Origin of the sequence: Nonomuraea sp. NPDC049684, from assembly GCF_044465345.1 — a bacterium.
In the GTDB taxonomy this organism is placed as follows: domain Bacteria; phylum Actinomycetota; class Actinomycetes; order Streptosporangiales; family Streptosporangiaceae; genus Nonomuraea.
In genome coordinates this window covers 1-324,419 of sequence record NZ_JBITLO010000013.1, presented here as the reverse complement: position 1 = coordinate 324,419, position 324,419 = coordinate 1, and the positions used below count along the sequence as shown (strand labels likewise).

The following is a 324,419-nucleotide window of genomic DNA, read 5'->3' as shown; positions in this document are numbered from 1 at the left end:
GCCACACCGACCCGCGCGTGATCACTCTCAGCTTCGCCGCCGGCGAGCCGGTCGTCCTGCTGATCATCCCTGCGGGCACCGTCGCCGGCGCCGCCGAGGCCACGCTCAAGCTCACCGCCCAGGACGTCGCCGGCTTGAGCATCGACGCCATTCTCACCCTCGCGCACCTGCCGGGCGACCCCGCTCTGCGTGCCTCGGCCGACGGCTCGGCCCGTTGGGAGGACGAGGGCGGGTCGGTCATCGGGCAGCCGGCGCAGCCATCCATGGGACGGCCGGCGCCGTCGCAGTGACCCCGTGTGCAGCCTGCCGGCCGGATCGAGCGGTCCTGGCACCGCCCGTACTGGCGGCGGGCCGATCTCCGGCCGGCAGGCATCTCATCCAGCTTCTCCCGTGAGGAGACCTTCCATGACCGTCATCGACATCGCCCCGCTCGCCGGGATGAGCGCCTCGGCGCCGACCCTCGTGCATCTGTCAGGGGACATCGACATCTTCACCACAGCCCGGCTGCGCAAGCGGCTGATCACCGCCCTCGACCACAGCACCGGCCTGCTCGTCCTGGATCTGTCCCGGGTCACCTTCTGCGGGGCCGGCGGGATCGGCGTGCTGGTCGGCGTGCAAGGCCGTGCCCGGGCGCGGGGCATCACACTGGCCCTGACCGGCGTTCCGCCGCGCATGGCCCGGCTGCTGCGCATCACCGGCCTGGACCACCGCTTCCCGGTCATGGCGTGACCTGCATGCCGAGCGTCACCCACGCATGGTGGCCGGCAAGCACACACTGCGCACCCGCACCCGCCCCAGCACGCTCGGGGGACGTTAGTCCTGGTCAGCACGCTTGAAAGGAGCTCGTTCCACATGGAGGAGACGATCTATTGTGAGGGGAGGGGGCTCCAGGGGGAAGGCGTCAAGGTGACGGGTGATGGTGAGCGGATGCTGGGCGGCCTGCTGGACGCCACTCAGCTGTCCGCGATGGAGGATCTGCCGGGCCTGGTCGCCGCGTACGGACGGTTGGCCGGCTTCTCTCAGACGATGATCTACGTGGCTGACCTGCAGCAGCAGTTGCTGGTGCCCTTGGCCGGGCAGTGCGACGTGTACGGCGAACGGCTCGAGGCGATCCGGATTGACGCCACCATGGCCGGGCGCGCCTTCCGCGACGTGGAGATCGTCGAGGCCCGGCACGTGCTGGATCCCGCCGCTCCCGAGAGCGTCCCTGCCTCGCCGGTCGGCGAGGGGCCGCAGCGGCTATGGGTGCCGTTGCTGAGCGGCACCGAACGGGTCGGCGTCCTGGGAGTGAGCGTGCAGCGGGGATATGAGCGCGCGGCGTTGCTGGCCGGCCGGCTGGCCTCGCTCCTCTCGCTGCTGCTGGTCAGCAAGAGCCCCTACAGCGATTCCTACGCCCGTTTGGTCCGCGCCCGGCCGATGACGCTGTCGGCCGAGGTGTTGTGGAACCTGCTGCCGCCTGGGGCCTTCGCCGACGACAGGGTGGTGGTCAGTGCCGCGCTGGAGCCGGCCTACGAGGTGGGCGGCGATGCCTACGACTACGCGATCGATGGCGACACCCTGCATGTGTCGATCTTCGACGCGATGGGGCACGACACCGCGGCCGGGCTCACCGCCACCATCGCCATCGGGTCGGCTCGCACCAGCCGCCGCCGGGGCACGACGCTGCCCGCGACGAGCGAGGCGATCGACGCGGCGATCGCCGAGCAGTTCACCGGCCGCTTCGCCACCGGCGTCCTTGCCGATCTCGATCTGCGGACCGGCCGGCTGACCTGGGTCAATCGAGGTCACCATCCGCCGTTGGTGATCCGAGGCGGCCGGCAGGTCGCCACCTTGACCAGCGTGCCCGACCCCCCGATGGGTCTGGGCTGGGGAGTGTCCACCGGGCTGCTGCACTACCAGCTCGAGCCCGCGGACCGGCTGCTGTTCTACACCGACGGCATCATCGAGGCCCAGAGCCCGAGCGGGGAGCTGTTCGGGCTGGAGCGCTTCATCGACTTCATCGTCCGCCGCGAGGCCGACGGCATGTCGGCTCCGGAAACCCTGCGCCGCCTGATCCAGGCCATCCTGGAGCACCAGCGCGGCCGGCTGCAGGACGACGCCACCGTACTGACGGCCGAATGGCGCACCCAGCGGCAACGGCCGCTCACCCTGGAACGCTCCATCATGACCGTGCCGCACGAGGCACATGGTGATCAAGAGCCATCAGCACGCCGAAAATCAGGCGGCCAGCTCGACGTCGGTGAAGTCGACCTCCTTAAGTAGGGGGTCGAACGGGGCTGGCTGGTGATGTAGCTCGTCGGTGGCGTAGGCGCCGAAGCGGCTGATGTGGGCCCGCAGATACGGGGCGATCTGGCCGAGCTGGTCGGCGGTGATCTCCCAGCCTTCGGCCACGAGCTGCCGCACGACATCGGAGATGTCCAAGGCGTTGTGGAAGACGACCAGGTTGGCCAGCAGCGTGTTGAACTTGATCAGTTTCTCCTGCTCTTCGGGGTCGTTGTCGGCCAGCACCCCGCCGAAGCCGATCCACTTGGAGAACCCGTTGTAGGACTCGACCTTGTTCGTCGCCGCGGTGACCCGCGCCCGCAGCGCCGGGTCGGCCAGATACCGCAACAGAGCGACGGTACGGACGCTGCGGCCGACCTCCCGGAAGGCCTTGTAGATGCGGTTCTTGCGGGAGTTGGAGCGCAGGCGCCGCATCAGCGTGGCCGAGGACAGGCGGCCCTCGCTGATGGAGATCGCCACCTGCATCAGGTCGATCCAGTGCTTGTCGATCAGCTTCCAGTCGATGACGTTGCGGCCGCTCTCGCCGAACAGCTGGTCGATGTGCGGGTAGGCGATCTTCTCCGAGGCGCGGAAGAAGATCAGGTCCTTGTAGTTGCGGATGCGCGGCATCAGGTCGAACCCGAACAACGTGGCCAGGGCGAAGACCGGGAAGTTCTGGCCCTGGGTGTCGGCGTGCACGGTGGAGGGCTGGATGTCGGAGCCGTTGGCCAGCAGCCCTTCGATCAGGTGCACCGCCTCCCACACCCCGCACGGGATGAACCGGGAGAACAGCGCCACGTAGGTGTCGGAGATGTAGTGGTAGGCGATGCCGCCGAATCCTCCGTACCGGATGGAAGTCTCGGCCAGGAGATTATCGATGTAGGTGTCCACCTGGGTGCCGTCGGCGGCCACCGTGCTACCGTCCCCCCAGGCCTTGACCACGTCCAGCTCGGCGAAGGCGTTGACCACATCCGCGATCGCGGCGTTCAGCTTCTTCAGGGTGATGTGCCGGTTGCGGACCATGGACAGCTCGCGGGCGGTGACGCCGGCGATGTGCTTGGCCGCCTCGTACGGGCCGATGTTGATACCGCCGGTGAACACCGCCAGCGAGTACCGCCCCAGCTTGTCCTTGATCTTGGGGTCGGAGCCGGAGGCCGGGCCGAAGTGGCGATACCAGCTCAGCCAGTGAGCGGTGCGCGCCACGATCGACAGCAGCGAGCGTTCGGGCATGCGCCGCTCGATCTCGGCCGCCAGCCGCTCGGCATCCGCATCGCTGCCCTTGCCGCGGCGGCGCTTGAGGGTCGGCACACCGGCCTCGTCGATGATCAGGTCGGCGTTGTCGAGGTAGCCGGCGTCCAAATGCGCGGCCGCGCTCAGATGGGCGTCCTTGAGGTGGGCGACGAAACCGGCCGGGGTGTCGGGCAGCCCGACCTTCTCGCAGAAGGCAGCCAGCTTCGACTGGCACTCTTCCCAAGGCTGCAGATGGGCGCCCCAGTCGGCGTACTCGTTCGAGCCGAGCACGGCCACGTCGCCGGTGCGCAGTTCCTCGGCCAAGTAACAGAACACCATCGCCTCGAAATGCCGGCGCGCCACCATGCCGGGACGGCGCCGGTCGGTCACCGCGCGCCGCCAGTTGCCCGAGGCGAACGCGATGCCCGACTCCGGGACGTCCTCCTCCACCGGCGGGGGCAGCGGGATGAAGTCGCGCCGCTTGGGTGAGTGCTCGCGGGCGTGCGCCAGCGCGGCCAGCACCGAATCGTCGCTGGAGGTGGCCTTCAGCCGCAGCTTGCCCGCCAGCTCGAACAGCGCCGGCCGGTCCTTCTTGAAGAACCGGTACACCAGCAGCTCGTGGGCGTCGCCGTGGAAGGCGGCGACCTCCTCGATGTCGGCCAACTGGGCGGCGAACCCGCCGGCCTGCTCCACCGCCGCCCGTACGGTCTGCACGCTGCGGGTCTGCACCACGAGCGCCGACAGCATCTCGCCGAGCGCCTGGACCTGCCCGGCGCCCGCCGCGCACGAGGTCACCGCCTCCATGGCCCGCGCCACCGCCTCGACCCCGGCGGCCGAGGCCTCGCTACCGGGGTCGAGACGTTCCAGCACCTGACGGTAGGTACCGATCAACCGCTCGCTGGTCGCACGCTGCCGAGCGCGGATCTCCTCCAGCTCCGCCTTGGCCCGTTTGACGTGGGAGGCCATCCGCTTGCACAACATCTCGGCCAGGTCGTCTCGGGCCCGCATCCGGGCGGTGTGCGTCAAGCACACCAGCAACGCCACCTGCTTGACCGGGTCATAGCGCGACAAGGTGTCGGCGTCCTGCGCGTCGGCCTCACCCGCGAAGTCGGCGATCTTCGACGGCGCGATGCCCTCCAGCCAGGCGTCGGTGTCGCCGAGCGCGTCCACCTGATCCAGCCATCTCACCTGCTCGCGGAACCGCGACCAGGTGGCCCGCTGGGCGGGCTTCTTGAGCCGGTTGAACGTCGATTTGCCGTCCGGCCCGACAACGAGCAACCCCTCCATCCGGGCCCGGCCCGCCTCACCCATCCGCCGCAGGATCGTGGCGAAGATGGCGGCGTTCACCTCAGCGCGGATGCTCGTGGCCAGGTCCTCCAGCGTCGTGTACCCGAGCAGCTCCAGCCGACGCCGGAGCAACTCCTCGATCGCCACGTTGATCAGATCCGCCGGATTGTTCTTGGCCTGGGCCGCCTTCCGGATCGCCGCCGCGGCGATCGCCCGGGCCCGGCCCGCGTCGTACTTCACGCCCTGACGCTGGCGCACCAGCTTGCGATGCGCCTTCGCGCTACGGGAGGCGCCATGGTCCGGCCAGACGTCCTCAGGCAGCTCCAGACAGCGCCGGACGTGGTCGATCACCACCTCAGGGATCTCGTCCGGGGCCGGGAAACGCGCCATCTTCTGAAAGCACTTCAACGCCAGCACCAGCGCGAAGCGCGACTCCAAGCTGCCGGTGCGCCTTTCTGCCCAGGCCACCTCCTCCGGCGACGGCGTGAAGAACACATGCAGCACTCGCGCCGACGTCAGCCGCTTGAACTGCGGATAGGCGGTCCGCTCGATCCACGTCATCCCAGGCCGTCCCTCGCCTCAATCCCGGCGTCCAGACGCCGAAACCGTAGCGACGATGACCCCCACCAGAGACCTCGTTCACCAAACCGCAACCAAGCCCATCCGGAGGGTCACATCATCCGACGCATCTGCCCTCTGGGCCGCGGCTCAGCGCTTCACTGCCCCTTTCTCTCGTACTTGGTCTGGCCCCCTAGGTCGCCAACCTCAGCCCCCGGCTTCACTCTTGTTATCTTTGGTGGCTCTCAGTCGTGCGACAAGTACTTCAAGTAGTGCGGGCGGCTACTTGACGCACAGTATCTGGGGGTCCGTACGGCATGTGGGTCACGTCAGGTGCGTGGCCCTCGGGGGGGTCGGGCACAGCGCCATCCTCGAACAGGAGTCCACGAAACGTTTCGACCGAAACGTTTCCGGTGCAGCAGTGCACGCTCGTGAGCGCTGCCAAGCGTCGTTCCCATAGCTTCTTCCGTGAGCCTTGCTGGCTCGATGCCGTGGGCCGACAAAGGAGGTCCGCGGCGGCGATCGCCCCAGCCACTGTCGGAGCCCAGCTACCGCCGGCGATCGTCACGGCCTCGGCCAAGCTACGGAAGGTGTTTCGGCCGAAAAACCTGGACGCATGTTCGAGGCAACATGCCTTACTAATCGACGGCGCGCTGGCCTGCCGAGACATTCGGATAGCCAGATAAACCAGGACGCGCCGGGGACATGGTGTTGCGTGAACCTGTCCCACGCGCTGCTGGGCAAGGCCATGTCGTACGGGACGGCCTATGAGTTGTTCTGCCGCCCGCCCAGGGCCGCTTTGAGCTTGGGTCGAGCTCAGTCAACTTGGCCTACGTGAAAGAAGAGATCACCATCCTCTGACCTGCTGGAAGGGTCCTCCAACCCTAGATAATCCACGGGAGCGGTAGGTGCGCCGGGTCTCATCCGACAGCGGCGCGCGCTCCAGCGCCGCGGCGTACTCGCCGAACACGGTGCCATAGAGGGGCGGGAGCCGGGTGGGGCGCGCGCCCGGACGGCGCTTCGTAATCTCCCCCGATGGGCATGGCCTCGTCCTGCTGATCGAGATCACGGCGCCGTGGTGTCGAGGCCGGGAGCGGTCCTGTCGGGGCATGCGGTCTGAGAGGCGTGTGCGGCGGCGGAAAGCTCCCAGCGGTGCGGGGGTTGTGCGCCTTCCCGGGTGGTGGCGAGTGCGCCAGCGAGCACTGCGCGGGTGAGGAGGCGCCGCAGCGCTTCGGGGTGGTCGGGGATGTGGGCGCGTGGGCGCCGCCCAGCCTCGGTGCGGACGAGCCCGTCCAGGAGCGCCGCCTGGAAGGCATCGCCGGCGCCGACGGTGTCGACGACCTCGACCGAGGGTGCCGGCACCGACACCTGCGCAAGGGCCGTGTAAGCGGTCGCTCCGGCGGCGCCGCGGGTGAGAACGACCAGCCGGGGACCGAGGGACCGAAGCCGTCGGGCACTGTCTTGCGGGTCATGTTCCGGCCACAGCCAGCGCAGGTCTTCATCACTGGCCTTGACCACATCGGCCACCGCGACGAAACGTTCGAGCGCCGACCGGTAGGCGCGGTGGTCTGGTTGCACGGCCGGGCGCACGTTGAGGTCGATGCTCACCGTGCAGCCTTGCCGGTGGACTTGTATGCACAGGTTGAGAACATTTTGGGCTCCGGGTTCAACGGCCACTGCGAGCGAGCCGGTGTGCAGAAGGATGACGTCCTGGCTCAGCGTCGGCGTTTCGGGAGCCCAGTGAGGGACGAACTCATACGTTGCGGAGCCAGTGTCGGCATCGAGGTAGGCCAGAGCGACCGTTGATCTCCGGGACGCCTCGGCAATCCGAACGACGTCGAGGCCGGTGTCCGCCAGATAGGACTTGATCATCTGGCCGGGCGGGTCGTCGCCCCAGCAGGTGAGGAGGCTGACGGGGCATCCCAGACGCCGTAGCCCGAGGGCCACATTGGCCGGGCTGCCCCCGGGAGAGATGCGCAGCGTGTCCGTACCGGCTCGCCACAACAGGTCCACCAGTGTTTCGCCCACCACGACAACAGGTGCGGTGGAGATCGTCATATGGCCGTCCTTAGGGTCAGGCTCTGATCGCGTCGGCTCCGGTGCTCTCACGGAGTGATCGGATCTCGCAGGCCAGGGTCACAGCGCGGGTTCGAGGCCGCCGACGGTGTAGCGCACGGGCATGGGGTCGCCGAGTTCGCCGGCGAAGCGCCCGTCGCGTTCCTCGACGAAACCGATGAGGTTCCAGGCGCCGTCGGTGTCCTGTACCAGGCGGGTGGCGTAGAGGTTGGAGACCGGGACGGGTCGTGCCCGCGAGAGATCCCACGGGCCGGTGACCGAGCGGCCGGGCACCGCCCAGATCTGCTCGGGCTCTGTCCGCTGGGTGAGGTTGCTGCAGAACAGCAGGAGCGGCTGGCCGTCGACGACGGCGCTCTGGGGGACTTCGAGGTGGCCGAACCCGGCGGGTTCGGTCAGGGGAGGTCGGACCTCCCAATGCAGGAGGTCGGGTGACCAGGCGTGTCCGATGACCCCTCGGCCGCCGGCCGGTCCTTGCCTGGCGTGGGCGGTGATGAGCATGTGCCAGCCGTCGCCGGTGGGGTCGGCGAACACCCACGGGTCGCGCCAGGCCTCGCCCGGCCAGTCGGTGGAGTCGGCGTGCTCGTACCAGGTGGGGTCGGGCTCGACCAGGGGTTTGTCGCCAAAGCGGTGCCAGGTGTGCAGGTCGTCGGAGGTGGCCAGGCCGATGCGCTGGACGAGGCGGCCGGCGGCATGGCCGACTCCGGTGTAGAACATGTACCAGCCGTCCGGGCCGCGCACGACGCTGCCGGTCCAGGTTGCGAGGCCGTCCCATGCTGGGCCGTCGGCCGGGACGAGCGCGTCGGCCCGCAACTCCCAGGAGCACAGGTCGCTGGAGACGGCATGTCCGATGGAGGCGCGCTTGTGGCGGCGCTCAGGATCCAGCAGCGCGCGGGAGGCGCGGAGGAAGAAGGCGTGGAAGCGGCCTTCGTCGTCGCGTGTGTACCAGCTGTCCCACACCCAGGCGTCGGGCAAGCGCAGCATTCGTCACTCTCCAAGGCTAAATCGATTGAGCAACAGGGGGGCGAACACCGGTCGGTTCGACCGGCACCACGAGATCAGGCGGTGGGCGCCGCTATAGAGCCTCGCTCGCGCAGTGGCATCGGCACCCATCGAGTTCCGGGGCCGGCGTCCTCGTCGAGCAGGAGTTCGGCCGCGAGGCGGCCCATGTCCTCGTGGGGCAGTGCGGCGGTGGTCAGGCCGGGGCGCATCCATGCGGCCATGGGTTCATCGTCGAAGGACACGATCGAGATGTCGCCGGGGACGGTGCAGCGTGCCTCGGCGGCGGCCTGGTAGGCGCCGAAGGCGAGCCGGTCATTCATGCAGATGACCCCGGAGGGCCGGTTGGGGCGGCGCAGCAGGGCGCGCATGCCGGCGTATCCGCTCTCGACCTCCCAGTCGGCCGTCTGCTCACCCGTCGAGAGCCGAAGGCGCTGCCCGGTAAGCGCCCGGCGGATGCCTCGCAGGCGCAGCCCCGCGGCGAGCGCTCTGTGCGGTCCCCGCTCGACCGACTCGGTCCGGCCGAGCACGGCGATGCGCCTGTGCCCGTGAGCGATGAGTGCGGCGGCGACGGCGTATCCCGCGTCCTCCTCACCGGGCAGGACGGACGGGAGCCGGTGTGCGCTGGTGGCGTTGAGCAGCACCGTCCGGACCGACAGCAGCGGCGGCGGGACGGCGAGGTGGCGGCTGTACATGGCGGCGTAGATGACGCCGTCGACCTGGCGGTGCAGCATCGCGTCGATCACGTCGCGCTCGAGGTCCGGGTCGCCCTGCGTTTCGGCGATCAGCAGGACGTGGTCGCGTTCGCGGGCGGCGTCGAGCGCCCCGCGGATCATGCCGCCGGCGAACCGGGTGGTGGCGACCGTGTCGGAGATGAGCGCGATGGTCGCGGTCTTGTGGGTGCGCAGGCTGCGCGCCGCCACGTTGGGGCGGTAGCCGAGCTCGCTCGCCGCGGCGAGCACCCGCCGCCGGGCGTCCTCCGACAGCCGGGTCCCCTCGCGCCCGTTGAGCACCCGGGAAGCCGCCGTCGTGGACAGGCCAGCGCGCCGAGCCACGTCGGCCAGCGTCACTCTGCGTTGAGACATGCTCTCCTCCCCGGGGACACGGGCTCCGTCGTCTGATCATCGTAGGGGGGCTTGACACGGCGCATACCGGGACGCATCCTTTGCTAAATCGTTTGCGCAACGATAACACGTCCGACGGTGTCGTCGGCAGCACGGAAAAGTCGCTGGTAGACGCCCTAACTGGCGCTCTGGCCGGCTGTCACAACGCCTCGATCCAACCCTGCAGTGCCTACTTCGATCTGGAGATGAACGTGTCCGGCCTCCTATCCCACGGCTGGTCGCCGCCCCGGTGGCCGCGCCTGAGCGCCGCCATCGCCACCGCGGCCGTCACCGCGCTCGCCGCCACCGCCTGCGGGACGGGCGGTGCGAAGAGCAGCGGCGGACAGGTGAGCGACCAGTTCACCTTCGGCTTTCCTGCGTCGCCGCCGAGCCTGAACCCGGGGATCGGCGATCCCTCGTACTCGGCCTTCTACCAGTGGGCGTACGACCCCTTGGTCGTCATGAAGCCAGACGGCACGTTCGGGCCGGGGCTCGCGGTCAAATGGGGCTACTCCGGCAAGGGCAACCGTGTCTACGAGCTGACCTTGCGCGAAGGGCTCAAGTTCAGCGACGGCACCGCCCTGGACGCCCAGGCTGTGAAGACCTACCTGGACTATGCGCGCGGCCAGAAAATCGGGTCGCCGGCGCAGTTGCTGGTGAGCGTCTCCGAGGTCGAGGTCACAGGGCCCCTGACGGTGCGGCTGAACCTGAGAAAGTCCGACCCGAACCTGACCTTCGCCTTCGCGCAGGCGTTCGGCGGTGGGGACATCGCCAGCCCGAAGGCGGTGGCCGATCCCGCGACCCTGGACAAGGGAACGGCGGGGGCCGGCCCGTACATGCTGCAGGCATCGCAGACCGTCGTGGGAGACCACTACACGTTCGTGCCGAATCCGCATTACTGGGACAAGAGTCGGCAGCGCTGGAAGTCGGTCACGATCCGCGTGATTCCCAACCCCTCGTCGATGATCCAGGCGATGCGGGCCGGGCAGGTACAGGCCGCGCTGGGGGATCCGACGACGCTGCAGGCGGCGCGCGGCGCCGGGCTCACCGTCTCGGCCCCGCCGCAGGCGCTGACCGGGCTCAACCTGGTCGACCGGGCGGGGGAGCTGGCCAAGCCGCTCGGCGATGTGCGGGTCCGGCAGGCGCTGAACCACGCGGTCGACCGCGCTGCCATCGCCAAGGCCCTCTACGGCGATCAGAAGCTGACGATCAGCCAGTACGCCCTGCCGGGGCAGGCCGCCTACGATCCGTCGCTGAACTCTGCCTACGCCTACGACCCGGGCCGTGCCAAGCAGCTGCTCGCCCAAGCGGGCTACCCCGACGGGTTCACGTTGCCGGTCCTGGACACCTCGCTGTCCGGGATGGACAAGATGATGCAGGCGGTGGCGGGCCAGCTGGCCAAGGTAGGAGTCAAGCTCCAGATCACGACGAAGGCGGTGGCCAACGACTACTTCGTCGCGATGCAGTCGGGGAAGTTCCCCGCGGCGGCCATCGGGTACGGTTTGGCCAACATGGCGTCGCTGTACGTCGGATTCGTCAACCCGCAGGGCCCGTTCAACCCGCTCCACACGGTCGACCCGAAGCTGGAGGCCTTGTACGGGCAGTACTTCGCGGCCGGCGAGCAGGACGGCGCGGCCATCCAGAAGCAGATCAACGCCTACCTGGTGGATCAGGCCTGGAGCCTGCCGGTGGTGGGTGCACCGCTGAGCTACTACCTGGTCAAGGGCCTCACCGGGCTCGATGCGACCACCGCCAATGCCGGTGTGCCATGGCTGACCGAACTCCGGCCGGCCGGCTGAGGCAGCGCACCCGAGCACGGAGACAATGATGCTGAAACTCATCCTGCGCCGGCTGGCGTGGTCGATACCGCTGGTGCTGGTGGCGTCCGTGGTGTCGTTCGCCCTGGTGGCGTTGCTGCCGGGTGACGCCGCCCGTTCATTGCTGGGCCCCAACGCCACGGCGGACCAGTTGGAGGCCGCACGCCAGGAACTCGGGCTGGACCGGCCGCTGTGGGTCCAGTACTGGAACTGGTTGTCGGGGGCGTTGCACGGAGACCTGGGCAGCTCGCTGATCAACCGGCAGCCGGTCGCCGGGCAGCTCGGCGACCGGCTCGGGCCCTCTCTCTCGCTGATCATCGGCGCCGTGCTCGTCGCCACGGCCGTGGGTGTGCTGATGGGTGTGCGGGCGGCACGCCGGGGTGCGGTGGGCCGTCTCGTGCAGGCCGGTTCCATCATCGGCCTGGCGCTGCCCGACTTCTGGCTGGGACTGGTCCTGGTCGTGGTGTTCGCGGTCAAGCTCGCGGCCTTCCCGCCCACCGGATACATCCCGCTGGGCCAAGATCCCGCAGGCTGGCTGAACTCGCTGGTCCTTCCGGTCATCACGCTGGCGATGCCGGCCACCGCCACTATCGCCCGGCAGGCACGCGACGCCGTCTCAGCGGCCCTGGACCAGACCTACGTCCGCACGCTGCGGGCGGCCGGCGTGCCGGAGCTGTCGGTGGTCTACCGGCACGCGCTGAAGAACGCCGCGGTCCCGGTGCTGACCGTCATCGGGATGGTGTTCGTCGGCGCGCTCGGCGGAACCGTCGCGGTGGAGTTCATCTTCGCCATCCCCGGGCTCGGCAGCACCGCTGTCCAGGCGACCTCCGCCCACGACCTGCCGCTCATCCAAGGAGTGGTCGTGTACTTCACCCTCATCGTCGTCGCGGTGAACCTGCTCGTCGACGTGGCCTACGGCTACCTCAACCCCCGGGCGCGGCTGTCATGAGAACCTCGATTACCGCACTGCGCCGCAGACCGCTGGGGGCCATCGCGGCCGCCTACCTCGTCCTGCTGATCGCAGCCGGTCTGCTCGCCCCGGCCCTCGCGCCGCATCCGCCCCAGGCGCAGGACCTGGCCGACGTGCTCGCCGGGCCTTCGGCCGGTCATCTGCTCGGCACCGACACACTCGGCCGCGACGTGCTCAGCCGGCTGCTGTACGGGATCACCCCGTCGCTGGTCAACGTGGTGATCGCGCTGGTGGTGTTCCTCGCGCTCGGCCTGCCCCTGGGGATCACGGCCGGTTACCGGGGCGGCTTGATCGACGCGGCGGTCAGCCGGGCCACCGAACTGGCCCTCGGCATCCCCTCGATCATCCTGGTGCTGGTGGTCCTCGCCGTTTTCTCCTCCAGTCCGACGGCGGCGATGGTGACCCTCGGCGTGCTGGGAGCCCCCATGCTCACGCGTGTCGTGCGTGGCGCGACCCTCCTGGTCCGCGACGAGCTGTTCGTCATCGCCGCACGGGTCGCCGGTGTCCGTCCCTGGCGGATCATGACCGGTCACATCCTGCGGCGCGTGCTCGGTCCCGTGCTGGTGCAGGGATCGGTGTTCGCGGGAGTGGCGCTTGCGTTCCAGGCCGCGTTGGCCTTCCTCGGCGTCACCGCCGCCGGCAACCGGCCCAGCTGGGGCCAAATGATCAGCGAGGCTTCGTCGGTCATCACCACCAGCTCATGGCTGCTCGTTCCGCCCGGGGTGGCGCTGGCACTGACCGTGCTCGCCTTCGGCGTGCTCGGTGACACGATCCGCGACATCTCATCCGGCGAGCGGCTGTCGGCCCGGCGCCGACGCACCGGCGCGGAACCGGCCACGACTCAACCCGCTACCACAACCGACACCAGCGATGCTCTGTTGAAGGTCCAGAACCTGGCGATCAGCGCTGACGGCGGGCCGCTGCTCGTCAGCGACGCGAGCTTCACCGTCCGAGCGGGTGAGACCGTCGCCGTCGTGGGCGAATCCGGCTGCGGCAAGACGATGACCGCACTGGCGGTCCTCGGCCTGCTCCCCAGCGGAGTCCAGATCACCTCAGGGCACGTGGAATTCGCCAGCATGGACCTGGTCGCCGGCGGACCGAAGGCCTACCGCGCCGTACGGGGCTCGGGCATCGCCTACATCGCGCAGGACGCGCTGGGCAGCCTCGACCCCACCCACACCATCGGCAGCCACCTCATCGAGGTCATCCGCTGTCGCGATGAGCTGTCCCGGCGGGACGCCCGCGCCCGCGCGATCGAGCTGCTGCACCAGGTCAAGCTCACCGACACCGACCGGGTCCTGGCCGCCTATCCGCATCAGATCTCCGGCGGCATGGCCCAGCGCGTCAACATCGCCCTCGCGCTCGCCGGACGGCCGCAGCTGGTGATCGCCGACGAGCCGACCACGGCACTCGACGTCACCGTCCAAGCCGGGATCCTGCAACTGCTGCGGGAACTGCGACACGAGACCGGGATGGCGATCCTGCTCATCACCCACGACTGGGGCGTCGTGGCGGACATCGCCGACCGCGCTGTCGTCATGTACGCCGGCGAGGTCGTGGAGAAGGCCGACGTTGAGGCGCTGTTCCGCGCGCCGCGCTTCCCTTACAGCGCCGCCCTACTGGCCGCCGACCCCAGCAATGCCGCCGAAGGGGCTCGTCTGCCCACCCTGCCCGGGCGTGTACCACCGCCCGGCTTCTGGCCGGCGGGTTGCCGGTTCGCCGGACGTTGCGCCCACACCACCGATGCCTGCACGACGGCGCCCATCCCCCTGGTCCAGGTGGGGGCTGATGCGGCGACCCGGTGCAGCCGCGTGGACGAGCTCGTCCAGGAAGGAGCACTACCGCAGTGACCGACACTCCCGCGCTCGCGGTCCGCAACCTCGCCGTCGGCTTCCGGCGCCGGCGCCGTGACCCGATGTTCTGGGCCTTGGACGACGTCACCCTCATCGTCCCGCAGGGAAGGACCATGGGCCTGGTCGGCGAGTCCGGCTCGGGAAAGTCCACCCTCGCCAAAGCCGTTCTCGGCCTCGCGCCCATCGCCTCAGGCGCCGTGCAACTGCTCGATCAAGACATCACCCGCCTGCGGCCGGCCCAGCGACGCAAGCTCGGCAGCACGCTCCAGGCGGTGTTCCAGGACCCGAACAGCTCACTCAACCCCTCCTACACCATCGGCCGGTCCCTCGCAGAGCCACTGCGAGCACAGGGAACGCACTCTCGCCACGACATCACCGGCCGCACCACCGCCATGCTCAAGGACGTCGGCATGGAGCCCAGTGCCGCGTCACGGTTCCCACGCGACTTCTCCGGCGGCCAACGCCAGAGGATCTCGATCGCCCGCGCCCTGATGACCGCGCCCCGCCTGGTCATCTGCGACGAAGCCGTCAGCGCACTGGACCTCTCGGTCCAGGCACAGATCCTCAACCTGCTCGCCGACCTGCAAGACCAGCACGGGCTGAGCTACCTGTTCATCTCCCACGACATGTCGGTCGTCCGGCACCTGTGCCACGATCTCACCGTTCTGTACCGCGGCCAGGTCATGGAAGCAGGCCCCACCCACCTGGTCGCCCGCTCCCCGGCCCACCCCTACACCCGGGCGCTCCTGCTCGCCGCACCAGTCGCCGACCCCACTACGCAACGCCGACGCCGCCCCGCTGCAACGGTCCCCGAGAACTCCACCGGCGCCCAGGGCGGCTGCCCGTTCGCGCCTCGCTGCCCCTTCGCGACAGACCGCTGCCGACAGACCCGACCCGAAACCCGTCACCTCGACGACGGGCGGACCGTCGCCTGCCACCACTACCCCCAATGGCAACATGACGCGCCCGACCACGGGGCCGCGCCGCTGACCACGACCTCCAATGGAACGGAGACATCTTGAGCCCGCGCCCGCAAGGCCTCGTGACCCCCGGATTCGAACCGGTCGCCGAAGCCTTCTCCGACAACTTCGACCAACGCGGCGACACCGCCGCATCATGCGTCGTCTACATCGCAGGGCGACCGGTCATCGACATCTGGGCCGGACGGAGCGGACGCGGCGCCTGGACACCCGACACCCGCAGTGTGGTGTTCTCCGTCAGCAAGGGCGTCACCACCATCTGCGTCCTCATGGCCGCCGAACAAGGCCTGATCGATCTCGACGCCCCCGTGGCCAAGTACTGGCCGGAGTACGTCCAGAACGGCAAAGAGGGCACCACCGTCCGGCACCTGCTCGCCCACCAGGCCGGACTCGTCGCCCCCGACCAGGACCTGACGGCCGAGGATCTGCAGTCCTGGCATCCCGTGGCCGAGACCCTCGCCCGCCAAGCGCCCGCCTGGCCCCCCGGCACCGCATTCGCCTACCACGCACTCACCTTCGGCTGGCTCGTCGGCGAAGTCATGCGCCGCGCCACCGGCCACAGCGTCGGCGACTGGTTGCGCGACCACGTCACCGAACCACTCGGTCTTGCCATGACCTTCGGAGCCGACCCGGCCGCGGCCGACTTCTCCCCGATGCTCCAACCGCTCCCCATCACCGACCCCGCCGCCGCCAAGGCGATCGCCGCAGTGCTCGCGGACCCGACGGCGGTCCGCGCCATGAGCCTCGGCGGCGTCTTCAACGCCGGCGACATGCCCGCCTCCGCCAGCACGCCCGAGTTCCTCGCCCCGGAACTCCCCGCCGCGAACCTAGTCACCAACGCCCGCAGCCTCGCCCGCCTGTATGCCGCCACCATCGGCGACATCGATGGCATCCGCCTCCTTAGGCCCGCCACCATCCACGACGCCCGCGCCGTCCGCTCCCAAGGCCAGCCTCGTATCGGCCTCGACGAAGGCAACCGATGGGGAACCGGCTTCATGCTCCACTCGACACGGCGCGGCATGGCCGGGCCCGGCAGCTTCGGCCACGACGGCCTCGGCGGCCAGCTCGCCTTCGCCCACCCCGAATCCCAGACGGCCTTCGCCTACCAGACCATCCGCCCCGGCGGAATCCCCGACGACCGCGCCGAGGCCCTCTGCCGCGCACTGCGCGCCTGCCTGTAAAGCTGCACTCCAACCCTAAGGAGACGACACCATGCCGCTCGACCCGTTCCTCGAACCCCTGCTGGCCTCCCTGCCGCCCTCACCGGAGGAAATCGACGACTTCGCCGCCTTCCGCGCCCAAGACCAAGCAGGCAGCGAAGCGCTCGTCTCCCAGCTGATGGAGCCGGCCCCGCCCGTGAGATCACGTCAGGCCGTCACCATCCCTGTCAGCCAAGGGACCATCGACCTGCACATCTTCACACCCATCGCCGCCGGCCCTCACCCCGCGCACATCTACCTGCACGGCGGCGGATGGATCGGCGGATCGATCAACAACAGCGCCATCGACATCTTCTGCGCCGAACGCGCAGCCGGAGCTGGATGCGTCGTCATCGCGGTGAATTACCGCAAGGCGCCCGAAAACCCCTTCCCAACCGGACTCAACGACTGCTACGCGGCCCTGCTTTGGACGGTCGAACACGCCGACGAACTCGGCATCCGACCCGACCTCATCACCATTGGCGGCGGCTCCGCCGGCGCCAATCTCGCCGCCGCGGTCGCACTCAAAGCCCGCAACGAGAACGGTCCGGCGCTCGCACTGCAACTCCTCGAAGTACCGGCCCTGGACCTCACCTTCAGCCTGCCCTCCCATCAGCGACTCGCCACCGGATACGGACTCACACTCGCCACCGCCACGATGTGCGCCCGGTACTACCTCGGCGGGCAAGACCCGACGAACCCGTACGTCTCTCCCCTGCTCGCGGCAGACCTGTCCGGCCTGCCAGCCGCCTACATCATGTCCGCCGAATACGACCCCGTGCGCGACGACGGCGAACGCTACGCCGAACGGCTCAACGAAGCTGGAGTCCCCGCAACCTTCTCCCTCCAAAAAGGGCACATCCACATGTCGTCGGCCTTCACCAAAGCCATGGCCTCCGCCCGCGCCTGGCGCAACGAAGTCCTCACCGTCCTACGGCGCACACACCAGCAGGCGACCGCAGCCGGCTGAGCGCGTCAGCGACCGGGCTTCCCTGGACGTACCGCACCGGCGCCGCAGGCCATCCGCACTGGACACATTGGATTCGCGTCCGCGGCGCGGAGTTCGGCGCACTGGCCACCGGGCCGGGCACGGGTCGGGGCGTGCTGGCCTGTCCTAACCGGCGATGCCCTGGGCGGCGCCGAGCGACGATGAGGGGCGGTGGCGGTAGTAGTGCGGCGCGCGGGTCGATCTTCAACGTCGAGGCGAGGTCGTTCGTAGTCGGTGGACACCTGGATCTGCGCGTCGAACCGCGACGCCAGCGCCTCGGTCTGGACTGCGCCGGGCACACCGGGGTTGTGACCTGCGACCACATAGACCCCCCTCGGCGGCGGTGATCGTCTCACCCCGGTGGGCCTTCACGGTGATCTGACGGCGATGCTGGGGTCTACTTGCCAGACGTGAAAGAAGAGATCATCATCCTCTGACCTGCTAAAAGGGTTCTCCAACCCTAGATAAGAGGAGAAGGCCTTCGAGGAGGCTGCGTGCAGAAATTAGCGGTCGCGACCTGGGGCTTTTTCGCCTGTTAGTGATCCGTGATGGCGCCGAAACTCCTCCAGGCCCGGCCAGCCGCCACTGGGTTCGATGGTGGGTGCGGCAGCGGGGCGCCAGGACCTCGGTGACCTTGGCGATGGCCTCAACGCCGGGATTGACGTAGCGCATGGCGCTGCGGGGGTTCTTGTGCCGGGTCTTGCCCATGATGAGCTGCAGGGGGACCTCTGCCTCGCCGAGACGGGTGGCGGCGCTGTGGCGCAGCTGGTGTAGATCGAGGTCGGCGTACTTCTCCAGCGGGACGCGGGCGCGATCGTAGCCGAGGCGGGCGCGACCGGTGTGAGACCACGCTCAAAGTGACGGCCTCCATCATGGAGCACATTCCATGCCCAGTGGCGCATTCCCGCTCGGGTCGTCACCACGAAGCGCTCCAATGGAGGTGTGACGGCCAGACCTTCCTGGAGACCCCGGACAGCGTTAGCGCTGGCCGGGCTCATCGCGTCCGCCGCGGTGGGCGCGGCCCTTGCCTCCACCCGAACCGCGACGCCCGGTGTCCCGGCAGCCCGGGCTCCCGAACCCGTGCAACCCCCTCCACCGGCCGCCTCTGCGGCTCCGCCACGGCGCAGACGACTGCTGCGCGCGCTCGGCCTCGTCCTGCTCCTGGCCGCTATCGCGGCTGCGACCTGGGCCTCTGTCGACCCTCTGCTGCCGGCCTGGTTGCGCTGGACGCTGGGCGGTGCGGCTATGGCCGCCACGACCTGCCTCGTGATCGGTCTGCTGATCGGCCCCGCCGCCCGTCGTCTGTCCGGCGAACGCGTCCCGATCACTGAGACAGAACGCAAGCAGATGACCGCCACCGAGCGCATGGAAGCGCTCAACGCCGCCCGCCACACCCTGATCCAGGCAGCCACCGGCCTCGTCGTCATCGGCGGTGTCGCCTTCACCGCCCTCGGCCTCTGGTACACCGCCCGCACGGTCGACACCGCGCAGCAAGGCCAGATCACCGACCGCTACACCAAGGCCGTCGAGCAGCTCGGCTCAGCCAAACAGGACGTACGCCTGGGCGGCATCTACGCACTCCAGCGCCTGGCCGACGACTCTCCACGCGACCGAAACACCGTGCTTGCCGTGTTGTCGGCCTATGTCCGCGGCCATGACCTCTGTACCTTGCAACCTGGACAGAAGAGGCTCTTTCAACCCTGTACCGTCACCAACTTGCGCAAGCCGGTGAGCGGATGGGGTACCCGGCCAGGGGCGGACGTCGTAGCAGCGCTCACCGTCGCCTCCAGCCTGGCCATGGCCAATGGGGCTCACGCTGACTTCTCTCAGATGCGCTTCCCAACCGCAGACCTGATAGAAGCCCGCTTGCGGGACGCGGACCTGCACGACGCGGACCTGCGCAGCGCGACCCTGATTCGCGCGGACCTGCGCGGCGCGAATCTGAGCAACGCGCACCTGCTTGGCGCGAGCCTGGGTGCCGCGCGCCTGAGCGGTGCGGACCTGAGCTACGCGGACCTGCACAACGCGAACCTGAGCGGTGCGGACCTGCGCGGCGCGGACCTGAGCGGTGCGGACCTGCGCGGCGCGAGCCTGAGCGAAGCGGATCTGCGCGGCGCGAACCTGGGCTTTGCGCGCCTGGACAGTTCGCAGCGGGGCGGCAACGGCGCGGACCTGCGCGGTGCGAACCTGAGCGGTGCCGACCTGAGCAGCGCGGACCTGCGCAGCGCGTACCTTGGCGACGCGGACGTGCGTGGCGCGAACCTGCGTGGCGCGGACCTACGTGGCATTTTTGGGAAGAATGAGAAGGAAATACGGAGGACGGCCACTGTCGATAGCCAGACACTGTTTGGGCCGCCTTCGCACAGCGTGCCAGATCGGAGCTACAACTAACCCGCGGCGATCGCCAGGGTAGGCCGATGAACGAGATCAACCGGCAGCCCCAACGCCCAACCGTCAAAAACTTCTGACGGACACGCTCAGTGTGCGAGAAGCTACGGACCATGAGTGAGGAGACGGTTCCCCAGCAACCCAGCTATGACCGCCAAGATCCGGCGTTCTGGAAGTACGAGTTCGACCGATACGTGGACGCGGCCATGACCGCCACCCTGGCAGGACGACACATAGAGGCGCTCGATGCCGCCCATGAGACACGACTGGCCGCCGAGCGCCTGCAGAACGTCATCGTGGGCAACGCCCGCGCTGGTGGCACGAGCTGGTCGACGATCGGCCGCGCAGCGATGCTCACCAAACAAGCTGCCTGGACGCGATGGAAGCGCGTCGAGGCAGCGGGCGTCACCCTGGCCAGCCTGGAACCGCAGCTGGTCGTCGTGGTGACCGCCGGGCATCGTCACATCGACGAGGACAACCCCAATTACGGCCTGGACCTGGCTGATTACCTCCCCGTCGACTACAACTCCTGGGGCGACGTGATCATGAGCGATTCCCGTGTCGAAGCGCTCCTCCAGGAGGGGATCGAGGACTACTGGGTGCGGGTCGCGCCCCTCGACTGGATCGCTCCGCGCGTGCCTGGCCTTGCCAAGGCGGTCGCGGCCGATCCGGATCTCGACGGCGGCTCACCGCTGGTGCACCCCGCCATGACCCAGTTCGCCTTGGTGCTGGACACTCCCGACCAGATGGAAGAGCTTCAGGGCCTGTTCCGCACCGCCGACATCCGCAAGGTCCTGGACGCGGCCGCGAAGACCGGCCGGCACACCCTCGGTTTCGATGTGGGTTGCAATGTCCGCGGCGACTTCTACGTCTCGCTGGTCGGGCACATGTCTGGCGTCGACATCAGCGCCGAGCTCAACGCCGTCACCGAGGTGCTCACTGGCGCCGGGTATGAGGTAACACCCCACCCTGAGCACGAGGCCTGCGTCTTCGCTCGCCTTGCCGCGCGCTCCTGACACGACCCCGCTGGTGTTGAGAAACAATCGTTAGATGAACGCGCCAGACACGGCTACGGAAGGTCGTCTGCGTCTGGGATCCACCGCGCCCGGATCTGTCGGGCGGCGTCCAGCGCGGCCCGTCCTGCCACCAGGCCGGACTCGTCATCGGTGGTGTCCAGCGCGACGTAGATCGCGGCTTCGACGATCTTCCACTCCTCCGGGAGTTGCCGCCAGGTTATCCCGTGGTACCGCTCCAGCTCTTGGTGGATCCGGCGGGTCTGGCGCAGCAGGTCCTCGTATGTCACTGCGGCCGAGTCCGGTGTCTCCTTCGTAGCTCCCACGTTGCCACCCTCTGTTCCGCCGCACTGGTCAGATCTCGTCGTCGTCCTCGGCGGCATTCGGGTCGCGGATGGCGCCGGGCGCGAGGTTCGGGCATGGCGAAGGTGTAGGCGCCGTGGACGCCGAGATGGGAGTGGACGACTGTCCCTTTCTCCCGTACTTGGTCTGCCCCCCATGAACATCCATTCGCGGTGCCGCGGCCAGTCGGTGATCAGCGCGAACACCTCCTCCGGCCGCGCGGCCACCTCCACCGCCGCGCCCGCGTACACCGGTCTCATCGCTGGCCTCCTCGTGTGCCGGTCCCCCCGTCGGGACATGAGGTACGTGCTCATCATCCGGCCGGACGAACCCGCCCCGGGTTCGGGGGGCATGTGAAGGTCCCGCCGCCGGGCTGAGGACTGGGGAAGTCAGACCCGGCGGCGGGACCGGCATCGGGATCACGACCCCGGCGAGGAGCTCCCGCCGTGACCGGCCGGGCCGTACGCGGTGAGGTACGGCCGTGCGCGGCCGGCCGGGCGGTACGCGGTTGCGCTGCGGACAACGGCCGGCCCCGCGTCATGGGGGTGACCGTCGGGGTGACCGTGGTGACCGCAGCGGCCCGCGGCCCTGACCGGGGACGTGCCCGTGCCCGTCGCGGCCCGAGCCGCGACGACGCCGCCGGCGGGCGTGACCGTCGGCACCTCGACGACGGCCCCCGGCCCGCTGACGGCTGTGCCTGTCATGCGCTCCTCCTCCCTGCCCGAGCGGGCGACTCTGCACCGTGACTACCCCATGTCACTCTCCGTGAAGCTCGATGGCCGGGTAAAATCCCCGGTCAGCAGCCCAACGGCAGGGCTGCGATCACGTTGGGTGAGGGAAATCGCGGCGCGGAAGGCGGGTCCGCCGGAACTGTCGGAGCCTGGTGGCACACTCGGCGGGCATGAGCGATGACGTGCGGCTGCGGCCCGTCCTGCAGGCCGATCTGGAGGTGTTCCTGGAGCAGGAGCACGACGAGGAGGCCGTCCGGCGGTCCAGGTTCGCCCCTCGCGAGCGGGCGGCCTTCATGACCCACTGGACCACCCGGGTCCTCGGCGATCCCACCGTCCTGGTGCGCGCGGTCACGGTCGGGGGCGAGGTGGCCGGGAACGTGGTGTCCTGGTGGGAGGGCGGGCGGCGGTTCGTCGGCTACTGGCTGGGCCGCCCCTTCTGGGGGCGCGGCGTCGGCACCGCGGCTCTGGGGCTGTTCCTGGCGGAGGAGAAGACCAGGCCCCTGTACGCCGACCCTTACGCGGGCAACACCGGCTCGGTGCGGCTGCTGGAACGCCACGGGTTCCGGCACGCCGGCACGGTCCGGCACGGCCAGGACGAGCATCTGCTGCTGGTGCTGGGCGACGACCTGTCCGCCTGACCGGTCAGGCGGGGGCCGGGCCCGTTTGCGGCATGAGCGTGCCCGCCGGGGCGTGCGCCGCCGCTGGGCGTGAGCTCGGCGGTGGCGGCTTGCGGGCGGGTGGCTGTCGGGTGGCGGGTGGGGTCAGCTGCGGCCGCCCGTGAAGGGGGGTTCGCCGTCCTTCAGGGCGCGGAAGCGTAGCGCCGACCACATCTCGTCCACCGCGACCTGGCCGTTGGGACGCAGCCCGTACTCGCCGACGATGGGCCACAGCGTGTCGCGGTTGATGTCGGACGTGTTGCCCTTGGGGTAGGCGACCCAGACCACGGGCGGCGTGGTGATGTCGCCGCGGTGCTCGTCCAGGATCCGGCGGGCCGCGGCGGCGTCGGAGGCGAAGATCAGCGCGACGTCCGCCTCCTTGACCGATCCGGCCTCGCCGGCGCCCTCGGGCAGCGGCCCCAGGAGCGGCCGACGGGCGGGGTCGGAGACCCACACGGCGGTCGCCGGCTTGATGAGCAGCTTGTCGGCGACGGTCTTGGCGGCCATGTCATGCCCTCGTGTAGATGAGGTTCAGCACGCCGGTGCTGAAGGTGGTGGAGGTGGTCAGGGTGAGCGGGATCTGCTCGCGCACGTCGTCGAACAGCCGCTTGCCCGAGCCGACGACGATCGGGTGGAGCAGCAGGTTGAGCTCGTCGAGCAGGCCCTCGCGCAGCAGCGAGACGACCAGGGTGGCGCTGCCGACGACCGAGATGTTCCCGCCGGCGCCCTCCCGCAGCGCCGCCAGGTCGGCCAGGCTCACGACCTCGGTGTTCTGCCAGGACGGCGAGGTCAGCGTGGTGGAGACGACGTACTTGGTCGAGTTGTTCATCGCCTCGGCCATCGGCTCCTTCTCGGGGTCCTGGTGCGGCCAGTAGCCGGCGAACTCCTCGTAGGTGTGCCGGCCCAGCAGCATGGCGTCGGCGGCCTGCATCTGCGCGCCGACCGACTGGCCCATCTCGTCGTTGAAGTACGGGAAGTGCCAGGTGTCGGGGGCCTCGACGACGCCGTCGAGGGAGATGAACAGGCCCGCGGTGATCTTTCGCATGATTGTCGCTCCTTGAGTTCCTGAGGTGCCTCAACCCTCCCACCGACAAATGAAGTTGTCAAGACGACTTCGATTGTCCGAAGTGCGCTCTCGGGCCGGGCGCCGAACTCCAGGGCGAGCTTCTGCCGGTCGGCGTGGCGGCTGAAGGCGACGATGCGTTCGGCGCCGAGCCGCCGGGCGGCCAGGACGGCGAGCAGCCCCACCGCGCCGTCGCCCACGACGGCGACCGTCTTGCCGGGCCCGGCCTCGGCGGCCACGGCGCCGAACCAGCCGGTGCCCAGCACGTCGGAGGCGGTCAGCAGGCTCGGGACGAGGTCGGCGTCGGGCATGGCGGGGGTGGCGACCAGGGTGCCGTCGGCCAGCGGGATGCGGGCGTACTGGGCCTGGGTGCCGATCGCGCCGATCGGTTCGGCGTGCACGCAGCGGGACTGGTAGCCGGCCCGGCAGATCTCGCAGGTGTTGTCGGAGGCGAAGAACGACCCGACGACGAAGTCGCCTGGCTTGATCGTCTCGACCTGGTCGCCGGTCTGCTCGACCACGCCGACGTACTCGTGTCCCATCGGCGCCGGCGCGTCGGACCTGTCCACGCCCCGGTAGGGCCACAGGTCCGAGCCGCACACGCATGTGGCGGTGATGCGGATGACCGCGTCGGTGGGCCGGACGAGCGCCGGGTCGGGACGGTCCTCGACGCGCACGTCGCGCGGTCCGTGCAGAACTGCTCCACGCATGAGTGGTGTCTCCTTCGAAAGGTGTCAGGTGCTGGCGGCGGATCTTCCGGCGCGCCGCGCCGCAGGCCCGCCGGGAAGGCGCCTCGCCGGCCGGCGGTCAGATGCTCCGGCGGACCCCGCGCCGGCAGCGTCCCAGCACGGTTCCCCCACCCACGGGGGCACTTTCCCCTGGTGGGCGCGGCAGGAACAGGTGAGCGGATCTCTCGTCCGGCATTTCGCCGGGAGCTGCGAAGGCCCTGAGATTCGCCGGACGGCGCCTACCGCGTCGGCGCGGCGGCGAGCTCGGGTTCGTCGAGCTGAGAGGAGGCGGTCCCCGCCGTCCGCGGGTATCCGGCCAGGGTCGGCGTGGTCGCGGGCGGGGTGGTGGCGGGTGCTGCTGCGGCGACAGGCCGTGGATGCCCTGCAGGACGGACGATGGCCAGGCGACCACCGGCCGCACCTCACCGCACTGAGCTGGCCGAAGGCATCTACCGCAGCGACGGTCCGGGCGGATCGGTCACCGGTGAGGGCGTGGCGTGCAGGAGGGTCAGGGCGGCCTGGAGGGCGTGGTCGGCGGCGGCGGCCGCGCCGTCATGATGGGCCGCGACGACGGTCGCCCCCTCGACCAGCATCAGCAGCTGCCGCCCCACCAGCCCCGGATCGGCGGCCCCGGCGCGTTCGGCGATGCCGGTCAGCAGCTCAAGGTAGCGGTCCAGGTGGCGGGCGGTGATGGCCCGTACGGGGTCGGCGTGGTGCTGGGCGGCGGCGTTCAGCAGGGCGCAGCCGCGGAAGGCCGGGTCGGCGTACCACTGGCGCAGGGCGTCGAACACCGCGCCCAGCTGGGCGCGCGGGTCGTCGCCCGCGGCCCGGGCGCGGGCGGCCAGGCCGCGGGCGACCCGGTCGCTGCGTGCCTGGAGGACGGCCTCGACCAGGCCCTCCTTGGTGCCGAAGTGGCGGTAGAGGGTCTCCTTGGAGATGCCGATCGCGGCGCACAGCCCGGCGACGCCGATGCCGTCGAGGCCGCGCTCGTACAGCAGGTCGGTGGCGGCGCTCAGGATGGCGGCGCGGGTGCGGGCGGGGTCGATCGTGGAGCCTTTGGCCACGGGCATGGCTTGGATAGTACCGGTCGGTTCGATCGGCTGCTAACGTCTCGGGTCGTACCGATCGGTTCGATCTTGGGGAGTTCACCCATGTATGACCCGCTTTCCGCAGACCCGCCGCGCGACCCAGACTTCCCGGCCACCACGCCGCAGGTGACGTTCGACAGCGGCGGGGAGCGCCTGCTCGGCGTGCTGCACCTGCCCGCCGGGCCCGGCCCGCACCCCGTCGTCGTGCTGCTGCACGGGTTCCCCGGCAACGAGCGCAACTTCGACCTCGCCCAGACGCTGCGCCGCGCCGGCTACGCCGCCCTGGTGTTCCACTACCGCGGATCATGGGGCGTGGGCGGCACCTGGTCCTGGGGGAACGTGCTGGAGGACGCCGCCGCGGTCGTCGCCGCGCTGCCCGGCCTGGCCGCCGCCCACCGGCTCGACCCGCGGCGCCTGGCCCTGGTCGGCCACAGCATGGGCGGGTTCGCGGCGCTGATGACGGCCGCGGCGGACCCGTCCGTGACCGCCGTCGCCTCCGTCGCCGCGTTCGACCTCGGGGTGGCCGCCGGGCTGTGCCGCGCCGACCCCGAGGCACGGGCCGGGTACGTCAAGGCGTTCGACGGCGAACTGGCCCCCCTGCGCGGCACCAGCGGGCAGGCGCTGGTCGAGGAGATGGAGGCGGGCGGCGACGACTGGCGCCTGGCCCGGCTCGCGCCCCTGCTGGCCACCCGTCCGGTGCTGCTCGCCGGCACCGGCCACGACGTCGTCACGCCGCACGAAGTGCACCATGAGCCCCTGGTCGCCGCCTACCGGGCACACCCCGTCGAACGCCTCGAAGCCCATCTCTTCCCCACCGACCACGCCCTGTCCGACCACCGCGTCACCCTGGCCCGCACGATCCTCGGGTTCCTCGAACGCTCCCTGTGACGGCCCCGCCCTGCCCGGGCGGCGGCCCGTCAGGAGGGACGGGCCACGTACGCGTGCTTGGCCTCGCCGGAGAAGCCGCAGGCGCGGTAGAAGGCGTGGGTCGCCGGCCTGCGGGAGCTCGTCATCAGCATCGCCTTGTAACAGCCGGCCTCCCAGGCGGCCCGGAGGGTGGCGGCCATGATCTGCTTGCCCAGCCCGGCGCCCCGCCGAGACGCCTCCACGACGACGTTCTCGATCACGGCGTACGGCGCGGCCGACCGGGTGAGGTTGGGGATCACGTTGAGGTAGGTCGTCGCGACGACGTCCCCGTCCAGTTCGAGCACGAACAGGCGCAGCACGGGGGATGCGAGGATCTGCCGGAAGACCGCCGCATCGGAGCCGTCCACGACATCCGGGTCGTCCGGCTGCAACTGCCGGTAGAGGCGGACGATGTACTCGAAGTCCTCAAGCCGGGCCTCGCGGAACATGCGGGGAGCATAACAACATGCCGCGCGCGGCAGGCCCCTCAGGCCAGCGGGGCCGAGGGGCCGCGCGGCGCGGATCAGCCGGGCAGTGCGGCGCGGATCAACGCCGCGTCCTGGTCGAGCTGGGCGCGCGAGCGGCTCCGCCACTCGGCGCCGACCACCACGCCGTCGCCCGCGAAGCGCGGCACCACGTGCAGATGCAGGTGGAAGACGTCCTGACCGGCGGCCTCGCCGTCCGCCAGCGACAGCCGCACCCCCTCGCAGCGCAGCCCCGAGGCCCGCAGCGCGGCCGCCACCTGCCGCGCCGCCCGCCAGATCGGCCCGCCGATCGCGTCACCGGCCTCGGCCAGGCCGGCGACGTGCGCGCGCGGCATCACCAGGACGTGACCGGGCGTGACCGGGTGATGGTCGAGGATCGCCAGGACGTCGTCGTCGCCGTGGACCACGCTGGCCACGGTCCGCCCGGCGACGATCTCGCAGAAGACGCACGTATCCATGCCGGTCATGATCGGCGACGGCAGGCGGCGGCCGCACCCGGTTTTCCGCGCTGCGCGTCAGCGGCTCACAGCGGTCTCTTGTCCTATTCGGGACAACTTGCCGGGGTTGCGCACGGCGTACAGGCCGCTGATGAGGTCGCCGTCCAGGCGGATCGCCACGACGCTGTCGATCTCGCCGTCGACCTCGACGAGCAGCGCCGGATGGCCGTTGACGTGGGCCGGGCGCAGACGGGCCGTGCCGGCGATCCTGGACAGCACCCCCGCCACCGTGACCGCGCCCTCGACCGGCGCGAGCGCCGCCCGCACCACGCCGCCCCCGTCGGTGAGCAGGACGACGTCGGGAGCCAGCAGGTCGAGCAGCCGCCGCAGGTCGCCGGTCTCGATCGCGCTCCGGAAGGCCGCCAGCGCCTGACCCGCCTGCTCGGCCGAGACGCTCGCCCGGGGACGCCGCGCGGCCACATGCCCCCGGGCGCGGTGGGCGATCTGCCGCACCGTCGCCGGGGCCTTGCCGACGGCCTCGCCGATCTCGTCGTACTCCAGCCCGAACACCTCGCGCAGCACGAACACCGCCCGCTCGGTGGGATGCAGCGTCTCCAGCACCAGCAGCATGGCCATCGAGACGCTCTCGGCCAGCTCGACGTCCTCGGCCACGTCCGGCGAGGTCAGCAGCGGCTCGGGCAGCCACGGCCCGACGTAGGACTCCTTGCGGCGGCGCATCGTGCGCAGTCGCGTCAGCGCCTTCCTGGTGACCATGCGGACCAGGAAGGCGCGCCGGTCGCGTACGGACTCCAGCTCGACCGACGCCCACCTCAGCCAGGTCTCCTGCAGGACGTCCTCGGCGTCGGCGGCCGAGCCCAGCATCTCGTAGGCGACGGTGAACAGCAGGTTGCGATGCTCGACGAACGCCCGGGTCGCGCTGTCGGCCTGGTCGGCCTGGTCCGCCGGTTCGACGCTGGTGTCCATCACGTGCTCCCGCCTGTCGGTTCTCGACCTTGCCACATGCACCAGACGCCGGTCGCCGCCACCGCGTGACATCGGACCACAGTGGCGCCCGTCACATCGCGCGGCGGTCAGCGGGACTCCGCGGCGGCCTTCAGGTCGCGCAGCCACGCCTCCAGCCCGGCGCCCAGGAGCTTGGTGGCGGTGTCCACGTCGGCCTCGACCTGGCCGCCGGTCCAGGTCTCCTCGGTGTGCACGCGCACACCGCCCTTGACCTGGGTGAACGTCCACAGGTGCACGCCGCGGTCGATGCGCACGCCGGTGCCGGCCGCCGGCCCGCTCCACAGCAGGCAGGCCCCGCGCTTGACGCGCCGGAGGGTGGAGGTGATGTGCATGGTGGTGGCCGGGGTGGTGGCGGTGGCCGGAGCGGGCGTGGTCCACCGCCACGACGAGCCGGGGCGCAGCGGGCCGTGGTCGAGGCGCTTGCTGGACAGGACGGGCTGCTGCCAGTCGGGCCACTGCTCCACCCGCGTCTGCAGGCCGAAGATCCTGCTCAGCGGGGCCTTGATGACGATGTCGGCCCGGTAGCGGATGCGGGCGGAGGCGTCGACCCCCTCACCCTGGCACCGGGCCGCGCCGGCGGTGGCGTGGGCCGCCGGGGCGTTGCCCGCCAGGACGCCGGCCACGGCGAGCGGGATCAGGATCGAGGCGACGCGGACGTTGCTGAACATGGTGTTCCTCTCGTTGAGTGATCGAAGAAGAAAGGGGGGCGTCAGCGCCGTCCGGCCCGGACGATGGCCGCGACGAGCGCGGCGCAGGCGGCGACGATCAGCACGGCGAAGGCCGGGTGCATGTCCTTCGACAGGCTCGGCGCACCGCCGGGACGGGCCAGCCACACGGCGAGCGGCGCCGCATAGGTGAGCGCGACCAGCACGGCCGCCCACCGGACCAGCCGGTCACGGACGTGCCGCAGCGCGCCGACCAGCACGATCGCGACCGGAACGACCGCCAGCAGCGCGAACTGGCCGACGACCATGACGGGCACCGCCCAGGCGGCGACGCTCACCGCCACCGGCGTCCTGCGAGCGGGACGGGCGGACGGCTGGTACGTGGTCATGACATTCCCCTTCACCTGGGTGGCTATAAGCTCATGCGTTCGTTAGAAGTTATAACCGCATAGGGAAAGGAGTGTCAACAACGTTCGTGATAGCCTCTAACTAAATCTCCTGGGTGTAGCAGCGGAAGGCGGCACAGGCATGACGGACACCGGCACGGCGACCCCGCGCGAGCGCTACCGCGCCCAGATCCGTGCCGAGATCAAGGAACACGCCTGGCAGCAGATCGCCACGACGGGCGCCTCCGCGCTGTCCCTCAACGCGATCGCCAAACAGATGGGCATGAGCGGCCCCGCGCTCTACCGCTACTACGCCAACCGCGACGAACTGATCACCGAGCTCATCCGCGACGCCTACCGCAGCCTCGCCGACACCCTCCGCTCAGCCGCCGAAAAAGCCACAGAAAACGCCGCAGGAGACGCCGCACGCGGCGATGACCGGGACGACGGCCGGGACGATGACCGAGGCAGTGACCGAGGCGGCGGGCTGGCCGTGCTGGCCCACGCCGTACGCGACTGGGCCCTGCACGACCCCCAGCGCTACCTGCTGATCTACGGCACCCCCGTCCCCGGCTACCACGCCCCCGACGACATCACCGCCATCTCCTCCCAGATCATGACCCTCCTCCTCGACGCCGCCTCGCCCGCCCCGCCCCGGCGCCCCGAGACCCCGCTCGACCACCACCTGGCCGCCCACCGCGACTGGGCCGGCGATCACCCCGCCCCGCCCGCCGTCCTGCACCAGGCGCTCAGCTTCTGGACCCGGATCCACGGCGTGCTCTCCCTGGAACTGGCCGGCCACTTCGCCGGCATGGGCTTCGACCCCGCCCTGCTGTTCGCCGCCGAACTGGACGACCTGCTGGCCCGCTGACCCCGCGCGCACGACAGGCCCGGCCCGCCGTACAAGGCGGTACCGGGCCTGTCGAGGGCGCGTCACCCCTGGGGCAGGTGGGTCCTGGCGTCGTCGTAGGAGCCCTCGCCGGCCGCCCCGGCCGGCCGGTAGATCAGGTACAGCACGCCCGTGGTGAACGTCTGCGAGCTGACCAGCTCCAGCGGGATCGGGCTGTCGCCCTCGTCGAACAGCCGCTCGCCCTTGCGCACCGCGATCGGGTGCACCAGCAGGTGCAGCTCGTCCAGCAGCCCGGCGGCCAGGAGCTGCCGCACCACCGAGACCGAGCCGCTCATCGCGATCGGGCCGCCCGGCTCGGCCTTCAGCTCCCTCACGCCCTTGACCAGGTCGCCCTGGAGCTGCTCGGAGTTGCGCCAGGTGAACTCCAGCGGCCGGCGGGAGACCACGATCTTGCGCGCGTCGCCGATCGTCCTGGCGAAGTCGGCGTCCTCGCCGCCCGCCGCCTCGCGCTCGGGCCAGGCCCCGGCGAAGCTGTCGTACGTCTCGCGCCCCAGCAGCAGCGTGTCGGCCATCTGCGCCGTCACCGCCGCGCCCATCTCGTCGTTGAAGTACGGGAAATGCCAGTCCGCCGGGTCCTGGACGACGCCGTCGAGCGAGATGAACAGGTTCGCGCAGATCTTCCTCATGATGATTGTCTCCATACGTCGTGGGATGTGCCTGAAGTCTGGCCGGACCGGCTTACGGATCTCTTAAGGTCTTCCTCCCGGCCTCACCGGGCCAGCCCGGCGACCAGGAGCCCGACCAGGCGACGGGCGTCGTAGCGGGGGTCGGCCTCGGCCCCGATGCACAGGTTGCCCACGCCGCGCATGAGCTCGAAGGCGTCCAGATCGCCGCGGATCTCCCCGGCGGCCGCCGCGGCCGCCAGCAGCTCGGCGCACACCGGCACCAGGCGGTCGAGGAAGTAGGCGTGCAGCACCTGGAAGCCGGTGTTGTCCGGCTGGAGCACCGCGGCCAGCCCGTGCTTGGTGACCAGGAAGTCGACGAACAGGCCGATCCACTCCCGCAGCGCCGCGTACGGGCTCGGGCCCGCGGCCAGCAGGTCCGGACCGGCCTGCGCGCACGACTCCACCTGATGGCGGTAGACGGCGATGACCAGGTCGGCCCGCGTGGGGAAGTGGCGGTAGATCGTGGCGGTGCCGACGCCGGCCTCGGCCGCGATGTCGCGGATCGGCGCCTCCACGCCCGAGGCGACGAACACCGCGGCGGCCGCGCGCAGCAGGTTCTCCTCGTTGCGCCGCGCATCGGCCCGTTTGGGACGCGACTCCTCCACGCCGTTCCTCCCAGGATTGCTAAACGGGACACGGTCCCGTATCGTCGGAAACGGGACACGGTCCCGTTTGCACATCATGCCAGAGCCGAGGCCCGACGGCCAAGCCCTGCCCTCTCCCATGCCCACCTGCGGCAACACACCCGGAAGGCACCACCATGCCCGCAACGCCCACCGCACCCGTCGTGTCGGTCCGGCCGGTCGTCCTGCCCGCCCCCGGACGGGGCCAGGACCTCCAGGTCCGCGTCTCGGCCCCCGCCACCGGCGACCGCCTGCCCGTCGTCGTCCTGTCCCACGGCCACGGCTGGTCGATGGACGGCTACGCCCCCCTCGCCGACCACTGGGCCGCCCACGGCTTCGCCGTCCTGCAACCCACCCACCTGGACTCCCGCACCCTCGCCGTGCCCGCCGACGACCCCCGCACCCCCCACATCTGGCGCATCAGGGTCGAGGACCTCAGGCGCGTCATCGACGGCCTCGACGTCCTGGAAGCCGCCCTGCCGGGCCTGACCGGACGCCTGGACCGCGACCGCATCGCCGTCGCCGGCCACTCCTGGGGAGCCCACAGCGCCAGCATGCTGCTCGGCGCCCGCATCCTGGACGCCGCCGGCCGGCCAGGGGAGGACCTGTCCGACCCGCGCGTCACGGCCGGCGTGCTGCTCGCCCTGCCCGGCGCCGGCGGCCAGGACCTGTCACCCTTCGCCGCCGAGCACTTCCCCTTCATGAACCCCGCCTTCGCGTACATGACCACCCCGGCCCTGCTGGTCGCCGGCGACAAGGACGACTCGCCCCTGACGACGCGCGGACCCGACTGGTTCACCGACGGCTACCACCACAGCCCCGGCGACAAGAGCCTGCTGACGCTGTTCGGCGCCGAGCACACCCTCGGCGGCGTCGCCGGACACCAGGTCGCCGAGACCACCGACGAGAGCCCCGAACGCCTGGCCCTGCTGCAGCAGCTCACCACCGCCTACCTCCGCAGCGCCCTGCACCCCGGCGACCCCGCCTGGCCCGCCGCCCGCGCCGCCCTGGAATCGGCCCCCCACCCCCTGGGCCGGATCGACGGCAGGCAGGCCGAGCAGGCGACCGGACGGCGGTAGCCGCAGGTCTCGTGCCGGCGGCCGAAACCCGGCGAACGGTACAGCGCACGGGCGCCCCCAGGCCGAACGGTAGAGCCGCCCGGTCCAGTCGCCGCCGCGCGAAGCCCGCCTCAGGACTTCAGGAAGTGCAGGACGGCCAGCACCCGGCGGCTGTATCCGCTGGCGTGCGACAGGCCCAGCTTGTCGAACAGCGAGTTGACGTGCTTCTCCACCGCGCTCTGCGACACGTGCAGCCGCCCGGCGATCGAGGCGTTGGTCATGCCCTGGGCCATGCGCTCCAGCACCTCCCGCTCGCGCGCGGTCAGCCGGGCCAGCGGATCGACCTGCGTGGTACGGGCCAGCAACTGCCGCACCACCTCCGGGTCGAAGGCCGCCCCGCCCGCCGCCACCCGCTCCAGCGCGTCCAGGAAGTCGCCGACCTGCGCCACGCGGTCCTTCAGCAGATAGCCCACGCCCTCGACGTCGGCGCTCATCAGCTCGGTGGCGTACCGCTTCTCCACGTACTGCGACAGCACCAGCACCTTGACGCGCGGCCAGCGCCGCCGGATCTCCAGCGCCGCCCGCAGCCCCTCGTCGGTGTGGGTGGGCGGCATGCGCACGTCCACCACCACGACGTCGGGGGCGTGCTCGGCCACCGCCGCCACCAGGGCCTCGCCGTCGCTCACGGCGGCCGGCACCTCGTGGCCCTCCTCGCCCAGCAGGCGTACCAGGCCCTCGCGCAGCAGCGTGGAGTCCTCGGCCAGGATCACCCGCACGGCAGCACCGCCGCCACCGTCGTCGGGCCGCCGGGCGGGCTGACCACCTCGAACGCGCCGTCCAGCGCCGCCACCCGCCGGGCCAGCCCGGACAGGCCGCCTCCCGAGGGGCGCGCGCCGCCCGTGCCGTCGTCGCTCACCCGTACGAGCACCCTGTCGTCCTCCTGTCCGACCTCGACCGTCACCAGTGTGGCGGCCGCGTGCTTGGCGGCGTTGGTCACCGCCTCGCTCACCACGAAGTACGCCGCCGTCTCCACCGCCATCGGCGGCCGGCCCGGCAGGTCGCACGTCACCTTGACCGGCACGCCCGCGCGTTCGGCCACCCCGGCCAGCGCCTCGCCCAGCCCGAGGGAGTCCAGCCCGCTCGGGTAGACCCGCCAGGCCACCTCGCGCAGCTCGGCCAGCGCCTGCTGGGCCTGCTCGTGCGCCTGCTCCAGCAGCTCAGGACGCCCCCGCCGGGACCGCCCGATGAGCATCGACAGCGCCACCAGGCGCTGCTGCAGCCCGTCGTGCAGGTCACGCTCGATCCGGCGGCGCTCGGAGTCGACCGCGGCCACGATCCCGGCCCGGCTCTCGGCCAGCTCGGCGATCCGGCGCTCCAGCGCCTCGGTACGGTCGGGCCCCAGCAGCCGCCCGGCCAGCCGCCGCTCCAGCGCGTGCACCCCCACCAGCCCCGACACGGCGATGAACAGCAGCACGCAGCCGCCCACCAGGAAGTACAGCACCAGCGGCGGGGTCGGCGTCATCCCGTCGTACGGCTCGCCGCGGACCCAGGCCCCCAGCAGCAGGACCGCGGTGCGCGCGCCGAGGACCAGCAGCGCCACCACCAGCCCGCCCAGCACCCCGGCCGGGATCCTGGCGGCCAGGTAGCGCGCCGGCCGGGTGTCCCAGCCGGACAGCGCGTCGAGCGCGGCGGTGTCCAGGCGCAGCCGGCGCGCCTCGAAGGCGGCCAGCCCCGCCGCCAGCGCCCGCACCCGCGGCCGCCCCGGGAAGGGCAGCGTGAGCAGCAGGAACAGCGCGCCGGCGAGGGCGGTCAACCCGCCCAGGACGACTGCGCCCAGCACCTTGAGCCCTTCAGCGGCGGTTCGCATGCCTTCCCTTACGCCGTTCCGTCAGCCGTACCGCGACGAAGACCGCGATCGCCAGCACCACCAGGCCGATCACCACGTAGGTGCCGATCCCCACGTACGCCTCGACCAGCGACCAGTTCTCGCCGAGAAAGTATCCCGCAAGCACGAAGATGGTGTTCCAGATGGCGCTGCCGGCCGTCGTGAGCAGGGTGAACGTCACCAGCGGCATGCGCTCCACGCCCGCCGGCACGGAGATCAGGCTGCGGAAGATGGGGATCATCCGGCCGAAGAACACGGTCTTGCGGCCGTGCCGCAGGAACCACGCCTCGGTCTTCTCGATGTCGGTCACCTTGACCAGCGGCAGCTTGGCGGCGATGGCCAGCGTGCGGTCGCGGCCGAGCAGCGCGCCCGCCCCGTACAGGGCCAGTGCCCCGACCACCGAGCCGAGCGTCGTGCACACCAGCACGTCGAGCAGGTCCAGTTCGCCCTGGCTGGCGGTGAAGCCGGACAGGGGCAGGATCACCTCGCTGGGCAGCGGCGGGAACAGGTTCTCCAGCATGATCGCCAGCCCGGCCCCGAAGGCGCCGAGGTTCTCCATCAACGCAATCAACCAATCCGTCATGTCCCCCAGGCTACGAATGATCCGTTATGGCGGTAATGAGGCGGACGGCCGAGGTGCTCTGTGGTAAACCACACCCCCGATGTACCGTACACTGTACGGCCTATGAGTGCTCTCCCGGATCTGGCGCAACACCCAGCGATCTTCCGCCCCGGCGATCCCCCCAGGTCCGGCCACCTGGTCTTCCTCGACGACCAGGGCGAGGCCACGGCCACGGTGATCGAACCAGGCGACGACGGCCGCCCCCGCGCACGCGAGCGCGCCGTCACCGAGATCCCCGTCGCCGACGCCGTCGCCGTGCTGGCCAGGGCCCGCGCCGACGCCGCCGCCCACCCGGCCACCCGCTTCTGGGGCGCCGTCGCGCTGGTCGCCCTCCAGCTCGTCACCCGCGGCCGCATCCTGCCCGCCGTCTCGCCCGACGGCCACGACTCCTGGCGCGCCGGCCCCCTCGACGCCGCCGACGCCCGCCGCGTGCGCGAGCTGGCCGCGGCCATGCCCGCCGCCGCCCGCGCCATCCCCGTGGGCGAGCTGCTGCTGCCCGACGCCGAGCCGCTCGTCCGCGCCTTCCTCGACGCCGTGGCCGACGCCATGCCGCGCTCGCCCGGAGCCGTCCGCGCCACCGGCGCCACCGCCTTCGCCGCCGTCAAGCCGGTCAAGGTGCCCCACCTGCGCCCCTGGGCCGAGGAGGTCTCGGCGGGGCTCGACTCCGGCGTACGGCTCTCGCTCCGGCTGGAGGCCGACGACCTGGCCCAGGCCGAGTTCCGGGCCGTCGTCCAGGTGCACGGCCTGGCCGACCCCTCGCTCGTCGTGGACGCCGCCGACCTGTGGCAGGGCCGCGACCCCGGGTTCGGCCTCCGCGCCAGGATCGAGGTCACCCTCGCCCTGCGCCGCGCCGCCCGCTCCTGGCCCCGCCTGGAACGGCTGCTGGAGCACGCCGTGCCCGACGAGCTCGCCCTCACCGACGGCGACGTGGCGGACCTGCTGACCGGCGCGGCCGACCGGCTGGCCGCCGCCGGCGTCGAGGTCCACTGGCCGCGCTCCCTGGTCCGCGGCCTGAGCGCCCAGGCCGTCGTCGGCGAACGCGACAGCGCGCCCTCCGACCTGCCCTCCTTCCTCGGCGGCCACCACCTGACCAGCTTCAACTGGCGGCTGGCGCTCGGCGGCTCCCCGCTGACCGCCGCCGAGATGGACCTGCTGGCCGAGTCCCACCGGCCCGTCGTACGGCTGCGCGACCAGTGGGTGCTCATCGACCCCGCGCTGGCCCGCAAGGCCCGCCAGCGCGACCTCAAGCCGCTGACCGGCCTGCAGGCGCTCGGCGCGGCCCTGACCGGCACGGTCGAGATCGACGGCGGGGACGAACCCGAACAGATCGCCGTCGAACCCACCGCCTGGCTCGCCGACCTGCGCGACCGGCTCACCGACCCCGAACCCGTGCCGCCGCCGCCCGGCCTGGCCGCCACCCTGCGCGACTACCAGCTCCAAGGGCTGCGCTGGCTGGCCAGGATGACCTCGCTCGGCCTCGGCGGCTGCCTGGCCGACGACATGGGCCTGGGCAAGACCATCACCCTGATCGCGCTCCACCTGCACCGCGCCGGCACCGGCCCGACCCTCGTGGTCTGCCCCGCCTCGCTGCTGGGCAACTGGGAACGCGAGATCACCAGGTTCGCGCCCGGCGTCCCGGTCCGCCGCTACCACGGCGCCGCCCGCACCCTGGCCGACGACGGGTTCGTGCTCACCACGTACGGCACCATGCGCCTGGACGCGGCCACCCTGGGCGCCCACCCCTGGGGGCTGCTGGTCGCCGACGAGGCCCAGCACGTCAAGAACCCCGCCTCCGGCACGGCCAAGGCGCTGCGCGAGATCCCCGCCGGCGCCCGCGTCGCCCTCACCGGCACCCCCGTGGAGAACAACCTGTCCGAACTGTGGGCCATCCTCGACTGGACCACCCCCGGACTGCTCGGCCCGCTGACCCGCTTCAGGGCCCGCTGGGCCAAACCGGTCGAGTCCGGCGACACCGACACCGCCGCCCGGCTGGCCCGGCTCGTCGGGCCGTTCCTGCTGCGCCGCCGCAAGAGCGACCCCGGCATCGCCCCCGAACTGCCGCCCAAGACCGAGACCGACCGGCCCGTCCCCCTCACCACCGAACAGGCCGCGCTGTACGAGGCCGTCGTCCGCGAGAGCATGACCCAGATCGAGAACGCCAAGGGCATGGCCCGGCGCGGCCTGATCGTCAAACTGCTGACCGGGCTCAAACAGATCTGCAACCACCCCGCCCACTACCTGCACGAATCGTCCCCCCGCCTGACCGGCCGCTCGGGCAAGCTGGAACTGCTCGACGAGCTCGTCGACACGATCGTCGCCGAGGACGGCGCCGTGCTGGTGTTCACCCAGTACGTCGCCATGGCCAGGCTCCTGGAACGCCACCTGTCCGGCCGCGGCGTCGCCACCCGGCTCCTGCACGGCGGCACCCCGGTCGCCCGCCGCGAGGAGATGGTCGCCCACTTCCAGGACGGCCACGTCCCCGTCTTCCTGCTCTCCCTCAAGGCCGCCGGCACCGGCCTGAACCTCACCCGCGCCGACCACGTCATCCACTACGACCGCTGGTGGAACCCCGCCGTGGAGGACCAGGCCACCGACCGCGCCTACCGCATCGGCCAGACCAGGCCCGTCCAGGTGCACCGTCTCATCGCCGAAGGCACGATCGAGGACCGCATCGCCGCCATGCTCGCCGCCAAGCGCTCGCTCGCCGACGCCGTCCTGGCCTCCGGCGAGGCCGCCTTCACCGAGCTGACCGACGCCGAACTCGCCGCACTCGTGGAGCTCAGATGACCGCCGTACGCGGATTCGCCGCCTTCCCCCCGCAACGCGCCGGCGCCCGCTTCGCCACCACCTGGTGGGGCCAGGCGTGGATCAAGGCCCTGGAGGACACCTCGCTCGACCAGACCCTGCTGCGCAAGGGCCGCGCCTACGCCAAGACCGGGCAGGTCGGCCCGATCACCGTCAGCCCCGGCCGGCTCGCCGCCGTCACCGAGCACGAGTACGACACCGTCGTCCGCGTCGAACAGCTCACCGACGCCGCCTGGGGACGCTTCCTCGACCAGGTCGCCGCCAAGGCCGGGCACATCGCCGCCCTGCTCGACCGCGACGTCCCGCACGACCTGGTCGAGGCCGCCGAGGACGCCGCGGTGCCGCTGCTGCCCACCGTCGGCGACCTGGAGCCCGAATGCTCCTGCCCCGACTGGGGACACCCCTGCAAGCACGCCGCCGCCCTGTGCTACCAGGCGTCCTGGCTGCTGGACGGCGACCCGTTCGTCCTGCTGCTGCTGCGCGGACGCGGCGAGCAGGAGCTGATCGAGGCCCTGCAGAACCGCGACGTGCCCGTCCCGGCCCCCGCCCGCGCGCCCGACGGCGGAACCACCGAGCAGGACGCCCGCGGCGGGGTGCCCGCCGCGCAGGCGTTCGCGCTCGGCGAGCCGCCGCTGCCCGAACCGCCCCCGCGGGAGACCGCCTTCACCCCCCTCGCGCTCGACCCCGCCCCCGGCGTGGACGTGGCCGCCCTGGCCGTGCTGGCCGCCTCCGCCGCCGCCCGCGCCCGCCAGATCCTGCTGCACGGCCGCCTGGAACCGCTGACCGAGTACCAGGACCGCGTCCGCCTGGCCGCCGAGCACGACCTCGACCTCGGCCTGGACGCCGCCGTCCAGGCCTGGCGGTACGGCGGCGCCCCCGGGCTCGACGCGCTGGAGACCCCCTGGACCCCGGCCCGCCAGGAGCTGGCCAGAGCCCAGGCGCTGCTGGAGTCCGGCTGGGACGGCGACCCGCCGCCCCGGCTGGAGACCTGGCGCAACCGCTGGACCCTCGGCCCCCGCCAGGTCCGCTACGGCCGCGACGGCCGCTGGTACCCCTTCACCCAGCACGACGGCCACTGGTGGCCGGCCGGGCCGCCCGAACGCGACCCGTCCACCCTTCTCGCCTGACCCGGGAAGGCGCGGGGAAGGACTCAGAGGCCGCGCTCCTCTGCCTCGCCCGCCGCGGCGACCATGGACAGCAGCCGGTCGAGGTCGCCGGGCGTGGCGTGCGGGTTGAGCAGGGTGAGCTTGAGCCGGACCCGGCCCGGCCCCGTCCCCGGCAGCTCGGTCCGGCCCACCACCGCCCTGCCCTGGCGCAGCAGCCTGCGCCGCAGCCCCGCGTTCACCTCGTCCGAGCGCGCCGGATCGTCGGGCAGGTACCGGAACAGGAACGCGGTCAGCACCGGATCGGCATGCAACTCCAGCCGCCGGTGGGCGCGCACCGCCGCCGCGCCGTGCCGGGCCAGGTCGTGACAGGCGTCCACCAGACGGCCCAGCCCCGCCCGGCCCAGCGTGCGCAGCGTCACCGCGATCTTGAACGCGTCGGCCCGCCGCGTGGTGCGCAGCGACAACCCCAGCAGGCTCGGGTAACCGGCCTCCTCGTCGTCGGCCGGGTTGAGGTAGGCCGCCCGCCGGGCCAGCGAGGCGTACGTCTCGGCCCGGCGCACCAGGAACACCCCGGCCGCGGCCGGCTGCCAGCCGAGCTTGTGCCAGTCCAGCGACACCGAGTCGGCCAGCGCCAGACCGTCCAGGAGCGGGGCCAGCCGGTCCGACAGCAGCGCGCCGCCGCCGTAGGCGGCATCGACGTGCAGCCAGGCGCCGTGCTCGGCGGCCAGGGACGCGCACGCGCGCAACGGGTCGATCGCCCCGGTGTCCGTGGTGCCCGCCGTGGCCACCACCGCCACCGGCAGCTCGCCGCGCCCGGCGCTCGCCCGCAGCGCCCCGGCCAGCGCTGCGGCCTCCATCCGCAGCTCCCGGTCGACCGGGACGGCGACGACCGCGTCCTCACCCAGCCCCAGCAGCGCCGCGGCCCGCCGGGTGGAGAAGTGCGCGGCCTCGGAGGCGAAGATTCGCAGCCGCGGCCCCCCGCCCGGCAGCCCCGACAGCTCGGCCCGGACGCCCGCCGACCGGCCCACCGCCAGGTCCCTGGCCAGCATCAGTCCCATCAGGTTGGACTCGGTGCCCCCCGAGGTCAGCACGCCGGCCGCGGCCGCCCCGAACCCCACCAGCCCGGCCAGCTCGGCCAGCAGCGACGTCTCCAGCGCGGTCGCGGCCGGCGCCTGGTCCCAGGAGTCCAGCGACGGGTTGAGCGCCGAGACCGCCAGATCGGCCGCCACCGCCACCGCCAGCGGCGGACAGTGCAGGTGCGCCGCGCAGAACGGATCGGCCGGATCGGCGCTCCCGTAGGCCAGCAGCTCGGTCAGCGCCCCCAGCCGCCCGCCCTCCGCCGCGAACGCCCGCGCCACCTCGGCGGCCAGCTCCTGGGGCGTGCCGGCGGGCAGCGGGCCGCCACGCCGCCGCGCACCCTCGGCCAGGGCGGCCAGCACCTCACGCAGCAGCGGCTCCAGCGCGGCCGCCCCGCCCACGCCGCCGGACAGGGCCTGGCCCTTCGTCGCATCGCTCATCCGGCCACTGTGCGGCACCGGCGACGCCACGGCCAGCGGGACACCGCGATGGAACGCCGTGGAACGCCCCTGAAGACAGACACCCCGCCGACCCACAAGGAGACCCGCATGCGACACCTGCGCCGGATCGTGTCCGCCCTGGGCGTGACGCTGGCCCTCGGCCTCGTTCCCGCCGCCGCGCACGCCGCCACCCCCGTCCACGTCAAGGAGGCCGAGCAGGGCAAATGCCTCGACATCCGGACCGAGGACGACATCTTCGTCCCCGGCGCCCGCTTGCAGCGCTTCACCTGCCACGACGTCAACGAGCAGCGGTGGGAGATCGTCCCGCTGGCGAGCGACTCGTTCATGCTGCGCAACCCCCTGACCCGGTTCTGCGTGGCGGCAGAGTCGGCCGGCTTCGGCGCGCAGGTGGTGGAACGGGCCTGCGGCGACGCCGACCCCGCCGTCCGCTGGTTCACGCTGGGCGGGGTGCCGTTCGTCAAGGGGGCGGGGTTCAACCAGATCCGCTCGTCCCTGGCGCCGGGAAGCTGCCTGGACACCCTGGACACCTTCGTCAAGATCTTCCCCTGCTCGCCGGGGCTGACCAACAAGGCCCAGCTCTGGGCCGCGGTCTGAGCCCGCGCTCAGGCCGGCGGCCAGTTCCTGAGGACGGCGTCCAGGGCGTCGATGGCCCTGGACCAGGAGGCGTCCACCTCGCGGGGGTGGCGGCGGAACCCGCCGGCCATCTCCAGGGTCACGTAACCGTGCAGCATGCTGCTCAGCATGCGCAGCGCGTCGGTCTGGTCGGGCTCGGACAGGTCGTAGCCGCGCAGGACGGCCCGCGTCAGCTCGGCGTGCCGGCGGCCCGCGCTGACGTCCAGCGACTCGGAGTCCAGCTCCAGCTGGGTGGCGGCGTACCGGCCGGGGTGCTCCTTGGCGTAGCCGCGGTAGGCCGCGGCGAAGGGCACCAGCGCCTCCTTGCCCGACCGGCCGGCCAGCGCGGCGGCGACCCGGTCGGCCATCTCGCCCAGGGCCAGCTCGGCGACCCTGACCCGCAGCTCCCGGATGTCCTTGACATGCGCGTACAGGGCCGCGGGCTTGACGCCGAAGCCGCGGGCGAGCGCGGAGACGGTCACGTTCTGGAAGCCGACCTCGTCGGCCAGGTCCGCGGCCGCCCTGGTCAGGCGGTCGACGGTCACTCCGGCGCGGGCCACGGCAGCCCCCCTTCTTACAGCCTTTAAGTATTTGCATACTACCGTTAAGAAAAGCTAGCCTCCACACTCATGAGACCCCTGACAGAAAGCGACATCCGCACGTCGTTCATCAACTGCTCCAAGGGCGAGGCCAAACGCGCCGGCCTGCCCCGCGATCTGGCCGACCTGCCCTGGGACGACCTCGACTTCCTCGGCTGGCGGGATCCCGGCGCCCCCGAGCGCGCCTACCTGGTGGCCGAGACCGACGGCTCCCTGGTCGGCGTCGCCCTGCGGGTCACCTCCGGCGCCGCGCGCTCGTTCACCTCGCGCAGCATGTGCTCCTTCTGCCTGACCACGCACACCAGCGGCGGCGTCGCCCTGATGACCGCCCGCCGCACCGGCGAGCCCGGCCGCCAGGGCAACACCGTCGGGCAGTACCTGTGCGCCGACCTGGCCTGCCCCCTCTACCTGCGCGGCAAGAAGGAGGCCGCGGGCGCCGGCGTCGTGGACGAGTCGCTGACGCCGGCCGAGAAGGTCGCCTGCACGCACGCCAACGTGCGCGCCTTCCTGGACAAGGTGGCCGCCTGACCCGCCCGCTACTCGTCGTCCCAGGCCATCGAGCTCATCCGCCACCCGGCGGGCGTCCGGACGAACTGGGTGGTCTTGCGGCCCGCGCCCGCGAACCGCACACCGTCCCGGACGCCGGACTTGCGGTAGTCGCTGAACCGCTGGGCGACCGAGCCGAAGATCTCGGTGCGCTCGGCCACCTCCCACTCGGAGAACTCCGTCAGCGTCCCGTCGGTGAGCATGCGCTGCCGGGGCTCGACGAAACCGTCCAGGTCGTGCACCACGGGCTCGGGCCCGGTGTTGTTGACGATCATCGCCTGCGGGACGAACAGCTCCCGGACGGCGCCGACGTCCGGCCGGCGCCCGCCGGTGTTGGTGAAGGCGTCCAGGAAGGCCGCCATCAACCGGTCGAGCTCGGCCTTGACGCCGCAGGCGGGCGCGTCGCCGGCCAGCAGCGACCAGACCTCGCTGTCGTGCCGTTCGCCCCGGTGCGGGAACCGCTCGCGCAGCACGCCGTCGCGGGTCATGCCGAGCCGGCGCGCGACCTCGACGCTGCGCGTGTTGCCCGGCGAGACCCACCACTCCACGCGCGCCATGCCGCGCTCGGCGAAGGCCCAGTCGATCAGCAGCCGGCACGCCCGGGTCACCAGCCCCCGGCCCTCGCCGGCCGGCTCCAGCCAGCAGCCGATCTCGCACACCCCCGAGACCGCCTCGAACCGGGTGAACATCACCCCGCCGACCAGCGTGCCGGCCAGCCAGATCCCGTGGATGCGGGCGCCGTCGGCGGCCTGGTCGTCGGCGTAGCGCTGCAGGACGGCCGTCGCCGAGGCCAGGTCGGTGCTGCGCGAGGCCCACGGGATCCACGGGTCCACCGACGCGCGGGCCCGGTCGATGTGGTCCAGGAACTCCTGGGCCCGCCAGGGCTCCAGCGGGCGGAGCTCGGCCTCGTCGCCGAGCGGAAGAGCGAACACGGACACCGTCCCCAGGTACGTAACGAGCGTTCGGTATGTAAGGTAGCAGCATGCCACCCGCCGCAGGAGACCGTGAAGCCCGCCGCGAGGACGTCTCGCAGGCGGTCTGGCAGGTGCTGGCCGGCAAGGGGTTCGGCGGGCTGACGCTGCGCGCCGTCGCCGCCGCCATGGGCGTGTCGACCGGCCTGCTCATGCACTACTTCCCCACCAAGCGGGCCCTGGTCGGGCACGCGCTCGACCTGCTGGAGCGGCGCACGGCCGCCCGTCCCCGCCGCGAGCCCCCGGCCGCCGGCCTGGCGGCGCTCAGGGCCGCGCTGCTCGACATCCTGCCGCTGGGCCCGGCCGACGTCGCCCGCAACCGCATCTGGGTCAGCTCATGGGACCTGGCCCTGGCCGACGACGACCTCGGCGCCGGGCAGGCCGCCCGCTACGCCCGGCTGCGCGCGGCGCTGCGCACCCACCTGGAGGCGGCCCGCGACCTCGGCGAACTGCCCGAGGACGCCGACCTCGAACGGCTGGCGGCCGGCGCGGTGGCGTTCACCCACGGGCTCGTCGTCCAGGCGCTGTTCGATCCCGGCCGCTTCCCCGAGGACGTCCAGATCGCGTTGCTCGACGGCTTCCTCTCCTCGATCGCGGCCTGACCCTAGGTCGCCACCGAGACGACGTGCCCCGCCGAGGCCGGGTCGCCGGCCAGCTCCAGCATGCAGGCGGCCAGGTCGGCGCGGGTGGTGGAACGGCCGCCGCGCAGGTTGAGGTCCACGGCCGTGCGGTAGCGGCCGGTGGGCCCGCCGTCGAGCAGGCGGGAGGGGCGCACGATCGTCCAGTCCAGCCCCGAGGCGCGCAGCAGGCGCTCGGACTCGGCCAGGTCGGCGTAGGAGTTCTTCAGCAGCGGCCGCAGGACGAGGGGCTTGAGCACGTACCGGGTCAGCGGGCCGTCGCCGGCGTCGGCGACCATGCCCGCGGCGCTGACCAGCAGCACCCGCCGGGCCGAGACATCCGCCATCGCCTGGAGGATCGAGCGCATGGCGGTGGTGTGCACGGTGGTCGGGCCGCGCCCGCGCGGGCCGAGCGCGATCAGCACGGCGTCCCCGCCCTCGATCGCCGGGGCGAGGGCCCGCGGGTCGGCCAGGCCGGCGGTCACGGTCGCGACCCGCTCGCGCAGCCCGGCCGGCAACCGGGCGGGGTCGCGGACGACGGCGGAATTCCGCTCATCGTGGACGGAGGTCGGTCCGACCTCCGTCCACGCGGCCCTCAGGCCAGGTTGAGCTGCCAGGAGACGCCGAACCGGTCGTTGACCCAGCCGAACCTGGTGCTGAAGCCGTACGAGCCGATCGGCATCAGCGGCTGGCCGCCCTCCGCCAGCGCCGCGTAGAGCCGGTCGATCTCCTCCTCGGTGTCGCACGCGACCCAGATCGACATCGAGGGGGTGAAGCCGAAGGCGTGCCGCTCACTGCTGTCGATGCACATGTACTCCTGGCCGGCCAGGGTGAAGGTGGCGTGCATGACGGTGCCCTCGGGCCCCGGCCCCTGCGGGCCGTAGTGGGAGACGGCCACCACCTTGGAGTCCTCGAACAGCGACACGTAGAAGTTCATCGCCTCCTCGGCGTCGCGGTTCTGGAACATCAGGAACGTGGTGGTCTTCTGGCTCATGACTGGTCCTCCGTCGGCAGGTAGAAGGCGGTGGTGGCGGCGACCGCGGCGGCGGCGGCCTCGGGCGGCGCGCCGGCCTCCTCGAAGGCCGAGCCCCAGGCCCGGCTGCTGGCCGTGATGTAGCGGCGGCCGTCGGCGGTCAGCTCGAAACCGGTCTTGTCGGGCATCGGCAGCCCCGAGAGATGCAGCCCCAGGCCCAGGAGCGCGAGGTCCCAGCCCACGCCGACGGCCCCGGGCCCGAACCGGCCCCACATCTCCGGCGGCACCTCGGCGGTGTGGCACAGCTCGAACATGGTGCCCCCGCCCTCGGCCGACAGGCGCACCTCGACCTCGGAGAAGCCGGGGTCTGGCCCGAACAGCCAGCTCACCCGCAGGTAGGAGGGCGGCTCGCAGGCCAGGATCTCCCCGCCCGCGTTGCCCTCCAGCTGGTACGTGCCCCCCAGCCGCAGGTCGCCGGAGACCGGCATGAACCAGCGGGCTATGCGCTCACGGTCGGTGCAGGCGTCCCAGACGTCCGCCACCTCCGCGTCGTAGTGGCGGGTCAGGGTCACGGACTTGCGCTCGCCGTCCTTCAGCTCGCGCCTGATCCGGGATATCTCGTCAAGGCTGTCCATCGTGCTTCTTTCTTCTGCCCCGCGCCAGCTCGGTGGCCAGCGCGTCGAGGCGCTGGTCCCAGAAGCCGCGGAAACGGTCGAGCCAGAGGTCGACCTCCCGCAGCGGCGCGGGCTCCACGGCGTACAGCCGTCGCGTGCCCTCGGCCCGCACGCTGGCGAACCCGTTGTCGCGCAGCACCTTCAGGTGCTGGGAGACCGCCGGCTGGGAGACGCCGAACTCTCGCTGGATGACTGCGGTGACCTCGCCGGAGCTCTGCTCGCCGCCGGCCAGCAGCTCCAGGATCCGGCGGCGGACCGGATCCCCGAGGACGTCGAACGCGTGCACGACCTCAGTGTTTCAGGCGGAGCTTATATAAGTCAAACCTGGGACAGGTGGTGGCGGATGAAGTCCAGCTCCAGCAGCAGCAGGTTCTCGGCCACGTCCTCCTGGGGGGCCATGTGCGTCACGCCGCTCAGCGGCAGCACCGTGTGCGGACGGCCCGCGGCCAGCAGCGCCGCCGACAGGCGCAGCGTGTGGGCGGCGAAGACGTTGTCGTCGGCCAGGCCGTGCACCAGCATCAGCGGACGGGTCAGGCCGGGCGCGTCGGCCAGCAGCGAGCAGCGGTCGTAGGCCTCGGGGTGCTCGTCGGGGTGGCCCAGGTAGCGCTCCTGCCAATGGGTGTCGTACAGGCGCGGATCGGTCACCGGGGCGCCCGCGACGGCCACGTGGAAGACGTCGGGATGACGCAGCACCGCCGCCGCCGACAGGTAGCCGCCGTAGGACCAGCCGCGGATCGCCACCCGGCCCAGGTCCAGGTCGGGATGGCGGGCGGCGGCGGCCTGCAGCGCGTCGGCCTGGTCCTCCAGCGCGGCGCTCAGCTTGTCGAACCGGACCGCGCGCTCCCAGGCCGGCCCCCGTCCCGGCGTGCCCCGGCCGTCGGTCACCAGCACGGCGAAGCCCTGGTCGGCGAACCACTGCTCGATCGCGAAGCCGTCCAGGCCGCGCAGCACCCGCGCCGCCATCGGCCCGGCGTACGGCGACAGCAACACCGGCAACCGCCCCGACCCCGGCACGTGCCCGGACGGGAACAGGATCGCCGTGCGCAGGTCGCGCTTGCCCAGCGAGACCAGCTCCACCCGCGGCCGCAGCACCGGGACCGCGCCGTGGGAGGCGATCGTCCGGCCGCCCACGCTCACCCGCACCCCGTGCTCCTCCAGGGAGCGGCGCACCACGACCGTCGCACCGCCCGCCCGCGTGCCGGTGTGCACGCCGGGCTCGGCGGTCACCCTGACCAGGCCCTCGGCCCTGGACCAGGTGCACAGGTGCCGTTCGGTGGGCTCCTCGCAGCAGTGGAGGAGCACGGTGTCGCCGTCGACGGCCAGCACCGCCAGCACCTGCAGGCCGGGCGGGGTCACCACGTCCTGGCCCACCATCAGGCGGCGGGTGTCGTCGCGGTCGACCGTCCAGACCAGCTCGCCGGCGGCCGTGCGCGACGGCACGCCGGGCACCAGCTCCAGCCAGGCGTCGTCGGCGTCCTCGCGGACCGTCGTGGTCGCCCCGGTGGCCGGATCGACCTCCAGGACGCGGGTGGTGCGCTGGTCGCGGCTCTGCACCAGCACCAGCAGGCCCTGGCCGGTCCACGACACCGCCGCCACGTACTCGAAGGCCGCGCGGTCCCACACCACCCGGGTGCGCCGGCCCTCCAGCGTGACCAGCCACAACGACACGTCGGCGTTGGCCGTGCCGGCCGGCGGGTAGGCCATCGTCCGCGGCGGCCGGCCGGGCTCGGCCGGCTCGGCCAGGCACCACTTCTGCACCGCGGCGTTGTCCACCCGGGCGGCCAGCAGGCGGGTGCCGTCGGGCGCCCACCAGTAGCCGCGGTGACGGCCCATCGACTCGCCCGCCACGTGCTCGGGCAGCCCCCACGTCACGTCGGTGCCGTCGGGAACCAGCAGCGGCCGCTCCCCGACGTGCAGCGCGCCGCCGGAGACGAACGCGACGTGCTCGCCGGTGGGGTCCAGCCGCGGGTCGGAGCCGGTCAGGCCGAGCGCGGTCACCTCGCCGGTCAGCAGGTCGACGGTGTGCAGCGCGCCGTCGGCCGCGTAGACGGCCCTGGTGACGGCCGCGTCGGTGGCGTAGGCGACGATGCCGGAGGCGTGCTCGCGGGTGCGCTCCCGGCGGGCGCGCTCGGCCTCCGACAGCCGCGAGCCGGGCACGGGCGCGCCCGGCTCGGCCAGCAGGCGCTCCTCCCCCGTCGCCACGGTGAACGACCACAGCCGGTGCACCGGGTCCTCGCCCGAGGACGACCGCAGGAAGATCACCCGCGCGCCGTCCGGGGAGATCGTGAAGTTCCGCGGGACGCCGTAGGTGAAGCGAGCCGTGCGGGCGTGCTGGCGGGGAAGCGTCAGGGGAGGCATGGCGCGATCATAGGCACGGCCCGTCGAGGCGGCGCAAGGCAGGCCAAGGTGGCGGCGCGGGCACGCTCCCGCGCCGCCGCGCGAGGTCAGCGGTCCTCGAACCGCACGTCGTCGAACAGCGCCTCGTCGCCGGTCGGGGCGGTGCCCGCGCTGCTGAAGGCGTAGCCGTCCATCGAGGTCACGGCGGACGTGCGGGGCAGCGTGGCGATCTGCCGGTCATCGGCGTACAGGGTGGCGGCCGAGGTGGTGGCCTCCAGGCGGAGCCTGGTCCAGCCGTCGCCGACCGTCCCGGCGGGGGCCAGGGTCGTCCACTTCTTGGCGGCGGCGTCGTAGCGGCTGACCGCGCCGGCCCTGCTGATGCTCAGGTGGTAGGCCGGCGTCGTGCCGCTGGTCACCGTGAACAGGAAGGAGTTGGTCACGCTGACCGGCTTGTAGCGGAACTCCAGGGTCTTGCGCGCGCTCGCGGTCGTGGTGCGGGCCGCCTTGGCCATCAAGGTGGTGGACTTGTCCGACAGGGTCAGCGCGCGGTCGGCGCCCACCTCGTACGGCGACACCCACGCCGCCGACAGGCTCTGGTAGCCGCGCGGGCGCAGCCAGATCGGGTCGTTGTCGAAGGTGTCGGTCGTGGAGTACAGCTCGACCTCGTTGAGCATCGCGCAGCTCGGGCCGATCTCGGCGTCGCAGCCCGGCGTGGCCTCCATGACGATCTTGACGTGCCGGCCGGTGGCGTTCACCGGCTGGTGGCGCAGCGCGTAGTCGGTGCGCCCGGTGACCGTGGCCACCGGGCGGCCCCAGTCGGCGCCGTCCTTGGAGACGTAGACGCTGGCCGAGGCCGGGTGTCCCGGGCGCAGGCTGAGGCCGATCCTGTTGAAGGTCTGCTCGCGGTCCAGGTGCAGGACGTACTCGCCGGGGCCCTGGGAGACGGCGCTGGACCAGTACGCGGTGCTGCCGTCGAAGGCGCCGTCGGGGCGCACCCGCGGCCGCCGGGCGTCGGCCCAGGTCATGTTCGTCTCGACGGTCAGCTCGCCGGCGCGCTGCTTGGCGGCCAGGTCGATGCGGCCCGCGCCGGGGGCCAGGACGTCCAGGTGGCGGCGCTTGACGGCGTACCAGCCGCCGTTCTCGAACCTGCCGCTCGCCGGGCAGGCGGTCTCGTTCAGCGTGCCGTCGGCCTTGACGCCGGGCAGCTTGCAGTTGTCGAAGAGCTGGACCAGCCGGTTGGCGCCGACGGCGGCCAGCGCCGTGTAGCCGGACGAGCCGTGCGTGTCATAGACGCCGTCGCGGTTGTGGTAGGTCACGCGCTGCTGCGTCCAGGAGTCGCCGCGGCCGTCGGGGGAGATCGCCAGCCAGTCGTCCGGGCGGCCCGCGCTGAGCACCAGCACGCCGTTGGGCATGAGCAGCAGGCGCGGGGCCACGCCGCGCACCGTGCAGCTCTGGCCGGACAGCTGCAGGTCGCGCACCGCCGACCAGGTGCGGCCCTCGTCGGTCGAACGGCTCCAGGCCAGCGTGGAGTAGGTGCCGCCGTCCTTGCGCATGACCGCCAGCAGGCTGCCGTCGGCGGTCTGCTCGACGGCCGTCTCGTTGTACGTCGCCTCGCCGGCCGGGCGGGCGATGACGCCGCGGCGGGCGAAGGTCCGGCCGCCGTCGGCGCTGGCGTACAGCTCGGCCTGGTTCTTGCCGCCGGTGGCGGTGTAGCGGGCGTAGACGGTCACCAGGACGGTCCCGTCGGCGAGCTGGATCGGCACGCCGTGCGCGACGCCGCCGCCGACCAGCTCGTCCGGGCTGGTGAAGGTGGCCTTGGCGGTGTCCCAGGTCTGGCCGAGGTCGGTGGAGGTGTGCACGTCCAGCTCGTTGGTGCGGGCGTCGACCTTCGACAGGTAGTAGGCGGTGCCGAACAGGCGGCCGTCGTGCAACTGCACCGGCGCCTCGCGCAGCGGCGTGCCGCGCGCCGGGCCGAAGGTCAGGCCGCCGTCGTCGGAGACGGCCATGCCGCTGGTCTGGGCCATGACCGCGTCCACGTTGGTGGACCAGGTGGCGATCAGCTTCTGGCCGGGCGTGCCGTCGGGCCTGACCACGTCGATCGCGGTGAGGTTGGGGAAGCCGGCGTAGTCGCGGCGCTGGGCCGCCGTCGGCTCCTTGGCCGCCGGGCGCGGGCTGGGGTAGACCCAGTCCACGAAGGCGTCGCTGCCCGATCCGGCCAGATAGCCCTCACGCGGTCCCGACTCCTGGGCGGTGAGGGCGGGCGTGTCGGGAATCGAGCAGTACGCGGCCGCGTGCGCCGTCCCCTGCAGGACGGCGGGAAGGGGGGCCAGCAGGCAGGCGGCGAGCAGCGCTCTTGTGGGCAGCACGGGGGAAGGACTCCTTGCGCAACGAACGATCGACGTCCGTTTTGTCGTTTATTTACGCAAGAAGGCTATATTTGCCCAAAAGTGGAGGTGTAAGTTGTAACTGCCTTATGTCCGCTTTGTGATGAAGTGGGGGTCAATCGTCGAGGCCGCGGGCCGACAGCGCCTCGCCCAGCGCGTCCGCGTGCCGCAGAGCGCCCACCACCAGCGGCACCGCGAAGGCCCGCACGCTGCGCTCGACCCCCCGCGCCCGCTGCGCCTCCCTGATCCGCACCGCCAGCGACGCCACCACCGGCACGCTGCGCACGGTGAGCGAGAGCAGCAACGACAGCCGGAACGGGTCCAGCCCCACGAACCTGACCGGCGACAGGACGCGTTCCAGCGCCGCCAGCATGTCCGCCGTCCGCGTGGTGAGCGTCACCAGCCCCGCCAGCGCCACGGCCAGCACCACCCGCAACGTCGAGGACACCGCCGCGTCCAGGTCCGCGAACACCAGTTGGAGCACGAACAGCGCCACCGCGAACCAGCGCACCGGCCGGACCTGCGCCCACGCCGCCCGTCCCCCCACCCGCGCCGACGCGTACAGCGCCGCCGCCACGACCGCCGCCCCCGCCAGCGCCACCGGCGCCCGCAACAGCACCAGCACCGTGCACGACACCGCCAGCCCCGCCAGCTTGACCCCGGGCGGCAGCCGGTGCAGCCACGAGCCGCCCGGCACGTACGCCCCGGTGAGCCCGTTCACGCCATCAGCTCGGTGTAGTGGCCGATCGCCTCGGCCGGCGTGCCGTCGGCGACCACCCGGCCCTCGTCCAGGACCAGCACCCGGTCGAACCCGGCCAGCAGCGGCAGGTCGTGCGTCACCGCCACCACCTGCTGCGGCATCTCCCGCAGCAACGCGGCCACCTGCCGCGAATGGCGCAGGTCGAGCAGCGTCGTGGGCTCGTCCATGACCAGGATGTCGGGTTCGAGGACCATGACCGCGCACAGGGCCAGCAACTGCTTCTGGCCGCCGGACAGGTGGTGGGCGGGATGGTCGGCGTGCCCGTCCAGGCCGTGCCGGGCCAGCACGTCGTGCACCCGGCGCTCGACCTCCTCGCGCGGCAGGCCCTTGCGGCGCAGGGAGAAGGCGACGTCCTCGGCCACGGTCGGCATGACGATCTGCGCGTCGGGGTCGGTGAACAGGAACCCCACCCGCCGCCTGATCCGCGCGGCCTGACGGCGGGTGTCCAGGCCGAGCACGGTGACCTCGCCCGAGGTGGGCACCGCCAGGCCGTTGATCAGCCGGGCCAGCGTGCTCTTGCCCGAGCCGTTCGCGCCCACCACGCCCACCCGGCGCTCGGCCAGGCTCGCGGTGACGCCGCGCAGCACGTCGCGGCCGCCCAGCCGGACGTGCACGTCGGCGAACTCGATCACGCGACCACCTCGAACAGCGCGGCCACGCCCAGCCCGCCGCCCACCGCGGCGGCCGCCAGCCCCAGCGTGCCCGCGGGCGCCCCGGCCCGCACCAGCCTGGAGAACAGCCTGGTCACCACCACCGCGCCGGTCGCGCCCCACGGATGGCCGAGCGCCAGCGCGCCGCCGCCCGCGCACACCCGATCGCGGTCGCCGTCCAGCGGGTCGAGGCCGAGCGCGTCGGTGACGGCCAGCACCTGCGCCGCGAACGCCTCCACGATCTCCACCGCGGCCACCCGTCCCATGTCCACCCCCGCACGTGCCAGCACCCGGCGGACCGCGGGCACCGGCCCCCACCCGGGCAGCGCCGGATCGCACCCGACGACGGACCCGGCCAACAGCCGCAACCCCGGCAGGCCGGCCCGCTCGGGCGCCAGCGCCACGGCGGCCGCGCCGTCGCTGACCGGGGAGGAATTACCGGCGGTCACTGTACCGCCCGGCACGAACGCCGCGGGCAACCGGGCCAGCGACGCCGCCCGCAGCGCCCGGGGACGCTGGTCCTCGGACCGGCCGCCGACCGGCACGATCTCCTCGTCGAAGGCGCCCGCCGCGCGGGCGGCCAGCGCCTTGGCGTGGCTGAGGCGGGCGTAGTCGTCCTGGCGGTCGCGGCCGATGCCGTACGCGCCGGCCAGGGCCTCGGCGGCCGGGCCCATGTCGGGGTCGGGGTGGCCCTCGGGTGCGAAGGGCGCCCGGTCGTAGGGACGGTCGGAGCCCCGCGGGGTGCGCAGCGGCGCGGTCGAGGCGCTCTCGGCTCCCCCGGCGATCACCAGGTCCATCTCCCCCGCGGCCACCGCCTGGCCGGCCACCAGGATCGCCGCCAGCCCGCTGCCGCACTGCCGGTCGACGGTCAGGCCGGGCACGCCGTGGCCGAGCCCGGCGGCCAGCGCCGAGACCCGGGCCACGTTCCCGCCGGGGCCCATGCAGTTGCCGAGCACCACGTCGTCCACCGGCCGGCCGGCCTCGGCGGCCACCGCCTCGATCACCGGGGCGGCCAGCCGGTCGACGGTCACGTCCTTGAAGGCGTGCCCGGCCGTGCCGATCGGCGTACGGCGGGCCGCCACGACGATGGGTCGTCCGCCCACGTCAGACCAGCCTCCGCAGCTCGGGGTCGCCGCCGGCCAGCCGGTCGGCCACCAGGCCGCGCGCCGGCTTGCCCGACCCGGTGCGCGGCAGGGCCGGGACGGCGTACCAGCGGCGGGGCCGCTGCGCCACGTCCAGCCCGCTGCGCGCGACGGCCTCCAGCAGCGCGCGCGGCGGCGGCGAGGCGCCCTCCACCACCGCGGTCACCACCGAGCCGAGCGACGGGTGCGGCGACCCGATCACCACGATGTCCCCCACACCCGGCACGTTCCGCAGCACCGCCTCGACGTCCTCGGGCACGACGGTCGCGCCGCCGGTCTGGATCGCGCCGTCGCCGCGCCCGCGCACCCGCAGCACCTGCCCGGCCCGGTACGGCTCGGCCAGGTCGCCGACCGTCATCCAGCCCGCGCCGTCGCGGCGCAGCGGACCCCTCGCGCCGCCCAGATAGCCGTCGGCCAGCCACGGCGAGCGCGCCCACACCTCGCCCAGCGCGCGCCCCGGCTCTGCCCTGACCTCGATCTCGACCTCCGGAAAGGCGCGCAGCCCGCCGCCGTCGGGGTCGAAGGCCACGAACGACAGCTCGGTCGCGCCGTAGTAGGACATCACCCGCACCCCGGCCCGCCCGGCCAGCTCCCGGGCCTGCCCGCTCAGCGCCGCGCCGCCGACGACGGCCGTACGCAGGCCGGGAGCCTGCTCCAGCACCTCGGGCAGCCGGTGGGGCACCAGGTGGATCGCGGTCGCCGCGCGCAGCGACGCCGCCGAGGGCCGCCCGCCCGGCACCACCGCGGTCGCGCCGACGGCCAGCGTGTGCACGGCGGCGAAGGCGTACAGGGAGGAGACCAGCGGGCCGGGCACCAGGACGACGTCGTCCGGCCCGATGCCGGTCAGCTCGGTCAGGTGCGGGAAGGAACGCGTCCAGGACGCGCGGGTGCGCGTGACCGCGCGCGGCCGGCCCGTGCTGCCGGAGGTGAAGCACGCCCACGCCCGGTCGCCGGGGCGGGGCTCGGGCACGAGGGGCGCGCCCGGCGCGGACGTCAGCGGCTCGTCCACCCGCAGGTCGGCGCCCGCCGCGCCGGCCACCCGCGCCCACCGCTGCGGGCTCCAGGCCGGATCGCCCACCAGCGGCGTCACCCCCGCCAGATCGGCCGCCAGCACCGCGACCAGCAGCTCGACCGGGTCATGAAGGGCGATGGCGGCCAGCTCGCCGCGCCCGCGCAGCCGCCGCGCGCCGCCCTGGACGCGTCCGGCCAGCTCGCCGTAGGTCAGCGAACCGGCCGGGCCGCGCAGCGCGACCCGGGACGGGCTGTCGGCGGCGTGCCGCAGGACGTGCCCGGCGACCGGCATCAGCCCACCCGCTCGCGATGGACGGCCGGAACGGCGTCGGGATAGGCGCGCTGCGTGCCCCTGGCCACCAGCGCGGCCACCACCGCCTTGAGCGCGTCGCCCGGCAGGAACACGGCGCTGAGGGACAGCGCCTTGGCCAGCGGCAGCCCGGTGACCAGCGCCTGCACCGGCACGCCGACCAGGTAGACCACACCGATGCCGCCCACCGCGCACGCCACCAGCAGCCGCAGCAGGCTCGGCGTCCGGCCGGCCCGCTCCACCAGCAGCCCGGTGACCGCGGCCCCGGGGACCCAGCCGATCAGGAACCCGGCGGAGGCGGCGGTGAACACGCCGAGCCCGCCCCGCCCGCCCGCCAGCAGCGGCAGCCCGGCCGCGACCAGCACCAGCAGCACGACCACCGCCAGCGCCCCCCGCCGGCTGCCGAGGATGGCCCCGGCCAGCATGACGCCGAGCGTCTGGAGAGTGATCGGCACCGCGTTGCCGAACACGTTGACCGCGCCCGGCGCGCCCAGCACCGCGATCAGCGCGGCGAACACCGCGATCCTGGCCAGGTCACCGGTGGGGAACCGCCGCCGTCTTCCTGCGTTCATCATGAGGACGATCCCACACCAGAACGGGTCGATCCCGCATGCAGGGTTCCCACAACAGCGGTGGCTACGCCTTGTCAGAGGCGCTCATGCAGTGCGCCGTCCGGAACGCGTTGGTGATCTTCGTGTGCCAGGAGTCCAGGTCGCGGGCCGACAGGGTGGCGTTCGGGAAGGTGACCGTGACCCGGCGGGACACCCCGGAGATCGTCGCCGCCATGGAGACGTGGATGCGGTCGGGGATCACCGTCGTGCCGTCGGGGTAGTGCACCTCGACGCGGTAGTCGGCCACCGCGCCGCCCTTGGCCTCCAGGCAGGCGCGGGCGCCGTTCTCGACGCGGAGCATCAGGCCCTGGTTGATCTGCCTGCCGCGCATGGGGACCAGGTTGTAGCGCATGCTGGCGCCGGAGAAGGAGGAGGCGATGAGATGGCCGCCCTGCCAGTCGCCGCTGCCGCCCCAGTTGCCGACGGTGGCCTCGCACCCGCTGCGCGCGGCCGCCTTCCTGGCCAGTTGGGGGGCCAGGGCCTGGGCGGGCCGTCCGGCGCCGTCGGTGGTGTAGGTGCGCGAGCCGTCCTTGTAGGTGTGGTTCTTGGCCAGGTGCCGGACGCAGGCGGCGGCGTCCGTGCCGGCGGCCTGGGCGGGGGCGGCCTGGGCGGGGGCGGTCAGGGTGGCGGCCGCCAGCGCGGCGGCGCACAGGACAGGGGGGAGCCGGGTCATCGGCATGAGAAGGCATTCCTCTCGCGGGGGGACGCACGACGGGCCCGCTCCGGCGGGCTGCCTCGCCCGGTCGGCGAGCGCGTCGGCTTTGTCGCGATAGTGATGCCCCGACGACGTTGTAGCGGAACGTTGCTGGAACGCTACTGTTCGTAGTGATTACAGGTAGGTCGCCCTGTTCAGGGCTCGACGACGGCCCAGCCGTGCGGGGGCAGGGTCAGCAGCGAGCCGTCCAGGACGCCGTCGCCGGCCGCCAGGCTGCCGGAGAAGGGCAGCCTGACCTGGGACGGCTCGTCGGAGGTGCTCAGCGCGACGGCCAGCGCGTGGCCGCCGGAGCGGCTCTCGTAGGCGTAGAGCTGGTTGGACAGGACCAGGTCGGTGGTGTGGGCGCGCGACAGCCACCGGTGCCGGCGGCGCAGCGCGACGAGCCGCTTGTGCAGGTCGAGGACCGGCAGGCCGGACGGCGGCATCTCCAGCGGGGAGGCGGGGAACGCCGGGCGCACGGCGTCGTCGCCGCCCTCGCGCTCCTCCTTGACGCCGCGCAGGGCGTACTCGTCGCCGGCGTACAGCGAGGGCGTGCCGGCGACCGTCATCAGCACGGCCAGGGCGTGCGGCAGGTGGCGCTCGTCGGCCAGGCGGCTGGCCAGGCGGGTGACGTCGTGGTTGCCGACGAACGTCAGCGGCACGAACGACTCGGCGAAGGCGGTGTGGCGCTTGAGCGCCCAGGCCAGCTCGAAGGCGTTGCGGTCGTTGAGCGAGCTCCAGATCGCCTTCCACAGCTCGTACTGGGTGACCGCGTCCACGCCGGTCTCGGCCACGAACGCGGCGTAGTCGCCGTGGATGACCTCCCCCACCACGTACGCCTCGGGCCGCCCGCGGCGCACCAGAGGCAGCACCCGCGCCCAGAACTCCGGCGGCACGGCGTAGGCGGCGTCCAGCCGCCAGCCGTCGGCGCCGCGGTCGAGCCAGTGGGCCATCACCGCCGCGACGTGCTCGGCGACGGCCGGCTCGGCGTGGTCGAACGCGACGAGCGACTGGTGCCCCTCGAAGTCGTCGTGCGCCGGAGCGCCGCCGCCGTCCGGCCAGCGCAGCCGGAACCAGCGCGCGGCCGCCGAGCCCGGCCCCTCGCGCAGGGCCTGCTGGAAGCGCGGGAAGCCCCGGCCCACGTGGTTGAAGACGCCGTCGAGGACCACCCGCAGCCCGCGCTCGTGCGCGGCCGACACCAGCGCGTCGAAGTCGCCGTCGTCGCCCAGGCGCGGATCGACGCGGAAGTGGTCGAGGGTGTCGTAGCCGTGGGTCTCGGCGGCGAAGATCGGGCCGAGCTGCAGCCCGTCGGCGCCCAGCGCGGCCGCGTGGTCGAGCCACGGCGTCAGGCCCGCGAGCCGGTGGGTGACCCGCGGCACGGCGGCGCGCTCGGCGCCCAGGAAGCCCAGCGGGTAGACGTGCCAGAAGATCGCCTGCTCTGCCCAGGACGGCACGTCAACCCCCCGATGAAGATCCGAAGCCCATTCTAGGCGGGGCCCCGCCACCGCCCGCCCGCCGGGGCCCCGACCGCCTCACGCGCGAGCCGCGACAGTGGCGCCGCGACGCCTCCCCCGCCGACCGGCCCGCCCCGCCTCATGCACGAGCCGCGACGCCTCACGCGCCGGCCGTGAGGTGCTTGTAGAAGAAGCTGCAGTCGAGCGGGGTGCCGTCGGGGGCGCCGGCGTAGCCGGGCACGACGCCGTAGCGGGTCCAGCCGCCGGTGAGGTAGACGTGCTCGGCGGCGCTGCCGGTCTCGGTGTCGAGCACCAGCAGGCCGGCCCCGGCCGCGACGGCGCCCTCCTCGGCGGCGGCCAGCAGGAGGCGGGACAGCCCGCGCCCGCGCGCCCGGCGGTGCACCAGGAGCTTGACCAGCTCGGCCCGGTGCCGCGAGTTGGGCTTGCGGGCCGGCACCAGGCTGACCGTGCCGGCCAGGAAGCCGTCGGCGTCGCGGCAGCCCCACACCGCCATGCCGCCCTCGGCCACCGCCGCCTCCTGCTCCCGCCACCAGGCCGCCGCCTCTTCCGGGCCGAACGGCTTGAGGAAGCCGACCGAGGCGCCGCCGTCGACGGCGTCGGCCAGCAGCACGGCCAGCTCCTCGACGCTGCCGGCGAACTCCTGCGCGGACATGCGGGTGACGGTGTGCACGAGAGGGCTCCTTCTGCGGGAGGGGGCTTGGCGCGGGCTGCGTTCAGGGCAGGACGACGAGCAGGGCGTAACGGACCGGCGCGGGCCCCGGGCAGCGGAAGCGCGACCGCCCCCACAGGCGGAACCGCAGGCAGTCGCCCGCCTCCAGCCGGTGGACGCGGCCCTCGGCGGTGATCTCCACGACGCCCTCCAGCACCCAGACGTGCTGTTCGAGCCCGGCGACCGGCGGCTCGTCGTAGGCGATGTCCGCGCCCGGCCGCAGCCGCCCCTCGACGACCTCGCCGCGCAGCCCCGGATGCGGCGGCGAGACCGAACGACGCTCGAAGCCCGAGCTCTCGTCCCGCCACACCGCCTGGGACGCCGCCCGCACCACCTGCGCCGGCTCCGGCTCCACCTCGGCCAGCAGGCGCGACATCGTGCGCCCGTAGACCGCGCAGAGCTTGTTGAGCAGGGCGGCGGTGGGGCTGATCTCGCCGCGCTCCAGCCGGGACAGCGTCGAACGGCTGATCCCGGCCCGCCGCGCCAGCTCGTCGAGCGACCAGTCGCGCTCGACCCGCAGCTCGGCGAGCCGCCCGGCCAGCCGCTCGTCCAAATCCTGTCCCATATCCGGGACGATATCCCAGATACGGGAAATCAGCGACCGCCCTTCCGGCGGATCCTGATGTCCCGCATGTCGGTCACCGCCACCTTCAGCACCCGGTAGGGCACCCCGTACGCCTCCAGCGCCGCGACCGCCCGGCCGGTGGCCTCGTGCTCCCCGTCGTCCGGCCCGGCGGGCACCTGGCAGCGGAAGGTGAACGCCGACACGGTGCCGTCATGGGTGAACGTGCCCGCCTCGGTGAAGGCCGTGTCGTGCGCCGCCAGCACCGCGGCCCGCCCCTCCTCGTCGATCCCGTCGAACTTCCCGCGGATGGTGACCCGGAACAACGCTCAGCCCTCCCGTACGGCATAGGTCAGCAAGGGCTCGCCGAACAGGCCCTCGGTCACGTCCAGCAGCTCCAGCACGGCCTCGGCGATGGCGTCGGGCCGCTCACCGGCGGCCACCCGCCTGCCGACCTCGGCGTACACCAGCGAGTGCAGGCAGCCGATCTGCCAGGCGACGGCCCGCGGCAGCGGATCGCCCGGCCCGGCCCCCGTTTCCTCGGCCAGCGTGACGGCGAGCGCGTCGGTCATCTGCCGGCCCAGCTCCTCCAGGCGCGCCCGCAACGTGGGAGCGGCCAGCATCATCTCCAGCACCTGGCCGAACCCGTCCGTCAGCCCCAGGCTGCGCTCGCGCCCGCGCACCTCCTCACGCAGGCGGGCGAGCACCGCCCGGGCCGCCGACACGCCCGGCGCGCGCTCGCGCACGATGTCGGCCAGCCGCTGCGGCGAGGCCTCCTCGGGCGGCAGCACGAGATCTTCCTTGGCGGTGAAGTAGTTGTAGAGCGTGTTCACCGACACCTCCGCCGCCGCGGCGATCTCGGCGATCGTGACCTGGTCGAAGCCGCGGTCGACGAACAGCCCGATCGCCACGTCGGAGAGGTGCCGGCGGGTCTTGCGCTTCTTGCGCTCGCGAAGCCCTTCGGTCATGACAGGACTCTACTGCAAAAGTGAAGTGGATTGCAGTTTTAGGGCCGTCATCGGGATTCGACGTCGGCGGCGAACCGGTCCCACGCCGCCTGGCGGGTGATGCCGAGGGCCTCGCCGATCCTGGCCCACGTCACGTTGCGGTCGCGCAGGATGCCCACCCAGGCGCGCAGGTCGCGCTCGGCCTGTTCGAGGGTGAGCGCCTGGCGGGGCAGGGCGGCCAGCACGTCGTCGTCGGACATGCCGGTGACGTACCTGTCGGCCGGGTCGGGGCCCGAGTGGGGGTGCGACGTGCCGTCCGGCGCGGCCTCGCCCTCCTGGCTCTCCTTGCGGAGCTCGTCCTGGACGATCTGGTGGCTCAGGTCGACGCAGGCGTCGCAGATGTAGACGCCGGGGCCCGCGACGACCTTCCTGACCTCCTCCTGCGACTTGCCGCAGAACGAGCATCTCGTCACCGGCCGACCGACGGGCGCCGCCTCGTGGGCGCTCCTGCTGTGTGTCGTCATGCTGTCAGCCTGTCCTTGACGGCCCGCCGTGTCAAGGGAAACCTGACGGCCGTCGGGGGCGTCGGGGGCGTCGAGGCCGTCCGGGCCGCCGGCGAACGCGCGGCGGGCGTGCGGCACCAGCGCCCGCACCGCCGGGCCGCCGCCCTCCCGCCAGACCAGCGCGAGCAGCGCGGGCGCCCGCACGTCGTCGATGAGCAGCGCGGTGAGCCGGTCGCGGTGCGGCGCGGCCATCGACTCGCTGAGTATCGCCACCCCGAGGCCGCGGACGGCCAGGCCCGCGATGGCGTCGGCGGCGCCGGCCTGCAACGCGATCGCCGGCCGCACCCCCTGGGCCGCGCACGCCTCGTCGAACACCGCCCGCAGCCCCGTGCCGCGCGGCATGCACACGATCGCGTGCTCGCCCAGGTCGCGCAGCGCGAGTCGCCCCCGACCGGCCAGCGGATGCTCCGGCGGGACGGCCGCGACCAGCCGCTCGCTGACGATCGTCAACGACTCCAGGCCCTCGGGGACGGCGTTCGCGGCGCCGATGAGCGCCAGGTCGAGCGCGCCGCCACGGACCCCCTCGACCAGCTTGTCGGAGTTGTCCTCCAGCATGGTCAGCTCCACGCCCGGATGCGCCCGGCGGAAGGCGGCCAGCGCGTCGAACAGGGGCGTGATCGTGCAGCCGAGCACCATGCCGACCGTCAGCGTGCCGCGGATGAGGTCGGTCACCTCGCCCACCGCCTGACCCACCGCACCGGCGGCGGCCAGCGCGGCGCGGGCGTGTTCGAGCGCCGCCTTGCCCGCGACGGTGAGCGTGGCCACCCGCGCCGACCGGTCGAACAGCTCGGCGCCGAGCTCGCGTTCGAGCTGCCGGATCTGGGCGCTGACGCCCGACTGGCTGATGTGCACCCGCTCGGCCGCGCGGGTGAAACTGCGCTCCTCGGCCACCGCGACGAAGTACTCCAGCTGCCTCAGTTCCATAACCTCAGATTGTACAACCCATCACAATCATCTGTTGGACTTCTGGCGTGCAGGACGGCAGGCTGGCACCATGACCACATACGAGAAGGCCATGCGGCCCGAGGACATCACCCGCCTGTTCGTCGAGCGGTCCAACGCCGGCGACGCGGCCGGCGTCGCCGCGCTCTACGAGGAGGACGCCGTGCTCGCCTACCCGCCCGGCAGCCGGACCGTCGGACGGGCCGCCATCCAGGAGCTGTGGGAGAAGGTGCTGGCCGGCCGTCCACGCTTCGAGCCGGAGCAGCCGCTGCCGACGCTGGTCAGCGGCGACCTCGCCCTCACCTCGACCCCGCCCAAGGACGGCTCGGGCGCCCGCGCCCAGGTCGTGCGGCGCCAGCCCGACGGGAGCTGGCTGCGCGTCCTCGACCAGCCCGAGTTCGTCCAGCCCGGCGAGCGCGCCTAGGCCGGGACGGCGGCGCTGACGGTGGTGCCCTCGCCGGGCACGCCGCGCACCGACAGGCGCCCGCCCAGCCCGGCGAACGCCGCGCGCATCCGGCCGACGCCGCCGCCCGGGGCCGCGGAGGCGAAGCCGCGGCCGTTGTCGCTGATCGTCAGGCGCAGGCCCTGGGGCCCGGCGGTCACGGCGAGCGAGGCGGTGCTCGCGCCGCTGTGGGCCTCGACGTTGCCCAGCGCCTCTTCGGCGACCGCCAGCACGGCCCGCCGCCACGCCGCCGCCACGGGACCGGCGGGCAGCGCCCAGACCTCCACGGCGATCCCCGTGCGCTCGGACCACCGGCCGCACAGGCTCTCCAGCTCGCCGGCCAGAGCCGGCCCGGCCTTGTCCATGATGCCCGTCATCGCATCTCCTCCGGACGCCCTTCCCCTTGGACGGGTGGGACTGCCCTGAGCATGGCGACCGGGGCGTTGAGCCTGTGTTGAGCCGTCGTTGAGCCCTCACCCGGGCACGATCGTCGAAGCGTAGCACCGCAGCGCCGACGGCCCGCCGGTCAGCCGGCGGGCGTGCCGCCGGCTGCGAAGGGGTCCAGGCCGGTCAGGGCGGCGCTGGCGGCCCACAGGCGGGCCGCGAGCTCGGGGTCGGCCATGTGCCCGCGCACCGGTTCGCGGGCCGGCAGGCCGCGCATCCCCAGCACCCTGGGCCCCCACAGCTCGCCGCCGCGTACCGAGGGATCCAGCACGGCCCGCACCGCCGGCCACGCCGCGGCCTCCTTGCCCTGCAGCAGCAGCCCGGCGGGCAGGCCGCGCAGCCGCTCGCCGGCGGTGCGCGGCCGGACCGGCCGCGAGGGCGTCAGGGAGTCGAGCGCGCCGCCGGGATGGGTGACCACGCTCGCCGTGGTGGCGCCCGCGGCGCGCAGGCGGCGGTCCAGCTCGAAGCCGAAGAGCATCTGCGCCAGCTTCGAGCGCGCGTACACCCGCTTGGGCCGGAGGTCGCCGCGGCTCTGCAGGTCGTCCAGGTCCAGGGTCTCGGACCTGGCGGTGAGGCTGCCGGTGGTCACGATGCGGGCGGCGGGGGCGGCGGCCAGCAGCGGCGCCAGGTGCGCGACCAGCGCGAAGTGGCCCAGATGGTTGGTGGCGAACATCAGCTCGTGGCCGTCCTTCGTCTCGCGCCGCGGCGGGTGGTCGAGCAGCACGCCGGCGTTGCACACGACGGCGTCCAGGCTCGGCAGCCGCAGCGCCGCGACGGCGGGCCCGATCGAGGCGAGGTCGGCCAGGTCGAGCGGCACGTGCCGGACGCGCGCGCCCGGCACCCGGCCGCGGACGGACAGCGCGGCGGCCTCCGCCCTGGCGGGGTCGCGGCTGCCCAGGATCACGGTGGCGCCGGTGCCGGCGAGCTGCTCGGCCACGAAGTAGCCGATGCCGGCGTTGCCGCCGGTGACCAGGAAGTGCCTGCCCGGTGCGGACGGCAGGCGCCGGACGTCCCAGGGCGCGGAGGGAGAGGACACGGGGGCTCTTTTCTATAGTCGCTATGAATTCAGAATCATTCTAGTTTTTGCTAGGATGAGAGCATGACGACAGGACGCCGCGAACGCAAGAAGGCGCAGACCCGCAAGGCCCTGGCCGAGGCCGCGGTGCGGCTGTTCGCCGAGCACGGCTACGACGGCGTCACCGTCGCCCGGGTCGCCGACGAGGCCGACGTCTCCATCGCCACCCTGTTCGCGCACGTGCCCGACGGCAAAGACGCGCTGATCTTCGACGACGGCGACGAGCGGCACGTCTGGCTGGCCGCCGCCGTCCGCGAGCGGCCCGCCGGGCAGAGCGTGCTGGCGGCCCTGCGGAAGTGCCTGGCCGAGCGGGGGCCGTTCGCCGGCGACCTGCCGCCCGAGCAGCGGCGCAAACGCGACCTGATCGTGGGCACGCCCGCCCTGCGGGAGTACTCGCGCCGCCTCTGGATCGCCGCCGAGGGCCCGCTGGCCGAGGCGATCGCGGCCGAGACCGGGCGCGACGCCGCCGACATGACCGTGCGCGCGCTGGCCCGCTACGTGCTGGAGATCCCCGAGCTGGCCGGCGCCGAGCCCGACCCGCGGGCCGCCCTCGACGCCGTCTTCGACCTCCTGGAGTCCGGCTGGTCCGAGCGCGCCTGACGGCGGGGCGTTGACGCGGCGGACCCGGCTCTGGTCCGCTGTACGTCACTGATCATCGACTTCGGGGAGCGAGCCCGTGAGGTTTCCCAGGCGCCTGGCCGCTGTGATCGTCTCGTCGATGCTGGCCGTCTCGGCCGTGCCCGGCCCGGCCCGTGCGGCCACGCCCGTCACCGTCTGGCACTGGAACGCGGCCGGCAACACGCTCAACCACGGCTCGACCGGCAACAGCATGGTCCGGGCCGCCGTGAGCTCGATCGTGGCGCGGGGCGCGACCCTCGTCTCGTTCAACGAGCTGTGCGCGAGCCAGTACCAGGCGCTGGTCACCGGCCTGCGGGAGGCCGGCTGGCCCGCTGACGGCGGCAACTTCGCCCGGTTCGTCGCCACCTACCCCGCCATGGCGGGCGGCCCGTGCGGCGGCGGCGAGTACGGCAACGCCCTGTTCAGCAAGCAGCCCCTGGGGGCCGCCGAGCGGATCACCCTGCCCGACGACGGCAAGACCGAGCAGCGCAAGATGATCTGCGCCCCCTTGCAGTCCCGCCCCGCCCTGCGGTTCTGCGTCACGCACACCACCTACGTGGACGCCTACCGCGCCGCCCAGCTCGACGCCGTGCTGACCAGGCTGGAGGCGTACCACGCGGCCGGTGGCACGGTGGTCGTCGCGGGCGACTTCAACCTGCCGCCCGACGCCGCCCGCCTGAACGGCTACTACTCCCCCACCGTGAACACCGCCAACAACGGCGGCAACACCGGCCGCTACCACGAGCTCGACGACGCCGACGCCGGCAACTGCCCCGGCTACGGCGAGCTGACCGTCAGCACGCCGGACGGCAAGGGCCCCTGCGGCTCGGGCACGAAGCTCGACATGATCTTCGCCAGGGCCGACCGGATCAGCGGCGCCTACGCGGCCGACTCGCTCGCCCCCGCGACCACGTGCGCCGGCAACCCGGGCGGCCTGTGCTCCGACCACCGCGTGCTGGTGGGGACCGTCACCCTGTCGTGAGCCTCGGCCCGTCCCTCCGACGCTCACCGCCCCGGCCGGACCAGCAGCGACGCGACCGCCAGGAGGGCGGGGAGAGCTTTGCGATACATGCGCGTCACTTCACCGCGGCCGGGTGACGCGCGCCCGCCCTGGACGGGACGCCCCCGGAGCCGCCACCCGAAGATCGCGTGAACGCCCGGACCCCGCTGACAATCCCCTGTCAAACAGCGGCCACCCACCTTGTCGGGCAGGTCGCGCGGGCGCACAGTCGAGGCACGATCGCCCCCCAGGAGGATGGATGAACGGAAGACCCGCCCCCCATCGTCACGCCACGACCGCGGTAAGACGTCTCTTATCCGCTGGTCTGGCCGTGTTCGCCGCCGCCTTCCTCGTCGCGACCCCGGCCGGGGCCCTGGCGCTGCCGACGGCCAAGGAGCTCGTGTCGAGCCTCGACCTCGACTGCTTCAAGACCACGACGTACCAGCCGCCGGCCGTCGCGCTGTCGCTGCGGCACATCAACCCGGTGCTGGCCAACCAGCCGCCCGTGCAGGTCACGCTCGGCCCGCGTGAGCAGGTCTGCGTGCCGGTGGCCAAGAACAACGTCATCCCGCCGTCGCCCGCGCTCGACTTCGTCAGGTTCGTCGACCTGTCCTGCTACCGGGTGAGCGGCCCGCAGATCAACCTGCCGCTGTCGCTGCGCCACCTCAACCCCGTCCTGCAGGGGCTGCCCGGCCTCAGCGTCACGCTCACCTCGCCCCAGCAGCTGTGCGTGCCGGTCAGCAAGAACGGGGTCGTCCCGCCGCCGGAGGTGCTGAACGTCGTCTCGCACATCGACCTGCTGTGCTACGCGCACACGCCGAACCCGTCGATGAACAAGGCGCTGAACCTCACGCAGCTCAACCCCGTCCTGGTCAACCAGATCCCGCCCAGGACCGTGCAGGTGGGCGCCGCCCGTCAGCTCTGCGTCCCGGTGCAGAAGAGCGGCGACCAGATCCCGGCGGACGTGTTCGCCCTCGTCCGCTGGATCGACCTGGAGAAGTTCGACGTCTCCAGCCCGGCGACACCCATCGTGCCGCTGACGCTGAAGCACCTGAACCCGGTGCTGGCGAACCTGCCCGCCGAGGAGCTGCGGCTCAGCGGCGCCTCGCAGCTCGCCGTGCCCGTCTCCAAGAACGGCGCGGTGCCGCCCGCCTGACGCACCCGGCCGGGCCGGTCGTTCCGGCCCGGCCGCCTTCCCCTCGATCCCGGACAAAGGATTCCCCAGCTTCGGGTCGTCCCGAGAGTGGCGTCCGCCTGGCAGCGGTATGACCTGTTTCCGGCAGGTCGCGACGCATTCGGGGGAACGGTGGGAATGTCCTGGCGAGCGGTGGTGACGGTGCTCGCCGCCGTGACGCTGACCGGCGGTTGCGGCGACGGCAGCGGCCCGGACGGCTCGGGAGCGGGCGGCGCCGGGCCCAGCGCGCCCAAGCAGGCCCGGCCGGTCATCACGCCGGACGCCCAGATCGTCCCCGACGACGCCGGCGACCTGCCCGACCCCACCATGCAGGTCGGACTGGACTGCCAGAAGATCCTCCAGGACCGCGACTTCGCCGGACCGGCGGCGCAGAAGATCGACACGGTGGCCGCCGACCCCCGCAGCTCCGACAGCGAGAAGGCGGTGGCCGACGCCTGCGGCGCGGTGATCAAGGCGAACAGCGGGCAATGGAGCGAGGCGATCAAACGGGCCGACGCCGCCAACAGTCTCCGCGGGGCCGTTCCCGAACAGATGCGGCGGCCGGTGCTCGGCATGCTCGACCAGGCGGAACTGGTCAGCGCCGCCGCGCTGGGCGAGGGCGACAGGGTCCGGCAGGTCATCGCCCGCATCGAGCGGGAGGGCGGCCAGGTCCCGGACGGCTACCTCAGGAACGCGTGCGCGGTGGTGTCCGGCACGCAGACCCTCCCGGAGTGCGCGACGCTCACCGCCTCCCCCGGCTCCTCGCAGCCTCCGTCCCAGTCCACGTCGGGGCCCACGTCCGAGCCTTCGCCGGAGCCGTCGCAGCCGTCGGAGCCCGCCGGGACTTCGCCGGGCGAGCCGTCCCCCGGAGCGCCCGGCACCGAGCCCGGCGAGCCACCGGACACCGGCGGCGGGACCGGGCCGCCGCCGGAGGACACCGGCCCGGCGCCGGCCCCGTCGTGACCGCCCCACCGCCCGCCGCCGACCCCCCGGACGACGCGGCCGACGCTGACGACGGCGGCGGCGCCGGCCAGGACGTGTCCCGCCTGTGGCGGATCCTCGCCCACGTCGTGACGCCGACCACCTTCATCGCCGCCATCATGGTGTACTTCGGGGCGGTCCGTACCAACACCATGTACGCCCGCCTCGGCGTGGACCAGAGCATGCTGGGCCTGTCCCTGCAGGACTACGCGCTGCGCAGCGTCACGCTGGCGGCCGAGCCGCTGATCCTCGTGCTGGTGACGGCCCTGGTCGCGCCGCCGGCGCACGCGTGGCTGACCCGGTCCGCCGAGCGGCATCGTTCCTTCGCCAGGTGGGCGGTCCGGGTCATGGCCGTCCTGGGGGTGGCGGGGGCCGCGCTGGGCATCGCGAGCCTGGCCGGATGGCGGCCGCTGCCGCCCTACGCCATGCCGCTCTGCCTGGGCCTGGGCGTCTTCCTGCTCGTCTACGGCGCCTCCCTGCGGCAGCGGCTCGACCGGCGTCCCACGCCCTCCGCCACCGACCAGCTCGTCCGGCGCACGCTCTGCACGGCGCTGCTGCTGTTCCTGCTGCTGTGGGGGATCACTCTCTTCGCGCAGTCACGCGGCGCGCGGGAGGCCGACCGGACGCTGGCCGACATGCGCAGGCTGCCGAGCACGGTGGTCTACGCGGCCCGGCGCCTGAACCTGGAGGGGCCGGGCATCACCGAGACCGCCCTGCCCGACCCCGGCGCGATGTACCGCTACCGCTACACCGGCCTGCGCCTGCTGATCAACTCCAACCAGCGGTACTTCCTCCTGCCCGCCTGCTGGATGTCCGACCTGTCGGCGCGGGCGATCGCCCTGCCCGCCGACGACTCGCTGCGCCTGGAGTTCGGCGTCTTCCGGCTGCCCCCCGACTGCCCGCCCTGATCGCCCGCCACGGCAGGGGGCGACGAGGCGGTGCGCCGCCTTCTCCCTCTACGGCCTTCCGGATTGACATTGCTAGCTATTTCAGTCATGTTTGAAATAACTAGCAACAAGCATGGAGCAAGCCATGGAACACGTGACCTTCAACAGCCTCGGCACCCGCTGCGCGGGCGATCTCTACCTGCCCGAGACGGGCGACCCGGTCCCCGGGCTGGTGCTCGGGCACAGCGGCGTGATGGTCAAGGAGGCGCTGGCGTTCTTCGCGCCCTACTTCGTCAAGGCCGGCTTCGCGGTGCTGGCCATCGACTACCGCACCGTCGGCTCCAGCGAAGGCGAGCCGCGCGGCCTGGACCACCCGGAACGGCAGGTGGAGGACTTCCGCAGCGCCGTGTCCTACCTGCAGACCCGTACCGAGGTGCAGCCGGAGCGGATCGGGGTGTGGGGGGTGAGCATCGGCGGCTCGGTGGCGGCCCAGGCCGCCGTGCTCGATCGGCGCATCAAGTGCGTCGTCGTGCAGAGCCCCAGCGTGTGGAACGGATGGCGGTACATGGAACGCCTCCTGGGCCGCGCCGGTGTCCACGCGCTGCGCGACCGACTGCAGCAGGACTGGCAGCGGCGCTACGAGGGCGGGCAGAGCGCCCGCGTGCCGCACCTGACGCTGGAGGGCGACAGCGTGAAGGACACCCCGGACATGTCGACCCGCCTGTTTCCCACCTACCGCAACGAGAAGACCCTCGACTCGGCCGAGCACCTGCTCACCTTCGCCCCGGAGAACCTCATCCACCGGCTCGCGCCGACGCCGCTGCTGATGATCGCCAACGGCGGCTGGGACCCGTACCACATGCTTGAGGAGGCGCAGAGCGCCTTCGCCAGGGCGGGCGAGCCCAAGCGGCTCGCGGTGCTGCCCTACGACGTGCTCGGCCTCTACACCGGCCCGGGCCTGGAGGAGGCGACGGCGCTCGCGATCGAGTGGTTCGACCTCCACCTGCGCAGGACCCGGCTCGCCGACATCACCCCGACACCCACCTACGAGTCGGTGGCCGCCATGACACAGTGAACCGGCACACGATCAACGACGGAGGATGCGACGATGAGCGCTGAGGACCAGCAGGACCGGCTGCTGCGCTGGGTGGAACGGGTGGCGACGTTCTGCGTCGAGGAGTGGGGGTTGCCGCCCATCACCGGACGCATCCTCGGCTGGCTCATGATCTGCGATCCGGCCGAGCAGTCCGCCGGGCAGATCGCGGACGTCATCCAGGCCAGCCGGGCCTCGCTCACCTCGAACATGCGCTTCCTCACGGCCATCGGCCTGGTCAAGAAGGTGAGAAGGCCCGGCGATCGCGTCTCCTACTACCGCATCGAAGACGACGCCTGGCAGAAGGTCATCCAGCGCAAGCTCGAAAGCCTGAGCGCCTTCGGCGAGATCGCCGACGAAGGCGTCGACCTCGCCGGCGGCGACGGGCACCGCACCGAACGCATCAAGGCCGCCCACGACTCCCTGACCTGGCTGCAGAACCTCGCGGCCCGTCATCCGCTACGCCGTTAAGGAACCCCCATGCACCGCCGGCAACCCAAGCTAGGGCTGATCCAGGAAACGCTGCTGCTCACTCTCCACGCCAGAGCCCTGGACGCCCGGCAGCCCACCCCCATCCTCGGTGACACGCGCTCCGCCGACCTGGCCGACACCATCGACTACGACTTCGGCAGGCTGGAGGTCAAGCCCAGCCTCGTCCTCACCACGGCGCTGCGCGCCAAGAAGCTCGACGGCGTCGTCCGCGCCTACGTCGCCGCCCATCCTGGATGCGTGGTCCTCGACCTGGGCTGCGGCCTGGACACCAGGATGTCTCGCTGTGATCCGCCGCCCGGCGTCGACTGGTACGACATCGACTTCCCGGAAGTGGTGCGCCTGCGGGCCGAATGCCTGCCCGGCCGTTCCCACCTGGTCGGAGCCGACCTCACCCGCTCCGACTGGCTCACGGCCATCCCCGGTGACCGGCCGGCGATGATCGTCGCCGAGGGGCTGCTCCCCTTCATGCCCGGCGACTCCTTCCAGACGATGACCCGCGCGCTGGCCGGCCACTTCCCTTCGGGCGAGCTCGCGCTCAACGGCTACACCCGCTTCGCCGCCTGGGCCATGAAGTACCACCCGACCATCAAGGCGCTCGGCATCAAGGCCGCCCAGGGCTTCGACGACCCACACGAGCCGGAGTCCTGGGGCGCCGGCCTCGAACTGATCGAGGAGCAGATCCTCACCCGCGCACCGGAGACAGCCCTGTTCCCGCAGCCCCTCCGCGCGCTCACCCGTCTCACCGCCCGCAGCACGGCGCTGTCGCGGCAAGGGGCGCGCATCCTCCGCTACCGGTTCTGACGCTCCGATGACGGAGTGAGCGGTCCCCGGGCGTGCCGGCTACCCGTCTTCACGCAGATGTGCCGCGCGGCCACGGCTCAGGACCGCCGCGATGGGTACGGCGGCGGCCAGGCCGCTCAGCAGTACGGCGGCCAGCGCTCCGAGGATGGCCGGCTCGTTGCCGAAGGCGAGCCCGACGGCGGCGAGTGCCGGTCCCGCGTTGCGCACCGCCGCGACCGAGCCCATGGTGGTGCGGCGTGCCGGGGCTCCGGTGGCGAGGGCCGCGCCCAGCGCGAAGGCGACGGCGGAGAAGACGAAGCCGGCCAGCAGGCTCAGTGAGCCGATCAGCGCGACGACATCGCGCCAGTTGCCGGCGAGCATGCCCACCAGCACGATGAGGAAGGTCACGTTCGACGTCCCGGCGGCCACCGGATGCCAGGACAGCGCTGTGGACGGCGCGTAGTGGCGGACGACCAGCCCGACGGCGAACGGCACGAGCTGGAGCACCGCCACGGTCAGCATCAGCGCCGGGACGTCGAGCGCGACTCCGCCGCCCACAGCCGCCGCCTTGAGCAGGACGTTCGCGGTCGGTCCGAAGGTGATGCTGCCGACGGCGGCCAGCAGCACCTGCATGGCCGCGCCCGCGACCACGTCGCCGTTCTGCACCATGCCGAGTTTCGCGCCGAACGGCCCGCCGGGTGAGGACGCGATCAGCAGCAGCGCGACGGAGGCCGCCGCGGGCAGGCCGAACAGCGCGGCCACGCCCCAGCCGAGGAGCGGGACGACCACCAGGTTGGCCAGGAGCACGAGCACGAGCAGCACGACGTTCGTCAGGACGGCGCGCAGGGCCGGCAGCGTCGTCCCGAGGCCGGCGGCGAACATGGTGGCCGCGATGAAGGCGATCGTGATGGCGTTGAACAGCAGGTGCAGCGCGTTCATGTCGGCTCCTGGCGTCGGCTTGGTCAGTCTGAGAGGTCGCCGAGCCAGCGCAGCGCGGTCAATCCGGGCATGAAGCAGTATTCGCCGCCGCGCGTGACGACGAAGCGCGGCAGCGAGCACAGGCGCCGCCGTACGGGACGCCGGGGGATGGTGAAATCACCGGAGCCGTCGGCGGAGCCGACGACGGGGTCCTTCTCGTCCCCCGCGCCGAAGAAGACGCCGTCGTTCATCCATTCGGACTGGACGAACTCGAACTGCCGCCCGAGATGGGCCCCGACGAAGGCGAACATCAACCCCCGGTCGGCGCCGTCGTCCTCCAGCACGCCATCGGGCAGCGGCGGGCCGTACACGGTGCCTCGCCTGATCATCCGGTGCAGCCTGGGCACCCCGGCCACCTCCGCGTCCCGGGGGTTGCCGCGGCGGATGTGGCTGCCGCGGGGCGTGATGAGTCCCGCCGGGTCGTCCTGTTGGTAGAGGAAGCTGTTGCGGTACGGGTCGGCGTCGAGGCGGGGATCGTCGTGCGCCGGGCTGAGGGCCAGGGGCGCGCCGCTGCGCCAGCGGCCCATGATCTTCGCCGCCAGCAGTTCCTCGTCCTCGGGGCCGGTGGCGTTGTCCCTGAGGAAGCGCCGGAAGGCGCCGACGCGCTGGTGGAGCTTGCGGAAGGCCACGTAGCTGCCGTTGCGTCCCAGCACATCGGGCTGAGTGGTCTGGACGCCGCCGAGCTCGTCGGGGTGGCCGAGCACGAACTCGCCGGCCTTGAGCGGCGTCTCCAGCGTGTTGGACCCGGCCGTGCCGCTGCCCTCGATGGCGGGATGGCTGATGCCGTCGCGGTAGCCGAAGGGTTCGGTCTCGGTGGGCAGCGCGTGGCAGTTCTGCCGCCAGATCGCCGTCACACCGGGAAGCGCGTCGTAGGCGGTCCGGGCGCGGTCGACGGCGGCCTCCAGCCGTGCGCTGTCGGGTGCGAGCGCCACCAGGACCACGTGGACGTCAGACGTGCCGAGCGGGGACTCCCAGTTCTCGGGGCTGCTCTCGCCGACGTCGCCCAGCGCGCCGGCCCGTGCCGCCATGCCCTGCCGGAACTCCCAGGCGAAGGTGTCCAGCCACTCCTGCCGAAGGCCGAGCGCCCTGAGGCCGTGGTAGGTGAGCGCGACGCTGACCCAGGTCTCGCCCAGCGGGCTGACCACGTCGGCGGCCGAGGTCACCACGGCGCTCACGCGCCGCATCAGCTCCCGCCCCTGATCGCGGTCGTCGATGCGGAACAGGATGTAGGTCGCCGCGTACGGCGTCGGCCTGGGGCTGAGAACCCCGCGCTGGATGTCGCCGAGGTCGAGCTCGACCTGGGCGTGGCTGCGCTCGCTCACCGGAATCCGCCTTCCCGTCGTCCTACTTCGCCGAGAGGAGGTTGTTCCAGAACGTGCGCAGGCTCTCGTCGACCCCGAACAGCGAACTGAAGATCGTGGTGTCGGCGAAGATGACGTCCCCCGCCCGGTCGCCGGCGGGCGGCATCCACAGGAACATGTTGAACTCGGTGTTGCCCGCCTCGGTGAACGGGTGCGGCGGCCTGGACATGTCGATCGGCTGCCTGCCCAGCACATGGATGACGTCCGGGTCGTCGGTGGTCACGGCGTAGTGGGGCAGGTGCATGTGGAAGTTGAAGCTGGAGACCCCTCTCAGCCACCCCTTGGTGTCCAGGTCCCCGGCGATCGACAGCGGGGCGCTCTTGCCCACGTCCGTCACGGCGGGACGCAGGCCGTAACGGTTCTCGACCGGTATCCCCAGCCCTTCGATCAGCGAACGGGTGTACCTGCCGAAGCGTTGCCTGCGGGGCACCAGCGCGTCGCCGTGATGGTGATATTCCAGGTCGCGGACCGTCATGTCGTCCGACGCGCCGACGTCGTGATGCGGCCCCAGGGCCAGGCAGGTCCCTTCACGGGTGAGCCAGTCACGCAGCGCCTCGATCTCCGCGGGCGTGGCGTCCTGCCCGGTGATCATGTGGTCCAGCCCCCAGACGAACAGGGTGTCGGTGTCGGCCAGCACCCGCTCGTCCAGCGGGGTGTGGAAGCCCGCCTGGTCGACGCGCTGGTACACGGGGACCTGGAATCCGGTCCTCTCCTCGACGAACTGCTGGAAGGGCAGCCAGCCCCAGAAGAACAGCTCCAGCCCGCCCGCGATGCCCTGCTGGAAGCGCAGCGGATCCGACCACTGCGGGTCCTCGTACGCCGGCCACTGCACGCGCCGGACTTCGGTCATCGTGGAGAACCGGTCGTCCAGGCGGGTCACGTCCGCGCCGGCCTCGGCGGGATAGCTCCACGCGACGTAGATGCTCAACCGGCGCCGGCCGGAGGTGTACGGTCGCGGCACATGGTTCTGGTTGTAGGTTCGCGCGGTCATGGACTGGGTCATGTCGAACTCCGCAAGGCGCTGGTCGATGTCACTGCAGCTGGTCGAGCATCTCCGACAGGGCGCTCTTGATCCGCAGGGCCTTCTTGATCTCGTCGGCGCTGACGTAGGGGTACTCGCCGTACTCGATGAAGCTCGGGCACTGGTGCTCGCGCACGTACCTGACGAACGCCTCGGGGTTGCTCTTCCAGTCCTCGGGGAACCCCACGAGGTTCTCGAAGACCGTGCTCACCCCCACCTTGCTGAACAGCGCGACGGCGTCCTCGGTGTACTTGTCGAAGTCGGTGTCGAAGATCCCCTGGTACATGAAGCGGGTGTCGTCGTCGAAGAGCACCCAGCGCAGATAGTGCAGTTTCAGGGGCGCGAGCAGGTGCGGGTCGTCCTCCAGCGCCCTGGCCAGCACGTGGCCGTGGTCACGGATCGCCTCCGCCCGGCCGGGCTTGATGTCGGCGATGATGGTGAACCCGTAACACGCCGGGGTCCGCGGGTAGATGGGGCCGTACTTGCCCTGCTCCAGGTGGTCGGTGTCCTTGGGGATGGCGACCGCCTTCGGCTTGATCTCCATAGCCGTCCCTCTCCAACGTTCTGTTCGAGGGGGAAGGATGAAGCAGCCTGACCTGCCCTATTGTCCCATACGGGATGCCGCCTGGAAGTTCCTGGTGGCGGCGCCCCCGGACGGGGTCCACCGGCCCCTGCTGCCTTACACTCACGCCCATGATCGAGTTGGCTGACGGTACGCGGCTACGCACGTGGACCACGGGCTCGGCGATCCCTCAGAGATTTCCCGTGGTCATGTTGCACGGCGGTCCGGGAGTCCCCGACTATCTCGCCCCGGTCGCCGGCATCATCGACGACCTGTGCCTGGTCCACCGCTACGACCAGCGCGGCGTCGGCGGATCGCGCTGGGAGGGAGAGCACACGATCGCTCGCCACGTTGACGACCTGGCGTCGTTGCTCGATGCGTGGGGACACGACCGGGTCGTTCTGGTGGGTCACTCGTACGGAACCAATTTGGCCGGCTACTTCCTGCTGGCCCATCCCGAGCGCGTGGCCGGACTGATCCAGATCGCCGGGCCCTTCCTGGATCCTTGGCGGGACGCCGACCGAGCAGCACAGCGAGCACGACGCACTGGCGAGCAGCAGACCAGGCTCGACGAACTCGACGCGATCGAAGCGCGCACGGACGCCGAGGAGATCGAGTACCTCACCCTGTCGTGGTCGACCGACCACGCCGACCGGACCCGGGCATGGGATTGGGCGCTGTCATCGGCCCGCACGCTGCGGCCCGTCAACTACGCGATGAACGCCCAGCTCAACGCAGCGAAGAAGGCCGACCCGCTCGAATCGCACGTGGACGAACTGCGCGAGCACCTGCCGCCCGGCGCGGTGATCATCGGCGGGGGCGGCGACAGCCGCCCCGCTGATGCCCTGCGACGTCTCGGAACACGCCTCGACTGCGAGGTCGTCATCGTTCCCGACGCGGGACACCATCCATGGCTGGAAGCGCCAGACCAGTTCGGTGCGGCGTTCCGCGCAGCAGTGGAGGGGCAGGCCCGAAGGGCCGGCTGACGGGTGATCCAACGAAATTCGTTCGGCCTGCGGTTCCTTCACAGCAGGCCCAGGCCGCATCGTGCAGGTCAGGTCCCAGGTGGTTGCCGTACATCGCGCCGGGCTCGGCGAAGGTGTCGGTGCGCCGGTCGACCGCCTGGTAGCCCCAGAACCGGCCGCCGAAGCCGGGGACCTGCACCAACGACGGCCGCGCCGACCGCCCAGCGACGCCGAACTCGCCATCACCGCTGCCGGCCGAAGCAGGTGCCGTGGCGGCTCGGCTCCACGGCACCTGCTCGGTTCATGGAGCTAAGGAAGGAGCCGACGAGTTCGGCGAACTCCTCCGATGTCATGATCCGCACCCCCAGGTTTTCGGCCTTGGCCCGCTTGGAGCCGGCCTTCTCCCCCGCCACCAGCAGCGACGTCTTGGCCGAGACGCTGGAGGACGCCTTGCCTTCTCTGAACTAAGAGGTTGATCTCCGCCTTCGTCAATCTGCTGAGGCGGCTGCCGGAGCTGATGCCAGGGTAGGGCGATTGGAGAAGGGCTTCTTTGACAATCTCCACGGACCCCGCTCAGTCGCCGAATTGTCGGCGTAACCAGGCATGATGGCTTCCATGACGGACGCTCCTCCCATCACCGTGATCGCCGACGAGACCGCCTACGCCGAGGCGGTCCAGCTCGCCCTCGACGCTTCCGCGGCCTACTACGCCGATGGCACCTCCGCGCTCGACGACGACGCCTACGACCGCCTGGTGCGCGGGATCGAAGCCTACGAGCGCGACCACGCCGACCAGGTGCTGTCGCAATCGCCGACGGGCAAGGTCGCGGGCGGTGCTGTCGTTGGCGACGTGCCGCATCTGGTCCCGATGCTCAGCCTCGACAACGTCTTCGGCGCCGACCAGCTCCTCGACTGGGCCGCCTCGCTGGAGCGGCGTCTCGGCCGCCCGGTCACCGCGTGGACCGTCGAACCCAAGCTCGACGGGCTCGCCATCTCGGCCCGCTACCGCCGCGGCCGTCTCGTCCAGCTCGTCACCAGGGGCGACGGCGTCAGTGGCGAAGACGTCAGCCACGCCATCGGCACCGTCCTCGGCCTGCCCGACCGGCTCGCCGACCTGGTGACGATCGAACTGCGCGGCGAGGTCATGATGACCACCGCCCAGTTCGAGGCGGCGTGCGCCAAACGCCAGGCCCACGACGGCACCACCTTTGCCAACCCGCGCAGCGCTGCCGCCGGCTCGCTGCGCACCCGCGAGCGTCCCTACGTCTGCGAGCAGACCTTCTTCGGGTACGGCGCGCTGCCCTACCCCGACGACGACTCCGAGCTCGCCGCCGGGCTCCGCGCGTGGCCGCACAGCGAGGTCATGGCCTGGGTCGCCGCGCAGGGCGTGCGCACCACCGCCGACACTCCGGTCGCGGGCCGCGTCGTCACTACCGTCGCCGAGGCGCAGACCAGGGTCGAGGAGATCGCTGCCGCCCGCCCCGGCCTCGAGTTCGGCATCGATGGCATCGTCATCAAGTGCGACCAGGCCGCTGACCAGGTCGACGCCGGGTTCAGCTCACGCGCGCCGCGCTGGGCGGTCGCCTACAAGCTGCCCGCCACCGAGAAGATCACCAAGCTCGTCAGCGTCGAATGGAACACTGGCCGCACCGGCGTCATCGCACCGCGCGCCGTCCTGGAGCCGGTCGAGCTCGACGGCTCGATTGTCACCTACGCAACCCTCCACAACGTCGCCGACATCGGCCGCCGCGGTCTCATGCTCGGCGACTCCGTCACGGTCTACAAGGCGGGCGACGTCATCCCGCGCGTCGAGGCGCCGGTGGTGCACCTGCGTACCGGCGACGAGCGGCCCATCCCGATCCCGCAGGTCTGTCCCTCCTGCGGCGACGCCATCGACACCTCGCAAGAACGCTGGCGTTGCGTGCGCGGGCGCGGCTGCCGGGCCATCGCCTCGATAAGCTACGCGGCCGGCCGCGACCAGCTCGACATCGAGGGCCTGGCAGAAAACCGCATCAAGCAGATGCTCGACACCGGCCTCATCACCGACTTCGCCGACCTCTTCTACGTCACCCGCGCACAACTCCTCGGCCTCGAACGCATGGGCGAGACCAGCACCGACAACCTCCTGGCCGCCCTCGACCGCGCCAAGACCCAGCCGCTCAACCGGGTCTTCTGCGCCCTCGGCGTCCGCGGCACCGGCCGCTCCATGAGCCGCCGCATCGCCCGCCACTTCGGCTCCATGGCTGCCATCCGCGCCGCCGACGCCGCCGCCATGCAGGAGGTCGACGGCATCGGGCCGGAGAAGGCGCCGATCGTGGTCGCCGAACTCGCCGAGTTGGCCGGGCTGATCGACAAGCTCGTCGCTGCGAGCGTCACCATGACCGAACCCGGCATCCCGGAAGCGGGCTTGGCTTCCCTGGCAGCTACCTCGTCGGCGTCCGCCGCGTCGGGGGAGGGGCTGCCATTGACTGGGATGTCGGTGGTAGTCACCGGGGCGATGTCGGGGCCGCTGGAGGCGTTGTCGCGCAACGAGGTCAACGCTCTCATAGAACGCGCGGGGGGCAGAGCTTCCTCAAGTGTGTCGACCAAGACATCACTGTTGGTGGCAGGCGAGAAAGCTGGCTCAAAGCGCTCCAAGGCCGAATCGCTCGGAATCCACATCGTCACGCCAGAGGAGTTCGCCACGCAGGTCAGCGCCTTCCTTTGAGCGCCTTGTCGAAGTGAGGAGACCAGCGACGGCTGGGCGCACCTGCTCCATCGTCTGGGCGAAACGGCAGAACGCCAGGAACTCCGCTGAACCTGGTCGAACATGCGTACGCCGCACCCCTGCTGCCGCCTCACGCACCCTGGCCGCTGTCAAAGCCACATCACCGCCACCGGCTAGCTAGGCGTCGAAGTCCGTCGACGGTTTCGACAAGTCGGCGCAGCTCTTCGTCGGTGTTGTAGTAGTGCACCGAGGCGCGGACCAGGTCGGGCAGGCCCCGCGCGCCCATGTCGTACCGAGCGTACTCTCGCAGCGAGACCGACGTGTTGACGTCCAACTCGGCGAGCCTGTGGTGAACGTCGGCCGAGGGCATCCCCGCGACGGTGAAGGTAACGATGCCGCACTGCCGTACGCCTTGGTCGTGGACCCGTACGCCGGGCACCTGCCGCAGCTCCTGCCGGAGCCGCCGCGCCAGGTCGCGCACCCGCTCCTCGATGTTGCCCAGCCCCAGGGACAGGGCGTAATCGACAGCGGCGCCCAGGCCGAGCGTGGCGGCGACGTTGCGCTCCCACGTCTCGAACATCCGCGCGGTTTTGTCGATCTCGTAGCTGTCTGGGCCGGTCCAGGTGGCGGAGTGTAGATCCAGTACGGCCGGCCGGATCTGCTCGCGCAGCCGGGGCCGCACGTACAGGAAGCCCGTGCCACGGGGGCCCCGCAGGTATTTGCGGCCCGGGGCGCTGAGGGCGTCGCAGTGCAGCCGCTCGACGTCCAGGTCGAGCTGGCCGGCCGACTGGCAGGCGTCCAGCAGGAACGGGACGCCGGCCGCCTCGGCCAGCCGCCCCACCTCCTCGGCGGGGTTGACGAGACCGCCCTGAGTGGGGACGTGGGTGATCGCGATGAGGCGTACCCGCCCGTCCATGCGGCGCCGCAAGTCCTCCACGTCCATCTGGCCGCTTTCATCGTCGTCGACCACCTCGACGCGTGCCCCGGTGCGCTCGGCCACCTGGAGGAAGGCGATGACGTTGCTGGCGTATTCGGCGCGGCAGGTCAGGATGCGGTCGCCGGGGCCGAACGGCAAGGCGTAGAACACCGCCTGCCACGCTCGAGTCGCGTTGTCGGTCAGTGCGATGTCTTCGGCGGCTGCGTTGAGCAGAGCAGCGACGGAGGATCGGACCGCGGCGAGCCGGGGCGCCGCATCAGCGGCCGCCCGGTAGCCGCCGCGCAGCGCCTCGGCGCGCAGGTGGGCGATCACCGTGTCGGTCACGATCGCGGGAGGCAGCGAGGTGCCCGCGTTGTCCAGGTGGGTCACGTGAGTACAGCCCGGCGTGTCGGCCCGAGCCCGTTTAACGTCTTGCATGCAAAACATGTAAACTGAATACAGTAATGAGACGTTGTATGCAAACGAGGGAGCGAATGAACCACAGCGACACGGCTCCGCTGCGGCGCGACATATCGGAGCAGGTCACCGCACGCATTCTGGACGGTCGCCTGCCCGCCGAGGGGCGCGTCAACGAGGTCCACCTGGCGGCCGAGCTGGGGGTCAGCCGCACGCCGCTGCGGGAGGCGCTCGTGGAGCTCACCGACCGCGGCCTGCTGGTCGCGCAGCCGCGGCGTGGCTTCCGCGTGCCGCCCCTGGACATCGACGAGGCCCGCAAGCTGTATCCGCTGGTAGGCGAGTTGGAGGCCCTCGCCCTGCGGTGGACCGCGCCGCAGGACCTGCTCGGACTCGTCGACCGGCTGGAGGAGCAGCTCAAGGAGATGCAGGCCGTCCTGGAGCGGGGAGAGGAGTTGGCTGCGCTCGACGACCGCTGGCACGACCTGTTGCTCTCGGCCTGCGCCAACGCCCCCCTCATCCGGATCATCGCCCAGACGAAGCCCCTGCTCAAGCGCTACGACGTACTCTATTTCGGCGGCCCCGACCGGGCTCGGCGCAGCATCGACGAACACCGCCGTATCCTCGCCGCGATCCGGGAGGGAGACCTCACCGAGGGAGCGCGATGGCTCGTCCAGAACTGGGTCAACGGAGCCGCCTACCTCGGCCAGGACCCGCACCGGCCCACCCGGTAGATCGCGGCTCGGAAAGGGAGATCACCGGGAGGACTCCGGCCCACCGCACCGACCTGGACGGACATGTCGCCATCGTCACCGGCGACCCCTCAGGCCTGGGGCACGCCATCGCGCTCGCCATCGCGCTCGCCCCTCGCGGAGGCCGGCTCGACGGTCGCGCTCGTCAGCCGGCGGCGGGAGGCCGGCGAGCGGGCCGCGGCACGCATCACATCCCGCACAGGCCGGGCCGCCTCGGCGTTGGCCTGCGACGTCAGCGACGAAGCCGGCGTCCACCGGGCGGTGGGTGAGGTCGCCGAGCGATTCGGCCGCCTGGACATTCTGGTGACCAGTGCGGGGATCCAGGCCAGGGGCGACGTCGGCGAGCTCGGCGCGGCCCAGCTCCGGCGCTGCCTTGAGGTCAACGTCGTCGGGACCTTCCTGGCCTGCCCGGCGGCCGTCCCGTTCATGCGAGCCGCGAAATACGGCCGCATCATGTGTCACATCGCCTGCCCGGAGGACGCCCGTGCCCGTCGCGTCCTTCCCCGGCCCGCCGCTCCCCGCTGCCGGTCCCCCACCCGCTTCGCCGATGACGGCCGCGGTCGATCGCTTCCTGGAGTCGGTGCAGGCGGCCACCACCCGCACCGGCTACGCCGAGCCCCTCGCCCGCCTGACCGCCGTAGCCGGGCCGCAGTATCCGGTCGCCGCGCTGACGCCCAAGCAGTACGCCGCGGTGACGCCCAAGCAGTACGCCGCGGTGACGCCCGAGCAGTACGCCGCGGTGATGCACCGCTGGACGGCCGCAGCCGCCGCCATCTGGGACCGGCACCTGTCCGCGCTGGTCTCCTTCACCACCTGGGCCCAGCGCCAGGACCTGCTGGCCACCAACCCCGCCCGGCGGCTGGAACGCCGCAAGAGCGCCCGGCGCGGCGACCGCGCCATCCCCGCCGCCCGGCTGGACAAGCTGTTCACCGACCCCAAGCACGCCCTGCGCGAATGACTGCGGTGGAGGCTCCTGTAGGACACCGCCGCCCGCGCCGAGGAGATCCTCACCCTCAACGTCGAGGACCTCGACCTGGAGCTCCGCCGCGCCCGAGTCGTCTCCAAGGGCGGCGCCATCGAGTACGTGCACTGGGCCACCGCGACGGCCCGCTTGCTGCCGCGACTGCTGAGCGGCCGCATCTGCGAGCCGGTGCTCCTGGCAGACCGGCGCGCTCCTTCCTCCGGCCGCCGCGCGACGGCGTCCGGCGACGTCCGTCCCGTCACCGGGCGGGGCCGCCTGTCCTATCCGCGCGCCGAGTACCTGTTCAAGACCGCCTCGGCCGAGCTCGCCCCGCACCGCCAGGGGTGGACTTTGCATCAGCTGCGTCTTTCGGCGTTGCAGCGTCTCGCGCAAGCCGGTCGCACCGCGCCCGAACTCCAGGCCAAAAGCCGCCACGACACCTGGCCGGCCTCGGCCGCTACGTGCGCCTGGGCGAGGAGACCTCCGCCCGCATCACCGTGGAGGCCGACCCCATCCAGCGGCGCCGCCCCCGCTGACGGCACCAGGGCGGCCGACCGCTCATCAGGCTGGCCACACCTGCAGAGCCTGCTCGTCGTCGGAGTCGGGCTCGGCTCGCATCCCGACCGCCCTCAGCGCCGCCGCATACGCGGCAACCTGCTCTCCGGTCCCGCCCCCTGGCCCAGCGAAAGCCACCAGGAAGGGGCACCTTGTGCCCTAGCCCTCCCCCACGAACCCGGCCCGGCTGTCGCTGAACTCCATCAGCCCGGCAGCACGCAGTGCGGCCCGGGTTCGCTCGGCATCGCGATCGCGCTCGCTCCACAGCGGCCGCTGTCCTTGGCCGTAGCCGAACCTCGGCTCGTCATCGCCCATGATCCCACCGTAGACGCCTCGCGACACCCGGGTGCGGACCGAGCTGCGTGGCTCCTACTCCCACCACTATCGGCGCGGCCTGCCCAAGCTGCTGCGAGTGGTGAAGTTCCGTTCCAACAACGACACCTTCAAACCGGTCACAGCTCTTCGGTTGACCTCAATCGCACTTGAGGTATCAGACTCGGCGTCATGAACGTTGTTGAGGTGACGGAATTCGGCGGTCCCGAGGTGCTCGTGGCCGCGCAGGCGCCCGCCCCCGTCCCGGAGGCCGGGCAGGTGCTGATCGGCGTGTCGGCGGTGGACGTCATGTCCATCGACGCGCAGTTGCGTGCCGGGTGGGGGAAGGACTGGTTCCCCGCCCGGCCGCCGTTCGTGCCGGGCACCGGAGTGGCCGGGCGGGTGCTCGCGGCCGGTGCCGGCGTGGATCCCGCGTGGGAGGGGCGGCGGGTCGCCGCGCTGCTCCCGGGGGGCGGCGGGTACGCCGAACTGGCCGTGGCCGGGGTAGAGACCGTCGTGGTGGTGCCGGAGGGGGTGCCGCTGTGGCGGGCGGCGGCGCTGATCCAGGTGGGTCCCGCCGCACTGAGACTGGTAGCGGCGGCCGGGCTGGAGCCGGGGGCGCGGGTGCTGGTCATCGGGGCCGGTGGGGCGCTGGGCCTGCCGATCGTCCAGCTCGCCCGCGCCGGCGGCGCCCGGGTGACGGCGGCGGCGCGCGGCCCGGCCAAGCGGGCGGCGGCCCTGGAGGCGGGTGCGGCGGAGGCGGTCGGCTACGAGGAGGTCTCGGGGCCCTTCGACGTGGTGTTCGACGGGGTCGGGGGCGAGATCGGCCGGGCCGCGTTCGAGCTGCTGGAACGCGGCGGGCGGTTCTTCGCGTACGGGGTGAGGAGCGGTTCCGGCGCCCCTGTCGACCCGGCGGAGGCGGCGCGGCGCGGGGTGCGCCTGGTCGGGATGGAGCAGGTGCAGTTCGCCCCAGACGAATTCGGGCGGCTGGCCGGGCTGACCATGAAGGAGCTGGCGGCGGGCAGGCTGACGACCCCCGTGGGCCTGGCACTGCCGCTGGAGCGGGCGGCCGAGTCGCACGCCGCGCTGGAGGCGCGCGAGGTCGTCGGCAAGGCCGTCCTGCTCGTCACCGCCGAGGCCGTGCGCCACCACCGGCTCGGTGGCCCCGAGGTGCTGGAGCTGGAGGAGGTCCCGCTCCCGCAGCCGGGTGCCGGCCAGGTGCGGGTCCGGGTCAGGGCGGGCGGTGTGAACGCCATCGACTGGAAGCTCCGCACCGGCTTCCCCGGCGCCACGATCGACGGTCCCCAGGGGACCGGGCTGGACCTGGCGGGCACCGTCGACGCGCTCGGCCCGGGGGTGACCGCCTGGCGGCCGGGCGACGCGGTGTACGGCCAGGGAACGGGCACGCTGGCCGCGTACGCGATCGCCGAGGCGGACGGCCTGGTGGCCAAGCCGGACGATCTCACGTACGAGGAGGCCGCCGCGCTGCCGGTGGCCGTCGAGACAGCCACCCGCACGCTGCGCGAACTCGGCGTCGAGAGGGGCCACACGCTGCTGATCCACGCGGTCGCGGGCGGCGTCGGGCTGGCCGCCGCGCAGCTCGCCCGCGCCGCGGGCGCCGAGGTGGTCGGCACCGCGAGCGAGCGCCATCACGCGTTCCTGCGCGGCCTCGGCGTGCGGCCGGTCGTCTACGGCGAGGGCTTGGAGGAGCGCCTGCCGCACACCGTGGACCGGGTGCTGGACGCCTCGGGCAGGGACGTGCTGGACCTGTCGGTCAAGCGCACCGGCGACCCGGCCAAGGTGGTCACGATCGCGGACATGACGGGGGCGAACCGCCTGGGCGTGCGCTTCTCGACCGGCCGCGACACCTCCCCCGCCGCCCGGGCGCGGGCGCTGCGCGCGGCCGCGGGCGCGGGCGTGCGCATCCCGGTCGCCGAGGTGTTCCCGCTGGAGCGGGCCGCCGACGCTCACCGGCGCAGCCAGGACGGCCACTTCCTGGGCAAGATCGTCGTCAGTACGGAAGGATCCCTTCCGCATTAGCCGACATGCTGGTGCGCATGCTGGAAACCTCGGCCCGCCTGCTCAAGCTGCTGTCCCTCCTCCAGGCGCGCCGCGACTGGTCGGGACCCGAGCTGCCCGCCCGCTCGGCGTCTCGACCAGGACCATCCGGAACGACGTCGAGCGCCTGCGTTCGCCCGGCTACCCGGTGCACGCCACGCCCGGGGTGGCCGGCGGCTACCGCCTGGGCGCGGGCGCCGAGCTGCGCCGGCTGGCCCGCCAGAGCGCAGGCGACCCGGCGGCGTGGACGCCCCACCTGGCTTCCCTCGTCGCCGGCCTGTTCGAGCAGTTGTCGCCCGCCTGGGACACCGAGCACGCCACCGGCCGGGCTGGAGAAACCGACACCCTGGCCCGCGCGGCGGTCCGCTGCCGTCCGGGACCTGCTGGAGCTCGGCTCGGGCACCGTGGCCCTGGTCGACGCGCTGCTGTTCCGGCCGAGATCACCCGGGTGCTGACCGCCGACGGCGTGCTGATCTGGGCCAGCCAGTTGGGCGCCGACGGGCCGCTGTTCCTGGACACGCCCACCGCTATCACCGTATCGGGTAGCGCCTGGAGCGCGGTCCAGGCCGAAGCCGGCTGGGCAACTGGGTCGTGCTGCGCCGAGCCGGGACGCCTCGGCCGAAGACAGCGGCCTCTCCAGGCAGCTGAGGCACGAGGCCGCGCAGTCAGGCGCCGGGCCCGTCGTTGGCCAGCACCCGGTGGACACTGGCCAACGACGGGTGACGTCCCTTGTTCTTGCCCGTGGAGATGACCAGCTCGGACGCGATCTCCGGCACCGGGACCCCGCGCTCACGCAGGCTGCGCGCATAAGCGACCATGTCGTCGTCGAACACCCTCGGTCGGCCGCCATGGCGGCCGCGCTCGCGGGCTGAAGCCTGGCCCTCGGGAGACTTCTCCCGGATGTACTCGCGTTCGGATTCGGCCATGCCGGCGAAGAGCAACTCGGCCGCGCCGCGCCCCAGGCGCTTCATCTCATGCACCGTGAAGATCACCCGCTGGTGCGGGACGGCGGACTTGATCGTGCGGACCTGCCGCCGCCAGGGCGGCTCTCCAGCGGGTGATCTAGCCATTGCTTGGTGATCGTCGGGACGCCGGATCTGTTGGAAGCCCCTAACCAGGCAGGGCTGTGCCGGCCCTCATGGCCGGGCGGCGGAGACCACGGGCATGCGCATTGTCGCCGCTGTCGCGACCAGCAGGGCCACGAGCAGGACGATCGCCATGAAGACCTGCCCGTGCAGACCGAGGACGAAGACAGTGCGGTCGGCGAACTCCGGGTCGTAGGTGGCGGTGCCGGGGAACAGGAGCGCACCGATCATGCCGAGCCACGGGATGGCCAGGACGGCGGCGGCGTGCAGCAGCGTGTTCCGGGCCGGCCGTAGCGCGAGGGCCAGGCCGGTGAGGCCGAGAAGCACGGTCATCACCATGTATTGGGCGTCATGGAACTTGGCGTGGGGCGGCCAGGCCGGGTTGAAGGCGTGCTGTGCCGCGAGGCCGGGAATGGCCAGGTCGGCGAGCACGGCGCCGACCGTCGTGATCGCTGCGACGGCGATGATCAGGATTCGTGGGAGGGGCATCAGATCGTCCAGGTGTAGGCGGGGGTGAGCGAGCGGGCGAAGAGCACGTTCGGGAGGAGCGGAAGGACCGCGTCCCGCAGGGTGGTCATCGGGGTGGAGGTCCAGTGCGCGGCGGCGCCGGCCTGGCGGGAACGGCGGACGATCAGCTGGGTACGCGGCCTGCGGATGCGGTCGTAGGCCGCCAGCCCTTCGCGTACGCCGAGGGTGTCCACCGCGTGCGCGAGCGTGACCGCGTCCTCCAGCGCCTGGCAGGCGCCCTGCCCCAGATTGGGCGTCATGGCGTGGGCCGCGTCCCCGAGAACGGCCACGTTCCCCGAGACGTACGTCGGCAGCATCGGGAGCTCGTGGGTGTCGTGTTGCAGCACCGCCTCCTCATGCGTGGAGTCGAGGAGCTCGGGGATGGGCCGGTGCCAGCGGGCGAAGCGTTCGCGCAGCTCGTTCAGGCCGACGTGGGAGCCGGCCGGGGCGTTGGCCATCACGTAGCAGTAGACGCGGCCATCGGGCATCGGCACCTGCCCGAACCGTTCGCCCCTGCCCCACGTCTCCACGCTTGTCTCGATGGGCTGAGGCGGAGCGATGAGACGCCAGGTGGTGTAGCCGACATAGCGCGGCCCGGGGAGATCGGGCCAGAGGGAGCGCCGGGTCAGGCTGTGCACGCCGTCGGCGCCCACCACGAGATCGGCGGTGCAGGCGCCGCCGTCGTGGCGGACCGTGCCGTCGGGCCGCACGTGCCGGACGTCGACGCCGGGCCGCAGCGCCTCCGGCGGCACGGCTGATCTCAGCAGGTCGACCAGGGCGGCCCGGTGCACGGTCACCCACCGGCCGAAGCGGCGCTTGAGGCTGTCGACGTCGTTGCGGATCAGCCAGTCGCCGCGCCTGCTGCGGATGCCCGCGAGCGGGTCGGCCGGGCCGCCGGCGCGCAGGCGGTCGCCCAGGCCGATGGCGTCCAGCGCGCGCAGGCCGTTGGGCTGGATGGTCAGTCCCGCGCCCACCTCGGTGAACTCGGCAGCGCGTTCGAGGACTTCCACCTGCCAGCCGCGCCGATGGAAGGCGACGGCCGTGGCGAGCCCGCCGATGCCGCCTCCTACGATGGTCACTTTCATGTTCGGGTCTCCTTGACGGTCAGTGCAGGCCGCGCTTGCCCGGGGCCCAGAACGGCTTGGTCTTGATCGAGGCTCGTGGCCAGTTGCGTTCGCGTACGAGGAAGTCGCGCACCAGCTGGCAGGTTCTGGCCTCGCCGGCCACGTAGGCGGCTCCGGCGTTGCCCGGCAGGTCGAGTTCGGCCACAGCGGCGAGCAGCACCGGGGAGGCGGCGGCGGGGGCGCCGCGGCGGTGGACGCGGCGCAGCGGTGGCGTCCCGGGCATGGCCAGGTCGTGCTCGGGGGTCTCGCTCTCCAGGACGCCGTACATCCGGGCCGACGTTCCCAGCGCTCTGATCATCGGTCCGAAGGCGGCGCCGGCGGTCTCCTCTCCGATGAACACGTGGTAGTCGGCCTCGCGGGTGAAGAAGTCGCTTTGCGGCCACCAGAAGGTCACGCGGTTCCCGGGCCGTGCCGCCTGTGCCCACTGCAGTCCGATGCCGTCGCCCGCGTACAGGTGGACGCGCAGTTCGATCGCCTTCCTGCCGGGGGCGAGGTCCCAGATCGTGTACGTGCGCAGCGTCTCGGCCGGGCGCAGGATGCCCGACACCGACAGCGGGTCCTGCAGCTGGATTCTGACGTGCTGGCCAGGCGTGTAGGGGAAGGCGACAGGCTGGTCGGTTTCCAGCCGGATCCGGCGCATGGCCGGGTTGACCTGCTCGGCGACGGTGACGGTCGCCTCCATGGCGTACTTGCCGGACAAGCGGTCGCGTATCAGGCGGGCCATGTCAGGAGTCCTTGCTTCGCCGGACGTGAGCGGATCTGGACATCCGCCACCACACGGCCGTGATCAGCACCATCACCGCCAGAAGGATCCACCACATATCTGCTCCTTACGGGCTCTAAGTTATTTAGAGCCATTAAGGAAACATAGATGCCCTAAGATGTCAACGGCGGCCACGGAGCGACACGAGAGGTGATGATGTCCGCACACACCAGCAGGCGGGAACGGTTGCGCCAGGCCACCCTGGAGGAGATCCACGCGGCCGCGCGCAGGCTGCTGGTCGAACAGGGATCGGCCGCGGTGACCATCAACGCGGTCGCCCGGCAGGTCGGCATGAGCGGCCCGGCTCTCTACCACTACTACGCCGGACACGACGAGCTGGTCGGCGCGGTCACCGCGGACTTCTTCCGCGAACTGGCCGCCGCCATGGCGCAGGCCCGCGACGCCCGCGCCGGCGCGCCGACCGGCGACCGCCTGCTGGCCGTCTGCCGGGCCATGCGCGCCTGGGCCGTCGCCCATCCCGCCGAGTTCGGCTGGATCTTCGCCAGCCCCATCGCCGCGCCGAACCGCGACGCCGGCTCGGTGCGTCACCGGGCCGCCCTGCGTTTCGAGCAGGTCCTGCTCGACCTGACGGTCGAGCTGTGGCGAACACGACCGTTCCCGGTGCCCGACCTGGCCGACCTGCCCGCCTCCCTGCGCGAGCAGCTGACCGCCTACGCGGCCAGCATCGACGGACGACTGCCGCCCGAGGCCGCACACGTCTTCCTGTCGTGCTGGATCAGGCTGTACGGCCTGCTGTGCATGGAAGTCCTGCACCAACTGGACTTCGCCTACACCGACATGGAGCCCGTCTTCGAACAGTGCCTGCACGACCTGGCGGTCACCCTCGGCATCGACGACGCGGCGGCATGACTACGACCGGTCGTCGGGAACGCGCCAGGAGCCCGTCACCTGGACGCGGTGACGACGGTCATGGGGAGCAGCAGGCCGGCGGCGACGTAGAGCGGAGTGTGCAGGTCATACGAGGTGGCCAGCCAGCTGCCGAGGAAGGCACCGCACGGGGCGGCGCACATGGCGAGCATGCGGGAAGTGAAGGCCACGCGGCCCATCAGATGGGCCGGGACGATGGCCTGCATTTCCTACGGCGACGGCCCCTACGCCAACACCAGATGGAAGGGCGTCGTGATCTCCCGGGGCGACGACAGCAGGAAGTCCAGCGACGCCGGAAACTACAAGTACTACGCCCGGGTCGGTGTGCATCTCAGCACCCGGCCACTGCCTCGATGTCGTGGGGACCTCGCCGTCATGGACGAGCGTCAAGCTCAACAACGTGCACTGCGGCTGAACCACACCCGCACCTGACTCCGCACACGACAACGCCCGGTCCGCCTCAGGCGGGCTGGGGCGCTGTGTGTTGGCCGGCGGTTCCGCCAATTGGCCGGCGGTTCCGCCAACCGCTACAAGAGGGAAGGGGCGGGGGCGTTCCGGCAGGAGTCACCGGACCGGGCGCGGCGCCGGACCGCGGCGTCCCCCGTGAAGCGCGCCGTCTCGGCCCACGCCTCCCGCTTGGCGTGCTCGGCCAGCGCCCGGTGAATTCTGGCGACGGATGGGTTCTGGCCCTTGCGTTTACCGGTGGGGATGATCGCGCACATACCGGTCGGCGGCGTCGGGGGCAATGTCATGGCCGGTGGCCCACGAGTGACGACTCGCGTGGGCGTCCGCGGTCGGCTCGCCCGGAGGGCGCGGTCAGCCCACGGCCTCGCGCATACGGCCCAGGATGTCCCGCAGGAGGTCCAGTGACGTGCCGAAGTTGAGCCTGACGAAGCCCTCGCCGCCGGGACCGAAGGTCCGGCCGTCATTCAGCAGGACACGGGCCTTGTCCAGAAAGAATGTGTGCGGGTCGGTGGGGAGATCGAGGGCGCGGCAGTCCAGCCAGGCGAGAAAGCCGGCCTCCGGGACGCGGTATCCGATGCCGCGCGGCAGCCCCTCATGCACCAGCGCGGCGTTCCGGTCCAGGACCGGCCGCAGCTGTGACAGCCAGGAGTCACCGTCCCGCCAAGCTGCCAAGGTGGCGGCCACGCCGAAGGTGTTGGGCTCGCCGTACAGATGGGTCGGGCCCGAAAGGGCCACGCGCACGTCGGCCGCGCCGATGTGCGCGACGGCGCAGCGTACCCCCGGCACGTTGAACGCCTTGGTCGCGGAGGTCAGAGTCACTGTCCGGGCGGCCGCCTCGGGCGACAGGGAGGCAAAGGGGATGTGCCGGTGCGGGCTGTGCACGAGGTCGGCATGGATCTCGTCGGATATGACCAGCAGGTCGTGGCGCCGGGCCAGTTCGGCGACCGTCTCCAGCTCCTGGCGGCGTAGCACACGCCCGGTGGGGTTGTGCGGGTTCACCAGCAGCAGCACCCGGCAGCCGCCGTCGGCCAGCTCCCGGTCGAGCCGCTCGGCGTCGAAGACCCAGCCTTCGTCCTGAAGGACGTACGGGATGGGGTGCAGGCGCCGCTCCATGCCCGTCACCGTTTCCAGGAACGGCGGATACGCCGGAGTGTGCAGGGCGACGCCGTCGCCGGGGCGCGTGGCGACACGCAGGACGGCCTGGAGCCCCTGGTTGATGTCGGTGAACTCCCGGACGTGGCCGGGGTCGAGCACCCAGCCGTGGCGTTCGCGCATGCGCTCGGCGAAGGCGGCCCGCAGGGGGATCTGCTCGGGGCGCCCGTCCCACGAGGGGTATCCCAGGTCCTCCTGCACACACCGCATGAGGGCCTCCTGCACGGCGGGGGCCGGCGGGAAGTCCATCTCCGCGATCCATGCCGGCAGCACACCCGGCTCGGCCCGGCTCCACTTCACTCCGGGGCGACGGGCCAACGATGAAAGGTCAAGGTCGTCAAACATGGCTTCTCCTGTCCCTCAGGGGGCCGATGGAAGATGTGATCGGCCAGCGGCTGGGTGGCGTCGCGGTCGACGTACGTGGCGATCGTCGCGAGGACAGTGAGCGCAAGGCCTGCGACATCGTTCTGAGCGGTGATCGTGCATGGCTGGGTTCGTCGGTGCTTCTCTCTTCACTGGTCGATCAGGGCGATGCCGTGGTCGCTGTATCGGGCGCCCTGGGCCCCGGTGTCGGGGACGGCGGCGTCGATGGCGGCGAGGTCGGCGGCGGTCAGGTGCAGGTCGAGCGCGGCCAGGTTGTCGCGCAGGTGGGGGCGGCGGGAGCTGCCCGGGATGGGGATGACGTCGCTGCCGCGGGTGAGGAGCCAGGCGAGGGCGATCTGGGCGGGGGTGACGCTCTTGGCAGCGGCGAGGTGGGCGATGGCGTCGACGATGGCCAGGTTGGCCGTGAGGTCGTCGCCGTTGTAGCGAGGGGCGGTGGCGCGGAAGTCGCCGGGTTCGTAGCGCGTGGTGGCGCGGACAGCCCCGGTGAGCAGGCCGCGGCCGAGAGGGCTGTAGGCGATCAGGGTGGCGCCCAGACTGCGGATCGTGGGCAGGATGTCGTGTTCGACATGGCGTTCCCACAGTGAGTACTCGGTCTGGACGGCGCTGATCGGATGGATGGCGTGGGCGCGGCGAAGCGTGGTGGCCGACACCTCGGACAGGCCGATGTGGCCCACCTTGCCCTGGGCGACCAGGTCGGCCAGGGTACCGACGGACTCCTCGACGGGGACGGCGGGGTCGATGCGGGCGAGGTAGTACAGGTCGATGTGATCGGTGCGCAGCCGGCGCAATGACGCTTCGCAGGCCCGCCGCAGATCGCCTGGTGAGCCGGCGGGGACCAGGCCCTCGGCGGTGCGGCGGACTCCGGTCTTGGTGGCCAGCACGACGCGGTCGCGGTGCGGTGCGAGGGTCTGGCCGAGGAGTTCCTCGTTCGCTCCGTCGCCGTAGAAGTCGCCGGTGTCGAACATGGTGACGCCCGAATCGAGGGCCTCCAGCAGGGTGGCTGAGGCCTCGTGCGGGTCGGCGGGGCCGTAGGTTCCGGTCATGCTCATGCAGCCGAGGCCGAGTCGGGAGACCGCCGGGCCGTCAGGTCCAAGAGTGACGAGCATTGTCCCTCCGTCACTTCGCCAGAGCCGCGCGGAGGAACGCGAGGATCTCCGCCCGGGCGGTTTCGGCCTGTGGTTCCACGCCGGGCAAGGTGAGGAACGCGTGCTTTGCTCCCGGGTATTCGGTGAGCCGCACGGGGGTCCCCGCCTCGCGCAGTTGCTCGGCGTAGCGGCGGCCGTGGTCGGCGACCGCGTCCCGGGTGGGCACCACCACGAGCGCCGGGGCGAGCCCGCTCAGGTCGTCCGCGTACAGCGGCGAGACCGGGCCGGCGTCGGCTCTCGGCGGGACGGCGAGCCGCTGGATGAGCCGCAGTTGCGGCAGGGCCCGGGTCGGGCTGTATGCGTACTCGGTTGTCGAGGGATGGTCGAACATCGTCTCGGTCACGTCGACCACGGGGTTGACCAGCACCTGCGCCTTGAGTTCCAGGCCGGCCTCCCTGGCCCGGATGGCCGCCAGCGCGCTGATCAGCGCGCCGCAGCTCTCGCCGAAGACGGCCGCGCGCGCAGGGGCGACGCCCCACTGCGCGGCGTGCCGCAGCACGTGCTGGAGCACGTCCCAGCCGTCGTCGGCGGCGTTCGCGAGCGGGCTGCCGGGGGCGAGCAGGCGGTGCTCGACCGAGACGACGAGGGCGGGCAGTCCCGCGGCGAGGTGGCTGTTGGTCCAGTCGCACTGCGCCGCCGTGCCCACGAAGCCGCCTCCGTGCACATGGACCACGAGTGGCAGGTCGGTTGGGGTGCCGGCTTCGCCGTCTCCCGTCGACACCGGCCGGTACACCCGGACCGGGAGGTCGCGGCCGGGCAGTGCCACCTGCTGCCAGACGATCGCGGCGCCGGGATCCGGTTCCCCGAGGATTGCCCGAGCCGTGCCGGACGCCCGCCAGCGGTTCTCTGCGTCGCGGTAGGCGCGCAGTTCCTCGGCCGTGATTGCCGAGAAGTCCGGCTCCGGCGGCCGTGTCGCAATGGTGGTCTCACTCATGTGTCCTTCTCCCCCTCCCGGCCGGATGCCGGGTGTGCCGTTATGGCTGGACAGTGCGTTGCCCCCATTATGCACGCGGTGCGTGCATCACCAAGTGCATAAGTTAGGCTGAGTTCGGACGAGAGGGGCGAGATGACTGGCCGACGGCGATGGTCGACCGAGGAGATCCTGGACACGGCGGCGGAACTGCTGCGCACGGGTGACGCCGAGTCGTTCAGCGTGCGCAAGCTCGCAGCGGTGCTCGGGACTGACTCCTCCAGCCTCTACCGGCATTTCCGCAACAAGACCGAACTGCTGCGCGCGGTCGCCGACCGGGTCCTGCTGGCCGCCATGGACGGCTACCGCCCCGAGGGCGACTGGAAGCAGCGCATCACCGCCCTGGCCCTGCGCCTGCGCGAGGCCTTCGGCGAGCAACTCCAACTCGCCACGGTGTGGGGACGCTATGGGTCAGGCGGCGCCGGATCCCGATTGGTCATGGAGGAACTGCTGCAGGCCCTGCGCACGTCCGGCCTGCCCGACGAGGAGATCCCGGTGCGATACCACCGCATCGTGATCCTCCTCTCCGCGCTGATCGCCTCCGAGGCCGGTATCAGCACCATCACCCCCAAGGAGTACGAACAGGCCATGGAGCAGTTCCGCGTCGCGGTGCTCGGCGCCGACCCCGAACGCTTCCCCGCCCTGGCCCACTTCGCCCGCGACATCCGCCCCCTCGGAGCAGACCGCCGCGCCGCATTCGAAGAGACCCTCGCCGCCCAACTCGCCCACATCGAGACCCAGATCCCCTGACGTGCTGGACCACGCGGTCGGGTCGCGCCACCGCCGCAGGCCCGGTGCAGGAGGGCGAGGGGGCGGAGCGGGGGCCGGGCACCCTGGCCGCCCCGCGAACACCACCCGCTTCCTCTACCTCAACGAGGCCCCGCGCGACGTCTTCGTCGACCGGGGACCGGATCGCCGATCACGACCTGAGACGGGACAGCGCGCCGCCCCCTGTGGATGGCGTGGTGATCGGCTACCCTGGCCGGGCCACAGTGGTGACCGGCGGGCGTGGCGTGCTGCGCGCACGCGTGCAGGTGCCCGGCGTCGCCGGGCGCTCCGGCGACAGCAGGGGCGTCCCGCCGGCCATGCTCACAGCAGCCGAGGCCATCGCCCGGCTGCACCACGCGCCGCGCCGGCGATCCGCGAGCGGTACGCCGAGGCGCGCGCGAACGTCCTCGACCGCGCCGGCTGACGGCGGCGGTCAGGTGGCTGCCCTGCGGCAGTCCAGGCAGCGGGTTCGGCCATCCCGCCTTCGAGACGGCCGAACCGAGGTCGAGCGTCTCAGCCCCGCGCGGCCAACAGGTGGTCCATGGCGAGCTGGTCCAGGCGTTCGAACGCCATCCCGCGCTCCGCGGCGGCCTTCACGTCGAAGTCCTCGTAGGCGGTGCGGTCCGCGAGGAAGTCGGCCACGGTCTCGCCCTCGCCCAGTGTCGTCAGCGCGAGTTCGTCCAGGCGTGAGGCACGCAGGGCCTCCTGTACCTCCGGGTCGGCGCGGAAGGCCGCGGCCCGCTCCTTGAGGATCAGGTAGTTGCGCATGCAGCCGGCGGCCGAGGCCCAGACGCCGTCGATGTCCTCGGTCCGCGGCGGCTTGAAGTCGAAGTGGCGGGGGCCGTCGTAGCCGCCGGTCTCCAGCAGGTCCACCAGCCAGAAGGCGGCCCTCAGGTCACCGGCCCCGAAGCGCAGGTCCTGGTCGTACTTGATGCCGTTCTGGCCGTTGAGGTCGATGTGGAAGAGCTTGCCCGCCCACAACGCCTGCGCGATGCCGTGCGGGAAGTTCAGCCCCGCCATCTGCTCGTGGCCGACCTCGGGGTTGACGCCGTACATGTCGGGCCGTTCCAGCTGCTCGATGAAGGCCAGGACGTGTCCGATGGTCGGCAGGATCATGTCGCCGCGCGGCTCGTTCGGCTTCGGCTCGATGGCGAAGCGCATGTCGTAGCCCTGCTCGACGACGTGCGCGCCGAGCACGTCGAAGGCCTCCTTCATCCGCTCCAGCGCGGTGCGGACGTCCTTGGCGGCGCCGCTCTCCGCGCCTTCGCGGCCTCCCCAGGCGACGTACGTCTTCGCGCCGAGCTCGGCGGCGAGATCGATGTTGCGGATGGTCTTGCGCAGCGCGTAGCGGCGCACGTCCCGGTCGTTGGCCGTGAAGGCGCCGTCCTTGAAGACGGGCTGGGTGAAGAGGTTCGTCGTGGCCATGGGGACGACGAGACCGGTCTCGTCCAGGGCCTTGCGGAACCGCTTGATGTGCTCTTCGCGCTCGGCGTCGGAGGAGCCGAACGGGATGAGGTCGTCGTCGTGGAACGTCACGCCGTAGACGCCGAGACCGGCGAGCCGTCGCACGGTCTCGGCGGGATCGAGGGCCTGCCGGGTGGCCTCACCGAAGGGGTCCCTTCCCTCCCAGCCGACCGTCCACAGGCCGAAGCTGAACCGGTCCTCCGGGGTGGGGGTGTAACTCATGCTGCCTCCCTGCCATTTGTCATGCCGATTGACAAATTAGTACATTGAGACGTCCCGGGGAACCCTTCATCCGCATCCCGGGTTCGAGACGAAGGACGCGAGGGCGAACAGATGGCGGCAGCCGTACCCGTGCAGGAAGGCCCCCTGGTCATCGGCGTGGACAGCTCCACGCAATCGACGAAGGCGCTGGTCGTCGATGCCGCTACCGGCGCCGTGGTCGCGCGGGGACAGGCCCCGCACACCATGAGCGGCGGGCCCACGGGCGACGGCAAGGAGAGCGACCCCGAGCAGTGGTGGGCGGCGCTGCGGGAGGCGCTCGCCCAGTGCGGACCGTACGCCTCGCGGGCCGCCGCCGTCTCCATCGCCGGCCAGCAGCACGGGCTCGTCACGCTGGACCGCTCCGGCCGCCCGGTACGTCCCGCGCTGCTGTGGAACGACGTCCGCTCCTCCCCCCAGCGCGACCGGCTCATCGGCGAGCTGGGCGGCCCCCAGGCGTGGGCGGAGAGGACCGGCAGCGTTCCCGCGCCGTCGTTCACGGTCACGAAGTGGGCCTGGCTGCGCGAGAACGAGCCGGAGGCGGTCCGCGCGACCGCGGCCGTCCGCCTCCCCCACGACTACCTGACCGAACGGCTCACCGGGCAGGGCACGACCGACCGCGGCGACGCCTCGGGCACCGGCTGGTGGGCGGCCGCCTCCGGGACGTACGACGAGGAGATCCTGGAGCACGTCGGGCTCTCCCCCGAGCTGTTGCCGCGGCTCCTGCCGCAGGGCGCGGCGGCCGGGACCGTACGGAACCTGCCCGGCCTGCCCTTGGCGCCCGGCACGCTGGTCGCGGCGGGCACCGGCGACAACATGGCGGCGGCACTCGGGCTCGGGCTGCGTCCGGGGCGGCCGGTGCTCAGCCTCGGGACCTCCGGCACGGTCTACGCCGTCACTGCCCGCAGACCCGCCGACCCGACGGGGATCGTCTCGGGGTTCGCCGATGCCCGCGACGCTTGGCTGCCGCTCGCCTGCACGCTCAACTGCACGCTGGCCGTGGACAAGATCGCCGGCCTCCTCGGCCGCGACCGCGAGGCGGTCGAGCAGGGCGGCTCGGCCGTCCTGCTCCCCTTCCTCGACGGCGAGCGCACGCCCGACCTGCCCCTGGCCTCCGGGCTGCTGTACGGGCTGCGCCACGACACGACACCCGGGCAGGTGCTCCAGGCCGCGTACGACGGCGCCGTCTTCGCCCTGCTCGCCGCCCTGGACCGGGTCCTCGACGAGGACGCCTCGCCGGACGCCCCCATCCTGCTCATCGGCGGCGGCGCCAGGGGCACGGCCTGGCGCGAGACCGTCCGCAGGCTCAGCGGCCGTCCCGTCCAGGTGCCGGAGGCCAGGGAACTGGTCGCCCTGGGAGCCGCCGCGCAGGCCGCCGGGCTGCTGCTCGGCGCCGACCCGGCGGCGGTGGCGCTCGGCTGGGCCACCGCCGAGGGCGCCCTGTACGAGCCGGTCCAGCGCGACGACGAGGCGTCGCACCGCATCAGCGAGGTCATGTCCGGGGCGGAAGGACTGCTGCGGCGTGGATGAGGCCGCCCGCGCCGTAGCCTGACACCTGGCGGTTCTCACTTCGCACCGCGGAGTCCGGGTCTCTCCACACGAGCCGCCTCCGCCACCCCCGGTGGCACGGAGCCGGAGAGACACGACGACCGGTCTAGAGGAGTCCAGGTGTCAGAGCCACCGTCCATCACCCAGCAGGAGATGCGCCGGCGCAACCTCTCGCTCGTCGCGCACGCCGTGGCTCGGCTCGGCCCGCTGTCCCGCGCTTCCGTCGCGGCCCACATCGGCTTGACGCGGGCCGCCGTGTCGACGCTCGTCGACGAGCTGATCCGCGACGGGCTGCTCGTGGAGCTGGGACCGTCGCGCCCGGGAACCGTAGGACGTCCCGGCAGCGCGCTGCAGCTCAACGACCAGGGACCGGCGGGTCTCGGGGCGGAGATCGGGGTCGATCGCCTCGCCGTGTGCGCGGTGGACCTCAGCGGGCGGGTGCGGGCGCGGGTCACGTACGAGGCCGCCAACCGGGGGCGCGAGCCGGGGCCCGTGCTGCGCGACCTCGCGAGGCTCGTCCGGAAGGTCTCCGCGGAGGCGGAGGGCCAGGGGCTACGACCGGCGGGGCTCGCCGTCGCGGTGCCCGGCCTGGTGGCGCGCGGGTCGTCGTCCGTGGTACGCGCCCCCAACCTGGGCTGGGAAGGCGTGGACCTCGCCCCCGCGCTCCCCGCTCTCCCGCTGACGGTCGACAACGAGGCCAACCACGGCGCGCTCGCCGAACTGTGGCTCGGGGCGCACGACCCTTCCCTCCGCAACTTCGTGCACGTCTCCGCGGAGATCGGCATCGGTGCGGCCATCGTCATCGACGGACGCCTGTTGCGCGGGACGCACGGCTTCACGGGGGAACTCGGCCATGTTCCGGTACGCCCCGAAGGCCCGGCGTGCGCCTGCGGCGGCCGAGGCTGCCTGGAGCGATACGCGGGCGAGGAAGCCCTGCTGCGGTCGAGCGGCGTCGATCCGGCGCGGGTCGCGGCCCTGCATCCGGGTCCGGGCGGCCGCATCGCCTTTCTGGCGGAACGCGCCCGCGAGGGCGACCAGCAGGTACGGCGTGCCCTGCGCGAGGCCGGCAAGGCACTCGGCATCGCCCTCGCCGGCGTCGTGAACCTCCTCGATCCGCAGAAGGTGATCCTCGGCGGCGGGCACTCCCCGCTGCTGCCGTGGCTGCTGCCCGCCCTGGAGCGGGAGCTGGACCGCCGGGTCATGGATCCGGGCCGCGTGGGCCAGGGCGCGGTGATCGTCTCGCGCCTGGGCTCGGACGGGCCGCTGCTCGGCGCGGCCAACTCGGTCGTGCAGGCGTGTCTCGACAATCCGGCCCGGCTCAAGGCAGGCGGCAAAGGCGCAGCAGCAGGTCCTTGACCTCCGTCGCCTCGAACCGGTCCTTGCCCAGGGACGGGTCCGAGCAGAGCAGCACCGGCCCGTCGGCGGCATCGGCGGGGAGCAGCCCGTGCGAGCCGCGTACGGCGCGGGCGCCCTGGTCGAGGCCGACGACGTTCATGAGGTAGCGCAGGCCGAGCTTCTTGCGCAGCAGCGCCACCCCGGCCCTGCGCTTGGCGGCGCCGGGGTTCGCCGGGTCGAAGAAGAGCTCGGCCGGGTCGTAGCCGGGCTTGCGGTGGATGTCGACGAGGCGGGCGAAGTCGGGTGCGCGGGCGTCGTCGAGCCAGTAGTAGTAGGTGAACCACGCCTCGGGCTCGGCGAGCAGGACCATGTCGCCGGAGCGGGGGTGGTCCAGGCCGTACGCCTTCTTCCCCGCGTCGTCGAGCACCTCGGCGACGCCGGGAAGGGCGGCGCAGAGCTCGGCGACGGCCGGCACGTCGGCGGGGTCGGCCACGTAGACGTGCGCCACCTGGTGGTCGGCGACGGCGAACGCGCGCGACGTCCACGGGTCCAGGTACTCCATGCCGGCCTGGGTGTGGACGTGCAGGAACCCCTCCGCGCGGAGCGTCCGGTTGACGTCGACCGGGCGGGAGACGTCGGTGATGCCGTACTCCGACAGCACGACGACCGTCCGGCCCGCCACCGCGGCGGTGTCCAGCAACGGCGTCAGCACTGTGTCCAGCTCGGCGGCCGCCGCGGCGGCGCGCGGGTCGGACGGGCCGTACCGTTGCAGGTCGTAGTCGAGATGCGGGATGTAGGCCAGGGTCAGGTCGGGGTCGTGCGCGGTCATGACGTGCTGGGTGGCGCGGCAGATCCAGGCCGAGGAGGCAAGGCCCGCCCCGGGGCCCCAGTAGGTGAACAGGGGGAACGTGCCCAGCTCCGCGGTGAGCTCGTCGTGCAGCTCCGGCGGGTGGGTGTAGCAGTCGGCCTCCTTGCGCCCGTCGGCGTGGTAGATCGGCCGGGGGGTGACCGTCCAGTCGACGTCGGCGCCCATCGCGTACCACCAGCACACGTTCGCCACCGTGAGGCCGGGCCGCTCGCGGCGGGCGCCCTGCCACACCTTCTCCCCGCCGACGAGCGCGTTGTGCTGCCGCCACAGCAGGACCTCGCCGAGGTCGCGGAAGTACCAGCCGTTGCCGACGACGCCATGGCCGGAGGGCGGCAGGCCGGTGAGGAACGTGGACTGGACCGAGCAGGTGACGGCGGGCAGGACGGTGCCGAGTTCGGCCTGGAAGCCGCCCTCGGCGACGGCCCGCAGCCGCGGCATGTGCGCCAGCAGCCGAGGGGTCAGCCCCACCACGTCCAGGACCAGCAGCGATGTCATGAGGTCACTCCCAGCTTGTGCAGCTCGGCACGGGCGAAGTCCAGCTCCCCGGCGATACCGGCGGCGAGCTGCTCAGGGCTCCGCGGACGCAGCGCGGGCGGCAGCACCCCCCAGGTGTAGGTCTCCACGTCGAAGTGGTCGCAGAGCGGCCGCGGCCCGCCGAGGAGCTCCGCGAGCGCCGCGCGCAGCACGGGGACGGTCGTGGCCAGCGGCGCGGCCGGCGTGACGTGGAGGGGGACGTGGTAGTGGACCCGCCACGGTCCGGGCAGCGACCGTTCGAACGCCTCGTCGAGGTCGTCGGCGGACTCCCCCGCCGGGTTGCGCGTCTGGTGCAGGAAGCGCGGCTCGGCGTACTCGCGCAGGACGTCGGGCTCGGCGGACTCCAGGGCGGCGGAGAGCTGGACCTTGACGACCGGCAGGCCGGCGCGGCCCAGCTCTTTCAGCGCGTCGGCCGGATCCTCCCAGGCGCAGGCCAGGTGGGCCAGGTCCAGGCAGACGCCGAGCCGGTCGCGGTCGACGTCGGCGAGCCGGGCCACCGCCTGGGCGGTCGTCTCCACGACGCAGCCGGGTTCGGGTTCGAACCCCACGCGTACCGGCCGCCCGGTGGCGGACTCGACGGCGGCCAGGCCGGCGGCGAGCCGGTCGAGACGGCGGGCGGCGCGGTCGGCGGTCGCGGTGTCCCACGGGTCGCGCCAGGCGAGCGGCAGCGTCGAGACCGACCCACGGGCCGCGTCGTCGGGAAGCAGGTCGGCGAGGACGAGCGCCAGGTCCAGCGTGTACGTCAGGCGGTCCCGGGTGGTCCAGTCGGGACGGTAGACGGCGTGCTTGACGACCGGGTCCTGGAAGGAGCGGTAGGGGAAGCCGTTGAGCGTGACCACCTCCAACCCCCGTGCGGACAGCTCGCGGCGCAGGCGGGCCCGCAGGGCGGGGTCGGCGGCCAGGGCGGCGGCGACGGGCGCGGCCAGCCAGAGCCCGAGCCCGAGGACGTCCGTGCCGAGGCGGGCGCGGATCGGGACCGCGTAGACGTCGAGCTGGGCAAGGATGCCGTCGAGGTCCTCGGCGGCGTGCACGTTGGTGCAGTAGGACAGGTGCAGCGGGGTTCCTCCCGCGTGGCGGAGCCGCATCAGCTGCCGCCGCGCTTGATGGAGCTGCCTTCGAAGGTTTCCCCGCCCGAGGCGGAGCCGGTCAGGTCGAGCCGTCCCGACTGGCCGTAGAACTCGACGGGGTTGCGCCACAACACCCGGTCGACGTCGTCGTCGGTGAACCCGGCCGCCAGCATGGCCCTCCCGGTCTCCAGCGTGAGCAGCGGGTCGGAGACGCCCCAGTCGGCGGCGGAGTTGACCAGCATCCGGTCGGGGCCGTACCGCCGCAGGATCTCCACCATGCGGGGCGGCGACATCTTCGTCTCGGGGTAGATGGAGAAGCCCGTCCAGCATCCGGCCTCGCGGACCATCTCGACGGTGACCTCATTGAGGTGGTCCACGGCGACCCGCTCGGGCGCGATGCCGGAGGCGGCGACGACCTCCAGCGTGCGCCGCGTGCCGGCGGCCTTGTCGCGGTGCGGGGTGTGCACGAGCGCCGGCAGGTCGTGCTCGACGGCGAGGCCGAGCTGCCGCTCGAAGGCGTCGTCCTCCTCCGGGGTCATCGAGTCGTAGCCGATCTCGCCGACCGCGACGACCCGGTCCTTGTCCAGGTAACGCGGCAGCAGGTCGAGAACGGGACGGCAGCGCGGGTCGTTGGCCTCCTTGGGGTTCAGCGCGATCGTCGCGTGGTGGACGACGCCGAACTGCGCCGCCCGGTACGGCTCCCAGCCGATCAGCGAGTCGAAGTAGTCGGTGAAGGAGCCGGGGCCGGTGCGCGGCTGGCCCAGCCAGAAGGCGGGCTCCACGACGGCCCGGACGCCGGCGGCGGCCATCCGCGCGTAGTCGTCGGTGGTGCGGGACGTCATGTGGATGTGCGGGTCGAAGATGCGCATCAGGACTCCTCGCGGGTCAGACGGTCGAGCAGGGCGGCGGCGTCGGCGGGCATCGGGCGTCCCGCGGCCGCGCGCTCGTCGGCGAACGCGGCCAGCATCTCCGCCAGCTCACGGTCGGCCCGCTCCTCCAGCCCGTCCACGGCGATCAGCGGCACGCCCATGAAGACGCACTTGAGCACCGCCTGCCGCCAGGCGGCCTGGTCGAGGTGACGGGCGTAGGGGCCGAGCGCGGCGGCCAGCAGGCGGGCGTCGTTCGTGCGGATGGCGTCGTGCAGGAGCGGCAGGCCCGCTACGCCGACGGCGAGCATCGGCAGGGCCTTGAGCGCGGCCCGCTTCTCGTCGGCGTCGCCGTGGTGGTAGAGGTCGGCGATCCCGGCCTCGGCCCGGTCCGGCGGCAGCGCGGCCAGCAGCAGCGCGCGGGTGGCCTCGTCCGCCGTCCAGCCGGGCACGCCGGGCAGCGGGGTGCGCCCGGCCCGCCGTCCGGCCTGGGCGAAGGACCGGCTGATCGTCTCGGGCCGCTCGCCCGCCTCGGCGAGCGCGGCGTCCACCCATTCCGCCCGAGAGGTCTCCCGCAGCGTCTCCCGAAGCGCGGCGCGCAGCCGCTCCGGACCTGTCATGCCGTCCTTCCTTCGTTGGAGGCCCGCTCGGCGTCGCGCAGGAACTCGATCGAACGCGCGGCCACGACGGGCGCGGCGTGGCTGTGCCGGGGCAGCTCGACCGCGACCAGGCCCCGGTAGCCCGCGTCGGCGAGCGCCCGCAGCACTGGCGGGAAGTCGATCTCCCCTTCGCCGAGCTCCAGGTGTTCGTGCACGCCGCGCCGCATGTCGTCGATCTGTACGTTGACCAGGTGCCCGGCGAGGGCGGCGACGCAGTCGGGCACCGGCTGGGGCTCGTTGCAGCGGCAGTGCCCGATGTCCAGGGTGATGCCGAAGCCGTCCGGGGAGCCGAGCGCCTGGTGCAGCGTCCGCCAGCCGGCGATCGTCTCGACGAGCATGCCCGGCTCGGGCTCGAACCCCAGCGGCACGCCGGCCCGCCGCGCGGCGTCGAGAACCCGCCCGCAGCCGTCGACCAGCCGATCCCAGGCGGTGGCCCGGTCGACGCCGGCCGGGCGTACGCCAGACCAGAACGACACCGCCTCAGCCCCGAGATCCGCGCCGACGGCGACGGCGCGGCTCAGGAAGTCCACCCGGCGGTCGCGGTCGTCGTCCAGCAGGGTCGGGGCGTGCTTGCGGCGCGGGTCGAGCAGGTAACGCGCGCCGGTCTCGACGACCACCGCCAGGCCGAGGTCGCGCAGCCGGTCGGCGACCCGCGCCACGCGCCGTGCCAGGCCGTCGGCGTACGGGTCGAGGTGGCAGTGGTCGAGCGTCAGGGCCACACCCTCGTAGCCGAGGCCGGCGATGACGTCGAGGGCGTCGGTCAGGCGGTGGTTGGCGAAGCCGTTGGTGCCGTAGCCGAATCGCGTCATGTCGCGGAGATCCTTCTGACCAGGCGCCGGGCCAGCGGGACCGCCGCCCAGAGGGCGAGCGCGAGGCGGGCCGCGCCGGCGCGCGCGGTGAGTGCCGCCTGGAGGGCGGGCAGGCTGACGATGCCCGCGCTGACCGCGTCGCGCACCCGGCCCGCGCGGGGGTCGGCGACCGCGCGGGCCTGGGAGAGCCCGAACTGCGCGGCGTACCAGGCGGCGAGGGCCGGCTGCGTGAGGCTCACGCCGGTGCGGATGGTGACGGCCGCCCGATCGGGGCTCGCGCCGCCGCGGGCGGTGACGGCGGCGAGCGCGACGGTTCCTGAGAGGGTGAGCGCGGGCAGGCGCGGACCGGTGCCCGACACCTCCGCCCGCGAGAGCGCGGTCAGCAGGTACGTGTGCGCGCCGACCGTGACCGCGGCAGGCAACGCGTCCGCGACATGCCTGGTGGAAAGGGCGGGGGCGGCGCCGAGGAGGACGTCGAGGGCACGGCAGAGCGCCATGGTCAGGGGACCGGCACGGGTGCCCTTGGCGGCGACGTCGTACCCCCAGACGGCGGCGGCCAAGGGCACGGCGACCGCCAGGGCCCGCCGGCCGCCCGCGAGCCCGGCCACGGCGAGCCCGGCAGCGGTGAGGCCCACCGCGACGCCGAGAGCCGCTCCGGCGGGCACCCGCCCTGAGGGGATGGGACGTTCCGGGCGTTCGACGGCGTCGAGACGCCGGTCGGCCCAGTCGTTGGCCGCCATTCCCGCCCAGTACAGGCAGACCGAGGCGCAGGCCAGGCCGACGGTGCGGCGGCCGAGCACCCCACCGGCGGCCGCCCCGGCGATCACGTCGCCGGGGACCGACAGCGCGGCAGGAGCCCGGACCAGGTCCAGCAGGTCTCGCGGCGCCGTCATCGCGGGGCGCTCGCGTACGCTTCGACGGCGGCCCGCAACGACTGCCACTGCTCGGCCAGCCCGTGAGGCACCTCTCCGAGGGGGTCCTTGAAGAAGAAGGCGAGTTCCGTGAGCGGGCCCGTGCGCCCGGCCCGGTGGGCGGCGGCGGTCAGCCGTGCCAGGTCCAGGATGAGCGGCGCGGCCAGGGCGGAGTCGCAGCCGTGCCAGGTGAACTCCATTCGCATGCGGGTGCCGAGGAAGCCCTCGAAGGAGATCAGGTCCCAGGCGGTCTTGAAGTCGTCGAGGTCCTCGACGAAGTCGATCCGGGTGTCACCCTGCGGGACGTAACCGAGCGTCTCGGGGAGCACGCGCTGCTTGCTGGCGGCCTTTGCCGCGTTGGCGGCCGGATCCGCCAGGTTCGCGCCGTCACCGCCGCCCAGCAGGTTGATCCCGGACCAGGTGCGCACCTTCAGGTTGCGCTGGGCGAACATCGGGGCGAGCACCGACTTGACCAGGGTCTCGCCGGTCTTGCCGTCGTGGCCGCCGTACGGGAGGGCCTTCTCGCGGGCCAGGGCGTCGAGGGCGGGCAGGCGGGCGCCGGTGGAGGGCGTGAAGTCGACGTACGGGCAGCCGGCGGACAGCGCGGCGTAGGCGGCCAGGGCACTGGGCGGGAGAACCGGGTCCGGACCGTCCAGCGCGGAACGCAGGGCGTCGAGGTCGGCGTGCGCCAGGTGCGGTGACGGCGCCGGTTCCGTGGTGGAGACGTTGATCACGACGACCCGGTCCAGGTCGTGCCCGGCGCGGAACCGGTCGAGGTCGGCGGCGATGGCGCGGGCGGTCTCGCCCTGCGTCGCGGCGACCGGCAGCGGCCGCACGTCCTGCTCGATGCCGAGCAGCGCGTCCTGCACCGCGCTCGCCAGCCCGTCCGGGACGACTCCCGCCTCGGCCAGCGCGGCCGCCTTCTTGTCCAGGGGTGTGGAGGAGATGTCGTGGCCGCCGAAGACCAGGTCCCCGATGCCGGGCAGGGCGTCATGGCGCAGTTCCGGCGTCTCCAGGACGCATCCGGTCGGCGCGGCCAGGCCGGCCCGGATCGCCAGTGCGCCGATCATGCTGGTGACCGCGACCGATCCTCGTGCCCCGATCAGCCATAATCCCGTTCTCATTGCTTTCCTCTCGCTGTTCTTCTCGCGATCGGTCAGCCGGGACGGCGGTGCCGCCGTCCCGGCGAGGCGCGCTACTCGGCCGAGAACGCGGCGTCGAAGGCTGCCGTGGGCGGGGTGATGGCGTTGAGGTCGCGGATCAGCGCCAGCGCGTCGGGCGCGCCGACCAGGCGGTCCATGCCCGCGTCCTCCCACTCGACGGAGATCGGGCCGTCGTAGCCGATCGCGTTCAGGGCCCGGAAGCAGTCCTCCCAGGGCACGTCGCCCCGGCCGGTGGAGACGAAGTCCCAGCCGCGGCGCAGGTCGGCCCAGGGCAGGTGCGACGACAGCCGGCCGCGGCGGCCGTTGCCGGTGCGCACCTTGGCGTCCTTGCAGTCGACGTGGTAGATCCGGTCGGCGAAGTCGAGGATGAAGCCCGCCGGGTCCAGCTCCTGCCACACCATGTGGGAGGGGTCCCAGTTCAGCCCGAACGCGGGCCGGTGCCCGATGGCCTCCAGCGTGCGGACGGTGGTGTGGTAGTCGTAGGCGATCTCACTCGGATGCACCTCGTGGGCGAAGCGCACGCCCACCTCGTCGTAGACGTCGAGGATCGGGTTCCACCGGTCGGCGAAGTCCTGGTACCCGGCCTCGATCATCGACGGGGGCACCGGCGGGAACATGGCCACGGTGTGCCAGATCGACGAGCCGGTGAACCCGACCACGGTCTTGACGCCCAGCTTGGCCGCCGCGCGGGCGGTGTCCTTCATCTCCTCGGCGGCGCGCCGCCGTACGCCTTCTGGCTCGCCGTCGCCCCAGATGCGGGCGGGCAGGATGCCCTTGTGCCGTTCGTCGATCGGGTTGTCGCAGACGGCCTGGCCGACGAGGTGGTTGGAGATCGTCCACACCCGCAGGTTGTGCTTGGCCAGGGTCTCCTTCCTGCGCTCGACGTAGGAGTCGTCGGCGAGGGCCTTGTCGACCTCGAAGTGGTCGCCCCAGCAGGCGATCTCCAGGCCGTCGTAGCCCCATTCCGAGGCCAGGCGGCAGACTTCCTCGAACGGCAGGTCCGCCCACTGCCCGGTGAACAGCGTGATGGGCCGGGTCATGAAACCTCCACAGGGGTGAAGCGGCTGTCGTCAGCCGCGCTCTGCTCGACGGCCGCCAGCACCCGCTGCACCTGCAGCCCGTCGTCGAACGACGGCTCGGGGTCGGTGCCGGCGGCGATCGCCTCGATGAAGTCCTTCACCTCGTGGGTGAAGGCGTGCTCGTAGCCCAGGCCGTGTCCGGGCGGCCACCAGGCGCCCGCGTACGGGTGGCCGGGCTCGGTGACCAGCACCCGCCGGAACCCGGCTTCGGCGTCGTCGAGGGTGTGGTCGTGGAACCACAGCTCGTTCATCGACTCGAAGTCGAAGGCCAGGCTGCCCAGGGATCCGTTGATCTCGATGCGCAGCGCGTTCTTGCGGCCGGTCGCGAAGCGGGTGGCCTCGAAGGAGGCCAGGCCGCCGCCGGTGAGCCGCCCGTTGAACAGCGCGGCGTCGTCGACGGTGACCGCCCCCTTGCCCGTGCCGCTGCCGGCCGACAGGCCGGACGACGCGGCGGCCAGCGGGCGTTCCTTGACGAACGTCTCGGTCATGGCGGAGACGCCGGTCAGCCGCTCGCCGGTGACGTACTGGGCGGTGTCGATGATGTGGGCGCCGATGTCGCCGAGTGCGCCCGATCCGGCCTTGTCCTTCTGCAGCCGCCATACCAGCGGGAAGTCGGGGTCGACGATCCAGTCCTGCAGGTACTGGGCTCGTACGTGCCGGATCTGTCCAAGCTTGCCCTCGGCCACGAACCGTCTGGCGAGCGCGACGGCCGGGACGCGGCGGTAGTTGAAGGCCACCATCGCCCGTACGCCCCGTCCGGCGGCGGCGCGGGCGGCGGCGGCCATCTCCTCGGCCTCGGCGACGCTGTTGGCCAGCGGCTTCTCGCAGATGACGTGCTTGCCCGCGGCCAGCGCCGCGATGGCGATCTCGGCGTGGCTGTCGCCGGGCGTGCAGATGTCGACGATCTGCACGTCGTCACGGTCGAGCACGCGCTTCCAGTCGGTCTCCGCGTGCGCCCAGCCCAGCTTCGCCGCAGCCTGCTCGGTCGCCTCGGGGTTCCTGCCGGCCAGCGCGACCATGGCGGGCCGGAGCGGCAGGTCGAAGAAGGCGTCCACGTTGCGCCAGGCCTGGGAGTGGGTGCGGCCCATGAAGGCGTACCCGACCATGCCGACGCCGGCCACCGGCCTCATGATTCGAACCCCGACGGGAGGTACTTGGCGACGTTGTCCTTGCTCACGGTCTGCGAGGCGAGCGTGATCGACTGCGGCACCTCGTTCTCCATCAGGTCGCTCATGCCCTTGCCCTGAGCGATCAGGCGGGCGAGCTTGATCGCGGAGGCGGCCATCGTCGCGGGGTAGGTGACGGTGGCCTTCAGCACGCCGGAATCGGCCTGGATGTCGCGCATCGCGTTGGCCGAGCCGGCGCCGCCGACCATGATGAACTCGTCGCGGCCGGCCTCCTTGATCGCGGCCAGCACGCCGATGCCCTGGTCGTCGTCGTGGTTCCAGATCGCGTCGATCTTCTTGTGCGCCTGGAGCAGGTTGCCGGCGACCTGCGTGCCCGACTCGACGGTGAACTTGGCGTCCTGCTTGGCGGTCACCTTGAACCCGTACATCTGCAGGGCGTCGGCGAAGCCCTTGCTGCGCTCCTGGGTCAGCGGCAGCGTGGCGATGCCCTGGATCTCCAGGATCACCGGGTTCGACACCCCCTTGTCCTTGAGCGTCTTGCCGATGAAGTGCCCGGCGGCCACGCCCATGCCGTAGTTGTCGCCGCCGATCCAGGTCCGGTACGACAGCTTGTCGGGGAAGACCCGGTCCACGTTGATCACCGGGATGCCCGCGTCCATCGCCTGCCGGGCGACTTGGTTGAGCTGCTGGCCGTCGTTGGGCAGGATCACCAGCGCGTTGACCTTGGCCTGGATCAGCGACTCCACCGCCGAGATCTGCTGGTTGATGTCGTTGGTCGGCTCGACCGCCTTCAGCGTGACGTCGGAGTACTGCTTGGCCGCCTCCTGCGCGTTCTTGCTGATGGCCGCGATCCAGCCGTGGTCGGCGGCCGGGGCCGAGAAGCCGATGACGACCTGCTCGCCCGGCTTGTCGTTGTCCGTCCCGGCCGACGCCGCCGCCTGCGGGGCGGCGGAGGAGGCCGACACGGCGGCGGGCTCGTTACTGGTGCAGGCCGCGAGGAGGGCGCCCGCGCCGAGGACGGCGCCGCTCGCGAACAGCCCTCGACGGCCGACGTTCTTGCTCATGTATTTCTCCGATGGGTGGGGCCCGGGTCAGGGACGGAAGGGTTTCGGCGGGTCATAGAGGTGATTTGAGACTTCGCCGCTGCAGGAGCACGGCGGCGACGATGATCGCGCCCTTGGCGACGAGCTGGTCGGCGGTGTTCAGGCCGTTCAGGATGAACAGGTTGGTGATCACCGTGAAGATCAGCAGACCGAGGATCGACCCGATGATCGTGCCCCTGCCGCCGCTCAGCAGCGTCCCGCCGATGATCACCGCGGCGATCGCGTCCAGCTCGTACAGGTCGCCGTGGGTGGAGGAGCCGGTGGTGGTCCGCGCCATGATCAGCACGGCGGCGATCCCGCAGCACAGGCCCGACAGCGCGTACAACATCAGCGTGTGCTTGCGTACGTCGATGCCGGCCAGGCGGGCCGCCTCGGGGTTGCCGCCCACCGCGTACGTGCGCCGGCCGAACGTCGTGCGGTTGAGCACCAGCCAGCCGGCCAGCACCACCAGCGCGAACATGTACACCAGCAGCGGCAGCCCGAGCACCCGCGTGGTCGACAGGTCGACGATCAGCGAGTTGTCCGGCTGGACCAGCTGGGTGCGCTGGTTGGACATGCGCTGGGCCAAGCCGCGCGCGGCCACCATCATGGCCAGCGTCGCGATGAACGGCACCATCCGCCCGTAGGCGATGAGGAATCCGTTCAGCAATCCGGCGCCGGTGCCGACCAGCACCGCGCACACGATCATCACGACCGGCCCGTACGCCTGCGTCGCCAGCGTCGTCGCCCACACCGACGCCAATGCCATCAACGCCCCGACCGACAGGTCGATGCCACCACCGATGATCACGAACGTCGAGCCGACCGTGATCACGCCGATGGTCGAGGCCAGCGCCAGGATGCTCACCAGGTTGGAGGAGGTGGCGAAGTTCTCCGGTCTGGTCACCACGCCCACGATCGCCAGCAGCACCAGCGCCGCGACCAGACCCAGATGGCGGATCTCGCCGAGCCGGCCGAGGCGGCCGCGCGCCCCCACGGCTTTCAGGCGGGGGCCGGCCGGCGCGCTCTGATCAACGTCAGTCATGGAACGCTCCTTCTAGGGGATTCGCTTCGTCGGCCCCGGACGCCGACCCTGTGGAGACCATCACCAGGTCGAGCACGCGGTGCTCGTCCAGGTCCTCGGCCGGCGCCTCATGGACGATCCGGCCCTCGCGGACGACCAGCACCCGGTCGGCCAGGCCCAGCACCTCGGGCACCTCGCTGGAGACCAGCAGCACGCCGATGCCGTCGTCGGCCAGCTTGCGGACCAGCGCGTACAGCTCGGCGCGGGCGCCGACGTCCACACCGCGCGTGGGCTCGTCCAGCAGCAGCAGCTTGCGGTCCTCGGCCAGCCAGCGGCCCAGCACCGCCTTCTGCTGGTTGCCCCCCGACAACGTCCTGATCGCCCGGAGCGGATCGGGCGGGCGGATGTCCAGCGCCTGCGACAGCCTCGTGGCCTCGGCGAGCTCGCTGCGGCGGTCGAGCCAGCCCAGCCACCGCGGCTTGGTGTAGCGGCTCATGCTCGCCAGCGTGATGTTCTGCGCGACCGAGTGGTCCAGCAGCAGCGCCTGCGCCTTGCGCTCCTCGGGGGCCAGGCCCATGCCCATCCGCACCGCCCGGGTGGTGCTGCCCGGCCGCACCGTGCGCCCGTCGAGGACGACCCGGCCGCTGCCCTTGCGCGCGCCGTAGATCGTCTCGATGATCTCGCTACGGCCCGAGCCGACCAGCCCGGCCAGCCCGACGATCTCCCCCGCCCGTACGGTGAACGACACGTTCTTGAAGCGGCCGGGCAGCGTCAGGTTCTCCACGCGCAAGATCTCCTCGCCGGGCGGGGCCGAGGAGCGGGGCGGGAAGACGTACTCGACGTTGCGGCCGGTCATCAGGGAGACGATCTGCGAGGTGGGCGTCTCCTTGGCCGGCAGCCCGACGGCGACCGTACGCCCGTCCTTCAGCACGGTGACCCGGTCGCCGATCTCGCGGATCTCCTCCAGCCGGTGGGAGATGTAGATCACCGCCACGCCCTGGGAGGTGAGGTCGCGGATCACCCGGAAGAGATTGTCCACCTCGTCGTGGGCCAGGGCGGCCGACGGCTCGTCCATGATGATGAGCCGGGTCGAGTGCGACAGCGCCCTCGCCATGCTGACGATCTGCTTGTGCGCCGGGGACAACCGGCCCACCTCGGTACGCGGGCGGATCTCCCCGTGCCCCAGCCGCCTGAGCAGCTCGGCCGTGGCCCGGTCGGCCTCCGACCTGCGGGAGAAGCCGAAGCTCGCCGGCTCATGGCCGAGGAAGACGTTCTCCGTGACGCTCAGCCCGTCCACCAGGTCGAGCTCCTGGTACATCGTGGAGATGCCGAGACGGATCGCGGCGGTGGGGCCGGACAGGCGGGCTTCCTCGCCGGCGAAGGTGATGGTGCCCTCGTCGGGCTGGTGCGCCCCGGCCAGGATCTTGATGAGCGTGGACTTCCCTGCGCCGTTCTGGCCGAGCAGGCAGTGCACTTCCCCGGCGCGTACGTCGAGGTCGACCCCGTTCAGGGCGCGGACACCGGGGAACTGTTTGACGATTCCCCGCATGTGGAGCAGAGACGCCGAGTCGGATGTTGACCGCGGCACAGGTGCCTCCCTGGATTCATGGTGCGGTCGGGTCCCGCCCGCCTGACGGCGCCGGTTGGCACCGCCGACGGCATCGAGGTCGGCGTGAACGATGCCGATACGGCACCGGACTGCCGGTCAGGCGGGGCGGGACGTTCTGGGGGGAGAGGTGGCGGGTTCCCGTCCGCCTGACGGCATGCGCCATGGCCGCGGCACCTATGGGGGCGGGACGTGCCGAGGCGGGCGGAGCGATCGGGCGGACGGGAGGTCTAGTGGGGGGATCGGAGGTGTTCGGTCATGCCGATGGCTGGGGATGTCGGATCTCGATGTTCGCGGGGTCGGACAGTGCTCGTTCGACGACGACGCCGGCCGCTCCTCGCGAGGCGGCGCCGAAGCCGAGGTCGGAGGCGACGAACCGGCAGCGGCCGGCGGCGCCGCTCATCCCGAGGCGGGCCAGCTCTCGCTCGGCCGCGGGGATGAGCAGGTCGGCGAGCCTGGCGAAGTAGCCGCCCAGCACGATCGTCCGGGGGTTGAAGAGGTTGACCAACATGGCCGCCCCGATGCCGAGCCACGTGCCCACCTCGGCGACGGCCGCGTCGACCCTCGGGTCTCCTTCGGCGCGCCGCTGCTCGATCTCGGCCAGCCGCTCCTCCGGGTCGCGGACGATCTGGGAGCGCATGCCGTACGCGCGGTCGGGGGTGGCCATGCGCACGAGCGCGGCCAGCCCGACCTTGGTCTCCCAGCAGCCGGTGAGGCCGCAGCGGCACGCCTCGCCGGACGGGTCGACCACGACGTGACCGACCTCCCCGGCGAATCCGTCCGCTCCACCCAGCAACCGGCCTCCGGAGATGACGCCGCCGCCGACGCCGACCTCGCCGGTCAGGTAGACCAGGTCGGAGGTGCCCGCCGCGACGCCGAAGGTGTACTCGGCCAGGGCCGCGAGGTTGGCGTCGTTGTCGACCCCGATGGGGATGTCACCCGGAATGTCGGCGTGGGACAGTCGCTCCGCCACCTTCACGCCGCGCCAGCCGAGGTTCGGGGCGACGACGACGGTGCCGTCGGTTGTGTCGACCAGGCCGGGGACGGCCACGGTGATCCCGGCCGGCGTGACTCCGAGCGGTTCGAGGTCGGCCAGGGTCTTCTCGATCACGCGGGCCAGCTCGTCCAGCGAGCGTTCCGGGCCGGATCCCATCGCGTCGAAGCTGATCCGCCGGTCGATGAGGACCCTGCCTGCCAGGTCGGTGGCGATCGCGGCGATGTAGTCGACGTTGACTTCCACGCCCAGGGCGCCGACCCGCGAGCCGTCCAGGACGAGCGCGACACTCGGTCGGCCGACGGAACCCGCGTGCTGCGGGCCTGTCTCCTTGACCAGCCCGCGTGCCTGCAGCTCGCTCACCAAGCTGGTGACGGTGGTCTTGTTCAACCCGGTCTCGACAGCGACGGCGGACCGGGAGCACGGGCCGTGCCCGCTGATGTGACGCAGCACCAGAGCGAGGTTGGAACGTCGCACGGTGGTCTGGTCCGCGGGAACTCCCGCGGGCAGGCCCCGACTCGTCGAGTCGGTCGCTGGGGCGTCAGCCCTGCCGTGGTGCACGCGTCTCCTTAGGACTCAATTAGTACGTATGGCTGGCCGAATTAAAAGGGGCAACGGATGAAGAGCACAAGAGGGAAAGCGGTTGCACCTCGCATAACAGTCCGGTAACGACCTGGCGAAGACCTGCTGAACTGCGCGAAGACGACCGATGCCAACTCGTTACGCGGCGCGGGGGTGCGTGGCCGGATACCTCCGTGTTACAACCCTCATTAATTGATCGCCGATACAAACAAAGGGCGGGTGACACGAGTGACCAACGGGCACCTCACCCGCACCTCCAGCGTGGGCGCTTCCTCGGCCGGCTCCGCCGCGCTGCGCAGGGCGAACCTCTCCTCGGTGCTGCGTGAGCTGCGCGACCACACCTCCCTGTCCCGTGCCGACATCGCCGAGGCGACCGGGCTGCACCGCGCCACCGTCTCCAACCTCATGGCCGAGCTCCTCGAACGGCGGCTCGTACGGGAGGTCGGCGTCGAGCACGTGGGCGCGATCGGGCGTCCCCGACGGGCGGTGGCGCTGCACGGCGCACACGTCGGCGCCCTGGGCATGGAGATCAACGTCGACTACATCGCCGTCCACGGCACCGACCTCAGCGGCCGGGTCCTGGTCGAGCGCCGGGTCGTCTTCGACGCGATGGGCAGCGGCCCGGATCGAGCGGTCCGCCGGCTCGGGCTCGTGGCCAAGGAGGCCGTGGAGGCGATGTGCCGGGCCGGAGCGACGCCCGCCGGCATAGCGGTGGCCGTACCCGGGCTCGTCGACGTGGCACGCGGCGTCGTGACGTTCGCGCCGAACCTCTACTGGCATGATTTGCCGCTGGCCGAGCGGCTGACCTCCGTGCTCGGCCCGCTGAGCGTACCGGTGCTGGTGGACAACGACGCCAACCTCGCCGCGCTGGGCGAGTACATCTCGGGTGTCGCCGCAGGCACGTCCGACCTGGTCTATCTCACCGGCGAGGTCGGGGTAGGCGGCGGCATCATCTCCGGGGGCCGGCTCCTGCGCGGCGCGGACGGGTTCTCCGGCGAGGTCGGCCATCTGCGGCTCGACCCCAACGGCGACCAGTGCGGCTGCGGCCGCATCGGCTGCTGGGAGACCAAGGTCGGCCTGGCCGCGCTCGTCCGCGCGGCGATGCCGGAGCACGCCTACGGGCTGCCCGGCATGCCGATGCCCGACCCCGGCGAACGAGTGGCCGACATCGCGCGCGGCCTGGCCTCGGGCGATGTACGGATGACGAAGGCGGTGGCGCAGGTCGGCGAATGGCTCGGGCTCGGTGGCTCGATCCTGGCCAACCTGTTCAACCCGCGGGTGATCGTCATCGGCGGCTACTTCGCCTCCCTGGCCGAGTGGCTGCTGCCGCACGCGCAATATCAGCTGCAACGGCTCGTGGTGGCCGCTCCCGCCGCCCAGTGCCGATTCGTCGCCTCCACGCTCGGCTTCGGCGCCGCCTCCCGGGGCGCCGCGAGCATGGTGGTCACCCAGATCATCGACGACCCGACCACGATCATGGACTCGCCACCGCGGCCGGCAGTCCACTGACAGCACCCCACAGACCTGGAGACGGCACCCTCCAGCACCCCGCAACACCCGCTCGAAAACCAAGTGGCAACAAGCGCGGCGGCGCGCGCCTTGCCTGACGTCCCCCCGGTCAGGAAGGGTTTCCATGTCACCACGTCATCGAACGTGGGCCAGGCTGCTCCACGCGGCCCCGCCACAGGACCGACGTCGTCCGCGACGTCGCATCGCGGCGGCGACGGCTCTTGCTGTCGTCGCTCCCTTCATCACCTTCTCAGCCGCACCGGCGAGCGCCACGGTCACCGCGTCGTCGGCCGCCACGGAAGCCGCCGCGGCGCCTGACTTCAAGGTGCTGGTCTTCTCGAAGACGACCGGCTTCCGGCACGACGCGATCCCCGAGGGCATCGCCGCGGTGCAGAAGCTCGGCCAGGACAACAACTTCGCGGTCGACACGACCGAGGACGGCGCCCAGTTCACCGACGAGAACCTGGCGCAGTACCAGGCCGTGGTCTTCATGTCCACGACCGGCGACCCGCTGGGCACGCAGGAGCAGAAGGACGCCTTCCAGCGCTACATCCAGAAGGGCGGCGGGTTCGTGGGCGTCCACGCCGCCGCCGACAGCGGGTACAACTGGGCCTGGTACGGCAAGCTCGTCGGGGCGTACTTCAAGCAGCACCCGGCGATCCAGCAGGCCACGGTCAAGGTCGAGGACCCGGCCCACCCGTCGACCAAGGACCTGCCGACCACCTGGACCCGTACCGACGAGTGGTACGACTACCAGGCCAACCCGCGCAACACGGTCCATGTGCTGACCTCGCTGGAGGAGAAGTCCTACACCGGCGGCACGATGGGCGCCGACCACCCGAACACGTGGTGCCAGGACTTCGACGGCGGCCGTTCGTGGTACACGGGGCTCGGCCACCTCAAGGAGAACTACACCGAGCCGAACTTCCTGAAGCTGCTTCTCGGCGGCATCCAGACCGCCGCCGGCGCGATCAAGGCCGACTGCTCGGCCTCGCAGAGCTCCAGCTTCGAGAAGGTCACGCTCGACGACAGCACCTCCAACCCGATGATGGTGGACGTCGCCAAGGACGGCCGGGCCTTCTACATCGACCGGCTCGGCGAAGTGAAGATCATCAAGCCCACGGGCGGCACGGTCACCGCCGGGAAGCTGAACGTCTTCACCGCCAACGAGAGCGGCCTGCTCGGCCTGGCGCTCGACCCCGGCTTCGACACCAACCACTGGGCGTACCTCTACTACTCCCCCAGCGGCGAGAACGTCGACCGGCTGAGCAGGTTCACCGTCAACGGTGACAGCCTGGACCTGACGAGCGAGAAGAAGCTCCTCGACGTCCCGGTGCAGCGGGCCGAGTGCTGCCACCACGGCGGCGGCATGGTGATGGACCCCAAGACCGGCAACCTGTGGCTGGCCACCGGCGACAACACCAACCCGTTCGCCTCCGACGGCTACGCGCCGCTCGACGAGCAGTCCGGCCGCGCCAACTGGGACTCCCAGCGCACCTCGGCCAACACCAACAGCCTGAGCGGCAAGCTGCTGCGCATCCACCCCGAGGCTGACGGCACCTACACCGTTCCGTCCGGCAACCTGTTCCAGCCGGGTACCGCGAAGACCAAGCCGGAGATCTACGGCATGGGCTTCCGCAACCCGTTCCGCATGGGGCTCGACCCGAAGACGGGCGGCATCATGCTCGGCGAGTACGGCCCCGACGCCAACACGGCGAGCGCCACGCGGGGCCCGGAGAACACGGTCGAGTGGAACCTGGTCTCCAAGCCGGGCAACTACGGCTGGCCGTACTGCGTCGGCAACAACACCCCGTACGTCGACTACGACTTCGCCACCAAGAAGTCGGGGTCGCCGTTCAACTGCGCCGCGCCGGTCAACGACTCGCCCAACAACGACGGCCTGACCAACCTCCCGCCGGTCATCCCGGCGACGATCTGGTACCACTACGGGGCCGACCCGCAGAACTTCCCGGAGCTGAGCGGCGGCGCGCCGATGGGCGGCCCGGTCTACCGCTTCGACCCGAACCTGCAGTCGGACGTGAAGTGGCCGGCCTACTGGGACGGCAAGGCCGTCTTCGGCGAGTGGAACAACGACAACGTGTGGTCGTTCCAGCTCGACGAGAACGGCACCAAGCTCGTCGAGATGAACCGCATCCTCGGCTCGCTGAAGTTCAAGAAGCCGATGGACATGAAGTTCGGCCCCGACGGCGCGCTGTACATGATCGAGTGGGGTTCCGGCTTCGGCGGTGACAACGCCGACTCCGGCATTTACCGCATCGAGTACATCAAGGGCAACCGCCCGCCGATCGCCCGCGTCACGGCGGACAAGACCGACGGGCCGCTGCCGCTGACCGTGAAGTTCTCCAGCGAGGGCAGCCGCGACCCGGACGACAAGGCGATCACCTACGCCTGGGACCTCGACGGCGACGGCGACACCGACTCCACCGACCCCAACCCCACCTTCACCTACGACAAGGCAGGCGAGTACGGCGTCGTCCTGACCGTCACGAACTCCGACGGCAAGACCGGCACGGCGAGCGTGACGATCACCGCGGGCAACACCCGTCCCGTCGTGACCGTCGACGTGCCGCCGAACGGCTCCTTCTTCGAGTTCGGCGACCAGGTGAAGTTCAAGGTCACCGTCACCGACGCCGAGGACGGCGCGATCGACTGCGACAAGGTCCAGATCCAGGCGATCCTCGGCCACGACAGCCATGGCCACCCGCTCGACCAGCTCAAGGGCTGTGAAGGCACCCTGCAGACCTCGCAGAGTGGCCACGGCGAGACCGACAACCTCTTCTACGTGATCGAGGCCAGCTACGCCGACAAGGGCGCCGGCGACGCCAAGCCGCTGACCGGCCGCGGCCAGGTCATCCTGGAGCCCAAGCGCAAGCAGGCCGAGCACTTCGCGCAGACCGGCCGGGTGGCCGACGGCAAGGGCACCGACGCCGCCGGCGTCCAGACGGAGACCACGACCGACCCGCAGGGCGGCAACCTCAACATCGGGTTCGTCCAGGACGGTGACTGGTGGTCGTTCGACCCGGTGAACCTGTCGAACGTCACCGGGATCCGGTTCCGGATCGCCTCGGGCGGCGCGGGCGGGACCGTACAGGTGCGGGCGGGCAACCCCGAGACCGGGACCCTGGTGGGCTCGGCCGAGGTGACGCCCACCGGCGGCTGGCAGACGTTCACCGACGTCACGCTCGACCTGACCAGTCCGCCGTCCGAGAGCGGGCCGCTCTACTTCGTCGTGCGCAAGCCGGCGAGCGCGGCCAACGACGCCTACCTGGCCAACTTCAACTGGGTCGACTTCGTCGGCAAGGGCGCGACCGACAACCAGCGTCCGACCGTGACCGCGACTGCGACCCCGACGACGGGCACCGCCCCGCTGAAGGTCGACTTCAAGGCGACGGCCACCGACCCCGAAGGCGGCTCGATCACCTACAAGTGGAACTTCGGCGCGGACGGCGCGCCTCAGCCTGCCACGGCTGAGGCGAGCTACACCTACAGCGCACCGGGCTCCTACACGGCCGTGGTGACCGCGACCGACGACAAGGGCGCCTCCGCCACCGCCCAGATCCCCATCAAGGTGGACTCGGCGACCACCGTCTGCCTCACCGGCCGTTCGGACGGCTTCACCGGCGACCAGCTCGACCGTCAACGGTGGTCGGTCATCCGCGAGAACCAGGACCTCAAGGTCGCCGGCGGCAACCTCGTGATCCCGACGTCGAGCACCGACATCTACGGCACCGGCGGCGACGCGACGAACATCGTCGTGCAGCCGGCGCCCCAGGGAGCGTGGACGGCCACCGCCAAGGTCACGCTGAAGGCCCTCGACGCCTACGAGCAGGCCGGCCTGGTCCTGTACGGCGACGACGACAACTACGCGAAGATCGTGCTGGAGGGCCGGGGCACCAACGACCGCGCCGGCCGCATCTTCCAGTACATCCGGGAGGAGAACGGAGCCCCGAACGAGGTGAACGCGAGCAACACGGCCAACCTCGGCGACGCCTTCCCCGACACCGTGTACGTGCGCCTCGTCACCGACGGCACCAACCTGAACGCCTCCTACTCGGCGGACGGCGTCACCTTCACCGCGATGCCGGAGACGAAGAAGCTCGCCGGCATCACCAACCCGAGGATCGGCCTGCTCGCCCTGTCCGGGACCGGCGGCCACCCGGTGGTGGACGCGTCCTTCGACTGGTTCCAGATCACGCCGGACGACACGGCCACCGGCGCGGCGCCGGACGACGAGTTCGACGGCGGCGCGCTCGACTCCTGCCGCTGGAACGCGGTCATCCGTCCCGACGCCACCGGGATGCGGGTGACCGGCGGCAAGCTGGAGATCGACACCTCGAAGGGAGACATCTACGGGTCCGACAACAGCGGCCCGAAGAACTTCGTCCTGCAGAACGCGCCCGAGGGCGACTGGACGCTGGAGACCAAGCTCGACGGATCGGCGTTCAACCAGGCCTACCACCAGGGCGGCCTGGTGGTCTACGGCGGTGACGACGACTACGTCAAGGTCGACTACGTGGCCGACAGCGCGACGGCGACGAGGATCGAGCTGCGCAGCGAGGTCGGCGGAGCCGTTCAGGACCCGCAGCCGCAGGTCGACCAGCACGGCTCCGGCGTGTGGTGGCTGCGGCTGAAGAAGGAGGGCGACACCTTCCACGGGTACTACTCCGCGAACGGCACGGACTGGACCGAGATCGGCGCCACGGTGAAGAACGGCGCCGTGGCGAGCGGGGCGAAGGTGGGCGTGTTCGCCTTCGGCGGCAACAGCCAGACCGCGTCGGCGACGGCGAAGTTCGACCACTTCCATCTGGTCAAGAGTGGCGGGGGCGCCGACGACAAGACGGCGCCCACGACGACCGCGGCCACCGACCCGGCCGCGCCGCAGAGCGGCTGGTACACCGGTCCTGTCTCGGTCACGCTGTCGGCCGCCGACGAGGCGAACGGCAGCGGGGTCGCCAAGACCGAGTACCAGCTCGACGGCGGCGACTGGGCCGCCTACACCGCTCCTGTCGTCGTCTCCGGTGACGGGTCGCACGCTCTGGCCTACCGCTCGGCGGACAAGGCGGGCAACGTCGAGGACGCCAAGACCCTCACGGTCAAGGCGGACGCGACCGCGCCGATGACCAAGGCGGAGTTCGCCTCGCCGAACGACAGCGGGTGGCACGACGCCGCCGTGCCGGTGATGCTCACCGCCACCGACGCCACGGCCGGGGTGGAGAAGACCGAGTATGCGGTGGACGGCGGCGACTGGACGCCGTACACCGAGCCGGTCACCGTCTCGGGCGAGGGCAAGCACGAGCTCAAGTACCGCTCGTCCGACAAGGCCGGGAACGCCGAGGACGTCAAGGCCGCCGCGTTCCAGATCGACACCAAGGCGCCCGCCGTGGTGATCTCGGGCGTGGCGAACGGCGAGAAGTACGGCGACAGCCAGGACCTGCAGATCGCCTGGCAGGTCGTCGACACCGTCTCCGGCGTGAAGTCGGTGAGCGGCACGCTCGACGGCAAGCCGTTCGAGTCCGGGACGCTCCAGCCCCTGTACGGGCTGGCCCTGGGCACGCACACGGTCACGGTCACCGCGGTCAGCAACGCGGGCAACCAGACCGAGCAATCCGTGACGTTCTCCGTCGAGACCTCGACGCGGGACCTCGCCGCCCTGATCGACCGTTTCGAGAAGGACGGCAAGCTGACGGACAGGGAGGCGCACCGGTTGCAGACGAACCTCGCCACCGTGCGCGACGCCGAGGACAAGGGCAAGAAGGATGACAAGATCATCAAGGAGATCCGGAAGTTCAAGGACGCCGTCAGCGGCAAGAAGGGCGTCTCGGACGAGCAGGTCCGGGCCGTCCTCGTCCGGGACGCCGACGCCCTGATCGTCCGGCACGGCGGCACGCCGGCCTGACGGCGAGCGAGACCGGCGTTCCGGACGCCGCCATAAAGCGCCGCTCCGGCACGTCGCCGACAGACGGTGAGTGCCCTCGCCAGGCGAGGGCACTCACCCCCTCCCGCTCCACGACGCGGTCTTCATCCCGGCCGGCCGGGACCGCCTTCATCGGACGCCGGCACGTGCTCGCGCCGGCATCGTCCGGCGACGACCCCGAAGGGAACCACACCCCGTGAACAACGCACTGCGATACGCCGTGACCGTCCTGCTGGCCGGGCTCGCCCTCCTGCTCACCGCACCCGCGGCATCCGCCCATCGCGGACCGATCAAACTGGAGGTGACCGGGGACGGCGGCCACAACGTCAACGTGCTGGTCACCTGGAAGGAGGACGGGCATCCCGTCACCGACGTCGTCGAGGCGACACTGACGGCGAACTCCTCCGACGGCCGCTCCTTCGGCCCCGTCCAGCTCCGGTCCTCCTCCGAGGGCCAGAACCTCTACACCTCCCCCGAGCCGCTGCCGAGCGGCACCTGGAAGGTCACGGTGACCGCGACCAAGCCGGCCAAGGCACGCGCGACGACGAAGGTGAAGGCGGCGGACCTGGCCGCCACCCCCGTGGCGGCGACTTCGCCCGCGCCGCGCGCGACGGGCGCCGCGGCTTTGGCCGACCGCGAGGACGCGGACGGCACTCCGTTCACGATCGGAATCATCGCCGTCGCGGTGGTGATCGCTTCCGGGATCTGGATCGCCTTCGCCCGTCGCGGGCGGCTGTACAGCCGTCGCTGAAGGCACCTCGGCCGGTACGCCACGTGGGCGTCGCGACGCTGGTGCGCGCACCTCTGGTTGCCGACGCCCCGGGGACCACGCTCTTCGTCGAAGAATGCATCCGGTTCCCGCACGGCCCTCGACCAGGAAGCTCCCCTTCCTGCCGCACGACACAGCCATTCCCGGGTCCAGTTTGTTAGCGCTAACATCCCTGAGGAGCCTTCACCATGAAACGCATCGCGTTATCGGTCACGCTCGTCGCCACCCTCCTCGCGGCACCACCGCCCGCGTCCGCCTCAGCGGATCCCATCCCTCGAGGAGCAGCCGTCGACCAGTTCGACGGCGACAGCCTGGGGCAGGAGTGGAGCGTCCTGTCTCCCGACGACTCCCGCTGGTCGCTGTCAGGCGGCGCGCTCCATCTGGACACCTCCCCCGGTGACACGTACGGGGGCAGCAACAGCGCCAAGAACGTCTTCCTCGTCGACGTTCCGGCCGGCGACTTCGAGGTGATCACCAAGCTCAGCGCGCCCGTCGCGCTGGACTACCAGAACGCGGGCCTGGTCGCCTGGCAGGACTGGGACAACTACGTACGAACCGGGCTGGCCCACGTCAGCTTCTCCGGCGGCACCGTGATCGAGACGGGGACGGAGGTCGGCGCGAGCTACACCGCCGGCTTCAAGACCCGTCCGGGATCCACCGGCGAGATCCTCAGGCTGGCCAGGACCGGCGACGAGTTCGTCGCCTCCTACTGGAACGGCTCGGCGTGGATCGAGGCAAGCAGGTCCACCGCGAAGATGGACATCAAGCAGGTCGGCCTCTACGGCCTGTCCGCCCAGAACGGGACGCCCATCCGCGCGGACTTCGACTACTTCGCCGTCAAGGCCGCCGAGGGACGGCCGGTGAGCCCGCAGGGGCAGTTCACGCTGAAGGCGGTCGACGCGCCCCACCTGTCCGTCAGCAAGTCGGGCGTGGTGCGGGCCTCGGACAGGGCGCCGATGACCGGCCTTGTCATGACCGCCGAGCCGCGCGACGGCGGACTGGCGCTCAAGGACGTCGCGTCCGGGGAATACCTGGAGGCCGGCGACAAGGTGCGGCTGGGCGCGACCCCCTCGGTCTTCCAGCTCAAGGACGCCGGTGGCGGCAAGGTCAAGCTCTCCTCCAGCGGCAAGAACGTCTCCGTCAGCGACGGCGCTCTCGTCACCGGCCCGGCGATCACGAGATTCACGATCGAGGGCTACACGTCCGGCGCGCTCACCGTGGACACCAAGGCCAAGGGCACCGAGGTCAGTCCCAACCTGTACGGGGTCTTCTACGAGGACATCAACCACGCCGCCGACGGGGGCCTGTACGCCGAGCTGGTCCAGAACCGCTCGTTCGAGTTCAACGACCAGGACCACGCCTCCTACACGGGCCTGACCGCGTGGAGCAAGACGGAACGCGGCGCGAGCGCCACCCTCGCGGTCACCGGCGATCAGCCGCTGAACTCCAACAACCGCAACTACCTGCGTCTCGACGTCACGGGAGACGGCACGGCCGGGGTGAGCAACGCCGGGTTCAACCGCGGCCTGCCCCTGAAGAGGGGCGCCCGCTACGACCTGTCGTTCTGGGCCAGGCGCACCGAGGCGGGGACGCTGACGGTGACCGTCGAGGACGGCACGGCGGTCCTCGGCACGGCGGCCCTGCGGGTCAAGGCGGGCGGCTGGGCCAAGTACGAAGCGTGGTTCACCGCGACGGCGACGACCGACGCCGGTCGCCTGGTCGTCCAGGCGCCGAGCGGGCGCACCGATCTGGACATGGTCTCGCTGTTCCCGCATGACACCTTCAAGGGGCACGGCATGCGAGCCGACCTGGCCAAGGCCATCGCGGAGTTGAAGCCGGGCTTCCTGCGCTTCCCCGGCGGCTGCGTGACCAACGTCGGCACCTACGACCCCTACTCCGACAAGCAGGACCGGCGGCGGATCTACCAGTGGAAGGAGACGATCGGCCCGGTCGAGGAGCGGCCGACGAACTTCAACTTCTGGGGCTACAACCAGTCGTACGGCATCGGCTACTACGAGTACTTCCAGTTCGCCGAGGACATCGGCGCCGAGCCGCTGCCCGTGCTGTCGGTGGGCGTCAACGGCTGCAACGTGAACCAGCCGCTGACCGACGAGGCCAAGCTGGCCCGGTGGGTCCAGGACACGCTCGACCTGATCGAGTTCGCCAACGGCCCGGTCACCTCCGAGTGGGGCGCCAAGCGGGCCGCGCTCGGGCACCCGAAGCCGTTCGGCCTGGACTACATCGGCCTCGGGAACGAGGAGATCTACCCCGAGTTCTTCACGAACTATCCCAAGTTCGCCGACGCGGTCAGGGCCAAGCACCCCACCATTAAGATCATCAGCAACTCGGGGCAAGCCCCACAGGGCGCCTGGTTCGACAAAATGTGGCAATTCGCCCGCGACCAGAAGGCCGACCTGGTCGACGAGCACTACTACAGCAGCCCCGGCTGGTTCCTGACCAACAGCCACCGCTACGACTCCTACGACCGCAACGGGCCGAAGGTGTTCGCCGGCGAGTACGCCTCGCAGGGCAACACGTTCGGCAACGCCCTGGCGGAGGCGTCGTACATGACCGGGTTGGAGCGCAACTCCGACGTGGTGGAGCTGGCGTCGTACGCGCCGCTGCTGGCCAACGTGGACTACGTGAACTGGTTCCCCGACCTCATCTGGTACGACAACGACCAGGTCTTCGGATCGGCGAACTACTACGTGCAGAAGTTGTTCTCCACGAACCTCGGCGACCGGATCCAGCCCAGCACGTTCGAGAGCGCGACCAAGTCCCCGGCCGACATCACGGGCGGCATCGGGCTCGGCTCGTGGAGCACCCAGGTCCGCTACGACGACGTCAAGGTCACCGCCGCCGACGGCACGACACTGTTCTCGGACGACTTCTCCGGCGAGGGCGAGAAGTGGACTCCAGGCCAGGGAGCATGGGCCGTGCAGGACGGCGCCTACGTCCAGACCGCCGACGTCACCGACGCCCGATCCACCGCCGGCTCACCTGACTGGTCGAACTACACGATGGAGGTCAAGGCCCGCAAGACCGGCGGCGCCGAGGGATTCCTGGTCATGTTCGGCGTGGGCGACACCTATTACTGGTGGAACCTCGGCGGCTGGAACAACACTCGGTCCGCCGTCGAGAAGGGCATCGGCGGCGGCAGGTCGGAGATCGCCTCCTCCCCGACCACCATCGAGACCGGGCGCGACTACCAGATCAAGATCCAGGTGAACGGACGCAGGATCACCACCTGGCTCGACGGCCAGAAGATCAACGAGTTCGCCGACAATGCCGTCGTGGAGCCGCTCTACCAAGTCGTCTCGCGAGACGGTGACAACGTCACGCTCAAGGTCGTCAACGCTCAGGCGACCGGCGTGCGCAGCACCGTCACCCTGAAGGGTCCCCGCCTTCGCCCGTCCGCCACGGTGACCTCGATGACCGGCGCTCCGGGCGACGCCAACTCCCTCGCCGAACCGACCAGGATCAAACCGGTTGAACGCCACCTGAACGGCTTCTCCAACGCCTTCACCTACGACTTCCCCGCCAACTCCGTCACCTTCATCCGCCTCACCGAACGCTGACCCGCCGACCAGGGGCGGGCCGCCCGCCGGCGCGCCCCTGGCCGGCCTGCCACCCCGGCCCCATTCGATGAACCGCCCAAGGAGGAGGGCGGCCGAACGTCAGGGCAATGAGCACGGTGGAACATCGAGGAGATCGTCAGGCGGGCGGGGGTTCAGTGCGATCCCGGATGGGCGCCGGCGACGTCGTCGCCGGCGTTCGTCGGCTGCTGGGCGGCCAGGGATGCGAGCAGGCGCAGGCGTTCGGCGGAGGGTGAGCCGGGTTCGGCGGTGTAGATGATGAGCACGAGTCCGGGTTCGGCGGTGATGGCGAGTTCTTCGTAGGCGAGGAGGAGTTCGCCCACCTCGGGATGGTTGAACCGCTTCGTGCCCGTTCCGTGGGTGCGGACGTCGTGTGCGGCCCAGAGCGTGCGGAACGTGTCGCTGCGAGTGGAGAGCTCGCCGACCAGGTCCTGCAGGGCGCGGTCGTGCGGGTCGCGGCCGGCTTCCGCCCGCATGATCGCCACGCACATCTCGGCGAACAGGTCCCAGTCGGGGTAGAAGTCGCGGGAGGACGGGTCGAGGAACTGGAAGCGGGCCAGGTTGGGAGTGCGTCCGCCGTCGCCGATGACGGGCGCGTAGAAGCGGCGGCCGAGGGCGTTGGCCGCCAGCAGGTCCTGGCGGGGGTTGCGGACGAACGCGACGCCGTCGGTGATGGCCTCCAGCGCCCAGTGCAGGCTGGGGCGGGAGGCGCTCTGGCGGGTGGCGCGGCGGCGCGGGCGGCCGGAGGCGGGGATGCCGTCGGCGGCGCGGGCCAGGTCGAACAGGTGGGCGCGCTCGGTGTCGTCCAGGTGCAGCGCCCGGGCGATCGCCTCCAGGACGGACGCGGACGCGCCGGCGATCTGGCCGCGTTCGAGCTTGGCGTAATACTCGACGCTCACCCCGGCGAGAATGGCGACCTCGGTGCGGCGCAAGCCGGGCACCCGCCGGTTGGCGCCGCCCGGGATGCCGGCCTGCTCGGGCGTGACCTTGGCCCGGCGCGAGGTGAGAAACTCGCGGACTTCGCGGCGGTTATCCATAATCCCAGCGTAGAGGCGGTCTGGAAGGTCTGGGATGCCCTGTCGGTACACCCCTTGACAGAGACTCCCGCCCTGCCGCCGGGGCCCTTTGACTGGAGTAGTGCTCAATCAATCTCCATCCACGTCGCAGCCGGCCTCCCGGCTGTTGCCCACGCTGTTGCTCCTGTTGACCGTGTTCGGTCCCATCTCGATGGATCTGTACCTGCCGGTTCTGCCCGCGTTGACGGACGAGCTGAACGCGGCGACGTCGATGGCGCAACTGACCGTCACCGCTTGCCTCATCGGGCTGGCGTTGGGGCAGCTCGTCGCAGGGCCGCTGTCGGACCGGTTCGGCCGCGCCCGGCCTCTGTACGTCGGCTTGGCCGCCTACGTCGCGACCTCGTTGCTGTGCGCCCTCAGCCCGAGCATCGAGACGCTCATCATCGCGCGGCTGGTCCAGGGGCTCGCCGGCGGCGCCGGAATCGTGATCGCGCAGGCGGCGGGACGTGACCTCTACTCCGGCGGGAAGCTCATCCGCTACTACGGCCGCATGACCGTGCTCGGCGGCCTGGCCGCCATCGTGGGACCGCTGGTGGGCGGCCAGCTGGCCCGGGTCACCGACTGGCGCGGACTGTTCACGCTCCTGGCGGTGATCGGCGCGCTCATCCTGGCGCTCATCGCCTTCGGCTACCGCGAGACGCTGCCCCGGACGAGCCGTACGACGGGTGGGTTCGCCCGAACCGGCCGCGACTTCCGCACCCTGCTGGCCGACCGCGTCTTCACCGGCGCGGTGCTGCTGCAGGGGTTCGTCAACGCCGCCCTGTTCGCCTACCTGGCCGGGGCCACCTACGTCCTGCAGGGCGTCTACGGCCTGTCGCCGCAGCAGTACGCGCTCGCCTTCGGGCTGAACTCGGCCGGGTTCATGGTCTTCGGTTACCTGGCCGGGCGTAGCAGCGAGCGGTGGAGCGTGCGCGGCCCCCTGGCCGTGGGCCTGGCCATGTGCGCGCTCGGCGCGCTCGGCCTGCTGGCCGCCGGGCTGTGGACGCTGCCGCTGGCCGTGGTGATCGTCTCGCTGCTGATCATGGTCAGCGGCGTGGCCGCCACCACCCCGCCCGCCACCACGCTGGCCCTGGCCGGATACCCGCACATGGCGGGCACCGCCTCCTCGCTCCTTGGCATGGCCCGCTTCGCCTTCGGCGGTGTCGCCGCCCCCTTCGTCGGCCTGGCCGGGGCGGACGGCATGCTGCCGCTCGGGATCGTCACCGTCGTCTCGATCGCGCTCGCGCTGGCGGCCTGCGCCGCTCTCAGCCCCCGGCATCCCGCCCGGACGGCGCGGCCGTCCCCGGCCGCCGAACCCGAGCTCGCCGCCGCGCCGACGCGGTGAGCACGTCGTGCGGACGCCGGGCTAAATGCCGGGAAAGAGTTCCTCTCGCCTGTTCATGCCTCACCTATCGGGGGAAATGCCTCCTCTGCTGGGGAACCGTGCGGGACGCTGCCGGCGCCGGTTCGGCCGCGACATCTGGCCACCGGCCGGCGAGGCACCTTGGGCGTCGGGCCTTCGACGCTCGACGGAGTCCGCTGATCCGCCGCCGTCACCCAACACTCGAAGGAGACACCACTCATGCGTGGAGCAGTTCTGCGCGGCCCCGGCGACGTGCGCGTCGAGGACCGTCCCGACCCGGCGCTCGTCCGGCCCACCGACGCGGTCATCCGCATCACCGCCACATGCGTGTGCGGCTCGGACCTGTGGCCCTACCGAGGCGTGGACAGGTCCGACGCGCCGGCGCCGATGGGACACGAGTACGTCGGCGTGGTCGAGCAGACCGGCGACCAGGTCAAGACGATCAAGCCAGGCGACTTCGTCGTCGGCTCGTTCTTCGCCTCCGACAACACCTGCGAGATCTGCCGGGCCGGCTACCAGTCCCGCTGCGTGCACGCCGAACCGATCGGCGCGATCGGCACCCAGGCCCAGTACGCCCGCATCCCGCTGGCCGACGGCACCCTGGTCGCCACCCCCGCCATGCCCGACGCCGACCTCGTCCCGAGCCTGCTGACCGCCTCCGACGTGCTGGGCACCGGCTGGTTCGGCGCGGTCGCCGCCGAGGCCGGGCCCGGCAAGACCGTCGCCGTCGTGGGCGACGGCGCGGTCGGCCTGCTCGCCGTCCTGGCCGCCCGGCGGCTCGGCGCCGAACGCATCGTCGCCTTCAGCCGCCACGCCGACCGGCAGAAGCTCGCCCTGGAGTTCGGCGCCACCGACATCGTCACCGAACGCGGAGACCAGGGCGTCACCCGGCTCAAGGAGCTGACCGGCGGGCTCGGCGCGCACTCGGTCATCGAGGCCGTCGGCACCCAGGAGTCGATGATGCAGGCCATCCGCGCCACCCGGCCCGGCGGGCACGTCGGCTACGTCGGGGTCGCCCACGACGTCGAACTGCCGGGCGAGGAGCTGTTCTTCTCCGGCGTCCACCTGCACGGCGGCCCGGCCCCGGTACGCCGCTTCCTGCCCGAGCTCATCGACCTGATCTGGAACCGCGCGATCGACCCGGGCAAGGTCTTCGACCTCGACCTCCCGCTGGAGGACGCCGCCGAGGGCTACCGCGCGATGGACGAACGCCGCGCCGTCAAGACCCTGCTGCGCCCCTGACGGCCCCCATCCCTTCGCAAGAGATCACCGACCACGAGAAGGACCGGCCATGGAACTGCTGAAGCAGCCACCGACCACCAAGGGACCAGCCGAATGGTTCACCGGGGACGTCTGGTTCGACGTCATCCACCGCGGCGAGGACCCGTCCCGATCCCGCGCGAACATGGTCAGGTTCGCGCCCGGCGCCCGAACCGCCTGGCACTCCCACGGCCTCGGTCAGACGCTGTTCATCGTCGAAGGCGTCGCGCTGATCCAGTCCCGCGGCGGCCGGCTGATCGAGGCCCATCCGGGCGACGTCGTCTGGACCCCGCCGGGCGAGGAGCACTGGCACGGTGCCGCCCCCGGCCACTTCATGACCCACCTGGCCCTGTGGGAAGGCGACGACACCGCCTGGCTGGAGCACGTCACCGACGCCGACTACACCGCGACGCCGGCCGCCACCCGCCAAGCACCCTGAAGAGGATCGACATGGACTACGAGCACCTGGGCCGCAGCGGGCTGCGCGTCAGCCGGCTCGCCCTGGGCACGATGAACTTCGGCGACGCGACCGACGAACCCACCGCCTTCCAGATCATGGACGCCGCGGTCGAGGCGGGCATCAACTTCTTCGACACCGCCGACGTCTACGGCGGCCCCCAGAGGCCGGACATGGACCAGGGGTACGGCCTCTCCGAGGAGATCATCGGCCGCTGGCTCTCCCAGGGCGGCCGCCGGGACCGGATCGTCCTGGCGACCAAGGTCTACCAGCCGATGGGGCTCGGACGGAACGACAAATACCTGTCGGCCTACCACATCCGCCGCGCCTGCGAGGCGAGCCTGCGCCGCCTGCAGACCGACCACATCGACCTTTACCAGATGCACCACGTCGACCGTGCCACGCCGTGGGAGGAGATCTGGCAGGCGATGGACCAGCTCATGCGCGAGGGCAAGGTCACCTACATCGGCAGCAGCAACTTCGCCGGCTGGGACATTGCCACCGCCCAGAACGCCGCCACCTCCCGCAACCTGCTCGGCCTGGTCTCGGAGCAGAGCCTGTACAACCTCACCGCCCGCACCGTCGAACTGGAAGTCATCCCGGCGCTGCGCTACTACGGCATCGGCCTCATCCCCTGGAGCCCGCTCGCCGGCGGGCTGCTCGGCGGCGTCCTGCGCAAGGTGAGCGAGGGCCGCCGCGCCGGCGACCAGATCCGGCAGCAGATCGAGCAGCACCGCCCCCAGCTCGAACGCTACGAGGTCCTCTGCTCCGACCTCGGCGAGCAACCCGCCGACGTCGCCCTGGCCTGGCTGCTGCACAACCCCGTCCTGACCGCCGCCATCATCGGCCCGCGGACCGTCGAGCAGCTCAAGGACAGCCCGCGCGCCCTGGAGATCGTCCTGTCGCAGGAGACGCTCCGTGAGCTCGACGACATCTGGCCGGGGCCGGGAGGAGAAGCCCCCCAGGCATACGCCTGGTGACCCAGGCGCATGCCGCCGGCCCGCAGTTAGCTCCCGCGCCGCCGCTGACCTTCCTGCACCGAACCGGCGCCTCGGCCCGTCTTCCGGGTCGGGGCCGGTCCCTGCCAACCCCCGAACCCCCGAAGATGCCACCCGCGATGATCAGTCAGTCTCCAGGACCGCGCTGGCGGTCCTCCTCACCGTCACAGCGTGCGGTGGGGCTGGCGGCACCGGCCAAGCAGCCCATGCTCCGGCAACGACATCATCGGCCGCACCAGCCACTTCGTGCCGTCCACCTCGTGAGGCGGGGGACTTACCGGAGCTCCGCGGGCGTTTTGCGTCTCCCCCTGTCGGGGGGCGACGGTCTCCGCGACGGTCTCCGCGACGGGCGCGGGGACGGCGACTGCGTGGCCGGCGATGTTCTGGGCCGCGTTGATGTCCCGGTTCAAGGTCAGTCCGCACCCGCAGATGAACACCCGATCGGCCAGGGTGAGGCGTGGGTTTGCCGCCCGCAGGCCGAACAGGTCTTGCTGGGCGGAAACCATCGGTCGAGGACCGCCAGGGTGGATCCGCGCGGACCAGCTGCGGGATCAACTGCGTGAGGAAAGCGACCGGACCATGCCCACGACCGGCACGGCTCGGCCGTCGGCGTTGTCGGACGCGGTGGACCCGCCGCGTCACCGGCGACCTGGGAGACGTCGGGGCGGCCCGAGGTCCCGGCGAGCGGGTCGAGAAGGCGGTTGCCGAAGACGGCGATCGCCCGCTCGGCCCGGTGCCGGTGAAGTAGCGCCAGCACCTGATCCCGCTGTGGTCAGCAGCGGCCTCACCGGATCCTCGGCCGCCGCTCACCATCGGAGAACTCCAGGTCGAAGGCGCCGAGTACGAGATCACTGCACGCACCCGTCGGTTCTCCCACCCTCTCTCCTGGAACTCAAGCCCGGTAGTCACTCAATCTTCGATGAGACACCGTAGTGGTGCTCAACCTTCGATGACCGTGCTCAGTCTTCGCTGCGACAGAACATGTAACGACAAGATGCCGTCTGATCTCGGTGATCAGACGGGATCCCGGCAGCTTCAGTCCAATCGTCTCAAGAACGGTCCGGGGAGGCGGCGGGCGGGTCAGCCGGTGATGACGTCCAGGCCGGGCCAGTCCCGGGTCGCGGTGCCGAAGTCCTGGAACATCAGTTCGCGCAGTCCCAGGCCGAGGTCTATGTTGCCGGTCACCGTGCCGAGGGCCATGACCTGGCTCCCGTCGCCGGTCAGGCTGAAGACCGGGCCGCCGCTGTCGCCGTGCTGAGAACCCGGCCCCGCGGCTGAGATCAGGTCCTCGTAGCACTCGTAGTTGCCGTAGATGTCGCCGTCCGGATCGCAGATCCAGCTGTAGTACGCGTCGACGTAGTGCCCGCAGCGGGCGCCCGAGGTGGTGCCGGAGAAGCACACGAACTGTCCCGGGGCCGCCCACAGCCAGCCTTTGACGGGCTTGGTGAAGTCGCTCACGCCCGGCGTGCCGTCCCAGATCCGTCCCGCCGTCGCCGCCTCGACCAGGAGCAGGTCGTGCCCGACATGTTCCCGCCGCACCGGGCCGATCTGGCCTCCCTCGTTGTTCTCGCCGGTGCTGTCGGTGAAGAAGTCCTGGTCGCCGGCGCAATGCCCGGCGGTCAACAGGTAGCGGGTCGTGCCGAGGGTGACGCCGAACCCGCCGGTGCAGTGGTAGTACCACTGGCCGTTGCCTCCGCACTGCCGGGGCGAGGGCGGGCCGAAAGCGGTGTTGCGGATGGCGACACCGCCGTACCACAGGGGTTGGTCGTCGCAGCGGCCACCCCGGGCGGCGGTGTCCAGGACGGGGAGAGCCATCAGGAGGCGGCGCTGCGTGAACTGCGAGAGGAGACCGGGCTGACGGGCGTGGCACTGGGCCGGCAAGGCTTGACGCCCACCTCTTCCGAAGTGGTCTCCGAGTTGCCGTTCGGGTTCTGGGTGAGCTTGATCGGGCGCGGCAACCACTACGACCAGCGCCTGTGGCGCACAACGCTCTACCAGGCCTTTCCCGGATATCGGGGTGGCCGCCACGCGCTGCACCGCAAGCTGGAGTTTCTGCGCGTGCTGCGCAACGAGATCGCCCATCACGCTCCCATCTCCCATCAGCATCTGAACGCCGATCAGGTGGCGATCATGGCGATGCTCGGCTTCGTCGATGCGCCGCTGGCCGATCTTGTGGCCCTGTACGGTCCCGTTCCGGCCGTGCTGCCACGTGCCCGCAGCTGCGACGAGCAGGGCCTGGCGTTCTGTCAGCTGTGGACGTCGCGCCCAGGTGACGGGCAGCGACCCGACCTGGTGGGGCCGCGCTCGTCCCCCTCGCTTCTTGTCCCTCCAAGTGAGGACTTGCCGTGAGATCATCTCCTGGATCAGGGTGACATATGCAGGAGCGGGACATGATCACGATCGGTGTCATCGACGATCACGATCTCATCCGACATGGGCTTGAGCACGTCCTGGCGCAGTCGGAGGATTTCGCGGTCGTGCTCAGCGGGCGCGACCTGGCATCCATCGGCACCCAGCCGGAACTCGACGTGCTGGTGCTCGACCTCTACCTGGCGGGTGACGAGCCGTGCGTGCCCGCCATCGCCGAACTGTCGCAGCTGTACAACATCCTGGTGATCTCCGCCTCGGCCCGGCCCGCCGATCTGGTGGCCGCCGTACGAGCCGGGGCACGGGGTTACGTCACCAAGAGCGAGCCGGCCGAGCTCCTGTCCAGCGCCATCCGGGTCGTGGCGGCCCGCGGCTTCTACCTGTCGGCCGAGCTGGCCGACATCCTGCACGCGCGGATGTCGGCGCTGACCAAGCCCGCCCCCGCCGTGCCGCTGGCGCCGCGCGAGGAAGAGGTGCTCACCCATATCGCGCAAGGCTTCACCTACGACCAGATCGCCCGCCGGATGGGCATCAAGAAGTCCACGGTCGACACCCACATTGAGCGCATCCGGCGCAAGCTCCAGGTGGGCAACAAGGCCCAGCTGATCGCCGCCGCCCTGGACCGGATCGCCGAGCGGGGCATGAGTGGCCGGTGAGGCCGGCGCCCGTACCGAGGCCGTACTGGCCTGGACGGTGATCCTCTTCCGCGTCGGAGCCTTGGCCGAGGTGGTCGCACTCAACTACGTGGGTGACAGCGGATGGCGGAGGCACATTCCCGGCTTCGGCGCCGCACTGGCGGTGCTCGGGCTGACCAGCGCCGTGGTGGTCATGGCGTGCCGGCTGCGCCGCCGGCCTCCGGCCGGGCGGCTCGTCGCGGCCGACGCCGTGCTGACCGCCGGGGTCGGGGTGGGGATGACGGTGGTCGCCGCCGCCGCGCTGCGGGGGTCGGGACCGGATTTCCTGCTGCCGTACATGTTGCTGGTGTCCATCGGCATCGGTGTGTGCGTGCGCACGCTGCCCGGCGCCCTTGCCGCCACCGCGCCGCTGGCCGCCGCCTATCTGTACATGCAGGCCGCCAGCGGCTTCTTCTGGCTGGGCGCGCTGCCGCACACGATCGGTTTCTGGGTCAACGCAGGCATCGCCTGGTTCGTCACCTCGCTGCTGCGCAGGAACGCCGCCGAACTGGACGAGGCACGAGGACAGGTGGCCAGGCTGGCCGCCGAACAGGAACGCGCCAGGAACGGCCGCATCCTGCACGACCGGGTCCTGCAGACCTTGGAAGCCCTGGTCCGCGACGGCTGGGTGAACGATGAGCAGGTCAAGCGACACGTGGCCGCAGAGGCCAGGTGGCTGCGCCGCTACGTGCGGGGCGAGCACGACAGCGCCGGCAACAACCTCGTCACCGCGTTGGAAGAGGTGGTCGAACACGCCAACCAGGCGGGGCTGAGCGTGCAGTTGCACGCCGCCGGCCTGAAGTCCGCCGGCGTGGTCCTGCCGATCGCGACGGTCGAGGCGGTGACCGGAGCCGTGCGGGAGGCGCTGACGAACGTCCGCAAGCATGCCGGCACCGATCAGGCTGTCGTGCATGGGCAGGCGCGCCACAGCGACGTCGTGGTCAGCGTGCTGGACCAGGGCAACGGCTTCGAGTCGCGTGGCGCGGGGATGGGGCTGCGGGAGTCGATCGAGGCCAGGATCGCCGACATCGGCGGCACGAGCGTGATCGACTCCACTCCGGGGGAGGGGACCTTGATCGAACTGCGTGTCCCCCGATGACACCACCGCTGGTGTCCCGCTATTTCCCGACTGTCCGGGTGTGATCTTCTTCCCCACACTGGCATCCATGAAGCCCAACCGCACCGAAGGGACGGCACCGGTCAAGGGCGGAACGTATCGGCAGCAGGAAGCGTCCGGACCAGCATGCGGGGAACGGCCGGCCGACCTCGCATGACGGCGGCGATGCCAGAAAGGGAAACCGAATGTCTGACCCCATGCCTGATGACCGTCCAGCGCCACAGACGTACCAGATCTTCGTCAAGTCGAGCGCCGCTGACCTGTGGCAGGCCATCACCCTTCCGGAGGTGAGCAGGCACCATCTCGGTCAGGTGCGGACGACGGGAGAACCGGGAACACCGTTTCGCGTCCTGGGCCCTGACGGCGAGTCCTTGAGCGATGGCCTCATCGAGAAGTGGGATCCCCCGCAGACGCTGGTGACCAGCTGGCGCGCTCTGTGGAACGCGGACGTCGCGCAGGAGAAGGCCAGTCGCGTCAGCTGGTCGATCCAGGAGCGAGAAGGCGGATCCTGCCTGCTCACCCTCGTCCACGACCGGCTGGATGACGCGCCCCGCACGGCCTGCGCCGTGGCGGGCGAGGGGTGGATGTGGATCTTGAGCGCTCTGAAGACCGTGGTGGAGACCGGCCGGCCGCTGACCGCCGCGCCCTGACATCCCACCTGGACGCCCCCTGCCCGCCTCCCTGCCCGCCTTCTTGTCTGCGGAGTTCCCGTGACCTACACCTTCGACAGCTACATCCGCGCCACACCTCGGCAGGTGTGGAACACCTTCACCGATTCCGGCCTCAGCGCGCACGTCAACTTCGGCGCCACCATCGACTCGGACTGGAGGGTCGGCTCGCGCCTGCCCAGCCGTATCGGCGACGGCCCCGTCATGGTTGACGGCATCGTGCTGGAGGCGAGGGCGCCCTATCGGCTGGTGCGCACCTGGCAGGAGCTGTGGGATCCGGCCGCACGCGCCGAGCCGGCCTCCCGCGTCACCTACACCTTCACCGAACTGGCTCATCTGGCGCACCTGCGAGTGGTTCACGACCAGCTCGATCCCGCGAGCGTGACGGCCGGCCTCACCGCACGGGCATGGCCGATGGGATTGGCCAACCTCAAAACCCTCATCGAAACCGGCCAACCGCTCGGCCTCACCTTCGAGTTGGCCGCCGCCATCACTTCCTGAACTGTCTTGCGTCCAGTCCGCGCAGGACCTCTCGTCCGACCGTCGCACATTTCGTCTCGCCCCTGTTCCGCCGCCGCGGCGATGCCTCGCACGAGCGCGGCAAGGCGACAAGACCGTGCATCCTCCGCCATCACTGACACACGTTCCGAACACCACCGCTGGAGAAATCCATGATCACCTTGCCGCGTCCCCTGGTGCTCACCGTCCCCGTGCTGCTCCTGACGTCCATCGCCGCTGCACCCGCCCAGGCCGCCTGGCCGCGAGTATCCTTCCTGCCGCCGAAGGTGATGGTGCTCGACTTCGGCAACGCCGCCCAGGGTTGTGCGGGCGGCAAGGACGCCCAGTACAACGTCGGCGTCGACGACAACGGCACGTCTGTGAACTGGACCTACGCCAACGGCTCGCACCGCTGCCTGGAGGTGGGCTACCAGCCCTACTTCCACAACGAGACGTGCGCCTACTCCTTCTACGTGCCCAAAGGCAACCTCGCCACCGGCCAGATCAACTTCCACTTCGAGTACGGCAACGCGCGGCCACCGCGAGGCTCTGACGTCGTCACTCTCGACGAGGGCCCCGTCTGGTCGTGGCGCGTCGTCGCCAGGCGGGCAGGCGTGACTCGCATCTGGTTCGGCGACGACAACGGACAGCGTCATCCGGTGAAGATCGGCTGGGGCAGATCCGCCGCGTGGAGCGTCAAGCAGGAATGCCCGGCATGATGGCTACCGCTCCGGTGGCCAAGGACAGGCGGCGCGTGGTACCCGAAACCGTGCACGCGTGCGCCTTCCTGGCCTACCTGCTGGCTGGCGGCCTGCTCGCGGAGCTGTCGATCGTGGATCACCTGATCGATCTGAGAGTGCTGGCGGCCGACGACTGGGACGGCACACGGCCCGTGGTGCTGCTGTTGGCGCTGCCGATGCTCGCCGCGGCAGTGGCCGTGCATTGGGGCGTGCGTCAGGCCAGGCCGGTGCTGGCCATCGCCGCCTGGCTGCTGGCGGCGTTCCTGGTCATCTTGGCGATCGGTGTGATGGGGCTCTCCTCGGTCCCGGCGCCGGTCTGGCTGTCCGTCCTGGTCAACGCCGCCGCGGCCGTCGTGGTGGCCAGACTGCCCTACGGCCCGGAGGCCGATGCCTACCTGCGGGGGCGGGGCATCAGCAGGGCTGAGGCCCGTGCCGCCGCACAGGCCCGGGGGCGGGCGCCGGGTGGCGTTGTCCTGGCGGCCGTCCTCCTGGGTTCGGCCGCTCTGGTGGGAGTCATCGCCACGCTGGACCTGGTGGTGAACGCCGGCGGATCAGTACTACCGCCGTTGGCGATCGCCGCCATGGCGGTGGCGCTGGTCAGAGGGTTGCTCAAGGGTAGGTTGTGGGCCCGCGCCTATGCGATCATCGTGTTCGCCGTTGCCCTGGCAGGCGGGATGGTCACGATGATCGGCCTGTGGCGGGCCTCGATCCCACAGCAAGAGCTGCTGGCCTCCGCGCCGCCCGACGTGGGCCCGGCGGTGTTGACGGCGCTACTGATCATGGCCGTCGACGCCGTCCTGTTGTACGCGCTGACTTGGAAGGACACCAGCATCGACTTCTTCGCCGCCGGCTGGTGACCCAACAAGGCATCTTCCTCGAGGACCAGCATTGTCCGCCATGCCCGCAAGGCCGGCGCCACGCCGTTGGCGTTGCCCATCGTCGTAAGCTCCAGCACTCCGGAGATGCGGCTTTGCCGGCGCATGCAGGACTCCCTCCGGCATCGCACAAAGCGCAAGCTCGGGCGACTCGCCGTTGCCCGTCCGCTGTCTCGTCGATGCGTTGGCCCCTGTTCTGTTGCCCCCGTTCTTGGGGAGACATGTCCCTTCGCTGCGTGCCACGGCGGCTGTCACACCGCCTGCTTCCTGTGGTGATCGCCGTGGCCACCTCGCTGCCTCTGTCGAGTGGCGCGGGCACGCCTTCGCGCCCTCAGCTGCCGGGTGCGTCGCCTCGGCGCTCTCCCGCCTCTGACGGCCACGTCACAGAGCGTGATCCCGGCCCCCTCTTCGAGCAGGTCGCAGCCGGTCAAGCCGCCACAGCCCGTCACTCCGGTTCGTGAGCTTTCGGCAGCACCGTGTCGGGCAAGTGCTGCCTTCGCCCGTTGACTTCACCGTTTGCCGAGGCGGGTGTTCGGTCCCAGTCGAGGGAGACGCCGAAGGTGTCATGGAGACCGATGCGGCCCTTGTCCGTGAGGTGCACCACCCGTCGGGCGCGTCCCCTGCGCAACCACTCCAGCGCGAACAGCCGCTGGGCCAGGGCGGCGCCCAGCGCGCCCGCCAGGTGGTGACGGCCCTCGCCCCAGTCGACGCAGTAGCGGATCGCGGGCCGCCGCCGGGAGAACCCCTCGACCTCGATGCCGAACCTGGCCAGCACGCCGGCCCCCGCCGAGGTGATCCGGTAGCTGCCCGCGGCGCTGGTCAGGACCCCGCCCTCCACCAGCGCGGCGAGCAGTACCACGCCGAGCCGTCCGGCCAGGTGGTCGTAGCACAGCCGGGCCCGCAGCAGCGCCTGCGCGCGCACGCTGTCGTTCAGGGACCGGACCGGCAGCGGGCGGGCGATCCTGGCCAGCTCCTCCAGCACCCGGGCCACGTCGGTGCTGGCCAGACGGTAGTAGCGGTGGCGGCCGTCGTGCTCGACGGTGAGGAGTTTCGCCTCGCGGAGCCTGGCCAGGTGGCCGCTGATCGTGGACGGGCTCACGCCGGCCTCGGCGGCCAGCGCGCCGGCGGGCAGGACGCCGCCGTCCGCGAGCGCGCGCAGCACCTTCGCCCGTGAGGGGTCGCCGATGGCCGCCGCGACCTCGGCGATGTCCGCTTCCGTCGCAGTCTTCCACATGCACCCAGCCTAGGACGGGGACGCTTCGGCGAACGCCGTAGTGATCCCGTACCAGGCTAGGTGGCATGGCTGTCACCGCCCTTCACCGTTCGCCGGGTACGGCGCCCCTGCTGGCCCTCTGCCTGGGCTACTTCCTGGTCGTCCTGGACGTCACGGTGGTCACCGTGGCGATCCCGCCGATCGGCGACGACCTGCGTGCCGGACTGCCGGTTCTGCAGTGGATCGTGGACGGCTACACACTCACGTTCGCCGGTCTGCTGCTGACGGGCGGCGGGCTCGGCGACCGGCTCGGCGGGAGACGGGTGTTCCTGGCCGGTCTCGGGATGTTCACGGTCGCGTCGGCCGGGTGCGGGTTCGCGCCGTCGGCGGGCGTGCTGGTCGCCTTCCGGCTGGCGCAGGGCGTGGGTGCGGCGCTGATGGTCCCGGCGTCGCTCTCGTTGTTGCGGCACGCCTATCCCGACAGCGGTGCACGGGCGCGCGCGTTCGGCGTGTGGGGCATGGTCGCCGGGGTGGCCGCCGGGGCGGGGCCGGTTCTCGGCGGGTTCCTGGTGTCGGTGGCGGGGTGGCGTTCGGTGTTCTTCGTGAACGTGCCGTTCGGCGTGCTCGGGCTGGTTCTGACCAGACGGTACGTCTCCGCGCCTGCGGCGGCCGATCGGCGTGCCGGGCTGGACGTCGGGGCGCAGACGATGGGGGCGCTCGGCCTCGGCGGGCTGACCTGGGCGTTGATCGAGTCCGGTGAGCACGGCTGGGTCTCGCTTCCGGTGCTGGGCGGTCTGGGGGTGTCCGCGCTGGCGTTGCCCGCCTTCGTGCTGCTGGAGCGCCGCTCACGGGCTCCCATGGTGCCGCCGGCACTGCTCCGCGAGCGCCGCTTCTCCGGCCCCGTGGTCGTCGGAGTGCTGCTCAACCTGGGGTTCTACGGGCTGCTGTTCGCCGTGCCGCTGTACTTCCAGCGGATTCACGGGCTCGGCGCGCTGCCGACGGGGCTGGCCATGCTGCCGATGGCGATGATGCCGATGTTCTCCTCGCCGCTCGGAGGGCGGCTCGCGGCACGCTCAGGGGCGTGGGTGCCGATGGCGTATGGGCTGGTCATCGGCGGGGCCGGGCTGCTGGGCTGGCTGGTGGCCGGGACGGGGACCGGCTACTGGGCGCTGGTCGCGCCGCTGATGCTGGCCGGGTTCGGGACCGGCCTGACGATGCCCGCCGCCACCTCGGCGGTCATGGAGGCCGCGCCGGCGGCGCTCAGCGGGGCGGCGTCCGCCGTGCTGAACGCCGCCCGCCAGACGGGCAGCGCGATCGGCGTGGCCCTGGCCGGTACGTTCATCGCCCACGGCGGCCTGGTGTCCGGCCTGCACGTCCACGCGGTGATCGGCGGCCTCGGTTTCCTCGTCGGCGCGGCGCTGACCGTCCTGCTCCCCCGGCCCCCGAGAACCCGGCCACTCTCGTCACGGTCCTGACTTCGCTGCCTCGCGAGGTCCCTCGCGAGGTCCTACGCCGGCTGCCGCTCCTCATCCGACCGGAGCCGTCCTGTACCCGGCACCAAGGGCTCGGCGGCGGCCTGCACGAGTACTCAAACGCTGGACTTACTTTTTCGGTGACGGCGGCCAGCGCCTGGCGCGGCTGATGGCCGAGGCGCGGCAGGGCGGTCGCGAGGTGCCCGCGGGTGTCCCGGCCGAGGACCTGCTGAACGCCGCCATCGCGCGCCAACGCAGCCTGGCCTCCGCGCTGAACGAGGTGGACCCCCTTCTACCGCTATGAGATGCAGATACGCTCCGGCCGCGTGCGTGAGCAGGCATGGGACGGCGACCTGCACAGCCCCGTGCCGGTGGCCTGGGTGCACTACCGGCAACTGGACGACCGCTTCACGATCGACCCTGAGTGCTCATTCGGTTGCGATGAGTCGCTCATGGTGGACGACCGTATGCCGTACATCCCTGCACGTCCAGAGCCCCACCACACCACCGTCACCGGGCATGCCAGGCGGCACGGCGCGTGACGTGTGCAGGCGTCAGCGAGCCGCCGTCGTGTTCGACCCAGGTGCCGGAAGACACCGCAGGTGAGGGGCTGCGGCGGGCATGCTCAAGCGAGCCCGCCAGCCTCATTCCCCATCCAAAAGGTGCCATGCGACGCCCTCTGGACGATATCTGGCGGCGGCCGCGGTCGTCTGCGGATGCGCAAGACGATCAGAGGCAGAGGTTTGGACGACGCGCGGAGGCCGGCCTGGCAGGGCCGCTGCACCGCTACAGTGAGCGCATAGAGAGCTCAGCGGGGCCCCTGGAAGTCGCACTGATCAGGGCTGCTTTTCACGACGGCCGCCCGCGACCCAGAAGCCGTCAATGTCCATGGGGCCTGATCATGGCAGCCGACGCAAGACCTGCCCAGATCTCCCGATTCTCGGTGCGGTTCACCACCGTCGACGGCCACGTGGCCGACGGGGATCAGACGCCGCCGGAATGGACCAGTCCCTCCTGTGGCCGCGGCCAGCCCACTCGCGGTGGGCGAACTGATGCCGGACGACACCGTCACCCGCTGCCGACGCGCGTCTGTGCCGGTATCGCTGGAAGGTCCCGGGCAGCACCACGGTGGTCATCTGTCCACGCTGCTACACCGTCCAGCCCGGCCCAGCGGCGTGGCTCTGTGGTGATCAGTTCGGTGGGGCCTCGTGGACGGTCATGCTGCCGCCGTTGACCTGGATGCCGATCGATGAGCGCGGTGCGCGCGTGGAAGGGGCGGCGGGGCCGGGAGCGGCTGACGTGCAGACGCATTCGCGGAGCACACTCACCGAGCCCGAAGCCAGCTGATCGTTCGGCCTGCAGGAGGGATACCGTCGTCGAGCACCAACTGCACGGCGGCCACTGCCGGGGACCCCTCAGGTGGGCAGGGTCGTGTCACCCGGCGTGGACGCTCACAGCGATCACGGCATCGGTGAGGGCGGCGGCGTAGGCGTCGGTGAGCTTGCCGGGGTGGAACAGTAGCGCGTACCACATCGGCCCGAAGACCAGATCGATGAGCAGATCGTCATCAGGGTGGGTGAGCTGCCCGCGTTCGCGTGCACGAGTGAGGATCTGGCGGACCGCCTGACGGCGAGCCGCGATCAGCTCGCTGCTCACGCGCTGGGCGAAGGCGGGATCCTGCAACACCTCGGCTGCCAGGGCCTGGTTGAGTGCGCCGGCCACCCCTCGCTGTCCGGCGAAGGTGGCCTCCAGCAGGGCCAGCAGGTCCTCGCGCAGATCGCCGGTGTCGGGGGTGGGCAGTCGGGTACGGGCGTAGACCGCCAGCACGTCCAAGATCACCTCACCCTTGCCCGGGTAACGACGGTAGACCGCCTGTTTGGACACCCCGCTGCGGGCGGCGATGGCTTCCATGCTCATCCCTCGGTAGCCCTGCTCGGTGATCAGGGCGAGCGCGGCCTGGCGGATCGCGTCGTCGACAGCGGGGTCACGGGGTCGTCCGGTCATGCCCTGCACTCTACTTGACATACGCACCGTTCCGTATTTGAATCTAATACGCAACGACCCGTATTGAAAGAAGGGGATATGCGCCCCCGCTCCTCCACCCCCGCACTGCTGACGCTGGCATTGGGCTACTTCGCGCTGGGGACCGCCTCCCTGGCGGTCGTCGGCCTCAGCAGCCCGATCGCTGCCGACCTGACGGTGCCCGCCCCCAGCGTCGGCACTCTGGTCACCGTTTTCGCGCTGGTGTTCGCCCTGGCCGCGCCCATCGCCGCGATCGCGCTGGGCCGCCTGGACCGCCGCACCGTGCTGCTGGTGGGCCTGACGCTGATGACGCTAGGAGGTGCCGCCGCCGCGATGGCGCCCGACTTCACCGCTCTGGCCGCGGCGCGAGTGGCCACCGGGCTGGGCGCGGCGATCTTCGGACCGGCCGCCTCGGCCACCGGCTCGATGATCGTTCCCGCCGAGCAGCGGCCCCGCGCGCTGGCGGTGGTGTTCGGTGGGATGACCGCCGCCACCGTCCTGGGTGTGCCGCTGGCCTCGACCGCGGGCGCCGCGATCGGCTGGCGCGCCACCATGGCCGCCGTGGTCGCCCTGACCTTGGTGGCGGGCGCACTGCTGGCGGTGCTGCTGCCACCGGTGGCACCGGGCCCGGCCCCCACCGCCCGCGCCTTCGCCGCCGCGCTGGGAAGCCGGGGCGCCACACCGATGATCGCCACCACACTGCTGGTGCTGACCGCCCAATTCGCTGTGTACGGCGTCGCCGGCGCCTACCTGGGCGTCCGGTTCGGTGCGGGCCCTGGGCTGGTGTCGCTGACACTGCTGGTGTTCGGCACGCTGGGCATGGTCGGCAACGCCGCCGGTTCCCGGATCTACGCCCGCCTGGGCGGCGGCCGCACCATCGCTGTCGCGCTGGCCGGGCTGACCCTGGCCTTCCTGGCCCTGGCCGGTGCACCGGCCGTACCGGCGGCCGGGGTCGCGGTGTTCGCCTTCTGGGCCATCTTCAACACCTTGTTCATGGCCCCGCAACAGGCCCGGCTGGTGGAGCTGCTGCCCGACCAGCGTGGGGTCCTGCTGGCTCTCAACGCCTCGGCCCTGTACCTGGGCATGAGCCTGGGCAGCCTGCTGGGCGCCAATCTGCTGCCCGCCCTCGGCGGCCACTGGCTCCCGGTTCTGGCGCTACTGCCGCTGGCCGCGGCCGCCGCCACCCACGCCACCTCCACCCGTCCGCGCCCGGCCCGCCCGGCAACCCCGGTCTCCGCGTCCGCTCCGGCTCACCACTGACCTGCTCTTATCCCACCCTCCCATTTGTTCGTCGCCTCAATCTCACAGGAGAATTCCATGTCCCAGGCTCCAATTCAGCCGGCGTCCCAGCCCGCCGCCCAGCTCGTGCGCGACTACTTCGAGCAGATCTGGAACCAGGGCCGCACCCAGCTGGCCGACCGGTTCCTTGCCGCCGACCTGATCCAGCACAACCCCAACCTGCCCGACGGCCGCCAGCCGCTGACCGAGTTCATCGACGGGATGCGCGCCCAGCTCCCCGACGCCCGCTTCGAGATCCACCGCATGGCCGTCGACGGCGATCTGGTGTTCACCCACAGCCTGTTCACCGCCCAGCCCGGCCACTCCGGCATCGCGGTGGTGGACATCTTCCGCATCGCCGACGGCCTGATCGCCGAACACTGGGACCTGCGCGAGGACGTCCCCGTCACCACCGTCAGCGGCCACCCCATCGTCTGACCCGACCAGCACCAGACCGAACGCCGAGGCCAACTCCCGTGACTCCTCCCACCAGCCGCCCACTGTACGACCGGACCATCCTGATCACCGGCGCAACCGACGGCCTGGGCCGCGCCGTGGCCCACCGCCTGGCCGCCCAGGGCGCCACGCTGATCCTGCACGGCCGCAACCCGGCCAAGGGCCGGCAACTGCTGACCGACCTACGCGACCAGACCGGCAACGACCGGCTCACCTTCGAGCATGCCGACTTCGCCCACCTGGACCAGATCCAGGCCCTGGCCGACCGGCTGACAAGCCGCGACCGCCTGGACGTGCTGGTCAACAACGCCGGCATCGGCGTGGAGACCGCCCCCCAACGCAGCGCCGACGGCCTGGAGCTGACCTTCCAGGTCGACTACCTGGCCACCTACATGCTCAGCTGCCTGCTCACCCCGCTCCTGGTCCGCACCGCCGCCCGCTCAACTGCTGCCGGCGCCGGCCCGGCGCGGATCGTCAACGTCGCCTCCGCCGGACAAGCGTCCCTGGACTTCGACGACGTGCTGCTGGAACACCACTGGGACGGGGTCCAGGCCTACTGCCAGGCCAAGCTCGCCCAGATCATGCTCACCCTCGACCACGCCGAACTCCTGGACGACCACGGCGTCACCGTCAACGCCCTGCACCCCGCCTCCTACATGCCCACAAAGATCGTCACCCACCTGTTCACCGTGCAAAGCACCCTGGACGAAGGCGTCACCCACACCGCCCGCCTGATCACCGACCCCGCCCTGAACAACGTCACCGGCACCTACTTCAACCGCTCCCGCCCCGCCCGCGCTCACCACCAGGCATACGACCCCGACGCCCGCGCCCGCCTGCTGAGAATCAGCCAACGACTCACCGGTGTGCCCTTCCCCGCTGCACCTCTCCCAGCCGCCTGACCCGCAACCTCGTTGCTGCCGGTGCCACACTCCCCCAGAGGCGTGCGGCACCGACGCCCACGCCACACCACCACTCGAAACACGACCGTCACTACCTACGCATCGCAGAAACGGTGGTTCTCCGCCGCGCACGTGGGGTCAGGAGCTTCGGGCAGCAGCCTTCCCTGCTTCCGGCAGCATCCCTGCCAGCCCGCCGGCATCGCGATCGCGTCGAGGAACCCAGGCTCGTCGAACAGGGCCTCGGCCCGCGTGGCGAGCAGCCTGGCCCCGCCGTACCCCTGGTGGTCGGCCACCACCACGCCGATCAGCAAGTCATCGGCGAACAGCGCGGCGCCGGACATCCCCGCCCAGGGCGACCCGGCACCTGCGCGTTTGGGTAGGTGCCGGTGTAGCGGGCGACGTCGGGCAGCGCCCCCGGCGGGCCGTCCGCGGGGACGGGGGCCGGGGCGAACCGGTCGGCGAAGGCGTTGACCAGCGACCAGGCGGCGTCGGGGCCGCCCTTGCCGAGGCCGTTGTAGGAGGCGTAGACGCCGATGCGCCGGTCGGGGATCAGCGCCATGATCGCGAAGTAGCCGGGGATGTTGCCCCGGTGCACCAGCAGGCGCCGGCCGTTCCTGGTGAACTCCTGGAAGCCGTAGCCCATGCCGGCCGTGCCCTCGGCGTCGCCGAAGTGGCGGCTCTGCATGAGCCGGACGCTGTCCGGCCTGAGGATCGCCCCGCCGCCGGTCAGCTGGGCCAGCATGAACGCGGCCATGTCGGTGGCGGTGGAGCGGAAGCCGGCTCCGCGCGGCGGCATGTGCCCGTACTTCGCGCCTTCGGCCCGGACCTGGCGGCCGTCCTGGAGGCGGTAGCCGGGGGCCAGCGCCTGGGCGATCGGGCCGGGCTCGGGCTGGGCCATGGTGGAGCGCGTCATGCCGAGCGGGCGGAAGACGTTCTCCTGCACGTACTGGTGGAAGGGCATGCCCGAGCGCACCTCGACCAGGTAGCCGGCCAGGCCCATCCCGTAGTTGGAGTAGACGGCCCGGACGCCGGGCAGCCGGATCCGGGGCGGCTGGTGGCCGGCCAGGTGATCGCCGAGCGGGTGCACGTCGCGGGCGGTGGCCGCGCCGGTGCCGAGGTCCCCGCCGGCGAACCTGGCGGTGTGGGTCAGCAGGTTCGCCATGGTGACCGGCCGGCCCGGGTAGGCGTCGTCGATCTTGAACGTCGTCAGGTACCGGTTGACGTCGGCGTTCAGGTCGATCTGGCCCCGTTCGACGAGCTGCATCACCGCGGTGGCGGTGATCAGCTTGGCCACCGAGGCGAGGGCGAAGACGGTCCGCTCGGCGTCCACGGGACGGCCGGTCTCCACGTCGGCGACGCCGTACCCCTGGGCGAAGACCTGGCGGCCGCCCGACACGACGGCGATGCATGTAGAGCAGCGCACGCGACACCTTGATCCGGCGGGCCAGCTCGCTGACGTGAATCCGGCCGCCGGAGAGCTCGGCGAGGATCTGCAACCTGAGGGGAGGCCCGACGGCGCCGAGCAGGCGGAGCAACTCTTCGCTGGTCGGCATGTCGTCCTTGGAGAGCGTCTGTATTGCACCTGCTAGTTCGGTCTTACAGGTGCAAGTACACGCGTCAAACCGGCAGGGCTCGTGCCGGTCGGTGGGATGAGGGTGGCGTCGCCCGGTTCGCCGGCGCGCCGGTGTTCAGCGGGCGAGGGTGAGCTCGGCCAACTCGCGGAAGTCGCGGCGGCGGCCGTCGAGGTCCGCCGCGGCGAACGCGGCCTCGCCGAGGCGCTCGCGCGCCTGGTCGGCGATGCGGGCGGCGTCCGGCAGCGAGCGGTCCGGCGTGCCGCGCACCGCCTCGCTGGCCGCGATCAGCCGTACGGCCTGCTCGTCCTGGCCCTCGCGCAGCGCGACGTCGGCGATCCCGACCAGGGCCTCGGCGATGGTCGGCGGGAACATGTTCTCCACGGCCGCGTCGAACGCCCTGCGCCGGTACGCCCGGGACTGCTCGACGTCGTCGGCGAGGTAGCCGTACAGGTCCATGATCGTGGAGCGGACCGAGCCTACGATCTCGTCGTTGGCCAGCACCGCCTGAACAGTGGCCAGGTGCTCGCGCGTCCGGTCCGCCTCGCCGCGCCAGCGCGCCAGCTTCGCCTGCCCGAGCGCCAGCTCGGCCAGGGAGTCCGGCCAGACGATCCCGTCGGCGTGCCGCTGCGCCTCGGCCATGGCCGCGGCGCTGGCCCGCTCGTCGCCGAGCAGCCAGTGGAGCTGGGCCTGCCGGGCCCACACGCCCACGACGTCCTCGGTCGCGCCCACCTCGGTCAGCGCCACGGCGCCCTCCGCGTAGTACTCGCAGGCACGGGCGAACTCGCCGCGCATGGCGAGCCGATCGGCCAGGAAGGTCAGCGCCAGGGAGATGCCCATGCGGTCGCCCAGCGCGCGGAACTCGGCGAGCGCGGTCTCGGCGTCGAGGTCGACGTCGGTCTCGTCGGCGCCGAGCGTGAGCCGGAACCGGCCGCGGGTCAGCCTGCCCTGCGCCCGCACCCAGGGGTCGGCGTCGGCGATCAGCGGCTCGAACGCGGGCAGGAACGCCGCCGGGCCCTGCAGCGTGCGCTCCAGCAGCGCGGCGAACCCGAGCAGCGGCTTGCGGGACCCGCTGCGCAGGGCCAGCCGGTGGGCCTCCTGGATCCACTCCCGCGCCTGGAACTGGTCGCCGCCCACGCCGGACGTCACGAACATCGTCACCATGAGGTACGCCATCGCCCGCACCTCGTCGGGCACCTCGCCCTCCAGCCCGGACGCGGCGATGCTCAGCTCGGCGCCCTCGGCCCGGTGGCCGCTGAGGAACCAGTAGTAGCCGGCCGCCCCGGCCAGCCGCATCGCCTCGTACGCCCATCCCTCGGCGATCGCCCCGCGCAGGGCCGTGATGATGTTGTCGTGCTCGGCGTCGAGCACGGCCAGCCACTCCAGCTGCTCGGCCCGGCGCAGGTGCGGGTCGGCGGTCTCGGCCAGCTCGGTGAAGTGGGCCAGATGCGCCCGCCGCGCCGCCCCGGACTCCCCGGCCTCGGCCAGCCGCTGGGCCGCGTACTCCCTGATGGTGTTGAGCATGCGGTAGCGCGGGGCGCCCTCGTCGTCGGCCAGCAGCAGCGACTTCTCGGTCAGCGCGGTCAGCACGTCGAAGACCAGCTCACCGTCGGACGTCTCGTCGCCGCACACGCGTTCGGCCGCCTCCAGGCTCGCCCCGCCGGAGAACACCGACAACCGGCGCAGCACGCCGCGCTCGGCCTCGCTCAGCAGGTCCCAGCTCCAGTCGACGACCGCGCGCAGCGTCCGGTGCCGGGCGAGCGCCGTACGGCTGCCGCTGGTCAGCAGGCGAAAGCGGTCGTCGAGACGGCGGGCGAGCTGGTCGACCGACATCGTCCGCAGCCGGGCCGCGGCCAGCTCGATCGCCAGCGGGTTGCCGTCCAGCGCCCGGCAGATCCGCGCCATGGCCGCGAGGGTGGGGGCGTCGGAGCCGATGTCCTTGCGCACCAGGTCCGCGCGGTCGCGCAGCAGCCGCACCGCGGGCGAGGACCCGCTCTCGGCCGGCGAGGAGCCCTCGGCGGGCAGCGTGAGCGGCTCGACCTGCCACAGCACCTCGCCGGTGATGCCGAGCGGCTCGCGGCTCGTGGCCAGGACGCGCAGGCCGCGGCACTCGCCCAGCAGCCGGTCCGCGAACGCCGCGGCGGCCTCGATGACGTGCTCGCAGTTGTCCAGGATGAGCAGGATCGAGCGGTCGCGGATGGCGGTGATGAGCCGGTCCATCGGGTCGCCGCCGCGCCCGCCGCCCAGCATGCCCTGGTCGCGCAGGCCGATCGTGGTCAGGGCGGCCTGCGCCAGCTCGCCGCCGGCCCGGACCGCGGCCAGCTCGACCAGCCAGGCGCCGTCGGGCAGCTCGGGCAGCATCGTCCGGGCGGTCTCGGTGGCCAGCCGGGTCTTGCCGGAGCCGCCCGCCCCCGTCAGGGTGACCAGGCGGTACCTGGTGGCCAGGTCGGCGACCGCGGAGACGTCGTCATGCCGGCCGACGAAGCTCGTCAGCTCGGCGCGCAGGTTGGTCCTGCGGTTGTCGGTCCGCTCCCCCACCTCGCCGCGCAGCAGCGCGGTGTGCAGCTCCGACAGCTCGGCCGACGGGTCGGCGCCCAGTTCGTCGGCCAGCCGCTCGCGGGTGCGCTGGTAGAGGGTCAGCGCCTCGTTCCCGCGGCCCGCCTCGGCCAGCGCCCGCATCAGCGCCGCCACGAACCCCTCGCGCAGCGGGTACGCGGCCACCAGCCCGGTCAGCTCGGTGACCAGCTCCGCGCCCCGGCCGAGCCGCAGGTCGGCGTCGATGCGCTCGCCGAGCGCATCGACGTGGAGGTCGCCGAGCCGGGTGACCACGGCGTCGAAGGTGTCGCTGTCCCGCATCGCGATGTCGGCCATGGGGGCGCCGCGCCACAGCTCCAGGGCACTGCGCAGCAGGTCGGCGCGGGCGGCGGGCGCGGCGGCGCGGGCCTGGGCGATCAGGTGCTCGAAGCGGGCCACGTCCACCGCCTCGCGCGGCACGGCCAGCCGGTAGCCGCCGGAATCGGCCTCGATCACGCCGTCCGGCAGCACCCTGCGCAGCCTGGACACCAGCGCCTGCAGGGCGTTGACCTCGTCGGCGGGCGGCCGCTCCCCCCAGATCCAGTCGATCAGCCGCGCGCGCGTGACGATCCGGCCGGGCTCCAGGGCGAGAGCGGCGAGCAGCGCGCGCAGCCGGACACCGGGAACCTCGACCACGGCCCCTTGGGCGTTACGGACCTCGAAGGGCCCAAGCAATCCGACTCGCACACCGCAATTGTGCCGGAACCAGGACAACGCCCGGCCCATCCCCGCCCGTCCGCCCCCTGGGGCCGGTCCCCCGGGGGTCAGCCGTCGGCCTTGCGGCTGAGGTGCTCCCAGGCGCGGTACTCCGCGGTGCGGGCCTCGTCCATCTGCTGGACGAGGTCGTACGAGCGGCTGCCGACGATCAGCCGGCGCGGCGGCTCGGGCAGGTCCACCAGCTCCATGACGACGGGCGCGGCGTTGCTCGGCGGCGGGCCGGCGTCCTCGCCCCACATGGCGGCCAGCTCGGCCCGCAGCCCGTCGTAGACGGGGTCGGGCTCGGTGGCCGTGGTGCCCAGCGTGAACAGGCCGGTGTCGTAGCCGCCCATCTGCAGGTTGGTGACCTTGACGCCGAACGGCGCGAGCTCCATGGCCAGCGCCTGGGTGATCGAGTCGAGCGCCGACTTGCCCGCCGCGTACAGGCCGACCGAGGCCATGCCGCCGCCCGCGCCCATCGAGGTGACCTGGAGGATGTGCCCGGACCCCTGGGCCCGCAGGTACGGCGTCACCGCCTGGGTGACCCAGATCGCGCCGAACAGGTTGACGTCGAAGTGCGCCCTGATCTGCTCCTCCGTGGCCTCCTCCAGCATGCCGAAGAGCATGCCGCCGGCGTTGTTGACCACGACGTCGAGCCTGCCGAACGCGGCCACCGCCTTCTCCACGCCCTCCCGCACCGCGGCGCGGTCGGAGACGTCGAGCGGCAGCCGGACGAGCGAGCCCGGGTGCCGGGCCGCCGGCTCGGCCAGCGGGCCGACGTCGCGGGCGGCGGCCACGACCCGGTCGCCCCTGTCCAGGGCCGCTTCGGTGAACGCCCGGCCCAGCCCCCGGGACGCACCCGTGACGAACCATACGCGCATGCGCTCTCGCCTCCTTCAATCCTCAAGACGAGACGGTCCGTCTCGCCGCATGCCCATCAGTGTGCCAGCAGGTACCGGGACCTTGTCAAGACGGACCGTCTCGTCTCGCTGAGGGGCTATGATGGCCGGCGTGAAGCAGCCCGATCCCGCGCGCCGCAGCGAGCGCTCCCGGCAGGCGATCCTCCAGGCCGCCAGGGAACTGGTGTCCGAGGTGGGTTACGCCAAGGTCTCCGTCGAGGCGATCGCCGCGCGGGCCGGCGTCGGCAAGCAGACGATCTACCGGTGGTGGCGGTCCAAGGGGGCCGTGGTCTTCGACTCCTTCCTCGCGCTGAGCGAGAGCGACCAGGGCGTGACGCTGCCCGACACGGGCGACATCGAGGCCGACCTGAAGACCGTCATGCGGGCCACCGTGGCGGAGTTCGCCGACCCCGCCTTCGAGGCGCCGATCCGGGCGCTCAACCTGGAGATCGTCGCCGACCCCGAGCTGGCCGCCCAATACCGCGAGAAGCTGGCCGGCCCGGTCGACGAGGCCAAGAAGGCCCGCCTGCGCAGCGCCCAGCAGGCCGGCCAGCTCGCCCCCGACGCCGACCTCGACCTCGCACTCGAACTGCTCTACGCCCCCCTCTACCAGCGCTGGCTCCTGCGCTCCGGCCCGCTCACCCCTCAGTACGCCGACGCGCTGGTCGACCTGGCGCTCAAGGCGCTGCGTCCCTGAGCCGCCGCCGGGCCGCCGGGTCTCACAGGGCCCGCAGCAGGTCGGCCAGCGCCTGGAGCACGGCGTCGCGCCGTTCCTCGTGCAGCCAGCCGTGCCCGGCGTCGTCCAGCACCCGGTGCTCGCCGCGCGGGAAGGAGGCGGCCAGCTCGGCGTGCAGGGCGAGCTTGCCGGCGTTGATCTCGCGCAGCACGTCCTCCGGCCACAGCTGGGACTGGGTGGCGTCCGCGCCCATGGCCGACAGCACGATCACCGGCACGTCGGGCGCCGGCGGCGCGGCCCCGAACTCCGCCGAGACCTCGTCGTAGAGGTTGCGGCCCTCCAGCCAGCCGGTGCGCCAGGCGGTGAGGTGGTGGTCGACCAGGGCCTCGCGCACGCCGTCCGGCCAGGCGGCCAGCAGCTGCTCGACGGCCGGGCGGGCGGCGTCGAGCTGCTCCGGCGTCGGCTCGGGGAGCGCCTGATCGCGCATCCGGTCGAGCATCTCGCGCGCCTGCCGGGGCGCGCGGGCAGCCATGTCCTCGTGGAAGGGGTCGAGCAGCAGCAGCGCCGCGACGTCGCCGGGGAAACGGCGGGCGTAGTGGCGGGCGTACGCGCCGCCCAGGGAGTGACCGGCCAGCACGTACGGGCCGCGCACCCCCGCCGCCGCCAGCGCCTCGCGCAGCTCGTCGGTCACCTCGGCCGCGGTGCGGGGCAGCTCGACCGGCTCGCTCCAGCCGGTGCCCGCGCGGTCGTAGAGCACGCTGGTCGTCAGCTCGGCGGCGCGGTCGTGCACGTTGAGATAGTCCAGGCCGACGGCTCCGGCGCCGGGCAGGAACACCACGGGCGGGCCGCCGGCGCCCGAGCGGTGCAGCATGATCCGGCGACCGCCGACGTCGTGCAGGCGGCCCAGCGGAGGGGCGTCCAGGGCGTGATGAGTCATGACCCTTCCTTTCTCAGGTTTGAGAAAGGTAGCAGGTGTGAGATCGTACGTCCATGGACACGGTGGACCTGCTTCTGCATCCCGTACGGCTGCGCATCGTGCACGCCATGGCGGGCGGCCGCACGCTCACCACCTCCGACCTGTGCGACCTGCTGCCCGACGTCTCCAAGGCCACCGTCTACCGGCACGTCGGCCTGCTGGCCGAGGGCGGCCTGCTCGACGTCGAGGGCGAGCAGCGCGTACGCGGGGCCGTCGAGCGGCGTTACCGGCTGCGTCCGGCGCGGGCGGCCATCGACGCCGACACCGCCGCCGCGGCCTCGCGGGAGGACCACCGCCGCGCGTTCGCCGTGGCCATGGCGGCCCTGCTCGCCGAGTTCGGCGCCTACCTCGACCGCGACCAGGCCGACCCGGCCGCCGACCTGGTCGGCTACCGGCAGCACGCCATCTGGCTCAGCCCGGACGAGCGCGCCGCGCTGATCGCCGACCTGCGCGCCGCGCTCCTGCCCAGGATCGCCAACCCGCCCACGCCCGAGCGCACCCGCCACCTGATCAGCCCGATCCTGTTCCCGGCCGAGGAGCCGTCCGCCTGAGCGCCGTTCTCCCGGCCCGGCGGCGAGGCGTACGGCTGGGGCAGTACACCTCGGGCCAGACGGGCACCGGCGTCCCGGTGCCGATGCCGCCGAGGTCGAGCGCGCGGGGGCCGGGGCTCGCGTTCATCGCCGCCGGCGGCGACCACGGCCTGGCCATCCGCAAGACCGGCTGACTCCATTCGCAAGACGGGCTCAACCCGGACGAACCCGCCGCGAATCTCACGGGCCTATCGGTGACATCTGCATCTGTTCGCCGCCGTCCGCCGGGGTGCAGGCTGGGTCCCTCGACATCCCCCGAGGAAGGCGGCGACGACCCCTCATGGCCCTGCCGCTCACCCTGGTCCGGCCCCGGCGGCCGGGCCGCGCCGCCGTCCGGCCGGGCGGCCTACCCTGGTCAGCCGGGGAACATCGACGGGCGGGCGCGGTGGTGGGCACGGTGGCGGACGGAGTGGCGGACGGAGCGGCCGGCAGGGCGGAGTTCTGGCGGTCCGGGCGGGTCGTCAGGCTGGCGCCGGTCGTCGCCGTCGTGTGCAGCGCCCTGCTGCCGCTGCTGCAGGTGACGCTGTCGTTCGGTTACGAGGGCAACGACAGCCGCACCGGTCTGTGGAGCCTGGCCGCGACCGCGGCCTACCTCCCCCTGCACCTGCGCCACGTCTGGTACGCCGCGCACGCCCGCCGTCCGCCGTCCGGCCGCTGGACGTTCGCGGTCATGGCCGTCGTCGTGCTCGGCGTGACGCCCCTGGCCGGGAACATGTGGCCACGGGCGTACGCGGGGCTCGTGGTGTCGGCCGCGCTGGTGCTGCCGGCGCCGTGGTCGTACCTGGTCTGCGTGGCCCTGGTGGCGGCGGCCGCGCCGGTGGCGTTGCTGCTGGGCCTGCCGTGGCAGGTGGCGTCGTGGCCGGCGTTCTCGGTGCTGTGCGGCGGCGGGGCGTTGCTGCTGCTCGTCTGGCTCGCCGCGGCGCTGACCCGGCTGCAGGCGGCCAGGGAGGCGCTGGCCCAGCAGGCGGTCGCGCAGGAGCGGCGGCGCATCGACGACGACCTGCGCCGCACGCTCGGCGGCGCGCTGGAGTCGATCGCCGCCCGCGGCGAACGCGCGGCCGCGGCCCTGACCCCCGGCGGCACCCCCGCCCCCTCGGACGCCGGCGGCGCTCCCGGCCCCTCCCCCGAGCTGGCGGCGGAGCTCGCGCGGCTGGCCGACGACTCGCGCCGCACGCTGGCCGAGGCCAGACGGCGGGTGCGCGGCTACCGGCAGCCGTCGCTGCGGGCCGAGCTGGAGACGGCCGCCACGCTGCTGTCGGCGGCGGGCGTGCCGGCCCGGCTGGAACTGCCCAGGCAGGGCGTCCCCGAGACGATCCCGGCCGGGCCGCGCGCGGCCCTGCGCGCCGTCGTCACCCGCCTGCTGCGCGCCGACGGCGTGCGCGCCTGCACGATCGCCGTCACCGTCGCGGACGGCCGGGTGCTGCTGGAGGTCCGCGCCGACGACGTGACCGAGACGATCGAGGTGCCGGCATGACCGCGCAGATCCCGCCGGCCTGGGTGCTGCGGCATCCGCGCCGGCCGTTCGTCGCGCTGCACGTCCCGCTGGCGGCGCAGGTGCCGGTCTACATCGGCATGGGCATGGAGGGGCCGCCCGGGAACCCCGTTTTGGCGGGCGCGGGCGTCCTGGCGGCCCTCGCGCTCCAGCTCCGCCACAGCCTGGCCGCCTCCCGCGGCGCGCGCCCGGCGGGCTGGCCCTGGACCCTGGCGGCGCTCCTGCTGCTGGCGAACCTGCCCCTGTGGTGGCTCGCCACGCAATGGGAGGGCGTGACCGTCTTGGCCCTGGCCTCGATCGTCATGCTGCTGCGCGGCCCCGTGCGGGCGGTGGCCGCCGTCGCGCAGATCCTGCACCCGGCCGCGCTGGAGGTGGCGCAGATGCTGCGCGACGGCGACACGGTGCCGCACGTCCTCCTGCTGGCCGTCTACCCCATGCTCGGCCTGGTCGTGTTCGGCGGGGCGCTGGTCGCCGGGGCCCGCCTGGTGCTGCTGCTGGAGGAGCTGGAGGCCACCCGGGCCGAGCTGGCCGCGGCCGCGGTCGGCGAGGAACGCGTCCGGGTCTCGCGCGACCTGCACGACCTGCTCGGTCAGAGCCTGTCGGCCATCTCCCTCAAGGGCGACCTGGCCCTGCGGCTGCTCGCCAAGGACGCCGGCGCGGCCCGTGCCGAGATAGAGAGCCTGACCGGAGTCGCCCGCGACGCCCTCAGGGACGTACGCGCGATCACCCGCGACGAGCTGGCCGTCTCGCTGCGCACCGAGATCGACGGCGCGGCGGCCCTGCTCGGCGCGGCCGGGGTCGGCACCCGGCTCGACGTGGCCGCGCTGCCGCCGCTGTCCGGCCCGGCCCACGACGCCCTGGCGTGGGCCATCCGCGAGGGCGCCACCAACCTGCTGCGGCACAGCGAGGCCACGACCTGCGCCATCACCGTGGCCCGCGACGGCGGCAGGGTACGGTTGGAGATCGTCAACGACGGCGTGCGCGGCGTCGGGAGTCCGGGGTCGGGGCTCGCCGGGGTGTCCGAACGCGCCCGCGCGGCGTCCGGTTCGTCGTCCACCGCCGTCCACGACGGCCGGTTCCGGCTGTCGGTCGAGGTTCCCGAGGAAGGCCCGTGATCCGCGTACTGATCGCCGAGGACATGCACATGATCCGCTCGGCCCTGGTCGCCCTGCTCTCGCTGGAGGACGACATGGAGGTGGTGGCCGAGATCGAGCGCGGCGACGAGGTGCTGTCCGCCGCCCTCCGGGTACGCCCGGACGTCGCGGTGCTCGACATCGACATGCCCGGCCTGGACGGCCTGTCGGCCGCCGAGCAGCTGTCGCAGCGGCTGCCGGACTGCCGCACGCTCGTGCTCACCGGGCTCAGCCAGCCGGGAAACCTGCTGCGCGCGCTGAAGGCGCACGCGCGGGGGTTCATCGTCAAGGACGCCCCGGCCCAGACCCTGACCGACGGCATCCGGCGCATCGCCCGCGGCGAACGGGTGATCGACCCCGAACTGGTCGCCGCCGCCCTGGAGACCGGCAGCAGCCCGCTCACCGCCCGGGAGACCGAGGTGCTGCGCGCCGCCGCGTCCGGCATCCGCACCGCGCAGATCGCCACCCAGCTCTCGTTGTCGCAGGCCACCGTGCGCAACTACCTGTCGAACGCGATCAGCAAGGTCGGCGGGCGCAACCGCATCGACGCCATCCGCATCTCCCGCGACGCGGGCTGGCTCTGAGCCGCCGGGGTCGTCGGCCACGACTTCAGAGCGCGTACTGCTTGAGCGGGACCGCGTCGTCGGCCTCGTCCGGCATGGGCTCGTCCGGCGCGCCGAAGAACCAGCGGGCCGCGGCCCGGCCGTGCCGCTGGTTGCGCTCGACGTAGTCGCGCATCCGCTGCTCGTAGGCGGCCAGGCCCGTGGCGTGGCCGGGGGCCTCGGCCAGCTCCCCGGCCAGCACGTACGCGCCGATCAGGGCCTGTGAGGTGCCGCGGCCGGAGGTCGGCGCCGCGCAGTAGGCCGCGTCGCCCAGCAGCGTGACCCGGCCGTTCGTCCAGGTGTCCATCACGACCTGGCCGGAGGAGTCGAAGAAGAACTCCTCGGCCTCCCGCATGGCCGCCAGCAGCCGGGGCACCTCCCAGCCCGCTCCCGCGTAGTGCTCGGCCACCAGGCGTTCCTGCTGGGCGCGGTCGCGCCGGTCGTAGACCAGGTCGTCGGCGGCGAACGACAGGCCGACCCGCAGCTCGGTGTTGCCGTGCGCGGTGAAGGCCAGGGCGCTGCGGCCGGGCGTGTTGTGCATCAGGCCCGCGTCCCGCAGGTCGAGGATGTTGGCGGTGGTGAACAGCGCGCCGTAGATGCCGAGGCCGCGCACGTACCGCGACTCGGGGCCGAAGGCGAGCGCGCGCACCTTGGAGTGCATCCCGTCGACGCCGACCACCAGGTCGAACGTGCGCGGCGGCGCCTTCTCGAACCGCGCCCGCACCTCCGCCGCGTCCTGGTCGAGCGCGGTGACGGTGTCGTCGAACAGGTACTCGACGGTGTCGCGGGTGGCCTCGTACAGGACCTTCGTGACGTCGGACTTGAGCACCTCCAGCTCGCCGGAGATCGCGGTGGCGGGCAGCACGGCCAGCGCGTCGCCGGCCTCGTCGACCAGCGTCATGGAGGTCATCGTGGTCGCGTGCCGGCGCATCTCGGCCAGCAGGCCCATGCGCTCCAGCACGTCCAGGGCCGAGCCGCGGAAGTCGATGGCCGCGCCGCCGCCGCGCGGGGCCGGGGCGCGCTCGACGACGGTGACCTGGTGGCCGTGACGGTGCAGCCAGTAGGCGAGCGCGGGGCCGGCGACGCTGCCGCCGGAGATCAGGATTCGCATGGGAACGTCCTCTTTCGTCGGTGAACGCTCCACACCGTACGCAGATTTGGGCAAACGCGCAAGACGATCGTCTAATGCGTACGTGCTAGGATTCCGGCCATGGGAAATCGCGAAGACCTGCTGGCCGGGGCGCGGCGCTGCCTGGAGGAGAAGGGCTGGGGGCGCACCACCGTCCGCGACATCGCCACGGCCTCGGGCGTGAGCATGGCCGCCATCGGCTACCACTTCGGCTCGCGCGAGGCGCTGCTCAACGCGGCCCTGGTCGAGGCCATGGGCGAATGGGGAGAGAAGGTCGGCGCGGCGCTGGCCGCCCTCGACGACCCCGGCAGGTCACCCGCCGAGAACTTCGAGGCGCTCTGGGAGCAGCTGATCGGCTCGATCAACGAGAACCGCACGTTGTGGCTGGCCAACCTGGAGGCGCTGGTCCAGGCCGAGCACTCGCCGGAGCTGCGCGAGCAGCTCGTGGCCGGTCAGCGCGAGGGTCGGCGGGGCATGGCCGCGCAGCTCACCGGGGTGCCGGAGGAGGAGATCGGCGACGGCGAGGTGCGCGCCGTCGGCTCGGTGCAGCTCGCGCTGCTGCTGGGAGTGATGGCCCAGTGGCTCAACGACCCGCGGGCCGCGCCCTCGGCCGCCGACGTGATCGAGGGGCTGCGGGCCGTCACCACCCGGTTCGGGCTGGTCAGGTGAGCGAGGCGACGATCACCCGGGCGGCCTCGGCGATCAGCGCCTCCCTGGGCGGCGTGCCGTGGCCGGGGCGGTCGGTCATGACGGCCACCACCAGCGGCGCCGCGCCGGGCGGCCACACCGCGGCGATGTCGTTGGCCCTGCCGTAGTTGCCGGTCCCGGTCTTGTGCGCCACCTTCCAGCCCTTCGGCAGGCCGGCCCTGACGCGCGCCGCGCCGGTGGTCGTGCGCAGGAGCAAGCCTTCGAGCAGCACACGCTTGACCGGGGGCAGCACGTCGCCGAGCAGGATGTTCTGGTAGTCGCCGGCGATCGCGCGCGGGGTGGTGGTGTCGCGCGGGTTCCCCGGGCCCATCCTGTTGAGCTCGGGCTCGTAGTGGTCGATGCGGCTGACCTGGTCGCCCAGCCCGCGCAGGAACGCGATGAGCCGGGCCCGGGCCGGGGTCGCCGTCGGCGTACTGACGGGGGCGCTGTGCGTGTGGGGCCTCGGCCTGCTCGCCGAACGCCGCCTGCGCGCGCAGGGCCCCGAGCTGCTGGACCTCATGCGCACCGGCCGCAGGCAGCGGCCCGCCGTGGCCTCCCGCTTCGACCGGCTGTCCACGACGCAGCGCATGATCACCTGGTGGTGCTTCGGCCTCGGCGCGATCCCGCTGGTGCCGCAGGGCGTCCTGGCGGCCGTCTTCGTCTCCAAGGACATGCTGCGCCACTCCTGTTTCCTGGCCACCTACATGCCGCCCGGGCCTCTGGATGATCAGGTCCAGGCCGTCCCGGTAGTTTTGACACCCCCTACGGCTAACCGCTATCTATTGGCTAACCGTTAGGGGGGTGGGGCCGTGCAGGACGCGGTGCTGGCGATGCTCGCCAAGGAGCCGTCGCACGGCTACGACCTGCGCGCCCGCCTGCGTCACTGCCTCGGCCCGCTGGGCGAGTCGATGAACCCCGGCCAGATCTACGTGACCCTGGCCAGGCTGGAGAAGGCCGGGCTCGTCGAATGCGAACGGGCCGGCGGCCTCCCCGAGCGTCCCGACCGCAAGGTCTACGCGCTGACCCCCGACGGCCAGCGCCGGGTGGCCGCCTGGCTCGCCGAGGTCGGCTGGCCGAAACCGGACCTGGCCGAGTTCCATCTCAAGCTCGCCGCCGCCGCGGCGGCGAGGCTGGCCGACCCGGTCGAGCTGGTCGCGGCGCAGCGCCGCGAGCTGCTGCGCCGCCTGCGCGAGGTCCAGCAGGCGGTGCTGGACGAACCGCCCGGATCACCCGCCGGCCTGCTGCTGGAGGGGGTCGTGCTGCGGTTGCGGGCCGACCTGCGCTGGCTGGACGCCTGCGAGCGCACCTGGTCCGGAGCCCAAGACGAAGACGAGGGCGCATGAACGTGTTACGGGCCCGCGGCCTGGTGAAGACGCACGGCCAGGGGCAGAGCCGGGTCCGCGCCGTGGACGAGGTCGACCTGGACGTCCCCCAAGGGCAGACGCTGGCGGTGACCGGCCCGAGCGGCTGCGGGAAGTCCACCCTGCTGCACCTGCTGGGCGGCCTGGAACGGCCCACCGGCGGCGAGGTGTGGCTGGCCGGCCGGCGCGTCGACACGCTGAGCGAGCGCGCCCTGGCCCGCCTGCGACGCCGCTCGGTCGGGTTCGTCTTCCAGGCGTTCCACCTGGTGGAGGAGCTGTCGGCGGCAGAGAACGTCGAGCTGCCCGCGCTGCTGGCCGGCCGCTCGCGCCGCCAGGCCAGGCGGCGCGCCGACGCGCTGCTGGACCGGGTCGGGCTCGCCGCCCGCGCCCGGCACCTGCCCTCGCAACTGTCCGGCGGCCAGCGCCAGCGCGTCGCCGTGGCCCGCGCGCTGGTCAACGAGCCGCTGGTGGTGCTGGCCGACGAGCCCACCGGCAACCTCGACAGCGCCGCCACCCTCGACGTGCTGAGGATCTTCGGCGAGCTGCGGTCCGCCGGGCAGACCCTCGTGATCGTCACGCACGACGAGCGGGTGGCGGCCACCGCCGACCGGCTGGTCTCGATGCGCGACGGCATGTTCGTCGACGACACCCACCTGGCCGCCGCCCGTCCGCGGGGGCTGGGCGGTCTGATCGGGCTGGAGGACTGAACGTCATGGGCACCGTCGTGCTCGTCACCCGGCTGGTGCTGGCCGACATGCGGCGGCACCGCGTCCAGACCGCGATGCTGCTGCTCGCGGTGACCGTGGCCACCGCGACGATGGCCCTCGGCCTGTCCCTGGGCGACGCGAGCCGCTCCCTGTACGAGCAGACCCGCGCGGCCACCGCCGGGCCGGACGTGGTGGCCCTGTCCGGCGGCTCGGGCCGCGCGGCGACCTCCGCCCTGGCCTCGCTGGCCGACGACCCCGGCGTCGTCGCCCACCACGGCCCCTACCGCATCGTCTACGCCGGCCTCACCGCGCGCGGCTCGACGTCGTCCCAGGTGGTGGTGCACGGCTTCGCCGAGCGTCCCGGCCCGGTCAACCGGCCGCTGGTCACCTCGGGCCGGTGGGTGCGGCCCGGCGGCGCCGTCCTCGAACGCGGCTTCGCCACCGCCCTGGGCGTCGTGGTCGGCGACCGCGTCACCATCGCCGGACGGCCGTACCCCGTCGTCGGGATCGCCGTCACCGCGGCCACCTCCATCTACCCCTGGGCGGCGCAGATCGGGCCGGGCGGCGGCCCCAGCGACTACGCCGGCCTGGCCTGGCTGACCAGCTCGGACGCCCGGACGCTGGCCTCCTCCCGGCGCCTGCCGGTCACCACGGCCATCGACCTCAAGCTGCGCGACCCCGCCGCCACCGAGGCGTTCGGCGACGCGCACCGCGACCCGGGCCTGCGGGTCGACTTCCACTCCTGGCAGTTCACGGCCGAGCAGGACACCGTCATCCTCAGGGACAGCCGGCCGATCCTGGTGGTCGGGAGCTGGCTGCTCAGCTTCCTGGCCGTCACCGGGGTCGCGGCGCTGGCCGCCGGACGGGCCGCCGCCCAGACGCGCCGGGCCGGGCTGCTCAAGGCCGTCGGCGCCACCCCCGGGCTGATCGCCACCGTCCTGCTCACCGAGTACCTGGCGCTCGCGCTGGCCGGCGACGCGCTGGGGCTGACGATCGCCCGCCTGGCCGCGCCCGCCCTGGCCGGCCCCACCGCCAGCCGGATCGGCGACGCGGCCCAGCTCGGCGGCTCCGTCGTGGTCACCGCGACCGTCCTCGCCCTGGCGGTCGCGGTGCTGTCCACGCTGCGTCCCACACTGCGCGCCATGCGGACGGCCACCGTCACGGCGCTGTCCGCGACCGCGCGCCCGCCCCGTCACCGGCCCCGGATCACCGCCCTGTCGGCGCTGCTGCCCACGCCGCTCCTGCTCGGCCTGCGGCTGACCGCCCGCCGGCCCGGCCGGGCGGTGCTCCAGGCATGCTCCACCGCCACCACGGTGATCGCGATGGTCGCCCTGCTGACCCTCCACGTCCAGCCGGAGCGGGGCTACGGCCTGGACGGCTCCTCCGTGCTGCCCAACCTGCGCGGCGAGCAGGACCGCCGGCTGATGCTCGCCGTCACCGTCCTGCTGATCGTCCTGGCCGTCGTGAACACCGTCACGCTCACCTGGACCACCGCCATGGAGGCGCGGGCCACCATGGCCGTCGCCCGCACGCTCGGCGCCACCCCCGGGCAGGTCGCCGCGGGCCTGTCCAGCGCCCAGCTGCTGCCCAGCCTGCCCGGCGCCGTCGCCGGCGTCCCCCTGGGCCTCGGCCTGCTCTCGCTCCTCGCGGCCGGGAACGCGGTGCAGGCCCCACTCGCGTGGCTGGCCGGCGCCGCGCTGGCCACGCTGCTGGCGACCGCGGCGTCCGTCGCCCTGCCCGCCCGGCTGGCGGCCCGCCGGCCCGTCGCCCAGGCGCTCGGCGCCGAGACCGCGTGACCGGCCGCGCGGGAACCAGGTGGACGGCCTGCGTGATCTCCGGCTAGGGTGTGGCGCATGTCCGGTCCCGAGGCGTCAAGACGCTAGCCACCGATCGTCGGTGGCTTCTCGTGATGTCCTGCGGCCGCGCCGTCCCTGAGACCGCGCGCCCTTCCGGCATCCGATCACCTTCGTACGGACCGGTTCCTCCCGGCTGTTCCGCCACCGTCGTGGCGTCGAACCCGGGTCTTCCCCACTCGCGGTAGCGCCCGCGCCCCACTGTGCCGCCGGCGCGCCGCGTTCCTTCGTGCTGTGCTTGGAGTACCGCTCGTGCCTTTCGCCATCTACGTTCTCGGGCTGGCCGTGTTCGCCCAGGGAACGTCGGAGTTCATGCTGTCCGGGCTGGGCCCGGCCATCGCCGCCGACCTGGGCGTGTCCGTCCCGGCCGCCGGCGCGCTGACGTCCGCGTTCGCCGCGGGCATGGTCGTCGGGGCGCCGCTCATGGCGCTGCTCAGCCTGCGCCGGCCACGCCGGCAGGCGCTGCTCTTCTTCCTCGTCGCGTTCGTGGTCGTGCACGTGGCCGGCGCGCTCACCACCGACTTCGCCGTGCTGCTGGCCACCCGCGTCCTCGGGGCGCTGGCCAACGCCGGGTTCCTCGCCGTGGGCCTGGCGACGGCCGCCGGCATGGCCGCCCCCGGCGCCAAGGGACGCGCCACGTCCGTGCTGCTCGGCGGGATCACGCTGGCGTGCGTCGCCGGGGTGCCCGCGGGCGCCGTGCTCGGCCAGGCGTTCGGCTGGCGGTCGGCGTTCTGGGCGGTGGCGCTGGTGTCGCTGCCGGCCGTCCTGGCAATCGTGCGGTCGGTGCCGGCCGGCGGGCAGGACAGTGCCCGTCCGCGCGCCCGGCACGAGCTGCGGGCGTTGCGCGAGCCGCGTCTGCTGGTCGCGCTGGCGCTGGGCGCGCTGGTCAACGCCGCCACCTTCTGCACCTTCACCTACCTGTCGCCGCTGGTCACCGAGGTGAGCGGGGTCTCCGAGGGGTGGGTGCCGGTGCTGCTCGCGCTGTTCGGGCTGGGGTCGTTCGCCGGGGTGACCGCCGCGGGCCGGCTGTCGGACGCGCGTCCGGCGCTGGTCCTGGTCGCGGGCGGGCTCGCGCTGCCTGTCGGGTGGGCGCTGCTCGCGGCCGCGGCGGGCGTCCCGGTCGTGGCGTTCGTGCTGGTCTTCGTCCAGGGCGCGCTGTCCTTCGCGGTCGGCTCGACCCTGATCGCCCGCGTCCTGTACGCGGCCGCCGCGGCTCCTTCGCTCGGCGGCTCCTACGCCACGGCGGCGCTCAACGTGGGGGCCACCGCGGGCCCGGCGCTCGGCGGCGCGGCCATCGCCGCCGGGCTCGGCTACCAGGCGGCGCCGTGGGTCAGCGCCCTGCTGGTGGTCGTGGCGCTCGCCGTGGCGGCCGTCGTCCACAGGTCGCCGGCGAGCGTCACGCCGCGCTGACCGGGGGCGGGAAGATGGTCCGGCGGCAGTGGACCGGGCGCGGTCGCCGGGATGCTCTCGTGAATGCGACGGCATGCCCGGCGATCGTGTCGCTGTTGCGTGGCCAGACCGGGCTTCAGGGTGGAATATGCGGAAGGTAGGGTGTGGGCTTGTGACGACGTTCCGGATCAGTGAGGCGGCGGCGCTGCTCGGGGTCAGCTCCGACACCGTCCGGCGGTGGGTCGACGCGGGCCGGCTGGCGGCCGAGCGCGACGAGCACGGCCACCGGCGGGTCGACGGCGCCGATCTGGCGGCCTTCGCCCGTTCGCAGATCGAGTCCGACGGCGAGGGCGGCCGCTCCTCGGCGCGCAACCGCTTCCGCGGCATCGTGACCGAGGTGATCCGCGACGCGGTGATGGCCCAGGTGGAGATCGCCGCCGGGCCGTTCCGCGTGGTGTCGCTGATGAGCCGGCAGGCGGCCGACGAGCTGGGCCTCCAGGTGGGGGTGGTGGCGGTCGCCGTGATCAAGTCCACCAACGTCGTCGTGGAGATCCCCGGCCACGAGCGCGTGGCCAGTCAGGTGTGAGGAGCCCCCCTTGGTGTTCAGGCGTCTTTCGACGATCGCCCTGCCCGTCGCGTTCGCGCTGGCCGGCCTGACCGGTTGCGGCTCGGGCGCGCCGGCCACGTCCGCCTCCTCCGCTCCCGCCGCGTCCCCCGGTGGGGGCGCCGGGGAGGTGACGGTGTTCGCGGCGGCCTCGCTGACCGGCACGTTCACCGAGCTCGGCAAGAGCTTCGAGAGCGCCCGTCCGGGGACGACGGTGAGGTTCAACTTCGGCTCCAGCGCCACCCTGGCCCAGCAGATCGTCCAGGGCGCCCCGGCCGACGTGTTCGCCGCCGCCAGCCCGGCCACCATGAAGACGGTCACCGACGCCGCCCTCGCGGCCGCCCCGGCCACGTTCGTCCGCAACAGGCTGCAGATCGCCGTGCCCGCCGCCAACCCGGCCGAGGTCGACGAGCTGAAGGACCTGGCCGACCCCGCCGTGAAGGTGGCGCTCTGCGCCGAGCAGGTGCCGTGCGGGGCCGCCGCGGTCAAGGCGCTCGGCGCGGCCGGCCTCAAGGTCAAGCCGGTGACCCTGGAGCAGGACGTCAAGGCCACCCTCACCAAGGTGCGACTGGGCGAGGTGGACGCCGCCCTGGTCTACCGGACCGACGTGATCGCCTCCGGCGGCAAGGTGACCGGCATCGACTTCCCCGAGGCCGCCCAGGCGATCAACGACTACCCGATCGCGGCCCTGACCAAGGCCCCGGCCGGCGACCTGGCCAAGCAGTTCGTCGACCTGGTGCTGTCCCAGCAGGGCAAGGACGTCCTGGCCAAGGCCGGTTTCGAGGCCCCGTGACCGCTCGCACCCGGCTTCCGGGCCCGGCGGACCGGCCCGCCGGGCGTCCGGCCGCGGGCCCCGAAGGCCGTGAGATCTCGGGGCGGGCGCCGTGGACGCTGGTCGTGCCCGCGCTGGCGGGGCTGGCGTTCCTGGTGCTGCCGCTGGCCGGGCTGCTGATCCGGGCCCCCTGGTCCACGCTGCTCCAGCGGCTGGCCGAGCCGCAGGTGCTGGAGGCGCTGCGGTTGTCGCTGATCTGCGCCACCGTCGCCACGGCCTTCTGCCTGCTGCTCGGCGTGCCGCTGGCCTGGTTGCTGGCGCGGGTGTCGTTCCCGGGGCGGCGGCTGGTGCGCGCGCTGGTCACCGTGCCGCTGGTGCTGCCACCGGTGGTCGGCGGCGTGGCGCTGCTGCTGGTGCTGGGGCGGCGCGGCCTGGCCGGGCAGTGGCTGGAGTCCGCCTTCGGCATCACGCTGCCGTTCACCACGGCCGGCGTGATCGTGGCCGAGGCGTTCGTCGCGATGCCCTTCCTGGTGATCAGCGTCGAGGGCGCGCTGCGCGGCGCCGACCAGCGCTTCGAGGAGGCCGCCGCGACGCTCGGCGCCTCCCGCTGGACGGTGTTCCGCCGGGTGACGCTGCCCATGGTGATGCCGGGCGTGGTGGCCGGGGCCGTGTTGTGCTGGGCGCGGGCGCTGGGCGAGTTCGGGGCGACGATCACGTTCGCCGGCAACTTCCCCGGCACCACCCGCACGATGCCGCTGGCGGTCTATCTGGCGCTGGAGACCGAGCCGGAGGCGGCGATCGTGCTCAGCCTGGTGCTGCTGGCCGTCTCGGTGGTCATCCTGGCCAGCCTGCGCGACCGGTGGGTGAGCGCGCCGTGACCCTCGACGCCCGCCTGGTGGTCACCCGGCCGGCCTTCACCCTCGACGTCTCGCTGCGGGTCGCCGCCGGCGAGGTGGTGGCGCTGCTCGGCCCCAACGGCGCCGGCAAGACCACCGCCCTGCGCGCCCTGGCCGGGCTCACCCCGATGACCGGCGGCCGGATCAGCCTGCGCGGCGCGCCGCTGCACACGCTGCCCGCCGAGGGCCGCCCGATCGGCATGGTCTTCCAGGACTACCTGCTCTTCCCGCACCTGTCGGCGCTCGACAACGTCGCCTTCGGGCCGCGCTGCCAGGGCGTGCCCAAGGCCGAGGCCCGCCGGACGGCCGCCGCCCTGCTGGAGCGGGTGGGCCTGGCCGCCCACGCCGCCGCCCGCCCGCGGCGGCTGTCCGGCGGGCAGGCGCAGCGGGTCGCCCTCGCCCGCGCGCTGGCCGTACGGCCCGAGCTGCTGCTGCTGGACGAGCCGCTGGCCGCGCTCGACGCCCACACCCGGCTGGAGATCCGCTCCCAGCTCCGCCGCCACCTGGCCGACTTCGCGGGCGCGACCGTGCTGGTCACCCACGACCCGCTCGACGCGATGGTGCTGGCCGACCGGCTGATCGTCATCGAGCACGGCACGGTCGTGCAGGAGGGCCCGCCGGCCGAGGTCGCCCGCCATCCGCGCACCGACTACGTGGCCCGCCTGGTCGGGCTCAACCTCTATCGCGGCGTGGCCGAGGGCGTCCGGGTCAAGGTCGGCGAGGTGCTGCTGCACACGTCGGAAGAGCTCGACGGGCCGGCGTTCGTGGCCTTCCCGCCCGCCGCCGTGGCGTTGTACCGCAGCCGTCCCGACGGCAGCCCGCGCAACCTGTGGCAGGCCGGGATCGAGGGCATCGAACGGCACGGCGACAACGTCCGCGTGCACCTCGACGGCCCCCTGACGGCCTTCGCCGACATCACCCCGGCCGCCGTCGCCGACCTCGACCTGACCCCCGGCCAGCGGATCTGGGCCTCCGTCAAGGCCACCGAGACGCACGCCTACCCGGCCTGAACGCCCCGATCCCACAGGCGGTCGTCCACGCCGACCCGGATGCCGGTGACGCCGCTGACGTGCCGGCCGCCGCAGCGGTCGCCCGGCAGCACCAGGTGCGGCCCCTGCCCGTCGAGGGCCCGGCAATCCATGCCGACGGCCGGCATCGCGGGCGTGTTGCCGAACTCCGGGTCGAGCTCGCGCCACGACAACACGGCGCGGTGACCGTCGCGCCCGAGCACCGAGATCAGGAAGCACAGCCGGCTCTTGCGCTCGCCGGGGTCGAACAGCGGCCCGGCCCGTGCTGTTTCAGGCGTTGTGGCCGTCCTGGGACGGGTCGACGTACGTGATCTCCTGGATGGCGGCGACGTCGGCGAAGCCGGCGATCGTCAGGACGGGTTCGAGCACCGGGTTGGCGACGAGCCGGATCCGCGAGGCGTACGTGAACAGCACGGTCAGGCCCGCGCTGTCCAGGTACTCCACCTCGCTCAGGTCGACGAGCACCATGCCGTCGCCGGTACGGGCCAGCGCCTCCTCCAGAGCCCCGGCGTTGCTCATGTCGATCTCGCCGGCAGCGGCCACGACCTGGGTGCCGTCCGGCCGCGTCGAGGCCGCAAGGGTCAGAGGGGTGGTCATGAGCTGATCCTCGCATGCATGTCGACGGTGGTACCGGCCGCGCCGGGTTCGATGGTGACCTCGTTCATCAGGGCGCGCATGAGCGCCACTCCCCGGCCCCGGTGCGGGTTCGCCTCCGGCTCCGGCTGCTTCCATCGGCCGGTGTCGGCGACGGTGAGCCGCAGGTCGCCGGGGGTGGCAACGGCCCGCAGGCGGATCGTCCGGCCGGGGGCGTTGCGGTGGCCGTGCTCGATCGCGTTCGCGCACGCCTCCCCCGCCGCCACGAGCACGTTCTGCACCAGCGAAGGGGTGAGCTGGCAGCGGGCCAGCCACTCCCGCAGCGCCGAGCGCACGGGGGCGAGCTGGCTCGACTCGGCCGGGAAGTCCACCTCCAGCGGCGCGGGCTGGCGGTAGAGCAGCAGCGCGACGTCGTCGTTGAAGCCGCCGTCCGGGGTGAGGGACGACATGACGTCGCTGGCCAGCTCCTCGATCGGGGTGGACCGCCCGACCTGGACGGCGGTGCTGGCCTCGCCGATGCCCGCGGTCAGCGGACGCCGCCGCCGCTCGACCAGCCCGTCGGTGTAGAGCAGCAGGGTGGACCGGGGCGGCATGGTGTGCCGGGCCTCGGTGCGCCCACGGGCCGACCGTACGGCCAGCGGGGTCGAGCGGCCGCCCTCCAGCAGCTCGGTGCTGCCGTCGGCGTGGGCCAGGATGCCGGGGGGATGACCGGCGCTGGCGTAGACCAGGTCGCCGGTGGCGGTGTCCAGGACGCCGCAGAAGACGGTGGTGCACTTGGCGCCCGGGATGAGGGCGGCGAACCGGTCGAGCGCGGTGAACACCTGGGCGGGCCCGGCGTCCTGGAGCAGCAGGGCCCGGCAGGCGCTGCGCAGCTGTCCCATGACCGCCGCGGCCTCCAGCCCGCGCCCCACGCAGTCGCCGACGACGATCCCGATGCGCTCGCCGGACAGCGGCACGATGTCGTACCAGTCGCCGCCGACCTCCAGCGGGCTGGTGGCCGGCTCGTAGCGCACGGCGAAGCCGCTGGGCAGCCGGGACGGGCCGAGGATGGCGCGCTGGAGCGCCACGGCCGCCTCGCGCTGCTGGTCGAGCTGGTGCACCCGGTGCAGTGCCTGGCCCAGGTGGCCGGCCAGCAGCGCCAGCAGGGTCTGGTCCTCGTGGGTGAACGGCCGGTTCTGGCCCAGGTCGATCCAGACGGCGAGCAGGCCCTTGGGGTGCTCCAGCGTGATGCCGGCACCGTGCGCCTCGGAGGCGACGGCCCGCAGCGGCGGCTGCTCGCGCAGCCCCGTGAGCCTGTCCCGCACCTGTTCCGGCAGGTCCTGCCAGGCGAGGCCGGACGAGCCGGACGGGGCGGTGACCGGGCCGCGGGAGCCGTCCTCGTCCCAGACGACGGCCGCGACCTGCCGGGCGTGCCAGACCTCCTGGAGCGCGTCCAGCCCGCCGGCCAGGGCGTCGTTCAGGCTGCCGGCCTGCGAGACGCGCAGGCCCAGCGCGGCGAGCGCGCTCTCGCGCTGCACGAGGTAGTGCTCGGCGGTCACGTCCCGCAGGGTGCCCACGACGCGGCGCCGCCCGGTGGCGGGGTCGGTGACCGAGTTGAACGTGACCGCGACCCACACCTGGTGCCCGTCGCGGTGGGTGACGGGGAGGACCGCGCTGCCCCTGCCCACGCCGACGAGCCGGCCGAACGCCTCGGCGACCAGGCCGTGGGCCTGCGGGTCGCGCTCCTCGTCCGGCCACCAGGGGTGCCGGGGCCGGTAGGGCAGGCCGTCGGGGCCGTAGCCGAGGATGTCGGTGAACGCCGAGTTGATCTCGATCACCGCGCCGTCCTCGTCGGTGACGAAGAACGCCTCCTGCAAGGAGTCGATCATGGCGTTGCGCCAGCGGGTGTGATGGTTGCGCAGCCGCGCCAGCTCCACGTTGGCCCGCGCCCGCGCCAGCAGCTCGGCCGCGGAGAACGGCTTGACCAGGTAGTCGTCGGCGCCCGCCGCCAGGCCCTCGATCGAGGCCTCCTGCCCCGCGCGCGCCGACAGCAGCAGCACCGGCACCCCGGCGGTACGCGGATCGGCCCGCAGCGCCGCGACCAGGGCCAGGCCGTCCAGGCGCGGCATCATCACGTCGCTGACCACGAGGTCGGGCTCGTCGGCGTGCACGGCGTCGAGCGCCTGGAGACCGTCGCCGACGGCGGTGACGTGGTAGCCGGCGCCCTTGAGCAGCCGGACGAGGTACTCGCGCATGTCCCGGTTGTCGTCGGCGATCAGCACCCGGGCCGGCGGGCCGCCGCTCGGGCCCGGCGAGCCGCCGCCGTCGGCCGAGACGTCCGAGGACGTCCCCGCGCTGGTGACGTCGTCCTCGGGCAGCCAGCGCAGCGCCTCCTGCACGAACGGCTCGGCGCCGGAGGAGACCGGCTCCGCCGGGCGGGCCGGCACCAGGCTCCCGGCCGGAAGGTGGCCGGCGCCGAAGGGCAGCCGGATGGTGAACGTCGTGCCCTTGTCCTCGGCGCTCTCGGCCGTGATCGTGCCGCCGTGCAGCCCGACGAGCTCCTGGACGAGCGCCAGCCCGATGCCGCTGCCCTCGTTGGAGCGGGAGCGGGCGCTCTCGATGCGGTGGAACCGTTCGAACAGACGCGGCAGCTCCTCGGCCGGGACGCCGATGCCCGTGTCGGAGACGGTCACCACGGCCTGCCCGTCCCGCACGCCCACCTGGACGGCGATGGAGCCGTCGAAGGTGAACTTCAGCGCGTTGCTCAGCAGGTTGAGCACGACCTTCTCCCACATGCTCCGGTCGATGTAGACCGGTTCGTCCAGCGGCGGGCAGTCCACCTCGAAGGACAGGCCGGCCTTGTCGACCGCCGAGCGGAAGACGCTGGCCAGGTCGGCGGTCACCGCCGCCAGGTCGACCGGCTCGTAGCGGGCCTGCATGCGCCCGGCCTCGATGCGGGAGAAGTCGAGCAGCGTGTTGACGAGCCTGCCCAGGCGCAGGGCGTTGCGGTGGACGACCTCCAGGTCCTGGCGCACCTCGGGGGCCGCGCCGGCCAGCGTGTTCCGCAGCTCCTGCACCGGGCCCATGATCAGGGTGAGCGGCGTGCGGAACTCGTGGCTGATGTTGGAGAAGAAGACGGTCTTGGCCCGGTCGAGCTCGGCCAGCTCCTCGGCCCGCCGCTGCTGGGCCTGGTAGCTGCGGGCCGAGGAGATGCCGGTGGCCACGTGCCCCGCGGCCAGCTCGACGAAGCCGCGGTATCCGTCGTCCAGGGCGCGATATCGGTTGAGCGCGGCCACCAGGAACCCGTACGGCCTGCCTCCCTGCTGCAGCAGCGGCATCACCAGCGCGTGCGTGGGCGGCTCCGGCCAGTCCCCCGGCGGCAGCCCGGCGTACGGGGCCGCGTCGAGCGCCACGAGCCCCGGCTCGCCGCGGGCCGGGGCCTGGACCGGCCACAACGCGTCCGGATCGTCGGGCGACAGGACGGCAGGGGCGGCCGGATGCCCGGCGGGCAGCCCGGTCGAGCCGGCCAGCCGCGCCCGGCCGTCGCCGTCGAACAGGTAGGTCAGGGTGAAGGGCAGGTCCTGGAGGTTGCCGCCGAGCTGGCGGCAGGCGAAGGTGAGCATCTCCTGCTCGGTGCGGACCACGCTGGGGTCGGAGCCGAGATCGCGCAGGGTGGCCATGCGGCGTTCGCCGATGACCCGCTCGGTCTCCTCGCTGACCACGCAGAGCATGCCGATCACCGAGCCGTGGTCGTCGCGCAGCGGGCTGTAGGAGAAGGTGTGGTACGTCTCCTCCGGGTAGCCGGCCCGCTCCAGGAACAGCAGCAGCGCCTCGTCCCAGGTCGCCTTCCCGGTGGACAGGACGGCGTCGATGCGCGGGCTGATGTCGTCCCAGATCTCCGCCCACACCTCGCGAGCCGGCCGGCCGAGCGCCCACGGGTACTTCTGGCCCAGCGTGTCGCGGCGGTAGGCGGCGTTGCAGAAGAACGTCAGCTCCGGCCCCCAGGCCATCCACATGGAGAACCTGGACGACAGCAGGATGCTGACCGCCGTCTGGAGGCTCTGCGGCCAGTGCTCCGGACGGCCGAGCGGGGTCGCCTCCCAGTCGACTTCGGCCAGGTCGCGGCCGACCTCGTCGTCCACGGTGAAGATCCCGGCACCGGCCGCCGCCGCCGGCCGCCGCTCACCGTGGTCGTCGTGTGTCATCCGGCTCCCCCCTCGTTCGCTGCGGGCGCGCCTACCCGCGTCGCGCCGGTGATGCCGCCGCGGCTGTGGACCAGCAGGTCAGGTATCACCTCGACCGTAGGTAGAATAGGGCAAATCACTCCGGGGGTCGGGCCTCCGCCCCTGCTCGGCGCCTGTGCCGGCGGAGCGAGCGGAAGGAGCCGGACGTCAGCACCGCCGATGACACACGCCTCGTGGCGGCCCTCCAGCGGCACGAACTCCCCGCCGTGCCGGGCCAGGCCACGCTGGACCGGGTGGCCTCGCTGGCGGCGCGCATGTTCCACGCCCCCATGGCGACCGTGACGTTCGCCGGCGACGAGGGGGTGCGCCGGGTGGCCGCCCACGGCACGCCGGCCGGCCCGTTCCCCGGCGGCTGCGAGGACAGCCTGTACGCCGCCGTGCTCGCGCGGGGCGAGGTGTGCGTGATCCCGGACGTCGCGGCCGACCCGGCGACGGCCGCCGATCCGCCCGGCGGGAGCGGCGTGCGCTTCTTCGCGGCGGCCCCGATCACCGTCCCCGACGGCCGCTGCGTGGGCAGCGTCAACGTCATGGACGTCCGTCCCCGCCAGGCCGCGGACGAGGACGTCAGCGCCCTGCGGGACCTGGCCGCCCTGGTCATGGACGAGCTGGAGCTGCGCCTGGCCGCCTCACGCACCCTGGCCACCGAGCGCGGGCTGCGCGCCGACGCCGAGCGCCTGGCGCGCACGCTGCAGCAGACGCTCGTCCCGCACACCCTGCCCGAGGTGCCGGGCCTGCGCGCGGCCGCCGCCTACCACCCCGTCTCGGTGGACGAGGTGGGCGGCGACTTCTACGACCTGTTCCCGCTCGACGGCAACCGCTGGGCGTTCTTCCTCGGGGACGTCTGCGGCAAGGGCGCCGACGCGGCCGTGCTGACCTCGCTCGTCCGCTACACCCTGCGCGCCGCCGCCGTCTACGACCCCGACCCGTGCGCGGTGCTGGCCAACCTGGACGCGGTCCTCCAGCAGGAGCACGCCGGCCAGGTCATGCCACCGCCGTACTGCACGGCGGTCTTCGGCGTGCTCGACCCCGTGGACGGCGGCTTCGAGGTCACCCTGGCGGGCGGCGGGCATCCGCCGTCGCTGGTGGTGCGCGCCGCGGGCGCGGTCGAGGCCGTCCATCCCGAGGGCGGGCAGCTCATCGGCATCCTGCGCGACCCGTACTTCGCCCAGGTGAGCACCCGCCTGGGGCCCGGCGACGCCCTGCTGCTCTACACCGACGGCCTGACCGAGGCGCGCACCGGCACCGGGACCAGGCTCGACGAGGAGGGCCTGGCCGCCTACCTGGCCGCCGCCGCCCCCACCAGCGCCGACGGCCTGCTGGCCTCGGTGCACAAACTGATCACGACCCTCGGCGACGGCGTGTCGGACGACACCGCGGTGCTCGCCCTGTCCGTCCCCGCCCGTTCGACGGGCGTCTCTTCTGAGGAGCCCCAGTGCAGCACGACCACGGTCTGACCATCACCACCCAGCCCCACTCGGGACGCGTCCGCATCCTCACGGTGGCCGGCGACCTCGACCACCACACCTCCCCCCGCCTGCACGAGGCCCTGGACGAGCTCGGCCTCGCGCCGGGCGACGGCCTGGTGATCGAGATGTCGGGGCTGCGGTTCTGCGACTCCACCGGCATCTCCGTGCTGGTCAGCGCCCATCAGCGGGCCCAGGACGCGGGCGCCGGCCTGGCGCTGGCCGGGCTCAGCCCGGACATCGAGCACCCGTTCAAGATCATGGGGCTGACCCGCCTGCTGTCCTTCCACGAGAACGTCGACAAGGCCGTCGCCGCCCTGCAGTGAGGCGCTAGCTGGTGGCCCGCCAGGCGAGCGACAGGCCGGTGGAGGCCCGTTCGGTACGGATCTCCATCATCGTGCCCAGGATGGTGGCGTGGTCGGACACGACGGGAACGCCGTCGGGCGTGTAGGTGATCCGGGTGCTGACCAGCACGGCGCTGCCCTCGGGCTCGTGCAGGCGGCGCGCGGCGGCGGCGTCGAGCAGGCCGGGCCCGACCACCTCCGAGGCGCGGGCGACCGCCACCCCCGCGTCGGCGAGCGCCGCGTAGAGGGAGACGGCGGTGAAGTCGCGGTCGCGGATCTGGTCGGCCACCGGCCTGCGCACCCAGGACACCTGATGGACGGCCGGCCGCCCGGCGAACTCCCGCACCCGCTCCAGCCGCAGGGCCGTGTCGCCGGGCCGCAGCCGCAGCTCCGCGGCGATCCGGTCGGGAGCCCGCCGCATCGCCCGCCCGGCCACCACGGTCCGGACGTCATGACCCTGTTCCCGCAGGTCGTCGGCGAGGCTGCGGAGCGAGCCGAGCTGGTAGGCCAGGTGGGGCGGGGCCACGTACGTGCCCTTGCCGGGCCGCTGGACGATCAGGTGCTCGTCGCTGAGCTCACGCAACGCCTGGCGCAGCGTCATGAGGGTGACCCCGTAGGAGGCGCTCAGCTCCCGTTGCGGAGGAAGCGCCTCGCCGGGCGCGTAATGGCCCGACCGGATCTTCGCGGCGAGGTCGGCGGCGATGGCGCGGTATCTCGCCTCGTGCCCGGCGTCGGGGGTCATCGTGGTGCGTCACTCCTGGTCGAGGGCCTTTCGCAGGGTCGCGACGAAGGCCCGCAGGTCGTCCGGCCCGGCGCCGTCGAGCACCCGCCGCATGACCGCGGCGCCGACCACCACTCCGTCGGCGTGCCGGCCGGCCTCCCGCGCCTGGTCAGGCGTGGAAATGCCAAATCCTAGCAAGATCGGCCGGTCGGTGGCGCGTCTGAGCCGCGCGGTGAGCTCCGCCGCCGAGGCGGCCAGGGTGTCCCGCTCGCCGGTGGTGCCCATCAGCGACACCGCGTAGACGAATCCGCGGCTGCGGCGGGCGATCTCGGCCAGCCTCGGCTCCGGCGTCGCCGGTGAGGCCAGCAGGGTCAGGTCGATCCCGGCGGCGGCGGCCACGTCGGCCAGCTCGTCCGCCTCGTGCACCGGCAGGTCGGGCACGATCAGGCCGTCGACGCCGGCCCGCCGGAGCGCCGCGCAGAACGCCTCGGGCCCGTCGTGCAGCACGAGGTTGTAGTAGGTGCTGACGACCAGCGGCACGCCCACGTCCCGCACGTCGGCCAGGTCGGCGAGGATGCGGCGGGTGCTCGCCCCCCGGGCCAGCGCCGCCTGGCTCGCCTGCTGGACGGTGACGCCGTCCAGCGTGGGGTCGGAGAAGGGCAGGCCGACCTCGACGGCGTCCGCGCCGGCCGCGGCGAACGCCCGCAGGTAGCGCGTCCAGCCGGGCGTGATGCCGCCGGTGACGTACGGCATGAGCAGGGCGCGGCCGGTGTCCCGGCGGGCCCGCAGGTGGCGCTCGACCGCGCCGGTGGTCAGGATGTCGGTCACAGCAGCTCCTTCAGGGTGGAGACGTCCTTGTCGCCCCGGCCGGACAGCGTCATCAGAACGGTCGATCCGGCGGGCAGCTCGCCGCCGGCCGCGCGGATCACCCAGGCCAGGGCGTGCGCCGATTCCAGCGCCGGGACGATGCCCTCGGTGCGCGCCAGCCGCAGCGCCGCGGCGACGGCCTCCTCGTCGGTCACGGTGACGTACCGGGCCCGGCCCAGTTCGCGCAGGTGGGCGTGCTCGGGGCCGACGCCGGGGTAGTCGAGCCCGGCGGCGACGGAGTGGGCCTCGACGATCTGGCCGTCGTCGTCCTGGAGGAACAGCGAGCGGCAGCCGTGCAGGACGCCGAGCCGGCCGCGGGTCGCCCCCGCGCCGCCCTCCGCCTCGACGCCGACGAAGCGCGCCGTGGTGCCGGCGAATCCGGCGAACGTGCCGGCCGCGTTGGAGCCGCCGCCGACGCACGCGACGACGTGGTCCGGCACGCCGGTCGGCTGGGCGGCCGCGAACTGGGCGCGCGCCTCGTCGCCGATGACCCGCTGGAACTCCCTGACCATCCACGGGTAGGGATCCGGCCCGACGACCGAGCCGACGCAGTAGTGGGTGTCGCCGGTGACGCCGACCCAGTGCCGCATGGCCTCGCTGGTGGCGTCCTTGAGCGTGCGGCTGCCCGTGGTGACCGGGACCACCTCGGCGCCCAGCATGCGCATGCGGAAGACGTTCAGGCCCTGCCGCTCGATGTCGCGCTCGCCCATGAAGACGGTGGCCTCCAGCCCGAGCAGCGCGGCGGCGGTCGCGGTGGCCACGCCGTGCTGGCCCGCGCCCGTCTCGGCGATCAGCCTGCGCCGTCCCATCCGCCTGGCGAGCAGCGCCTGGCCCAGCACGTTGTTGATCTTGTGGGAGCCGGTGTGGGTGAGATCCTCGCGTTTGAGGAGGAGCCGCACGCCCAGCTCCTGCGACAGCCGGCGGGCCGGGGTCAGCGGGGTCGGCCGCCCGGCGTGCAGCGCGAGCAGTTCGGCCAGCTCGCCGCGGAAGCCCGGGTCCGCCCACGCCTGCCGGAACGCCTCGTCCACCTCGCGGCACGCCTCCACCAGGGATTCCGGCGCGTACCGGCCGCCGTACTCGCCGAACCGGCCGCGGGCTCCCGGCACGCCCATCGGCCCGGCCGCCGGGACGGGCTCCCGCAGTGCCGTCGTTTCTCGCATCCTGCTCACCTCGTTCTATAACTCTGATAAGAGTTCTATAACAGTGAGTGTGGCACGGCGACGCCGGCCGCGCCACCCCGGCCCCGACTACGTCGCGCCGGAAAGGGAATCTGGCACTTCCGAGCCGAGGAGATCGCGATGACCACAAAGCAGGAGAGCGAGGACGTCCGTCACGCGTGGGTGGACGACGTTCCCGTGGCATGGATCGAGCCGGCCGCCGGCTCCGCCGGAGCCACCATGGCGTTGTGGCTCCCGCACCTGGGCGGCAGCACGCGGGCCTGCCTGCCCGCCATGCGCGAGCTGGCCGGACGGGGCATGATCGCCGTCAGCCTCGACCCCTGGCGGCACGGCCGGCGCGGTGACGAGGGCGCCGCGCGGCTGACCGAGCGCGTCCTCGGCGACTTCCGCCAGCAGATGTGGCCGCTGCTGGGCCGTACGACGGTGGAGTGCGTACGGGTCCTGGACTGGGCGGCCGCGGAGCTCGACGCGGGACCCGGCGCGGTCGCGGGCGGGGTGTCGATGGGCGGCGACTGCGCGGTGGCGCTGGCCGGGCTGGACCACCGGGTACGCAGGGCGGCGGCCGTCGCGGCCACCGCCGACTGGACGCGTCCGGGCATGTGCGCGCTGGACGACCCGGCCCGCCTCCTGCCGCAGGGGCACGCGGGCCGCCATGCCCAGTGGTGGTTCGACCGGCTGAACCCGCTCACCAACATCGGCGCTTACGCCCACGGACCGGCCATCGCCTTCGAGTGCGGCGCCGACGACAGCCACGTGCCGCCCCAGGGCGCCTTGCGGTTCCGCGAGACGGTCGAGCACGTCTACCCGCGGCACGCCGGCCGGATCAGGGTGACCGTGCACCCGGGCCTGGGCCACCTGGACGCGGCCCGCGACCCCGAACTGACGCGCCGGTGCGTGGCCTGGCTCGCGCAGCCCGACGGGCAGCCGTAGCCGCGGTCAGGCCGGATCGGCGTCGGGGGTGGCTTCGAGGAGACGGGCGGCGAGGGCGCGGACGTGCCGGACGAGCTCGGGCGGCTCGTGCACCTCGAACGGCACGCCGAGCTGCGCGACCCACATCGCCAGCTCGTCCAGCGAGTGCGACCCGGCGGACAGGACGCAGGAGCCGTCGCCGGCCGGCTCGACCACCGCCATGGTCGGCGGCATCCGGGCGGCGACGACGTCCGCCGGAGCCCGCACCGTGAACCGCCCCCGGTAGCGGTAGGGATCGACGGAGATCCGCTCGGAGACGTAACGCACGAGGTCGGCCGCGGGCGGCTCCCGGGGCGTGAAGCGCGGGCCGTTCGGAGTGTGCAGCCGCAGCCGGTCGACGCGGAACGTGCGCCAGTCCGCCCGGCCGGTGTCCCAGGCCACCAGGTACCAGCGGCGCCCCGAGTTGACCAGCCGGTACGGCTCCGCGGTACGGCGATCCCCGACGCCGTCGTGGGAGCGGTAGTCGAACCGCAGGCTCTCCCGCCGGCGGACCGCCGCGGCGATCGCCGTGAGCGCGGCCGGGTCCACCGCCTCCGCCGCCCCCGCCAGCGGGACCGTGACCGAACGCAGGTCGCCGACGCGGTGCCGGAGCCGGGCCGGCAGCACCTGTTCGAGCTTGGCCAGCGCCCGGACGGAGGTCTCCTGGATGCCGGTCACGCCGGAGACCGCCGCGGTGCCGAGCCCGATGGCGACCGCGACCGCCTCCTCGTCGTCGAGCAGCAGCGGCGGGAGCCCCGCCCCGGCGCCGAGCCGGTATCCGGCCGTGCCCGGCGTGGCGTCCACGACGTAGCCCAGCTCGCGCAGCCGGTCGACGTCGCGGCGGACCGTGCGGGGCGAGACGCCGAGCCGTTCGGCCAGCTCTGCGCCCGACCACTCCCTGGGGGTCTGCAACAGCGACAACAGGCGCAGCAATCGCGCCGACGTCTCCAGCATGCCGTCCATCCTAGGACCGAATCTGTCCTAACCCTCGCCTACCGTCATGGACATGAACGACGACCCGCGCATCCACCCGTTCCGCATCGACATCCCGCAGGCCGCGCTGGACGACCTGCGCGCCCGGCTGGCGGCGACCCGCTGGCCGGACGAGCTGCCCGGCGTCGGCTGGTCCTACGGCGTCCCGGTGAGCCATGCGAAGAAGCTGGCCGAGTACTGGCGCACCTCGTTCGACTGGCGGGCCGCCGAGCGGCGGCTGAACGCCTTCGAGCAGTTCACCACCCTCATCGACGGGCAGAACGTGCACTTCCTGCACGTCCGCTCGCCCGAGCCCGGAGCGCTGCCGCTGATCGTCACGCACGGCTGGCCCGGCTCGGTCGCCGAGTTCATGGACGTCATCGGCCCGCTCACCGACCCGGCCGCGCACGGCGGCGACCCGGCCGACGCCTTCCACGTCGTCGCCCCCTCGATCCCCGGCTTCGGCTTCTCCGGCCCCACCACCGAGCCCGGCTGGGACCTGGAGCGGGTCGCGCGGGCCTGGGCCGAGCTGATGGACCGCCTCGGCTACCACCGCTACGGCGCGCAGGGCGGCGACAGCGGCTCGGTGATCTCGCCGATGCTCGGCCGGGCCGCGCCGCGGAACGTCGTCGGCGTGCACGTCAACGGCGCGCTCGGGTTCCCCAGCGGCGACCCGGCCGAGCTGCGGGAGCTCACCCCCGCCGAGCTCGCCCGCCTCGGCCAGTACCAGGACCAGGACCGGGCCGGTTACGCGATCATCCAGGCGACCCGGCCGCAGACCCTCGCGTTCGGGCTGCACGACTCCCCCGCCGGGCAACTGGCGTGGATCGTGGAGAAGTTCAAGGAGTGGACCGACCCCGCCCGCGAGCTGCCCGAGGACGCGGTGGACCTCGACCAGCTGCTCACCGACGTCAGCGTGTACTGGTTCACCGGGACCGCCGCCTCCTCCGCCCGCCTCTACAAGGAGGGGCAGAAGGGGTGGGGCGCGGCGGCCGAGTACTCCGGGCTGCCGCACGGCGTCGCCGTCTTCCCCGGGGACGCCGGGGTGCGCCGGATCGCCGAGCGCGAGCACAACGTCGTGCACTGGTCGGAGTTCGACCGTGGCGGCCACTTCGCCGCCATGGAGGCCCCTGACCTGCTCGTCGAGGACGTCAGGACCTTCTTCCGGCCCCTGCGCTGACACCTCGGGCGCTGACACCTCGGGCGCTGACACCTCGGGCGCTGACTTCTCGGGCGCTGGCCTCTCGGGCGGTGGCTCCCCCGGCGCCGGCTCTCCTGGCGTTGCTCTCCCCGGCCGGTACGGGGGCCGCCCGGCGGCGCGGTACGCGGGCGGTCGTCAGCCCAGGTCGGCGTCGTGCACCAAGATGGCCGCCTGCACCCGGTTGGCCAGGGCCAGCTTGCTCAGCACCCGGCTGACGTGCGCCTTCACCGTCGCCTCCGACAGCCTGAGCTCCCGGCCGATCTCGGCGTTCGACAGGCCGCCTCGCGCCGGTCGCCGTCGAGCGCGGGTGGCCGGCCGCGGTAGCGGCCTTCGGCCTCGGCGGCGGTGACCCCTTCGACGGTGAGCTCGTTCTGGATGTCGCGCGCAGGGCGACGCCGCCGGCTTGGCACCAGTTGCGGACGGCGTGGATGTCGAGCAGGTCGCGGCAGAGCCGGAACAGCTCCGAGACGGTCAGGATGTCGCCGGGGTGCGCCTTGGCGGCGATCCTGCCGAACGCGGGCCGCTCCAAGGCGGGGATCTTCGAGGTGGTGGCGGGGTCCTCGAAGAGCAGGACGCCGTCGGCGGGCCGGAATCCCTCGGCGACGCCTTCGGTGCGCACGAGGAGGCCGGCCTCGGTGAGGATGTGGCGCTGCCGCAGCAGGGACTGGGCCGTGGTGGAGACGCGGGACTAGACGATCTGCACCGGGCTCTCCTCGGGACGGGGTGGAGCTCGATCCTCCTGTCGGGAAACCCTGTCGTCAATTTCGGCGCGAAACCGGTCGCCTGACGTCACGGTTCGTCGCTCGATGTCCGGTTTCCGAGAGGGTCCGCAGGGCCCAATCAGAGAGTGTCGTCAAACCTTCTATTTCCGACACTCACATATCGCCAGTCATAGATAAATTCACGCCGTGGCTGGGACCCCTTAAGGGGTGACACCGGAATACGGCGGAAACGGGTCGCGTAGGCGGCTGACCAGACAACAGCCAGGTTCGTCCGGTCGGCCCCCTAGCTTCGGGAGTCCTGGGCCAGGTCAGGTGGTGGGCGCGGCGATACCGGATAGGGCCCCCGTTCCGCCGGGTCTTCCGCTCAGCAGCGGGGAGCTGCTGACCAGGCTCGATGCGATCGGATGTGCCCGGTAGCAGCTTCGTTGACGGCAGGCCGATTCAGCGGATCCGCCTGGCCGCCCTACCGCCCAGGTGCAGGAACGCGACCTCACCCGCGTCGTCTCGCAGGAACCGGCCGACGGCACGCTGGGGGTCGGCGGCGATCGTCACGTCGTCACAGCCCTCGACCAGCGCGAGCGGCATGTCGGGCATGCCCTCCACACCCGCGGCCACCAGCTCGGGTCGCAGCACGAATCGCGCCGTCAGACCCTCGTCGACCTCGAAGGTCCACTGCCCCGCGTCGTAGCTGCCCGCGTACTCCGGCGCGGGTTCGCGCAGCGCCAGCCGTACGGCCTGCGGCTTGGCGTCGAGCAGATGCTCCAGGCACCAGTCGGTCACCAGCTTGCCCAGCACCTTGCCGGGCGCGGAGTTGGTGAGCGTGGTGACGGCGAAGCCGCGCTCGGGCACCAGCACGAACGTGGACAGCTGCAGGTTGCCGATGTTGCCGCCGTGCGTGACCAGTCGCACGCCCGCCTGCTCATCCAGCAGCCACGGCAGCCCGATGCCGGTCCACGGCACGCCGACCCGGACGTGCTCCGCCTGCATCAGCTCCCTGGTGGCGGCTCCGACCGGCTCCTCGCCGCTCGCACCCAGGTGGAAGGCGGCGTAGCGGAGCTGGTCGCGCACCGACGACACCAGCCCGCCCTCGGGCATGCCTTCGCGGAACAGCCCCCACGTGTGCGCGACCTGCGGGCCGTCCTCTCCTACGGTGTGCCCGACGGCGTGCGACCGCGTCGCGGCCTCCCAGGGGAAGAAGAAGCTGGAGCTCATGCCCAGGGGTTCGAGCACGATCCGACTGACCGCGCTCTCGTACGGCTCGCCGCACACGACCTCGATGACCCTGCCGAGCAGCCTGAACCCGGCGTTGTTGTAGGAGGCGAGCGCGTCGGGCGGGAAGAGCTGGGGCAGCTGGTCGTAGGTGCCGATCGAGGCGGCCAGCGCGCCGGTGTCCCAGCTCTCGCCGTCGTCGATATCGCCGAGGAATCCGCCGGTGTGGGTGAGCAGGTGCCGGATGGTCAGCTCGTCGGCGGCCCGCTCGTCGGCGAGCTGGAAGCCGGGCAGATACTGGCGCACGCGCCCGTCCAGGTCGAGCCGACCGCGCTCGACGAGGTGCATGATCGCTGTCGCCGTGATCGTCTTGGTGGTCGACCCGATCTGGAACAGCGTGTCGCCCGTCACGGGGGCCGGCGCGTCGACGCTGGTGACGCCGGTGGTGAGGACGTGGGCCGCGCCATCGAAAAGCACGCCGACGGCGGCACCGGGGACATGGAGGGATTTCACCTTGCTGTCGAGCAGGCTCTGCAGATGGTTGAGGTCAGCCATCCGTTCATCCTGCCGACAGCGAGAGCGGTGGGCTTCGTCCGCCCGCACCATTTCCGTCGCGCTGTTCGTCCAGGAGTCAGGGACGCCACCGCTGGCCCGCCGTCTCCGGTCATGCATCCTGGGGTGCCGTCAAGAACCGCGCCACCAACCCCAAGCGGCAGCATCTTCTCAGGCCGGGCGGGGTGTCCTCCGGAGAAGCGTCGACTCGCCAGGGCCGCCGCAGCTCTCACCTGTAAGCCATTGACCTGCATATTCTCTCGCTCGTTCGGGGCTGGTGGCGCGGTTCTCAACGGCGCCCCACTTCCTCACCGACCTGGCCAACGCCGGCGCCTCCGCGCACGCCCGGCGCGCATACCGTGGCGACCTGATCGCCTTCGCTGCCCACCACGGCGAGGAGATCGCTGAGCTGACCGCGGCGCGCCTGCGAGGTCATGTCGTGACCATACAAGGAGATCACTGGCGAGTCAGGAGCCCTCACGGCAAAAGGGGTCGAAGACATCCTCTCGTGCCGACCGATCGCCATCACTTCGGCGCCCGCCTGCCAGGCTGGGGGCGATCGACGGATGTACGCGGCTCGCTCAGTCCGTCGACATGCACGACGACCTTCCTGAAGAGTTGTCATCACCCGGATCGGTGGTCTCGCCGAGGCCGGTGAGCAGGCCGGTGAGCCGGCGGGCGACGGCGGGGTGCCGTTCGACTTCGCGGGTCCAGCCGCGTTCGTCGGCGCCCTGGACGAGCTGCTGTTCGACCTCCAGGCGGGCCCGGAGTCGTGGGGCCGTAGTCGGGGGTGGTGACGAAATTGGCGCAGGTCAGGTAGAGGTCGCACCCGCAGGGGCCTTCGGCAGGCAGACGCAGGCAGTGTCCGAGCTCGAGTTCGGTCTTGAGGAAGTCACTCTTCAGCCAGTCAACGGCCTCGGCGGGCAGTGTCCCGGACTTCAGCTCATCGGCGGCGGGGCCGGCGACGATGGCGCCGGGTTCGAGGACGGACTTGTAGTCACGCAGCACTTCGCGGTCGCCGACCTGGACACAGACCAGTGCCATGGAGACCGAGGAGTGGCCAAGGACCTTCATGATGGTGTGCAGCTTGGCGCCGCGTTCGGCGAGCTGGGTGCCGGTTCGGGTGGTCTGCGGTCAGTACTGCCCGCCGGGTCGCTCGGTGTTGGTCGCGGGTCAGTCGGCCGGTGTCGTCTGTGGTTCGGGGGCGGGGGCTCGTTGGGTGAGTTCGGCGGCGACCGCTCGTTCCCGTAGGAGGGCGGCCTCGGCGCGTGCCGCGTCCAGCTCGGCCCGGACGTCCGCCAGCCGCATACGCTCCAGCCGCAACTCCCCCAGCAGTTGGTCGCGTTCCTTGACCGCCGCCGTCGCCCGCGCCTTCTCCCGGGCATGCTGTCTGCGCTCCTGGGCCAGCGCCGCGGCGGCGTCCTCCTCGGCCGCCGCCAGCTTCCGGGCCAGGTCACCCACCTCGGTCGCGGCCTGAGCGGCCTCTCGCTGCGCGACCGCCCGGTCCCGCTCAGCCTCGGCGGCCGCGCGTTCGGCACGTTCGGCACGCTCAACGGCGCGTTCCCGCTCCTGCGCGGCCGCCTCTTCCCTGGCCGTGGCCGCGATCACCGCCCGCTCGGCCAGCTCGCGCGCGCGCCCGGCCGCCGCCGCCTCCTCCCGGGCGCGATCTCTCTCCTCCCGCGCCCGGTCCGCCTCCAGCCCGGCCTGTACGGCCTGCGCCCGCGCCTCCTCGGCCCGTTCGTCGGCCGCCTCCGCCTGCTCGGCCAGCTCCTGGACGACCTGGTCCCGGGTCTGCTCGGTCAGCTCCGCCTGACGCGAGGCCTCCTTCACCCGCCGTTCGGCCTGCTCGGCCCGCCGGACCGCCTTCTCGGCGGTCTGCAACGCCTGCCGTTCGGTGCTGGCCGCCTCGCGCAACGCGGCCAGGGCCTGCTCGCGGGCGCGTTCGGCGTCCTGCAACGCCGTCTCGCGCTCGTTCTCGGCCTCCTCCAGCCGGGCTCGCATCTCGGCGGTCTGCCGACGCGCGTGCTCGGTGGCCTCGCGGGCCAGGCGTACCTGCTCGAAGGCCTGCTCACGTTCGGTGCGGGCGATCGCCACGCGCGTGTGCGCCTCAGCCTGGACGGCGCTCAGCTTGGCCTCGACCCCGGCCGGGCTCAGCTCGTCGGACAGGGCCTTGGCCAGCGGCTCGATGGCCGCGAGAAGCCCGGTCTCCATCCGGTCGTACAACTGCTCGGCCCTGGCCAGCGCGCCTTCCAGGCCGGGGGTGGCCCGCCGCAGCTCGCGCTCCCGCTTGGCCGCCGCCTGGCATCCCTTCTCCGGACAGTACGACTTCGGCCGCCCGCGCCCCGGCCGCTGCTCGACGGGAGCTCCACAATGCTTGCAAGGCGTCACCACGCCGACCTCCGCAGTCACGGCGACACCCTAGCATTTTCTAATTTCTGGAAATTCAAATCCAGAAATTGACCACGCGCATGGAAGATCGGGACGGCGTCACCGTGGCGGCGACATCCGTAAGCGGCAAGACCTCGCCACCGCAGGTCAGCGCCCTGCCCGCGGGAACGGCGGGACGCCTGCCACTGGGTACAGACCCGGCCACGCCGCCTCCGGCCCACCGGACGGACATGCAACCTCTCCGGCGTGTCGCCCCTGCCGTCTCCACCGCTCGTCAGCATGCCTTTCCGCACCGACAATTCGTTCGTATCCGCCACCATGCCGACACGTCCGTCACCGTGCCGGGCGCAACCCCCAGCTCCGCGTTCCCGCGCGCTCCCCATAGGACCGTGACCAGTTCGTACGGCCCGCGCACCGCATGGCCCCGCGAGGATGGGCAGCGGGCGGCGTACACCGGCCCTCACGACGTATGGCGCCGCGCCGCTCCTACAGCAGTTCCTGGCGCTGGGGCCAGGCGGTGCGAGGTCAGCGCGGAGAAGGGGCTCGGCCTAGCCAGCGCGGGTGGTGGCCGCAACGAGGGAGTCGAGGAAACGCTCGACTGCGACCATGACCGTCATGCATGAAAGGCCGCAGGGGAACACCACGTTGGACACGGATCCGCTTCCTGAAAGGCGTCAGCCGAGCCGACTGCGCGGCGGCGGCGCCGAGCCGGGCGGAGGTGATCCGTCGGCCGCCGATGTGACAGAAGATTAACTCTCTGTCACATGCATCACTCCGCTGTCCCTCCTGCGGGGGATGCGTCTTCCGATCGGGCGAAGACCACGACGAGCTCCAGCCCACCATCCGGGTTGGGGCTCGCCCGCACCTCGGCCCCGTGGGCCTTCGCGATCGCTGCGACGATCGACAACCCGAGCCCGGCGCCCTGCCCAGAGGTCGTGTGGAGCCGCCGGAAGGGCGTGAAGAGATCGCCGAGACGTTCCCGGGGCACGCGCGGGCCGGTGTTTCGAACCGTCAGAACTCCGCGGGAGAGCGTTACCTCAACGATCCCGCCGGGATGGTTGTAGCGGACCGCGTTGTCGAGAAGGTTGGTGACGAGCCGGTTCAGCAGGACAGGGTCCCCATCGACGACGAACGGCTCCGCCAGCCCCGTCACCCGCACGCCGTCCGCGTCTCTCTCCGCCAGGACGCGCCGGACCACCTGGTCCACGGCCACCGGACTCCTGTCGTCCAGGCCGTGTTCCGCCTGGGCCAGGACCAGCAGGGCGTCGATGAGGTGCTCCGCGCGACGGTTGTGGCGCAGGAGCGTGCCGCGGATCTCGCCGACGTCCTCGGGGAGCCCGATCTCGATCGCCGCCCGCTGGACGGCCAGCGGAGTCCGCAACTCGTGGGAGGCGTTCGCGATGAACCGCCGCTGCCCCTCGACGGAGCGTTCGAGCCGGTCGAGCATCGCGTCGAAGGTGTCGGCCAGTTCCTTCAGCTCGTCCTTCGGCCCGGCGAGCGCGATCCGTTCGTGCAGGGTCGACAGGGACAGCCGCTGCGCGGTGGCGGTGATCCGGTGGACGGGCCGCAGGATCCGTCCGGCGAGCAACCACCCGACGGCCAACGAGACCAGTGTCAGGGCCCCGACCGTCAGCGCTGTCACCTGCCACTGGTAGCCGATCACGTTGTTCACCAGTTCCGGCAGTTCCGGCAGCCGTTCGTTCGGCACGCCCCGCGGCGGCGCCGCCGCTGCGCCGGACAGCCGGCCGATCCGCGCGTCCAGCGTCCGGCGCAGCAGGAGGTTGACCGTGACCAGCAGCACAACCGAGGTGAGCAGGAACAGTCCGGAGTAGATCAGCGTGAGCCGGACCCGGATCGTCGTCACAGCAGGTATCCCGCCCCGGGGACGGTCCGGATGCACGGCGGGTCCCCCAGCTTGGCCCGCAGGCGGCTGACCAGGACCCGCACCACCGTGGTGAACGGATCAGCGTTCTCGTCCCAGGCCTCTTCGAGCAGCCGTTCGGAGCTCACGACCACGCCGTCCGCCCTCATCAGCACCTCCAGGACGGCGAACTCCTTGAGTGACAGGTGCAGGTGCCGCCCGTCCCGCGAGGCCTGCAGCGGGTGCCTGTCGAGCACGATCCCGTGCCGCGTCAGCACCGGTGGGACCTGCGACTGGCTGCGCCGCCCCAGCGCCTGCACGCGTGCGACCAGCTCGGTGTAGTCGAAAGGTTTGGGCAGGTAGTCGTCGGCCCCCATGCCGAGACCCGCGACTCGCTCCGGCACCGACGCCGCCGCCGTCAGCATCAGGATCCGCGTGCGGCTCCCGCGCGCCACCAGCTCACCGCACACGAGGTCGCCGTGGATCTCAGGCAGGTCCCGGTCCAGGACGAGAACGTCGTAGTCGTGCACCGCCAGCCGCTCCACCGCGGCGGCCCCGTCGTACACCACGTCGACGGCCATGGCATGGCGGCGCAACCCCACCGCCACGAGATCGGCCAGGTCGCGTTCGTCTTCGGCCACCAGAATCCGCACCCGACATTCCTACTCGAACCGGGGTTTCAATGGCGTTAACGGATCCGTTCACTGCCGTGTAACCCGCTCGAGGCCACGCTGGCGGCCATGATCAGAGCCCTCTGCACGGCCGTCCTGGCGGCGGCCTGCTCCATGTCCGCACCCGCGTCCTCGCCCGCCACCACCTCGGACGAGCGCTGCACCGCCGCCACCGCGCCACCTCCGGAATCGGCGCCGCCGACCTCGGTGAACACGCTCCGGCAGGCGTACCTCTGCGTGCTGGACAACTACTACAGCGGTCCGGCCATGGATCCGAAGGCATTGCTGAAGAGCGCCTTCGCCGCCTACACCCAGGACCTGATGCGCCGCGACGCCGATCGGGCCGACCTCCGCCTGCCCGAGCTGACCGGCAACCGAGACGTCGACTGGGCCGCCTTCGCCGGAGTCCTCGGCGCCGGTGACGTCTCCGCGCTGCGCGCCGCGATCACCGCGATGGTCGCCGGACTGCACGACAACCACGCCCGCGCGGTCAGGCCGGCTCCCGAGCCGGAAGGCGGGCCGACCGGAACGGGCATCGTGGGCATATCAGCCCGGCAGGGCCGGCAACTCGACCCGGCGGCCAAGCCGCCGTTGTTCATCACCAGCGTCCTGCCCGGCAGCCCCGCCGCCAGGACCGGCATCAAGCCCGGAGACATCATCGTCAAGGCCAACGGCGTGCCCACGTTCGTCGGGAACACCGTGAACCAGAGCATCGTCGCGGCCTTCGCCACCAACCCGGTGAAGCTCACGCTCAAGCGCCCCACGACGGGACGGACCCGCACCGTCGAGCTCAAGGAGGGGCCCATCACGAGGCAGCCTCCGGCGGTGACATCGAGGACGCTTCCCGGCGGCGCCGTCCACGTCCGGCTGCCCGGATTCTTCGAAGGCGCCGCCGACCAGGTCATCGCCGCGCTGAAGGGCAGACCGAAGGCGGTGGTGCTCGACCTGCGCGGCAACGGCGGCGGGTCGCCCCGCGAGGTGACGCGGCTGCTCGGCGCGTTCGCACACGGCAAGGTCACCAGCTACTTCTGCCCGCTCAAGGGCGACTGCCTGCCCAACCGGACCGACGACACCGTCACGCTGCTCGGCTCGCGCCTGCTCGTCCTCACCGACCGGGGATGCGCCTCGGCCTGCGAGGACTTCAGCGCGGCCGTCAAGGACAACAGACTGGGCACCCTCATCGGGACCCGCACCGCGGGTGCCGTCTCCGGCCCCGCCGCAAGCTACCTGCTCAATGACGGCAGCCTGCTGCTGCTGCCCAAGGTCAGGCACCTCGGCCCCGCCCGCGAAACCATCGACACGATCGGTGTGCCGGTCGACCACTACGCCCCCATGACCGCGCTCGACCTGGCCACCGGGCGCGACCCGGGTGTGGTCAGGGCGCTGGCGCTTCTTTGACGCCCTCACCACAGCGGCCTGGCCAGATCCGCTGGATCTATCGAAGGAGTGGATCGTGAGCATTGCTGTCGGCACGCCCGTACTGAGCGCCCGCGGGTTGCGGAAGGAGCACGGCAAAGGGGACGGACTGGTACGCGCCGTCAACGGCGTCGACCTCGACGTAGGCGCAGGAGAGACGGTGGCGATCACGGGACCGAGCGGCTGCGGAAAGTCCACGCTGCTGCACCTGCTCGGCGGGCTGGATCGGCCCTCGGCCGGCGAGGTGCGGCTGAACGACCGGCGCATCGACAACATCAGCGAGAAGGCCCTGGCCAGGATGCGCCGGACCGACGTCAGCTACGTCTTCCAGTCCTTCCACCTGATGGAGGAGCTCACCGCCGTGGAGAACGTCGAGCTGGCGGCGCTGCTGGCCGGACGCTCGCCGCGGCTCGCACGGCGGCGCGCGGAGGAGCTACTGGATCAGCTCGGGCTCGCCGGCCGGGCGCGGTTCCTGCCCTCCGCGCTCTCCGGCGGCCAGCGGCAGCGGGTCGCGGTCGCCCGGGCGCTGAGCAACGAGCCGTTGGTCGTCCTCGCCGACGAACCGACCGGAAACCTGGACAGCGCCGCCACCTCGGACGTCCTCCAGCTCTTCCACGACCTGCGCGAGTCCGGGCAGACGCTGGTCATCGTCACCCACGACGCGCGGATCGCGGCCACCGCGGACCGGACGTTCTCGATGCGCGACGGCGCGCTCGTGGACGAGACCAGGTCGACCGGCGGCGCCACCGGGCAGCTCGGCGCGCTCGCCGGGCCGGAGGACTGACCGCCATGAGCCACATCGTCCTCGTGGTCCGCCTGGCCCTGCGAGACCTCCGGCGTCGCCGCACCGAGGCCGCGCTGCTGCTGCTCGCCGTCCTGGCCGCCACCACGACGCTGACGCTCGGGCTCGTCCTGCGCGACGCGGCCGCCGACCCGTACCGGAGCACCCGGTCGGCGACCGACGGACCTGACGTGGTGGTGGTCGCCGTCGCCGGCCAGGCCGGCGACCTCGCGGAGCTCGGCGAACTGGCCGCCGCCTCCGGCGTCACCGAGCACAGCGGACCGTACCCCGTCATCGCGGGGACGCTCAAGGCGTCCGGCCGGACGTCGGACGTCCAGGCCATGGGGCGCGACGCCGCCGCCGCGGCGGTCGATCAGCCCGAGGTGACCCGGGGCAGTTGGGTCAGCGACGGCGGCGTGGTGCTCGAAGCCGCCTTCGCCGACTCGCTCGGTGTGGGCGTCAGCGACCCGGTCACCCTGGGTGGTAGGTCGTTCAGGGTCGTCGGCGTCGCGGTCACCGCCGCCATGCCGCCCTATCCCGGAGCGTCCTGCATCGTCTCGGCCGGCTGCGTCAACGGCGCCGTCCCCGACGACCGGGACCTGCCGGCGGGGTTGCTGCACAATCCCGGGCTGGTCTGGCTCACCCGGGCGGATGCGCGGAGCCTCGCCCCGGACCGGGGCTCCCTGTCCTACGTGATGAACCTGAAGCTGGCCGACCCGGACGAAGCGCAGGCGTTCGTCGACCGGGCCGGCGGCGCCATGACCATGCAGACCTGGGAGAGCATTCTCGCCGACGCCACCGACCTGGCCCGGGACTCGCAGATCCTGCTGCTGATCGGCGCCTGGCTGCTCGGCCTGCTCGCGGTGGCCAGCCTTTCGGTGCTGGTCCACGGGCGGATGGCCGATCAGACCCGGCGTATCGGGTTGCTCAAGGCGGTCGGCGGCACGCCGGGCCTGGTCGCTGCGGTGCTCCTCGCGGAGTACCTCCTGGTGGCCGTCGTCGCGGCCACGGCCGGGCTGACGATCGGAGCGCTGACCGCTCCGCTGCTCACCGAGTCCGGCGCCGGTCTCGTCGGCAGCGCGGGGGTCGCGTCGTTGACCTGGTCCACGATCGGTCTGGTGACCGCCGTGGCACTCGGCGTCGCGGTCGTGGCGACCGCTGTGCCGGCCTGGCGCGCGGCCCGCTCCAGCACCGTCGGTGCGCTGGCCGACGCGGCACGCCCTCCCCGCCGGACCGGGTGGCTGATCGGTCTCTCGACGTGGCTGCCCGTTCCGCTGCTGCTCGCTCTGCGGGTCGCCGCCCGCCGGCCGCGACGGGTCGTGCTCGGCGTGGCAAGCATCGCGGTCACGGTCAGCGGCCTGTACGTCCTGCTGGTGCTCAACGCCTTCCTCGGCGGCCAGCCAGCCGCCGGCGCATACACCGAAGCGCAGGTGGCGGTGCTGCGGCACGTGCTGCTCGTCTGGACGGTCGTCCTGCTCTGCCTGGCGGCGGTGAACGCCGTCGTCATCACCTGGGCGACGGCGGTCGACAACCGGCATGCGTCGGCGCTGGCCCGCGCCCTCGGCGCGACCCCCCAGGCGGTGACCGCCGCCCTGGCCACGGCGCAGGTGCTGCCCGCGCTCCTGGGCGCCGTCCTGGGGGTCTTCCCGGGCGGGTTCCTGCTGTTCGCCGCGATCAACGCGATCACCGGCGGCGACGGCGACAAGGTCTCGCTTCCCCCGTCCTGGCAGCTGATCGTCCTCGTGCCGGCAACCGCGCTCGTGGTGGCGGCGCTCACCTCCGTTCCCGCCCACCTCGGCGGACGCCGTCCCGTGACCGCGACTCTCTGACCCGACCACCGCGGCAAGCCCGGCGATGCCAAGGAGGTTCACGCGGTTTGACAGGATCGTGACCCATGATCGATGGATTCGCGAAAGACAACCTGCACGAGAGGCTGCGGCGGGACCGCAAGGCGCTGCTCTGGAAGCTCGACGGCTTGTCCGAGTACGACGCCCGCCGACCGCTGACAGCGACCGGGACCAACCTCCTCGGCCTGGTCAAACACCTGGCCACCGCCGAGGCCAGGTACTTCGGCGAGGTCTTCGACCGCCCGTTCCCAGAACCCCTGCCCCGGTGGCAGGACCCGACGGCAGCGATCTGTGGGCGACCGAGGACGAGACCCGCGAACAGATCATCGGGTTCTACCGGCGCGCCTGGGAACACTCGGACGCGACGATCAACGAGCTGCCCCTCGACGCCCCCGGCCGCGTGCCGTGGTGGCCGGAGTCGACGCCGGCCCGGCACACGAACCTGTTCGCCATCATGGTCCACGTCCTCGTCGAGTCCTCCCGGCATGCCGGGCACGCCGACATCCTGCGCGAAGGACTCGACGGCCGGACCGGGTTGCGCGTCGAGCACGAGGGGCAGATCGACGAGGAAGCCCGCGCAGCCTACTGCGCGAGGATCGAGCAGGCCGCCAGGGCGGCCCGCCCCGACCAGGGCGTCAGGCCCTGACAGCGCGCCCGGGCAGCGCGGTCGGCAGTAGCTGCTCGTCGCGGACCACGAACCGGCCGCCCACAAGGACGTGCACGAACCCGGAGGAATGCCTGACCGTCTCGGTGTAGGTGGCACGGTCGCTGACGGTCTCGGGGGCGAAAACGGTCAGGTCGGCGTCGCAGCCCACCTGGACGCGGCCCTTGCGCCGCATCGCCGGGACGCCCGAGCCCACCACGTCGGCGGGGACGAGCGTGCACCGGCGCACGGCCTCGGGCAGCGACAGGACACCGTTCTCCCGGACGAGCCTGCGCAGCGTGCGGCCGTAGGTGCCGGCCGTCCGGGGGTGGGTGACGGCGTCGCGCCCGAGCGGCCAGGACAACGGGTCGGGCGCCCCCGAGCGCCACAGGAGGGGGACGGCGTCGGTGGCGACGGCGGCGTCGGTGAAGGCGAGGGCCCGCTGGATGTAGTCGAACTGGGCGGGGTCATCCTCGTCGAGCAGGTGGACGAAAGCCGCCGAGCCGGGTTCGCTCTCGCGGATTCGACGCAGGGTGTCGGCGTCGGGGATGCGGCCCTCGGCGCCGAGCAGGCCGATGGAGTGCGGGGTCAGCCCGCGCCGGTGAAGGAGCTCAGGGGCGAGGAAGGCCGCGCCGACGCCCGTCATGCCCGCGCCGTAGGGATAAGCCTCGGTGGTGACGCGCGAGCCTTCGGCGCGAACCTTCTCCACCAGGCCGAGCACGCGGTCGACATGGCGGATGGAGGTGCTGTTGACGTGGCAGTAGTGCATGTGCGCGCCGGTCTCGGCGGCGGCGCGGACCACCTCCTCGGCGCCGTCGACGGGGGTGGTGGGATCCATCTCGACAAGTTCGCGGGCGTGGGTGTAGGTGGGCAGCCCGGCGCGGGCGGCGAGGGCGGCGACGGCGAGGTATTCCGAGGGATCGACCCGGGGCGCGTAGCCGACGAGGATGCCGATGCCGAGCGCGCCGTCGCCGAGGTCGCGCTCCAGCATGCCGACGATCCGGTCGACGACATGTCGCGGAGCGGCGCGCTGCCATTCCTCGCGGCCGATGTTGGCGAGGAAGTCGTCGCTCAGGTCGCCGCTGGTGTCGAGGCCGAGGAGGACGGACATGCGGGCCACGGCCCAGGAGGTGGCGAAGCCGTAGTTGAGGGGCCTGCCCTCGGTCTCGGCCCTGCGGTAGGCGGCGGCGACCGGGTAGGCGCCGGCTTCGAGTTCCAGGACGGTGGTGACGCCGTCGAGCGCCTGGAGGCGGTGGCCGGCGACGTCCGTGCTGTGGCTGTGCAGGTCGATGAAGCCGGGACTGACGACCAGGCCGGTCGCGTCGACGGTGGTGACGCCGTCGAGCGGCTGGTCGGAGACGGCCTGGATGACCCCGCCGTTGACGCCGACGTCGCGTACGGCGTCCAGGCCGGTCTCGGGGTCGATGACCCGGCCGCGGGTGAGGACGAGATCGTATGTCGTCACGCGAGCTCCTTCGTTCCGAGGCTGAACTGCTCAGGGCGCTGGGGCACGATCAACGCGATCAGCGCGCCGAGGACGGTTGTGGCGATGAGCAGGCCGAAGGCCGCGGTGTAGGAGAACTTGTCGACCAGGAAGCCCATGAGGACGGGCGCGAGGACGCCGGCGATCTGGCCGCCGACGTTGACGACGCCCATGCCGGATCCGATGAAGGCGGGCGGCAGGGCGCGCACGGGCATGCCGAGGATGCCCATCGTGGAAAGGCCCGCCACGCCCATGGCGAGGGTCTGGTAGACGGTGAACCCGACGGCGGAGTCGGCCATCAGCATGAGCACCAGGAGCACGGCGGTGACCAGGAGCAGGGGAATGACGTAGAGCCGGGCCCTGTCGTGGAAGAAGCGGTCGAACAGCCAGCCGCCGAGGAAGGCGGTCGCGCACGAGACCAGGCCGGGGATGGCGGACATGACACCGGTGTTGATGAGGGAGATGCCGCGCTCCTCCAGCAGGTAGCTGGGCACCCAGGTGATCAGGCCGTAGCCGAGCATGTTGGTGGTGCAGAAGAGGGCGGCGAACTTCCAGACCGACGGCGAGCGCATGACAGTGCCGAGACTGGTCCCCTTCTCCTGAACGACGTCGGAGCCGTTGAGGTGGGCGGGCAGCGCCTTGGGCAGCAGCTTCCAGAGCAGGACGCCGATGACGACGCCGGCGGCGGCGGTGACCCAGAAGGTGTGGCGCCAGCCGAGGGCGAGGATGAGCGGCGCGACGATGAGCGGGGCGACGCCGGCGCCGAGCTGGTTGGAGGCGAGCATGGCCCCGGCGGCGGTGGCGCGGACGGCAGGGGTGGTGCGTTCCGCGACGGCCTTGAAGGACGCGCCGGGAAAGAGGCCCTGGCCGACGCCGAAGAGAGCACGGATGACGAGGAGGGACGCCAGACCCCAGGCGACGCCGGTGAGGGCGGTGAAGACCGACCAGAGCAGCAGGGAGACCATGAGCTGGCGGCGGGCGCCGAACTTGTCGGCGAGGATGCCACCCGGCACCTGGCACAGCAGGTAGACCAGGGAGAAGGCGGTGATCAGCCAGCCTTGCTCGGTCTTGGTGAGCGCGAACTCCTCGCCGATGAACGGCAACGCGACGGCCATCATCACCCGATCGACGTAGTCGATCACCCAGACGCCCATGAGCAGGCCGACGGTGACGGCAGCCGTTTTACGTATGTGCGCGGGCGCCAAGGTGGACGTGCCTTCGGCAAGTCTCATTCACAGGCCTCCGGAGGTAGATCAACGTTCCAGCAACCCTCCATCACGTCACCTGCGAGTGCTTCGTGCAGGAACATGAAGTCGGGGCCGCCGGCGGTGCAATTGCACCAAGATCGACCCGCCGCTGCGGCTCGAAGGGCGAAGACGGGCGGAGGCCGGAGCTCGTCAGGGGTGCGGCAGCGCAATGATCTTGCGGTACTTGCCGCCGGCCGACTGCTCCGGCGGCTCCTCGGCGCGCTCGATCGTCACGTGACCGGCTTTGTGCTCGGTCAGCAGGTGGAGGGTCCGGTCGCGGGCGGCCTCCCAGACGCGGTCCGCGTCGGCGCCGCCCGCGGCCCGCAGGCGTACCCGCAGGACGGTGGGCGCGGTCTGGACGAGCTGGAACTGCTCCATGCCGGGAACGGCAAGCGCGGTGCTGAAGGACATGGGCGAGATCTCGACGCGTTCGCCGCGCTCGGCGGGAAAGGTGAGCAGGTCGGCCGCGCGCCCCTGGACCTGGACGGCCGGGAGCGGGTTGCCGCACGGGCACGGGTCGGGGCGGACCAGGACGCTGTCACCAAGGTCGTAGCGCAGGATCGGCTGCACCCGGTTGGCGAGATTGCTGATCAGGACGGTGTGCGAGAGCCGCCCCGGGGGCACCGGCCGATGATCGGCGTCCACCGGCTCCAGGACGACCCAGTCGCTGTTGACGTGGTACCAGCCCTCCCGGCAGCCGGCGGTGAGGAAGCCGCACTCGCCGCACGCGTAGGCGGCGCGGACCTTCGCCCCGAACGCGGCGGCCAGGCGTTCCCTGGTCTGCGGGCTCAGCGTCTCGCCGCCGGGGATGACGAGCGCCGGGCGGATGCGCAACCGGCCGGCCTCCTGCTCTCCCGCCAGCAACGTGAGCAGCCCGACGAAACCGGCGACGCTGGCCGGATCGAACCGGTTGAGCTCGTCGACCATCTTCTCCATCGGCTGGTCGGTCGGGATGACCCGCATCAACCGGCGGAGCCACGGCCGTTCCAGGGCGGCCCGCGCCGGCCCGGCGAGGGTGGCGAAGTGGCCCCGGGGCGCCGTCACGATGGCGGTGCGGCCGGCGCGGGCCAGGGTGCGCAGGACGTCGCGGGCCGACAGCCCGGCTCCGGTGCGCAACCCGGTGGCGGTGTGCACGGCCAGGCACCGGTCGTCCTGCACGAACAGGCCGCGTTGCCCGCTGGTGCCGGTGGTCGTGGTGACGAGGTAGCGGCCGAGGAACCGGTGGCCCACGAGATCGGGATCGGCCACGAACGCCTCGACCCGCTCGCGGGTCACCTCACGGTCGGTGCCCCAGTCGTCGAAGCGGGCCATCAGCGTCTTCTTGTCGGTGACCGGGAGCAGCTCCGGGTCGTCGGCCCCGTCCGGCAGGTCGCGGTAGAGCTCGCGGTAGAAGGGCGAGTGCGCGCGGGCGTGGGCCACCAGCTCGGCCAGGCGGGCCCGTCGCCGCCGCGCGATCGCCTCCGGGCCTTCCCGTACGGCGCGCCGCATGTCGCGGGCGAGCCGCCGGACGCTGTCCCCCATGATCGTCGCTCCTGTCTGCGGTGATGCGTCAAAGGTTCGGGACGGGCGGCGGCACCGAGCGCAGGCCGCGCATGGCGATCTCGACGCCGTGCCGCGCGGCCTCCCACAGCTCCTCCTGGGACCGGCCGAGCTGGACGCTGGCCAGCCCCGCCTGCTGGATGGCGCCCATCAGGGCCCCGACCATCGCGGCCGCGGTGATCGGGTCGAGGCCGGGGAACGCCTTCAGCAGCTCGGCCGCGACGCGCTGCTGGAGGTCGAGCATCAGGTAGAGCCCCTTGGCCTGGAGCGCCGGCGTGGTCAGGGCCAGCCGGGTGACGCCGGACAGCTCCGCGGCCTCCTTGGCGGGGATCTTGGGCCGGCGGTGGGCGGCGTACCGCTCGACCGCCCTGGCCAGCACCTCGCCGGGGCCCTCCTCCGGGTGGCGGTCCGCGATGGCTCCGACCAGCACGTCGAAGTCCCGTTCCATGTCGACGAAGAGCACTTCGTCCTTGGTGCGGAAGTAGTTGAAGAACGTCTTGGGATCGACGTCGGCCGCCGCGGCGATCTGCGTCACGGTGGTCTGCTCGTAGCCCTGCTCCTCGAACAGGGCGAGGGCCGCCGAGACGATGTGCTGCCGGGTCTCCCGCTTCTTCCGCTCCCGCCGCGACTCCTGCATGCGAGCAAAGCTACTCTCGCTGGAAATTTCTAGCAACTGGAAGTTTTGCGGCATGGCACCGCCTCTCCAGGCGGCTACAACGTCTCGGTGAGGGCGTCGAGGTCGGCCAGGCGTCCGGCGGGGTCGAGGCGGGCGGCCGCGGCGACCAGCAGCAGCTCGGTGACGGCGATCTGGTGCGCCAGCGGCGCGATCGGCCCGGCGGCCTCGCGCGGCAGCCTGATCAGCACCTCCGCCCGCGCCGCGAGCGGCGACTCCCAGGCGTCGGTGACCAGCGCGAGCCGCGCGCCGCGCGCGCACGCGGCCTCGGCGAAGCGGGCCGTGGCGGGGGAATAGCGCCGGAAGTCGTAGGCCACCACGGCCGCCGAAGCGCCCAGGTCGAGCAGCGTACGGGCGCGCGCGGACGCCGAGTCGGGCACCCGGTGCGCCCCCGGACGCAGCCCGGCGAGCTGCCTGATCAGGTATTCGGCGGCCAGCTCGCTGATCGGCCCGCCGAGCGCCCACACCGACGCGGCCCCCGCCAGCAGGTCGCCGACGGCGTCGAGCAGGGGCTCGGTGACGGCGTCGAGGGTGCTGTCCAGCCCGGCGCGCAGGTCTTCGGCGGCCCGCTGCGCGCCGGGGGACCTGGCGACGAACTCGCGCAGGCGCGACCGGTCGCGGGCCCCGTCGCGCACGGCGGCCTGGAACCCGGCGAACCCCGCGTACCCGAGCCGGTCGAACAGGCGGGAGGCGGTCGGCGGGCTGACCCGGGCCCGCTCGGCGAGCGCGCGCAGCGAGCCGAGCGCGGCGAAGGGGTAGTCGTCGAGCAGCACCCGAACGACGGCCCGCTCACCGGGCGGCAGATCGGGGTAGACCGCGCCGAGCCGGCTCGCGACCGGATCCTCATCCATACTGACGAATGTTACATCACTCCCCTGTTGGCGTGATTGGCGAAACGAATGTTACGGTCGCCGGTATGAGTACCTGGAACGGACTGATCGACAGCGGCTACCGGCGCTGGCTGCCGGTCACCCCCGGCACCCCCTCCGTCTCGCTCAACGAGGGCAACACGCCGCTGCTGCGCTCGGCGCACCTGTCGGCGCTGACCGGCTGCGAGGTCTGGCTGAAGGTCGAGGGCGCCAACCCCACGGGATCGTTCAAGGACCGCGGGATGACCGTGGCGATCAGCAGGGCCGCCCAGGCCGGGGCCGAGCTGGCCGTGTGCGCCTCCACCGGCAACACCAGCGCCTCGGCCGCCGCCTACGCCGCGCGCGCCGGGCTGACGGCCGCCGTGCTCGTGCCGAGGGGCCGGGTCGCGCTCGCCAAGCTGGGCCAGGCGGTCCGTTACGGGGCGCGCGTCGTCGAGATCGACGGCACGTTCGACGACTGCCTGCGCGTGGCCCGCGAGCTCGCCGACCACCACCCGATCGCGCTGGTCAACTCCGTCGGCAACGAGCTGCGGCTGGCCGGGCAGCGCACGGTCGCGTACGAGATCGTCGACGCGCTCGGCGACGCGCCCGACATCCACTGCCTGCCGGTCGGCAACGGCGGCAACATCACCGCCACCTGGGGCGGCTACCGCGTCTACCAGCAGGAGGGCCTGTCCACGCGGTCGCCGCGCATGTGGGGCTTCCAGGCGGCCGGGGCGGCGCCGCTCGTCCACGGCGCGCCCGTCGCCGAGCCCGAGACCGCGGCGAGCGCGATCCGCATCGGCAGCCCGGCCACCTGGGACGGCGCCCTCGACGCCCGCGACCGGTCCGGCGGGCTGATCGCCGCGGTGACCGACGCGCAGATCTTCGAGGCGTACGAGCTGGTCGCCCGCCGCGACGGCGTCTTCGCCGAGCCCGCGTCGGCCGCCGGGATCGCCGGCCTGCTCGACCAGCACGCCAGGGGCAACCTGCCGCCGGGTCAGCGCATCGTGATCACCCTCAGCGGCAACGGCCTGAAGGACCAGGACGCCTCGCTGCGCGGCGGCTACACCGCCACCGAGACCTCCGCGGCCACCTCCGACGTGGCCCACGCCCTCGGCCTGGCCGCCTGACCAGCTCCGACGCCCCTCGCGCCCTCCGCCTCCTCGGCCCGGTCTGCGCGCTCCGGGCGGGGGGACGATCTTCGAGGGGTCGACGTGCCGTCCTGGGCTGAGCGGGCGATCTTCTGGCACGTCCACCCCCAGTAGGCTCGGGCCGCCACAGTCTGCAGGGAAGGATTGCTGAAGTGCTCACTCTCGCTGCGGTCGCCGAAGACCCGCTCGTCCTGACGCGTCGCCTGAACCTGAAGGACGGTTCGGACGTCGTCTTCCGACCACTCACGCACGCCGACGCGGAGGGGCTTGCAGCCTTCCTGGACGGGCTGTCGGCCGCAACGAGGCGACTGAGCACCTTCGACGGGCACGACCTCAAGGCCGCCAGGAAGCTGTGTGACGCGATCGCGCGCTACGACAAGCTCAGGCTGGTGCTTGAGGACGTGCTGTCCGGCAGGATCGTCGGACTCGTCGAATTCAGCCTCGACCTCCACCCGGCGGACATCGCCCGCTACCAGAAGGCCGGCATCCCCCTGGCGGCGACGGACTGCCGCTTCGGGCTGACCCTGTCCGACGACCACCAAGGGAGAGGGGTGGGAACGCAGATCTTCCCGCTCGTCGCGGACGTCGCCCGGCAGTTCGGCAAGACGAGAGTCATCCTGTTCGGCGGCGTTCTCGCCGGCAACCCACGCGCCCTTCGCTACTACGACAAGCACGGCTTCCGGCTGGCCGGATCCTTCACCGGGAGTGACGGCGCACAGTCGTTCGACATGATCCTGGACCTGACTCCGCTTCCAGGCCGGTGACGCCTTCGCCCAAGCGCGACCGCCGCCCACCAGGCGGATGGACCGGCCCGTTGTGACGTCGCTCACAAAGTGTCACAGACGCGTAGGGGGTTCCGTCTCAGAGCGCATGACGAACACGGAACGCACCACCGCGCTGATCACCGGAGCCAACAAGGGGCTCGGCCTCGAAGCCGCCCGCCGTCTCGGCGCGCTCGGCTGGACGATCTTCCTCGGCTCCCGCGACGAGGCCCGCGGTCAGGCGGCCGCCGCCCGGCTGGCCGAGGACGGCATCGACGTGATCATGATCCCCCTGGACGTGACCTCCGACGCGTCGGTGGACAAGGCCGCGCGGCTCGTCCGCGAGCACACCGACCACCTGGACGTGCTGGTCAACAACGCCGGCGCGCCGGGGAACGCCGTCCCGCCCGCGGACGCCACGGCCGGGGAGATCCACGCGGTCTACGACACCAACGTCTACGGCCCGGTCAGGGTCACCCACGCCTTCCTGCCGCTGCTCCAGGCCGCCGAGCACCCGCGGGTGGTGATGGTGTCCAGCGGCGGCGGCTCCTTCGCCGTCATCACCGACCCCGACCAGCCCGTCTCGAAGATGCACGAGCTCGCCTACAGCTCCTCCAAGGCGGCCCTGAACATGATCACCGTCCGGTACGCCCACGCGCTCCCGCACATCAAGTTCAACGTCGCCACCCCCGGCGAGACCGCCAACCACAAGTTCGCCGCCACCGACATGAACCGCCACACCGGCCTGCTGACGGTCACCGAGGGCACGGACTCGATCGTCCGGCTCGCGACCCTCGGCCCCGACGGCCCCACCGGCGTCTTCGTCGACCGCCTCGGCCCGATCGCGTGGTGACCTCCGTGCGTCACCCGACCCGCCCGTCCGGCTACCCTGCTGGGCGTCGTACGCAAGCACCGCCGGACGGGAAGGCCGAGCAGATGAGCCGCGGCACAGCAGCCGACGAGACCGATCCCCTGCCGCAGGCGGACGTGACCGGTTACCGGCCGCTGCTGTTCTCCATCGCCTACGGGATGACCGGTTCCGTGGGCGACGCCGAGGACATCGTGCAGGACGCGTTCCTCGGCCTGACCAGGGCGCGCAACGCGGGCACCGTGATCAGCGAGCCGAAGGCGTACCTGACGACCGCCGTGACGCGGCTGGGCATCGACCACCTGCGCTCGGCGCGGGTGCGACGGGAGACGTACGTGGGCGAATGGCTGCCCGAGCCGGTCGTGGCGCAGCCCGGCGAGCCGGGGCCGGCCGAGCACGCCGAGCTGGCCGACTCGTTGTCGATGGCGTTCCTCGTGCTGCTGGAGTCCCTGTCGCCGGTGGAACGGGCGGTGCTGATGCTGCGCGAGGTCTTCGGGTACGGCTACCAGGACGTCGCCCGGATCACCGGCAGGACCGAGGTGAACTGCCGGCAGATCCTCACCCGCGCCAGGCAGCGCATCGCCGCAGGCCGGCCGTCCCGGGACAGCGCGCCGGCCCACGCGCCGACCCAGGCGCGGCGGGCGGCGGGCGAGGAGCTGGCCCGCAGGTTCTTCGACGCGGCCTCCGGCGGCGACCTGGACGCGCTGCTCGGCATGCTCGCGCCCGACGTAGTCCTGCACGGGGACGGCGGCGGCAAGGCCCAGGCGATGGCCAGACCGGCGGCCGGGGCGCCCCGCGTGGTCAAGATGCTGGTCGCGGGGCTGCGCCGGGTCCGCGCGCTCGGCGTCACGGTACGGACGGCCTGGGTCAACGGCCGTCCCGGCGCGGTCATGTACGACGCCGGGGGACGCGTGGCGGGCGTGGTCGAGCTGGACGTCGCCGACGGCGTGATCCAGTCGATCCACTCGGTGGTCAACCCGGACAAGCTCGCCCATCTCGGCCCGGTCTCCGACGTCGCCCGCCTCCCGGAGAAGTGAGCCCCGTCAGGAGGCGGCGGCGGTGTAGCGGCGGGCCAGCCGGGCGAAGGCGTCCTTGAGCTCGGCGGGGCCGACGACCTCGATGTCGGCGTCGAACCTGCCGAGCGCGGCCGCCAGCCCCAGCCACGACCACGACCCCATGACGACCCGGCAGCGGTCCGGCCCCGCCTCCTCGACGAGCCCGTCCCGGACGTAACGGGACACGACCGTCGCGGGCAGCGCGAGGATCACCTCGCCGCGGCAGGGCCAGTCGCCCGCTTCGTCCGAGCCGCGGAAGCGCGCGGTGACGAAGGCGGCCACCCCGCCGCCGGGCAGCTCGCGCGGGGTGAAGCGCGGCCCGGTGGGCGTGCGCGGCCGGACGCGGTCGGCGCGGAAGGTGCGCCAGTCCGCGCGGTCGAGGTCCCACGCGACCAGATACCAGCGCCCGCCCCAGGTGACGAGGTGGTGGGGCTCGACCCGCCGGGGCGGCGGGAGGCCGCCGCCGCCGTCCGCCTCCGCCGGGTAGTCGAAGCGCAACACCTCACGGGCATGGACGGCGGCGCTGAGCGCGACGAGCACCCCTCCGGCGACCTGCGGCTCGGGCCGTGCGCCCGCCCGCTCGACGGCGGTCACCTGGAGGGTGTCGATCCGGTGGCGCAGCCGTGCGGGCATGACCTGCCGGACGGTGGTGAGCGCCCGCGCGGCGGCCTCCTCGATGCCCGCCCCGGCGGTGGCGGCGATCTGGAGCGCGATCGCCAGGGCGACGGCCTGCTCGTCGTCGAACAGCAACGGCGGCAGCTCGCTGCCCGCGTCGAGCCGGTAGCCCCCGTCGGGGCCCTTGATCGCCGCGATGGGGTAGCCGAGGTCGCGCAGCCGGTCGACGTCGCGGCGCACGGTGCGCGGGCTGACCTCCAGCCGCTCGGCGAGCAGCGCCCCCGGCCAGTCGCGGCGCATCTGGAGCAGCGACAGCAGGGCCAGCAGGCGTGCCGAGGTCTTCTGCATGTCTGCCATGGTGCCGCAAGAAGAGGCCACAACCTGACCGCTTCCTCCGCCAGCATGGGCACCGCAACCGGGAGCCGGACGGCTCCCGGTGACCATGAACCGAACCGGCGAGGAGCCTGCCATGTCTGCCAATGTCGTCATCCATCTGAACTTCCGGGGCGAGGCCGCCGCTGCCCTCGCGTTCTACCGCTCGGTGTTCGGCGGGGACGTCACCACCGTGACCTACGCGGACGCCGGGAACGTCCAGGACCCCGCCGACGCCGACCGGGTGATGTGGGGCCAGGTGGCCGCGCCCGGCGGCTTCCGCGTGATGGCCTACGACGTGCCCGCCCACCTGCCCTGGGACCAGGGCGAGAACGCGTTCTTCGTCTCGCTCGGGGCGGGCACGGCCGAGGAGGCCACGGAGTACTGGGAGGGGCTGGGCGCGGGCGCGACCGTCGTCCGGCCGCTCGGGCCCGCGCAGTGGGTGCCGCTGCACGGCATGGTGCGCGACCGCTTCGGGGTGACCTGGATCGTCGAGCACGGCGCGTCCTGAACCCGGAAAGACGTGATGACCGTCACGGCGCGTCCCGAACACCGGAAGAGAAGATGACCGTTCTGAGCACCAGGGCGCTCAACCGGGCCACGCTCGCCCGCCAGTTGCTGCTCGACCGCGCCGGCCTGCCGGTCCTCGACGCCGTCGCGCACCTGTGCGGCCTGCAGGCGCAGGAGCCGCAGGAGCCCTTCACCGGGCTCTGGTCACGGCTGCGCGCCTTCGACCCGGCCGCGCTGTCGGCCCTGCTGACCGGCCGGGACGTGGTGCGGACCCACCTGATGCGGCGAACCGTCCACCTGGTCACCGCCGCCGACGTCCTGGCCTGGCGGTCCCGGCACGACGCGATGCTGCGCCAGCGGGTGCTCGGCGTCTACCGCCGCGAGCTGGCCGGGGTGGACCTCGACGAGCTCGCGGCGGCCGGACGGGCGGTGCTGGCCGACGGCGAGCCGCGCTCGATGTCGCAGCTCGCGCGGGCGGTGGCCGGTCGCTGGCCCGGGCCGGGGCCGCGGGCGCTGGGCGAGATGCTGGTCGCCGCGCTGGTCCCGATGGCGCAGCTCCCGCCGCGCGGGCTGTGGCGGACGCGGGCGGGCGTGCGCAACCTGCCGCTGTCGGCCTGGCTGGGGCGGGAGGTGGACCCGCCGTCCGCCGACGGCTCCGACCCGGTGGGGCAGGCCCTCGTACGGCGTTACCTGGCGGCGTACGGCCCCGCCGCCACGGCCGACCTGCGGGCCTGGTCCGGCCTGGCGGGCCTGCCCAAGGCCGTGGCGGCGGCACGCGACGAACTGGTCGCCTTCCGGGACGAGCGCGGCCGCGAGCTGCTGGACCTGCCCGGCGCGCCGCGCCCGGACCCCGGCACGCCCGCCCCCGTGCGCTTCCTGCCGGCGTTCGACAACGCGATCCTCGGCTACGACGACCGCGGCCGGATCATCGACCGCGAACACCGCGGCCTGTCGGTCGCCGGCGCCCGGACCGTCCTGGTGGACGGCCGCGTCTCGGCCACCTGGACCGTCGAGGACGACACCGTCCTCGTCACGCCGCTGCGCGGCCTCTCCCCGGCCGAGCGCGCCGCCGTCGGCGAGGAGGGAGGAGCTCTGGCGGCGTTCCTCTCCGACGGGGCCGGCGACCGCACCCGGATCCTCGGCGACTGAATACATCCTCATAAGCTCGGCCATACTGTCAGGACCGCAGGCTTCCTGGTGACGGACGGGCCGGCGGGTAGGAGGTGAGGACGAGAGGAGCCGACGCCATGAACGTGCCCGACCACGACGCCGGGCCGCACCGCCCGCAGGACGGACGTCCCCGCGGGCTGCGCGACCTGACCCACGCGGGCGGGTACGTCGTGGACGACCGGGGCCGGATCGTCGAGGTCGCCCCGCGCACCGAGGCGCTGCTCCGCCGTCCCGCCGCCGAACTGCTCGGCGGCGACGCCCACGACCTGCTCCACCGCGGCCCGCGCGGCGAGACGCTGCCGCGCAGCCGGTGCGCGATGCGACGCCCGCTCATCACCGGCGGCACCTCCCAGGGCGAGCGGGAATGGCTGGCGCGCGGCGACGGCTCCCTGCTGCCGGCCTCCTGGCTGGTCACGCCCTGCCTGCTGGCCGACGGCAGGACCGGGGCGCTGGTGCTCTTCCACGACGCCGAGGAGCCCGGCGCGCAGATCCCGGAGCCGGAGCACGAGACGTCCATGTCCGAGCTCGACCGGCTGGCCCTGCTGGCGGAGACCACCACGACGCTCACCGCCAGCCTCGACGTGGACGAGACGCTGCGCCAGCTCGTCCGCCTGGTGGTGCCGCTGCTCGCCGACTGGGTGGTGGTGGACCTGCTCACCGAGCACGGCGGCGTCACCCGCGCCGCCGTCGTCCACCACGAGGACGGCGTCCTGGTGCACCACGAGGACCTGGAGGGGCCGATGCCCGCGGTCCCGGAGGAGTCGCCGATGCCGCTGTCGCGGGCGTTGCGCGGGGTCACCGCGACGCTGGCCGGGCCGCAGACCTACCAGGGCGCCCCCGACTCCGGCATCGCCGTCTTCCAGCAGGAGCTGTTCCGCAGGACCGGCATGCACTCGGCGGGCATCGCGCCCATCCGCGGCGTGCGCGACGTGGTCGGGGCGCTGACGCTCGGCCGCGCCGAGCGGCCCGGCGCGTTCACCACCGCCGACCTGCTGCTGGTGGAGGACATCGCCCGGCGCGCCGGCCTCGCCCTGGACAACGCCCGCCTGTACGAGCGGCAGCGCCGGGTCGCCGAGACCATGCAGCGTCACCTGCTGCCGCGCCTGCCCTCGGTGCCCGGCCTGGAGATGAGCGCCCTCTACGTGCCCGCCCCCCGCGCCTCGCAGGTCGGCGGCGACTGGTACGACGCCTTCACCATGCCCGACGGCGCCACCGCCCTGGTGATCGGCGACGTGGTCGGCCACGACCTGGAGGCCGCCGCCGGGATGGCCCAGGTCTGCAACATGCTGCGCGCCTACGCCGGCGCCGAGCAGGACCAGCCCAGCGCCATCCTCGACCGGCTCGACCGCGCGGTGGTGCGCATGGCCCAGGCCACCATGGCCACCGTCGTCCTGGCCCGGCTGGAGCACACCGACGACGGCCGCTGGCTGCTGTGCTGGAGCAACGCGGGCCATCCGCCGCCGCTGCTGGTCGAGCGCGACGGCCGTACCCGCTTCCTGGAGGAGGGCCAGGGGCTGCTGCTGGGCACCGGCATCCGCGGGGAGCGCTCGGACGCCGTCGTGGAGCTGCCGCCGGAGTCCACGCTCGTGCTCTACACCGACGGGCTGATCGAGTCCCCGGGGCATTCCCTGGACGAGGGGCTGGCCCGCCTGAGCCGGTACGCCGCCTCCCACACCCACCGCCCGCTGAACGCGCTCGGCGACATGCTGCTGGAGCGCGTCCGGCCCGAGGACAACGACGACGACGTCGCCATGCTGACGCTGCGCGTGCCGCCCCGGGTCACCGCCCCGGACGGACTGCGCGGCGGCGTGCCGGCCGGCGAGCGGAGCCTGCCCGCGCTCTGACGGCCGGCGCGCGTCACGACCGTCCGCGCCGCGCGTCCGGGCAGACGTCCCGGTAGGGCACGTCCTTCAGGTACCGCCGCCACTCCTGCGGGCTCATCGTGCGGCCCGCGCGCTCGCACACCAGCCGGGCCACGGACTCGGCGCCCACCGGGATCCGGATGGTCGTCCCCGAGGTGTTGCCCGAGACGTACAGGGTCTGGTCGTCGGCGCTGAAGGCCAGCCGGTCGAGGATGCCGATGGGGAAGGAGCCGATCCGCTCCCGCGAGCCGACGTCCCACACCTGGACGGTGTACACGTCGTCGAACGTCTCCCCGATGGACCTGCCGATCAGCGCGAGCAGCGAGCCGTCGTGGCTGAACAGCACGGTCTCGACCTGCGCCCGGGCGGCCACGCGCAGCGCGGGCGGCAGTTCGCGGCCGGTGGCGACGTCCCACAGCTCGACCGTCGCCGAGCCGAGGGCGAGCACCTGCGCGGTGGGGCTGAGCGCGATCGCCAGGCCCGACCGGTTGAAGCCGGGGCCGACGGCCTTGCCGGTGCGCAGGTCGTAGACCTTGCCGGTGGCGGTCACCACCGCCGTGCCGTCGCGGGTGGACACGATGGTCTCGGTGGCCGTGGCCAGGGGATGCCGGGCGAGCGTCCGGCCGGTGCCGGCGTCGAGGACGACCAGCTCGTTGCGGGCGTCCCGCTGGCTCAGCTCCTTGAGCGACAGCACCAGGCGGCGGCCATCGGGGGTGAACGCCTTCGACAGCACGAACTGCGTGCGCGGCACGGCGTGGCGCCACAACCGGCGGCCGGTGGCGACGTCCCAAAGGCCGGCCGAGGAGTCCGGGCCCTCGGCGGACAGCCGGGCGCCCGCCGGGTCGAACAGCTGTCCGGTGGCGCCCGCGCTGCCGGCCATGGGGACGCCGAGCCGGGCGCCGTCCCACACGCGGACCGGCCCCGAGTCCTTGGTGGCGGCGGCCAGGCGGCCGTCCTGGCTGAAGGCGTCCAGCTGGTAGCCCTGCGGCAGCCGGGTGGAGGGCAGGCGGGAGGTCAGGTCGGCGGTGACGGTCGAGTTGTCGAGCACGTACCGGACGGTGTGTCCGTCGGCCTCCAGCCAGACGTCCTCGGGCTCGCCCTCGGCCCGGTAGAGGGCCAGCTCGTCGCCGTCGTCCGCGTCGAGCAGGTGCAGGGTACGGCCCTCGACGGCCAGCAGGCGGCGGCCGTCGGGGCTGAGCCGCAGCCGTCCGGCCAGCGTGTCGTCCAGGGCCGACTCCTGCCAGAACGGCCGGTCGGTGTCGGGCACCTTCCTGGCGGTGGCCAGGTCGAAGGCCGCGATGTCGCCGTTGGCGCACAGCAGCCGCCTGCTGTCCGGCGTGAACGCCACCACCGGCCCGCACGCCTTCGGCAGGCGGGTGTCCACGGTGAGATCGGGCAGGCGGATCACCTTGAGCCCGCCCTGGTTGGGCCCGACGCCCGCGATGTAGGCGCCGGAGGGCGCGATCGCCGGAGCGAGGCCCGCCTCCAGCTTCGGGGTGTAGGCGGCGCCGGTCCTGGTGTCCCACAGGAGCTCCAGGGAGCTGTCGCGCATCACCGCGGCCAGGTTCTCGTTGCCGTCGAAGGCGACGCTCACGCCGCCCTCGCCGATGCGGTGCTCGCGCAGCTTGGCGCCCGTCCTGGCGTCCCAGGCGTAGGCCGTGTCCCTGCTGACCACGACCAGCGTGCGCCCGCTCGGGCTGAGCGCCGCCGCCGTGGGCAGCGCTTCCAGGCCGCGCGGCCACCGCCAGAACGCGGTCTGCCGGCCGGAGGGCACGTCGTAGACCCGCACGCCGTCCTCGCCGGCGATGGCCCGCACGCGCCCGCCGGCCGCCGACGCCGACGCCGAGACGCCCTTGGCGCCGGGGTCGCGGAAGACGGCGCTCTCCGGCATCGTCAGCGAGGTCGTCAGGCTGCGCCGGGTGCCGGGGGCGGGGGCCAGCCGCCAGCCCGCCACGCTGAGCAGCATCGCCGTGACCGGGTCGCTCGTCCGCAGCCGGTCGGCCTCGGCGGCGGCCTGCCGCCCGACCGCCTGGTCGCGCTGCCGGCCCGCCAGAAGGCTCTGCTCGGTCACCTGCCTGCCGCGCAGCACGGCGAGGCCGCCCGCCGCCAGCGCCACCACCAGCAGCCCGGCCAGCGCGGCCGTGGTCAGCCGCCGGCGGCGCACCCGCCGTCTGGCCAGGCCGGTGCCCGCGGCCAGGAAGTCGCGTTCGAGCGGGGTCAGCGTGATGTGCCGGCGGCCGGTGGCGGCCCAGGTCAGCGCCTGATCGAGGCGGCTGCCCTGGAGCAGGTCGCCGTCCTTGCGGCCGTTGCCGGCCCACTGGCGGGCGGCGTCGCTGAGCTGGCCGAGCACGGCGAGCCCGTCGCGGTCGCCGTCCACCCAGACGCGCAGCCGCGGCCAGGCGCGCAGCAGCGCGGGACGCGACAGCGCCACCGCCTCGTCCTTCTGCGTCACCAGGTAGGAGAACACCTGGAGGATGTGCTCGATCGCGCGCGTCTCCCGCTCGGAGCGTCCGGCGAGCAGGTCCTCCTTCGACGCCCAGCGCACGGCCTCGTGCCCGTCCTCGGTGACCGTCACCAGGCGCAGGAACACCTCGGCGGCCAGCTCGCGCTCCTCGGGCGCGAGCGCGCCGTAGGCGTCCTCGGCGATCGTGCCAAGGGCCGGGTCGGCCTGCTCGGGCACGTGCACGCCCCTGGCGGCGCGGCTGCCCGCCGTCAGCAGCCCGCGGGTGTCGGCGCTGTTGCCGCTGACCAGCGCGAGCAGCAGGTCGCGGGCGGTGGGACGGGCCGCCGGGTCCTTCTCCAGCGCGGCCGACACCAGCGAGGCCAGCCGGGGCGGCAGCCCGCTCAGGTCGGGCTGGGCCGACAACACCCGGTGCATGACCCCGCCGAGGTTGTCGGCGCGGAACGGGTCCTGGCCCGTGGCGGCGAACACGATGATCGCGCCCCAGGCGAACACGTCGGCGGGCGCGCCCGCCCGCTGCCCGGTGAACACCTCGGGGGCCATGTACGTGGGCGTGCCGGCCACCTCGCCGGTCCTGGTCAGCGACATGTCCACGGTACGCGCGACACCGAAGTCGATCACGCGCGGGCCGTCGGTGCCGAGCAGCACGTTGTCCGGCTTCAGATCCCGGTGGATCACGCCCGCGTCGTGCACGGCGGTCAGGGCGGTGGCGATGGCCGTGGCCAGCCGGTGCAGGTCGTCCCCGGCGAACCGGCGCCCCTGCTCGACCGCCCGGCGCAGGCTGGGGCCCGGCACGTACTCGCTGACGATGTACGGCCTGCTGCCCGACAGGTCGCAGTCGAGCACCCGCGCCGTGCAGAACGACGCCACCCGCCCGGCCGCGGCCGCCTCCTTGGCGAACCGCTCGCGGCTCCCCGGGCTGTCGGCCATGTGCAGGACCTTGAGCGCGACTCGGCGGCCCTCGGGGTCGTAGGCGTCGTACACCACCCCCTGGCCCCCGGACCCGAGCCGTCCGGCCAGCCAGTACTGCCCTATGCGCTGCGGTTCCCCGGCGTTCGACGCTTCCACGGCGTGTTAGATGCCCTCTCCCGTCGCAAAGTTCCCCTCGCGCAGGTAGGCGTCCAGCGCGCCGGCGGCGGCGAGCATGGCCAGGCCCCTGACCGTGAGCCGGTCGTGCCAGTCGCGCAGCGTCGCCTGCAGGGGTTCCATGCCGCCGGCCGCGCGCACCTGGTCCAGCACCTGCCGGATCTGCTCCAGCCCGTAGCCGCCGCGCCGGAGCTGGTGGGCCAGCAGCACGTCGCGCACGTCGGCGGCGGTGTAGACCCGGTAGCCGGTACGCGGGTCGCGCCGGGGCACGGTCAGCCCGGCCCGCTCCCACTTGCGCAACGTCGCCGGCTTGATGCGCAGCCGGCGGGCCAGCGGGCCGATGAACGTCACGCCCGGCTCCGCCTCGCGCGGCGGCGCCAGGTCGCGCAGCGCGCGTTCGACGGCCTCCAGCGTGCCGCGGTCCTCGGCGAGCTGGGCGTGACCGTCGTCGATCAGGCGCAGCGCCGCCGCGACGCCGCCGCCGTTCACGGCCCGCATGATCGCGGTCGCGGTCGCGTGCCCGTGGGCCGGGACCAGCGCCAGGAACGTCCGCAGCGCCGCCGCGTGGCGCGGGGTGTAGACGCGGTAGCCGTGCGCGGAACGCTCGGACGGCGGCAGGATCTCCGCCTCCTCGTAGTTGCGCACCGCCTGCGTGGACAGGCCGTGCGCGCGCGCCAGATCGATGGGCCGCATGTTGAAGGCACGCCCTCCTGCCCGCCGGGGAATCGGCCGAAAGCTTACACGAGAAGTTCAACGATACGGTTGAAGGCATGACGACCTCGATCCGGGACGCCGTCCAGGCGTTCACCGGCGGCGCCCTCGCCGCGCTGCTGCCCCCCGGCGTGCGCGTGCTCGGCCTGGGCGAGCCCACGCACGGCGTCGAAGCCTTCCTGGAGCTGCGCAACGAGCTCTTCCGTCACCTCGTCGAGCACGAGGGCTACCGGTCGATCGCCGTCGAGAGCGACTGCCTGGCCGGCCTGACCGCCGACGCGTACGTCACCGGCGGCGACGTCACCCTCGACGAGGCGATGAGCCGCGGCTTCAGCCACGGGTTCGGCGCCTCGCCCGCCAACCGCGAGCTGCTGCGCTGGATGCGGGCCCGCAACGAGCGGTCCGCGCCGGGCGACCGGCTGCGCTTCGACGGCTTCGACGCCCCGGTGGAGATCACCGGCCCGGCCGCCCCGCGCCCCGCCCTGACCGCCCTGTACGACTACCTGGCCCCCCACCTCGACCTGCCCCTGACCCGCGAACGGCTCGACGCGCTGCTCGGCCCCGACGAGCGCTGGACCGACCCGGCCGCCCTCACGGACCCGGCCCGCTCGATCGGCCGCGCGCCGGAGGCCGTGGAGCTGCGCCTGATCGCCGACGACCTCGGCGTGCTGCTCACCGCGCACGCCCCGCACCTGGCGGCCGTCACGTCCGGCGACGACCGGTGGCGCGCCGGCCTGCACGCCCGCGCCGCCGTCGGGCTGCTGCGCTACCACGCCGGCATGGCCGACCCCTCGCCGCGCCGGCTCGGCACGCTGATGAGCCTGCGCGACGCGATGATGGCCGGCAACCTCGACGCGATCGTCCGGCGCGAGGACCGCCGGGGCCCCACCCTCGTCTTCGCCCACAACCGCCACCTGCAGCGCGACGAGAGCCGGTGGTGGTTCGCGGGCGAGGAGCTGCGGTGGTGGAGCGCGGGGGCCGTCCTCGCCGCGTGCCTCGGCGACCGGTACGCCTTCGCCGCCTCGGCCTTCGGCTCCCGCGGCGCCGACGTCCCGGCCCCCGGCACCCTCGAAGGGATGTTGTCGGACGTGTCCGGCGCCCGCGCCGTCGTCGACCCCCGCCGCCTGGCCGGGGCGCTCGACGACGGGCCGGCGGCCCGCGTCCCGGCGGACCACACGTACCTGGCCCTCGACCCGGCCACCGTCCACCAGGCGGACGCGATCGTCTTCCTCAGGGAGATCTGAGGTCAGCGGGCCGGCGCGCGGTGCGCCTGGCTCTCGACGGCGCCGGCCGAGCAGCCCAGCAGGTCGCCGGAACCGCGCGGCCGTCGCCAGGAGATGCTGCGCAGTTTTTCATTGCATTTAGCGAATAATGTCCGCCGGGCGAATTCTTTTCGCGTGGCGACGCCGGACGCGCGCTGGTTAAAGTCGGGGTGACGCCAGGCTCCACGAAGCCCCAACCAGAGGACTGAGCTGATGAACTGCGGTCACTGCGACAGCCCCAACCTGCCCGATTCGCTGGTCTGCGCTAATTGTGGCCGCCATTTCCAGGGCGATCGCCCGGCCGCGACGGAAGTCACGCGATATCTCTGCATAGCAATGATGCTCGACGCAAAAGTGCGTAATTCCACCATTCGCTCGATTCTTCATGACCGCTTCCGCGCCGTCGCCCAGTCCCCCGGCGTCGACCTGGCCACGATGCTCAAGTACGGCCTGATGGCCCGAAGACGCCAGCATGTGCGCGACGCCGTGCTGGCCGTGCTCGCCGTGGCCACCCTGGCCCTGCTGTCCAGCTCGCTCGTCCTGCTCCCGATCTTCCTGGCCTGGCTCGTCGTCTTCGCCGAGCTCTACGACGCCTACGAGACGGTCATCCTGACCCGGCTGACCCGCGACTCCTTCGACCCGGCCGAGGCGCCGCTGCCCAGCTCGCCCGCGCTGCGCGACCATCTGGTGGACATCGCCGACCGCGGGGCCGGGAACGTCACGGTGTTCGCCGACTACTCCCCCTTCGTCGGCTACGGCAGCCGGATCAACAACTGGTCGTTCACCATGAACGTCGCCAAGGCCCGGCCCGGCGAGACGGTCGTGCCCTTCGCCGTCGGCGAGCTCTACGACCGGGTGGCCGCCGAGATCGCCGCCCTCGGCCTGCCCGGTCTCACCGTCGGTGACAAGCTCTTCGTCAACGGCCTCGACCTGCGCTACGAGACCGACCCCGAGCTCCAGGCCGCCGTGCTGCCCGACGCCCTTCTGCCGCCCGTCCCGACGGTGAGCGAGAGGTTCATCCACCAGCTGCGCGACAACCCGCGCACGCGGGCCCGCCCCTACCTCACGGTGAGCGTGACCGGCTGGGAGGGCGAGGTGGTGATCTCGATCTTCCTGCGGTTCGTGCTGCTCGCCGAGAAGGGCATGATGTTCACCGAGGCCGGCTACTCGCTGCTGCCGCCGCTGCGGGAGTCCTACCGCGAGGTCGACCGCCTGGTCAACTGCGCGCCCTCGGAGCGGATGGCCCGCATCGCGCTGTCGGCGCTGCGGCGCACCGCCGCGGGGCTGGTGCTGGCCCTGCCCAACACCCTCGCCGCGCTCTCGGAGCCGGGAAGGCGCAGGCGGCAGCAGAAGGCGAGCATCAAGGCCATCCGCGGCCACACCTTCAACTACGGCGCCGCCTACAACCCCCGCGAGCACGCCACCGACCACCTCTACCACCGCTACTTCCAGCAGCTCGACAAGGAGATGTACGTCAAGGCCGCCGAGCAGCGCATCATGGACGCCGTCGCCGACTTCCTGGAGGAGCACAACGTCGACGTGAGCGACCTGCGCGACCGCCAGACGACCATCCTGAACAACGGCATCTTCGTCACCGGCCAGGCCCAGGTCACCGGGGCCAGCATGGCGGCCGGCGCGGGCGCGGTCGCGCGGGTGGAGAGCCGCATCAGGCAGGGGGTCGGCCAGGCCGCCGCGGCGGCGCAGCGCCGGACGCCGGCCGGGTGACGCGCTCCCCGGGCGTCCCGGGCGTCCCGGGCTCGGGGGCGAGCGGTCATCGCGTGTCGCGCAGCCCCAGGATGTAGGTCGCGGTGAGCGCGACGGCGCGGTCGTCGTCCTGCGCCAGGTCGGCGAGGGCGCGTGACGCGGCGGCTCCCGGGATGTCGGCGAGCGCCTGCGTCAGCCGCCGGCGCGCGGACGGCTCGGCGCCGGGCCGGGCGAGGCGGTCCACGAGCCCGGCGGCGATCGGGTCCGCCGCGCCGGGGCGGCCCGCCAGCGTGCTCAGGGCGTCGGCCGCGTCGACGTCGTTCGTGCCCTCGACGACCATGTCGATGAGCGTGGGGACGGCGTCGTCCACTCCGCGGGCCCCGAGCGCCAGGGCCGCGTAGCGGCGGACCACGGCGTCGGGGCCGGTCAGGGCGTCCCGGAGGAGGGCGGTCGCCTCGGCGTCCGGGAGCTCGGCGATCGACTGGACCGCGCGCTTGCGCACCTCGGCCGCCGGTGCGTGCAGGCCCTGCGCCAGCAGCACGGCGGCGCCCTCGCCCGACTGCGCCAGAGCCCATCGCAGGGCTCCGGCGACGTTCGGGTCGCTCTCGCTCAGTGCCGCCTCGACCAGCGCCTCCACCGGGACCTCGGCGACGGAGGACAGGGCCGCGCTCTGGCGCCGGGCGGCGTTCTTCGACCCGAGCGCCTGCAGGAGGGAGACGACCTGGAGCACGTCGTCCCAGCCGGCGGGGTCGGCGGCGTCGATCCGGCGCAGTCGCGTGAGCAGCTCCGTCTCGGCCGCGATGCGTTCCCTGGTGCGCCGGATGAGGTCCTCGACGAGCCCGGACGGCGTGAAGCCGGGATCGTCGAGCGCCCGGCCGACGTCACGCAGCGACAGGCCCAGCGACCGCAGGCTCTCGATGTGGAAGATCCGCCGGATGTCCTCGGCGGAGTACTCCCGATAGCCGGCGTGGCTGCGGCCGGTCGGGCGCACCAGCCCGAGCGCGTCGTAGTGGCGCAGCATGCGGGCGCTCACCCCGGACCGTCGCGCGACGTCGCCGATCAGCACAGCCCATCATCCTCCCTGGCCGCCGGCGCCGAGGGCCACGACGCGCTTCGCCTCCTCGATCGCGAACTCGAATCCGGCCTCCGGGTCGCGCAGCAGCCGTTCCGTGGCCCCGGCGTGCACGCGCACGCCGGGATCCGGGTCGGTCATCGCGGCCCGCAGCACCGGCTCGATCACCTCGCCGAGCGCGACCAGCGCCCGGCTGAGGCTCAGCCGGGTCTCCCGCGGGCCGCGTCCGAGCTGTGTCGACAATACTTCGGCGAGGCCGGGCCTCTCGTCGTCGGGTGCCAGCAGCACCGCGGTCCGCCAGGCGCTCCGGGCCACCTCGTCGTCGGCGTCGGTCAGCAGCTCACGGGTGATCGCCGGCCACGCCCGCCGGTCGCCGATCTTGGACAGCGTGTGCAGCGCCTGGCTGCGTGCCTGCGCGCGTTCCGAACGCAGCTCGCCGAGCAGCCTGGGGACCGTCAGCTCCGCCGGGTGGCGGGTGAGCGCCCAGGTGAGCATGTCCCGCACGTGGAACTCCGGCTCGACCGCGCACCGCTCGACGAGCGCGCCGACGAGGCGCGGGTCTGGCGTCGTGCCCACCGCCAGGGCCGCCCGCAGCCGTACGGACGGGTCGCCGGCCGCCAGCCCTCCGGCGGCGCCGGTCAGGTCCGGGTCCTGTTCCTGCCTGGTCATCGTGACCACCTCCTCGGCGACCAGTGAAGACCTTGTCACAGTGTCAAGGTCAAGCGGTCAGTCGCGCGGCCCGGTGACCGCGTGCTGCCGTTCGGGCGCCACGGGCATCGGGCGTTCGTGGAAGCCGCCCTGCGCGCTCCGGACGATCACGCCGCTCTCCGGCCCGTGCTCCAGGTCGTGCCGGTCCTGGAGGCGCAGGCCGAGGCAGAGCCGGTGGGTCAGCCAGAAGGCGACGACCGGGCCGAGGAGGACGGCGTACCTGAAGAAGATCGTCACGTCCTCCACCGAGAGGTGGAACTGGTGGGCGAGCTGGTCGTTGGCCGCGGCGGCCCACAGCAGCCCGTAGAAGGCCACCCCGGCGGCGGCGACGGCGGTCCGCACGGGCGCCTCGCGCGGCCGGTCCAGCACGGCCGGGCCGGTCGCCTCGGCGGCCAGGCGGCTCCTGCTCTTGGGCCGGCCGAGCGCGTCGCGCCGGCCGGAACGCCGCAGGACAAGGCGCTCGCCGAGCGGGTAGCCGGCCAGCACGGTGCAGAACAGCCCGGGAACCACCAGCGTGGGCACCAGGACCGCGAGGCTGAGCGTGTACCCGCCGATCGTCAGCTCCCAGCCCGGCATGATCCGCAGCGCGCCGTCGAGGAAGCCCATGTACCAGTCGGGCACCGAGCCGGCCGAGATCTGGCCGGGCCCGGCCGGGCCGTACAGCCAGATGGGGGCGATCTGGAAGGCCAGGCCCAGGATGACCAGGACCCCGATCGTGGTGCCCGCCATCAGCGGGCGCGCGCCCGCCCGCGCCGGAAGCGGCGCGGCGAACCGCGAGTGCCCGTGCCGCCGCACCAGCCATTCACGGGCGGCGAGCAGCGCGACCATGGCCGCCGGGATCACCAGCACGTGCGTCCAGTACATGGCAGGGATGACGCTGTCGCCGGGGAACCCGGCGCCGAAGAGCAGCTGCGCGCCGTACGACCCCACGACCGGGATCGACAGCAGCACCGACTGGATCAGCCACAGGCTGCCGCCGGAGAGCATGTCGTCGGGCAGGATGTTGCCGGTCTCCCCCGCGGCCATGCCGAGCGGCAGCAGCGTCACCCAGATCAGCCACTGCGGCACGCGCGGCCGCCGGAACGCGCCGGTCACGAACATGCGCAGCAACTGCAGCGCGACCGCCGCCACGAACACCAGCGCCGACCAGTGGTGCACCTGCCGGACGAAGAGCCCGCCGCGCACCTCCAGGCTCAGCCGCATGGCCGAGTCGAACGCCCTGCTGACCGGGATGCCGCTCAGCGGCGTGTACACGCCCTGGTAGAGCACCGGGGACATGTCCGGGTCGAAGAACACCATGAGGAACAGCCCGGTCACCACCAGCACGGCGAAGGACCAGATCGCCACCTCGGCGAACATGAACGACCAATGACCGAGCCCCGACGACTGACGTTTCCGCACCGATGAGCGCATCGGACCCTCCTCGTTTCGCCTTCGCCTTCAAGACGGGTTCGGCGGCCGGGATGTGACGTCGAGGAGGGTGAGTTACGTCATACGAGGTCGTTCGAGGCGGACGGGCCCGCCGGAGTCGAGGCGCTCCGGCGGGCCGCGGACTCACCCCTTCACCGCTCCGCCGAGCAGCCCGGAGACGAACTGCTTCTGGAAGACGAAGAAGATGAGCATCAGCGGCAGCGTGGCCAGCAGCGCGCCCAGCATCAGGCCCGAGTAGTCGACGCGGGTCAGCCCGGTGAGGTGGCTGAGCGCGACCGGCAGCACGTACTTCTCCTCGCTGGTGAGCATGAGCAGGGGCCAGATGAAGGAGTTCCACTGGCTCATGAACGTGAAGATGACCAGCGCGCCGAGCTGCGGCCGGACCACGGGCAGCACGATCCGGTAGAAGATCCGCAGGTCTCCGGCCCCGTCCAGGCGTCCGCTCTCGATGAGCTGGTCGGGGAAGTCGAGGAAGGCCTGGCGCATGAGGAAGATGCCGAACGAGTTGGCCAGGAACGGGATGACGATCGACTCGTAGGAGTCGACCCAGCCGATGCTGGCCATCATCTGGAACAGCGGCACCAGCAGCACCTGGAACGGGATCATCATCGTCGCCAGGATCACCGCGAGCAGCAGGCCGCGCCCGCGGAAGCGGTACTTGGCCAGGCCGTACCCGCCCATGGCGCTGACCAGCACGGACAGCGCGGTGTAGACGAGGGCCGTGCCGAGGCTGTTGAGCACCACGCGGGAGAAGCCGATCGTCTCCTCCAGCGACCTCAGGTTGTCCAGCAGGTCGTCGCCGGGCAGGAACGGGGGCGGGCTGCGGAACAGCTCGGACGTGTCGTGCGTGGAGGCGACGAACATCCAGTAGAACGGCGCGACGCTGACCACCGCGCCGGCCGCCATGAGCAGCCAGAGCAGCAGGCGTTTCATGACTTCTCCTTCCCGAACCACTTGAACTGGGCGTAGGAGAGCACCCCGATGAGCAGCACCACCACCCAGGCCATCGCCGCGGCGTAACCGAAGTCGAACTGCTTGAAGCCGACCTGGTAGAGCAGCAGGATCGGCGAGGTGGTGGCGTCGTCGGGGCCGCCGTCGGTGAGCAGCTTGTTCTCGTCGAAGAGCTGGAGGGTGCCGATCGTGGAGGTGATCGAGCAGAACAGGATCACCGGCTTGAGCTGCGGCACGATCACGCTGACGAAGGAGCGCAGCGGCCCGGCCCCGTCGATCGAGGCGGCCTCGTACTGCTCCTTGCCGATCGCCTGGAGGCCCGCCAGCAGGATGATCATGTTGTAGCCCGTCCACCGCCAGGTGATGGACGCGATCAGCGCCACCCGCGCCCAGGCCGGGTCGTCCAGCCAGGCGATCTCGGCGCCGAGGAGCTGGTTGACCATGCCGCCGTCGGTGCGCAGCAGCACCCGGAAGACCACCGCGTAGGCGACCAGCGTCGTCACGGCGGGCAGGAAGTACGCGATCCGCAGCGTGGCGCGGAACCGCAGCCACGACTGGTTGAGCACGTACGCCAGCGCCAGCGCCAGCCCGATCATGATCGGGACCTGCACGACCAGGATCAGCCCCACGTTGACCAGGGACTGCAGGAACCTGTCGTCGTGCAGGAGGCGCTGGTAGTTCTCCAGGCCGGCCCATTCGGTCAGGCCGTCCTCGGTCCGCTGGAGGCTCTGCCAGAGGCTGGCCCCCAGCGGGTAGGCGAAGAAGAGCGCCAGCAGCGCGGCGGCGGGCCCAGCGAAGATCCAGGGGACCAGGCGGCGCCGAACGGTCATCCGATCTCCCGCTTGGTGGCGGACGCGATCTGCTCGGCCGCCTCGTCCAGCACGGCCTTGGGGTCCTTGCCGCCCACCACCGCACGCTGCAGCAGCTTCTTCAGCAGCTCGCTGGCCTCGGCGTCGTCGTCGGTGGACTCCACGGCCGGGATGGCGCGCACCTGGTCGGCGAAGATCTTGTTGACCGGCTGCCCGTCGAAGTACTCGACCGGCTCGGAGAAGTACGGGTCGGCCAGCGCGGGCAGGTAGGCCGGGAAGAGCGACTCCTGCTTCATCATCGACAGCTGGCTGTCCTTGTTCGCCGTGACGAACTCGACGAACGCCCACGCCGCCTGCTGGTTCTTCGTCTGGCCGGTGACCGCCAGCATGGACCCGCCGTTGGCCGAGGTGCGCACCCCGCCCGGCTCGAACGCGGGCAGCGGGATCACGCCGAACTTGCCCTTGAGCTCCGGCATCTCCGAGACCAGCGTGCCCGTCCACCAGACGGCGGTGGGCGCGACGGCCGCCTTGCCCTCCTTGGTCGCGGTGACCCGGCCGTCCCAGCCCTGCTCGTTCTGGAGCAGGCCCTTGTCGTTCATCGTCTTGATCAGGGTCAGCGCCTTGACGGCGGCCGGGGTGTTGACCGCCACCTTGCCGTCCACGAACCTGCCCTGCTTCTGCTGCTGCAACAAGGTGGTGAACAACGGCTCGCTGTTGCCCAGGTCGGAGACCATGAGCTTCTTGCCGGTCTTGGCCTTCAGCGTCTCGCCGGCCTTGATCAGGTCGTCCCAGGTCTGGATGTCCTCGGCCTTGATCCCGGCCTGCTCGAAGTAGTCGCGCCGGTAGAACAGGCCGACGGGCGCGGAGTCCCACGGCAGCGCGAACAGCTTGCCGCCCTCGCCGGAGGCCGTCTGCCACTTGGCCGGGTCGAAGTCGGCCTTCAGCTTGCCGGCGACCGGGCCGAGGTCGGCCAGCCCGTTGGGGAAGTTCTTGGCGTAGCCGGGGACCCGCTCGTCCTCAAGGTGCACGACGTCGGGCAGGCCGGTGCCCGACTGCATGCCGACCGTGACCTTCTCGTAGATGTTGTCGTAGCCGACGTCCGTCACGTCGATCTTCACCTTGGGGTGCAGCTTGGTGAACTCGGGCGCCAGACGCTTCAGGGCGGTCGCACCCACGTCGAACGACCACACCTTGACCTCGCCGGACAACTCCGCGGGGGTGGACGCGGCGATCGAGGGAGCGGGCCCCTTGGCCGCGCCGGTTCCGCCGGTGGCGCATCCGGCGGCGAGAAGTCCGGTGGCCAGCAGCCCGGCGGCGATTGTGTGGATCTTCACGGTGACCTCTTGGATCTGTAACATGTCACACTCTGAATACTGAGTGCTGAGTAACGTACGCTGAATACGCTTGGTGCACCAGAGGTGAAATCGAACCGTTCCCGATGGATGTGCGCGGACGGGCGGAAAGGCCGTTGCGTCCTGCTCGTCCGGCCGGGATGATCGGCCGCCATGGGGAACGTGCTGCTGACCGGGGCCACCGGAGGAATCGGAAGGGCGCTGGCCGCCGCGCTCGGCCAGGCCGGGCACCGGGTGATCGCCGTCGGACGCGACGTCGGGCGGCTGGACGTCCGCGGCGTCGAGGCCGACCTGGCCGATCCCGCGTCGCTGGCCCCCGCCATGGAGGAGCTGACCGCCGAGCTGACGGAGATCCGCGCGGTGGTGCACTGCGCCGGCATCTCGCCCGTGGAGGCCGTCGCCGAGGCCGGCCCCGACACGTGGCGGCGGACGATGGCGGTGAACGTGGCCTCCGCCGCCGAGCTCGTCCGGCTCGCGCTGCCCGGGTTGCGGAACGCCAAGGGCCATGTGATCTTCGTGAACGCCTCCCCCGGGCTGACCGGCGTCCCGCGCTGGTCGGCGTTCGTGGCCAGCAAGGCGGCGCTGCGCGAACTGGCCGACTCGCTGCGCGCGGAGGAGGCCGTCCACGGCGTCCGGGTCACCACGGTCTACCCCGCGGCCACGGCGACCGACCTGCTGGGCGAGGTCAGGGCCGCCTTCGGCCGCCCGTACGACCCGCAGGCGTGCATCCGGCCGGAATCGCTGGCCGCGATGGTCGTGTGGGCGCTGAACGCGCCGGCCGACTCCTACGCCTGCGAACTGTCGGTGCTGCCGGGCTGAATCCCGCTCACTCCGTCACGACGATCTTGCGGTCACCGCTTCAGGTACCCCTACGGCAACGGCGCGCACGCCACCTGGCAGCCCAGGCCCGGGGGCCTGCGGCACCTCGTCCCCAGGCCGGCCGCCGCCGCCGCGCCCGAGCACGAACGGCGGGCGTCCCGGGATCGGGCCCGTGGCTCAGCGGATCCGGTCGGTCGGGTCGACGCCCACCTTGACCAGCACCTCGGTCGGGCCGGGCATCGGCCGCGCCGGCTCACCTCGGGGCCGCCCAGGACGTCCTGGGTGAGCGCCCGCGCCTCAGTGCTGGGCCGCGGTGCCGAGCTCGACCACGATGTGGGGCGACAGCGCCCGCAGGAAGCCGGGCGCGTCGAAGATGCGCCCCGCCGAGGCCACCCCGGCGGCCCTGGTCCGGCCGGTGAGGATGCGCTCGACGGCCTCCACCGCGAGCGGCGCGCTGACGGCGTAGATGTCCCGGCCGCGGGCCACCGCCCGGCGTTCCCGGTCGCCCGAGCGCACGACCACGTCCACGACGAACGGCTGCGCCGACCGTCCGTGCTCGTCGGCCGCGACCGGGGCCGGGGTGTCGGGGTTCACCACGTCCGTGGCCGCCTCGACCGTCATGTAGTTGCGCACCTCGGGGATGTCCAGGTGGCTCGGGACGGTCACGATGTCGGCCATCGAGAACTCCGCGATGACGTCACGCGTCCCCGTCGGCTCGGGGAAGGACCACTTCTCGGCCGGCGCACGGTCGTCGCGGTACTCCAGCCGGCCGCCGGCGTGGCGGACGCGCTGGCCGTCACGCCGCTCCCTGGAGACCTTGCCCGCCGCCCGGGTGCCGGTCGTGGGGTGCCAGCTGTCCAGCCCGTAGGCCACGTGCGCCTGGTCGGCGCCGGTCCAGTCGTCCATCGCCGCCGTGACCAGCAGGTCGCCGAGCCCGCCGAAGAAGGCCATCGCCGGGACGATCACCGCCCCCGCCTCCCGGGCGCGCTCGGCGAACAGCTCGAAGGTGTCCACGTTGGCCTCGATCTCGGCCGCGACGTCCACGTACGGGACGCCGGCGCGCAGGGCCGCCTCGATCACGGGGGCGGCCGTGGCGGCGAAGGGCCCGGCGCAGTTGATCACCGCGGCCACGCCGTCCAGGGCGCGGTCGAGCGCCGCCGGATCGTCCACCGACGCCTGCCTCACCTCCAGCCCGGGGTACTCCTCGGCCAGCGCCTTCAGCGCGTCGCCGTCGCGGCCCGCCAGGACGGGCACCAGCCCGCGCCGCACCAGCTCCGCCACCACGAAACGGCCCGTGTGCCCGTAAGCGCCGTAGACCGCCACCTTGTTCTTCGTCAGCTCTGCATGCGTCATGCGGACATCCTGGCGGCCCATCGCCTCGCCGCACGAGCGTCCGGAACGACATGATGCGTACAATTCCGGACGTGACCACAGTCGCGGTAGCCGTCGCCGACGGGATCCTGCACTTCGAGCTGGCCCTGGCCTACGAGCTGTTCAGCTCGCCCCCGCCCGCCCCCGTCGACCACTGGTACGAGCCGGTCATCTGCGGAGCCGGCCCCGTACGGGCCGACGGGCGGTTCCTGCTCGAACCCGACGCCGGGCTCGACCGGATCGTCCGGGCCGACACGGTGATCGTCCCCGGCTGGGCCGAGGTGGACGTCGAGCCGCCGGCCGACCTGGTCGCGGCCGTGCGCGCGGCGCACGAGGCGGGCGCGCGGGTCGCCTCGCTGTGCACGGGCGCGTTCGTCCTGGCCGCGGCCGGCCTGCTGGACGGGCGGCGGGCCACCACCCACTGGGCCCACACCGACACGCTGGCCGCCCGCCATCCCCGGATCCAGGTCGACCCCGACGTGCTCTACGTGGACGAGGGCAGCGTGCTCACCGCCGCGGGCAAGGCCGCCGCCCTGGACCTGTGCCTGCACCTGGTCCGCCGCGACCACGGCTCGGCGGTCGCCAACGCGATCGCGCGCCGCCTGGTCGTGGCGCCGCACCGGCCCGGCGGCCAGGCCCAGTTCGTGGCCACCCCCGTCCCCGAGCCGCACGGGCATCCGCTCAGCGACCTGCTCGCCTGGGCGGGCCGACACCTGGACCAGCCCCTGACGGTGGAGGACCTGGCCCGCCGGGCCAACATGAGCTCGCGCCACCTCGGCCGCCACTTCAGGTCCATGACCGGCACCACCCCGTTGCAGTGGCTGCTGACCCAGCGCATCCGCCGCGCCCAGGAGCTCCTGGAGACCACCGACGACGGCGTGGACGCCATCGCCGAGGCCACCGGCATGGGCACCGCGGCCACGCTGCGCCGGCACTTCAACCGCACGGTCGGCGTGCCGCCGGACGCCTACCGGCGCACCTTCCGCGCCCGCGGGGCGACGCCCGCTCAGCGGCCGGCGGGGTGGAAGTCGTAGGGCTTGGAGTCGTACACGTAGTAGACGCAGTCGGCGCCCGCGGCGCACTTGCCCCAGTGCTCGGCCTTCGACGGGTAGTACAGGTAGTCGCCCGCGCCGATCCGGTAGGTCTTGTGGCCCTTGACGTTCCACAGCATCACGCCGGAGACGCCGACGACGTGCTCGGGGCTGGTGTGCCAGTGCGGGGAGAAGGGCGTGCCGGCCTTGAGGGTGAACATGGCCTCCGAGGGGCCGGTCTTCGGGTCGCCCTTCAGCTGTACGAACGTGCAGCCCTTCAGCCCCTCGCAGGGCGACCCGGCCTCCTTGTGCGAGTGGTGGACGACCTTGCCGGGGCCCGAGTCGGCGTACGCGCCCGGGGCGCCGAGCACCATCAGAGCCAGCGAGCCGGCCGTGATCACTTTCTTGAGCATCTCGATCTCCAAGTGGACTGTGGTCCGAATATGTCCGGCAACTTATCGGACTGCGGTCCGCTTCGTCAAGGGCGGCACCACCCGTCGCCGCGTGCCAGACTCCTGGCCATGGCGGACTCGACCAGGCCGGACGGCGACGGCGGACAGCTGCGCGTGGGCGTCCTCGGGCCGCTCACGCTGGCCACCGCGGGCGGCCCGGCCCAGGTCGGCGGCGCGCGGCTGCGGGCGCTGCTGGCCAGGCTCGCCCTGGACGCCGGGCGGGCCGTCCGGCCCGAGACCCTGGCCGAGGCGTTGTGGGACGACGCGCCGCCGCAGGCCCCCGTGCACGCGCTGCAGTCGCTGGTGTCCCGGCTCCGGCGCGTCCTCGGGCATCCCGGGCTGCTCACGTCCGGCCCCGCCGGGTACCGGCTGGCCGTCGAGCCGGACGCCGTGGACGCCGTGCGGTTCGAGCGGCTGGTCAGGCAGGGGCGGGCGGCCGCTCGGGACCGGCCCGCCGAGGCGGCCGCCGTCCTGCGGGAGGCCCTGGGGCTGTGGCGCGGACCGGCCCTGGCGGATGTGCGGGCGGCGCCGTTCGCCGCCGCCGAGGCCGACCGGCTCGAACGCGCCCGTCTGGCCGCCCTGGAAGACCGCGTCGAGACCGACCTGACCCTGGCCGCCGACCTGACGCGGGTCGCTGGCCTGACACTGGGCGAGGACCTGACAGTGGGCGAGGACCTGACGTTGGGCGACGGCCTGACGTTGGGCGACGACTTGGCGGGAGTCGTCGGCCTGAGATCGGGCGCGGATCTCGGCCTGGTCGCCGAGCTGGAATCGCTGGCCGCCGCCCACCCGCTGCGCGAGCGCCTGCACGCCCAGCTCATCCGGGCGCTCGCCCGCGACGGCCGCGGGGCCGAGGCGCTGGCCGCCTACCAGCGCATCCGCGACCGGCTCGCCGACGACTTCGGCAGCGACCCGGGACCGCACCTCCAGCAAGCCCACCTGGCGGTCCTGCGCGGCGACCTTCCCGGCCCCCGCCGACCGTCGAGACCGTCGGCGCAGTCCGGGCCCTCCGAACCCTCCGGGTCGTCGGGGCAGCCAGGGTCCTCCGGTGCCTCGGGGCAGTCCGGGGTGTTGGCGGGGTGGTCCGGAGCGTTGCCGTCGAGTCGGGCGCGCGGCAATCTCGACGTCCCGCTCACCAGCTTCGTGGGCCGCGACGAGGACGTGCGCCGGGTGACCGGCCTGCTCGGCCGGGCCAGGCTGGTCACCCTGGTCGGCCCCGGCGGGGCGGGCAAGACCCGGCTGGCCGGGGCGGTCGGCCGGCGGCTCACGCCGTCCGGCGGGGTGTGGTTCGTGCCGCTGGCCGCGGTCGGGCCCGACGACGTCCCGCGGGTGCTGCTCGACCTGCTCCGGACGCGCAAGGAAGGCGCACCCGCGCGGGCCGAGCCGGACGGCCTGGTCGAGCTCCTCGCGGACGACGACCTGATCCTCGTGCTGGACAACTGCGAGCACGTGATCGAGGCCGCCGCCACGCTGTGCGGGACGCTGCTCGGCCGCTGCCCGCGGCTGCGCGTGCTGGCCACCAGCCGCGAACCTCTGCGCATCGACGGCGAGACCCTGCACCCGGTGCCGCCGCTGGACCTGCCGGAACCCGGCGCGACGCCGGAGGCGGCCCGGTCCGTCGCGGCGGTCCGGCTGTTCCACGACCGGGCCGCCGCCGTACGGCCCGGCTTCGTCCTGGAGGGCGGCGCGCTGGCGGCGACCGTCGAGATCTGCCGCCGCCTCGACGGCCTGCCGCTGGCCATCGAGCTGGCCGCCGCCCGGCTGCGCGCCCTGCCGGTCGAGGCGGTCGCGGCCCGGCTGGACGACCGGTTCCGCCTGCTCACCGCCGGCAACCGGACGGCGCTGCCGCGCCACCGCACCCTGGCCGCCGCCGTCGCCTGGAGCTGGGACCTGCTCGACCCCCGCGAACGCTCCCTGCTGGAACGCCTGTCGGTCGTGCGCGGCAGCTTCACCGAGGACACCGCAGCGGCCATCGGCAGCGCGGACGCCGTGGCGATGATCGCCGGCTCGGACAGCGTGGCGGACGTCGGCGGTTCGGATGATGTGCCGGAGTTGCTGGCGGCGTTGGTCGACAAGTCGTTGCTGCACCTGGTGGACTCCGCCGACCCGGCCGAACCCCGCTACCGCCTGCTGGAGACCATCCGCGAGTACGGCCTCGCGCGGCTGGCCGAACGCGCCGAGGTCGCCGCGACGCGCGACCGGCACGCCCGGTTCTTCCTGCGGCTGGCCGAGGCCGCCGACCCCCACCTGCGTACGTCGGACCAGCTCCGCCCGCTGGCCCGCCTGTCGGCGGAACGGGACGACCTGTCGGCCGCGATCCGCTGGACGGTCGAGTCCGGGGACGCCGGGCGGGCCGTCCGGTTCGGCGTCGCGCTGAGCTGGTACTGGTTCCTGCGGGACTTCCCGCCGGAGTCGCTGGACCTGCTCGGACGCGTGCTCCGGGCCGACGGCCCGGCCGACCCGCGATCCCGCGCGCTGGTCGCCGCCGCCCACGCGATCGCCACCGTCGAGGCCGCCGGGCCGGAGGAGACCGACGCCGCGTTCGACCGGATCAGGACGGCTCTGGCACAGCTCGTCCCAGGCACGCATCCCATCGCCGAGATGGCCCGGTTGGCGGTCGGGATTGCCGCGAAGGGCGACCACGCCGTACCGGCCGAGGGGACGGATCCGTGGAGCCGGTCGCTGGCGCTGCTGGTCGGCGGCGTGCTGGCCATGAACGCCGGCCACCTCGCCGAGGCCAAGGACACCCTGGCCCGCGCGCTGGCCGGCTTCGAGCGGCTCGGCGAGCGGTGGGGCCAGGGCATGACGCTGAGCGCCCTCGGCTCGGCGCTGGTCCGGTCGGGCGAAGGGGCCGCCGCGCCCGTCCTGGCCGAGCGCGCCACCCGATGCTTCCGCGAGCTCGGCATGCCCGAGCACACCATGGAGAACGAGGTGGCCGCCGCGCTGCACCGGGCCGAGTCCGGCGACGTGGACGGCGGCCGCCGGGACCTGACCGGCCTGCTCGATCGGGCCGGGCGGAGCGGGTCGGCCGAGTCGAGCACCCAGGCGCGCCTGGGCCTGGCCCGGCTGGAGCTGGCCGCCGGGCGGGCGGCGGCGGCCCGCGAGCACGCCTTGGCCGGGCTGGCCTGCGCCCCTCCCGACCGCTCGACCACGCCGCCGCTGACCGCGCTGCTGCTGGGCGTACTGGCGCGGGCAGACCTCGCCGAAGGGTTCCCTTGCCAGGCGGCCCGCCGGCTCGACCATCCGGCGGTGCGCCTGACGCTGACCTGGCACACGCCGGTCGCGGCCGCGACCGCGGTGGTGGCCGCCGCGATCGAGCTCGGCCGGGACCGGCCGGAACGGGCCGGGCGGCTGCTCGGGGCCGCCACCGTGCTGGGCGGCTGGACCGGCCCCGGCGACGCCGACCTGCGCCGGCTCCCCCGGCGGGCCGAGGCCGCCCTGGGCGCCGCGGGGTTCGCCGCCGCCCATGCGGGCGGCGCGGCGATGTCACGAGCAGAGGCCGAGAACCTGGTGACGGCGACCATAACCGCGCCGCCCAACTAGCGCCGCCCAACCAGCGCCGCTCAGCCGGTGACCGGCACGGGCTTGCTGAACATCGTGCAGGTCACCGCCGTTTGCAGTGCCTGGACGGCCTTGGCGAGCTTCGGGTCGGCCTCGAACTCGGCCCAGTACTCCGCCGCGATGAGGACGGTGGCCGTGCGGCCGCCGGTCCGGTCGGTGAGGTTGGTGGTCAGGTAGCCCGGCATGCCGCCGTCGTGGCCCCAGAACGTGCCGCACGGATGGGCGGCGGTCTGGATGCCCAGCCCGTAGCCCGGCCCGTCCGGTCGCCGCGGGTCCATCGGGACGGTGGTGCGCAGCTCGGCGAGCTGGGCGGCGGGCAGCAGCCTGCCGGACATGAGCGCGGCGTGGAAGCGGGCCCAGTCGCGGGTGCTGGACACCACCGCCCCGGCCGGGCCGCCCCAGCCCGGGTCGTGGCCGGAGACGTCCACATGCCCGTCGTGGCGCGGCCCGGCGAGCCGCCGGAACGCGGCCGGCACCGCGGGCGGCTGGTGGGCGGCGTCCGGCTCGTAGCCGCGGGCGTACGAGCCGCGCCAGGAGGGCCCGGTGGCGTAGTAGGTGTGGCCGAGGCCGAGCGGCCGGGCGATCCGGTCCCTGACCAGGGCGGCCAGGCTCGTCCCTGTGACCCGCTCCAGGACCGCGCCGACGGCGGCGTAGCCGGTGTTGCTGTAGGACCACCTGACGCCGGGCGCGAACAGCGGAGCGTGCCTCACCCCCAGGGCCAGCAGTTTCGCCGGGGTCCACCGCCGCCGGTCCTTGCCGAGCAGGGAGGGCCGGATGGCGGGGTCGTCGGTGTAGTCGTACAGGCCGCTGGTGTGGTTCAGCAGCATGCGCAGCGTGATCGCGCCGCCGCCGGGCACCTGGCCGGGCAGCCACTTGTCCACCGGGTCGGTCAGGGCGAGCCTGCCCTCGGCGACGAGTTGCAGCACCAGCACGGCGACCATGGTCTTGGTGTTGGACCCCATGCGGAACTCGTCGCCCGTCTTGAGCACGTGGTCGCGTCTGGTCCAGGCGGCCTGCTCGGCGATCTCGACGGGCCGTCCGCGGCCGTCGTCGACCCGGACGAGCACGCCGGGCGCCCCGGCCGCCACCACCTCCCGCGCCAGGCGCCGCAGCAGGGCGGGCGTCCCGTCCGGGGCCTGCCGGGCCGTGGCGGCGGCCGGGTGCGCCGCGACCACGGCCAGGCCCACGGCCGGCACGGCCGCCGTGAGCGCGCGCAGCCACCGCGACAGCCACCGTGGCCGCCATCGTGGCCGCCGCCGTGGCCGCACCGCCCGCCGGGACGGGACATCACAGGGGTACATGAACCGGTTCCTCCTCCATCGGGTGACACCAACGCCCCCACCCTCCGGCCCCCCGCTCACAAACCGCACACATCCCGCTGTCAGCCGATGAGTTCGCCCCACCGGCGCAGTCCTCATCAGGGAACGACAGGAAGGAGTGGTCCGCGTGGATCTGTACAGCGTGGTGTGCGTACGCGACCGGGCGGCGGCGCAGAAGTGGTACGAGGTGTTCTTCGGCCGCCCGGCGGACGAGGTCGTCGGCGAGGAGCACCTGTGGCAGGTCGGCGAGAACGCGTGGGTCGTCATCGACGACCGGCACATGCGGGCCGCCCGCATCGGCGGCACCATGATCACGTTCGGCGTGTCCGGCCTCGACGACATCCTGGCCAGGCTGGCCGGGCACGGCATCGAGCACGGGCCCGTGGAGACGTACGGCAACGGCGTGCGTCACGTGGACGTCCTCGACCCGGACGGCAACAGCCTCTCGCTCGCCGAGGCCCCGCCGCAGTGACCCGGTTAGGCTCGGGACGATGTTCGACTCGCCCGACTTCGACCTGGCGCCCTACGCCGGCCTCGACACCTCGGCGTACGTGCGGCACACGTACAACAGCTGGGACGACGCCGGCTGGCGGTCGCTGCTGGTGCAGGGCTTCCGGCACGCGCCCGAGGCCGAGCACCTCGCCCTGCCCGCCGTGTCCGACCTGCATCTCGTGCTCTGCGTGGCGGGGCACGCCGACCTGCGGATGCACGCGGGCGGCAGGCCGGTCCGGCGGCGCTGGGTCCCGGGCCACCTGGAGCTCATGGTCCCGGGCCGCGCCGGGTCGATCAGCTACCGGGCGGGGGCGGGGCTGAGCACCGTCCAGGTGCACGTGCCGGCGGCGGCCGTCCGGCGGGCCGCCGGCGCGCTGGGCGGTCGCGAGCCCGACTTCGAGGCGACGGCCGCGGCCCTGGCGGCCGGCGACCCGGTCGTCGAGCAGCTCCTGCGCGCGCTGCCGGGCCGCGCGGCGGCCGGCGACCTGTACGCCGAGTCCGCCGCCGCATTCCTCGTGACGCACCTGCTGACCCAGGGCGGGGCCGAGCGCCTGCCCGGCCCCGAGCACGCGGCCGTCCGGGCGGGTGTCGCCATCATGACCGAGCGCCTGGCCGAGCCGCTGACGCTGGCCGCCATCGCGGCCGAGGTGCATCTGAGCGTGTACCACTTCGTCCGGGTGTTCCGGGAGGGCACCGGGCAGACGCCCCACCGGTTCCTCACCGGGCTGCGCATCGAGGAGGCGCGGCGGCTGCTGTCGTCCACCTCGCTCAGCGTCGAGCAGATCGCCGCGCGGTGCGGGTTCGCCGGGGCGGGCTCGTTGTCGTCGGCCTTCCTGCGGCAGACCGGCGTGCGGCCGTCGGCGTACCGCAAGAACTGACCGATCAGCGGCAATCGTGCGCATGGCCCGCGGGCGGGGCCGGTGCCTACGTTGGGGCTCATGCCGTACACCTTCGCCGTGACCGCCCGCTCGCAGGCCGCCCCCGAGGCCGTCTTCGCGGCGCTCGCGCACGCCGCCACCTGGCCGTCGTGGTCGCCGATCGACTCCGCCGACGTCGAGGGCGGCGATCCAGCGGCCCGGCAGCAGGCGGGCGACACCAGGGTCTTCCGCACCGGGCGCAACGTCTCGCGCGAGCGCATCGTCGAGCTCGTCCCCGACCGGCGGTTCGTCTACGACAACCTGGGCGGCCCGTTCCGCTCCTACCGCGGGACGGTCGAGCTCGCGCCGGCCGACGGCGGCGGCACCGACATCACCTGGTCGGCCGCCTTCGAGCCGAAGATGCCGCTGTCGGGTGGTTTGTGGCGGTGGTATCTGACCCGTTTCATGCAGGGCATGGCCGACGGCCTCGCCGCGTACGCCGCCCGCGCGGCAAAGTGACCGCGGCCCGATGTTTGGCGCGGCTGACCCGGGAAGAGTGGGGGGGGCAACGTTCTCTAGATCATCAGGAGGAAACCCCTTGTCTCAGGACATGTGGAGCTACGGTTCCGACGTCTACGGCGACAAGACTCTCGACGTGGTCGGCTTCGACGTCGAGGCCACCGACGGCTCGATCGGCTCGGTGGACGAGGCGAGCCACACCGTCGGCGACAGCTACCTGGTGGTCGACACCGGTCCGTGGATCTTCGGCAAGAAGGTCGTCCTGCCGGCCGGCACCGTCACGCGGATCGACCCGCAGGAGCGCAAGGTCCACCTCGCGCGGACCAAGCAGGAGATCAAGGACTCGCCGAAGTTCGACGAGGACGCCACGTACAACGACGACGTCCACCGCAACGAGGTGGGCGCGTACTACAGCCGCTTCAACGGCACCGTCTGACCCCCGCGTAACCCGGGTACCCGCCGGGGTGCCCGCCGGGCGCGACGCGCGCCGCAGCAGCTGCCAAGGCCCCACAGCTCTGCGACCGGCGGGCCCCCGAGGGCCGGACGTCTCAGGACGTCCGGCCGGTCTGGTGGGTCAGGATGCGAAGGGCGTCGGCGGAGGACGGGTCGGACGGGGTGTAGATCTCGACCCGGTGGTCGGGGCTGTCGGGCTGGAGCCAGACCTGGTAGTCGACGCTGACCGCGCCGACCGTGGGATGCCGCAGGCGCATCGTGCCCACCGTGCAGTCGGCGACCTCGCCCACCGCCCACAACGCCGCGAACTCCGCGCTGTGCATCGTCAGCTCCCCGATCAGCTCCGCCAGGCGGGCGTCGGAGGGGAAGCGGCCCGCGGTGAGCCGCAGGTAGGCCACGTGGATGCGGGCCAGCTCGTCCCAGTTGCGGTGCAGGTCGCGGAAGAGCGGATCCAGGAAGAACATCCTCGGGACGGACGGGCGGTCCGCCGGATCCCACGGCGCCTCGAACGGCAGATGCTCCCCCATCAGCGCATGCCCCGTACGGTTCCACGCGAGCACGTCCCCACGCCGGCCGAGCACGACCGCCGGCGTCGTGTCCTTCAGCGACTCCAGCAGCGCGAGCACCCGCGGATGCGGCTCCTCCACGGGCGGCCGGGACAGCCGCGAACGGGCCGGTTGCCGGGCGAGATTGTGCAGGTGGACGGTCTCGATCCGGTCGAGCCGCAGCACCCGCGCCAGAGCGTCGAGCACCTGCTCCGAGGCGGTATCCGCCTGCCCCTGCTCCAGACGCGTGTAGTACCCGGCGCTCACCCCCGCGAGCTGCGCCAGCTCCTCGCGCCGCAGCCCCGGGACCCGGCGGGCCGTCCCGTACGTGCGCAGCCCGATCGCGGCGGGCGTGACCCGATCGCGACGGCTCTTGAGAAACGCTCCGAGACTCTCCACGCCACCGAGCCTAGGCCGACCGGCGGGCCGCGTGGGTACACCTGCTGGGTGCACCCACGCCAGGGGGATGGTTGCCGGGCGCGTCCTGCCCGAGTGTCGGCGCCATGCATCGACAGCACACGCGCACTCCCCCGGGCCTGCGGGCCTGGCTCGGCCTCCTGGTGATCCTCGGGCCCGTCCTGCTGGTCTCCATGGACGGCTCGATCCTGTTCCTGGCGATGCCCAGGATCAGCCAGGCCCTCACGCCCACCGCGGGCCAGGCCCTGTGGATCCTCGACGTCTACGGCTTCGCTGTCGGCTCCCTGCTGATCGCGTTCGGCAACCTCGGCGACCGGTACGGGCGGCTGCGGCTGCTCATGACCGGCGCCGCCGTCTTCGGCGCCGGCTCCACGGCGGCGGCGTTCGCGCCCAGCGCCGAGCTGCTGATCGCGGCCCGCGCGCTGATGGGCGTGGCGGGCGCGACCCTGCTGCCGTCGGCGCTGGCCGTGCTGAGCGAGCTGTTCGCCGACCCGCGGCGCCGGGCGCAGGCCATCGGCGTGTTCGCCGCGGCGTTCGCGGCCGGGTTCGCCGCCGGGCCGATCGTGGGCGGCGTGCTGCTGGAACGGTTCTGGTGGGGGTCGGTGTTCCTGGTCAACCTGCCGGTCCTCGCCCTGTTCCTGGTCTTCGCGCCGATCCTGCTGCGCGAGGTGCGGGCGACCCGCGCCGGGCGCGTGGACGTGCCCAGCGTCGTGACGTCCGCGGCCGGGCTGCTGCTCGCGATCTACGCGCTCAAGCACGCCGCCGCCGAGGGGCTGTCGGCCGTCCCGGCCGTCGCGGGGGCGGCCGGGGCGGGGCTGCTGGCGTGGTTCGTCCGCAGGCAGCGCGGGCTCGCGCAGCCGCTGATCGACTTCTCGCTGTTCCGCGACCGGGTGTTCGCCGTGGCGATCGTCACCGGGCTGCTGCCGCTGGCGGCGTGGTCGGCGACGGCGTACCTGTCGGGCGTCTACCTCCAGTCCGTCCTCGGCCTGCCGGTGCTGGACGCGGCGCTGCTCGCGCTGCCCGGCGCGGTGGTGCTCACCGTCACCTGCGTCGTCACGCCCTTCGTGGCGGACCGCGTCGGCCGGCGGGCGGCGCTCGCCGTCTGCCACTTCTCCGTCGCGGCGGGGCTGCTGCTCCTGCTCCCGACGGCCGTCACGGGCGGTGCCGGCTGGTACGTCGCGTCCACGGTCGTGGCGGGCGTCGGGTACGGCATCTCGTTCAGCGTCGTCGCCGACACCGCGGTCGGGGCCGTCCCGCCGGAACGGGCCGGGGCGGCGGGGGCGCTGGCCGAGACCAGCAACGAGATCGGCAACGCCCTCGGGATCGCGCTGCTCGGCTCGCTCGCCGCCCTGGTCTTCCGGCTCCGGGGGCCGGACCTGGCCCCCACCCTGGACGAGACCCTCCAGCTGCCCGACCTCGTGCCGGCGGCGGCCGCGCAGGCCGGGACGGCGTTCGTCGCCGGGTTGCACGTGGCCGCGGGGGTGGCCGGGGTCCTGCACGTGGTGCTCGGCGTCGTCGCCCTGCTGCGGGCGCCGGTGCGGCCGGGCGGCCGCTGAGGGGCGTGCCCTCAGCCGTCCGTCAGGAAGGCGAGGGCGTCGGGGGCGAATCTCCGGTCGGTGAAGGTGCCGCTGTGGCTGCGGCCGGGGTAGACGACGAGCTGCGCGTCGGGGATGCCCTCGACCGTCTGCCGGGCCAGGTCCAGCGGGTAGACCAGGTCGTCACCGCCCTGGATCAGCAGGGTGGCCGCCTTGATCTCGTGCAGCCGGCCGCGCAGGTCGAAGCCGTCCTCGGCGTTGAGCACGGTGACGGCGTCGGCGTGGTCGGCGCGCCCGCCGTCCGACAGCCACAGCAGGGCCCTGAGCAGGACGCGGCCGAGGGCCGACGCGGTGACGATCTCGGCCAGCGCGGGGCTCGGCCGCCTGCCCCGGCGGGCCCGTTCGACGTAGCCGCGCTGGGCCCGCCGGCCGGCCGGGCCGAGGGTGCAGGCCGTGCCCGCCAGGACGAGCCGGTCGACCAGGCCGGGGTGGTCGGCGGCCAGTTGCAGGGCGATGGACCCGCCGGTGGACAGGGCCAGCACGTTGACCGGGCCGTCGAACGTGGCCCTGATCGCCTGGGCGAAGATCGCGGCGAGGTCGGCCATCGTCGTGGTGGGCGGCAGCCCCGGCGGGCGGTTGACGACGTGGACGGTGAAGTCCCGGGTGAACGGCCGTACCAGCCGCATCGTGGACCAGCGCGTCATGCCCGTCGGGTTGGCCGCCCGCGGGGTGTGGATCAGGACGATCAGGGGCGGCCCTTCGCCGGCCGACAGGTGCGGCAGGTCGTTCAGCATGGGGGATCCCTTCCGTGGCCGCGCCGGCCTACTGTATCCATATGAACAGTTTGGATTTTTGTTCACAGCATACGCCGGAACGCGCGGCGGCGCCCCGCCCGATGGGCTACAGTCGTCCGCCATGGCCGACTCCTCCTACCTCACGGCGACCGCACGCGCCTACGACGCCGTCGCCGACCTGTACGCCGACCTCGCCCGCGACTCGCTCGACCGCCTGCCGCTGGACCGCGCGCTGATCGCGGCGTTCACCGAACTCGTACGGGCTGGCGGCCCCCGGCCCGTGGTCGAGGCCGGATGCGGCCCCGGGTACATGACGGCCCACCTGCGTGACCTCGGCCTCGACGCGTTCGGCGTCGACCTGTCCCCCGCGCTGCTCGACATCGCCCGCAGGGACTATCCCGGCCTGCGTTTCGAGCTCGGCTCGATGGACGCCCTCGACGTGGCCGACGGCGAGCTGGGCGGCCTGATCTCCTGGTATTCCATGATCCACGTGCCGCCTGCGGAACTGCCGTCGTACCTCGCCGAGTTCCGCCGCGTGCTGGCCCCCGGCGGCCACTTCCTGGTCGGCTTCTTCGAGTCCGAGGGCGGGCCGGTCACGGAGTTCGACCACAAGGTCACGCCGGCCTACCGGTGGCCGATCGACGAACTGGCCGGCCTGGCCCGCAAGGAGGGGTTCGCCGAGGTGGGCCGGATGCTGCGCGAGCCGCTGGAGGACGAACGGTTCCGCCGCGGCCACCTGCTGATGCGCGCCGAGGCCCCCGGCGACGCACACTGAACGAACGGGCCCGCGGGCGTCCCGGCCGGAACCGGCACGCCCGCCGCCCGGACACGCCAGGGAGGTGAGGTGCCGTCCTCTTGAGACGAGTCGTCCTGGTCGTCATCGTCTGCGGCATGGTCGTGGCGGGCGGCGGAGTCCTGGTGTCCTTCGGGTGGCCCCTGATCTACCGGTGGCAGCACGAGGAGACGACGGCGCAGGCCGAGAAGGAGACCCGGCGGCTGGCCGACGGCTTCGCGGACGACCTGCGAACCCTGCTCACCCGCCGATGGCCGACGGGCCAGCAGGTTCGTGAGCTCGGCAACGAGTACGAGATGCGCGTGTCGCATGTCACGAGCCGGCGGCCGTCCATCACGGTCGAGATCGAGACCATCACCACCGTGCGCGAGTCCTTCGGCGGCGGCCTGTTCCGGGCCTGCTTCCGCGTCGAGGCGACCGAGGCGGGCGGGGGCGTCCGGACCTCGGTCACTCCCGGCGGCGGCTGCTCACACTGACCCGGGCGCGTGCGGTCAGTGCGGCGTACTTTTTGCCGGTCGTGGCGAAGCCCAGGGTGCCGCGGTTCGGGTCGGTGAGCACGAAACACAGCCAGGAGCCCGCGGCCGGGTGGAGGGCGGCCCCGACCGCGGCCGTCTTCGCCAGGGCCGACTGGACGAGGTCCTCGGCGGCGTCCCGGTCGCCGGTCAGCGCCCGTCAGACGCCCGGCGCGGCCCCGGATCCGGCGACTTGAGTTCGCCCATAGGCGAACTCCTAGCGTCGGTGCCATGACGGAAATCAACGCCGACAGCCGCCTCCGGATCGCCGTGGTGATCGGAAGCGTGCGCAGGCCCAGAATGGCCGACCCGCTCGCCGCCTGGCTGGAGCGCGAGCTGAGCACGATCGACTGGCTCGACCTCGACATGATCGACCTGGCCGCGGTCTCGCTGCCGATGGACGAGCTGCAGCCCGGCGGAGGGGCCGCGTCCCCGATCGGCGACGCGCTCGCCGGGGCCGACGGGTTCGTGTTCCTCGTCCCGGAGTACAACCACAGTTTCCCCGCCGCCGTGAAGAACGCGATCGACTGGCACTTCACCGAGTGGGCGTACAAGCCGGTCGCGTTCGTCGGGTACGGCGCCTCCGGCGGGATCAGGGCCGTGGCGCAGTTGCGCATGGTCTTCCCCGAACTGCGGGCCGCCACGGTCCGCGAATCGGTGCTGATCCCGATGGCGTGGGAGCACCTGGACGCCGACGGCCGTTTCGTCCCCCCGCCGGGCACGACGCAGGCGCTGCACGCGACGATGGGCGAGCTGCGCACGTGGGCGCGGGCCCTGCGTTCCGTCCGCGTCACGGATCTGGCCGGCCGGCGGTGAGCAGGCTGACCGGGCCGGAGCTGCGCGCCGCGGTCGTCCTGATGGCCGGCGGGCTGCTCGCGGTGCTGGACGCCACGATCGTCGTGGTGGCGCTGCCTTCGCTGATGGCGGCGTTCGGCGCATCGCTGAGCTCCGTGCAATGGGTCGTCACCGCGTACGCGCTCGGGATGGTGGCGACGATGCCGCTGGCCGCCGGGCTCGCCGCGCGCTGGGGCGCCCGGCGCGTGTACCTGGCGGCGCTGGCCGGCTTCGCGGTCGCCTCCGCCGCCGCCGGCGCGGCCGGCGGCCTGGACGGGCTGATCGCCGCGCGGGCGGCGCAGGGCCTCAGCGGCGGCCTGCTCGCGCCGCTGGGGATGGCGATCGGGTTCGGCGCGGTCGCGCCCGAACGCCGCAGCCGGATGACGGCGGTCACCGGGGTGCCGATGCTGGTCGGGCCGATCCTGGGCCCGCTGCTCGGCGCGGCGCTCCTGGACTCCGGCTCCTGGCGCGCGCTGTTCTACATCACCGTGCCGCTGGCGCTGCTGACCGCCGCGGGCGCGCCGGCCTGGCTGCCGGCCGACCCGGCGCGCGGCCCGCGGGTCCGGCTGGACCTGGCGGGGGCGGTGTCGCTGGTGCCCGGCATCGTCGCCGTGGCGTACGGCATCAGCGCCCAGGACAGCCCGGCCTGGACGCGGATCGCCGCGGTGGCCGCCGGCGCGGTGCTGGTCGCGGCCTTCTGCGTCCGGGCGCTGAGGCGTCCGGAGCCGCTGCTGCGGATCCGGCTGCTCGGCGATCCGACGTTCGGCCGGGGCGCCGCGGTGCTCGCCCTGTACGCCGCCCCCTACTTCGGCTCGGCGCTGCTGATGCCCACCTACGTCCAGACGGTGCGGCTCGACAGCGCCTCGGTCACGGCGGCGCTGATGGTCCCCGGCGCGGTCGGCATGGGCCTCAGCCTCCAGGTCGCGGCCCGGCTGCTGGAACGGCTCGGCCCCCGGCGGGTCGTCGGCGCCGGGCTCGGACTCGTGATCGCGGCCGGCGCGGTCCAGGTGATCGTCCTCGCGCCGGACACCCCCTACCCGGTGCTCGGGCTGTTCGCGCTGCTCCAGGGAGCGGGCACCGGCGCGATCATGATGCCGACGATGTCCGGTTCCAGCCGCAATCTCCACGGCCCCGACCTGGCCTCGGGTTCCGCGCTGTTGTCGCTGGTGAGCACGGTCGCCAACGGCATGGGCACCGCGGCGGTGGGCGCGCTGTTCACGGCGCTGACCGCCGCGATGACCGGCGGCGCGTCGCTCGCGGCCCTGGCCGCCCTCGACGCGGCGGACAGGGCGGCCCAGGCGGTCACCGTCACCGACGCCCTGCGGCTGACCCAGGCGGCGGCCCTGGTCGTGATGGCGCTGGCCCTCGTCGTACGATTGCGCTCACCGGCCCGGCCCTCGGCGATGCCAGGCCGGCGGGAGTCGGCTGAGAGGACGGTGGGCGCGCCATGACCGTCACCGGCCGTCCCGGCTCCGAGACGATCCAGGACTCGCTCACGGTCGGGCAGGTGGCCAGGGCCGCCGGGGTGACCCCCAACGCCGTCCGCTTCTACGAGCGCTACGGCGTGATCACCGGCCACCGCAACAGCGGCAACGCCCGCCGCTTCACCGTCGACGCGGTCTGCCGGATCAAGCTCGCCCTCGCCGCGCAGCGGGTCGGCATCACCCTCAAGGAGAGCGCCGACATCCTCTCCGGCATCCCGCCCCTCTCCCGCGACCTCGGCCAGTGGGTCGCCGCGGGCGAGGAGCTCGTCCGGATCGGCCGCGCCCGCATCGACCAGCTCCAGACGACGGTGAACGAGCTGGCCACCCTGGACTTCCTCCAGTCCCCTTGATCGCCCTGCGGGCGTCGAGCGGCACGCCCGCCCGCCCGCGGCTTTCGGGTGACTCATCCCCGATCGACAGGAACACATCATGAGCAACCTCCATGGCAAGACCGCGCTCGTCACCGGCGCGAGCAGAGGGATCGGCCGGGCCATCGCCCAGCGCCTGGCCGCGGACGGCGCGCGCGTCGCCGTCCACTACGGCGGCAACGAGCGGGCCGCCGCGGAGACCGTCGCCGCGGTCGAGGCGGCGGGCGGGCAGGCGTTCGCCCTGCGGGCCGAGCTGGGCGCGCCCGGTGACGCCGAACGCCTGTGGGCCGCCTTCGACGCCCGCGCCGACGGGCTGGACATCCTGGTCAACAACGCCGGCATCCTGAACGACGAGCCCGGCATCGAGCACGTCACCAGGCAGCAGTTCGAACGGCTCTTCGCGGTCAACGCCACCGCCCCGTTCTTCGTCACCCAGCTCGCACTCCCCCGGCTGCGCGACGGCGGCCGGATCGTCAACATCTCCACGATGCTGACCCGCGGCTCGGCGATGCCGACGGCGATCAGCTACGCCATGTCCAAGAGCGCGCTCGACGTGCTCACCTCGACGCTGGCCAAGCAGCTCGGGCCGCGCGGGATCACCGTCAACACCGTGGCGCCCGGCGTCATCGACACCGACATGCACGAGGGCAGGCTCGTCGGGGAGGCGCTGACCTGGTTGTCGTCGTTGTCACCGATGGGCCGCGTGGGCACCCCCGCGGACGTGGCCGGCGCGGTGGCCTTCCTGGCCGGCGACGACAGCCGCTGGGTGACCGGCCACTGGCTGGACGCCTCGGGCGGCACCCTGCTCTGACGGGCATCACCCGGGCGAGTGCTGCCCGAGCAGCCGCAGCACCCGCGCGGCCTGGACCGCCAGCGCCCCCGGCGGGTTGTGCGGCGCCGCCGGGCCGCCGGGGCCAAAGCGCGGTCGTTGCGGCCGGAGTCCTCCCAGTCGACGAGCCGGACGCGGCGGTCGTGCTCGTCCCACAGGTAGTTCGCGCGGTTGCCGTCGGCCATGCCGAGAACGGGCGGACGGGGATCGGCGGCGAGCCGGTCGGGCGCGGCGGAGTCCAGCCAGGCGACGCCGGCGCGGTACGCCTCCCGCACCACGGGGTCGTCGCCGAGCTCGGGCCGCCTGCCGGCCAAGAACCGAGCCTTGGCCACGGCCGCCGCGGGCCCCCAGGGGGCGGGGCCGAACGTTTCCACCACCCGGCGCGGAAGCCGGTGCAGCCGGTTGACGGCGGCGGCCACCGCCTGGATCTGCTCGCCGGTGGCCTGCTCGCCGCGCAGGACGCGGCCGGGCAGCCGGCTCATCACGATCACCGGCGGACGGCCGTCGAGCGCGGCCCGTACGGGGACAAGGCCGAGGCCGGGAGCGTGTTCGGCGAGCAGGGTGAGCGCCTGCCATTCCCGGCGCGGTTCTCCCCGCTCCCAGGAGGCGTACCGCTTGATCACGACGTCGTCGTGGAATTCGAGGTCGTGCGTGCACCGGCCGGCCGTCATCTGCCTGTCGCGCCCCTTCCGGTGCCGTGCGGGCGGGTGGCCCTCCGGGCGGGGCTCCCGCGAAGGGCTCCGAGCGTATCGGTTGACTGGGGCACGCGTCGGCGGAGCAGAGCCCCGACAATAGGAACATTATGGACAATCACCTCACCGCAGCCACGAGGGGACGCGCGCGGGCGCGCGAACTGGGCGTCGTCGTCGGCGCACTGCCGACCGGGCCGTTGAACGCGATCACCGACGTCGAAGGCGTCCTGGTCGGCCACACCACCCTCGACGACGGCGCCGACCTGCACACCGGGGTCACCGCCATCGTCCCCCGCCAGCTCGCCGCCGAAGGGCGGGCGCTGCCCGCGGCCGTGTACGCCGGCAACGGCTACGGCAAGCTGGTCGGCTCCACCCAGATCGACGAACTCGGCGTGCTGGAGTCGCCCGTCGTGCTGACCGCCACGCTGTCGGCGTTCCGGGCGGCGGACGCGCTGCTCACCTACCTGATGGACCGCAGCCCCGACGGGATCTCCTTCAACCCGGTCGTGGGCGAGACCAACGACGGCTTCCTGTCCGACATCCGGCGCCGCCCGATCACCGAACGGCACGTGCTCGACGCGCTGGAGGGCGCGTCCGGCGGGCTGCCCGCCGAAGGGTGCGTGGGAGCGGGCACCGGGACGACGGCGCTGGGCTACAAGGCGGGCATCGGCACCTCGTCCCGGCGGCCGGTGGCCGAGGGAACCGCGGTGACGGTCGGGGCGCTCGTCCAGGCGAACTTCGGCGGCGTGCTGACCGTGGGCGGCGTCCCGATGCCGGTCGAGGAGCTGGTCCCGGGGGCCGACGGCGAGGAGCCCGCCGGGAACTCCTGCATGATCGTGGTGGCCACCGACGCGCCGCTCGACGCGCGTCAGCTCGCCCGCCTGGCCCGCCGGGCGATCTTCGCGATGGGCCGCGTCGGGGCGTCCTACTCCAATGGGAGCGGAGACTACGCCATCGCCTTCAGCACCGCGTCGCCGCAGCTCCCGCGCCTGCCCGACGCCGGCCTGAACCCGGTGTTCACCGCGGTCATGGACGCGGTGGAGGAGGCGCTGCTCAACTCGCTGTTCACCGCGACGACCACCACCGGCGTCCGCGGCCGGACCCGGCACGCCGTTCCGTACGACCGGCTTCCGCGGACCGGCGCGGGAGAGCCGGTCGGCTAGCCACCCGTCAGGACGGCTGGACCTCGTCGAAGAGGGCCAGGGCCGTGGCGGGATCCGGGCCGACGAGACGTTCCAGGCCGTCCGCCGTCATCTTCGCCCACCTGCCGGCCCGTTCCCACATCCGCTCCTCGAAGGCGCGGACGACCCCGTCCGGATCGCCGGGATCGGCGGCCAGGGACTCGGCGAGCTCGGCGCCCTCCAGCATCGCCAGGTTCGCGCCCACTCCCAAGGGCGGCATCAGGTGGGCGGCGTCCCCCAGGAGCGTCACCCCGGGGACGTGGTCCCAGGTGTGGGAGACGGGCAGGACGTGAAGGGGGCGGTCGGCGAAGGCGGTGCCGCGGCGCAGGAGGTCGAGCAGGGGGTCGGCCCACCCCTCGAACAGCGCCAGCAGGCGGCCCCGCACGGCCTCGACGCCGTCCGGGCCCGTGTCCCCTTCGGTGTCCGCGCGCCGGTCCAGCGGCGCGCGGAACTGGGCGTACACCTTGACGTGGCCGCCGCTGTTGCGCTGGGCGACCAGGGCGCGGTTCACGCCGTAGACGGCCATCGAACCGTCGCCGATCAGCCGGGCGAGGTCGGGGTGGCGGGTGTCGACGTCGTCGAGCGAGGTCTCGACCGCGGTGACGCCGGTGTACTGCGGCGTCGCGGCGGAGAGCGCCGGGCGGACCCGGGACCAGGCCCCGTCCGCGCCGACCACGAGGTCGAACGTCTCCTGCCGCCCGTCGGCGAAGCGGAGCAGCGCGCCGTCCCGCGTGCCGGGCCTCACCTCCGTCACGCCGTGTCCCCACCGGACGTCCAGGGGGCCGAGCAGCAGGTCGCGGAGCTGCCCGCGGTCGATCTCCGGATTGGCCCGGTCGTCCGGGCGGGGCCGCCAGTCGCGCAGCACGGTCCCGTCCGGGGCCAGGATGCGCATGGCCTGCCCCTCGGGACGCGACAGCGCCCGGAACTCCGCCAGCAGCCCCGCCTTGTCCAGCGCGCGCTGGCCCATCCCTTCGTGCAGGTCGATCGTGCCGCCCGGAGGACGGGCGCCGGGCCCGGCATCGCGTTCGAAGACGGTGACGGGGTGGCCGCGGCGGTGCAGGACGCGGGCGAAGGTGAGGCCCGCGGGACCGCCTCCCACTACGGCGATACGATGTCTCATGTCGATACACTGTATTGCGACAAGACGCTGTATCGCAACAGTACGATGTATCCATGACCGTCTGGGACCGTCCGGAGCCGCCGACCCGCCCCGCGCCGCTCGACCGGCAGCGGATCGTCGCCGCCGCCGTCGCGCTGGCCGACGAGGGCGGGCTGGAGGCGGTGTCGTTGCGCAAGGTCGCCGCCCGGCTCGACGTCGGCCCGATGCGGCTGTACGGCTACATCGCCACCAAGGAGGAGCTGTTCGACCTCATGGTCGACGAGGTCCACGCCGAGATCCTGCCCGACGGGCGGCCCGGCGACTGGCGGGAGGCGCTGCGCGGCCACGCGGTCCGCACCAGGCAGGCCGCCCTCCGTCACGAATGGCTGGCCGATCTGCTCGGCGGCCGTCCGAGCCTGGGCCCGAACGCCCTCGCCGTGACCGAATGCACGCTGGCCGCCCTCGACGGCCTCGCCGACCTCGACACCGTCATGCACGCCGTGCGGACCGTCGGCGCGTACATGACCGGCGCGATCAGGCGCGAGATCGCGCAGCTGCGGGCCGAGCGCGCCACGGGCCTGTCCAAGCTCGACTGGCAGCGCGCCTACGGCCCGCACGTGAGCCGGATGCTGGCCACGGGCCGCTACCCCACGCTGGCCAAGTTCGTGCACGACGGCACGGAGGTGACCGCGGAGGAGTCCTTCGCGACCGGCCTGGAGTGGGTCCTCGACGCCGTGGCCACCAGACTCGACCGCCCACCGACGTGACGCCCCCCACGCCGCCCTCCGGGCCCCCTTCCGGACCGCCTCCGGTGCCGCCTTCCGGGCCCGCCGCTGCGGCGCCCGCCACGGCGGGCCGGCGGATGTGGCCGTTGTACGCGGCCGGGTTCACCACCGCGTTCGGCGCGCACGGCATCGCCGCCAACCTCGGCGGGTTCTCCGCGGACGCGGTCACCTCGCTGCTCGTCCTCGGCGGCCTGCTGGCCCTGTACGACGGCGCCGAGGTGCTGCTCAAGCCGCTGTTCGGCAGCCTCGCCGACCGCGTAGGCGCCCGTCCGGTGCTGGTGGGCGGGCTGGTGGCGTTCGCGGTCGCCTCCGGCCTGTACGTCGTCGCCGACAGCCCCGGCTGGTTGTGGGCCGCCCGCCTGGGCCAGGGGGCGGCGGCCTCGGCGTTCTCACCGTCGGCCTCGGCGCTGGTGGCCAGGCTCAACCCTTCCGCCAAGCTCGGCCGGGCCTTCGGCGGCTACGGCTTCTGGAAGTCGATCGGCTACACCCTGGGCCCGCTGCTGGGCGGCGTGCTGGTGTGGGCCGGCGGCCTGCGGCTGCTGTTCGCCGTCCTGACCGTGCTGGGCGCGGCGGTCGCCGTGTGGGCCGCGCTGGCCGTGCCCGCGGTGCCGCCGCTGCCCAAGGTCCGCCAGACGGTGCTCGACCTGGCGCGGCGCCTGGCCGATCCGGCCTTCCTCGCGCCGACGGCCGCGCTGGCCGGGGCCACCGCGGCGCTGTCGGTCGGCGTGGGCTTCCTGCCCGTGTCCGGACGGGCCGCCGAGCTGGGCACGGTCGCGACCGGCGCGGCGGTGTCCGTCCTGGCGGCGTGCGCGGCGGTGGTCCAGCCCAGGGCCGGGCGGGCCCTCGACGAAGAGCGTCTGTCGACCCGTACCGGCCTGCTGGGCGGGCTGCTGGTCACCGCGGCGGGGCTGGCCTGCGCCATGCTGCCCGGCCTGGCCGGCATCCTGTCGGCCGCCGTGCTGATCGGGGCCGGGACGGGGCTCATCACCCCGCTCGGCTTCGCCGCCCTCGCCGCCCGCACCCCGGCCGAACGCATGGGCCAGACCATGGGCGCCGCCGAACTCGGCCGGGAGCTGGGCGACGCCGGCGGCCCGCTGCTCGTGGCCGGCGTCGCCACCCTGGCCTCGCTCACCTACGGTTACGCCGCCCTCGCGCTCCTGCTCGCCATCGGCCCGCTCGTCGCCCTCGCCGTGCGCCGCCCCCGCACCTCCTGAAGAACCGCCGGGGTGGCGCTCTCGCCTGGACGTCGCGGGCGCCTCGACCTCCAGCCGACCCCGAGCCCCACACCCGACAAAGGCGGTACGGAAAATGTCGGGCGACCGGGGCCGCTGTCGTCGCAGGATGGGGACATGGACGACACGACCTTGGTATCCCGTTTCCTCCGCGACGGCTTCGTGAAGCTGGCGGGAGCCGTCGCGCCGCGGGTGGCCGCGGACTGCGCGCGGCTGCTGTGGCGGGAGACGGGCTGCGACCCGGACGACCCGTCGACGTGGACGCAGCCCGTGCACTGGGTGGGCGGCATGGCGCAGGGTCCGTTCGCCGCCGCGCCCAACTCCCCGTTCCTGCACCACGCCTACGACCTGCTCGTCGGCGCGGGCCGCTGGGAGCCGCGCTACTCGCTGGGCACGTTCCCGCTGCGCTTCCCCCACGCGGACGAGCCGGACGACGCGGGCTGGCACATCGAGGGGAGCTACCTGCCGGAGGGCGAGAGCTGGTACTTCACCAATCTGCGCTCCCAGGGCCGGGCGCTGTTGATGCTGTTCCTGTTCAGCGAGGTCGGCGAGGAGGACGCCCCGACGCGGATCCGGGTCGGCTCGCACCTCGACGTGCCGAAGGTGCTGGAGAAGTACGGAGAGGAGGGGGCGAGCGGGCTGGCCCTCGCGCCCGATCTCGTGGCGGCGTCCGACCACCGGCCACTGGCCCTCGCCACCGGATCCCCCGGCGACGTCTTCCTGTGCCATCCGTTCCTGGTGCACGCCGCGCAACCGCACCACGGGGTGCGGCCGCGCTTCATGGCCCAGCCGCCGCTGATGCCGGCCGCGCCGTACGAACTGGAGCGGGCGGACGGCGCGTACTCGCCCGTGGAGATCGCGATCCGCCGGGGCCTGGGACGGGACACCCCCGGGTGGGACGGGGACGGCGCCGACAGCAGCGCCGGGTAGACCTGCTTCACGACTATCGTCGGCGAGACGGCCGTGAAGAGGGATGAGGACGGAGGCCAGGCATGCTGGACCGGCTGAACCAGGCCATGGAGCACATCGAGCGCCACCTCGACCAGGCCCTCGACGTGGCGGAGCTGGCACGCATCGCGGCCACCTCCGAACACCACCTGCGCCGGATGTTCTCCGCGCTGGCCGGCATGCCGCTGTCGGAGTACGTCCGGCGCCGCCGGCTCACCCTCGCGGGCGCCGAAGTACTCGCGGGGCGTGAAACGCTGCTGGAGATCGCGGTGCGCTACGGCTACAGCTCCGGTGAGGCGTTCGCGCGGGCGTTCCGTGCCATGCACGGCATCGGACCGGGCGAGGCCCGGCGTACCGGCGCCGCGCTCAACTCGCAGTCCCGGATGGCCTTCCGGCTCGTCATCGAAGGGAGGAGCAGTATGCGGTACCGCGTCGTGGACAGGGCGGCCTTCACCGTCGTCGGGTTCAGGACCCGGGTACCGCTGGTGCACACCGGCCCCAACCAGGCGATCATGGACTTCGTCCGTGGGATCGACGCGCGAACTCTGGAGCGCCTGGAGAAGCTGTCGGACCAGGAGCCGCACGGCGTCGTCGCGGTCTGCGACGACATGGACCCCAGCCGCGCCGAGGGCACCGAACTCGGCTACCACCATGGCGTGATCACCTCCGCGGCCGCTCCGGAGGGCACGACCACGTTGGCCGTCCCGGCCGGTGCGTGGGCGGTCTTCACCACCTCCGGGCCGGTGCCACAGGCCATCCAGGAGCTGTGGCGGGACGTGTTCACCGAGTGGTTCCCGTCGAACCCGTACCGCACCCGCACCGGCCCCGAGATCCTGCGCACCCACCTGTCACCGGACAGGACCGAGGCCGACGCCGAACTCTGGCTCCCGGTGGAACCCGAGCCCAGCTGAACCCCGCGGCCCACCGCAGGACTCGTCCAGAAGGGCAGGCATATGAGAGGGGGACGGGGCGATCCCGTCTCCCTGCCCTGGCGGCAGGGACCCGAGCGGCGGGCCTACTCCTCCGGTTCCCAGGCGCGCAGCAGGTCGAGCAGCCCTGCGTCTCCGTCGACGCGCAAGGAGGCGGCCTGGATGCGGTCGTACAGGTAGAGGACCAACTCGCCGGCCGTGCCGTGGACGGAGACGCCGGCTGCGTCCGGGGCCTCGCCGGGGGCGGGAATGCAGGTGGAGCGTGCGCCGTCGCCGTCGACCGTGAGGCGCCAGGAGCGGCCCTCGGCGGTGTGGAAGTCGAAGGCCGTGGGCTTGTGCGGCCAGGCGCAGGGCGTCGCGACGCAGGTGAACAGGAACTCCTCGACACCGTCGAGGGCGACCTCGGCCGGCAGCGGCTGCGGCGCGCCCGCGGCGAGCTGGGCGTCGTAGGTGTGCACCGCGCTCTCCTGGACCCGGTGCCGGGCGACTCCGCCGGAGGTCCGCGGCGTCTGCAGGGCACTCCACCACGCCCAGCAGCCGGCGTCCGGGCCCGCCTCCCGCAGGGCGTTCAGCAGCAGTCGCGTCGACTCCTCCAGCCAGGCCAACAGTGCCTCGCGCTCCCGCGGCGCTTCCAGCGCGGCGCGCGCGGCGACGGCCTCGGCCGGGGGAGCGTCGGCAGGCCCGGCGCCGACGATGGCGGCCCAGAAACGGTCTCCCCCGCCCAGGTGCTCCACCAGACCGAACAGCGTCCACCCGGGACAGGTCGGCACCTGTGCGTCGAGACTCGGCGCGGCGGCGACCGTGGCGCGGAAGGCGGCCGACCGCTCATCGATCAGTCGGAGCAGGTCAGGGAACTCAAGATGCATTTCCACGCCGGATGTCTATCACCGGGCTTCGGTGATCGGACAGCGGTTTTCACGGTCGCCGACGTCTCCATCGGCGTCGTCCACAAGACCCTCGCCGACGCCGAGGAGCCGTAGGCTCTCGCGGGCGTGGCTCAGCCGGTCGCCCGGATCGTCTCGTCGCGCTCGTGCTGGTCGCGTTGCCGTACGGCCTGACGGCGTTCACGCTGCTGCCCGACGCCGTCGCCGGCTGGCTGCTGCGGCTGACCCCGGCGGCGGGCTTCGCCGTGCTGGGCGTGTACGCGGCGGTCGTGACGTGGCGGGCTCTGCGCCGCGGGACCGTCCGCGCCTGGTTCTGGCATCATCACCTGGTGATCCCCATGACGACCGACCGGCTGCTGCTGCGTCAACCGGACGACGACGACCTCGACCCCTTCACCGCCATGAACGCCGATCCCGAGGTCATGCGGTACATCGGCGACGGTTCCGTCCTGCCGCCGGACCGGGAACGCACGGCGGCGTGGGTCGCGCGCGCCCGGCGGGACTGGCAGGAGAGCGGGCACGGGCTGCTCTCCGTCGTGGTGCGCGAGACCGGGCTGACGGCCGGCTGGGTCGCCCTGGCGGTGCCCGCGTTCCTCCCCGAGATCCTGCCCGCCGTGGAGATCGGCTGGCGGCTCGGACGCGAGCACTGGGGCCACGGCTACGCCACCGAGGCGGCCGGACGGCTGCTGCGGTTCGGGTTCGCCGAGTGCGGCCTCGACCGGATCGTCAGCATCCGGCACGTGGACAACCAGCGGTCCCGCCGGGTGATGGACAAGCTCGGCCTGCGGTTCGCGTTCGAGACGGTGGTCCCGAGCCACGGGCGGCCGGTCGCGGTGCACGAGATCACCAAAGCCGCCCACGAGATCATCAAAGTCGTCCACGAGGAGCCGCCGCCTCACCCGCGCCTGCCGTAGAGGAAAAGCACGAACGCCCCCGCCACAGCGACAGCGAGCGGAACCGGTCGAAGGCCCCGGCCGTCACGTCCTCGGCCCGGCGGGCGCCGCGCTCCGCCTGGTCGGCGGGGGGCCGGGGATGAGCCGTCAGGCGAGGTCGCGGGGAGGCCCGGACGGCCAGGCGACGTCGTCCACCGCGAGGAACGGCGACAGCGCGACCGCGGCCGGCGTCACCCCCGCGAAGGTCATGACGTCCCTGTGCAGGTGCGACTGGTCGGCGTAACCGCTCTCGACGGCCACCAGGGCGGCCCGCTCACCGGCGGCCAGCCGGTGGGCCGCCTGGTCGAAGCGGATGAGCCGGGCGACCCGCTTCGGCGTGAGGCCGACCTGTGCCCGGAACCGGGCCCACAGGCGCTTGCGGCTCCAGCCCGCCTCGGCGGCGAGCCGCTCGACGGGCACCCGCCCGCCGGTGGCCGCCATCCGCCGCCACGAGAAGGCGACCTCCGGATCGGCGGCCCGGCCCTGGTCGGACCGCCTGGCCAGCGCGTCGCGCGCGATCGCGAACCGGTCCTCCCACGTCCGGGCGGCCCGCAGCCGCTCCTGGACGCGTTCGGCCTCGCGCCCCCAGAGGTCGTCGAGCGCGACCACCGTGCCGCTCAGCTCGGCGGACGCGCCCAGGACGGCGTGCGCCGCCATCGGCGACAACCGGATCTGCAGGCACTCCATCCGGCGGGTCAGGCCGCTCCCCCGCACCTGCCGGGGCGCGAGCCCGGCGACGACGCGTCCGAGCTGCCGGGAGCCGTGGCCGTCCTCGATGACGAACGGCTCGTCGCCGAGGTCGAAGAGCAGGGTGACCGACGGGTGCGGGACGAGGGCGAGGTCGCGGAACTCGTTGGCCCGGTCGCTGAACCCGGCCATGACGACCCCGGGCAGGCCGACGGGCCGCGACGGGACGGTGATCTCCCATCCGGGCACATGACCGCGAACCGGCGCAACTGACCGCACCCGGACATCGTACGAGCCCCGCGTGCGCGGTGTCGGACGCGGCCTGGCCGGTCCCGGCTTCGGTCACTAGACTCGACGGCAGGCCGCCCCGGGGCCGTAGGCCACCTGGGAGTCACGGCCTCGACTGTGTGTAGGTCCTCTTCAGGCGTCACAGCCTGCCCGGATCGCGCGTCGTTCCGGGCGAAGCGTCACCCTCCGGGGGTTACGTCCCCCGGAGGCCGCCGCACACCACGCCCCGGACGCCCCGGTCGTCTCATGTCACGCCGAGGATGCCCTGGATGGCGGTGACCACGCCGGCCAGGGCGCTGCCCGCCGCGCCCGCGTCCGAGGCGATCTCGAAGATCGTCTTCAGCCGGGCCTTGAGGCCGCCCTCGCTGCGCTGGTCCGGCGTCCTGTCCAGCTCGCGCCGCACGCCGTCGGCCGCGTCCTCGGCCGCCGCCGCCCGCTCCTCGGGCAGCTCGTCGCGGAGCACGTGGACGGCGTCGAGCAGCTCCTCCACCAGCGCCCGCAGCTCGGCCGCGCCGTCGCCGGAGGCGTTGTGCACCGTGGCGTCCCCGCTGCCGGTGCTGATCGCGCTGTTGGTGAAGGTGCTGCGGTTGAACGTGGTCACGTTGACCTCCGGCGAGTAGTGGAAGGGCCGGTCGGACCCGGCGGCGGCCATCAGGACGCGGAGCTGTTCGACCCGGGCGGCGATGACCGCGTTGCCCGACGAGCCGGCCAGGTGGTCGAGGGTCTGCACGGTGTCGGCGTAGACCTCCTGGGTGCGGGCGAGCATCTGCGCCAGCATCTCGGCGGCGGCGAACCCGTACCGCGAGGGGCGCAGCAGCAGGTCGAGCGCGCGCATCAGGTACCGCTCGACCTCCGGCCGTCGCACGTCCAGCCGGCCGTCCTCGCACAGCGCCAGCACCTGCTCGACGGCCGCGTACTCGGCGTGCAGCCGGGACAGCAGCACGCGCATCCGCCGCAGCTCCTCGTCCGGCCTGTCCTGATCGTGGGCGGGGATCACCTTCCACATCGACACCCGCAGCCCGGCCTCGCGCACCCACGCGTGATGGACGGCCTTGTAGCGCCAGTGGTAGTCCTCCACGACGACGGACGGCGCGCCCGCGCGCACCCACCAGTCCTCCGGGTCGGCCACCGCGGACGTGCATTCCAGCAGGTGCCGCGCGAACCGTGGTCCGAAGGCCACCAACGGCGAGTGGGCCGCGCGTTCGCCGCGCAGCCAGGTGGTCGCCGACATGGCCAGCCGCAGGACGTTCTCCGCGCCGTCCCAGATCCGGTTCGGGTCGAGCAGGCGGCGCCGGAAGCCCACCTCCAGCCGGTTCACGACCCGGTCGGCGTAGAAGTTGCGCAGCACCGGCGTCACCGTCACCGAGCGGTGGAACCCCTCCTCGTGCCGCTGCCGGGTGAGCCGGACGAGGTTGCCGACGTCGACGTAGTAGGACTCGGAGATCCAGGGGGCCACCCCGCCGCGCAGCCGCGGCCGTACGGCGCCCACGCCGCGCACGTGGTCGGAGCGGTGGTGCTCCCGAGACCGGCTCGGGAAGGCGCGGTCGGGCCGCGGCCAGCGCGGCGGCTCGCGCCGCCGGGGGTCGGCGGGCAGCAGCGGCCGCAGGTCCACGATGGGCAACTGCACGGTGACGTACACCTCCTCACAGTGACGCCTGATCCCGGCCAGCGAAAGGCCCGTGCCGGGCGGATGCCGCCCGGCCCGATTGCCAGGGTCACGCGCATGCGATCGACTTACCTCGCCTGGGACGATGCGGTTGACCTGTTCGAGCGGCGCGGCCTGCCGAAGGAGACGTACGAGAACCTGTACGAGGAGGAGTACATCCTCGTGCCCGGCCCCGCCACGGTGACCGGCGAACTCCCCCTCGACGAGCACGACCGCACGCCGTGGCACGAGGACGCCCCCGACGCCGCGACCGGCTACATCGTGGACGGCGACCTGACCGTCGACGGCAACGTCACCGACGTGGACGACGGCTGCGCCGCGCTGATCGTCCTGGGCGACCTGCGGGCACGCAACGTCTACCTGGCCGGTGACGCCAAGCTGGTCGTGCGCGGCCACGTGACGGCCGAGACGTTCGTCGGCGACATGACCGACAAGCTGGTGATGATCCATGGCGACCTGCGCACCACCGTCTCGATCTTCTGGCGGGAGTTCTGCCCCGACCTGGTCACCGGCACCCTGCACGGCCGGGTCCTCACGCCGGCCTGGCTCGACCTGTCCGACGACGACGCCGTCGGCGCCCTGGCCGACCCGTCGCCCGACGTCCCGCTCAGCCGCCTCCTCGTGCCCGAACTGCTGATCAGCGGCGACCCCGGCCCCGACGACCTGCCCGAGATCGGCGTCCGCGGCGACGTCCTGCGCGACCGCCTGCTGTCCGGCCTGCCCCTCACGATCGCAGGATGAGCCCCGGACGCCGTCCGCGCATGCCAGGTGTTTCCGCCACACCGGCCATGTCCCCCAAACCACCCACGACCACTGATCACGGTCAGACATTTTGACGACGTGCCTTCGACGGGGCCGCGGTTCACGCTTTGGGAGCGAATTCCGCGATCTACCGAAGGACGGTCATGTCACTCAAGTTCAGGAAATGCCGGAAATCACTCCTGGCGGCCGCCGTCACCGCGCTGACCGCGGTGACGGCGCTGACCGGCGCCGCCACAGCGCACGCCGCCGACGCCACCGATCAGAGTGTCAGCACCTTACGGACCGGTGACGGGTTCGACGTGCTGATCGGCGGCCGGCCGCGCATCCACCTCACGCAACCGGAGAAGTCGGACGGCGTCGTGACCGCCGCAGGCCCCGGACACGTCGCCGTCATCCCCGACCACGACGGCTCCCGCGGCAGCCGCCTGATGACCTACGACACCGGCACCGGCCGTACCCGTACCCTCGTCCGCGGCAAGGTCGTCTCCGCCGCCTTCTCCCCGGACGGCACCCGCCTCGCCTACACGGTCGCCGGGCAGGCCGGGGCCGACCTGTACGCGGGGTCCGCCGAGGCGCCCGGACGCCGGATCGCCGCGATCCCCGGCGCCCGCGTCGAGGTCGTGGGCCTGTCGCGGGACGCGAGCGCGGCCTTCGTGGCCGCCTACCCCGACGCCCGCGACGACCGGCGGTACGCGGCTGGCCTGCTGCGCGTCGCGCTGGCCGACGGCTCGGTGACGCCGCTCATCGCCGGCGATGCCGCCCACGGCCAGGTGTACGCCGACTTCCGCCTGGTGAACGGGGACCGTCAGCTCGTCAGCTTCATCCGGCGGTCCGGGCCGTACCTGTGCTCGGGACGTTCCGAACTCGGGCTCGCCGACCTCGACGGCCGGACCGTGGCCACCTACGGAGCGAGCTCCGGGACGGCCTACCGCGAGGCGGTGTGGAGCGCGGACGGCGACCGGATCGCCTACGCCGCCCAGCCGTGCACGTCCCAGTCGCAGGCCGCGGCCGACCCTGCGGCGACGGCCGCCCGTACGCGCGAGGAGTCGGGCACCTTCGTGGCCCGGGTGTCGGGCGGCGCGCCCGTACGGGTGGTCAGCGGGGTGACGTCGGAGTTCGGGATCGACGGGTTCGACGGCGACCGGGTGCGGCTGGCCTCGGCCCGGCTCGGGGAGCGTGCCGTCGGGGCGGACGCGGTGGCGCGCGGCGCGGCGCAGCCGCTCGCGGCGGCGAGCCTGGACGGCGCGTCCCGCTCGCTGGCCGGCGGCCGGACGAACCGCGCCGTGCACATCAACCAGATCTACGACACGCGGGACGAGTTCGACGGGCGCGGCTCGTGCGGCCCGACCACCGCCGTCATGACGCTGGCCGGGTACCAGCTCGGCGAGTGGGGCCTGTGGGTGAACTACGGCGGCCGCCACTACTCGCCCTACGGCCTCTACGTGACCGACCAGTACGACTACAACGGCTCGACGTTCTCCCGGACCGCGCCCGACTACTCCGGCAACGGCGCGTGGAAGGGCGCGCACGGCGCGATCTACGACCCGCAGTACGGTGCGGTCTGGGCGGACATGTTTGGATACATGAACCGGCACACCGGCTGGACCCAGCAGAGCGGCTGGAACCCGGACTTCGTCCGGCACCAGATCGACATCGGCAACCTCGTCGCCGTGTCCGGCCAGATGACCTCCGCCGGGCACATCGTCCTCATCAAGGGCTACACCGATGACGGCAGGTGGGTCGTCAACGACCCGTACGGGCCGAACACCAGCGGCGGGCCCGGCGGCGCCGACCAGGTGTACGACACCGCCTACCTGCGCCCCGTCCAGGTCTGGGGCAACTGACCCCCGCGCGCCGAGGCCGGCCCGCCGGGCCCGGGAACGGCGACGAGCAGCATCCCCCACGCGCCGAGCGAGGATGCCGCCCACGGTGTCGGGCAAGGCGATGGAGACGTGAGCCACGTGGGCCAGGAGGAACAACGGCATGCGAAGGCCACCGCGCCGGGACGATGGTCGCCGCGCGCGCTCGGGTTGCTGATATCTCAACTCTTGCCTACTGTGATCCCAGTTTGGCCGGAGGGGGCGCGGGCCGTCGCGCCCGCCGGAAACACTGGACGGAGCATGTCGTGACCACTGCACTCATCATCGGCGACCTCCAGCGGGGCATAACGGGCGGTTACCCGTTCGCCCAGAAGGTCGTGCCGCCGCTCACCGAACTGCTGCCCCGGGCGCGGGCGGCCGGCGTCCTGGTGGTGTTCGTGCACTTCGCCTTCCGGCCCAACGGGGCCGACGTGCCGCCCGGCAGCGCGCTGATGAAGTCGTTCTTCGAGGCCGGCGACGCCTTCCACGAGGGCTCGGCCGGAACCGAGCTCGCCCTGCCGGTCGCCGACGAGGACGTCGTCGTGCTGAAGCGCCGCGCCAGCGCGTTCGCCGGCACCGATCTCGACCTCGTGCTCCGCGCGCGGGGCGTCACCACTGTGGCGGTCGCGGGGGTCGCCACCAGCGCGATGGTGGCCGCGACCTGCTACGACGCGGCCGACCGCGGCTACCAGGTGACGGTGCTCGGCGACGGCTGCGGCGACGGCGACCCGGCGCTGCACGACTTCTTCGTGGACGCCGTCTTCCCCAGCCGGGGGTTCGACGTGGTGTCGTGCGCGGAGTGGCAAGTCTGATCGCGGACGGGCGGGAGGCGTCCCGGGCGATCAGGCGCCGATCGCCGACCCGCCTGCCGGATCGGAGTGGGCACCCTCCCGTGATTCCTGATTGCAAACAGTTCTTCGCGAAGAAGTCTTTGCGAAGAACTGTTTGCAATCTAGGCTGCGAGGTATGACCGAACCCTCCGAGAGCGTGGTCGTCCTCGACGCCAAGGGCCTGCGGGCGCTGGCCCACCCGGTACGGGTGCAACTCGTCGACCTGCTGCGCAAGCACGGCCCGTCCACCGCCACCCGCCTGGCCGAACGCCTGGGGGTGAACTCGGGCACCGCCAGCTACCACCTGCGCAGGCTCGGCGACGCCGGATTCGTCGCGGAGGACACCGAGCGCGGCAACGCCCGCGAACGCTGGTGGCGCTCGGTCCACCACGTCACCCGGCTCACCGACGACGAGCTGTCGGAGCGGGAGCCCGAGGCGGTGCTGGCCTACATGCAGTCCATCGCCGCCCTGTACGGCCTGCGCACCCAGCGGACGCTGAACGAGCTGCCGACCATGCCCGCGGAGTGGCGGCGGGTGCTCGACCTCAGCTCCGTCACACTGCGGATCACCCCGGAGGAGGGGCTTCGGCTGCGCCAGGAGCTGGCGGAGGTCGTCGACCGCTACCGCCACGACCTGCCCGGCCGGCCCGCGCCCGAAGGGGCCGCACGGGTCTCGCTGATCACCCAGCTCCTGCCCGAGCCACCCGAAACGCCCGAAGAGCCCGAGATCACGTCATGACGTCGCGCGAGTCGTTACGACCGATGGCCGGGCTGCTCGCGGCCATGACGGTGTCGCTGACCGCGACGCGGGTGTCGGCCATCGCGTTGCCCTGGTTCGTCCTGACGACGACCGGGAGCCCGGCGCGGACCGGGATGGTGGCGTTCGCCGAGATGGCCCCGTACGTGCTGGTCAAGGCGCTGGCCGGGCCGCTGGCCGACCGGGCCGGGCCGCGCCGGATCTCCTGGATCGGGGACGTGGTGAGCGCCGCGGCGGCCGGGACGGTCGTCCTCCTGCACGCCCTGGACCTGCTGCCGCTGGGCGCGCTGATCGCCCTCGTCGCGGTGGTCGGCGCGGCCCGCGGTCCGGGCGACCTGGCCAAGGAGATCATGATTCCCGAGGCGGCCGAGCGCGGACGGGTGCCGCTGGAGCGCGCCACCGGGCTGATGGGCGTGACCGAGCGACTGGCCCAGACGGTGGGGCCCGCGGCGGGCGGGGCGGTGGTGGCGCTGCTCGGGCCATTGGCCAGCCTCGGCATCAGCGTCATCTGCTTCGCGCTCGGCTCGGTGATCGTGACATGGGCGCTGCCGCGCGGCATGGGGCGCCGCGCCCCGGCGGAGGAGGGACAGGAGGCGAAGGAGGGGTACTGGCGGCGGTTCGGCCAGGGCTTCGCGTTCCTGCGCGGCGAGCCGCTGCTGCTGTCCGTGGTCGTCATGGTCGGCGTCACGAACCTGCTCGACGCGGCCTTCGGCCAGGTGCTGGTGTTCGTGTGGGCCAGGGAGTCCGGTCACGGCGCCGCCGTGGTCGGCCTGAACAGCAGCGTCATGGGGTTGACGGCGGTCGGCGGCAGCCTGGTCGCGGCCGCCGTGGCGCACCGGATGCGGCGCAGGCCCGTCTTCTTCGTGGCGTTCCTGCTCGCCGGGCCGACCCGGTTCCTCGTCCTGGCGGCGGATCCGCCGTTGTGGGCGATCGTGGCGGTGTTCGCGGTGGGCGGGTTCGCCGGCGGGTTCCTCAACCCGATCCTCGGGGCGATCTCCTACGAGCGGGTGCCCCGGAGCCTGCTGGGCCGGGTCAACGCGCTGAAGGACTCCCTCGCCTGGGCCGGCATCCCGCTCGGCGGGCTGGCGGCCGGGGCGCTGGTGGCGGTCGCGGGGCTGACGCCGGTGCTGCTCGCCGGCGGCGCGGTCTACGCCCTCACCACGAGCCTGACGGGACTGCGGCCCGAGTGGCGGCAGATGGACCGGCTGCGCGGCCAGGGGCCGCCCGTCCCGCCGGCGGCACCCGGGCCGCCCGCGCCGCCGGTCAGACGCCTGCGGCGATCTTGAGGAGCACCACGCCGCCGATGATCGCGGCGAACGAGGCGAGCTTGGCCGGGGTGATCTTCTCCTTGTAGATCAGCGCGCCGAGGACGACCGTGCCGATCGAGCCGATGCCGGTCCAGATGGTGTAGCCGACGCCGACGTCCAGGGTCTTCAGCGCCAGGCTCAGGGTGAAGATGCCGCCGGCGGCCGACAGCAGGGTGAAGACGGAGGGCCACAGCCGGGTGAAGCCCTGGGTGGCGTTGGTGCCGAGCGCGAAGCCGATCTCGAAGACGATCGCGATGGAGAGGTAGATCCAGGCCATGATGACGTTCCTTGGGCAGTGGTGGGCGGATGGTCAGACTGCGGCGGGCTTGGTGGTGGCGGGCTCAGTGGCTGCGGGCTTGGCGGCGGACAGGCGGTCGGCGAGCTTGAGCCCCAGCACACCGCCGATGATCAGCACGAAGGCCAGCCCCTTCCAGACGGTCAGCTCCTCCCCGAAGATCACCGACCCGAGCAGCACGGTGCCGACCGAGCCGATGCCCGTCCAGACGGTGTAGCCGACGCCGACGTCCAGGGTCTTCAGCGCCAGGCTCAGGAAGAAGATCCCGCCGGCCGCGGCGGCGGCGGTCAGCAGGGACGGCCACAGCTGGGTGAAGCCTTCGGTGGCGTTGGTGGCCAGGGCGAAGACGACTTCGAAGACGGCGGCGATGAGCAGGTAGATCCAGGCCATCTCAGGACCCTTCTTTATTTGCATGTACGTGCAAGCGGTTGGTGCGACAGAGAGAAGCTTGCATGTGCATGTATGCTTTTGTCAATCCCGCGTCCGAGAGACCGGGTCCTCAGAGAAGGAGGAGGCTTCCATGGCTCCGACGGCATCCACTCCGCACCCGGCCCCCGCGCCCTCGGCGGTGTCCAGCTCCTGGAACGACGTCCTGCTGCTGCACGCCCGCGTGGAGAACGCCCTGGCCACCGCTCTCCAGCGGCGGCACGGCATCGGCCTGTCGGAGTACCGGGCGCTCGGCCATCTCGCCACCTCGGACGCCGGGGAGCTGCGCATGCAGGAGCTGGCCGACAAGATCGGGCTCAACCAGAGCTCCGTGACCCGGCTGGTGACCCGGCTGAACACGGCGGACCTCACGTACCGGGACCTGTGCCCGGACGACAAGCGCGGGGTCTACACCGTCATCACCGACGCGGGCCGGGCCCGCTACGCCGAGGCGAACGTCACCTACGAGGCGACGCTGAGGACCGCCCTGGAGGAGGCCGCCGAGGCCGATCCGCGGCTGGCCGCAGCGCTCCCGGCCCTGGGGCTGCTCGACCGGTGACCTTTTGCTTTCCACAGATATCGAGGAGTTGAACATGCGTGCTGTGCGGATCACCCGCTTCGGCGGCCCGGACGTCCTGACGGTCGCCGAGGCGCCGCCGCCCCGGGCCCTGGACGGCGAGGTGCTGGTCAGGGTCGTCGCCTCCGCCCTGAACCCGGTTGACGACAAGACCCGCGAAGGGGCCATCGGAGCGGGCAGCCCACCCCTGCCGGCGACCCTGGGATGGGAGCTTGCGGGCATCGTCGTGGACAGCCGGGACGATGCGCTGCCCGTGGGTGAGCGGGTCTTCGGCATGTCCCACCAGCTCGGCACGGGCCGGGGGACGTGGGCCGACCTCGTGGCCATGCCGGCCGGTTCGCTGGCCGTCGCGCCGTCGGCGGTCAGCCTGGTCGAGGCGGCGACGCTGCCGTTGCCGGGGCTCACCGCCCTGCAGACGCTCGACTGGCTGAACGTCCGGGCGGGCGAGCGGCTGCTGGTGGCGGGCGCGGCCGGCGCGGTGGGCGGGCTGGCCGTCCAGCTCGCGCGGGCCCGCGGCGCCCGGGTGGACGCGCTGGTCTCCAGGCCGGCGCAGGTCGAGGCGGCCACGGAGCTGGGGGCCGAACGGGTCACGACCGACCCGGCCGACCTTCCGGCGGGGGCCTACGACGCCGTCTTCGACACCTTCGGGGCCTTCGCCGTCGAGGCCGTGGCCGACGGAGGCCGCTACGCCTCCGTCGCCACCCAGGCCGGGCCGGTGCCCGACCTGGCTCATCGATCGGTCCGCACCACCGTCAACCAGGTGCGCGAGGACGGCCCCGGCCTCGCCGAGCTGGCCAAGGCCGTCGACGCGGGCCAGGCCAGGGCCCGGGTCGAGGCCCAGTACGGCCTGCGGGACGTACGGGCGGCCCACGAGCACTTCCGGCGCGGCCGGCTGAACGGCAAGATCGCCCTCGTGCTCTGAGCCCGGCGCCGCTGAGATCACGCGCCGCCGCGCGTTCTCCACGCCCGGCGCTCAGGCCACGCGGCACAGCGCGATCTCCACGGCGGAGCTCAGACCATGCGGCGCAGCGCGGTCTCCACGGCGTCGATCAGCGCGTCGCCCTCGGTCTGCGGGTGCCGGGCCAGGCCGAGCTCGACGTCGGGCAGGGCGGGCAGGGCGTCCGGGTCGTGGCGGGCCATGTCCGGTTCGAGGTTGCCGGGCATGAGCGCGGCGACCCCGAGCCCGGCCCGCAGCGCCGCCAGCACGCCGGCCAGGCTGTTGCTCTCGAACACCGGCCGCCACCGCCGGCCGGTGCGGTCGAGCGTCTCCACCACCGACGTGCGCCACGCGCACGTCCCGGTGAACAGCACCACCGGCAGCGGATCGGCGGCCGGATCGACGCCGTGGCCTACCGCCCACACCAGCGGACGCCGCACGGTCCAGCGCGGCGGCGCGGGAAGGTCGGCCGCCTCGTCGAGGACGAGCTGCACGCGGCCCGCGTGGTAGGCCTCCCGGATCGTGACGCCGGAGAGGCTCAGAACTTCCAGCGTCGCGCCGGGGTGCAGCCGGGCCAGGTCGGCGAGGGCCTGCGGGAGCTGCGCCGCGGCCAGGTCCTCCAGCAGCCCGACGCCGCAGCGGCCGGTGAGCGCGCGCCCGGTCGCGGTGAGCGCCTGGGCGGACAGCGACAGGATGCGCTCGGCGTAGGGCAGCAGCTCCTCCCCCGCCCGCGTCAGCGACACCCCGGACGGCGACCGGTGGAGCAGCGGGCGGCCGACCGCGCTCTCCAGCTTGCGCAACTGCTGGCTGAGCGCGGGCTGGGTGTGCCCGAGCGCGGTCGCGGCGCGGCTGATGCTGCCCGCGCGCACAGCCGTGACGAACGACCGCAGCAACGCCGTCTCCAGGTCCCTGGCCATAAGCATCCATTATGCCGGGTCCAACGAAACAACGTCTTCCTATGGCCTTCCGGGACGACCTAGCGTCGCCGGTGTGACCGGATACCGACAGGTTCTCGCCGTGCGGGGGATGGCGGCGCTGCTGGGCGTCTCGCTGCCGGCCCGTGCCGCGATCACCGCCGACGTGACCGCGCTGACCATGTACGTCGTGCTGGGCCTGGACCTGGGCTACGTGGCGGCGGGCGGCGTCGCGGCCGCCCTGACCGCCGGGGTTGCGCTGGGCGGGCCGCTGCTGGGCCGCATGACGGACCGGCGAGGGCTGCGCGCCGTGCTCACGATCACCGTCGCGGCGCAGGCGGTGTTCTGGGCGAGCGTGCCCGTCCTGCCGTACGCGGTGCTGGTGGTCGCCTCCTTCGCGGCGGGGCTGCTGATGGTGCCGGTCCAGGCGGTGACGCGGCAGGCCATCGCCGCGATGACGACGCCGGGGCAGCGGCGGGCCGCGTTCGCGCTGGAGTCGGTGCAGGGCGAGCTGGCGTACATGGTGGGGCCGGCGGTGGTGATCCTCTGCGCGGCGGAGCTGTCCCCCCAGGCCGTGGCGTGGGGGCTCGGGGCGGTGATCGCGGCCGGCGGGATCGGCGTCGCCCTGCTCGATCCGCCGCTGCGGGCCGCGGGCGAGGTGGAGACCGGCTCGCCCGTACGTCCGCCGCGCCGCGAATGGCTGGACCGCCGCATGGTCGCCATGCTGGTGATGGGGTTCGGCGCCACGGCGCTGCTCAGCGGCATCGACCTGGCGATCGTGGCCACGCTCAAGGAGGCGGGCCAGGTGTCCTGGGCCGCCGTGGTCGTGGCCGTGCTCGGCGTGACGTCCGTCGCCGGCGGTCTGGTCCACGGCACGCTGCGGCGGGCGATGCCGACGTGGCTGCTGCTCGGGCTGCTCGGGCTGCTGACGGTCCCCGCCGGGGTGGCCCACGACTGGCGCTGGTTGTGCCTGGCCGTCGTCGGCGCGGGACTGCTCACCGCGCCGACCCTGTCCACGGTGGCCGACGCGGTGAGCCGGCTGGCGCCTCCTGGCGTGAGGGGCGAGGCCACGGGCCTGCAGGCGTCGGCGGCGAGCGCGGGGTTCGCGCTCGGAGCGCCGATCGCCGGGCTGGCGATCGACGCCGCGCTGCCAGGAGGCGGCTTCGCGGCCGCCGGGCTGGCCGGCCTCGCCGCGGCCCTCGCCGGGCGCCTGCTGTCGCGCTCCCGGCGGGCGGACGACCGCCCGCCGGGCCGGCAGCCCCGGCCTACATCGCCGGGCCGGCAGCCCCGGCCTACATCAGCAGAAAGGAGAAGTCCTGTCTCGTCCTCCGATTCGGTGGGATGTCGATCTTGATGCGGCGGGCGACCTCGGCCCGGCCGACGCCCAGCCCGAGGCCGATCAGCCGTTCGGGACGCAGCGGGACGGGGTCGTCGAAGGCGACCCCGATCCGGACGGGCCACGGACTCTCGGGGACGGGCGGCGCGTCGAGCTCCCAGCACCCGTCCCAGTCGAGGGCGTACCGGTTCCGGCGGGCGGTCGCCGGGTCGAGCAGGGCCCGCGCCACGAGGGACGGCGAGTCACCCGAGTACCCGGCCAGCAGGCCCGCGTCCAGCGAGCGGACCGGAACCCGGTCGTGGACGGTGAGCTTGCCCGTCCGGTCGCAGGCCACGCAGTTGACCAGGAGCCAGACGTCGAGCAGCTTGCCGTTGGCGTTGACGCGGAACCGGCCGTCACCGACGGTGGCCCGTCCGGACGGGCAGGCCACGCACCGCAGGACGAGCAGGGGCAGGCGGGTGCGCCGCACCACCCAGGGCAGCACGATATGAGGATGTGAAGACATGATCTCTCTGAAGACCTGACGAAGAGCACGGAGAACAGAGCCGACGGCGTCCGTCGGCGACCGATGCGCGGGAAGGTGTCAGGTCTAGAGAGCAGGCGGCGTCATGCGCGCGAAGTCCTCACGAAGGGGGTCAGGGGGGCGGCTGTCAGCTCAGGCGGGCGCGCAGCAGGCAGAACCAGGAGGCGTCCCGGCCGGGGACGATCGGTTCGGAGACGCGGCAGGCCATGATCGGCACCCTACCGGCCGCCGGCCGCCGCCCTCCAATGCTTTACGGCCCCCCGGCGGCGTGCGGCCCCGGCGTCCGCGGCGATCACTTTGCAGTGGCTTGATCACGATCGTTCTCTCTCCGGGTACGTGAGCTGATACACCCTGTAAGGGAGGGGGCGGGCGATGACCGTGAGGATGGCATGGGTCTGCGCGCTGCTGGCCGTGGTCGCCGCGGTGATCCCGCCGGCGCTGAGCGCGAAGCGCGCCAAGCAGCAGCCGTCCGCCGGGGCCCGCGCCGACCTGTCGTCCGTGCCGTTCGGGGTGTTCCTCGCCTCCGACTGGCGCGGGCCGCACCTGCTGGGCGCGTTCGAGTCGTGGCTGGGCGCGGAGGTCCGGGTGGGCCGGACGTACGTGCCGGGCGAGGCGTGGAACGCCCTGGGCGGGCCGGACTTCGTGCTGCAGCCGTGGATGCGGTGGCGGGCGGCCAAGCCGGGGCGCATGCTCGTGCTCAACGTGCCGATGGTCATGCCGAACGAGGGCGGCCTGCCGGACGAGGCGGTCGCGGTGCTGCTGAACGCCGGCGCGGACGGCGCGTTCGACCCGTACTTCGACCGGCTGGCCCGGACGCTGGTGGCCGGGCGCGCGCCGGACACGGTGATCGTCCCGGGCTGGGAGATGAACGGCCTGACCTACTCCAGCCGCTGCTCGGCCGACCCTGAGGCGTGGCAGGCGTACTGGCGGCGGATCGTCACCGTGATGCGGGCGGTGCCCGGGCAGCGGTTCCGCTTCGACTTCAGCCCCAACCGGGGCCCGGACGCCATCGGCTGGACCGAGTGCTACCCCGGTGACGACGTGGTCGACATCATCGGCATGGACAGCTACGACCAGGGCCCCGGCAACCGGTTCGCCGACTACGTCGACCAGCCGTACGGGCTGGAGGCGCAGGCCGACTTCGCCGCCGCGCACCGCAAGCCGATCTCCTTCCCCGAGTGGGGCCTGTTCCGGTACGGGGACCGGCCGGAGTTCGTGCGCGACATGCTCGACTGGATCGCCCGGCACGACGTGGCCTACCACTCGATCGTGGACTACTGCCCGCACGGCGTCTGGCAGTGCCCGGCCAACCCGCGGTCGTCGCGGGTCTTCCGGCAGCTCATGCACGACCCCGGCTTCCGGCGCGGCCCGTCGGCGCCGCCGACCTCCCCGCCCGCCACGTCCCCCGCCCCGACGTCCCCGCCCGCGCCCTCCCCCGCGCCGGGCGGGAGCGGGCCCGAGCCGGGCGGGAGCGCGTCGCCGCCGGCTCAGCCGCGCCCGGCCGTCACCTCCGCGCCCGTGGCGGCACCGGCCGCTGGCTGACCCGGCCGGGCCAGGCGCAGCGTGTGCGCCGCCAGCCGGTCGAGGGTGACGCCGAGGTCGAACTCGGCCGCCCGCGACGGCGCCGCCCGTTCCTCCGCCAGCCGCACGGCCGGATCGGCCAGCCGGGCCACGATCGCCGCGGCCAGCGCCCGCGGGTCCTGCGGCTCGACCAGCGCCCCGGTGGCCGGGGTGACCACCTCCGTCAGGCCGGGGACGGCGGCCGCCACCACGGACCGCCCGCAGGCCATGGCCTCCAGCACGGTCAGCGGCAGCCCTTCCCAGCGGGAGGGCAGCACGACCAGGTCGGCGGCGGCGTACCAGGACCGCGGATCGGCGCTGGCCCCCGGCATGAGGACGCCGGGCGGCGCCTCGCGGCGCAGGCGGGCGGCGTCGTCCCCGTCGCCGACGAGTGCCAGGCGGGCGTCCGGCACCCGGGCCGCGACCTGCGGCCAGGACTCCACCAGCAGGTCCTGGCCCTTCTGCCGGGTGACCCGGCCGACGCAGACGACCAGCGGCCCGCGCGGAGGCAGGCCGAGGCCCCGGCGGGCGGCGACGCGCTCGTCCGGCGTGGCGGGACGGAACCGGGCCAGGTCCACGCCGTTGCGGACGACGGCCAGCGGGCCGCACACGCCCGCGTCCCCGGCCTGCCGGTGCTCCCCCTGGCCGACGCAGAGCACCAGATGCGTCCACCGGGTGGCGGCACGCTCCCAGGAGGCGGCCGCGGCGGCCAGCGCACCCCCGCCGGCCAGCCAGGACCAGCCGTGCGGCTGGAACAGCGTCGGCACGCGGCCACGCAACACCGCCCGGCCGACCAGCCCGGCCTTGGAGGAGTGCAGATGCACCACGTCGGGACGGAACCGGCGCACGATGCGGCCGAGGACGGCGGCGGCGGCCAGATCCGCCGGATGCGGCGCCCGTACGGCGGGCCAGGGCAGCCGCCGCAGCCCGAGGGCGGCCAGCCGCTCGCCGAGCGGTCCGCGCGGCGGCGCGGCGACGGCGACCGTCCAGCCCCGCCGGCGCTGGTCGGTGCAGGCGCTCTCGACGTAGGCCGCCACGCCGCCCTCGGTGGGCTGGGTGACGTGCAGCACGCGCGGGGCGTGCGGGATGAAGGTCGTCATCGCGGCCTGCGCAGGGCCCGGTCGAGTGCCGCCCAGCGGCCGCGGAGCGTCCGGCCGCCCACCCGGGCGCGGGCGGCGAGGGCGTAGAGCGTCGCGGCCGGCGTCCTGGCCAGCAGGAGCCGGTTGCTGACCGCCGGCCGGCCGCCCCACTTGGTCTTGTGGGACTCGGCCCCGCGCAGCAGCGACATCGTCGGCCGGCCCAGCCGGTGCGCGAGGCCGAGGTCGGTGCGCAGCAGCAGGGTCACGACGTCCAGCCGGTCCCGCAGGTCGGGATGGGTGCCGTAGAGGTAGCCGCCGACGAAGTCCTTGCCCACGACCAGCAGGTCCACCGCGACGACCCGGCCGTCCAGGTGGTATTCGGTCAGCTTCGCCTGCCGGTCGGCCACCAGCCGCCGGGCGGCCCGCGCCAGGTGGGCGTGGAAGCGCGGCCGGGTGTGCTCGACGTTGATGCCGCGGCCCTGCCACTGGAGGGCGTGCAGGTCGAGCAGGCGCGCGACGGCGTTCTCGGCCTCGGCGGCCGGCACGTCGCGGACCTGGATGGGTGCCTCGTCCACGCGTCTGAGCTCGCGGCGCAGCTTGGTGCCGTGCCTGCCGGGCAGCCCGGCGAGCAGCTCGTGGAGGGGGACGCCGGGCAGTTCGACGCAGGTCGAGGCGGGCAGCCGCCAGGAGCGTCCAGGCCAGGCCGCCGCGAGCCGCTCGGCGTCGGCCCCGGGGCGTACCTCCGGCAGGTCGAGCACGTCCCATCCGGGCAGCTCGGCCAGGGCCCGGCCGAGGGCCGCCGGCAGGTCGGGGTCGCCGTCCTCGATCAGCACGTCCGTGTAGTCGGACTGGTCGCCGCCGAGCGGCCGCAGGACGCGCAGCCCCGCGCGGCGGACGGTCATGACGGGGGCGGCGGCCACCAGCCGTCCGCGCCGGCGCAGCAGCACCGCGTTCAGGCCCGGGTCGTCGCCGTAGGTCTCCCACCAGGACGACAGCCAGGCGTGCGACTGGAACGGCGTCGCCGCCGGGGAGCGGTCGTGCAGGCCGGCCCACTCCCCCGCCAGGGCGCGCAGGCGTTCCGCGCCGGTCACGACCTCGGCGGCCAGGTCCGGGGCCTGGCGGATCGCGGTGGTCATGCCGACGCCGTCTCGGCCGGCCGGCGCGCGGGCGGGACCCGCCGGTCGTCCGACCGTCGCCCGGCGGGGGCCGCCAGCCACACCAGGGCGGCCAGCAGCAGGCCGGCGGCCGTGCTGACGGCGGTGGCGAGCAGGGGGCGGGGCGAGCTGGGCGTGGCGGGCGGCACGGCGGGCGCGAAGCTGGACAGCCGGACGCCGGTGTCGGCGCTGTGCCGGTTGGCGTAGGCGGTGAGCGCGGCCGTGGCGCTGTTGGCCCGCCGGGCGGCCTCGTCCGGGGTGGCGGCCAGGGCGGCCAGCCGGATCAGCGGCGCGTCCGGCGAGGCCGACGCCTGCAGCGTGGTCCGCAGCAGCTCGCCGTCGGCCAGGTAGGCGTCGCCGGTCCCGGCGAGCAGGCCGGGGTGGACGGTCACCCTGGCGTAGGCCTGCGCGAAGTCGGCCTCCTGGGTGGGCACGCCGGGCCGTACCGAGCTGACGACCGCGTAGGCGTCGGCGGTGTAGACGGGCTCCTGGGTCAGCGAGTACGCCAGCCCCGCCCCCATGCCGATCAGCGGGAGCGCGAGCAGGGACCAGGTGCGGAGCGCGCCGGCGGCGCGCTGGACCGGGTGAGTCATGACAGCCTTTCCTGGTGGCGCCTGGTGAGCAGGCGGTCGTAGAGGTCGTGCAGGCGCCGGGCTTGCCGGCGCACGTCGTAGCGGTCAAGGGCCGGAGGCGGCGGCAGGCGGGTGCGAGGTCCGGCGAGGAGCGCGGCCAGCTCGGTGGCCAGCCGGTCGGGCGGCACCCGGCGGGCGCCGGGCACCGTCCCGGGGGGCAGGTCGTCGATCGCCGGGCAGGCGCCGTACAGCACGGGCAGCCCGGCGGCGAGCGCCTCGACGACGGCCAGGCCGAACGTCTCCTCCTGCGAGGGGGCGGCCAGCACGTCCATGGCCGACAGCAGGGCGGGCACGTGCACGCTCTCCCCGGCGAAGACGACGCGCCGCCCGACGCCGAGCCGCTCGGCCAGCGAGCGCAGCCGGGGTTGTTCCGGGCCTGCGCCGACGAGCAGCAGCACCGCGCCGTCCAGCCGCGGCAGCGCCTCGACGAGCAAGTGGAAGTTCTTGCCCGCCACCAGGCGGCCGACCCCGCCGACGACGAACGACTCCGGCGGGATGCCCAGGCTCAGCCGGGCCCGGCTCGCGGCCCGCGGATCGTGGCGGAAGGCGGTCAGGTCCACGCCGTTGGGGATGGTGACGACGCGCGCGGTCGGCAGGCCCCAGCCGTGCAGCCGGTCGGCCACGGTGGGCGAGACGGCGACGACGGCGTCCGTCAGCCGGGCGCTCGCCCGGTACAGCGTGCGGACGGGCGCCGTGACCGGCCGTCCCTCGATGTGCCGGGCCCCCGCCGAGTGCTCGGTGCTGACGACGACCGGCACGGCGGCCAGCCGGGCGGCGAGCGGCGCGTAGACGCAGGCGCGGTACAGGTGGGCGTGCACGACCTGGTAGCGGCCGGCGCGCATGAGGCCGGTGAGCCGGGGCAGCGCCCGCAGGTCCCGGTTGCCGCCCATGCCGACGGCGCGCACGGGCGTGCCGGCGGCGCTGATGGCGTCGGCCAGGGTGCCGGGCCGGGTCAGGACGGCGACCTCGCTGGCGCAGTCCATGTGCGGCAGGAGCGTGCGCAGCTGCTGCTCGGCCCCGCCGGCGGCCAGCCCGGTGATGACGTGCAGGACCTTCATCGGGGCCGCCCCCAGCGCAGCCGGTGGCAGGCGGTCTTGGCCAGCAGCCGGGCGGCGGTGTCGCGGTCGCCGACGTAGCGGCGGGGCAGGGCGTGCGGCCCGGCGAGCCGGCCGGGGCGGACGGCGCAGGCGTGCTCGTAGCCGGCCTGCCGGACGGCGGCGATCTCGCGGGCGGTCAGCTCGCCGTAGGGGTAGGCGAAGCCGGTGACGGGGGCGCCGAGCACGTCCTGGAGCATGAGCTTGCTCGTGGTGAGCTCGTCGGCCAGCTCGCCGGGGCCGGCGGCCGGCAGGTGGGGGTGGCTGCGGGTGTGGGAACCGATCTCCATGCCGGCGGCGGCCACCCGGCGCAGCGTGCCGGCGTCCATCAGGGGGCGGGGGCTGACGCCGCGGTCCCAGGCGTTGTGGCCGCCGATCCGGCCGGCGACGACGTACACGGTCGCGGTGAAGCCGTATCCGGACAGCACCGGGACGACGTCGGTGGCGAAGTCGGCGTAGCCGTCGTCGAAGGTGAGCCCGACGAGCCCGCGCCGGTCGCCGGGATGGTTCAGCAGTTCGCGCACCGACACGCCGCGCAGCCCGCGCCGGGCGAGCCAGCGTATGTGCGCGGCGAAGCGCTCGGGGGTGACGACGATGTCGAAGGGGTCCTCGCCGCGCTCGGCGACGGAGTGGTACATCCAGATGAGCGGCAGCGCGCCGATGCGCGTGCTCATACGCGCTCTCCTTCCCTGACGGTCGTGACGGCCCTCCGGAGCGGCGACAGGCCGAGGCGTTGGAGACCGGCCAGCATGAGCGCGGCGGTCACGGTGATCCCGGCGGCGTTGGCCAGCGCGATGCCGCCCTGCGCCATGCCGGGGACGAGCGCCGCGGCCAGCACCGCGGTGAGGGCCAGCCCGGCGGCCATCGCCAGGGCCGGGTACCACAGCCCGCGCCACCCTCCGGCGCAGAAGTAGGCCCGGCAGACCACGCCCACGACGGTGTGGCCCAGCAGGCCGATCGTGTAGAGCCGCAGGACGTGCTCGGTGGCGGTGGCGGCGGCGTCGTCGAAGGCGCCGCGGCGCAGCAGCACGCCCACGATCGCGGGCGCGAAGGCGACCAGCAGCGCGGCGGCGGTGACCGTGACGGCCGCCGCCGTCGCCAGGTCGCGGGCCAGCAGCCGCCAGGCCCGGCGAGTGTCGCCCGCGGCGATGCTGCGGGCCAGGTGCGGATAGGTGACGGTGGCCAGCATCAGCGAGACCACCATCGGCACCTGGGCGATCTTCTGGGCGTAGTTGAGATGGGAGATCGCGCCCGCGGGCAGGTCGGCGGCGAGCACCCGCTCGACCAGCACCTGGCCCTGCCGCAGCAGCGTGAAGGCGATGATGGGCAGCAGCGCGGCGACCGGCAGCACCAGGCGCCGGGGCAGCCGCCGGGGCAGGCCGACCCGCCGCAGGTACGCCGGCGCCTGCATGGCCACCATGAGGACGGCGCCGGCGGCGACGCCCCACGCGGCGGCCCGTACGCCGAGCGCGTCGTGCCAGAGCGCCAGGGAGCCGACGAGCGCCAGGTTGTATGCCAGGCCGGTGGCGGCGGGCGGGCCGAAGACGTGGTGGGCACGCAGGGCCGCGCTGGCGTACCCGGCCAGCGCGAACGGCACGATGCAGCCGCAGCAGATCCGCCAGCACTGGACGGCCAGCCCGCCCTGGGGCAGCCCGGGGGCCAGCGCCGCCACCAGCCAGGGCGCGCCGGCCGCGGCGCAGACGGCGACGGCGGCCAGCGCGGCGGTCAGGGCGGGCAACGTCCGCTCCACCAGCGCCGCCCGCTGCCGTGCCCCGGCCGCCGTGCTGAACAGCGGGACCAGCCACAGGGCCATCGCCCCTTCGATGAGCAGCGGCGCCGCGGTCTCGGGCACGGTCCAGGCGACCAGGAAGGCGTCGGTGTCGGCGTTGGCGCCGAACAGCGCGGCCATCAGCAGGTCGCGGACGTAGCCGAGCGCCGAGCCGGCGCCGACGAGCATCGTGGTGAGGGCCGCGGCGCGCAGGTCGGCCGCGCCCCGGCTCAGCACGCGGGCCGCCGCGACGGGAGCGCGGCGGCGCCCGTCCAGCCTGTCGCCAGGCCGAGCATGACCGACATGACCAGGCTCGTCGCGCCGCCGATGTCGGCGTAGGCGAAGTCCACCGCCAGCCACGTCACGAAGCCCGCGGCGGCCAGCCCCGCCGGACCGGATCGGCCGGGCCGGGTCAGGGTGCGCACGAGGGCCCCGCCCACGAGCAGCGCGAACGCCGCCAGGCCGAGGAGCCCCTGCTCGCTGAGCACCAGCAGGTACATGTTGTGCGGGGACAGCAGCGGCTCGCGGCGGTATCCGCCGGCCGGGTCCTCGACGTCGCTGCCCGAGGACAGGGCCAGCGGCGCGTAGGTGTCCCGCCAGGCGGCGAACCCCTTGGGGCCGACGCCGGTGACCGGGTGGTCCCGCCACATGCCGGCCGCCGCCTGCCAGAGCTGGTACCGGTCGGCCACCGACCGGTCGGGCTGGTCCACCGAGGTGGTGATGGAGGCGGCGCGCTCGGCGATGACCCCGCCGGCGGGCCCGACCAGGAGCGTCAGGAGCGTCAGGAGCACGGCGGCGGCCACGGCGGCGATGGCGGCCCGCGCGGCCAGCCGCGCGCCGCGCAGCACGAGCATCACCGCGACGGCGCAGGCCACCGCGAGCCAGGTGCCGCGGCTGAGCGACATGACCAGCGGCGGGCACAGCGCCGCCGCCGCGACCAGGGCGGCGGCGCGCCGGGCCGGGCCGCCGGTGAGCGCGACCGCCAGGGCGATGATCAGCCCGAAGCTGACCACGCCGGCCAGCGCCATGACCTCGCCGGCGCCGAACGTGCCGACCGCCCGGATCGGCAGGCCGGCGTAGGAGGCGCCGCTGCCCGTGAGCGCCTGCCAGCAGCCGAGCCCGGCCTGGACGATCGACACGGCCGCGACGGCTCCGCCCACCAGCAGCAGGTCGGACCGCTGCCGCACCGCCACCGTCACGGCGACCGGGACCAGGACGAACACCTGGAGGAACCGGGCCAGGCCGGGCAGCGTCAGCAGGAAGTCGGGCGCCGCGAGCGCGGCCACCGTCGCGGCGAGCGCCGCAGGCGCGGCCAGCAGCGCCCACCGGCCGGGCCGCGCGCCGCCGCGCGCCAGGCTCACCGCGACGGACGCCAGCAGCGCCAGCGACATCAGGTCGGCGACCCGCGGCTGGACGACGTCGGCGGCGCGCGGTCCGTCGGGCACGCACACCGCGATCACGGTCAGCGCGGCCCACAGGCTGGGACGGGCCGGCAGGCGGCACAGGGACGGCAGGAACGCCCTGATCACGATCGTCCCGGCCACAGCAGGCAACCGACCGTCCGGATCATGATCTTGATGTCGCGGCGCAGGGACCAGGTGTCGATGTAGTGGTTGTCCAGCCGCGCCCGGTCCTCGATCGAGGTGTCGCCGCGCAGGCCGTGCGTCTGGGCCCAGCCGGTGAGGCCGACGGGCAGCCGGTGGCGTCGCCCGTAGTGGTGGTCGCCGCGGGAGAACAGCTCCACGAAGTGCGGCCGCTCGGGCCGGGGGCCGACCAGGCTCATGTCGCCGCGCAGCACGTTCCACAGCTGCGGCAGCTCGTCCAGGGAGCAGGAGCGCAGCAGCCGCGCCGCGCGGGTCAGGCGGGGGTCGTCGTCGATGCTCCAGCGGGTGTCGGACTCGCCGGCGCGCAGCGGGGCGAACGTGCGGAGCTTGATGATCTCGATGGGCGTCCCGGCCATCCCCACCCGGACCTGGCGGAACAGCACGCCGGGCCCTCCCTGCCCGCGCAGCAGCAGCATGCAGGCGGCCAGCACCGGCGCGCTGACGACCAGCCCGGCCGCCGCCAGCACGACGTCCAGGGCGCGCTTGAGCGGCCAGGACGCGCGCCGCTGCGGCAACGGCCGCATGCGCAGCATCGGGAATCCCCGGACGTGCTCGCCGGCGGGGACGAAGTCGACCAGCACGCCGCCGGGTTGCGGCGCCAGGTACACCGGGTACCCCGCCTGCCGGGCCTGTTGCGCGAGCCGGTGGGTCTGCTCCTCGCCGCCCGGCGGCGGGGCCAGGACGACCACGCGGGCCCGGTGCCGGCGGGCCATGGTGAGCAGGGTCTCCGGATCGTCCACGATGGGCGCGTACGGGGCCTGGCCCAGCACGTCGCAGGCGCCGCCGACGGGCAGCAGGCCGTACTCGGTGTGCCGCAGCAGGGTCAGCGCGAGGTTCCTGGCGTGCGCGCCGGACCCGGCGACCAGCGTGGGCACGCGTGCGCCGCGGCGGCGGGCCTGGCGCAGCACCGCGCAGACCAGCCCCCGCCCCACCAGCGTCAGTCCGAGGTAGACGGCGACGATCCGGGCCGACTCGCCCGTCCAGACGGCCAGCGTCGTCTGGTGGTCGAGGGCGGCGACGGTCAGCGCCCCGGCGATGGCGGTGGCGCATCCGCCGCGCCACATCCATCCGTCCATCACGGACGGCGACAGCCGGATCCGGTACGTGCCGCCCGCCAGGTTCAGCAGCACGAGCAGCCCCGCCGCCAGGCCGGCGAGCAGCGCGCCGTACCCGGCGTCGAGCACGGGCGCGGCCAGCGCGGCGGCGTCCACGCTCGCGTCGGCGAGGGAGCAGATGGTCCAGCAGGTCACCGGACGCCGCTGGCCGGGGGCGTGGCGGGGAGCGCCTCGCTGCGACAGCGGCATGCCCTTTGACGGGGAGTGCGGGAAGGGTTCCTCTTCCCGAAGGGGTGTGACCATATCTGCTCCACTGCGGAAAACAACGGCGATCAATTCAGAGCGTGATATCCACGAACAGGGGGTGGATATGCCTGTCTTGCTTATCGCGAAAATTCGCTCATCTTTGGCCTCCATTCTGATAATCGCCCCGATTCGCGGGCAGCGACCAACTTACTTGGAGGGTTCACGGGTACGGCCGTGCGGACGGGATGGCGTCCCACAAAGATTGCGAATTTTCGGGTGTCGCGAAGCTCCGCTATTTGTCCCGGTTCGCCGTTCAGGTAGCGATGAAGATCTTTGCCGGGCCATGGCGGCGGTATGACGCCGCAGGACGTCGTGGGAGATCAGCCGGGGGCCGGGGCTCGCCGCCCGGCGCCGGCTGTCGAGCCGCGAACGGCGGACATAGTCTGAATTGCCATTATCGCCGCACCCGCTGAACCGGGCGATGGAGACATTCCGTCCGTCGATTTCCGGACGTTTTCGCGGCCGGTACGGCTAACCCCGGCCGAACAGCCGTCCGAGCTGGTGGTCGACGATCGCCTCGGCGTCCTCGGCGCTGTAGTGGCCGATGAGGAGGGGGTTCACCAGCCCTTGGGCGAGGGCGAACAGCATGTCGGCCTCCTTGGCCGCGTCGACGTCGGCGGCCACCTGCCCGGCCGCCTGGGCCGCCCTGAGCTGACCGGCGTAGAAGTCGAGGACGATCGGCAGGCCCGCGCGCAGCAACTCGGCCAGCGGCTCGCTCACCACGGAACGGGCGAGGAAGGCCAGCCCGACGCGTGCCTCGAAGCGGCGCTCGTCGTCCAGGGGCAGGAGTGCCAGGAGCGCCACGCGCAGCAGGCCGAAGGGGGTGCCGTCGTGCGCGGCGGCGGCGACCCGGGCGCTGATCCGGGTGTTGAGGTGCTGCAGGGCCAGCGTGAGCATCTCGTCCTTGCCGGCGAAGTAGTGCTGCACCGCGCCCATGGACATGCCGGCCTCGGCCGCGACCTCGCGCAGGCTGACGCTGTGCATGCCCTTGGCGTCGATGACGCGGTGCACGGCGTCGGCGATGTGCCGCCGGCGGGTCTCGTGGTCGACGATCTTCGGCATCGGTTCCCAGGTTTTTGTCATGCGGTCGCATTGTGAAGCGCGGGCCCGCCGTTTACCATGCGAGTGCATGATAAACGGCGGGCGGGGAGGGCGTCATGCGCGTACTGATCGTCGGCGTGGGCACGCGGGGGGACGTGGCCCCGTACACGGGGCTGGGCGTGCGGCTGCGGGACGCCGGGCACGAGGTCGCGATCGCCTGCCATCGGCCGCACGCCGCCCTGGTGACCGGCGCGGGCCTGGAACACCGCGACATCCCGGGCGACCCGCTGCCCCTGCTGCCCGCGGGCAAGGGCGGCGCGCGGGTCTCCCCCTCCGCGAAGCTCGCCATGTTCGCCGAGTACGCCGGGCAGGTCTCCGACGGCATCGTGCGGGCCGCGGCGGCGGGGGCCGACGTCCTGCTGCTCAACGTGGCCGCCTCCGCCGGAGAGCACGTGGCCGAGGCGATGGGCCTGCCGAGCATGGGCGTGCACCTGCAGCCGGTGGCGCCGACGGGGGACTTCCCGCCGGTCATGAGCGGCCTGCGCCGCTCGCTCGGCCGGTGGGGCAACCGGACGGCGGCCCGGCTGCTCTTCGCCGTGCCCTCGCCCGCGCACGCCGGGTCGGCCAAGGCGTTACGGGCCCGGCTCGGGCTGCCGCCGATCAGCTCGCGGGAGGCGTACCGGCGGCGGGAGGCCGCGCGGTGGCCGGTCCTGCACGGGTTCAGCCCGGCGGTGCTGCCCCGGCCCGCCGACTGGCGGGACGGGCTGGAGGTGACGGGCTACTGGTGGCCGGCGCGTCCGGCCGGATGGCGGCCCGACGCCCGGCTGAGCGACTTCCTGGCCGCGGGCCCTGCTCCGGTGTTCGTCGGCCTCGGCAGCCAGGCGGGCCCGCGCGCCGAGCACTACACCGACCTGGCCCTTCGCGCCCTGCGGCGGGCCGGGCTGCGCGGCGTGCTGCAGACGGGCGTGCCCGGGGCGCTGGACGACGACGCGCTCGGCGTCGGGGACGTGCCGCACGACTGGCTGTTCCCGCGCATGGCCGCCGTCGCCCACCACTGCGGCAGCGGGACCACGGGCGCCGGGCTGCGCGCGGGCGTGCCCGCCGTCGGCCTGCCCGCGCTGAACGACCAGCCGTTGTGGGCGTCCCGGCTCGCCGCGCTCGGGGTGGGCCCGGCCGCCGTCCCCTTCCGCAGGCTGTCTCCGGAACGGCTCGCCGACGCCCTGCGCGCCGCCGTGAGCGAGCCTTCGTACCGGCGGCGGGCCGCGGAACTGTCGGAGCGGATCGGGGCGGAGGACGGGAGCGCGGCCGTGGTGGCGGCCGTGGGCAGGCTGGCGTGACCATGGCCTAGACGACCGGGCTGTCGGTGACACGAGGACACCCTCCTGGAGACCTGTCTGGAGGTCACCCCGCCCGACGTCGCCGTCCCCCGGCGAGCGCGGTCCGCTCCGGCGCGGCGACCTGTACACGACGACGGCTGGAACCCGCCCCGGCCTGCTTCAACTGCCTCTGCAGCCGCGAGGGCCGTTTCCGCAGCCAGCCCGACGGCCGCTAATGTTCCGCAAACGGAACCTGTTGGCGAGGAGGAGCCACATGACGTCCCAGGAAGACACGGCCGCCCACGGCCGGACCGTGAGCGCGGGGTCCGCCGGTACGGAGGCGCCCCTGGCCGGGCAGGTGGCCATCGTCACGGGCGGCTCGGCGGGGCTCGGCCGGGCCATCGCGCAGGGTCTGGCCTCGGCCGGCTGCACGGTGGTGCCGGCCGGCCGGCGGTTGTCGGCGTGCCGGGAGGCGGCGGCCGAGATCACCGCCGCGACCGGCGTCGCCGCCTCGGGCATGGCCTGCGACGTCACCGACGAGGAGCAGGTCCAGGCTCTCGTGCGGGACGTCGTCGCCGCGCACGGCCGCCTGGACGTGCTCGTCACCAGCGCCGGCATCCAGGCCCGCGGCGAACTGGACGCCCTCGACGCCGCCACGCTGCGCCGCTGCCTCGACGTCAACGTCGTCGGCACCTTCCTCGCCTGCCAGGCCGCCGTGCCGGTGATGCGCGAAGCCGGGTACGGCCGCATCGTCACCCTGGCCAGCGCTCTCGGGCTCGTCGGCGCCGCGGGCCGGGCGGGCTACGCGGCCAGCAAGGGCGCGGTCGTCCAGCTCACCCGCAGCCTGGCCGTCGAGCTCGCGGGCACCGGCATCTGCGTCAACGCCCTGGCCCCTGGCCCGTTCCGCACCCCGCTGAACGAGGGCGTCGAGGACGACCCGCACGTGCGGGAGTTCCTCGACCACCAGGTCCCCATGCGGCGCTGGGCCGACCCGGGCGAGCTCGTCGGCGCGGCGGTCCTGCTGGCCGGTCCGGCGGCCTCCTACCTCACCGGCGCCGTGCTGCCGGTCGACGGAGGCTGGACCGCCCACTGAAGGCGTCCGGCCGCTGTCTGATCCCACGAAGCCCCGGGTGCTCTTTGGTGTCCCGCACGATTCGGTCCCGCCGCACGGTGCCGTAGCGTCACCGTGACACTTGAGCATTCGGAGGGCCGGCACGTTGATCGCGATCAGGGAACTCCATGGGATCGCGGAGTTCGAGCAGGTCAGTGAACTGTTCGACGGGATCTGGCACTTCGACCCGGACGGCCGGCCGATCACGGTCGAGCTGATGCGGGCGATGTCGCATGCGGGCAACTACGTGGCCGGCGCCTACGACGACGCGGGCCGCCTGGTGGGCGCCTCCGTCGGCTTCTTCGGGGCCGGCAACACGCTGCACTCCCACATCACCGGCGCGACCGGCGGCCACGGCATCGGCTTCGAGCTGAAGCTGCACCAGCGCCGCTGGGCCCTGGAGCGCGGCATCGACCGCATCACCTGGACCTACGATCCGCTGGTGCGCAGGAACGCCCACTTCAACCTGGCCAAGCTGGGCGCCCGCCCCGAGGAGTACCTGCCGAGCTTCTACGGCGTCATGACCGACGCCATCAACCAGGGCAGCGACTCCGACCGCGTACTGGCCTCATGGTCGTTGTCGGCGCCGCACGTGGCGGCCCTCGTACGGGGCGAGCCCGCCCGGCGGCCCCTCCCGGCGGACGCCGCGATCGTGCTGGCCGACGAGGACGGACGGCCGGTGACGCGCGACAGCGACGCCGCCACCCTGCTCGTGGCCCTGCCGGAGGACATCGAGGCGCTGCGCATCACGGACCCCGGGGCCGCCAAGGCGTGGCGGCTGGCCGTCCGGGAGGTCCTGGGCGGCCTGCTCGTGGAAGGCGGCGTGGTGACCGCCTTCCACGACAAGGCGTTCTACGTGGTGGAGCGGCCCAGCCGGGGCACGGCCTCCAGCAGCGACCGGGTGTAGTCGTGGGCGGGGGCGCCGACCACTTCCTCGGTCGGCCCCAGCTCCACGATGCGCCCCTGGTGCAGCACCGCGACCACGTCGGAGACGTAGCGCACCACGGCCAGGTTGTGCGAGATGAACAACATCGACAGGCCCAGCTCGTCGCGGAGCCTGCGCACGAGGTTCAGCACCGAGCCCTGGACGGACACGTCCAGGGCGCTGGTGATCTCGTCGGCGACCAGCAGGTCGGGCTCGGCGCCCAGCGCCCTGGCGATGGCCACGCGCTGACGCATGCCGCCTGACAGCTCGCGCGGGTAGCGCGTGGCCACCTCGGGCGGCAGGGAGACCAGCGACAGCAGCCGCTCGACCGAGTCCTTGCCGCAGCCCTCGGCGATGGACGCCCCGACCCTCATCCGGGGGTCGAGCGAGGCGTAGGGGTCCTGGAAGACCATCTGGACGCGGCTGGCGCCGGTGATGGTGCCGGTGTGCGGCACCAGGCCGCTCACCGCCCTGGCCACCGACGACTTGCCCGACCCCGACTCGCCGACGAGCCCGACGATGGACCCGCTCGGCACCTCCAGGGTGATGTCGTCGACGGCGGTGAACGAGCCGAACCGCACGGTCAGGTTCTCGATGATCATCAGACCTCCCAGCAGGCGACCTGGTGCGCCTTGCCGTACGACGTCAAAGGGGGACGCTCGCCGGCGCAGCGGGCCGTGGCCAGCGCGCAGCGGGCGGCGAAGGCGCAGCCGTCGCCCACGTCGGAGGGGGCGGGCTGGCGGCCGGGGATGCTGGCCAGCGGCAGCGACCGGTCGGTGTCCATGTCGGGCAGCGAGTCGATGAGCGCCCGCGTGTAGGGGTGCGCGGCGCCGTCGGCCAGCAGTTCGACCGGGAGCTGCTCGACGACGCGGCCGGCGTACATGACGACGACCACGTCGCACAGCTCGCCGACGACGGCGATGTCGTGGGAGATGAACAGGGCCGCCGCGCCGGTCTCGTCGGTGACCTCGCGCAGCAGCTTGAGGATCTGCCGCTGCACCGTCACGTCGAGCGCGGTGGTGGGCTCGTCGGCGATGAGCAGCCTGGGGGCGCCCATGAGGCCCATGGCGATGACGGCGCGCTGCCGCATGCCGCCGGACAGCTCGTGCGGGTGCCGGCGCGCCACCCGTTCGGGCGCGGGCAGGTGGACGTGGCCGAGCCGGTCGACGGCGCGCCGGTGGGCCTCGGCCTTGCCGGCGCCCTGGTGCACGATCGCGACCTCGGCGAGCTGGCCGCCGACCTTCAGCGCGGGGTTGAGCGAGGCCATCGGGTCCTGGAAGACCATGGCGAGCGCGGTTCCGAGTTCCTTGGGCGACATCTCGGAGATCTCCTGGCCGGCCAGCGCCAGCCTGCCCGCCGTCACCACGCCCGGGTACGGCACCAGCCCGCCGATCGCGGCGGCGGTGAGGCTCTTGCCGCTGCCCGACTCACCGACCAGCCCGGCGATCTGCCCGGGGGCGACGGTCAGCGACACCTCGCGGACCGGCGTGACGCCGCCGGGGAAGGTCACCGTCAGGTCCTTGACCTCCAGCACCGCCTCGGGGTCCGGCTCGCCGGGGGCGGGCGGCGCGGCCGGCCTGGCCTCGCGCGTGTGCACGGCAGTGCGGGAGGCGGCCTTGGCCAGGGCGTCCCCCAGCAGGTTGAAGCCGATGCCGGCCAGCGCGACCGCCAGGGCGGGCCCCAGCGCCACCTCGGGCGTGACGTAGATGCGGCCGAACCCGTCGAACAGCAGCCGTCCCCAGTCGAAGGCGGGCGGCTGCACGCCGAGGCCCAGGAACGACATCCCGGCCAGGCCCAGCAGCGCGCCGCCGAGCGCCTGGGTGAGGTTGAGGATGAGCGGCTCGGCGATGTTGGGCAGCACGTGCCTGGTCAGGACGCGCATGCGCGGCACGCCGAGCATCCGGGCGGCCGCGACGTAGTCGGCGCCCGCGACGGTCGCGGCCAGCGTCTGGGTGAGCCGGGCGAAGCCCGGGGCGATGGCCACGCCGATGCCGAGCACCGCGCCCTTGGCCCCCAGCCCGGCGACCACCGCGGTGAACATGGCCAGCAGCAGGCCGGGGAAGGCGACCAGCGCGTTGACGGCGCCGGTGACGAAACGGGCGCCGCGCGGCGGCAGCACCGAGGGCAGCGCGCCGAGCACGGTGCCGATGGCCGCGCCGAAGAGCGTGGCCGCCAGCGCGAGCAGGAGGGAGAACCGGCCCGCGACCAGGACCCTGGCCAGCAGGTCGCGTCCCAGGTTGTCGGTGCCGAGCGGATGGGCGGCCGAGGAGCCCTGCAGGATGGCGCCGGCGTCGATCTTCTCCGCCGCCGCGCCCCAGATCGGCGGCCCGACGACGGCCAGGACCACCATGAGCGTGACCAGCACGGCTCCGGCGACGGCGGCCGGGGTGCGCAAACGCATCAGTTTTCCTTGATCTTGGAGGTGGGGTCGAGCGCGCCCAGGATCAGATCGACGGCGAGGTTCACGACGAGCACGATCGCGCCGTAGACGAGGATGACGCCCTGGGCGACGGGATAGTCCTTCTGTGTGATCGACTCGACGATCTTCAGGCCGAGCCCCGGCCAGGCGAAGACGTACTCCACCAGCACGCTGCCGGCGATCAGCGAGGTGAGCAGCAGCCCGCCCACGGTCAGCGTCGCGGTCAGCGTGTTGGGCAGCACGTGCCGCAGGTGCAGGCGGGCGGCGGGCAGCCGTTTCGACCGGGCCAGCCGCACGTAGTCGGTGGCGAGCTCGCGCAGGGTCTCCACCCGGGAGATGCGGGCGATCATCGCGATCGGGCCGATCGCCAGCGCGGCCACCGGCAGGACGTACGACATCACCCCCTCCTTGCCGGCCGGCGGGAACAGGCCGAGCCCGATCGACAGGACCGCCACCAGCGCGATGGAGTAGAGGAACTCCGGGACGGCGACGGCGGTGCCGGTGACCGAGCTGAAGGTGATCTCGGTGCCCCGGTTCCGGCCGTTCTCCGTGCGGATGGCCGCCCACATGCCGAGCGGCACGGCCAGCAGCAGCGCCACCACGGTGGCCAGCAGCGCCAGGCCCAGCGTGTTGGGCAGCCGGGCGGCGATGACGTCGCCGACCGGCTCGCCCGTCAGGAACGAGGTGCCGAAGTCGCCGGTGAGGATGTGCCCGACGTAGGCGGCGAACTGCTCGGGCAGCGACTTGTCCAGCCCGAGCAGCTGCTTGCGGGCGTTGATCAGCTCGATCGGCGCGGCCGGGCCGAGCGAGGCCCGCACCGGGTCGCCGGGGATGAGATGGATCATCGCGAACGACGCCACGAGCAGCGCCGCCAGCGACACGACGAAGCGCACGAGGCGCCGTACGGTCACTCAGCCTCCCTGGGTGAGGCGGATCGTCGAGGGCAGGAACAGGCCGGCCATCGTCCGGAAGGTGGCGCCCTTGGTGGCGGTCAGCGTGTTCATCTCCACCACGGGCACCAGGTCGGCGTTGTCGAACAGGGCCGACTCCGACGCCAGCCACTTGGCGCAGCCCTCGGGGCCGGTCAGCTTGGCGGCCTCGGCAACCAGCCGCTCGTACTCGGCGTTCTTCAGGTGGGCGAAGTTGGCGCCCTTGGGGGCGGCGGGGCCGGACAGGAAGCCGACCAGCTGCGAGGGCAGGGTGACGCCGATGGGCAGCCAGACGACGTCCCAGTCCTGGGTGGCGTTGAGCGACTCCGACAGCTTGGTGTCGATGACGCCGTTGAGCTTCACGTCGACGCCGATCTTCTTCCACGCCGCCGCCATGTACTCGGCGGCGGCCACGATGCCGGGGCCCTTGGTGGTGGCGTACATGACGCGCAGGGAGAGCTTCTTGCCGTCCTTCTCCCTGATGCCGTCGGCCCCTGCCTTCCAGCCGGCCGCGTCCAGGGCGGCGGTGGCGGCCGCCGTGTCGAAGGCGGGCACGTGACCGGTGACGGTGTCGCCCTGGCACGGGCGGGGCGGCGCCACGAGCCCGGTGGCCGGCTTGCCGGTGCCGCCCGAGGCGATGCCGCCCAGCTCCTTCAGGTCGAGCGCCTGGGTCAGCGCCTTGCGGACGGCGGGATCGTGGCCGGGCCTGTCCTCGCCCTGGTGGTAGAAGAACTGGCCGTTGCCCTGCACCTCGATGATCTTGCCGAGGGCGGGGTTGGCCTCCAGCCGGGTGCGGTCGGGGCCGAAGAAGGTGGCGGCGTTGAGCGAGCCGGCCAGCAGCAGGTTGGCCGCCGTCTGCTCGTTCGGCACCACCTTGAGGACGAGCGTCTCGGGGATGTCCTTGGCGGTGCCGCCCTCCGGGCCCCAGGTGTACTCCCGGCGCGCCTTGAACGTGTAGTGGTCGCCGGGGACGGCCTCGGTGAGCTGGTACGGGCCGGTCCCGGAGGTGGCCCGCGCGATGAGCGAACGGTCCTTGACGGCCTTGCCGCAGACGATGAACAGCAGCCGTGAGCTCTCCAGGATGAAGCTGAACGGCTCGGGCGTCGACAGCGTCACGGTGCCGGCGGACTCGTCGGCCTCGGCCTTCATGCCGGCCGGTACGAGCACCCCGTAGATGGGCGACTTGACGGCGGGGTCGGCGATGTGGTTGATGTTCTCGGCGACGTCGGCCGGGGTGAGCTTGGAGCCGTCGGAGCAGGTGACGTTCTTGCGCAGGGTGAAGGTCACCCTGTCGGGCTTGACGTCCCACTTCTCGGCCAGGGCGGGCACGGTCTTGCCGTCCGCCGAGACGGACACCAGGGTGTCGTAGGCCACCGACAGGACCTCGTTGGTGACCGAGAGCACGCCCGTGGCGGGGTCGAGCACCCCGGGGTCCGCGCTGATGGCGGCGGTGAACGTGCCGCCCGTGACAGGCTTGCCCGTACTGCCCGCCGTACCTCCGCCGCTGCCGCACGCGGCCGCTAGCAGGGCCAACGCGGTGAGCACCGCTGTCTTCTTCATGGCGACTCCAGGAGAGCGTGGGGTGGTGACCCACATTCGTCCCTCTCGGCCCGTCCTTCTTCGTCGCCCTTCACAAAAAGCGCGGACGACCTCGTGCTAGCGCCCGAAGATCCGCATCTGCAGCATCACCGTGAGTCGCGCGTCGGGATCGGACAGGTCGAGCCCGCTGATCTCGGTGAGCCGCTTGAGCCGGTAGCGGAAGGTGTTGGCGTGCACGTGGACCTTCGCGCAGGCGGCGTTGACGTCGCCGAACGCGTCGAGATACGCCCGCAGGGTGGCCACCAGCTCGCTGCCGTGCTCGGCGTCGTGCGCGAGCAGCCGCTCGTACGGGCCGGTGGGCACCTGCTCCTCGGCGGCGACCACGTCGGAGACCTGGAGCAGCAGCGACTCGAAGTGCACGGCCGTGTAGCCGGCGACCTGACCGGCCAGGCCGCGGGCGCGCAGCACGCGCAGCGCCCGATCGGCGTCGGCGCGGGCCCGCGCGACCTGGGAGAGGTTGGCGGCCAGCCGGCCGACCCCGATGTTGGCCGCGTGCCGCGGCCCGACCCTGGCCAGGAACGACTCGGCGACGCGCACGGCCCGCGTCTCCTCGTCGCCGCCCGAGCTCAGCGGCAGGACGGCGTAGGCCACCGAGCCGATCATCGCGGCGGCCGCCTTGGGATGGATCGCGCCGACGTGCAGCGCCAGGGCGTCGCAGAAGCGTTGCCGGTCGCTCTCGGCGCGCGCCGGGTCGGCCGCGTCGCCGTCGGCGAGCTGGGCGGCGAGCACGCACAGGCGCTCGGTGGCGATGCCGAGGCGGCCCGCGGCGTCGGCCGCGTCTGAACCGCCGGCCAGGACCGTGGACAGCAGGTCGGCGCGCAGCCGCCGCTGGGTGTCGGCGCCGGCGCGCTCGCGCAGCAGCTGCAGCGCGACGATCTTGGCCGCGTCGGCCAGGGCGCGCTCGCGCTGCGGCGTGAGCGGCTCGCGCACGGCGACCCAGATGGAGCCGAGGATCTCGTCGCCGATCCGGACGGCCACGGCCGCCCGGTTGATGCTGTCGCCGTCGAGCTCGATGTAGATCGGCTCGCGGCTCTGGTAGAGCTTCTTGAAGAAGCCGCGCTCGTCGAGCATGCGCTGGAACCGCTCGGGCACCTGGCGGCCGAGCACGGTCTCGACCCGGCCGGGGTCGGCTTCGTCCTGCCTGCCGGAGAAGGCCAGGACGCGGGTCGAGCGGTCTTCGATGGTGACGGGCGCGTCGAGCAGCGCGCAGACGGCGTTGGCCAGCGCGAACAGGTCGCCCTGCGGCCCCTTCTCCGGCATGGCCAGGTCGCCCTCGGCCAGCAGGGAGCGCAGCAGCGCGGCGACCTGCGACCAGGACGCGGCCCTGGTCAGCCCGAGCACGGCGACGCCGGTCTCCAGGACCTTGCTGCGCACCTGCTCGTCGACGTCGACCGGCAGCTTGACGACGATGCCGCTGGCCTCGCGGGCGGCGTCGAGCAGGGCGCAGATGGCGGTGGCGCCCTGCACGCCGACGGCCAGCAGCAGCCCGCCCGGCGGCACGTAGAGCTCGTCGAGCGGGTCGTAGATGTGCACCCCGGTGACCTCGGTGTCGAGGTCACCGGGTGAGGCGGCCACGTCGAGGACCGTGCTGCCGAGATCGAACAGGATCCGCTCAAGGCTGGCGCGCGGACGGCTGTTCATCCGCTCACGATAGTCGACGTAGACCGTCATCAGCCGCGCAGGTGATCGACGGCCAGACGGGCGGCCCGGCCGATGGCGGCGTCCGCGGCCGGGATGCGGAAGGACAGGTCGTCGCCGTGCAGGAACACCGCGACGGCGTACCGGCCGCCGTCGGGGTACTCCACGACGCCCGCCTCGTTGCGCACGCCCCACAGGGTGCCGGTCTTGGCCGACACCCGCACCTCGTCCGGGAAGCCCGAGGAGAGGCGGTGCGGCCAGATCTGCCTGCCCATGATGTCGCGCACCTCCGCGCACGCCTCGGCGGGCCCCGCCTCGTCGCGCCAGACGAGGCCGAGCAGGGTGGTGATCTCCCGGGGCGTGCCCGCGGTGGTCCGTTCCGGATCACGTACGGCCAGCGCCCTGATCCGCTCCTCGGGGATGCCGGCCACGTCGATGGTGCCCAGCTCCTCGACCACGGACTCGAACAGCGTCGCGCAGCCGCCGATCAGGCGGGTGCGCCTGAGCCCGAGGTCCTCCAGCGTGGCGTTGACGCGGTCGAGGCCCACCCGGCGCAGCAGCACGTCGGTGGCCGCGTTGTCGCTCATCGACATCATGAAGTGGGCCAGGTCGCGCAGCGTCAGCGACACGTCGTCGGCGCAGCCCGAGGTGCCGATGCCGCCGTCCTTGTCCGCCGCGGTGACGGTGAGCCGCTCGGTGCGGTCCACCTCGCCCGCCGCGGCCTGCCTGGCGTACTCCAGCAGGATCGGCAGCTTGAACACCGAGGCCAGGACGACCGGGGCGTCCGGGTCGAGGCCGATCTCGGCCTCGCCGTCCAGGTCGCGGGCGTGCACGAAGCCGCGCACGCCCGCCGCCGCGAAGACGTTCCTGGCCTCCCGGTCAAACACGCGGGACCGCCCGGCCGTTGTGCAGGTGCGTGGCGGCCCCGTCCCGCACGACGAACGTGACGGTGTCGTGCCTGCCCTCCTCGGGCTGCTCGGCGATGAAGGTGTCCTCGGCGAGGTGGACGTACCTGGCGGTGGTGCCCTCCTGGCCCATGCTGGCCATGAACGCGCCGGGGATCAGGGCGACCTGGAGGCCGCCGTCGGCCGCCGAGACCTCGTAGGCGAGCTGGGGTCCCTCGTACCGGCCGGTGTACGGCGCGGGGTCCACGGCCCGCGGCTGCTCCGGCGGGGCGGGCAGGTCGGGGGCGGCCAGCCCGGCCTCCCTGAGCAGCGGCAGGAGCAGGTCGTTAATCACGCCGACGAAGTTGCCGCCGTTGATGCTCATCGCGATCGCGTACGAGCCGTCGTCGGCCACCCGCCAGAACGTGCTCTGGCCCGGGGTCCCGCCGTCGTGGCCGTAGGCGCCCCAGGTGAACAGCTCGAAGCCGAGCCCCCAGTTGGCGGCCATCAGGCCGGGCACGCCCGGCACCGCGGCCTGCGGGGTGCGCATCGCGGCGACGCTCTCCGCCGACAGCACCTGGGTGCCGTCCTCGGCCACGCCGCCCGCGGCGAACATGCGGCCGAACCGCACCAGCTCGCGCGGGGCCAGGCACATGGTGGCCCCGGCGGGCGCGTTGGAGCGGGGCATCTGCCACTGGGGGCAGACGTCGTTGCCCGGCCCGATGTGCCCGGCCGCCACGCGGAACAGCACGGCCTCCTCGGCCAGCAGCGCCGCGTGGGTGGCGCCGAGCGGCTTCAGCAGGTGCTCCCGCATGGCCTGCTCCCAGGTCGTGCCGCGCAGCCTGGCCACGATGGCGCCGAGCACGCAGTAGCCGGCGTTGCAGTACGAGAACAGCTCGCCCGGCTCGTGCACCTTGCCCGCGCCGTGCAGGTAGGCCACGAACTTGTCGAGGCTGTCGTCGCCGCGGCCGGTGTCCTCGAACAGGTCGCCGTCGAAGCCGCCGGTGTGCGCCAGCAGCTGCCTGACGGTGATCACGGCGTCGTAGGACAGGGCGAACTCGGGCAGGTAGTGCCCGACCTCCTCGTCCAGGTCGAGCAGGCCCTCCTCGGCGAGCTGCATGATCAGGGCGGCCGTCCACACCTTGGTGGTCGAGCCGACCTGGAAGACGCTGTCGGTGGTGGTCTCGACGCCGGTGTTGCGGTTGACCACGCCCGTGGCCGCCTCATGCAACTGGCCGCCGGTCCACACGGCGATGGCCGCGCCCGGCACGTCGTGCGCCGCGGCCGCTTCGTCCAGGCGCTTCTGCAGATCCATCCGGTCTCCTCAGGCGATCTTGGGGGTGGCGCGGACGCCGAGGTGGAAGTAGGGCGAGCCGTCGTCGAGCTGGTAGAACACGCCCGAGACCCAGTCGGGGTCGCCCTCGCGGCGGCCGACGAAGGTGACGTCGTCGACGGCGACGAGGTCGAGGTCGAACGGCTCCTGCAGGGCGGCGAGCGCGCCCGTCGACTCGACGCGCAACCTGAGCGCGCCGTCGTGCACGCTGGCGGTCATGCGGGCGCCGACCCGCTCGTAGACGCCGGCGTAACGCTCGACGTCCACCTGCACGGGGCTGTCCGGCGGGCCGAGCACCGGCGGCACGGCCAGGCCGTCGAGCTCGGCGAACAGCTCGGTGGCCACGGCGTGGGTGAGGGCGCCGCTGTGGCCGCCGTTGGTGGTCACGCACACGACGGTGCCGGTGTCGGGCACGACCCAGAGCATGGCGTGCTGGCCGATGGTGTTGCCGCCGTGCGAGATGACGCGGTGGCCGGACCACTCGTCCAGGATCCAGCCGATGCCCCACTGCCTGCCCAGGGTGTGCGGGTTGGGGATGTCGACCTGCGGCTCCCACATCGCCCGCGGGTTCTCCAGCAGGCCGCCCTCCAGGTGGGCGCGGCCGAAGGCGACCACGTCCCGCGGACGGGCGCAGATGAGGCCGGCCGGGCCGCACGAGCGCATGAGGCCCCACACGAGAGCCGCCTTGCCGTCCTCGACGTGGCCGTGCGCGGCGCGGAAGCGCAGTACGTCCTCCGGCAGCGTCCAGGTGTGGGTCAGGCCGAGCGGCTCGCAGATGTTCTCGCGCAGCACCGCGTCCCAGGTCTTGCCCTCCAGCACCTCCAGGATGCGCCCGGCGATGACGAAGCCGGAGTTGCAGTAGGACTGGGTGGCGCCGAGCGGGTGGTTCTGCGCCAGGTCGGCGCAGGCCTCGACGTACTTCTCGATGCAGTCGTCGCCGCGGCCGGTGTCGAGGAACAGGTCGCCGTCGATGCCGCTGGTGTGCGACAGCAGGTGCCGGACCGTGACGGTCTTGGTCACCTCGGCGTCGGCCACCCGGAAGCCGGGCAGCAGCTCGGCGACCGGGGTGTCCAGGGTCAGCCGGCCGCGCTCGATCTGCTGCATGAGCAGGGTGGCCGTCCAGACCTTGGAGACCGAGCCGATCTGGAACAGGGAGTCGGGGGTCGCCTCCACGCCGGTGTCGACGTTGAGCACGCCCGCGGCGAACTCGTGCAGCTCCCCGTTGTGCAGGTAGGCGAGCGCCGCGCCCGGGACCTCGTACTTCTCGATCAGTTCGGCGAGACGCTGACCCATTGATCCAGCCACGCGAGGATCCTTTCGTTGTAATCGAAGCGGTGTGAAGGCCGTCCGTTGAGGATGAAAAGGTGTGAACCACCGGGATACCGGACCAGGCGGACCGGCACCCGGCGCTCGCGCAGCGCCTCGAACCACTGCTCGGCCTGGCCGATCGGGCAGCGGTCGTCCGACCCGCCGTGCAGGATCAGGGTCGGGGTGACGACGTCGCCGGCGTACGTGATCGGCGACTGCTCGACGAACTCGTCCCTGACCTCGTACTTGGCCAGGAAGTAGCCGAGGTCGGCGGTGCCGAGCATGCTGCGCAGGTCGACCACGACCCCGCCGGGGACGGCCGCGGCGAACCGCCGGGTCCTGGCGGTGAGCCAGCAGGTCATGTAGCCGCCGTAGCTGTAGCCGGTGACCGCCAGCCGGGCGGGGTCGGCGACGCCCTCCTCGACCAGGACGTCCAGCGGGGTGAGGAAGTCGTCCTCGTCCGACAGGCCCCAGGCGCCGGCCGTGGCGGTGTAGAACGCCTCGCCGTACCCGTCGCTGGCCCGGGGGTTCACCAGCAGCACGGTCCAGCCCTGGGCGGCCAGCGCCTGGTGGTAGAGGTGCACGCCGTCGAAGACGGGCGCCCAGGCGTTGTGCGGGCCGCCGTGGATGTCCAGCAGCAGCGGGCCGGGCTCGGTCAGCGTCTCGTCGCGCAGCACGAACGCCTCGACCGGCGTGCCGTCGGGGGCGGTGAAGGTGCGGCTGCGCGCCTGGAACAGCTCGACGCCCTCGGGGGCGTGGTCGGTGAGGGCCTGGCCGTCGAGGTAGACGTCACCGGCGCTGCGCGGCGTGGAGGCCACGTAGGCCACCCGCCCGGCGGCGACGCTGACGCCGGCCACGTTGCGGTCGGCCTCGACCACGCGCTCGGCGACGCCGCCGGGCGGCAGCCGGTACAGGTGGGTGAATCCGCCGTCGCGGACGCAGAACAGCAGGTCGTCGCCGTTCATCGCGGGCGTCGCCCCCGGGTAGCCGGGCGCGCCGATCATCACGTTGCGGTCGAGGCCGGTCTCGATCTCGGCGAGGTCGTCGCCGTCCAGGGCGAACAGGCGGGTGTGGCCCTCGGGCGCGCCGCGGTAACCGGCCACGATCCAGCGGCCGCCCAGCCACCAGACGCCCGCGCAGATCACGCCGGCGCCGCCCGCGCGTTCGAGCGCGCCGTCCTGCTTGGGCTCGACCAGGTAGAGGCCGCCGCAGATGTCCAGGTCGCGGTCGGGGTCCAGGCCGGCGGTGAAGGCCAGCAGGTCGCCGTCCGGGGCCCAGGCGGGCGCGCCGGCGTGGAAGTCGCCCGAGGTCACCTGTGCCGAGGCGCCGTCCTCGACGTCCACGACGAACAGGTGCGTGGTCAGGCCGCACAGCAGCCCGGCGCCGTCGGCCTTGTACTCCAGCGTGTCGATGACGATCGGCGCGTTCGGGTCCACCTCGCCGGACGGCCCGGCGTAGGCGATGCGGGCGCCGTCGGGCGACCAGACGGGCACGCCGGCGCCCAGCGGCGCCGAGGTGAGGACGCGCGGCTCGCCGCCGTCCATGGGCAGCAGGTGGATCTGCGGCGGCCCGCCGGCCGGGCGCAGGAAGGCGAGGGTGCGACCGTCGGGCGACCAGCGGGGGGCCGCGCCGGTCGCCAGCCGGCGCGGGGCGGCGCCCGGGGCGGCCAGCCAGATCTCGGTCACGTTGGCGTCGGACTCGCGGTCCGCCGTCGTCAGGGTGTAGGCGACGGCGGAGCCGTCCGGACGCAGCTGTGGATCACCGGGTACGGCCAGGCCGTACAGGTCGTCGAGGGAGAGGCGGCGCATGACCGAACGCTAGGCCAGGCCGACGCCGTCCTCTTCATCGTGCACGACGAATAGCGTCTGAGACCTTGTGCCCGGGGCCAAAGCGCTCCCGGGCCGCCCTTCTACCGTGTCGTGGCGTTCTCGCGCTCTGCCCGCTCCCTCATCAGCTCCTCGACCGCGCTGGGCAGGGTCGTCTCGAAGTCGATCAGCTTCACCCACGTCGGGGTGACGACGATCCGGACCATGCCGTCGTAGAGCGAGCGGACCTCGGCCTCCCACTCGACCCGCTGCTCGGGCGTCATCTCGTACGAGCCGTTCATCTGGAGGTACTCCTCCGGGATGCCGTCCACGACGTCCAGTTCGGCGCGGCCGCGGATCAGCAGGATCTTGGGCGGGTGCACCTCGGTGTCGATCGTCAGGGCGACCATCGGGTTCGCGCGCAGGGCCGCGAGCTTGGGGGCGTTCTTCGTCGTGCACATGACGATCTCGGAACCGTTCCAGGTGAAGGCGATCGGGACGTTCCGCGGCGTGCCGTCCTTGGCCACGTACGCCAGCCGGGTCAGGTCGCGGGCCAGCAGCTCCCGGCTGAGCGGCCGGTCCAGGATCTCGGTGATCTCGTTCGTTCGCATGGTCGTCCCTCCAGGGTCGTCTTCGTGTTCCGCCCCAGGGACGGAGCCGCCGCGCGGTTCTCGACATCCGCCGGCGAGAATTTTTCCGGTCTCTCGATGGCTACCCCCGCCGGCCCTTAGGGAGCACCCGGCGCACGGCGTCACGCGACCAGCGGTGGGCCCCGTCGGCGGTGCGGCGCGGGTGCCAGGCCATGCCGATGGCCGGCGGCATTCGGCATGGCCTGGTCCTGCCTGCGGGCGCCGAGAACGGCTACGCCCGCACCTGCGGCGTGACGCCGGTGGCCGCCCTCACTACCTGAGCCCGCTCAGGCGGGGCTGCCGAACCAGCGGGACAGGTGGACGTCCAGGTCACGCTGGTCGTCGCCGATCCAGGCGACGTGGCCGTCCGGACGCAGCAGGAGGCACGGGACGTCGAGGGCCGCGGTCGGATCCGCGACGTGGTCGACCCGGTCCGACCAGCCGCCCGGCGTCAGGCGTTCCGTGCGGTCCAGCAGCAGGCCGCGGCCGCGGCGCAGCAGATCGTAGAGGCGGCCCTGCTGCACGTCGATGTCGCGCAGGCGGCGGCCGACCAGGTCGGGGCCCGCGCCGAAGTCGTAGCGGACGCCGATCGCGGTGATCTTCTCGATCAGGTGGCGGTTCACCTCGTCGAAGTCCATCAGCTCGGTGAGCAGCCTGCGCACGGCCCGCGGGCCCGGCCCGTCGGACAGCAGTTCCGCCTGGGCGCGGGTGTTGTCCAGCACGTCCGCCGCGACCGGGCGGCGTTCGGCCTGGTAGCTGTCCAGCAGCGGGCCCGGCGCCCAGCCGCGGATCTGCGCGGCCAGCTTCCAGCCGAGGTTGACGGCGTCCTGGACGCCCAGGTTCAGGCCCTGTCCGCCGATGGGCGGGTGGATGTGCGCCGCGTCGCCGGCCAGCAGCACCCGCCCGACCCGGTAGTGCTCGGCCAGGCGGGTGGCGTCCCCGAAGCGGGACAACCAGCGCGGGGAGTGCACGCCGAAGTCGGTTCCGGCGACGGCGCGAAGCTGTCGCCGGAACTCGTCGAGGGTGGGCGGCTCGGCGCGGTCGCCGGGCTCGGCGGCGGGCACGACGACGCTGTAGATCCCCTGGCCGAAGGGCCGGACCCAGAACGGCTGGGGCTTCTCGCGCATCCCGGCCACCGTGGCGGCGATCTCCTCCTGCGGCACGCCCGCCTCCATCTCGCCCATCAGCGTCCCGTTGCGCGAGGGCTCGCCGGGGAAGCCGACGCCGAGCAGCTTGCGCACGGTGCTGCGCGCGCCGTCGCAGCCGACGAGATGTCGGGCGCGCACCTGTTCCCCGTCGGCCAGTTCGACGGTCACGCCCGCGTCGTCCTGGGCGAGCCCGGTCACCTCGTGGCCGCGCCGGACGTGCGCGCCCAGTTCGACGGCGTGCTCTTCGAGCAGCCGCTCGATGACCGGCTGCGGGATGCCCACCATGTAGGCGTGCGCGGAATCCAGGCTCCTGGGCGCGGGCTTGTCGATGGCGGCGAAGAAACCGGCGGCCGGACGCTGTCGTCCCTGCCGGAGCACGCGCTCCAGCAGGCCGCGCATCGCCATCAGTTCGAGGCTGCGGATGTGCAGGCCGACGATGCGGACGAACGACTTGGGCTCGGTCTCCTTCTCCAGGACGAGGACCCGTACGTCGTGCAGCCGCAGTTCGGCGGCGAGCATCGCGCCGGTCGGCCCGCATCCGGCGATGACCACGTCGTAGTCGTAGGGCGCGGCGGTGGGCTGCGGAGAATGCATGGCTGTTGCCTTTCGGGAGTGCCAGTTGGCGCGGCGCTCCCGGCGACATCTGCCTCAGTCGCCGACCGTGACCCCCAAGGGGAGCACCCATGTCGTTGTCTTGTGCACGGGTACCACCTCCTCGATCTCTCGCACGGCCACCGGCAACGTAGCAGCGGCCGCCGCCGTCCGCCAACGGGTTTTCACGCCCGGTCCTCGCTGCTGGCGGCCGGTTCCGCGGACGGCGCCCGGTAGCGGGCGGCGAGCCCGGTCGCGCGGGCGTGCAGGGAGTCGCGCAACCACTGCGGGGACAGGGCCTCGGCGTCCGTGCCGAGCTGCCACAACGCCCAGACGGCGTGCCTGTCGTCCTGGAAGGTCACCTCCAGGCGCAGCAGGCCGTCGGCGTCGGCCTCCTCGGCGAGGACGGCCAGCGCGGTGCCCAGCAGTTCCTCCCGCCGCCTCGGGGCCACCCGCGCCAGCACGGTGACCTGGTCGCCGCCGGTGCGGAACCGGGTGCCGCGCTCCCGCCAGGCCCGGTCCAGGTCGACCCGGTCGGGCCGCTGGGCGGGCTCGGGAAGCGCCCTGGCGGCCTGGACGCGCGACAGCCGGTAGGTGCGGTCGGCCCCGGACCTCGTGGCCAGCAGGTAGCCCCGGTCGCGGATGGTGACCAGGCCGATCGGGTCGACCGTCCGCCACTCGGGCGCCCCGCCGAAGGGCGCGTAGTGGATCTCCAGCTTGCGTCCGGCGAAGACCGCGCGCAGGACCTCGGCCGACACGGCGTCGGGAACCTCCTCGGCGGCCAGCCGGCGGGACAGCAGGTCGGTCTCCGGGTCGATGAGCAGCCGCTCGGCCGCGCCGGCCGCGGTGTCCCGGTAGCTGTCGGGGAGCGCGTCGACCACCTTGAGCATCGCCGAGGCGAGCGCCGAGCCGAGGCCGAACGCCTGCGCGCCGCGCCGCGACCCGGCGACCAGCAGGGCGAGCGCCTCGTCGGGGTTGAGGCCGGTGAGCTCGGTCCGGAAGCCGGGCAACAGCGCGAAACCGCCGTGCCGGCCGCGTTCGGCGTAGACCGGGACGCCCGCCGCGGACAGCGCCTCGATGTCGCGCAGCACCGTGCGGGTGGACACCTCCAGCTCGCGGGCGAGGGTGGTCGCGGACAGCCGTCCGTGCTGCCGCAGCAGCAGCACCAGGGAGACCAGCCGGTCGGCGCGCATGCGAAAACCCTATCGAGATACACGACACAGGATGTCGTGATTCGTTGGCAGGCTGATCACCATGACGTCGAACAACATGACCTCGAACGGAGCCGGCATGACACTGGAACGAACGGCGATCAACCCGGTCACCTGGTCGGTCGAGATGGGATTCAACCAGGGCGAGCTGGTCTCCGGGCAGACCCGCACCCTGTACTGCTCGGGACAGACCGCGATGGGCGACGACGGCACGCCCCGGCATGACGGCGACATGGCGGCGCAGCTGGCGCTGAGCCTGGACAACCTGGAGGCCGTCCTCGGGAAGGCCGGCATGTCGTTGACGAGCCTCGTCCGGCTCAACGTCTACACCACGGACGTGGACCTGCTCTTCCAGCACTACGGCGTGCTGGCGGCGCGGCTCGGGGCCGCCGGGGCGGCGCCGGCCACCACGATGCTCGGCGTGACCCGGCTGGCGATCCCCACCTTGATGGTCGAGCTGGAGGGCACCGCGGTCGCCTGACGCGACCCGCCCCGCGCTTCTTCATTTCCCGGGCCCGCGACACCCGGGCCGCCGGGCACGAACCCGCCCGGCGGTAGCGGAGCTTCAGCGGGCGGCGGGCTGGTAGGCGCCGCCGCGCTGCCGGTTGATGACGGCGAAGCGGTTGGTGGCGTTGATGAGCGCGATGAACGCCACCAGGGCGGCGAGCTGGTCGTCGTCGTAGTGCTCGGCGGCGTTCGCCCAGGCCTCGTCGGTGACGCCGCCGGCGCCGTCGGCGATGCGCGTGCCCTGCTCGGTCAGCTCCAGGGCGGCCCGCTCGGCGTCGGTGAACACCGTCGACTCGCGCCACGTGGCGACCAGGTTCAGGCGCGCGAGGGTCTCACCGGCCTGCGCGGCGTTCTTGCCGTGGACGTCGGTGGCATAGCCGTCGCCGTTGATCTGGCTGGCGCGCAGCATCACCAGGTTCTGGGTCGCGATCGGCAACGCCGACTCCTGGATGAGCACCGGGGCCACTGCGCCGTAGTGGCCCATGGCCTTGGCGACGACCGGGCTGCCGAAGAGGTTGAGGCGGGTTTCCATGATGTGCTCCTTGCGTCTCGGTGGTTCGACCAAGAGATGCCGGAGACCCGCGTCCTGTGACAGCCGAATGCGTGACGTGCGCCACATCGGCGCGGGCCGTCAGCCGGGGGCGGGCTGGGTGCGCCGGGCGTAGGCGCGGGCGGCGCGGGCGCGGTCGCCGCACCGCGTGGAGCACCAGTGGCGGCGGCCGTGCCGCAGCAGGTAGCGGTTGCAGGGCGGGGATCCGCAGCTGGTGAGGCGTTCGGCGTCGGGGCCGGTGAGCAGGTCGGCCGTGTTGGCGGCCAGCGTGGCGAGCGCGCGGTCGAGGATCTCGTTGGTGGGGCACGGCGTCGCGCGGTAGGGGCCGTTCTTCTCGTCCCAGTACAGCAGGGCGGCGGTGGGGGCCTTGCTCAGCGCGTCGTTGACGGCGGACAGGGCCGCGGGCAGGACGGGCAGCCCCGCGACCCGCGCGCTGAACAACGCCCTGACGTGCTCGCGCAGCGAGCGCAGCTGCGTCGCGCACATCTCCTGCACCCCGGCGTCGGCCGGCGCGAGGCCGCGTTCGGTGAGCCAGCGATTCGTCGCCGCGGGCGTGCCGAGGAGGTCGACGAACTGGCCTCCGGGCAGCGCGACGGCGCTGTTGACGAAGTCGAGGGCGAGGTAGTCCTCGGCCCCCGGCGCGGGCGGCAGCACGGACTCGGCGGTCGGCGTCTCGCTCATGTGTCTCATGGTACGGCTTGCGCTCGTCCGTGAGACACCGTTACCGTCATCACGGATAAACCACTTCCCATCCGTGAGGTATTCGCATGGCCAGTTCCGGCGCGCCCGTCGAGCAGATCCCCGTCCGCGTCCTGGGCGGCCCCACCGCCCTCTTCGAGTACGGCGGCCTGCGCTTCCTGACCGACCCGACCTTCGACGCCCCCGGCGACTATCACGTGCCGGGCGGCCGGCTGACCAAGACGGCTCCCCCGTCCGCCACGCCCGCCGGCCTCGGCCGCATCGACGTCGTCCTGCTCTCCCACGACGAGCACCCCGACAACCTGGACCAGGCGGGCCGGGCCCTGCTGGCCGACGTCCCGCTCACGCTCACCACGCCCGGGGGCGGGCGGCGCCTGGGCGGCGGGGCCAGGGGCCTGGCCGACTGGGAGTCGATCGAGCTGGACCGCCGCGACGGCGGCACGATCACCGTCACCGGCGTGCCCGCCGTGCACGGCCCCGGCCCGCGCGAGGAGGTCGAGCCGATCACCGGCCAGGTCGTCGGGTTCGTCCTGACCGGGGAGGGCCTGCCCACGGTCTACGTCAGCGGCGACAACGCCTCGCTGGACGCGGTCCGCGAGATCGCCGGCCGGTTCGGCCCGGTGGACACCGCCGTGCTCTTCGCCGGCGGTCCCCGGTTCTCCGTCCTGTTCGACGGGCGGCTGATCGTGCTCGACAGCGCGCAGGCCGTGGAGGCGGCCGGGATCCTCGGCGCCCGCCGGGTGGTGCCCGTGCACTACGACGGCTGGGCCCACTTCACCGAGGGCCGCGACGAACTCGTGGCCGCCTTCACCGCCGGCGGCCTGCTCGACCGCCTGGACCTGGGCGAGCGAGCCTGACCACGCCCATGGGCCTGGGCCACGCCGTCGATGGCAACCCCTCTTCGAAAGAGCTCTCTCGTGACGACCAACGCGCCCGTCCGGGCGGATGACCTCCCGCGCGTCCAGGCGCAGCGCCGCTCCCTGATCGTCCTGGTCATCGCCCAGGTCCTCAGCGGCGTCGGGCTGGCGGCCGGCGTGACCGTCGGCGCCCTGCTCGCCCAGGACATGCTCGGCTCCACCGGCCTGGCCGGCCTGCCCAGTGCCGTGGGCACCGCCGGCTCCGCCGTGGCGGCCGTCGCCGTCGGGCGCCTCTCGCAGGCCCGCGGCCGCCGCCCCGGCCTGGCCCTGGGGTATCTCGCCGGCGCCGCCGGCAGCGGCGGCGTCATCGTCGCCGCCGTCGCCGGCCATCCCGTCCTGCTGTTCCTCTCGCTCTTCCTGTACGGCGCCGGCACCGCCACGAACCTCCAGGCCCGCTACGCCGGAGCCGACCTGGCCGCCCCCGCACGCCGGGCGGGCGCGGTGTCCACCGTGCTGGTCGCCACCACCCTGGGCGGCGTGGCGGGGCCCAACCTCGCCGCGCCCACCGGCGGCCTCGCGGCCGTCCTCGGCATCCCGTACCTGGCCGGGCCGTTCCTGCTCGCCGGGGTCGCCTACGCGCTGGCCGCCCTGGTCCTGGCCGGGTGGCTGCGTCCCGATCCGCTGCTGCTGGCGCGCGCGCTCGAAGCCGATCCCGCAGCAGCGCCGGACGACGCCGCCGGTCGGCCGCGTCCGGACGCCGCGGGGCGCCGCCCCGGCGTGCCGGCCGGTGCGCTGGTCATGGTGCTCACCCAGGTCGTCATGGTCGCGATCATGACCATGACGCCCGTCCACATGCACGACAGCGGCTCCGGCGCCGCCGCGTCCGGCCTGGTCATCGCGATCCACATCGGCGCGATGTACCTGCCCTCGCCGCTGACCGGCCGGCTCGTCGACCGTCACGGCCCCCTGGCGGTCGCCGCCGCCGCCGGGCTGGTCCTGCCGGCCGCCGGGACGCTCGCCGCCGTCGCCCCCGACGACTCCGTCGCCGCGTACGCGGTGGCGCTCGCGCTGCTGGGGCTGGGCTGGAACCTCGGTCTCGTCGCCGGCACCGCGATCATCACCGACGCCGTCCCGCCGGCCACCCGCGCCAGGACGCAGGGCTGGGTCGACGTCTCCATCGCGGTCGCCGGCGCCGTCGGCGGCATGGCCTCGGGCCTCGTCGTCGAGGTCGCCGGTTACCCGCTCCTCGCCGTCGGCGGAGGCGTTCTGGCGCTGGCCGTCGTTCCGGTGAGCATCGCGCTCGCGCGTGGCTCGTTCAGGGACGTCCGCCGGCGGCGGGAGCGCCCGCCCACCGCGTGAGGGCGTCGGTGAGACCGGAGACGTCGGCGACGGAACCGGCCCAGCAGACGTAGCCGTCGGGCCGTACCAGGACGGCGTCCGCCCCGAGCTCCGCCTTGGCGTGCACCCGGCCGATCCTGGCCGACCACGGCCCGGCGGCCCGGGCGAACGCCGCCTCGTCGGCGGTCGTCAGCAGCAGGCCGCGGCCGTCGCGCAGCAGCCGGGCCACCCGGCCGGGCCCGGACGCGGTCACCAGGTCGAGGTCGGGGACGCGGCGTCCCAGCAGGTGGTGGCGGCGGCCGGGCAGGTCGTAGCGGACGTCCAGCCCTGAGATCATGCCGGCGACGATCCGGTTGGCCTCGGGCACCCGCACGAGTTGCTCGACGATGTCGCGCAGGGCCAGGTTCTCCTCCTCGGGCACGATCAGCACCGCCTGCGCCCGGGTGTTGGCCAGCACGCGGGCGGCGACCGGATGCCGTTCGGCGTGGTAGCTGTCGAGCAGCCCCTCGTGCGCCCACCCGCCGATCTCGGCCGCCAGCTTCCATCCCAGGTTGAACGCGTCCTGCAGCCCGAGGTTGAGCCCCTGACCGCCCATGGGCGAGTGGATGTGCGCGGCGTCCCCGGCGAGCAGGACCCGGCCGTGGCGGTACCGCTCGACCTGGCGCGAGGCGTCGGTGAACCGGGACGCCCACCGGACGCCCGTCAGCCGGACCCCCGGGCCGAACTCGTTGCGCAGCGCCCGCTGCACCTCCTCCTCGGTGATCGGGGTGTCGCGGGACAGCGCCTGCTGCTCGGCTCCGTAGAACAGGAACCGGTGCACGCCATCGCCGATGGGCGCGATGTAGCCCTTGCCGGTCTTGTCGGGCGTCATGACGGGCAGGGTCCAGGTCTCCGGCACGGCGCCGTCCGGGTCGGAGATCGTGATGTCGGCGACCACCGAGAGCAGCTTGCCGTCCAGGCCGGGAAAGCCGACGCCCAGCAGCTCACGGACGGTGCTGCGGCCGCCGTCGCAGCCCACCAGGTAACGCGCGGTCAGCCGCGACCCGCCGCCCTCTGGCCCGCGCAGGGTCGCCTCGACGCCGTCGGCGTCCTGCGACAGCGCGGTCACCTCGTGCCCGCGCAAGACCCGGACGCCCAGCTCGCCGAGCCGCTCCTCCAGCAGCGCCTCGACGCGCCCTTGGGGGATGCCGATCGAGTACGGATGCCGGGTGTCCCAGGCGGCGTAGTCCAGTCGCAGCCCGGCGAAATGCCCGCCGGGCACCCGCTGGATCGCCCGGTCCATGAGGGGTTCGAGGAGACCGCGTAACTCCAGCGCCTCCGCGGAGCGGGGCTGGATGCCGAGCGCCTTGGACTGCCCGCTGCGCCGGGGAAGCCGTTCGACGACCACGGCCGCCACCCCTGCGAGGCCCAGCTCTGCGGCGAGCATGAGCCCGGTCGGCCCGGCTCCGACGACGATCACATCGACGTTCATCACGGATGCTCCGTTCGACAGGGATCGGCGATGACGTCGCCGACCGCTGCGCCGACGGTAACGGCGAGGGTGCCGGTTCCCGCAACGATAGTCACCGGCGCTGAGGCCGATCCCTGCGAGCACCGGCCGAGGTGCTAGGCTGCCCGTGAAGTTCGGTACTGGATCTGTGTGGAAGGGAGGTGAGGCTTGGTGACCGCGGTGAAGACCGCTGCCGCGCGCAGCGCCCGGACCAACCTCACGTCCCGGGCCCCGGTCTGACCCACTTCCGCTCCCTGCCTTGAGCCAGGCGGGGTGACGTCCACGTCTCGTCGGGGCCCCTTCTTCGCAAGGGTCTCACGTTGTCACACCCCTACACCGATCCATCCGGCCTGTCCCGGTACGGGTGGACCGGCGCACTCGACCGAACCTTCACCGAACACTACGAAGCGGGCCTCGTCCCGGCCCGGATCTCCCGGGTCGACCGCGGCCTGTGCACGGCGGTCACCGCCGAGGGCCCGGTGCGGGCCACGTTCGCCGCGCCGCACCCGCCCGACCCGCTCCTGACGCCGTGCACCGGCGACTGGGCCGCGCTGCGCCCGGATGCCGAGCCGCATCTGGTGGCGCTGCTGCCGCGGCACAGCGCGATCGTGCGTTCGTCGGCGTCCAGGTCCTCCCACGGACAGGTGCTCGCCGCCAACGTCGACACGGTGCTCATCGCCCTGTCCTTGGCCACGTCCCTGGACGCGGCCAAGCTGGAGCGGCTGCTCGCCCTGGCCTGGGAGAGCGGGGCGCAGCCGGTGATCGTCCTGACCAAGGCGGACCTGGCGCACGACGCCGGGGCCGTCCGCGCCGAGGCCGAGGCCCTGGCGCCCGGCGTGGACGTCCTCGTCACCAGCGTCGCCACCGGTCGTGACATCGACGTGCTCGCCGCATTGACGCGCGGCACCACTGTGCTGCTCGGCCCCTCGGGGGCGGGCAAGTCCAGCCTCGGCAACGCGCTGCTCGGCGCGGAGCTGCTGGCCACCGGCACGGTGCGCGCGCAGGACGGCAAGGGCCGCCACACCACGGTCCGCCGCGAGCTGCTCCCCCTGCCGGGCGGCGGGGTCCTCATCGACACGCCCGGTCTGCGCGGGATCAGCCTGCACGACGCCGCCGACGGCCTGGAGCAGGTCTTCGCCGAGATCGAAGAGCTCGCCGCGTCCTGCCGTTTCGCCGACTGCGCCCACGACACCGAGCCGGGATGCGCGGTCCAGGCCGCCATCGGGTCGGGTGAGCTGTCCGGACGCCGCCTGCGCAGCTACCGCAAGTTGCAGCGGGAGAACGCCTGGGCGGCCTCGCGGACCGACGCCCGGCTGCGCGACGAGCGCGTCAACCACAAGAAGGCCATCACCAGCCACCTGCGCGCCACCTACAGGTTCCGGGACCGGCAGCCATGACCGGCAGCCTCCCCCGTCCGTCCATTCCGTCCGCCACGAACACCGGCCAGGTCCCGCATCCGCAGAAGGACAAGGAGACGAACCCGATCATGACTTCTTCCTGGATCACCCGTCCCGAGAACGCCGCCGACGCCGCCGCCGTCCGCGAGATCAACCTCTCGGCCTTCCCCGGCCCGTACGAGGCCGACCTCGTCGAGGCGCTGCGGGCCGACCCGCAGGCGTGGCTGCCCGGCCTGGCCTGGCTGGCCGAGACGCCCGGCGGCGAGCCGGCCGGGTACGCGCTGCTCACCCGCTGCCACGTCGGCGACTCCCCCGCCGTCGCGCTGGGCCCGTGCGCCGTCCGGCCCGCACACCAGCGACACGGGGCGGGCGCCGCCGCCATCCGCGCCGCCCTGCACGCGGCCCGCGAGCAGGGCGAGAACCTGGTGGTCGTGCTCGGTCACGCCGAGTACTACCCGCGCTTCGGCTTCACCCCGGCCTCCGGGTTCGGCATCCGGCCGTCGTTCGAGGTCGAGGACCAGTACATGATGGCGCTGGCCCTGGACCCCGAGCGGCCGGTCCCGACCGGCGTCATCCGCTACGCGGAGGCGTTCGGCGTCTGATCCCCCGCTTCGCGCCCGCGTCGTACGGCCCTCAGCCCGGCTGGGGGCCGTACGGCCGGACAGGTCATGATTTTTCCGGTACGGACGTCGAAACCGGCGCCGCTGCTCCGACTCCGCTGTGACCGGCTCCCAGCAGGGGAGCCGCCGACGGCAAGGAACCGACATGGGGATGCTGGAGAACAAGAACGCCCTGGTGACCGGCGGATCGCGGGGAATCGGGCGGGCGATCGTGACGCGGCTGGCCCGCGAGGGCGCGGCGGTGCTGTTCACCTACAACCGCGACCGGGCGGCGGCCGAGTCGGTGGTGGCCGAGGTGACGGCCTTCGGCGGGCGGGCCATCGCCGTACGGGCGGACCAGGGGCGGCTGGAGGACCTCAAGCACCTCTTCGGTGAGGTCGACCGGTGCCTGGGCGGTCTGGACGTGGTGGTCAACAACGCGGCGATCAATCCGATGGGAGACATCCGCGACGCCGTCGAGAGCGACTTCGACGAGGTGATGGCGGTCAACGCCAAGGGCCCGTTCTTCGTCATGCAGGCCGCCGCCGAAAGGCTCGGCGAGGGCGGACGGATCGTCAACATCTCCTCCAGCGGCGCGGTGCCGGGCCTGGCCCTCTACTTCGCCAGCAAGGCTGCGCTGGAGTCGATCACCGCGGTCGCGGCCCGCGAGTTCGGCCCCAGGGGCATCACGGTCAACACGGTCACCCCCGGCGCCACCGACACGGACATGATGCGCGCCGCCGCCGGTGAGCACCTGGAGCAGGCCGTCGAGCACACCGTGGCCATGACGCCGCTGCGACGGCTGGGACGTCCGGAGGACATCGCCGACGTCGTCGCCTTCCTGGCCGGGCCCGACGCCCGATGGGTCACCGGCCAGAACCTGCGCGCATCCGGCGGCCTGGTGGTCTGACCGGCGGCAGCGGGCGGTTCCGCCCCGGTCAGGAGGCGAACCCGTCCAGTGGGGCGAGGTCGTCGCCGGTGAGCCGGACGCGCCCCGCGCCGATGTTCTCCGCCAAATGGGCGACCGAATCCGCCGGGCCCTGTCCACCTGCTCCACGGTCACACCGCTCAGCCCCAGGTGGCGGATCAGGCCCTGCTCCCGGAGCCGGACCAGCGCGGCCGCGCCGGTGTCGATGTGGTCGACGCCCAGCTCGACCGCCCGGCGCAGCACGGCGAGCGCGGCGTCCTCGTCCGCGGGCGGGCCCCAGATCATCGGGGCGGGGAGCTGCACGGCGCCGTAGCCGATCCTGCTGACGCTCAGGTCCGGGACCGGCCCCAGCCTCCCGGCGGCAGCGGCGGCGGGCTCATGTTCCTGTCTCACCTGTGACCTCTTCTCGTGGGACGGGCGGGCGGCTCTCCCGCGCGGACGACGAAGTGATGCGTCGCTGCACCGAGGCGGTCGTCACGCCGCCGCGCCCGCCCGCTCGACCACCCTGCCGCGCACCCGCGACAGGTCCGAGCGCGACTCCAGCAGGATCTCCAGCGGATCGAGCAGGCGGGCCTCCACCAGGCCGATCAGCTGGGACGCCAGTCCCCCCAGGACGGGAGCTCCTCGCTCATGCCCACCTCCGAAGTACTGGACGCCAAGCGTCAAGGAGTGGGCCGCCGGGATCTCGGTTATCGCGGGCGTATCGAAAAACGCATACCTCGCGGCAACGGCCGTCCCCCTTCACTGGGAGGCATGGAAACGGAGAAGGCTTCGGCCGATGACGGGAGATGGGACCGGCGTTCGCTGCTCCGGGGGGCCGCCGTGCTGGCCGGCGCCGCCGCGGCGGCGCCGCTGCTGGACGGGGCCGCCACGGCGCTGGCCGATGGCGGCGACGCCGACGCGCTGTTCAGGGCCGGGAAGTTCGAGCAGGCCGGCCGCGCGTACGAGGAGATCCTGAAGAAGGACCCCGGCAACCTGCACGCCGCCCGCCGGCGCGGCCATGTCGGGCTGCTGTCCAACCGCTTCCCCGAAGCCGAGAAATACCTGAAGGCGGCCGTCCGCCTGGCGCCCGGCGACAAGGAGGCCAACGAGCTCCTGGGCGACTGCTACATCCGGCAGGACAAGTTCGCCCTCTCCGTGCCGTGCTGGAAGGCGGCCGGCGCGGAGGACTACGCCCAGTGGTTCGCGGCGATCAGCGGGGACGCCTACCAGATCAAGGGTGACGTCGGCCGGGTGCGGTTCCTGCAGATGGACCCGCGGCCGCTGGTGGAGGCCTCGGTCAACGGCGGACCGGCCAAGCGCTTCACGTTCTACACCGGCGCCCCGAACCTGAGCCTGACCGCGTCGGCGGCCAAGGAGGCCGGGCTGAAGGCCGTCGTCAGCCAGAGGACCGACTTCGAGGGCACGCCCATCTGGGTGCACTACGGGGTGCTGGACTCCTTCAGGCTGGACGGCATCGAGCTGCGCAACGTCCCCGTCGGCTGGTCGTCGACGGAGTCGGGCGCGGACGTCGGCGCCGACAGCGACGGCCTGATCGGCACGTGGGTCTTCTACCACCTGCTGACGACGTTCGACTACGCGGGCCGGCACCTCGTCCTGCGCCGCCGCACCCCCGAGACGGCCAGGAAGGCGCGCGCCGCCGCCGCGCGGGCGGGCGCCGAGCCGCTGCCGATGTGGCTGGCCCGCGACCACGACGTGCACAGCGTGGGCAGCGTCGCGGGGTCCGGCCCGCGGGTGGTGGGCGTGAACCTCGGCGGGGTCGGCGAGATCGCCGCGGGCATGCCGGGAGAGGTGGCCAGGCGCCTGGGGGTCCGGATCGACCTCGACCGCCCGATCGAGACGTTCGCCCACAGCCACCCGACCGTCACCCACCCCTGCTATCCGGAGGAGATCCGCCTCGGCGGCGCCGTCGCGCAGCGGGTCTACTGCGAGGCGGACCCGAACATGCCGGTCAACGTGCCCTGGCCCTACGGGACGGGCATCGACGGGATCGCCCATTTCGCCCACTGCTTCTTCAAGCCCTACAACGTCACGCTCGACTTCACCGACATGAAGCTCTACATCGCCCGCGGCAAGGCGGCCTGATCACTCCGGCCGCAGCCGGTCGCGGCGGCGGGCCAGCGAGGCGGTCTCGGCGGTGTTGCCGGCCAGCTCGATGGCCCTGTCGTAGGCGGCGCGCGCCTCCTGACCGCGGTCAAGGCGGCGCAGCAGGTCGGCGCGGGTGGCGTGGTAGGCGTGGTATCCGGCCAGCCGGTCGCCGAGCCGGTCGACGGCCGCCAGCGCCACCGCGGGCCCGTCGAGCTCGGCGAGCGCGACGGCCCGGTTGAGCGCGACGATCGGCGAGGGGTCCAGGCGCACGAGCTGGTCGTACAGGGCGAGCACCTGCGACCAGTCGGTGTCGCGCATGTCGCGGGCGGAGGTGTGCACGGCGTTGATCGCCGCGAGGATCTGGTAGCGGCCCGGCGCCACCCCGGCGGCGGCCGCGGCCAGGCGCTCGCGCACCAGCCGGTGCCCCTCGGCGATCAGCGCCGCGTCCCAGGCGCCGCGGTCCTGCTCGTCGAGCGCGACCAACTCGCCGCCGGCCGACACCCGGGCGGGGCGGCGGGCCTCGGTGAGCAGCATCAGCGCCAGCAGCCCGGTCACCTCGCCGTCGTCCGGCAGCAGGGCCCGGATCAGGCGGGTGAGCCGGATCGCCTCGGCGGTCAGCTCGTGCCGTACGGGGTCGGTGCCGGGGCCGGTGGCAAGGTAGCCCTCGTTGAAGACCAGGAACAGCACGGCGAGCACGCCGGAGACGCGCGCCGGGAGATCTTCGGCGGACGGCACCCGATAGGGGATGCGCGCCGCCTTGATCTTGGCCTTCGCGCGGGTGATCCGCTGCCCCACGGCGCTCTCCTGGGCCAGGAAGGCGCGGGCGATCTCGGGCATGGTCAGGCCGGCGACCAGGCGCAGGGTCAGCGCCACGCGGGCCTCCATCGCCAGCGCCGGATGGCAGCAGGTGAAGATCAGCCGGAGCCGGTCGTCGTCGATGGCGCCGGCAGGCTCGGGCGGGTCGTCGCAGGACATCTGAGCCTTCCTGTGCTTGTCGTCGCGCTTGCTCTCGCGCCGGATCCGGTCGATGGCCTTGCGGTTGGCGGTGGTGGTCAGCCAGGCGCCCGGGTTGGGCGGCACGCCGTCGGCCGGCCACCGCTCGACGGCGGTCGCGAACGCCTCGGCGGCCGCCTCCTCGGCGAGGTCGAGGTCACCGAAGCGCCTGGTCAGGGCGGCGACCACCCGGGCCCACTCCTCGCGGTGGGCCCGGGCGACCGCCTGGCGGGCGTCGGTCACAGGAACGGTCGCACCTCGACCCTGCGGTTGCAGTGCCTCGACCCGTCGGCGGCGAGCCGGAGCGCCACGTCGAGATCGGGGGCCTCGATGATCCAGAACCCGGCGAGGTACTCCTTGGACTCCAGAAAGGGCCCGTCGGTGACCATCGCCTCCGCGCCACGGTTGTCGATGACGGTGGCCGTGGCGGGCGCGGCCAGGCCGCCGGCGAAGACCCAGTGGCCCTGGGTCTGCAGGCGCTCGTTGAACACGTCGATCGCCGCGTGCTCCTCCTGGGTGGCCGAGTTGGTCCTGTCGTCGATCACTGAGATCAGGTATCGCATGTGAAGATCATCTCCTGTGAGGTCGAGGCGGCGGGCAGCGGTCAGGCCGTGGCGTACTGCGGGCGCCCGGCCGGCCGGTAGACCTGGATCGTCACGCCCCTGCCCCGGGCCCATCCGCCGCGCTCGAACCCCGTTCGCGCGGTCCTCCTGCGACGCGCCGCCGTTGCCCTGCATCACTCCGTCGAGGGTCACCTGGGTCATGGTCGTCAGCTTCATGGTCGCGCTTCCTCCGCCTGCGGCGCCGCCCTCTGCGGGCGGCCTCACCTCTGCTACGAACGCCACCGCCGTGATCCGACACCGCCCACCGCATTGTTGTACGTACTTTTACCTGGAACGCCGACCGCGGGCCGCCCGATCATCTGGTGTGCTCCTCAGCAACCGTGCCGTCTTCGCCAGCTCCGACCTCGACGAGGTCCGCGGCGAGGTCGCCAAGGTGTTCTGCCCGCACCGGCTGGACCTGGCCGGGGACGCGGACCTGCTGTCGGCCCGGTTCAACTCCGTGCAGCTCGGCTCGGTCCGCGTGAGCTATCTCGACTACGGCGCCGACGTGCACATCGAGCCGGGCGACCTCGACACGTTCTTCCTGGTCATGATCCCGCTCGCCGGGCGCAGCCTGATCCGCGCCGGGGACGAGGAGATCGTCACCTCCCCGTCCCTGGCCTCGCTGCCCTCGCCGACCCGCCACCTCGACATGCGCTGGGCCGCCGGCTGCCCGCAGTTGCTGGTCAAGTTCGAGCGCACGACGATCGAACGCGCGCTGGAGCAGATGCTCGGCGAGCCGCTCGACGGCCCGGTCGTCTTCGACCTCGGCATGGACCTGACGACGGGCTGGACCCGCTCCTGGCGCGACATGGCCGACCTGCTGGTCAGGGAGGCCGAGCGGGACGACGGGCTGGCCGGCCACCCGCTGGCCGTCGCCCACCTGGAGAACGCCCTGATCACCCTGCTGCTGACCATGCAGCCCTCCAACTACCTGGACCGGCTGACCGCCCCCAGGCCGCCCGCGCTGCCGAAGGTGGTGCGCCGGGCGATGGAGTTCATCGAAGGCCACGCCCACCTGCCCCTGAGCACCACGGACATCGCCGGCGCCGTCGCGGTCAGCAGCCGCTCCCTCCAGGAGGGGTTCCGCGCGCATCTCGGGCTGTCCCCGATGGCCCACCTCAGGCAGGTACGGCTGACGCGCGTGCACGACGAGCTCAGGACGGCCGACCCCGCCAGGGCCACGGTGACCACGGTGGCCGCCCGCTGGGGATTCCTGCACCAGGGACGATTCGCCGCCCAGTATCGCGAGAGGTACGGGCAGCCGCCGTCGGAGACGTTGCGCAGAGGTCCCGCGTCAGGCGGATGAGATCCGCGCTCAGCGGATGGCACGGGCGTCCGCGCCGCCCGTACCGTTCTTGTCAGGCGCCGATCAGATCCTCCACACCACACCAGAAGGACACCACCATGCGCGACATCCTCATCGTCGGCGCCGGCCAGGCCGGTCTCCACCTGGCCATCGGCCTGCTCCAGCACGGCTACGACGTGACCGTGGTCTCCAACCGCACCCCCGAGTCCATCCGCGACGGCCGGGTGATGTCCGGCCAGGCCATGTTCGGCACCGCGCAGGCCCACGAGCGCGAGCTCGGCCTCGACTGGTGGGCCGACGTCTGCCCGCCCATCGAGGGCATCGCGCTCACGGTCCCGGGCCCCGAGGGCGGCAAGGCCCTCGACTGGGCGGCGCGGCTGGACGTCCCCGCCCGCTCGGTCGACCAGCGGCTGAAGATGCCAGCCTGGCTGGGCGAGTTCGAGCGGCTCGGCGGCAAGCTCGTCCTGCACGACGCCACCCCCGACGACCTGGAGAGCTACGCGGCCCGGTACGACCTGGTCCTGGTGGCCGCGGGCAAGGGCCAGATCGCCTCGCTCTTCGAACGGAACCCCGCCCGCTCCCCCTACGCCACCCCGCAGCGCGCGCTGGCCGTCACCTACGTCAACGGCCTCGCCCCCCGTCCCGGTCACTCGGCGGTCTGCTTCAACCTGCTGCCCGGCGTGGGCGAGTACTTCGTCTTCCCCGCGCTCACGCACACCGGCCCCTGCGAGATCATGGTGTTCGAGGGCGTGCCGGGCGGCCCCATGGACTGCTGGGGCGACGTCCGCGGGCCCGCCGAGCACCTGGCCCGCAGCCGCCGGATCCTGGAGACGTTCTTCCCGTGGGAGGCCGAGCGCTGCGCCGGGATCGAGCTCACCGACGCCAACGCGGTGCTGACCGGCCGCTTCGCCCCCACCGTCCGGCGTCCGGTGGCGGTGCTGCCCTCCGGCGCGCCGGTGCTCGGCGTCGCCGACGTCGTGGTGCTCAACGACCCGATCACCGGGCAGGGCAGCAACAACGCCGCCAAGTGCGCCGCCACCTACCTGCGGGCCATCGTGGAACGCGGCGACCGGCCGTTCGACGCCGGCTGGATGCGGCAGACCTTCGACCTGTTCTGGACGCAGGCCCAGCACGTCACGAACTGGACCAACGCCCTGCTCGCGCCGGCCGAGCCCCACCACCTGGCGCTGCTGGGCGCCGCCGGTCAGCGCCCGGAGATCGCCTCCCGGTTCGTCAACGGCTTCGACGACCCGGCCGACTACGCCGAGTGGTTCATGGACGCGGGCCGCGCCGAGACCTATCTCGGCAGGGTGACGGCATGAGATCGCTCCGGGACGCCTTCGGGCAGTTCGCGACCGGGGTGGCGGTGATCACGACGGTGACCGCCGACGGGGAGCGGGCCGGCGTGACCGTCAACTCCCTCACCTCGGTCTCGCTCGATCCGGCGCTGCTGCTGTGGTGCCTGTCGGACCGGGCGCCCAGCGCGCCGCTCTTCCTGCGGGCCGGGCGGTTCGCCGTCAACGTCCTGGCCGCCGACCAGGGCCACCTGTCCAGGCGCTTCGCCACGCCCGCGGCCGACAAGTTCGCCGGGGTGGAGCTGCTCGGCACGCCGCTGCCGATACTCGCCGGGACGCTGGCCAGCTTCGTCTGCCGCACCGAGCGCGTCCACGACGGCGGCGACCACCACATCCTCGTCGGGGCGGTGGAGCGTCACCAGTGGGCCGGGGGCGAGCCGCTGGTCTTCCACTCCGGCCGGTACCGGGAGTTCTGGCCCGAGCTGAGCGCGGGCGAGGGCCGCGTGGCCAGCCACGCGTGACGGCCGCCAGGGGGTGTCACTCCTGCCCGGCCGCCGCGGCCACGGTCGGGCGCCGGCAGACGTACGTGCACGCGGGCGGCAGGTTGCGCCAGACGGTTCTGGTGGTCAGCACCTCGTCGAAGGCGGCCTCCAGCCGTCCGCGGAACCGCCTGCGCGCACCGGACCGCGTGCCGGTCAGGTAGGCGATCGTGGTGAAGCTGCCGCCGGGCGCCAGGACGCGGGAGACGGCGTCGAGGATGCGCTCCTGGGCCCGTTCCGGGATGAGCGTCCACGGCAGCGCGCTCACCACGGCGTCCACCTCGCCCGCGCCGATGCGTGACCCCAGGTCGGCGGCGTCCATGTGCAGCACCTCCAGCCACGGACGGGTCTGCGCCAGATGGTCGACCATCGCGCGACCAGCCGGGCCGGTCCTCCACCCGGAGGACCCGGCACGTCCGGCCGGCCACCCGCTAGGAGCGCGAGCCGTGCCAGGAGTTCCACAACGCCCGGTAGACCCCGCCGGCCGCGACCAGCTCGTCATGCGCGCCGACCTCCACGACGCGGCCGCCCTCCATCACCACCACCCGATCGGCGTCCCGCGCCGTGTGCAGCCGGTGCGCGATCGCGATCACCGTGCGGCCGTCCAGCACCGCCGCCAGCGACCGTTCGGCGCGCCGGGCCGTACGCGGGTCGAGCATGGCGGTGGCCTCGTCGAGGATGACGGTGTGCGGGTCGGCCAGGACGACCCGGGCCAGGGCGAGCTGCTGCACCCGGTCGGGCCCGAGCTCGGCGCCGGCCGAATGCGGGCCGAGCTCGTCGTCCAGCGAGACCACCCAGTCGGCGCCGACCGCCGCGAGGGCCTTCTCCATCCGGTTGTCGTCGGCCGCGGGGTCGGCCAGGCGGAGGTTGTCGCGGACGGTGCCCAGGAACAGGTGCTGCTCCTGGGTGACCAGCACGACGTGCTTGCGGAGCTGGGCGGGAGACAGGTCGGCGACCGGGACCGAGCCGACGGTGACCGTGCCGAGCCGGGGCCGGTCGATGCCGGCCAGCAGCTTGCCGAGCGTGGACTTGCCGGCTCCCGAAGGGCCGACGACGGCCAGGCGCTCGCCGGGCCGCACCGCCAGGTCCACGCCGGTGACGACGTCGCCGGTGGACTCGTAGGCGAAGTGCACGCCGGCCGCCACGATGTGGTCGTCCCGGGGTTCGGGGGCCGCGGCGTCGGCCCGCGCCGCCGGGAGCCGGAGACCTTCGATCCGGGCGAAGGCGGCGCCGCTGCTCTGCAGCTGTTCCATCCACATGAGGACGGTCTCGACGGGCTGCTGGAGCTGGCGCAGGTAGAGCACGCACGAGACGACGGCGCCGAGGGTGACCTGGCCGCCGTCCAGCAGAATGCCGCCGAGCAGCAGGACCAGCACCGGCGGGAGGAGGGCGGAGACCTCCACCGACGGCCACAGGACACCGCGCAGGAACAGGGTTCGCAGCTGGGCCGCCCGGCTGCGCTCGATCACCCGCTCGGCGGCGCGGGTGCGCCGGTCCTGCAGGCCGAGGGCTTCGATCGTACGGGCGCCGGAGGAGTTGGCGGCCAGGTGTTCGGCCAGTTCCGAGCGGGCGGCCCCCTCCTCCAGGTAGGCGTCGCGGGCGCGGCGCAGGTACCAGCGGGAGGCGGCCGCGACGCCGGCGAGCGCGACGAGTCCGCAGGCTCCCAGCAGCGGGTCGACCAGGAAGACGGCCGCGACGAGGAAGATCGCCTGCAGGGTGGAGATCAGCACGGCCGGGGCGGCGTCGCGCAGCGTGCGCCCGACCACGCCGACGTCCGTGGTGCCGCGGGCGGTCAGGTCTCCGGTGCGGATGTGCTCGACGGTGGCGGCGGGCAGGGCGAGCACCCGGTCGAGGAACTCCTTGCGGATGTGCTCCTGGACGCGCTCGCTGAAGCGGGTGCCGGTCCGCTCGGCGTATCGGGACAGGACGAGCTGGAGCAGCGCCCCGCCCACGGCGGCCGCGGCGAGGAGGTCGATCGTCCCGCCGGTGGAGATGGTGTCGATGATGCGGCCCAGCAGCCACGGGCTGACCAGGGCCGCGGCCGCCGCCAGGCCGTTGAGGACCAGGGTGGCGGTGAACCCGGGCAGGTCGCGGCGGATCAGGCGCAGGGCCGCCTGCCGTACGCGCCTGCGGTCGGCGACGGGGAGGTCGCGGGTCACGACACCACCGTCCGGTACTCGTCGCTGGATTCCAGCAGGTCGCGGTGGGTGCCAGTCGCGGTCACCCGGCCGTCCTCGATCAGCAGGACTTCGTCGGCCTGGGCGAGCAGCAGCGGCGAGGTGGTGGCGACGACCGTCGTGCGGCCGGCGCGCGCCGTGCGAAGGCGCTGGGCGAGCAGCGATTCGGTGTGCGCGTCCAGCGCGGAGGTGGGGTCCGCCGCGAGCAGCACCTCGGGATCGGCCACCAGCGCCCTGGCCAGGCGCACCCGCTGACGCTGGCCGCCCGACAGGTTGCGGCCGCCCGGCTCGATCACGGAGTCCAGGCCGTGGCGCAGCCCGGCGACCACGTCCTGGGCGGCGGCGACGGCGACCGCGCGGCGGATGGTCTCGTCGTCCGCCTCGCCCCGGCCCTGCAGGACCTCGCGCAGCGTGCCGGTGAACAGCGCGGCGTCGTGGTCGGCGATCAACGACGTGCCGTCGAACCCGCCGAGGCTCTCCAGCAGCGCCGTGCTCTCCTCGGGACGGGCGCTGACCAGCGCCACGAAGCTGCCCGGGGTGATCTCCGGTTCGGTGGAGCGGGGCCGGTCGCCGGGCCGCAGCGCGAGGAAGCGGGTGACCTGGCGGGCGGAGACCAGGCCGTGGCTGATCTGGAAGCTGCCCTCGATGAAGAAGGACACCGGGACCACCAGCATGGCGATGTACCCGTACACGCCGACCAGCTCGCCCACCGTGATCGTGCCCTCCGCGGCCAGCCTGGCGCCCAGCCAGGTCACCGCGGCCAGGAACAGCGCCGGCAGCCCGACGCCCAGCGCGCCGATCCAGCTCGTCAGCGACGCCACGCGGTATCCCTGCTCGCGCAGGCGCGCCGAGTCGGCGAGGTGCCGCTCGGCGTAGGCGTCCTTGCCACCGAACGCGTTGAGCACCCGCAGCCCCTCGATCAGGTCCACCAGCCGGGCGGTCAGCCGGCCCTGGCTCTCGCGGTAGCCGTTCTGCACCTTCATCAACCGCCCGAGCAGCGGCCCGAGCACGACCCCCAGCACCGGCACGCCGAGCAGCACCACCACGGCCAGCACGACCGAGACCTGGAGCAGCAGCGCCGCCACCACCCCGTAGCTGATCACCGCGCCCACCCCGGGGCCGGTCACCGTCAGCGCGGCGGCGATCGTGATGACGTCGCCGATGCCGATCGTCACGACCTCGCCTGCCGAGGTGCGCCGGTTCAGGTCCGCGCCGAGCGTGTTGATCTGCTGCACCAGGGCGCGCACCGTGCGGAAGTTGGCGTCCATCCGGATCTTGGTCATCGTACGGTGCCGCATCATCGCCAGCCAGGCGTTGACGAGGCCGGCGCCGAGCAGCGCCAGCACCCAGCCGGGCGCCAGGTCGTCGTCGATCGCCCTGGACAGCAGGTACGGCGGCAGCGTCAGGCCCACCGTCCACAGGGTGCCCAGCGTCGCGCCCAAGGCGACCCGGCCCTTCTGCGCCCACGCCAACCAGCACAAATACCGAGCAGCCGCCTTCATGACGATCACGCTAGACCATGGCTGCACCGCCCTCCCGGCGGGGGCTTTGTCCGCGTTCAGCACGATCTTTCCGAGGGCGGCGTCGGGTCAGCCCTGCCCGGCGTCGAAGGGCGGCAGGCCGGCCAGGTCGAGCACGGCCGCGGGCGGGAACGTCGGCGGATCCTGGTCCAGGTCGCGCAGGTGCCTGTCGATGAAGCGCTGGGTGTCGCGCAGCACCCTGACCGCGGTGGCGGCGTCGATCACGCCGTCCTGCAGCGCGTCGGCGAGCTCGTCGAGGTCCAGGACGTCGTAGCGCCGGGCGGCCGGAGGGACCAGGATGTCCACGTAGAGGTCGCGGACCGTCAGCCGCTTCGGGCTCGCCTCCTCCACCTCGACCAGGTCGATGTACCAGCCGCCTTCGAGTGCGCCCACGAAGGTGACCGGCCTGCGGATCTGCACCCCTTCGTCGGCGATCACGAAGCAGCGATCGGTCGTGGGACGGCCGGGAACCCGCCACGGGGGCAGGATCTCGACGTCGTAGGCCACGATGTTGTCGCCGGTTCGGACGCCGGAGCACCACTGCCCGGTGCGGTGGTGGACGCGTACCTCTTCGAGAGTCACGAATCGCAGTATGACCGCACCGGGACGCGGCCCTGCCCGCAGAACAGGACCCCGGGGTAGCGCTTGGAGGGCTTGTCCAGCAGGGGTTGCGGGCGGCCGTGCAGGTGCAGGTCGAGGAAGGCGGCGACGTACCCGCGGGTGAGGTCCACCGAGCGGGTTCCCTTCAGGCCGCTGCCGAGGTCGACGCCGAGTTGCTGGAGCGGCATGTCGTAGTCGGTGAACGACGGGTGCAGCGCCCCCTTCACCACCAGCCAGCGTTTCCGCCCGGTCAGGCGTGCCCGGTCGCGTTTCCAAGTGCCATCGTGCGAGGGGGCGCCCATCAGCATGAACGGCCATGCCGGCCACCACGTACCCCCTGCTCGCCAGGTCCTCGGCCAGACCCGTGAGGGAACCGCGCGGCCAGGTGAAGCCGGGCGACAGCACCACGAGCGGCAGGCCGCGCCGCCGTCCTGCGGGCTCGGCGTCTTGGAGGGCGTTCGTACGGGTGCGGCTCAGCCCGTCCGGCGGGAAGTTCTCCAGTTCCTTGATCCCTTGAGCAGCAGCTCCGACTCCTTGGGGGTGACGTACGGTGCCCGCCGTCCGGCCTGCGCCGCCGTCGGGTACCACAGGGAGACCATGAGCTCCCTCGTCCTGGCCGCGGGGACCCACGGATCGGGACGGGAGGCGTCGGCCAGGTGCAGGGACGTCGTGCCGACCCCGTGCGGGCCGGTCGGCTCCGGGAGAGACGGCGTACCGGGCGCGGCGGCGGCGGGCGTCCCGGCGAGGGAGGCCGTGAGGGCGAGCAGCCCCGCCACGGCGGCCACGAGGACGGGCCTTCTCCGCGGCGGGCGGGGGATGGCGGGTGCCATGGGGCTGATCCTGCGGTTCCGGCACGGTGCCGGCATCGGCCACGGGTCCCCAACCTCTCGACCGAACGGCTGATCTTGTCCTCCGCCGGAGAACGTGGCTGCCGGGGGCCGTCACAGGTGATCTTGCGGGGTGGCGGCGGCGAGGCGTTCGAAGGGGCCTGGGCCGTCGTGCGGTTTCGGCGGGGCGCCGAGGTGGCGGACGCGCAGCTCGTCCATGAGCTCCTCGATGAACGCCGGGCCCTCGTCACGCATGGCCTGCTGCCGGCTCCGGAGCTCGTCGCTGCCCGGACGCCAGTCGAGACCCCAGTTGCCGAGGGCGTAGATGACCGGAAGGGTCCGGATGCCGGCTTCGGTGAGGCTGTAGCGGGCGCGCTGCCCCCGCGCGGCGGTGCCGCGGGTGAGGATCCCCGCCTCGACGAGCCGCACGAGGCGGTCGGCGAGGATGTTCGAGGCGATGCCCTCGATCGACCCGGTGAGCAGCGCCCGGAAATGGCGGCGGTCGCCGAAGATGACGTCGCGCAGCACGATCAGCGTCCAGCGATCTCCGAGCACCTCGACGGCGGCGTTGATCGGGCATCCGGACCGTGGTTCCACGATTCCTCTCCTCCTTGACGGGGTTCTCGCTCCCCCTATAGTAGTTGCAAATTGCAAGCACTTTTTCACGAGGAGGAGCCGATGGGTCGCTTCGTCTACTCGATGCAGGTGTCCCTCGACCTGCGGATCGAACAGGTTCCGGGGGACGCCGGCGCCGGCGAATGGCTGCGTGTCGACGAGGAACTGCACCGCGAGGCCAACGCGCAGATGCGGGCGCTCGCGCTCATGGTCCACGGCCGGGTCCACTACGAGGTCATGGAGGAGTACTGGCCACGGGCGGGCGAGGACGCGTCGCTGCCGGACTACATGCGTGAGTACGGCGAGATGTGGACCGCCAAGCCCAAGGTGCTCGTCTCCCGCACCCGCCGCAGCGCCGCGCACAACACCCGGATCATCGGCGGCGACGACGCGATCGAGCAGCTCGCCGCCCTGCGCGCCGGGACCGGCGGCAGCATCGGCGTGGGCGGCGCGACGCTCGCGACGCAGCTGCTCCGGGCAGGGCTGCTGGACGAGTTGCTGCTCTTCACCCACCCCGCGATCCTCGGCTTCGGCAGGCCGCTGTTCGACGACTACGACCTGCCGATCGATCTCGACCTGCTGGAGCAGCGGACGTTCCAACAGGGCGTCACGATGCATCGCTACGCCGTCCGGGACGTGAAGGAGGCGGGCTCGTGCTGAGGCAGGTCGCGGAGGGCGTGTGGGTCCACGAGAGCGGGTTCGTGCAGAGCAACGCCGTTGCGGTGCGGGGACGGGCCGGTGTGCTGCTCATCGACCCCGGGGTGACCGGCGCCGAGATCGGCTGCCTCGCGCACGACCTCGGCGAGTCAAATCAGCCCGTGGTGGCGGGATTTTCCACCCATCCGGACTGGGATCACCTGCTCTGGCACGCCGACCTCGGCGAGGCGCCCCGTTACGGCACGGCGCGCTGCGCGGCCACCGTCCGCGAGCAACTGCCGGACGAGGACGCGAAGGCCCGCGTCGCCGACCACCTGCTGGAGACGGAGATCGCCGGACAGGTGCCGCTGGACCTGCTCGGCCTCATCACCGGCCTGCCCGACGGGACCACGCGGATCCCCTGGGACGGCCCCGAGATCCGGATCATCGAGCACCGGGCACATGCCCCGGGCCACGCGGCGTTGCTGATCGAGGAACGCGGGGTGCTCGTCGCCGGCGACATGCTGTCCGACGTCCTGGTCCCGATGCTCGACCTGGACGCCGCCGACCCGATCGAGGACTACCTCACCGCCCTGCGGCTGCTGGAGGAGGTGGCGGACGGCGTGGACGTCGTCGTCCCCGGTCACGGTTCCGTCGGCGGGCCGGGCCAGGTGAAGGCGCGGATCGAGCAGGACCGGGCGTACGTGCTCGGGTTGCGCAGCGGCCACGTCTCCGCCGATCCGCGGATCGGCCCGTCGGCCCAGCCGGGCTGGGAGTGGGTGAGCAGCGTGCACGAAGGGCAGCTGGAAAGCCTCGCCCGCAGGAGCGGACGCGACGGGACGTCCCGCTAGCGAGATGCCCGCGAGCCGCCGGCCCGGGATCCGTGCGGGCGGGCGCCGGTCAGCAGCAGGCGGGTGCCGGTCGGGCGCGGGCGGCGGACGTCTCCTCGTCCTGGGCGATGCGGCCGCGCATCATGACCTCCATGACCTTCATGAAGCGCTGCGTCCTGGCCCGGCCGATGACGAACGGGTTGGCCGCGCCCGTCGTTCCGGCGCGCAGCCGCTCGATGCGGGTCAGGCCGTCGTCGACGCCGCCGTGGTTGGTCAGCTCGACCTCCACCCCCGCGCGCCGCATCGTGGCGGCGAAGGCGAGCACCGAGGCCAGGGTGGTGCGCTTGTCGGCGGTCGCGACGGGCGGGTTGGTGCCGCCCCAGAACATCGCGGTGTGCCGCCGTCCCTTCCAGCGGACGGGGAAGATCGACGAGACGGTGCCGGGCGTGTGCCCCGGCGTGTGGTGGAAGGCGATGGTGGTGCCGCCGACGGTGAGCTTCCGGCCGTCGGCGATCTCCAGGTCACGTTCGGGCGCGTTCGCCGGACGTTCGGCGGCGATGAGGTCCCAGTCCTTCCGGCTCATCATGACGCGGGCGCCGTAGCGGTCGGCGAGGAACCGGGCGCCGCCGAAGTGATCGGCGTGGCCGTGGGCGACCACCACGTACTTGATCTGTGCGGGGTCCGCGCCCACGGCGCGCAGCCCCGGGACGATGATCTTCTCGGCGTCGTCCGGGGATCCCATCGCGTCGAGGAGGACGATGCCGCCGGACGTGAACAGCGCTGTGGCCTGCACGAAGGTGGTGCCCAGCACCGCCACGTCGTCGAAGACGCGCAACGGCCCGAGCGGCTTCGGCTCCGGCATCGTGAGGCCGGGCGCGAGCACCTTGACCAGGGCCCGCAGCACCGGATCGTCGCCCGCCAGCGCGGCGGCGCGGTCGTAGTAGCGCCGAGCGCGACTGGGGGCGGTGACGGCCGCGGCCGGGCGGCCGGCCAGCGGCAGGAGAGCCGCAGCGGCCAGCAGCGCACGGCGGGACGGTACGGACTGCCTGAGGGACATGGTCGGCCACCTGCTCTTTCCCGGGCACGGATCCTGATCCGAGCGGCCCGGCGGGACGTCGATGCCGGTCCAGCAGATCAGAACAGATCTTGTGGCGTCCAATACCGGTATGGCAGGCCGGGCGATGGCGATGTGGATATCGCCGCTGGTCCGGCGGGCTCAACGCACGCTCTAGGCGGACGTCGTGAGGCGCTGCGCCTGTGCGCGGCCGACCGAGGCGGCCCGCTCCAGATAGTCGGCGATCAGGGCGAGCGCGTCGTCGTCGTAGTGGTCGAGCATCTCGACGAACGCCTTGCCTGGAACGTCCCAAGCCGCGCCGATCCGGGCGCGGGCCTCCGGGGTCAGGGCGACCAGGGCGCGCCTGCGGTCGGCCGGATCGGCATGCCGGACGACCAGACCGGCCTTGTCCAGGCGGTCGACCAGCCGGGTGGCCGATCCCGGGGTGAGTCCGGCCAGGCGGGCGATCTCGCCGGTGCTGATCGGCCCCTCCTCCAGATCGAGCAGGGCCACGCACTGCAGGTCGGTGGGGTGGAGGCCGAGCCGGTCGGCCATGGCCTGGTTGAACAGAGTGTAGGCCGCGTAGTGGCGCTGACTCTCGTCGCTGATGCGCTTGAGCATCTCGGCTCGATTTGACACGTGCGGCTCCGTACTCCTCATAATGTCGTCACGCAATATTTGCGTGACGCAAATTCTGTGTCGCGCTTTCATTCTATCGACAGGCGTCGCGCTCACGTCGCGAAGAGCCTGCGAAGGGATCTGCACCGACATGACCACTCTTGTCACGGGCGCTCGCGGCGCCGTCGCGACCGCCCTCATCGGCCTCCTGCGCGAGCGGGGCCTGCCCGTACGGCCGGCCTCCAAGGCCCCCGCCGACCCGTCCGTCGTCAGGTGCGACCTGGGCGACCCGTCCACCTTCGGCCCTGCGCTCGAAGGCGTGACCTCGGTGTTCCTGTACGCCGACCCGTCGCACGCGCAGGAGTTCGCCGCGGCGGCCGAGGCGGCCGGGGTCGAGCAGGTCGTGCTGCTGTCCTCGGCCGCCGTGCTCATGCCCGATCCGGACAGCAGCCCTCTGGCCGCCACGCATCTTGTCCCGGAACGCGCCCTGGCCGCCTCGTCCGTGCCGAGCACCGTGCTGCGGCCCGGCACCTTCTGCGGCAACGCGATGGCGTGGTCATGGGCGATCAAGTCGGGGACGCCGATCAGCCTGCCCTACCCGCACGCGCACGTGGACGCCATCCACGAAGCGGACATCGCGGCGGTGGCGGCCGCCGTGCTGGCCGACCCCGCCCTCGGCGGCAGAGCGTACACACTGACCGGGCCGCAGTCGCTCACCTTCTCCGAGCAGGTCGCGATCCTCTCCCGCGTCACCGGGCGGGACATCGCGATCACGCCCGTCACCAGGCAGGAGTGGACGGCCGAAATGGCGCAGTACATGGACGCGGCCCTCGCCGAGGCCCTGCTGGACTACTGGCAGAGCTGCGACGGCCGCCCGATCGAGCTCACGTCCGTCGTGGAGGAGCTGACCGGCACGCCCGCGCGGACGTTCGCCTCCTGGGCCGAGGAGAACCGGGCGGCGTTCCTCGGCCAGTGAACCGGTCGGTGAACCGGCCAGTGAACTGGTCGGTGAGCCGGTCGGTGAGCCGGTTCGAGACGCGGTCGGCGGCGGCACCTTGCGACTCCGGTCGCAGGCAGGTCGCGGAGGTCATACCGGGGTCGCAGGCAGCTCTCGGCCTGGGGCCCGATGTCCGGCCGAGGTCGGTGCGCCACCGTGATCACATGACTGTGACCGTGTTCGGCCTGTCCCTCGTGGAGCTCCCGGCCCTGGCATCCGCCGTCGTGCTGGTGCTGGCCCGCTGGCTGCCGCCCGGAGCGCGCCGGCCGTCGACTCTGGCCGGTGCGGCGGGCCTCGTGGTGTCCGCGATCGTGGCGGCCGTGCTCGGGATCCGCTGGCAACTCCTCCCCGTCCTCGCAGGCGGGGGCATCGCGCTGGCGTTCGCCGCGCCCTCCCTGCTGGGGTGGCGGGCCGGACGGCGGGCTCGATGGTGGGTGGCGCTGCCGAGGTCGGCGGCCTGCCTGGCCCTGATCGTCGCGGGCGCGGCGGCGGCGTGGGCGCTGCCCCTGCCCGTGTTCCCCGAGCCGTCGGGCGCCCACGCCGTCGGCACCACCGTCGTCCAGTGGACCGACCCCGATCGCGCGGAGGCCGCCACGTCCCGGGCCGATGACCGGCGGACGGTCGTCGTCCAGCTCTGGTATCCCGCGCGGGACGTCCCCCCGGCCGCCCAGCGGGCGCGGTACCTCGGCCGCACGGCACGCGAAGCGCAGGTCGTCGCCCGTGGCGAGGCCGGCTACCTGGGCCTGCCCGCCTTCGTCCTGGACGAGCCGGCACGCGCCCGCACGCGTTCGGCGCCCGACGCGCCGGTGGCCGGCGGCGGCGACCGGTTCCCCGTGGTGCTGTTCTCACCCGGGCTCGGCGGCGTGCGCACCCAGAACACCGCCTGGGCCGAGGAACTGGCCAGCCGCGGGTACGTCGTGGCGGCCCTCGACCACCCGTACGACTCGGCCGTCGTCACCCTCGCCGACGGCCGGACGGTCCGCACCCGGGTCGCGGCCACCGGCGACCAGGCGGAGGACAACAGACGGGCGGCCGGATGGACGGCGGTCAGGGCCGCCGACCTCAGCTTCGTCCTCACCCAGCTCGGCCGCCTGGACCGCGGCGAGATCCCGGGCCTGCTGAGCGGACGGCTCGACGTCCGCCGGGCCGCGGCGACCGGTCACTCACTCGGCGGCGCCGCCGCCCTGCAGGCCGCCCGCCAGGACCCCCGCTTCGCGGCCGTCATCGACCTGGACGGCTTCCCCCGCGACCCCGCCGCGCGACCGTTCCGCCAGCCGGTGCTCGCGCTCACCCACGACGTCGAACCGGGCGAGGAGCCGGACTACCTCCCGCGCCTCACGCGGGTGCTCCAGCTCAGCACGGCGACCGGCTACCGCCTCACCGTCCCCGGCACGGCGCACCTCACCTTCACCGACGCCCCGCTCTTCATGCCGCCCCTGCCCGCGCTCACCGGCTCGCTCGGCCGGACGGACGGGCCGCGCATCACCGCGGCGGCCACCCTCGCCTTCCTGGACGCCACACTCCGCGGCGGATCCGGCGACCTGGCCGCGACCCTGTCCAGGTACGGCCGCCTGACCGTCCTGTGACGGCCCGCCGCGCTACATGCAGATCGGGTGGCAGACCCACTTGCCCTGCCAGAAGGTGCACCGCTCGCACTCGCTCCGTTCGACCAGCTTGTCCGCGATCGAGACCCCTTCGAACCCCAAAGGCGTCAGCAGGCCGGAGAGCTCCCGCTCGTCGCCCGCCTCGACGGCGGCGCTGAACCTGCTCTCGAACTCCTTGTCGTACTTCAGCAGGACGGCCAGCTCGTGCAGCTTTCTGGCGTAACTCAGCAGGTCATCGGCCGTGGGCCGGGCATCCGTCGTCATGCCGCGACTGTCCCCTGGAGGAAGCACCCGAAAGCCTGCCCTCGCCGACAATTGACCCGAGATCAACGAACGCATGAAGGATGCCGTCTTCTCCTGGACACACTGGTCGTCGTGTTCAGCGGCGCGACAGGAACGGCAGCAGCCGGCCGATCTCGTCGTCGACCGCCTGCTGTTCGTTCCGGGAGAGGCTTCCGAACGGCGCCAGTCGTACTTCGCCCGCGGTGAAGGACCAGGTGCCGCGGACGTGACCGTCGACGAGCACGGTGGGCAGGACCCTGGCCTGCCCGGGGGCGACGTGCCTGCGGTCGGCGTCGGCGATGATGCGGCTGCGGTCGGCGTGGCCCAGGAGGGCGTTGTCGTAGGCGGGCAGCAGCCGCACCGGCGCGGGGGTGTCGGGGTCGGGCAGCGGGACGTCGGGCAGGTCCACCAGGCGCCGGCCGTCCGGGCCGGTGTAGTGCCGCAGGTCCGGGCCCATGTCCGAGACGATCTCGGCCAGCCGGGTCAGCCCGCACCACGCCTGGACGTCCGCCACGGTGGCGGGCCCGAAGGCGGCCAGGTAGCGGCGGACCAGGTCGCGGAGCGCGGCGGGCCGCGGCGCCTCGACCGTGGCGGCGCTGACGGTGATCGACGAGCGGGTCCCCCACCCGCCCCAGGACGCGGTGGCCGGGTCGTGGACGAGCGGGGTGCGCAGCTCGATCTCCCCTGCCAGGACGCGGCTGTCGCGGCCCGGGTGGCGGGTCGCGAGGCGCTTGGCGAGCTCCTTCCTGGGCAGCGGCCCGGTCCGCAGCAGGGCGCGTCCCTCGGCCACCAGCGTTTCGGGGTCGAGTCCGGCGTTGTTGCGCCGGAAGTGCGCCGAGTCGGCGGTGCGGTTCAGTACGGGCTGCAGCACCGGCCGCAGCCGGCGGAAGTCGTCGGCCGCGGCGAGGTGCATCGTGCTGCGCAGGAGCCCGGACCGCACGACCCGTCCCTGGGCGAGCAGGGCGGTGAGGTCGGCGTGGGTGAAGTCGCGGATGCGGGCCCACAGGCCGACGTAGGGCCAGTTCGGCTCCTGCGCCTGCATGGCGACCAGGCGGCCGATCACCTCCAGGGCCGTCAGGTCGGCCCGCTCCAGCAGGAACTGCCGCTGGAGCAGGGCCCGGTTGAGCGCCCGGCGGCACAGGACGGTCATACCAGCCGCACCGAGACGTTGCCGCGGTGCTCGCCGCGCAGCAGGCCCAGGAACGCGCCGGGCACCCCGTCGATGCTGGTCTCGACGACGGTCCGCGGGTGGACGAAGCGGCCCTGGTCAAGCGCCGTGCGGAAGTGGCGGTGCCAGGCGGCGAGCTGGTCCGGGGTGTGGTGGCAGGAGAACGGCAGCAGCTCGACGCCCCTGGCCAGGGCGGCGTCGCGGTCGGGCTCGGGGAAGCGGTCGGAGGCGGCGCCGAGCTGGGTGGACAACGAGCCGCACAGGGCGAACCTGGCACCGGGCACGGCGACTTCGAGCGCGGCGTCGTACAGCGCGCCGCCGACGGTGTCGAAGAAGACGGTGATGCCCTCCGGGGCCAGCTCTTTGAGCGCGGCGACCGGGTCGCGGTGGTAGTCGAAGGCGGCGTCGAAGCCGAGTTCGTCCACGAGGTAGTCGGCCTTGGCCTGGCTGCCCGCGCTGCCGATCACCTTCCTGGCGCCCAAGTTGCGGGCGATCTGCCCGGCCAGCGAGCCGACACCGCCGGCCGCGCCGGAGACGAAGACGACGTCGCCCTCACCGACCTTGGCCACGTCCGCGACGCCGTGGTAGGCGGTCGGGCCCTGGGCCAGGTGGTAGGTCGGGTCGGGATAGGCGTCCGGGTCGAGCTTGACGTAGGAGGCCGCCGGTCCCGCCGAGTGCGTGCTCCAGCCGCTCATCGACTGGACCAGGTCGCCCTCCCGCAGGTCGGGGCTCGCCGAGCTGAGCACGGTGCCGATCGCCATGACGCCCACCCGCCGGCCGGGCTGCCAGGCCGGGATCGGCAGGTGGCAGTCGGCGCGCATGAGTTCGAGATAGGTGGCGGCCAGCCCCACATAGTCCGTACGGACCACGACCTCCCCCTCGATCTCGGCCGGCGCGACGGTGAAGTGCTCGGGTCCGGGGACGGCGGCGATCTGGGCGGTCAACTGAACCTCGTGAGTGATCATGGTGACCACTCTAGGGAGGCTTCCGGCCACTTTCTGACCGGAAGTGGCGGATAATTAGGGATATGGCCAACACCAGCTCCCGCACGCTCAACCTGCTGTCGTTGCTGCAGACGCACCGCCACTGGCCGGGCGCGGATCTGGCCGAGCGGCTCGGCGTCTCGGAACGCACCCTCCGCCGGGACGTCGATCGCCTGCGCGAGCTGGGCTATCCCGTGCACGCCTCCCGAGGCACCGACGGCGGATACCAGCTGGCGCCCGGGGCCGTGCTGCCGCCGCTGCTGCTCGACGACGAGGAAGGGGTCGCGCTGGCGGTCGGCATGGGAGACGCGGCGCAGAGCGGCATCGCGGGGCTGGAGGAGGCGGCGGTGCGCGCGCTGACCAAGGTGGTGCAGGTCCTGCCGCCCCGCCTGCGGGCTCGGGTGAACGCGCTGCGCGCGATGACCGTCTCGGCGGCCTCGGCCGGCCCGGTGATCCCGGCGGAGGTGCTGACGATGATCGCCCAGTCGTGCCGGGACCAGGAACGGCTGCGCTTCCACTACGTCACACGCGCCGGCGGGCGCACCGAACGCGAGGTGGAGCCCCATCGCCTCGTGGCGCTCGGGGGCCGCTGGTATCTGGTGGCCTACGACCTGACCAGGCACGACTGGCGCAGCTTCCGCCTCGACCGGCTGACCTGGCCATCCAACACCGGCGCCTCCTTCCTGCCACGGCCGCTGCCCGGCGGGGACGCCGCCGCGTTCGTCCGCACCGCGGCCCGGGTCCCCACGGCCAAGACCGTCGTCGCGCTGGTTCACGCACCGGCGGAACAGGTGCGCCGCACGGCCGGCCAGTGGGGTGAGATCGAGCCGGTCGCCCCCGATCGATGCCGGCTCACGATGGTCTCCACCAGCCTGGACTGGCCCACGCAGGCCCTGGGCAACATCGGCGCCGAGTTCGAGGTTCTGGAGCCGCCGGAGTTCGTCGATCACCTTCGGAACTGGGGCACACGCTTCCTCGACGCCGTCGAGAGATCGGCCCCTGAGGCGCGGTGACAGCTCGGCATTCGCGTCCGCCGGCCGGCCTGGCCTGACGACGGTCAGAATGTCGTGCGCGTCTCACTGCGGCGGTCTCCCGGCACCCGGTGATCGTCATAGAGGCCGGCGCGTGCCCGGCGTCGCCAGGGCCGGGCCAGGCGGACCGACACGTCGATGTCCGCGTCCGGCGCGTCCAGGTCGAGATCTGCCACGGCCAGGGCGGGGCGGCCGTCCGCCGGGCAGCGCGCGAGCCAGCGACCGCCCGGCGCGACGATCCCCGACGGGACGGTCGCGCTGAACTGCGCCGGGACGGAGTACCCGAGCCAGTAGCCGTACAGCCTCCCGTACGCCTGCGCGACCACCGCGCGCGCCGCGTCGTCGACCATCACCGACAGCAGCACGCAGTGCACGTCCAGGCGCTCGTACTCGGCGAACATCTCGGGGAACTCGGCCTCGATGCACAGCGCGCACCCGAACCGGAGGCCGTCGATCTCGAAGACGACAGGGGACGAACCGGGCGCGTACATGAACGACACCTCGGTGTTCGACAAGAGCCGCTTGTCGTACCGCGTGACCAGCCGGCCCTGGTCGGAGACCACGTACAGGCTGTTGTGCGGCCGGTTCGGCCGGGTCAGCGGGTGGATCGAGCCGAAGGCCACCCAGAGCCCGAGTCGTCCTGCCAGGCGGGCGATCGACTCGGCCTCCTCGCGCAGGACGTCCCAGCGGACCCGGCTCCAGTCCGCCGCGCTCAGCGTCCCGGACGGCCCCGAGCACATCACGTCCCTGCTCGGATACGTGATCGCCCCCTCCGGGAACTGCACCAGCCGCGCCCCGGCCGCGCTCGCCTCCCGCATCAGGCCGCGCACCTCCGCGCCGCTCTCCCGCAGCGCACCGGGCTCGGTGGGATCCCCGGGCACCGTGCTCTGCGCAACCGCCAGCCGCAATGTCCTGGCCGGCCCGGGGCCGCCCTGGGCAATGTCGTCCGTCATGGGAACTCCTGTCGTTGAGCATGTCGTGCACGGTCGCACTCGATCGGGGTGAATGCACTTGCATGAACCGCCACGCTCTTCTATAGTTGGTTTGAGCCAACCAACCAATCGTGGGAGGGGGTCGGGGTGGCGGGATCGGCGGAGAACGGGGACGTCCGGCTGCGGGAGGCGACTGATCGGGTGGCGGCGGCGCTGGCCACGGTGGGCAACTGGATGTTCGCCCCGACGACGCGGCGACGGATCATGGCCGCCTCCGGGCTGGAGTTGTCGCTGGGCGACTACACGCTGCTCGCGCAGATCTCCCTGCACGCCCCCGTGCGGTTGTCGGTGCTGGCCGAACTGATGGAGGTGGACAAGTCCACGCTCTCGCCTCCCGCCAAACGGCTGGAGTCACGCGGGTTCATCGAGCGGCAGCCCGACCCGGACGACGCACGGGCGCGGCTGGTGAGCGTCACGCGGGAGGGGAAGCTCGCCATCCGCGAACTCTGGAAAGCCCGGACGACCGCCGTCGCCGCGCTCATGGAGGGCTGGGAACCGTCCGACGTCGAGCATCTGGCCGACGGTCTCGCCGCCTTCGCCGAGGCGATCAAAAAGGGCGCATGACCACGCGTCACGGATAGCACGAAACACACGCCGTCGCTGCGGAAGTACGCGTGGCCCCTCACCCCGGGGGCCGCGACCTCGAACCCGGCCGCCATCGGAAAGCGCCTTCCCTGCGGCCCTTCTCCTTCCCCGCGCAGCACGGACCCCATCACGCCCCAAGAGCCGTAACCGGCCTGGGCGAACACCGATTTCACCCTCGAAAAGGAGCCGATGAACATGTCCACTTCCAAGGTCTTCGTGGCCGGTGCCACCGGCCTGCTCGGCCGCCAGATCGTCAGTTCCCTTCTCGACCAGGGCGCCACCGTCCGCGCCCTGGTCCGCCCCGGCGCCGACGCGACCAAGCAGGCGGCGCTCGCAGCGCTGCGGTCGCGCGGCGTGGAGGTGACAGAAGGCGACGTCACCGACCCGGCCGAGACGCTGGCCGAGGCCGTCGGCGACGCCGTCACCGTCATCTCGGTCGTGCAGGGCGGCCCCGACGTGATCGTGGACGGCCAGGCCAACCTGGCGCGCGCCGCCGCGAAGGCCGGTGCCCGCCGGTTCATCCCCTCCGACTTCGCCATCGACCTCACCAAGCTCGACGACGGCGACAACGTCATGACCGACTGGCGTCGCCGTGCCGCCGCCGAGTACGCCGACGCCGGCCTTGAGGTGATCTCCGTGCTCAACGGCGCGTTCTACGAGGTGATGGTCGGTTTCATGGGCCTGGTCGACTGGCAGCGGGGCACCTTGTCGCACTGGGGCGACCCCGATCAGCCGCTCGACCTGACCTCGGTGGCCGACACCGCCGCCTACACCGCCGCCGTCGCCCTGGACCGGCAGGCCACCGGCACGCTGCGTTTCGCCGGTGACGTGCTGTCCATGCGGCAGTTCCACGAGGCCGTTCAGCGCGGCTCGGGCCGCACGCTGGAGCTGCGGCGCCTCGGCACCGCCGACGAGCTGCGCGCCGAGATCGAACGCCAGGCCGCCCGGACCCGTAACCCGTTCGACTACGTCGCCCTCCAGTACCAGTGGTGCATGGTGACGGGAAAGGGGAAGTTCGCCGCCCTCGACAACGACCGGTACCCGCAGATCACACCGACTCCGGTGACGGACTTCGTCCGCGCGACCGCACCCACGGCCTGATCCGCGCCTCCCTGTGCCCGGAGGCCCCGAGAACCCAGTCCTCCGCGGAGATCACGTGGCCGTCCGGGTCGCAGGTGTGCCGGCCCAGGTCGTCGCCGCCGGCGAGGATCGACACCACGTCCGGGCGCGCGTCGAGCACGTCGGCCTGCCAGCGCAGCGGGTAGCCGGACCCGAAGACCCAGCCGCCGGCAGTCGGTGACGGAGTCGCCGGTGAACATCACGGTGCTCTCCGCCCGGAGGGTGATCGTCATGCGCCGGGCATGTGTTGCGCCGTTCAGGCGGCTCCCGCTCCGCTCGCCGGACGGCCGAACCACCGGCTCGCGGCCCGTTCGAACCCCTCACGATCAGGGTCGCCCGCCCAGGCGACCACGCCGTCCGGCCGGACGAGCACCGCGGCCGCTCCGAGGTCGTCTCCCGCCGCCCCATCCGCGTACCGGATCCGGCTCTCCCACCTCGTCGCCGGATCGCGCAGGCGCCGGTCGACGCTGAGGTCGAGGGCGACGCCTCGTCCGTCCCGCATGAGGTCGCCGAGGCGGGCGCCGTCCCCAAGACGGAGGTCCGGGGCGTCGCGGCCGGTCAGCGGGTGGTCGCCGCCGAGGTCGTAGCGGATCGACGAGCCCGACGTCCGCTCGTGGACGTACGTCGCCCCGTCACGGGTCCCGATCAGGTCGCGAACGACGCCTTGGATCGCCTGGCCGTGCGCGTCCGGCCGCATGACCGCCGTCTGGGCGCGCGTCCAGTCGAGCGCCCGGGCGCCGACCGGACGGCGCTCGGCGGTGTAGGTGTCGAGCAGCCCGTCCGGCGCGTGCCCGTGCACGGTCGCCGCGAGCTTCCAGCCCAGGTTCATGGCGTCGCCGATGCCGAGGTTGAGTCCCTGCGCCCCGAGGGGAGAGTGAATGTGCGCGGCGTCGCCCGCGAGCAGGACGCGCCCCTGCCGGTAGGTCGTCGCCTGCTTCGCCCGATCGGTGAAGCTTGAGGCGAGATGTACGTCGGTCAGCGTCACGTCGGTGCCGGAGACCCGGCGCAGGACCGCCTGGAGATGGTCGCGGGTCGGCTGCCGTGAGCGGTCGAACGCGCCGCCGTCGAACTCCAGCATGCCGACGTACCCCTCCGTGGGCGTCCGGAGGTACATGCCTGCCGGCGTCAGGTTGAACCCGGGACGCAGCTTCTCGGGGTCGGCGACGGCGGCGAGCACGACGTAGCCGGTGAACTGCGGCTCTGTGCCGGTGAACGCGAAGCCAGCGAGCCCGCGCACCGTGCTGCGTCCGCCGTCGCAGCCGACGACCCAGCGCGCAGCGTCGGCCCTGTTCGACGTGTGGGAGGCCGGCTTCCAGTTGCGGCTCGGCGACCTGGATTGGGCGCGAGCGCTGCTGGACGACGCCGAATGGGACCTCGACGGCGACACCGCGTTCGCCGGTGACCACGTGCGCACGCTGGTCGGCAGCGCGCGGGCCTGGCTCTGCCTGGAGACCGGCGACCTGCCCGGCGCCGCGAAGGCGCTGGAGCAGGGGTACGCGGCGGCGGTGCGGACCGGGGACCTGCCGATCCTGTCGCTGGTGGCGGTGAACGCCGCCGCGTACGCCGGGGCACAGGGACGGCATCACGACTCGGCCGTCCTGCTCGGCGCCGCGTCCCGGCTGCGCGGCGCTCACGACCGCACCGATCGGCAGGCCTGCGAGCTCGGCCGCCGGGCGCGGGCCGCGCTGGGCGAGGCGGCCTCCGCCGCGGCGTACGGACAAGGCCGGCACCTGGACGGGAAGTCGGCCGTGACCGCAGCCGACCCGGCCCGGCTGCGCGGAGAGGTCAGGACGGCCCGCCCGGCCCCGGAGTGATCCGGCGGGCCCGCCGCCCGGAAGGAGCCTCGCCGACCCAGGTGGTTCAGGAGATGTGCAGCAGTGCGGCCACGGCCAGGGAGCGCTGTGCGTGGGTGCAAGGGCGGGCGGATGGCGTCAGGCCGGCTCCCGGTCGCGGGGCTGGCGGGCTCTGTAGTCCTGGGCACGGGCGGCGAGTTCCCGGAAGAACACCGGTGGTGGTGTGACCTGGCCCTCGCGCCCGATCGGGGATGGTGCCAGCGGAATGAGCAGGTCGGCGTGGGGTGAGTGCAACCACAGGGCGGTCTGGTAGAGCTCGGGGATCCGCAGGAGCAGGTTCCACAACACCTCGGCCGACTGCGTCATCGGCCGGGCGCGGACCAAACGGGCGTAGGAATCGCTGCAGGGGCTCTTGCTGACCAGCAGCAGCGAGAGGAGCGAGGCCAGCCGGCCGGCCAGCAACGCCGCGCGCTCATATCCCCGCTGCACGCTCACTCCCAGGACGCCGACCCGTTCGGTGCCGCTCAGCAACGGCACCCATAGCCGCTGCGGCCCCTCGCCGACCGGCGAGGCAGGGACGCTCTCGGGAGCGGCGGGATCCAGCACGTGCCGGGCCTCGACGATCTCCACGTCGCGGAAGGCGCGCCCGGCCATGGTGGCGTCGATCCGGATCGCCTCCATCGCGGACAGCTGAGTGGCGTCCAGCAGGCCGCCCAGCATCCGCTCACCATCACCCGTCACCTTGACGCCTTCCCCGTGGAGCCCCCTCCCCTCACAATGGATCGTCTCCTCTATGTGGAACGAGCTCCTTTCAAGCGTGCTGACCAGGACTAACGTCCCCCGAGCTTGCTGGTGCGCAGTGTGTGCTTGCCGGCCACCATGCGTGGGTGGCCGAGGACGTCGGCGGGCTGCCAGTGCACGTTGGTGGCCCAGCGCAGGCGTTCCAACAGGCGGATGAGCCCGGCGGAGGGGTCGATCTGGCGGGGGCCGCGGCCGTGCCGGGCGCAGCCGGGCTGGCTGTGGTGGCCGTTGTGCCAGCTTTCCCCGAAGGACGCGATGCGGACCAGTCCGGCCCAGATGAACGCGGTCAGAGCACCGTAGAGGCTGCCGCTGATGCCCAGCCCGCCGCGAACGGCAGGAGCAAGGAGGCGGCGCACCAGGCGGGGAAGGCGCGGGAGATCCGCAGCATGGCCGGATCGTTGCGGAGCAGGTCGGGGGCATACCGTGCGGCCGAGGTGGGCTCGCTGGAGAGAAGCCAGCCCAAATGGGCGTGGGCTGGACCGCGCAGTTGCCCATGAGGTTGCCCTGAAAGCTCATCGATCCGGCCGCGGCCCGTACGATGCGCAGCCACGGGCGGGCAGTGAAGGAGCGATGGGTCAGCAGCCGGTGGAAGCCGACCGTCACCCCCAGCCCGGTCAGGCGGCCGGCAGCAGGTCGGTGAGGGTGATCCCGCTTCCCCACGCCAGCCAGATGCCGGCGCCCAGCGCGATGAACGGCGCGATGACGATCGCCGCGGTCAGCGTCACCGGGACGATACCGGCCCGCGTGGGTGCAGCCGGGCGGGGGAACGGCGCATTGCCGTCATGGCCCTCCCCGGCGGTGGTGCGGGTGACGCTCGGTATGCAGGTCACGCCATGACCGGGAAGCGGTGGTCCAGGCCGGTGATGCGCAGCAGCCGGGCCATGCGCGGCGGGACGCCGGTCAGGGCCAGCGTAATGCCCCGCGCCCGGGCACGGCCTTGCACGCAGACCAGCACGCCGATCCCGCCGGCCCCGCAGAAGGTGACCCGGGACAGATCGAGGACAAGCAGGTCGGTGCTGTGGTCGAGGGCGGTGATCAGCCGCTTGCGCAGCCGGGTTGTGGTGAAGATGTCGATGTCCCCCGACAGGTGCACGAGGGTCGACGCTGAGGCGCTGGCCCCAGCGAGCGGGGCGGTGTCGATGACAGTCATGGAATGTCTCCTCACGGGAGAAGCTGAAAGGTGATGAGATGCCTGCCGGCCGGAGATCGGCCCGCCGCCAGTACGGGCGGTGCCAGGACCGCTCGATCCGGCCGGCAGGCGGCACGGGTCATGGCGACGGCGCCGGCCGTCCCATGGATGGCTGCGCCGCCTGCCCGATGACCGACCCGCCCTCGTCCTCCCAGCGGGCCGAGCCGTCGGCCGAGGCCCGCGGAGCGGGGTCGCCCGGCAGGTGCGCGAGGGTGAGGAGGGCGTCGATGCTCAAACCGGCGATGTCCTGGGCGGTGAGCTTGAGCGTGGCCTTGGCGGCGCCGGCGACGGTGCCCGCAGGGATGATCAGCAGGACGACCGGCTCGCCGGCGGCGAAGCTGAGAGTGATCACGCGCGGGTCGGTGTGGC

General features: G+C 72.9%; 307 protein-coding genes and 9 pseudogenes. 145 read left to right on the top strand and 171 right to left on the bottom strand.

The annotated features are described in order from the left end of the window. From ACIBST_RS35300 to ACIBST_RS35290, 3 genes are all read left to right on the top strand, one after another. Window positions 1-290: hypothetical protein (locus ACIBST_RS35300; protein WP_397177917.1), on the top strand; the 290-nt coding region annotated here is incomplete at its 5' end. Between the two features lie 115 nt (window positions 291-405). Beyond that, window positions 406-729 carry an STAS domain-containing protein gene (locus ACIBST_RS35295; protein ID WP_364344727.1) on the top strand — a complete coding sequence of 108 codons (324 nt, stop codon included), beginning with the start codon at window positions 406-408 and terminating at the stop codon, window positions 727-729. A gap of 123 nt (window positions 730-852) precedes the next feature. Continuing rightward, window positions 853-2,262, top strand: coding sequence for a PP2C family protein-serine/threonine phosphatase (locus ACIBST_RS35290; protein WP_397177916.1), 1,410 nt, complete (start codon window positions 853-855; stop codon window positions 2,260-2,262). Here ACIBST_RS35290 and ACIBST_RS35285 read toward each other — a convergent pair. From ACIBST_RS35285 to ACIBST_RS35270, 4 genes are all read right to left on the bottom strand, one after another. Beyond that, window positions 2,218-5,340 (bottom strand): Tn3 family transposase, encoded by a 3,123-nt coding sequence (locus ACIBST_RS35285; RefSeq protein WP_397177915.1) that lies wholly within the window; start codon window positions 5,338-5,340, stop codon window positions 2,218-2,220. The two genes, ACIBST_RS35290 and ACIBST_RS35285, sit on opposite strands and share 45 nt — an antisense overlap. A gap of 1,062 nt (window positions 5,341-6,402) precedes the next feature. Beyond that, window positions 6,403-7,395 carry a carbohydrate kinase gene (locus ACIBST_RS35280; RefSeq protein ID WP_397177914.1) on the bottom strand — a complete coding sequence of 331 codons (993 nt, stop codon included), beginning with the start codon at window positions 7,393-7,395 and terminating at the stop codon, window positions 6,403-6,405. A 78-nt stretch (window positions 7,396-7,473) separates the two neighbouring features. Continuing rightward, window positions 7,474-8,394 carry a hypothetical protein gene (locus tag ACIBST_RS35275; protein ID WP_352319177.1) on the bottom strand — a complete coding sequence of 307 codons (921 nt, stop codon included), beginning with the start codon at window positions 8,392-8,394 and terminating at the stop codon, window positions 7,474-7,476. 74 nt (window positions 8,395-8,468) lie between these two features. Continuing rightward, the gene (locus ACIBST_RS35270; protein WP_352319179.1) at window positions 8,469-9,494 is read right to left on the bottom strand and encodes a LacI family DNA-binding transcriptional regulator; all 1,026 of its coding nucleotides are present in this window, start codon (window positions 9,492-9,494) and stop codon (window positions 8,469-8,471) included. A 92-nt stretch (window positions 9,495-9,586) separates the two neighbouring features. Between ACIBST_RS35270 and ACIBST_RS35265 the strand changes: the two genes are divergently transcribed. From ACIBST_RS35265 to ACIBST_RS35240, 6 genes are read left to right on the top strand one after another with little or no spacing between them, the layout of a single operon-like run. Beyond that, window positions 9,587-11,311 (top strand): ABC transporter substrate-binding protein, encoded by a 1,725-nt coding sequence (locus ACIBST_RS35265; protein ID WP_352319181.1) that lies wholly within the window; start codon window positions 9,587-9,589, stop codon window positions 11,309-11,311. 28 nt (window positions 11,312-11,339) lie between these two features. Further along, on the top strand, window positions 11,340-12,278 hold the full coding sequence (locus tag ACIBST_RS35260; protein ID WP_397177913.1) for an ABC transporter permease: 939 nt from the start codon (window positions 11,340-11,342) through the stop codon (window positions 12,276-12,278). Further along, on the top strand, window positions 12,275-14,149 hold the full coding sequence (locus ACIBST_RS35255; protein ID WP_352319185.1) for a dipeptide/oligopeptide/nickel ABC transporter permease/ATP-binding protein: 1,875 nt from the start codon (window positions 12,275-12,277) through the stop codon (window positions 14,147-14,149). The genes ACIBST_RS35260 and ACIBST_RS35255 overlap by 4 nt, the downstream gene beginning before the upstream one ends. After that, window positions 14,146-15,174: an ABC transporter ATP-binding protein gene (locus tag ACIBST_RS35250; protein ID WP_352319187.1), complete on the top strand. Its 1,029-nt coding sequence runs from the start codon at window positions 14,146-14,148 to the stop codon at window positions 15,172-15,174. Before ACIBST_RS35255 ends, ACIBST_RS35250 begins: the two co-directional genes overlap by 4 nt. Further along, the gene (locus tag ACIBST_RS35245) at window positions 15,171-16,313 is read left to right on the top strand and encodes a serine hydrolase domain-containing protein (protein WP_352319189.1); all 1,143 of its coding nucleotides are present in this window, start codon (window positions 15,171-15,173) and stop codon (window positions 16,311-16,313) included. Before ACIBST_RS35250 ends, ACIBST_RS35245 begins: the two co-directional genes overlap by 4 nt. 31 nt (window positions 16,314-16,344) lie before the next feature. Continuing rightward, window positions 16,345-17,301, top strand: coding sequence for an alpha/beta hydrolase (locus ACIBST_RS35240; RefSeq protein WP_397177912.1), 957 nt, complete (start codon window positions 16,345-16,347; stop codon window positions 17,299-17,301). Between the two features lie 459 nt (window positions 17,302-17,760). On the opposite strand, the gene ACIBST_RS35235 is transcribed toward ACIBST_RS35240, so the two are convergent. Next, window positions 17,761-18,117 carry a tyrosine-type recombinase/integrase gene (locus ACIBST_RS35235; protein ID WP_397177925.1) on the bottom strand — a complete coding sequence of 119 codons (357 nt, stop codon included), beginning with the start codon at window positions 18,115-18,117 and terminating at the stop codon, window positions 17,761-17,763. Window positions 18,118-18,564: 447 nt separating this feature from the next. Here ACIBST_RS35235 and ACIBST_RS35230 point away from each other — a divergent pair, with 447 nt between their 5' ends. Continuing rightward, window positions 18,565-19,710, top strand: a complete 1,146-nt coding sequence (locus ACIBST_RS35230; RefSeq protein WP_397177911.1) for a pentapeptide repeat-containing protein — start codon at window positions 18,565-18,567, stop codon at window positions 19,708-19,710. A 110-nt stretch (window positions 19,711-19,820) separates the two neighbouring features. Further along, entirely contained in the window at window positions 19,821-20,723 is a 903-nt protein-coding gene (locus tag ACIBST_RS35225; protein WP_397177910.1) for a hypothetical protein, read from the top strand. 53 nt (window positions 20,724-20,776) lie between these two features. Here ACIBST_RS35225 and ACIBST_RS35220 read toward each other — a convergent pair whose 3' ends face one another. Next, window positions 20,777-21,010 (bottom strand): hypothetical protein, encoded by a 234-nt coding sequence (locus ACIBST_RS35220; RefSeq protein WP_397177909.1) that lies wholly within the window; start codon window positions 21,008-21,010, stop codon window positions 20,777-20,779. A 471-nt stretch (window positions 21,011-21,481) separates the two neighbouring features. Further along, window positions 21,482-21,766, bottom strand: a complete 285-nt coding sequence (locus ACIBST_RS35215; RefSeq protein ID WP_397177908.1) for a hypothetical protein — start codon at window positions 21,764-21,766, stop codon at window positions 21,482-21,484. A 197-nt stretch (window positions 21,767-21,963) separates the two neighbouring features. Here ACIBST_RS35215 and ACIBST_RS35210 point away from each other — a divergent pair, with 197 nt between their 5' ends. Continuing rightward, a complete protein-coding gene (locus tag ACIBST_RS35210) occupies window positions 21,964-22,431 on the top strand; it encodes a GNAT family N-acetyltransferase (RefSeq protein ID WP_397177907.1) in 468 nt (155 codons plus the stop codon). Window positions 22,432-22,554: 123 nt separating this feature from the next. Here ACIBST_RS35210 and ACIBST_RS35205 read toward each other — a convergent pair whose 3' ends face one another. The 4 genes and pseudogenes from ACIBST_RS35205 to ACIBST_RS35190 all read right to left on the bottom strand — a co-directional run bounded on the left by ACIBST_RS35205 (window position 22,555) and on the right by ACIBST_RS35190 (window position 25,310). Next, entirely contained in the window at window positions 22,555-22,956 is a 402-nt protein-coding gene (locus tag ACIBST_RS35205) for a hypothetical protein (protein ID WP_397177906.1), read from the bottom strand. Between the two features lies 1 nt (window position 22,957). Next, a complete protein-coding gene (locus tag ACIBST_RS35200) occupies window positions 22,958-23,494 on the bottom strand; it encodes a dihydrofolate reductase family protein (protein ID WP_397177905.1) in 537 nt (178 codons plus the stop codon). 98 nt (window positions 23,495-23,592) lie between these two features. Continuing rightward, window positions 23,593-24,222, bottom strand: a pseudogene (locus ACIBST_RS35195) (alcohol dehydrogenase catalytic domain-containing protein); the annotation flags it as partial. 467 nt (window positions 24,223-24,689) lie between these two features. Next, complete coding sequence (locus tag ACIBST_RS35190; RefSeq protein WP_397177904.1) at window positions 24,690-25,310, bottom strand: TetR/AcrR family transcriptional regulator; 621 nt, start codon at window positions 25,308-25,310, stop codon at window positions 24,690-24,692. 81 nt (window positions 25,311-25,391) lie between these two features. Here ACIBST_RS35190 and ACIBST_RS35185 point away from each other — a divergent pair, with 81 nt between their 5' ends. After that, window positions 25,392-26,216, top strand: a complete 825-nt coding sequence (locus ACIBST_RS35185; protein WP_397177903.1) for an alpha/beta hydrolase family protein — start codon at window positions 25,392-25,394, stop codon at window positions 26,214-26,216. A 29-nt stretch (window positions 26,217-26,245) separates the two neighbouring features. On the opposite strand, the gene ACIBST_RS35180 is transcribed toward ACIBST_RS35185, so the two are convergent. The 5 genes from ACIBST_RS35180 to ACIBST_RS35160 all read right to left on the bottom strand — a co-directional run bounded on the left by ACIBST_RS35180 (window position 26,246) and on the right by ACIBST_RS35160 (window position 29,233). Further along, a complete protein-coding gene (locus ACIBST_RS35180) occupies window positions 26,246-26,683 on the bottom strand; it encodes a GNAT family N-acetyltransferase (RefSeq protein ID WP_397177902.1) in 438 nt (145 codons plus the stop codon). Between the two features lie 74 nt (window positions 26,684-26,757). Then, window positions 26,758-27,177: an HIT family protein gene (locus tag ACIBST_RS35175; protein WP_397177901.1), complete on the bottom strand. Its 420-nt coding sequence runs from the start codon at window positions 27,175-27,177 to the stop codon at window positions 26,758-26,760. A gap of 57 nt (window positions 27,178-27,234) precedes the next feature. Beyond that, on the bottom strand, window positions 27,235-28,140 hold the full coding sequence (locus tag ACIBST_RS35170; RefSeq protein ID WP_397177900.1) for an RNA polymerase sigma-70 factor: 906 nt from the start codon (window positions 28,138-28,140) through the stop codon (window positions 27,235-27,237). A 107-nt stretch (window positions 28,141-28,247) separates the two neighbouring features. After that, window positions 28,248-28,847, bottom strand: a complete 600-nt coding sequence (locus ACIBST_RS35165; RefSeq protein ID WP_397177899.1) for an SRPBCC family protein — start codon at window positions 28,845-28,847, stop codon at window positions 28,248-28,250. Between the two features lie 41 nt (window positions 28,848-28,888). Continuing rightward, the gene (locus ACIBST_RS35160; protein ID WP_397177898.1) at window positions 28,889-29,233 is read right to left on the bottom strand and encodes a hypothetical protein; all 345 of its coding nucleotides are present in this window, start codon (window positions 29,231-29,233) and stop codon (window positions 28,889-28,891) included. A 139-nt stretch (window positions 29,234-29,372) separates the two neighbouring features. Between ACIBST_RS35160 and ACIBST_RS35155 the strand changes: the two genes are divergently transcribed. Beyond that, entirely contained in the window at window positions 29,373-30,101 is a 729-nt protein-coding gene (locus tag ACIBST_RS35155) for a TetR/AcrR family transcriptional regulator (protein WP_397177897.1), read from the top strand. A gap of 62 nt (window positions 30,102-30,163) precedes the next feature. Here ACIBST_RS35155 and ACIBST_RS35150 read toward each other — a convergent pair whose 3' ends face one another. Both ACIBST_RS35150 and ACIBST_RS35145 read right to left on the bottom strand, forming a co-directional pair. Next, window positions 30,164-30,766, bottom strand: a complete 603-nt coding sequence (locus ACIBST_RS35150; RefSeq protein WP_397177896.1) for a dihydrofolate reductase family protein — start codon at window positions 30,764-30,766, stop codon at window positions 30,164-30,166. An 83-nt stretch (window positions 30,767-30,849) separates the two neighbouring features. Further along, window positions 30,850-31,410: a TetR/AcrR family transcriptional regulator gene (locus ACIBST_RS35145; protein WP_397177895.1), complete on the bottom strand. Its 561-nt coding sequence runs from the start codon at window positions 31,408-31,410 to the stop codon at window positions 30,850-30,852. 155 nt (window positions 31,411-31,565) lie between these two features. Here ACIBST_RS35145 and ACIBST_RS35140 point away from each other — a divergent pair, with 155 nt between their 5' ends. After that, window positions 31,566-32,507 (top strand): alpha/beta hydrolase family protein, encoded by a 942-nt coding sequence (locus ACIBST_RS35140; RefSeq protein ID WP_397177894.1) that lies wholly within the window; start codon window positions 31,566-31,568, stop codon window positions 32,505-32,507. A 110-nt stretch (window positions 32,508-32,617) separates the two neighbouring features. Here the strand turns inward: ACIBST_RS35140 and ACIBST_RS35135 are convergent, their stop codons facing one another. Genes ACIBST_RS35135 through ACIBST_RS35125 form a run of 3 tightly spaced genes read right to left on the bottom strand, consistent with a single transcriptional unit; the run spans window position 32,618 to window position 34,954 of the window. Next, window positions 32,618-33,262, bottom strand: a complete 645-nt coding sequence (locus ACIBST_RS35135; RefSeq protein WP_397177893.1) for a response regulator — start codon at window positions 33,260-33,262, stop codon at window positions 32,618-32,620. Next, complete coding sequence (locus ACIBST_RS35130; RefSeq protein WP_397177892.1) at window positions 33,253-34,353, bottom strand: sensor histidine kinase; 1,101 nt, start codon at window positions 34,351-34,353, stop codon at window positions 33,253-33,255. Before ACIBST_RS35130 ends, ACIBST_RS35135 begins: the two co-directional genes overlap by 10 nt. After that, a complete protein-coding gene (locus ACIBST_RS35125) occupies window positions 34,337-34,954 on the bottom strand; it encodes a DedA family protein (RefSeq protein WP_397177891.1) in 618 nt (205 codons plus the stop codon). Before ACIBST_RS35125 ends, ACIBST_RS35130 begins: the two co-directional genes overlap by 17 nt. A 102-nt stretch (window positions 34,955-35,056) precedes the next feature. On the opposite strand from ACIBST_RS35125, the gene ACIBST_RS35120 reads away from it, so the two are divergent. Together ACIBST_RS35120 and ACIBST_RS35115 are read left to right on the top strand one after the other, a co-directional pair. Then, window positions 35,057-37,780 carry a DEAD/DEAH box helicase gene (locus ACIBST_RS35120; RefSeq protein ID WP_397177890.1) on the top strand — a complete coding sequence of 908 codons (2,724 nt, stop codon included), beginning with the start codon at window positions 35,057-35,059 and terminating at the stop codon, window positions 37,778-37,780. After that, a complete protein-coding gene (locus tag ACIBST_RS35115; protein WP_397177889.1) occupies window positions 37,777-38,925 on the top strand; it encodes an SWIM zinc finger family protein in 1,149 nt (382 codons plus the stop codon). The genes ACIBST_RS35120 and ACIBST_RS35115 overlap by 4 nt, the downstream gene beginning before the upstream one ends. 23 nt (window positions 38,926-38,948) lie before the next feature. Here ACIBST_RS35115 and ACIBST_RS35110 read toward each other — a convergent pair whose 3' ends face one another. Continuing rightward, a complete protein-coding gene (locus ACIBST_RS35110; protein ID WP_397177888.1) occupies window positions 38,949-40,421 on the bottom strand; it encodes a pyridoxal phosphate-dependent decarboxylase family protein in 1,473 nt (490 codons plus the stop codon). A 108-nt stretch (window positions 40,422-40,529) separates the two neighbouring features. On the opposite strand from ACIBST_RS35110, the gene ACIBST_RS35105 reads away from it, so the two are divergent. Continuing rightward, entirely contained in the window at window positions 40,530-41,036 is a 507-nt protein-coding gene (locus ACIBST_RS35105; protein ID WP_397177887.1) for an RICIN domain-containing protein, read from the top strand. A gap of 8 nt (window positions 41,037-41,044) precedes the next feature. On the opposite strand, the gene ACIBST_RS35100 is transcribed toward ACIBST_RS35105, so the two are convergent. Continuing rightward, a complete protein-coding gene (locus ACIBST_RS35100) occupies window positions 41,045-41,614 on the bottom strand; it encodes a TetR/AcrR family transcriptional regulator (protein ID WP_397177886.1) in 570 nt (189 codons plus the stop codon). Between the two features lie 69 nt (window positions 41,615-41,683). Here ACIBST_RS35100 and ACIBST_RS35095 point away from each other — a divergent pair, with 69 nt between their 5' ends. Then, window positions 41,684-42,181 carry an FBP domain-containing protein gene (locus ACIBST_RS35095; protein ID WP_397177885.1) on the top strand — a complete coding sequence of 166 codons (498 nt, stop codon included), beginning with the start codon at window positions 41,684-41,686 and terminating at the stop codon, window positions 42,179-42,181. A gap of 8 nt (window positions 42,182-42,189) precedes the next feature. Here the strand turns inward: ACIBST_RS35095 and ACIBST_RS35090 are convergent, their stop codons facing one another. Then, window positions 42,190-43,131 carry a GNAT family N-acetyltransferase gene (locus ACIBST_RS35090; RefSeq protein WP_397177884.1) on the bottom strand — a complete coding sequence of 314 codons (942 nt, stop codon included), beginning with the start codon at window positions 43,129-43,131 and terminating at the stop codon, window positions 42,190-42,192. Window positions 43,132-43,181: 50 nt separating this feature from the next. On the opposite strand from ACIBST_RS35090, the gene ACIBST_RS35085 reads away from it, so the two are divergent. Further along, entirely contained in the window at window positions 43,182-43,772 is a 591-nt protein-coding gene (locus ACIBST_RS35085; protein WP_397177883.1) for a TetR/AcrR family transcriptional regulator, read from the top strand. Window positions 43,773-43,774: 2 nt separating this feature from the next. Here the strand turns inward: ACIBST_RS35085 and ACIBST_RS35080 are convergent, their stop codons facing one another. The 19 genes and pseudogenes from ACIBST_RS35080 to ACIBST_RS34990 form a co-directional block, all read right to left on the bottom strand. Then, a complete protein-coding gene (locus tag ACIBST_RS35080; RefSeq protein WP_397177924.1) occupies window positions 43,775-44,386 on the bottom strand; it encodes an NAD(P)-dependent oxidoreductase in 612 nt (203 codons plus the stop codon). Beyond that, complete coding sequence (locus ACIBST_RS35075) at window positions 44,383-44,781, bottom strand: VOC family protein (protein ID WP_397177882.1); 399 nt, start codon at window positions 44,779-44,781, stop codon at window positions 44,383-44,385. The genes ACIBST_RS35080 and ACIBST_RS35075 overlap by 4 nt, the downstream gene beginning before the upstream one ends. Further along, the gene (locus ACIBST_RS35070; RefSeq protein ID WP_397177881.1) at window positions 44,778-45,395 is read right to left on the bottom strand and encodes an SRPBCC family protein; all 618 of its coding nucleotides are present in this window, start codon (window positions 45,393-45,395) and stop codon (window positions 44,778-44,780) included. Before ACIBST_RS35070 ends, ACIBST_RS35075 begins: the two co-directional genes overlap by 4 nt. Further along, entirely contained in the window at window positions 45,382-45,720 is a 339-nt protein-coding gene (locus ACIBST_RS35065; RefSeq protein ID WP_352330870.1) for a metalloregulator ArsR/SmtB family transcription factor, read from the bottom strand. Before ACIBST_RS35065 ends, ACIBST_RS35070 begins: the two co-directional genes overlap by 14 nt. A 32-nt stretch (window positions 45,721-45,752) precedes the next feature. After that, entirely contained in the window at window positions 45,753-47,792 is a 2,040-nt protein-coding gene (locus ACIBST_RS35060; RefSeq protein WP_397177880.1) for a prolyl oligopeptidase family serine peptidase, read from the bottom strand. An 86-nt stretch (window positions 47,793-47,878) separates the two neighbouring features. Continuing rightward, a complete protein-coding gene (locus tag ACIBST_RS35055) occupies window positions 47,879-50,137 on the bottom strand; it encodes an exo-alpha-sialidase (protein ID WP_397177879.1) in 2,259 nt (752 codons plus the stop codon). Window positions 50,138-50,270: 133 nt separating this feature from the next. Beyond that, on the bottom strand, window positions 50,271-50,876 hold the full coding sequence (locus ACIBST_RS35050) for an energy-coupling factor transporter transmembrane component T family protein (protein WP_397177878.1): 606 nt from the start codon (window positions 50,874-50,876) through the stop codon (window positions 50,271-50,273). After that, window positions 50,873-51,547 carry an energy-coupling factor ABC transporter ATP-binding protein gene (locus ACIBST_RS35045; RefSeq protein WP_397177877.1) on the bottom strand — a complete coding sequence of 225 codons (675 nt, stop codon included), beginning with the start codon at window positions 51,545-51,547 and terminating at the stop codon, window positions 50,873-50,875. The genes ACIBST_RS35050 and ACIBST_RS35045 overlap by 4 nt, the downstream gene beginning before the upstream one ends. Further along, window positions 51,544-52,668 (bottom strand): thiolase family protein, encoded by a 1,125-nt coding sequence (locus ACIBST_RS35040; RefSeq protein WP_397177876.1) that lies wholly within the window; start codon window positions 52,666-52,668, stop codon window positions 51,544-51,546. Before ACIBST_RS35040 ends, ACIBST_RS35045 begins: the two co-directional genes overlap by 4 nt. A gap of 1 nt (window position 52,669) precedes the next feature. Continuing rightward, window positions 52,670-54,010, bottom strand: a complete 1,341-nt coding sequence (locus tag ACIBST_RS35035) for an AMP-binding protein (RefSeq protein ID WP_397177875.1) — start codon at window positions 54,008-54,010, stop codon at window positions 52,670-52,672. Continuing rightward, entirely contained in the window at window positions 54,010-54,603 is a 594-nt protein-coding gene (locus ACIBST_RS35030; protein ID WP_397177874.1) for a biotin transporter BioY, read from the bottom strand. The genes ACIBST_RS35035 and ACIBST_RS35030 overlap by 1 nt, the downstream gene beginning before the upstream one ends. A gap of 61 nt (window positions 54,604-54,664) precedes the next feature. Continuing rightward, window positions 54,665-55,318, bottom strand: coding sequence for a DNA/RNA non-specific endonuclease (locus ACIBST_RS35025; RefSeq protein ID WP_397177873.1), 654 nt, complete (start codon window positions 55,316-55,318; stop codon window positions 54,665-54,667). A gap of 170 nt (window positions 55,319-55,488) precedes the next feature. Continuing rightward, window positions 55,489-56,787: an alpha-amylase family protein gene (locus tag ACIBST_RS35020; protein WP_397177872.1), complete on the bottom strand. Its 1,299-nt coding sequence runs from the start codon at window positions 56,785-56,787 to the stop codon at window positions 55,489-55,491. 160 nt (window positions 56,788-56,947) lie between these two features. Further along, window positions 56,948-57,478 carry a GNAT family N-acetyltransferase gene (locus ACIBST_RS35015; RefSeq protein WP_397177871.1) on the bottom strand — a complete coding sequence of 177 codons (531 nt, stop codon included), beginning with the start codon at window positions 57,476-57,478 and terminating at the stop codon, window positions 56,948-56,950. A 43-nt stretch (window positions 57,479-57,521) separates the two neighbouring features. After that, window positions 57,522-57,674, bottom strand: coding sequence for a cupin domain-containing protein (locus tag ACIBST_RS35010; protein WP_397177923.1), 153 nt, complete (start codon window positions 57,672-57,674; stop codon window positions 57,522-57,524). Between the two features lie 231 nt (window positions 57,675-57,905). Further along, window positions 57,906-58,082 (bottom strand): annotated as a pseudogene (locus ACIBST_RS35005) (helix-turn-helix domain-containing protein); the annotation flags it as partial. Between the two features lie 29 nt (window positions 58,083-58,111). Further along, the gene (locus tag ACIBST_RS35000) at window positions 58,112-58,405 is read right to left on the bottom strand and encodes a DUF6204 family protein (protein ID WP_397177870.1); all 294 of its coding nucleotides are present in this window, start codon (window positions 58,403-58,405) and stop codon (window positions 58,112-58,114) included. A gap of 3 nt (window positions 58,406-58,408) precedes the next feature. Further along, on the bottom strand, window positions 58,409-59,047 hold the full coding sequence (locus ACIBST_RS34995; protein WP_397177869.1) for a TetR/AcrR family transcriptional regulator: 639 nt from the start codon (window positions 59,045-59,047) through the stop codon (window positions 58,409-58,411). A 47-nt stretch (window positions 59,048-59,094) separates the two neighbouring features. After that, window positions 59,095-60,513, bottom strand: coding sequence for a LysR substrate-binding domain-containing protein (locus tag ACIBST_RS34990; RefSeq protein WP_397177868.1), 1,419 nt, complete (start codon window positions 60,511-60,513; stop codon window positions 59,095-59,097). Window positions 60,514-60,583: 70 nt separating this feature from the next. Here ACIBST_RS34990 and ACIBST_RS34985 point away from each other — a divergent pair, with 70 nt between their 5' ends. Further along, on the top strand, window positions 60,584-60,955 hold the full coding sequence (locus ACIBST_RS34985; RefSeq protein ID WP_397177867.1) for a YybH family protein: 372 nt from the start codon (window positions 60,584-60,586) through the stop codon (window positions 60,953-60,955). Here ACIBST_RS34985 and ACIBST_RS34980 read toward each other — a convergent pair. Next, window positions 60,952-61,350, bottom strand: a complete 399-nt coding sequence (locus tag ACIBST_RS34980) for a sensor histidine kinase (protein ID WP_397177866.1) — start codon at window positions 61,348-61,350, stop codon at window positions 60,952-60,954. The two genes, ACIBST_RS34985 and ACIBST_RS34980, sit on opposite strands and share 4 nt — an antisense overlap. Before the next feature lie 149 nt (window positions 61,351-61,499). Then, on the bottom strand, window positions 61,500-62,453 hold the full coding sequence (locus ACIBST_RS34975) for an SDR family NAD(P)-dependent oxidoreductase (RefSeq protein ID WP_397177865.1): 954 nt from the start codon (window positions 62,451-62,453) through the stop codon (window positions 61,500-61,502). A 63-nt stretch (window positions 62,454-62,516) separates the two neighbouring features. Between ACIBST_RS34975 and ACIBST_RS34970 the strand changes: the two genes are divergently transcribed. The 8 genes from ACIBST_RS34970 to ACIBST_RS34935 all read left to right on the top strand — a co-directional run bounded on the left by ACIBST_RS34970 (window position 62,517) and on the right by ACIBST_RS34935 (window position 69,538). Next, window positions 62,517-63,092 carry a TetR/AcrR family transcriptional regulator gene (locus tag ACIBST_RS34970; RefSeq protein WP_397177864.1) on the top strand — a complete coding sequence of 192 codons (576 nt, stop codon included), beginning with the start codon at window positions 62,517-62,519 and terminating at the stop codon, window positions 63,090-63,092. A 76-nt stretch (window positions 63,093-63,168) separates the two neighbouring features. Continuing rightward, the gene (locus ACIBST_RS34965) at window positions 63,169-64,092 is read left to right on the top strand and encodes an endonuclease/exonuclease/phosphatase family protein (protein WP_397177863.1); all 924 of its coding nucleotides are present in this window, start codon (window positions 63,169-63,171) and stop codon (window positions 64,090-64,092) included. Window positions 64,093-64,369: 277 nt separating this feature from the next. Further along, window positions 64,370-65,266 (top strand): hypothetical protein, encoded by an 897-nt coding sequence (locus tag ACIBST_RS34960; RefSeq protein ID WP_397177862.1) that lies wholly within the window; start codon window positions 64,370-64,372, stop codon window positions 65,264-65,266. Window positions 65,267-65,422: 156 nt separating this feature from the next. Continuing rightward, window positions 65,423-66,247, top strand: coding sequence for a hypothetical protein (locus ACIBST_RS34955; RefSeq protein WP_397177861.1), 825 nt, complete (start codon window positions 65,423-65,425; stop codon window positions 66,245-66,247). After that, the gene (locus ACIBST_RS34950; RefSeq protein WP_397177860.1) at window positions 66,244-67,173 is read left to right on the top strand and encodes a hypothetical protein; all 930 of its coding nucleotides are present in this window, start codon (window positions 66,244-66,246) and stop codon (window positions 67,171-67,173) included. The genes ACIBST_RS34955 and ACIBST_RS34950 overlap by 4 nt, the downstream gene beginning before the upstream one ends. A 124-nt stretch (window positions 67,174-67,297) precedes the next feature. Then, window positions 67,298-68,227, top strand: coding sequence for an alpha/beta hydrolase (locus ACIBST_RS34945; RefSeq protein ID WP_397177859.1), 930 nt, complete (start codon window positions 67,298-67,300; stop codon window positions 68,225-68,227). A gap of 33 nt (window positions 68,228-68,260) precedes the next feature. Next, a complete protein-coding gene (locus tag ACIBST_RS34940) occupies window positions 68,261-68,716 on the top strand; it encodes a GbsR/MarR family transcriptional regulator (RefSeq protein ID WP_397177858.1) in 456 nt (151 codons plus the stop codon). 9 nt (window positions 68,717-68,725) lie between these two features. Then, on the top strand, window positions 68,726-69,538 hold the full coding sequence (locus ACIBST_RS34935) for a class I SAM-dependent methyltransferase (RefSeq protein WP_397177857.1): 813 nt from the start codon (window positions 68,726-68,728) through the stop codon (window positions 69,536-69,538). A gap of 39 nt (window positions 69,539-69,577) precedes the next feature. Here the strand turns inward: ACIBST_RS34935 and ACIBST_RS34930 are convergent, their stop codons facing one another. Genes ACIBST_RS34930 through ACIBST_RS34915 form a run of 4 tightly spaced genes read right to left on the bottom strand, consistent with a single transcriptional unit; the run spans window position 69,578 to window position 73,421 of the window. Next, window positions 69,578-70,456: a bile acid:sodium symporter gene (locus ACIBST_RS34930; protein WP_397177856.1), complete on the bottom strand. Its 879-nt coding sequence runs from the start codon at window positions 70,454-70,456 to the stop codon at window positions 69,578-69,580. A gap of 23 nt (window positions 70,457-70,479) precedes the next feature. Continuing rightward, the gene (locus ACIBST_RS34925; RefSeq protein WP_397177855.1) at window positions 70,480-71,817 is read right to left on the bottom strand and encodes a Dyp-type peroxidase; all 1,338 of its coding nucleotides are present in this window, start codon (window positions 71,815-71,817) and stop codon (window positions 70,480-70,482) included. A 22-nt stretch (window positions 71,818-71,839) separates the two neighbouring features. Next, complete coding sequence (locus ACIBST_RS34920) at window positions 71,840-72,847, bottom strand: hypothetical protein (RefSeq protein ID WP_397177854.1); 1,008 nt, start codon at window positions 72,845-72,847, stop codon at window positions 71,840-71,842. A 40-nt stretch (window positions 72,848-72,887) separates the two neighbouring features. Continuing rightward, a complete protein-coding gene (locus ACIBST_RS34915; RefSeq protein WP_397177853.1) occupies window positions 72,888-73,421 on the bottom strand; it encodes a hypothetical protein in 534 nt (177 codons plus the stop codon). A gap of 149 nt (window positions 73,422-73,570) precedes the next feature. On the opposite strand from ACIBST_RS34915, the gene ACIBST_RS34910 reads away from it, so the two are divergent. Both ACIBST_RS34910 and ligA read left to right on the top strand, forming a co-directional pair. Beyond that, on the top strand, window positions 73,571-74,425 hold the full coding sequence (locus tag ACIBST_RS34910; RefSeq protein ID WP_397177852.1) for an alpha/beta fold hydrolase: 855 nt from the start codon (window positions 73,571-73,573) through the stop codon (window positions 74,423-74,425). A 594-nt stretch (window positions 74,426-75,019) separates the two neighbouring features. After that, window positions 75,020-77,110: an NAD-dependent DNA ligase LigA gene (gene ligA / locus ACIBST_RS34905; protein WP_397177851.1), complete on the top strand. Its 2,091-nt coding sequence runs from the start codon at window positions 75,020-75,022 to the stop codon at window positions 77,108-77,110. Window positions 77,111-77,270: 160 nt separating this feature from the next. Here the strand turns inward: ligA and ACIBST_RS34900 are convergent, their stop codons facing one another. Then, on the bottom strand, window positions 77,271-78,416 hold the full coding sequence (locus tag ACIBST_RS34900) for an aminotransferase class V-fold PLP-dependent enzyme (protein ID WP_397177850.1): 1,146 nt from the start codon (window positions 78,414-78,416) through the stop codon (window positions 77,271-77,273). Between the two features lie 104 nt (window positions 78,417-78,520). Here ACIBST_RS34900 and ACIBST_RS34895 point away from each other — a divergent pair, with 104 nt between their 5' ends. The 3 genes and pseudogenes from ACIBST_RS34895 to ACIBST_RS34885 all read left to right on the top strand — a co-directional run bounded on the left by ACIBST_RS34895 (window position 78,521) and on the right by ACIBST_RS34885 (window position 80,150). Beyond that, window positions 78,521-79,174 carry a GntR family transcriptional regulator gene (locus tag ACIBST_RS34895; protein ID WP_358287399.1) on the top strand — a complete coding sequence of 218 codons (654 nt, stop codon included), beginning with the start codon at window positions 78,521-78,523 and terminating at the stop codon, window positions 79,172-79,174. A 63-nt stretch (window positions 79,175-79,237) separates the two neighbouring features. Beyond that, window positions 79,238-79,588 (top strand): annotated as a pseudogene (locus ACIBST_RS34890) (SDR family NAD(P)-dependent oxidoreductase); the annotation flags it as partial. A 151-nt stretch (window positions 79,589-79,739) separates the two neighbouring features. After that, on the top strand, window positions 79,740-80,150 hold the full coding sequence (locus ACIBST_RS34885) for a hypothetical protein (RefSeq protein ID WP_397177849.1): 411 nt from the start codon (window positions 79,740-79,742) through the stop codon (window positions 80,148-80,150). Between the two features lie 717 nt (window positions 80,151-80,867). On the opposite strand, the gene ACIBST_RS34880 is transcribed toward ACIBST_RS34885, so the two are convergent. Next, on the bottom strand, window positions 80,868-81,023 hold the full coding sequence (locus ACIBST_RS34880; RefSeq protein WP_397177848.1) for a hypothetical protein: 156 nt from the start codon (window positions 81,021-81,023) through the stop codon (window positions 80,868-80,870). Between the two features lie 189 nt (window positions 81,024-81,212). Here ACIBST_RS34880 and ACIBST_RS34875 point away from each other — a divergent pair, with 189 nt between their 5' ends. Both ACIBST_RS34875 and ACIBST_RS34870 read left to right on the top strand, forming a co-directional pair. After that, complete coding sequence (locus tag ACIBST_RS34875) at window positions 81,213-83,060, top strand: zinc-binding dehydrogenase (RefSeq protein ID WP_397177847.1); 1,848 nt, start codon at window positions 81,213-81,215, stop codon at window positions 83,058-83,060. Window positions 83,061-83,077: 17 nt separating this feature from the next. Then, window positions 83,078-83,283: pseudogene (locus tag ACIBST_RS34870) on the top strand (HTH domain-containing protein); the annotation flags it as partial. Between the two features lie 460 nt (window positions 83,284-83,743). On the opposite strand, the gene ACIBST_RS34865 reads toward ACIBST_RS34870, so the two are convergent. The 4 genes from ACIBST_RS34865 to ACIBST_RS34850 all read right to left on the bottom strand — a co-directional run bounded on the left by ACIBST_RS34865 (window position 83,744) and on the right by ACIBST_RS34850 (window position 86,518). Beyond that, on the bottom strand, window positions 83,744-84,148 hold the full coding sequence (locus ACIBST_RS34865; protein WP_397177846.1) for a hypothetical protein: 405 nt from the start codon (window positions 84,146-84,148) through the stop codon (window positions 83,744-83,746). Window positions 84,149-84,214: 66 nt separating this feature from the next. Beyond that, window positions 84,215-84,652 carry a DUF6640 family protein gene (locus ACIBST_RS34860; protein WP_397177845.1) on the bottom strand — a complete coding sequence of 146 codons (438 nt, stop codon included), beginning with the start codon at window positions 84,650-84,652 and terminating at the stop codon, window positions 84,215-84,217. Beyond that, entirely contained in the window at window positions 84,652-85,755 is a 1,104-nt protein-coding gene (locus ACIBST_RS34855; RefSeq protein ID WP_397177844.1) for an FAD-dependent monooxygenase, read from the bottom strand. Before ACIBST_RS34855 ends, ACIBST_RS34860 begins: the two co-directional genes overlap by 1 nt. 19 nt (window positions 85,756-85,774) lie before the next feature. Beyond that, window positions 85,775-86,518, bottom strand: coding sequence for a siderophore-interacting protein (locus ACIBST_RS34850; protein ID WP_397177843.1), 744 nt, complete (start codon window positions 86,516-86,518; stop codon window positions 85,775-85,777). A 192-nt stretch (window positions 86,519-86,710) separates the two neighbouring features. On the opposite strand from ACIBST_RS34850, the gene ACIBST_RS34845 reads away from it, so the two are divergent. Further along, window positions 86,711-87,427, top strand: coding sequence for a TetR/AcrR family transcriptional regulator (locus tag ACIBST_RS34845; protein ID WP_397177842.1), 717 nt, complete (start codon window positions 86,711-86,713; stop codon window positions 87,425-87,427). Window positions 87,428-87,462: 35 nt separating this feature from the next. On the opposite strand, the gene ACIBST_RS34840 is transcribed toward ACIBST_RS34845, so the two are convergent. Then, window positions 87,463-87,615, bottom strand: coding sequence for a hypothetical protein (locus ACIBST_RS34840; protein WP_397177841.1), 153 nt, complete (start codon window positions 87,613-87,615; stop codon window positions 87,463-87,465). A gap of 25 nt (window positions 87,616-87,640) precedes the next feature. Between ACIBST_RS34840 and ACIBST_RS34835 the strand changes: the two genes are divergently transcribed. After that, window positions 87,641-87,877: a hypothetical protein gene (locus ACIBST_RS34835; RefSeq protein WP_397177840.1), complete on the top strand. Its 237-nt coding sequence runs from the start codon at window positions 87,641-87,643 to the stop codon at window positions 87,875-87,877. A 384-nt stretch (window positions 87,878-88,261) separates the two neighbouring features. On the opposite strand, the gene ACIBST_RS34830 is transcribed toward ACIBST_RS34835, so the two are convergent. From ACIBST_RS34830 to ACIBST_RS34820, 3 genes are all read right to left on the bottom strand, one after another. Further along, entirely contained in the window at window positions 88,262-89,311 is a 1,050-nt protein-coding gene (locus ACIBST_RS34830; protein WP_397177839.1) for a MalY/PatB family protein, read from the bottom strand. Between the two features lie 263 nt (window positions 89,312-89,574). Next, window positions 89,575-90,552 (bottom strand): aldo/keto reductase, encoded by a 978-nt coding sequence (locus ACIBST_RS34825; protein WP_397177838.1) that lies wholly within the window; start codon window positions 90,550-90,552, stop codon window positions 89,575-89,577. A 10-nt stretch (window positions 90,553-90,562) separates the two neighbouring features. Continuing rightward, a complete protein-coding gene (locus ACIBST_RS34820) occupies window positions 90,563-91,525 on the bottom strand; it encodes an alpha/beta hydrolase (protein WP_397177837.1) in 963 nt (320 codons plus the stop codon). Between the two features lie 132 nt (window positions 91,526-91,657). Between ACIBST_RS34820 and ACIBST_RS34815 the strand changes: the two genes are divergently transcribed. Further along, window positions 91,658-92,311: a TetR/AcrR family transcriptional regulator gene (locus ACIBST_RS34815; protein ID WP_397177836.1), complete on the top strand. Its 654-nt coding sequence runs from the start codon at window positions 91,658-91,660 to the stop codon at window positions 92,309-92,311. 531 nt (window positions 92,312-92,842) lie between these two features. Here the strand turns inward: ACIBST_RS34815 and xylA are convergent. Next, complete coding sequence (xylA, locus tag ACIBST_RS34810; RefSeq protein ID WP_397177835.1) at window positions 92,843-94,015, bottom strand: xylose isomerase; 1,173 nt, start codon at window positions 94,013-94,015, stop codon at window positions 92,843-92,845. 111 nt (window positions 94,016-94,126) lie between these two features. Here xylA and xylB point away from each other — a divergent pair, with 111 nt between their 5' ends. Further along, window positions 94,127-95,581 carry a xylulokinase gene (gene xylB, locus ACIBST_RS34805; RefSeq protein ID WP_397177834.1) on the top strand — a complete coding sequence of 485 codons (1,455 nt, stop codon included), beginning with the start codon at window positions 94,127-94,129 and terminating at the stop codon, window positions 95,579-95,581. 138 nt (window positions 95,582-95,719) lie between these two features. After that, window positions 95,720-96,955: an ROK family protein gene (locus ACIBST_RS34800; protein ID WP_397177833.1), complete on the top strand. Its 1,236-nt coding sequence runs from the start codon at window positions 95,720-95,722 to the stop codon at window positions 96,953-96,955. Here ACIBST_RS34800 and ACIBST_RS34795 read toward each other — a convergent pair. The 13 genes from ACIBST_RS34795 to ACIBST_RS34735 form a co-directional block, all read right to left on the bottom strand. Then, window positions 96,918-98,297 (bottom strand): nucleotide pyrophosphatase/phosphodiesterase family protein, encoded by a 1,380-nt coding sequence (locus ACIBST_RS34795; RefSeq protein ID WP_397177832.1) that lies wholly within the window; start codon window positions 98,295-98,297, stop codon window positions 96,918-96,920. The genes ACIBST_RS34800 and ACIBST_RS34795 overlap by 38 nt on opposite strands. Then, on the bottom strand, window positions 98,294-99,421 hold the full coding sequence (gene eboE / locus ACIBST_RS34790) for a metabolite traffic protein EboE (protein ID WP_397177831.1): 1,128 nt from the start codon (window positions 99,419-99,421) through the stop codon (window positions 98,294-98,296). Before eboE ends, ACIBST_RS34795 begins: the two co-directional genes overlap by 4 nt. After that, window positions 99,421-100,272, bottom strand: coding sequence for a TatD family hydrolase (locus ACIBST_RS34785; protein ID WP_364419974.1), 852 nt, complete (start codon window positions 100,270-100,272; stop codon window positions 99,421-99,423). Before ACIBST_RS34785 ends, eboE begins: the two co-directional genes overlap by 1 nt. Next, the gene (locus ACIBST_RS34780) at window positions 100,272-100,889 is read right to left on the bottom strand and encodes an EboA domain-containing protein (protein WP_397177830.1); all 618 of its coding nucleotides are present in this window, start codon (window positions 100,887-100,889) and stop codon (window positions 100,272-100,274) included. Before ACIBST_RS34780 ends, ACIBST_RS34785 begins: the two co-directional genes overlap by 1 nt. Further along, on the bottom strand, window positions 100,886-101,737 hold the full coding sequence (locus tag ACIBST_RS34775) for a sugar phosphate isomerase/epimerase family protein (RefSeq protein WP_397177829.1): 852 nt from the start codon (window positions 101,735-101,737) through the stop codon (window positions 100,886-100,888). Before ACIBST_RS34775 ends, ACIBST_RS34780 begins: the two co-directional genes overlap by 4 nt. Next, a complete protein-coding gene (locus ACIBST_RS34770; RefSeq protein WP_397177828.1) occupies window positions 101,734-102,630 on the bottom strand; it encodes an SCO3242 family prenyltransferase in 897 nt (298 codons plus the stop codon). Before ACIBST_RS34770 ends, ACIBST_RS34775 begins: the two co-directional genes overlap by 4 nt. Next, on the bottom strand, window positions 102,627-103,772 hold the full coding sequence (locus ACIBST_RS34765; protein ID WP_397177827.1) for an inositol-3-phosphate synthase: 1,146 nt from the start codon (window positions 103,770-103,772) through the stop codon (window positions 102,627-102,629). Before ACIBST_RS34765 ends, ACIBST_RS34770 begins: the two co-directional genes overlap by 4 nt. Window positions 103,773-103,843: 71 nt before the next feature. After that, window positions 103,844-104,851: a sugar phosphate isomerase/epimerase family protein gene (locus ACIBST_RS34760; RefSeq protein ID WP_352327224.1), complete on the bottom strand. Its 1,008-nt coding sequence runs from the start codon at window positions 104,849-104,851 to the stop codon at window positions 103,844-103,846. After that, on the bottom strand, window positions 104,848-106,020 hold the full coding sequence (locus ACIBST_RS34755) for a Gfo/Idh/MocA family protein (RefSeq protein ID WP_397177826.1): 1,173 nt from the start codon (window positions 106,018-106,020) through the stop codon (window positions 104,848-104,850). Before ACIBST_RS34755 ends, ACIBST_RS34760 begins: the two co-directional genes overlap by 4 nt. Then, window positions 106,017-107,081 carry a substrate-binding domain-containing protein gene (locus ACIBST_RS34750; RefSeq protein ID WP_397177825.1) on the bottom strand — a complete coding sequence of 355 codons (1,065 nt, stop codon included), beginning with the start codon at window positions 107,079-107,081 and terminating at the stop codon, window positions 106,017-106,019. The genes ACIBST_RS34755 and ACIBST_RS34750 overlap by 4 nt, the downstream gene beginning before the upstream one ends. A gap of 52 nt (window positions 107,082-107,133) precedes the next feature. Next, complete coding sequence (locus ACIBST_RS34745) at window positions 107,134-108,144, bottom strand: ABC transporter permease (protein WP_397177824.1); 1,011 nt, start codon at window positions 108,142-108,144, stop codon at window positions 107,134-107,136. After that, window positions 108,137-109,672: a sugar ABC transporter ATP-binding protein gene (locus tag ACIBST_RS34740; protein WP_397177823.1), complete on the bottom strand. Its 1,536-nt coding sequence runs from the start codon at window positions 109,670-109,672 to the stop codon at window positions 108,137-108,139. The genes ACIBST_RS34745 and ACIBST_RS34740 overlap by 8 nt, the downstream gene beginning before the upstream one ends. 313 nt (window positions 109,673-109,985) lie before the next feature. Next, window positions 109,986-111,200 carry an ROK family transcriptional regulator gene (locus ACIBST_RS34735; protein ID WP_352327219.1) on the bottom strand — a complete coding sequence of 405 codons (1,215 nt, stop codon included), beginning with the start codon at window positions 111,198-111,200 and terminating at the stop codon, window positions 109,986-109,988. Between the two features lie 333 nt (window positions 111,201-111,533). Between ACIBST_RS34735 and ACIBST_RS34730 the strand changes: the two genes are divergently transcribed. From ACIBST_RS34730 to ACIBST_RS34715, 4 genes are all read left to right on the top strand, one after another. Continuing rightward, window positions 111,534-112,814, top strand: a complete 1,281-nt coding sequence (locus ACIBST_RS34730) for an ROK family protein (RefSeq protein ID WP_397177822.1) — start codon at window positions 111,534-111,536, stop codon at window positions 112,812-112,814. Between the two features lie 325 nt (window positions 112,815-113,139). Beyond that, on the top strand, window positions 113,140-118,731 hold the full coding sequence (locus ACIBST_RS34725) for a ThuA domain-containing protein (protein WP_397177821.1): 5,592 nt from the start codon (window positions 113,140-113,142) through the stop codon (window positions 118,729-118,731). A gap of 214 nt (window positions 118,732-118,945) precedes the next feature. Continuing rightward, window positions 118,946-119,500: a hypothetical protein gene (locus ACIBST_RS34720; RefSeq protein ID WP_397177820.1), complete on the top strand. Its 555-nt coding sequence runs from the start codon at window positions 118,946-118,948 to the stop codon at window positions 119,498-119,500. A gap of 206 nt (window positions 119,501-119,706) precedes the next feature. Continuing rightward, on the top strand, window positions 119,707-123,096 hold the full coding sequence (locus ACIBST_RS34715; RefSeq protein ID WP_397177819.1) for an alpha-L-arabinofuranosidase C-terminal domain-containing protein: 3,390 nt from the start codon (window positions 119,707-119,709) through the stop codon (window positions 123,094-123,096). Between the two features lie 152 nt (window positions 123,097-123,248). On the opposite strand, the gene ACIBST_RS34710 is transcribed toward ACIBST_RS34715, so the two are convergent. Further along, entirely contained in the window at window positions 123,249-124,151 is a 903-nt protein-coding gene (locus ACIBST_RS34710) for a helix-turn-helix transcriptional regulator (RefSeq protein WP_397177818.1), read from the bottom strand. Between the two features lie 100 nt (window positions 124,152-124,251). On the opposite strand from ACIBST_RS34710, the gene ACIBST_RS34705 reads away from it, so the two are divergent. From ACIBST_RS34705 to ACIBST_RS34690, 4 genes are all read left to right on the top strand, one after another. Continuing rightward, window positions 124,252-125,514, top strand: a complete 1,263-nt coding sequence (locus ACIBST_RS34705; RefSeq protein ID WP_397177817.1) for a multidrug effflux MFS transporter — start codon at window positions 124,252-124,254, stop codon at window positions 125,512-125,514. Between the two features lie 237 nt (window positions 125,515-125,751). Further along, complete coding sequence (locus ACIBST_RS34700; RefSeq protein ID WP_397177816.1) at window positions 125,752-126,774, top strand: zinc-dependent alcohol dehydrogenase family protein; 1,023 nt, start codon at window positions 125,752-125,754, stop codon at window positions 126,772-126,774. A 49-nt stretch (window positions 126,775-126,823) separates the two neighbouring features. Further along, on the top strand, window positions 126,824-127,231 hold the full coding sequence (locus ACIBST_RS34695) for a cupin domain-containing protein (protein WP_397177815.1): 408 nt from the start codon (window positions 126,824-126,826) through the stop codon (window positions 127,229-127,231). A gap of 11 nt (window positions 127,232-127,242) precedes the next feature. Then, window positions 127,243-128,229: an aldo/keto reductase gene (locus ACIBST_RS34690; RefSeq protein ID WP_397177814.1), complete on the top strand. Its 987-nt coding sequence runs from the start codon at window positions 127,243-127,245 to the stop codon at window positions 128,227-128,229. Between the two features lie 182 nt (window positions 128,230-128,411). On the opposite strand, the gene ACIBST_RS34685 is transcribed toward ACIBST_RS34690, so the two are convergent. Continuing rightward, on the bottom strand, window positions 128,412-128,753 hold the full coding sequence (locus ACIBST_RS34685) for a zinc ribbon domain-containing protein (RefSeq protein ID WP_397177813.1): 342 nt from the start codon (window positions 128,751-128,753) through the stop codon (window positions 128,412-128,414). A gap of 574 nt (window positions 128,754-129,327) precedes the next feature. Next, on the bottom strand, window positions 129,328-130,062 hold the full coding sequence (locus tag ACIBST_RS34680; RefSeq protein WP_397177812.1) for a trypsin-like serine protease: 735 nt from the start codon (window positions 130,060-130,062) through the stop codon (window positions 129,328-129,330). Between the two features lie 48 nt (window positions 130,063-130,110). Here ACIBST_RS34680 and ACIBST_RS34675 point away from each other — a divergent pair, with 48 nt between their 5' ends. The 7 genes from ACIBST_RS34675 (at window position 130,111) to ACIBST_RS34645 (ending at window position 135,168) form a co-directional block, all read left to right on the top strand. Then, a complete protein-coding gene (locus tag ACIBST_RS34675; protein ID WP_397177927.1) occupies window positions 130,111-130,596 on the top strand; it encodes a hypothetical protein in 486 nt (161 codons plus the stop codon). 41 nt (window positions 130,597-130,637) lie between these two features. After that, complete coding sequence (locus tag ACIBST_RS34670; protein ID WP_397177811.1) at window positions 130,638-131,270, top strand: LuxR C-terminal-related transcriptional regulator; 633 nt, start codon at window positions 130,638-130,640, stop codon at window positions 131,268-131,270. Then, window positions 131,260-132,387, top strand: a complete 1,128-nt coding sequence (locus ACIBST_RS34665; RefSeq protein ID WP_397177810.1) for a sensor histidine kinase — start codon at window positions 131,260-131,262, stop codon at window positions 132,385-132,387. The genes ACIBST_RS34670 and ACIBST_RS34665 overlap by 11 nt, the downstream gene beginning before the upstream one ends. Window positions 132,388-132,590: 203 nt before the next feature. Continuing rightward, window positions 132,591-133,055 (top strand): SRPBCC domain-containing protein, encoded by a 465-nt coding sequence (locus tag ACIBST_RS34660; RefSeq protein WP_397177809.1) that lies wholly within the window; start codon window positions 132,591-132,593, stop codon window positions 133,053-133,055. A gap of 60 nt (window positions 133,056-133,115) precedes the next feature. Next, window positions 133,116-133,574 carry an SRPBCC domain-containing protein gene (locus ACIBST_RS34655; RefSeq protein WP_397177808.1) on the top strand — a complete coding sequence of 153 codons (459 nt, stop codon included), beginning with the start codon at window positions 133,116-133,118 and terminating at the stop codon, window positions 133,572-133,574. A gap of 170 nt (window positions 133,575-133,744) precedes the next feature. After that, a complete protein-coding gene (locus tag ACIBST_RS34650; protein WP_397177807.1) occupies window positions 133,745-134,290 on the top strand; it encodes a hypothetical protein in 546 nt (181 codons plus the stop codon). Continuing rightward, a complete protein-coding gene (locus ACIBST_RS34645) occupies window positions 134,278-135,168 on the top strand; it encodes a hypothetical protein (protein WP_397177806.1) in 891 nt (296 codons plus the stop codon). Before ACIBST_RS34650 ends, ACIBST_RS34645 begins: the two co-directional genes overlap by 13 nt. 463 nt (window positions 135,169-135,631) lie before the next feature. Here the strand turns inward: ACIBST_RS34645 and ACIBST_RS34640 are convergent, their stop codons facing one another. Beyond that, window positions 135,632-136,420 (bottom strand): ArsR/SmtB family transcription factor, encoded by a 789-nt coding sequence (locus ACIBST_RS34640; RefSeq protein ID WP_397177805.1) that lies wholly within the window; start codon window positions 136,418-136,420, stop codon window positions 135,632-135,634. Between the two features lie 65 nt (window positions 136,421-136,485). Between ACIBST_RS34640 and ACIBST_RS34635 the strand changes: the two genes are divergently transcribed. Next, window positions 136,486-137,874 carry an MFS transporter gene (locus tag ACIBST_RS34635; protein ID WP_397177804.1) on the top strand — a complete coding sequence of 463 codons (1,389 nt, stop codon included), beginning with the start codon at window positions 136,486-136,488 and terminating at the stop codon, window positions 137,872-137,874. A gap of 323 nt (window positions 137,875-138,197) precedes the next feature. Continuing rightward, on the top strand, window positions 138,198-138,413 hold the full coding sequence (locus tag ACIBST_RS34630) for a hypothetical protein (RefSeq protein WP_397177803.1): 216 nt from the start codon (window positions 138,198-138,200) through the stop codon (window positions 138,411-138,413). Window positions 138,414-139,305: 892 nt separating this feature from the next. Here ACIBST_RS34630 and ACIBST_RS34625 read toward each other — a convergent pair. Further along, window positions 139,306-139,875: a TetR/AcrR family transcriptional regulator gene (locus ACIBST_RS34625; RefSeq protein WP_397177802.1), complete on the bottom strand. Its 570-nt coding sequence runs from the start codon at window positions 139,873-139,875 to the stop codon at window positions 139,306-139,308. Window positions 139,876-139,953: 78 nt separating this feature from the next. Between ACIBST_RS34625 and ACIBST_RS34620 the strand changes: the two genes are divergently transcribed. Genes ACIBST_RS34620 through ACIBST_RS34610 form a run of 3 tightly spaced genes read left to right on the top strand, consistent with a single transcriptional unit; the run spans window position 139,954 to window position 142,529 of the window. Continuing rightward, complete coding sequence (locus tag ACIBST_RS34620; protein WP_397177801.1) at window positions 139,954-141,153, top strand: MFS transporter; 1,200 nt, start codon at window positions 139,954-139,956, stop codon at window positions 141,151-141,153. 57 nt (window positions 141,154-141,210) lie between these two features. Beyond that, window positions 141,211-141,609: a nuclear transport factor 2 family protein gene (locus ACIBST_RS34615; RefSeq protein WP_397177800.1), complete on the top strand. Its 399-nt coding sequence runs from the start codon at window positions 141,211-141,213 to the stop codon at window positions 141,607-141,609. Window positions 141,610-141,647: 38 nt separating this feature from the next. Next, entirely contained in the window at window positions 141,648-142,529 is an 882-nt protein-coding gene (locus tag ACIBST_RS34610) for an SDR family NAD(P)-dependent oxidoreductase (RefSeq protein ID WP_397177799.1), read from the top strand. 95 nt (window positions 142,530-142,624) lie between these two features. On the opposite strand, the gene ACIBST_RS34605 is transcribed toward ACIBST_RS34610, so the two are convergent. From ACIBST_RS34605 to ACIBST_RS34590, 4 genes are all read right to left on the bottom strand, one after another. Then, window positions 142,625-142,870, bottom strand: coding sequence for a hypothetical protein (locus tag ACIBST_RS34605; protein WP_397177798.1), 246 nt, complete (start codon window positions 142,868-142,870; stop codon window positions 142,625-142,627). Continuing rightward, entirely contained in the window at window positions 142,834-143,952 is a 1,119-nt protein-coding gene (locus ACIBST_RS34600; protein ID WP_397177797.1) for a serine hydrolase domain-containing protein, read from the bottom strand. Before ACIBST_RS34600 ends, ACIBST_RS34605 begins: the two co-directional genes overlap by 37 nt. 265 nt (window positions 143,953-144,217) lie before the next feature. Then, window positions 144,218-147,310 carry a BTAD domain-containing putative transcriptional regulator gene (locus ACIBST_RS34595; protein WP_397177796.1) on the bottom strand — a complete coding sequence of 1,031 codons (3,093 nt, stop codon included), beginning with the start codon at window positions 147,308-147,310 and terminating at the stop codon, window positions 144,218-144,220. Between the two features lie 128 nt (window positions 147,311-147,438). Continuing rightward, complete coding sequence (locus ACIBST_RS34590) at window positions 147,439-148,251, bottom strand: SDR family NAD(P)-dependent oxidoreductase (protein ID WP_397177795.1); 813 nt, start codon at window positions 148,249-148,251, stop codon at window positions 147,439-147,441. A gap of 121 nt (window positions 148,252-148,372) precedes the next feature. Between ACIBST_RS34590 and ACIBST_RS34585 the strand changes: the two genes are divergently transcribed. Then, on the top strand, window positions 148,373-148,966 hold the full coding sequence (locus ACIBST_RS34585) for a TetR/AcrR family transcriptional regulator (protein WP_397177922.1): 594 nt from the start codon (window positions 148,373-148,375) through the stop codon (window positions 148,964-148,966). Window positions 148,967-148,988: 22 nt separating this feature from the next. Here ACIBST_RS34585 and ACIBST_RS34580 read toward each other — a convergent pair whose 3' ends face one another. Next, a complete protein-coding gene (locus ACIBST_RS34580) occupies window positions 148,989-149,882 on the bottom strand; it encodes an alpha/beta fold hydrolase (RefSeq protein WP_397177794.1) in 894 nt (297 codons plus the stop codon). 53 nt (window positions 149,883-149,935) lie between these two features. Between ACIBST_RS34580 and ACIBST_RS34575 the strand changes: the two genes are divergently transcribed. The 4 genes from ACIBST_RS34575 to ACIBST_RS34560 all read left to right on the top strand — a co-directional run bounded on the left by ACIBST_RS34575 (window position 149,936) and on the right by ACIBST_RS34560 (window position 153,720). After that, on the top strand, window positions 149,936-150,472 hold the full coding sequence (locus ACIBST_RS34575; RefSeq protein WP_397177793.1) for a helix-turn-helix domain-containing protein: 537 nt from the start codon (window positions 149,936-149,938) through the stop codon (window positions 150,470-150,472). A gap of 436 nt (window positions 150,473-150,908) precedes the next feature. Further along, window positions 150,909-151,985 (top strand): hypothetical protein, encoded by a 1,077-nt coding sequence (locus ACIBST_RS34570; protein ID WP_397177792.1) that lies wholly within the window; start codon window positions 150,909-150,911, stop codon window positions 151,983-151,985. Then, window positions 151,982-153,118 carry a sensor histidine kinase gene (locus ACIBST_RS34565; protein ID WP_397177791.1) on the top strand — a complete coding sequence of 379 codons (1,137 nt, stop codon included), beginning with the start codon at window positions 151,982-151,984 and terminating at the stop codon, window positions 153,116-153,118. Before ACIBST_RS34570 ends, ACIBST_RS34565 begins: the two co-directional genes overlap by 4 nt. Next, window positions 153,115-153,720: a DNA-binding response regulator gene (locus ACIBST_RS34560; RefSeq protein WP_397177790.1), complete on the top strand. Its 606-nt coding sequence runs from the start codon at window positions 153,115-153,117 to the stop codon at window positions 153,718-153,720. The genes ACIBST_RS34565 and ACIBST_RS34560 overlap by 4 nt, the downstream gene beginning before the upstream one ends. Window positions 153,721-153,745: 25 nt before the next feature. Here the strand turns inward: ACIBST_RS34560 and ACIBST_RS34555 are convergent, their stop codons facing one another. Continuing rightward, window positions 153,746-154,849: an FAD-dependent monooxygenase gene (locus ACIBST_RS34555; protein ID WP_397177789.1), complete on the bottom strand. Its 1,104-nt coding sequence runs from the start codon at window positions 154,847-154,849 to the stop codon at window positions 153,746-153,748. A gap of 99 nt (window positions 154,850-154,948) precedes the next feature. Between ACIBST_RS34555 and ACIBST_RS34550 the strand changes: the two genes are divergently transcribed. Next, window positions 154,949-155,536: a TetR/AcrR family transcriptional regulator gene (locus ACIBST_RS34550; RefSeq protein WP_397177788.1), complete on the top strand. Its 588-nt coding sequence runs from the start codon at window positions 154,949-154,951 to the stop codon at window positions 155,534-155,536. Here ACIBST_RS34550 and ACIBST_RS34545 read toward each other — a convergent pair. Further along, window positions 155,529-155,963 (bottom strand): annotated as a pseudogene (locus ACIBST_RS34545) (serine hydrolase); the annotation flags it as partial. The gene ACIBST_RS34550 and the pseudogene ACIBST_RS34545 sit on opposite strands and share 8 nt — an antisense overlap. On the opposite strand from ACIBST_RS34545, the gene ACIBST_RS34540 reads away from it, so the two are divergent. The 9 genes from ACIBST_RS34540 (at window position 155,914) to ACIBST_RS34500 (ending at window position 164,146) form a co-directional block, all read left to right on the top strand. Further along, on the top strand, window positions 155,914-156,351 hold the full coding sequence (locus ACIBST_RS34540) for a hypothetical protein (protein ID WP_397177926.1): 438 nt from the start codon (window positions 155,914-155,916) through the stop codon (window positions 156,349-156,351). The pseudogene ACIBST_RS34545 and the gene ACIBST_RS34540 overlap by 50 nt on opposite strands. Before the next feature lie 12 nt (window positions 156,352-156,363). Beyond that, window positions 156,364-156,897, top strand: coding sequence for a PadR family transcriptional regulator (locus ACIBST_RS34535; protein WP_397177787.1), 534 nt, complete (start codon window positions 156,364-156,366; stop codon window positions 156,895-156,897). Further along, entirely contained in the window at window positions 156,894-157,622 is a 729-nt protein-coding gene (locus tag ACIBST_RS34530) for an ABC transporter ATP-binding protein (RefSeq protein WP_397177786.1), read from the top strand. Before ACIBST_RS34535 ends, ACIBST_RS34530 begins: the two co-directional genes overlap by 4 nt. A gap of 5 nt (window positions 157,623-157,627) precedes the next feature. Continuing rightward, window positions 157,628-159,418 (top strand): FtsX-like permease family protein, encoded by a 1,791-nt coding sequence (locus tag ACIBST_RS34525; protein ID WP_397177785.1) that lies wholly within the window; start codon window positions 157,628-157,630, stop codon window positions 159,416-159,418. 309 nt (window positions 159,419-159,727) lie between these two features. Then, complete coding sequence (locus ACIBST_RS34520; protein WP_397177784.1) at window positions 159,728-160,885, top strand: Cmx/CmrA family chloramphenicol efflux MFS transporter; 1,158 nt, start codon at window positions 159,728-159,730, stop codon at window positions 160,883-160,885. A gap of 151 nt (window positions 160,886-161,036) precedes the next feature. Further along, window positions 161,037-161,450, top strand: coding sequence for a helix-turn-helix transcriptional regulator (locus ACIBST_RS34515; protein WP_357979097.1), 414 nt, complete (start codon window positions 161,037-161,039; stop codon window positions 161,448-161,450). 10 nt (window positions 161,451-161,460) lie between these two features. Further along, a complete protein-coding gene (gene modA / locus ACIBST_RS34510; protein ID WP_397177783.1) occupies window positions 161,461-162,261 on the top strand; it encodes a molybdate ABC transporter substrate-binding protein in 801 nt (266 codons plus the stop codon). A 74-nt stretch (window positions 162,262-162,335) separates the two neighbouring features. After that, window positions 162,336-163,118, top strand: coding sequence for an ABC transporter permease (locus tag ACIBST_RS34505; protein WP_397177921.1), 783 nt, complete (start codon window positions 162,336-162,338; stop codon window positions 163,116-163,118). Next, a complete protein-coding gene (locus tag ACIBST_RS34500) occupies window positions 163,100-164,146 on the top strand; it encodes an ABC transporter ATP-binding protein (RefSeq protein WP_397177782.1) in 1,047 nt (348 codons plus the stop codon). Before ACIBST_RS34505 ends, ACIBST_RS34500 begins: the two co-directional genes overlap by 19 nt. On the opposite strand, the gene ACIBST_RS34495 is transcribed toward ACIBST_RS34500, so the two are convergent. The 3 genes from ACIBST_RS34495 to ACIBST_RS34485 form a co-directional block, all read right to left on the bottom strand. Then, on the bottom strand, window positions 164,134-164,367 hold the full coding sequence (locus ACIBST_RS34495) for a hypothetical protein (protein WP_397177781.1): 234 nt from the start codon (window positions 164,365-164,367) through the stop codon (window positions 164,134-164,136). The two genes, ACIBST_RS34500 and ACIBST_RS34495, sit on opposite strands and share 13 nt — an antisense overlap. 67 nt (window positions 164,368-164,434) lie before the next feature. Further along, window positions 164,435-164,761 carry an STAS domain-containing protein gene (locus tag ACIBST_RS34490; protein WP_397177780.1) on the bottom strand — a complete coding sequence of 109 codons (327 nt, stop codon included), beginning with the start codon at window positions 164,759-164,761 and terminating at the stop codon, window positions 164,435-164,437. Beyond that, window positions 164,758-168,942, bottom strand: a complete 4,185-nt coding sequence (locus ACIBST_RS34485) for a SpoIIE family protein phosphatase (RefSeq protein ID WP_397177779.1) — start codon at window positions 168,940-168,942, stop codon at window positions 164,758-164,760. Before ACIBST_RS34485 ends, ACIBST_RS34490 begins: the two co-directional genes overlap by 4 nt. 212 nt (window positions 168,943-169,154) lie before the next feature. On the opposite strand from ACIBST_RS34485, the gene ACIBST_RS34480 reads away from it, so the two are divergent. Beyond that, a complete protein-coding gene (locus tag ACIBST_RS34480) occupies window positions 169,155-170,435 on the top strand; it encodes a PP2C family protein-serine/threonine phosphatase (RefSeq protein WP_397177778.1) in 1,281 nt (426 codons plus the stop codon). Next, window positions 170,414-170,770 carry an STAS domain-containing protein gene (locus ACIBST_RS34475; protein ID WP_397177777.1) on the top strand — a complete coding sequence of 119 codons (357 nt, stop codon included), beginning with the start codon at window positions 170,414-170,416 and terminating at the stop codon, window positions 170,768-170,770. Before ACIBST_RS34480 ends, ACIBST_RS34475 begins: the two co-directional genes overlap by 22 nt. A gap of 4 nt (window positions 170,771-170,774) precedes the next feature. On the opposite strand, the gene ACIBST_RS34470 is transcribed toward ACIBST_RS34475, so the two are convergent. From ACIBST_RS34470 to trpB, 3 genes are read right to left on the bottom strand one after another with little or no spacing between them, the layout of a single operon-like run. Continuing rightward, window positions 170,775-171,530, bottom strand: coding sequence for a GntR family transcriptional regulator (locus ACIBST_RS34470; protein ID WP_397177776.1), 756 nt, complete (start codon window positions 171,528-171,530; stop codon window positions 170,775-170,777). Window positions 171,531-171,539: 9 nt separating this feature from the next. Further along, a complete protein-coding gene (gene trpA, locus ACIBST_RS34465) occupies window positions 171,540-172,337 on the bottom strand; it encodes a tryptophan synthase subunit alpha (protein WP_397177775.1) in 798 nt (265 codons plus the stop codon). Continuing rightward, complete coding sequence (gene trpB / locus ACIBST_RS34460; protein WP_397177774.1) at window positions 172,334-173,536, bottom strand: tryptophan synthase subunit beta; 1,203 nt, start codon at window positions 173,534-173,536, stop codon at window positions 172,334-172,336. Before trpB ends, trpA begins: the two co-directional genes overlap by 4 nt. 138 nt (window positions 173,537-173,674) lie before the next feature. Between trpB and ACIBST_RS34455 the strand changes: the two genes are divergently transcribed. After that, window positions 173,675-174,484, top strand: a complete 810-nt coding sequence (locus ACIBST_RS34455) for a prolyl oligopeptidase family serine peptidase (RefSeq protein ID WP_397177773.1) — start codon at window positions 173,675-173,677, stop codon at window positions 174,482-174,484. A gap of 6 nt (window positions 174,485-174,490) precedes the next feature. On the opposite strand, the gene ACIBST_RS34450 is transcribed toward ACIBST_RS34455, so the two are convergent. After that, window positions 174,491-175,456 (bottom strand): helix-turn-helix transcriptional regulator, encoded by a 966-nt coding sequence (locus ACIBST_RS34450; protein WP_397177772.1) that lies wholly within the window; start codon window positions 175,454-175,456, stop codon window positions 174,491-174,493. A 52-nt stretch (window positions 175,457-175,508) separates the two neighbouring features. Between ACIBST_RS34450 and ACIBST_RS34445 the strand changes: the two genes are divergently transcribed. Further along, window positions 175,509-176,654: an epoxide hydrolase family protein gene (locus ACIBST_RS34445; protein WP_397177771.1), complete on the top strand. Its 1,146-nt coding sequence runs from the start codon at window positions 175,509-175,511 to the stop codon at window positions 176,652-176,654. Between the two features lie 156 nt (window positions 176,655-176,810). Here ACIBST_RS34445 and ACIBST_RS34440 read toward each other — a convergent pair. The 7 genes and pseudogenes from ACIBST_RS34440 to ACIBST_RS34410 all read right to left on the bottom strand — a co-directional run. After that, window positions 176,811-176,954 (bottom strand): annotated as a pseudogene (locus tag ACIBST_RS34440) (response regulator transcription factor); the annotation flags it as partial. A gap of 151 nt (window positions 176,955-177,105) precedes the next feature. After that, window positions 177,106-177,318, bottom strand: a pseudogene (locus tag ACIBST_RS34435) (hypothetical protein); the annotation flags it as partial. A gap of 520 nt (window positions 177,319-177,838) precedes the next feature. Continuing rightward, window positions 177,839-179,161: a serine hydrolase domain-containing protein gene (locus ACIBST_RS34430; RefSeq protein WP_397177770.1), complete on the bottom strand. Its 1,323-nt coding sequence runs from the start codon at window positions 179,159-179,161 to the stop codon at window positions 177,839-177,841. Between the two features lie 286 nt (window positions 179,162-179,447). After that, window positions 179,448-179,594 (bottom strand): hypothetical protein, encoded by a 147-nt coding sequence (locus tag ACIBST_RS34425; protein WP_397177769.1) that lies wholly within the window; start codon window positions 179,592-179,594, stop codon window positions 179,448-179,450. Between the two features lie 737 nt (window positions 179,595-180,331). Next, the gene (locus ACIBST_RS34420; protein WP_397177768.1) at window positions 180,332-181,567 is read right to left on the bottom strand and encodes a hypothetical protein; all 1,236 of its coding nucleotides are present in this window, start codon (window positions 181,565-181,567) and stop codon (window positions 180,332-180,334) included. Window positions 181,568-182,315: 748 nt separating this feature from the next. Further along, window positions 182,316-183,410, bottom strand: coding sequence for an ATP-binding protein (locus ACIBST_RS34415; RefSeq protein ID WP_397177767.1), 1,095 nt, complete (start codon window positions 183,408-183,410; stop codon window positions 182,316-182,318). Beyond that, complete coding sequence (locus ACIBST_RS34410) at window positions 183,407-184,060, bottom strand: response regulator transcription factor (RefSeq protein ID WP_397177766.1); 654 nt, start codon at window positions 184,058-184,060, stop codon at window positions 183,407-183,409. Before ACIBST_RS34410 ends, ACIBST_RS34415 begins: the two co-directional genes overlap by 4 nt. Window positions 184,061-184,147: 87 nt before the next feature. Here ACIBST_RS34410 and ACIBST_RS34405 point away from each other — a divergent pair, with 87 nt between their 5' ends. The 5 genes and pseudogenes from ACIBST_RS34405 to ACIBST_RS34385 all read left to right on the top strand — a co-directional run bounded on the left by ACIBST_RS34405 (window position 184,148) and on the right by ACIBST_RS34385 (window position 188,768). Continuing rightward, on the top strand, window positions 184,148-185,476 hold the full coding sequence (locus ACIBST_RS34405; RefSeq protein WP_397177765.1) for a S41 family peptidase: 1,329 nt from the start codon (window positions 184,148-184,150) through the stop codon (window positions 185,474-185,476). A 55-nt stretch (window positions 185,477-185,531) separates the two neighbouring features. Beyond that, window positions 185,532-186,278 carry an ABC transporter ATP-binding protein gene (locus tag ACIBST_RS34400; protein WP_397177764.1) on the top strand — a complete coding sequence of 249 codons (747 nt, stop codon included), beginning with the start codon at window positions 185,532-185,534 and terminating at the stop codon, window positions 186,276-186,278. A gap of 5 nt (window positions 186,279-186,283) precedes the next feature. Beyond that, window positions 186,284-188,104, top strand: a complete 1,821-nt coding sequence (locus ACIBST_RS34395) for an FtsX-like permease family protein (protein WP_397177763.1) — start codon at window positions 186,284-186,286, stop codon at window positions 188,102-188,104. A gap of 65 nt (window positions 188,105-188,169) precedes the next feature. Beyond that, window positions 188,170-188,346, top strand: a pseudogene (locus ACIBST_RS34390) (DUF664 domain-containing protein); the annotation flags it as partial. A gap of 41 nt (window positions 188,347-188,387) precedes the next feature. Beyond that, window positions 188,388-188,768 (top strand): DUF664 domain-containing protein, encoded by a 381-nt coding sequence (locus tag ACIBST_RS34385; protein ID WP_397177762.1) that lies wholly within the window; start codon window positions 188,388-188,390, stop codon window positions 188,766-188,768. Here ACIBST_RS34385 and ACIBST_RS34380 read toward each other — a convergent pair. The 5 genes from ACIBST_RS34380 to ACIBST_RS34360 all read right to left on the bottom strand — a co-directional run bounded on the left by ACIBST_RS34380 (window position 188,758) and on the right by ACIBST_RS34360 (window position 194,558). Further along, entirely contained in the window at window positions 188,758-190,230 is a 1,473-nt protein-coding gene (locus ACIBST_RS34380) for an amidohydrolase family protein (RefSeq protein ID WP_397177761.1), read from the bottom strand. The two genes, ACIBST_RS34385 and ACIBST_RS34380, sit on opposite strands and share 11 nt — an antisense overlap. Beyond that, a complete protein-coding gene (locus ACIBST_RS34375) occupies window positions 190,227-191,480 on the bottom strand; it encodes an MFS transporter (RefSeq protein WP_397177760.1) in 1,254 nt (417 codons plus the stop codon). Before ACIBST_RS34375 ends, ACIBST_RS34380 begins: the two co-directional genes overlap by 4 nt. Before the next feature lie 165 nt (window positions 191,481-191,645). Further along, complete coding sequence (locus tag ACIBST_RS34370; protein ID WP_397177759.1) at window positions 191,646-193,016, bottom strand: hypothetical protein; 1,371 nt, start codon at window positions 193,014-193,016, stop codon at window positions 191,646-191,648. A gap of 28 nt (window positions 193,017-193,044) precedes the next feature. Continuing rightward, entirely contained in the window at window positions 193,045-193,671 is a 627-nt protein-coding gene (locus ACIBST_RS34365; protein WP_397177758.1) for a TetR/AcrR family transcriptional regulator, read from the bottom strand. 74 nt (window positions 193,672-193,745) lie between these two features. Next, a complete protein-coding gene (locus ACIBST_RS34360; RefSeq protein ID WP_397177757.1) occupies window positions 193,746-194,558 on the bottom strand; it encodes a MurR/RpiR family transcriptional regulator in 813 nt (270 codons plus the stop codon). Window positions 194,559-194,623: 65 nt separating this feature from the next. Between ACIBST_RS34360 and thrC the strand changes: the two genes are divergently transcribed. The 4 genes from thrC to sigJ all read left to right on the top strand — a co-directional run bounded on the left by thrC (window position 194,624) and on the right by sigJ (window position 198,375). After that, window positions 194,624-195,688, top strand: a complete 1,065-nt coding sequence (gene thrC, locus ACIBST_RS34355) for a threonine synthase (protein ID WP_397177756.1) — start codon at window positions 194,624-194,626, stop codon at window positions 195,686-195,688. 173 nt (window positions 195,689-195,861) lie between these two features. Continuing rightward, entirely contained in the window at window positions 195,862-196,473 is a 612-nt protein-coding gene (locus ACIBST_RS34350; protein ID WP_397177755.1) for a GNAT family N-acetyltransferase, read from the top strand. A gap of 106 nt (window positions 196,474-196,579) precedes the next feature. After that, entirely contained in the window at window positions 196,580-197,323 is a 744-nt protein-coding gene (locus ACIBST_RS34345) for an SDR family oxidoreductase (RefSeq protein ID WP_397177754.1), read from the top strand. A gap of 83 nt (window positions 197,324-197,406) precedes the next feature. Further along, window positions 197,407-198,375, top strand: coding sequence for an RNA polymerase sigma factor SigJ (gene sigJ, locus ACIBST_RS34340; protein WP_397177753.1), 969 nt, complete (start codon window positions 197,407-197,409; stop codon window positions 198,373-198,375). Between the two features lie 6 nt (window positions 198,376-198,381). Here the strand turns inward: sigJ and ACIBST_RS34335 are convergent, their stop codons facing one another. Beyond that, complete coding sequence (locus ACIBST_RS34335; protein WP_397177752.1) at window positions 198,382-199,356, bottom strand: helix-turn-helix transcriptional regulator; 975 nt, start codon at window positions 199,354-199,356, stop codon at window positions 198,382-198,384. Window positions 199,357-199,477: 121 nt separating this feature from the next. Between ACIBST_RS34335 and ACIBST_RS34330 the strand changes: the two genes are divergently transcribed. The 3 genes from ACIBST_RS34330 (at window position 199,478) to ACIBST_RS34320 (ending at window position 202,904) form a co-directional block, all read left to right on the top strand. After that, on the top strand, window positions 199,478-199,891 hold the full coding sequence (locus ACIBST_RS34330; protein ID WP_397177751.1) for a VOC family protein: 414 nt from the start codon (window positions 199,478-199,480) through the stop codon (window positions 199,889-199,891). Window positions 199,892-199,944: 53 nt separating this feature from the next. Next, window positions 199,945-201,039, top strand: a complete 1,095-nt coding sequence (locus ACIBST_RS34325) for a winged helix DNA-binding domain-containing protein (RefSeq protein WP_397177750.1) — start codon at window positions 199,945-199,947, stop codon at window positions 201,037-201,039. A gap of 98 nt (window positions 201,040-201,137) precedes the next feature. Then, window positions 201,138-202,904, top strand: coding sequence for a SpoIIE family protein phosphatase (locus ACIBST_RS34320; RefSeq protein WP_397177749.1), 1,767 nt, complete (start codon window positions 201,138-201,140; stop codon window positions 202,902-202,904). 13 nt (window positions 202,905-202,917) lie between these two features. On the opposite strand, the gene ACIBST_RS34315 is transcribed toward ACIBST_RS34320, so the two are convergent. After that, a complete protein-coding gene (locus tag ACIBST_RS34315) occupies window positions 202,918-206,451 on the bottom strand; it encodes a WD40 repeat domain-containing serine/threonine protein kinase (protein ID WP_397177748.1) in 3,534 nt (1,177 codons plus the stop codon). A 6-nt stretch (window positions 206,452-206,457) separates the two neighbouring features. Beyond that, window positions 206,458-207,162, bottom strand: a complete 705-nt coding sequence (locus ACIBST_RS34310) for a MerR family transcriptional regulator (RefSeq protein WP_397177747.1) — start codon at window positions 207,160-207,162, stop codon at window positions 206,458-206,460. A 77-nt stretch (window positions 207,163-207,239) separates the two neighbouring features. Here ACIBST_RS34310 and ACIBST_RS34305 point away from each other — a divergent pair, with 77 nt between their 5' ends. After that, entirely contained in the window at window positions 207,240-208,424 is a 1,185-nt protein-coding gene (locus ACIBST_RS34305; protein WP_397177746.1) for an erythromycin esterase family protein, read from the top strand. Between the two features lie 372 nt (window positions 208,425-208,796). After that, a complete protein-coding gene (locus ACIBST_RS34300) occupies window positions 208,797-210,167 on the top strand; it encodes a hypothetical protein (protein WP_397177745.1) in 1,371 nt (456 codons plus the stop codon). 46 nt (window positions 210,168-210,213) lie between these two features. On the opposite strand, the gene ACIBST_RS34295 is transcribed toward ACIBST_RS34300, so the two are convergent. The 6 genes from ACIBST_RS34295 to ACIBST_RS34270 form a co-directional block, all read right to left on the bottom strand. Further along, the gene (locus ACIBST_RS34295) at window positions 210,214-211,212 is read right to left on the bottom strand and encodes a HEAT repeat domain-containing protein (RefSeq protein WP_397177744.1); all 999 of its coding nucleotides are present in this window, start codon (window positions 211,210-211,212) and stop codon (window positions 210,214-210,216) included. 6 nt (window positions 211,213-211,218) lie between these two features. Next, window positions 211,219-211,887 (bottom strand): HEAT repeat domain-containing protein, encoded by a 669-nt coding sequence (locus tag ACIBST_RS34290; RefSeq protein WP_397177920.1) that lies wholly within the window; start codon window positions 211,885-211,887, stop codon window positions 211,219-211,221. Between the two features lie 57 nt (window positions 211,888-211,944). Beyond that, complete coding sequence (locus tag ACIBST_RS34285; RefSeq protein WP_397177743.1) at window positions 211,945-213,339, bottom strand: cytochrome bc complex cytochrome b subunit; 1,395 nt, start codon at window positions 213,337-213,339, stop codon at window positions 211,945-211,947. A gap of 141 nt (window positions 213,340-213,480) precedes the next feature. Next, window positions 213,481-214,290, bottom strand: a complete 810-nt coding sequence (locus ACIBST_RS34280; protein ID WP_352356636.1) for a carbohydrate ABC transporter permease — start codon at window positions 214,288-214,290, stop codon at window positions 213,481-213,483. Continuing rightward, a complete protein-coding gene (locus tag ACIBST_RS34275; RefSeq protein WP_352356638.1) occupies window positions 214,287-215,138 on the bottom strand; it encodes a sugar ABC transporter permease in 852 nt (283 codons plus the stop codon). Before ACIBST_RS34275 ends, ACIBST_RS34280 begins: the two co-directional genes overlap by 4 nt. Beyond that, window positions 215,135-216,451 carry an ABC transporter substrate-binding protein gene (locus tag ACIBST_RS34270; protein WP_397177742.1) on the bottom strand — a complete coding sequence of 439 codons (1,317 nt, stop codon included), beginning with the start codon at window positions 216,449-216,451 and terminating at the stop codon, window positions 215,135-215,137. Before ACIBST_RS34270 ends, ACIBST_RS34275 begins: the two co-directional genes overlap by 4 nt. Window positions 216,452-216,622: 171 nt before the next feature. On the opposite strand from ACIBST_RS34270, the gene ACIBST_RS34265 reads away from it, so the two are divergent. Then, entirely contained in the window at window positions 216,623-217,288 is a 666-nt protein-coding gene (locus ACIBST_RS34265; protein ID WP_397177741.1) for an SDR family NAD(P)-dependent oxidoreductase, read from the top strand. 297 nt (window positions 217,289-217,585) lie between these two features. On the opposite strand, the gene ACIBST_RS34260 is transcribed toward ACIBST_RS34265, so the two are convergent. Beyond that, window positions 217,586-218,641: a saccharopine dehydrogenase family protein gene (locus tag ACIBST_RS34260; RefSeq protein WP_397177740.1), complete on the bottom strand. Its 1,056-nt coding sequence runs from the start codon at window positions 218,639-218,641 to the stop codon at window positions 217,586-217,588. 71 nt (window positions 218,642-218,712) lie between these two features. Here ACIBST_RS34260 and ACIBST_RS34255 point away from each other — a divergent pair, with 71 nt between their 5' ends. Next, complete coding sequence (locus ACIBST_RS34255) at window positions 218,713-219,693, top strand: helix-turn-helix domain-containing protein (protein ID WP_397177739.1); 981 nt, start codon at window positions 218,713-218,715, stop codon at window positions 219,691-219,693. Here ACIBST_RS34255 and ACIBST_RS34250 read toward each other — a convergent pair. Continuing rightward, the gene (locus ACIBST_RS34250) at window positions 219,666-220,103 is read right to left on the bottom strand and encodes a cupin domain-containing protein (protein WP_397177738.1); all 438 of its coding nucleotides are present in this window, start codon (window positions 220,101-220,103) and stop codon (window positions 219,666-219,668) included. The genes ACIBST_RS34255 and ACIBST_RS34250 overlap by 28 nt on opposite strands. Window positions 220,104-220,211: 108 nt before the next feature. On the opposite strand from ACIBST_RS34250, the gene ACIBST_RS34245 reads away from it, so the two are divergent. Beyond that, window positions 220,212-223,685, top strand: a complete 3,474-nt coding sequence (locus tag ACIBST_RS34245) for an AfsR/SARP family transcriptional regulator (RefSeq protein WP_397177737.1) — start codon at window positions 220,212-220,214, stop codon at window positions 223,683-223,685. A 20-nt stretch (window positions 223,686-223,705) separates the two neighbouring features. Here ACIBST_RS34245 and ACIBST_RS34240 read toward each other — a convergent pair whose 3' ends face one another. Next, a complete protein-coding gene (locus tag ACIBST_RS34240; protein WP_397177736.1) occupies window positions 223,706-225,004 on the bottom strand; it encodes a serine hydrolase domain-containing protein in 1,299 nt (432 codons plus the stop codon). 145 nt (window positions 225,005-225,149) lie between these two features. Here ACIBST_RS34240 and ACIBST_RS34235 point away from each other — a divergent pair, with 145 nt between their 5' ends. The 4 genes from ACIBST_RS34235 to ACIBST_RS34220 all read left to right on the top strand — a co-directional run bounded on the left by ACIBST_RS34235 (window position 225,150) and on the right by ACIBST_RS34220 (window position 227,326). Next, window positions 225,150-225,494, top strand: coding sequence for a VOC family protein (locus ACIBST_RS34235; RefSeq protein WP_397177735.1), 345 nt, complete (start codon window positions 225,150-225,152; stop codon window positions 225,492-225,494). Between the two features lie 19 nt (window positions 225,495-225,513). Beyond that, window positions 225,514-226,392 carry a helix-turn-helix domain-containing protein gene (locus tag ACIBST_RS34230; RefSeq protein ID WP_397177734.1) on the top strand — a complete coding sequence of 293 codons (879 nt, stop codon included), beginning with the start codon at window positions 225,514-225,516 and terminating at the stop codon, window positions 226,390-226,392. Between the two features lie 60 nt (window positions 226,393-226,452). Then, window positions 226,453-226,890 carry an SRPBCC family protein gene (locus ACIBST_RS34225; protein WP_397177733.1) on the top strand — a complete coding sequence of 146 codons (438 nt, stop codon included), beginning with the start codon at window positions 226,453-226,455 and terminating at the stop codon, window positions 226,888-226,890. A 79-nt stretch (window positions 226,891-226,969) separates the two neighbouring features. Next, window positions 226,970-227,326: a PRC-barrel domain containing protein gene (locus ACIBST_RS34220; RefSeq protein WP_352324772.1), complete on the top strand. Its 357-nt coding sequence runs from the start codon at window positions 226,970-226,972 to the stop codon at window positions 227,324-227,326. A gap of 112 nt (window positions 227,327-227,438) precedes the next feature. Here ACIBST_RS34220 and ACIBST_RS34215 read toward each other — a convergent pair whose 3' ends face one another. Further along, on the bottom strand, window positions 227,439-228,287 hold the full coding sequence (locus ACIBST_RS34215) for a helix-turn-helix transcriptional regulator (RefSeq protein WP_397177732.1): 849 nt from the start codon (window positions 228,285-228,287) through the stop codon (window positions 227,439-227,441). Window positions 228,288-228,391: 104 nt separating this feature from the next. Here ACIBST_RS34215 and ACIBST_RS34210 point away from each other — a divergent pair, with 104 nt between their 5' ends. Beyond that, on the top strand, window positions 228,392-229,861 hold the full coding sequence (locus tag ACIBST_RS34210) for an MFS transporter (protein ID WP_397177730.1): 1,470 nt from the start codon (window positions 228,392-228,394) through the stop codon (window positions 229,859-229,861). An 11-nt stretch (window positions 229,862-229,872) separates the two neighbouring features. On the opposite strand, the gene ACIBST_RS34205 is transcribed toward ACIBST_RS34210, so the two are convergent. Next, complete coding sequence (locus ACIBST_RS34205) at window positions 229,873-230,634, bottom strand: alpha/beta fold hydrolase (protein ID WP_397177728.1); 762 nt, start codon at window positions 230,632-230,634, stop codon at window positions 229,873-229,875. 121 nt (window positions 230,635-230,755) lie between these two features. Between ACIBST_RS34205 and ACIBST_RS34200 the strand changes: the two genes are divergently transcribed. The 6 genes from ACIBST_RS34200 to ACIBST_RS34175 all read left to right on the top strand — a co-directional run bounded on the left by ACIBST_RS34200 (window position 230,756) and on the right by ACIBST_RS34175 (window position 235,436). Continuing rightward, on the top strand, window positions 230,756-231,409 hold the full coding sequence (locus ACIBST_RS34200) for a class I SAM-dependent DNA methyltransferase (protein ID WP_397177726.1): 654 nt from the start codon (window positions 230,756-230,758) through the stop codon (window positions 231,407-231,409). Window positions 231,410-231,489: 80 nt separating this feature from the next. Continuing rightward, window positions 231,490-231,903 (top strand): hypothetical protein, encoded by a 414-nt coding sequence (locus ACIBST_RS34195; RefSeq protein ID WP_397177725.1) that lies wholly within the window; start codon window positions 231,490-231,492, stop codon window positions 231,901-231,903. Between the two features lie 267 nt (window positions 231,904-232,170). Continuing rightward, complete coding sequence (locus ACIBST_RS34190; protein WP_397177724.1) at window positions 232,171-232,755, top strand: NADPH-dependent FMN reductase; 585 nt, start codon at window positions 232,171-232,173, stop codon at window positions 232,753-232,755. Then, window positions 232,752-234,224: a DHA2 family efflux MFS transporter permease subunit gene (locus tag ACIBST_RS34185; protein ID WP_397177723.1), complete on the top strand. Its 1,473-nt coding sequence runs from the start codon at window positions 232,752-232,754 to the stop codon at window positions 234,222-234,224. Before ACIBST_RS34190 ends, ACIBST_RS34185 begins: the two co-directional genes overlap by 4 nt. Further along, window positions 234,221-234,607 (top strand): MerR family transcriptional regulator, encoded by a 387-nt coding sequence (locus tag ACIBST_RS34180; protein ID WP_397177722.1) that lies wholly within the window; start codon window positions 234,221-234,223, stop codon window positions 234,605-234,607. Before ACIBST_RS34185 ends, ACIBST_RS34180 begins: the two co-directional genes overlap by 4 nt. Before the next feature lie 79 nt (window positions 234,608-234,686). Next, window positions 234,687-235,436 (top strand): SDR family oxidoreductase, encoded by a 750-nt coding sequence (locus ACIBST_RS34175; RefSeq protein ID WP_397177721.1) that lies wholly within the window; start codon window positions 234,687-234,689, stop codon window positions 235,434-235,436. A gap of 119 nt (window positions 235,437-235,555) precedes the next feature. Here the strand turns inward: ACIBST_RS34175 and ACIBST_RS34170 are convergent. Further along, window positions 235,556-236,125: pseudogene (locus tag ACIBST_RS34170) on the bottom strand (phosphotransferase family protein); the annotation flags it as partial. 131 nt (window positions 236,126-236,256) lie between these two features. Here ACIBST_RS34170 and ACIBST_RS34165 point away from each other — a divergent pair. After that, complete coding sequence (locus ACIBST_RS34165) at window positions 236,257-237,309, top strand: P1 family peptidase (RefSeq protein ID WP_397177719.1); 1,053 nt, start codon at window positions 236,257-236,259, stop codon at window positions 237,307-237,309. A 7-nt stretch (window positions 237,310-237,316) separates the two neighbouring features. On the opposite strand, the gene ACIBST_RS34160 is transcribed toward ACIBST_RS34165, so the two are convergent. Further along, on the bottom strand, window positions 237,317-238,447 hold the full coding sequence (locus ACIBST_RS34160; RefSeq protein ID WP_397177718.1) for an FAD-dependent oxidoreductase: 1,131 nt from the start codon (window positions 238,445-238,447) through the stop codon (window positions 237,317-237,319). Between the two features lie 53 nt (window positions 238,448-238,500). Between ACIBST_RS34160 and ACIBST_RS34155 the strand changes: the two genes are divergently transcribed. The 4 genes from ACIBST_RS34155 (at window position 238,501) to ACIBST_RS34140 (ending at window position 242,302) form a co-directional block, all read left to right on the top strand. Further along, window positions 238,501-239,193 carry a TetR/AcrR family transcriptional regulator gene (locus ACIBST_RS34155; protein WP_397177716.1) on the top strand — a complete coding sequence of 231 codons (693 nt, stop codon included), beginning with the start codon at window positions 238,501-238,503 and terminating at the stop codon, window positions 239,191-239,193. 95 nt (window positions 239,194-239,288) lie between these two features. Next, the gene (locus ACIBST_RS34150) at window positions 239,289-240,425 is read left to right on the top strand and encodes an MFS transporter (RefSeq protein ID WP_397177714.1); all 1,137 of its coding nucleotides are present in this window, start codon (window positions 239,289-239,291) and stop codon (window positions 240,423-240,425) included. Window positions 240,426-240,560: 135 nt separating this feature from the next. Next, window positions 240,561-241,373, top strand: coding sequence for a phytanoyl-CoA dioxygenase family protein (locus tag ACIBST_RS34145; protein ID WP_397177713.1), 813 nt, complete (start codon window positions 240,561-240,563; stop codon window positions 241,371-241,373). A gap of 62 nt (window positions 241,374-241,435) precedes the next feature. After that, window positions 241,436-242,302, top strand: a complete 867-nt coding sequence (locus tag ACIBST_RS34140) for a GyrI-like domain-containing protein (RefSeq protein WP_397177711.1) — start codon at window positions 241,436-241,438, stop codon at window positions 242,300-242,302. Between the two features lie 104 nt (window positions 242,303-242,406). On the opposite strand, the gene ACIBST_RS34135 is transcribed toward ACIBST_RS34140, so the two are convergent. Beyond that, on the bottom strand, window positions 242,407-243,186 hold the full coding sequence (locus ACIBST_RS34135) for a maleylpyruvate isomerase family mycothiol-dependent enzyme (protein WP_397177919.1): 780 nt from the start codon (window positions 243,184-243,186) through the stop codon (window positions 242,407-242,409). 164 nt (window positions 243,187-243,350) lie between these two features. On the opposite strand from ACIBST_RS34135, the gene ACIBST_RS34130 reads away from it, so the two are divergent. Further along, window positions 243,351-244,118 carry a GNAT family N-acetyltransferase gene (locus ACIBST_RS34130; protein ID WP_397177709.1) on the top strand — a complete coding sequence of 256 codons (768 nt, stop codon included), beginning with the start codon at window positions 243,351-243,353 and terminating at the stop codon, window positions 244,116-244,118. A gap of 126 nt (window positions 244,119-244,244) precedes the next feature. On the opposite strand, the gene ACIBST_RS34125 is transcribed toward ACIBST_RS34130, so the two are convergent. Continuing rightward, a complete protein-coding gene (locus tag ACIBST_RS34125; protein WP_397177708.1) occupies window positions 244,245-245,102 on the bottom strand; it encodes a helix-turn-helix domain-containing protein in 858 nt (285 codons plus the stop codon). A 253-nt stretch (window positions 245,103-245,355) separates the two neighbouring features. After that, window positions 245,356-246,750 (bottom strand): hypothetical protein, encoded by a 1,395-nt coding sequence (locus ACIBST_RS34120; RefSeq protein ID WP_397177706.1) that lies wholly within the window; start codon window positions 246,748-246,750, stop codon window positions 245,356-245,358. 84 nt (window positions 246,751-246,834) lie between these two features. Between ACIBST_RS34120 and ACIBST_RS34115 the strand changes: the two genes are divergently transcribed. From ACIBST_RS34115 to ACIBST_RS34095, 5 genes are all read left to right on the top strand, one after another. Next, complete coding sequence (locus tag ACIBST_RS34115) at window positions 246,835-247,518, top strand: hypothetical protein (protein WP_397177704.1); 684 nt, start codon at window positions 246,835-246,837, stop codon at window positions 247,516-247,518. A gap of 164 nt (window positions 247,519-247,682) precedes the next feature. Further along, window positions 247,683-249,383 carry a C39 family peptidase gene (locus ACIBST_RS34110; RefSeq protein ID WP_397177703.1) on the top strand — a complete coding sequence of 567 codons (1,701 nt, stop codon included), beginning with the start codon at window positions 247,683-247,685 and terminating at the stop codon, window positions 249,381-249,383. 281 nt (window positions 249,384-249,664) lie between these two features. Then, complete coding sequence (locus ACIBST_RS34105) at window positions 249,665-250,210, top strand: cysteine hydrolase family protein (RefSeq protein ID WP_397177701.1); 546 nt, start codon at window positions 249,665-249,667, stop codon at window positions 250,208-250,210. Window positions 250,211-250,364: 154 nt separating this feature from the next. Further along, window positions 250,365-250,967, top strand: a complete 603-nt coding sequence (locus tag ACIBST_RS34100) for an ArsR/SmtB family transcription factor (RefSeq protein ID WP_397177699.1) — start codon at window positions 250,365-250,367, stop codon at window positions 250,965-250,967. Next, on the top strand, window positions 250,964-252,271 hold the full coding sequence (locus ACIBST_RS34095) for an MFS transporter (RefSeq protein WP_397177697.1): 1,308 nt from the start codon (window positions 250,964-250,966) through the stop codon (window positions 252,269-252,271). Before ACIBST_RS34100 ends, ACIBST_RS34095 begins: the two co-directional genes overlap by 4 nt. Here ACIBST_RS34095 and ACIBST_RS34090 read toward each other — a convergent pair. Further along, a complete protein-coding gene (locus ACIBST_RS34090; protein WP_357979246.1) occupies window positions 252,249-252,569 on the bottom strand; it encodes a multidrug efflux SMR transporter in 321 nt (106 codons plus the stop codon). The genes ACIBST_RS34095 and ACIBST_RS34090 overlap by 23 nt on opposite strands. Before the next feature lie 33 nt (window positions 252,570-252,602). Further along, window positions 252,603-252,977, bottom strand: coding sequence for a DMT family transporter (locus ACIBST_RS34085; RefSeq protein WP_397177695.1), 375 nt, complete (start codon window positions 252,975-252,977; stop codon window positions 252,603-252,605). 130 nt (window positions 252,978-253,107) lie between these two features. Between ACIBST_RS34085 and ACIBST_RS34080 the strand changes: the two genes are divergently transcribed. Both ACIBST_RS34080 and ACIBST_RS34075 read left to right on the top strand, forming a co-directional pair. After that, on the top strand, window positions 253,108-253,572 hold the full coding sequence (locus ACIBST_RS34080) for a MarR family winged helix-turn-helix transcriptional regulator (RefSeq protein WP_397177693.1): 465 nt from the start codon (window positions 253,108-253,110) through the stop codon (window positions 253,570-253,572). A 34-nt stretch (window positions 253,573-253,606) separates the two neighbouring features. After that, window positions 253,607-254,512, top strand: a complete 906-nt coding sequence (locus ACIBST_RS34075) for an NADP-dependent oxidoreductase (protein WP_397177691.1) — start codon at window positions 253,607-253,609, stop codon at window positions 254,510-254,512. Window positions 254,513-254,601: 89 nt separating this feature from the next. Here the strand turns inward: ACIBST_RS34075 and ACIBST_RS34070 are convergent, their stop codons facing one another. Continuing rightward, window positions 254,602-255,444 (bottom strand): LysR family transcriptional regulator, encoded by an 843-nt coding sequence (locus ACIBST_RS34070; RefSeq protein ID WP_397177689.1) that lies wholly within the window; start codon window positions 255,442-255,444, stop codon window positions 254,602-254,604. A 73-nt stretch (window positions 255,445-255,517) separates the two neighbouring features. On the opposite strand from ACIBST_RS34070, the gene ACIBST_RS34065 reads away from it, so the two are divergent. Then, window positions 255,518-256,795 (top strand): MFS transporter, encoded by a 1,278-nt coding sequence (locus ACIBST_RS34065; protein ID WP_397177687.1) that lies wholly within the window; start codon window positions 255,518-255,520, stop codon window positions 256,793-256,795. Here ACIBST_RS34065 and ACIBST_RS34060 read toward each other — a convergent pair. Continuing rightward, a complete protein-coding gene (locus ACIBST_RS34060; RefSeq protein ID WP_397177686.1) occupies window positions 256,734-257,261 on the bottom strand; it encodes a DUF1062 domain-containing protein in 528 nt (175 codons plus the stop codon). The two genes, ACIBST_RS34065 and ACIBST_RS34060, sit on opposite strands and share 62 nt — an antisense overlap. Window positions 257,262-257,672: 411 nt before the next feature. Here ACIBST_RS34060 and ACIBST_RS34055 point away from each other — a divergent pair, with 411 nt between their 5' ends. Further along, entirely contained in the window at window positions 257,673-258,842 is a 1,170-nt protein-coding gene (locus tag ACIBST_RS34055; RefSeq protein WP_397177684.1) for a glycoside hydrolase family 26 protein, read from the top strand. On the opposite strand, the gene ACIBST_RS34050 is transcribed toward ACIBST_RS34055, so the two are convergent. From ACIBST_RS34050 to ACIBST_RS34010, 9 genes are all read right to left on the bottom strand, one after another. Then, window positions 258,788-259,960: a glycosyltransferase gene (locus tag ACIBST_RS34050; protein WP_397177682.1), complete on the bottom strand. Its 1,173-nt coding sequence runs from the start codon at window positions 259,958-259,960 to the stop codon at window positions 258,788-258,790. The genes ACIBST_RS34055 and ACIBST_RS34050 overlap by 55 nt on opposite strands. Beyond that, a complete protein-coding gene (locus tag ACIBST_RS34045) occupies window positions 259,957-261,075 on the bottom strand; it encodes a GNAT family N-acetyltransferase (protein ID WP_397177681.1) in 1,119 nt (372 codons plus the stop codon). Before ACIBST_RS34045 ends, ACIBST_RS34050 begins: the two co-directional genes overlap by 4 nt. Next, window positions 261,072-261,686 carry a hypothetical protein gene (locus ACIBST_RS34040; protein WP_397177679.1) on the bottom strand — a complete coding sequence of 205 codons (615 nt, stop codon included), beginning with the start codon at window positions 261,684-261,686 and terminating at the stop codon, window positions 261,072-261,074. Before ACIBST_RS34040 ends, ACIBST_RS34045 begins: the two co-directional genes overlap by 4 nt. Next, window positions 261,683-262,783: a glycosyltransferase gene (locus tag ACIBST_RS34035; protein WP_397177677.1), complete on the bottom strand. Its 1,101-nt coding sequence runs from the start codon at window positions 262,781-262,783 to the stop codon at window positions 261,683-261,685. The genes ACIBST_RS34040 and ACIBST_RS34035 overlap by 4 nt, the downstream gene beginning before the upstream one ends. Then, window positions 262,780-263,493, bottom strand: a complete 714-nt coding sequence (locus tag ACIBST_RS34030) for a polysaccharide deacetylase family protein (RefSeq protein WP_397177675.1) — start codon at window positions 263,491-263,493, stop codon at window positions 262,780-262,782. The genes ACIBST_RS34035 and ACIBST_RS34030 overlap by 4 nt, the downstream gene beginning before the upstream one ends. Beyond that, complete coding sequence (locus ACIBST_RS34025) at window positions 263,490-264,824, bottom strand: lipid II flippase MurJ (RefSeq protein WP_397177673.1); 1,335 nt, start codon at window positions 264,822-264,824, stop codon at window positions 263,490-263,492. The genes ACIBST_RS34030 and ACIBST_RS34025 overlap by 4 nt, the downstream gene beginning before the upstream one ends. Next, window positions 264,818-266,131, bottom strand: a complete 1,314-nt coding sequence (locus tag ACIBST_RS34020; protein ID WP_397177671.1) for an O-antigen ligase family protein — start codon at window positions 266,129-266,131, stop codon at window positions 264,818-264,820. Before ACIBST_RS34020 ends, ACIBST_RS34025 begins: the two co-directional genes overlap by 7 nt. Beyond that, on the bottom strand, window positions 266,113-267,495 hold the full coding sequence (locus ACIBST_RS34015) for an exopolysaccharide biosynthesis polyprenyl glycosylphosphotransferase (RefSeq protein ID WP_397177669.1): 1,383 nt from the start codon (window positions 267,493-267,495) through the stop codon (window positions 266,113-266,115). The genes ACIBST_RS34020 and ACIBST_RS34015 overlap by 19 nt, the downstream gene beginning before the upstream one ends. Window positions 267,496-268,023: 528 nt before the next feature. Next, window positions 268,024-268,635 carry a TetR/AcrR family transcriptional regulator gene (locus tag ACIBST_RS34010; RefSeq protein WP_397177668.1) on the bottom strand — a complete coding sequence of 204 codons (612 nt, stop codon included), beginning with the start codon at window positions 268,633-268,635 and terminating at the stop codon, window positions 268,024-268,026. 74 nt (window positions 268,636-268,709) lie between these two features. On the opposite strand from ACIBST_RS34010, the gene ACIBST_RS34005 reads away from it, so the two are divergent. The 3 genes from ACIBST_RS34005 to ACIBST_RS33995 all read left to right on the top strand — a co-directional run bounded on the left by ACIBST_RS34005 (window position 268,710) and on the right by ACIBST_RS33995 (window position 271,927). Further along, complete coding sequence (locus ACIBST_RS34005; RefSeq protein ID WP_397177666.1) at window positions 268,710-269,930, top strand: glycosyltransferase; 1,221 nt, start codon at window positions 268,710-268,712, stop codon at window positions 269,928-269,930. Window positions 269,931-270,183: 253 nt separating this feature from the next. Then, window positions 270,184-271,002, top strand: coding sequence for an SDR family NAD(P)-dependent oxidoreductase (locus ACIBST_RS34000; protein ID WP_397177665.1), 819 nt, complete (start codon window positions 270,184-270,186; stop codon window positions 271,000-271,002). Window positions 271,003-271,102: 100 nt separating this feature from the next. Then, window positions 271,103-271,927 carry a GNAT family N-acetyltransferase gene (locus ACIBST_RS33995; protein WP_397177663.1) on the top strand — a complete coding sequence of 275 codons (825 nt, stop codon included), beginning with the start codon at window positions 271,103-271,105 and terminating at the stop codon, window positions 271,925-271,927. Here ACIBST_RS33995 and ACIBST_RS33990 read toward each other — a convergent pair. The 12 genes from ACIBST_RS33990 to ACIBST_RS33935 form a co-directional block, all read right to left on the bottom strand. Beyond that, a complete protein-coding gene (locus tag ACIBST_RS33990; protein ID WP_397177661.1) occupies window positions 271,873-272,547 on the bottom strand; it encodes an ABC transporter ATP-binding protein in 675 nt (224 codons plus the stop codon). The two genes, ACIBST_RS33995 and ACIBST_RS33990, sit on opposite strands and share 55 nt — an antisense overlap. Further along, window positions 272,547-274,346, bottom strand: a complete 1,800-nt coding sequence (locus ACIBST_RS33985; protein ID WP_397177659.1) for a dipeptide/oligopeptide/nickel ABC transporter permease/ATP-binding protein — start codon at window positions 274,344-274,346, stop codon at window positions 272,547-272,549. Before ACIBST_RS33985 ends, ACIBST_RS33990 begins: the two co-directional genes overlap by 1 nt. After that, window positions 274,346-275,275, bottom strand: coding sequence for an ABC transporter permease (locus ACIBST_RS33980; protein WP_397177658.1), 930 nt, complete (start codon window positions 275,273-275,275; stop codon window positions 274,346-274,348). Before ACIBST_RS33980 ends, ACIBST_RS33985 begins: the two co-directional genes overlap by 1 nt. Then, window positions 275,276-276,853 (bottom strand): ABC transporter substrate-binding protein, encoded by a 1,578-nt coding sequence (locus tag ACIBST_RS33975; RefSeq protein WP_397177657.1) that lies wholly within the window; start codon window positions 276,851-276,853, stop codon window positions 275,276-275,278. A 96-nt stretch (window positions 276,854-276,949) separates the two neighbouring features. Beyond that, the gene (locus tag ACIBST_RS33970) at window positions 276,950-278,533 is read right to left on the bottom strand and encodes a PucR family transcriptional regulator (protein WP_397177655.1); all 1,584 of its coding nucleotides are present in this window, start codon (window positions 278,531-278,533) and stop codon (window positions 276,950-276,952) included. 29 nt (window positions 278,534-278,562) lie between these two features. Then, window positions 278,563-279,417, bottom strand: a complete 855-nt coding sequence (locus ACIBST_RS33965) for a serine hydrolase (RefSeq protein ID WP_397177653.1) — start codon at window positions 279,415-279,417, stop codon at window positions 278,563-278,565. Continuing rightward, entirely contained in the window at window positions 279,410-280,729 is a 1,320-nt protein-coding gene (locus ACIBST_RS33960) for a serine hydrolase domain-containing protein (protein WP_397177652.1), read from the bottom strand. The genes ACIBST_RS33965 and ACIBST_RS33960 overlap by 8 nt, the downstream gene beginning before the upstream one ends. A 9-nt stretch (window positions 280,730-280,738) precedes the next feature. Further along, complete coding sequence (locus ACIBST_RS33955) at window positions 280,739-282,052, bottom strand: serine hydrolase domain-containing protein (protein ID WP_397177650.1); 1,314 nt, start codon at window positions 282,050-282,052, stop codon at window positions 280,739-280,741. Then, window positions 282,016-283,863: a S9 family peptidase gene (locus tag ACIBST_RS33950; RefSeq protein WP_397177648.1), complete on the bottom strand. Its 1,848-nt coding sequence runs from the start codon at window positions 283,861-283,863 to the stop codon at window positions 282,016-282,018. The genes ACIBST_RS33955 and ACIBST_RS33950 overlap by 37 nt, the downstream gene beginning before the upstream one ends. A gap of 101 nt (window positions 283,864-283,964) precedes the next feature. Next, window positions 283,965-284,471, bottom strand: coding sequence for a pyridoxamine 5'-phosphate oxidase family protein (locus ACIBST_RS33945; protein ID WP_397177647.1), 507 nt, complete (start codon window positions 284,469-284,471; stop codon window positions 283,965-283,967). Window positions 284,472-284,776: 305 nt separating this feature from the next. Beyond that, window positions 284,777-286,231: a rifampin monooxygenase gene (gene rox / locus ACIBST_RS33940; RefSeq protein WP_397177645.1), complete on the bottom strand. Its 1,455-nt coding sequence runs from the start codon at window positions 286,229-286,231 to the stop codon at window positions 284,777-284,779. 182 nt (window positions 286,232-286,413) lie between these two features. Next, complete coding sequence (locus ACIBST_RS33935; RefSeq protein ID WP_397177644.1) at window positions 286,414-287,421, bottom strand: helix-turn-helix transcriptional regulator; 1,008 nt, start codon at window positions 287,419-287,421, stop codon at window positions 286,414-286,416. Window positions 287,422-287,524: 103 nt separating this feature from the next. Here ACIBST_RS33935 and ACIBST_RS33930 point away from each other — a divergent pair, with 103 nt between their 5' ends. Further along, window positions 287,525-287,920 (top strand): RidA family protein, encoded by a 396-nt coding sequence (locus tag ACIBST_RS33930; protein WP_397177918.1) that lies wholly within the window; start codon window positions 287,525-287,527, stop codon window positions 287,918-287,920. Window positions 287,921-288,004: 84 nt separating this feature from the next. Here ACIBST_RS33930 and ACIBST_RS33925 read toward each other — a convergent pair whose 3' ends face one another. Together ACIBST_RS33925 and ACIBST_RS33920 are read right to left on the bottom strand one after the other, a co-directional pair. After that, on the bottom strand, window positions 288,005-288,478 hold the full coding sequence (locus ACIBST_RS33925) for a carboxymuconolactone decarboxylase family protein (protein WP_397177643.1): 474 nt from the start codon (window positions 288,476-288,478) through the stop codon (window positions 288,005-288,007). A 99-nt stretch (window positions 288,479-288,577) separates the two neighbouring features. Continuing rightward, a complete protein-coding gene (locus ACIBST_RS33920) occupies window positions 288,578-289,177 on the bottom strand; it encodes a CGNR zinc finger domain-containing protein (RefSeq protein ID WP_397177641.1) in 600 nt (199 codons plus the stop codon). Between the two features lie 86 nt (window positions 289,178-289,263). Between ACIBST_RS33920 and ACIBST_RS33915 the strand changes: the two genes are divergently transcribed. Further along, window positions 289,264-290,052: an MBL fold metallo-hydrolase gene (locus ACIBST_RS33915; RefSeq protein WP_397177639.1), complete on the top strand. Its 789-nt coding sequence runs from the start codon at window positions 289,264-289,266 to the stop codon at window positions 290,050-290,052. Between the two features lie 60 nt (window positions 290,053-290,112). Next, window positions 290,113-291,411 (top strand): MFS transporter, encoded by a 1,299-nt coding sequence (locus ACIBST_RS33910; protein ID WP_397177638.1) that lies wholly within the window; start codon window positions 290,113-290,115, stop codon window positions 291,409-291,411. Here ACIBST_RS33910 and ACIBST_RS33905 read toward each other — a convergent pair. Next, window positions 291,368-292,861 (bottom strand): FAD-dependent monooxygenase, encoded by a 1,494-nt coding sequence (locus tag ACIBST_RS33905; protein ID WP_397177636.1) that lies wholly within the window; start codon window positions 292,859-292,861, stop codon window positions 291,368-291,370. The genes ACIBST_RS33910 and ACIBST_RS33905 overlap by 44 nt on opposite strands. Before the next feature lie 338 nt (window positions 292,862-293,199). On the opposite strand from ACIBST_RS33905, the gene rsgA reads away from it, so the two are divergent. The 5 genes from rsgA (at window position 293,200) to ACIBST_RS33880 (ending at window position 297,888) form a co-directional block, all read left to right on the top strand. Then, window positions 293,200-294,276 (top strand): ribosome small subunit-dependent GTPase A, encoded by a 1,077-nt coding sequence (gene rsgA / locus ACIBST_RS33900; protein ID WP_397177634.1) that lies wholly within the window; start codon window positions 293,200-293,202, stop codon window positions 294,274-294,276. Window positions 294,277-294,365: 89 nt separating this feature from the next. Further along, window positions 294,366-294,878: a GNAT family N-acetyltransferase gene (locus tag ACIBST_RS33895; protein ID WP_397177633.1), complete on the top strand. Its 513-nt coding sequence runs from the start codon at window positions 294,366-294,368 to the stop codon at window positions 294,876-294,878. A gap of 163 nt (window positions 294,879-295,041) precedes the next feature. After that, a complete protein-coding gene (locus ACIBST_RS33890) occupies window positions 295,042-295,785 on the top strand; it encodes an SDR family oxidoreductase (RefSeq protein ID WP_397177631.1) in 744 nt (247 codons plus the stop codon). Window positions 295,786-295,891: 106 nt separating this feature from the next. Next, on the top strand, window positions 295,892-296,116 hold the full coding sequence (locus ACIBST_RS33885; RefSeq protein ID WP_397177629.1) for a hypothetical protein: 225 nt from the start codon (window positions 295,892-295,894) through the stop codon (window positions 296,114-296,116). Between the two features lie 440 nt (window positions 296,117-296,556). After that, on the top strand, window positions 296,557-297,888 hold the full coding sequence (locus tag ACIBST_RS33880) for a tetratricopeptide repeat protein (RefSeq protein WP_397177627.1): 1,332 nt from the start codon (window positions 296,557-296,559) through the stop codon (window positions 297,886-297,888). Here ACIBST_RS33880 and ACIBST_RS33875 read toward each other — a convergent pair whose 3' ends face one another. Further along, the gene (locus tag ACIBST_RS33875; protein ID WP_397177625.1) at window positions 297,889-299,127 is read right to left on the bottom strand and encodes an RNA polymerase sigma factor; all 1,239 of its coding nucleotides are present in this window, start codon (window positions 299,125-299,127) and stop codon (window positions 297,889-297,891) included. Next, window positions 299,124-299,447, bottom strand: a complete 324-nt coding sequence (locus ACIBST_RS33870) for a YciI family protein (protein WP_397177623.1) — start codon at window positions 299,445-299,447, stop codon at window positions 299,124-299,126. Before ACIBST_RS33870 ends, ACIBST_RS33875 begins: the two co-directional genes overlap by 4 nt. A 364-nt stretch (window positions 299,448-299,811) precedes the next feature. Here ACIBST_RS33870 and ACIBST_RS33865 point away from each other — a divergent pair, with 364 nt between their 5' ends. The 3 genes from ACIBST_RS33865 (at window position 299,812) to ACIBST_RS33855 (ending at window position 302,611) form a co-directional block, all read left to right on the top strand. Further along, on the top strand, window positions 299,812-300,795 hold the full coding sequence (locus ACIBST_RS33865; RefSeq protein ID WP_397177622.1) for an AraC family transcriptional regulator: 984 nt from the start codon (window positions 299,812-299,814) through the stop codon (window positions 300,793-300,795). 98 nt (window positions 300,796-300,893) lie between these two features. Continuing rightward, a complete protein-coding gene (locus tag ACIBST_RS33860; protein WP_397177620.1) occupies window positions 300,894-302,117 on the top strand; it encodes a styrene monooxygenase/indole monooxygenase family protein in 1,224 nt (407 codons plus the stop codon). Beyond that, window positions 302,114-302,611, top strand: a complete 498-nt coding sequence (locus ACIBST_RS33855) for a flavin reductase family protein (protein WP_397177619.1) — start codon at window positions 302,114-302,116, stop codon at window positions 302,609-302,611. The genes ACIBST_RS33860 and ACIBST_RS33855 overlap by 4 nt, the downstream gene beginning before the upstream one ends. Before the next feature lie 16 nt (window positions 302,612-302,627). On the opposite strand, the gene ACIBST_RS33850 is transcribed toward ACIBST_RS33855, so the two are convergent. The 7 genes from ACIBST_RS33850 to ACIBST_RS33820 form a co-directional block, all read right to left on the bottom strand. Next, window positions 302,628-302,999 carry a class I SAM-dependent methyltransferase gene (locus tag ACIBST_RS33850; protein ID WP_397177617.1) on the bottom strand — a complete coding sequence of 124 codons (372 nt, stop codon included), beginning with the start codon at window positions 302,997-302,999 and terminating at the stop codon, window positions 302,628-302,630. Between the two features lie 61 nt (window positions 303,000-303,060). Next, on the bottom strand, window positions 303,061-304,788 hold the full coding sequence (locus tag ACIBST_RS33845; protein WP_397177615.1) for an ABC transporter ATP-binding protein: 1,728 nt from the start codon (window positions 304,786-304,788) through the stop codon (window positions 303,061-303,063). Further along, window positions 304,785-306,308 (bottom strand): ABC transporter transmembrane domain-containing protein, encoded by a 1,524-nt coding sequence (locus ACIBST_RS33840; protein WP_397177613.1) that lies wholly within the window; start codon window positions 306,306-306,308, stop codon window positions 304,785-304,787. The genes ACIBST_RS33845 and ACIBST_RS33840 overlap by 4 nt, the downstream gene beginning before the upstream one ends. Window positions 306,309-306,395: 87 nt before the next feature. Continuing rightward, window positions 306,396-306,908: a DUF402 domain-containing protein gene (locus ACIBST_RS33835; RefSeq protein WP_397177611.1), complete on the bottom strand. Its 513-nt coding sequence runs from the start codon at window positions 306,906-306,908 to the stop codon at window positions 306,396-306,398. Continuing rightward, window positions 306,905-307,234, bottom strand: a complete 330-nt coding sequence (locus ACIBST_RS33830; protein WP_397177610.1) for a hypothetical protein — start codon at window positions 307,232-307,234, stop codon at window positions 306,905-306,907. Before ACIBST_RS33830 ends, ACIBST_RS33835 begins: the two co-directional genes overlap by 4 nt. 165 nt (window positions 307,235-307,399) lie before the next feature. Next, window positions 307,400-307,756, bottom strand: coding sequence for a hypothetical protein (locus ACIBST_RS33825; RefSeq protein ID WP_397177608.1), 357 nt, complete (start codon window positions 307,754-307,756; stop codon window positions 307,400-307,402). 111 nt (window positions 307,757-307,867) lie between these two features. Next, window positions 307,868-308,350: a winged helix-turn-helix transcriptional regulator gene (locus ACIBST_RS33820; protein WP_397177606.1), complete on the bottom strand. Its 483-nt coding sequence runs from the start codon at window positions 308,348-308,350 to the stop codon at window positions 307,868-307,870. 81 nt (window positions 308,351-308,431) lie between these two features. Here ACIBST_RS33820 and ACIBST_RS33815 point away from each other — a divergent pair, with 81 nt between their 5' ends. Both ACIBST_RS33815 and ACIBST_RS33810 read left to right on the top strand, forming a co-directional pair. Continuing rightward, window positions 308,432-309,028: a dihydrofolate reductase family protein gene (locus tag ACIBST_RS33815; RefSeq protein WP_397177604.1), complete on the top strand. Its 597-nt coding sequence runs from the start codon at window positions 308,432-308,434 to the stop codon at window positions 309,026-309,028. After that, window positions 309,022-309,855 carry an MBL fold metallo-hydrolase gene (locus tag ACIBST_RS33810; protein WP_397177602.1) on the top strand — a complete coding sequence of 278 codons (834 nt, stop codon included), beginning with the start codon at window positions 309,022-309,024 and terminating at the stop codon, window positions 309,853-309,855. Before ACIBST_RS33815 ends, ACIBST_RS33810 begins: the two co-directional genes overlap by 7 nt. A gap of 49 nt (window positions 309,856-309,904) precedes the next feature. On the opposite strand, the gene ACIBST_RS33805 is transcribed toward ACIBST_RS33810, so the two are convergent. Beyond that, the gene (locus ACIBST_RS33805; protein WP_397177600.1) at window positions 309,905-310,891 is read right to left on the bottom strand and encodes an MBL fold metallo-hydrolase; all 987 of its coding nucleotides are present in this window, start codon (window positions 310,889-310,891) and stop codon (window positions 309,905-309,907) included. Between the two features lie 171 nt (window positions 310,892-311,062). Further along, entirely contained in the window at window positions 311,063-311,527 is a 465-nt protein-coding gene (locus tag ACIBST_RS33800; RefSeq protein WP_397177599.1) for a MarR family winged helix-turn-helix transcriptional regulator, read from the bottom strand. A gap of 130 nt (window positions 311,528-311,657) precedes the next feature. On the opposite strand from ACIBST_RS33800, the gene ACIBST_RS33795 reads away from it, so the two are divergent. Both ACIBST_RS33795 and ACIBST_RS33790 read left to right on the top strand, forming a co-directional pair. Continuing rightward, window positions 311,658-312,482 (top strand): NAD(P)H-binding protein, encoded by an 825-nt coding sequence (locus ACIBST_RS33795; protein ID WP_397177597.1) that lies wholly within the window; start codon window positions 311,658-311,660, stop codon window positions 312,480-312,482. A gap of 185 nt (window positions 312,483-312,667) precedes the next feature. Further along, a complete protein-coding gene (locus ACIBST_RS33790; protein WP_397177595.1) occupies window positions 312,668-314,089 on the top strand; it encodes an alpha/beta hydrolase family protein in 1,422 nt (473 codons plus the stop codon). A 12-nt stretch (window positions 314,090-314,101) separates the two neighbouring features. Here ACIBST_RS33790 and ACIBST_RS33785 read toward each other — a convergent pair whose 3' ends face one another. The 3 genes from ACIBST_RS33785 to ACIBST_RS33775 all read right to left on the bottom strand — a co-directional run bounded on the left by ACIBST_RS33785 (window position 314,102) and on the right by ACIBST_RS33775 (window position 316,522). After that, a complete protein-coding gene (locus ACIBST_RS33785) occupies window positions 314,102-314,371 on the bottom strand; it encodes a hypothetical protein (protein ID WP_397177594.1) in 270 nt (89 codons plus the stop codon). A gap of 115 nt (window positions 314,372-314,486) precedes the next feature. Then, window positions 314,487-315,539 (bottom strand): winged helix DNA-binding domain-containing protein, encoded by a 1,053-nt coding sequence (locus ACIBST_RS33780; protein ID WP_397177592.1) that lies wholly within the window; start codon window positions 315,537-315,539, stop codon window positions 314,487-314,489. Beyond that, window positions 315,536-316,522 carry a zinc-binding dehydrogenase gene (locus tag ACIBST_RS33775; protein WP_397177590.1) on the bottom strand — a complete coding sequence of 329 codons (987 nt, stop codon included), beginning with the start codon at window positions 316,520-316,522 and terminating at the stop codon, window positions 315,536-315,538. The genes ACIBST_RS33780 and ACIBST_RS33775 overlap by 4 nt, the downstream gene beginning before the upstream one ends. Before the next feature lie 62 nt (window positions 316,523-316,584). Here ACIBST_RS33775 and ACIBST_RS33770 point away from each other — a divergent pair, with 62 nt between their 5' ends. Then, window positions 316,585-317,553, top strand: coding sequence for a helix-turn-helix transcriptional regulator (locus ACIBST_RS33770; RefSeq protein WP_397177588.1), 969 nt, complete (start codon window positions 316,585-316,587; stop codon window positions 317,551-317,553). A gap of 44 nt (window positions 317,554-317,597) precedes the next feature. Here ACIBST_RS33770 and ACIBST_RS33765 read toward each other — a convergent pair whose 3' ends face one another. Further along, window positions 317,598-318,524, bottom strand: coding sequence for a carbon-nitrogen hydrolase family protein (locus tag ACIBST_RS33765; protein WP_397177586.1), 927 nt, complete (start codon window positions 318,522-318,524; stop codon window positions 317,598-317,600). Window positions 318,525-318,650: 126 nt separating this feature from the next. Between ACIBST_RS33765 and ACIBST_RS33760 the strand changes: the two genes are divergently transcribed. Together ACIBST_RS33760 and ACIBST_RS33755 are read left to right on the top strand one after the other, a co-directional pair. Next, the gene (locus tag ACIBST_RS33760; RefSeq protein ID WP_397177584.1) at window positions 318,651-319,127 is read left to right on the top strand and encodes a MarR family winged helix-turn-helix transcriptional regulator; all 477 of its coding nucleotides are present in this window, start codon (window positions 318,651-318,653) and stop codon (window positions 319,125-319,127) included. A gap of 216 nt (window positions 319,128-319,343) precedes the next feature. Continuing rightward, complete coding sequence (locus ACIBST_RS33755) at window positions 319,344-320,249, top strand: NmrA family NAD(P)-binding protein (RefSeq protein WP_397177583.1); 906 nt, start codon at window positions 319,344-319,346, stop codon at window positions 320,247-320,249. A gap of 274 nt (window positions 320,250-320,523) precedes the next feature. Here the strand turns inward: ACIBST_RS33755 and ACIBST_RS33750 are convergent, their stop codons facing one another. Then, entirely contained in the window at window positions 320,524-321,504 is a 981-nt protein-coding gene (locus tag ACIBST_RS33750; protein ID WP_397177581.1) for an FAD-dependent monooxygenase, read from the bottom strand. On the opposite strand from ACIBST_RS33750, the gene ACIBST_RS33745 reads away from it, so the two are divergent. Next, on the top strand, window positions 321,476-322,081 hold the full coding sequence (locus ACIBST_RS33745; protein WP_397177579.1) for a hypothetical protein: 606 nt from the start codon (window positions 321,476-321,478) through the stop codon (window positions 322,079-322,081). The two genes, ACIBST_RS33750 and ACIBST_RS33745, sit on opposite strands and share 29 nt — an antisense overlap. Before the next feature lie 117 nt (window positions 322,082-322,198). Here ACIBST_RS33745 and ACIBST_RS33740 read toward each other — a convergent pair whose 3' ends face one another. From ACIBST_RS33740 to ACIBST_RS33725, 4 genes are all read right to left on the bottom strand, one after another. Beyond that, window positions 322,199-322,801, bottom strand: coding sequence for a hypothetical protein (locus tag ACIBST_RS33740; protein WP_397177578.1), 603 nt, complete (start codon window positions 322,799-322,801; stop codon window positions 322,199-322,201). Between the two features lie 89 nt (window positions 322,802-322,890). Beyond that, window positions 322,891-323,217: a hypothetical protein gene (locus tag ACIBST_RS33735; RefSeq protein WP_397177577.1), complete on the bottom strand. Its 327-nt coding sequence runs from the start codon at window positions 323,215-323,217 to the stop codon at window positions 322,891-322,893. 470 nt (window positions 323,218-323,687) lie between these two features. Further along, on the bottom strand, window positions 323,688-324,011 hold the full coding sequence (locus tag ACIBST_RS33730) for an STAS domain-containing protein (protein WP_397177575.1): 324 nt from the start codon (window positions 324,009-324,011) through the stop codon (window positions 323,688-323,690). A 118-nt stretch (window positions 324,012-324,129) separates the two neighbouring features. Further along, window positions 324,130-324,419, bottom strand: a 290-nt coding sequence (locus ACIBST_RS33725) for a hypothetical protein (protein ID WP_397177573.1), incomplete at its 5' end; no start/stop codon positions are given.

Bases quoted from the DNA above. Each gene is read 5' to 3' on its own strand.
- ACIBST_RS35295 (WP_364344727.1), top strand. From the start codon at position 406: ATGACCGTCATCGACATCGCCCCGCTCGCCGGGATGAGCGCCTCGGCG.
- ACIBST_RS35290 (WP_397177916.1), top strand. From the start codon at position 853: ATGGAGGAGACGATCTATTGTGAGGGGAGGGGGCTCCAGGGGGAAGGC.
- ACIBST_RS35285 (WP_397177915.1), bottom strand. From the start codon at position 5,340: ATGACGTGGATCGAGCGGACCGCCTATCCGCAGTTCAAGCGGCTGACG.
- ACIBST_RS35280 (WP_397177914.1), bottom strand. From the start codon at position 7,395: ATGACGATCTCCACCGCACCTGTTGTCGTGGTGGGCGAAACACTGGTG.
- ACIBST_RS35275 (WP_352319177.1), bottom strand. From the start codon at position 8,394: ATGCTGCGCTTGCCCGACGCCTGGGTGTGGGACAGCTGGTACACACGC.
- ACIBST_RS35270 (WP_352319179.1), bottom strand. From the start codon at position 9,494: ATGTCTCAACGCAGAGTGACGCTGGCCGACGTGGCTCGGCGCGCTGGC.
- ACIBST_RS35260 (WP_397177913.1), top strand. From the start codon at position 11,340: ATGCTGAAACTCATCCTGCGCCGGCTGGCGTGGTCGATACCGCTGGTG.
- ACIBST_RS35255 (WP_352319185.1), top strand. From the start codon at position 12,275: ATGAGAACCTCGATTACCGCACTGCGCCGCAGACCGCTGGGGGCCATC.
- ACIBST_RS35240 (WP_397177912.1), top strand. From the start codon at position 16,345: ATGCCGCTCGACCCGTTCCTCGAACCCCTGCTGGCCTCCCTGCCGCCC.
- ACIBST_RS35230 (WP_397177911.1), top strand. From the start codon at position 18,565: ATGGCCGCCACGACCTGCCTCGTGATCGGTCTGCTGATCGGCCCCGCC.
- ACIBST_RS35225 (WP_397177910.1), top strand. From the start codon at position 19,821: ATGAGTGAGGAGACGGTTCCCCAGCAACCCAGCTATGACCGCCAAGAT.
- ACIBST_RS35215 (WP_397177908.1), bottom strand. From the start codon at position 21,766: ATGACAGGCACAGCCGTCAGCGGGCCGGGGGCCGTCGTCGAGGTGCCG.
- ACIBST_RS35210 (WP_397177907.1), top strand. From the start codon at position 21,964: ATGAGCGATGACGTGCGGCTGCGGCCCGTCCTGCAGGCCGATCTGGAG.
- ACIBST_RS35205 (WP_397177906.1), bottom strand. From the start codon at position 22,956: ATGGCCGCCAAGACCGTCGCCGACAAGCTGCTCATCAAGCCGGCGACC.
- ACIBST_RS35200 (WP_397177905.1), bottom strand. From the start codon at position 23,494: ATGCGAAAGATCACCGCGGGCCTGTTCATCTCCCTCGACGGCGTCGTC.
- ACIBST_RS35190 (WP_397177904.1), bottom strand. From the start codon at position 25,310: ATGCCCGTGGCCAAAGGCTCCACGATCGACCCCGCCCGCACCCGCGCC.
- ACIBST_RS35185 (WP_397177903.1), top strand. From the start codon at position 25,392: ATGTATGACCCGCTTTCCGCAGACCCGCCGCGCGACCCAGACTTCCCG.
- ACIBST_RS35180 (WP_397177902.1), bottom strand. From the start codon at position 26,683: ATGTTCCGCGAGGCCCGGCTTGAGGACTTCGAGTACATCGTCCGCCTC.
- ACIBST_RS35175 (WP_397177901.1), bottom strand. From the start codon at position 27,177: ATGGATACGTGCGTCTTCTGCGAGATCGTCGCCGGGCGGACCGTGGCC.
- ACIBST_RS35170 (WP_397177900.1), bottom strand. From the start codon at position 28,140: ATGGACACCAGCGTCGAACCGGCGGACCAGGCCGACCAGGCCGACAGC.
- ACIBST_RS35165 (WP_397177899.1), bottom strand. From the start codon at position 28,847: ATGTTCAGCAACGTCCGCGTCGCCTCGATCCTGATCCCGCTCGCCGTG.
- ACIBST_RS35160 (WP_397177898.1), bottom strand. From the start codon at position 29,233: ATGACCACGTACCAGCCGTCCGCCCGTCCCGCTCGCAGGACGCCGGTG.
- ACIBST_RS35155 (WP_397177897.1), top strand. From the start codon at position 29,373: ATGACGGACACCGGCACGGCGACCCCGCGCGAGCGCTACCGCGCCCAG.
- ACIBST_RS35150 (WP_397177896.1), bottom strand. From the start codon at position 30,766: ATGAGGAAGATCTGCGCGAACCTGTTCATCTCGCTCGACGGCGTCGTC.
- ACIBST_RS35140 (WP_397177894.1), top strand. From the start codon at position 31,566: ATGCCCGCAACGCCCACCGCACCCGTCGTGTCGGTCCGGCCGGTCGTC.
- ACIBST_RS35130 (WP_397177892.1), bottom strand. From the start codon at position 34,353: ATGCGAACCGCCGCTGAAGGGCTCAAGGTGCTGGGCGCAGTCGTCCTG.
- ACIBST_RS35125 (WP_397177891.1), bottom strand. From the start codon at position 34,954: ATGACGGATTGGTTGATTGCGTTGATGGAGAACCTCGGCGCCTTCGGG.
- ACIBST_RS35120 (WP_397177890.1), top strand. From the start codon at position 35,057: ATGAGTGCTCTCCCGGATCTGGCGCAACACCCAGCGATCTTCCGCCCC.
- ACIBST_RS35115 (WP_397177889.1), top strand. From the start codon at position 37,777: ATGACCGCCGTACGCGGATTCGCCGCCTTCCCCCCGCAACGCGCCGGC.
- ACIBST_RS35110 (WP_397177888.1), bottom strand. From the start codon at position 40,421: ATGAGCGATGCGACGAAGGGCCAGGCCCTGTCCGGCGGCGTGGGCGGG.
- ACIBST_RS35105 (WP_397177887.1), top strand. From the start codon at position 40,530: ATGCGACACCTGCGCCGGATCGTGTCCGCCCTGGGCGTGACGCTGGCC.
- ACIBST_RS35095 (WP_397177885.1), top strand. From the start codon at position 41,684: ATGAGACCCCTGACAGAAAGCGACATCCGCACGTCGTTCATCAACTGC.
- ACIBST_RS35085 (WP_397177883.1), top strand. From the start codon at position 43,182: ATGCCACCCGCCGCAGGAGACCGTGAAGCCCGCCGCGAGGACGTCTCG.
- ACIBST_RS35075 (WP_397177882.1), bottom strand. From the start codon at position 44,781: ATGAGCCAGAAGACCACCACGTTCCTGATGTTCCAGAACCGCGACGCC.
- ACIBST_RS35070 (WP_397177881.1), bottom strand. From the start codon at position 45,395: ATGGACAGCCTTGACGAGATATCCCGGATCAGGCGCGAGCTGAAGGAC.
- ACIBST_RS35060 (WP_397177880.1), bottom strand. From the start codon at position 47,792: ATGCCTCCCCTGACGCTTCCCCGCCAGCACGCCCGCACGGCTCGCTTC.
- ACIBST_RS35035 (WP_397177875.1), bottom strand. From the start codon at position 54,010: ATGCCGGTCGCCGGGCACGTCCTGCGGCACGCCGCCGACAGCCCGTCC.
- ACIBST_RS35030 (WP_397177874.1), bottom strand. From the start codon at position 54,603: ATGATGAACGCAGGAAGACGGCGGCGGTTCCCCACCGGTGACCTGGCC.
- ACIBST_RS35025 (WP_397177873.1), bottom strand. From the start codon at position 55,318: ATGCCGATGACCCGGCTCCCCCCTGTCCTGTGCGCCGCCGCGCTGGCG.
- ACIBST_RS34995 (WP_397177869.1), bottom strand. From the start codon at position 59,047: ATGACCGAAGGGCTTCGCGAGCGCAAGAAGCGCAAGACCCGCCGGCAC.
- ACIBST_RS34990 (WP_397177868.1), bottom strand. From the start codon at position 60,513: ATGGAACTGAGGCAGCTGGAGTACTTCGTCGCGGTGGCCGAGGAGCGC.
- ACIBST_RS34985 (WP_397177867.1), top strand. From the start codon at position 60,584: ATGACCACATACGAGAAGGCCATGCGGCCCGAGGACATCACCCGCCTG.
- ACIBST_RS34980 (WP_397177866.1), bottom strand. From the start codon at position 61,350: ATGACGGGCATCATGGACAAGGCCGGGCCGGCTCTGGCCGGCGAGCTG.
- ACIBST_RS34970 (WP_397177864.1), top strand. From the start codon at position 62,517: ATGACGACAGGACGCCGCGAACGCAAGAAGGCGCAGACCCGCAAGGCC.
- ACIBST_RS34960 (WP_397177862.1), top strand. From the start codon at position 64,370: ATGAACGGAAGACCCGCCCCCCATCGTCACGCCACGACCGCGGTAAGA.
- ACIBST_RS34955 (WP_397177861.1), top strand. From the start codon at position 65,423: ATGTCCTGGCGAGCGGTGGTGACGGTGCTCGCCGCCGTGACGCTGACC.
- ACIBST_RS34945 (WP_397177859.1), top strand. From the start codon at position 67,298: ATGGAACACGTGACCTTCAACAGCCTCGGCACCCGCTGCGCGGGCGAT.
- ACIBST_RS34940 (WP_397177858.1), top strand. From the start codon at position 68,261: ATGAGCGCTGAGGACCAGCAGGACCGGCTGCTGCGCTGGGTGGAACGG.
- ACIBST_RS34935 (WP_397177857.1), top strand. From the start codon at position 68,726: ATGCACCGCCGGCAACCCAAGCTAGGGCTGATCCAGGAAACGCTGCTG.
- ACIBST_RS34930 (WP_397177856.1), bottom strand. From the start codon at position 70,456: ATGAACGCGCTGCACCTGCTGTTCAACGCCATCACGATCGCCTTCATC.
- ACIBST_RS34920 (WP_397177854.1), bottom strand. From the start codon at position 72,847: ATGACCGCGCGAACCTACAACCAGAACCATGTGCCGCGACCGTACACC.
- ACIBST_RS34915 (WP_397177853.1), bottom strand. From the start codon at position 73,421: ATGGAGATCAAGCCGAAGGCGGTCGCCATCCCCAAGGACACCGACCAC.
- ACIBST_RS34910 (WP_397177852.1), top strand. From the start codon at position 73,571: ATGATCGAGTTGGCTGACGGTACGCGGCTACGCACGTGGACCACGGGC.
- ligA (WP_397177851.1), top strand. From the start codon at position 75,020: ATGACGGACGCTCCTCCCATCACCGTGATCGCCGACGAGACCGCCTAC.
- ACIBST_RS34895 (WP_358287399.1), top strand. From the start codon at position 78,521: ATGAACCACAGCGACACGGCTCCGCTGCGGCGCGACATATCGGAGCAG.
- ACIBST_RS34885 (WP_397177849.1), top strand. From the start codon at position 79,740: ATGACGGCCGCGGTCGATCGCTTCCTGGAGTCGGTGCAGGCGGCCACC.
- ACIBST_RS34880 (WP_397177848.1), bottom strand. From the start codon at position 81,023: ATGGGCGATGACGAGCCGAGGTTCGGCTACGGCCAAGGACAGCGGCCG.
- ACIBST_RS34875 (WP_397177847.1), top strand. From the start codon at position 81,213: ATGAACGTTGTTGAGGTGACGGAATTCGGCGGTCCCGAGGTGCTCGTG.
- ACIBST_RS34865 (WP_397177846.1), bottom strand. From the start codon at position 84,148: ATGGCTAGATCACCCGCTGGAGAGCCGCCCTGGCGGCGGCAGGTCCGC.
- ACIBST_RS34860 (WP_397177845.1), bottom strand. From the start codon at position 84,652: ATGCCCCTCCCACGAATCCTGATCATCGCCGTCGCAGCGATCACGACG.
- ACIBST_RS34855 (WP_397177844.1), bottom strand. From the start codon at position 85,755: ATGAAAGTGACCATCGTAGGAGGCGGCATCGGCGGGCTCGCCACGGCC.
- ACIBST_RS34850 (WP_397177843.1), bottom strand. From the start codon at position 86,518: ATGGCCCGCCTGATACGCGACCGCTTGTCCGGCAAGTACGCCATGGAG.
- ACIBST_RS34845 (WP_397177842.1), top strand. From the start codon at position 86,711: ATGATGTCCGCACACACCAGCAGGCGGGAACGGTTGCGCCAGGCCACC.
- ACIBST_RS34835 (WP_397177840.1), top strand. From the start codon at position 87,641: ATGGCCTGCATTTCCTACGGCGACGGCCCCTACGCCAACACCAGATGG.
- ACIBST_RS34830 (WP_397177839.1), bottom strand. From the start codon at position 89,311: ATGGACTTCCCGCCGGCCCCCGCCGTGCAGGAGGCCCTCATGCGGTGT.
- ACIBST_RS34825 (WP_397177838.1), bottom strand. From the start codon at position 90,552: ATGCTCGTCACTCTTGGACCTGACGGCCCGGCGGTCTCCCGACTCGGC.
- ACIBST_RS34820 (WP_397177837.1), bottom strand. From the start codon at position 91,525: ATGAGTGAGACCACCATTGCGACACGGCCGCCGGAGCCGGACTTCTCG.
- ACIBST_RS34815 (WP_397177836.1), top strand. From the start codon at position 91,658: ATGACTGGCCGACGGCGATGGTCGACCGAGGAGATCCTGGACACGGCG.
- xylA (WP_397177835.1), bottom strand. From the start codon at position 94,015: ATGAGTTACACCCCCACCCCGGAGGACCGGTTCAGCTTCGGCCTGTGG.
- xylB (WP_397177834.1), top strand. From the start codon at position 94,127: ATGGCGGCAGCCGTACCCGTGCAGGAAGGCCCCCTGGTCATCGGCGTG.
- ACIBST_RS34795 (WP_397177832.1), bottom strand. From the start codon at position 98,297: ATGACATCGCTGCTGGTCCTGGACGTGGTGGGGCTGACCCCTCGGCTG.
- eboE (WP_397177831.1), bottom strand. From the start codon at position 99,421: ATGCGGCTCCGCCACGCGGGAGGAACCCCGCTGCACCTGTCCTACTGC.
- ACIBST_RS34785 (WP_364419974.1), bottom strand. From the start codon at position 100,272: ATGCGCATCTTCGACCCGCACATCCACATGACGTCCCGCACCACCGAC.
- ACIBST_RS34780 (WP_397177830.1), bottom strand. From the start codon at position 100,889: ATGACAGGTCCGGAGCGGCTGCGCGCCGCGCTTCGGGAGACGCTGCGG.
- ACIBST_RS34775 (WP_397177829.1), bottom strand. From the start codon at position 101,737: ATGACGCGATTCGGCTACGGCACCAACGGCTTCGCCAACCACCGCCTG.
- ACIBST_RS34770 (WP_397177828.1), bottom strand. From the start codon at position 102,630: ATGACGGCGCCGCGAGACCTGCTGGACCTGGTCCGGGCTCCTGCCGCG.
- ACIBST_RS34765 (WP_397177827.1), bottom strand. From the start codon at position 103,772: ATGAGAACGGGATTATGGCTGATCGGGGCACGAGGATCGGTCGCGGTC.
- ACIBST_RS34760 (WP_352327224.1), bottom strand. From the start codon at position 104,851: ATGACCCGGCCCATCACGCTGTTCACCGGGCAGTGGGCGGACCTGCCG.
- ACIBST_RS34755 (WP_397177826.1), bottom strand. From the start codon at position 106,020: ATGAGGCCGGTGGCCGGCGTCGGCATGGTCGGGTACGCCTTCATGGGC.
- ACIBST_RS34750 (WP_397177825.1), bottom strand. From the start codon at position 107,081: ATGAGCAAGAACGTCGGCCGTCGAGGGCTGTTCGCGAGCGGCGCCGTC.
- ACIBST_RS34745 (WP_397177824.1), bottom strand. From the start codon at position 108,144: ATGACTGACGTTGATCAGAGCGCGCCGGCCGGCCCCCGCCTGAAAGCC.
- ACIBST_RS34740 (WP_397177823.1), bottom strand. From the start codon at position 109,672: ATGCGGGGAATCGTCAAACAGTTCCCCGGTGTCCGCGCCCTGAACGGG.
- ACIBST_RS34715 (WP_397177819.1), top strand. From the start codon at position 119,707: ATGAAACGCATCGCGTTATCGGTCACGCTCGTCGCCACCCTCCTCGCG.
- ACIBST_RS34710 (WP_397177818.1), bottom strand. From the start codon at position 124,151: ATGGATAACCGCCGCGAAGTCCGCGAGTTTCTCACCTCGCGCCGGGCC.
- ACIBST_RS34700 (WP_397177816.1), top strand. From the start codon at position 125,752: ATGCGTGGAGCAGTTCTGCGCGGCCCCGGCGACGTGCGCGTCGAGGAC.
- ACIBST_RS34695 (WP_397177815.1), top strand. From the start codon at position 126,824: ATGGAACTGCTGAAGCAGCCACCGACCACCAAGGGACCAGCCGAATGG.
- ACIBST_RS34690 (WP_397177814.1), top strand. From the start codon at position 127,243: ATGGACTACGAGCACCTGGGCCGCAGCGGGCTGCGCGTCAGCCGGCTC.
- ACIBST_RS34685 (WP_397177813.1), bottom strand. From the start codon at position 128,753: ATGGTTTCCGCCCAGCAAGACCTGTTCGGCCTGCGGGCGGCAAACCCA.
- ACIBST_RS34680 (WP_397177812.1), bottom strand. From the start codon at position 130,062: ATGGCTCTCCCCGTCCTGGACACCGCCGCCCGGGGTGGCCGCTGCGAC.
- ACIBST_RS34670 (WP_397177811.1), top strand. From the start codon at position 130,638: ATGATCACGATCGGTGTCATCGACGATCACGATCTCATCCGACATGGG.
- ACIBST_RS34660 (WP_397177809.1), top strand. From the start codon at position 132,591: ATGTCTGACCCCATGCCTGATGACCGTCCAGCGCCACAGACGTACCAG.
- ACIBST_RS34650 (WP_397177807.1), top strand. From the start codon at position 133,745: ATGATCACCTTGCCGCGTCCCCTGGTGCTCACCGTCCCCGTGCTGCTC.
- ACIBST_RS34645 (WP_397177806.1), top strand. From the start codon at position 134,278: ATGCCCGGCATGATGGCTACCGCTCCGGTGGCCAAGGACAGGCGGCGC.
- ACIBST_RS34640 (WP_397177805.1), bottom strand. From the start codon at position 136,420: ATGTGGAAGACTGCGACGGAAGCGGACATCGCCGAGGTCGCGGCGGCC.
- ACIBST_RS34635 (WP_397177804.1), top strand. From the start codon at position 136,486: ATGGCTGTCACCGCCCTTCACCGTTCGCCGGGTACGGCGCCCCTGCTG.
- ACIBST_RS34625 (WP_397177802.1), bottom strand. From the start codon at position 139,875: ATGACCGGACGACCCCGTGACCCCGCTGTCGACGACGCGATCCGCCAG.
- ACIBST_RS34620 (WP_397177801.1), top strand. From the start codon at position 139,954: ATGCGCCCCCGCTCCTCCACCCCCGCACTGCTGACGCTGGCATTGGGC.
- ACIBST_RS34615 (WP_397177800.1), top strand. From the start codon at position 141,211: ATGTCCCAGGCTCCAATTCAGCCGGCGTCCCAGCCCGCCGCCCAGCTC.
- ACIBST_RS34605 (WP_397177798.1), bottom strand. From the start codon at position 142,870: ATGTCCGGCGCCGCGCTGTTCGCCGATGACTTGCTGATCGGCGTGGTG.
- ACIBST_RS34590 (WP_397177795.1), bottom strand. From the start codon at position 148,251: ATGCGCGTATGGTTCGTCACGGGTGCGTCCCGGGGGCTGGGCCGGGCG.
- ACIBST_RS34585 (WP_397177922.1), top strand. From the start codon at position 148,373: ATGGCCGGCGTGAAGCAGCCCGATCCCGCGCGCCGCAGCGAGCGCTCC.
- ACIBST_RS34580 (WP_397177794.1), bottom strand. From the start codon at position 149,882: ATGACTCATCACGCCCTGGACGCCCCTCCGCTGGGCCGCCTGCACGAC.
- ACIBST_RS34575 (WP_397177793.1), top strand. From the start codon at position 149,936: ATGGACACGGTGGACCTGCTTCTGCATCCCGTACGGCTGCGCATCGTG.
- ACIBST_RS34565 (WP_397177791.1), top strand. From the start codon at position 151,982: ATGACCGCGCAGATCCCGCCGGCCTGGGTGCTGCGGCATCCGCGCCGG.
- ACIBST_RS34555 (WP_397177789.1), bottom strand. From the start codon at position 154,849: ATGCGAATCCTGATCTCCGGCGGCAGCGTCGCCGGCCCCGCGCTCGCC.
- ACIBST_RS34550 (WP_397177788.1), top strand. From the start codon at position 154,949: ATGGGAAATCGCGAAGACCTGCTGGCCGGGGCGCGGCGCTGCCTGGAG.
- ACIBST_RS34540 (WP_397177926.1), top strand. From the start codon at position 155,914: ATGCGGCTGACCTGGTCGCCCAGCCCGCGCAGGAACGCGATGAGCCGG.
- ACIBST_RS34530 (WP_397177786.1), top strand. From the start codon at position 156,894: ATGAACGTGTTACGGGCCCGCGGCCTGGTGAAGACGCACGGCCAGGGG.
- ACIBST_RS34525 (WP_397177785.1), top strand. From the start codon at position 157,628: ATGGGCACCGTCGTGCTCGTCACCCGGCTGGTGCTGGCCGACATGCGG.
- ACIBST_RS34490 (WP_397177780.1), bottom strand. From the start codon at position 164,761: ATGACCACCCCTCTGACCCTTGCGGCCTCGACGCGGCCGGACGGCACC.
- ACIBST_RS34485 (WP_397177779.1), bottom strand. From the start codon at position 168,942: ATGACACACGACGACCACGGTGAGCGGCGGCCGGCGGCGGCGGCCGGT.
- ACIBST_RS34470 (WP_397177776.1), bottom strand. From the start codon at position 171,530: ATGACCCCCGACGCCGGGCACGAGGCGAGATACCGCGCCATCGCCGCC.
- trpB (WP_397177774.1), bottom strand. From the start codon at position 173,536: ATGCGAGAAACGACGGCACTGCGGGAGCCCGTCCCGGCGGCCGGGCCG.
- ACIBST_RS34455 (WP_397177773.1), top strand. From the start codon at position 173,675: ATGACCACAAAGCAGGAGAGCGAGGACGTCCGTCACGCGTGGGTGGAC.
- ACIBST_RS34450 (WP_397177772.1), bottom strand. From the start codon at position 175,456: ATGCTGGAGACGTCGGCGCGATTGCTGCGCCTGTTGTCGCTGTTGCAG.
- ACIBST_RS34445 (WP_397177771.1), top strand. From the start codon at position 175,509: ATGAACGACGACCCGCGCATCCACCCGTTCCGCATCGACATCCCGCAG.
- ACIBST_RS34430 (WP_397177770.1), bottom strand. From the start codon at position 179,161: ATGGCTGACCTCAACCATCTGCAGAGCCTGCTCGACAGCAAGGTGAAA.
- ACIBST_RS34425 (WP_397177769.1), bottom strand. From the start codon at position 179,594: ATGACCTCGCAGGCGCGCCGCGGTCAGCTCAGCGATCTCCTCGCCGTG.
- ACIBST_RS34405 (WP_397177765.1), top strand. From the start codon at position 184,148: ATGATCAGAGCCCTCTGCACGGCCGTCCTGGCGGCGGCCTGCTCCATG.
- ACIBST_RS34395 (WP_397177763.1), top strand. From the start codon at position 186,284: ATGAGCCACATCGTCCTCGTGGTCCGCCTGGCCCTGCGAGACCTCCGG.
- ACIBST_RS34375 (WP_397177760.1), bottom strand. From the start codon at position 191,480: ATGAGACTTGCCGAAGGCACGTCCACCTTGGCGCCCGCGCACATACGT.
- ACIBST_RS34370 (WP_397177759.1), bottom strand. From the start codon at position 193,016: ATGGGGGACAGCGTCCGGCGGCTCGCCCGCGACATGCGGCGCGCCGTA.
- ACIBST_RS34365 (WP_397177758.1), bottom strand. From the start codon at position 193,671: ATGCAGGAGTCGCGGCGGGAGCGGAAGAAGCGGGAGACCCGGCAGCAC.
- ACIBST_RS34360 (WP_397177757.1), bottom strand. From the start codon at position 194,558: ATGGATGAGGATCCGGTCGCGAGCCGGCTCGGCGCGGTCTACCCCGAT.
- thrC (WP_397177756.1), top strand. From the start codon at position 194,624: ATGAGTACCTGGAACGGACTGATCGACAGCGGCTACCGGCGCTGGCTG.
- ACIBST_RS34345 (WP_397177754.1), top strand. From the start codon at position 196,580: ATGACGAACACGGAACGCACCACCGCGCTGATCACCGGAGCCAACAAG.
- sigJ (WP_397177753.1), top strand. From the start codon at position 197,407: ATGAGCCGCGGCACAGCAGCCGACGAGACCGATCCCCTGCCGCAGGCG.
- ACIBST_RS34335 (WP_397177752.1), bottom strand. From the start codon at position 199,356: ATGCAGAAGACCTCGGCACGCCTGCTGGCCCTGCTGTCGCTGCTCCAG.
- ACIBST_RS34330 (WP_397177751.1), top strand. From the start codon at position 199,478: ATGTCTGCCAATGTCGTCATCCATCTGAACTTCCGGGGCGAGGCCGCC.
- ACIBST_RS34325 (WP_397177750.1), top strand. From the start codon at position 199,945: ATGACCGTTCTGAGCACCAGGGCGCTCAACCGGGCCACGCTCGCCCGC.
- ACIBST_RS34320 (WP_397177749.1), top strand. From the start codon at position 201,138: ATGAACGTGCCCGACCACGACGCCGGGCCGCACCGCCCGCAGGACGGA.
- ACIBST_RS34310 (WP_397177747.1), bottom strand. From the start codon at position 207,162: ATGCGGCCCATCGATCTGGCGCGCGCGCACGGCCTGTCCACGCAGGCG.
- ACIBST_RS34305 (WP_397177746.1), top strand. From the start codon at position 207,240: ATGACGACCTCGATCCGGGACGCCGTCCAGGCGTTCACCGGCGGCGCC.
- ACIBST_RS34290 (WP_397177920.1), bottom strand. From the start codon at position 211,887: ATGACCAGGCAGGAACAGGACCCGGACCTGACCGGCGCCGCCGGAGGG.
- ACIBST_RS34285 (WP_397177743.1), bottom strand. From the start codon at position 213,339: ATGCGCTCATCGGTGCGGAAACGTCAGTCGTCGGGGCTCGGTCATTGG.
- ACIBST_RS34280 (WP_352356636.1), bottom strand. From the start codon at position 214,290: ATGAAACGCCTGCTGCTCTGGCTGCTCATGGCGGCCGGCGCGGTGGTC.
- ACIBST_RS34275 (WP_352356638.1), bottom strand. From the start codon at position 215,138: ATGACCGTTCGGCGCCGCCTGGTCCCCTGGATCTTCGCTGGGCCCGCC.
- ACIBST_RS34265 (WP_397177741.1), top strand. From the start codon at position 216,623: ATGGGGAACGTGCTGCTGACCGGGGCCACCGGAGGAATCGGAAGGGCG.
- ACIBST_RS34260 (WP_397177740.1), bottom strand. From the start codon at position 218,641: ATGACGCATGCAGAGCTGACGAAGAACAAGGTGGCGGTCTACGGCGCT.
- ACIBST_RS34250 (WP_397177738.1), bottom strand. From the start codon at position 220,103: ATGCTCAAGAAAGTGATCACGGCCGGCTCGCTGGCTCTGATGGTGCTC.
- ACIBST_RS34245 (WP_397177737.1), top strand. From the start codon at position 220,212: ATGGCGGACTCGACCAGGCCGGACGGCGACGGCGGACAGCTGCGCGTG.
- ACIBST_RS34240 (WP_397177736.1), bottom strand. From the start codon at position 225,004: ATGTACCCCTGTGATGTCCCGTCCCGGCGGGCGGTGCGGCCACGGCGG.
- ACIBST_RS34230 (WP_397177734.1), top strand. From the start codon at position 225,514: ATGTTCGACTCGCCCGACTTCGACCTGGCGCCCTACGCCGGCCTCGAC.
- ACIBST_RS34225 (WP_397177733.1), top strand. From the start codon at position 226,453: ATGCCGTACACCTTCGCCGTGACCGCCCGCTCGCAGGCCGCCCCCGAG.
- ACIBST_RS34210 (WP_397177730.1), top strand. From the start codon at position 228,392: ATGCATCGACAGCACACGCGCACTCCCCCGGGCCTGCGGGCCTGGCTC.
- ACIBST_RS34205 (WP_397177728.1), bottom strand. From the start codon at position 230,634: ATGCTGAACGACCTGCCGCACCTGTCGGCCGGCGAAGGGCCGCCCCTG.
- ACIBST_RS34200 (WP_397177726.1), top strand. From the start codon at position 230,756: ATGGCCGACTCCTCCTACCTCACGGCGACCGCACGCGCCTACGACGCC.
- ACIBST_RS34190 (WP_397177724.1), top strand. From the start codon at position 232,171: ATGACGGAAATCAACGCCGACAGCCGCCTCCGGATCGCCGTGGTGATC.
- ACIBST_RS34180 (WP_397177722.1), top strand. From the start codon at position 234,221: ATGACCGTCACCGGCCGTCCCGGCTCCGAGACGATCCAGGACTCGCTC.
- ACIBST_RS34175 (WP_397177721.1), top strand. From the start codon at position 234,687: ATGAGCAACCTCCATGGCAAGACCGCGCTCGTCACCGGCGCGAGCAGA.
- ACIBST_RS34165 (WP_397177719.1), top strand. From the start codon at position 236,257: ATGGACAATCACCTCACCGCAGCCACGAGGGGACGCGCGCGGGCGCGC.
- ACIBST_RS34160 (WP_397177718.1), bottom strand. From the start codon at position 238,447: ATGAGACATCGTATCGCCGTAGTGGGAGGCGGTCCCGCGGGCCTCACC.
- ACIBST_RS34155 (WP_397177716.1), top strand. From the start codon at position 238,501: ATGACCGTCTGGGACCGTCCGGAGCCGCCGACCCGCCCCGCGCCGCTC.
- ACIBST_RS34150 (WP_397177714.1), top strand. From the start codon at position 239,289: ATGTGGCCGTTGTACGCGGCCGGGTTCACCACCGCGTTCGGCGCGCAC.
- ACIBST_RS34145 (WP_397177713.1), top strand. From the start codon at position 240,561: ATGGACGACACGACCTTGGTATCCCGTTTCCTCCGCGACGGCTTCGTG.
- ACIBST_RS34140 (WP_397177711.1), top strand. From the start codon at position 241,436: ATGCTGGACCGGCTGAACCAGGCCATGGAGCACATCGAGCGCCACCTC.
- ACIBST_RS34135 (WP_397177919.1), bottom strand. From the start codon at position 243,186: ATGCATCTTGAGTTCCCTGACCTGCTCCGACTGATCGATGAGCGGTCG.
- ACIBST_RS34115 (WP_397177704.1), top strand. From the start codon at position 246,835: ATGCGATCGACTTACCTCGCCTGGGACGATGCGGTTGACCTGTTCGAG.
- ACIBST_RS34110 (WP_397177703.1), top strand. From the start codon at position 247,683: ATGTCACTCAAGTTCAGGAAATGCCGGAAATCACTCCTGGCGGCCGCC.
- ACIBST_RS34100 (WP_397177699.1), top strand. From the start codon at position 250,365: ATGACCGAACCCTCCGAGAGCGTGGTCGTCCTCGACGCCAAGGGCCTG.
- ACIBST_RS34095 (WP_397177697.1), top strand. From the start codon at position 250,964: ATGACGTCGCGCGAGTCGTTACGACCGATGGCCGGGCTGCTCGCGGCC.
- ACIBST_RS34090 (WP_357979246.1), bottom strand. From the start codon at position 252,569: ATGGCCTGGATCTACCTCTCCATCGCGATCGTCTTCGAGATCGGCTTC.
- ACIBST_RS34085 (WP_397177695.1), bottom strand. From the start codon at position 252,977: ATGGCCTGGATCTACCTGCTCATCGCCGCCGTCTTCGAAGTCGTCTTC.
- ACIBST_RS34080 (WP_397177693.1), top strand. From the start codon at position 253,108: ATGGCTCCGACGGCATCCACTCCGCACCCGGCCCCCGCGCCCTCGGCG.
- ACIBST_RS34075 (WP_397177691.1), top strand. From the start codon at position 253,607: ATGCGTGCTGTGCGGATCACCCGCTTCGGCGGCCCGGACGTCCTGACG.
- ACIBST_RS34070 (WP_397177689.1), bottom strand. From the start codon at position 255,444: ATGGCCAGGGACCTGGAGACGGCGTTGCTGCGGTCGTTCGTCACGGCT.
- ACIBST_RS34055 (WP_397177684.1), top strand. From the start codon at position 257,673: ATGACCGTGAGGATGGCATGGGTCTGCGCGCTGCTGGCCGTGGTCGCC.
- ACIBST_RS34050 (WP_397177682.1), bottom strand. From the start codon at position 259,960: ATGACGACCTTCATCCCGCACGCCCCGCGCGTGCTGCACGTCACCCAG.
- ACIBST_RS34045 (WP_397177681.1), bottom strand. From the start codon at position 261,075: ATGACCACCGCGATCCGCCAGGCCCCGGACCTGGCCGCCGAGGTCGTG.
- ACIBST_RS34040 (WP_397177679.1), bottom strand. From the start codon at position 261,686: ATGACTCACCCGGTCCAGCGCGCCGCCGGCGCGCTCCGCACCTGGTCC.
- ACIBST_RS34035 (WP_397177677.1), bottom strand. From the start codon at position 262,783: ATGAAGGTCCTGCACGTCATCACCGGGCTGGCCGCCGGCGGGGCCGAG.
- ACIBST_RS34030 (WP_397177675.1), bottom strand. From the start codon at position 263,493: ATGAGCACGCGCATCGGCGCGCTGCCGCTCATCTGGATGTACCACTCC.
- ACIBST_RS34015 (WP_397177669.1), bottom strand. From the start codon at position 267,495: ATGCCGCTGTCGCAGCGAGGCGCTCCCCGCCACGCCCCCGGCCAGCGG.
- ACIBST_RS34010 (WP_397177668.1), bottom strand. From the start codon at position 268,635: ATGACAAAAACCTGGGAACCGATGCCGAAGATCGTCGACCACGAGACC.
- ACIBST_RS34005 (WP_397177666.1), top strand. From the start codon at position 268,710: ATGCGCGTACTGATCGTCGGCGTGGGCACGCGGGGGGACGTGGCCCCG.
- ACIBST_RS34000 (WP_397177665.1), top strand. From the start codon at position 270,184: ATGACGTCCCAGGAAGACACGGCCGCCCACGGCCGGACCGTGAGCGCG.
- ACIBST_RS33990 (WP_397177661.1), bottom strand. From the start codon at position 272,547: ATGATCATCGAGAACCTGACCGTGCGGTTCGGCTCGTTCACCGCCGTC.
- ACIBST_RS33985 (WP_397177659.1), bottom strand. From the start codon at position 274,346: ATGCGTTTGCGCACCCCGGCCGCCGTCGCCGGAGCCGTGCTGGTCACG.
- ACIBST_RS33975 (WP_397177657.1), bottom strand. From the start codon at position 276,853: ATGAAGAAGACAGCGGTGCTCACCGCGTTGGCCCTGCTAGCGGCCGCG.
- ACIBST_RS33970 (WP_397177655.1), bottom strand. From the start codon at position 278,533: ATGAACAGCCGTCCGCGCGCCAGCCTTGAGCGGATCCTGTTCGATCTC.
- ACIBST_RS33960 (WP_397177652.1), bottom strand. From the start codon at position 280,729: ATGGATCTGCAGAAGCGCCTGGACGAAGCGGCCGCGGCGCACGACGTG.
- ACIBST_RS33950 (WP_397177648.1), bottom strand. From the start codon at position 283,863: ATGCGCCGCCTCTCCCTCGACGACCTGTACGGCCTGGCCGTACCCGGT.
- ACIBST_RS33945 (WP_397177647.1), bottom strand. From the start codon at position 284,471: ATGCGAACGAACGAGATCACCGAGATCCTGGACCGGCCGCTCAGCCGG.
- rox (WP_397177645.1), bottom strand. From the start codon at position 286,231: ATGCATTCTCCGCAGCCCACCGCCGCGCCCTACGACTACGACGTGGTC.
- ACIBST_RS33935 (WP_397177644.1), bottom strand. From the start codon at position 287,421: ATGCGCGCCGACCGGCTGGTCTCCCTGGTGCTGCTGCTGCGGCAGCAC.
- ACIBST_RS33925 (WP_397177643.1), bottom strand. From the start codon at position 288,478: ATGGAAACCCGCCTCAACCTCTTCGGCAGCCCGGTCGTCGCCAAGGCC.
- ACIBST_RS33920 (WP_397177641.1), bottom strand. From the start codon at position 289,177: ATGAGCGAGACGCCGACCGCCGAGTCCGTGCTGCCGCCCGCGCCGGGG.
- ACIBST_RS33915 (WP_397177639.1), top strand. From the start codon at position 289,264: ATGGCCAGTTCCGGCGCGCCCGTCGAGCAGATCCCCGTCCGCGTCCTG.
- ACIBST_RS33905 (WP_397177636.1), bottom strand. From the start codon at position 292,861: ATGAACGTCGATGTGATCGTCGTCGGAGCCGGGCCGACCGGGCTCATG.
- ACIBST_RS33895 (WP_397177633.1), top strand. From the start codon at position 294,366: ATGACTTCTTCCTGGATCACCCGTCCCGAGAACGCCGCCGACGCCGCC.
- ACIBST_RS33890 (WP_397177631.1), top strand. From the start codon at position 295,042: ATGGGGATGCTGGAGAACAAGAACGCCCTGGTGACCGGCGGATCGCGG.
- ACIBST_RS33885 (WP_397177629.1), top strand. From the start codon at position 295,892: ATGGGCGACCGAATCCGCCGGGCCCTGTCCACCTGCTCCACGGTCACA.
- ACIBST_RS33880 (WP_397177627.1), top strand. From the start codon at position 296,557: ATGGAAACGGAGAAGGCTTCGGCCGATGACGGGAGATGGGACCGGCGT.
- ACIBST_RS33870 (WP_397177623.1), bottom strand. From the start codon at position 299,447: ATGCGATACCTGATCTCAGTGATCGACGACAGGACCAACTCGGCCACC.
- ACIBST_RS33860 (WP_397177620.1), top strand. From the start codon at position 300,894: ATGCGCGACATCCTCATCGTCGGCGCCGGCCAGGCCGGTCTCCACCTG.
- ACIBST_RS33855 (WP_397177619.1), top strand. From the start codon at position 302,114: ATGAGATCGCTCCGGGACGCCTTCGGGCAGTTCGCGACCGGGGTGGCG.
- ACIBST_RS33850 (WP_397177617.1), bottom strand. From the start codon at position 302,999: ATGGTCGACCATCTGGCGCAGACCCGTCCGTGGCTGGAGGTGCTGCAC.
- ACIBST_RS33840 (WP_397177613.1), bottom strand. From the start codon at position 306,308: ATGAAGGCGGCTGCTCGGTATTTGTGCTGGTTGGCGTGGGCGCAGAAG.
- ACIBST_RS33830 (WP_397177610.1), bottom strand. From the start codon at position 307,234: ATGCTGATGGGCGCCCCCTCGCACGATGGCACTTGGAAACGCGACCGG.
- ACIBST_RS33825 (WP_397177608.1), bottom strand. From the start codon at position 307,756: ATGGCACCCGCCATCCCCCGCCCGCCGCGGAGAAGGCCCGTCCTCGTG.
- ACIBST_RS33815 (WP_397177604.1), top strand. From the start codon at position 308,432: ATGGGTCGCTTCGTCTACTCGATGCAGGTGTCCCTCGACCTGCGGATC.
- ACIBST_RS33805 (WP_397177600.1), bottom strand. From the start codon at position 310,891: ATGTCCCTCAGGCAGTCCGTACCGTCCCGCCGTGCGCTGCTGGCCGCT.
- ACIBST_RS33795 (WP_397177597.1), top strand. From the start codon at position 311,658: ATGACCACTCTTGTCACGGGCGCTCGCGGCGCCGTCGCGACCGCCCTC.
- ACIBST_RS33790 (WP_397177595.1), top strand. From the start codon at position 312,668: ATGACTGTGACCGTGTTCGGCCTGTCCCTCGTGGAGCTCCCGGCCCTG.
- ACIBST_RS33785 (WP_397177594.1), bottom strand. From the start codon at position 314,371: ATGACGACGGATGCCCGGCCCACGGCCGATGACCTGCTGAGTTACGCC.
- ACIBST_RS33780 (WP_397177592.1), bottom strand. From the start codon at position 315,539: ATGACCGTCCTGTGCCGCCGGGCGCTCAACCGGGCCCTGCTCCAGCGG.
- ACIBST_RS33775 (WP_397177590.1), bottom strand. From the start codon at position 316,522: ATGATCACTCACGAGGTTCAGTTGACCGCCCAGATCGCCGCCGTCCCC.
- ACIBST_RS33770 (WP_397177588.1), top strand. From the start codon at position 316,585: ATGGCCAACACCAGCTCCCGCACGCTCAACCTGCTGTCGTTGCTGCAG.
- ACIBST_RS33765 (WP_397177586.1), bottom strand. From the start codon at position 318,524: ATGACGGACGACATTGCCCAGGGCGGCCCCGGGCCGGCCAGGACATTG.
- ACIBST_RS33755 (WP_397177583.1), top strand. From the start codon at position 319,344: ATGTCCACTTCCAAGGTCTTCGTGGCCGGTGCCACCGGCCTGCTCGGC.
- ACIBST_RS33730 (WP_397177575.1), bottom strand. From the start codon at position 324,011: ATGACTGTCATCGACACCGCCCCGCTCGCTGGGGCCAGCGCCTCAGCG.